General features: G+C 31.5%; 373 protein-coding genes, 8 tRNA genes, 6 pseudogenes and 1 riboswitch (2 of these 388 only partly in view). Of the genes and pseudogenes, 210 read left to right on the forward strand and 177 right to left on the reverse strand.

The features are described 5' to 3' along the window. The 3 genes from NAB20_RS02365 to NAB20_RS02375 all read right to left on the reverse strand — a co-directional run. Positions 1–375, reverse strand: partial view of a BatD family protein gene (locus NAB20_RS02365; RefSeq protein WP_127823286.1) — the 5' portion only. 1,212 nt of this gene lie to the left of the window's left edge; 375 of the gene's 1,587 nt are visible here — the first part of the coding sequence; it begins with the start codon at positions 373–375; its stop codon lies off the left edge, out of view. A 398-nt stretch (positions 376–773) separates the two neighbouring features. Then, positions 774–1,640 carry a DUF58 domain-containing protein gene (locus NAB20_RS02370; protein WP_127823287.1) on the reverse strand — a complete coding sequence of 289 codons (867 nt, stop codon included), beginning with the start codon at positions 1,638–1,640 and terminating at the stop codon, positions 774–776. Positions 1,641–1,708: 68 nt separating this feature from the next. Next, positions 1,709–2,713, reverse strand: coding sequence for a MoxR family ATPase (locus NAB20_RS02375; protein ID WP_088391796.1), 1,005 nt, complete (start codon positions 2,711–2,713; stop codon positions 1,709–1,711). Between the two features lie 174 nt (positions 2,714–2,887). Here NAB20_RS02375 and NAB20_RS02380 point away from each other — a divergent pair, with 174 nt between their 5' ends. Next, positions 2,888–4,024, forward strand: coding sequence for an ATP-binding protein (locus tag NAB20_RS02380; RefSeq protein ID WP_088391794.1), 1,137 nt, complete (start codon positions 2,888–2,890; stop codon positions 4,022–4,024). A gap of 22 nt (positions 4,025–4,046) precedes the next feature. On the opposite strand, the gene rnc is transcribed toward NAB20_RS02380, so the two are convergent. From rnc to NAB20_RS02395, 3 genes are all read right to left on the reverse strand, one after another. After that, positions 4,047–4,793 carry a ribonuclease III gene (gene rnc, locus NAB20_RS02385; protein WP_088391792.1) on the reverse strand — a complete coding sequence of 249 codons (747 nt, stop codon included), beginning with the start codon at positions 4,791–4,793 and terminating at the stop codon, positions 4,047–4,049. An 8-nt stretch (positions 4,794–4,801) separates the two neighbouring features. Further along, positions 4,802–6,052, reverse strand: coding sequence for a beta-ketoacyl-ACP synthase II (fabF, locus tag NAB20_RS02390; protein ID WP_088391790.1), 1,251 nt, complete (start codon positions 6,050–6,052; stop codon positions 4,802–4,804). A 195-nt stretch (positions 6,053–6,247) separates the two neighbouring features. Then, positions 6,248–6,484 (reverse strand): acyl carrier protein, encoded by a 237-nt coding sequence (locus NAB20_RS02395; RefSeq protein ID WP_014166687.1) that lies wholly within the window; start codon positions 6,482–6,484, stop codon positions 6,248–6,250. 219 nt (positions 6,485–6,703) lie between these two features. Between NAB20_RS02395 and NAB20_RS02400 the strand changes: the two genes are divergently transcribed. Both NAB20_RS02400 and rnhA read left to right on the forward strand, forming a co-directional pair. Next, positions 6,704–7,270 (forward strand): phosphoribosylglycinamide formyltransferase, encoded by a 567-nt coding sequence (locus tag NAB20_RS02400; protein WP_105195655.1) that lies wholly within the window; start codon positions 6,704–6,706, stop codon positions 7,268–7,270. A gap of 12 nt (positions 7,271–7,282) precedes the next feature. Next, the gene (rnhA, locus tag NAB20_RS02405; RefSeq protein ID WP_088391786.1) at positions 7,283–7,762 is read left to right on the forward strand and encodes a ribonuclease HI; all 480 of its coding nucleotides are present in this window, start codon (positions 7,283–7,285) and stop codon (positions 7,760–7,762) included. An 875-nt stretch (positions 7,763–8,637) separates the two neighbouring features. Here the strand turns inward: rnhA and NAB20_RS02410 are convergent. From NAB20_RS02410 to ileS, 3 genes are all read right to left on the reverse strand, one after another. Then, positions 8,638–9,234, reverse strand: a complete 597-nt coding sequence (locus NAB20_RS02410; RefSeq protein WP_088391782.1) for a lipoprotein signal peptidase — start codon at positions 9,232–9,234, stop codon at positions 8,638–8,640. Between the two features lie 114 nt (positions 9,235–9,348). Beyond that, complete coding sequence (locus tag NAB20_RS02415) at positions 9,349–9,729, reverse strand: TraR/DksA C4-type zinc finger protein (protein ID WP_088391780.1); 381 nt, start codon at positions 9,727–9,729, stop codon at positions 9,349–9,351. 54 nt (positions 9,730–9,783) lie between these two features. Beyond that, positions 9,784–13,248: an isoleucine--tRNA ligase gene (ileS, locus tag NAB20_RS02420; RefSeq protein ID WP_375605443.1), complete on the reverse strand. Its 3,465-nt coding sequence runs from the start codon at positions 13,246–13,248 to the stop codon at positions 9,784–9,786. A gap of 333 nt (positions 13,249–13,581) precedes the next feature. Between ileS and NAB20_RS02425 the strand changes: the two genes are divergently transcribed. Both NAB20_RS02425 and NAB20_RS02430 read left to right on the forward strand, forming a co-directional pair. Further along, complete coding sequence (locus tag NAB20_RS02425) at positions 13,582–14,292, forward strand: hypothetical protein (protein WP_105195653.1); 711 nt, start codon at positions 13,582–13,584, stop codon at positions 14,290–14,292. A gap of 5 nt (positions 14,293–14,297) precedes the next feature. After that, positions 14,298–14,963: a hypothetical protein gene (locus NAB20_RS02430; RefSeq protein ID WP_375605444.1), complete on the forward strand. Its 666-nt coding sequence runs from the start codon at positions 14,298–14,300 to the stop codon at positions 14,961–14,963. Positions 14,964–14,972: 9 nt separating this feature from the next. Here NAB20_RS02430 and recO read toward each other — a convergent pair whose 3' ends face one another. The 4 genes from recO to gdhA all read right to left on the reverse strand — a co-directional run bounded on the left by recO (position 14,973) and on the right by gdhA (position 20,444). Continuing rightward, positions 14,973–15,692 carry a DNA repair protein RecO gene (gene recO / locus NAB20_RS02435; protein ID WP_105195651.1) on the reverse strand — a complete coding sequence of 240 codons (720 nt, stop codon included), beginning with the start codon at positions 15,690–15,692 and terminating at the stop codon, positions 14,973–14,975. Positions 15,693–15,696: 4 nt separating this feature from the next. Next, entirely contained in the window at positions 15,697–16,692 is a 996-nt protein-coding gene (locus NAB20_RS02440) for an acyltransferase (RefSeq protein WP_105195650.1), read from the reverse strand. Between the two features lie 3 nt (positions 16,693–16,695). Beyond that, positions 16,696–18,984 carry a two-component regulator propeller domain-containing protein gene (locus NAB20_RS02445; protein WP_105195649.1) on the reverse strand — a complete coding sequence of 763 codons (2,289 nt, stop codon included), beginning with the start codon at positions 18,982–18,984 and terminating at the stop codon, positions 16,696–16,698. A gap of 116 nt (positions 18,985–19,100) precedes the next feature. Next, positions 19,101–20,444, reverse strand: coding sequence for an NADP-specific glutamate dehydrogenase (gene gdhA, locus NAB20_RS02450; protein WP_105195648.1), 1,344 nt, complete (start codon positions 20,442–20,444; stop codon positions 19,101–19,103). A 193-nt stretch (positions 20,445–20,637) separates the two neighbouring features. On the opposite strand from gdhA, the gene NAB20_RS02455 reads away from it, so the two are divergent. Beyond that, positions 20,638–21,441: a glutamate dehydrogenase gene (locus NAB20_RS02455; protein ID WP_164849086.1), complete on the forward strand. Its 804-nt coding sequence runs from the start codon at positions 20,638–20,640 to the stop codon at positions 21,439–21,441. 149 nt (positions 21,442–21,590) lie between these two features. Here the strand turns inward: NAB20_RS02455 and NAB20_RS02460 are convergent, their stop codons facing one another. The 4 genes from NAB20_RS02460 to NAB20_RS02475 all read right to left on the reverse strand — a co-directional run bounded on the left by NAB20_RS02460 (position 21,591) and on the right by NAB20_RS02475 (position 27,051). Next, positions 21,591–22,739, reverse strand: a complete 1,149-nt coding sequence (locus tag NAB20_RS02460) for a cystathionine gamma-synthase (RefSeq protein WP_105195647.1) — start codon at positions 22,737–22,739, stop codon at positions 21,591–21,593. Positions 22,740–23,726: 987 nt separating this feature from the next. After that, positions 23,727–25,295 carry an aldehyde dehydrogenase family protein gene (locus tag NAB20_RS02465; RefSeq protein ID WP_105195646.1) on the reverse strand — a complete coding sequence of 523 codons (1,569 nt, stop codon included), beginning with the start codon at positions 25,293–25,295 and terminating at the stop codon, positions 23,727–23,729. 78 nt (positions 25,296–25,373) lie between these two features. Next, on the reverse strand, positions 25,374–25,904 hold the full coding sequence (locus tag NAB20_RS02470) for a 3-hydroxyanthranilate 3,4-dioxygenase (RefSeq protein WP_088391754.1): 531 nt from the start codon (positions 25,902–25,904) through the stop codon (positions 25,374–25,376). Positions 25,905–25,959: 55 nt separating this feature from the next. Next, positions 25,960–27,051 carry an endonuclease gene (locus NAB20_RS02475; RefSeq protein ID WP_105195644.1) on the reverse strand — a complete coding sequence of 364 codons (1,092 nt, stop codon included), beginning with the start codon at positions 27,049–27,051 and terminating at the stop codon, positions 25,960–25,962. Between the two features lie 137 nt (positions 27,052–27,188). Here NAB20_RS02475 and NAB20_RS02480 point away from each other — a divergent pair, with 137 nt between their 5' ends. The 6 genes from NAB20_RS02480 (at position 27,189) to NAB20_RS02505 (ending at position 36,615) form a co-directional block, all read left to right on the forward strand. Next, positions 27,189–29,999: a carboxypeptidase-like regulatory domain-containing protein gene (locus tag NAB20_RS02480; protein ID WP_375605445.1), complete on the forward strand. Its 2,811-nt coding sequence runs from the start codon at positions 27,189–27,191 to the stop codon at positions 29,997–29,999. A 10-nt stretch (positions 30,000–30,009) separates the two neighbouring features. After that, on the forward strand, positions 30,010–30,642 hold the full coding sequence (locus NAB20_RS02485) for a choice-of-anchor J domain-containing protein (protein WP_164849087.1): 633 nt from the start codon (positions 30,010–30,012) through the stop codon (positions 30,640–30,642). Between the two features lie 6 nt (positions 30,643–30,648). Then, positions 30,649–32,085, forward strand: coding sequence for a DUF5689 domain-containing protein (locus NAB20_RS02490; RefSeq protein ID WP_127823293.1), 1,437 nt, complete (start codon positions 30,649–30,651; stop codon positions 32,083–32,085). Between the two features lie 98 nt (positions 32,086–32,183). Continuing rightward, on the forward strand, positions 32,184–33,404 hold the full coding sequence (gene hflX / locus NAB20_RS02495; RefSeq protein WP_088391744.1) for a GTPase HflX: 1,221 nt from the start codon (positions 32,184–32,186) through the stop codon (positions 33,402–33,404). 296 nt (positions 33,405–33,700) lie between these two features. Further along, the gene (locus tag NAB20_RS02500; RefSeq protein ID WP_375605446.1) at positions 33,701–34,627 is read left to right on the forward strand and encodes a PfkB family carbohydrate kinase; all 927 of its coding nucleotides are present in this window, start codon (positions 33,701–33,703) and stop codon (positions 34,625–34,627) included. An 89-nt stretch (positions 34,628–34,716) separates the two neighbouring features. Beyond that, positions 34,717–36,615 carry an amidophosphoribosyltransferase gene (locus NAB20_RS02505; RefSeq protein ID WP_127823294.1) on the forward strand — a complete coding sequence of 633 codons (1,899 nt, stop codon included), beginning with the start codon at positions 34,717–34,719 and terminating at the stop codon, positions 36,613–36,615. 341 nt (positions 36,616–36,956) lie between these two features. On the opposite strand, the gene NAB20_RS02510 is transcribed toward NAB20_RS02505, so the two are convergent. Continuing rightward, positions 36,957–37,529 carry a CvpA family protein gene (locus NAB20_RS02510; RefSeq protein WP_105195638.1) on the reverse strand — a complete coding sequence of 191 codons (573 nt, stop codon included), beginning with the start codon at positions 37,527–37,529 and terminating at the stop codon, positions 36,957–36,959. Positions 37,530–37,729: 200 nt separating this feature from the next. Between NAB20_RS02510 and NAB20_RS02515 the strand changes: the two genes are divergently transcribed. The 3 genes from NAB20_RS02515 to NAB20_RS02525 all read left to right on the forward strand — a co-directional run bounded on the left by NAB20_RS02515 (position 37,730) and on the right by NAB20_RS02525 (position 39,864). After that, positions 37,730–38,086 (forward strand): hypothetical protein, encoded by a 357-nt coding sequence (locus tag NAB20_RS02515; protein ID WP_088394792.1) that lies wholly within the window; start codon positions 37,730–37,732, stop codon positions 38,084–38,086. 97 nt (positions 38,087–38,183) lie between these two features. Next, positions 38,184–39,203: a phenylalanine--tRNA ligase subunit alpha gene (gene pheS, locus NAB20_RS02520; protein WP_088394790.1), complete on the forward strand. Its 1,020-nt coding sequence runs from the start codon at positions 38,184–38,186 to the stop codon at positions 39,201–39,203. A 253-nt stretch (positions 39,204–39,456) separates the two neighbouring features. Then, entirely contained in the window at positions 39,457–39,864 is a 408-nt protein-coding gene (locus NAB20_RS02525; RefSeq protein WP_088394788.1) for a hypothetical protein, read from the forward strand. A gap of 72 nt (positions 39,865–39,936) precedes the next feature. On the opposite strand, the gene NAB20_RS02530 is transcribed toward NAB20_RS02525, so the two are convergent. Further along, a complete protein-coding gene (locus tag NAB20_RS02530; protein ID WP_088393923.1) occupies positions 39,937–40,932 on the reverse strand; it encodes an NAD(P)H-dependent glycerol-3-phosphate dehydrogenase in 996 nt (331 codons plus the stop codon). 203 nt (positions 40,933–41,135) lie between these two features. On the opposite strand from NAB20_RS02530, the gene NAB20_RS02535 reads away from it, so the two are divergent. Continuing rightward, the gene (locus NAB20_RS02535; RefSeq protein ID WP_146105898.1) at positions 41,136–41,996 is read left to right on the forward strand and encodes a nicotinic acid mononucleotide adenyltransferase; all 861 of its coding nucleotides are present in this window, start codon (positions 41,136–41,138) and stop codon (positions 41,994–41,996) included. Positions 41,997–42,107: 111 nt separating this feature from the next. Here NAB20_RS02535 and NAB20_RS02540 read toward each other — a convergent pair whose 3' ends face one another. Next, positions 42,108–43,271 (reverse strand): iron-containing alcohol dehydrogenase, encoded by a 1,164-nt coding sequence (locus NAB20_RS02540; RefSeq protein ID WP_375605771.1) that lies wholly within the window; start codon positions 43,269–43,271, stop codon positions 42,108–42,110. 390 nt (positions 43,272–43,661) lie between these two features. Here NAB20_RS02540 and NAB20_RS02545 point away from each other — a divergent pair, with 390 nt between their 5' ends. The 7 genes from NAB20_RS02545 to NAB20_RS02575 all read left to right on the forward strand — a co-directional run bounded on the left by NAB20_RS02545 (position 43,662) and on the right by NAB20_RS02575 (position 51,152). Beyond that, on the forward strand, positions 43,662–44,354 hold the full coding sequence (locus NAB20_RS02545; protein ID WP_105195228.1) for an NUDIX domain-containing protein: 693 nt from the start codon (positions 43,662–43,664) through the stop codon (positions 44,352–44,354). Between the two features lie 391 nt (positions 44,355–44,745). Continuing rightward, on the forward strand, positions 44,746–45,588 hold the full coding sequence (gene prs / locus NAB20_RS02550) for a ribose-phosphate diphosphokinase (protein ID WP_127823299.1): 843 nt from the start codon (positions 44,746–44,748) through the stop codon (positions 45,586–45,588). Next, complete coding sequence (locus tag NAB20_RS02555; RefSeq protein ID WP_105195236.1) at positions 45,573–46,109, forward strand: NADAR family protein; 537 nt, start codon at positions 45,573–45,575, stop codon at positions 46,107–46,109. Before prs ends, NAB20_RS02555 begins: the two co-directional genes overlap by 16 nt. Then, complete coding sequence (locus tag NAB20_RS02560; RefSeq protein ID WP_375605447.1) at positions 46,106–46,954, forward strand: ADP-ribosylglycohydrolase family protein; 849 nt, start codon at positions 46,106–46,108, stop codon at positions 46,952–46,954. Before NAB20_RS02555 ends, NAB20_RS02560 begins: the two co-directional genes overlap by 4 nt. A gap of 152 nt (positions 46,955–47,106) precedes the next feature. Beyond that, a complete protein-coding gene (locus NAB20_RS02565; protein WP_375605448.1) occupies positions 47,107–47,832 on the forward strand; it encodes a metallophosphoesterase family protein in 726 nt (241 codons plus the stop codon). Positions 47,833–47,956: 124 nt separating this feature from the next. Then, positions 47,957–49,405, forward strand: coding sequence for a nicotinate phosphoribosyltransferase (locus NAB20_RS02570; protein WP_375605449.1), 1,449 nt, complete (start codon positions 47,957–47,959; stop codon positions 49,403–49,405). Between the two features lie 844 nt (positions 49,406–50,249). Continuing rightward, positions 50,250–51,152 carry an N-acetylmuramoyl-L-alanine amidase gene (locus NAB20_RS02575; protein WP_105195602.1) on the forward strand — a complete coding sequence of 301 codons (903 nt, stop codon included), beginning with the start codon at positions 50,250–50,252 and terminating at the stop codon, positions 51,150–51,152. Positions 51,153–51,212: 60 nt separating this feature from the next. On the opposite strand, the gene nadD is transcribed toward NAB20_RS02575, so the two are convergent. The 4 genes from nadD to NAB20_RS02595 all read right to left on the reverse strand — a co-directional run bounded on the left by nadD (position 51,213) and on the right by NAB20_RS02595 (position 53,828). Continuing rightward, on the reverse strand, positions 51,213–51,794 hold the full coding sequence (nadD, locus tag NAB20_RS02580; protein WP_105195601.1) for a nicotinate (nicotinamide) nucleotide adenylyltransferase: 582 nt from the start codon (positions 51,792–51,794) through the stop codon (positions 51,213–51,215). A gap of 74 nt (positions 51,795–51,868) precedes the next feature. Further along, complete coding sequence (locus NAB20_RS02585) at positions 51,869–52,237, reverse strand: four helix bundle protein (protein WP_375605450.1); 369 nt, start codon at positions 52,235–52,237, stop codon at positions 51,869–51,871. 80 nt (positions 52,238–52,317) lie between these two features. Further along, positions 52,318–52,893: a guanylate kinase gene (gmk, locus tag NAB20_RS02590; RefSeq protein ID WP_105195599.1), complete on the reverse strand. Its 576-nt coding sequence runs from the start codon at positions 52,891–52,893 to the stop codon at positions 52,318–52,320. Between the two features lie 74 nt (positions 52,894–52,967). Then, positions 52,968–53,828, reverse strand: a complete 861-nt coding sequence (locus NAB20_RS02595; RefSeq protein ID WP_105195598.1) for a YicC/YloC family endoribonuclease — start codon at positions 53,826–53,828, stop codon at positions 52,968–52,970. A 226-nt stretch (positions 53,829–54,054) separates the two neighbouring features. Here NAB20_RS02595 and NAB20_RS02600 point away from each other — a divergent pair, with 226 nt between their 5' ends. After that, positions 54,055–55,077: a cytochrome-c peroxidase gene (locus NAB20_RS02600; RefSeq protein ID WP_375605451.1), complete on the forward strand. Its 1,023-nt coding sequence runs from the start codon at positions 54,055–54,057 to the stop codon at positions 55,075–55,077. Positions 55,078–55,231: 154 nt separating this feature from the next. Here the strand turns inward: NAB20_RS02600 and sufD are convergent, their stop codons facing one another. The 5 genes from sufD to NAB20_RS02625 form a co-directional block, all read right to left on the reverse strand. Continuing rightward, positions 55,232–56,548 (reverse strand): Fe-S cluster assembly protein SufD, encoded by a 1,317-nt coding sequence (gene sufD, locus NAB20_RS02605; RefSeq protein WP_105195596.1) that lies wholly within the window; start codon positions 56,546–56,548, stop codon positions 55,232–55,234. Between the two features lie 359 nt (positions 56,549–56,907). Next, entirely contained in the window at positions 56,908–57,657 is a 750-nt protein-coding gene (sufC, locus tag NAB20_RS02610; RefSeq protein ID WP_235877322.1) for a Fe-S cluster assembly ATPase SufC, read from the reverse strand. A gap of 12 nt (positions 57,658–57,669) precedes the next feature. Continuing rightward, positions 57,670–58,161, reverse strand: coding sequence for a flavodoxin family protein (locus tag NAB20_RS02615; protein WP_105195594.1), 492 nt, complete (start codon positions 58,159–58,161; stop codon positions 57,670–57,672). Next, positions 58,161–59,609: a Fe-S cluster assembly protein SufB gene (gene sufB, locus NAB20_RS02620; RefSeq protein ID WP_088392895.1), complete on the reverse strand. Its 1,449-nt coding sequence runs from the start codon at positions 59,607–59,609 to the stop codon at positions 58,161–58,163. Before sufB ends, NAB20_RS02615 begins: the two co-directional genes overlap by 1 nt. A 459-nt stretch (positions 59,610–60,068) precedes the next feature. Further along, a complete protein-coding gene (locus NAB20_RS02625; RefSeq protein ID WP_088392893.1) occupies positions 60,069–60,398 on the reverse strand; it encodes an iron-sulfur cluster assembly accessory protein in 330 nt (109 codons plus the stop codon). An 816-nt stretch (positions 60,399–61,214) separates the two neighbouring features. Here NAB20_RS02625 and NAB20_RS02630 point away from each other — a divergent pair. Genes NAB20_RS02630 through NAB20_RS02640 form a run of 3 tightly spaced genes read left to right on the forward strand, consistent with a single transcriptional unit; the run spans position 61,215 to position 65,671 of the window. Beyond that, the gene (locus tag NAB20_RS02630; protein ID WP_105195593.1) at positions 61,215–62,075 is read left to right on the forward strand and encodes an MBL fold metallo-hydrolase; all 861 of its coding nucleotides are present in this window, start codon (positions 61,215–61,217) and stop codon (positions 62,073–62,075) included. Between the two features lie 59 nt (positions 62,076–62,134). After that, positions 62,135–63,745: a S8 family peptidase gene (locus NAB20_RS02635; RefSeq protein WP_105195592.1), complete on the forward strand. Its 1,611-nt coding sequence runs from the start codon at positions 62,135–62,137 to the stop codon at positions 63,743–63,745. A 60-nt stretch (positions 63,746–63,805) separates the two neighbouring features. Continuing rightward, positions 63,806–65,671, forward strand: coding sequence for a M1 family metallopeptidase (locus tag NAB20_RS02640; RefSeq protein WP_088394278.1), 1,866 nt, complete (start codon positions 63,806–63,808; stop codon positions 65,669–65,671). A gap of 1,321 nt (positions 65,672–66,992) precedes the next feature. On the opposite strand, the gene NAB20_RS02645 is transcribed toward NAB20_RS02640, so the two are convergent. Further along, positions 66,993–67,886, reverse strand: coding sequence for a DMT family transporter (locus tag NAB20_RS02645; RefSeq protein ID WP_088391215.1), 894 nt, complete (start codon positions 67,884–67,886; stop codon positions 66,993–66,995). Next, a complete protein-coding gene (locus NAB20_RS02650; RefSeq protein ID WP_088391217.1) occupies positions 67,879–68,235 on the reverse strand; it encodes an arsenate reductase family protein in 357 nt (118 codons plus the stop codon). Before NAB20_RS02650 ends, NAB20_RS02645 begins: the two co-directional genes overlap by 8 nt. Positions 68,236–68,714: 479 nt before the next feature. Between NAB20_RS02650 and NAB20_RS02655 the strand changes: the two genes are divergently transcribed. After that, entirely contained in the window at positions 68,715–71,006 is a 2,292-nt protein-coding gene (locus NAB20_RS02655) for a helix-turn-helix domain-containing protein (RefSeq protein WP_375605452.1), read from the forward strand. Here NAB20_RS02655 and NAB20_RS02660 read toward each other — a convergent pair. From NAB20_RS02660 to NAB20_RS02685, 6 genes are all read right to left on the reverse strand, one after another. Beyond that, on the reverse strand, positions 70,968–72,134 hold the full coding sequence (locus NAB20_RS02660) for an aminotransferase class I/II-fold pyridoxal phosphate-dependent enzyme (protein ID WP_375605453.1): 1,167 nt from the start codon (positions 72,132–72,134) through the stop codon (positions 70,968–70,970). The genes NAB20_RS02655 and NAB20_RS02660 overlap by 39 nt on opposite strands. 2 nt (positions 72,135–72,136) lie before the next feature. After that, complete coding sequence (locus tag NAB20_RS02665; protein ID WP_123901243.1) at positions 72,137–72,601, reverse strand: hypothetical protein; 465 nt, start codon at positions 72,599–72,601, stop codon at positions 72,137–72,139. 139 nt (positions 72,602–72,740) lie between these two features. After that, on the reverse strand, positions 72,741–73,022 hold the full coding sequence (locus tag NAB20_RS02670; RefSeq protein ID WP_088391225.1) for a F0F1 ATP synthase subunit epsilon: 282 nt from the start codon (positions 73,020–73,022) through the stop codon (positions 72,741–72,743). A gap of 46 nt (positions 73,023–73,068) precedes the next feature. Beyond that, the gene (atpD, locus tag NAB20_RS02675) at positions 73,069–74,580 is read right to left on the reverse strand and encodes a F0F1 ATP synthase subunit beta (RefSeq protein ID WP_088397603.1); all 1,512 of its coding nucleotides are present in this window, start codon (positions 74,578–74,580) and stop codon (positions 73,069–73,071) included. Between the two features lie 188 nt (positions 74,581–74,768). After that, positions 74,769–76,373 carry a G-D-S-L family lipolytic protein gene (locus tag NAB20_RS02680; RefSeq protein WP_375605454.1) on the reverse strand — a complete coding sequence of 535 codons (1,605 nt, stop codon included), beginning with the start codon at positions 76,371–76,373 and terminating at the stop codon, positions 74,769–74,771. Between the two features lie 23 nt (positions 76,374–76,396). Continuing rightward, complete coding sequence (locus tag NAB20_RS02685; protein WP_127823314.1) at positions 76,397–79,165, reverse strand: TonB-dependent receptor domain-containing protein; 2,769 nt, start codon at positions 79,163–79,165, stop codon at positions 76,397–76,399. A 348-nt stretch (positions 79,166–79,513) separates the two neighbouring features. Here NAB20_RS02685 and NAB20_RS02690 point away from each other — a divergent pair, with 348 nt between their 5' ends. Then, positions 79,514–79,981, forward strand: a complete 468-nt coding sequence (locus NAB20_RS02690; protein ID WP_088391228.1) for a regulatory protein RecX — start codon at positions 79,514–79,516, stop codon at positions 79,979–79,981. On the opposite strand, the gene NAB20_RS02695 is transcribed toward NAB20_RS02690, so the two are convergent. From NAB20_RS02695 to NAB20_RS02715, 5 genes are all read right to left on the reverse strand, one after another. After that, positions 79,967–81,121: a beta-ketoacyl synthase N-terminal-like domain-containing protein gene (locus tag NAB20_RS02695; protein ID WP_164849088.1), complete on the reverse strand. Its 1,155-nt coding sequence runs from the start codon at positions 81,119–81,121 to the stop codon at positions 79,967–79,969. The two genes, NAB20_RS02690 and NAB20_RS02695, sit on opposite strands and share 15 nt — an antisense overlap. Before the next feature lie 202 nt (positions 81,122–81,323). Next, a tRNA-Gly gene (locus NAB20_RS02700) sits at positions 81,324–81,399 on the reverse strand. A gap of 722 nt (positions 81,400–82,121) precedes the next feature. After that, the gene (locus NAB20_RS02705; RefSeq protein WP_375605455.1) at positions 82,122–82,691 is read right to left on the reverse strand and encodes a PhnA domain-containing protein; all 570 of its coding nucleotides are present in this window, start codon (positions 82,689–82,691) and stop codon (positions 82,122–82,124) included. Then, complete coding sequence (locus tag NAB20_RS02710) at positions 82,691–83,188, reverse strand: DUF6646 family protein (protein ID WP_164849089.1); 498 nt, start codon at positions 83,186–83,188, stop codon at positions 82,691–82,693. Before NAB20_RS02710 ends, NAB20_RS02705 begins: the two co-directional genes overlap by 1 nt. 33 nt (positions 83,189–83,221) lie before the next feature. Further along, entirely contained in the window at positions 83,222–83,944 is a 723-nt protein-coding gene (locus NAB20_RS02715) for a metallophosphoesterase family protein (RefSeq protein ID WP_105195584.1), read from the reverse strand. A 103-nt stretch (positions 83,945–84,047) separates the two neighbouring features. Between NAB20_RS02715 and NAB20_RS02720 the strand changes: the two genes are divergently transcribed. The 3 genes from NAB20_RS02720 (at position 84,048) to NAB20_RS02730 (ending at position 87,124) form a co-directional block, all read left to right on the forward strand. Next, entirely contained in the window at positions 84,048–84,251 is a 204-nt protein-coding gene (locus NAB20_RS02720; RefSeq protein ID WP_375605456.1) for a hypothetical protein, read from the forward strand. A 109-nt stretch (positions 84,252–84,360) separates the two neighbouring features. Beyond that, positions 84,361–86,448 carry an ATP-binding protein gene (locus tag NAB20_RS02725; protein WP_375605457.1) on the forward strand — a complete coding sequence of 696 codons (2,088 nt, stop codon included), beginning with the start codon at positions 84,361–84,363 and terminating at the stop codon, positions 86,446–86,448. A 22-nt stretch (positions 86,449–86,470) separates the two neighbouring features. Next, positions 86,471–87,124, forward strand: a complete 654-nt coding sequence (locus NAB20_RS02730) for a response regulator (RefSeq protein WP_088391236.1) — start codon at positions 86,471–86,473, stop codon at positions 87,122–87,124. Here NAB20_RS02730 and rnpA read toward each other — a convergent pair. The 3 genes from rnpA to NAB20_RS02745 form a co-directional block, all read right to left on the reverse strand. Beyond that, complete coding sequence (rnpA, locus tag NAB20_RS02735) at positions 87,117–87,512, reverse strand: ribonuclease P protein component (protein WP_105195581.1); 396 nt, start codon at positions 87,510–87,512, stop codon at positions 87,117–87,119. The two genes, NAB20_RS02730 and rnpA, sit on opposite strands and share 8 nt — an antisense overlap. A gap of 91 nt (positions 87,513–87,603) precedes the next feature. Further along, complete coding sequence (locus NAB20_RS02740) at positions 87,604–94,002, reverse strand: S8 family serine peptidase (protein ID WP_375605458.1); 6,399 nt, start codon at positions 94,000–94,002, stop codon at positions 87,604–87,606. Between the two features lie 161 nt (positions 94,003–94,163). After that, positions 94,164–94,499, reverse strand: coding sequence for a heavy-metal-associated domain-containing protein (locus NAB20_RS02745; protein ID WP_088391244.1), 336 nt, complete (start codon positions 94,497–94,499; stop codon positions 94,164–94,166). Between the two features lie 94 nt (positions 94,500–94,593). Between NAB20_RS02745 and NAB20_RS02750 the strand changes: the two genes are divergently transcribed. After that, the gene (locus tag NAB20_RS02750) at positions 94,594–95,460 is read left to right on the forward strand and encodes a DMT family transporter (protein ID WP_375605459.1); all 867 of its coding nucleotides are present in this window, start codon (positions 94,594–94,596) and stop codon (positions 95,458–95,460) included. A gap of 223 nt (positions 95,461–95,683) precedes the next feature. Here NAB20_RS02750 and NAB20_RS02755 read toward each other — a convergent pair whose 3' ends face one another. The 7 genes from NAB20_RS02755 to trmB form a co-directional block, all read right to left on the reverse strand. Then, positions 95,684–96,742, reverse strand: coding sequence for an NAD(P)/FAD-dependent oxidoreductase (locus NAB20_RS02755; RefSeq protein ID WP_375605460.1), 1,059 nt, complete (start codon positions 96,740–96,742; stop codon positions 95,684–95,686). A gap of 104 nt (positions 96,743–96,846) precedes the next feature. Then, positions 96,847–97,089: a NifU family protein gene (locus NAB20_RS02760; RefSeq protein ID WP_088392588.1), complete on the reverse strand. Its 243-nt coding sequence runs from the start codon at positions 97,087–97,089 to the stop codon at positions 96,847–96,849. A 52-nt stretch (positions 97,090–97,141) separates the two neighbouring features. Next, on the reverse strand, positions 97,142–98,269 hold the full coding sequence (locus NAB20_RS02765; RefSeq protein WP_105195577.1) for an Mrp/NBP35 family ATP-binding protein: 1,128 nt from the start codon (positions 98,267–98,269) through the stop codon (positions 97,142–97,144). A 168-nt stretch (positions 98,270–98,437) separates the two neighbouring features. Beyond that, positions 98,438–98,779: an MGMT family protein gene (locus NAB20_RS02770; RefSeq protein WP_088392592.1), complete on the reverse strand. Its 342-nt coding sequence runs from the start codon at positions 98,777–98,779 to the stop codon at positions 98,438–98,440. Beyond that, positions 98,773–99,399: a LysE family transporter gene (locus tag NAB20_RS02775; RefSeq protein WP_088392594.1), complete on the reverse strand. Its 627-nt coding sequence runs from the start codon at positions 99,397–99,399 to the stop codon at positions 98,773–98,775. Before NAB20_RS02775 ends, NAB20_RS02770 begins: the two co-directional genes overlap by 7 nt. A gap of 270 nt (positions 99,400–99,669) precedes the next feature. After that, positions 99,670–100,401 carry a hypothetical protein gene (locus NAB20_RS02780; RefSeq protein ID WP_375605461.1) on the reverse strand — a complete coding sequence of 244 codons (732 nt, stop codon included), beginning with the start codon at positions 100,399–100,401 and terminating at the stop codon, positions 99,670–99,672. 220 nt (positions 100,402–100,621) lie between these two features. Beyond that, complete coding sequence (trmB, locus tag NAB20_RS02785; RefSeq protein ID WP_375605462.1) at positions 100,622–101,296, reverse strand: tRNA (guanosine(46)-N7)-methyltransferase TrmB; 675 nt, start codon at positions 101,294–101,296, stop codon at positions 100,622–100,624. Between the two features lie 85 nt (positions 101,297–101,381). Here trmB and NAB20_RS02790 point away from each other — a divergent pair, with 85 nt between their 5' ends. After that, on the forward strand, positions 101,382–102,449 hold the full coding sequence (locus tag NAB20_RS02790; protein ID WP_127823319.1) for a glycosyltransferase: 1,068 nt from the start codon (positions 101,382–101,384) through the stop codon (positions 102,447–102,449). A 92-nt stretch (positions 102,450–102,541) separates the two neighbouring features. Here NAB20_RS02790 and NAB20_RS02795 read toward each other — a convergent pair whose 3' ends face one another. The 3 genes from NAB20_RS02795 to NAB20_RS02805 all read right to left on the reverse strand — a co-directional run bounded on the left by NAB20_RS02795 (position 102,542) and on the right by NAB20_RS02805 (position 104,730). Continuing rightward, positions 102,542–102,859, reverse strand: a complete 318-nt coding sequence (locus NAB20_RS02795) for a toxin-antitoxin system YwqK family antitoxin (RefSeq protein ID WP_375605463.1) — start codon at positions 102,857–102,859, stop codon at positions 102,542–102,544. Positions 102,860–102,991: 132 nt separating this feature from the next. Next, positions 102,992–104,047, reverse strand: coding sequence for a cell wall metabolism sensor histidine kinase WalK (locus NAB20_RS02800; protein WP_105195574.1), 1,056 nt, complete (start codon positions 104,045–104,047; stop codon positions 102,992–102,994). Then, entirely contained in the window at positions 104,047–104,730 is a 684-nt protein-coding gene (locus tag NAB20_RS02805) for a response regulator transcription factor (protein WP_105195573.1), read from the reverse strand. The genes NAB20_RS02800 and NAB20_RS02805 overlap by 1 nt, the downstream gene beginning before the upstream one ends. Positions 104,731–104,910: 180 nt before the next feature. Here NAB20_RS02805 and NAB20_RS02810 point away from each other — a divergent pair, with 180 nt between their 5' ends. The 7 genes from NAB20_RS02810 (at position 104,911) to NAB20_RS02840 (ending at position 113,562) form a co-directional block, all read left to right on the forward strand. Next, complete coding sequence (locus tag NAB20_RS02810; RefSeq protein WP_375605464.1) at positions 104,911–107,589, forward strand: TonB-dependent receptor domain-containing protein; 2,679 nt, start codon at positions 104,911–104,913, stop codon at positions 107,587–107,589. Between the two features lie 36 nt (positions 107,590–107,625). After that, positions 107,626–108,792: a hypothetical protein gene (locus NAB20_RS02815; protein ID WP_105195571.1), complete on the forward strand. Its 1,167-nt coding sequence runs from the start codon at positions 107,626–107,628 to the stop codon at positions 108,790–108,792. Positions 108,793–108,887: 95 nt separating this feature from the next. Next, positions 108,888–109,229, forward strand: coding sequence for a T9SS type A sorting domain-containing protein (locus NAB20_RS02820; protein ID WP_088392613.1), 342 nt, complete (start codon positions 108,888–108,890; stop codon positions 109,227–109,229). Positions 109,230–109,610: 381 nt separating this feature from the next. After that, entirely contained in the window at positions 109,611–110,576 is a 966-nt protein-coding gene (locus NAB20_RS02825) for a T9SS type A sorting domain-containing protein (protein WP_105195570.1), read from the forward strand. Positions 110,577–110,669: 93 nt separating this feature from the next. Beyond that, positions 110,670–111,512: a T9SS type A sorting domain-containing protein gene (locus NAB20_RS02830; protein WP_375605465.1), complete on the forward strand. Its 843-nt coding sequence runs from the start codon at positions 110,670–110,672 to the stop codon at positions 111,510–111,512. Between the two features lie 403 nt (positions 111,513–111,915). Beyond that, on the forward strand, positions 111,916–112,053 hold the full coding sequence (locus tag NAB20_RS02835) for a hypothetical protein (RefSeq protein WP_375605362.1): 138 nt from the start codon (positions 111,916–111,918) through the stop codon (positions 112,051–112,053). A gap of 318 nt (positions 112,054–112,371) precedes the next feature. Continuing rightward, a complete protein-coding gene (locus NAB20_RS02840) occupies positions 112,372–113,562 on the forward strand; it encodes an aminopeptidase C (RefSeq protein ID WP_088392544.1) in 1,191 nt (396 codons plus the stop codon). A gap of 307 nt (positions 113,563–113,869) precedes the next feature. Here NAB20_RS02840 and accC read toward each other — a convergent pair whose 3' ends face one another. The 6 genes from accC to pdxA all read right to left on the reverse strand — a co-directional run bounded on the left by accC (position 113,870) and on the right by pdxA (position 118,930). Then, positions 113,870–115,207: an acetyl-CoA carboxylase biotin carboxylase subunit gene (accC, locus tag NAB20_RS02845; protein WP_105195568.1), complete on the reverse strand. Its 1,338-nt coding sequence runs from the start codon at positions 115,205–115,207 to the stop codon at positions 113,870–113,872. Positions 115,208–115,301: 94 nt separating this feature from the next. Then, positions 115,302–115,796: an acetyl-CoA carboxylase biotin carboxyl carrier protein gene (gene accB, locus NAB20_RS02850; RefSeq protein WP_105195567.1), complete on the reverse strand. Its 495-nt coding sequence runs from the start codon at positions 115,794–115,796 to the stop codon at positions 115,302–115,304. Positions 115,797–115,824: 28 nt separating this feature from the next. Beyond that, positions 115,825–116,820: a beta-ketoacyl-ACP synthase III gene (locus tag NAB20_RS02855; protein ID WP_105195566.1), complete on the reverse strand. Its 996-nt coding sequence runs from the start codon at positions 116,818–116,820 to the stop codon at positions 115,825–115,827. Between the two features lie 166 nt (positions 116,821–116,986). Then, the gene (gene rpmF, locus NAB20_RS02860; protein ID WP_014165712.1) at positions 116,987–117,181 is read right to left on the reverse strand and encodes a 50S ribosomal protein L32; all 195 of its coding nucleotides are present in this window, start codon (positions 117,179–117,181) and stop codon (positions 116,987–116,989) included. Positions 117,182–117,190: 9 nt separating this feature from the next. Continuing rightward, the gene (locus NAB20_RS02865) at positions 117,191–117,709 is read right to left on the reverse strand and encodes a DUF177 domain-containing protein (protein WP_105195565.1); all 519 of its coding nucleotides are present in this window, start codon (positions 117,707–117,709) and stop codon (positions 117,191–117,193) included. A gap of 183 nt (positions 117,710–117,892) precedes the next feature. After that, positions 117,893–118,930: a 4-hydroxythreonine-4-phosphate dehydrogenase PdxA gene (gene pdxA, locus NAB20_RS02870; protein WP_105195564.1), complete on the reverse strand. Its 1,038-nt coding sequence runs from the start codon at positions 118,928–118,930 to the stop codon at positions 117,893–117,895. 54 nt (positions 118,931–118,984) lie between these two features. Here pdxA and NAB20_RS02875 point away from each other — a divergent pair, with 54 nt between their 5' ends. Further along, positions 118,985–119,575, forward strand: a complete 591-nt coding sequence (locus NAB20_RS02875; RefSeq protein ID WP_105195563.1) for a riboflavin synthase — start codon at positions 118,985–118,987, stop codon at positions 119,573–119,575. Positions 119,576–119,634: 59 nt separating this feature from the next. Here NAB20_RS02875 and atpG read toward each other — a convergent pair whose 3' ends face one another. From atpG to NAB20_RS02975, 20 genes and pseudogenes are all read right to left on the reverse strand, one after another. Beyond that, positions 119,635–120,495, reverse strand: a complete 861-nt coding sequence (gene atpG / locus NAB20_RS02880) for an ATP synthase F1 subunit gamma (protein WP_105195562.1) — start codon at positions 120,493–120,495, stop codon at positions 119,635–119,637. Positions 120,496–120,569: 74 nt separating this feature from the next. Beyond that, positions 120,570–122,147: a F0F1 ATP synthase subunit alpha gene (gene atpA, locus NAB20_RS02885; RefSeq protein ID WP_105195561.1), complete on the reverse strand. Its 1,578-nt coding sequence runs from the start codon at positions 122,145–122,147 to the stop codon at positions 120,570–120,572. A gap of 32 nt (positions 122,148–122,179) precedes the next feature. Further along, the gene (gene atpH / locus NAB20_RS02890; RefSeq protein ID WP_088392526.1) at positions 122,180–122,713 is read right to left on the reverse strand and encodes an ATP synthase F1 subunit delta; all 534 of its coding nucleotides are present in this window, start codon (positions 122,711–122,713) and stop codon (positions 122,180–122,182) included. A gap of 10 nt (positions 122,714–122,723) precedes the next feature. Continuing rightward, positions 122,724–123,224: a F0F1 ATP synthase subunit B gene (locus tag NAB20_RS02895; RefSeq protein WP_088392524.1), complete on the reverse strand. Its 501-nt coding sequence runs from the start codon at positions 123,222–123,224 to the stop codon at positions 122,724–122,726. Between the two features lie 88 nt (positions 123,225–123,312). Beyond that, the gene (locus NAB20_RS02900; RefSeq protein ID WP_014165720.1) at positions 123,313–123,507 is read right to left on the reverse strand and encodes an ATP synthase F0 subunit C; all 195 of its coding nucleotides are present in this window, start codon (positions 123,505–123,507) and stop codon (positions 123,313–123,315) included. A gap of 60 nt (positions 123,508–123,567) precedes the next feature. Next, entirely contained in the window at positions 123,568–124,773 is a 1,206-nt protein-coding gene (atpB, locus tag NAB20_RS02905) for a F0F1 ATP synthase subunit A (protein ID WP_374953364.1), read from the reverse strand. A 166-nt stretch (positions 124,774–124,939) separates the two neighbouring features. After that, on the reverse strand, positions 124,940–125,311 hold the full coding sequence (locus NAB20_RS02910) for a hypothetical protein (protein ID WP_105195558.1): 372 nt from the start codon (positions 125,309–125,311) through the stop codon (positions 124,940–124,942). Continuing rightward, a complete protein-coding gene (locus tag NAB20_RS02915; protein ID WP_088392516.1) occupies positions 125,311–125,541 on the reverse strand; it encodes an AtpZ/AtpI family protein in 231 nt (76 codons plus the stop codon). Before NAB20_RS02915 ends, NAB20_RS02910 begins: the two co-directional genes overlap by 1 nt. Beyond that, positions 125,531–125,917, reverse strand: coding sequence for a polymer-forming cytoskeletal protein (locus NAB20_RS02920; protein ID WP_105195557.1), 387 nt, complete (start codon positions 125,915–125,917; stop codon positions 125,531–125,533). Before NAB20_RS02920 ends, NAB20_RS02915 begins: the two co-directional genes overlap by 11 nt. Before the next feature lie 3 nt (positions 125,918–125,920). Then, positions 125,921–128,530: a tetratricopeptide repeat protein gene (locus tag NAB20_RS02925; RefSeq protein WP_375605466.1), complete on the reverse strand. Its 2,610-nt coding sequence runs from the start codon at positions 128,528–128,530 to the stop codon at positions 125,921–125,923. Between the two features lie 204 nt (positions 128,531–128,734). Continuing rightward, positions 128,735–128,992, reverse strand: a complete 258-nt coding sequence (locus NAB20_RS02930) for a hypothetical protein (protein ID WP_375605467.1) — start codon at positions 128,990–128,992, stop codon at positions 128,735–128,737. 466 nt (positions 128,993–129,458) lie between these two features. Further along, complete coding sequence (locus NAB20_RS02935) at positions 129,459–130,478, reverse strand: RHS repeat-associated core domain-containing protein (RefSeq protein ID WP_375605468.1); 1,020 nt, start codon at positions 130,476–130,478, stop codon at positions 129,459–129,461. Positions 130,479–130,907: 429 nt separating this feature from the next. Then, positions 130,908–131,210 (reverse strand): annotated as a pseudogene (locus NAB20_RS02940) (hypothetical protein); the annotation flags it as partial. Positions 131,211–131,524: 314 nt separating this feature from the next. Next, a complete protein-coding gene (locus NAB20_RS02945) occupies positions 131,525–131,989 on the reverse strand; it encodes a hypothetical protein (RefSeq protein ID WP_375605469.1) in 465 nt (154 codons plus the stop codon). Positions 131,990–131,994: 5 nt separating this feature from the next. Then, the gene (locus tag NAB20_RS02950) at positions 131,995–143,607 is read right to left on the reverse strand and encodes an RHS repeat domain-containing protein (protein ID WP_375605470.1); all 11,613 of its coding nucleotides are present in this window, start codon (positions 143,605–143,607) and stop codon (positions 131,995–131,997) included. Positions 143,608–143,613: 6 nt separating this feature from the next. Then, on the reverse strand, positions 143,614–144,330 hold the full coding sequence (locus NAB20_RS02955) for a hypothetical protein (protein ID WP_235877290.1): 717 nt from the start codon (positions 144,328–144,330) through the stop codon (positions 143,614–143,616). Beyond that, on the reverse strand, positions 144,327–147,410 hold the full coding sequence (locus NAB20_RS02960; protein ID WP_375605471.1) for a hypothetical protein: 3,084 nt from the start codon (positions 147,408–147,410) through the stop codon (positions 144,327–144,329). The genes NAB20_RS02955 and NAB20_RS02960 overlap by 4 nt, the downstream gene beginning before the upstream one ends. 15 nt (positions 147,411–147,425) lie before the next feature. Continuing rightward, positions 147,426–152,801, reverse strand: a complete 5,376-nt coding sequence (locus NAB20_RS02965; protein ID WP_375605472.1) for a hypothetical protein — start codon at positions 152,799–152,801, stop codon at positions 147,426–147,428. Next, complete coding sequence (locus tag NAB20_RS02970) at positions 152,798–153,397, reverse strand: hypothetical protein (protein ID WP_375605473.1); 600 nt, start codon at positions 153,395–153,397, stop codon at positions 152,798–152,800. The genes NAB20_RS02965 and NAB20_RS02970 overlap by 4 nt, the downstream gene beginning before the upstream one ends. Beyond that, entirely contained in the window at positions 153,384–153,890 is a 507-nt protein-coding gene (locus NAB20_RS02975; protein WP_105196264.1) for an OmpH family outer membrane protein, read from the reverse strand. The genes NAB20_RS02970 and NAB20_RS02975 overlap by 14 nt, the downstream gene beginning before the upstream one ends. A gap of 140 nt (positions 153,891–154,030) precedes the next feature. Here NAB20_RS02975 and NAB20_RS02980 point away from each other — a divergent pair, with 140 nt between their 5' ends. The 7 genes from NAB20_RS02980 (at position 154,031) to NAB20_RS03010 (ending at position 160,990) form a co-directional block, all read left to right on the forward strand. Beyond that, on the forward strand, positions 154,031–154,690 hold the full coding sequence (locus NAB20_RS02980) for a toxin-antitoxin system YwqK family antitoxin (protein ID WP_105196263.1): 660 nt from the start codon (positions 154,031–154,033) through the stop codon (positions 154,688–154,690). Beyond that, a complete protein-coding gene (locus NAB20_RS02985; RefSeq protein WP_375605474.1) occupies positions 154,671–155,885 on the forward strand; it encodes a hypothetical protein in 1,215 nt (404 codons plus the stop codon). Before NAB20_RS02980 ends, NAB20_RS02985 begins: the two co-directional genes overlap by 20 nt. Beyond that, a complete protein-coding gene (locus NAB20_RS02990; protein ID WP_105196261.1) occupies positions 155,860–156,201 on the forward strand; it encodes a hypothetical protein in 342 nt (113 codons plus the stop codon). Before NAB20_RS02985 ends, NAB20_RS02990 begins: the two co-directional genes overlap by 26 nt. Further along, positions 156,188–156,685 carry a type II secretion system protein J gene (locus NAB20_RS02995; protein ID WP_375605475.1) on the forward strand — a complete coding sequence of 166 codons (498 nt, stop codon included), beginning with the start codon at positions 156,188–156,190 and terminating at the stop codon, positions 156,683–156,685. The genes NAB20_RS02990 and NAB20_RS02995 overlap by 14 nt, the downstream gene beginning before the upstream one ends. Beyond that, on the forward strand, positions 156,675–157,796 hold the full coding sequence (locus tag NAB20_RS03000) for a type II secretion system F family protein (protein ID WP_375605476.1): 1,122 nt from the start codon (positions 156,675–156,677) through the stop codon (positions 157,794–157,796). The genes NAB20_RS02995 and NAB20_RS03000 overlap by 11 nt, the downstream gene beginning before the upstream one ends. Before the next feature lie 184 nt (positions 157,797–157,980). Further along, entirely contained in the window at positions 157,981–159,603 is a 1,623-nt protein-coding gene (locus tag NAB20_RS03005) for a discoidin domain-containing protein (protein ID WP_164849094.1), read from the forward strand. Between the two features lie 328 nt (positions 159,604–159,931). Beyond that, entirely contained in the window at positions 159,932–160,990 is a 1,059-nt protein-coding gene (locus tag NAB20_RS03010) for a ferredoxin--NADP reductase (protein ID WP_105196257.1), read from the forward strand. Positions 160,991–161,011: 21 nt separating this feature from the next. Here the strand turns inward: NAB20_RS03010 and NAB20_RS03015 are convergent, their stop codons facing one another. Both NAB20_RS03015 and NAB20_RS03020 read right to left on the reverse strand, forming a co-directional pair. Continuing rightward, positions 161,012–162,040 carry a glycosyltransferase family 9 protein gene (locus NAB20_RS03015; RefSeq protein WP_105196256.1) on the reverse strand — a complete coding sequence of 343 codons (1,029 nt, stop codon included), beginning with the start codon at positions 162,038–162,040 and terminating at the stop codon, positions 161,012–161,014. Positions 162,041–162,137: 97 nt separating this feature from the next. Beyond that, complete coding sequence (locus NAB20_RS03020) at positions 162,138–162,740, reverse strand: DUF4254 domain-containing protein (RefSeq protein WP_088391128.1); 603 nt, start codon at positions 162,738–162,740, stop codon at positions 162,138–162,140. 30 nt (positions 162,741–162,770) lie between these two features. Here NAB20_RS03020 and NAB20_RS03025 point away from each other — a divergent pair, with 30 nt between their 5' ends. Next, positions 162,771–163,766, forward strand: a complete 996-nt coding sequence (locus NAB20_RS03025) for a glycosyl transferase family 90 (protein WP_240668951.1) — start codon at positions 162,771–162,773, stop codon at positions 163,764–163,766. A gap of 3 nt (positions 163,767–163,769) precedes the next feature. After that, positions 163,770–164,423, forward strand: a complete 654-nt coding sequence (gene upp, locus NAB20_RS03030; RefSeq protein ID WP_088391130.1) for a uracil phosphoribosyltransferase — start codon at positions 163,770–163,772, stop codon at positions 164,421–164,423. Here upp and NAB20_RS03035 read toward each other — a convergent pair. Further along, entirely contained in the window at positions 164,418–165,350 is a 933-nt protein-coding gene (locus NAB20_RS03035) for a DUF6427 family protein (protein ID WP_088391132.1), read from the reverse strand. The two genes, upp and NAB20_RS03035, sit on opposite strands and share 6 nt — an antisense overlap. A 47-nt stretch (positions 165,351–165,397) precedes the next feature. Here NAB20_RS03035 and NAB20_RS03040 point away from each other — a divergent pair, with 47 nt between their 5' ends. Continuing rightward, positions 165,398–165,628, forward strand: coding sequence for a uracil phosphoribosyltransferase (locus NAB20_RS03040; protein ID WP_088391134.1), 231 nt, complete (start codon positions 165,398–165,400; stop codon positions 165,626–165,628). A gap of 150 nt (positions 165,629–165,778) precedes the next feature. On the opposite strand, the gene purD is transcribed toward NAB20_RS03040, so the two are convergent. Further along, positions 165,779–167,065, reverse strand: a complete 1,287-nt coding sequence (purD, locus tag NAB20_RS03045) for a phosphoribosylamine--glycine ligase (RefSeq protein ID WP_088391136.1) — start codon at positions 167,063–167,065, stop codon at positions 165,779–165,781. A gap of 136 nt (positions 167,066–167,201) precedes the next feature. On the opposite strand from purD, the gene NAB20_RS03050 reads away from it, so the two are divergent. Further along, complete coding sequence (locus NAB20_RS03050; RefSeq protein ID WP_088391165.1) at positions 167,202–168,512, forward strand: phenylacetate--CoA ligase family protein; 1,311 nt, start codon at positions 167,202–167,204, stop codon at positions 168,510–168,512. Here NAB20_RS03050 and NAB20_RS03055 read toward each other — a convergent pair. The 8 genes from NAB20_RS03055 to NAB20_RS03090 form a co-directional block, all read right to left on the reverse strand. After that, positions 168,509–169,261, reverse strand: coding sequence for a glycosyltransferase family 2 protein (locus tag NAB20_RS03055; RefSeq protein ID WP_105196254.1), 753 nt, complete (start codon positions 169,259–169,261; stop codon positions 168,509–168,511). The genes NAB20_RS03050 and NAB20_RS03055 overlap by 4 nt on opposite strands. Then, the gene (locus tag NAB20_RS03060) at positions 169,262–170,593 is read right to left on the reverse strand and encodes an exopolysaccharide biosynthesis polyprenyl glycosylphosphotransferase (RefSeq protein ID WP_105196253.1); all 1,332 of its coding nucleotides are present in this window, start codon (positions 170,591–170,593) and stop codon (positions 169,262–169,264) included. A 3-nt stretch (positions 170,594–170,596) separates the two neighbouring features. Beyond that, positions 170,597–171,580, reverse strand: coding sequence for a UDP-glucuronic acid decarboxylase family protein (locus tag NAB20_RS03065; RefSeq protein ID WP_375605477.1), 984 nt, complete (start codon positions 171,578–171,580; stop codon positions 170,597–170,599). Next, positions 171,577–172,431, reverse strand: a complete 855-nt coding sequence (rfbD, locus tag NAB20_RS03070) for a dTDP-4-dehydrorhamnose reductase (RefSeq protein ID WP_375605478.1) — start codon at positions 172,429–172,431, stop codon at positions 171,577–171,579. The genes NAB20_RS03065 and rfbD overlap by 4 nt, the downstream gene beginning before the upstream one ends. Further along, entirely contained in the window at positions 172,425–172,976 is a 552-nt protein-coding gene (gene rfbC, locus NAB20_RS03075) for a dTDP-4-dehydrorhamnose 3,5-epimerase (RefSeq protein ID WP_105196251.1), read from the reverse strand. Before rfbC ends, rfbD begins: the two co-directional genes overlap by 7 nt. A 2-nt stretch (positions 172,977–172,978) precedes the next feature. Then, positions 172,979–175,267, reverse strand: a complete 2,289-nt coding sequence (locus NAB20_RS03080) for a polysaccharide lyase family 8 super-sandwich domain-containing protein (RefSeq protein ID WP_375605479.1) — start codon at positions 175,265–175,267, stop codon at positions 172,979–172,981. A 246-nt stretch (positions 175,268–175,513) separates the two neighbouring features. Further along, on the reverse strand, positions 175,514–177,196 hold the full coding sequence (locus NAB20_RS03085; protein WP_105196274.1) for a DUF6909 family protein: 1,683 nt from the start codon (positions 177,194–177,196) through the stop codon (positions 175,514–175,516). 180 nt (positions 177,197–177,376) lie between these two features. Further along, positions 177,377–179,389, reverse strand: coding sequence for a M13 family metallopeptidase (locus NAB20_RS03090; protein ID WP_240668982.1), 2,013 nt, complete (start codon positions 179,387–179,389; stop codon positions 177,377–177,379). Between the two features lie 198 nt (positions 179,390–179,587). On the opposite strand from NAB20_RS03090, the gene NAB20_RS03095 reads away from it, so the two are divergent. The 14 genes from NAB20_RS03095 (at position 179,588) to NAB20_RS03160 (ending at position 190,896) form a co-directional block, all read left to right on the forward strand. After that, on the forward strand, positions 179,588–180,259 hold the full coding sequence (locus NAB20_RS03095) for an SCO family protein (RefSeq protein WP_088391154.1): 672 nt from the start codon (positions 179,588–179,590) through the stop codon (positions 180,257–180,259). Positions 180,260–180,290: 31 nt separating this feature from the next. Beyond that, complete coding sequence (locus tag NAB20_RS03100) at positions 180,291–181,232, forward strand: leucine-rich repeat domain-containing protein (protein WP_105196248.1); 942 nt, start codon at positions 180,291–180,293, stop codon at positions 181,230–181,232. A 54-nt stretch (positions 181,233–181,286) separates the two neighbouring features. Further along, positions 181,287–182,888 (forward strand): fumarate hydratase, encoded by a 1,602-nt coding sequence (locus NAB20_RS03105; RefSeq protein WP_127823358.1) that lies wholly within the window; start codon positions 181,287–181,289, stop codon positions 182,886–182,888. 75 nt (positions 182,889–182,963) lie between these two features. Beyond that, complete coding sequence (locus NAB20_RS03110; RefSeq protein WP_127823359.1) at positions 182,964–184,919, forward strand: M1 family aminopeptidase; 1,956 nt, start codon at positions 182,964–182,966, stop codon at positions 184,917–184,919. A gap of 75 nt (positions 184,920–184,994) precedes the next feature. Continuing rightward, the gene (rseP, locus tag NAB20_RS03115; RefSeq protein ID WP_105196245.1) at positions 184,995–186,344 is read left to right on the forward strand and encodes an RIP metalloprotease RseP; all 1,350 of its coding nucleotides are present in this window, start codon (positions 184,995–184,997) and stop codon (positions 186,342–186,344) included. 72 nt (positions 186,345–186,416) lie between these two features. Then, positions 186,417–186,490, forward strand: a tRNA-Asn gene (locus NAB20_RS03120). A gap of 32 nt (positions 186,491–186,522) precedes the next feature. After that, positions 186,523–186,596: transfer RNA gene (locus NAB20_RS03125), tRNA-Asn, on the forward strand. Between the two features lie 68 nt (positions 186,597–186,664). Beyond that, a tRNA-Asn gene (locus tag NAB20_RS03130) sits at positions 186,665–186,738 on the forward strand. 68 nt (positions 186,739–186,806) lie between these two features. Further along, positions 186,807–186,880: transfer RNA gene (locus NAB20_RS03135), tRNA-Asn, on the forward strand. A 105-nt stretch (positions 186,881–186,985) separates the two neighbouring features. After that, positions 186,986–187,186: a hypothetical protein gene (locus tag NAB20_RS03140; protein ID WP_105196232.1), complete on the forward strand. Its 201-nt coding sequence runs from the start codon at positions 186,986–186,988 to the stop codon at positions 187,184–187,186. 329 nt (positions 187,187–187,515) lie between these two features. Then, a tRNA-Asp gene (locus NAB20_RS03145) sits at positions 187,516–187,589 on the forward strand. 172 nt (positions 187,590–187,761) lie between these two features. Further along, entirely contained in the window at positions 187,762–188,958 is a 1,197-nt protein-coding gene (locus NAB20_RS03150; RefSeq protein WP_235877272.1) for a site-specific integrase, read from the forward strand. A gap of 48 nt (positions 188,959–189,006) precedes the next feature. Then, the gene (locus tag NAB20_RS03155) at positions 189,007–189,984 is read left to right on the forward strand and encodes a hypothetical protein (RefSeq protein ID WP_375605480.1); all 978 of its coding nucleotides are present in this window, start codon (positions 189,007–189,009) and stop codon (positions 189,982–189,984) included. A 9-nt stretch (positions 189,985–189,993) separates the two neighbouring features. Next, positions 189,994–190,896 (forward strand): hypothetical protein, encoded by a 903-nt coding sequence (locus NAB20_RS03160; protein ID WP_375605481.1) that lies wholly within the window; start codon positions 189,994–189,996, stop codon positions 190,894–190,896. 629 nt (positions 190,897–191,525) lie between these two features. On the opposite strand, the gene NAB20_RS03165 is transcribed toward NAB20_RS03160, so the two are convergent. From NAB20_RS03165 to NAB20_RS03220, 12 genes are all read right to left on the reverse strand, one after another. Continuing rightward, the gene (locus tag NAB20_RS03165) at positions 191,526–192,542 is read right to left on the reverse strand and encodes a hypothetical protein (RefSeq protein ID WP_375605482.1); all 1,017 of its coding nucleotides are present in this window, start codon (positions 192,540–192,542) and stop codon (positions 191,526–191,528) included. Then, positions 192,529–192,852, reverse strand: coding sequence for a helix-turn-helix domain-containing protein (locus NAB20_RS03170; protein ID WP_235877261.1), 324 nt, complete (start codon positions 192,850–192,852; stop codon positions 192,529–192,531). The genes NAB20_RS03165 and NAB20_RS03170 overlap by 14 nt, the downstream gene beginning before the upstream one ends. 519 nt (positions 192,853–193,371) lie before the next feature. Then, positions 193,372–194,061, reverse strand: coding sequence for a hypothetical protein (locus NAB20_RS03175; RefSeq protein WP_375605483.1), 690 nt, complete (start codon positions 194,059–194,061; stop codon positions 193,372–193,374). Between the two features lie 466 nt (positions 194,062–194,527). Continuing rightward, entirely contained in the window at positions 194,528–194,731 is a 204-nt protein-coding gene (locus tag NAB20_RS03180; RefSeq protein ID WP_235877259.1) for a hypothetical protein, read from the reverse strand. 4 nt (positions 194,732–194,735) lie between these two features. Then, the gene (locus tag NAB20_RS03185; RefSeq protein ID WP_375605484.1) at positions 194,736–195,032 is read right to left on the reverse strand and encodes a helix-turn-helix domain-containing protein; all 297 of its coding nucleotides are present in this window, start codon (positions 195,030–195,032) and stop codon (positions 194,736–194,738) included. 146 nt (positions 195,033–195,178) lie between these two features. Next, positions 195,179–195,322 (reverse strand): hypothetical protein, encoded by a 144-nt coding sequence (locus tag NAB20_RS03190; RefSeq protein WP_375605485.1) that lies wholly within the window; start codon positions 195,320–195,322, stop codon positions 195,179–195,181. A gap of 1 nt (position 195,323) precedes the next feature. Then, positions 195,324–195,653, reverse strand: coding sequence for a hypothetical protein (locus tag NAB20_RS03195; RefSeq protein WP_375605486.1), 330 nt, complete (start codon positions 195,651–195,653; stop codon positions 195,324–195,326). Between the two features lie 27 nt (positions 195,654–195,680). Further along, positions 195,681–195,959 carry a hypothetical protein gene (locus tag NAB20_RS03200; RefSeq protein WP_375605487.1) on the reverse strand — a complete coding sequence of 93 codons (279 nt, stop codon included), beginning with the start codon at positions 195,957–195,959 and terminating at the stop codon, positions 195,681–195,683. Then, the gene (locus NAB20_RS03205; RefSeq protein ID WP_375605488.1) at positions 195,956–196,357 is read right to left on the reverse strand and encodes a hypothetical protein; all 402 of its coding nucleotides are present in this window, start codon (positions 196,355–196,357) and stop codon (positions 195,956–195,958) included. The genes NAB20_RS03200 and NAB20_RS03205 overlap by 4 nt, the downstream gene beginning before the upstream one ends. After that, positions 196,357–197,007: an antA/AntB antirepressor family protein gene (locus NAB20_RS03210; protein WP_375605489.1), complete on the reverse strand. Its 651-nt coding sequence runs from the start codon at positions 197,005–197,007 to the stop codon at positions 196,357–196,359. The genes NAB20_RS03205 and NAB20_RS03210 overlap by 1 nt, the downstream gene beginning before the upstream one ends. Before the next feature lie 85 nt (positions 197,008–197,092). Next, complete coding sequence (locus NAB20_RS03215; protein ID WP_375605490.1) at positions 197,093–197,314, reverse strand: hypothetical protein; 222 nt, start codon at positions 197,312–197,314, stop codon at positions 197,093–197,095. 172 nt (positions 197,315–197,486) lie between these two features. Next, on the reverse strand, positions 197,487–198,140 hold the full coding sequence (locus NAB20_RS03220) for a hypothetical protein (protein WP_375605491.1): 654 nt from the start codon (positions 198,138–198,140) through the stop codon (positions 197,487–197,489). Positions 198,141–198,739: 599 nt separating this feature from the next. Here NAB20_RS03220 and NAB20_RS03225 point away from each other — a divergent pair. Then, positions 198,740–199,228, forward strand: coding sequence for a nuclear transport factor 2 family protein (locus tag NAB20_RS03225; protein WP_375605492.1), 489 nt, complete (start codon positions 198,740–198,742; stop codon positions 199,226–199,228). A 12-nt stretch (positions 199,229–199,240) separates the two neighbouring features. Here the strand turns inward: NAB20_RS03225 and NAB20_RS03230 are convergent, their stop codons facing one another. Next, a complete protein-coding gene (locus tag NAB20_RS03230; RefSeq protein ID WP_127823361.1) occupies positions 199,241–200,194 on the reverse strand; it encodes an NAD-dependent epimerase/dehydratase family protein in 954 nt (317 codons plus the stop codon). Between the two features lie 116 nt (positions 200,195–200,310). On the opposite strand from NAB20_RS03230, the gene NAB20_RS03235 reads away from it, so the two are divergent. Together NAB20_RS03235 and mfd are read left to right on the forward strand one after the other, a co-directional pair. Further along, complete coding sequence (locus tag NAB20_RS03235) at positions 200,311–200,940, forward strand: hypothetical protein (RefSeq protein ID WP_105196229.1); 630 nt, start codon at positions 200,311–200,313, stop codon at positions 200,938–200,940. A gap of 50 nt (positions 200,941–200,990) precedes the next feature. Continuing rightward, entirely contained in the window at positions 200,991–204,299 is a 3,309-nt protein-coding gene (mfd, locus tag NAB20_RS03240; RefSeq protein ID WP_374953367.1) for a transcription-repair coupling factor, read from the forward strand. 216 nt (positions 204,300–204,515) lie between these two features. On the opposite strand, the gene NAB20_RS03245 is transcribed toward mfd, so the two are convergent. From NAB20_RS03245 to NAB20_RS03255, 3 genes are all read right to left on the reverse strand, one after another. After that, a complete protein-coding gene (locus tag NAB20_RS03245) occupies positions 204,516–205,178 on the reverse strand; it encodes an aspartate kinase (protein WP_088390638.1) in 663 nt (220 codons plus the stop codon). Positions 205,179–205,342: 164 nt separating this feature from the next. Continuing rightward, positions 205,343–205,702: a YraN family protein gene (locus tag NAB20_RS03250; protein ID WP_088390640.1), complete on the reverse strand. Its 360-nt coding sequence runs from the start codon at positions 205,700–205,702 to the stop codon at positions 205,343–205,345. 64 nt (positions 205,703–205,766) lie between these two features. Next, complete coding sequence (locus NAB20_RS03255) at positions 205,767–206,669, reverse strand: LD-carboxypeptidase (protein WP_181142874.1); 903 nt, start codon at positions 206,667–206,669, stop codon at positions 205,767–205,769. A 357-nt stretch (positions 206,670–207,026) separates the two neighbouring features. Between NAB20_RS03255 and metG the strand changes: the two genes are divergently transcribed. From metG to NAB20_RS03315, 12 genes are all read left to right on the forward strand, one after another. Beyond that, the gene (gene metG / locus NAB20_RS03260) at positions 207,027–209,102 is read left to right on the forward strand and encodes a methionine--tRNA ligase (RefSeq protein WP_105196226.1); all 2,076 of its coding nucleotides are present in this window, start codon (positions 207,027–207,029) and stop codon (positions 209,100–209,102) included. 470 nt (positions 209,103–209,572) lie between these two features. Beyond that, positions 209,573–210,082 (forward strand): ferritin, encoded by a 510-nt coding sequence (locus tag NAB20_RS03265; protein ID WP_088390646.1) that lies wholly within the window; start codon positions 209,573–209,575, stop codon positions 210,080–210,082. An 8-nt stretch (positions 210,083–210,090) separates the two neighbouring features. Beyond that, entirely contained in the window at positions 210,091–210,273 is a 183-nt protein-coding gene (locus NAB20_RS03270) for a hypothetical protein (RefSeq protein WP_088390682.1), read from the forward strand. A gap of 55 nt (positions 210,274–210,328) precedes the next feature. After that, positions 210,329–211,012, forward strand: a complete 684-nt coding sequence (locus tag NAB20_RS03275; protein WP_127823723.1) for an HAD family hydrolase — start codon at positions 210,329–210,331, stop codon at positions 211,010–211,012. A gap of 596 nt (positions 211,013–211,608) precedes the next feature. Continuing rightward, the gene (locus NAB20_RS03280) at positions 211,609–212,022 is read left to right on the forward strand and encodes a response regulator (RefSeq protein ID WP_088390650.1); all 414 of its coding nucleotides are present in this window, start codon (positions 211,609–211,611) and stop codon (positions 212,020–212,022) included. Positions 212,023–212,031: 9 nt separating this feature from the next. Further along, positions 212,032–212,574, forward strand: a complete 543-nt coding sequence (locus NAB20_RS03285; protein WP_088390652.1) for a heme NO-binding domain-containing protein — start codon at positions 212,032–212,034, stop codon at positions 212,572–212,574. A 4-nt stretch (positions 212,575–212,578) separates the two neighbouring features. Further along, positions 212,579–214,516 (forward strand): PAS domain S-box protein, encoded by a 1,938-nt coding sequence (locus NAB20_RS03290; protein WP_375605493.1) that lies wholly within the window; start codon positions 212,579–212,581, stop codon positions 214,514–214,516. Then, positions 214,513–215,646, forward strand: a complete 1,134-nt coding sequence (locus NAB20_RS03295) for an FIST signal transduction protein (protein ID WP_375605494.1) — start codon at positions 214,513–214,515, stop codon at positions 215,644–215,646. The genes NAB20_RS03290 and NAB20_RS03295 overlap by 4 nt, the downstream gene beginning before the upstream one ends. Further along, on the forward strand, positions 215,646–216,692 hold the full coding sequence (locus tag NAB20_RS03300) for an ATP-binding protein (RefSeq protein WP_105196222.1): 1,047 nt from the start codon (positions 215,646–215,648) through the stop codon (positions 216,690–216,692). The genes NAB20_RS03295 and NAB20_RS03300 overlap by 1 nt, the downstream gene beginning before the upstream one ends. Continuing rightward, positions 216,679–216,999: a histidine kinase gene (locus tag NAB20_RS03305; protein WP_105196221.1), complete on the forward strand. Its 321-nt coding sequence runs from the start codon at positions 216,679–216,681 to the stop codon at positions 216,997–216,999. Before NAB20_RS03300 ends, NAB20_RS03305 begins: the two co-directional genes overlap by 14 nt. Before the next feature lie 3 nt (positions 217,000–217,002). Beyond that, on the forward strand, positions 217,003–217,722 hold the full coding sequence (locus NAB20_RS03310; protein ID WP_105196220.1) for a LytTR family DNA-binding domain-containing protein: 720 nt from the start codon (positions 217,003–217,005) through the stop codon (positions 217,720–217,722). A gap of 121 nt (positions 217,723–217,843) precedes the next feature. Beyond that, entirely contained in the window at positions 217,844–220,420 is a 2,577-nt protein-coding gene (locus NAB20_RS03315) for a T9SS type A sorting domain-containing protein (RefSeq protein ID WP_127823365.1), read from the forward strand. 31 nt (positions 220,421–220,451) lie between these two features. Here NAB20_RS03315 and NAB20_RS03320 read toward each other — a convergent pair whose 3' ends face one another. Then, positions 220,452–222,518 (reverse strand): lipopolysaccharide assembly protein LapB, encoded by a 2,067-nt coding sequence (locus NAB20_RS03320; protein WP_240668952.1) that lies wholly within the window; start codon positions 222,516–222,518, stop codon positions 220,452–220,454. A gap of 151 nt (positions 222,519–222,669) precedes the next feature. On the opposite strand from NAB20_RS03320, the gene NAB20_RS03325 reads away from it, so the two are divergent. Genes NAB20_RS03325 through NAB20_RS03335 form a run of 3 tightly spaced genes read left to right on the forward strand, consistent with a single transcriptional unit; the run spans position 222,670 to position 225,470 of the window. Then, entirely contained in the window at positions 222,670–222,972 is a 303-nt protein-coding gene (locus NAB20_RS03325; protein WP_088390668.1) for a hypothetical protein, read from the forward strand. Continuing rightward, the gene (locus NAB20_RS03330; RefSeq protein ID WP_375605495.1) at positions 222,969–224,261 is read left to right on the forward strand and encodes an oligosaccharide flippase family protein; all 1,293 of its coding nucleotides are present in this window, start codon (positions 222,969–222,971) and stop codon (positions 224,259–224,261) included. The genes NAB20_RS03325 and NAB20_RS03330 overlap by 4 nt, the downstream gene beginning before the upstream one ends. Before the next feature lie 30 nt (positions 224,262–224,291). Next, positions 224,292–225,470, forward strand: coding sequence for a glycosyltransferase (locus tag NAB20_RS03335; protein WP_105196217.1), 1,179 nt, complete (start codon positions 224,292–224,294; stop codon positions 225,468–225,470). Positions 225,471–225,795: 325 nt separating this feature from the next. On the opposite strand, the gene NAB20_RS03340 is transcribed toward NAB20_RS03335, so the two are convergent. Genes NAB20_RS03340 through NAB20_RS03350 form a run of 3 tightly spaced genes read right to left on the reverse strand, consistent with a single transcriptional unit; the run spans position 225,796 to position 231,633 of the window. Continuing rightward, positions 225,796–227,346, reverse strand: coding sequence for a glycosyl hydrolase (locus NAB20_RS03340; protein ID WP_375605496.1), 1,551 nt, complete (start codon positions 227,344–227,346; stop codon positions 225,796–225,798). Beyond that, positions 227,330–228,547, reverse strand: a complete 1,218-nt coding sequence (locus tag NAB20_RS03345) for an Ig-like domain-containing protein (protein ID WP_105196215.1) — start codon at positions 228,545–228,547, stop codon at positions 227,330–227,332. The genes NAB20_RS03340 and NAB20_RS03345 overlap by 17 nt, the downstream gene beginning before the upstream one ends. After that, on the reverse strand, positions 228,544–231,633 hold the full coding sequence (locus tag NAB20_RS03350; RefSeq protein WP_375605497.1) for a hypothetical protein: 3,090 nt from the start codon (positions 231,631–231,633) through the stop codon (positions 228,544–228,546). The genes NAB20_RS03345 and NAB20_RS03350 overlap by 4 nt, the downstream gene beginning before the upstream one ends. Before the next feature lie 175 nt (positions 231,634–231,808). On the opposite strand from NAB20_RS03350, the gene NAB20_RS03355 reads away from it, so the two are divergent. Beyond that, the gene (locus NAB20_RS03355) at positions 231,809–233,008 is read left to right on the forward strand and encodes a glycosyltransferase (protein WP_088390680.1); all 1,200 of its coding nucleotides are present in this window, start codon (positions 231,809–231,811) and stop codon (positions 233,006–233,008) included. A gap of 684 nt (positions 233,009–233,692) precedes the next feature. Here the strand turns inward: NAB20_RS03355 and NAB20_RS03360 are convergent. The 21 genes and pseudogenes from NAB20_RS03360 to NAB20_RS03460 form a co-directional block, all read right to left on the reverse strand. Continuing rightward, positions 233,693–234,859, reverse strand: coding sequence for a class I SAM-dependent rRNA methyltransferase (locus NAB20_RS03360; protein ID WP_105196212.1), 1,167 nt, complete (start codon positions 234,857–234,859; stop codon positions 233,693–233,695). Positions 234,860–234,937: 78 nt separating this feature from the next. Continuing rightward, on the reverse strand, positions 234,938–237,649 hold the full coding sequence (locus NAB20_RS03365; RefSeq protein ID WP_105196211.1) for a M4 family metallopeptidase: 2,712 nt from the start codon (positions 237,647–237,649) through the stop codon (positions 234,938–234,940). A 189-nt stretch (positions 237,650–237,838) separates the two neighbouring features. After that, positions 237,839–238,495: a CoA transferase subunit B gene (locus NAB20_RS03370; protein ID WP_088392477.1), complete on the reverse strand. Its 657-nt coding sequence runs from the start codon at positions 238,493–238,495 to the stop codon at positions 237,839–237,841. A 33-nt stretch (positions 238,496–238,528) separates the two neighbouring features. Further along, positions 238,529–238,753, reverse strand: a pseudogene (locus tag NAB20_RS03375) (four helix bundle protein); the annotation flags it as partial. Positions 238,754–238,909: 156 nt separating this feature from the next. Continuing rightward, entirely contained in the window at positions 238,910–239,614 is a 705-nt protein-coding gene (locus NAB20_RS03380; protein ID WP_088392475.1) for a CoA transferase subunit A, read from the reverse strand. Between the two features lie 8 nt (positions 239,615–239,622). Then, a complete protein-coding gene (locus NAB20_RS03385) occupies positions 239,623–241,956 on the reverse strand; it encodes a penicillin-binding protein 1A (RefSeq protein ID WP_088392473.1) in 2,334 nt (777 codons plus the stop codon). A 2-nt stretch (positions 241,957–241,958) separates the two neighbouring features. Next, the gene (locus tag NAB20_RS03390) at positions 241,959–242,450 is read right to left on the reverse strand and encodes a gliding motility lipoprotein GldH (protein ID WP_164849095.1); all 492 of its coding nucleotides are present in this window, start codon (positions 242,448–242,450) and stop codon (positions 241,959–241,961) included. Further along, positions 242,437–243,876 (reverse strand): stage 0 sporulation family protein, encoded by a 1,440-nt coding sequence (locus NAB20_RS03395; protein ID WP_375605772.1) that lies wholly within the window; start codon positions 243,874–243,876, stop codon positions 242,437–242,439. The genes NAB20_RS03390 and NAB20_RS03395 overlap by 14 nt, the downstream gene beginning before the upstream one ends. A gap of 172 nt (positions 243,877–244,048) precedes the next feature. Next, positions 244,049–244,279 carry a ferredoxin gene (locus tag NAB20_RS03400; RefSeq protein WP_105196209.1) on the reverse strand — a complete coding sequence of 77 codons (231 nt, stop codon included), beginning with the start codon at positions 244,277–244,279 and terminating at the stop codon, positions 244,049–244,051. Further along, a complete protein-coding gene (locus NAB20_RS03405; RefSeq protein WP_375605498.1) occupies positions 244,279–245,520 on the reverse strand; it encodes a peptidase U32 family protein in 1,242 nt (413 codons plus the stop codon). Before NAB20_RS03405 ends, NAB20_RS03400 begins: the two co-directional genes overlap by 1 nt. Position 245,521: 1 nt before the next feature. Then, complete coding sequence (locus tag NAB20_RS03410) at positions 245,522–246,892, reverse strand: rhodanese-related sulfurtransferase (protein WP_375605499.1); 1,371 nt, start codon at positions 246,890–246,892, stop codon at positions 245,522–245,524. 140 nt (positions 246,893–247,032) lie between these two features. After that, the gene (locus NAB20_RS03415) at positions 247,033–249,216 is read right to left on the reverse strand and encodes a peptidase domain-containing ABC transporter (protein ID WP_375605500.1); all 2,184 of its coding nucleotides are present in this window, start codon (positions 249,214–249,216) and stop codon (positions 247,033–247,035) included. Between the two features lie 92 nt (positions 249,217–249,308). After that, a complete protein-coding gene (locus NAB20_RS03420; RefSeq protein WP_375605501.1) occupies positions 249,309–250,448 on the reverse strand; it encodes an HlyD family secretion protein in 1,140 nt (379 codons plus the stop codon). Between the two features lie 695 nt (positions 250,449–251,143). Beyond that, positions 251,144–251,611: a type II CAAX prenyl endopeptidase Rce1 family protein gene (locus tag NAB20_RS03425; RefSeq protein ID WP_375605502.1), complete on the reverse strand. Its 468-nt coding sequence runs from the start codon at positions 251,609–251,611 to the stop codon at positions 251,144–251,146. Further along, the gene (locus NAB20_RS03430) at positions 251,583–251,981 is read right to left on the reverse strand and encodes a hypothetical protein (protein WP_375605793.1); all 399 of its coding nucleotides are present in this window, start codon (positions 251,979–251,981) and stop codon (positions 251,583–251,585) included. Before NAB20_RS03430 ends, NAB20_RS03425 begins: the two co-directional genes overlap by 29 nt. A gap of 168 nt (positions 251,982–252,149) precedes the next feature. Beyond that, positions 252,150–252,299, reverse strand: a complete 150-nt coding sequence (locus NAB20_RS03435; RefSeq protein WP_375605503.1) for a hypothetical protein — start codon at positions 252,297–252,299, stop codon at positions 252,150–252,152. A 10-nt stretch (positions 252,300–252,309) separates the two neighbouring features. After that, on the reverse strand, positions 252,310–252,477 hold the full coding sequence (locus tag NAB20_RS03440) for a class IIb bacteriocin, lactobin A/cerein 7B family (protein ID WP_375605504.1): 168 nt from the start codon (positions 252,475–252,477) through the stop codon (positions 252,310–252,312). Positions 252,478–252,836: 359 nt separating this feature from the next. Further along, a complete protein-coding gene (locus NAB20_RS03445; protein ID WP_375605505.1) occupies positions 252,837–252,968 on the reverse strand; it encodes a hypothetical protein in 132 nt (43 codons plus the stop codon). A 107-nt stretch (positions 252,969–253,075) separates the two neighbouring features. Further along, positions 253,076–253,807, reverse strand: a complete 732-nt coding sequence (locus NAB20_RS03450; RefSeq protein WP_375605506.1) for a hypothetical protein — start codon at positions 253,805–253,807, stop codon at positions 253,076–253,078. 224 nt (positions 253,808–254,031) lie between these two features. After that, positions 254,032–254,190, reverse strand: coding sequence for a hypothetical protein (locus NAB20_RS03455; RefSeq protein ID WP_164849096.1), 159 nt, complete (start codon positions 254,188–254,190; stop codon positions 254,032–254,034). A 538-nt stretch (positions 254,191–254,728) separates the two neighbouring features. Further along, entirely contained in the window at positions 254,729–255,202 is a 474-nt protein-coding gene (locus tag NAB20_RS03460) for a hypothetical protein (protein WP_375605507.1), read from the reverse strand. Positions 255,203–255,503: 301 nt separating this feature from the next. On the opposite strand from NAB20_RS03460, the gene NAB20_RS03465 reads away from it, so the two are divergent. The 4 genes from NAB20_RS03465 (at position 255,504) to NAB20_RS03480 (ending at position 262,905) form a co-directional block, all read left to right on the forward strand. Further along, positions 255,504–257,216, forward strand: a complete 1,713-nt coding sequence (locus NAB20_RS03465) for a helix-turn-helix domain-containing protein (protein ID WP_375605508.1) — start codon at positions 255,504–255,506, stop codon at positions 257,214–257,216. 138 nt (positions 257,217–257,354) lie between these two features. After that, on the forward strand, positions 257,355–257,504 hold the full coding sequence (locus NAB20_RS03470; protein ID WP_375605509.1) for a hypothetical protein: 150 nt from the start codon (positions 257,355–257,357) through the stop codon (positions 257,502–257,504). Between the two features lie 69 nt (positions 257,505–257,573). Beyond that, positions 257,574–259,703: a prolyl oligopeptidase family serine peptidase gene (locus tag NAB20_RS03475; RefSeq protein WP_375605510.1), complete on the forward strand. Its 2,130-nt coding sequence runs from the start codon at positions 257,574–257,576 to the stop codon at positions 259,701–259,703. A 100-nt stretch (positions 259,704–259,803) separates the two neighbouring features. Next, positions 259,804–262,905 carry a lantibiotic dehydratase gene (locus NAB20_RS03480; RefSeq protein ID WP_375605511.1) on the forward strand — a complete coding sequence of 1,034 codons (3,102 nt, stop codon included), beginning with the start codon at positions 259,804–259,806 and terminating at the stop codon, positions 262,903–262,905. Between the two features lie 337 nt (positions 262,906–263,242). On the opposite strand, the gene dprA is transcribed toward NAB20_RS03480, so the two are convergent. Next, the gene (dprA, locus tag NAB20_RS03485) at positions 263,243–264,343 is read right to left on the reverse strand and encodes a DNA-processing protein DprA (protein ID WP_127823387.1); all 1,101 of its coding nucleotides are present in this window, start codon (positions 264,341–264,343) and stop codon (positions 263,243–263,245) included. Between the two features lie 207 nt (positions 264,344–264,550). Here dprA and NAB20_RS03490 point away from each other — a divergent pair, with 207 nt between their 5' ends. Then, on the forward strand, positions 264,551–265,510 hold the full coding sequence (locus NAB20_RS03490; protein WP_088393427.1) for an SPOR domain-containing protein: 960 nt from the start codon (positions 264,551–264,553) through the stop codon (positions 265,508–265,510). A gap of 216 nt (positions 265,511–265,726) precedes the next feature. Further along, a complete protein-coding gene (locus NAB20_RS03495; RefSeq protein WP_105196835.1) occupies positions 265,727–266,239 on the forward strand; it encodes an acyl-CoA thioesterase in 513 nt (170 codons plus the stop codon). Positions 266,240–266,287: 48 nt separating this feature from the next. Here the strand turns inward: NAB20_RS03495 and NAB20_RS03500 are convergent, their stop codons facing one another. From NAB20_RS03500 to NAB20_RS03515, 4 genes are read right to left on the reverse strand one after another with little or no spacing between them, the layout of a single operon-like run. Then, complete coding sequence (locus NAB20_RS03500) at positions 266,288–268,231, reverse strand: prolyl oligopeptidase family serine peptidase (protein ID WP_088393431.1); 1,944 nt, start codon at positions 268,229–268,231, stop codon at positions 266,288–266,290. Between the two features lie 50 nt (positions 268,232–268,281). Continuing rightward, positions 268,282–269,184 (reverse strand): DMT family transporter, encoded by a 903-nt coding sequence (locus tag NAB20_RS03505; RefSeq protein ID WP_105196837.1) that lies wholly within the window; start codon positions 269,182–269,184, stop codon positions 268,282–268,284. Beyond that, on the reverse strand, positions 269,184–270,014 hold the full coding sequence (locus NAB20_RS03510) for an SDR family NAD(P)-dependent oxidoreductase (RefSeq protein WP_375605512.1): 831 nt from the start codon (positions 270,012–270,014) through the stop codon (positions 269,184–269,186). Before NAB20_RS03510 ends, NAB20_RS03505 begins: the two co-directional genes overlap by 1 nt. A 3-nt stretch (positions 270,015–270,017) precedes the next feature. Then, positions 270,018–270,365: a hypothetical protein gene (locus tag NAB20_RS03515; RefSeq protein WP_088393437.1), complete on the reverse strand. Its 348-nt coding sequence runs from the start codon at positions 270,363–270,365 to the stop codon at positions 270,018–270,020. A gap of 443 nt (positions 270,366–270,808) precedes the next feature. Here NAB20_RS03515 and NAB20_RS03520 point away from each other — a divergent pair, with 443 nt between their 5' ends. Continuing rightward, positions 270,809–271,141, forward strand: coding sequence for a single-stranded DNA-binding protein (locus NAB20_RS03520; protein WP_088393439.1), 333 nt, complete (start codon positions 270,809–270,811; stop codon positions 271,139–271,141). A gap of 147 nt (positions 271,142–271,288) precedes the next feature. Here the strand turns inward: NAB20_RS03520 and NAB20_RS03525 are convergent, their stop codons facing one another. The 4 genes from NAB20_RS03525 to NAB20_RS03540 all read right to left on the reverse strand — a co-directional run bounded on the left by NAB20_RS03525 (position 271,289) and on the right by NAB20_RS03540 (position 280,293). Continuing rightward, positions 271,289–272,149 (reverse strand): carboxypeptidase-like regulatory domain-containing protein, encoded by an 861-nt coding sequence (locus NAB20_RS03525; RefSeq protein ID WP_105196839.1) that lies wholly within the window; start codon positions 272,147–272,149, stop codon positions 271,289–271,291. 1,629 nt (positions 272,150–273,778) lie between these two features. Then, the gene (gene cas9 / locus NAB20_RS03530) at positions 273,779–278,161 is read right to left on the reverse strand and encodes a type II CRISPR RNA-guided endonuclease Cas9 (protein ID WP_375605513.1); all 4,383 of its coding nucleotides are present in this window, start codon (positions 278,159–278,161) and stop codon (positions 273,779–273,781) included. Positions 278,162–278,329: 168 nt separating this feature from the next. Beyond that, positions 278,330–279,811 carry a GH3 auxin-responsive promoter family protein gene (locus NAB20_RS03535; protein ID WP_105196841.1) on the reverse strand — a complete coding sequence of 494 codons (1,482 nt, stop codon included), beginning with the start codon at positions 279,809–279,811 and terminating at the stop codon, positions 278,330–278,332. Continuing rightward, positions 279,811–280,293 carry a peptidase gene (locus NAB20_RS03540; RefSeq protein WP_105196842.1) on the reverse strand — a complete coding sequence of 161 codons (483 nt, stop codon included), beginning with the start codon at positions 280,291–280,293 and terminating at the stop codon, positions 279,811–279,813. The genes NAB20_RS03535 and NAB20_RS03540 overlap by 1 nt, the downstream gene beginning before the upstream one ends. A gap of 148 nt (positions 280,294–280,441) precedes the next feature. Between NAB20_RS03540 and tatA the strand changes: the two genes are divergently transcribed. The 4 genes from tatA to NAB20_RS03560 all read left to right on the forward strand — a co-directional run bounded on the left by tatA (position 280,442) and on the right by NAB20_RS03560 (position 287,514). Next, positions 280,442–280,618: a twin-arginine translocase TatA/TatE family subunit gene (gene tatA / locus NAB20_RS03545; protein ID WP_088393321.1), complete on the forward strand. Its 177-nt coding sequence runs from the start codon at positions 280,442–280,444 to the stop codon at positions 280,616–280,618. Positions 280,619–282,282: 1,664 nt separating this feature from the next. Further along, on the forward strand, positions 282,283–283,239 hold the full coding sequence (locus NAB20_RS03550) for a CZB domain-containing protein (RefSeq protein ID WP_375605514.1): 957 nt from the start codon (positions 282,283–282,285) through the stop codon (positions 283,237–283,239). Positions 283,240–283,242: 3 nt separating this feature from the next. Continuing rightward, positions 283,243–284,703 (forward strand): hypothetical protein, encoded by a 1,461-nt coding sequence (locus NAB20_RS03555; RefSeq protein WP_105196844.1) that lies wholly within the window; start codon positions 283,243–283,245, stop codon positions 284,701–284,703. A gap of 315 nt (positions 284,704–285,018) precedes the next feature. Then, entirely contained in the window at positions 285,019–287,514 is a 2,496-nt protein-coding gene (locus NAB20_RS03560) for a T9SS type A sorting domain-containing protein (protein ID WP_375605515.1), read from the forward strand. A gap of 91 nt (positions 287,515–287,605) precedes the next feature. Here the strand turns inward: NAB20_RS03560 and NAB20_RS03565 are convergent, their stop codons facing one another. Beyond that, positions 287,606–289,729: a Tex family protein gene (locus NAB20_RS03565; protein ID WP_127823391.1), complete on the reverse strand. Its 2,124-nt coding sequence runs from the start codon at positions 289,727–289,729 to the stop codon at positions 287,606–287,608. Positions 289,730–289,884: 155 nt separating this feature from the next. Here NAB20_RS03565 and NAB20_RS03570 point away from each other — a divergent pair, with 155 nt between their 5' ends. Then, the gene (locus NAB20_RS03570) at positions 289,885–291,222 is read left to right on the forward strand and encodes a hypothetical protein (protein WP_127823392.1); all 1,338 of its coding nucleotides are present in this window, start codon (positions 289,885–289,887) and stop codon (positions 291,220–291,222) included. A gap of 37 nt (positions 291,223–291,259) precedes the next feature. On the opposite strand, the gene NAB20_RS03575 is transcribed toward NAB20_RS03570, so the two are convergent. Both NAB20_RS03575 and NAB20_RS03580 read right to left on the reverse strand, forming a co-directional pair. Further along, positions 291,260–292,168: a DUF4249 domain-containing protein gene (locus tag NAB20_RS03575; protein ID WP_164849106.1), complete on the reverse strand. Its 909-nt coding sequence runs from the start codon at positions 292,166–292,168 to the stop codon at positions 291,260–291,262. Continuing rightward, positions 292,086–294,323: a TonB-dependent receptor plug domain-containing protein gene (locus tag NAB20_RS03580; protein ID WP_375605516.1), complete on the reverse strand. Its 2,238-nt coding sequence runs from the start codon at positions 294,321–294,323 to the stop codon at positions 292,086–292,088. Before NAB20_RS03580 ends, NAB20_RS03575 begins: the two co-directional genes overlap by 83 nt. 42 nt (positions 294,324–294,365) lie before the next feature. Here NAB20_RS03580 and NAB20_RS03585 point away from each other — a divergent pair, with 42 nt between their 5' ends. The 6 genes from NAB20_RS03585 (at position 294,366) to NAB20_RS03610 (ending at position 297,963) form a co-directional block, all read left to right on the forward strand. After that, positions 294,366–294,662 carry a DUF1294 domain-containing protein gene (locus tag NAB20_RS03585; protein ID WP_375605517.1) on the forward strand — a complete coding sequence of 99 codons (297 nt, stop codon included), beginning with the start codon at positions 294,366–294,368 and terminating at the stop codon, positions 294,660–294,662. Positions 294,663–294,852: 190 nt separating this feature from the next. Beyond that, the gene (locus NAB20_RS03590) at positions 294,853–295,737 is read left to right on the forward strand and encodes a helix-turn-helix transcriptional regulator (RefSeq protein WP_375605518.1); all 885 of its coding nucleotides are present in this window, start codon (positions 294,853–294,855) and stop codon (positions 295,735–295,737) included. A 10-nt stretch (positions 295,738–295,747) separates the two neighbouring features. Further along, positions 295,748–296,230 carry a 3'-5' exonuclease gene (locus NAB20_RS03595; RefSeq protein WP_375605519.1) on the forward strand — a complete coding sequence of 161 codons (483 nt, stop codon included), beginning with the start codon at positions 295,748–295,750 and terminating at the stop codon, positions 296,228–296,230. Positions 296,231–296,233: 3 nt separating this feature from the next. After that, positions 296,234–297,442 (forward strand): PD-(D/E)XK nuclease family protein, encoded by a 1,209-nt coding sequence (locus NAB20_RS03600; protein WP_375605520.1) that lies wholly within the window; start codon positions 296,234–296,236, stop codon positions 297,440–297,442. 66 nt (positions 297,443–297,508) lie between these two features. After that, complete coding sequence (locus NAB20_RS03605; protein WP_375605521.1) at positions 297,509–297,667, forward strand: hypothetical protein; 159 nt, start codon at positions 297,509–297,511, stop codon at positions 297,665–297,667. Between the two features lie 77 nt (positions 297,668–297,744). Then, the gene (locus NAB20_RS03610; protein WP_375605522.1) at positions 297,745–297,963 is read left to right on the forward strand and encodes a hypothetical protein; all 219 of its coding nucleotides are present in this window, start codon (positions 297,745–297,747) and stop codon (positions 297,961–297,963) included. 61 nt (positions 297,964–298,024) lie between these two features. Here the strand turns inward: NAB20_RS03610 and NAB20_RS03615 are convergent, their stop codons facing one another. The 3 genes from NAB20_RS03615 to NAB20_RS03625 form a co-directional block, all read right to left on the reverse strand. Next, positions 298,025–298,438 (reverse strand): hypothetical protein, encoded by a 414-nt coding sequence (locus NAB20_RS03615; RefSeq protein ID WP_375605523.1) that lies wholly within the window; start codon positions 298,436–298,438, stop codon positions 298,025–298,027. Between the two features lie 91 nt (positions 298,439–298,529). After that, complete coding sequence (locus tag NAB20_RS03620) at positions 298,530–299,669, reverse strand: ATP-binding protein (RefSeq protein ID WP_375605524.1); 1,140 nt, start codon at positions 299,667–299,669, stop codon at positions 298,530–298,532. Positions 299,670–299,755: 86 nt separating this feature from the next. Continuing rightward, on the reverse strand, positions 299,756–300,805 hold the full coding sequence (locus NAB20_RS03625) for a hypothetical protein (RefSeq protein WP_375605525.1): 1,050 nt from the start codon (positions 300,803–300,805) through the stop codon (positions 299,756–299,758). Positions 300,806–300,897: 92 nt separating this feature from the next. Here NAB20_RS03625 and NAB20_RS03630 point away from each other — a divergent pair, with 92 nt between their 5' ends. Further along, positions 300,898–301,500, forward strand: coding sequence for a trimeric intracellular cation channel family protein (locus NAB20_RS03630; RefSeq protein ID WP_088392574.1), 603 nt, complete (start codon positions 300,898–300,900; stop codon positions 301,498–301,500). 39 nt (positions 301,501–301,539) lie between these two features. On the opposite strand, the gene NAB20_RS03635 is transcribed toward NAB20_RS03630, so the two are convergent. The 3 genes from NAB20_RS03635 to rpiB all read right to left on the reverse strand — a co-directional run bounded on the left by NAB20_RS03635 (position 301,540) and on the right by rpiB (position 306,548). After that, positions 301,540–304,983 (reverse strand): pyruvate carboxylase, encoded by a 3,444-nt coding sequence (locus tag NAB20_RS03635; RefSeq protein WP_375605526.1) that lies wholly within the window; start codon positions 304,981–304,983, stop codon positions 301,540–301,542. A 141-nt stretch (positions 304,984–305,124) separates the two neighbouring features. Beyond that, a complete protein-coding gene (locus tag NAB20_RS03640) occupies positions 305,125–306,039 on the reverse strand; it encodes a cation diffusion facilitator family transporter (protein WP_105195354.1) in 915 nt (304 codons plus the stop codon). Positions 306,040–306,116: 77 nt separating this feature from the next. Further along, positions 306,117–306,548 carry a ribose 5-phosphate isomerase B gene (rpiB, locus tag NAB20_RS03645; RefSeq protein ID WP_105195355.1) on the reverse strand — a complete coding sequence of 144 codons (432 nt, stop codon included), beginning with the start codon at positions 306,546–306,548 and terminating at the stop codon, positions 306,117–306,119. A gap of 746 nt (positions 306,549–307,294) precedes the next feature. On the opposite strand from rpiB, the gene NAB20_RS03650 reads away from it, so the two are divergent. Further along, positions 307,295–308,494: a leucine-rich repeat protein gene (locus NAB20_RS03650; RefSeq protein ID WP_375605527.1), complete on the forward strand. Its 1,200-nt coding sequence runs from the start codon at positions 307,295–307,297 to the stop codon at positions 308,492–308,494. Positions 308,495–308,619: 125 nt separating this feature from the next. On the opposite strand, the pseudogene NAB20_RS03655 reads toward NAB20_RS03650, so the two are convergent. After that, positions 308,620–308,769, reverse strand: a pseudogene (locus NAB20_RS03655) (RpiB/LacA/LacB family sugar-phosphate isomerase); the annotation flags it as partial. Between the two features lie 843 nt (positions 308,770–309,612). Between NAB20_RS03655 and rnr the strand changes: the two are divergent. After that, complete coding sequence (gene rnr / locus NAB20_RS03660) at positions 309,613–311,790, forward strand: ribonuclease R (protein WP_105195356.1); 2,178 nt, start codon at positions 309,613–309,615, stop codon at positions 311,788–311,790. A gap of 69 nt (positions 311,791–311,859) precedes the next feature. Here rnr and NAB20_RS03665 read toward each other — a convergent pair whose 3' ends face one another. Continuing rightward, complete coding sequence (locus tag NAB20_RS03665; protein WP_123901292.1) at positions 311,860–312,099, reverse strand: hypothetical protein; 240 nt, start codon at positions 312,097–312,099, stop codon at positions 311,860–311,862. A 36-nt stretch (positions 312,100–312,135) separates the two neighbouring features. Between NAB20_RS03665 and NAB20_RS03670 the strand changes: the two genes are divergently transcribed. The 4 genes from NAB20_RS03670 (at position 312,136) to NAB20_RS03685 (ending at position 314,614) form a co-directional block, all read left to right on the forward strand. Beyond that, complete coding sequence (locus NAB20_RS03670) at positions 312,136–312,813, forward strand: head GIN domain-containing protein (RefSeq protein WP_088392368.1); 678 nt, start codon at positions 312,136–312,138, stop codon at positions 312,811–312,813. Positions 312,814–312,926: 113 nt separating this feature from the next. Next, on the forward strand, positions 312,927–313,613 hold the full coding sequence (locus NAB20_RS03675; protein WP_088392366.1) for a LysE family translocator: 687 nt from the start codon (positions 312,927–312,929) through the stop codon (positions 313,611–313,613). A 103-nt stretch (positions 313,614–313,716) separates the two neighbouring features. After that, the gene (locus NAB20_RS03680; protein WP_375605528.1) at positions 313,717–314,382 is read left to right on the forward strand and encodes a hypothetical protein; all 666 of its coding nucleotides are present in this window, start codon (positions 313,717–313,719) and stop codon (positions 314,380–314,382) included. Positions 314,383–314,529: 147 nt separating this feature from the next. Next, positions 314,530–314,614, forward strand: a tRNA-Ser gene (locus NAB20_RS03685). A 188-nt stretch (positions 314,615–314,802) separates the two neighbouring features. On the opposite strand, the gene NAB20_RS03690 is transcribed toward NAB20_RS03685, so the two are convergent. Both NAB20_RS03690 and folB read right to left on the reverse strand, forming a co-directional pair. Further along, positions 314,803–314,873, reverse strand: a tRNA-Cys gene (locus tag NAB20_RS03690). Positions 314,874–314,930: 57 nt separating this feature from the next. Continuing rightward, the gene (gene folB / locus NAB20_RS03695) at positions 314,931–315,287 is read right to left on the reverse strand and encodes a dihydroneopterin aldolase (RefSeq protein WP_088392362.1); all 357 of its coding nucleotides are present in this window, start codon (positions 315,285–315,287) and stop codon (positions 314,931–314,933) included. A 117-nt stretch (positions 315,288–315,404) separates the two neighbouring features. Between folB and NAB20_RS03700 the strand changes: the two genes are divergently transcribed. Then, entirely contained in the window at positions 315,405–317,093 is a 1,689-nt protein-coding gene (locus tag NAB20_RS03700) for a glutamine--tRNA ligase/YqeY domain fusion protein (protein WP_088392360.1), read from the forward strand. A gap of 277 nt (positions 317,094–317,370) precedes the next feature. Here the strand turns inward: NAB20_RS03700 and NAB20_RS03705 are convergent, their stop codons facing one another. Both NAB20_RS03705 and gltX read right to left on the reverse strand, forming a co-directional pair. Beyond that, entirely contained in the window at positions 317,371–318,351 is a 981-nt protein-coding gene (locus NAB20_RS03705) for an SPFH domain-containing protein (protein ID WP_105195358.1), read from the reverse strand. Positions 318,352–318,633: 282 nt separating this feature from the next. Then, positions 318,634–320,136 (reverse strand): glutamate--tRNA ligase, encoded by a 1,503-nt coding sequence (gltX, locus tag NAB20_RS03710; RefSeq protein ID WP_127823401.1) that lies wholly within the window; start codon positions 320,134–320,136, stop codon positions 318,634–318,636. 171 nt (positions 320,137–320,307) lie between these two features. Between gltX and NAB20_RS03715 the strand changes: the two genes are divergently transcribed. The 5 genes from NAB20_RS03715 (at position 320,308) to NAB20_RS03735 (ending at position 329,510) form a co-directional block, all read left to right on the forward strand. Further along, on the forward strand, positions 320,308–323,661 hold the full coding sequence (locus NAB20_RS03715) for a hypothetical protein (RefSeq protein ID WP_375605529.1): 3,354 nt from the start codon (positions 320,308–320,310) through the stop codon (positions 323,659–323,661). After that, a complete protein-coding gene (gene ybeY, locus NAB20_RS03720) occupies positions 323,648–324,073 on the forward strand; it encodes an rRNA maturation RNase YbeY (protein WP_127823403.1) in 426 nt (141 codons plus the stop codon). The genes NAB20_RS03715 and ybeY overlap by 14 nt, the downstream gene beginning before the upstream one ends. 125 nt (positions 324,074–324,198) lie before the next feature. After that, on the forward strand, positions 324,199–326,070 hold the full coding sequence (gene mnmG, locus NAB20_RS03725) for a tRNA uridine-5-carboxymethylaminomethyl(34) synthesis enzyme MnmG (RefSeq protein WP_088392352.1): 1,872 nt from the start codon (positions 324,199–324,201) through the stop codon (positions 326,068–326,070). 90 nt (positions 326,071–326,160) lie between these two features. Then, positions 326,161–327,012 (forward strand): class I SAM-dependent methyltransferase, encoded by an 852-nt coding sequence (locus NAB20_RS03730; RefSeq protein ID WP_375605530.1) that lies wholly within the window; start codon positions 326,161–326,163, stop codon positions 327,010–327,012. 1,916 nt (positions 327,013–328,928) lie between these two features. Beyond that, complete coding sequence (locus NAB20_RS03735) at positions 328,929–329,510, forward strand: OmpH family outer membrane protein (RefSeq protein ID WP_164849109.1); 582 nt, start codon at positions 328,929–328,931, stop codon at positions 329,508–329,510. A gap of 49 nt (positions 329,511–329,559) precedes the next feature. On the opposite strand, the gene NAB20_RS03740 is transcribed toward NAB20_RS03735, so the two are convergent. Together NAB20_RS03740 and NAB20_RS03745 are read right to left on the reverse strand one after the other, a co-directional pair. Continuing rightward, positions 329,560–329,946: a DoxX family protein gene (locus NAB20_RS03740; protein ID WP_105195123.1), complete on the reverse strand. Its 387-nt coding sequence runs from the start codon at positions 329,944–329,946 to the stop codon at positions 329,560–329,562. A 4-nt stretch (positions 329,947–329,950) separates the two neighbouring features. Further along, positions 329,951–331,099 (reverse strand): ATP-binding protein, encoded by a 1,149-nt coding sequence (locus NAB20_RS03745; protein WP_105195124.1) that lies wholly within the window; start codon positions 331,097–331,099, stop codon positions 329,951–329,953. A gap of 582 nt (positions 331,100–331,681) precedes the next feature. Here NAB20_RS03745 and NAB20_RS03750 point away from each other — a divergent pair. The 10 genes from NAB20_RS03750 (at position 331,682) to NAB20_RS03795 (ending at position 360,311) form a co-directional block, all read left to right on the forward strand. Next, complete coding sequence (locus NAB20_RS03750) at positions 331,682–332,119, forward strand: hypothetical protein (protein WP_041253237.1); 438 nt, start codon at positions 331,682–331,684, stop codon at positions 332,117–332,119. Between the two features lie 71 nt (positions 332,120–332,190). Continuing rightward, positions 332,191–333,474, forward strand: coding sequence for a hypothetical protein (locus tag NAB20_RS03755; protein ID WP_164849110.1), 1,284 nt, complete (start codon positions 332,191–332,193; stop codon positions 333,472–333,474). Between the two features lie 150 nt (positions 333,475–333,624). Next, positions 333,625–335,061, forward strand: a complete 1,437-nt coding sequence (locus NAB20_RS03760) for a gliding motility-associated C-terminal domain-containing protein (RefSeq protein ID WP_375605531.1) — start codon at positions 333,625–333,627, stop codon at positions 335,059–335,061. A 17-nt stretch (positions 335,062–335,078) separates the two neighbouring features. Beyond that, positions 335,079–339,725 (forward strand): PorP/SprF family type IX secretion system membrane protein, encoded by a 4,647-nt coding sequence (locus NAB20_RS03765; protein WP_375605532.1) that lies wholly within the window; start codon positions 335,079–335,081, stop codon positions 339,723–339,725. A 97-nt stretch (positions 339,726–339,822) separates the two neighbouring features. Further along, a complete protein-coding gene (locus NAB20_RS03770; protein WP_375605533.1) occupies positions 339,823–354,030 on the forward strand; it encodes a T9SS type B sorting domain-containing protein in 14,208 nt (4,735 codons plus the stop codon). 15 nt (positions 354,031–354,045) lie between these two features. Next, on the forward strand, positions 354,046–355,038 hold the full coding sequence (locus tag NAB20_RS03775) for a type IX secretion system membrane protein PorP/SprF (protein WP_105195129.1): 993 nt from the start codon (positions 354,046–354,048) through the stop codon (positions 355,036–355,038). A 104-nt stretch (positions 355,039–355,142) separates the two neighbouring features. Continuing rightward, positions 355,143–356,330, forward strand: coding sequence for a phosphoglycerate kinase (locus NAB20_RS03780; RefSeq protein WP_088391053.1), 1,188 nt, complete (start codon positions 355,143–355,145; stop codon positions 356,328–356,330). A gap of 107 nt (positions 356,331–356,437) precedes the next feature. Further along, the gene (locus NAB20_RS03785) at positions 356,438–358,486 is read left to right on the forward strand and encodes a LysM peptidoglycan-binding domain-containing protein (RefSeq protein WP_127823410.1); all 2,049 of its coding nucleotides are present in this window, start codon (positions 356,438–356,440) and stop codon (positions 358,484–358,486) included. Between the two features lie 48 nt (positions 358,487–358,534). Continuing rightward, positions 358,535–358,996 carry a GNAT family N-acetyltransferase gene (locus tag NAB20_RS03790; protein ID WP_088391049.1) on the forward strand — a complete coding sequence of 154 codons (462 nt, stop codon included), beginning with the start codon at positions 358,535–358,537 and terminating at the stop codon, positions 358,994–358,996. A gap of 616 nt (positions 358,997–359,612) precedes the next feature. Continuing rightward, positions 359,613–360,311, forward strand: coding sequence for a zinc metallopeptidase (locus NAB20_RS03795; RefSeq protein WP_105195131.1), 699 nt, complete (start codon positions 359,613–359,615; stop codon positions 360,309–360,311). A gap of 180 nt (positions 360,312–360,491) precedes the next feature. Here NAB20_RS03795 and NAB20_RS03800 read toward each other — a convergent pair whose 3' ends face one another. The 4 genes from NAB20_RS03800 to NAB20_RS03815 form a co-directional block, all read right to left on the reverse strand. Next, entirely contained in the window at positions 360,492–360,962 is a 471-nt protein-coding gene (locus NAB20_RS03800; protein ID WP_088391045.1) for an Lrp/AsnC family transcriptional regulator, read from the reverse strand. A 495-nt stretch (positions 360,963–361,457) separates the two neighbouring features. Further along, on the reverse strand, positions 361,458–364,322 hold the full coding sequence (leuS, locus tag NAB20_RS03805) for a leucine--tRNA ligase (protein ID WP_375605534.1): 2,865 nt from the start codon (positions 364,320–364,322) through the stop codon (positions 361,458–361,460). Between the two features lie 57 nt (positions 364,323–364,379). Beyond that, positions 364,380–365,129, reverse strand: coding sequence for a phosphatase PAP2 family protein (locus tag NAB20_RS03810; RefSeq protein ID WP_375605535.1), 750 nt, complete (start codon positions 365,127–365,129; stop codon positions 364,380–364,382). A 7-nt stretch (positions 365,130–365,136) separates the two neighbouring features. Beyond that, positions 365,137–366,138, reverse strand: a complete 1,002-nt coding sequence (locus NAB20_RS03815; protein ID WP_105195134.1) for a phosphatase PAP2 family protein — start codon at positions 366,136–366,138, stop codon at positions 365,137–365,139. Between the two features lie 120 nt (positions 366,139–366,258). Here NAB20_RS03815 and NAB20_RS03820 point away from each other — a divergent pair, with 120 nt between their 5' ends. From NAB20_RS03820 to truB, 4 genes are all read left to right on the forward strand, one after another. Continuing rightward, entirely contained in the window at positions 366,259–367,134 is an 876-nt protein-coding gene (locus tag NAB20_RS03820; RefSeq protein WP_375605536.1) for a cell division protein FtsX, read from the forward strand. 78 nt (positions 367,135–367,212) lie between these two features. Beyond that, positions 367,213–367,443: a DUF3098 domain-containing protein gene (locus NAB20_RS03825; RefSeq protein ID WP_088391035.1), complete on the forward strand. Its 231-nt coding sequence runs from the start codon at positions 367,213–367,215 to the stop codon at positions 367,441–367,443. Positions 367,444–367,519: 76 nt separating this feature from the next. Beyond that, complete coding sequence (locus NAB20_RS03830; protein WP_088391033.1) at positions 367,520–368,329, forward strand: undecaprenyl-diphosphate phosphatase; 810 nt, start codon at positions 367,520–367,522, stop codon at positions 368,327–368,329. Positions 368,330–368,336: 7 nt separating this feature from the next. Further along, positions 368,337–369,041 (forward strand): tRNA pseudouridine(55) synthase TruB, encoded by a 705-nt coding sequence (truB, locus tag NAB20_RS03835; protein WP_088391031.1) that lies wholly within the window; start codon positions 368,337–368,339, stop codon positions 369,039–369,041. A gap of 200 nt (positions 369,042–369,241) precedes the next feature. Here the strand turns inward: truB and NAB20_RS03840 are convergent, their stop codons facing one another. Continuing rightward, a complete protein-coding gene (locus NAB20_RS03840; RefSeq protein WP_088391029.1) occupies positions 369,242–369,868 on the reverse strand; it encodes a thioredoxin family protein in 627 nt (208 codons plus the stop codon). A gap of 147 nt (positions 369,869–370,015) precedes the next feature. Between NAB20_RS03840 and NAB20_RS03845 the strand changes: the two genes are divergently transcribed. From NAB20_RS03845 to NAB20_RS03905, 13 genes are all read left to right on the forward strand, one after another. Then, positions 370,016–370,573, forward strand: coding sequence for a DNA-3-methyladenine glycosylase I (locus tag NAB20_RS03845; RefSeq protein ID WP_088391027.1), 558 nt, complete (start codon positions 370,016–370,018; stop codon positions 370,571–370,573). A 482-nt stretch (positions 370,574–371,055) separates the two neighbouring features. After that, a riboswitch (TPP riboswitch) is annotated at positions 371,056–371,150 on the forward strand. Next, positions 371,141–371,413 (forward strand): sulfur carrier protein ThiS, encoded by a 273-nt coding sequence (gene thiS / locus NAB20_RS03850; RefSeq protein ID WP_375605537.1) that lies wholly within the window; start codon positions 371,141–371,143, stop codon positions 371,411–371,413. (Overlaps the previous riboswitch by 10 nt.) A gap of 184 nt (positions 371,414–371,597) precedes the next feature. Continuing rightward, complete coding sequence (gene thiC / locus NAB20_RS03855) at positions 371,598–373,412, forward strand: phosphomethylpyrimidine synthase ThiC (protein WP_375605538.1); 1,815 nt, start codon at positions 371,598–371,600, stop codon at positions 373,410–373,412. A 248-nt stretch (positions 373,413–373,660) separates the two neighbouring features. Further along, complete coding sequence (locus NAB20_RS03860) at positions 373,661–374,233, forward strand: thiamine phosphate synthase (protein ID WP_375605539.1); 573 nt, start codon at positions 373,661–373,663, stop codon at positions 374,231–374,233. Between the two features lie 56 nt (positions 374,234–374,289). Further along, positions 374,290–374,952 (forward strand): PfkB family carbohydrate kinase, encoded by a 663-nt coding sequence (locus NAB20_RS03865; RefSeq protein WP_375605540.1) that lies wholly within the window; start codon positions 374,290–374,292, stop codon positions 374,950–374,952. Continuing rightward, on the forward strand, positions 374,942–375,574 hold the full coding sequence (gene thiE / locus NAB20_RS03870; RefSeq protein WP_375605541.1) for a thiamine phosphate synthase: 633 nt from the start codon (positions 374,942–374,944) through the stop codon (positions 375,572–375,574). Before NAB20_RS03865 ends, thiE begins: the two co-directional genes overlap by 11 nt. Then, positions 375,567–376,325 (forward strand): thiazole synthase, encoded by a 759-nt coding sequence (locus NAB20_RS03875; RefSeq protein ID WP_375605542.1) that lies wholly within the window; start codon positions 375,567–375,569, stop codon positions 376,323–376,325. Before thiE ends, NAB20_RS03875 begins: the two co-directional genes overlap by 8 nt. Positions 376,326–376,400: 75 nt before the next feature. Continuing rightward, the gene (gene thiH, locus NAB20_RS03880; RefSeq protein WP_127823417.1) at positions 376,401–377,516 is read left to right on the forward strand and encodes a 2-iminoacetate synthase ThiH; all 1,116 of its coding nucleotides are present in this window, start codon (positions 376,401–376,403) and stop codon (positions 377,514–377,516) included. A 233-nt stretch (positions 377,517–377,749) separates the two neighbouring features. After that, positions 377,750–378,460: a HesA/MoeB/ThiF family protein gene (locus NAB20_RS03885; RefSeq protein ID WP_235878849.1), complete on the forward strand. Its 711-nt coding sequence runs from the start codon at positions 377,750–377,752 to the stop codon at positions 378,458–378,460. 60 nt (positions 378,461–378,520) lie between these two features. Then, positions 378,521–379,642 carry a M48 family metallopeptidase gene (locus tag NAB20_RS03890; RefSeq protein WP_105195145.1) on the forward strand — a complete coding sequence of 374 codons (1,122 nt, stop codon included), beginning with the start codon at positions 378,521–378,523 and terminating at the stop codon, positions 379,640–379,642. A gap of 3 nt (positions 379,643–379,645) precedes the next feature. Further along, complete coding sequence (locus NAB20_RS03895; protein WP_105195146.1) at positions 379,646–380,308, forward strand: TIGR00266 family protein; 663 nt, start codon at positions 379,646–379,648, stop codon at positions 380,306–380,308. 8 nt (positions 380,309–380,316) lie between these two features. Further along, entirely contained in the window at positions 380,317–381,036 is a 720-nt protein-coding gene (locus tag NAB20_RS03900) for a TIGR00266 family protein (protein ID WP_105195147.1), read from the forward strand. Between the two features lie 5 nt (positions 381,037–381,041). Continuing rightward, a complete protein-coding gene (locus tag NAB20_RS03905; RefSeq protein ID WP_375605543.1) occupies positions 381,042–381,725 on the forward strand; it encodes a TIGR00266 family protein in 684 nt (227 codons plus the stop codon). Between the two features lie 46 nt (positions 381,726–381,771). Here the strand turns inward: NAB20_RS03905 and aat are convergent, their stop codons facing one another. From aat to NAB20_RS03920, 3 genes are all read right to left on the reverse strand, one after another. Continuing rightward, positions 381,772–382,410, reverse strand: a complete 639-nt coding sequence (gene aat / locus NAB20_RS03910; RefSeq protein WP_375605544.1) for a leucyl/phenylalanyl-tRNA--protein transferase — start codon at positions 382,408–382,410, stop codon at positions 381,772–381,774. 122 nt (positions 382,411–382,532) lie between these two features. Then, a complete protein-coding gene (locus tag NAB20_RS03915; protein WP_088392386.1) occupies positions 382,533–382,922 on the reverse strand; it encodes a DUF3127 domain-containing protein in 390 nt (129 codons plus the stop codon). Positions 382,923–382,937: 15 nt separating this feature from the next. Further along, positions 382,938–383,810 (reverse strand): flavin reductase family protein, encoded by an 873-nt coding sequence (locus NAB20_RS03920; RefSeq protein WP_088392384.1) that lies wholly within the window; start codon positions 383,808–383,810, stop codon positions 382,938–382,940. A 95-nt stretch (positions 383,811–383,905) separates the two neighbouring features. Between NAB20_RS03920 and NAB20_RS03925 the strand changes: the two genes are divergently transcribed. From NAB20_RS03925 to NAB20_RS03980, 12 genes are all read left to right on the forward strand, one after another. Beyond that, entirely contained in the window at positions 383,906–385,057 is a 1,152-nt protein-coding gene (locus NAB20_RS03925; RefSeq protein ID WP_105195150.1) for a HAMP domain-containing sensor histidine kinase, read from the forward strand. Then, on the forward strand, positions 385,048–386,160 hold the full coding sequence (locus NAB20_RS03930) for an FAD-binding oxidoreductase (protein ID WP_105195151.1): 1,113 nt from the start codon (positions 385,048–385,050) through the stop codon (positions 386,158–386,160). The genes NAB20_RS03925 and NAB20_RS03930 overlap by 10 nt, the downstream gene beginning before the upstream one ends. Then, positions 386,161–386,910, forward strand: a complete 750-nt coding sequence (gene mtgA, locus NAB20_RS03935; protein ID WP_127823419.1) for a monofunctional biosynthetic peptidoglycan transglycosylase — start codon at positions 386,161–386,163, stop codon at positions 386,908–386,910. Positions 386,911–387,025: 115 nt separating this feature from the next. Then, positions 387,026–388,663 (forward strand): S41 family peptidase, encoded by a 1,638-nt coding sequence (locus tag NAB20_RS03940; protein WP_088392376.1) that lies wholly within the window; start codon positions 387,026–387,028, stop codon positions 388,661–388,663. A gap of 1,280 nt (positions 388,664–389,943) precedes the next feature. Further along, on the forward strand, positions 389,944–390,330 hold the full coding sequence (gene tssD, locus NAB20_RS03945) for a type VI secretion system tube protein TssD (protein ID WP_105195153.1): 387 nt from the start codon (positions 389,944–389,946) through the stop codon (positions 390,328–390,330). Positions 390,331–390,711: 381 nt separating this feature from the next. Then, positions 390,712–391,395 (forward strand): hypothetical protein, encoded by a 684-nt coding sequence (locus tag NAB20_RS03950; RefSeq protein ID WP_105195154.1) that lies wholly within the window; start codon positions 390,712–390,714, stop codon positions 391,393–391,395. Then, complete coding sequence (locus NAB20_RS03955) at positions 391,392–392,102, forward strand: hypothetical protein (RefSeq protein WP_105195155.1); 711 nt, start codon at positions 391,392–391,394, stop codon at positions 392,100–392,102. The genes NAB20_RS03950 and NAB20_RS03955 overlap by 4 nt, the downstream gene beginning before the upstream one ends. Positions 392,103–392,114: 12 nt before the next feature. Continuing rightward, positions 392,115–392,501, forward strand: coding sequence for a type VI secretion system tube protein TssD (tssD, locus tag NAB20_RS03960; protein ID WP_088393305.1), 387 nt, complete (start codon positions 392,115–392,117; stop codon positions 392,499–392,501). Between the two features lie 50 nt (positions 392,502–392,551). Beyond that, positions 392,552–394,657 (forward strand): type VI secretion system Vgr family protein, encoded by a 2,106-nt coding sequence (locus tag NAB20_RS03965; protein ID WP_088393303.1) that lies wholly within the window; start codon positions 392,552–392,554, stop codon positions 394,655–394,657. Between the two features lie 4 nt (positions 394,658–394,661). Beyond that, on the forward strand, positions 394,662–396,005 hold the full coding sequence (locus NAB20_RS03970; protein ID WP_088393301.1) for a hypothetical protein: 1,344 nt from the start codon (positions 394,662–394,664) through the stop codon (positions 396,003–396,005). Positions 396,006–396,022: 17 nt separating this feature from the next. Next, the gene (locus NAB20_RS03975) at positions 396,023–400,363 is read left to right on the forward strand and encodes a DUF6531 domain-containing protein (RefSeq protein ID WP_375605545.1); all 4,341 of its coding nucleotides are present in this window, start codon (positions 396,023–396,025) and stop codon (positions 400,361–400,363) included. Between the two features lie 5 nt (positions 400,364–400,368). Further along, on the forward strand, positions 400,369–400,803 hold the full coding sequence (locus NAB20_RS03980; RefSeq protein WP_127822487.1) for an SMI1/KNR4 family protein: 435 nt from the start codon (positions 400,369–400,371) through the stop codon (positions 400,801–400,803). A 177-nt stretch (positions 400,804–400,980) separates the two neighbouring features. Here the strand turns inward: NAB20_RS03980 and NAB20_RS03985 are convergent, their stop codons facing one another. After that, entirely contained in the window at positions 400,981–401,346 is a 366-nt protein-coding gene (locus NAB20_RS03985; RefSeq protein ID WP_060383628.1) for a helix-turn-helix domain-containing protein, read from the reverse strand. Positions 401,347–401,480: 134 nt separating this feature from the next. On the opposite strand from NAB20_RS03985, the gene NAB20_RS03990 reads away from it, so the two are divergent. The 5 genes from NAB20_RS03990 to NAB20_RS04010 all read left to right on the forward strand — a co-directional run bounded on the left by NAB20_RS03990 (position 401,481) and on the right by NAB20_RS04010 (position 407,720). Continuing rightward, on the forward strand, positions 401,481–403,871 hold the full coding sequence (locus NAB20_RS03990; protein ID WP_375605546.1) for a CHC2 zinc finger domain-containing protein: 2,391 nt from the start codon (positions 401,481–401,483) through the stop codon (positions 403,869–403,871). Between the two features lie 121 nt (positions 403,872–403,992). Beyond that, positions 403,993–404,820 (forward strand): tyrosine-type recombinase/integrase, encoded by an 828-nt coding sequence (locus NAB20_RS03995; RefSeq protein WP_375605547.1) that lies wholly within the window; start codon positions 403,993–403,995, stop codon positions 404,818–404,820. A gap of 2 nt (positions 404,821–404,822) precedes the next feature. Continuing rightward, on the forward strand, positions 404,823–405,638 hold the full coding sequence (locus NAB20_RS04000; RefSeq protein ID WP_375605548.1) for a tyrosine-type recombinase/integrase: 816 nt from the start codon (positions 404,823–404,825) through the stop codon (positions 405,636–405,638). A gap of 1,105 nt (positions 405,639–406,743) precedes the next feature. Then, positions 406,744–407,280, forward strand: coding sequence for an HNH/ENDO VII family nuclease (locus NAB20_RS04005; protein ID WP_375605549.1), 537 nt, complete (start codon positions 406,744–406,746; stop codon positions 407,278–407,280). A gap of 5 nt (positions 407,281–407,285) precedes the next feature. Beyond that, on the forward strand, positions 407,286–407,720 hold the full coding sequence (locus tag NAB20_RS04010) for an SMI1/KNR4 family protein (RefSeq protein WP_127822487.1): 435 nt from the start codon (positions 407,286–407,288) through the stop codon (positions 407,718–407,720). 177 nt (positions 407,721–407,897) lie between these two features. On the opposite strand, the gene NAB20_RS04015 is transcribed toward NAB20_RS04010, so the two are convergent. Continuing rightward, a complete protein-coding gene (locus tag NAB20_RS04015; RefSeq protein ID WP_060383628.1) occupies positions 407,898–408,263 on the reverse strand; it encodes a helix-turn-helix domain-containing protein in 366 nt (121 codons plus the stop codon). Between the two features lie 134 nt (positions 408,264–408,397). On the opposite strand from NAB20_RS04015, the gene NAB20_RS04020 reads away from it, so the two are divergent. The 5 genes from NAB20_RS04020 to NAB20_RS04040 all read left to right on the forward strand — a co-directional run bounded on the left by NAB20_RS04020 (position 408,398) and on the right by NAB20_RS04040 (position 414,694). Continuing rightward, positions 408,398–410,797 (forward strand): CHC2 zinc finger domain-containing protein, encoded by a 2,400-nt coding sequence (locus NAB20_RS04020; protein WP_375605550.1) that lies wholly within the window; start codon positions 408,398–408,400, stop codon positions 410,795–410,797. A gap of 121 nt (positions 410,798–410,918) precedes the next feature. Further along, the gene (locus NAB20_RS04025; protein ID WP_375605551.1) at positions 410,919–411,746 is read left to right on the forward strand and encodes a tyrosine-type recombinase/integrase; all 828 of its coding nucleotides are present in this window, start codon (positions 410,919–410,921) and stop codon (positions 411,744–411,746) included. Between the two features lie 2 nt (positions 411,747–411,748). Next, positions 411,749–412,564: a tyrosine-type recombinase/integrase gene (locus NAB20_RS04030; protein WP_375605548.1), complete on the forward strand. Its 816-nt coding sequence runs from the start codon at positions 411,749–411,751 to the stop codon at positions 412,562–412,564. A 1,105-nt stretch (positions 412,565–413,669) separates the two neighbouring features. Next, positions 413,670–414,251 carry a hypothetical protein gene (locus NAB20_RS04035; protein ID WP_375605552.1) on the forward strand — a complete coding sequence of 194 codons (582 nt, stop codon included), beginning with the start codon at positions 413,670–413,672 and terminating at the stop codon, positions 414,249–414,251. After that, positions 414,251–414,694, forward strand: coding sequence for a hypothetical protein (locus NAB20_RS04040; protein ID WP_097609400.1), 444 nt, complete (start codon positions 414,251–414,253; stop codon positions 414,692–414,694). The genes NAB20_RS04035 and NAB20_RS04040 overlap by 1 nt, the downstream gene beginning before the upstream one ends. Positions 414,695–414,817: 123 nt before the next feature. On the opposite strand, the gene NAB20_RS04045 is transcribed toward NAB20_RS04040, so the two are convergent. Next, the gene (locus NAB20_RS04045; protein WP_375605553.1) at positions 414,818–415,183 is read right to left on the reverse strand and encodes a helix-turn-helix domain-containing protein; all 366 of its coding nucleotides are present in this window, start codon (positions 415,181–415,183) and stop codon (positions 414,818–414,820) included. A 142-nt stretch (positions 415,184–415,325) separates the two neighbouring features. Between NAB20_RS04045 and NAB20_RS04050 the strand changes: the two genes are divergently transcribed. The 5 genes from NAB20_RS04050 to NAB20_RS04070 all read left to right on the forward strand — a co-directional run bounded on the left by NAB20_RS04050 (position 415,326) and on the right by NAB20_RS04070 (position 421,494). Continuing rightward, positions 415,326–417,710, forward strand: coding sequence for a CHC2 zinc finger domain-containing protein (locus tag NAB20_RS04050; RefSeq protein ID WP_375605554.1), 2,385 nt, complete (start codon positions 415,326–415,328; stop codon positions 417,708–417,710). Positions 417,711–417,831: 121 nt separating this feature from the next. After that, positions 417,832–418,659 carry a tyrosine-type recombinase/integrase gene (locus tag NAB20_RS04055; protein WP_060383631.1) on the forward strand — a complete coding sequence of 276 codons (828 nt, stop codon included), beginning with the start codon at positions 417,832–417,834 and terminating at the stop codon, positions 418,657–418,659. Next, positions 418,659–419,477 carry a tyrosine-type recombinase/integrase gene (locus tag NAB20_RS04060; RefSeq protein WP_088397421.1) on the forward strand — a complete coding sequence of 273 codons (819 nt, stop codon included), beginning with the start codon at positions 418,659–418,661 and terminating at the stop codon, positions 419,475–419,477. The genes NAB20_RS04055 and NAB20_RS04060 overlap by 1 nt, the downstream gene beginning before the upstream one ends. Positions 419,478–420,469: 992 nt before the next feature. After that, complete coding sequence (locus NAB20_RS04065) at positions 420,470–421,051, forward strand: hypothetical protein (protein ID WP_375605555.1); 582 nt, start codon at positions 420,470–420,472, stop codon at positions 421,049–421,051. Beyond that, entirely contained in the window at positions 421,051–421,494 is a 444-nt protein-coding gene (locus NAB20_RS04070) for a hypothetical protein (RefSeq protein ID WP_097609400.1), read from the forward strand. Before NAB20_RS04065 ends, NAB20_RS04070 begins: the two co-directional genes overlap by 1 nt. 123 nt (positions 421,495–421,617) lie before the next feature. On the opposite strand, the gene NAB20_RS04075 is transcribed toward NAB20_RS04070, so the two are convergent. Then, positions 421,618–421,983 (reverse strand): helix-turn-helix domain-containing protein, encoded by a 366-nt coding sequence (locus NAB20_RS04075; RefSeq protein ID WP_375605553.1) that lies wholly within the window; start codon positions 421,981–421,983, stop codon positions 421,618–421,620. 142 nt (positions 421,984–422,125) lie between these two features. Between NAB20_RS04075 and NAB20_RS04080 the strand changes: the two genes are divergently transcribed. The 5 genes from NAB20_RS04080 (at position 422,126) to NAB20_RS04100 (ending at position 428,354) form a co-directional block, all read left to right on the forward strand. Beyond that, on the forward strand, positions 422,126–424,510 hold the full coding sequence (locus NAB20_RS04080) for a CHC2 zinc finger domain-containing protein (RefSeq protein WP_375605554.1): 2,385 nt from the start codon (positions 422,126–422,128) through the stop codon (positions 424,508–424,510). Between the two features lie 121 nt (positions 424,511–424,631). Next, a complete protein-coding gene (locus tag NAB20_RS04085) occupies positions 424,632–425,459 on the forward strand; it encodes a tyrosine-type recombinase/integrase (protein WP_060383631.1) in 828 nt (275 codons plus the stop codon). Then, positions 425,459–426,277 (forward strand): tyrosine-type recombinase/integrase, encoded by an 819-nt coding sequence (locus NAB20_RS04090; RefSeq protein ID WP_088397421.1) that lies wholly within the window; start codon positions 425,459–425,461, stop codon positions 426,275–426,277. The genes NAB20_RS04085 and NAB20_RS04090 overlap by 1 nt, the downstream gene beginning before the upstream one ends. A 992-nt stretch (positions 426,278–427,269) precedes the next feature. After that, a complete protein-coding gene (locus NAB20_RS04095; protein WP_375605556.1) occupies positions 427,270–427,800 on the forward strand; it encodes an AHH domain-containing protein in 531 nt (176 codons plus the stop codon). 2 nt (positions 427,801–427,802) lie between these two features. Beyond that, positions 427,803–428,354 (forward strand): imm11 family protein, encoded by a 552-nt coding sequence (locus NAB20_RS04100; protein WP_375605557.1) that lies wholly within the window; start codon positions 427,803–427,805, stop codon positions 428,352–428,354. A gap of 43 nt (positions 428,355–428,397) precedes the next feature. On the opposite strand, the gene NAB20_RS04105 is transcribed toward NAB20_RS04100, so the two are convergent. Beyond that, on the reverse strand, positions 428,398–428,760 hold the full coding sequence (locus NAB20_RS04105) for a helix-turn-helix domain-containing protein (RefSeq protein WP_375605558.1): 363 nt from the start codon (positions 428,758–428,760) through the stop codon (positions 428,398–428,400). Positions 428,761–428,911: 151 nt separating this feature from the next. Between NAB20_RS04105 and NAB20_RS04110 the strand changes: the two genes are divergently transcribed. The 17 genes and pseudogenes from NAB20_RS04110 (at position 428,912) to NAB20_RS04190 (ending at position 440,940) form a co-directional block, all read left to right on the forward strand. Beyond that, positions 428,912–431,287: a CHC2 zinc finger domain-containing protein gene (locus NAB20_RS04110; protein ID WP_375605559.1), complete on the forward strand. Its 2,376-nt coding sequence runs from the start codon at positions 428,912–428,914 to the stop codon at positions 431,285–431,287. Positions 431,288–431,407: 120 nt separating this feature from the next. Further along, on the forward strand, positions 431,408–432,274 hold the full coding sequence (locus NAB20_RS04115; RefSeq protein ID WP_105195293.1) for a tyrosine-type recombinase/integrase: 867 nt from the start codon (positions 431,408–431,410) through the stop codon (positions 432,272–432,274). A gap of 60 nt (positions 432,275–432,334) precedes the next feature. Then, the gene (locus NAB20_RS04120) at positions 432,335–433,150 is read left to right on the forward strand and encodes a tyrosine-type recombinase/integrase (protein ID WP_375605560.1); all 816 of its coding nucleotides are present in this window, start codon (positions 432,335–432,337) and stop codon (positions 433,148–433,150) included. 53 nt (positions 433,151–433,203) lie between these two features. Next, positions 433,204–433,398 (forward strand): hypothetical protein, encoded by a 195-nt coding sequence (locus NAB20_RS04125; protein WP_375605561.1) that lies wholly within the window; start codon positions 433,204–433,206, stop codon positions 433,396–433,398. Between the two features lie 879 nt (positions 433,399–434,277). Continuing rightward, positions 434,278–434,817 (forward strand): hypothetical protein, encoded by a 540-nt coding sequence (locus tag NAB20_RS04130; RefSeq protein WP_375605562.1) that lies wholly within the window; start codon positions 434,278–434,280, stop codon positions 434,815–434,817. Between the two features lie 7 nt (positions 434,818–434,824). Beyond that, a complete protein-coding gene (locus NAB20_RS04135) occupies positions 434,825–435,082 on the forward strand; it encodes a hypothetical protein (RefSeq protein ID WP_127823425.1) in 258 nt (85 codons plus the stop codon). A 160-nt stretch (positions 435,083–435,242) separates the two neighbouring features. Next, positions 435,243–435,323: pseudogene (locus tag NAB20_RS04140) on the forward strand (RHS repeat-associated core domain-containing protein); the annotation flags it as partial. Between the two features lie 87 nt (positions 435,324–435,410). Then, positions 435,411–435,707 carry a hypothetical protein gene (locus tag NAB20_RS04145; RefSeq protein ID WP_375605563.1) on the forward strand — a complete coding sequence of 99 codons (297 nt, stop codon included), beginning with the start codon at positions 435,411–435,413 and terminating at the stop codon, positions 435,705–435,707. 12 nt (positions 435,708–435,719) lie between these two features. Further along, positions 435,720–436,019 (forward strand): hypothetical protein, encoded by a 300-nt coding sequence (locus NAB20_RS04150; RefSeq protein ID WP_105195307.1) that lies wholly within the window; start codon positions 435,720–435,722, stop codon positions 436,017–436,019. Positions 436,020–436,421: 402 nt separating this feature from the next. Next, complete coding sequence (locus NAB20_RS04155) at positions 436,422–436,793, forward strand: hypothetical protein (protein ID WP_375605564.1); 372 nt, start codon at positions 436,422–436,424, stop codon at positions 436,791–436,793. A gap of 64 nt (positions 436,794–436,857) precedes the next feature. Next, positions 436,858–437,241, forward strand: coding sequence for a hypothetical protein (locus tag NAB20_RS04160; RefSeq protein ID WP_375605565.1), 384 nt, complete (start codon positions 436,858–436,860; stop codon positions 437,239–437,241). Next, entirely contained in the window at positions 437,238–438,059 is an 822-nt protein-coding gene (locus NAB20_RS04165) for an NADAR family protein (RefSeq protein WP_375605566.1), read from the forward strand. The genes NAB20_RS04160 and NAB20_RS04165 overlap by 4 nt, the downstream gene beginning before the upstream one ends. A 408-nt stretch (positions 438,060–438,467) precedes the next feature. Then, complete coding sequence (locus NAB20_RS04170) at positions 438,468–439,259, forward strand: RHS repeat domain-containing protein (RefSeq protein ID WP_375605567.1); 792 nt, start codon at positions 438,468–438,470, stop codon at positions 439,257–439,259. A 4-nt stretch (positions 439,260–439,263) separates the two neighbouring features. Next, positions 439,264–439,695 carry a hypothetical protein gene (locus tag NAB20_RS04175; protein ID WP_127823438.1) on the forward strand — a complete coding sequence of 144 codons (432 nt, stop codon included), beginning with the start codon at positions 439,264–439,266 and terminating at the stop codon, positions 439,693–439,695. A 160-nt stretch (positions 439,696–439,855) separates the two neighbouring features. Continuing rightward, a pseudogene (locus NAB20_RS04180) lies at positions 439,856–439,936 on the forward strand (RhsD protein); the annotation flags it as partial. A gap of 126 nt (positions 439,937–440,062) precedes the next feature. After that, the gene (locus tag NAB20_RS04185) at positions 440,063–440,386 is read left to right on the forward strand and encodes an AHH domain-containing protein (protein ID WP_375605568.1); all 324 of its coding nucleotides are present in this window, start codon (positions 440,063–440,065) and stop codon (positions 440,384–440,386) included. 2 nt (positions 440,387–440,388) lie between these two features. Further along, positions 440,389–440,940, forward strand: coding sequence for an imm11 family protein (locus NAB20_RS04190; RefSeq protein ID WP_375605557.1), 552 nt, complete (start codon positions 440,389–440,391; stop codon positions 440,938–440,940). A gap of 43 nt (positions 440,941–440,983) precedes the next feature. On the opposite strand, the gene NAB20_RS04195 is transcribed toward NAB20_RS04190, so the two are convergent. Continuing rightward, positions 440,984–441,346 (reverse strand): helix-turn-helix domain-containing protein, encoded by a 363-nt coding sequence (locus tag NAB20_RS04195; protein ID WP_375605558.1) that lies wholly within the window; start codon positions 441,344–441,346, stop codon positions 440,984–440,986. A 151-nt stretch (positions 441,347–441,497) separates the two neighbouring features. Here NAB20_RS04195 and NAB20_RS04200 point away from each other — a divergent pair, with 151 nt between their 5' ends. From NAB20_RS04200 to NAB20_RS04250, 11 genes and pseudogenes are all read left to right on the forward strand, one after another. Next, complete coding sequence (locus NAB20_RS04200; RefSeq protein WP_375605569.1) at positions 441,498–443,888, forward strand: CHC2 zinc finger domain-containing protein; 2,391 nt, start codon at positions 441,498–441,500, stop codon at positions 443,886–443,888. A 120-nt stretch (positions 443,889–444,008) separates the two neighbouring features. Then, positions 444,009–444,875 (forward strand): tyrosine-type recombinase/integrase, encoded by an 867-nt coding sequence (locus NAB20_RS04205; RefSeq protein ID WP_105195293.1) that lies wholly within the window; start codon positions 444,009–444,011, stop codon positions 444,873–444,875. Between the two features lie 60 nt (positions 444,876–444,935). After that, complete coding sequence (locus tag NAB20_RS04210; protein ID WP_375605560.1) at positions 444,936–445,751, forward strand: tyrosine-type recombinase/integrase; 816 nt, start codon at positions 444,936–444,938, stop codon at positions 445,749–445,751. A gap of 53 nt (positions 445,752–445,804) precedes the next feature. Continuing rightward, complete coding sequence (locus tag NAB20_RS04215) at positions 445,805–445,999, forward strand: hypothetical protein (RefSeq protein ID WP_375605561.1); 195 nt, start codon at positions 445,805–445,807, stop codon at positions 445,997–445,999. 879 nt (positions 446,000–446,878) lie between these two features. Beyond that, on the forward strand, positions 446,879–447,424 hold the full coding sequence (locus NAB20_RS04220; protein ID WP_375605570.1) for an HNH/ENDO VII family nuclease: 546 nt from the start codon (positions 446,879–446,881) through the stop codon (positions 447,422–447,424). 6 nt (positions 447,425–447,430) lie between these two features. Beyond that, positions 447,431–447,859 carry a hypothetical protein gene (locus NAB20_RS04225; RefSeq protein WP_375605571.1) on the forward strand — a complete coding sequence of 143 codons (429 nt, stop codon included), beginning with the start codon at positions 447,431–447,433 and terminating at the stop codon, positions 447,857–447,859. A gap of 442 nt (positions 447,860–448,301) precedes the next feature. Next, a complete protein-coding gene (locus tag NAB20_RS04230; protein WP_375605572.1) occupies positions 448,302–448,970 on the forward strand; it encodes an RHS repeat-associated core domain-containing protein in 669 nt (222 codons plus the stop codon). An 18-nt stretch (positions 448,971–448,988) separates the two neighbouring features. Then, positions 448,989–449,516 (forward strand): DUF4303 domain-containing protein, encoded by a 528-nt coding sequence (locus tag NAB20_RS04235; RefSeq protein ID WP_375605573.1) that lies wholly within the window; start codon positions 448,989–448,991, stop codon positions 449,514–449,516. 159 nt (positions 449,517–449,675) lie between these two features. After that, positions 449,676–449,756: pseudogene (locus tag NAB20_RS04240) on the forward strand (RhsD protein); the annotation flags it as partial. Between the two features lie 42 nt (positions 449,757–449,798). Continuing rightward, on the forward strand, positions 449,799–450,257 hold the full coding sequence (locus NAB20_RS04245; protein WP_375605574.1) for a hypothetical protein: 459 nt from the start codon (positions 449,799–449,801) through the stop codon (positions 450,255–450,257). Next, the gene (locus NAB20_RS04250) at positions 450,257–450,700 is read left to right on the forward strand and encodes a hypothetical protein (protein ID WP_097609400.1); all 444 of its coding nucleotides are present in this window, start codon (positions 450,257–450,259) and stop codon (positions 450,698–450,700) included. Before NAB20_RS04245 ends, NAB20_RS04250 begins: the two co-directional genes overlap by 1 nt. Positions 450,701–450,823: 123 nt before the next feature. On the opposite strand, the gene NAB20_RS04255 is transcribed toward NAB20_RS04250, so the two are convergent. Further along, entirely contained in the window at positions 450,824–451,189 is a 366-nt protein-coding gene (locus NAB20_RS04255; protein ID WP_375605553.1) for a helix-turn-helix domain-containing protein, read from the reverse strand. Between the two features lie 142 nt (positions 451,190–451,331). On the opposite strand from NAB20_RS04255, the gene NAB20_RS04260 reads away from it, so the two are divergent. The 5 genes from NAB20_RS04260 (at position 451,332) to NAB20_RS04280 (ending at position 457,396) form a co-directional block, all read left to right on the forward strand. Continuing rightward, positions 451,332–453,716: a CHC2 zinc finger domain-containing protein gene (locus NAB20_RS04260; RefSeq protein ID WP_375605554.1), complete on the forward strand. Its 2,385-nt coding sequence runs from the start codon at positions 451,332–451,334 to the stop codon at positions 453,714–453,716. A 121-nt stretch (positions 453,717–453,837) separates the two neighbouring features. Then, a complete protein-coding gene (locus NAB20_RS04265; protein ID WP_060383631.1) occupies positions 453,838–454,665 on the forward strand; it encodes a tyrosine-type recombinase/integrase in 828 nt (275 codons plus the stop codon). Further along, positions 454,665–455,483, forward strand: a complete 819-nt coding sequence (locus NAB20_RS04270) for a tyrosine-type recombinase/integrase (RefSeq protein ID WP_088397421.1) — start codon at positions 454,665–454,667, stop codon at positions 455,481–455,483. Before NAB20_RS04265 ends, NAB20_RS04270 begins: the two co-directional genes overlap by 1 nt. Before the next feature lie 1,250 nt (positions 455,484–456,733). After that, on the forward strand, positions 456,734–457,009 hold the full coding sequence (locus NAB20_RS04275; protein ID WP_375605575.1) for a hypothetical protein: 276 nt from the start codon (positions 456,734–456,736) through the stop codon (positions 457,007–457,009). 9 nt (positions 457,010–457,018) lie between these two features. Then, complete coding sequence (locus NAB20_RS04280) at positions 457,019–457,396, forward strand: immunity 22 family protein (protein WP_375605576.1); 378 nt, start codon at positions 457,019–457,021, stop codon at positions 457,394–457,396. A gap of 338 nt (positions 457,397–457,734) precedes the next feature. Here the strand turns inward: NAB20_RS04280 and lepA are convergent, their stop codons facing one another. After that, a complete protein-coding gene (lepA, locus tag NAB20_RS04285; RefSeq protein WP_105195139.1) occupies positions 457,735–459,531 on the reverse strand; it encodes a translation elongation factor 4 in 1,797 nt (598 codons plus the stop codon). A 276-nt stretch (positions 459,532–459,807) separates the two neighbouring features. Here lepA and dusB point away from each other — a divergent pair, with 276 nt between their 5' ends. Further along, on the forward strand, positions 459,808–460,788 hold the full coding sequence (dusB, locus tag NAB20_RS04290) for a tRNA dihydrouridine synthase DusB (RefSeq protein WP_088394013.1): 981 nt from the start codon (positions 459,808–459,810) through the stop codon (positions 460,786–460,788). 47 nt (positions 460,789–460,835) lie between these two features. Here dusB and pckA read toward each other — a convergent pair whose 3' ends face one another. Next, positions 460,836–461,373 carry the end of a phosphoenolpyruvate carboxykinase (ATP) gene (gene pckA, locus NAB20_RS04295; RefSeq protein ID WP_105195138.1) on the reverse strand. The gene runs 1,088 nt beyond the window's last position, so 538 of the gene's 1,626 nt are visible here — the last part of the coding sequence; the start codon falls outside the window, past its right edge — the gene reads right to left on this strand; its stop codon occupies positions 460,836–460,838.

Raw genomic sequence — 461,373 nt, forward strand, 5'->3', positions numbered from 1 at the left:
TTTTAAAGTATCTACTTTAACGTTGAATACTTCTACCTTTATACTGTCTGAAAAATGAGGTTTGTTATTAATCAAAATAGGTATTTTGGGGATAACAAACTTACCTGAATCAAATTGAACTAAACCATATTTTTTGATTAGTTCAAACTTTGATTGTTCTTTTACTGTATCTATAGGATAGGATTCTATTACTTCAAATGAACCAAAATTTTTGTTTTTTGGAAAAATAATATTGTTTTTTGTATTTGACTTAACTTTAACAGTTAAAGTAAATTGAGCTCCTACTTTATTTTGTTTTTTATCAATAGAAGTTTCGATCTTTTGTGCAAAACAAAATGATGAGAGGAGCAATAATATGTATAGTTTACCATTCATTGATTAACGATTGAAGATTAACGATTTTTGATTTCTAAATTATTTTGAGTAGATGAATATCTGCAATGGATATTGAAATCAATTCATTTGCTTCATTTTTTATTTGATTAATTTTTGAATCATTTGGATGTGTATTCCTTTTTTTATAGCTTTTAAACGATTAAGCGTTTTTTTTTAGGTGGTTGAAATAATTTTAATTGCATGAAAAAGCGGTCTTATTATTTCAATATTTTGTATTTCAAGATAGTTTAGTCTTGGCAATATTAGGATAACAAATAATCTGACCTAAAAAGTAATTTTCTTTAAAATTACTTTGACCTTTTTCTTTAAGAAAAATTAGGGCTAATAGTAAATTTATTGATCCCTTTTCCAATTCATTGTTCTCCATTCTTGCCTCTCTATCTTGACTTAAAATAACCTAATAATTTTGTTACATAACTTTCATCTACTCTTGTGTGTACTGTACCCGCACCACATTTTGAAAAAATGTCTTTAAAATAGTTTACTTTTTCTTGGTAATATTTTTCATATTGCAAACGAACGTTTTTAGAACCTGTATTTATCCATTGTGTTTCTTCTGTTTCGGCATCTTTCATGGCTACTAAACCGATATTGGGCATTTTTTCTTCGCGAATATCAAATACTCTTACGCCTGTTATATCATGTTTTTTACTTGCAATTTTTAATATTTTTTCATAGTTATCCTCTGTAATAAAATCGGATATCATAAATACAATGGCTTTTTTCTTTTGTGTGGCTGAAAGAAACTCTAGAGCATTTCCTATATGGGTTTGCTTGCTTTTAGGTTCAAACTCAATTAACTCTCTAATGATACGCAATACATGCGATTTCCCTTTTTTCGGAGGGATATATAATTCTATTTGATCTGAAAATAAGATTACTCCTATTTTATCATTATTTTGAGTTGCTGAAAAAGCTAAAGTCGCTGCTATTTCAGTTACCATTTCGCTTTTTAACTGATTTTTAGTGCCAAAATTTTCTGAACCTGATATATCTACCATTAGCATCATGGTAAGTTCTCGTTCTTCTTCAAAAACTTTTACATAGGGTTCTTTATATCGTGCTGTTACATTCCAATCAATTGCACGTACATCATCTCCGTACTGATACTGACGTACTTCTGAAAAAGTCATTCCTCGTCCTTTAAAGGATGTATGATATTCTCCCGAGAAGATATGATCACTAAGTCTTCGGGTTTTAATTTCTATTTTTCGAACTTTTTTGAGTAAATCTTTTGTTTCCATTTTTTAAATGCATTAGACAAAAGGCAATAACATAGACTAATCACTAATGGTTTTTGCCTAATTACTTGCTATGGTACTTCAATTTCGTTTACAATTTTATTTATAATATCTACTGATGTTACATTTTCTGCTTCTGCTTCATAAGTAATACCTATACGATGGCGTAATACATCATGTACTACGGCGCGTACATCCTCTGGAATAACATAACCTCTACGTTTGATAAAAGCATAGCATTTAGCCGCTACAGCTAAGTTAATACTACCACGTGGCGAGGCACCAAAACTAATCAAAGGTTTCAGGGTTTCTAATTTGTATTTTTCTGGATAACGTGTTGCAAAGATAATGTCTAGTATATATTTTTCAATTTTTTCATCCATATATACCTCTCGAACTGCTTCTTGAGCACGAAGTATTTGTTCTATGGAAACTACAGGTTTTACTTTGTCAAACCCTCCGTTTAAATTTTGACGGATTACCATTCGTTCCTCTTCCATTTTAGGATAATCTATTACCGTTTTTAGCATAAAACGGTCAACCTGTGCTTCAGGCAGCGGATATGTTCCTTCTTGTTCTACTGGATTTTGAGTAGCTAATACTAAAAAAGGTTTGTCTAACTTAAAAGTACTATCACCAATCGTTACTTGTTTTTCTTGCATTGCTTCTAGTAAGGCTGATTGTACTTTTGCAGGAGCGCGATTAATTTCATCTGCAAGTACGAAGTTAGCAAAGACTGGTCCTTTTTTAATAGAGAAGGCATTATCTTTGATATTGTATATCATAGTACCGACTACATCTGCTGGTAATAAATCAGGCGTAAACTGAATACGACTAAAACTACCATAAACAGCTTGTGATAAAGTATTTATTGCTAAAGTTTTTGCTAATCCCGGTACTCCTTCAAGCAGAATATGTCCTTGTCCTAAAAGTCCTATTAACAAACGTTCTACCATGTGTTTTTGTCCAACGATGACTTTATTCATCTCCATCGTTAATAGATCTATAAAAGCACTTTCTCTCTCTATTTTTTCATTAATTGCTCTAATATCTAAAGTAGTGGTATTCTCTTCCATCTATTGTAATTTTAAAGTCGTGAAATTAACATCTTATTTAATACGATGCAAATTGAAAATTTAATTGATTTTAGGCTGTTAACAATCAGTTAAATATTTTACACAATCCCTTATTAAGACTGATTTTATGAAAGCTTTTTAGTATTTTTAAGTAATTTTTAGGATTTTAAAGACATGATTAATAAACGACTCCTCATAAAAAACTTATTGGCTCATAATGATGAAAACAGTTTTTATGACAAAAAAAGACAACTCAATCTTCATAATCAAGAAGGAAAGGCCAAGTTTTTAAAACATATTTGTGCTTTATCTAATTCTAATCCTAACAACAATTCTTATCTTGTTGTTGGGGTTGAAGATGAAAGCAATGAAATTGTAGGAGATGATTTTTTTGACGATAGTCGAATTCAAAATTTGGTAAATGCTTTTCTTCAAAATCCTCCAAAAATACAGTATGAAAATATTCCTTTCCCTCATTTACCAAAAGAAAAAGTGGTGGGATTAGTTACTATTAAACCCAATCATAAGGTGTCTTATTTCAAAAAGAGAATAAACACTATAGAAATAGGAAGTACCTTTAAAAGAATCGGTAGTAATACAGTACCTACACATGACAAGATAGCTTATAGTAAACAAAACACGCAAACTGTTATTAGTATTGAAAATAATTCTAGAAATAGCATTGAACACACACTAGAGGCTGTTTTAGATTTTATCAACATTAGACACAAAGACATGGAAACACAATATAAAGTTTTTAAAGAACTTTTTATTGTATGTTGGGCTGGTAACAAAAAAGTATGGAAAGGGGAAACCTTTTTTTCAAGAGTGGATATTGAGTTAATCAACGAACAAATCAAACTTTTTTATTCTGCATTAGACGAAGTTACAATTGAGTTTTCAGAAAACAATTTTATGATTACTGAATTTATACAACTAGGTCTTAATGATAAAACGAGTTATTATCCTCTTGAAAAGGTTAATATTTCTTTTTTTGAAAATGGATACTATAAAATAGAAAATGAGATTCTTTTTGAACCTCCACAGTTTAACAAAAAGTTATTACATCACGTTTATAAAACAAATTTATTATTACTAGAGAAATTAAACAACAAAAACGACCTTACAAAAAGAGATTTAATCAATCTTGAAAATTTACCCCATACTTTTATGCTCTGTTATTTAAATGGTTTTGAAAGTGCAAAAGAAAAGCTCATTGATTCTAAAGCTCTTTTAAAACCTTATCACAAGGTTTATATTGCATTCAAAGAAGCTTTAAGAGTATTACGAAAAATGAAATACAATCATTGAACGTTGTTTTTATCAAAGTATATTATTTATTATTAATTTGTGATTGAAAAACATAATAAGCTCTTTTAGACGCTATTTCTTCGGCTTTCTTTTTAGATGTGGCACGAGCCTTCGCGATGACCTCTCCATTTAAATGTAATTTTACGGCAAAGTATTTTACATTTCCAGCAGCATTATCATCATACGTTTCATAATGAAAGGTCTTTTTTTCTTTCTGACACCATTCAATAAAAAGGCTTTTATAGCTGATTACCTTACCTTCTAGTCGATCAATATCTACATAAGGTTTTATTATCTTTTTTTGAATAAATTGTTCACAAAAAGTAAACCCTTTATCTAGATATATGGCTCCTATAAAAGCTTCAAAAATATTTCCGTGTACATTTTCTCCAAAATGTTGCGATGAAACTTTAGTTTCTACGAATTGAATTAATTTAAAATCTTTTCCTAATTCATTTAAATGTTCACGCGAAACAATTTTAGAACGCATTTTAGTTAAATATCCTTCGTCTCCATTTGGAACTTTACTAAACAAATGAGCTGCTATAACGGATCCTAGCATTGCATCTCCTAGAAATTCAAGACGTTCATAATTTATTGGATAACCGTTTTCATCTGTTTTATTCATCGATCTATGCGTAAAAGCACGACGATAATGGTCTATATTTTCGGGTTTAAAACCTAGGATGGATGTCATTTCTTTAAAAAAAACCCCGTCTTCAGGATTTTGAAGACGGTTTTTTTTAAATATTCTTTTAATAATTCTCATACGATGAATTATTCTATTTTTTTAAATAAAACACAAGCGTTGTGACCACCAAAACCAAAAGTATTGCTCATTGCTACTTTAATATCACGTTTTTGTGCTTTATTTAAGGTTAGGTTTAAATTAGGATCTATATTTTCATCCACTACATTATGATTGATAGTTGGAGGAATAATTCCCTCTTTTATTGCTAAAATAGAAGCTATTGCTTCAATAGCCCCAGCGGCACCTAATAAATGCCCTGTCATGGATTTAGTTGAATTAATGTTGATATTCTTGGCATGTTCACCAAAAACAGAGCTAATTGCTTTTAATTCTGCCACATCTCCAAGAGGAGTAGAAGTACCGTGAGTATTAATATGATCTACGTCTTCTGGTCTTAATCCTGCATCATGCAATGTATTGTTCATTACTGCAATAACTCCAATACCTTCTGGGTGAGGAGCCGTTAAATGATAAGCATCTGAAGACATTCCACATCCTCCTACTTCGCAATAAATTTTAGCACCACGAGCTTTTGCATGTTCATATTCTTCTAATACTAAAGCTCCTGACCCTTCCCCTAAAACAAATCCGTCACGAGTAGCGTCAAAAGGTCTAGATGCTGTTTCAGGACTTTCATTTCTTGTTGATAGTGCTTGCATTGAATTAAATCCTCCCATACCTGCAATAGTAACGGCTGCTTCAGATCCTCCTGAAACAATTACATCACACATGCCTAAACGGATGTAATTAAAAGCATCTACTAAGGCATTGGCTGATGAAGCACACGCCGAAACGGTTGTATAGTTAGGTCCCATAAAACCATTACGCATAGAAATGTGCCCAGGAGCAATGTCTGCAATCATCTTAGGTATAAAGAAAGGATTAAAACGTGGGGTTCCATCTCCTTTGGCATAACTCAGAACTTCTTCTTGAAAAGTTTCAAGTCCTCCAATTCCTGCTCCCCAAATAACGCCAACACGATATTTATTAATTTTATCCAACTCTAAACCAGAATCTTTAATAGCTTCATCACTTGCTACAATAGCGTATTGAGCAAATTTGTCCATTCTTCTAGCTTCTTTTCTATCAATAAAATCCTCTACTTTGAAGTTTTTTACTTCACAAGCAAATTTTGTTTTATGTTTTTCCGTATCATAATAGGTAATGGGAGCAGCACCGCTTTTTCCATTAACTAATCCTTCCCAATATTCTTGAAGGTTATTTCCGATAGGCGTTAAAGCGCCTAATCCGGTTACTACTACTCGCTTTAATTGCATAGTTTAGCTGGTTTTGTTTTAATATAAAAAACCCCAAAGAACTTTTAATAATAACTAAAAGAAACAATGGGTATTACAGAATATGATATGATTGTAATACAATCAATGTTTGTCCAAATCTAAAAAAGATCTTTATAAAGTCAGTAAAAAAATAAGAACATCTGTAAGCTATTTACTTACAGATGTCATTATTTATTATTTTTTAGCTTCTTCGATATAAGAGATAGCTTGACCTACAGTAGCAATGTTTTCAGCTTGGTCATCTGGAATTTGAATATCAAACTCTTTTTCGAATTCCATGATTAGCTCAACAGTGTCTAATGAATCAGCTCCTAAATCGTTAGTGAAGCTTGCTTCAGAAACTACTTCGTTTTCGTCAACACCTAATTTGTCCACGATAATCGCTTTTACTCTTGATGCAATGTCTGACATAATCTTTAATTTTAAATTTTAATTAGTTGGCAAAAATAAAAAAATTATTTAATTACTCCTTTTTTGTTTCATAAATCTGATCACGAAATTATAAAATTAATTTTATAAAGGAGATGCTTTTTTGATTATTTGTCATGAATTATTCTTTTTTTTGCATTTTAAATGCTTTTAAATTTCTGAAATACTAAATTTACTGCTATAACAACATGTAAAACAACTATGAAAAACATTGTACTATTTGCCTCTGGATCAGGATCTAACGCTGAAAAAATCATATTGCATTTCAAAAATAACGCTAAAATAAATGTAGCTCAAATTTATTCTAACAATATAAACGCCAAAGTTTTAGAGCGAGCTAAAAATCATGAAATTCCAACTCTAACTTTTACAAAAGAAGAATTGAATTCAGATTTTATCTTAGAAAAATTAAATGATCTAAAACCTGACTTAATTGTTTTGGCTGGCTTTTTATTAAAATTCCCCGAAAATATCATTAATGCTTATCCTAATCAAATTATCAACATACACCCTGCACTTTTACCTAAATATGGAGGCAAAGGAATGTATGGTATGAATGTACATCAGGCTGTTTTAGAAAATAAAGAAAAAGAAACAGGTATTACAATTCATTACGTAAATAAATATTATGATGAAGGTGCTATTATTGCACAATACATTACGAATATAGAGGGTTGTCAAAAAGCGGAGGAAATAGCAACAGCTGTTCACCTACTAGAACACACATACTTTCCTGTTGAAATAGAGAAACTTTTAAACTTTAACTAACAAACACACAAAATGTCACACCAAGTACATATTTATACTGATGGAGCTGCAAAAGGAAATCCAGGACCTGGAGGTTACGGAGTGGTTATGGAGCTGGTAGGAACACCTTATAAGAAGGAATTTTTTGAAGGCTTCCGATTAACTACTAATAACCGTATGGAACTATTAGCAGCAATAGTAGGCTTAGAAAAATTAAAACAAGCCAACATGAGGGTCTTAGTTATTTCCGATTCAAAATACGTAGTAGATGCTGTGGAAAAAAAATGGGTAATAGGCTGGGAAAAGACGGGTTTTAAAGGAAAGAAAAATCCTGATTTATGGCAACGTTTCTTAAAAACATATCGTCAGCATCAAGTTGATTTCAAATGGATAAAAGGTCATAATAATCATCCTCAGAATGAGCGTTGTGATCAATTGGCTGTAATGGCATCACAACAAAAAAAACTTTCAGTTGATCAATTTTATGAAGAAGAAAGTAACAAATTGTTATAAATTAAAATCTTCGTTATTCTTTTTTAAATAAAAGAATCGTAAAAAAGTAAAAAAATACTACTTCTTCAATAAATATTAATTTTAACTTCTACTAAAAAACAGACTACAAATTTTTAAAATAAGCCAATACACTCATCGTTTACTCTATTCCTTTTTGATAATCACACATAGCATTCCAAAAGAAGGTCAAACATATTATTTCTAAAAACACATACAGTCCTCCTTTATCTGGATTCTAAAACATTCCGCATAATATTTCTTTAACCCAGATTACGTATTAGAAATCTATTACACTTTGTTTTCTTCCAATTCAAGCACGTACTCAAATTTTATTCATCGAAATAGTTGACTATTTCATCTTCTAGGATTTTCCGTGAGCGCTTGAAGTTATTGAAAAATTTTGTTTCACAACGAAGTCTAACGCGCAATCTGGGGTTAATCTAAATTTGCATTAGACTTCATGGCAAAGATGAAAAGGCAAAGAAAATAAAAATGTACGGGAATTTTTCTTGTAGATATGGAATCCAAAAGCTGCAATTTAACGCTTGGTTTGTCCCTTCGAGCAAAGAGAGAAGTCACATTATCAATAGTATGTCATTACTTCCGTTATATAAATGATAAGATTGCAAACTTTTAAGACAAGCTAACCAAGAACAAAAAAATATACTTTTTTTAGATTTAAATAATAAATGATTTCCAGCATCAATAACAAAAAATGGAAGGTCTAATTTAGCTTGTTTCTTCTCTTGGCATAGAAGAAACATCATCTGCACTATAGAATTAGATTTATCTATCATTTCGCTCAATCTTTCTTATAATGAAAATGATGAGAATGCAAACTTTTTAAAATACTTTCCTTAATAAAATCTCAAACACTATTTATTTCCAAATACTTTTTTATTAAAAACTATTAATATACCTACTCCTGTAGATATAGCAATATCAGCTACATTGAAAATGGCATTGAAAAAAGTAAAGTATTTTCCCCCAAAAACAGGCAACCAAGAAGGCAGTTCTCCTTGCCAAATAGGGAAATAAAACATATCTACGACTTTCCCATACAACCAAGTCCCATAAGCCCTATTTGAAAAAGCTGTTGCTAATTGTCCTTCACTATGATCAAAAATAACACCATAAAAAACAGAGTCTAAAATATTACCGAAGGCACCTGCTAAAATTAGTGAAATAGCTATGATTAACAAATTAGAAGCTTTTTCTTTTACTGATTGCCATAACCAGTAGCCAATTCCAAAAACGGCAAAAATTCTAAAAGTTGTCAATATTAATTTACCATATATCCCTGGCAATTCAACTCCCCACGCCATACCTTCATTTTCTACAAAAAGGAACTTAAACCATTTTGTTACAACAACCTCTTCATGTAACATGAAGTTTGTTTTTACATATATTTTGGATATTTGATCTATTAATAAAACTAGGAAAACTATTAAATAGGCTTTTTTTAGATTCATTTTTAAACTTTTGATGGGCAAAAATAAGGAATAATGTAATACAAATTAAGGAAACTTGAATAAGATAAAAAACGCTCCTTTTTTAGGAGCGTTTAGTAAATCGTTTTCGATATGTTATTTTTGCATATTTTTAGCTTCGATACTCATCGTAGCATGCGGAACTAATTTCAAACGCTCTTTTGCTATTAATTTTCCTGTTACTTTACAAATACCATACGTTTTATTTTCGATACGAATTAAGGCATTTTTTAAATCTCGTATAAATTTTTCTTGACGGGTAGCTAGTTGAGAGTTTGCTTCTTTACTCATGGTTTCGCTTCCTTCTTCAAATGCTTTGAAAGTAGGTGAAGTATCATCTGTACCATTATTCAAATCATTTAAGTAAGCACTTTTAATAAGTTCTAAGTCTACCTTGGCCTTTTCTAATTTAGTCTGGATTAACTCCTTAAATTCCGCTAAATCTGAATCCGAATATCTAATTTGTTCTTCCACCATAATTTAATGCGTTTTTGGTTAATATCTGGTTTAGTTTGTTTTCTAAAAACTTTTTTATTTTGTTATATAAATTTTTGTTTTGAGATTATCGAACTCAATTTCTGTGCCATTTTCTACATTTTCAGCAAAGATTAATTCTTCTGTTAATGTTTCGGCTTGAATATATTCTAAATTATTTGCAACAGCTCCTTTTATTTCATCTTGGTTCATCATGGTAACCTTAATTTTGTCTGTTACTTCAAAACCAGAATCTTTACGAATATTCTGGATGCGGTTTACCAATTCACGTGCAATTCCTTCTTTTCTTAACTCATCTGAAATTGTAATATCTAGCGCCACTGTTATTCCTCCTGAATTAGCTACTAACCAACCTTCAATATCTTGCGATGTAATTTCTACATCTTGGATTGTCAAGATAGTACTATTTCCTGAAATAACAACTGCTATCTCTCCTTTTCTTTCTATTTCTGCTATTTGTTCTTGCGAAAAAGCTTGTATTTCTTTAGAAATCAATCCCATATCTTTGCCAAACTTTGGTCCTAAAGCTTTAAAATTGGGTTTAATTTGTTTAACCAAAACACCTGAAGCATCATCTAAAAGCTCTATTTCTTTTACATTCACTTCGGCTTTTATCAAGTCCGCTACTGCCTCTATTTCAAGCCGTTGAACTTCATCTAGTATCGGAATCATAATTTTTTGTAACGGCTGTCTTACTTTTATCATTTCCTTTTTACGAAGTGACAAAACTAATGATGAAACCGTTTGCGCTTTCAACATTTTGCTTTCTAGCGTTTTATCTATACAACTTTCTATTGAAACTGGAAAATTTGCTAAGTGTACACTATCAAAATTTTCTTTTTGGGTTGTTGCATTTAAATCTTTATACAAACGATCCATGAAGAATGGAGCGATTGGAGCCGATAATTTAGCAACTGTTTCTAAACAGGTATAAAGTGTTTGGTAAGCTGCAATTTTATCGGTACCATAATCCCCTTTCCAGAATCTACGACGACATAAACGCACGTACCAGTTACTTAAATTTTCTTGAACAAAATCAGAAATTACACGGGCAGCTTTTGTTGGTTCATAATCTGCATACGCTTCATCTACTGATTGAATCAAAGTATTTAATTCTGATAGAATCCAACGGTCAATCTCAGGTCTTTCGTTTAATGGAATTTCTGTTTCTTTATATTTAAATCCATCAATATTAGCATATAACGCAAAGAAAGAGTAGGTATTATATAATGTACCAAAAAATTTACGTCGTACTTCGGCTACACCCTCAATATCAAATTTCAGGTTATCCCAAGGATTTGCATTTGAAATCATATACCAACGTGTAGCATCTGGTCCATATTCTGCTAATGTAGTAAATGGATCTACTGCATTACCTAAACGTTTTGACATTTTTTGTCCGTTTTTATCTAATACTAATCCGTTTGAAACTACATTTTTATAGGCTACTTTATCAAAAACCAAAGTTCCAATAGCATGAAGTGTATAAAACCATCCACGCGTTTGGTCAACACCTTCCGCGATGAAATCCGCTGGGAACGATTGATTACCATCTATCAAGTCTTTGTTTTCAAATGGATAATGCCATTGTGCATAAGGCATTGCTCCCGAATCAAACCAAACATCAATTAAATCTGTTTCACGATTCATAGGTTTTCCAGAAGCCGAAACTAAAACGATATTGTCTACTACATTTTTGTGTAAGTCTACTAAATCATAATTTGTTTCGTCCATATTACCAATCACAAATCCTTTGAATGGATTTTCGGTCATTAGACCTACTGTAATGGCTTTTTCGATTTCGTTATATAATTCTTCAACAGAACCGATACAGATTTCTTCGGTTTTATCTTCTGTTCTCCAGATTGGCAATGGAATTCCCCAATATCTTGAACGTGATAAGTTCCAATCGTTGGCATTTTTTAACCAATTTCCGAAACGTCCTTCACCTGTTGCTTTTGGCTTCCAATTGATGGTTTCATTCAAATCAAACATTCTATCTTTTACCTCAGTTACCTTAATGAACCAAGAATCTAAAGGATAGTATAAAATTGGTTTATCAGTTCTCCAACAATGAGGATAACTGTGTACGTATTTTTCAACTTTGAAAGCTTTGTTTTGCTCTTTCAATAAAATCGCGATTTCTACATCAATTGATTTTTCAGGAGCTTCACCTTCATTGTAATATTCGTTTTTAACATATTTACCGCCAAATTCTCCTAGTTGCGCTACAAATTTACCTTGTAAATCAACTAAAGGAACTGGATTACCATTCTCATCTAATATCAACATTGGTGGTACTTCTGGCGTTGCTTCTTTAGCCACTTTTGCATCATCGGCACCAAAAGTAGGCGCTGTATGTACGATACCTGTACCGTCTTCGGTAGTAACAAAATCACCCGCAATTACTCGGAATGCGTTTTCTGGTGTTTGATAAGGCAATGCCCACGGTAATAATTGTTCGTATTTGATTCCAACCAAATCAGCACCTCTTGTTTCAGCCAAGATTTGGTAAGGGATGAGCCCCCTAGCCCCCGAAGGGGGAACATGTAGAAACTTATCTTCTAAGTCTTTAAACTCTTCATTAGTTTCTACTGCTTTATATTTTTTATCAAATTGCTTTGAAATCAAGTTTTTAGCCAATATAACGTTAACTGGCTCAAAAGTATATTGATTAAATGTTTTCACTAAAACATAATCGATTTTAGGACCTACCGTTAATGCTGTATTACTTGGTAACGTCCAAGGTGTCGTTGTCCAAGCTAAGAAATGAAAACCAGCCCCCTCTAACTCCCTCAAAAGGGGAGAACCCAAACGAAACGCTTTAGCAACGTCATTTCCCCCTTCGGGGTTTAAGGGGCTCTTAAATTGGGCAACTATCGTGGTATCCGTAACATCACGATACGAACCGGGTTGGTTTACTTCGTGTGATGATAAACCTGTACCTGCTTTTGGTGAATACGGCTGTATGGTATAGCCTTTATATAACAAATCTTTAGTATAGATTTGTTTTAATAACCACCAAACCGATTCCATGTATTTAGATTTATAGGTCACATACGGATCTTCCATATCTACCCAGTACCCCATTTTTTCGGTAAGGTCATTCCATACATCTGTATAACGCATCACGGTACGCTTACACGCTTCGTTGTATTCTGTTACAGAAATACTTTTACCTATGTCTTCCTTGGTAATTCCTAATTCTTTTTCAGTTCCTAATTCTACAGGAAGTCCGTGCGTATCCCAACCTGCTTTACGCTTTACTTGATATCCTTTTAGAGTTTTATAACGACAAAAAATATCTTTAATCGCACGTGCCATTACGTGATGAATACCTGGTAATCCGTTTGCTGAAGGAGGCCCTTCAAAAAACACATACGGGGTAGCTCCTTCACGCGAAGTTACCGATTGTTCAAAGACATTGTTTTTTTTCCAAAAATCAAGTACTTCAGAGGCCACTGTTGGCAAGTTAAGTCCTTTGTATTCGTTGAAATTCATATCGTTATATTCTATTAAAAATCAATCGGCGAATGTAATGATTTATAAATCAATGGCAAAAAAAAAAGACATATTTAACCCAAATTCCGCTTTTAGACTCGAACGAAGTAAATTGGCAAAGCTAATCTTTTTCTTTTTCTTCCAATTTAAGTACGTACTCTCATTTTAAGTATCCAAATAGCTCCTTGTTTCTTATTTTAAAATTTTCGTGAGATTTGATTTCAAAAACGAAGTCTAATACAGAATCTGGATTTAATACAATGACCGAAATAATTATTTGTTTAAAAAATTAAAAAAAATGTATTTTTACATTCATACTTAAAGGATTCTTAAATGATAAAAAAAAGTACAGTTTTTCTTCTTTGGTTGTGCACAATCATTTGCTACGCTCAATCAAACGTTGGGATTAATACCGCAGCTCCTACTGAGACATTAGATATTAATGGTGATCTAAGAATACAAAACTTACCTGACGGAAATAATGCTAATACTTATTCAAAAACATTAGTAACGAACACTTCCACTACGACACTAATGAATGGAGGAGCCTATACCGACGGGCATGTTTTTTTAGATGTTTTATCTACCTTGGCGGTATATTATTGGAACACAACAAGTACAGCAGGTTTTGATATGATTACGCAAAATTTTACTACTATAAAATCTAATCAAGTCGTTGATGTTAATTTAGATCTTCCTTTTAGAATATCTGCTTTTGCATCAACTACTCCACCTGGACACAACGGAACTCCCTTAGTTTTTAGCGCAGATACTCGTGTTGTAAAAACTTTTATTTACCTAAATGGAGGCTCTTACACCAACAAATTAATTGCAGCAAAAACTCAATATCTTAGTGGAAGCTTCAAAGAAACTGGAATTTATGGCACTAATTTAAGTTCTCAAATTTCATTACCTACACTGGGTACATATACAATTACGGTTCGTGTAGAAACTAATTGTATAGACGGGTCTTCATTCAGGATAAACTATAATCCTACTACTGTGGGAAAAACAAATTATTTAAAACTAACTTCTGTAAATTAAGAGATATGAAAAATATCATAAAAATAGTTATTCTTTTCGTTTTTAATTTTTCAATAGCGCAAGTTGGAATTGGAACCGATACACCGACAGCAACCTTAGATGTTAATGGAACGGCAAGGATTAGAACCTTAAATGACGGTTCTAACAGTGCTACTTATCCCTATTTTATCGTGGCAGATCCATTAGGAAATCTGGCAAAAGCAGACAGACCATCTAAGTTATTCACTTCTTTAGAACCTACTTTTACCTTGAATACAAATATAACGAGTGATACGCAAACTACTAATACTTTATACAGTACTACTGTAACGACAAGTGTGGCTAATCAGGTATTACAAATTAGTTGTTTAATTCCCTATCGCCTTTGCGATAATACCATTACTACCAATCCCCCTACTTATCATGCTTCTACTAGAGTTTTAACCTACGAATGTATTTTAAACACGGGAAGTGATAATACAATTGCACATGAAACTGTTTTCTTTAGTGGAGGAAATCGCTTGAAGGAAACTCATTATTGCAACCTATCAGGAAATATCACAGTTACGACACCTGGTACCTATACCTTACGAATAAACTCGAAAGCGGACGCTCCAAGCGGTGCAGCTTATCGAGTTGAACATAACATTAGTGGCACTACAGGCAGGATTTTTATTTACTCTAGCAATTAATTAAATTAATCAGGTATGATAAAACTCTTTTAAGACCTCTAAAGAGTAAGGCTTTTTGAAATTTTCTATATGTAGGGCGTAAAAATCTAAAAGAACTTCTAAAAGCCTTTGACGTTTTAAATAATCTAGTTTAAAATTAGTAATATCATCAAAATTTGAAGACATAAAAAGTTTTAAGATATGTGAGGTTTCTTCATCTATAACAGAAGAAGTAGCTTCTAAAACGAAACAACCTTCATTTAAATCAAAAAAAGGGAAATCCTCATTAATTAAATCTGGATAAAAACCTAAAAATTTAGTTAATTCTATTAAAAAGTTAAGATGAAAATTAACGGCATAATCATGGGTATCTAACCATGTCATAGCGGTTTCTAAAAATAAATAAAGGGGCTCATTTTTTTCTTCTTCTTTAATTACATAATGCAAAATTTCAGATAAAAATAAAGTAATAGTACTTTTAACAACATCAAAAGGGATGCTATGATAAGGAACAGCTGTTTTAACTTCTTTAAAATACTTCAACCCTCCTTTCCCTTTATGATTAACCTCAATTTCAAGAATAGTTAAAGGCTGAAAGTACGCTATACGTTGACTATTTTTTTTATTAGAAAAAGCAGAAGGTACGAAATAAGAAACTACACCTTGACTTTGCGTAAAACATTTTACTATTAAGGATTTTTCTTGATACCGAATGGCACTTAAAACAATTGCTTTTGTCTTGGTTAGCATAAAATTACTTGCGATTTAAAAAACGTTTTTCTACCAAATGCCATGATAAATAGGCAAACAGATAAGTTATTAGTATTAATATTACACTAATCACTACGGGATTATATCTTTGAAAAAATCGAAAATGAACAAAAACTTGTATTATGGGAAAATGATATAGGTAAATACCATACGTATAATCTGCTTTGGCACTAAATTTATTTAAAAAAGGAAGTGAATAAGCTAAAAACAAAACCGTAATTCCTAAAGTAAAAGGAAAGAATAAATCGTTATTTAAATAATATAGTTGAATAAAAAATAAAAACCACGCTCCTACCAAAAATGCTTTTTTATTTTGAATAAAAAAATCGAAATTTAAATAAATATAAATCCCAATAGCAAAATAAGCTAATTTTCCTGGAAGTTGTTTTTCTAATAATGGTAAATGTAAAAGCTCTAACATTATATAGGAATATAAAATAGATATGAAATAAACAAAAGCTAATACTAGGGTTTCTTTTTTACTTTTTTTGATGAAATAAAACAATATGGGAAGGGTAAGATAAAAACCTTCTTCTATCTTCATAGTCCACAAAGAACCATTTACAAAAGGAAGTGGATTTGTAGCAAATACATTAGGAAGGCAGGGTTCTAGAAAATTTAAAAAAAATAGGTTCCAAAAAAAATAACGGCATGTCATCTTGTTTGTAAAATAATCCCAAAAAGAAAGGGTTGAAATACTGGAAAGAATTACAACTGAAAAAATTATTGTTATTATATATGCAGGTAAAATTCGTTTGGCTCTTTTTAGAAAGTAAATTTTCAAACTAGGTGTCCTTGTTAAACTTTTACTAACCAAAAAACCACTTAAAACGAAAAAACTGCTAACAGCTAAATTGGATTTACAAAAAAGACTTAGTAGATATAATGTTTTATCTTTTGTTAACTCTACTAAATGAGCTAACATAATGATGTTAGCCATTAAAAAACGGAGAAAATTAATACTGTTTTGTTTTAACATTTCTTATCGAATAATCAATAATTTTTTAACAACGGTATCTTCTCCTTCTTCATCTGAAACGAGCACAACATAAACCCCTGATGATACTTTTGTTTTAGCAAAAGATAGGGTATCCCATTCTATTGTTCCTCCTTGTGAAATACTTTCAAATACTAGATTTCCTTCTATATCTGTAATTTTAACATTACTTTTATCTTTTAATCCTGTAATTTTAACCATTCCTTTGTGTTCTGGTCTATAAGGGTTAGGGTAAATATAGGTATTTGAATAATCTTTAGTACCAGCTGTAGCTAAACTTTGATAAGAGACAGTTCCATTATTGGTAGCAAAATAAACCTTTCCTGTTGTTTGATCAATTTCTATATCATCTACTATATTACTGGGTAAAGGTGAATTTTCTTTTGTAAAATGTAATTTTGTTTGTTGTCCGTCTGGCGAAATCAGAAAAACCCCTGATTCTTCAACTGAAACCCATTTATTATTAGCTCCATCTACTTCTATATCTAAAATATTAGATTGATAAAAAAGTTCTTGAGCGGTTCCATCTTCTAATAAAATAATTTGTTTTGTATCTAACGTAGTATCTGTTAAAAATGAATTAACATTTGGTAAGTATCGTAAACCATTAAAAGTACCAATCCATAATTGATTGTTGTTGTCAAGAGCTAAAGAACGAACATCACTATCAGGCAAGCTTCCTTTTCCTTTTATATGATTTATAACTATGTTTTTATTTAATTTTTCATTAAATCCTATTACTCCTGTTTGTAATGTTCCCAACCATTTTGTCCCATTTTTATCAATTTTCATGGAGGAAAAATTATCTTCTTTGGGTTTTACCGAAATATCTTTTATTGAATAGCTTTTCCATTTATTATTTTTATCAAGAGAAAAAAGTGCATTTTCTGCTCGGCTACTTGTCATCCATAAATCGCCATTCGAATCAAAATTGGGAGTATTTAAAAGAACAACATTAGGTATTAACTCATCTTTTAACGGGCTATTTTCTTTATTATATAAATTAGTAGCTATAAAATTATCTAATTTTAGTAGTCCGCTAAAAAAAGAGCCTATAAATACTTCATTTTTATTTTTAGGATTAAATGCAATACTTGAAAGTGCTCTTGCTTCTAACAAATCTTTGTAATCGAGATTCGTCCATTTTTCATTGGAATAAATACTAATTCCAGATCTACTAGGTCCTCCACAGCAATACTGATAAGGGTTATATTGTTTGCTATATCCACCGAAAACCACCCAAAGCACATCATTGACTGCTTTTATCCTAAAAAAACGATTTTTTTCTGGACAGCTAGGAGTTAAATTAGTAATCAACTGAGGAGTATTTAAATCTATTGAATACAAACCATTGCTTTCTGTTCCTGTATAAATCTTATTATTTCTAAAAGAGGAACTGGTAAAAAATGATTTAAATTGATCTCCCCAAATTAGTTGTTTAATTGATGTTCCGTTTTCATCAAAAATATCAACGTAATTAGAAGAGGTTATAATTAATTTATCTTCATTATAATTGATATCTTTTGGATTTTGTAAAACGGATGTTATGTACGAAATGGAATTATCTTCTTTTAATTCATGTATCGCTCCTGTTTCTGATACTAAAATTTTTTTTGTTTTGGTTGGTTTTAAATTAAACCAACTTCCAGGTTGTATGATTTTCCACTGATTAAAATCAATTAAAAAAGGATTACTTAGTTTAGCGGCATAAAGACCATTAGATTTGACAATTGCATAAATAGTATCATTGACTATTGTAGTACTTATAATTTCTTGCTCTGAACCTCCTGTTCCTATAAAAAATGTATCTCCGAACTGGGAATTATTCATATCTAAAACGGTAATACCATATCCTGTAGAAATATACACTTTCCCTTTATATTCTTCAAAGTGATTGATTCTTTTTTTACTTGCCAAGATATTAGGTTTATCCTCTATTCCTTTTAGATAAAACATCGAACCATCTGTTTCATTTACAATAATAACTAAACCGTTAGAATGACCTACGATTGTTTTATTATAAGTTGGGCTATAATGAATTTGGGTAATAGGATCTCCTGAAAGACCTTCTATTGTTGATTTTTTTTCTGATTGGTTTGTATCGAGATTAGATAAAAAATAGGCATTATCGGCCGCTATTACTATTTTGTTTTCTACTAATTGAAGATCTTTAACTGCATTATAAGAATAATAGCCTTTCCAAGGATTGGCTTCTTGTGTAAAAACGTAAGAAAAGTTTAGGAGTATAAATAAAAATGCAGCCCAATTCTTCATATCTTTTTGATTTCTGGTCACAAATATACTCTAAAAACGAAACAAGTTTATTTTTTGGTATCAATAAAAAAGCACTTGAAAAAACAAGTGCCTTTTATTATTCGAAATGACAGGTATTATACTACTCCTTGCGCTAACATAGCATCTGCTACTTTCACGAAACCAGCAATATTTGCTCCTTTTACATAATCTACAAAACCAGATTCATCTTTACCATAAGTAACACACGCTTCGTGAATATCACTCATGATACGTTGTAATCTTTGATCTACTTCTTCTCTAGTCCAACTTAAACGTAAAGAGTTTTGTGACATTTCAAGACCAGAAGTAGCTACTCCTCCTGCATTAGAAGCTTTACCTGGAGCAAATAAGATTTTGTTTTTGATAAAGATTTCAACTGCTTCTGGAGTAGAAGGCATGTTAGCACCTTCAGCTACACAGATACATCCGTTAGTTACTAATAACTGTGCTTCTTCACCATTTAATTCGTTTTGTGTAGCACACGGTAATGCAATATCACATTTTACTTCCCAAGGACGTTTTCCTTCAACGAATTTAGCGTTTGGATATTTAGCTACATACTCATTAATTCTTCCATAACGTTCATTTTTGATTTCCATAATGTACGCTAATTTGTCAGCATCAATACCATCAGCATCATAGATATATCCTGAAGAATCAGAAGCTGTAACAACTTTAGCTCCTAATTGTGTTGCTTTTTCGATAGCATATTGCGCCACATTACCAGAACCAGAAACAACTACTGTTTTACCAGCAAAGCTTTCACCTCTTGTAGCTAACATATTTTGAGCAAAATATACATCCCCGTAACCTGTAGCTTCAGGACGAATTAACGAACCACCAAAAGTAATTCCTTTTCCAGTTAATACACCTGTAAATTCATTACGTAATTTTTTGTATTGACCATACATATAGCCTACTTCACGACCTCCAACACCAATATCACCAGCAGGAACATCTGTATCAGCTCCAATGTGACGTGCTAATTCTGTCATGAAAGCTTGACAAAAACGCATGATTTCATTATCTGATTTTCCTTTAGGATCAAAATTAGAACCACCTTTACCACCACCCATTGGTAATGTAGTCAAAGAGTTTTTGAAAACTTGTTCAAAAGCTAAAAATTTTAAGATGCTTAAGTTTACAGAAGGATGGAAACGTAATCCTCCTTTGTATGGACCAATAGCCGAATTCATCTGAATACGGTATCCTTTATTAACTTGTGTTTGCCCTTTATCGTCTACCCAAGCCACTCGGAACATAATTACTCGCTCTGGTTCTACCATACGCTCTAACAATGTCTTTCCTTGGTATTTAGGATTTGATTCAATGAAAGGTATAACTGTTTCTGCAACCTCTCTTACAGCTTGTAAGAACTCAGGTTCATTTGGATTGTTTTTTGCAACTGCTTCAACAAAAGCTTCAATACTTTGTGACATAATTTTATTCTTTTATTTTCGTTTTAATATAAAAAACGTTTTTTCGTTTGGTGAGCAAATATACAGTTATCTAAATAATTTACATAGTAAAAAATTAATAAACTTCGCGCTTTTTTTTAAATATTTTAAACAATTTATCTCCAAAATGGGTGATGTTTTTATATATTTGTCTAATCAAGCTAAAAATGAGTTTATGCTAAAAATATATCGTTTTGTTTTACTTTTTCTTTTAGGAACGAATTCTAATTTGTTTGCTCAATCTGGTTTTTCCAATGAGCTAGGATTGGTTATAGGCCCTGTTGCTTTTCAATCAGATTACGGAGAGCGTAATAATTTAGAAACAGATGCAGGAAACACAGGAATAGGTATTGGGCTTGTACATTATATAAATTTTGCCTACCGATCTGACTGTAATTGTTATACACATGACACTTATTTCAATGATCACTTTAAAATAAGAACCGAGTTATCATACAATAAAACAAAACTAAATCATTTTGGTAAATTAGCTGACAAAACTTCTATTGGAGGCAGACAACTAAATGCGATGGAAGGATCTTCTTCAATAACTAATATCGGAATGCAGTTAGAATATTATCCTTTAAGCATTCGTGATTTTTCTTCTTACACTGGAAATTTTGCTCCATACATTAGCTTAGGCGCCCAATATAGCTTTTTTAATCCTCAAGTTAAAACTTCTTATGGAAATGGAGTTCTTTTAAATCAAAACAATATTTTTCCAAAATACTGGAGTCCTTCTGACGGAAAGCCTCATGGTTTTTCTAATGATTCTGGAAGCACTTGGTCTGTCGTTGGAAGTGTCGGATCAAGATACAAGCTAAATCTGATGTCTGACTTAATAATTGATTTACGTTGGCAATATTTTAATTCAAACTGGGTAGACGGATTAAATCCAAACCAAAATTTATACCCTGAAAATAAAGCCAATGATTGGCTAGTTTGGTTAAATTTTGGCTATATTTATTATTTAAATTAGCAGGAAATACAAAAAAACTATCTAAAAAGCAATAAATAAACATCTAGTTTATCACTTCGACAAGGGGAGAAGTCACATTATCAATATTATGCGATTTCTCCCGCTGATCGAAATAAGAAAATGACTATCTTTCTGAGCAACCTTATTTTTTACGCAAATGCTTGCTGTAAATCATCTATCAAATCTTGAATATCTTCAACCCCAACACTCAAACGTACTAAATCATCCGATATTCCTATTTCTTTTCTTTTATCTTCTGGTATTGAAGCATGGGTCATTAAAGCTGGATGATTGGCTAATGATTCTACTCCACCTAAAGATTCTGCTAGTGTAAATACTTTTAATTTCTTAAGAAAACTAACGGCGTCCTCCTTAAGCCCTGATTTAAATGTAAAAGTCACCATACCACCAAAACCTCCTATCATTTGCTTTTTTGCTACCTCATAAAAAGGATGGGTTTCTAACCCAGGATAATACACCTTTTCAACTTTGGGATTATTTACTAAAAATTCTGCAATCTTGGCTCCATTTTCACAATGACGCTGAACACGTAAATGCAAAGTTTTAATTCCTCTCAAAACTAAAAATGAATCATTAGGCCCTAAAGTAGCTCCTGTAGCAAATTGTTGAAAATGCAACTGATTTCCTAATTCTTCATCTTTTACAATTAAAGCGCCTGCAATTACATCAGAATGCCCTCCTAGGTATTTAGTAGCTGAGTGCATTACGATATCCGCTCCTAAATCAAGGGGTTTTTGCAAATAAGGTGTTGCAAATGTATTATCTACAGCAAAAAGAATATTAGAGTACTTTTTAGTAATTTGAGCAATCGCTTCAATATCAGCCAATTTCATTAATGGATTAGTTGGTGTTTCAACCCAAACTAAACGTGTATTTTCGTTAATTAATGATTCAAATTTAGGCAGATCATTCATATCTACAAAATGAAACTTTATACCCGATTCTTTATAAATACGGGTAAACATACGATAAGTCCCTCCATATAAATCATCCATAGCAATTACCTCATCACCTGACTTTAAGCCTCTTAAGACACAATCCGTAGCTGCTAAACCCGACGAAAAAGCTAATCCTCGTGTTCCGTTTTCTATACTTGCCAAAGCATTTTCTAAGGCTGTACGAGTAGGATTTGCTGCTCTACTGTATTCATATCCGTTATTTGGAACACCTGGATCATGTTGCGCAAAAGTAGAGGTATTATAAACAGGAGGCATAACAGCTCCTGTACTTGGGTCATGCTGTTGACCACCGTGTATGGCTTTTGTATTAAATTTCATATATTTAAATTTTATTTTTAGAAAACATTGTATTGCCTTTTATCATGGGCATTTAAATATGCCGACTAATAGTTTATGATTATTTCATCATTTTTATTTAAAATCAAAAAACAAACCGTTTTGTCTGAACAAAAATAATTAATTAAACACTTGTGCGCCATTTTTTATAAAGGTTTCTTCTGCTGCAATACTTTTCTTATTTTTATTAATAGAATACCTTAGAAGAATTTGTTTATATTTTGAATTAACGAATTTTACTCGTTATTCATTTCCAAGAGGGTTTTGTTAGTATGTAATAATTCAGGCAGAGTAACTTCTATTTGATACATCTTATAAATCAGTTCTATGGCTTTATCTGGCGATAGCGCATATTTTCATTTTCAATGACCTTTCAAGTTTTTTTATGAACAGTATAAACAGCAAACAACAGGTAAATGTAAGCTTCGATTCTTTTTGTAAATGATGATAAATGGAACCAGTTCGTAAATCCGTTTTGACATTCTAAAAGCTCTTTCTATCTACCACGAGCTTTTATCGCTATCCATGATTCCCTCTGGTTTTAGGTTCTAATTTGGCTACATAGCTTTTCAAACCCAGATTATGTCTCAGAAATTTATTATAAATAAAAAAGACTTTGAATCTAAAAAAGTGTACTTTTTACCTTCTATTAGGTTATCTTGAAAGTTTGTAATCTTGCCATTTACACAAAAGGGGAGATTATATAATATTAATAATGTGACTTCTTCATTCAGCCTAAGCGGACAAATGAATCGTCAATTTATGGATTTTACCCACACCTCTACAAGAAAATTTTCCTTGCCTTTTTATTTTCTTCATCTTCTCATCTTCACCCCGAAATCTGGATTACCTCCTTCTTTCTTAGAATCATCTATACAAATACTAGTTCTATAAATGTCTGAATATTTTAAAAAAAAGAGGTTGTCTAAAAATTTAGAACAACCTCCTAAAAAGATATTATAACTTATATTACAAATCAAATTTTATACCTTGTGCTAAAGGCAAATCCGTTGTATAGTTAATTGTATTGGTTTGTCTTCTCATGTATACTTTCCAAGCATCAGATCCAGACTCGCGTCCACCACCTGTTTCTTTTTCACCACCAAATGCACCACCAATTTCTGCTCCTGATGTACCAATATTTACGTTAGCAATACCACAATCAGAACCTGCGTGTGATAAGAATGCTTCTGCTTCGCGTAAATTATTTGTCATAATTGCAGATGATAAACCTTGCGCTACACCGTTTTGAATTTCAATAGCATTCATAACGTCTCCACTATATTTCAATAAATATAATACAGGTGCAAATGTTTCGTGTTGAACGATTTCAAAATGATTTTGAGCCTCTGCAATTGCTGGTTTCACATAACAACCACTTTCATAACCTTCTCCTGTTAATACGCCTCCTGACACAATAACATTACCTCCTTCTGCCACTACTTTTTCTAATGCTTTGTTATAAGCTACAACAGCATCTGTATCAATAAGTGGTCCTACGTGATTATTTTGATCTAATGGATTCCCTATTCTTAACTGACCATAAGCGGCAACAATAGCATCTTTTACTTTATCATAAATATCTTCATGAATAATTAAACGACGAGTAGAAGTACAACGTTGACCTGCTGTTCCTACTGCTCCAAACACAGCACCAATTACAGTCATTTTAATATCAGCATCTGGAGTAACAATAATTGCGTTGTTTCCTCCTAATTCTAGTAATGAATTTCCTAAGCGTGCAGCACAAGCTTGAGCAACTATTTTACCCATACGAGTTGAACCTGTAGCAGATACCAAAGGAACTCTAGTATCATGTGTCATTAATTCACCTACTTTATAATCACCATTAATGATACAAGAAATACCTTCTGGCAGATTATTTTCTTTTAAAACTTCTGCTATAATATTTTGACAAGCTATTGAACACAAAGGGGTTTTTTCAGATGGTTTCCACACACATACATCTCCACAAATCCAAGCTAAAGCAGTATTCCAAGACCAAACCGCTACAGGAAAGTTGAACGCTGAAATAATCCCTACTACTCCTAGTGGATGGTATTGTTCATACATTCTGTGTCCAAAGCGCTCAGAGTGCATCGTTAAACCATGTAATTGACGAGAAAGACCTACTGCAAAGTCACAAATATCAATCATTTCTTGAACTTCTCCCAAACCTTCTTGGTATGATTTACCCATTTCATACGAAACTAATTTCCCAAGAGGTTCTTTATATTTTCTCAATTTTTCACCAAACTGACGAACGATTTCACCTCTTTTGGGAGCTGGCATCATCTTAAAAGTTTTAAATGCGGTAGTAGCCGCTTCCATTACTTTTTCATAGTCTTCTTTTGTTGAAGCTTTTACTTTTCCAATTAATTGACCATCTACAGGTGAATACGACTCCATGATTTCACCATTAGCAAACCAATTAGATCCTGTTGAGGTACCTAAATTGATATCTTTTACGCCTAATTGCTCTAATGCTTCAACAATTCCAAATTGTTGAGCTACTGTTGATTGTGTTATTGTTGACATTGTAACTTTTTTATCAAGTTTTGTTAAAATAGATTGCAAATTTATAACTTATTATCTAAATAATTAAGTCTATGATTGTTAATCTTGAACAAATCGAGAGTCTGTTTCCATAACATGACTACATTTCGTACAAGTTCTTTTTTCTTTGGAAGAATAAAATGCTTTAAAATGGCTCAGAAAATCTTTTTCAATATCATTTAATTCAAAATATACCTCGTGTAATTTTTCATTACAATTATCACAAAACCACAACAAACCATCTGTGGCTTGTGTTCTTTTACGCTCTATTACTAAACCTATAGAGTTTTCTGTACGACTAGGTGAATGTGGAATTTTAGCTGGATGTAAATACATATCGCCAGCGGCAAGCTTTATTTCTTTTTTTTGTCCATTTTCTTGAATGTAAATGGTTATTTCTCCTTCTAGTTGATAAAACAATTCTTCTGTTTCATTGTAATGGTAATCTTTACGAGCATTAGGTCCGCCTACTATCATTACAATATAATCGTCTGAATCAACATACAGGTTTTTATTAGCAACAGGTGGTTTTAAAAGATGGCGATTATCTTCTATCCATTTATTTAAATTGAATGGTTTTTTCACTGACATTTTTTATGTAAAAATATGAATAAAAAAATCCCGAATAAACGGGATTTTATTTTTTTTAGAATTCTTTTATTAGGTAAACATAGGAAGGAAAGTGATCAGAAAACCCAGGCCCTTCAGTGGTATTCCTAAGAGCATATCCTTTATATTGTCCCGTTTGTTGAATCATAAATGATTTATTATACACACCTGCTTTCCAATATTTCCAAGTTGAATAATCATTGTTATGTGGCAACAAAGTTTCTGTAAAAATAATTTGATCAAAAAAATCCCAAGCATCACGATGTGCTAAGGTGCCAATTCCTTTTTTTAACATTTTTTCTGCTGGATTATATAACCCTTGTGGTTTAACATCCTCTATCTCTCCTTTAGCTCCTAAAATTTCTTTAACACTCTTATTAAATGGTCCATCATTTAAATCCCCCATTGTGAAAATTTTCGCATTGGGATTAACAGTTTGTAAAGAGTCTATGATTTTCCTATTTAAAGCAGCAGCAGCTTCGCGTAATGGGCTACTAGCTTTTTCTCCTCCACGACGTGAAGGCCAATGATTTACTATAAAACTCATTTCTTCACCATCTAAAGTACCTGTTACCAAAATTTGATCTCTTGTATAAATCCTTCTAGTTTTAGTATCTACACTATTATCATCTGTTTCTCCTTCATTTTTATCTTTATCTTTTGCTTTTTTATCTTGTTGATCTTCCGATATAATTAAAGGGTAATTTTGATAGCTACTTGGATTAAAATGTTTTTTTTGATATAAAAATCCACAATCAATACCACGACGATCTGGAGAGTCAAAATGTACAATTCCGTAATTTAAATTAACCAATAATGGATGTTTAATAAGATCTTCTAAAACACGACGATTTTCTATTTCAGCTACACCTAACACTACGGGAGCGTTTTTTTGTTTATCACTTGTTCCTAACTCCGAAATAACATGAGCTAAATTATCTATCTTCTTTGCATAGTTCTCAGGAGTGTAAACAAAATCTTCATCATTTGTATTGGGGTCATTTACAGTATCAAAGAAGTTCTCCAAATTGTAAAATGCTATTGTATTAATAGCCACTCTTTTTGCCTGCGCAACACCTTCTATCGCCAATATCATAAAAAACAGACAAGTAATTTTAGTAAATTTCATATCTTTATATTAAAAAATCATTAAAACATAGAATATTTTCGCACCAAAAGTAAATAATTATATCAAATGTCATACATTTGTCGCCCTATTTTTAACCATTTAAAGTAGGAAAAGTAAATTAATTTTTAATTTTATTTATGAAAAAACTAGTTTTTAGTACCTTATTGGTACTACAGGCAGTTTTAGTTTTTGCACAACAACCAACAGGAATTTCAGGAAAGGTTATTGACTACAAAACTAATAAGCCTCTACAGAATGTAGTGACTACTATTGAAAACACTAACTTATCGCAGTTAACAAATTCGGAGGGTAAGTTTACCATTAAAGGCCTTCGAGCTGGTAAGCAGCTATTAAAAGTTAAAAGTGATGGCTATAAAGAACAACTTTTAGCCTTAGAAATTATCACTAATCAAATTTTAGATTTAGGGGTAATTATTCTTGAAGATGATTCTCAAAATCAAGAACAACAATTAAGTTTAGTTACTTTAACAGAAAATGATTTAGGTGACGACAATAGTGGCTCTGAAAGCACTTCTGGCCTTTTACAAGCCACCAGAGACACTTATCAACAGGCTGCTGCATTTAACTGGGGAGGAGCTCGTTTTAGAATTAGAGGATTAGACAATGAATACGGGAATACTATGATAAATGGTGTTTCCATGAACAAAATATGGGATGGTCGTGCTCAATGGAGCAATTGGGGTGGCCTTAATGATGCTACTAGAAATCAAGAATTTACTATGGGAAGCACCGCTTCCGACTATACATTTGGTAGTATATTAGGCACTCAAGAAATAAATACTAGAGCTTCTTTGTACAGACCTGGAACGCGAATTTCTTTTTCAGGAACTAACACTAATTACAACTGGAGAGCAATGGGTACTCATGCTTCTGGTTTAGACAGTAAAGGATGGGCTTTTGTGGTATCTGCTAGTAGAAGATGGGCTCAAGAAGGACATTTTGAAGGAACGGATATGGCGGCCAATTCATTATTTGCAAGTGTTGAAAAAAGATTGGGTAAAAAACATGTTTTAAACTTCACTTCCATTTATGCTCAAAATAGAAGAGGCAGAACCTCTCCTAATACAGATGAAGTAACAGATATTAAAGGATATAAATACAATTCTTATTGGGGTTGGCAAGAAGGAAAAAAACGCAATAGTAGAGACCGTTTTATAAATGAGCCTATCGTAATGTTAAGTCATTACTGGAAATTTAGCGACAAAACCAGATTAAATACGAATTTAGCATTTCAATCGGGTTCTATTGCCAATGCTAGACTAGCATATCCTGGCGGTAATAATCCAGATCCTACATACTACAAAAAGTTACCAAGTACTTATCTAAACCTAACAAATGAAAATACGGGTGCATGGATTCCAGACTACACAAGAGCCGCAAACGCTTTAGCTGATTTTAAAAACAATGGTCAAATCAACTGGGATGAAATGTATTATGCTAATACAAACCCTAACAATGTAGCTGGAAAAGCCTATTACTTATTGACTGAACAAAGAAATGACGATACACAAATTACCGCCAACTCAATATTAAATTCTCAATTTTCAGAAAAAATAAGTTTTAATGCAGCTGTAAATTTCAAAAATTTAAAATCACATCAATATGCTGTGGTAACAGATCTTTTAGGCGCTAAATACACCGAAAACTTTGATCCTTTTTATATATCAAAAGGTGATTTTGCCCAATTTGACCTAAATAATCCTAATCAAAAAATTCAACTTAATGATATTTTTGAATATAATTATAATTTAAGAGCTACTGTAATTGACGCTTTTACGCAATTTAAATTTAACTTCAAAAAAGCAGACTTCTACCTATCTCAAACTTTTTCCAGATCGGAATATGAAAGAGAAGGCTTATACAGAAATGGAAAATATGCCGCTAACTCATTCGGGAAAAGCGAACGCCCATCTTTTGACAACTATGGTTTTAAAGGAGGTATAACATACAAATTATCAAGCCGTCATTTATTTGACTTTAATGGTGCCTTTTTAACCAAAGCTCCTAACTTAAGAAATACGTTTGCTAATACTCGCTACAATAACAATGTAACGATTGATCTTGCTAGTGAAAAAATAGTTAGTGCAGATGCCAGCTATATCATTCGTACCCCTAAATTTAAATCTAGAATTACAGGGTTTTATAACAAAGTATCAAACACAACAAATGTAGCTTTCTTTTTTGCCGAAGGAGTTATTGACGAAGACACAAACAACGGTAATGACGATGCTTTTGTAAGTGAAATTGTAACAGGTATGGACAAAAAGAGTATTGGTAGTGAGTTAGGTATAGAATACCAAATTAGCTCCACAATCAAAGCTTCATTAGCTGGTTCATACGGTGAATACACTTACGACAACAATCCAACACTAAGACTTAATAATGATGCTGCGGCTACAGAATCTAACAACTATCCAGTTGAAAATTTTGGAAAAACATATCTAAAAGGATATAGAGTTGGTGGCATGCCACAAATAGCAGGTTCATTTGGTTTAGAATATCGTAATCCTAATTTTTGGTATGTAAGTGCTAATTATAACTATTTTGATCAAACTTATGTTGGCGTTTCAAATATTTTAAGAACAAATAATTTTACTATTGATGATAAAACAGGTATTTCTTACGATGGTGTTAATGAAAATTCAGTAAGAAAAGCCTTACAACAAGAGCGTTTGCCAGCGTACTTCTTATTAAACTTAAGCGGGGGTAAATCTTGGAGAGTAAAAAAAGGAGTTACCTTCGGTTTTTTTGCCACAGTTAACAACGCTTTAGATAAAATATTTAAAACAGGTGGTTTTGAACAAGCAAGAAAAGCAACATTCCCTTTACTAAACCAAGACTCACAAAGTGGTATCAGAACTTTTGGTTCAAAATATTTCTACGGTTATGGAAGGAACTTCTTTGTGAATTTATATGTTAATTTCTAAAAACACAACTATGAAAAAATTTTTAAAATCAATTATTACTTCAGTTATCGCTGCTGGATTATTCATAGCTTGTGATAAAGAAAAGGATTTTGACATTCCTGAAATTAAAGTGGCCTATTTATTTGAAAACTTTGAAGCAACAACATCAGGTTCAGGATCTACAGAAATACCCATTAATATTAAAGGTTGGTCTAATTATAATCTAAGTACAACAGGAACTAGATTATGGAATAGCCGTTTAGCAGACTCTAATAAGTATGCCGAGTTCTCATCTTTTTATTCCGCTGCTAATACAACAGATGAAGCATGGTTAATCACTCCAAATACACTACTTGACTCTCAAAAAGAAACTTTTTTCTCTTTCGACACCAAAGTTAGATTCTGGACAGGTAGCAATTTAACTGTTTTGATTTCCGAAAATTACGACGGTACAAAAGCAGGTATCAGTACTGCCACATGGACTCCTTTGAACGTTAAGTTACCCACTTCTACAGAAGTAGATAAATTCATTTCAAGTGGAATCCTTAGCTTATCAGCTTATAAAGGCAAAAATATCCAAATTGCGTTTAAGTACGCAGGAAACAAAACAAACGGTTTAACTACTACTTATCAGTTAGACAATATTAAACTTTTTATGAACTAAGACGTTATGAAAAATATAAATATTAAAAGTTTTTTAGTTTATTCGTTTATACTATGTACAAGCGTAGCCTGTGTAAATGAAAAGTTCGATACACCCAGTACGAATAACCTTTGTGAAAGTCTAACGCCTAATAAAAAAGTTACTGATTTTACAAATCAAGCTCCTACCAATGGTTTTACAACTCATAAAGCAGATGATATCATTGAGGCAATCGTTACTTCAAGCGACGAAGGAGGTACTTTTTACAAATCCATTTCATTTGAATCAGTTGATAATGGATCTGGTACTGTAGGCTTTAGTATACCCGTAGATCAAAGCAATTTACATACTGAATTTGAGCCAGGAAGAAAAGTTTATATAAAAATGAATGGCCTATCCTACACCAATAAAAACGCTTCTACAATAATAGGTGAAATATTTAATAATGAAACACCTAATAATACCGCAGACGATCAAGTTGGAAGAATTTCTTTCGTTACCTATAAAAATATTATCAAAAAGTCATGCGAAAACGTAGGAGAGGAAAAAATTGTTAAAAAACCTTTATTTATCAATCAAATATTAAATGATTCTTATATCAACAAATTAATTGAATTAAAGGATGTTCAATTTTTGGATGCTTCAGTTGGTAAAAAATACTTCGACCCTACTCTTAACAATTTAGGTAGTGCGACAAACCATTTAATAACAGACTTAAATGGTAATAAAATTATTGTAAGAATTAGTGAGTTTGCAAAATTTGCTAGTAAAACCATTTCTAACAAAAATGGTAAAATTAGAGGGGTTTTAACAAAATTTGGTTCTGATTACCAATTTATACCACGTACAGAAAGAGACATTCAGTTAACTGAAGACAGAAAAGAAGTTGATTTAGCTCCTGCTTTAGGAGGTTCTGCTTTAACCTATTCTGGCTCTTTTACAGAAAATTTTGACACCTATACTGCTGGAAGTATTACAACTGGAACAAAAGATTTCCCTAAATATATTAATGACCCTTTATTAGGATCTAAATATTGGTATGTAACGAGCTTTAGCAGTAATAAATACATCGTTATGTCTGCTTTTAACTCTGCATCTAGCGGACAAGAACAAAACAATAAATCTTATTTTATTGTTCCTGTAGATTTTACAGCAGCAAATAGTATGTCATTTAAAACACAGGATCGTTTTAATACAGGAAATGTTTTAAAAGTTTATTATTCTACTAACTATGTTCCTTTTTCAAAAGTAAGTGATGCTTCTTTAACAGATATTACTTCTAATTTTACAATTGCTTCAGGTACTTTAACGGGAACAACAAAACCTTTCGTTAATAGCGGTGTATTTAATTTCCCCGTTAATTTAACAGGTAACGGTTATATCATCTTTGAATACTCAGGAGGCTACAGTTTTAGTCCAGCTAGAACAACTACAATTCACCTAGATGACATCGTAATAAACTAAATAAAAAAATAAATTTAGTATAAAAACCCAATTCAGATTGAATTGGGTTTTTTATTTCTATCATTTTATTGCTTAATTTTGTACCTCAATTAAATGAAATGTTAGAAAAAGAAAAACATATTTTTGAAAGAACAGTAATTGTAGGGATCGTAACTCAAAGTCAAAACGAAGACAAACTAAATGAATATTTAGATGAATTAGAATTTTTGACCTTTACTGCTGGTGGTGAAGTGGTAAAACGTTTTACGCAAAAAATGGACAAACCTAATCCTAAAACATTTGTTGGTACAGGAAAACTTGATCAAATTAATATATACATCAAAGAAAACGATATCAAAACGGTTATTTTTGATGACGAACTTTCACCCGCACAACAAAAAAATATTACCCGCGAATTAGATTGTAAAGTATTAGATCGTACCAATCTTATCCTAGATATATTTGCCCAACGTGCTGAAACCTCGTATGCTCGCACGCAAGTTGAATTAGCACAATGTCAATATCTACTCCCAAGACTAACTGGTATGTGGACCCACTTAGAGCGTCAACGAGGTGGAATTGGAATGCGTGGTCCTGGAGAAACAGAAATTGAAACCGACCGTCGTATTGTACGCGATCGCATTGCGCTATTAAAAGAAAAAATTAAAACCATAGACAAACAAATGGCTATTCAGCGCAGTAATAGAGGAGCTATGGTTCGCGTTGCCTTAGTTGGTTATACGAACGTTGGAAAATCTACTCTTATGAATGCCGTTGGAAAAAGTGAAGTATTTGTTGAAAACAAATTATTTGCAACTTTAGACACTACAGTAAGAAAAGTAGTAATCAAAAATTTGCCCTTCCTCCTTTCAGATACAGTAGGATTTATTCGGAAATTACCTACTCAATTAGTCGAATCTTTTAAAAGCACACTAGATGAAGTACGAGAAGCTGATCTCTTACTACATGTAGTAGATATTTCACATCCTGAATTTGAAGATCATATAGAATCCGTCAATCAAATTTTACAAGACATCAAGAGCTCGGATAAACCCACTATTATGGTATTTAACAAAATAGACTCTTACCAACATTTAACCATCGCAGAAGATGATTTGATTACAGAAAAAACAACTAAGCATTACACTCTTCAAGATTGGAAAAACACATGGATGAATCGTTTAGGTGAAAATCATGCCTTGTTTATTTCAGCTACTGAAAAACATAATTTTGAAGAATTTAGAGAAAAAGTTTACGAAGCCGTAAGACAAATTCACATTACACGATTTCCTTATAATAATTTCTTATATCCTGATTATAAAGAAGCTGATGGAGAATAAAATAAACGAGAAAGCATCCAAAAAGTAAAACAATTAGTTTACAACTTTTACTTACCTAATCATCTTGTATTCTAAAATTTTTCAATCTTTAACCAATGATAACAAATCAATTAAAGAAAACACAAGATTTATTTTTTTTGGATGCTTCCTCATTTTATTATCTTTTTCACAAAGCTTTAGAACGATTTCTTCTTTATTCTTTTTCTTAAATTAACGCCTTTCCTTTTTCTAATACTTAAAACTTTGCACTTTACAACTTATAATTGTAACTTTGCGCTCTAATTTTCAATTCGTTTATGAACAAATTATTGATTGTAGGAACAGTAGCTTTTGACGCTATTGAAACGCCGTTTGGTAAAACTGATAAAATTTTAGGAGGAGCTGCTACCTTCATCGGTCTATCTGCTTCTAATTTTAATTTACAATCAGCCATCGTATCTGTTGTGGGAGAAGATTTTCCTCAAGAATATATTGACTTATTAAAATCTAGAAACATAGATGTAAATGGCTTAGAAGTGGTAAAAGGAGGCAAGACTTTTTTCTGGAGTGGAAAATACCATAATGACTTAAATTCTCGCGATACATTAGTAACTGAATTAAACGTATTAGCTGATTTTAAACCTGTAGTTCCTGATAATTTCAAGAATGCAGATGTCATAATGCTAGGTAATCTACATCCATTAGTACAGTCAAGCGTATTAGATCAATTAACCGAAAAACCCAAATTAGTAGTTCTGGATACAATGAATTTCTGGATGGATTGTGCTCTAGAAGAATTAAAAGCCGTAATGAAACGTGTAGACGTAATCACAATCAATGATGAGGAGGCACGCCAGTTATCAGGTGAGTATTCTTTGGTTAAAGCTGCCGCTAAAATTCATGAAATGGGACCTAAATATGTCGTAATCAAAAAAGGAGAACACGGCGCTTTACTTTTCAATGAAAAAGAGGTTTTCTTTGCACCCGCATTACCTTTAGAAGAAGTGTATGATCCAACAGGCGCTGGTGATACCTTTGCTGGAGGATTCTCTGGCTTCATTACACAAAGCGAAAATATTTCTTTTGAAAATATGAAATCAGCAATTGTACATGGATCTAACTTAGCTTCTTTTTGTGTAGAAAAATTCGGTACAGAACGCATGGTAAACTTAACAAAGGAAGAAGCCCAAACTCGATTAAGACAATTTAAAGCCTTAACACAGTTTGAGATAGAATTATCATAAATTTTCGCCCCGTTTTTTCGGGGCTTTTTTAATTAAAATTTTACGACACCGATGCTTTTCGGTCTTAACTACACACAACCAACAACACAATGAGCGATGCAATTAAACACGAGTGCGGTATAGCACTTTTGAGATTAAAAAAACCCTTAGAATATTATAAAGAAAAGTATGGCACTGCTTTTTACGGGGTTGAAAAAATGTACCTGCTTCTTGAAAAACAACACAACAGAGGTCAAGACGGTGCTGGATTAGCAAGTATTAAATTAGATGTAACCCCAGGAGTACGTTATATCAGTAGAATACGTTCTAACCAAGCACAACCCATTCAAGATATTTTCGCACAAATTAATTCACGCATCAATCAAGAACTAGAATTACACCCCGAATATAAAAATAATATAAATTTATTGAAGGAAAACATTCCTTATATAGGAGAGGTTTTTCTTGGACATGTTCGCTATGGGACATTTGGCAAAAACAGCATTGAAAATGTACATCCTTTCCTTCGCCAAAACAACTGGATGAACCGCAATTTAATTGTGGCTGGTAATTTTAACATGACCAATGTAAAAGAACTTTTTGGCGACTTAGTTCGTTTAGGACAACACCCTAAACAAATGGCTGACACAGTAACCGTTATGGAAAAAATAGGTCATTTCCTTGATGACGAAGTAACCGATTTATACCAGAAATGCAAAGAAGAAGGCCTTAGCAAACAAGAAGCATCCCCTGTAATTGCTGAACGACTGGATGTTGGACGTATTTTACGAAGAGCTTCTAAAAATTGGGATGGCGGATATGCCATGGCTGGTTTAATAGGTCATGGAGACGCTTTTGTTACACGTGATCCAGCAGGTATACGCCCCGCTTTTTATTACCATGATGACGAAATTGTAGTAGTTGCCTCTGAACGCCCTGTAATTCAAACTGTTTTCAATGTTCCTTTTGAATCTATTCAAGAAATTACGCCTGGGCACGCCATTATCATTAAGAAAAACGGCCTTGTGATTGATGAAAAAATAAGAGAAGCTACTCTAAAAAAGGCATGCTCTTTTGAACGTATTTATTTTTCTAGAGGAAGTGATGCCGAAATCTATCAAGAGCGAAAAAATCTAGGAAAATTAATCCTTCCCGAAGTTTTAAAAGCAATTGAAAATGACACCGACAATACCGTTTTTTCATACATCCCTAATACAGCTGAAACTTCTTTCTTTGGAATGATAGAAGCCGCTAATGACTTCTTAAACCAACGCAAAATAAACACCATTCTTGAGCAAAAAGAACAATTATCACCCGATCGTCTAAAAGAAATCTTAGATGTTAAAATACGTTCTGAAAAAATTGCGATCAAGGATGCTAAACTTAGAACTTTTATTACAAATGATGATTCTCGAGATGACATGGTAGCTCATGTATACGATGTAACTTACGGAGTCGTAAAAAAATCTGACAATCTCGTAATCATTGATGATAGTATTGTAAGAGGAACAACCTTAAAGAAAAGTATTATCAAAATGATGGATCGTTTAAATCCTAAAAAAATCATTATTGTTTCTTCTGCACCACAAATACGCTACCCCGATTGCTATGGTATTGACATGGCTAAATTAGAAACTTTAATCGCCTTTCAAGCCATGTTAGATTTACTAAAGCAAACCAACAAATACCATCTGGTAGAAGACATTTATACAAAATGTAAAGCACAAGAACACAAGCAAGATTCAGAAGTAATAAATTATGTAAATGAGTTATATGCTCAATTTACAGATGAACAAATTTCAGATAAAATTGCTGAAATGCTAAAAGAATCTACCATAAATGCCGAAATAAAAATAATTTTTCAATCAGTAGAAAACCTACACAAAGCCTGTCCAAAAAATTTAGGCGACTGGTATTTTACTGGCAATTATCCTACGGATGGAGGAAACCGTGTGGTAAATAGGGCTTTCATAAACTTCTACGAAGGAAATAACATGAGAGCATACTAAAAGTGTATTTTATCGTGTTTTTAGGTATTTCATCGATTTTATTTCAATACCACTCCTTCTCTCCATAAATTTGAGGCACCATTACAATAAGTAGGTTAAGTTTATGGTAGATTTGGGGCAAAAAAGACAGAATTAGGTTCTGTCTTTTTTATTTTACTCCCTTTTCAACTCAAAAATAAAGTTCATACAAATTAGATTTTCCCATTCGCTTCGAATCTAACAAGAAATCTAAGTTAAATTTAAACCATCTTCCGAAAGAACAAAAAATGCTAAAAATAACACTCTAAATGATTAATTCTTATTCCCTAAGTACAGAAAAAGAACCTAACCATTAATCAAACCTACATTTTTTCTTCACTTTTATTTTTTTCTTCACTTTTTGTAGACACTTCCTTTTTATCCCAATTTGCCGTTTTTTCTTTTAAATCAGTAAACCAATCTCCTAAAATAGGCAATAAAAAATACGACGTTTTCATACAAGGATTAAAAAATAAAGAACTTTCTTGTGTCTCCTTGCTAATCATCATATCATTTATATTTACTTTTTGAAAAAGATTTAAAAAAATACCAATTAATAAGGCCGATTTTATAACAGCAAAAACGCCTCCAGCTAATATATTAGCCCAGCCTAAAAATGCAAAATTAGCAACACTAGAAAGTAATTTTGCAATAAAATGAATTCCTAGCACAACAAATACCAAAGTAAGGACAAAAGCAAAAACTTGAATAGTTTTAGATGACCATAAAAAAAAATCTTTTAAAAGATCACTTACAGCATAAGAAAATTTAATAGCAATAAAAACGCCTATAAAAAACGCTATTAACGAAGCTAGTTCTACAAATAAGCCATTTTTTAAACCTTTATAAAAAGCAAAAACTAATAACGCTCCTATTATAATATCTACAAATCCCATTTTTTCTTTTTTTCAAATATAACAAAAAGAGAAAAGAAGAAAGAAAAAAGATAGCTATGCTTTATTAGTCTTATATTTGCACAAAAAAAGGGAGTATCTCTAAAAGATCGCGATCTTGTTATTTCTCCCATCGTTGAAGAGATAAACAAGACGTTAAATTACTACTTTTTAGATACTCTAAAATTATTCTCTATATTAAAATGAGTCGAGATATACAATTGAAAAAAAGATGGGAACAAATTACAAGTTTCTTATCTAATAAATTTGCAGATGGGGATGAGCTAGACTTAGACGCTATTATTTATTTAATAGGAGTACAAGAATTAGGTAAATTTAACCAGACCTTTAAGAAAGACGAAAAGGTTAATTTAATGCATATAGCCATTTGTAGATTGTTAGAACCTTATGGATATTATGAATTTGATTATTTTGATCAGGAAGGCTGGCCTCATTATAAGATAAAAGAAGAACTACCACCGTTAAAAGCAGGTGAACAATCCGTTTTAATGAAAGAAGCAATTGTAAACTATTTTGTAGAGAAAAGAGTTATAGATTAATTAGATAATGGCTACTGTTGTAATGCTATAACTAATGACTATTTACTTTTGTCTAATACCTAAAAAACCTTAAATTAGCACCTTCAAAGGAGAACCGATGATAGATAAGATTAAAGAATACATTGCAGAAGCACAAACGTTTGATACACAAGATAAGGAAAAATTAGAAGCATTCCGAATTAAATTTCTTGGAAGTAAAGGATTAGTAAAGGATATTTTTGCTGAATTTAAAAATGTTCCAAATGATCAAAAAAAAGAATTTGGTCAGATTATTAATACATTAAAAAAGACAGCCGAAGAAAAGGTAAAATCAATTCAAGAAGACCTAGAAAGCAAAGAAGAAGTTAAGGGGTTATACGGCGATTTAACACGCCCTGCAGAGCCTATTAAGTTGGGGTCAAGACATCCTATATCATTAGTTAAAAACCAAATTATTGATATTTTTTCGAATATAGGTTTCAATGTTTCAGAAGGGCCTGAAATTGAAGACGATTGGCATAACTTTACAGCCTTAAACTTGCCAGAATACCATCCAGCAAGAGATATGCAAGACACATTCTTTATTCAAACCAATCCTGATATTTTATTACGTACACATACATCATCAGTACAAGTGCGTTATATGGAAAATAATACACCTCCGATCCGTACAATTTCTCCAGGACGTGTTTTTCGCAATGAAGCCGTTTCCTCTCGTTCACACTGTATTTTTCATCAAGTAGAAGGTCTTTATATAGACAAAGATGTTTCGTTTGCCGATTTAAAACAAACCTTGTTGTATTTTACAAAAGAAATGTTTGGTAAATCAAAAATCCGTTTGCGTCCATCTTATTTTCCATTTACAGAGCCAAGTGCAGAAGTAGATATTTATTGGGGGTTAAAAAACGAAATTGATTACCGAATAACTAAAGGAACAGGCTGGTTGGAAATTATGGGATGCGGTATGGTAGATCCAAATGTATTAAAAAACTGTGATATTAATCCTGATGACTATAATGGTTTTGCTTTTGGTATGGGAATTGAGCGTATTGCCATGTTATTATACCAAATTGGAGATATTCGTATGTTCTATGAAAACGATGTACGTTTCTTAGAACAATTTAAATCAAGTATATAATAACTATTAAATCTAGATTCAGTATTTGAAATCTATTCTAAAATTATTTTTTTAATAAATTAAAATGCTTACGGCAAATCCTGTATAGAAGAATATATTATTACATGAAGTAATAAAATCAGTATACATACTTGAATTTGAAACAAATAAAATAGAATAGATTTCCAAGATTGACTTTAGATTAAAGTCAAAAATAAAAATCAAAAGTTGGTTTTTAAACTTTTGATTTTAGCCTTTTAAACTAAAGACTAAAATGAAAAAAGACATTATAATCCCTAAAGTAGAAAATGTATTTTTAGCCGCTATACAAGAATGGAATGATGACTTTATGGATAAAGTATGGAACGTCTACCTAATTAATGATTCCGATTACGATTTAGAAAATATTATAGTAGTTTCTAAAGCTTATGGTAAAATAGAAGGCGAAATGCGTAAAACATCCTTATTACGTCACGGATTTAAAGCTTTACCAAGTGTTTCTGCTTTAAAAATAGAAATGATAGAAAATAGTGTTTTAGTACTTAATAATGAGTTTATGGTGACTTATTTTATAGGAAACACACTTTATGATAAAAAATTCACTTTTCGCTCCAATACAATTAATGAGCGAGCTACAGAAGAAGTGCCTCATATATGGCAAAATGGAGTGGTCGTAAAATAAATAAAAAGAAGAGAAAAGAAGACTATAAATTTCAGTATTCTTTTCTCTTTCTTTTTTATATTGCCCTAAAAATCAATCTAATTTTTCAGTTAGTTTTTTAAAGACCTTTTTAGCCTCTTTACCCTCATACAAAACCTGATAAACAGCATCTAATATAGGTGTTTTAGCTTGGTATTCTTCATTTAGTGTCCAAGCACTTTTAGTAGCATAATACCCCTCAGCAACCATACTCATTTCCATTTGAGCTGATTTTACAGTATATCCTTTGCCTATCATATTACCAAACATCCGATTTCTTGAAAAAACAGAATAACCTGTTACAAGTAAATCACCTAAATAAGCTGAATTGTTTATATTACGTTTCATACGATGTACTTGTTTAATAAATCGTTTCATTTCACGAATGGCATTACTCATTAAGACCGCTTGAAAATTATCACCATATCCTAATCCATGGGCAATCCCAGCTGCAATGGAATAAATATTTTTTAAAACTGCAGCATACTCTGTACCTACAATATCATCTGAAGTTTTAGTTTTAATATAATAACTAGAAAGATTAGTAGCTACAATTTTTGCTTTTTCCATATCCCCACAAGCTATAGTTAAATAAGAAAGACGTTCTAATGCAACCTCTTCAGCATGACAAGGTCCTGTAATTACCCCTATATTTTCATAAGGAATAGAATATTTTGTGTGAAAATGTTCCCCTACTATCAAGCTACTTTCAGGAACAATTCCTTTGATAGCAGAAAAAACTACTTTATCTTTAAGATCTTCCGTCATTTTTTCAAGTTCCGTACTTAAAAATGCAGAAGGTATTGCAAAAATCACATAATCAGCGTCTTTAATCGCTTGATTAATATCATTAGTAAGTTGTAATTGGTTAATATTAAATGCTACAGAACTTAGATAATTAGGATTATGTTTGTGCAATTTCAAATGCTCTAATGCGTAAACACTTCGCATATACCAAGCAATTTGATCTACATTTTCACATAACATTTTTACGATTGCGGTAGCCCAACTACCACCACCAATAACAGCAAATTTGGGTTGTGTATTCATATTTTATTACTCCCGATCAATTTTACCACGCTCAGGATAAACGCTTCATCACCTATCTATTAGATTAAGATAAAATATTTTTATGCGTAAAGATGCAATTCTAAATAAAAATCCAAAGTTACAAAAAAATGGCACGTATATTGGTTAGCTAAGTTAGGAAACTTCAAATTCTTAATAGTATGAAAATGATAAAAATATTTTTATTGATAATAATAATACCCTCCTTATTTCAGTCGTGTACTAACGAAGCTATAATTGAAGACCATAGAGAACCGGCTGCAACGAATACAAGCATATCAAAACGAATAGAAAGTTATGATTTATGGTATATAGATTATAATGCTACAGAAGGTTCAGGTAATATCCCTTTCATAACACGCGCTTTCACCATTTCTTTTTTAAATGGAGCTTTATATACTAATAATAACTTAGCAGGAATCGGCTCTACAGGCAATGGATTTGGAACAAGAGTAGGAGCGTATAATTACAACTCCAATTCTATTCGTGTTTTTCACGATGTATACGGAACATTTGAATTACAAATAAGCCAACTAACAAAAAATAAAATAAGATTATATGATCCTTTTCGCAAAGTAAGCTACTACTTAATAGGGTATCAACGAAGTAACTTCGATTACGATAAATTATTTAATGATAATATTCATTACTTCTTACAAGAATACAAAGCATGGGAAAAAGTATATACCAGCAGAATAGGAGCTTTAAATGATTTTGATAAGGAAAATTTTATACAATTTTTAGCAGGAGGAACCGACAAACGTTTTCGTTCATCTAAAGATTCACCCAGAACGAATGTAAACAACATTTATTGGGATTTTACAGGTCTGTACGGTATTTCAAATAATCTGAATCCATACACTAAAAAATTAACATTAGATTATGATTTTTGGGGCAATGAATCTTTCACACTAAGCGTTATTAATGACCATCGAATTCGATTGTTTCATAATACAAGTGGAACAACGTATGAGTTTGAAGGGAGAGGATTCATTGAATATCTTCGATTGACTGTTAGCAAAGCAAAAACAGATGTAGAAAAATAATTGGGTTAAAAGTTAAGTTACGTTTTGTTTTTGGTGTTTAGTAAAAAAGCGCACATTGAGTAAATCAAGTGCGCTTTTTGAATTATAATTCAAGTTTTTTAAAAAAACGTTTTAATAGCTCATTTCTATGATAGCTCTTACTTTTTCAGGAGTAATATTTTGTTTTTCCCCTAAAGCTTCCCAGCCTCTTTCTTCAAAACGATTCACAACAATAGAAGCTGTTTCTGAGTAGTTTTCTGTATTTTCAGATAAACGAGTAAGCATTCCCATTACATGAAAAAATGCCGTTGTCTTTTCAATTGCTTTTTCAGCAATTTCATCGTCAGATCCAGTCAAATCCCAAACTCTTTTTCCATATTGTGCTAATTTTTCTTTTTTCGTATCAAACATTACTCTATACAAATTAGGCCCAATAATTGCTAAAGTTCTAGCGTGATCTATTTCATATAAAGCCGTTAATTCATGACCTATCATGTGGGTAGCCCAGTCAGAAGGTACTCCCTTTTGAATTAATCCATTCAATGCCATTGTACAACACCACATAAAATTAGATGCCAGTTTATAATCAGCTGGATTTTCAACTATTGAAGGTCCTATTTCTACTAAAGTTTGTAAGATACTTTCTGCTATTCTATCTTGTAATAACGCATCATGTGGATAAGTTAAATATTGCTCCATAACATGTGTAAAAGCATCTACTACACCATTTTGTAACTGACGTTTAGGTAATGATTCTATCACTGTTGGATCACAAATAGAAAATTGCGGAAATAAAGCACTACCTCCTAAAGTTAGTTTTTCTTGTGTTTCTTCAATTGTAATTACAGCACCCGAATTCATCTCAGATCCAGTAGCAGGTAAAGTTAAAACAGTTCCAAAAGGAACTACCTCGCTAAGCTCTTTAAATAACACTCTTTGACGAAGAATTTCTACTTCATCTCCTTGATATTTAACGGCTCCTGATATAAATTTAGTCCCATCTATTACACTACCACCTCCAACAGCAATAATAAAACCTATATTTTGTTCACGAATAATCTGAACTGCTTTCATCAACGTTTCAAAACGCGGATTGGGTTCAATTCCTCCAAATTCGACCACATCAAATCCCTTTAAAGCAGTTTTAACTTGATCATAAATTCCGTTTTTAAAAATACTCCCCCCACCATATGTAAGTAAAATCTTGGTGTTTTGAGGAACTAATTCTGTCAATTTTGTTATCTGCCCTTTCCCGAAAATATAATTTACAGGATTGTATAACTCAAAGTTTGTCATGTTTTTTGTGTTTAAAAACATAAAATTAGGAAACAATTTATCGGGATATTATAAAATAAAGTTAAAATTCAATAGAGAATAGCTTCAAAAATATAAAAAACTGTATTGCAGTTAATTAGCTTATTAATCCAAACCATTCATTTGTTTAAAACATAAAAATATAACCTAAATTATATTGAAAACGGAATTTTGCACTACATGAAAATCTTTCAGATTTCCAAGATTAATACTTTTTGTATAGAGAATGAAAATCCTCTTTTACTTATATACTTTTACGACATCATAATTTTAAAATCTGTTGTACGATATTATTGTACAACAGATTTTAAAAATGCCTTTTTCAAAAAATTAAAACATATTTTCTAATTTTGCGTAAAATACACGCAAGATATGAGTTTCTCACAAAATATAAAAATAGCGGTCGATGCAGTCGTTTTTGGCTATGCAAATTCGTCGTTATATGTTTTACTTATCCAACAAAAATTTGGTACAGATACCTTACATTGGGCTTTACCTGGAGGTTTAGTAAAAGCCAATGAACCTTTAATCGATGCAGTTAAGCGTGAATTAAAAGAAGAGACTAATGTTACAGTAAATTATATAGAGCAACTTTATACTTTTGGCGATGATGTGTATCGCGATTCTCGAAACCGAGTAATATCGGTTGCTTATTTTGCACTTGTTAATCCATCTAAATTAAAATTAATTGCCGACACGGATGCTGACGCTGTTTGCTGGGTAAAAGTAGATGAAATCCCAAAAATGGCATTTGATCATAACAAAATTGTGTCTAAAGCATTGGAGCGTTTGAAAGCCAAATTAACTTACCAACCCATAGGTTTTGATTTGCTCCCTCACGAGTTTTTATTTTCTGATTTGGAACATTTATATACTTCTATCATTGGAAAAGAAATCGACCGACGAAATTTTAGAAAAAAAATACTCAGTTTAGGTTTTATAGAAGAAACAGATCATATACATCACCCCAAATCGGGTCGCCCAGCTAAATTTTTTAAATTTAACGTTGCTAAATACGAAGAACTTTCTAAAGACGGAATGGTTTTTGAAATCAAGTTTGCGTAAAGCTTTTATTTCAATAAACTTTTGTTATTGAATTAATTAATAATTCATATAGCACATTTAAAAATTACCACAGATACACCGATTAAAATCATTCATTTAGTTTATTTTATATTTATTACACCCAAGTTTAAAACATAATATAAATTTGGAAGGTAATTATTGCAAAATCTGTGCATCTGTGGCAAATGAAATTATTTTATTATAGTAGTAATACAATTCTTAAAAAAATATACGTTTTAAAAGATGTTATCTGTGCATTTGTGCTATCTTATAAACCATTCAACGATTAAATTTTTTCAAAATTAACTTTGCGTAAAAAAAACACAAAATATTTTGTCAGTAAAAAAATACGTTTTATATTTGCGTAACATTAACGCAAACCTATATAAATATGTTCGTATTAAATTTAGATAAAGACTTCACTCCCTTTGGAATACAAAACCAAATTGAATGTCAAACATTCACTTTTTCTGGAGGAGAACCACATATAAAAATTCAACCGTTTGATACTACTCAAAAAGTTATCATTACACATCGTGCAAATAGCTTTAACGATTTTGGATTAATCATTTTAACGATTGATGCCTTAAAAAGAATGGATGTAAAAGAAATTGAACTTTTCATTCCGTATTTTCCAGCAGCAAGACAAGATCGTGTGATGATTCCTGGCGAACCACTTTCAGTTAAAGTATATGCTGATATTTTGAATAGCCTCAATCTTTCTAAAGTATATGTTTTTGATGCGCATAGCGAAGTAACTCCAGCCGTTCTAAACAACTGCCAAGTGGTTACCAATTATAAATTTATTGAAAAAGTAATTGAAAACATAAGACAAGAAGTAATTTTAATTTCACCAGATGGTGGCGCTTTAAAGAAAATTTACAAAGTGTCTGAATATTTAGGCGGTGTGGAAGTAGTTGAAGCAAGCAAAAGCCGCGATGTAAAAACAGGAAAACTAAAAGATTTTAAGGTTTATACCGATGATTTACAAGGAAAACCTTGTTTGATAGTAGATGATATATGTGACGGAGGCGGCACTTTTATAGGATTAGCCGAAGCATTACAAAAAAAGAACGCTGGCAAATTATATTTGGCCGTAAGCCACGGAATTTTTAACAAAGGATTCGATCAATTACAAATTTTTGAAAAAATATTTACGACCAATTCATTTAAGGATTTTGATAATGAAAAAGTAGAAACAATTAAGATTGAAATGAAATGCAATACACAATAGAAAATATAGATAAAAATGCGAAGTTCCTTTTCTTTTGGGGGCATCAACCTTCAAATGACGGAAGTATAACCAAAACTTGTTTTAGTCAATGGTGGCAGAGTTCATTTACTGTGGACGGGATTACGTATCCCACTGCCGAACATTGGATGATGGCACAAAAAGCGAAATTATTTAACGATGAAGAAATGTTTGATAAAATCATCAAAGCAAATTCTCCTCATCAGGCTAAAAAATTAGGTCGATTGGTAAAAGGTTTCGATAATGAAATTTGGAATGCCCAACGTTTTGATATAGTAGTTCAAGGGAATTACCATAAATTCTCTCAAAATGAAGCATTGAAAGAGTTTTTACTAAATACCAATGACAGAATCTTAGTCGAAGCGAGTCCCGTGGATAAAATTTGGGGTATTGGTCTCACAGGTGATGATCCAAAGGCAAATAATCCTAAAACTTGGAACGGACTAAATTTATTAGGATTTGCATTGATGGAAGTGAGGGATATATTAATCGGAAAAAAATGATTTTACAAGCAGCCATAGGAGACGCATACGGAGCTGGTTTTGAGTTCCAAAAGCAAGAATTTATTGATGATACTAATGATGTAACAGCCTATTATCCACACGGATTGTATTCAGAAATTTACAAACGATATACTGATGATACACAAATGGCGATTGCTATCACAGAACTAGTTTTGGAAGACCTTGATTGGACCGAAGAACGAGTGGCTCAAAAATTTGTAGAGGTTTTTCATAGGGATAAACGAAAAGGATATTCGGATAGGGTTTATAATGCACTTGACCAGAGCAACAATGGAAATGAATTTATGTCAAATCTAACTTTTCAAAGTAGTGGTAATGGTTCAGCTATGCGGGCGTATCCTATTGGATTTGTAAAAGATATTTCAATGTTGTTGAAATGTTGCGAAATTCAGGCTAAAACGTCACATAATACGATAGAAGGAATCCAATGTGCGAAACGTATCGCTTTGGCAGTGCATTTTTACAGATATGGTTTAGATGGGAAGTATGATTTAATTGAATTTATTAACACAACATTAAATGAACAGGAAACGTATGAAATTATCGCTCCCATTGATATGCACGGTTACCCTACTACAAAAGCAGTGATTAAGTTGGTTTCAGAAGCGACTTCAATGCACCAATGTTTACAAGAAGGGATAAGTTATGGGGGAGATACAGATACGGTTGCTGCTTTATGTATGGCCATTTTAAGTCAAAAAACGAATTGTGAAAAATCACTTCCAGCGTTTTTATACGATGAATTAGAAAATGGTTTATACGGAAAAGAGTTTTTAATGAATTTGGATAATAAATTAGAAGAGAAGTTTAAAAATATCAATTAAACGAAAAGGTTTTTATTATATTAATTAACCATTAAGTTTTAGATTTCTTAAAGCAACTTTATCTCTTAATGGTAAAATTAAAAATTATTTAAAGTTGAAAATAGTCATTAAGTATTTAGAAAATAAATGAACTTAATAGTTATAAGAAGAAAATGAGAACACTAGTTTTTGGCGATATACACGGAGGACTTCGTGCCTTAGAACAATTGATAGAAAAAGTAGGAATTACTCCGACTGATAAATTAATTTTTCTTGGTGATTACGTCGATGGTTGGAGTGAATCAGCCCAAACTGTAGAATATCTTATCCAATTAAGTAAAAAATATCATTGTGTTTTTATACAAGGAAATCACGATTTGTGGTGCGGACGTTGGTTAAATTTGGGAGTATCAAACCCAGTTTGGGAAGAACACGGTGGAAAAGCAACCATTCAGAGTTATATCCAATCAGGTTTACTAGCTTCCGCTGAACACAAGAGCTTTTATCAAAATCTCCAAGAATACCACATCGACAAGGATAACCGACTTTATATTCACGCAGGTTTTACCTCTATGCACGGAGTAGAAAAAGAAGAAAACCGATTGGATTTTTGCTTTGACAGAACCCTTTGGGAAATGGCATTGACAATGGACAAACGAATTAAAAAAGATTCCAAATTGTTCCCAAAACGATTATTGCATTACCACGAAATTTTTATTGGACATACACCTACCTTGAATTATGATATTGATGTTCCTATGCAAGGTTACAATGTTTGGAATGTCGACACTGGAGCAGGTTTTTCTGGTAAATTAACCTGTATGGATGTCGCTACGAAAGAGTTTTGGCAAAGTGATATCGTGTGGGAGTTATACCCAAATGAAAGAGGGAGGAATTAAACGCCCCTTAGTGTAACTTTGTGAAAAACTTAGTGTACTTTGTGTAACAATACTTGAGTTACACAATGTCACACAAAGTACAAGCACAAAGTTTATAGAAGTTTTTAATTTTATAAAAGAATATATGAACCCATTATTATTAACAGACGGCTACAAAGTAGATCACCGTCGTCAATACCCAAACAACACTACTCTAGTCTATTCCAACTGGACGCCGCGTAAATCCAGAATAGAAGGTATAAACGAAGTTGTATTTTTCGGCTTACAGTATTTCATCAAAAAATACATTATCGAAGATTTTCAAACCAATTTCTTCAACCAACCCAAAGAAACTGTGGTGTCGCGTTACGCCCGACGTATCAACAACTACTTAGGCGAAAACCAAGTCGGTACAAAACACATCGAAGACCTACACGATTTAGGCTACATCCCAATGGTTTTCAAAGCCCTACCTGAAGGCGTGAGCGTGCCTGTTCGTGTGCCAATGTTTACAATGTATAACACCAAATCCGAATTCTTTTGGTTGACCAATTATTTCGAAACCCTATTATCTGCCGTGGTTTGGTTGCCTTGTACCTCTGCAACTATTGCTAAACAATACAGAAAAGTATTGGGTGCTTATGCGCAAGAAACATCTTCAATCCCCGAATTTGTCGATTGGCAAGGACACGATTTCTCAATGAGAGGAATGGGCGGAATAGAATCGGCGGTGATTTCAGGAATGGGACACCTGTTAAGTTTTACAGGAACTGATACCATACCAGCGATAGATGCATTGGAAACCTATTATAATGCCAACTCCGATGCTGAATTAGTGGGAGGATCCGTAGCAGCAACAGAACATTCGGTAATGTGTATGGGAACAACCGAAGGCGAGTTTGAAACCTTTCAACGTTTAATCTGCGAAATTTACCCTAAAGGAATTGTATCCATCGTTTCAGATACTTGGGATTTATGGAAAGTATTAACCGATTATATGCCTCGACTAAAAGAAACGATATTAGCAAGAGAAGGTAAAGTAGTCATCCGACCTGATAGCGGGAATCCAGTGCTTATTTTATGTGGTAACCCTGATGGAAAAACTGAACAAGAACGCAAAGGAGTAGTAGAATTACTTTGGGATGTTTTTGGAGGAACAACTAACGCTAAAGGGTATAAAGAATTAGCACCACAAATTGGCGCTATATATGGCGATAGCATTACAGTTGAAAGAGCTACTCAAATTTGTGAAAAGCTAAAACAAAAAGGGTTTGCTTCAACTAATGTCGTGTTAGGAATTGGTTCCTATACTTATCAATATAACACTCGCGACACCTTTGGTTTTGCAATGAAAGCAACTTATGGCGAAGTAAACGGCGAAGGACGCGAAATTTTCAAAGATCCAATTACAGATGACGGTACTAAAAAATCAGCTAAAGGATTAATGAAAGTCGTTTTAGAAAACGGAACGTATCAGTTAATAGATCAAGTTTCTTGGGAAGAAGAAAAACAAGGCGAATTAAAAGAGGTTTTTCGTGATGGGAAATTGACAATCGACCAAAGTTTAAGCGAGATTAGAAGCCGAATCAAATAATAAGTTTTTAACCACAGATGCACAAATGCAAGAGATATTCAATAAGTAATAATTAATCGTTTATTTGTCACTTCGACAAAAGGAGAAGTCACATTACGAATATTATGCGAATTACTTTGTCAATCTAATAATTGTTTTCAAATAAGGTGAAATAAAGTTATATCATTTGAAAATTGAATATCTGTGCATCTGTGGTTAATAATTACAAATAAAATCAATGGAAGGAATCCTGTATATAGAAAATTTCATTAGAAGGCAGAATGAGTTTGACTTTTAGGAAAATTAAATAAAATAGAAATAGACAGAGAAAAGTTCAAAAAATTATTAGGAACAAATTGGTTCAGATTTTATTTAATTAGTATATTTGAATTTATAAATCAATCGCAATACAAAAGATTCAATTTTTATCTTTTTTAAGATTCACTTTGTTTTCACTTAAACTAATTGGGCAAAATTCAATAATGGATATGGCAACAATAAAAGAATGAGCCTAATAAACCAAATGAGCCTAAACCTACACAAAGCACTCTAAAACCGTCCTCTAGTGAAGAAACGGCTAGCAGAGTAATGGAAAATCTTAAAACAGAAATGAATTTGGATGCTTTGCAAAAGATTGTTATTAAAAACATTTTGATCCAAAGTCTAAATACGCGGACGTAATTCTAAAAAAGGGTTCTAACGAAAGTAAAAGCGAGGGTATTAAAGTGATCTCTTAAAATACCGACCAAAAACACTAGAGTTATTAAATCCAGATCAAAAATATATTTACAAAAAAATTATTGCAGTAGGATTCAAAAAGAAATAAAAGAAGCCATACTAGCTATAACAACTAATCAACTTACAAATGTACAAACAACTTTTACTTAGTATTACTTTGGGCTTACTTATAAGTTCATGTGGAACTAATCCTTATAAGGAAAGCAATAAAATATACACGCAACAACTAAAAGTTTTACAGCAAAAACTAGCCGAAAAAAAAGCTATTACCCTAAAAAAAGTAGAGACTAGCACCACTTCTTTGGACACGCTTTACACGAAACAAATTAAAACCCGAAAGGATTCTATCTCTAAATTTAACCCAACTGCGTCAGAAAATGTAAAGACAGAATGGATTGGAACAGTAAACTTTAATCTAAGGAAACCAAATTTTGTAATTATACATCACACCGCACAAGATTCTTTAAGACAAACATTGAAAACCTTCACATTAGCCAGTACACAAGTTAGTGCACATTATGTAATCGCAGAAGATGGAAAAGTGGTACAAATGCTAAATGATTACTTAAGAGCATGGCATGCAGGCAGTGGAACTTGGGGAAGAAATAGCGACATCAACTCTGCTTCTATTGGGATTGAACTTGACAACAATGGACTTAAACCCTTTTCAGAACAACAGATCAATAGCTTATTAGCTCTGTTAACAAAATTAAAGAAAGACTATAATATTCCTACACAAAATTTCATAGGTCATTCTGATATTGCTCCAACTAGGAAAGTAGATCCTAGCGCTTTATTTCCTTGGCAATTATTAGCTGAAAAAGGTTTCGGAATCTGGCCAGATGCACTATTAGAAACAGCACCTACAGATTTTAATGTCGAAATGGCTTTACGCATAATTGGGTATGATACCAAAAACTTGAGTGCCGCAATCAAAGCGTTTAAATTGCATTATATCAAAACAGAAATCGACTCGGTTATAGACCAAAAAACATTAAATGTTATCTATGCGATTTATAAAAAACAATAAGAGTGTTATCTAAATAAAAAAAGGGGGTGAATATCACCCCCTTTTTCTTTATTACTTAATTTATTTCCTATAAAACAAATTATGCTCCACATAACCCCAAACTTTATTGGGTAGCATGGGAATTACATTTTTGTTATTCTTAATACTTTCACGGATAAATGTTGAGGATAGTTCAATGACAGGTGCATCTACTCGGTGAATTTTAGGGTGAGCCACAAATTGACTATCTAGTATTTCCGAATTCATTCTTGGATACACATAGATTTCATGATTTTGAAGAATGACCTCATAGTTCTTCCATTTATGAAACGAATTTAAATTGTCTTCACCCATAATCAGCGAAAACTCATGATTTGGGTGTTTTTCTTGTAAATGAGCCAATGTATTTACGGTATAGTTAGGTTGTGGTAACTTGAATTCAATATCACTGGCCTTGATTTTTGGATAATCTTCAGTTGCTAAATGTACCATGTGTAAACGATGGTAATCCTCTAACAAAGTGTTTTTCTGTTTGTGAGGATTATGAGGTGTAACGACCATCCAAATTTGATCTAAATCAGAATGCTCCGCTATATGATTAGCAATAATCAAATGCCCAATGTGGATGGGGTTAAAAGTTCCAAAGTAAAGTCCTATTTTCATTTTTTGGTTCTTAGTCCTTAGTTCCTAGTCCTTAGTTCAGTATATGGTATTGCTCAGGACAAGTAACCAAGTATTTATAATTCTTTAAGTGATTTAGAGAATGTATTTAGCATTTTAGATTCTTCTTCTATTAAAGAAATAACTTCTTCGAATAAAATTTCGTCAGTAATAAAGTTTAACTCTTTGGCTATGAATATTTGTGTTTCCAATTCATTTAAAGAACCTCTGGAAATATTCAAAAAATGACCAAAAGATTTGTCAGTTCTTCTTCCAAAACCCTCAGCAATATTTGATGGAATTGAGACTGATGCTCTTTTAATTTGACTAGTAAGTGCATAAATCTCATCTCTGGGAAATTTTTCAGTAAGTTTATATACTAGAACTACTAATCTGATTCCCTTTTGCCAAATAATTAGTTCTTTGTAAGTATTCACTCCACTCATTAGGTGTTCTTTTAATGTTTTATTACTTTTTGTAAAAACTAAGTACTGTGAACTAAGTACTGTGAACTAAGTACTGATTACTATTTGGATATAAACTCCTTAACCAATTCATACGCTTCTTGCTTTGCCACATCAAGATCATAATTTTTAATGATGGTGTCAAACTGTGGTGCTGTAGCTAATTCTACGTGTGCTTTAGCAATACGCATATTAATTTTGTCTTCACTTTCGGTTGAACGTTCTTTTAAGCGACGTTTTAATTCGTCCACACTTGGCGGTTTCACAAAAACAGCCAATGTTTGTTCAGGGAATTTCTTTTTGATACGTAACCCACCTGCTACATCAATGTCGAAAATTACATTTTTACCCATAGCCCAAATACGTTCTACTTCCTTTTTTAAAGTACCATAAAAGTTGTCACGATACACTTCTTCCCATTCTACAAAGTCTTCCGCTTTAATATGCTTTTTGAACTCTTCAATTGATATAAAATAATAATCTTTACCATTAATTTCTTGTCCACGAGGTTCACGCGTGGCTGCGGAAATTGAAAATTCTAAATTTAGTTCTTCAATCCCTAATAAATGTCTTACAATAGTGGTTTTTCCAGATCCTGATGGTGCTGAAAATACGATTAATTTGCCTCCGTTATTCATAATTTAGTAATTAGTGAAAAGTGAAGAGTGATTAGTTTTGATTTGCTATTTACTAATCACTCTTTACTTATTACTTATAAAACATTCAATACTTGTTCCTTAATTTTTTCCAATTCATCTTTCATCATTACAACTATTTTTTGCATTTCAGAATGGTTTGATTTAGATCCCATTGTATTAATTTCACGTCCCATTTCTTGCGTGATGAATCCTAATTTTCGTCCGTTAGCTTCATTTCCATTTAACGTCGTTAAAAAGTAATCTAGATGATTTCCTAATCTAACTTTTTCTTCTGTAATATCATATTTTTCTAAATAAAATATCAATTCTTGTTCAAAACGATTTTCATCTACAGTTGCTTCAAGTTCATCTAAAGCGGTACGTAACCTTGTTTTTACAGTTTCTATGCGTTCGGGATCATAAGATACAGCACGATCCATTAATTGTTGAATATTAGCAATTCGTGTTTTAAATTCATTTTCAAGAGCTTGTCCTTCGTCTTTTCTAAATTGATTGATATTAATCAGTGCCTCACTAATAGTTTTTTGAATTTCAGCCCATTCTGTTTCTTCTATTTCTTCACGTTCTGTTTTTAAAGCATCTGGCATACGTACTGCCATCTTCATTAATTCAGTAAGATCTGCTTCGGGTAGTATTTCTTTCATTTGGGCTATATAAGCCTTTATGATAGGAGCATTTATTTTAGAAGTGGTTTCTTCACCTGTTACTTCTAGATATAATGAAAAATCAATTTTACCTCTTTCTAAACTTTGAGAAATTTGATTACGTAAGCCAAGTTCCATCTCACGATAAGTAGAAGGCATACGAACATTTAAATCTAAACCTTTACTGTTTAAGGATTTAATCTCAACGGTAATTTTTTTGGTAGGCAATTGTAATGTTGCTTTTCCAAACCCTGTCATTGATAGTATCATTCTTTTTTATTTGGTCTCAAAGATAATTATTTTTAGTTGTAGTTATCGATTCTTTGTGTAGTTTTCGAGGTTAATTTTCAAGTGATAAAAATCATTTTTTTGGTTATAAAAATGAAGTAATTTGGTACAAATTAAAATAAACAACTACGAAATTGTATCAATAATAAAAAGTGGTAAAAGCTTTAATAGAGATAAACAATTTCCTGCTATTAACTAAATTTTTTTTATGAAAAAAATCGTATTTTTAATTCCGCTAATTTTGACCACTTGTAAAAAGGATCATCAAGAAGATTTCTCTAAACCAACTGAAAATAAAGAGTCTAAGAGTGAATTATTAATTCAATCTTCTCGTTTTTTCAAGTCAATTTCTACAGTTTCGGAAGAGAATATTCCCGAAGAAAAAATCAATTTGGGTAAAAAATTGTATTTTGATTCTTCGCTTTCTAAGAATGGAACTATTAGTTGTAACTCTTGTCACAATTTAGAAAATTTTGGTGTTGATAATAAACCATTATCTTTAGGAGATACCAAAAAAATGGGAGGTAGAAATTCGCCTTCTTCTTTGTATGCTTCCCTGCATTCCATGCAGTTTTGGGATGGAAGGGCAAAGGATGTAGAAGAACAAGCAGGAGGACCTTTGTTAAATCCTATTGAACACAGTATTCCAAATAAAGAGTTTTTGGAAGAAAAATTACGTAAAAAATCAGATTACATAATGTTATTTAAGAAGGTTTATCCAGATGAAAAACAACCTATTACTTTTTTAAACATAACAAATGCAATTGGAGCTTTTGAAAGGAAACTACATCCTAAAAGTAGATTTGATGCTTATTTAGATGGAGATGAACAGGCAATATCCGATACAGAAAAAGAAGGACTGAAATCTTTTATGGATAATAATTGTGTAATGTGTCATAGTGGGGTTGCTTTAGGAGGGCAAATGATGCAAAAATTCGGAATTTATGGGGACTATTCTAAACTTACACATAGTAAAAAAATAGATAAAGGTGTTTTTGAAAGGACTAAAAAAACAGGTGATGAATTTATGTTTAAAGTACCTAGTTTGAGAAATGCTGAAAAAACATATCCTTATTTTCATGATGGTTCCGTTGCTTCATTGTCAGAAGCTATTAAAATAATGGGGAAGGTACAGCTCAATAAAGATTTATCAAAACAAGAAATTAGTAGTATTGAAGCGTTTTTAAAGACATTAACAGCTGAGGTAGATACAAAGTATAAAAAATCATAAATATACTTATAAAGGGGCTATTTTGTAAAAGTATAAATTAAGGCATTTTTAAAACCCCGTTTTAGTTATTCTTGCTAGAAACGGGGTTTAATATTTTCAGAAAAATACTTGATGTAATTTTAGTTATTTGTTTTTAAGGGTATTTGTATTTTTTTTACAGATCAAAACCCATATTGACACCTAATTTAGTGGCAATAATTTTTCCAATTTTTTCTTTTAATTCAGGTATTTTAATGCTTGAGGTTACTTCGCTAGTAAAAGCATACATTAATAATGCTTTAGCTTCTTTTTTAGGAATCCCTCTTTGTTGCATATAAAACAAGGCTTTTTCATCTAACTGACCAATTGTGCATCCGTGTGAACATTTTACATCGTCAGCAAATATTTCTAATTGTGGTTTTGCATTTATCGAGGCTTTTTCGCTTAGCAAAACATTATTATTTTGTTGGAAAGCATCTGTTTTTTGGGCTTCTTTTTCAACATAAATCTTTCCATTAAAAACACCTGTTGACTGATCATCTAAAATACATTTGTAATTTTGATGACTCTCGCAATTGGGTTGTGCATGTTGCACCAAGGTGTAATGATCTACATGTTGTTTATTTCCAATAATTGTAATTCCTTTTAAAGTAGAGTCAATACGTTCTCCTTGGTGATAAAAATTTAAATTATTACGTGTAATGTTTCCCCCAAAAGAGAATGTATGTACGGAAACTCGACTTTCTTGTTTTTGAGCAATATAAGTATTGTCTACCAAGTTAGCTGATTGTAAATCGTTTTGAATCTTATAATAATCAACAATTGCTCTTTTTTGAGCAAAAACTTCTGTCACTGAATTAGTAAAAACAGGATTTTCATGTAAACTCTGATGACGTTCTATAATTTGTACATGTGCATTTTCGCCTACTACTATTAAATTACGAGGTTGTACCATTAAGGCACTTTCGACTCCAGTTGAAAAGTAAATGATTTCTATTGGTTTTTCAACCACTTTACTTTTTGGGATATTTACATAAGCACCTTCGTAAGCAAATGCTGTATTTAAGCTTGTTAATGTTTCTTCTTTGCTCGCAATTTGATTAAAGAAGGTATCAATAACCATTTTATATTTTGGTTTTGTTAGTGCTGAAGACATTAAACAAACATCTAATCCATCATGTGTAGTTGATGATAAGAAGGTACTAAAAACACCGTCAATAAATACTAATTTATAAGTATCTACATTGTTAACGAAATATTTTTTTACATCCTTAATTTCTACTGCATTTTCTTTTTTAGGAAAAATACTAAAATCGTTTTTTAGTACCGCATTTAACGATGTATACTTCCAAGCTTCCTCTTTTTTTGAGGGGAAACCATTCGCTTCAAAATTCTTTAATGCTGAAGTACGAAGATCATGTAATTCGGTTGTTACATCTACCTTCTCTTCAAATGCCATAAAAGAGGAAAGTAATTTTTCTTTTAAATCCATATTAACTGTCGAAAGCCGAAAGTCGAAAGTCAAAAGACGTTCGTAACGACTATCCTATTTTGCTAAATATTTAATAAATCCGTTTATTAACCTCGATGTTTCTAAAACTTTAAAAGCTCGTCTTTTAAAGTTATCTTCATTAATATAATCTAAATCAAAAGTTAAACATAATCATGATTTTACTTTATTACTAAGGCTTTAGCAGTGTAAAGAAAAAGGATCATTTTTTATCTGTATTTCTTTCAAAATTTCCAGCAATATTAGAAGAATTTAAAAAACATGTTCTTCTAATTCATTTGTTAAAATCAATTTTTATTTGAAATTATCTTAATTTACTTTTGACTTTAGACTTCTGACTGTTATATTAATTCATTTTTAATCCAATCATACCCTTTTTCTTCTAATTCAAGGGCTAATTCTTTGGTGCCTGATTTTACAATTTTACCATCCATTAGTACATGAACAAAATCTGGAACAATATAGTCTAACAGGCGTTGATAGTGTGTAATTACTAAAACCGCGTTGTTTTCATTTTTTAATTTATTCACCCCATTTGCTACAATGCGTAATGCGTCAATATCTAAACCAGAATCTGTTTCATCAAGGATTGCGATTTTTGGTTCTAGCATTGCCATTTGAAATATTTCATTTCGTTTTTTTTCACCGCCAGAAAATCCTTCATTTAAGGCACGAGAAAGGAATTTTCTATCCATTTCTAACAATTCTGATTTCTCACGGATTTTTTTCAACATTTCGTTAGCAGGCATTTCTTCTTCACCATTTGCTTTACGTTTTTCATTAATAGCTGTTTTAATGAAATTGGTCACTGAAACTCCTGGAATTTCGACAGGATATTGAAAAGATAAGAAAACTCCTTTGTGTGCTCTTTCTTCAGGAGCCATTTCTGAAATTTCTTCACCATCTAAGATAATTTCACCTTCCGAAACTTGGTAATTTTCATTTCCTGCAATGATGGAAGAAAGTGTTGATTTACCAGCACCATTAGGTCCCATAATTGCGTGAACTTCTCCTGCTTTAATTTCAAGGTTTATACCTTTTAATATTTCTTTGTCTTCTACCGAAGCGTGTAAGTTATTAATCTTAAGCATTTTGTTTTTATTTTATAAAAAAGCTAATTCTATGTCGTTTAATTCTTTTGGATCATCTGCATTAATATGCTTATTTCCGAGATATTGTATTCCTAAATATGCTGCTGATTTTTGAAAAGGTATATAGAAGTTATAATCTAAATCTTTTTCTAAATCATGTGAATTCGATATCACAGCCATTTTTTTTTGTCTTAATTGTCTGCCTAAATCTTTTTCAATTCGGATTAAATCTGAAAATCGGTCAAAAAAAACTTTCATGATACCACTCATATTGTACCAATATATTGGAGTTGCAAATAGGAGTGTATCGTATTTTTTTATAATTTGCTTCATTAGTGGAAGAAAATCATCGGTTTTATTCTTATTTTCATAATCATAATAAGAAAATTGATAATCACTTAAATCAATCACATCCATTTTATATTGCTTTGCGATTGTTTCTGCAATTCTGGCCGTATTACCATTCTTACGAGATGACCCCACTATAATTACTGAATTACTCATTATCCTACGGAACCTTCTAAAGAGATTTCTAATAATTTTTGGGCCTCTACAGCAAATTCCATAGGCAATTTATTCAATACTTCTTTACTAAAACCGTTTACAATTAACGCAATCGCTTTTTCTGTAGGAATACCGCGTTGGTTACAATAAAAAATTTGGTCTTCACCAATTTTTGATGTGGTTGCCTCGTGTTCGATTTTTGCTGTTGAGTTATTGGATTCAATATAAGGAAAAGTATGTGCTCCACAATTGTTCCCCATCAATAAAGAATCACATTGAGAGAAGTTACGTGCATTCTCAGCACGTGAACTAATTTGTACTAATCCTCTATAACTATTTTGTGATTTTCCAGCGGATATCCCTTTAGAAATGATCGTTGACTTGGTATTTTTGCCCAAATGAATCATTTTGGTTCCAGTATCTGCTTGCTGAAAATTATTAGTTACTGCAATAGAGTAAAATTCGCCTATTGAGTTATCTCCTTTTAATATACAAGATGGGTATTTCCAAGTTACAGCAGAACCAGTTTCTACTTGTGTCCAGGAAATTTTGGCATTTTTCTCGCATAAACCACGTTTGGTTACAAAATTATATACCCCTCCCTTTCCTTCTTTATTACCTGGATACCAGTTTTGAACTGTTGAATATTTAATTTCAGCATTATCTAGTGCAATTAATTCAACAACTGCTGCGTGTAATTGATTTTCATCACGACTAGGTGCTGTACAACCTTCTAAATAGGAAACGTAACTGCTTTCATCTGCAATTACTAAAGTTCTTTCAAATTGACCTGTTCCGCCTTGGTTAATACGGAAATAAGTTGATAATTCCATAGGACAACGAACTCCTTTTGGGATATAACAAAAACTTCCATCAGAAAAAACAGCAGAGTTTAGAGCTGCATAAAAATTATCTGTTTTTGGCACTACGGTTCCGATATATTTACGAACTAATTCAGGGTGTTCCTGAATAGCTTCTGATATCGAACAAAAAATAATACCTTTTTCAGCTAAGGTCTTTTTAAATGTAGTAGCAACTGAAACGGAATCCATTACGATATCAACCGCAACGCCTGCCAATTGTTTTTGTTCATCAATTGATATTCCTAATTTTTTAAATGTTTCTAATAACTCTGGATCTACTTCGTCTAAACTGTTGTATTTATCTTTTTTCTTAGGTGCTGAATAATATGATACGGACTGAAAATCTGGTTTTTCGTAATGAACATTTGCCCATTCTGGCTCTGCCATTTCGTTCCAAATACGAAATGCTTCTAACCGCCATTCCGTCATCCATTCTGGCTCATTTTTCTTTTTAGAAATAGCACGAACAATTTCTTCGTTTAAACCCGCAGGAAACGTTTCTGATTCGATGTCAGTATAAAAACCGTATTCGTACTCTTTGTTTTCTAATTCTATTTTTAAATCGTCTTCGGTATATTTTGACATAATTTATCTAAAAATATAAAAATTTAAAAAATCTAAAAAACTATGAAAACTTGGACATAATGCCTTACTCTTTTTGTTTTTAAACTTTTTATTTTTTTGATTTACCTTATTCTTTTTTACTATTAAAATATTTAACGTTATTCTCTGATTATATGAAAATTCTAGTATTTTACTTCTTTTTCACGAATAACTTTTTTACTAAAAATTTCAAACTAGAGATAATTAAATATAATTTATATTACTAGCTTATACTTTTTGAAATGCGTAAATAGAATTATATCTTTTTATTTATTTCTTAAAATCATTCAGCCATATCGTTTAAAACGGATAGAACGACTCTCTAATAATTAATCCTCGTTAATCTAAAATATTAAATATTGTATATATTTCAATTCTAAAATGAATATCTTTATTATACTTTACTTTTTTAAATTTATTTTTTTTGATTTTTAGATTTAATTATAAAGAAAAACTTTCTCCACAACCACAAGTCCTTTGCGCATTAGGATTGTTAAAAACAAAACCTTTACCATTAAGACCTCCTGAGTATTCGAGCACGGTACCTATTAAATACAAATATGATTTTTTTTCAACAGCTATTTTAATCTTATTATCCTCAAAAACCTTATCATTTTCAGTGGTTTCTTTATCAAATTTAAGTTCATAAGACAAGCCCGAACAACCTCCGCTTTTTACCCCTACTCTTACGAAATCTTTTGAAGCATCAAAGCCGTCTTCTTTCATCATATCCATGATTTTCTTACTTGCTGATTCTGAAACTTTTATCATTTCTTATTTTGATTTTGTCTAAATTAATGACAAAGGTACAACATAAAAATTCTTTTTCATAATATCTAACATTTTTGTAATCAATTTTATAATAAAAAATAATTATGATACATTATTGAAACACTTTACTTAACAAGACAATTTAACTATTATAAAAAATATGAACGAAGTCTAATACGAAATCTAGTTAAAATAATTTCACCATCATGAAGGCCTCTTCTAGTGTTTTCTTATGATCAATGCCTTTTAAAACATCATCAATTAAACCCAGATTACGCATTAGACCCGAGCGTAGCGAATAGACGAAGTAAATCTATTCCACTTTATTTTTCTTCCAATTCAAGCATGTACTCAAATTTTAATCATCAAAATAGTTCACTATTTCTTCTTCTAAAATTTTCCGTGAGCACTTGAATTTATTGAAAAATTTTGTTTCACAACGAAGTCTAATGCGTAATCTGAGTTAAACAAAAAATGATATAATTTTGTTTTTACTAACATCGGTTTTGTTTCTGGTTCGCAAAAAAATTACTTAACCCTTATTTTTCTTCCTTACCTCTTTTAAAGTAGCAACTTGAGTTAATTAATTAGATTTTTTTTAGAAATCAATCCAAAATATAAAATTTGATATTAACAGAAAAACATACTACACAACAATATCTCCCAATAATGATTTGTAAGTAAATAGATTTTTAAGAAAAACTCCAATAGGTTTAGTATATTTGACACAAACTAAAGATATAAACACCTTCTCAAAATCAAGCATACAATAACAATAACTTCATGTATAAACATAACAATTAAAGTTTAAACAGTATGAAAATATATCCCATAGAATCAGGTAATTTTAAATTAGATGGAGGCGCCATGTTTGGAGTTGTACCCAAAACTATTTGGAATAAAACCAATCCCGCAGATGCTAATAACTTAATAGATATAGCAGCTCGTTGTATGTTAATTGAAGAAGGAAACCGACTAACTTTAATTGATACAGGAATGGGTAATAAGCAATCTGAAAAGTTTTTTGGTTATTATTCTTTATGGGGAGACGATACTTTGGACAAATCATTAGCTAAACATGGTTTTCATCGTGAGGATATAACAGATGTATTCATGACCCATTTACATTTTGATCATTGTGGAGGATCTGTCAATTGGAATAAGGATAAAACAGGATACGAAGTTGCTTTTAAAAAAGCAACATATTGGTCTAATAAAAATCATTGGGAATGGGCTACAAAACCGAATCCGAGAGAAAAAGCGTCTTTTTTGAGTGAAAATATTATCCCTATACAAGAAAGTGGTCAATTAAAATTTTTAAACAAACCTGATTCTGACTATGGCTTTTCAGAAGAATTAAACTTTGGAATTTTATATGTTGATGGACATACTGAAAAACAAATGATACCGCATATACAATATAAAAATAAAACAATCGTTTTTATGGCAGATTTGTTAGCTACTGCGGGACATATACCGCTGCCTTATGTAATGGGATATGACACTCGCCCGTTGTTAACATTATCAGAAAAAGAAAAGTTTTTAAACATAGCTGCTGAAAAAAACTTTTATTTATGGTTAGAACATGACACATATAACCCGATCATAACCGTAGAAAAAACAGAAAAGGGAATTCGACTAAAAGAAAAATTTCAGTTAGACGATATATTAATCTAATGTTAAAACAACTTTTTATATTAATATAAATAAGATATTTACAGCCTAAAATTATATTTATGAGAATTTTAAAAACGATAACTTTTACAGGTGCTATAGGAATGATGATGGCTAGTTGTAGTACGCCAAAAGGAATTGTAAGCATTGATCCTAAAAAAATTGATCAAATGCCTTTAAAAATGACTCCTATAAAAGAAACAGATTTAAAACGTTGGAGTCATTTAGATCTTGTTAAGGATACCGTTCCAGGAATGGGAGTGGATAAAGCCTATGCTGAATTATTAAAAGGTAAAAAAGCAAACAAAATCATTGTAGGAGTTGTCGATTCAGGAATTGATATAGAACATGAAGATTTAAAACCCGCTATTTGGAAAAATGCCAAAGAAATTCCAGGTAATAAAAAAGACGATGACAACAATGGCTATGTTGACGATATACACGGATGGAATTTTTTAGGAGATGCCGATAATGAACAATTAGAATTAACTCGTATTGTTAAAAAAGGAAATGATGGTTCAGCTCAGTATGAAAATGCTTTAGCCCTTTTAACCCAAAAAAAATCTGAATTAGAGCCTCAAAAAAATCAAATAGATGCCATTATAAATGCGGATAAAAACATTACTGAATATTTTAAAAAGAAAAATTATACACTTACAGATGTCAAGTCAATAAAAACAACTGACCATACCCTACTTCAATCCCAAAATATTATTGGTCAAGTATTGAGTAATATGGGAGGTGATAAAACCAAATTTGATACTGAAATAGGAGAATATAAGGATTACGTTTATGACCAATTAAATTATAATTTAAATACTGAATTTAATGGACGTAAACCTGTAGGAGACAATCCGTATGACATTACCCAAACACAATATGGTAATAATAATGTTATAGGACCTAAAAAAGAGAGTGGTAAACACGGAACACATGTAGCAGGTATTATTGCACAAACTAGAAATAATAATAAAGGAGGAGATGGTGTAGCGTCAGAATTCGTTCAAATTATGGCATTACGGGCTGTCCCTAACGGAGATGAATATGATAAAGACATTGCGTTAGCTATTCGTTATGCAGTAGATAATGGAGCCAAAGTAATTAATGGTAGTTTTGGAAAAGCTTTTTCTCCTAATAAAGAATGGGTACAGGATGCCATTAAATACGCCGCATCCAAAGATGTTCTTTTTGTACACGCAGCAGGAAACGATGCGGAAAACATTGATATTAAACCTAATTTTCCTAATGATACTGAAGGAAGTAATCCTGAATTTGCGGACAATGTTATTACCGTTGGAGCTTTAAATTATGAATATGGATCTAAGGTTATGGCTAATTTTTCTAATTATGGAAAAGTTAACGTAGATGTTTTTGCCCCAGGAGTTAAAATATATGCAACAGTCCCTAATAATCAGTATGAATATTTACAAGGTACTTCTATGGCATCTCCTAATGTAGCGGGAGTAGCGGCTTTAATAAGGGCTTTTTACCCATCTTTAAAAGCAGCTCAAGTAAAACAAATTATAATGGACTCTGGTATTCCTTTGACCAATACTTTTGCCTTAGCAGGTGAAAATAGCGAACCGACTACATTAGACAAAATATCAAAATCAGGTAAAATTGTAAATGCCTATAACGCTTTAAAGATGGCTGAAAAATTAGCAAAAAAATAATTATTAGTTTTAAATGTTATATTTGGAAGGGATTTTATCCCTTCTTTTTATTTAATAGATATGAAAAAATACGCATTATTCCTTTTCCCCTTATTATCCTTAGCTCAAAAAAATCCTAATCCTGGTTATTGGCAACAACATGTTGATTACAAAATGGAAGTCAATATGGACATAAAAAAATATCAATATAAAGGAAAACAAACTTTAGTTTATACTAATAATTCACCTGATACTCTAAAAAGAGTATACATTCATCTTTACAATAACGCTTTTCAACCTAACAGTCCTATGGATGCGCGTTTAAAATCAATTAAAGATCCTGATGGGCGCATGGTAAACAAAGTAAAAGTAGATGGTAAAGAAGTAAAAGAAAGTAAAATTAATAACCTACAACCAAATGAAATAGGATATTTATATGTAAACAATCTGAAACAAGACGGTATAACAGTTACAAGTAAACAAGTTAGTACTATTTTGGAAGTAGATTTAGCAAAACCTCTAATTCCTAAATCATCTACTGTTTTCACAATGGATTTTGACGGACAGGTTCCCATTCAAATTCGTAGAAGTGGTAGAAACAACAAAGAAGGAATCGAACTATCTATGTCGCAATGGTACCCTAAAATGGCCGAATATGATATAGATGGGTGGCAAGCAGACCCTTATATCGGCCGTGAGTTTCATGGCGTTTGGGGGAATTTTGATGTTAAAATTACCATTGATAAAGATTATGTTTTAGGAGGAAGTGGTTATCTTCAAAACGGAAATGAAATAGGAAAAGGCTACGAAGACAAAGAGTTTAAAGTAGTATATCCTAAAAAAAGCAAAACCTTAACTTGGCATTTTATAGCTCCTCAAGTTCATGATTTTACTTGGGCTGCTGACAAAGAATATCTTCATGACAAATTAATTCGACCTGATGGCGTTACTTTACATTTCTTATATCAAAACAAACCCGAAATTATTCAAAATTGGAAAAATTTACAATCCAAAACTTCTCAGTTAATGGATATATATAACAAAACCGTTGGCTCATATCCTTACAAACAATATTCTGTCATACAAGGCGGTGATGGGGGTATGGAATATGCAATGTGTACTTTAATTTTAGGAGAAGGAACTCAAGAAGGCTTAATTGGGGTTACCGCTCATGAAATGGCACATTCTTGGTTTCAACATATTTTAGCAACTAATGAAAGCAAACACAGCTGGATGGATGAAGGTTTTACAACTTGGCTGGAAAATTATGGGCTAAATGAAATAACGGAAAAAAAAGCAGAAAATCCTCATGAAGATTCCTATAAAGCCTATTTTTCATTAGTCAAATCGGGAAAAGAACAACCGCAAACAACGCACGCTGATCATTATGATGAAAATAGACCTTATAGCATTCAAGCTTATAGTAAAGGTAATCTATTTCTAACTCAATTAGAATATCTTATAGGAAAAGAAAATTTACTAAAAGTTTTAAAACGTTATTATGCAGACTTTAAATTTACACATCCAACTCCAACAGATATTATTCACACAGCCGAAAAAGTAACAGGAGCTAATTTAGATTGGTATCTCACAGAATGGACTAAAACAACCAATACTATTGATTATGCGATTAAACAAGTCATTGAAGAAAATGAACTAACAAAAGTTACTTTAGAGCGAATAGGTAGAATAGCTATGCCTCTTGAAATAACCGTTACTTATGAAAACGGAGTACAAGAATTATATTATGTACCCCAAACAGCTATGCGCTGGTCCAAACCTAATGATTCTGATTTAAAAAGACACGTTTTAGAAGGTTGGGATTGGGCCTATCCAACTTATGATTTTAAAATCCCTTCTTTAAAACAAAATATAAAATCAATAACAATCGATGCAAAAGGAAAAACAGCTGATATAAAAAAAGAAAATCAAATCTATAAATCCTAATTTTACAAGGGCTTGAATAAATCAAAATTATTTAAGCCTTTTTCTTTTCATAACTAGATTAACGAATTCTTACTAAACCCAAATTGCGCATTAAACTCAATCGAAGTTAATTACTGAAGCCTATCTATTCACTTTATTTTTCTTCCAATTTAAGCACGTAATCAAATTTTAATCATTAAAATAGTTCTCTATATCTTCTTCTAAAATTTTTCGTAAACACTTGAATTATTATTGTTTTTTTTTTCACAACAAAACCTAACCTAAAATCTGAGTTAAAAGTTATATTTTCTGCTTGATTTCAGCTCTAAAAGTTTCCGCTTGCTCTTTTTTATTCAAAATATAAATAAAAAAGACAGAATTATATTCTGCCTCTTTTGCCCCAAATTTACCATAAACTTAACTTACTAAGTGGTACCCCAAAGCTAGTCTTGTAGTACTTTTTTTCCAAAAATAATCGTTAAAGAGGATGAATAATCGTTGAAAATATAATAGTTATTTTTATAGAACAAAGAAATGAAATAAAAAAAGACAGAACCGAGTCCTGTCTTTTTTGCCCCAAATCTACCATAACTTAACCTACTTACTGTAATGGTAGATCAAAACTACAATGAACGTCCTTTTTATCCAAAAATAATCGTTGAAAGAAAAGAATAATCGTTAAAAGCACTATGACGTTATCTAACTGATTATCAAAAGATATAAAATAAAAAAAGACAGAACCGAGTCCTGTCTTTTTTGCCCCAAATCTACCATAACTTAACCTACTTACTGTAATGGTAGATCAAAACTACAATGAACACCCTTTTTATCCAAAAATAATCGTTGAAAGAAACGAATAATCGTTAAAAGCACTATGACACTATCTAACTGATTATCAAAAGATATAAAATAAAAAAAGACAGAACCGAGTCCTGTCTTTTTTGCCCCAAATCTACCATAACTTAACCTACTTACTGTAATGGTAGATCAAAACTACAATGAACACCCCTTTTATCCAAAAATAATCGTTGAAAGAAACGAATAATCGTTAAAAGCACTATAACGCTATCTAACTGATTATCAAAAGATATAAAATAAAAAAAGACAGAACCGAGTCCTGTCTTTTTTGCCCCAAATCTACCATAACTTAACCTACTTACTGTAATGGTAGATCAAAACTACAATGAACACCCCTTTTATCCAAAAATAATCGTTGAAAGAAACAAATAATCGTTGAAAGCATTATAATTCTATCTAACTGATTATTAAAAAGATAAAAACAAAAAAAAGACAGGACTCGGTTCTGTCTTTTTTTCCAAAAATCTACTAGAAAACTGATATTTTATTTTTTTAACAAACTTGTTTTTTGTGTTACAAGATATATTCCTATAAAAATTAAAATAGCTGAACCTACTTTTATCCAGCTTAATTCATCTTTACCTAAACCAATAGCAAAAATTGAAGCGAAAAACGGTTGTAAATAAATAAAAGTAGCGACAGTCGTTGGTTTTAGTTCTCGCATTGACAACAAATTTAAAAGGTAAGTTAAAAAGGTTGAAAACACTATTACAAAACCTATTTTTAAAAATGCCGATGTAGGAACAGTAGCCCAATTTACTACTTGAAATTCATCCCATCCAAATGGAATAACCATTAAAAAACCGAAGAAATAAATCCATTTTACAAAAGACAAAGCATGATATTTATTCATTAGTTTTTTAACAATAATCAGGTAAAAACCATACGAAACGGCATTAACAAAAACTAAAAAATTACCGAAACTAGCATTCGGAGCATTCTTTAAAGATTTCCCATAAAGTATTAGGCTCATGGTACCTGCTAAACCTAATAATATTCCTATCACTTTTTGTTTTTCCATTCTTTCTTTCATAATAATTGCAGAAAGTACTAAAACAATCATCGGTGTAGTTACCATTAAAACAGCTCCCATAATAGGAGAAGTATAACTAAGTCCTTTAAAAAAGGTTAGCATATTAAATGCCACTCCAAAAAATGAAGCCGCAATAATTCTTGGAAAATCTCTTTTTTCTACACGTTCCGTTTTAACAAACAAAGTGACTAGCCAAAATAGAAATAAAGTTCCTCCAACACGTAAGAATATAAAACCAAAAGGATTGATATACTTTGGCATTACGTCTTTTGCAACAGTAAAAGTTATTCCATAAATGATAGCCACACACCAAGCGGCTATTAAAGCCCAAGTTCTTTTACTCATTTTTTAAGAAATTTTGGACTGCTTCTATAACTTTAGAACTATTCCCTACAAATATTTTTCCATCAACGATCATTATAGGACGTGATAAAAACGTATAATGTTCTAAAATATATCTTTTATAATCTGCTTCTATTAAGATTTGATCTTTTAATCCCTTTTCTTTATACAAGGTTGCTCTTTTACTAAATAAAGCTTCATAACTACCTGCCAACTCTTTCATTTCATCAATTTGTTCAACCGTCATTGGTTCTGTCTTGATATCCTGCAAAATGAAGGTATCTAATGCCGGTAATGTTTTTAGTATACGTTGACATGTACTACATGTTTTGAGATAATATATTTTTCGCATAAAAAATCTTTATTTGCAAAATTAAGGAAGTAAATTTTAAAGTAGTTCTACACAATCAAAAAATACATAGTGAAATGGTTTAAACTTTTTGGATTAAAGTGAAAGATAGGTATTTTCTTATAAATCTTTGCTTTCTTGCGCAATATAACAAGGCTACGAAGTAAAGACAGTTGAAATATAAAAAAGACCTTTACAAACAATTATAAACCCTTTATTTAAATCAAAATTTAGTATTAGAACAAAGTGAATAAGCAAAATCTATTCGACTTTATTTCTTTTCAAATTCAAGCATGTAATGTACTCCATTTTAACCCCAAAAAGTTCCCTATTTCTTTTTCTGAAATTTTCAGTGAGGAGTTTAATCTATTGATTTTTTTGTTTCTCAACGAAGTTCAATATAGAATCTGGATTAAATTCCGTTATTAAAATCTTATGAAAAGATTTATTTTATAAATTTGATAATCAAAAATATATGCCACGTGAAAAACATATCGAATATAGCTCGTTTTGCCCTACAATTTGTCAATCAGACTCATAAAAACGTTTTTTTAACGGGAAAGGCAGGCACTGGAAAAACCACTCTTCTTAAAGAAATTATTGCTACTTCTCATAAAAATACTGCTGTAGTAGCCCCTACAGGAATTGCAGCTCTTAATGCTGGAGGTGTTACAATTCATTCTTTATTTCAGCTTTCTTTTTCGGCATTTATTCCTGACTATGCTTCCAATTCTTTACAAAGTGAATCCATCCGCTTTGAAAACAAAACAAGTTTGGGAAAATTATTTAAAATGAGTGCTACAAAAAAACAAGTTCTTCGTAATCTTGAATTATTGATTGTAGATGAAGTTTCAATGTTGCGTCCTGACGTGTTAGATGCAATAGATTTTATATTACAAAAAGTACGCAGATCTAACCAAGCGTTTGGAGGAGTTCAAATACTTTTTATTGGCGATTTATGGCAATTACCTCCAGTCATAAAACAAGAAGAATGGTCTATTTTACAAAAATATTACCAAGGGACGTACTTCTTTTACTCTAAAGTTTTACAAAAAGAGCCTCCTTTATACTTAGAATTAGATAAAATTTACAGACAATCCGATTCTTTTTTTATTAACATACTTAACAATTTAAGAAACAATAGCATTACTCCCGAGGATATTGCCGTTTTAAACAAACATGTTCAACCAAATTTTGATATTAAAAAAGATAAAGGCTCAATAGTTATTACGACTCATAATGCAAAAGCCGATAGCATAAATAGAGAAGCTTTAGAAGCTTTAACTTTTGATAGTGTTTTTTATAAACCTGAAATTATTGGTGATTTTCCTGAAAAAATGTATCCTTTAGATTCTATTTTGGAACTAAAAATAGGAGCACAAGTCATGTTTATTAAAAACGACACAAGCATTGAAAAACGTTATTACAATGGCAAAATAGGAATTATTAAATCTCTTTCAAAGGAAGAAATTTTGGTAGAATTTCCTGAGGAAAATAAAATCATAGAAGTTGATTTATATACATGGGAAAACATTCGCTACGAATTAAATAGCAATACACAAGAAGTTGAAGAAAAAATAGAAGGCACTTTTAGTCAATATCCACTAAAATTGGCTTGGGCTATAACAGTACACAAAAGTCAAGGATTGACTTTTAAAAAAGCGGTATTAGATGTGGCATCTGTATTTGCTCCTGGTCAAGCTTATGTAGCCCTTTCTAGACTCGAAGATTTAAACGGACTTACCTTATTAAAACCAATTAATATACAAGGAATTCCATCTGATCAAGCTATAATTAATTATGCACAATACAGGGCTAACACAGCTGTTTTATCTAACACACTTGATCTAGAAACTAAAAATTATTTAGTTACAGAAATAATAAGAGCTTTTGATTGTCAGAATATGACGCAATTATGGCGTAATTTTTCTTTTTCATTTAAAGAAGAATTACCCAATTCCCAAAAATTAAAATATAAATATTGGGCTGAAAAAACATTAACAAATTTAACAGAACTTACTGAAACATCTAAAAAATTTATTTCCCAATTACAAAAAATAGGAAATCAACCTACTATAGATCTTACTTTTTTAGATGAACGAAATCGAGCAGGATATCAGTATTTTTTCAATCAATATGACATTCAATACAGCGAATTATTATTAAAAATAGTAGAAGTAAAACAACTTAAAAAAATAAAAACCTTTATAGATGAATTATTACTTTTAGAAGAAGCACTTTTAAAATCAATTTTAGGACTAAAAAAAGTGCGATTACTTGTTAAAAACATGCAAGAAGGAGTTCCTCTCACTAGAAAGAGCATGCAGTCAGATGAAATATTATACTATAAAATTAATAAAGTAGCTCAACTATCAGAAAAATTCAAACAAATAACGGGGCTTATAGATGAAAACTATATACCTGATTTTACTGAAACTAACAAAAATAAAAGAAAACCATCTAATGAAACTAAACAAAATACTGTGGAAGTAACACTTAATTTATGGAAACAAAACAAATCTATTCTTGAAATTGCTAAAGAACGAAAACTTACGAATCAAACTATATATAATCATTTTTCTAAATTAATTTTAGTGGGACAAATTCAGTTATCTGATTTACTTACGTTAGAAAAAATAAAAGAACTCGAAATGGCATTTGAAGGATATCAAAATGAAAGTTTAGGTCTTTTAAAGGAACAATTTGGAGATCAGTTTACTTGGGATGAATTAAGATTATATATGGCTAGTATAAAAAATAATAAACCGATTTAGCAATTCCATAATTTCTTCAGTAGTATTATACGAATGCAAACAAAATCGTAAGCGTTCTTGCCCCTCAGGCACTGTAGGTGATAATATAGGTTTCACATCAAAACCTGCTTGCTGTAATTGAGTTGCTAACGATTTAACTCTTTCATTTCCTTGTATTATAGCACATTGTATAGCAGATTTACTATAAACAAATAAAGGCTTTATTCCTAATATTTGTTTTGTTTGATTAAAGCAAGTAATATTAGCTCTTAATTGTTCATTTACAACTGATTGAGCTGACAAGATCTTATAAGCGGTATAAATAGTGGCTACAGTATGAGGTGAAAGGCCTGTAGTGTAAATAAAGCTTCTAGTAAAGTTAACCATATAATCTTTCAACTTTTGGCTTCCTAAAATGGCTGCCCCATGACATCCTAGGCCTTTTCCAAAAGTCATAATACGAGCAAAAACATGATCTTGTAGACCTAACAATTGAATCAATCCTTCCCCATTATTTCCAAAAACGCCCAAAGCATGTGCTTCATCTATTATTAAAAAACAATTGTACTTTTCGGTTAAAACAGTCAGTTCTTCTAGATTAGGAGAATCGCCATCCATAGAATAAACAGATTCTACAACGACATAAACATCAATTGGTTTAATGTCTGATCCAATTTTATATTTTTGAATTAATCGTTCTAAATCTTCTATATCATTATGTCCAAATTTATATGATTTAGCATTACTTAACCGGATTCCATCTCGGATAGAAGCATGAGATAACTCATCATATAAAATCACATCTCCTCTTTGTGGAATACTTTCAAAAAAACCTACATTCGCATCATAACCTGAATTAAAAATTAAGGCGGATTCAGCCTTATGAAAATTAGCAATAAAATGTTCTACTTCTGTGTAAAGCAAATGGTTTCCTGTTAATAAACGAGACCCTGTTGCGCCATTTATTTTAATATTTTTTTGAAGTAGGAGCTCATGTGTTTTATCAAAAAGAATTTCTGATTTTGAAAAACCTAAATAATCATTTGAAGAAAAATCAATTAGAGATGATTGGGAATTAAGTGTTCGAAAAGCATTAATTTCTGCACGATGAGTTAGTTTATAACTCAATTTATCAGGAAATTTAACCATAATTAAAACTCCACTCCTAAACGCTTAACATTTTTAAGATGATCAACATCAATAAAAAGGAAACCATTACTATCCTTAATTTTAAACTTATAGTCTGCAAAATAGATTTTTTTAATTTGCTCATATTTAGTTTCTACTTCTTCAAATAAAGTACCAATGGTAATAGTATTAATCTTCCATTTTTTATTGGTAATTGTAACATTTTTAAACTGATTATCTTGCATAATCATGGTTAATCCATCATAGGTAAAATTAAACACGGGTGGTTCGTTTTTTTCTTGAATTTCTTTATCAAGAGTAATCGCTTTACCTAAAATGGCCTCTACTTTATCAGGATCTATTTTTGTACAAATATTAATTTTCTTTCCTGTTTTGACATTTGATAATTGTAAAACACAATTAGTTTGAGCAATTGCCGTGCTTATCATTAAGATTAAAAAGGGTAAAAGAAAGTATATCTTTTTCATTCGTTTTTTATAATATAAATAGATTAAAATTATAATTAATTTTGCTTACTTTTTATTTCATTTTAATTATTATGAAAAACTAAATTAATAAAAAAAAGCCAAACATTACTGTTTGGCCTTCTTTTATCATATTATCATTTTAGTCTGCTAAAACAATAATTCTATTATCATTCATTTCAATAGTTCCTGAATTGATAGGTAACCAAAATGTTTGTTCATTAACCTTACTAAATTTATCTTGAAATTCTTTAGCAATTTTAACATTTGAACCTACAATTTTTACATTACCTTTTGCTAACAATGACACGATAGGCGCGTGATTATTTAGCATTTGGAACTCTCCATTAACGCCAGGAACCGCTACTGAAGTAACTTCCCCTTTGAATAATGTAGCTTCTGGTGATACAATTTCTACTATCATTTTTATTTGCTTTAGGCTTTAAGCTTTAGGCTTTAAGCAATTAAAATTACGCTTCAGCTAACATTTTTTGTCCTGCCTCAATTACATCTTCGATGGTACCTTTCAAGTTGAAAGCAGCCTCTGGCAGGTGGTCTAACTCACCATCGATAATCATATTAAATCCTTTGATAGTATCTTTAATATCTACTAATACACCTGGAATACCTGTAAATTGTTCTGCTACGTGGAATGGTTGAGATAAGAAACGTTGTACACGACGAGCACGTGATACGGCTAATTTATCTTCTTCTGACAATTCTTCCATTCCTAAGATAGCAATGATATCTTGTAATTGTTTATATTTTTGTAAAATTTCTTTTACCCTCTGAGCACAATTATAGTGATCAGCACCTAATATTTCTGGCGTTAAGATACGAGAAGTAGAATCTAGTGGATCTACCGCTGGATAAATACCTAACTCAGCAATTTTACGTGATAATACAGTAGTAGCGTCTAAGTGAGCGAAAGTTGTAGCTGGTGCCGGATCTGTTAAGTCATCCGCAGGTACATAAACAGCCTGTACAGATGTAATTGACCCTTTCTTAGTAGAAGTAATACGCTCCTGCATAGCCCCCATTTCAGTTGCTAATGTTGGTTGGTAACCTACAGCAGATGGCATACGTCCTAATAATGCTGATACCTCTGAACCTGCTTGTGTAAAACGGAAGATATTATCTACGAAGAAAAGAACATCTTTACCTTGATCTGAACCTGCTCCATCACGGAAATACTCAGCAATAGATAAACCAGATAATGCAACACGTGCACGCGCTCCAGGAGGTTCATTCATCTGACCAAATACGAAAGTAGCTTTAGAATCTCTCATACCAGCTTTATCAACTTTGGTTAAATCCCATCCTCCATTTTCCATAGAGTGCATAAAATCATCACCATATTTAATAATGCCTGACTCTAACATCTCACGTAATAAGTCATTCCCTTCACGTGTTCTTTCTCCTACTCCTGCGAATACAGAAAGACCTCCGTGCCCTTTTGCAATATTGTTGATCAACTCTTGAATTAATACTGTTTTACCTACACCAGCACCACCGAATAATCCAATTTTACCTCCTTTTGCATAAGGTTCAATCAAATCAATTACTTTGATACCTGTAAATAAAACTTCAGAAGAAGTTGATAAATCTTCGAATTTAGGAGCTTGTCTGTGGATTGGTAATCCATTAGCACCTTCTTTTGGTAAATCACCTAAACCATCAATAGCATCACCTACTACGTTGAACAAACGACCGTAAATATCACCACCGATAGGCATTTGAATAGGAGCACCTGTAGCTACAACATCAACACCACGGCTTAAACCGTCAGTAGAGTCCATAGAGATAGTACGCACTGTATTTTCTCCAATGTGTGATTGTACTTCAAGTACTAACTTAGTACCATCTTGATTAGTGATTTCTAATGAATCGTAAATTTTCGGAAGTTCAACTTCTGCAGCATTGAAAACCACGTCTACTACGGGACCAATGATTTGCGCAACTTTTCCTATTACCTTAGACATACTTATGTATTTATTAAATAGCTATTTAGTTATAAAAAACGCTGTGTTTTTTCAGATTGCAAAGATAATTTTAATATTGTGATTTCCAATATAAAAATTTTCTTTTTTTTAAAATATAAATTCTGTCCTCAATATAACAAAAAAACCTCCCATTTTAGCAGGAGGTTTTTTATTGAATCGTATATGAATTAGTTGATATAACTTCCAGCAGGAATATTAACTGAAAACAAAGCGGGTTTTTTCCCTAGATCTATCATTCGTAAAGTAGATTTATACTGTGTATTAATTGCTTCCATCATTTTATTGGCAATAAAAGCATACCCTCTGGGACTTGGATGTACACCATCTAATGAAAAAGCGCCTCCTTTAATAAAATCAGCTGTCAAACTATAATTTCCAAAACGTACATTTCCTTTTACTAACTGATCCATTGCTGTTTTTGCATCAAAAAACGCCAATCCTTTTACTTTGGCTGTATTTTCTATCACTTGATTATAGGCTGCTGTAGCTGTAGCTATCTTAGATGCCTCATCAATTGTTAGAACCCAAGCATCTTGTAAAGGATAAGAAACTCCTCTAATTGCAAAATCACTAGGAACATTTGGCTGTATATTATTAGGGGGAGCAATTAAACTTCCTGTAGACAACAATATATAGTCTCTTCCTGTTGCATTATTTTTAGCATGACGTGCTCTCCCATAAAGATTACCTACAAAAGTGGCTGTTTGCAAACCCAAAACAGGAGTTAAATTATCTCTTATAGCCCCCGATAAATCCGCTAGGGTTTCATCAATAATTAACAATGGATTTGTTTTTTCAACTGTATTAGGGTTATTATCATCTTCTGAAATTACTTCAAATCTATTAGGAAGATTCAATGCTTTTGTAATTTGATTTACAACTCCAAATAATTGATTTAAAGAAGCGGCTTTACTTTTAGGCAAAGCTGGAACTGGATTATAGGATACCGTGGTAAAAAAAGGCAAAGTATTTACATTTGGCAAATTGGCTACTACTCCTTTTCTTCCATTTACAGTTAAACGATCAACAGCTGTATTAAATACATTAGCAAAAACAGCCGGATCTGTAATATCATTACCATTATAAGTAGCTGGATTAAGATTTCCTTTTTGATCCACCCCAATTCCTCCAGAAGTAGCATAAGTTAAAACATCATTACCACCTATCCATAACGAAAAGAAGGTAGGTTGTTGTAATAATGCGTCTGACAGCATAGTTGCGCCTGGAGAAGAGGCAAAACGTCTGAAATAAGGATTTCCTTGAGCGCTCCCGTATCCCACAAGGTCAATATGATACGATTTAGCTCCTGGTACTGATACATTATTAAATGCTCCCGTCATAATATTAGTAGCTTCTGTTGTTTGAGTTCCTTGATTGGAAACTAAATTCACAATTGGCTTACTTGCATCATTATCCAAAAAACCTCTAAACACTAAACGAGGTGAAAACTGTGTTGGATCAAGAGGAAAGGGAGCCCCTCCAAACAACAAACCTCCTGTATTATCTGCCATTAATGGTGATTTAAAGGCTCCTCCTCCAGCTGCTACAAATTGCCTAGCTATTTGTTCTGGATACGAGTTTAACTGTCCTGCAATAAACAATGCTCCATCGCTAAAACCAGCAGCATAAGAATCTCCAATTGCTACATATTTTGAAAAATTAGCATCTCCTGCTACCACAGGCACATCTGTTATTGCTTCCTCTTCAAGATTGGTTTCACATGCTACAAATACACAAGAAACCAATAAGATCCATTTTATATTTTTAATCATAATCATTCTTTTTTCATTAAACATTACGGATTGATCGTCCATGAAATATAATACTGTTTTCCTATCATACCCGCTCCTGGCACTTGAATATAGTCTTTCCCAAACAGGTTAGTCCCTCCTATTTTTATGACTGATTTAAGAACAGGAATTGCGGTATTAACCTGCGCATCATAAACGTAATTTTCCGGAACATAAGCATCTATCATGGTTGATTCCCATAAATATTTAGAATTATAACGTGCATTGACATTAAACCCAAATCCTTTTAATATGTTTTCTCCTCCAAAAGATGCTTTTGCTCGATGCTTAGGAGTGTTAAAACCTGCTTCAAAATCAGGATCTAAACTGTCATCGTATTTAAAATCGGAATAATTATAGCTTGCACTCAAATTAAATTTACCAATCTTACGATTTACTCCTATCCCTACTCCTAAAGATGTTACTTGTTTTTTAGAATTTGTATAAACTTGAAATAAGCGAACATCCGCATTCTGCAAGGCAGATATTGCTGTTGGCAAATTAGTTCTAACATCTCCATACAAAGGCGTTACTACATTTGAGCTGCTTATAAAATCATTATAAATATTATAATAAGCATTCAAATCAAATGAAATTTCTTTAAAAATTGAACGATATCCCACTTCAAACGCTTGTACTCTTTCGGGTTTTACTAAAGACACATCTGCTACTTTTAAATCTGCTGGATTTAACGATTGTCTAAATACTGTAACTGAAGTAGCTGTAAAAGACCTAGTATAAGCATCACGTCCTGTTACGGTTGCAAAACCAGGATTTGCGTTTAACTTAATCGTTTCTGAATATCGGTCTAAATTATCGGGAGCTGATCCTATTAGCACTAAGGGACCTATATTTAGCCCTATATATTGGTCTTGTGTTGTTGGATTACGAAAACCTGTTTGATAAGAGGCTCTAAAATTGTGTTGTTTATCTTTACCTCCTGCATAAGATACAGATAATCGGGGAGAAATATTTCCGCTAAAATTTTGTGATTTATCATAACGGACAGAAGCTGTTACTTTTACTCTTTCATCATGGATTTTTTTCTGAATTTGTGTATAAACTCCATATTCATCATAAGTAATAGGTTCATCTAATTTATCTGTAAAAATAGAACCTGCTGAGTTCATCGTATATCTACGAGCGGAACCTCCTACTTGAATTTCTGCAAATTTGATTACATCTTTAAAATTATAATTCAAATCTCCATGATGAATTCTAGAACGATCTACCAGTTTAGCTCCTACATTCAAATCTGAATTTGCTAATACTTTTGTTAATGCCTGATTAAAAGTAGCTGTTCCTGGCACTAAACGAGGATTACCATTTGGAGTGAGAGGTATTTCAAATGGTGTATTATAATCTGCAAAAGCACGAGCTCTCTTATCTGCTTGATCTGCTGGTAAACCCAATAATGTACTGGACAACACATACGCTGTTCCATAATCCGTAAACCAAGCTTTATCTGATTTAGCTTCTCTATTCACATTCCAAGCAGCAAAACCTAAATTATATGAATCTCCAGCATCTTCTCCTGATCTATAAATCCGAGCAAAAAAGTTATCTCCTTTTACTTCTAATTTTATTTGATCCATGAAAAAGTTTTTCAACGCATAACGATTAGCTCCTTGATATAAAGTATTTCCAATTCCTACTTTATATTGTCCTATAATCTCAATATTTTTAGCAAATTTAGAATCTCCATTTACCCAAGGACGTATATGAATTGAAGCGTCAAACTTCGCACTATTAATCTTCCCATCTGTTAACTCTTTTTCAGCATATCCTGTACGACTTACTTGTCCTACATTAGGAATAAAGGTACTTACTTCATCTCCATAAATATTCAATCCGTCATAATTTCTATTTACTTCATGTCCAATCCCTCCTGGCGTTAGACTACGTCTATCATTTGCCATCCACTCAGTTGCTTCCATATAAGAAAAATTAGCTTTGGCAGCAAAATGATCTGTAAACTTTTTAGCAGCTCTAATTCCTAAATCAAAATAGTTATTTGTACCCGCCACATCTTGAGTAGTCTGACCATATTTAAAATAAGTTGACAGACCTTCTTTAGCGAAGGGACTACGACTGTTCATAAACATAATACCATTAAATGCGTTAGCACCATAAAGGGCAGATGAAGCACCTGGCAAAACCTCTACACTTGCCACATCTAAATCAGAAATACCGAGGAGGTTTCCTACTGCAAAGTTTAACGCAGGGGATGCGTTATCCATACCGTCTACTAATTGCATAAAACGAGTATTTCCAATTGTAGCAAAACCACGTGTATTAACTGATTTAAAGTTAAAACTAGAAGTATTAAAATGCACATCTTTTAGATTTTCTAAACCTTCATAAAAAGAAGGAGCCGTTGTATTTTTCACTTCTTTTACCCCCATTCGCTCTATCGTTACAGGTGACTCAAGGATTCTCTCAGGAGCCCGTGATGCTGACACTACTATTTCATTTAAGGAAGTAGATTGTTCAACTAGAACGACCTCTACTTTTTGATCTTTTGAATTGATTTTCAAACTTCGACTAGAATAGCCCATCATCGAGACCTCTAAAGTAAAGGGAAACTGACTATTTGTTTTTAATGTGAATTTTCCATCAAATCCAGACGATGCACCTGATGCAGACCCTGCAACTTTTACATTTGCGCCTGGTATAGGCTGATTTTTATCATCAGTCACACTTCCTGTTATTGTATTTTGCGCCAAGGTAAGTACGCTAAAAAACAATGTTAAAATAGAAAAACAGACTCTCATTCGTTGAAGATTTTGATTGGTTTATAGTTAGCAAATTACAATATATTTTTTGAAAAAATTAAACAAAACATAAAAAAAGTATAATTTTTTATTAACACTCGTAAAGAATATCCATCATTAAAAAATATTAAAATTACGAGTACTACAATTACAAAAAATATTTTTACTCATTACACTAACACCATCTATCTATATATCAATGTTTTATGTTTTTGAAAAAATAAATTATTTAATCAAACTATTTAATTGTATTAAACGATCTTACTATAATTATTTGTTTTAGCTATCTTTACGATTCTTAAAATTGCTCTTTATAAATTTTAAGAATATAACTTTTTTGAAAACAAAATGCTTTATCCTTCTATATTAAAAAAACTAGAATCATACTGTGCTTACCAAGAGAGATCACATCGAGATATTAGACTCAAATTAAAACTATTAAATGTAGCAGAGGAATCAATAGAAGAATATATTGTTTATCTAATTGAACATCATTATTTGAACGAAGAACGTTTTGCTTGTTCTTTTGCTCGAGGTAAACACAATTATAAAAAATGGGGGAAAACACGGATTATTAATGAGCTTAAATTACACGGAGTATCTAATTACAATATCAAAACAGCTCTTAACGAAATAAAAGAAGTGGATTATTTAAAAAATTTTAATGATTTAGCAGAAAAAGAATGGAATAATACAAAAGAGTCTCACCCTCAAAAAAAGAAACGAAAAATAGGCGATTTTCTTTTTAGAAAGGGTTATGAATCTTATTTAATTTTAACAAAAATAGAAGAATTATCTTCTTCAAACGGACAATAAAACACTTACTGCATTTCCTCCAAAACCTACTGCATTCACTAATACTTTTTTGATTGCTTTGGTTTTATTAGCAATATTTAAATACGGAATTCCTATAAAATACTGTACTTGCATCATTAAAACAGCCATTTCTACACTTAACAAACCAGAAGTCCCAAACGTATGACCTGCCTTCCATTTATTAGTTGTAAGCAAAGGCAATTGGTTATTAAAGATTTTTTGTATCGCCTTATATTCTGACCGATCGCCTTTGATTGTTCCTGGCGCGTGCATAACAATAACATCAATAGAATCTAAAGGGGTTTCTCCTAATGCCATTTGCATTGATTTTTGAAAACAAAGTGCTTCTTCTGAAATAGATATATTATGTTGTAGTTCATCTGTTGCAAATCCTATTCCTTCAATATAAGCTAATGCGTTAGTTTTCAAATTCACATCTAAACAAATAGAGGTAGCCCCTTCTCCCAGCACCATCGTATTTTTATTTTTTTGTAAGTCTAGCGCAAGACAAGGATATTGTTGATTTTCTTTTGCATATATTTTCAGTGCATTCATTTGGGCAAGGGTAAAATCTGTCAAAGGTGCTTCACTGGCTCCTACTAAAAACTTGTCCATCATTCCTGCTTGTAACCAAGCTACCCCATTTAGTAAAGAGTGTAATCCTGTAGAGCAGGTTATAGAATGGGAGATAGCTAATCCTTTATTCTTCAAATCATGTGCTACCCATGAGGAAATATTTCCTAAAGTAGTTGTTGGAGAAGCAAGTGTAGCTGTTTTTCCTGTTTGCAAAAAATCTTTATGATAGTATTCAAAAAGCTGAGTTGCTCCTCTAGAAGAGCCTATATTAATTCCAAAGTCATCTTTTTCGGTCCATCCAGCTTGCTTTATAGCATCACGAGAAGTTAAAACAGCCATTAAAACGGTCTGATCTAATGTTTTATATTTTGAATCGGATTGACGTAAAACATCTAACTCTAGATTACAATCTGCAGGCAATTTAGCTACATATTCTTTTTGATTATTAAAGTTTTCGAGAGTAATACAAGTAGAATCTGATAAATAATGATTCCAAATTTGTTCTGGTCGATTGCCCAAAGCGGACATAGAAGCTACAGAAGTGATGGCAATTTTTTGTTTCAAGACATAAATTTTACGCAAAGTTCGCAAAGTTTTTAAAAAAATACTAAAAAACTTCTTTTTTTAACCCAGATTCCGCATTAGATTTCATTGTGAAACAAAATTTCCCAATAGAGTCAAGTGTTCACGGAAAATTTCAAACTTGATCTACACTTTTGAAAAACAAAAAACAACAAAAAACCCAAGTGTACACTTGGGTTTTATTTGGAGCGGAAGACGAGGCTCGAACTCGCGACAACCAGCTTGGAAGGCTGGAGCTCTACCAACTGAGCTACTTCCGCATTGCTGGTGCAAATATAAGCACATTTTCCTGATATTACCAAACTTTTAAAGCTTTTTTTTACAAAAAAAACACATTACTCACACAAAAAACTAATAATCAACAATATAGATTTACAAAAAAAAAAAAAACATTTTATCTGCTATCATCTCAAAAGGCAAAATTATAGAATCAAATCTTTATTAGATCCAGTTCAAAACCTATAACTTATATAAATCATGTATATTTTTGGAAATATGGATAAAAAACAGCTCTATATATAGCTATTTCTCTTATTTTCAGAATTTATTTTTTAATGAAGAACAATCTAAGTTAGGCTTTAGAAATTCATTACCATGTTATTGTATAATCTAGAGTAAAAGAGAGAAAATAAAATAATGTTTTAGATTTGTTTGTCCTTCTAACAATAGAAGACATTACATGATCAATAAAAAGAAAGACATCACGTTATCATACCCCGTCTATACCAAATAACAAATGCGGTATTGATTGATTAAATCTGCACGTGTTTAGGTTCATCTTTTTTACCTCAACATAAAAAGGAGTTGCATTATTCAAAATACATTTGATAATGAATCTCATGCGACTCCTTTTTTAGAATAACAATTACTGAATGAGTTAAAAAATAAGATCATTTATTCTGATATAAAATACGATGATCTTCTAAAAACATACTTTATTGTTTTTCAATAAAAAACGATCTTTGAACCTGTTAAACTGTTCTTATTTTGTTTTTTTAACGTATTGAGTTAAAATAACAATATACTGTCCTTCCACTCTACCTTCAATTTGTTCAGGATTATCCCAAACCAATTTAATATTATGCACAGCGGCTCCTCTTTTTGCGGTAAAATTAGCTCCTTTAACGTCAAGATCTTTAATTAAAACAACTGAATCTCCATCTTGTAGTACATTTCCATTAGAATCCTTATGTACTATTGTATCTTCTTGCACACCTTCTCCTGTTGCTTTAGCCCATTCTAACGATTCATCATCTAAATACATCATATCAACTAAATCTGTTTTATTTAATCGAGTAAGCATACGCCAAGATACTATTTGTACTGGTAAATGCTCATTCCACATAGAGTCAGATAGACAATGCCAGTGATTTGCATCTGTTAATTCTGGGTTATTAATTTGATCTATACAGGTTTTACATGCTAATACGGAATCTTCTAAACTTTCAGTTGTTTTAGGTAGTACTGTATAAACTTGTAAATCGTGTTCAGTTCCGCAAAGTTCGCATTTAGAATTACTACGATCTTTTAACTTTTTTTCAATAACACTCATTACAGATTAAAAACAGCACTTAAATTAACATAAAATTGATTATTTAAGCGATCAAATCCTACTGGATCTTTTTTGTATTTAGCAAAAGGAACTCCTGTTTCTACTTGTAATCCGAATCCTTCTGAAAAGAAATAACGAGCACCTAAATGTCCTCCAAAGTTTCTTAATCCTAAATCTAAACCAGGGTAAACATCTATTTGTTCGGGCAATGTAACTACCTTACCTATGTTTGCGTTAAATCGAGCTTTAAGATCTGCTCTATCTAAAAAATCATAGTCATCACCGTCAATTGGTTTTACACCTAACAAATAATTTGCTACAACTCCTACTGAAATATTTTCTCCTAATCCGATATCAGTTCCGACATTTAAACCTGTCCCGCCTGATTGTAAATTAGCTCCTACGTGAAACTTTGTGTCTCCTTTTCCTTTATAAGCTTCTTGAGCCTGTGAGGCAAATCCTATTAGAGAGGCTACTAAAACAAAAATTTTTTTCATAATTATTTTTTTGACAAATATATAAACTTGTAATTAATTTCTACCTTTTTCATTAGGATAGAGTGTATGAATCGGTTCGCTTTGCCAAAATTGATTGCTCTCAATATTTAAAACCGTAATACAACCGTTAAAAGCGGCTCCTGTATCTAAATTCCAAACATTGGCTTTTTTTAACGGGACTGTAGCACCTACATTTGTAACAGGAGTATGTCCTATAAAAATTTCTTTATATGCTTTTAAGCGTTTTGGAAAAAGCGGACTTTCAGGACTTATAGCAGGATCTAAACACAATGCCATTTCCCATAATGTCCTATCCCAATAGAGCAATCTAGGATAATATTCATACGCTACCCCTTTTAAATTAGTAAATCCTGCATGTACAAAAAGCTTATTATCTTCTACATGATATTCTTTTAAATTAGATAAAAAATGAATGTGTTTATCTTTAACCTCTCTACTTATATTTTGATAGGCTTCAATAGTGGTCTTACCTCCACTGGCATGCCACATCGTATTTTCATTCTTATTTTGTAACCAATCTAAGAGCAATTCATCATGATTGCCTTTTATATATATACAATTATAATTTTTTTTTAAGTCTATTAAAAAATCTAAAACCTGAGGACTTTCGCTCCAACCATCTACATAATCACCTAAAAATATCAGTGTATCACCTGGTTTTAAAGGAGTTATTGCCATTACTTGTAATAATCCTTTATAAGCCCCATGAATATCTCCTATACTATAAATCGCCATAATTGTTAAAAAAATTAACAAAATATACGGAAAAACCGTAATTTATTCAAAAAAAAAACATCTAATTTCACACCCTAAGTAATCAACTTAAAATCAGCTAATTATGAAAAAAATTTATTTATTTTCAGGTATGTTTTTATTATTTATTTCTCCTATAACTTGTACTGAAAATGGAGATGGTTCTTATTCTATAGATCCTACTGCTAGAATGACTGATGAACAGAGCGCTATCCTAAATCAATCTAATTACTCATTAGAGAACGATGCTGACGGAGAACCAATTATTAGACCTAAGAAACCAGAATAAGATTATACCAAACTTATTCAAAAAACACTAAACAACCACAAAAGTTCATTTTAATTAATTTATCGCAATTTAGTAATATATTATCATTAAAAATAACAAATCAAAAGCTTTGCCATTATTTAAAGAATATATCAACAAAGTTTTTCTTAAATTTGGTAAAAAAAACTTGAATAGACGTTTATTACTAATTTCTCTTATGTTCTTTCTCTTTTCTTGCAAAAAGGAGGTAGAAATAGGTCATGATTTAAACATTGAAGATTCTTCAGCTAATACCAATAGTCCTATTTCTTTACAAGAAGACAAGAAAAGAGATGCTATTATAATTGAAAATGAGCTACAAAAAAATACACATAATACTTCCAGCCTAAGAAAAAGTTACTTTAAACTGGCTGGAAGGTATTATAATCTAGAAGATTCCGAAAACTACCTCCGTATTTCAAGAATAGCTTTTAAGCTTGCAAAAGAAGCTCAAGATCCTGTAGACATTGCAAAGGGTTATCATTATATTGGTGATTATTTTTATTCTAAATACAAAAATGATAGTGCTTACTACTACTATACTAAATCTGAAAAAAATTATGACTTATTTAAAAAAACCAAAGAATTAACTCGTGTAAAGTTTTCTAAAGCAGAAATTTTATTATATGAAAAAGATATTTCAGGTGCAGAAGTTGAATTTATAAAGGTTTTAAAAATTGCAAAAGAAATTAACGATACGAGATTAATATATGATTGTTACTTAAATCTTGGAAATGTACTGGTAGGCTTAAATAGCCCTGATGAAGCTATTGCATATTATAATAAAGCGTTATCTACCATCAATTTATTAACAAAAGATCCTCAATATGAAACTCTAAAAGCACAAGTATATATATATTTAGGAAAAGCCTATTCTAAAAAGAAAGCTTATCATGAGGCAATTGTTCAATATGATGAAGGATTGTTATTTTCAAATCCGGAAAAAATTGGGTCTTATACATACTCATCCCTTATTAGTAATAAAGCTTATGCCGAAATGCAGTTGGATAATTTAGAAATAGCAGAAGAAAAGCTTTATGAATCATTAAAAATCCGAAAAAAAGACAACAATATCCCTGGAATTGTACTTTCAAATATTTATTTAGGAGAGCTTTATTTGTATAAAAAAGATGTTCCAAAGGCTATTTCTTTTCTTAGAAATGCAAAAAAAATTGCTTCTGAAAACAAAATTCTTGAAGATGAATTAAGAGCACTAAGACTTCTTTCTAAAATTGATAAAAAAAATCAGTATGACTTATACGAAGAATATATTAATTTAAGCGATAGCATACAAACGGTTGAATTTAACAAACGTAATAGTTTTGCTCGAATTGAATATGAAACGGATGAAATACTAACAGAGAAACAAATTATTCAAGAAGAAAAGGAGCAAATTTCTTCTCAAAGATGGCTCATATTATTTGGTAGTTCTGGCATGATTATTTTATTAATCTTGTTGTATAACAACAAAAGTCAAAGTAGTAAAAATAAACAACTTCAATTTGAAAGGGAACAGCAAGAAAGTAATGAGCAAATTTATAAACTAATGCTCCAACAACAGCATTTAATAAATGATACCAGACAACAAGAAAAAAAGAGAATATCGCAAGAGCTACATGATGGGGTTATGAGTAAATTAACGAGTACTCGTTTAAATTTGTTCATATTATCAAAAAGACAAGATCAGGAAACTATTGAAAAATGTTTAAAGCATATTGAAAACATTCAAAATATAGAAAAGGAATTACGTAATATCTCACATGATTTAAATCAAGAAACTTTCTTAGAAAAGGAAAGTTTTAAATTAATTATTCAAAATTTATTTGAAGATTATTGCAATGCAATTAATATAGAATATATATTAGAAATAGACACCAATATTGTTTGGGAAGCCATTGAAACTTCTGTAAAAATTGACATTTATAGAATTTTACAAGAATGTCTTCAAAACACGTATAAATACTCTCATGCAACATTGGTGATTTTATCAATAAAAAAAGTACTTGATAGATTAATTATAGATATAGAAGATAATGGGGTGGGTTTTGATATAAATAAAGTAAAGGAAGGAATAGGAATTAAGAATATTAATTCAAGAGCTAAATCAATGAATGGGGAGGTTAAATTTTATTCAACTATAAACAAGGGTACTCATATTAATCTATCATTGCCATACTAACAAAATTAACACTTAAAATAACATGGACATTAGAATACTTATTGTGGATGATCATCCTTCTATGATTGAAGGATATAAAGTAATTCTTTCATATAACGATTTTGGATACAACATCGATACTACGGCTGCTTATAATTGTGAAAGTGCTTTAAAGATAATAGAATCAAATGCTCATTTTGACGTTGCTTTTCTAGATCATAACTTACCTGCATACAAAGAAGGTCATATAGAAAACGGAATTGATCTAGCTAAAATAATTAGAAAAAAAAGACCTAATACAAAAATAATCTTTCTTACGTCTCACTCTGAATCTATTATTTTATTGGATATGATAAAACGCGTAAATCCAGATGGAATACTCGTAAAAAGTGATTTCACAGCTGATGAATTATTAATAGCTTTTGATAAAATAATAAAAGGAGAAAATTATAGAAGCGTTACAGTGGATCATAATGTAAAGGAATTATTATCCAATAAAGCATATTTAGATGAAACAAATCGTCAAATTATATCTTTACTTTCAAAGGGTATCAAAACAAAAAATATTCCGAACTATCTAAATCTTTCTATGAGTTCTATTGAAAAAAGGAAAGCAAATATAAAAAAGTTTCTAGATATTGAAATAGGGAGTGATGAAGATATAGTAAGAGCAGCAAGAAAAGCAGGAGTTATTTAACCTCCTGCTTATTTAATTGTTCATTAAATTTGATTAACAAACTTTTTATCTTATCATTAATTTCATGAAAATCTAATCGTTCTTTGGTTTGATACATGAGCATCATGATGTATTTTTTTTCCGAAATCACTCCTTTCAATTCGTGTTTGTTTAAACGATATATTTCTCTTAGTACTCGTTTATAATAATTTCGATCTACAGCCTTTTTAAAGTATTTTTTAGAAACGGATACCCCTATTTGTATGTTTGTACGCGTATTTTTTAATTCCGCTACTTCAGCAAAAACTAAACGCAAAGGGTATTTTGAAACGGATTTTCCATTTGTAAACAAATAGTCTATCAGTGTTCTACTTTTTAATTTTTCATAATTAGGATAATTCTGCTTCATTGGAACAAAGATAAAAAGTATATTAAAAAGTCCATAATTTATAATAAAAAAGACCGCTTAAAAGCGGTCTTTTTATAAAAACTAACACATGTTATTTAATAACAATTTTTTTGCGTATTTTATTTTTGGCATCAGTAGTTACTTCTAACAAATAAGTACCTGGTTTTAAACCTGATGAATTAATTTTATTAATTTTTTCTTTAGATTCTATAACTTTTTTTCCAATTAAGTCATATAATACTACTTCGCCTTCTTTACTTAAGGATATCATTTCTCCTTCAGTTACTGGATTTGGATATACAGCCATTATTTCATTTTCAAAACTATCATTAGAAAGAGTTCTTTCTATATTTATTTCATAGTAAGTTTTTGACAATGTATTTTCTGCCACCACACAAACAATAACTGATTGTCCTTCATAGCTTAATGCAACTGTTTTATTGTTTAATTGTTTTACTCCATCTACAAAAACAGTGGCTTTTGGAGACGTTTCAAAAGTTGCAATTAAATTCGATAGATTTACATTTCCTGCTCTTCCGACTACATTTACTCCGTTAATAGCAGTTTCTAAGTTTTGACCTAAATCATTGTTATCTGTAGTTAGAAACTTGTAGCTAATTAATTTTGATTCTGTATTTAAACCTTTATTAATTTTTATCCTGTAGTTTTCAGATAATTCAGCGTTTAATCCTGTTCCTTGAATTGTTAGTACAAACTCTGTCGCAACGTTATTTTCAGTTACTCCTGAAACTTGTACAACATTATTTATCAATGCGTTAGAAAACATGTTAGTCGTAAAATCAAAAACTGCTTTAGTTAAATCAAATGTATCAGATACATGGAAAGTAAAGGACTTATCTGCTTCGTTGTAAACATTTTTTAATTGTCCCACTAAATTAAAATTGCGTAATAATTTAGGTGTCTCAAAAAAGTTTGTTCCTGTATTAATAGCTATAGCGGTATTATCTAAAGCTGATTTATCATAAGTAAAAACTTCTTCTGTTTCGGCTATTGGAAGATAGCACAATAAGCCTGCTTCATTTCCTACAAACTTAGTGTTTTGATTATTTATAATATCTGCTGCTGATCTTTCAGTATTCCAAACTCTGACTTCGTCAATGTTACCATTAAATCCTCTTGTTAGAGCTAAATTATTACCGATCAGTAAAGGAGAGGTATTATTAGCTTTTGGTGCTCCAACTGTTCCAGAAACTAATCTGGCAGGAACCTCCACTCCGTTGATATATACCTTATACTGATTGGTTTTACTTGCTGTTACTGCAATATGCATCCATTCATTTAACTTAATCGTATTTGTTTCAGTATTTAAAGCAAATGATCCAGAATCTTTTGTTACGCTTATAATTAAACTATTTTCTTTATAAAGTGAATGTCCTGCATTGTTATTGATAAATGCGACAATACTTCCTTTATCAAAGAACCTACCAAAACTAGGAGCTGGTGTTTTTTGATTAATCCAAGTTTCGAAAGTAAATCCATTCCCTAATTCAAACAACGGATTTGTTTTAGTAATTAACACATCATCATTACCATCAAAATTAGCTACTTTGTTTGGTATATTTTGTGCTACGTGCTTAATTGTTAAGACTTTCTTATCATTACTAATATTTTGATCACCTACTAATTGAGTATAGGCTTCTATTGTATATTCTTGAATAGCTCTTAAATCAGCTTCTGTTGTGAATGAAACAATAGCTTCACTAGCAGGATTAACATCTGCTGTTATTGTTTGTTTAACTTCTGCACCGTTATTTATTTTATAAGCAATATCAAAGTTTTTTAAAGCAACGGATGAATTATTTCTTAATTTAACGGTTACAACGCTTGTATTATTAAGTCTTGGACGTAAATCAAGAATTTCAACTAGTTCAACGTCTGCTGTTGGAAGTTCTTGGACATTTAAGGTGTATTCTTCAATTTCAAAATCATTTCTTGAAGTTGTTAACCCGTCTTTTGTTGGTCCTAACACTACATTAAAAGATTCTGCTTTATCTCTAAACATGTGTATAAAACGAACGGCATGATTTCCTGTTGGCACATCAGAAGGAATAGCAACTCCTACTGTATTTTTTTCAACATTTTTAAAATAGTGGGTAGTTCTTGTAGATGCCAAACTAGCTTCGTTTGCTTCTGTATTTACCCAATATTTACCTGCATAATATTCATCACTAAAATTACCATCATTATTTAGATCTATAACCATAATGGTAAATACGCCTGTACTTAACGTTAATGATCTAGTTAAAGGTAAATCTGCTTTAGAAATAGTCACATTAGGATAATAAGCCTTTGTTTTGAATACAGGAATAGATAAATTTTTAAAATCTGAATATCCTGTTACTCCACTTGCATTAGAGAAAGTACTCCAATTTAGGTTCGTAATTGCATATCCGTCTGTATTAACGTTTTGTGGTAAACTATATCTATTGTATACTTTTTTCTCTTTCTTATTATTAGTTAAATTAGTATCCACTTCATTGATACCTGCATTAATTACATAAGCAAATTTTTCATCAGGATTAGTGCTTAAATCTACCGGAGTAGTAAACGTATATTCTTTTTCTTCGAAACCGTTAATAGAGGCTATAACTTCTTCAACTTTTGGTCCTCCATTAATCTGATAAAATACAGGTAAATTGTTTCTAGTATCAGATGAATAGTTTTTAACTGCAATTGTTATGGTGGTGTTTGCTGATTTTTTACCTAGTATTTCGGGTTTTATAATAGATGTAATTCCAGCATCTACAAAAGGTACATAATCAACACAGGTAATATTAGCTACCCAACCACTTTCTGCTACTGCATCATCAGGTACAAATTCAAATGTTAATTCTCCATTAGTAGCGGAAGAAGTTATAGAAGCAGGTATCGTATTTCCTGTATAAGATGCAATTAATGGTGATTTTTCATCTGGTCCATTGTATATTTTTAGAAAATCATAACGATCTTCTAAATTAAAACTTGTAAAATCTACTTTAATTTTTTTACCAGCAATAGCGGGTTTAAAAGTAGCTTTTTTTGCAGCTGCTGGGACTGGTATACTTTTATAGTCATCAAAACGTCCTCCATCGTCTGTAAAACTTATATCACACCCAGTATGTACAAGTTTAGAAGAGCTGATTGCTATATCTGAACCATTATTAGTACGGTTAAAACTATAGGTGTTATTTGCTGGATTAGTATCACCAACCATGTTAGCTTTTACTACTATAGCATATTTTCCTAATGCACTCATATTTTGAGTTGTTGTAAAATCATAGCTAAAACGTCCCATAGGGGCAATAGGTCCTGCTATAACTTCATTAATAGGTGCTCCTCCATTTATTGTATAAGATACTGGTATATTCGAAATTTCATTAGCACTATAATTAAGCAAACTAACAGAAACCTTTACAGCTGTTGAAGTACTTGAAAGTGTTGAAATACTAGTATTAGCAAAACTAATTCCTAGATCATCTGTTGCTTCATAAAGCATTATATTGTCTAAACTAAGTGTACTTGTTTTTTTAGATGTAGTATTAACATCACTATCATCCATAGCTGTTTCAAAAACAAGGTTTATCTTACCACCAGCATAAGCACTTAGATCATAAATAGGCGATCCTGAACCTGCCATTCCTGTAATAAATTTATATCCTTGATCACTTACTAATTCTGTTCCATTAACAAGAACTCTTAAGAAAATTTTATTTGAGGAGAAATTAGGATTTTCATAACGCACATCATATTTTAAGCGTATTTTTTTTCCTGCAAGAGCCGTAGCATCAAATTCACAAAATGTAGCTTTTTTGATATACGTTGGATTGTCTTTAAAAGCATTTGTAGTTGATGTATCACCAAATCCTAATACAGAAGACGCAACCCATGGTGTTGCTCCTGCTACTCCATTACTTGAAAATACAATTCCATTTCTACCTTTTGGCGTTGCATAAGTAATATCCGCTTTACCTGTTGGATTACTTGTTAAGGTAATATTGGAAGGACTTAATGTTTCGAAATCTTCTTTATATGGTAAACTAACAGCTGTTAATTCTTTTGAGTTTAAAGGATTTAATATTATTGCAATTGCTCTTTCAGAAACAGCATTAGTTGTTAAACTGATTGCTCTTACTGTATAAACATCTTTATTTGTAGTATTTATAGCATATTCATTTGTAGGCGTTTCTGCTATAACTTCAAAATCTTCGCCATTAGCACTTAATTTTAAAATTTCATATTTCGCATTAGGAATGACATCCCAAGTCAATTTAAAATCTGTAGTACCACAATTTGTTACTGTTTCTGATTTAAAATTTTCTGGCCTAGGCATTAACGTAAATACTTGTTTAGAAGATACTACTTTTCCTCCGCTTAAAATTCTTATTTTGAAATTAGTTCCAACTTCATTGGGTACTGTCCAAAGATAAGTTCTCGCTTCCGTAGGCAATTCAGCTATTTGTTTATAGTTATTCCCACCATCATTTGAATATTCTAAAACAAAAGGTTTTGCCTCTCCTACATAATCCCAACGAATAAATTCTTTTGTTCCTGGGATTAATTTTTCATTTCCGATAGGATATGTTAATTTAAATTCTGGTTTTATATAATCATACGCTACTGAAAATTCTTGTGAATCTAGTGGAATATTTTTACCATTGATTATGATAGTATAATCCCCTGGTTCAGGATTATCAATTGTAACCTGCTCTATATTATTTAAATCATCAATTCCTTTAGTTGCTGGATTATTAGGCATAGAAGGATTTAACACCCAAGGTAAATAAATTTGCCCATTACGTAATACTTTTAGGTCTAAATTATTAACCAAAATAGAATTTGTACCTGGTACACCTGGCAAGTCAGTATAACATAACATAACTTTTAATTGCTTTGTACCTGTTGGAACAGTAATCACTTTTTGATTATCTACTCCATTTGCAATAGATGCTGTATAAAATCTATTTTCATCAATTGCTTGGACTGCACGTAATCCATTTATTTTACCATATCCATATTTATAATCTGGTCCGACATTCCCTAACTCATCGGCTGTGTTACACACAATGGCTTTCATTAAAGATCCTAAAGGTCTTTGTCCGAACTTATTTTTGTAACGTTCATACAATAATGCTACAGTACCGGTAACTCCTGGGGTTGCCATAGAAGTACCACTCATTACTTCGTATGAATTATTATAACTCATAGAATACACATCTGAACCTATACCTGAAATTTGAGGAACTAAACGCCCATCTGCTGTAGGACCAAAACTACTATAATTACTTATACTTTCATTAGGATCATTTGCTGCCACGTGTAGCGCATTTTTAGAATTTTTAGTAGAAGTATAAAACCCTCCAGCAGCAAGATTTGCTGATTGTGCATTTCCATTTGAATACATGGTTAACAAATAATTTTTTCTAACCATTACCTCATCATCTCCTCTATCAGAAACATCATATCTAGTGGTACTGTATCCTTTATCAAGATTAACACCGTAAGAATTTTGCGTCAATTCAATTCCATCATTATTAGCGGATAACAATCGTTCTTCATAGACTTTTAATCCATTCGATTGAACGTTAAAATTCCAAGCGTATACGGTCGCTTTAGGAGCCATTCCTTTTGCAAGAGGATCTATGATTCCCGCTCCTGCCATAGTTCCAAAAACGTGACTACCATGTGTACTTGCCGACTCATATTCTCTGGTAAAGAGTCTATTGGTTGCATCTTTATGGGGCTCAACATTACCATCCCAAATACCAATTTTCACACCATTACCTGTTAATCCGTATCCTAACCCGTTTAAATTAGATGATAATACATTTACCTTATGAGAGGTTCTTCCTGGATTATTTTCTAAAACTGCTGGTGCTGGAGCTAATTCAACATTTTGAATAATTCCTAATTCTACTAATTCTAAAATTTTTTGTTTTGATAGCTTACAAAAAACTTGATTAAAATCTTCATTTATTCTGAAATTTTTCAACCCTATATTACGAAAATCTTCATCTAAACGTTTTTTAGTACCATCTTTATGATACGTAATTACTAAATCTAGTAATTCTCCTTCCTTAGCATAAGTAGGAATATCATTTTCAACAATTTCCGATGCGATTTTGTGTTCTGGTTTGAGCACAAAAATTGTTTTAATATCAGAATTGTTAACATTCTTCTCATAAAAACCAGGTGTTAATCTAGCATAGTAAGCGTTATCCGAAAAATAGCTTAATAAATTAATTCCTTTTTGAGATAAACTTTTTTGCTCATTTTTACTCAAAGGTTTTTTAAATTGTACGATCAAAACGGGATCTTCTGTACTTTTTTTTCTTGCAGAAATCATTTTTTCTTTTGAATAAGCTGACTTTAATTTCCTGAAATCATCAGTCGAATTTATTCTATTACCGTTGATAGTTATAAAATTTCCATCTTGGGCAAAACTAAAAAATGAAAATGCAAAGAAACTAAAGCTTAGTAATTTTCTTCTCATTTTATTATTTTTTTCGCAAATCTACCAAAAAATAATAAAATAAAAAATTACAAGATAAAAAACAAATAAATTACATAAAAATAAACCAAAAAGAATAAAAAAAAAGCAATCCAAAATTAGATTGCTTTTTTTCCTTTTTATTAGACTATTCCTATATTATTTTACTCAACCTTATAGGTTTTTCCATCAGCAACACTTTCTATAAACCTAGCTAATGATTCTTTTGTATGTATGGTTTTATCATATTCAATTGTAGCCAATTTTGTGTTAAAATCAACTTTAGCTTTCTGAATACCGTCTAATTCGTTTAATTTATTTTCAATAGTCTTAGCACATCCAATAGCACAAGTCATTCCTTTTATTTTTAATGTTGTTTTTTCTATTTTGGCTAATTCTTTTTGAACATTTGATTCCGAATTTGAATATGTTGCTTTGTTTTCTTCTTTACAGCCAATAAGGATAACTGTAGTAGCTATCATACAAAATAGTTTATTCATAATTTCTATTTTTAAATTATCTGTAACAAAAATATACATATTTGATAGTGTAATTAAAAATTTTAGTAGATTTTTGGCTTTTAAATTTTTCATTATGCTGAACAAAAACAACAAATGGCTTCTTTTATTTTTACTATCTTTAATTTGGGGTAGTTCGTTTATTTTAATAAAAAGAGGACTGGTTGGGCTGAATCCTTTTCAATTAGGTGCTTTACGTCTTGTTTTTGCTTTTATTTTTTTAATATTTATTGGTTTCAAATCTCTTTTAAAGATTCCTTCTTACAAATGGAAATACGTAGCCTTAACTTCTTTATTTGGAAATGGTTTACCCGTATTTCTTTTTGCATACGCACAAACTGGAATGAACAGTGGCGTAAGTGGTGTACTTAATTCTTTAACTCCTCTTTACACTTTATTAATAGGTGTTTTGGCTTTTGGCTTAAGTTTTGTGAGAAATCAGATTACAGGGATATTATGGGGACTTATGGGGTGCTTATTTTTAGTGTATTTTGGAAAAGAAACCAATGGTGAAACTCATTATTTTCATGCTTTATTAGTTGTTATTGCTACTATTTGTTATGCTTTGAATGTAAATTTAATCAAGAAGTATTTACCTGATGTCAGTCCTCTCAGTATTTCTACAGGGAATTTTACGATCATGTTAATTCCTGCTCTTTTCATTTTATTCTATAATGGGTATGGAGAAATTATCACACAACCTGAAACTATAAAATCAACTCTTTTCATATTATTGTTAGGTATGATAGGAACGGGTATTGCCAATATCTTATATTATCAACTCATACAAATATCTTCTCCTTTATTTGCTTCATCAGTTACATATTTTATTCCTATTGTAGCGTTAAGTTGGGGAATATTAGATGGTGAAAATATCAATTTCATGCAACTGATTAGTGCTGGAATTATACTAAGTGGGGTATACTTGGCTAATAAAAAATAAAAGGTATTCTAAATTAAACCCAGATTCCGCATTAGACCCGAGCGTAGCGAATAGACGAAGTAAATCTATTCCACTTTATTTTTCTTCAAATTCAAGCACGTACTCAAATTTTAATCATCAAAATAGTTCACTATTTCTTCTTCTAAAATTTTCCGTGAGCACTTGAATTTATTGAAAAATTTTGTTTCACAACGAAGTCTAATGCGGAATCTGGGATTATTTTTTATTGGATTGCTTTTACAACAGCTTTTTCGGCTTCTTTTCTGGATCCATCAAATCCATCAATACCTGAAACTGTGGTATATTTTAAGACGTATTTTTTACCAGGATTTAACTTGTTATAAACACTCTGACACATGAGGGTTGCCTCATGAAAACCACACAGTATTAATTTTAGTTTACCTGGATATATATTTACATCTCCTATAGCATAAATACCCTCTATATTGGTTTGATAGTCTAATGCGTTATTTACTTTTATTGCATTTTTTTCAATTTCAAGGCCCCAATTAGCAATCGGCCCTAATTTAGGCGTTAATCCAAAAAGAGGGATAAAGTAATCACAAATTACATTCATTCTAGCTGTACCTACTTGAATGTCTACAGACTCGATTCGTTCAGAGCCTTTAAAGCCACAAACTTCTGCTTCTGTAATCAATTTTATTTTTCCTTTTTGTTTTAGTTCTTGTACTTTTTCAACTGAATCTAAAGCCCCTCTAAATTCGTTACGACGGTGTACTAATGTTACTTCTGATGCTACATTTGATAGGAAGATAGTCCAATCAAGAGCGGAATCTCCTCCTCCAGAAATTACAATTTTTTTATTGCGGAATTTTTCAGGATCTTTTACAAAATATTCAATTCCTCTGTCTTCTTGCTCGTAAAATTCTAAATCTTTTAAGGCTGGTTTTCTTGGTTCAAAAATCCCTAGTCCTCCTGCAATAGCTACTGCTTTAGCATGATGCTCTGTTCCTTTATTAGTGGTTACTATAAAGGTTCCGTCTTCTAATTTTTGGATTTTTTCAGCTACTTCATTTAAGGTAAAACTAGGTTGAAATTGCTTGATTTGTTCCATCAGGTTATCTACTAAATCACCCGCGTTTACAGAGGGAAAACCAGGAATATCAAAAATAGGTTTTTTGGGATATAGTTCGGTAAGTTGTCCTCCTGGTTGAGGCAAACCATCTATTAAATGGCATTTTAACTTTAGCAATCCTGCTTCAAAAACGGTAAAAAGTCCTGTGGGGCCTGCACCTATAATAAGTATATCTGTTTCTATCATTTCTTTTAAATTTTAAAACGAAAATTAAGACTTTAAAGTTCTATCAAATATCTGATGTAACTCATGATATTTATCAATAAAAAGGTCTTTATTTATGGTTCTTTTTATTGATTAACGTTAATGACACTTTCAATTTGTGGAGCATATTTTTTTATTGTTGTTTCTACTCCTGCTTTTAGTGTACTGATGCTTAAATTACAATTTGTACAAGCTCCTTCTAATCGAACTTTAACTAATTTTTCGTCTTCAATGCTAATTAGCGTTATATCTCCTCCATCTGATTTAAGAAAAGGACGTATTTCATCTAAAGCTTTTATAACGTTTTGTTCTAATTCTTTATTTGTCATCTTTTTTCAATTGTTTTGTATGGTTTAAGACCATAAAATTGGTTTACTGTGACTATTTTTTAGTGGCTGAACATCCAGCCATTGTTGTTATTTTAATAGCTTCTGTAGGAGGAAGGTCTTCGTTTCTCTTAACTGTTTCTGCTACTACATTTCGGGCAATTTCTTCAAATATTTTTTCTAAAGGGGAAGCTGTTTGTAAAGCTACTGGTCTACCATAGTCACCTGCTTCTCGAATGCTTTGTACAATTGGTACTTCTCCAAGAAACGGTACTTGTAAATCCTCGGCTAGATTTTTAGCTCCTTCTTTTCCAAAAATATAATATTTATTGTTTGGTAATTCTTCTGGTGTAAAGTATGCCATATTTTCAATAATTCCTAGTACGGGTACATGAATGCTTTCTGATAAAAACATGGATACTCCTTTTTTAGCATCTGCTAATGCAACGGCTTGTGGAGTACTTACCACTACGGCTCCTGTAATTGGTAAGGATTGCATGATTGATAGATGAATATCTCCTGTTCCAGGAGGTAAATCTATTAGTAAAAAGTCTAACTCTCCCCAAGCTGCATCAAAAATCATTTGGTTTAATGCTTTTGCTGCCATGGGACCTCTCCAGATTACGGCTTGACTAGGTGCTGTAAAAAATCCAATAGAGAGTAATTTTATTTCATAGCTTTCTATTGGTTTCATTTTAGATTTTCCTTCTATTTCTACTGATATTGGTTTTTCATTTTCAACATCAAACATGATAGGCATAGATGGTCCGTATACATCGGCATCTAAAACCCCCACTTTAAAGCCCATTTTACCTAAAGTAACAGCTAAATTTGCTGTTACTGTTGACTTACCGACTCCTCCTTTACCTGAAGCAACGGCAATAATATTGGATATTCCAGGAATGGTTTTTCCTTTTATTTCATTTTTTTCTGGCACTTCTACTTTAACATTTACTTTTACTGTAATTTCAGGGGAAAATGTTTGATGAATTAACCTACGAATATCGTCTTCTGTTCTTTTTTTTATGTGCATGGCGGGAGTTGCTAAAGTAACGTCTACAATAACTTCGTCTCCAAAAGTTAATACATTTGTAACAGCACCACTTTCAACCATATTTTTTCCTTCACCTGCGATGGATATACTTTCTAATGCTTTTAATATTTCTTTTCTATCTAGTTTCATTTTAATAACTATTAACAGTCTACTAAGTACTTTATCTTTATTTAAACTGATTTTAGATTGCAAAGATAATGAGAAGTTTAGGAGTTTAAAACTTTAGAGGTTTAAAAGTTTTTATGTTGTAATAAATGAAAACAATAAACTTGTAATTTTGAATAATTTTGGTGTTTATTATGACTTTATTGAGGGTTCCCAAAAATGTTTTTTAAAGTCTATAATTTGATTATTCATTACTTTTATTCCCTCATTTTCTAATAATTGTTGCATTAAACTAGATCCTTCAAAATGATGTTTGCCTGTTAACACTCCGTTTCTATTGACTACTCGATGCGCTGGAACATCATTCATATCATGGCAAGCATTCATTGCCCAACCTACCATTCTAGCGGATCTGGCAGTACCAAGAGCTCTTGCTATAGCGCCATATGATGTTACTTTTCCATAAGGAATTTGTCTTACTATTTCGTAAACTCGTTCAAAAAAATTTTGATCAAATGTTTTGGCTACTACCATTTGTATAATGTAAAAAGAGCTATTATTCCAGTAACTGTGGCTATAATAAAATTAACATTTTTTATAAAAAATGAAATTTTATTTTCCCATTTTTTAAAAAGGAAGGCGTATAAAACATACACTAAAGCACTTCCTAATGTAACACCTGAAACATAGGCTATACCTACAAGAGGGGTAAAAAAATCAGGAATAAATGCAGAAAAGTACAGACTTAAAAATGCGTAATAAGGGATAGGAAAAACATTTAATATGGATAATGTAATTCCTTGATAAAAAGGAGAAAATTTACTTTTTGTATCGCTTGTTTCTAATTTACTTGCTTGAATTACGTTTTGTATTCCTTTTCCTAGAAAAAATATAGTAAGTGCAATAAATATAATTATTCCTACTAATTTTAAGTTTTTTGTTAACTTTGGATGGTCTTGAAAAAAGGTAGCAAAATAAAATCCTAAAAAGCTTTGTACTACTACTATAATAGACACGCCTAATATAAATTCTTTAGCCCTTTTTATAGATTTTTTAATACTAATAGCAGCTACACGCATATTAAGCATGCCAGGTGGTAAAACTCCCATACTTGAAAAAAAAGTGGCTAAAAAAAAGGCTAAAAGAATAGACATTTTATATTATTTAGTTTAGTTGAACTCGTTCAGGATAAAATCTATTGATTTTCTGATCGAAAATAATGATTAGGTATTTTATTTTTCTTTTAAATAAGTTTCTTATAAATCAAAAGGATATTTTTTTATAAATTAAAATAGTTTTATTGATTTGTTTAAACATGTCGCTGCTTCAAGAAGTTTCAATTTTTCGATACTGTTAATTCCAAAATCTAGACAAATTTTAGTTTCAAAAACTAATCATTTTATAAAATGGTTACGGGCAATAGTTTATTCTATTTGATCAAATTCACTGATTCCAACATGGTTGTCAACTAATATCATTTTAGGTCTACCCATAATAAGACCTAAATTAATACTACATTTAACAAAATATTCTTTTCCTTTTTCGATATTGATTTTTATTTCTTCTTTCGTTTCTAAAGCTGCATAAAAGCTTTGGTCTCCAAAATTTTCGGTTTTATAAACAAATTTTTGTCCATTTCTTAATCTACCAATTATAGAATCATTTGCGTTTTTGATACTGTAACCTAATAATGCTCCTACTCCAAGACTTGGTCTATAAAAATGAATCAGGGCGTAATCACTATTTTCTGGTAGTCTGGATTTATTCTTCTTCTCTTCTATTCCTTTTATTTTTGCGAGAAATTCCGAATCAAAATTTCTATATATCTTGGCTTTAATTCTATAACAACTACTTACTAAAACATTTGGTTTTTTTACTTCAATTAATTGTATCATATTTCCGCCTGCATTTTTGGCTGCATTTTTGGCATCTGTAATGACTTTGTCATATCCACAGTCAGTGGTAAATCCAGTATCCCCAATTTTGACATCTCCAATAAATTCTGAATTATTTGGTAAAATATCTTCTCCTTTTAACACTATTACTTGACTATTGTCATTTAATTTTTGATAGCTTTTATTTGTTAATTTGGTAGAAATACTGGTTGAACAGCTTGATATTATAAAAACAGTTAGTAAAAATAATACCTTTTTCATTTTCTTCATTTTTAATTGTTTTTTAGGTTAATTTTCTTTCAGCATCTCTTGAATTGAAATTTTAAATTAACACTAATGATTGTTTTTGTTGAGATTTCAAAATTACGTGATCTATACTTAATAAGAGATCAGAATTTTGTAGTAATTCTTCTAAAAAAATTATTCAAAAAAGGGCAATCGACTGCCTTTATTTCAGAAAAATCGTTTTATCTCTTACTTATTATTTAATTCTAAAACGGATATAGGTAATTACTTTATTAATTTCTAAATATTGTTGTTCGTAAAAGGTTTGTATTTCTAAAACTTCACTTGGAGCGCCTTCATTTTTGTATACGTTGTGATTAGCATATAGTACTTCGTGTCCTTCGCCATGTAGTAATCCTAAAGTATATCCGTGCATAAATTCACTATCTGTTTTTAGATTTACAATTCCTTCTGGTTTTAAAATTCTCTTATACATTTTCAAGAACTCACTATTGGTCATGCGGTGCTTTGTTCGCTTGTATTTAATTTGAGGATCAGGAAATGTAATCCAAATTTCATCTATCTCGTGTGCATCAAAAATATCTTCTATTAACTCTATTTGAGTACGAACAAAGGCTGTATTATTCATATCGTTTTCTACAGCGGTTTTAGCACCTCTCCAAAAACGGGCTCCTTTTACGTCTATTCCTATATAATTTATATTGGGATTTCTTGATGCTAAACCTATTGTATACTCGCCTTTACCACATCCTAATTCTACAATAATAGGATTATCATTTTTGAAAAATGTTGAACGCCATTTTCCTTTGTAAGGAAAAGCCCCATTAACTACCTCATCACGAGTAGGTTGAATTACATTATCAAAAGTTTCGTTTTCTTTAAAACGTTTTAATTTATTTTTACTTCCCACAATTTCTTAAAGTTTTGACAAAATTAAATAAATATGTCGTATAATAAAGTGTTTTATTGTTACCTTAATTTTATAAATATAACATTTGAAAACAAGTAAAAACATATTGGTTGCTCCTCTTAATTGGGGCTTAGGTCATGCTACACGCTGTATCCCTATCATAAAGGCTCTTTTAACACAAGGCATGAATCCTATTATAGCCTCTGATGGAGAAGCTCTTGAATTATTAAAATTTGAATTTCCTTCTTTGACTTTTATTACACTTCCTTCTTATAAAATAAAATATCCAAAAAAGGGTAAATATTTTAAATGGAAATTGTTCCTATTTAGTCATAAAATTTTAAGAGCCTATTTTTTGGAACGAATGGCTACAAAAAAAATTATTAAGGCCTATAATATACAAGGTATTATTTCGGATAATCGGCTGGGTATTTATTCAAAAAAGAAACCGAGTATTTTTATTACTCATCAACTAAATGTTTTAACAGGTAATACTACATGGATTACATCTTGGTTGCATCAACAAGTGATTAAACAATATGATGCTTGCTGGGTTCCTGATTTTTCGGGAAATCAAAACTTAACAGGTCTTTTAGGTCATCTTAAAAAGCCTTTGCCAAATGTTTTGTATTTGGGTCCTATCAGTCGTTTTAAAAAACAACTATTAAATATTCGGTATGATCTTATGGTTATATTATCAGGACCGGAACCACAAAGAAGTTTGTTGGAAGAAAAATTAATTAGAGAACTACAGAACTATAATGGTTCTATTTTATTTATAAAAGGAAAAGTTGATAAACAACAAAAAATTAATACAGAAGGTATTTTTACTTTTTATAATTTTATGAATACGCAACAACTAGAAGTAGCTTTTAACAGTAGTCAATACATTATTTGCCGTTCTGGTTATACAACTGTTATGGATTTAGCCTATCTAGGTAAAAAAGCTTTTTTTATTCCTACTCCTGGTCAATACGAACAGGAATATTTAGCACATAAACTAAGTCTTGAACAAATAATTCCATATTGCGTACAAGATGAATTTAGCCTTCAAAAACTAGAAAAAATAGTTGATTTTAAGGGTTTTATTCAATTTAATAATAAAATTAACTGGGAAAAATACTTTGAAATATTTGATTTAGAAGACAAATAGTGATTCTTGAACAGACTCTATTTGTCTTCTTTTAAGGTAAGATATTGACACATAATAGGTAAAATATATTTATCTATTTTTTTAAACAATTATCATTTTTTAAAGCTAATTAATTGATTATCATTATAATTTACTTGAGCAATAGTTCCGTTCTCTTTAAAAATCCAAGTACCTACTTTTTTCCCTAATTCGTATTGTCCTATAGCGGACTCATTTCCTTCTCTAGTATAGGAAATCCATTTTCCGTGAACTTTACCCTCTTTATAAAAACCTTCTTGTCTTATTTTACCATTGTCATAATAATAAGTGGTTTTTATTAAATCATTTTGAATCTCATATTTAGGTTCTATTAACTGAGCAAAACTGATTACTGTAAATAAGAAAGTAACAATTAATACAAGGTTTTTCATAATTTAAAGTTTTAAAGGTTTTACAAATAGTCTTTATCAAAATTAAAAAAAACTTATATATTTAACAATTAAAAAACATTTTATTTACAATTTAATAACATTAAGGATAAAAAAAAAGCCCGAAGGCTTAATTCATAAATTTATTTTATCAGCACTTTGCAATGTAAATAAAAATTCGGAACCTTTTTTGAAAGTACTTTTTACATATATTTTTTGATGATGAGCTTCTATAATATGCTTTACAATAGACAATCCCAAACCAGAACCTCCTTCCATACGAGATCCACTTTTATCTACTCTAAAAAAGCGTTCAAACAACCTAGGAATATATTTTCGTTCAATACCTTCGCCATTGTCCATAACACGTATCAAAACCTTGTTATTTTCTAGCTCATCTATACAAATTTCAGTTGATCCTTTTTCTTTTCCGTATTTAATAGAGTTTACGACTAAATTAATCAAAACTTGTTGAATTTTTTGCTTATCGGCCGCTACTTGAATAGGTTTAACATATTTTTCATCAAAACTTAAGGTAATTTCTTTTGTATTGGCTTTAATTTCTAATAAATCCATTACGTCTTGAGCTAATGATACGATATCAAATGATTCAATATTTAGTATTTCATCGCCTAATTCTAGTTTTGCAATCATATCTAGATCATTAACGATATAAACCAAACGCTCAACACCTTTTTCTGCTCGTTCTAAATATTTTTTTCGAAGTATTTTATCTTTATGTGCGCCATCCAATAGAGTTGAAATATAGCCTTGAACTGTAAAAAGAGGGGTTTTTAGTTCATGTGAAACATTTCCTAGAAATTCTCTTCTGTATTCTTCTCGATCTTTTAGCATTTCAATTTCTAATTTTTTATCCGTTGCAAATTTTTTAACTTGTTTAGTTAGTGTAGCCATATCAGTAGTTATGGCTTGATTTTTAAAATCTACTGCATCTAAAAAGGAAATTTCGTCATAAATTTTTTTTACTCTTTTATAAATAAATTTTTCTACTCGATATTGTAATACAAAAAATGAGAAAGACATCGTTAAAAAAGCAAAAGCAATTATGAATAACCAATTGATTGAAAAAAACAGATAGGTTAGCACAAACACCAATCCTGTAGAAAACAGGGTAATATATATTGAAGATCGAAAAGCAAATTTGTATGATTTCTTAAGCCTTAATCCCATTAGTATTCAAACTTATATCCAACACCTTTGATTGTTTTAAACAAATCTTCTCCAATCTTTTCACGTAATTTTCTAATATGAACATCTATAGTTCTTCCTCCAACTACCACTTCATTGCCCCAAACTTTATCTAGAATTTCTTCTCTTTTAAACACTTTACCTGGTTTAGATGCTAATAAATAAAAGAGTTCAAATTCTTTTCTTGGTAGTATAATTTCCTTTTTATCTTTGTATATTTTATATTCTTCGCGATTGATTTCAATACCTCCTAAATCGAGTTTTTCAGCAGGTATTTCTATTTCTTTAAATCTTCTTAACAAAGCTTTCACCTTACTAACTAATACTTTGGGTTTAATCGGCTTGGCTATATAATCATCAGCTCCTGCATCAAAGCCTGCAACTTGTGAATAATCCTCACTCCTAGCCGTCAAAAAGGCAATAATAGTATTTTGTAATTCTGGCGTATTACGAATAATTTCACAAGCCTCCATTCCATCCATTTCAGGCATCATAACATCCATTAATATCAAATGAGGCAAATGTTTTTTTGCTTTTTCTATTGCTTTTTTTCCATTTTCGGCTGTGAAAATTTGGTACCCCTCTTGAGAAAGATTGTAGCCTACAATTTCTAAAATATCTATTTCGTCGTCTACTAAAAGAATTCTAATGTCCTTCTTTTTCATTACTTTGTTTGTGTTTGTTCGAATGTAAAATTAGCTATTATTCGAAATAAAAACTTAACCTTACATAAATTTAATATATTAACGATTAGATAACCTTTACTAAACTTATTTATAATGTCTCAATAACTTCTTTTTTACACAGACAAAATTACTTTGCATCGAAATTAAACACACAACAAAATGAAATTTAAATTTTCCTTATTGTTTCTTTTTTTTACGATGATAACATTCGCTCAAAAAGCAACTATTACTGGAACAATATCAGATAAAGATCTAAACAATGAAGCATTACCATTTGCTAATATTGTTTTAAAAGGTAGTGCTACAGGAACTACTACTGACTTACAAGGTAAATATAAATTAAGCGTTCCGTCAGGAATCCACATCTTGGTATTTAGCTTCTTAGGTTATGAAACTAAAGAAGTTAAAATTACGATTCATGCAGGAGAAACAAAAGAAATAAATGAAACTCTTGGTTCTGGCAGTGTAACAATGGAAGATGTAGTAGTAAAAGCCACTGTAAGTCGCGAAAAGGAAACAGCATTATTATTGGAGCAAAAGAACGCTGTAGAAATGAAACAGGTAATTGGTGCTCAGGAAATGAGTCGAAAAGGAATTAGTGATGCCCAAGCCGCTATTACTAAAATTTCGGGAATTTCTAAACAAGAAGGTGTAAAAAATGTTTTCGTAAGAGGTTTAGGAGATCGTTATAATTCAACCTCATTAAATGGTTTTCCTATTCCATCAGAAGATCCCGAATATAAAAACATTTCCTTAGACTTTTTTGGCACCGATATTATTAAAAACATTTCTGTCAACAAAGTATTTAATTCTAGTAAAATCAGCGATGTAGGGGGTGCTAATATAGATATTTCATCAAAAGAACTAAACACTTCATCTGTTTTCTCTCTAGATCTTTCAACAGGTAGTAATACAAGAGTATTAGGTACTGATTTTAAACAACAAACTGGCGTAGATTACTGGGGTATTTCCAATACAATTAATCCAGGCTTAACAAATCAAAAATATAATTTTCCAAACAAGTTAACTCCTATCACAAATCAATCACCCTACAATCATTCATTTGGCCTAACAGTTGGAAAAAAAATCAGATTTGGAGAAAATAGTTTTACGGCATTTCTTGTAGGATCACATTCAACTGATTTCAATTACACCAAACAGTTTTTAAAAAACACAACTACTACAGGAGTTATATTTAGAGATCAAGTAGGAGACAAATTTAGTCGTAGTATTAATCAATTAGGGTTATTGAATTTATCATTAAAATTAAACAAATATCGTTTTGATTATAATGGTATGATTATTCATAATAACAATCAATACTATTCTAAATTTTATGGAGTAGATAATGATAAATTTCAAGGAGGAATTGATGATAAAGGATTAATGATTAGACAACAAAACAATGATAACTTATTAATTGTAAATCAGCTATTAACTCAATTTCAATTAGGTAAAAACACAAACTTTAATGCTGGTCTATCATATAATATTACTTCTGGAAAAGAACCCGATAGAAAAGTAAACAACTTAACACAAAGAACTGAAAAAGATTTCGTTTTTACAGGTGGAGATGGCAGACAAACCAGAACTTTTTTGAATTTAGATGAGACTGATTTAAATACAAAATTAGAAATTTCACACAGATTAAATTCAAAAGATACAGATGATAAAAGTTCTGTCTTAAAGTTGGGTTATAACGGCAGACAAGTTGACGATAAATTTTCAGCCACCTTATACAATTTTAGAGCCATATCAGGGTTATATGACGAAAATGTTAATCTAGACATTGTTTATGGCAAACAAAACTTTATAGATGGAAAATTAACTTTTGACACTAATAGAGATCAGTACAGTGCTCAAAAAAATATACATTCTGGATATGCTGATTTAACCTACTTAATTACTCCTAAATTAACCGTAAATATGGGAGCCAGTATAGATTATGTAAATCTAGCAGTACAATACAATGTTAACGAAGGAGGTACTACTGGGAAATCAACGATTAAAAACACCTTTGTACTCCCTAATGCTAGTTTAAAATGGGATGCTTCCGAAAAAAATTCATTTCGTTTAGCAAGTAGCAAAACTTATACACTTCCTCAAGCTAAAGAAATTTCACCATATATTTACATAGATGTAAATTTCAATAGTCAAGGAAACAAGGATCTAAAATATTCAGAAAATTACAATTTAGATGCTAAATGGGATTTTTATATCAGTAAATCAGAACTCTTTTCTTTAACTGGTTTTTACAAGCACATCCAAAACCCCATAGCTCGTGTAGAAGAAGGAGGCTCAGGAGGTTATCTAACATACAAAAATATCTCAAACGTAGCTAAAGTACTAGGAGCAGAAATAGAAGTAAGAAAAAACATTCTTGAAACAGAATTACATCATTATGATACTAAATTAGCATTAGGTTTTAACGCTTCTTATATCTATTCAAAATTAACATTAGATGTATTAAACACACCTAAAAAAGAAACACAATTAGAAGGTTCTTCTCCATTCTTAGTCAATTTTGATTTATCGAGTACTTTTTCAAAAGAAGAGAAAAGCTTTACCAACACACTTGTATTAAACTATTTCAGCGATCGTATTTATACCATTGGTACTTTGACTTACGAAGACATCATAGAAAAAGGGGTTCTTGGGTTAGATTTTATTTCTACCTCTAAAATCAATAAACATCTTGCTATCAAAATAAAAGCTAGAAACTTACTGGATCCTACCTATTCATTAAGCCGAAAAGGAATTAATGGAGGTGAAAACGTTGTACTCAAGTCATTTCAAAAAGGAATCAATTTCAGTCTAGGGCTAACTTATGATTTTTAAAACAATATAATTACTAATTAAAAACAACTAATCAAAATGAATCAATCAATTTTAAGCCTATTTGCATTACTAATAATTTCGGGAACGATAACATCATGCACAAAAACAATGGATGACGAAGCTATTGCTAATAGTACTACACCTATCGGAACAGAAAATTTATCTGGGACTATAACAAATAATACAACACTTACTGCTTCTAAAACATATTATTTAAATGGATCTTTAATTATAGACAATGGAGGAACTCTAAACATACCTGCCGGTACTATCATTAAATCAAAAAAAGGATTTAGCAATTACATTTTAGTTCTACAAGGAGGCAAAATAAATGTAAATGGTACAGCTGAAAAACCTGTCATTATGCAAGCAGATATAGAAACAACAGAATCTGGCTACTGGGGAGGACTAATCATTAATGGTAAAGCAAAATTATCCGATGCAACCCCTACAGGCTCAACCGAAATCAACTCCGCTTACACCTATGGTGGTAATGATGACACCGATAACTCTGGTATAATTCGTTATTTAATACTAAACAATACAGGCGCTAAATCATCTGCCAATATTGAACATAATGGCTTAACCCTAAACGGCGTTGGAAATGGTACCATTATTGAAAACGTATTTGTAAAAAACTGTGCTGATGACGGTGTCGAATTTTTTGGAGGAACTGTGGATATAAAAAACATCTTGTGTGTTAATACAGATGACGATATGTTTGACTATACACAAGGATGGAGAGGTACTTTAGATAATGCTTACGGCATCTGGGAAAAAGGTTTTACAAGCACAGAAGCTGATCCAAGAGGTTTGGAAGGGGATGGCAATCTAGATGGTAATGCGCCTACTTGTGGCTTACAATCCGACAATAATATAAAAAATCTAACCATTGATCTTAAAATTGATCTTGTAACTGCCAATGATATCACAAAACAAATGATGGATGTCTTTATGATTCGTCGTAGCGCAAAATCTAATATAGCTAATGCTCTTGTAAAAGGAACAGGTTATGTCGTAACTTTACTTAATATGAATGATAAAAAAGGAGCTGGCAATCCTAACTCCAATATTAATGTTAATATTAAAGATTTAACGACAGCTCCTGGTAAGGAAATAAATGGAACAGGTATTTTAAACAAAAATGAAACAAATATAGGTGCTGATAAAACAGCCTTTAACTGGACAAAATATGCTTTTTAATTTTTAGCCTTATTTAACTACATAAAAGCTTCTATTTTGAGGCTTTTTTTTTATCTAAAAAAAAAAATCACTAACTTTGTAGAAAGTAATATTGAATGAAGAAAAACTACTTATACAGTATTTTTATTTCCGCTTTATCTGCTTTAGCTTTACAGGCTCAAGAAAGCAAAGATTCTTCCTATAATGGAAAATTTCAAGAACAACCTCTGGATAATCTTACGATATATCCAAACCCTTCCAATACAGGTAGAATTTACATTACGTCTAGATCCGCTTCATCAAAAGAAATTGAAGTTTACGATGTACTCGGAAAATTAGTACTCCAAACATTACTAAACAGTAAAGAACTAAACATATCTAATTTAAACGAGGGCGTTTACATTATAAAAATAAAAGAAGGAGATCAAAGAATAACTAGAAAACTTATTGTAAAATAGTCTATTAAAAACAATCTATCCTTTTTTAACCCAATCGCTATAAGATTTAGTAAGACTAATTCATTAAAAAAAACACCCTCATTCTTCGTGAATAGATCTACCTATAAATTATTATAGCGTAATAAAAGATAGCTTCTTTCAAAGTCATCTACAAAATCTATTATTATTCCCTATTTGGCATTTCTTATTAAGTAGAAAATCGATTAATCCTCTTATAAAATATAGATTATTCTTACAAATAAAACAGAAAAACATTATTTAAATTTAAAAATAATTAAAAAAAAGACAAAAAAATAAATTTAATTTATTTTTTAATTAAATTTATACCAACAGTTTTCTAAACCAAATTACAAACAACAACAACAACAACAACAACAACAAATGAAAAAAATTTACGTATTAGGAACATTATTACTAGCAGAATTAGGCTTTTGTCAAGTCTCAATTTCAGCATTAAACACACCGTATACTCAGGATTTTAATACCATGACTAACGGAACAACACCTCCTTCTTTACCTCCAAATTGGTTCATAGCAAGACTTTCAGGTACATCAACTACAGCCCTAACATTAACAAATAATGATGGATCCGCAAATAGTGGAGGTGTTTATGCTACTGGTACTAACTCAAGCAACGAAAGATCCTTAGCAGTATTAGCCTCATCAGGCACAATTCCTGGAATTGGCTTAAACCTTATCAACAATCTAACGCAAAATATTACCCAAATAGAAATTAGTGGAAAATCCGAACAATGGAGATTAGCCACCAGTACTGTAGTTGAAAAAATAGCCTTTGCTTATAGCTATGATGCCACCTCATTATCAACAGGTACCTGGACTACAGTAACCAACTGTGACCTAGTCGAACAAAACGCAACCACAAACACAAGTCCTCCTACAGTTGCCAATATAGACGGTAATGCACTTGGAAATAATAGTAATTTTACTTACACTTTCGGATTAACAGGCAATGGTTGGTCAGCCAACGGAGGCTCACTCTGGATTAGATGGTCTGACACAAACGACGTAGGAAATGATGCCATGATAGGTTTAGATGATTTTAGCATTCAAGCAAAATCTACCGATCCACAATTTTTATCTAATGAAAAATTAGACGCAATTTCTGGCTTACAGGTATATCCCAACCCAACCCATTCGGTTCTAAACATAACATCCAATAGCTTTTCTGAAAAGCAAATAGAACTGTACAACTTATTGGGCAAAATAGCTTTATCTACCAAAACAACCAATCAAATCGTTGATATTACGTCTTTAGCCAAAGGTGTTTATATCGCTAAAGTAACAGAAGAAGGTAAGGTAGCTACCCGAAAAATTGTAATTGAATAATCACAAATAAAACAAAAACAAAGCCTATCCTCTTTCGATGAACATCCAAAGAGGATTTTTTATACTTTTGTAAACAAAAACAAAACTATTAACATGAAAAAAAAATCTTTATTTCTCCTATTCAATTTATTCGTTTTTATTACTAACATCTCCGCACAAACAACAGTAACATCTTGGAGTTTTGATGCACAAACAACAAATCCTAATTTAGGCACTGGCACATTAAGCCTTATTGGAGGTGTAAACGCTAACACTTATCAAAGTGGCAATAATGGCGGATTTGCACATAGTATAAAAAATTTCCCTGCTCAAAGCACCGCTTCTGGAACAGCTGGTTATCAATTTATGGCTAGCACTAGTGGCTATTCGGGCATCATTATAAAATTTGACCCAAGAGGACAAGACACCTCTTCTAAATGGCAGCAGTATGAATACACTTTCGATGGTGGAAATTCTTGGATATTATTAGCTAATAATAACGGCGATCTAACAAATGGCTTTACAGCTTCACCAATGAAATCTTTTTTAATCAACGATCCTAGATGTGACAACAATCCTAATTTTGGTTTTCGAATTGTTTCTATTGTAAATCCAAACAACAACACCTATGAAGCTATATTAGGTCTTTATGATCCGTCCGCTAACTGGAGAATAGACAATGTAAAAATTGAAGCTTCTGGCCTATTAAACAATGAAAAAAATAATGAAATTGAAGGCTTATCAATTCATCCAAACCCCGCCAATTCAGTTGTAAACATCACTTCACCAAATTTTGGAGAAAAACAAATAGATTTATACGACATCTTCGGCAAAAAAACTTTATCATCTAAAATAACAGATCAAAGTCTTAATATTTCTTCCTTAACCAAAGGAATTTATTTTGCTAAAATTACAGAAGGAAGCAAAATAGCAACTAGAAAAATTATAATCGAATAATTTTTTTACCTACCAGATAAAAAACAAGAGGCTGTCCTAAAAGATCAGAATTTTATTATTTCAACCGAAGGGAGAAACCACATAATACAAATAATGTGACTTCTCCCTTTTAGTTCGAAATAAAACTAAGTATTGAATTTTGACTTTTTAGACACCTTCTTTTATTTGACCCAGATTTCAAGAAAGTATTGTTCTTTGACAAATGAGAGCTAACTTGCACTTGCGAGCAAAGCCTATGTATAAAATGGTGAATTTATCCCCTCCCAGATTTTGGCTGAAATGTAAAAAGGCTTCCATTTGGAAGCCCTTTGAGACAATCAATGATGAAACACCATGTTATCTCGTATAGAATAATTTAAGCAAAGATATTACATTTCCTCGCATTTTAATAAAAAGAAAATTTATGAAAAGTTTCGAAAAAATGCGAATTGTAAATCCCAATGTGGCAGCAATTAATGTCGGATCACGTTCTCATTTTGTAGCCATAGGACAAAATAAAATCAAATTAGAGATTTTAATTTTTATCAATTACTTAAAATAAGTTAGATAGAATTCAGCATTAGAAATCTATTCAGCTTTATTTTTCTTCAAATTCAAGCACGTACTCCCATTTTAATCATTAGAATAGTTTCTTATTTCTCCTTCTAAAAACTTTTTATGAATACTTTGATTTATTGATTTTCTGTTTCACAATGAAATCTAATGCAGAATCTGGATTAAAATCCAAGTATATTAAATTTAAAATATAAAATAAATTAAAAAACCATAACCGAAAATCATAAAAGTTATCAAAATCAAATCTCTTTTTCATCAAGTATTACTATTTTTACCCCTCAAAATATTAAAATTTAAAAACTATATGTTTAAAATTAGAAAAAAACTCATTCTTACTGCTTCATTTATTATAACAGTCAATTCGTTTGCACAAGACAACTTAGTTAATTCATTAAAAATAAATGCCAGCGAAAAAAGTAAAGAATCTTTCAAATTTACTGATGTTATAAATATCGAAAATACTCCTATAAAAAATCAAGGTTCCTCAGGAACTTGTTGGAGTTATTCTGCAAACTCTTTTTTAGAATCAGAAATGATCCGCATGGGCAAGAAACCTGTTGAGTTGTCTCAAATTTTCTCTGCACGTAATGCCTATGTTGAAAAAGGAAGAAACTATGTTCGTATGCACGGCTCATTAGCTTTGGGTGATGGTGGTGCCTTTCATGACGTAATTAACATGTATCGAAAATATGGCGCAGTTCCTCAGTCAGTTTACACTGGTTTAAACTACGGAACTGACAAAAATAAATTTGCTGAAATGAGTTCTCTAACTGAAGCTTTCTTAAAAGCTGTTGTTACCAATCCTAATGGAGAACTAACACCTAATTGGGAAAAAGCATATACTGCAATCATTGACAGCTATCTTGGACAAGTACCCAAAACATTTCAATTTGAAGGAAAAACATATACACCAGAAACTTTTGCTAAAGAAATAGTAGGAGTTAATGCTGATGATTATGTAGAAATTTCTTCTTTACAAGAATACCCATATTACTCTAAATTTGTCCTAATGGTTCCTGACAACTGGAACTTTGATTTAGTTTATAACGTAAAAATGAATGAACTAACTGAAGTTATAGATAACGCACTTAAAAATGGTTATTCAGTTGCTTGGGCTGGAGATGTTAGCGAAAAAAGTTTTTCTTGGAAAAATGGAGTAGCTTATGTTCCCGAGAAAAAAATTGAAGATATGACTGCTGATGAAAAATCAGACATGTTTAATGGCCCTAAAAAAGAAATGGTTGTAACGGAAGAAATGCGTCAAAAGGCATTTGACAATTACACAACTACTGATGATCACGGTATGCACATTGTTGGTATTTCTAAAGATCAAAATGGAAAAGAATATTACATTGTAAAAAATTCTTGGGGTACAACAAATGATTACAAAGGATATTTGTATATGACTAAAGAGTTTGCAAAATACAAAGCAACTGCCATCATGCTACACAAAAAAGCGGTTCCTTCATCAATTGCCTCCAAATTAAAATTATAAATAACACAAAACAAAAGAGACTATCTAAGAGAAAATAACGTATTCATTTTGTTTCTTCTTGCAATTTGATCTCATAAAATCACAAACAAACGAAGTTCCTCTTATTATCAAAACGTTAAGTGAATATTTCTTTTAGATAGTGTCTGATTTTTACTCAATATCAGCACTTATTTTTTTACCTTCTTTACTCTTTCCCATCTATCAAAAAGACTATGTAATATGGTAAAATAAAGTTTACAATAATTCTATCAACATAAAAAAACCTTGAATTTTTTGTTCAAGGTTTTTTTTATTAATTTTATTTGGGTTATTTCATTTTGAAAGTTTCCATAAACTTAGTGGTATAATTTCCAGCTACATAATCTGGCTCATCCATTAATTGTCTATGAAAAGGAATTGTGGTTTTTATGCCCTCTATTACAAATTCATCTAGAGCGCGTTTCATTTTAGCAATTGCTTCTTCACGAGTTTGGGCTGTTGTGATTAATTTAGCAATCATTGAATCGTAATTAGGCGGAATTGTATATCCTGCATACACATGAGTATCTAAACGCACACCGTGACCTCCTGGAGCATGTAAAACGGTAATTTTACCTGGCGAAGGACGGAAATCACTGTAAGGATCTTCAGCATTAATACGGCATTCGATAGAGTGTAATTGAGGTAAATAGTTTTTACCTGAGATAGGCACGCCAGCCGCTACTAAAATTTGCTCGCGAATTAAATCGTAATCAATTACTTGTTCTGTAATAGGGTGCTCTACTTGGATACGAGTATTCATTTCCATAAAGTAGAAGTTACGATGTTTATCTACTAAAAACTCCACTGTACCAGCGCCTTCATAACTGATATATTCAGCTGCTTTTACAGCCGCTTCTCCCATTTTTTGACGTAATTCATCTGTCATAAATGGCGATGGTGTTTCTTCTGTCAACTTTTGATGACGACGTTGTACAGAACAATCTCTTTCTGATAAATGGCAAGCTTTTCCAAAAGAATCTCCTACAATTTGAATTTCAATATGACGAGGTTCTTCAATAAGTTTTTCCATATACATACCATCATTACCAAATGCGGCAGCAGCTTCCATACGTGCACTTTCCCAAGCTTTATCAAGCTCTTCCTCTTTCCATATAGCACGCATCCCTTTACCTCCACCTCCAGCAGTAGCTTTCATCATAACTGGGTAACCAATTTCTTTGGCTACTTTTTTAGCTTCTTCTAGTGATTCTAAAATCCCTTCAGAACCAGGAACACATGGTACTCCTGCAGCTTTCATTGTAGCCTTAGCAGTTGCCTTATCGCCCATTTTTTCGATCATTTCTGGGGAAGCTCCAATGAATTTGATACCATGCTCTTGGCAAATCTTAGAAAATTTAGCATTTTCAGATAAGAACCCATATCCTGGATGAATAGCATCAGCATTGGTAATTTCAGCAGCAGCAATAATATTGGACATTTTTAAATAAGACTGATTGCTGGGTGCTGGCCCTATACATACTGCCTCATCAGCAAATTTTACATGCAAACTATCCGCATCAACTGTAGAATATACTGCAACTGTTTTAATTCCCATTTCACGACAAGTTCTAATTACACGAAGTGCAATTTCTCCCCTGTTAGCGATTAGTATTTTTTTAAACATCTTAATAAAATTTTAAATGTTGAATTATAAATTTTAAATTACCTGAGAATAAATGATATAAATTTATTGCTCAAAATTTAGCATTTAAAATACCTTACGATGGATCTACTAAAAATAATGGTTGATCAAACTCAACAGGAGAAGCATCATCTACTAAAATTTTAACGATTTTACCTGATACTTCACTTTCAATCTCATTAAACAACTTCATTGCCTCAATAACACATAAAGTATCACCTTTAGAAATTAAAGAACCTACTTCTACAAACATTGGTTTATCTGGAGCTGGTTTACGATAAAATGTACCAATCATTGGTGATTTTACAGTAACAAACTTAGAAGTATCTTCAGCAACTGATTCTGTTACAACTGGTGTAGCTGGAACGACAGCAACTGGTGCTGGAGCAGCAGCAACTGGCATTTGCGGGATAGCTGCCTGCATTGGCACCTGTTGTACAAACGTAGTGGTTTCAGCACCTTCAGGTGTAGTTTTGATGGTGATTTTAAAATCATCCATCTCTAGTTTTACCTCAGTAGCACCTGATTTAGCTACAAACTTAATTAGGTTTTGAATTTCTCTAATATCCATGATATTTCGATTTTGGTTTATTATGTTTTTATGAATTATATGCCCATTTTAGATAAATGGCTCCCCATGTAAAGCCTCCTCCAAATGCAGCAAAAACGATATTATCTCCTTTTTTTAATTGTTTTTCAAAGTCACACAATACAAGCGGCAAAGTAGCGGATGTAGTATTACCGTAACGATGAATATTAATTAAAACTTTAGATTCATCAAGTCCCATTCGTTCCGCCGTAGCATCTATTATACGTTTATTAGCTTGATGAGCAACTAACCAATTTACATCGTCATGTGTTAATTTATTTCGTTGCATAATTTTTTCACTCACATCAGCCATACCTGAAACGGCATACTTAAAAACTGTTTTTCCATCTTGAAAAACAGTGTGCATTCCTTTCTCTACCGTATCTTTAGAAGCTGGCAAAATAGAACCTCCTGCATCAATTTTAAGATATTCGCGACCAATTCCATCACTTCTTAAAATTTCATCTTGTAATCCTAAACCTTCTTCATTAGGTTCAAAAAGAACAGCACCTCCACCATCACCAAAGATAATGCAGGTAGCTCTATCTGTATAATCTATAATCGAAGACATTTTATCTGCTCCAATCAACAATACTTTTTTATATCTTCCTGATTCTATATAGGCCGCAGCAGTGGACATCCCATATAAAAAACTAGAACAAGCAGCATGAAGATCATAAGCAAATGCGTTAACCGCACCTATTTGTGATGCAACATATACTCCAGTGGATGCAACAGGCATATCAGGAGTGGCTGTTGCCATAATGATCATATCAATATCCTTCGGATCAATTCCTGATTTTTCAATTAGGTTTTTAGCAGCTTGTATAGCCAAATAGGAAGTACCTGCTCCTTTTTCTTTTAAGATTCTTCGTTCCTTAATACCTGTACGAGTGGTAATCCATTCATCTGTGGTATCAATCATCGTTTCCAAAACTTGATTGGATAAAACAAAGTCTGGAACATAAGAACCTATAGCAGTAATTGCGGCAGTAATCTTATTCATAAAGTCTTATTTTGAACCCTTAAAAGGTCAATTCTAAAAGTTGATGAAATTACAAAATTTCTACAAAATAGATACAAAAATGGGCTATTTTTTTCAAAAATGAAGCATTTTCAACAAAAAAACTCTCACAATGTGAGAGTTATTCATGTATCTTTTTTAAAATATATTAAGCAACAGCTACTGATTTATCAATAACTACTTGACCTCTATAATACATTTTACCTTCATGCCAGTAAGCTCTGTGGTACAAATGAGCTTCACCCGTTACTGGGCAAGTTGCGATTTGAGCAACAGTTGCTTTATAATGAGTTCTTCTTTTGTCTCTTCTTGTCGACGATTGTCTTCTCTTAGGATGTGCCATTTTACAAAATTATTTATCCGTTAATAGTTTTTTTAATGCTGCCCAACGTGGGTCAATTTCTTCTTCTTTTATTTCTTGCTCTTCCGCAATTCCAATTTCTTCTAAGACTTCTTCTTGCTCTAAAGCCTCAGGACTTACTCTTTTTAAGGGTATTGAAAGAACAATCATTTCATATATATATTGTGCTATATCTATTTGATGCTCACCAAACGGAAGAATTAATAGTTCTTCATTTTCATCATTATATGCTTCACCAAAACGTACAATCAATTTTAATCTCCCTTTAATTGGAAAATCAAAAGGTTTGCCCGTAACATCACACAACACATTGATAGTCCCTTTATGCTTAAAGTTTAATTCAAGCATACTACTTTGCTTTTCTAATACCAAACTTACTTTTATATCTGCCGAATCAAATTCGTCATACTGAAAGTAATCAAAGAACGCCTTACTAATTAGGTATTCAAACTGGTGCTTTCCTATCTTTAATCCAACATAAGGGATTAAATACTCATTCGTAACTTTCATCAGATAAACCTATATTTTTTAATAGATTCAGAAAAAACATCATAAAAAGCCCATTTCATCAAAAACTTGAACTCTATTATGTTTTATTCCAACAACAATTTGCTCCTTAATTAGGGTGTGCAAAGATATAAATTATTTATAAAACCAAAAGGGTTATAAACATTTTTTTGTTTATAACTCATTTTATTTTGCCTTTAATGGGTTTGCCGTTATTTCTTTATAAATATTTCTAGCTTTAAAAATATCTAAAGCAGCATAAATAGCTTCCGTAAAAGAAGTATGACTTGCAACTCCTTTTCCTGCAATATCAAATCCTGTTCCATGATCTGGGGAGGTTCGAATCTTATCTAATCCCGCAGTATAATTAACTCCTTTTCCGAAAGATAATGTCTTAAAAGGAATTAAACCTTGATCATGATAAACTGCCACTACAGCATCATATTTTTCGTATTGACCACTGCCAAAAAAACCATCGGCCGAAAAAGGACCAAAGACCAACATTCCTTCTTCAAATAACTTTTTTAGGGTCGGTTTTAAGATCATTTCTTCTTCTTGACCTATTACACCATGATCTCCTGAATGTGGATTTAAACCAAGCATTGCTATTTTAGGCTTGTTAATCTGAAAATCTTGAATTAAGGATTGGTGAATTGTTTTTACTTTTTTAGAAATTAATTCTTCTGTAAGGTGAGAAACTACTTCGTTGATAGGCACATGATCTGTTAGCAAACCAACTCGTAACGAATCTTGAATCATCAACATTAATGCGTCACCTTCTAATTCTTGGTTCAAATAATCCGTATGTCCTGGAAAAGAAAAATCACCACTTTGAATGTTAACTTTACTAACAGGAGCTGTAACTAAAACATCAATCTTACCTTCTTTCAAAGCTTGTGTAGCTGTTACAAAAGATTTTACAGCATATTTTCCAACATTTTGATCTTCTACTCCCCACTCTAAATTAACTCCTTCTCTCCAAACGTTTAAAACATTTACCTTACCGACTACAGCTTGATCAAGCTTATCAATGCCATGTAAATTAACATTTAAATTAAGTTGTTTTTTTAAATAAGAAATAATTTTAACATTAGCAAAAATAATAGGCGTACACAATTCAAGCATACGAGTATCTTCTAATGATTTCAACACAACCTCACTACCAATACCATTTAGATCTCCTATTGAAATACCGACCATTATATTTTCAGGCTTTTTTGTCATCGCTTTAATATTTGTACTAATTTTGAATACAAATTTACTAAAATTAATCAGTTAATGTTTACAGGAATTATAGAAACTATCGGTAAGATTGTGGCTCTTGAAAAAGAAGGTGAAAACATTCACGTATCAGTACAATCTTCTATCACAAAAGAACTCAAAATAGATCAAAGTGTAGCTCATAATGGAATTTGCTTAACCGTCGTTAATCTACACGACGATATATATACTGTGACTGCAATTAAGGAAACGATTGATAAAACTAATTTAAATCAATGGAAAATAGGGGATTCTATTAATTTAGAGCGTGCTATGAAATTAGGTGACAGATTAGATGGCCATATCGTACAAGGACATGTAGATCAGACAGGGGTTTGCAAACATATAGAAGAAGTAAATGGCAGTTGGTATTTTACATTTGAATATAGCAAAGCACTCAAAAACATTACGATTGAAAAAGGTTCTATAACGATTAATGGCACCAGCCTAACAGTAGTTAATTCAAAATTAAATGAATTTAGTGTAGCGATTATCCCTTATACTTATGAAAATACTAATTTTCATACATTTGAGATAGGCACTATAATCAATCTTGAATTTGATGTAATAGGAAAATATGTTGCTAGGCTACAGTCGTTAAATTTTTAAAATAAAAAAGTCCCAAACAATTTGGGACTTTTTTATTTTGATTTGAAGATATTATTCTACTATCCATTTAAGGCCTCTGCACCACCAACAATTTCTAATATTTCGCTAGTAATAGCGGCTTGACGTGCTTTGTTATAAGTTAACTTTAACTGATTTCTCAATTCTGTTGCATTATCTGTAGCTTTGTGCATAGCTGTCATACGTGCACCATGTTCAGCAGCAAATGAATCGCGGATAGCTTTATATAATTGTGTTTTTAATGACTTTGGAATTAAAGTCATTATAATTTCTTCTTTGGAAGGCTCAAAAATATAATCCCCTGCCGCTAATTCTTCTCCTTTAGCAATTGGTGCTAATGGCAAGAATTGTTCTGTTTTTACTACTTGTGTGGCTGCGTTCTTAAATTGATTATAAACCAATTCAATTTTATCATACTGTCCTGTAGTAAATTTTTCAGTTAAATTGGAGGCAATAGTTGCAGCATTTTCAAATGTCAAATTATCAAATATTGAACTTTCGTTAGCCACTATATCATGTGTTTTACGTAACACATCATTTCCTTTTTTACCAATTGTTAAAACATCTAGAGTAGCACCTTGGTACTTATCTGTTAAGTTTTTAACTTCTTTTATAACATTAGAATTAAATGCACCACACAAACCTCTGTTTGAAGTAATTGCTACTATAAGTACTTTTTTTACTTCACGTTGTGTTGTATAATCTCCTCCTACTTCTCCTTCAAGGGTAGCTGAGAGATTTTGCAATAATTCTGTTAATTTTTCAGCGTAAGGACGCATAGCTGTGATAGCATCTTGTGCTTTTTTTAGCTTTGCTGCCGAAACCATTTTCATTGCTGATGTGATTTGCATCGTTGATGAAACGGATGTTATTCTATTACGGATTTCCTTTAAATTCGCCATTGTTTTCTTTAGTAAATAGTAATTAGCAAATAGTGATTAGCTAATTACTAATCACTACCTACCATTTACTCTAATTAGTTATACTTTGCAGATACTTCTTTTGCTACTTTCTCTAAAACGTCAGTGATGTTATCATCAAACTTACCTGCTTTAAGAGCGTCTAAAGTATCTCTATGTTTATTGTTTAAGAACTCTAAATAATCTTTTTCGAATTCTTTAACTTTAGCTACAGGTACATTTCTTAATAAGTTTTTAGTACCAGCGTAGATAATTGCAACTTGGTCTTCTACAGTAAATGGAGAGTTTAAACCTTGTTTTAAGATTTCTACGTTACGTTTACCTTTTTCAATTACGTTTAATGTAGCTGCATCTAAGTCAGAACCGAATTTAGCGAATGCTTCTAATTCACGGAACTGAGCTTGGTCTAATTTTAAAGTACCTGATACTTTTTTCATAGACTTGATTTGTGCATTACCTCCTACACGAGATACAGAGATACCTACGTTAATAGCTGGACGAACCCCTGAGTTGAATAAATCAGACTCTAAGAAAATCTGTCCGTCCGTAATCGAAATTACGTTAGTTGGGATATACGCAGAAACGTCACCCGCTTGAGTTTCGATAATAGGTAAAGCTGTTAATGAACCACCCCCTTTAACGATTGGTTTTAATGACTCAGGTAAGTCATTCATATTTTTAGCGATATCGTCATCAGCGATAACTTTTGCCGCTCTTTCTAATAAACGAGAGTGTAAGTAGAATACGTCTCCAGGGTAAGCCTCACGTCCTGGTGGTCTTCTTAATAATAAAGACACCTCACGGTAAGCTACAGCTTGTTTTGATAAATCATCATAAACAATTAAAGCTGGACGACCTGTATCACGGAAATACTCACCGATAGCAGCACCTGCCATTGGAGCATACACTTGCATTGGAGCTGGGTCAGAAGCATTAGCTGCAACGATAACTGTATAAGCCATTGCCCCTTTTTCTTCTAATGTTTTAGCAATTGAAGCTACTGTAGAAGCTTTTTGACCAATTGCAACATAGATACAGAAAACTGGTTTACCTGCATCGAAGAATTCTTTTTGGTTGATAATTGTATCCAAACAAACTGTAGATTTACCCGTTTGACGGTCACCAATTACTAACTCACGCTGACCACGACCTACTGGAATCATCGCATCTACTGCTTTGATACCTGTTTGCATTGGTTCAGTTACTGGTTGACGGAAAATTACCCCTGGTGCTTTACGCTCTAAAGGCATCTCGTATAAGTCACCACCAATAGGACCTTTACCATCAATAGGCTGTCCTAAAGTGTTTACTACACGTCCTACCATTTGCTCACCAACTTTTAAAGAAGCAATACGTTGTGTTCTTTTAGCAGTAGAACCTTCTTTGATACCTGTAGATGGACCTAATAATACTACCCCTACGTTATCTTCTTCAAGGTTCAACACGATACCTTCCATACCGTTTTCAAAAACCACTAACTCACCATATTGTACATTAGAAAGCCCATAAATACGAGCAATACCGTCACCTACCTGAAGTACAGTACCTACTTCTTCTAAAGTAGCACCAGATTCAAAACCTGATAATTGTTGCTTTAATATTGCTGAAATTTCAGCTGGTTTAATTTCCGCCATTGTTTTATAATTTTTACACTTTCGTGTTATAATTAATTACTCAATTCTCTCTTTAATGTTAATAAACTATTAGCTACTGAAGCATTGTATTGCTTATCGCCAATTCTTAATACAAATCCGCCAATGATAGCTGGATCTACAATATTTTTTAAAGTAACTTTTTTAGTTGTTAAAGTAGCTGCTTTAGCTAATACTTTAGCTTCTAATTCTGGAGTGATTGCAAAAGCTGTAGTGACTGTTGCCACTTCTACTCCATTTGCTTCATCATACAATTTTGTATACTGCGTAGCTACTTTGTCTAAAAGTTCAAAACGTTTGTTTTCTAATAATAACTGGAATAATGATTTAGTTACTGCCCCTGTTTCTTTAAACACCTCTAACAAGGCATTACTCTTTACTTCGATTTTTAAAGTTGGATTAGCAATAAATGACGCTAGTTCAGCATTATTTTGGATCGTTTTAGCAATTAAAGTCATATCGTTGTTTACTTCTTGAGCAAGACTCTTAGAAGTAGCAATATCTAAAATTGCTTTTGCGTATCGTATTGCAGCTCTATTACCTGACATACTTCTCGTATTAGTTTAATTTCACTTCATCCAACATTCTCTCAACTAATTTTACTTGAGAGTCATTGCTAGACAATTGGTCTTTTAATATTTTCTCTGCAATTTGCAAAGATAAAGCAGAAACTTGTGTTTTTAATTCCGCCATTGCTGCATTCTTTTCACTTTCGATAGCAGCTTTAGCTTGTTCGATTAAACGAGCACCTTGCGTTTGCGCTTCTTCTTTAGCATCAGCAATCATTTTTTCTTTAATCTCACGCGCTTCTTTTAACATTGTATCGCGTTCAGTACGTGCTTCATTTAAGATACGCTCGTTATTAGCTTGTAATTCTTGCATTTCTTTTTTAGCATTTTCAGCTGCTTGTAATGCACTACGAATACCTTCTTCACGAGTTTCTATAGATTCCATGATAGGCTTCCAAGCGAATTTAGCTAATAATACAATTAAGATTGTTAAAATTACAACTAGCCAAAAGAATAGACCGTATCCAAAATCGTTAAATATTTTTTCCATTGTTGATTTTTCTGTTTAATTAATAAAAATAGGTTAAATAAAATTACACTTTGCAACCAACCGTTGCAAAGCGTAATTTAAATTCTGATTAAGCACCTAAGATTAAGGCACCGAATGCTAAACCTTCTAATAAGGCACCGATGATGATCATCGCTGTTTGGATTTTACCAGCAGCTTCAGGTTGACGAGCAATAGCATCCATTGCAGATCCACCAATTTTACCTAAACCTAAACCAGCTCCGATTACGATTAAACCAGCACCTACTAAATTTGGAATTGTCATAATAAAAGATTTATATAATAATTAAACAATTTTTTTAAAAAATTCTACTTTTTTATTCTATTAATGATGCTCATCGTGGTGGTGATCTTGAACCGCCATACCGATAAACAATGATGATAACATAGTAAAGATAAATGCTTGTAAGAACGCTACTAACAACTCAATTACTGAGATAAATAACGTTAAAGCTAACGACACTCCTACAGCTCCACCTGCTGTTAATTGTTGTTTGAATAAGAAGATAATCGCAATTAATCCCATTACTACAGAGTGACCTGCTGTGATGTTTGCAAATAAACGAATCATTAACGAGAATGGTTTTGTGAAAATACCTAATACTTCAATTGGAGCTAAAACGATTTTCATTGGCACTGGTACACCTGGCATCCAGAAAATGTGCTTCCAGTAATCTGCGTTAGCACTTACATTTGTAATAATTAAAGTACATAATGCTAAACATAAAGTTACCGCAATATTACCTGTTACGTTAATTCCTAATGGAGTTAAACCGATTAAGTTTAAAGCCCAGATTAAGAAGAATACTGTTAATAAATACGGCATGAATTTTTTGTATTTTTTCTCACCAATGTTTGGACGAGCAATTTCATCACGCACATAAATTACTAGAGGCTCTAACACACGACCAAAACCTGTTGGAAGTGGATTTCCTTTTTTATACGTTTTAGCTAACGAAGTGAAAGCAAAGAAAATTAAGATTGCCGTAACTAATAACGAAAATACGTTTTTAGTGATCGAAAAATCCAATGGTTTTGCATTCGTTGGGTGACCGTGTTTGTTATTGGTAATTGTACCTTCAGCATCTGATTTATAAATCACACCGTGTACCATTTTGTAGAAGTTACCATCTACTTCAGCTAATTCTTTTTCGTTATGAAAAGCAGATGACATAAACACATGAAGACCATTATCAAATAAGATAACTGGCAACGGGAAACCTACATGATGTCCCGTTTCTCCATCTACATATAGATTAAAATCATGCGAATCTAATAGGTGATGTTTGATAAATGCTTGCACTTCTGGTTTCTGATCAACAGGACCTCCATGATCAGCAGTTGCATGTTCACCTTCAGCGTGTGTAGCTGTAGCTTCAGCATGAGCTGTGTCATGAACAATTGCATGTTTTTCATGAACTGATTTTTCAGTTACATGAGTAGAATCCTTCATAGGGTTAGCCATTGCTACCCAAGAGAATAAGCCTATAAAGGCCGACATTAGTAATGATACAGGTTTTCTTGTAATCATCATAGGAATGAAAAATTTCTATGTTCGTAAATTTCGGTGCAAAGGTACATTTTTTATTTATATGAAAAACGATTGCTTAAAAAAAAATATATGAATCTTTCTTCAAATTTAAATTCAATGTTTACACAACCCCTTTAAACCCCTTTAAATACATCAAATCAGTTAGTTAAAATTTAATTTGATTTAATTTTTTAGCCACTAAAAAAGTTGTTGTAGTTAAATACGCCATAAATAAAACAAAGAAGTTCCATTTAGAAAAGACGAAATTATTTTGGATTAACCATTGATTTAAAATATATGTAAATATAAAAAGATTGGTAATTACTACTAAAAAACCTACTCCTACTATATCTTTTTTATTTTCTAACAGAAATGCCATGATTGTAATTGCTAATAGGTAAAAAAACAAAAAGAAACCGTGTATTATATGTAAAGCTGGCACAATGACTTCATTTGATAAAAGTAAATAACCAATATTAAGCAAATAAAAAGCCAGCCCTATAAGGAATAGCTTTTTAGAAAATTCTTGAATAAGCATTATTTATTAATTTCATTAACTTGTTTGATAACATTATACAAAGCTATAAAGACTCCGAATAGTGTTAATATTTTATCATAATAAAAATAAGGATTAGGATGCGATTGATCTAACCATGCTCCTAATTTATAAAATAGATAAATGGTTACTCCCATTTGTGAGGGAATAGCAACTAAGGAGAGCCATTTATTTCCTTTAAATTTTTCTTGTTCTTCCTTGTTATTCTCCATTTACTACATTTAATGAAGGGGCTATTGTTCTCATCACACAAGTTGCTGTAAATTTAGCTCCAGGTTCGACTGCTAACTTCCCACAACTTACATCTCCATTTATAGTAGCTGTTGCTTTTACATTTAGGATTTCTTCTACATTTATTCTACCTTCTGCTTTTCCTTCTATATCTACATTTTGGGCGTTTATATCCCCCAAAACACTTCCTGCGGGACCTACCACTAATTTAGCTTTCGAGTTAAAATTACCTATTAAGTGACCATCTAGTCTAAAATCTGCAATTGATTCAATATCCCCCTTTATTGTAGTTCCTTCCACAATACGATTCGTTTTCCCTAGTAGGTCTGTGTAATTTTTGGGTTTTTTGTCAAACATAAATTAAAGTTTTAGTTGTAGATATTCATTTAAATTTTTCTTGGTTTGAATGACTGAATAATTTTGACTTGAAATAACAGTCGCGTTTTCTTTTACTTCGTAACCTTTTGTTTTAGCCAATAATTCGATTAGAAAACGTGCATATTCACGAGAAGATATGCCATGAACTACGACAAAATTATCAATTTCATTATATATATCGTAAGATACAAAAAACTTGTAATATTGTTTCTCTTTTATATATTTTTCTAACTTTTCTATTAAGTTTTTTGTAGCTTTATCTTCTTTAGGTCCTACTTTATACAAAACTTTCCACTTAGTAGAAGCTGTATCTGCTGACAAGGTCATTTGTTCCATTTTTGGAATATCTATATGTAAAATTTCGTCTGCCTTTGTTGCTTCTTCTGTATCAGGGTAAGTTTTTAATATTTTTTGTATTCCTTCTCTATAAGCATTTAGTCCTTGTAATTTACCACAAACTAAAACTTTTAATAATTCAAATTTAGGTAATAACGGATCACCTGAAAATAATACTACGGACTTATCTATCTTGTTTAATACTGCTTTATATTCTTGTTTTTCAAACATTTCAATACAATCCTTATATACTTCAATAGGAGCTTCTGGATCTCTATTTTCGGATATTTGCCCACTAACTAATTGTGCATATCGGGTATTAGGATAATTAGCTAAAATAGCTAGTTTTAATTTTTGTGCTTTTTCTGAATCAGAAACTTCATATAACCGAAATAAATTATATTTAGCTGGAAGGATAAAACGTTCCTCGGGGTTATTTGCTAATAATTTTTCGAAACGTTCTTCTGATACTTTATTTTCAAAGAATTTTTCTTTATAAATTAATCCTAAGTTATAATAGGCATTATTTCTTTCTTTTATTAGGCTATCTATTATTATTTTTGATGTAGGTAGCTTATCTATATAAAATTTTGGAGTGTATTTTTCGTCAACAATTTCTTTATCTGATTCTTTTTTAGCTGTTTCTGAATCTATAGAATTTATCTGCTCTTTTTTTTGATTTTGCGTTTGTACAATCCATCTCCAATTATCAATTAATGCGCGTTTACCCCATTTTTTTGTGAATTCAATTTTTCCGTAAGCTACAGTAGAAGGATTGTAAAAATAAAATGAATTTTTTGAATTATTTAACTGTAATGAATTAATTTCTTTTCCTCCTCCTGGAGTAGGTACTACATTGGGATCAAAAAATAAATTTTCATTTTGTTGACGGTTTTGTTCACGATTTTCTTCTATTGTCTGTTTTTTTTGATTTAGTACAACTTGTAATGAATCTGTTTTTTTTATTTTTTGTATATATTTTTGAAAGTAAGAGGTACGTTCTTCATCTGACATGGCTGTCAGTGAAATAATACTATCATTCTTTTTAGCTATATTTTCATACTTTATAACTTCATCTAAATTTTTCCTTTTCTTTTCTATTATAAAATATTCTTTATTCTTTTTAGTGAATTTAGTTAAGGTACTATCATAATACTTCCCTGCTGTTTCATATTTTGTTTGATCAAAATAAATTTTAGCTAAATTTCTATAATTAGAAGCTGTTAGGTAGCTATCACTTGAAATCGATTTTAATGATTTATTATAATATTTTTTAGCTCTTTCTTGCATTTTTAGTTGATCATAAAAGAGTGCAACCTGATGATGTAGAAGATCTAAATATGGACGATTTTCTCTGTTTTTCAATAATTTAGTATATTTCTTAACAAAAAGCAATGTATCTTTTGTATTATCTATTAAACCTGCTTGTTTAGCATGGGCTTGCATAACATATATACGAGGCGACTGCCTTTTCATATTAATAACCTCTTGAAAGGCTAAATAAGCACTATCTTTATGTTTTAGTTGTTCATATAGTTGACCTAAAATAAAGCTATAACGGGATTTTTCTTCTTTGTTGGAGGTATATTCAATTGCTTTTTTTATGGGTGTTACTGCTTTTTGTTTTTCTTCTAAATTAATGTAAGCTTGTGCCAATAGTGCATTAGCATCCGCTTTTATATGAGGCGGTAAATCATATCTTTTTAAAAGTAAGGTCAGATTTTTAATTGCTAATGCATCATTTTCTAATCGAACATTTGTTTTCTCTCTCCATACTTTAGCTTCATAAATTTTATCTGAATTAGAGTACTTATATAGGATATAGTTAAAAGCTTCTAATGCGGGAATAAATCTTTTATCATAATAACGGGATTTCCCTAGTAATAGATGTGCTTCATCCATTTGGGAATTCCGTTCACTACCTTCAATATTCATAGAATGTTTTTGAATCGCTTTTACGGCTTTATCTTCTGCACGTGTGAAATTGGCGTTTTTCCCTTTTTGTCCAGGTAAGACGTTTTCTTCTTCTATTTGCATGCGTTCAACGGGTAAAATTTCCCAAAAATCATCTACATATCCTTTTTTTAACTCTTCTATTCCTGCCTGCAGGGCCACCTCTCCGTTATATACCGTATTATACTTAGAGTTTAAAGCATGCCAATTTCTGGTGATTAATGTATCTTTTTTAGTTGAACAGGCAATTATTAATGCGCACAATCCAAAAGATGCTATATATATTAAACGATAATTTTTCAAACGACTATAATTTTTTTAATATAAACTCTAAAAATATTTTTTTAGTATTCTGACTGGTAAAAGTACACTTCTTTTAAAGAGTAATAAAATAAAATTAAAAAAACCTTTTTTAGGTTACAAAAATATAGGAGAAAACACGTCCGTAAGCGTGTTTTTTAGTATTTTATAAAAGCAACCCATTTTTGAGTTGCTTTTTGCTTTTATTTATCTCTTACCACACGAAAGGATTCGGGCGGGAACGGGGGATTTCATATCAGGTAAAGATGCAATTCTTGTTTTTAAAACATCAAAACCTCTTTCTCTTAACCAATAAGTAAGTCGACCATTTCCAAGATTATGTTTTAACTCAGCTTCTTTTTTGGTCATTGAACCGGTTAGATAATCATTACAAACAAATCTTTTAAATTCTTCTGAATATCTTGATTGCCACTTTGTAGAATATTCTACTGAGTATCTTTCCATATTTTTACACTTTTGTGTAAACCTATTTCAGGACAAGACAGTTATCTGGGAGATTCACTTTACGTTATTTCCGTTGCGACGAAAAAAAATATAAATAGAATCTCAAAAACAGTCATAACTATATAAAAAATATTTATATCCAATTGAAAATCAAGAATAATTTTAAATGGGTTAATTATTGCATATCCGGTTGTTTTGATTAAAAAATCCAATAAATATTCATACAATATTAGAAATTTTAAAAAAAGTAATAAAAAAAAATCAATACAAATGAGCACAGGTAATGCTTCTGTAAGCCTATTGTTTTTCCAAAAACTATTTAAATAAAACAAAAGAAAAAGCATGAAAAGGTTAATAATAAAAAACTGTATTTTGAACCCCCCATATCTTTTATAAAAATTAACAAAAAAAAAGTTTTTAATAAGTACTAAAAAAAATATAACATCATCCTCATATTCTAAATAAATTAATCTTTAAACAAATCAACATAAATTCCATAATCAAATTTTAAATTAACTCCTGCTTTAATTCCTAAAATCCATCCAGCATTAGCGTCAATATTCATGTCAAGCATCCTTGTTTTGGTATTTAAAAGTAGATGTGTATTATAACCAGCATGAACACTTGATACAGTACCTCCTGCACTCGCATTAAAATTAAAGCCTAAAAAATTCACACCCACATTTAAATTTCCTTCTAGTGCAAGCGCTCCAGCTCCCATGCCTTGTTTGTAACCGTAAACTCCATTATCACCTAAGGAAAAACCATTTTTTGTATTTGCAAATGCTTTAAAGGCGCTTCCGTCTGCCCCACCTTTTATCCCAATCCAATTTTTATAACCTAGAGAACCATTTAATTTCCCTTCAACTCCAGAAACCTCAGCACTAAAATCATAAGCCGCTTCAGAAGAGTTATTAGATAAATTAATATTAAATGACTTTAATTCTGTATTAAAGTGGTTAACATCATCATCTTTACCAGCTCTAAAACCAACTTTTACACCTGAAAATTGAAAGTTATTTTCATCAATTTTGCTCTCCAATGGACCTCCATAGAATCCTTTCTTTTGATAAGTCCCAGTAACAGTAATCTCATTAAGCTCGGTTGTGGGATAAGCTCTACCTGTATAATTACCTTTAGAATCGGTTTTTTCCCAATAATCTCCTTTAGGTTGTGAACTAGTATTTACTTTTGTATTTGTAGGTTCTAATCCTTCCATTTCAATCATATCAACAACGCGATTTCCACTAAATTGATAAGGAGAATAATATGGGTATTTATGAGTTAAAGGGTCAATCGCAAAAAACCTTCCCACCCTCGGATCGTGCATCCTAAAAGTATAATTCAAAGAATTCCCTTCACCTTTCAATTCATCATCTTTCTCCTGTCCTTGGAAGCCATAACGGTAGGCTGTGCTTGAGCCGTGGCGGTTTGGAATCAAGCTACCAAAAGGGTAATAGTCATTATAACTAAGAACGTCTGACATAAAGGTAAAATTATTTGCTGGATTTCCAATAGATAATTTACGATCTGTAATAACTGAAAGCACATTTCCTAAATGATTGGTTAATTCATAGTTTTTATCTCCTACAAAACGATATGTCTCTTTTGCTGGTCTTTCTATTTCAACTATAGCTTTTCCTTGATCAATACCTTCACAAATATCCCCTATCCCGTCTTGGTCTGCATCTAACTGATTCCCATTAGCGTCTGTTTGTCCTTCTAATTTACCGTTTTTAGTATCAATACAATTATCACATCCATCTCCAAATCCGTCTTCATCTCTATCTGATTGATATTGATTGCTTATAGATAAATAGGTAGGATTGCCTTTTCTTTTAGATAAAGCTTCTTGATCTTTTGGATCTATTATTTCATAATCTATTCTAGGGTTGTACTTGTATTTACAGTTGTCACAATCGTCACCTACACCATCTCCATCGGTATCTAATTGGTAGTCTAAATTCGTTGGATTGGGGGTTGGATTGTACTTTTCACAATTGTCACATACATCGCCATAACCATCTCCATCAGTATCTTTCTGATCAGGATTAAAAGTAAAACGACAGTTATCTAAACGCTTACCGTCTTCTTTAAAGTCAAGTACTCCGTCTTTGTCTGTATCTAATACTTGAGCTCCACAATAGGTGTCTGAATAATCTTTGGGAAAATTTCCAGATATAAAATAACCACTTGCGATGGTGTTACTGAATCCAATTTATCAATACTAAATAATCTACCAAACCTTCTTAACGATTTCTGCCGATGCTTTATTAAGCCATGATATCACCACTATAAAAGATAAAGAATTGCTTAAAAAGTTTGAAGTCATACAAGATATGAATGAAGAAGACAAAGCAAGGGTTACTCGTTTTCTTGATTTGACCATTCGTGATTATAAAGCCAAGCAAGCTTACTCCTCATAAAAACCCACAAAAAAACACGCCTAAAAGCGTGTTTCTTTTTTATAACCTTTTATTTTATCGTAACTCAAAGTGAGGACACTTTGCGTAGCGTGGGCGGTCGGTTTTTTTAAATTTTTAAAACCATATCATCCTGCATTTCCTCATCAACAAATTTAATTATAATTTCTTCTAACGAGTCTGAAATTTGAAAATCGAGAATATTATGCTGAATAGAGTTAAAATCATAAACAAAAAAATAAGTTTTATTAATTTTAAAAATAGTTGTATCAGTTACAACAACGAAAGAGTCTTTTAATCTTTCAACCCCTACAAAAGCATCAAAAAGTCCTGAATAAAATAAAATTTCACCATTCTCAATAGAAAAAATAACAATCTTATTCCACATATTAATTATTAAAATTTTATCAGCTTCAAAATAAAAATCTTGACAAAAATTTGAAAAACAATACTTTTTGCCACTCAAAACAAGTTCATAATAAGTTTCATTTTTATCCAAATCCTTTTCTTCAAAAATATATGTAAAATCCTTTTTAAAATTATTTTTGTTTTTCTCAATAAATCTATATTGCATATTTATTATTTTATAGTTTTATTTCCAGATTCAATTGCTTTATCCTTCAATTCTTTTATTTTTTCACCTAATTTCTCTTTATTGATTTCTGGTAATGAATAAGATGTAACCTCTGGCAATGCTCCTTCTTCTCTAACAAGAAAATTAACATTTACTTTTGTTCCATCTTCCAATTTTGTTTGTTTTGTAAACTCTTTTCCATATTTTGTATTTCGTGAAGCAACTTCAACACCTTCATTTAAAGCCTTCGATGTTAAGCCTAATAGTTTTTCTGAAGTATCAATTCCCTGTTCTTTAAGTTTATCGCTTCTTATTATAGATTTAGCCATATTCTCAATTTCTTTCATGGTTGCTTTTGCTAAATCTTTACTAACCGTTGTACCTCTACCTAAACCAAAATCAAGTTTACCAAGCATAACGGTATATTTTTGAGCAAATTTACTCTTAACAAAATTTCCAACAACAAGTTTTGTTGTTCGGGTAAAATCATCAATTGGTCCAGGTGTGTCAATAGTTCCGCTTTCATCTAAAAAACCTACAGCTATACTAGCTGCACCATTTGCAGCGCCAATATACAATAATTGATGCCTAGCAAAATTAGCCGTTGTAGTCCAAAATAGACTTTGCAGAACAGGTGTTGCTCTACCAAAAGTCAAAACTGTCGCCCAAAAAGCAACTCCTATTGCACCTCCTTTTATTATATTTTTATTATAAGAACGGAAAAAGGCATCTTTTTCATTTCTAGATAAATTTTTAGGTAAATGGACTGAAGCAGTTTCTAACCCTTCCATTTCAATACCATCAATCACTCTATTTTCACTAAATGCGTAAGGACTATTCCATGGATATTCGGGTGCTAACGGGTCTCTTGCGAAGAAACGGCCCACCCTTGGGTCGTGCATTCTAAAAGTATAGTTTAGCGAGTTTCCTTCCCCTTTTAACTCATCATCTTTTTCCTGTCCCTGGAAGCCGTAACGGTAGGCTGAGCTTGAGCCGTGGCGGTTAGGAATCAAGCTACCGAAAGGGTAATAGTCGCTAAAAGATATTATCTCCGCCAAATATTTAGTATTTTTACCTAAATTGTAATCTATAGGTCTATCAGAAATTACATTTAATATGTTACCTAAATGATTTGCTAATTCATAACGTTTGTCACCCACAATTGATTTGTATTCAAATTGAGTCATTGGTACAATGGCATCGAAATATTTACGATTAGCGTCCAAATAATTAGGTGTTTTATCATTATTTGTATCTTCAGTATAGGCAAGTCCTGGAGTTTGATTTGGTTTACCAGGTCCTCCTTCAACTATTTCCCAAGTTTTATAACCATCACCATCATCATCATCATCTAAATAATCAGGCATCGTGTTTGTTAATGCTTGATCATTATTTGGATGTGGATTTGCATTTGTATTAAATGCAGGCACACCTGTTATTGGATTATGATCCTTATCAGAATCTGCATTTTCATAGTTAGTTAGTATCCCATCTCCATCATCGTCTGGATCTAAGTGGTTTAGCAAACCATCTTTATCAACATCTATTGTAATGTTTGGAACAGAATATTCATAAATATCGTACAAGCCATCTTTGTCTGAATCGGGCATACAACTACTAAGTTCTCTCACTACGTAAGGGGTTACAGTCATGGCAATATTACGTGTAATCGTTCTTGGCGGATTGTTTGTAACGGTACTACTTGTCACATCATCAAAGGTGAAACTATGCGATACACCATTGTTGTATAATGTTTTTAAATCATAATTGAAATAACAACTGCTAAAATCTAATGGTTTTAAATTATCAAATGTGCCTCCAAGTTGGAAATTATTAGTTGCTGGTGCTTCATTTACTAATGTTTCTTTACCAAAATAAGGTTGTAAAGCTGTATCAACTCCATTTACCTGAATGTATCCACTGAAATTATTAAAATTAACATTAGTTTTAACTTCTAATCCATCGGTAACGATAGTAGTAGGTGTTGAAACTGCTTCATATGATCTCCTTGTAATAGGAGAGCCAACCGTTGAAGATTTTGTTTTATAAATATCAACTTTTATCTTATGTTTGAATCCTTCACTATCTTTTATAAGCGATAATTTAGTGTTATTTGTAATTTCAAAAACATCTTTGATATCTTTAATTACAAAAAGATCGTAAATATGAAATCCTGACCACAAATACCAGAATTCATTACTAAAATTTGAAATTTTAAGTTTTAAATTCATAGGATTAGTTGTAACTGGTCTTGGTTGGCTAGCAAGTACTTTAGAGTCTGCTTTTAAAATAATTTCATTCTCTTTTAATTCTAATTCGAAATTTGTAACTGTGGGCAATTTTTGATTTATTAAATCACCTTTACTTATGATATTAAAAAGATTTCCATTAAAATCAAAACCATACTCTTTACCATCAACTTCTAAGGTAATTGCCCCCTTGTTTCTTAAGGAAACATAATTACTTATATTGAAAAATACACTTCCTGTCTCATTGGGATTAAAAACCGCTGGTTGAATTGCTAAGTATTCTCTTTGACAAGAAGGATAATTCCAAGTTGAAATACTTAATAATTTATCATGATCATAACTCGTTAAATCTGAACAATTAAAATTGTTAAAATACTTTTTTAAAACATTTAATGAGATTAATTCTTTGCTTAATTTAGTCTCATTCGTTTTGTATTGCAATTGTGTTATACCGTATTCATCATTGGCAATGTTTAGATTCATCAAGTTGTACTTAATATCAATTCCAACAGTGTTTAAATTTTGATTTGCGAATGACTGAAGTTCTCCACTTAATAAATTCCACTTAGCATTAGCTGTTTCGGTTAATTTTAATGCGTAATCAGGCTTTATCCCTAAAGAAGTAACATCTATGAAAGAAGCTGGAACTGGAGTTGAAACATTATCACTAATGTTTGAATTATTAGCTTCTTTAGAAAGAGCTAAAATAGTATCTTTATTTGCAATTTTATTAGCTTTTCTATTAAGCTCACCCGTTAAATTATGCTGATACAATAGCATATTTTTTTCTTCTATCCCCAGTCGGCTACTACCATAAATATCATGCTCTTTTAGCGTAAGTGTTGACGGTATGTCGACAACAGTATTAGGTACTGTAGTCACTTGAGCTAAGAAATTTGAACCTGATTTAATGGTAAAATTCCCAGTTAAGGTAATACTTTGAGAGGCAACAAGAGTTAAATCACCTGGAACATTAACAGCAGATGTACCCTCTACTTTTATAGTATTGAAGGCTTTTTTAAGCTCTTTATTATCTAATACATAATTAGTTAATACCAATTCATTTTTAATTGGGTCAACAGGCTTGTGTTCTTCGTAACGTTGTTCATAAACTGCCAGCACATTTCCTTGGGCGTCTCTTGCATAAACCGTTTTAATTACATTTCCACCTTGGGTTACGGCTTTTGCAATTCGATTACCTAAACCATCGTATTCAAAGTCAATGGTCAATTTAGATTTGCTGTTTTCTACACGGCTCACTTTACCATCTACTCGCCATTGTATTTTAAGCCCCTCTGATTTATCTTCAATCAATTGACCTATAGCATCATAGATATAGTTATGGGTGCTGGTGTTATTAATATTGTACGTAATTCCTAATACATCACTTAAATATTTTTCCTGACTCTCTAAATCAGTGGTATAACTTGTAACAGGTACACTATCCTCAACCAATCGCAACTGATTATTCACCTTGCCTGGGGTATAATCATATCTTAAATTATCCATAATAACACCGTTAGTATCAGTGGTTTTTTGAGACAGGATGTTACCATTGCGATCGTAAGTGTAATTGGCACTTACACTAGGTCGTGGAATTGGCTTTACCATGTCATCTCTATCTACGTTAATAGCAACAGAGTTCATAGCTACAATTCTATTTAATTGGTCATAGGTGTAATTGTTTTTCTGTGTTGGCAATAATTTTCCGTTTAATTCACTTATTGAAGTAACCATTTGTTTAATGTTACCATTATATAAGTTGCTTCCGCCACCTAAGACACTAGTATTTCTACTATACACAAGAGGTAAGAAACCGTTATCGATAGTTGTTGAATTAGCATTTTGTAATGGATAGCTATCATTTGAGCTAATAGCTCTATAATCATTATCGTTATAACTTAATGAATATCCGAAGGCATCTTGAACATTAGATGTTTTTGGCATACTAGGAGTACCAGCAGTATAACTACCATCAGGGTACATTACTAAACCATTATTAGAAATATTCTCGCCGTTTACCATTTTTAGCCAACCTTGAAGCGTATAGGCATAATCAATCCCCTGAACTTCTTTATTTCCAAGTACAGTTCTCGATAATGGACCATGAGGATAATATTTATACTCTGCATCTTTTTCCCAAATTGCTCCATCTGGAGAGGTTTCAACACTCACAATTCTATTATCAGCATCATAATTATACCTATGGATGAACTGATCTGCCTTATTAGGCTGGAATATTACTTTGTTTACCTTACCACTGATTAAATCATAATCGTAGACTACTCTTTTTAAATGCGCTTCACAATCGTTCTTTCTTCCAGAATCTGAATCTATTACAGTTTCCTGACAATTATAATTTTTTAATGATCTATTGTATGAAACTTGTTCCTTTACATTACCATGAATATCATAATTATAAAGGATAGCATTGTCAAAATTTAAAGTCGAAGAATCATTAATTACATTATAATAAAAAACTCCAGTAACTCTATTTCTGTTTGAAAGCGCAACATTATTTGTAGCGGTACGGAATAAATTGGAAGCTTTTAAATTAGCTTCAACTTCTGGATCTTGACTGTATATAGTTTTTGTTACCTGATGTTTAGAGTATAACGCGTCTTTAAATGTGTTTACTCTAATATTCTTCTCAATTAAACGACCATTATCATCAATTGAATAAGATATATCCGTATGAATTTCTCCAGCTTCGGTTATTCTTCCTAATACATCATATTTGGTATAACTAAAATGATTTTTAGCCAATTGTTTTTCATTTTGAGAAGCTATAATGCGCCCTAAATCATCGTAGGCAAATTTAGTAGTCCCTCCATCAGGCGTTTGTTGCCAAATTAACTGATTTAATGTATTATAACGATATTCCGTTTTGAACTTATGATTCGGTAATAGCGTAGCATTATCAAGTTTTTGATCTCTAGATTGATTTATTTGAGTATCTAAAACCGATGTAATATCAAAACGATTTACGCCTTCCGGAGCAACAGTTTTAATTAAATTACCTGCTTGGTCATAATAATATAAGGTATATTGATATTCCTTATCCGCATAATTTACATTAAATTGCTCTACCACAGTACTCATAGCCGAAGCTATATAGTTTTTGATAAATTCATTTTTTTGTGATTGAATATATCGTTCATAAGCATCTGTTTTGTATACAGAATTAAAATAAGCGGCCAAACCATCACAATAGCTTTCTGTTTTTATATCCGGGGAAACCATAGGCATAGCTGGTGGTGGACACGGCTTATAAGTAGGAATATACTCTTTATTTACATAATCATTCCAAGTTAATCTTTTAGGGTTGGTGCTATTTTCATCACAATATTTCTTAAATAAATCAATAACATCTTTTATACCATCATAACCATAATGCAATTCAGTTTCGCCAAATCTTACTAGGCTTAAAAAGTCTTTATCAGTGGTTTTTGTGATTTTTAAGGTGTTAATGTAATATTCATAAGAAGCATAAAGATACTGTAAGTTAGCATCGCAGAAATTTTTCTTATTTAAAAAGTACGGTGCATTAGCTCTGTTAAGACCTTTGATTTTTTGTGAATTACCTGTGCCATCAAAATTCAAGAATAGCATGTACTTGTCAAATTCTTCATCACACGCAATAGGCTGTACTGGTTTAGGGATACATTTGCAAGTGGTCTCATCAATGGTTTCATTATTTTTTTCAAAATTTAATAAATCTGTTTCAAACTTACCTTCATAATTAAAAGATATCTGAATTCCATTACAATCGATATCGGCCAATAGATTTTTAAATAGATTAGTTAATTTACCCAAAACAATTGGGTCATCTAATTCACTGACTTTGAATTTCGAGAAAATAAAAGACTCAGCATGATCATTTAGAATTATCTCATGATCATAAAGCTTAGAAAAAAACCCATTAGGATCTTTAAGTTCACCATTAATTCTTATTTTATTGTCATCATCTGTTAATAAAATATAATAATATTTTATTAACGAATTATTGCTTAAATAATTTTCGAATTTTATTCTTGCTTCTTCAAATTGAGAAAAATCTTCGTTTAAATCAGATATAACAAAAATCATTTTGTCAAGTTTTTTTGTCATCTGAAATCCTGGTTTTTTAAAATTGTTCATTAAATAATTTAATGAATTTGATAAAAAATTAGAATATTTTTCACCTTGAATTTGCAATACATTTTCAGAATTCGAATCTGTAAAAGTTATTTCGTTGGCATTACTATCCTTAATATTTTTAGAAGTTTCTCTTTGTATACTTCCCCATCTACCAATTGTAGTATTATAAAAATCATCTCCCGTTGTAAAATAAAATTTTTCAACAGTATTACTGTTTTGCTGATCATTATAAAAATTCGCAAAGGATTGGGCTACATTTTTAAATTTTCTTTTTAAATTTTCTTTACCTATAAATGGAAAATAATCATTTTCCAAATAAGGGGTTCTAAAAATAACACCTAAATGTTTACAAGTTGGTAAAACCTCTTTTTGAATACATTTATCCCCATACCCATCTCCATCAAAATCGTTTTCACCACAAGGAGAACAACAAGAAAAATAGAGTGGCATGCTTTGTGAGCGGGTATTTTTGATTACTGCTTCATAATGAGTAAAACCGAAAGTAGCATTCAATACATTAGCTGGGTTAACATTGTGTTCTGCCGCATCGTTATTCTTTTGGGTAGTTACTGATAGGTGACGTGCATTGTTTTGTGTAGCGTCATTTTGTATTTTACCTCCCACTTTTACTACTACTACAGGATCAGTATTGTTTAATACTTTATCAGTAGTTACAATTGAAAATACTGCGCTATTATTTACTGCCAAAGTGTAAGTGGCTGGTACACCTGTGTTGCCACCACTCCAAGTTACTGTGTCGGTAGTTTTTGTATTAAAATAATAAGCTAATGAAGCATAGTTTGTGTTAAAATTATTTAGGGTTACATTAGCTTGATCAATTTGCTGCTGCTTTTGTAAATCAATCATTAATTTTTTAAGCTCAAGAGCAAAAGTATCTTTTTTATCACAAGTAGCATCTTCGGCTACTATAGAGTCACCAGGTCCTGGTTGGCCTTCAAATTTACATTCTCCAATACGGGCAAGTGTTTTACCGGTTAAAATGATTTCACGGGAGTTATTAATATCTGTAGAACCAATTTGAATAACCGCAACACATTTAAAATTAAACACTGGGTTAGGAACTGTTAGATCGCTATTTGGATCTTTAATGTATACCAGTTGTTTAATCTCTTTGATCGACCAACCTGATGGGGTAAGGTAGTCACTCCAGGAGTATCCTGAAGGAGTAATAATTTCTAAAGGAGTAGGAGTATTTGAAGGGAAGGTTGAGCTCGTATTTGAAAAAATAAAGCGCAAACTATTACCATTGATTTGATTAGCAAAAGTAGGGTTGTAATTTGCAGGATACGGTTGCTGAACACCTGTAAACTCAGTATATAACTTAGCTGTTAGTCCTTGTACTATCTGGGTAAAATTATTCAGATTTGCATTTGGAGTGTTGGCTATGGTATTAAAATGATCTTTAATATATAAACTCAAGTCATCTACAAGTGGGCAATTACCTGTTTGAACGTAATTTTGATACGTATTTGAAGTACCATATTGACTGATTAAGTCATTATCGTTACTACTTGAATAAGGACTAGAAGTGAATCTGCGTATTTTGTATTTGAAAAGTTCATGATTAGGATGAAAAAAGAAATTTGTAGTAGCAAGATCAAAATGATTTGCCCAATTCCATTGATGCATTAAATGGAATTCATTTACCAAGTCCGTTAATTCATTTTGATAGTTACGTAACGGATGTACATAATTATAGAAACTAGGTCTATCCGAACCAATAGGGTAATTGTATCCCTTTAGTTTTAGTGCATGAACATGCATATATAAATCCTTAATATTTGTTTTTAAGGAAATATAGTAGTTTTTGAAAGTATTCCAAACTCTATTTTTTTGAGAATCAGACAGGGTAGAAAAACTAACGTTTGGATTACAAGTTTGAATACTATTACACAATATGGTTCTCATAGCCACTTGAAGCATATTCAGATTTGTATGATTTTTATATTGTGTGTTAATAGCCTTTTTCATTATAAGTTGACGCGCTTCAAAAGTTACAGCAGACTCATATTCTAAAGTCCAATTTGCATAATAAGGTGTAAAAACGCCAGGTACTTTTGCTGAAAAGTAAGGGTCCTTTTGGTATAGTACTTTACCATTAGCTAATAAATCGAAGCCTGCACGAGTTGCTTTGTCATAGGTATCAAGATTTTGCAAATAAGCATCAAATTCATCTGAACTTAAGTTACGATTACGTTGAATACGATTAGGATCGGAAGTTCCGTCGGGTTTAAATTGATATACATCAATAGGACTAGTTAATGTACACAACTGTTTAGCGTACTCATAATACGGGTATTCAGGATGATACTGGATTAATGAATTGGCCCAAGTAGGTTTCCAAAGACTAATAAAATCAGTAACTTTAGCTAAATCTTGAGGTAATACTGTATTTTCACTATCCAAAGCAGTAGCATTTGCAATAGCTGGTGAATAAGTTATAGCACCATTTAGGGGATCAACTATTACTTCAATTGGAATTCTAGAGATACTTCCGTCTAAGTTTTTATAGGGTTCTGTAGGTTTTTTCCAATGCATATCTCCAGTAACCAATGCACCAGGAAATGTAGGATTTGCTGTTTTTACTAGTCCATTTACAGTATTAAAAACACTTAAAGCCCAATCAGAACTTTTATCATCAACTCCTCCATATTGTCCGTTAGGAGAGACATCATCTAACAATACTTGTTCATTAATTTCACAAGAAGTAGCTAAACCTTTTCCACAGATATACTCACAAGCTTTGCTAAGTACTTCCCATTCCTTTTTAAGCGATTCTACATGTTTTTTTAATTCAACGTCAGTAATTGACATTCCATAATTCACCGTCACATCTGCAGGAAGAGCTGAGGAATTTTGAGTAACCGAAAGAGTATTAGGATTGACAATAAAATAAGTTGCGCCAGCAATTAATTTATCGGTAGGGACTTGATAAATTCCGTTTAAATTATTTAAAATAAAATTTGGAAGTGTACCTACACTAGCCTCACATTCTTCACAAGTAGTTTTACAATTTATATTAATATTAGGATTAAAATCCTCAAGTTTTACACAACTTCTAAGGTTGGCTACATAATCATCAGCGAAACCTTCTAATGTTTCTTTGTTAACTTTTAAAGTTTTGGACAACTTGTAATCGCCTACTTCTAATTGTAAATCTTTAGGTAAAATAGGAACCTCAATTGTAAATGGTGAAGGGCCTATTTTCATTTTTTGAATTAGCCTATTACCTGTAGTAAAGATTTTATCCGTATTACATTGGTCTTTCAGTGCAATATCTAAATCATATACGAAAGGATACGATTTTGGGCATACCGCAGGAGTAAATCCACTATTATTTTCTACTTTATAGAAAAAGTTATGTTTAGCAGTTTTATCCGTAACCCCTAAAACTCTATTCACTGATAAAACATCTTTATAAGTTTTAAAATTATAAGAAGTTTCTAGTTTGTTATTATCTAAAGGAGTGTCTGTGTCTGTTTGATTTTTCTTGTTTAACAAATCAAAGCCTAAGTTCTTATGCAAATTAGGATCGCTTTCATCCTGTAAAGGCTGCAACACAGGATAAGGAACACCATTGATAACAATATTAGGACTACTACCTGATAATGCTGTAGCGATTGTTTTTCCAGCGTTATCTACATAACTTACAGATACTTGACCGTTAGGATCAACCACAGTGTTTTTCTTGTAGAAATTAGAATAACCAGCTTCGTACCCAAATAGACGATTTAATTCACTTTGCTGAGGGTCACCATAAAAATATTTCATTTCATGACCAGAATCTAATCTGTGTTCAGTACCTACCCCACTTTTTCTGAGTATTCTCCCCGTATTATCAGCAGTATATTCTGTTTGACTATATGGATAATTAAAAGCGTTAGGTATAAAGTTTCTAAAAGGAGTCGTTATATCATTGTTTGGAGAATAGTATTTACTTGAACCGGAAGTATTTATCATACCACCTAAGTCACTTTTACAATAATCCCCACTTTTATCGAAATCGAAGTCAAGATTCGAGAATTGCTTGTTATTTAGATTTCTATTAAAGTCTTTAAAATAACGCAAAAATGAATTTGAAGTAGGTGAAGGTAATACTTCAATTGCAGCTCTTCCTTGTGCATCATAAATAGTTTCACCAACTATTGCATTATTTTCAGTATTTATTTTAGTAACTGTTTGTCTATTTCTTAATGACCCATCAAAAAAACTAACAACTTCTTTTTTCTTTCCTTCTTCGGCATAACTTGCTTTGAAATCCCAGTTCATAGCATCCAAGCTTGGATTTTCACTAATAGGAAAAAAGGTCCAATCCTGAACTGTATTCTTTATTAAGTTTCCTGTGCTCCAATCGCCAAAAAAATCTTTTTTAACATCTGTTTCTTCAGGTTTTCCAATAAATTTTCCTATGGCTCTAACACGGTATAGTAAATAGCCTTTAGAATAAATTAAAGGAATTTCGTATTGATCATTAGAAGTTATGACCTTGGTATTATTTAAATCAAAGTCTCTATCAGTAAAAGGAATTTGACCTGGTGCTTTGTTTACTTTATTATCGGCCGAGAAGTTATCGACCCAAGTCCATTGTAATTCATATTTAACAGCACCTTTTAATTTATTCCATGCTAATTTTACAGTACTTTGCACATTGTTATTAGTTGGATCTAATATTGGAGTTGCTGTTACATTTAAAAGTTGCTGACTTAACTTATAGTAGCGTTCTGCGCAAAAATCTAACTGTAATGAAACATTTGGATTAATTGCTAAAGGGGTAGAAGAGTTTACTTTAATGATAGCACCATATCGATTAAGTAATTCAATTTGTGATAAATCAGTATACACAGGCGAATTAGACATTAGGGAGTTTTCAACAACTAACGTCTTATTAAATGGGGTGTCTTGACTTCCGTCTTGATGAAGTGGAGTGATGGTTAAATTCAGAATTGTTTTCCCAGTGAAACCTTTGTAACTATCACTCTTAAGCTTAATAATAACTTTAGGATTCAAAGTGATCATTGCAGGAAAACCAGCTTCACCATCCCCTTTATATGTATAAGTAGCTGTGGTAGATTGTAAATCTACGTTATTTAATACTTTGGTGTTACCGTTGTAAAAATTCTGTTGTGCAATTCCTGTGCAACTTGCAAGTAAAAAACTACATACAAGTAACAATCTAAGGACATTAAATTTTACTACTAATGGGTGCATATTAAATTATGATTTAATAAGTTGAAAGTTTGAATATTTTTTTGATAAAATGACATTGTTGCCATTTTTGATAATATAATTCTTTTTGTTAGTTAAGTTTTGATCAACCGCATTATTTGAAACACGTTTTTTATAAGTTGTCTCAATTCTAGGGACTACTTTAATTGGCTTTTTCCTATCAGATTCGTCAATGGTTTGTGTTAAATAAGTGATTTGTTTTGTAATTAATAAATCCGATTTATTAATGTAAAAAATTACTTTACTCAACATAATCTGTGTAATATTTTTTGGTGAAAATTCACAAATATACTGGGTAGGTGTTGTCTTTAAGTTACATTTAAAATCTTTAAGAAAGACTTTTAAACTTACATCAGTGGGCAACATATCTGATTCCATTTTGCCTTCAGAATACAGCGCCATTTTTTCTTCATTACTTATTTTTAAAGAACAATCATTGAAACTTAAAAGCTCCATTCCTTTTACTTTAAAATAAATACCATTTGGCGTTTTTACAATTACACCTTCGTATACCTCTTTGGGTTTCTTATCATTATAATTTTTAAACATTGTAACATTTGTAAACAATGATAGACTTGCTTTTTTGTTATAATTTTTAGAAACCTCTTCTAACAACTCTTTTGCGTTTGTAAAATCCTGTGCAAACCCAGCAATGGACGAAAAAAATATACCGACAAAAACTAATAAATATAACTTATTCATCATTTTGTTTCTTTACTAATTGTTGACCCTTTTCTTGTTTCTTGTATCGTAAAGACTCCTTTTTCGGTTTCTTTTTTAATTCGGATTAAACCTCCTTCTAGATCGTATTCGTAAAAAGTAGAATAATTATTTTCATCTAACTCAGCCATAAGGCGTTGGGTTTTCTGATCATATACAAAACTTTTCATATTACCTTCGCTAGGAATGATACGAATGTCATCAAAGTATGAAAGTGTCCCATCTTGATTTGTTGATGCATTAGAGTCATTAACTAATTCTAAATAAAACTCAGCACTTTCTTGAGGAACAGTAAATTCTCCTATTATTCTCTGCCAGCCATCAATAATTTCACCTGATGGAAGGAACTTAATGGGATCTTGAAAAGATTCTTCATATTTATCTGTAAAAGCTATACTTATATATGATTTTTTAAAATTTAAATACTGTTTTGAGGGTTCCTTTTCACTTTCCTCACGTACCCAACCTGAAACTAAATACTTTTTATCTTTAATTAATTCAAAAGAACTACATTCGTTACAAGGTTTAGGAGGAGTCATTTTACAACCTTCTTCTGTCTTTTCAATATCCATTTTTTGAATTGGCGACAGCAAACAATTATCGTTAGTGTCAAAAGCCAAAGTAGCGAAACTATTTCTTATTGTTCCAAGTTCATTTCCAGTTGCTTTAGCATTATAAACAACTTCAATAGTTTGACCAGGTTTAAGTAGCAAGCCCTGTTTAAAATCGACCTTCATCCAATTTGAACTATCTGGGTTACAACTATTCGAAAAATTAGGTATAGAACCATTTTGTGAATAACTACATACTAAACTTTGCCTATTCATATCTACACCATTTGAGGCAAAATCTACTTGAACTTGTGTATTGTTTAGCTGATTTCCATCTAAATAAACAGTAGGGTTTTTTAAACAATCATATTTTAATTCAAAAGGCACATTTGTATTTCTAGGATCTGTATTACTTTCAAAAGTATCATTAGCCAATGGTCTTAAATTAAGAATATTTTGTAATTTAATATCTTTCGTACCTGTATTGATTACTCTTAATTTTAATTTAGTATTCTCATTTCTTCGAATCATTACATAATCGTCATACCACTCTTGATTGTCCTCACACCAAACTAAAAACTGAGTTTTATATTCAGTAATGGGTATCAAATCAATTAATGTTTTATTACTCGACATGCTATTCGTTATTATTTCATTTTCTATTCCATTTTTAGGATCTGCGTAAGTCCCTGGTTTAACTTTAACTTTAAATTCAATAATTAAAAACATATATAACTCGGATGGCAAATCAAAATTTTCAAAAGTTAATTTACCTCCTCCATTAGAATCATTTATTGATGGAGTAGTAATTTTAATAGTATTTTTTGTACCAGGAAAAGTAAAACTATTCCTATAAACTAAAGGTATATTTGTTAATTTTGAATTAGAAGTATAAGCTATTTTTAATCCTCCTAAATAAATTAATCTTGGATCTAATTGATCTCTCAAAAAAGTATTTAATTGATCTTTTTCTCCTGTATTACAAACTTCCATTCTATAAATAAATACATCATTAGAAACACCTATTGATTTTGTCTGATAGGAACTCGCTTCCCCTTTAGTAATTTTTTTTAAATTATTAGAAATTCTAATATTGGGTTTACAATTATTTATACTTGCTATAAGCTCTTTATACGGAATAGTGATCTGTTCATTAATTGAGGATGTAACACCAAAAGTAAATTTATCATTACTTGTGATTACAGAAGGATCAGTATAATTAAAAAATATCCCAACGGATACTTCTTTAGAAAAATCAAGGCACGCTATTTTAATAACTATATACTTAGCATTCTTTTCATTAGTAGGAATATTATTTCGATCTAAATAGTATTGTTGAATTTTATCTCTACAGTAATCTCTTCCTCCATTAAACCCTACGTAAAAAAGTTTTATTCCGTCTGGAAGGGTAATCTTATAAAGTCTTGTGGGTTGTTCAGTAGAAATAGTATTCGAAATATTTGGATCTGAAGAAGTATTAAACCGAATACTGACGTTACTTGTAGTATAATTGTATGAATTAGGACATGACAAATTATAAATAAAATGAACATCATTATTGCTATTTACTGGATTACAAGAATCATCACATTTAGGAATTATATTTGTATAAATTGAAGATCGAAGGGTCTCTATGCTTTGATCATTGCAATCTTTACCTATTGCATAAGTAGAAAGTTGAGATTTACCAATACACTCAATATTCGCACACGGATATTCAACTTCAATATCATAAGAATCATTAATAGCCATAGTATATACTGATCTAAATGGAATATCTTTTCCTATCCAAGATATTGTTTTAATGTCGCCATTAATAGTTTCTTTAAAACCACCATTGATTTTATGATAACTATTACGATCATATACTCCTCGTATTATAGCACATTTAGGTAAATCAAGACAAATAAGAGGTGAGTTAAAATCTGCTCCATCAAGATTTAAATTGTCGAAATTTGTGTGTTGTACTGAATAGCGGACTATTTTACCTAAACAGAATGCATCATTTCCATAACCATTCTGACTAGACTTCTTATCATAAGAAGTAACTTGATTTAAAGTCAGTTTAGACCTGTAACTTGAAGAAGCTATTATTTCAATTGGATTAGAAGTAACAGAAAGCTTATCACAATCAAAAAATTTACCTTGTATTACTGATTTTGAACCATTACAAGTTACACCTTCTCTAAATCTTACTCCAATTTTAAAGCTAAAATGCGAACCTATTTGAAAAGGAATATTAGTTAATGTCAGTATATTATCACTATTAACCGTAGAAAGTACGGCTTTAGCATTTCCAATCACCGTTGCGTTAGGCAAGAATTCTAGTTGTCCTAGGTTTAACTCAATTTTCTTTTCGTTACAAGATGTATTTGCATTTACATATTCAATATTAATTAAAAATGTTTTACCACTTGGCTTTGGAGTTGAAGCATCATCAATACTTACCTGCATTTGCTGAGCAATAGTACTAAAACTAATAAGAGCAAATAGATATATAAATATATTTTTCATTATAATTTCTTAAAACTAGTTATTCTTACAAGGTTCTATTTTTCTTTTATACGTTGCTCTATTTCCAGGCTTAACGACTAAACTTTTTACACCACTATGTGATTTTTTATCAGTTACAAAAATGGTATTATTAATTAAACCTTGAGAAAAATTAAAATGCGGTCTATAAATAGTTGGATTTAGATCATCGTAGTAATCTTCAAAATTATCCGCACCAATTTCTTGATATTTTGTATTTGAACCTACTGCAACAGGCAATTTATAATGATAACCATATTGAGCAGCAGAATAACGATTTAGTGCATCTTTGTTTTCAACTTCAACACCATAAGGATTATATTTAGTTATGGCACTTGCAAATGTCCAATTTTGCTTATCCATTAACCATTTACCTGTAACATTGTCAATCTTATAAAAAGCATTGTAATCTTTAAAGTGTCCTTTATTTCTGCGATTACTTTCTTCTTGGTTAATTCTGCTTGAAAGATATGCGTATGATCTTATTGGTTTCCATTGTCCTTTAATATTATATAAATATGGATTTACGGGTTTACCTTGACCGTTTAATAACCCAAATTCATTAGGCAAATTATTTTCACATTGTGACTTCCAATCATCAGAGTATTCTATAGCGCTGGCATTGATTACTTTAGGTTTGTTAGTATCCGTTGGTAAATATGAAAATGGATTGATTATTTTACCACCTATTAATTTATCTAACGGATTTATCATTGCGGTCACAGTTGCCATATTTGAACTCTGTAAATTTTTATTACCCGAATTTACAATCCTTACATTAAAATTACCTGTGATTTTAGGATCTAGATCATTTCCATCCTTGTCCATAAGTTGTATACCATCTGAAGCGACTTTTATCACCCAATATTTAGTAAAGTCATTCAATTGCAATTCGTCTCCTACTTTGAATATTTGCGTAATTTCTTGTTGACCAGGATTTAAAATTGCAAATTTATTACTTGAAGGAGATTTTGTTAAACTACATTCAAAATCAATATTTTCCGATGCTAACCCCATACTAGCATAATACCAATATGCTGGATAGTTAAAACTATAATAGTTGTCTTCAAATTCATTTGAAGTTTGTGTTAAAAGGACTTCTCCAGTTTTTGCATCCCATGCCAAGTTTTTAGTAGATACCTTTGAATTGTTATCGTATACGATTTTTTCAGACAAAAGTCCCATTCTGTGTGTAACTTTTGTGGTAGTAGCTGTACGCATTCTATTCTTCTGATATTGCATATTAGGAATAGGCATTGAAATTGTAATAGGGAAAATACCTATAATAAATATAGCCAAGTTTACATGTGTTCCAAAAGTTTTGGTAATTGATTGACTTTCATTGAAATCATTAACCAAATCTCTGGTTACTCCTATGGTGTTTGTTGAAACATTACCATTTTCATCAATTGTTGTAACATCGTTGTTTAATCCATAGTTACTATCAAGGCTGTAAATATACTCTTCTTTACTTATAAAATTTTGGTCATTTGTAACTCCTTCTGCGTATACTGATGTAGATTTAGGTTTACCATCCATATCATTGGTTTCAACAGAAAATCCTTGTGAAAATGTCAAACTATTATATGAATATATTTTTGGCAAAAAAGCTGAAAGTAGACTGTCTTCAGTGGTATCTACCCAAGGATCGATGTTTGTGAAGTCTGTTTTTGTAGGAAAATCAAGACTTGTATAAAAACATGATACTACTTGTCCTGTTGCATGCTTTTTGACTACTTTATTCGGAACTGATGAATCTTGTTTAGCTAAGTTAGCGACAGTAACACGAGAATAGGTTACCTTAGGAGACGGGAAAAAGGATTCACCAAATGGCAGTTCTACATAATTATTCTCAGCAGGTTGCGAAATCCTATCGGCATAACTTTGATCTTCATAACTATAAAATGGTTTTTTAAATGGATTTTCTTGTGATCCATTGGGTTCAAAAGTTGCAACCCCACTAGATGATGTTCCATCATTCAGACTATATGAATAATTCTGTCCATACATTTCTTTATAAATAGGATTATCTATTTCGCTATTCATCACGTCCCAATTATCACTTAATTGGATACTTTTAACTCTTAACCCCCCACCAAACTTAACTCCTGATGGATTCTCTAAACGAACCCAAGATTTAGAAGTGTCTATTTTGTTTGCTCTTCCTTTCATTTCAAGCATACCGTTAGGGCCTGAGATTATTTCAGCCATCATTGCAATACTGTTCACTAATTCTTTACAAGCAGCAATAAAAGATTTAGTTGTAGCATCACCCTCCATTTGATACATTCTACGGTTGATATTTTGTCTACCGAATCCCCATGCGGTTTTGGATATTGGATTTACATGACTAGACCCTGCAATTCCCCCATCTCTCTTAACAGACCTCAAAGGTATAGCTACTATTCCATTACTATTAACTGTCATTTCATTTAGTTTGTCAGTATTAATTAAGAAATAGCCTTTTATAGGTTCATAATCTCCATTCACTAAATCAACATGAGCATTAAAGAAAATAGGCTCAGACAGATTTTCCGAAAGATATTTTTTTCTAAATTCAACTGCACTTAAATTGGCATTTGGTATTTTAACATAGATATATTTAATATGTCCTTTACCAAGCATATCATATAAAATTTGATCCTCAGTTGGTGAATTAGTGTAGCCTACTCCAGATATTTGAAACATCTGCATGGCTTTTTTATTTTGCACATATTTGTAATCATCACTTTCTGTTTCGATATTAATCTCACCTCCAGAAGGTAATTTTATTCTTTTTAACACCCAAGTGCTAGTGTTTTTGTCTGCCGTTGCTTTATCTTGAAATACATAAGGATATTCCGTATTACTTATACCACTAGGGTTTACACTTTTATCTTTAAAGTTATTCCATACATCAAATGATTTCATGTTATAAGCTTGATTGTTGGCATACTCAAAAGCATAAGGAGTATATTTACCCATTAAAGAATTTCTATAAGTAAAATAGATTTTTTTTAAGGTTAATTTTCCTTTTGCTTTATTTATGTTAATGGTATTTATAATTTCATCTTCTCCACTGTTACTAGGTACATTAGGGCATAAAGAGTAATCATATTCAAAATGTGCCGTTTTGATAGGAAGTGCATTTGAACCATTTTTTAAATAATCTTCCTTGGCATATAACATGATTTTTGATATATATTTCATTCTTTGACTAGTATCTGCCCCACCATCTTCTCCAGTTACTCCTAAAGCGTCTTTTCTGTCCTTTAACTCAAATACTGCAATATGAGTTTTGGTTACAATTTTGTTTAAGTATACTAGTTCTTTACTTCCATATAAATAATGCCCTTTTTGGTCATTAGGATTAGATTTAACTCCAGCAGAATAAGAGGCTGTCTTAATTTGAGTTGGAACCCTCCAATTATATGTTTTTGGTACGCTATATTCAAATTTAGTGTAATTACCTAAATCCATATCAGATGGCCCATTATTATCAATATCCTGATAATCTGGAGATAAAACACTAGTTATTAGGTAAGAATGAGCGTATTTAGGAGTGGTGGTTTTGTTGTAAAAATGATCACTATCGCTATTTCCAGAGTTTCTAGAATCAGTATAAGTAACTAATTCTTTATCGCTATCTACTACATTTCCATTTAGACCCGAAACATCAAAACTAGCTTCAATTTTAGTATTATTATAAGCTGCTTTTCCATAAATGTAGCTAGATCCATCCGTTTTGATAATTTTTATACCTGCTGTATGATGACCTGGAGCGTTATTCTTAAAAATAAACTTGCCGTCAGCCTTGTTGTTTTGTATTTTTTGTACAACTTGATTTTTTAATTCTCTTTTTGCTCTTGAGATAGGATTGTTGTTAACACTTGTACTGTATTTGTAATAATCCAGTTTTTTCACATCGTATCTTGATTCTAGTTTTCTATTTCCCCATTCTCCAGAAATACCTAATTTCATAGGGCTAGATCCTTCAAATCCATTTATATAATTTTTATCAGTATCCACTCCAAGTTCACCCACCATTCTATAGGATACATTTTGTAGTAGACCCATTTTTCCATATTCAGTAAATCTACCAAGAGCATGATTATGCGTATACCAAGGTCCAGTTACACTTTCTGTAGGTGAATTTTGAAAATCTACACCTATATGAACCGTTTGCCCTGATCCAATTTCAATTCCAAAAGATTGGCTACTAGATTGGTCAATAGTAACATCATTAAATAAGTATCCTACTTGGGTATGATGGGGCCTAAACATACCTGATATACCTTGACCTTGAATAGAAAAAGTGTCATAGGTATAATTGGTTAACGGTAAAACAGTAGAATTTTTGTTTATGGTTGTTTCATTTTCTCTGTTAAAGTCCAAAACACCTTCTCGATTCCCTTTAAGGTGCGTATTGTCATACCCAAATCCTGAAACAGTTTTATCTTTTTCGTGAATATTCTGAAAAGAACCATACCCAGAAATTCTTAATTCACCTTCAATTCCAATAACTTCTCCTCCGATAGTTGCATTGTAGGTTTTGTTGTTGTTTATATAAGATACACGTTTTGTTGGTGTGTAATTATGAGTGTTGTTTAATGATAGGCTTGCCGTTCCATAACCATTCCTATTTAAAGTGTTTCTTGCAAACACAGCAAAGTTACCTCCTCCCTTTAGCATCATGTCGCTATTAAAACAAGAAGCACTTATATTTTGTAATCCTTGTCTACTACTCAAATTTGCAGAAATATTGGCAGTAGTTTTTTCATTTCTAGACTTGTATTTTGCGTCTAATCCTAAATTTGCTCCGCCTTCAGTAGAACCCGACAATGTAAAGCCTACACTAGAATCCATTCCCATTTTAAAACTCATACCAATTGAAGGTTTAAAGCTTAACCCTACATAATTGTTATAATCAACTCCTAATCCCATACTAAATGGGAAGTTGTTACCCAACAATGCAGGACTTACATTGAAATTTGCTCCAATGGTTTTATTTTCACGCATATCGTTCTGATAATTCATCAAATCGCCATTGAAATCGTCTGGTAAACCGCGTACTTGCCTTTCAATTTGTCCGACATTTAAATTCCAACCTAATCCAACCCATGAAGCTTCTTGATCCATAGTAACCCCTGAATTATAGGCCAGGTTAATTGGGTAGCCCCCTACATCCATAATTGGTATATTGTAGTTAAAATCTCCACTTGATAAATCTACCATATCCGAAGTAGCAATTGGAGTAAATGAAGTAAATTCAGGCTGCTTTGGGCCAGAAGTTAAAGCATAAGCAGCTGTTGGAGCTATTAGTTCCACTATAAGATTGACTAATAAATAATACGCAACAATCTTTGAAAAATGACTTTCTCTAATTTTTCTCATAGTTTTATTGAAGTGTCGGCACTGTTAAATTTAAATTTTAAAGTCCCTTTTTTGAATAATTTATCTTTGTATATTAATTGAACCTGTTCATTAGGTTGTATTCCCGAGAAATACAAAAGTATTTTTTGGTAAGGTGCTATTTTATAGGTTCTTTCGTAATTAACTCCTGCACAAGGAATTGTATCTTTTGTAGAGGTAACTACACAAAAATCTTGATCAATTCCGAAAGCTAGGTATTTTAAGCCGTCTTCATAACTAATACCTGTAAAGGAAGGATCCAGTAACTCTTTTTCTTCTTCTTCTTGGAAAATAAATTCTATGACTCTCTCTGTCTTATTCATTCTATAAATAGAGTCGATAGCAAACAGATCTTGATTTCCTTCGTTTTTTAATAAATAGTATTGTATAGGAACTTCAGTTGCTGTAAAACCTATGGCTCCTACTTTTTGAGTACGCATACGGGATTTCCATCCACGCCCTTCTAATTCAAAGAGTTGATAACGTATATCGGAATCATCTTTGGATCCTTTTTTACAAGAAATTAAAGATAATAAGGCAACTACTAAATAAAGTAGAACCGACTTAATTTCCTTCATATTTTTGATTTGAAAATTGGATTAAATCAAGTGTAATATCTGCCTTGGAATTAGCATAAATAATTTGTTGCTGCTCTGTAGAACCTATCACTATTTGGTAATTTTTTTGAACAGCATATTCTTGAACGTATTCTTGTAGTCTTTTCCAAATTTTAGCGGACTCTTGCATCACAAATGCTTGACTAGCTTGCTCAAATTCGTTACGTTTTAATATGAACTCCTTGTTTAAATTTTGATTGTTTTCGTTTCCAGGTGTATTAATTTTAGCATATAAAGAATCTAGAACCGCTTTTTGAGTTCTAAATTCATGCTCTCCTGCTTTCTTCATTTCTTTGGTCATATTAAACCCTTCGAAAAGTTTAGCATTATCTACACATACTACATCAGGTGATTTGAACACCTGAAAAACAATCAATAACAATACAATGAATATGAAAAGAATTAACCCAAGAGGTAGTATTTTGTTATTGCATTTTTCCCAACTAAAACGCATTTTCTTAAAATTTTCCCAAAAGTACGATTTTTAAAGGCTTAAAAAAAGTCTAAATCCCTATTTTTATATTTTTATGTACAAAAATTTATTTAAAGAAAAATTGGTTTAACTTGCACATTTTTAATTAATGAATCCAAACTTTGAAAACAAGTACTTTAAAATCCACTTTCTTATTTTTTACTTTTCTCCTATTATGCTCCTTTCAAGATTCTTTTCTTATAAAGAGAATTTCAGATAAAGATTTTCGCTATGAATTCTTTACTACAAACAAAAAGAAAAAACCAGACATAAAAAAAGAATATTTTTGGTTTAAAGGAGGTATGATACATCATGCGCAATATGGATCGGCAGGAGAATTATTGGATGGTAAATTTTCTAAGTTTTACCATAGTAATCAATTAGCTGAACAAGGTACTTTTAGAAAAGGATTAAGAATAAAAGAATGGAAATTTTGGCATCCAAATGGTAAAATTTCCAGTATACAACATTGGGCTTCTGGTGTAAAACATGGAGTATGGCTTTCATTTGACTCAGAGGGTAAGATGATTGAAAGCGGTTTTTATAAAAATAATTTAAAGTCGAAAACTTGGATTAATTATGAACGAAAAGATACTTTAGTTTATAAAAAAGGAGAAATTGTTACACCTAAAATTAAAAAAGAAATACCACAAAAAACAGAAAGCAAAGAAAGTAAAAGAAAAACAAAAACAATAGAAAAATCTTCTGATACGACTAAACCTAGTTTTTTCAAACGCTTATTTAGCAAGAAAAACAAAACTCATGATGCTCAAGGCACATAGTCTACTTTACGCTATTTACATCTGTTTGTTGGTTTCCATAATTTGTGGTGCTTTACTGTATTTCTTCAATTTATACAGTTTGTTAAATCTGCATTATAATCTGGAAGAGGAATTGTATATTCAAAATCAATCTACTTTAAATTTTGCATTGGGCAATAATTTAAAGCCTATGGATATACCTCTTGACGAGGAAAATCCTTTTTTTAATACCTATGAGGTTAAGCCGTACGGATTGTTGCATCTGGTTACAACACAATCGGTTTTTAAAAATGACACCATCACCGCTACACATTTAGTGGGGGGCTATAATCACTTGGAAACAGCACTTTATATTGCCAATTTCACCCAGAATATTGGCTATCAGGGTATGGTGAAAATCAACGGAACTACTTATTTCCCGTCTCAATATGTTTCACCAACATATCTTACTAATGAAGTAAATACATTCGCGCACACAGGAAAGAAAGAAATTTCAAAGCTTCAATTACCTGAAATTAATCCTAAATTTGACCGGATTTTAGAAGGTATGCCGGTTAATAAAGGGAATATAAATAATGCAGAAAAGGTTAAAGATTCGCTGTTTTTTAATTCATTTACTAAACCAACTCAAGAAATTCAAATAGCAAGTCAAGTTCGTAATGTTGTTATAAAAGGTAATTTTATATTACGTAATAGTGATTCTATTCGGATAGCTAAAAATGCTATTTTGGAAGATGTAATGGTTGTTGCTCCTAAAATTTCAATTGAAGAAGGTTTTAAAGGGAATGCTCAGTTTATAGCCACCCAAAAAATTGACATTGCCCCTAAGGTGACTTTAACCTATCCTTCTGCGGTGATTCTAAAAAGTGATGCACAAGAGGAAACCGAAATCAAAATCCACAAGGAGACCAAAATACTAGGCACTGTGGTTTTATTTGGTTCTAGTTTTGAAAATTTAGCTAAAAATAGTTTACGTATTGAGGAAAAGTGTCTGGTAGTGGGTAGTATTTATTGCACGGGTAAACTCGATTTGCAAGGCACAGTATATGGTTCGGTTTTTACCAATAAAGTTTTTCGAAAAACCAATTCCTCAGTTCATGAAAACATCTTACACAATGTAACCATTGATGTTAGTAAAAAGCCAAGTTATTTTATGGATTTTCCGTTATTTGACGACCCCAAAGCACGTTATGGTATCATTAAAAAACTTAAGTAAGCTAAGAGCCAATTCTATTTTAGAATCGGTGGTGGCCTTATGTATTATTTCCATCTGCCTTTATATTGCGATGGTTGTTTTTTCAGTTGTTTTAAGTCCAAAAGCATCGCCAAAATTTTACAATACCCAACACAAAGTCAACGAACTTTTTTATCTAGCACAGGTCAATAGCGACTCATTGCATACGCAAGCGGAAGAAATAGATATTGAAGAAGAAATGGCAACGGGACAAGTAAAACAATGGAAAGTTACTTATAAAGATAGCACGAATCAGATTTTTGAAAAGCAATTTTACCTTATCAATGAAGAAGAGTAACCCTTACTTAAAAGCTTTTTCGCTATTGGAAGCTATTGTTTCTATGGCTATCGCAGCTATAATTATGGGACTCACTTTTGTTATTTTTTCAATGATTACGGAACGTATGTTGGATTACAAAAAGCAAAATCAAGCTACCCATGATGTAAACCGACTTACGTATAGCCTACATAAAGATATTTTTGACAGTGATAAAATGGAATTTTTAGAAAATCAACTTCATTTTTCTAACTATACGGGTTCGATTGTGCGATATTATTGGGAAGAACACTATATAATAAGGCGTAACGAAACTTTTGTAGATACTTTTGATATAGCTGTAAAGCATTTTCAAATAGATTCGTTGCATAATCGTTCAGGGAAATTGCATTTTCAAAAAATAAAAATGAAAATAAGTTCGGACAGCCTACTAATGGATTTGAATTTTTACAAACCTATTTTTGCTCAGGACTTGATACAAAAAAAATATAAAGATGAGTTTTGATTTAAACACCTATAAAAATAATACTTCTACTACTTCGGAAAAATCTTCGGATACCTTTTCTTTTTCGTTGGGTAAAAAATTCTCTGACAAACAAAAAGAAAATTTTTATAGAGAATTAGGTCTTTTGTTAAAATCGGGCGTTGATTTCAAAAAAGCTTTAGAGATCCTGAGTCAACAATCGACACACAAAACCGAAAAGGAAATTATCGTTTCGGTAAAAGCAAAAGTGAGTCAAGGACGAACCATTTATGAATCTATAAAAGAAACCAATCAGTTTTCACCATACGAATATTATAGTATTCAAATAGGCGAAGAAACACGTAAGTTGGAAGAAATTTTATTGGAACTTCAAAAATACTTCAACCGAAAAATTCAGATGAAACGACAAATTGTTTCGGTATTAACCTATCCTGTCATTGTGTTAGTAGTTACTTTTTTGGTACTGTATTTTATGTTGAATAAAGTAGTTCCTATGTTTAGTTCGGTTTTTAAACAATTCGGAAATGAATTACCCCAAAGTACTCAACTCATTATCAGTTTATCGAATCATTCGGGTACGATATTTGGAAGCCTTTTCTTTGTAACCATTGCCGTAACGCTGTTACATTATAGTTTAAAAAACAAAGCTAGTTATCGTGCTTTTATCAGTGCCTTACTCTTGCGCTTACCTTATTTTGGAAAACTGATTCAGAAAATATACCTGTCTCGTTTTTGCCAAGCCATGAGTTTGCTAATCACTTCGCGCACTACATTAATCAATGCTTTATCACTTACCTCAAAAATGATAAGCTTTTATCCCATTGAAAGTTCCATTGAAACCATAAAAAAAGACATTACTAAAGGAGCTTCACTGAGCGAGAGTTTGCGTAAACATACCGTTTTTGAAACAAAAATGATTTCAATGATTGAAGTTTCAGAACAAATCAATCAGTTGGACAGTATGTTTGAAAAACTTACCGAGCAATACAACGAGGAAGTCAACCATCAAACAAAAATGATAGGTGTGGTACTCGAGCCATTACTCATTATTATTATAGGCGTAATTGTAGGGGTTATTATGGTGTCTATGTATGCGCCTATGTTTGACTTGAGTAAGATTATCAAAAATTAATACTGTCTTGTCCTGAGATAGATTTACACAAAATTGTAATTTATAAAATATACTCACGTTATCATGAGGTGATTTGTATACAACATCAACTACATAAAAAATTATACTTTTAGAATAATTTTTTGAACTTTTAGAGTAATTTTTCAAAAGCACATTGTGATTAGATTCGCAAAAAAAAATGCTTATGAAAAAAATTTACACATTATTTTATGCTCTCTTACTAAGTTTAACAACAAATGCTCAAGAGACCGCTTTTTTTGTCCACGCTCATCAGGATGATGCAGTATATTTTTGTGGCGTTCCTCTTTTTAACAAAGTTAGTTCTGGTATAAAAACAGTTGCTATCGTTACTAGTGCTTCAGATCAAGGTGCTCATGACGGGGTTTATACTCCAGATGTAGGTTCTGGTATAACTACTCCTTTCTATCAAGCACGAGATTATGGTTACAAAAAAGCCTTGGAATATTGTTATACTAATTACAATACACCATTACCTTTTAAGGAAAGTACTACTGAAGTTTTAATGGCTGGAAAAAAAGTTAGAAAATGGACTTATGGAAATAATATAACTATGTACTTTCTTGATCTACCAAATGGTCAATGTTGTAGTTTAGACATGGGAGGTTATCCAGCAAATGATAATCAGTCAATTGAAGGTTTGAAAAAAGGTAAAATAAAAAGTATTACGAATGTAACTGGAACTTCAACATATACATGGGCTGAATTAAAAGCAACAATCAAAGCAATTTTTAATACTGAAAAGGGCAGTACATCCAATGTTTATTCAACTGATGTAGATATGGCAATTAATCCTGGTGATCATGCAGATCATTATATTACTTCTGTATTAGCATTGGAAGCTATGGATGGCATGACAGATTTTACGTCTAATCAACATATAGATTATCAATTATCAAATTTGGATATACCCAATTTATCTAATGCAGATGTTATAAAAAAGATATCTACTTTTGGTGCTATGATTTCGGGGATTGGAACCAAAGGATATAGAGCTTCACGTCACTTTGACTCACATTATGAAAGATGGTTTTTAACAGAAAGTATTAGGACTGTTAAAGATACTCATGATCAATTAGTTAATTTAAATTCAGATTTAGGAGGAAATCCATTTATAGTAAATACGAATATTGCTTTAAATAAACCTACAACTGTTAGTGGTTCAGATATATCAAGCACCGATGGACCTAAAGCTAATGATGGCAATTTAAATACATATTGGGGTAACACTGCTTATCCACAATGGTGGAAGGTAGACTTGGGTACCAATTACAATGTTGATGATATTACTGTTGTCAATTATTTTAAAGATACAAGATATTATAAATATACGATTTCAAGCTCTGTTGATGGGGTAACTTGGACTCAAATTGCATCTAAGTCTGATACATCTGATGCTACACAAGCAGGTAATAATTTCACTTTTAGCACTCCTGTTTTGGCTCGATATTTAAAAGTAGATATGACTTATAATTCAGTAAATCAAGGAGTGCATATTTCTGAATTTATTGCTAAAGGTTCCTTAGCTAATGTATCTTCACGAATGAGTATTAAAAACACTATTTCAGATAAAAAATATTTTAAAAACCCGATAAAGAAAGGAGAGATTTTAAATATTGTTTTTGATAATTCTACAAGCAACATTATAAGACTTTTTGATTTGAATGGTAAACAATTATTCAATGAAATTTTTAATCAAATTTCTGCTAATATTAATACAGATTTTCTTGAAAAAGGGATTTATATACTAATGATCAATGATGAAAAAACTAAATTAGTTGTTGAATAATCAAAATATATCTTTTTTATAAAATTCCAATGCTCGGAAATGACGCAAAGTCAGTCTCAACACAATCGTTCGTACAATTTTACAAATCGTGTCTACAATAGTGATAAAGACAAAAGCAACTCGCAAGAGTTGCTTTTGTCTTTTATAGTGCTAACTTCGTTTTATGAAAATCTAAAAGCTTATTTATCTTTTGTTTTTTTAATGAAAGTAGAACGTACTAAAAAGCGTGTATTTTTCAATTTAAACACTATACAAATAGCAGCAGAATTTATAATTTATAAGCTGTAAAAATTAATATTTTTTACATTTGTATTATAAAACAAAACCTATGTCATTATTTTATAAATTATCTATAAAGGAAATAAAAAGAGAAACTCCTAACTCTATTTCAGTAGCTTTTAACGTTCCATCAGAGCTTAAATCTTTTTACAAATTTACTGCGGGGCAATATGTTACCTTAAAACTAACATTAGACGGTCAAGAAATACGAAGGGCTTATTCCTTATGTTCAGCTCCATCATCTGATGAGTTCCGTATAGCTATTAAAGCCGTAAAAAATGGGAGGTTTTCAAAATTTGCAAATGAGCAATTGAAAGAAGGTCATATACTAGAAGTTGGTTTACCAGAAGGACGTTTTATTTTTGAGCCACAAACTGACCGCCAACGAAACTACATAGGATTTGTAGCTGGGAGCGGTATTACACCCGTAATGTCTATTTTACAAACCGTTTTATTACAAGAACCTAAAAGCTCATTTACACTTGTTTATGGAAATAAAACCCCTAATGAAACTATTTTTTATCATCAATTAACTGAATTACAAAAACAGTTTTTGGGTAGACTAACCATTCATTATGTATATAGTCAAGAAGAAGTAGAAGGCCAACTAAAAGGTAGAATTAACAAATCAGTTGTTAATACCATTCATCAAAAACACATCGGGCTAAAATTTGACAACTATTTTTTATGTGGCCCAGAAGAAATGATTGATAGCGTTAATAGTGCTCTAAAAGAAAAAGGTATTGCAGAAAAAGATGTTAAATTTGAATTATTTTCTACTTCACCAACCATTGAAAATACACCAGCTAATTCTCCCCATTCTTTGGATCACGCAAGAATTAAAGTTATTTTAGATGGTGATGAAGCGTTTTTTGAAATGTCTACTAAACAAACCTTATTAGAAGCTACTTTAAAAAAAGGCATGGATGCTCCTTATTCTTGTCAAGGAGGTGTTTGCAGCAGTTGCATTGCTCGGGTTACTTCTGGAAATGCTGTTATGAAAAAAAATTCAATTTTAACGGATAAAGAAATTGCAGATGGATTAATTTTAACCTGTCAAGCACATCCTACATCAGCTGAAATCACAATAAATTTTGACGATGTATAAAAGAATAAAAGGATTTGGTTTTTATAAAGCTAAATCCTTTTTTATTTTATCAATTATTATTTGTGGCGCTATAGTACGCATTACATCCTCATACCCTTCTACTTTCTTATTTCCGTAAACGGAAGTCGGTAATAAGGGATATTTTTCTCTATCAGCTATCAGACAATTTTCTAAAGGTTGGTTAAATGGGCTAAATCCAGAATATGGGTGTGTTGCTCCCCAAAGAGTGATTACATTTACTCCTAACATAGAAGCTATATGACCATTTCCTGAATCCATAGAAAGCATTAAATCTAAATTAGAAATCAAATCTAATTCCTCTTTAAGATTAATTTTACCTGCTACTACTTCTACATTAGAATAATCTTTCTTAAGTTGATATAGTTTTGCTGTTTCTACCTTTCCCCCACCAAATAAAAATATCTTAATTGGTTCTTTTACTAAACCTTCTATAACTTCTTGCATTAAATCTAAAGGGTATATTTTAGACTCATATTGAGCAAAAGGTGCTATTCCTATCCATTTTTTATTCTTATCTCCTGTTATTTTAAGAATTGTATCCGATAACAAAGCTTTATTAGGAAATTGTGGGTTTAACAAATCAAACGTGAAACCCAACATAAGGAGTGTATCTCTATGTCTTTCAAACATAGATTTTACAGGTGCAAAAACTTTATTATTAGCTCGAGTTAATGCCCTATTATCCTTACGCTCTTTGTCTGTAAAAGCTACTTTTTTTCCACTAACAGCAAATAATCCTCTAATAACTTTTGAACGAAGTACATTGTGAAAATCCGCAACAGCATCAATATTCATTTTTTTCAAATCATTATACAAACGTACAAGTCCAATCATCCCTTTGTGCCTATTGTTAAGATCAACTGAAAAGAAATAAACATTTTCTAAATCGTTAAAAAAAGGTTTAAAAAAGGGACGTGAAACTATTGTAATTTTCAACTCAGGATAATTTAAAGACAATGCTCTTAAAACTGGAACTGTCATCGCAACATCTCCCATAGCTGACAAACGGATAACCAATAGATGCTTCATATTACATTTTAAAAAACAAAAACCATTAATAATTTCAAATAAAATAAATACTTAAAACTTCATTTACTAATGGTTTTCTGAAATGAAATTAAAATCATTATTTATTTTGATACAAAACGGGGTTTAAAGCCTCATCATTGTACATTTTCATCTGTTTATAAACTTTCATATACTTATCTCCATTTTCAATATCTTCAATTAATTGACTGATTGAAATAAACATATCGTTTTTTTGTTCTAATAACACATTCAATTTTTCTTGGCATTTTGCTCTATGCTCTTCTGTAGCTGTTAATCGAGTAGCCTCTTCATTCATGTGATAAATCTTTAGAGCTAAAATAGATAATCTATCAATAGCCCAAGCAGGACTTTCTGTATTAATACGGGCATTGGACTTTACTTCAATAACAGCATATTTTTTAAGGAAATAACTATCTATATATTCTACCATATCAGTACGTACCTGATTTGAAGCATCTATTTTACGTTTTAAATCTAACGCTTCTACAGGATCAATATGGGGATCTCGAATGATATCCTCATAATGCCATTGAACTGTATCAACCCAATTTTTAGCATAAAGCAAATGCTCGATAGAACCTTTTTCATAAGGATTTATTATTTCTTGACAAACATCGTCTTTTATATGATACTCTTGAATACTTCTTTCAAATATAGGAAAAGCAAATTCTGCGAACATAGATCAGTTATTAAAATGTTCCACAAAATTATGTATTTTTACGAAATTAATTCATCTTATATGAACCTTAATTTTTTATTTAATAGTGGAAAAAATCCTAAATGGAAATACTATCTAAGTAATATTATGTTAAATTCTTTGCCAAATTTTATATTTAGAAGGCAATATCAAAAATTAATCACTGATTTTAATTCAAGATCTGATAAAGATTATATACTAGAAAGGGTAAATTACTACAACAAATTAGAGCAAAAAAATAGTTTACCCCTGCACGCTAAACAACTAAAAGAAAACAAAATAGAAAAAGCTGGATCTGTATATTATTATGACACGGAATTCATAACTAGATATTTTAGCCCTACTCTTAATTTTTTTACCTGCTATGGCGATATAACGCATATCCCTAATGAACCTTCTATTTTAAAAAGTAGGCCTATTGTTGGAAATAATGAGAATAGCGTATTACTAAATCTTGATAAAGTAAGACACTTTATTTTTTTAAGAGATAAGAAGAAATTTGAAGAAAAAACCAACAAAGCAATATTTAGAGGAAAAATAATAGGCAAACAACAAAGAATTAATTTTATGAATATTTTTTTTGGAAATCCTTTATTTGATATTGGAGATGTTTCAAAACATATTACAAAACCCGAATGGAAAGTTCCTAAAAAAACATTATGGCAACATTTAGATTATAAATTTATAATGGCATTAGAAGGCAATGATGTTGCAAGTAATTTAAAATGGGTTATGTCATCTAATTCTATTGCTGTAATGCCAAAACCAACGTATGAAACATGGTTTATGGAAGGAAAACTAATACCTGACTTTCACTATATTGAGGTTGATGCAGACTTTTCTAATTTAGAACAAAAATTAAATTATTATATAGAAAATCCATCAGAAGCAAACCAAATTATAAGAAACGCAAATACTTATTGCAAACAATTTTATGATTCAAAAAGAGAAAAAATAATAGGATTACTTGTAATGAAAAAATATTTTGAAAAAACCAATCAAATTTAATCTATGAAAATACACCATATAGCTGAACAAAATAGCATTTTAAATCATTTCTTAACAGAAATAAGAGATCTGGATGTACAAAAAGATCGTATGCGTTTTAGAAAAAACATAGAACGCATAGGAGAAATCATGTCCTATGAAATAAGTAAAACATTAGATTATCAAGATATTGAAGTAAAAACACCTCTTGGCATAAAACATACATCTAAATTAGCTACTCCTATTGCTTTATGCTCTATATTAAGAGCTGGACTTGCTTTACATCAAGGTTTTATCAACTATTTTGATGAAGCTGAAAATGGTTTTGTATCAGCTTATAGACATCATTATAATCATGATGACAATTTTGAGATATTAGTAGAGTACCAAGCCATTCCTTCCTTTAAAGATAAAAATCTTATACTGATAGATCCTATGTTAGCAACTGGTCAATCTATAGTTGCTGTTTTAAACAAATTACATCTAGAACATCAACCTAAAGAAATTCATATAGCTGTAGTTATTGCTGCTCCAGAAGGTATTCAATACCTAAAAAATAACTTACCTAAAAACAGCCATTTATGGATTGCTTCTATAGATGAAAAACTAAATGAAAAAAATTATATTATTCCAGGCCTTGGAGATGCAGGCGATTTAGCATACGGTGAAAAATTATAATATTTGTAACAAATAAGTAACTAAACTTGCCAATACTAATAAAAGAACAATCCCTTCTTTTAACCAGATTTTCTTGATCGTTTCTAAATAATTAGTTAACATAATAGCTACGGGTACAAAAGTATATATCAAGTAGCTATTGTGTTTTTCGGGCATTACAAAGTAAACTGCTAACGCTATTAAAAAAGCAAATATAATTTTACGATAAGAAGAAATTAAATGAGACATTTTACTTTGTAAAATAAATAACATACTTACAAAGGCAATTAAAGATACCACAATATAAATTGCTACTGCTATATTTTGAAAGATATTAGTCAAATCTTTTACCTTAAAGTCAACATAAATCTGCTTAGGATATAAGGTCAAAAACGCTGGATATAAAGCCAAAGAAAACATTAAACCAATTACTAAAACAGTAAAGAAAGCTATAAAAGGAATAAGCCAATTACGATAATCTCTTGATACATGAAGTATAATAGATGAAAAAACAAGTAATAAAAAAAGAATACACCAAAAATTAATCAAGGAAGCTAAAAAAATCCATAATGAAGCATCAAAAATTTTTTCTTTAGGCGTAATCATAGAGTGCATAGAAATCAATCTTCGTAAAGCCAATAATATAAAAGCGTTGGATAGGATTAATTTTAGATCCGATAGTGTATCTGGAAATAATATTAAAAAAATAAAAAACAATAAGAAGGTATAACTATTATCTTTACTCAAACCATTTTTCTTTGTAATAAAATTGGTAATTAACAAAGACCCTACTAATAGTAGTAACAATATGCTTTTTTGCCCAATTTCTATTCCTGTTAAATCTAGAGAACTAGTATTGAATTGGTAAAACAAAAAACAAATCACCAATAAAATTATCACTATTACATAATTTATTGGTCGAGATTTACTAAAAACACTTGTAATCATAAGTATATTTTATATTTTTGCTGTGTAAATATAATACATTCATCATGATGAAATCAATTTTTGAAGCAATTCAATGGTTATTTGAAGCTGTTTTATTTGCTCCACACGACTTAATGCGCTCCATGGAGTTAGAAAACTGGTGGGTTGCAAACCTTATTAACTGGGTATTATGGGCAATTATTTGTTATTATATTTGGTATTGGATTAAGCAATTAAAAATATTCAAAGATAATAACGAAGACCAACAAGATACTACAGCTCATTCGTTTTTAAAATAAAAAAAATGCCACGATAACTTTATCGTGGCATTTTTTTACTCTTTAACGCCGCTATGCAATGCAAAAAAGCTAAAATTTAGAATAAAAATCCTTATTATTTTGCATCCAATCAAAAGTTTAAATCACTTCAATACAAATAAAAAGAATAATCTAATATTTTTCCTTTAGATCCTTGCCTATATCTTTTCTAAAATACATTTTATCAAAAGAGATTTTGGCTATGCTATCGTATGATTTTTCTAAAGCCTCCGCAAAATTTATACCATAAGAAGAAACAGCCAACACCCTACCTCCACTCGTTACAATTGCATCATTTTCATTTTTAGTTCCTGCATGAAAAACAATTGAATCTGTTACTATATTATCAAATCCTGTAATCACTTTTCCTTTTTCATAATCTTCAGGATAGCCTCCTGAAGCTACAATTACTGTAGTAGCTGCTCTTTCATCCGTTTCTAAAATAGCTGTATATAATTCTTCTCTTGCTACAGCTTGAAATAATTTAACTAAATCTGATTTGATACGAAGCATTACTACCTCCGTCTCTGGATCGCCCATACGTACATTGTACTCAATTACCATAGGTTCTCCTTTTACATTAATCAATCCGATAAATATAAATCCCTTATAATCAATACTATCTTTTTGTAAACCTTCAATTGTTGGTTTTACTATACGTGTTTCTACTTTTTCCATAAAAACGGAATCAGCAAATGGTACTGGTGAAACAGCCCCCATACCTCCTGTATTTAGTCCTGTATCTCCTTCACCTATCCGTTTATAATCCTTAGCCGTTGGTAAAATTTTATATGATTTACCGTCTGTTAAAACAAAACAACTTAATTCGATACCATCCAAAAATTCTTCAATAACTACTTTTGAAGAGGCTTCACCAAATTTAGCATCCACTAACATATTTCGTAATTCTTGTTGTGCTTCAACTAGATCATGTAGAATTAAAACCCCTTTTCCGGCAGCTAAACCATCCGCTTTTAAAACATACGGGGACTTAAGAGTTGTTAAAAATTGACAACCTTCCTCTACTGTTTCTTTTGTAAAACTTTCATAACGAGCGGTTGGAATATTATTTTTTACTAAGAACTGCTTGGCAAATTCTTTACTCCCTTCTAATTGAGCTCCTATTTTTGAAGGCCCTATTACAGGAATATTTTGTAATTGTAAATCGTTTTTAAAATAATCATAAATACCATTTACCAATGGATCTTCTGGACCTACTACAAGCATTTCAACCTTGTTTTCTATTACAAAACTCTTTACTGCATTAAAATCTAATGGATTAATAGAAACATTTGTTGCTATTGATCCTGTTCCTGCATTTCCTGGTGCAACAAATAATTTTGTGCATTCCAAACTTTGGAGCATTTTCCAAGCTAAAGCATGTTCTCTTCCGCCTGAACCTAAAAGTAAAATTGTCATAGTGTTGTGTTGTTATATCCTAACTAGCTATTTGAGTATAATATAAGCTCGTTCTAGGATTCATTTGCGGTACAAAAATAATGGGTTTAAAATGATTATGAAAGCTTGTATTTTCTTATTTTTGGAAAAAAACAATATGTTTCGTTTTTTCGATTGGGCTTTAAAATTAAATGGTTTCCCTATGAAGGAGGCTAAAACAGAATTTAATACCATAATGGCTCTTCCCGTAGAATCCCGTACAGATTTTGTTGAGAAGAAAAAAAAGGAAATTTTAAAATATCACCTTCAAAACAATTCTTATTATAAGAACTTTATAGGAAATAAGAATATTAAAAATTGGGAAGACATTCCTATAATGACTAAAAAAGATTTTCAAAAACCTTTACAAGAAAGGCTTTCAAAAGGTTTTACTGAAAAAAATATTTTTAAAAACAAAACATCAGGTTCTAGTGGTGATCCTTTTATTTTTGCAAAAGACAAGTATACTCATGCTATTACTTGGGCATCCATTATTTACCGATTTAACTGGTATAACATTGATTTTAATAAAAGCTACCAAGCTCGATTTTATGGTATTCCTTTAGATTTTTTTGGATATACTAAAGAAAGAATTAAAGATTTTTTCAGTAATCGTTATCGGTTTTCTATTTTTGATTTATCCGACAAAGTTCTAGAAAATATTTTACAAAAATTTAAAAAAAAGAAATTTGATCACATCAATGGATATACCAGTTCCATTGTACTTTTTAGTAAATTTTTACAAAAAAAAGACCTAGTCTTAAAAGATCTTTGTCCTACTCTGACGGCCTGTTTTGTTACTTCTGAAATGTTATTTGATGAAGATAAAATTTTAATTGAAAAACAATTTGGCATTCCTGTAATTAATGAATATGGTGCTTCAGAATTAGATTTAATTGCTTTTCAAAATACAAATAACGGTTGGCAGCTTAATAATGAAACATTATTCATAGAAATAGTAGATAAAAACAACCAAATATTACCTTTCGGTCAAGAAGGTCGCATTATCATTACCTCCCTTTACAACAAAGCCCATCCTTTTATACGCTATGATATAGGAGATATAGGGATTATTGATGAAAAAAGTTCCCCTACAAAACCTTTACTAAAAAAATTGGTAGGACGGACTAATGATATAGCCATTTTACCAAGTGGAAAAAAAGCCCCTGGTCTTACTTTTTATTATGTTACAAAAAGCATCATAGAAGATGACGGAAATGTAAAAGAGTTTATTATTAAACAGACTAAAATCAATACTTTCGAAATTGATTATGTTAGCGAAAAAGAATTAACTCTAGAACAAATTAATAAAATAAATGAAGCTATTAATTTATATTTAGAACCTAATCTACATTTTACTTATAATCGAAAAAACGTACTACTAAGAAGTAACAGAGGCAAATTAAAACAATTTCAAAGTCAACTTTAATTTCTATATTTCAAAAAACCTCTAAAAGTCCATTGAATCATATAATGAATAGATTCTAAAATAGATAATTTTTCAACTTGTCTATAAAATTGCCATTGATATTTGACCAATGCTTTTTTATTTCGAGATAGTGAATTTTGTCTAATTCTATAAATTGCTTGTGGTTCTTGAATACCATAAGCATAGGGTATTTCTTTTAGATATTTCAACCACAATCCCATATCCTGCCTTTTTAAAATATCAGGCATTTCCTTTACTCCTAACACTTTTACATTTAAAAAAGCTGTTAAGCAGCTAATAGAATTTGTTTTTAATATATCTGTATAAGTAACTTTTTGTGGAACTATAAAATCGGAATAAACAAACTCTAAGTTTTCATTTGATCTTTTGTATGAAGAAAAGACAAAATTAATTCCAGTTTGTTCTATTGTCTTGATACTTGTGTCAATAAAAGAAGGAAACCAAAGATCATCAGCATCTAAAAAAGTCATATAATTACCCTTTGCTAATTTTATTACTTCATTTCTTGCTTTTGATGCTCCTGAATTTTGATTTAATTTTATCAAGTAAATCCGTTTGTCATCTTTCATAAAACGTTCAATAATCCCTACCGTTTCATCCGAAGAATAATCATCTACAATCAACATTTCCCAATTTGTATATGTTTGTGATTGAACTGATTGTATTGTCTCTGCTATGTATTTTGCAGAATTATGAGCAGGTGTTATAATAGAAACTAAATCATTCATTTAATACGCTTTTTCATCTCCTAAAATGAATTTTTTAAGAGTCACTAAAATAATTTTTATATCAAGTAAAAGAGTCCAGTTTTCAATATAAAACAAATCGAATTTTAATCGGTCTTCTATGTCTTGATCCGTAAGAATTTCTCCTCGACATCCTTTAATTTGAGCGAGGCCTGTAACTCCTGGTTTGATATAATGACGCTCCATAAACTTATCAAATCGTTGTGCATAATCTTCATTAACGCTTAACATTTGAGGGCGAGGACCAACCACTGACATATCTCCTAATAAGACGTTAATAAACTGTGGCATTTCATCTATACTTGATTTTCTTAAAAATTTACCAAGTGCGGTAACACGCTCGTCATCTTTAGACGCTAATTGCCTATCTGCCAAATCATTGATTTTCATTGAACGAAACTTAAAACAATCAAAACTTTGATTATTAATTCCATGTCTTTGTTGTTTAAAAAAAATAGGACCTTTGGAATCTATTTTAATTAAAAGTGCAATCAAAGGAATAAGCCAAGAAAGCACGAAAAGGATAACTAAAAATGAAAAAAGAATATCAAACAAACGCTTTATCCAATGATTAAACCATAATTCCAAAGGTGTTTTTCTAATTGAAATCAACGGAATATATCCATAATAATCTAAAGACATATTATGAGAAAGTGCGGAATTATCTGGTATTAATTTTATGGTCTTAAAGTGGTTATGCGCATAGGCAATGACATCATCTGAATACTCTTTTGAAATACTATTCAAATCACAATAAATTTCATCTATTGACTGTTCTTTAATTATTTTTTTTAATTCTATAAAAGAAATATTCTCAGAAATCATGGAGTATAATCTATACCCCAAGTCTTTATTTTGTTTAAAAAAATCAGCTAATTCTATTGCTTTTTCTTTTTGACCTATAATAATTACTCTTCTATAGTTACCTCCTAAAAGTTGACGATATTTCCTTAAAGAATAATATATACCGAATTTAAAAAAAGTAACAAAAAGGGTTAAACAAAAAAGGTATTTAAAAACTAATTGATGAGTAACTCCTTTTTCTAAAATAAAAATAAGTGTAATAAATATGGAAGAAAATATTGATAATTGCTTCAGAGTCTTAAAAAAAATTTTAACAGGTGCTGTAAAACGATATATTTCGTAAAACTCTGTAAAATTAGATGTAATCGTCCAAACAATAAGTAAAGAGATGATTTCTTTTAGATTAAATGTAAGAACAGGAAACAACAACAGCAATAGCCAAACAATCAAAAGAAAGTCGACTAAATAAGAAATAGGTCTAATATATTTTGAATATCTACCTACTGCCATTGATTAACGGATATACTCTTTAAAATCTTTATGTTCTTCTTTTAATAATTCTTCTTTAGGAAGTGATTTAAAATATTCATACGTCAATTTCATACCTTGACTACGTGATACTTTAGCTTCCCATCCTAAAATTTCTTTTGCTTTTGTTGTATCAGGTTGACGTTGTAAAGGATCATTTTCTGGAAGCGGTTGGTATACGATTTTCTGATCTGTTCCCGTCAGCTTAATAATTTCTTCTGCAAAATCTTTGATTGTTATTTCATCCGAATTACCAATATTTACAGGGTAAGAATAATCTGACAATAACAATCTATAAATACCTTCTATTTGATCATCTACGTAGCAAAAAGAACGTGTTTGACTACCATCACCAAAGATAGTCAAATCTTCGCCTCTTAAGGCTTGACCAATAAAAGCGGGAATTACACGACCATCGTTTAAACGCATTCTAGGTCCATAGGTATTAAAAATTCGTACAATACGTGTTTCTAACCCATGAAAACGATGATATGCCATCGTAATGGATTCTTGAAACCGTTTGGCTTCATCATATACACCACGGGGTCCTATAGTATTTACATTACCAAAATAATCTTCCGTTTGAGGATGAACCAACGGATCGCCATATACTTCTGAAGTTGAAGCAATTAAAATACGTGCTTTTTTTACTCGAGCTAACCCTAATAAATTATGCGTTCCTAAGGAACCTACTTTTAAAGTTTGAATAGGAATTTTTAGATAATCAATTGGTGATGCTGGAGAAGCAAAATGAAGAATATAGTCTAATTCTCCAGGGACATGCACAAACTTTGAAACATCGTGATGGTAAAAATCAAAATTTTGAAGCTTAAATAAATGTTGGATATTTTTTAGATCACCTGTTATCAAATTATCCATACCAATAACGTGGTAACCTTCTTTGATAAAACGATCACATAAATGAGAACCTAAAAATCCTGCAGCTCCAGTTATAAGAATTCTTTTCATTGTAATTTTGTTTGCGCTAATGATTCTTTCCAATCTTTAATACTAATGCTAAAATTAGTTTTAATTTTTGTTTTATCCAACACACTATAATTAGGTCTCTTAGCTGGCGTTGGGTAATCCTTCGTTGGTATTGGATTTACTTTTATAGATATTGAATTTTGTTTAAAAATTTCTACTGCAAAATCAAACCAAGAACACACACCTTCATTACTAAAATTATAAATACCGAATGAATTATGAATTGTAGATTGCTGTTCTAAAATTTTTAAAATTGCATCTGCTAAATCCACAGCATTCGTTGGCGTTCCAATTTGATCTGCCACTACATTTAGTTCCTCACGTCCTTGAGCCAATCGAAGCATTGTTTTCATAAAATTATTTCCGAACTGAGAGTACACCCAAGAAGTTCTAATAATAAAATGTTTGGTACAATTGGCTATTACCTCTTTTTCTCCCTCTAACTTAGTTTGTCCATACACGCCTAATGGATTCGTCTGATCTGTTTCTAAATAAGGTACGTTATTCAAACCATTAAAAACGAAGTCTGTTGACACGTGAACTAATGTAGCTTTTACTTTTTCACAAGCTATAGCTAAATTTTTAGGACCAACTACATTAACTAGATATGCTTTTTCTTGATCTGATTCCGCTTTATCTACAGCTGTATAGGCAGCTGTGTTAATACAGCAATCAATTTCATTATGATCAAAAAAAGTATTTATTTGATCTTGATTTGTAATATCTAAATCTTGTGAGTTAGCAAAAATAAATTGCATCTCAGCGTACTGAGATGCAATAAATTGTAATGACTGGCCTAGTTGTCCTGAAGCTCCTGTTACTAAAACTACCATACCTTTCGAGCATTTTCTAGAGTTGGTAATATTTTATCTTTTCCGGATATAATCAACTCTGATTCAGGTATACCCCAATCAATTGCTAGAGTTGGATCGTTATAAATGAGTCCTCCTTCACTTTCTTTGTTATAAAAATTATCACATTTATAAAAAAAGGAGGCCTTATTACTCAATACAATGAATCCATGAGCAAATCCTCTTGGAATATAAAACTGTTTTTTATTTTCAGCCGTTAATAAGATACTATAAGATTGACCATACGTATCGGAATCAGGACGTAAATCTACCGCTACATCTAGCACTTCACCTTCTAGTACACGTACTAATTTAGCTTGGGCATATTCTCCGCATTGGTAGTGTAATCCTCTCAAAACGCCTTTTGAAGAATACGATTGATTGTCTTGTACAAAATTTACTTCTTTCCCTATTCCTTTATTAAAAGTGTTTTGATTAAAACTTTCCATGAAATAACCTCGTTCATCATGAATAACATTAGGTTCTAATACAAAACAACCTCTTAGTTTGGTCTCTATAAAATTCATTATTAGAATATCTTTATTGTTTTATTTTCGTTAATTTTTAATATAAGAATTCCTTCTTTACCAGCTACATCTACAGATACTTCACGATCATTAACATTCTTTCTTGAAAAGATCATTCTACCATTAATATCATATAATTCTATATTTCGCATATTCTCTTTCGATTCTATTTTTAGTTTCCCTTCTGATTTTGTAATATTAATATTTTCTTCTGAAGATAAACTATTATTTAATCTTGCTTGAATAACACCAAGACTTGAATAAGCATATTCAAATGTTTTACCACTTTCATTTGATTTCATGATTTTAATATCATTATCAAACAAAGATCTTGAATTTTTAGTAATAGACAATTTTATATTTTGGAAACTTGCATTTTCACCATACGGATTTGAAACATAAAATTTATTAGCATTATTATTGATTATTAGCATACACGGATTATCTACTTTAACAACTAATCCGCTCGACAAATTTAAGGTATATGGTTTAAAAAAAGCAATATAATACTGAGAAGTTGTAGAATCATATACAGCATGACAAAATTCATTTTGAGATTCAATTTTTAAATTGCTTTTTGCTTTTGCTGCTTCACTTACAATAGTAGCATCCGTTACATTTGGCATTAATAAATACGCATATTTTAGTTTACTAGGATTAACACCATGATTTATATACATTTTAAAAAGATCATTTTTCGTAGAAATAGTATATGTATTACTATCAAAAGGTACATACCCAATACCAGAAGATAACACAAATGTATTAGCGTTATTTGTTATATCTACATTAGCACTTGGTTGGAAACGATTGTTATTTTGAAAATATGACACTTTAGACAAGTCTAAATTTGTTTGGTTAAGCGTTGTATACACATCCGCAGTTCCATTCGTTTGATATATTTCTGAACCTAATGCAAGCACTAAATCTCCTATAAAAAACCATGATTTATTAGCGGTTATACCTTGTTTATCATAGATCATAGCTGATGCTCCATTTTTTCCATCAGATACTCCTCCTGCAAAATCATTATTGTTTTTACCTTCTTTTCCCCAATTAGGTACAGGTAATGTTATTGTGTTTTGTTCAACAGTTGTTCCTGGAAATTGTCTTGAGTTAAATTTAGAAAAATATGTTCCATTGTATTCATTTCCTGTATGAATTGTGTAATTCACTCCTGCCCCAGCATAATAGTTATAATTACCTGAGTTATTACCTGCTTCAGCACCTACTGTTCTAGTTGAAGTCATTCGCACTGTAGATAAGAAATTTGATCTTTTATGTGCCATATAATCTCCTCTCCAGAACATTTTATTACCTTCTAAATCCTTTTTTTGACCTGACATTCTATCATGGGCATCTTGTAATGCTGATTTATTAGCTGTATTTAAGGCAACCATTTTAGTAACGATATTTTTTAAATCATTCATATACTCGAAAGTATTATTGTATCTTCCTGTTGGGTTAGGATCGTAATTTCCCGCATGAAAAAGATATTGGGCATGATCAATTACCATTTTTTCTAAATTCACTAACGTTTGAACATTGTATTGTGTTCCTTTTGTAAATACGAAATAATCAAGTACTGACTTTAAATATTCTTTTCCGTATCCAAAAGTGTATATTTGCCTACCGTTACCACTGTGACTATAAAATCCATAATCTTTTTCAATACCTTCTCCTCCATCTTGAATAGATGTTAATCTCCTCATCAAATCACTAAAATCTTTTAGTAATTTTGCATCTTTTTCTACTACTGCCGCAACAAATGCCCCTATGGTTTTATCTGCTCCATTAGCGCCTTCCATGTGGTCTTGTTGTAAATAAGCCCATTCTTGATAATCAATAATTTGCTTATAAAGAGCTGCATTTTGGGTTTTAATTTCTTCAATTACAAAGACAAGTCCTTTATTCATCTCTTTAGGATATGCAATATGTCTATACCACCAGTTTGAAGGAGTCTGATTTGTGGTAATCCAGAATTCTATAGATTTAATATAATCGTTATAAACAGATTGATCATGATAATATGTATTCTTCGAATTTGAATAAGCTTGGGCTAAACGAGATATTCTACTAAGGTGAAGTCTTAAATCCTCATCCTTTAATGTATAATCAATATCGCTAAAAGAACCGTCCGTCTTTAAGAGTAATCTAATAGCATCAATGTTCTTTTTATTTGGATTTAGGGTGTATTCACTTTTAATATTATCTAGCATTTTATCAAAATCGGTACTCTGCGCATTAATTCCTAATGCAAACAGAAAAAATAGAAAAATTGTTTGTCTCATAATTTTTTGAATTATAAAAACAGCCCTATATAATAAGTGCTTGCTTTTAATTTATTAATATTTGATTTATTTGTGTACTACAATATGTACAATAAGGAATACATATTGTAGTACTTTTATTTTTTTTAAAGTCTTTTAACGGAAATCATTCATTTAAAATAAGGGGTCATTTTAAATTTTTACGAATGATTTTGATTCCATTAATTATGTCTAGTATAAAGTTTAAATAAGAGGAAATGTTATATTCTAACAGAATATTTGCTCTAAAATTTTTATTGTAATTAAATAGGTAGGTTTTACACCTGTAGTTCCTAATCCTCCTGAAGCCAGTGTACTTCCTGTTTCTAACGGATTATCTGATGCGTAATACGCATAACGTACTTTTACATCGGGGTTGATGCTTTTACGTATTTTGGAAGCTGATTGAATAGCTTTTTGATAATACGCTCCTTCCATTTCTAAACCTATAGCTGCCCAAGTAGATTCGTGGAAGAATTTAAGCAAATCTCTATTTTGTAAAGAAGTTCCTAAAACGGTTATCATAGGACCTTCGTAGACTGGGATGTCGTTTCCTTCAAATAGTTCTTTTGTTAGTTCATTTTCAAAAGGATAATTATCAGCTGTTCCTTCATTAACATGTGAATTAGGGATCATAATATCTCCTTTGCCTCCTTCAAGGATTCCTGCTTTCCCCATGATGGAAACGGATTCTACATTCAAAAACACCTTCCCTTTTTCTGTCTTATAGGGCTTTAATAATTCATCAATTGTTTCAAAAGCTTGTTCACCAAAAGCATAATCCATTACAATTAGAACAGGAGCTTGAGTCATACTATTTGTTAAAGGGAAAGCTGTTTTTTTCCAATCAAATTTAGCTGTATCAAAAATCTGAACATCAATATTGGTTCCTGATGTATCGGGTATTGAAATCATACCATTTTGTAGAGCAAAATCTTCTACTTTTTTACGCAGTTCTTTATTACCAGATGCCGATAAATCTTCATAAATTTGGTACTCTCCTTTTCCTTTGTATTTAGAGGCTAAAACATAAGGTGCAAATACTGAATTCATTACACTGTGCATATTAGCACTAATGATATGAATCGGTCTTTCTAACAAATTATTATCAGCTAATTTCTTTTTAATGTTTGTTGCCCAAATATCTCCATAAATATGGTGTCCTAAACGTTCTCTTAAAATTGGACTAAAAGTAATTGTGCGTTTATTGTTATCAACAACTTCTTCTATTGCTAATTTTCCTAACCAATAGATTACATGCAAAAAACGATCTGGTTGTGACGCGTTTCCGAAAGAATCATAAATACTGTTTACTTCAGCAAAAGTTCTTCCTAACACATTAGCAGCATGAGAAATAGCTTTTTCACGTTCTATTAATGTTAATTTTTTGGTTTGTAATGCTGCTTGTTCTAATTTTTGCCAATCACGTGATACTTTTCCTTCATCATCAATTAACACACGATCTTTAATTTTGTGTGATTCTACAAAAATAAACGTCAAGTGGGTTAAAATATCATAAATATCTGAACGTCCTCTTGTAATTTCTACATTCATTTGTTCATCATCTATTCTGTAGCAATTTCTACGACGTTTAGGAGGAACAATAGGTTGAAAATGAGAATTAGAATAGCCTTCATCAGAAGTTAGGTTGATATAACGGCATTCTTCAATTCCTACAGGTAACCGTTCAATTACATACAATAAGCCGTTTAATTCTACTTTTTCTTCTGCAATGGAACCATAAATTTCTGGACGAAGTTCTAATAAAGCTTCGCGTAAAGTATCGCCTGAAACGCCCATCGGTTTATAAAACCCTCTGTTAAACAAATGTCTCATAGTAATGTACAGTCGTTCGATAGCCGCCGACGACTCTTGCGCTCTGGAGCGCGAAATGTTCTTGATTTCTATCATCATTTATATTTTTCTAACCTACAAATGTACCATTTTATTTGGGCAATTTATAATAAAAACGGATAAGAATCAAAGTACTTCACAATATTGTATTTATTTTAACACTTTAGATCTGGATAAAAAAAGCCCTTGAAGGCATGATATCTTCAAGGGCTTACAATCTTATTGAATTATTTTAGATTACCAAATTTTAATTCTATTTTCAGGTTTAACAAAGAGTTTATCTCCTTCTTTAATATTAAAAGCTTGGTAAAAAGCGTCTACGTTTGTAAGTGGTATATAGGCGCGATACATTCCTGGAGAGTGTGGATCTGTTTTTACTTGATTTTTGATTGCTTCATCTCTCATTTTAGAACGCCATATAGTTGCCCATGAAATAAAGAAACGTTGTTCTGGCGTAAAACCATCAATTGCAGCAGGTCTACCATTTTTACTTAAGAATAATTGTAATCCATCATAAGCGGCATTAACACCTCCTAGATCGCCAATATTTTCACCTAGAGTAAATTTTCCATCAACAAAAATACCTGGCAGTGGTTGTAAAGCACTGTATTGTGATGCTAAAGCATTTCCTAACCCTGTAAATTGTTTTAAATCTTCATCTGTCCACCAGTTTTTTAAATTTCCATCAGCATCATAACGAGAACCTGAGTCGTCAAAACCATGTGAAATCTCATGTCCTATTACGGCTCCAATTCCACCGTAATTTACTGCTTCATCTGCTTTGTAGTCATAAAATGGCGGTTGTAAGATAGCGGCTGGGAATACAATTTCATTATAGGTAGGGTTAAAATAGGCATTAACCGTTTGTGGAGACATGCCCCATTCTGTTTTATCAACAGGTTTATTTAATTTTTCTATATCATCTTGATACGCCCATTTTGCAACATTTTTCATGTTTTCAAAATAATTCCCACCAGCTTCCTTGGCTACAATTTCTAGTTTAGAATAATCTTTCCACTTATCAGGGTATCCAATTTTAATAGTTGACTTGCGTAATTTTTCAATCGCTCCTTTACGTGTTTCTGGAGTCATCCAAGGAAGTTTATTTATACGATTTTCAAAAGCTAGAAATACATTTTCAATCATTGCTTTTGCTTTTGCTTTTGCTTCTGCTGGGAATTTTTTTTCAACATATAATTTCCCTAATGCTTCCCCTACAGTGGCATTTACAACTTGTAAAGCTCTTTCTTCACGGGGTCTTTCTTTTAAAGCACCTTGTAAGGTTTTACTGTAAAAATCCCAATTTGCTTTTTCTATTTCAGTAGTTAATTCGCTTGATGATTCATCTAATAAAATCCAACGTAAATAAGCTTTCCAATCCTCTATCTTATTAGCTTTAAAAATAGCTTCTAAAGCTTCCATATATTTAGGTTGTGAAACAATAACTTGGTCTATTTTACCAATTCCTATTCCTTGTAAATAAGCAGCCCAGTTTACTGATGGTGTTAATTTTTGTAAATCAGCAACAGTCATCGGGTTGTATGTATTCCTCCTATCACGACGCTGTACTCTATCTAATCTAGGTCTAGCCATTTCTATTTCTAGAGCTAAGATTTTCTCTGCGTTTTGTTTTGCTAATTCTGGTTTTTCACCTAAAAATTGCAACATACGTGTTAGGTGTAAAACATATTTTTCACGTTTTTCTTTAGAATCTTTATCATCTGAAATATAATAATCACGATCTGGCAGACCTAAACTTCCTAAACTAATGTAAACTACGTTTTTATTAGAATCTTTAGCATCGGGACCAACACCTGCATTATAAAATCCTATACCGCCTTCTGGGGTTAATTCTGTAATTAATTTATTAAGATCTTGTACATTCTTAATAGCATTAATTTTTTCTAAATAAGGTTGTAAAGGTTTGATACCTCTTTTATTTCTTACAATGGTATCCATGTAGGTTTTATAAACATTTACTGCCTTTCCTTGATCTGATTTTGCATCTAAATTTTTAGATATAGCTTCTTTAAGGATTGCTAAAGCATCTTTATCTGTGTTAAAACGCAACTCATCAAAACTTCCCCAACGTGTTTTATCTGCGGGAATTTCTGTTTTATCATACCAAGCTCCGTTTACATAGCGAAAGAAATCATCTCCTGGTTTTACCTTTTTATCCATGTAATTTAGGTTAATTCCTGGTTTTTCTTGTGCTATAGCACTTATCGAAGTCAAGGATAATAGTGCCATGGCACTCCATACAGTTCTTCTCATATTTCTGTTTTCTTCTATATTATTTAATGACAGTTAGTATACTTTATCGCTTTTTTGTTACAATATATATTCAAAAATATTGTTTAGTCATCTTCTAAAAAACTAATTTAAGAAAGAATTAGTATTTTGCTCCTTAATTAGGTTTTATACCTTTGTATAAAGTTAAGTTATGTTATGATTGAAAGAATAAAAAAGTATCGTATTTTTCTCATTACACTAAGTGTAATTTCTGTGTTATGTATTTCTCTTTTTTATATGGTTTTAAAACCTAAGAAAACATTGCCTATTTATACCCCTTCAATGGTTAATCCTGAATTAGTAGATACTACTGTACAACATATTGCGAATAAACATTTGATTCCTGATTTTGCTTTTACTAATCAAGACGGAAAAATTGTAACTCAAAAGGATTATGAAAATACAATTTATGTTGCCGATTTCTTTTTTACAAGTTGTCAAACTATTTGTCCCTTGATGACGAATAATATGTCTTGGTTACAAGATCAAATTAAAAATAATCCTAAAGTTATGCTCCTTTCCCATTCTGTAACACCCGATATAGATAGTGTTCCTGTTTTAAAAAAATACGCATTAGAAAAAGGTGCTATTAGTGGTAAATGGAATTTAGTTACAGGTAATAAAAAGGATATTTATTATATTGCTAGAAAATCCTATTTAGCTGTTAAAACAGGCAAACCTGAAGAACTTTATGATATGGTTCACACAGAAAACTTTGTACTAATAGATCAAAAGAAGCGCGTAAGAGGATTTTATGATGGCACCAAAAGAGAAGAAGTAGAAAAATTATTAAAAGATATAGAATTTTTATGTACTGACGAAAAATAAAAATAAATTAACCAGCCCCAAATTATACATTATGATCAAAACATTAAATGGAGTAAGCACTTTACTTCTGCTTTTTAGTATTTTAACAAATGCACAAAGTAATCAACGCGTTGAAAATGATTTATTTTGTGAAAACCCTGCAACTGTAAAAATATTAGACTTATCCAACAAACAAATGACCAAGATCCCTCCTGAAATTGGCTATTTCGTGAATGTAGAAAAGTTATATCTCAAAAATAATTCAATTGTTTCCTTGCCTATTGAAATAACGAATTTAACCAAATTAAAAGAAATTTATTTAACCAATAACCTTATTCAACGTTTTCCTATTGAAATATGCAAATTAGCTTGTTTAGAAAAATTGGATTTGAATAAAAATAAAATGGAATATGTTTCTCCATCAGTCGCTAAGTTAAGTAAGTTAAAAAAATTAGATATTAGCTTTAATAAAATTTCTGATTTGCCTGTAGAAATGGCAGGTATGATTAATCTTACAGAATTAAATTTTTCCAATAATACGGTTAAAACTTTTTTCCTAGGTATAGAAAACTTGAGAAATTTAAAAGTATTAAATGCTGAAAAAAATAAAATAGAAGTATGTCCCGTGGAAATAGGACTACTTATGAACCTCACAACACTCAATCTAAATCAAAACAAAATAACAGTATTACCCGAAGAAATAGGTAATTTATCCAAATTAGGTTATTTGAATTTAGAAAAGAATATGATAAAAAAAATACCTACATCAATTGGTAAATGTACTATGATATCTTATCTTGATTTAGATGAAAATCAGCTACGTACTTTACCTGAGGAATTAAATCAATTATCCTTATTAAAAGAACTCTATTTAGGCACTAATCCATGGATTTCTTTTCCAGAGTCATTAAATCCTTTATTAGAAAAAATGCTTTATGGACAATCCGATGACGTAAAAAAAATAGTCACTCAAAAAAAAACCGCTGCCGACTAATCGTCGGCTTTTTTTATATAAATTAGTATATTTACCCATCAAAAACATATATAAATGGACTTTTTATACCAAGATCCGTATCCTATTTTAAAAGATGATACGCCATATAAAAAATTAACTTCTAATTATGTAAAGACAGAACAATTAGGAGATCGCGAAATCCTTAGTGTAGATCCTAAAGGATTAGAATTATTAGCCGAAGAGGCTATGAAAGATGTTTCTTTTATGCTTCGTTCTTCTCATTTAGAAAAACTTCGTAACATAATTGATGATCCAGAAGCAACGGATAACGATCGCTTTGTAGCTTATAACCTATTACAAAATGCTGTTGTTGCTGTAGATGGTGAATTACCTTCTTGCCAAGATACAGGAACTGCTATTATAATGGCTAAAAAAGGCGAAAATATATTTACAGGTACAGATGATGCTGAGTGGTTATCTAAAGGTATTTTTAATACCTACCAAAACAAAAATTTACGTTATTCGCAAATTGTCCCCATATCAATGTTTGAAGAAAAAAACTCAGGTTCTAACCTACCTGCACAAATTGATATTTACGCAAAAAAAGGAAACTCATACGATTTTTTATTTTTAGCAAAAGGTGGTGGTTCTGCAAACAAAACCTTTTTATACCAAAAGACAAAATCACTCTTAAATGAAAAATCATTAGATGAGTTCGTTCGTGAGAAAATCATGGATTTAGGAACGGCTGCTTGCCCTCCTTACCATCTAGCTATTGTCATTGGAGGCACTTCTGCAGAAGCTAATTTAGCAGCTGTTAAAAAAGCATCTGCTGGTTATTACGATAATCTACCTACATCTGGTAATATGTCGGGACAAGCTTTTCGTGATTTAGATTGGGAAACTAAAATTCAAAAAATTTGCCAAGAGAGTGCTATTGGCGCTCAATTTGGCGGTAAATATCTAGCACACGATGTACGAGTAATTCGTCTACCTCGTCACGCAGCTTCTTGCCCTGTTGGTATGGGAGTTTCTTGTTCAGCAGATCGAAACATTAAAGGTAAAATAACAAAAGACGGTATATTTCTAGAACAATTAGAAACCAATCCAAAACGTTTCTTACCCGAAACAGCTCCTCACCTAGAAGAACCTGTTACAATAAATTTAAATCGACCAATGAACGAAATTTTGGCTGAACTATCTAAATACCCTATTAAAACTCGCCTAAAATTAAATGGTACTTTAATTGTGGCACGTGATATTGCACACGCCAAAATTAAGGAGTTGTTAGATGCTGGTAAACCAATGCCTGAATATTTTAAAAACCATCCAATATACTATGCTGGTCCAGCTAAAACGCCACAAGGAATGCCTTCTGGTAGTTTTGGCCCTACTACTGCAGGACGTATGGATGTATATGTTGATGAGTTTCAATCTGTAGGCGGTAGTATGGTTATGTTAGCAAAAGGCAATCGTAGCAAAGATGTAACAAACGCTTGTCATAAATACGGCGGTTTTTATCTAGGTTCAATAGGAGGTCCTGCCGCTATTTTAGCTAAGGAAAATATCCTTTCTGTAGAAGTAGTTGATTTTGAAGAATTAGGTATGGAAGCCGTTAGAAAAATTGAAATAAAAGATTTCCCTGCTTTTATTATTACAGATGATAAAGGAAACGATTTTTTTGCTAATTTATAAAAAAAATAGACTTCTTTATTTCATTTTAGCGGACTTATTTTTATGTAAATTTGTCCGCTAAACTCTTTTAAATAAATGAAAAAAGTAACCAGCCTCTTTTTATTATTATCTGTTTTGGGTTTTTCTCAAAATTTTGAGGAGCATAAAACAGAACGAATAGCTGCATCTGAAATGAAAGTTGCAGCAAAAAAAATGAATTTAAAAGTAAATCCTAGTACCCAAAATTACGATTTAACTTATGGAAAATTAGAGTTTGATGTTGACCCTAACATCTATAATATTAATGGCAAAGTAACGCTAACTTTTAAAGCTTTAGAAGACATAAACACTGTTACTTTTGAACTTTCTAAACCTTTAATAGTTTCTTCTGTAAAAAAAGGAAATACTAATTTAAATTTTGTTCACAACGCCAATGGCAACCTTATAATTAATTTACCTACTATCCTTACAACTGGTAATAATGAAACTGTAGAAATAAATTATAACGGAGCTCCTTCTTTCACAAATGACGCGTTCACCTCTTCTACACACAACAATGTCCCTATCATCTATACTCTTTCAGAACCTTACGGTTCAATAGACTGGTGGCCTTGTAAACATGATTTAAATGATAAATTAGAAAGTATTGATGTATATATTACGGCACCATTACAATACAATAGTATTTCAAATGGTCTTCAGGTATCTAGAATAATTAATGGTTCAAATGCCACTACCCATTTTCATCATAACTACCCTATTCCTGCTTATTTAGTTGCTATTGCTATAACCAACTATACTATCAAAAATACAGGTACAGCAGGAGGCAACAACAATCCTCCTACTCCTACTTTTCCAATCATAGATTATATATATCCTGAATTTGACAATTCAAATACTACCAATTCGTTAGCAAAAACCATCCCTATTATGAATTTTTTTGAAACAAAATTAGGGGCTTATCCATTCAATACCGAAAAATATGGTCATGCTCAATTTTCTTGGGGAGGAGGAATGGAACACACTACGACTTCATTCATGGGAAGTTTTGATAGAAGCTTAATAGCTCATGAAATGGCCCATCAATGGTTTGGTAATAAAGTAACCTGTGGCTCCTGGAAAGATGTATGGCTAAATGAAGGACTAACGGAATATATGTCGGGTTGCTTAATTCAGCACTTAGATGGTGCAGCTAATTTTAATTCATGGAAATCTTCAAAAATCAGCAACATTACATCCGATAAAAAAGGTAATTTATATTTATATGATTCGCAATTAACAGATGTGAATAGAATATTTAGTAGTCTTATTACTTACGATAAAGGCGCTATGGTTACTCACATGCTGCGTTATATAATGGGGGATACTAATTTTTTTCAAGCACTACAAAATTATTTAAACGATCCTATTTTAGCCTATAAATATGCCCTAACCCCACAATTTCAAACACATTTAGAGACTGTTCATGGTAGTAGTTTACAAGAATTTTTTAATGACTGGGTATACAAAGAAGGATATCCTATTTATACTATTGGAGCATATAATTCAGGTATAAATCAAGCAAAAATAAAAATTGATCAAATACAATCTATTACTAATAGCTCTGAAACAGGATATGTTTCTTATTTTGAAATGCCAGTACCTATAAGATTAACATTAAATAATGGAACATATTTAGATTTAAAACTAAATAACACTTTTAATGGTCAGCTCTTCACAATAGATTTACCTGTAGGAACAGCTGTTACTCAGGTAACTTTTGATCCAAATAAAGATATTATTTCAAAAGGAAGCATTGCCTCTTTATCTAATGAAAATTTCGAATTATCTGCAAGTACAAACTTATTTCCAAACCCAAGTAAAGATCAGGTAAATATCCAATTACCTGATACAGCCAAATTACAAAAGGTTAGATTTATAAACCATTTAGGTCAAGAAGTCTTAAAAACGGATCAAAAAGAAATCAATATTAATCATCTTACCAATGGTCTTTATCAAGTATTAATACAGACTACAGAGGGTAATGCTCATAAAAAATTCTTAAAAAAATAAGACTCAATTAGATATTTTTAAAAAAGTAAGACGAAAGTCTTACTTTTGCTTTTATAGAAACACTAAAAAGTAAAAATGGATACACTCATTCAAATCGCACAAATTCTATTTATTCTTTCCGTTCTCGTTATTTTACATGAGTTTGGACATTATCTACCTGCTAAATTATTCAAAATACGAGTTGAAAAATTCTATTTATTTATGGATCCTTGGTTTTCCTTGTTAAAAAAGAAAATAGGCTATACTGAATGGGGAATTGGATGGTTACCAATTGGGGGCTACGTAAAACTTGCAGGAATGATGGATGAAAGCATGGACAAAGAACAAATGGCTCAACCCGCACAACCTTGGGAATTTCGTTCAAAACCAGCTTGGCAGCGTCTAATTGTTATGTTAGGAGGTGTAACCGTTAATATTATATTGGCTTGGTTTATTTATATTATGCTATTTACCACTTATGGTCAAAAATATATTGCTACAGACAAAATTCAAGAAAACGGATTGGCTTTTAGTGAAGTTGGTAAAAAAATTGGTTTTAAAAATGGCGATAAAATTATAGCTATTGATGGAGAAATAGTAAATAAAAATCTTAGAAAAGCAGGTATTGATATATTGTTTGCTAATACTGTTACTGTAAAAAGAGCTAACATTAATTTAGATTTACCTATAACAGACATACACAAAAGAGAAATCATTTCATCAGAGGGCAAAAACTTCATCTCTCCTAGATTAGAATCAGTAGTAGTAGACTCTATTATTCCTGGATTACCAGCAGAAAAAGCCAAATTACAAAAAGCAGATAAAATTATTTCTATTAATAATAATAAAATAAAATATTTTGATGAAGTAAAAGATATTTTACAAACTTATAAAAATCAAAAAATACAGCTGGGTGTATTACGAAAAGGATCACCCATTATCCTAGAAGCACAAATTAGTTCAGAAGGAAATTTGGGTTTTACAAACAAAATGCCTTCAGATGAAGAAATGAAAACAAAATACTTAGTAACAAATCAAATAAGTTTTTTACAAGCTATTCCAGAAGCAATTAAAGAATCTTATAGCCAGATTAAATATAAAATAAAAGAATTCAAATTATTATTATCACCCAAAACAGGTGCTTATAAAAAAGTAAAAAGCCCTATTGGCATTACAAAAATGTTACCTACCGTATGGGATTGGGAATTTATTTGGGGTTTTACAGCCATGTTTTCTATAGGATTAGCTTTCATGAACCTACTTCCTATCCCTGGTTTAGATGGCGGACATGCTATTTTTACCTTAGCAGAGATGATTACTGGAAAAAAATTAAATGATAAGGCCGCAGAAATTGTTCAAACCATAGGAATGGTTATATTATTGAGTTTAATGGCTTTAACATTTGGAAAAGATATTTTCGAAATAATTGCTCAAAAATTTTTTTAACTTTTTCGCTAAAAGTGTTTGTATAATTAAAAATCTATCTTATATTTGCACTCGCTAAAACGGCAATAACATTCCTCCTTAGCTCAGTTGGTTAGAGCATCTGACTGTTAATCAGAGGGTCCTTGGTTCGAGCCCAAGAGGGGGAGCAAGTTTTAGCAAACAAAAACCATGAGGTTATTCCTCCTTAGCTCAGTTGGTTAGAGCATCTGACTGTTAATCAGAGGGTCCTTGGTTCGAGCCCAAGAGGGGGAGCATTTTTTTAGCATTACACCAACAAGTAATGCTTTTTTTTATAAAAAAGCTAAGACAAATTGGATTATTCCTCCTTAGCTCAGTTGGTTAGAGCATCTGACTGTTAATCAGAGGGTCCTTGGTTCGAGCCCAAGAGGGGGAGCATTTTTTTAGCATTACACCAACAAGTAATGCTTTTTTTTATAAAAAAGCTAAGACAAATTGGATTATTCCTCCTTAGCTCAGTTGGTTAGAGCATCTGACTGTTAATCAGAGGGTCCTTGGTTCGAGCCCAAGAGGGGGAGCAAAAAAAGGTTTTACGTTTTGTAAAACCTTTCTCTTTTTATACGGGTACAACAATTATTATTTACCTCCACATTACTATTATTCTTTTTTACTACATTTAATTTGTGGAAAATGTAAACAAAAATCCTTTAGAATATTTTCAAAGTTTATTAGAAAAAGATAAATCTAATGAGCTTAAGACAACTTATATTTCAGAAATAATTGAGCATTATGGTTCAATGATTGAAAAAGTTGATAATGAAAATGGAATTGTTACGGATCAAGAACAAAAGTTAGGGATTAAGCAAAAAGATTGGATAATCTGAATAAGAAAAAATCGATATTTCTCACCCCTCTAAACTGACTTCTAAAGAATCAAGAACAAAACTTTGAAGGTTGATTTATTGATACATTTCACCCTTAAACAACATCTTTTTAACTCCTCATAAAAAAACAACTATTTTCTCACTCCCTAAACACTTCTTAGTAAAAACTAAACACTCAAAAATTCACCCATCTCCACATAAAACAAAAGACTATTAACCAAACAGTTAAGTTTGAAACGATTTTTTTTTAAAAAAAATCGTTTTTTTTACTTGCAGATCTAAAAAACAGTTGTATATTTGCACTCACAAAACAGAAACACTGTTAGCAAGGTTTGGTAGTTCAGTTGGTTAGAATACATGCCTGTCACGCATGGGGTCGCGGGTTCGAGTCCCGTCCAGACCGCAAAACCCCCTAAAAATTAGGGGGTTTTCTTTTTAAAGTACTTATTTTACTGGGGTTTTGTCTTTTTTTGACAAATAAGAATATCAAAGAATATCAATATATTTTCTACCCATTTTCTACCCAAATTTTAAATTTTAGTTTGTAAGTTTGTAGTAAGAAATACTTACTTATTATGAATAAAACTAAATTTAATACGGTTTTCAACCGTAAGAACAAGCTCAATAAAGATGGTAAAGCTTTAATACAAATTGAGTGCTATCTTAACGGTAAGCATAAATATTTTTCTACTAACATTTATATTGAGCCGAAAGACTGGAACAACAAAACACGAACTATTAAGACTGACTACCCCAATGCTATTAAGCTCAATAAACAAATTAGTGAGACCCTCCGAGATTTAGAAAATTTTGAACTTGACAGAATCAACAACGGTAAAGCGTTTTATCTTAATATGTTAGATGATTTTTTCAAAGGCGAAGCCGTTAAAACTTTTACTGAGTTTATGGAAATTGAAATTTCTCAACTCGAAAATTGCGAAGAAACTAAAGCTAGTCAATTAGCTACTTTGAAAAAATTAAAAGAATTTAGGAAAGTGATTTATTTTGAAGATTTAACCTTTGAGTTTTTGCACGATTTTAATTTATATCTTTCAAAACAAACAGTTACTTATAAAAATTTTCCATCTAAAAAATTAGCCCAGTCCACAATTTCAAAATATTTCAAAAATATTAAGCGTTTCGTTAATCTTGCTATAAACAAAGATTTGATTAACGTGCAAAATTACCCATTTCGAAAGTTTAAAATTAAGCAAAGTGAAAGTAAAAAGGTTTTTTTAACTCCGAATGAAATTGAAAAGATTGAAAATTTAGAATTGATAGGAGAAAACAAAAAATACCAAACTGTAAAGGATTTATTTATGTTTTCTGTTTATACTGGATTGCGTTATAGTGATGTTTTTAGTTTGCAAAAAAAAGAAATTGTTTCTATTACTGGCAATGATTGGCTGATTAAAACAATGGAAAAAACAAACGAAAATATAAGAATTCCTATATATGCAATATTCAACGGTAAACCTATCGAGATACTGAACAAATACAAAAAGTTTGGCAGTGCATTTTGTTTTGAGCACTTGACAAATCAACACTGTAACAGACAATTAAAGGAAATTTGTAAGCTGGCAAAAATTGAAAATAAAAATTTGACTTTTCACGTTGCACGCCACACAACCGCAACATATTTACTATACAAAGGCGTTTCTATAACAACAGTTCAAAAGATTTTAGGACACAAGAAACTAGCTACTACGCAAATTTATGGGCATATTATGGATACAACTATTGAAAACGAATTGAAAGCCGTAAATTTTTAAATTTTAAATTTTTTATACTATACAACCGTCCATAATTGGGCGGTTTTTTTGTTTAGTTCAGTGCTGAACTCTTCCAATGCGAGCCAACGAGCTGAAGAACTGCAAGAACTGGCAACCGGTGGACTAGTGAACTGCTCCAATGCGAGCCAAAGAGCTGAAGAACTGCAAGAACTGGCAACCAATGGACTACTGAACGGATCCAATGCAATGCTAAACTCTTCCAATGCGAGCCAACGAGCTGAAGAACTGCAAGAACTGCAAGAACTGGCAACCAATGGACTACTGAACGGATCCAATGCAATGCTAAACTCTTCCAATGAGAGCCAAAGAGCTGAAGAACTGCAAGAACTGGCAACCGGTGGACTAGTGAACTGCTCCAATGCGAGCCAACAAGCTGGAGAACTGCAAGAACTGGCAACCAGGGGACTACTGAACGGATCCAATACAGTGCTGAACTCTTCCAATGCGAGCCAACAAGCTGGAGAACTGCAAGAACTGGCAACCAATGGACTACTGAACGGATCCAATGCAGTGCTGAACTCTTCCAATGCGAGCCAACGAGCTGGAGAACTGCAAGAACTGGCAACCAGGGGACTACTGAACGGATCCAATACAGTGCTGAACTCTTCCAATGCGAGCCAACAAGCTGGAGAACTGCAAGAACTGGCAACCAATGGACTACTGAACGGATCCAATGCAGTGCTGAACTCTTCCAATACGAGCCAACGAGCTGGAGAACTGCAAGAACTGGCAACCAGGGGACTACTGAACGGATCCAATGCAGTGCTGAACTCTTCCAATGCGAGCCAACGAGCTGGAGAACTGCAAGAACTGGCAACCAGGGGACTAGTGAACTGCTCCAATGCAGTGCTGAACTCTTCCAATGCGAGCCAACGAGCTGGAGAACTGCAAGAACTGGCAACCAGGGGACTGCTAAACTGCTCCAATGCAGTGCTGAACTCTTCCAATGCGAGCCAACGAGCTGAAGAACTGCAAGAACTGGCAACCAATGGACTGCTAACCTGACCCAATGCAGTGCTAAACTCTTCCAATGCGAGCCAACAAGCTGGAGAACTGCAAGAACTGGCAACCAGGGGACTAGTGAACTGCTCCAATGCAGTGCTGAACTCTTCCAATGCGAGCCAACGAGCTGGAGAACTGCAAGAACTGGCAACCAATGGACTACTGAACGGATCCAATACAGTGCTGAACTCTTCCAATGCGAGCCAACAAGCTGGAGAACTGCAAGAACTGGCAACCAATGGACTACTGAACGGATCCAATGCAGTGCTAAACTCTTCCAATGCGAGCCAAAGAGCTGAAGAACTGCAAGAACTGGCAACCAATGGACTACTGAACGGATCCAATGCAGTGCTAAACTCTTCCAATGAGAGCCAAAGAGCTGAAGAACTGCAAGAACTGGCAACCGGTGGACTAGTGAACTGCTCCAATGCGAGCCAAAGAGCTGAAGAACTGCAAGAACTGGCAACCAATGGACTACTGAACGGATCCAATGCAATGCTAAACTCTTCCAATGCGAGCCAACGAGCTGGAGAACTGCAAGAACTGGCAACCAATGGACTACTGAACGGATCCAATGCAGTGCTGAACTCTTCCAATGCGAGCCAACAAGCTGGAGAACTGCAAGAACTGGCAACCAGGGGACTACTGAACGGATCCAATACAGTGCTGAACTCTTCCAATGCGAGCCAACAAGCTGGAGAACTGCAAGAACTGGCAACCAATGGACTACTGAACGGATCCAATGCAGTGCTGAACTCTTCCAATGCGAGCCAACAAGCTGGAGAACTGCAAGAACTGGCAACCAGGGGACTACTGAACGGATCCAATGCAGTGCTGAACTCTTCCAATGCGAGCCAACGAGCTGAAGAACTGCAAGAACTGCAAGAACTGGCAACCAATGGACTGCTGACCTGACCCAATGCAGTGCTGTAGAAATTGTATAAACGATAAAAGCCCCAAATTGGGGCTTTTATCGTTTGGGCTGGATAGGGTATTTCACCGCTCCTGCTTTTTAAATGTCTTTTAATTTATCGGTTGTGGTAGGGTTTTCGCCTACAACTCCAAATCCGTAGAATCGGTATCTATTATTTTGATTGATACACAACCGAGATGCAAATATATAAAAATATTTTAATCTTTATAAATACCCTCGTGGCTAAGAATGGCGTTTACAGTTCGTGAAGATAAATAAAACTTTTGCGCTACTTCTTGAATGATGTATTCAATTTTATATTTTGGGTGCTTTTCTTGTGTCGAATAAAAACAATCCCTTACGTTTTTATTTCTTGCGTTAAGTCTTTCTTTTTTTGTTGCTTGTTTTTGTATTGCGTCCTTCATAGAACAAAAATAAAAAAAAGAACGTAAAATACTATCCTTAGTTATTCAATACTTTTAAAAATTAACCCCAAAAAACGGCTTTTTTTGTCCTCATTTTCTACCCACTAAAAAGCAAAACCATTTAAAATACTTAAAGTCAAATATTTAAAATGAATAATTCAAGTACTATAAGGACTATATACCCAAAAAGCACAAAAAAAACCGCCTTATTTTTGCGGTTCGTTTCTTAGTGCTTCAATTTCTGAATCTAGCGTTTTTGTGTTCTTTCTGTAATCGTTTAAAAGTTCCTTGTTGCTTTTCTTTCGTAACGGGATTTTTATGTTTAAACCATATTCATTTACTTTTTGTTGTAGCATTCTTAATTTGTCTGTTTTAGTTGGTGGTTTTGGTTTAAATGGTTTTACTTTCAAAATTCCGTTTTCAAAATCCTGCAAACATTCACATATTAATAAATTCAAATATTTGTTTATTGCGTTTTTACCGTTGGTAACTGTAAAATTGAATTTTTCAAAAGTGCTATTTTGATTTTTTGGAAAAACCAAAAAATCTGTTCTTGTGTATTCTAAAAACATATCAAAATCAATGCCCTTGTATTTTAGTTCAAATCCTCGTTTTTTTATTATTTCATACAAATAGTATTTAATCATAAGGCTTTTGCTTTTTAGTTTCTTATCGACTTCAAAATAAAATCGTATGCACTTTATTAAATCGGCTGTATTTGGTGTCGGTTCTTTCTCGGTGCTTTTGTATTCTAAATTATCAGCAGTGAAATCTTTTGTATTGCCATTTTTGAAATTTATTTGACCGCTCCTAAATGGGATTTTGCTAAATGTTTCTAAAATCAATTTTGCAAAGTTGTAGCCTTTGCCGTTTATTACTATCACCCCCTTTGCGGTTGGTGTCAAATATTGTTTACTGCCGTTGTTGTATGCTTTGCCGTATTTCGATACATACAAGCCGTTTATTTTCGTCCTTTTAAATCCTTTGCGTTGTAGTTCTCTTATTGTTTCCTGCGTTGGTTTTGGCTTTTTGTAATCTATGCGCTTTGTTTTTACCTTGTTTTGGCTACTGTGTTCAATCAATTTCTTTAAGTCGTGCAATTTGTCGTTAAATCTGATTTTACCCTTTGAATTGGGTTTTATTTCAATTTTCAAATCATTTCGCCACGCTTTGCCGTCTGCTGTTATATAAAGTCCCTTGTATAGTGTTTTAGTTAGTTTCATTTCGTGCAATTTTAATATACCGCCCTATTGTGGGTAAACTTTTATTTAAAATCTTAGCTATGTCTTTGTATGATTTTCCACTATCGTATAAATCCAATGCTTTAAGATGCACGGCTTTTGTTTCTCTTTGAGGTTTCCAATTTTCTGAAATATACCACTTTTCAACTGTACGAACTGGTGCATCTACAATTTTGCTAATTTCTGAAAGTGTTAATCCTATCAAATATAATCTTAAAGCGTTCGCCTTAGTTTCTAGGGTGTAGGTTTGCCTTTGCTTTGGTGGTGTGGGTTTTTTCTTTGTTTTTTTCATTGTAAGGGGTGTTTTAATATCGGTATTCGTTTTCGAGTAAAAAACCCGTAGTAAGGTGGTAGAAAAACGAAACTAATATCTGTTATTATGCGTTTTTGGTGTGGGTTTTTGCTTTGGGTAATTTTTGATTTTATTTCTTATATGTTTTTAGTTTTATGCCCCCCTCTGAAAATTTTATCTTTTAACTGCCTTGCTATGGTTATACAAGGTGTTTTTTACCTTTTTTTGGCTCGAATTACTTGTTTTTAGGCTTGTTTTCACTGTTAATCAACTACTTAAATGCTAAGCATCTATTTTTTAGGGTTGTTTTTGATTGTATTAGTAAAAAACTACCTATTTATCAAAATTTCGGGGTTTTTTATGATTTATGTGTTTTACTTTTTGGATAATGCTCTTTTTACGCTGTGAGTGCCTTTGTTTACTGTATTGCTTCCTTTCGGAAGTTAACGACAAGCTTCCGACAAAAAAAATAACGGTACTTATAAGCTCCGCTATCGCAAATATTTTTATCAAAGAATATCAATACAAATTTATTTTTTCATTATATATCTGTTTTTCAGTATTATACAATATTTCCCACTGGGAAAAAACAAGGCTTTTGGTCGGTGTAAAATTTATTTTCTCGTTATCCCAGTTCTCTATGAACCTTTTTAATGTGTAATAAATCTTTATACTGATTGTGTTATTCTTGTACTTCTTTGTAATTTCATTCAAAATCTCGCACGGCTTTTTTTTATACAACTGACTAGCTAACTCAATTTTTGATATGCTTGTTTTTGGTGGTGCTATTATTTCAATTGAAAAATTAAGCTTATCCCAATTATTAAAGAAAATCTTTTGTAATCGCTTTAAATTTTCATTTGCAAAAAAATCAATCAAATAGGTTTTTTCTACCCTCTTATGTATGGTTTCAATACGCACTATTTTAACTCCATTGGGAGGATGCTTTTTATTATCTTTCATTTCGTGTATTTTGTCGTATATCTTGTTTACTATTCTATAGTCTTTGTGATATTCGGTTATTACTTGGCTTTGGTTTTTATATTTTGGGTCTATGTAAAAAATCTTTTCTTTGTCCATATCTCCGATGCTGTAAACGTTTTTTAAAATCTCCTTTGGTTCAATATCTGTGATGATATTCAAACCTATCTCGTAAAAATTAACGGTTACGTTATCAGGTTCAAACCCTGTTCTTTCAATCAATTTCAATAGTGTTTCTTTGGCTTGACGCATCGTAAAACTATCGTAATTGTTTAGCTCCTTGTTTTTTAAATACGTGCAGTATTTGTGTAAACTGCCCTCAATTTTCAAACTTTTATCTGTATCAATTTTTATTAACATACCACCGTTAAAGTTCTTAGTTCGTTGGTTATGGTAATGCTTTAATCCGTCCGCACTGTATGACTGTAAACGGCTTGTATTTACTATTTTTTGTATTTCGCATTCCGATAGGTTTTTTTTTGAAAACCTTATTTTATCAATCATTCGTTTTTACTATATTTGCCCAACTACAAAGGTTTATTCTTTTGTAAGTATTTCTTAACTCTCCTTAAGTAAGAGAGTTGAAAACCGCCCTTAAGTAAGGCGGTTTTTTTTATTCTTGTAAGTAAGTATTTCTTAATCCTTTAAGTAAGGGAGCTGAAAACTGCCCTTAAATCGTTTTGTATTCGTATTCTTATTTTTTTCCTATGGTTCCATCTGTAAAATGACTATATCCAACCTGATAAAATATATTTTTCCAACCTTTGTTGTTTCGTAATTTTAATGCGTTTTCGTAAGTCATATTATTTTTTACAACCTTTTCGCCTTTAATGCTTATTACTTCAATAATAGTATCTTTTGGTAAAGTAAAAACATCGATTCTGCGTTTTTTTGCCATTGGCTTAGTTTTTATTTTCTGAACGGCTTAACAAAAAATAATCAACATCTGAACGCTTCACAAGTAGCTTGCTGTACTTTTTAGTGTTCATTCTCACTGGTTCTAAATATCCCTTTTCAATGTAACTCTGAAAAGTATTGCGGCTACACTTTAGCAACTCGCAAACCTCTTTAGGTGTCAGAAATTCGGGTTTGCCTATGCCTTTTAACTCTATTAAATTTTTGTTTATTGTGGTTATATTGTTCTTAATTTCATTCCATTCTGTAAGAGGGATGGTTATAACTGCTATATCTGAACTCATTTTAAATAGGTTTTAAAGTTGATTTAAACGGTAATTTAAAAACCACTTTGTTAAATAGTTTAACTCTAATTTGTAAGCTTTCACTTTGTAGGCAGTGTATTGTTTCTATTCTTAAAATCTTCATCTTTTAAAATTCTTCGTGGTTGTTAAATTCTTGTTTTTGAAATATTGAAAATTGTTATTATCTGCGTTTGTTTACCGTTTTCAAATTCTACATCTGTAACCAGTGCGTTACTAAATGGGATTTTGTTTACTGCTAATTCTTGTACTGGGTTAGTTCCTAAACTCATTTTACAAATCCGCTATTTTACTGAATACTTCTTTTGTATTTTCTTCTTTGATTAGTAAACTATCTAAAAACAATAGTTCGTTTGTAGGTATTAACTTTTGAGCTATAGACGCTAATTCAGCACAAAGGATTAAGTTTTTGTTTTCGCCTTTATACCCAATACATTCAATAGCGTTTAAAATTATCATTAAATCAATCCCAAGACTTGTAAAATCCTCATAATGGATTGATTTTTTTACTGGTAAGTTTATGAAGTCGCCGCTATTTTTTAAATGTTCGTTAATGTTAATTAGTGTTTTTTTGTTGTATTCTGTAAATTGTTCTGTATTCATTTTGAAAGTGTTTCTATCTATTTAATTTTAATTTTTGCTACTTGATTTGTGGCTTTCTATGGGTTCATTATTCCATTTTATGGCTCTGTTCTTTGCGTTCAAAATAGCGTTTTCGTACTCGCATTCACTTTTATAGTTTTCCGCTATTATATTGCAAATTTGAAGTTCTAACCGTTCTAAATTTGCCTTTGCGTTGTTCAGTTGCAGCTGCTTTTCTTGGACTTCAAAAGTCATTTCGTTTGCCATTTTTCCCAGTCGTTTGGTGGTGTGGGTGCGTGTGTTTAGGAAATCGCTCCAGTGTTTCATATTGTTTTAATTAATGCGGTTAAATCGTCGTTTTTAGTGTCGTCAATCAAAAATTTTTCAATCCCAGTAAGAAAAATGCTTCTGTATTTTTCCGCTGTTTGTTTGGTTCTTAATACATCAACGCCCTGATAACAAATGCAATCAATTTCGTGATTTAACCACTCCCAAAACTCTCTTTTATGCGTAATTCCCTTGCTATTTGGATGCGTATTTTGGTTCTCCATCTTACAACCAAAATCAAAGATTATTTTGTTAAATGCCTCATTTGTCAACTGCATTAACTGTAATGCTTTGGCTCTAAATTCGTTTTTTGTGTTTTGTTGAAATTCAAAAAATGGTAAACCGTCTATTGTGATAATTTCTCCGTTTATTGTTTCAACTTTTATTAGGTTTTCCATTACTCCAGTCGCTTTGTGTTGTTGTCAAATAAATTCAGTTGTTCGTATTGGTTTTGAAGTTTTTGAACTGTTGTAATATCGGTTTTACCTAAAATCAAACAGTTTAATTTTTCCTTTCTCTTTTTTGCTTTAATTTCTAAAAACCTCATTTCTTTAGCACTTTCTCTGTTGATAATTTTAACGGCTTCATATCTTTCGGTTTCTGTTAAATCTTCCTGAGTGAGTAGGCTAATTTGTTTTTCTTTTAGTTCGGTAGCTTTTTTATGGTTTATAAGTGCCTGTCTTACCTCGTGTGCTATTTGCGTGCTACTTTGTAAAGTCAAATGGTAAGCCATGTCGAAAGTTAAGGCGTAATCTTTTTTTATTCTGTTTGGTATTTGCTCTCCATTAATGTCGAGCGTTTTTAAATTTTGCTCTACATCTGTGTCGAGGTTTTTGTCGTTTTCTTGTTCTAAATCTCCATCACTGTTAAAGATTATAGTCTCAACTTTGCACCAATCCGTATTTTCAAAAAAATAATGATTATCTTCGATGTTCTTTTTTGACCATCTTGAAAATTGACCATTTGCATAACCTAATGCGTTATACAATTTTCGTGCATCAATTGGCTGTTTGCTCTCGTTGTCTGTTGTAATGTTCTGTAAAACCATTTTTTTAATTATATTCTGTTAAAATGCTTTTGCGACCTCTTGAAGTTTCTTTGTAGTCTTTAAAATTCTTTTTCATTCGATTTTCTTAAATTGCTTTTGCGACCTCTTGGAGTTTTTTCGTTGCTTTGTTTTTTTTGGTTTTATAATTTTCTAGATATTCAGCTGTAACTTGGATAATTTTTACATCTTCTTTTGTTTTTTTTCCCTTAAAAAAACCTTGTACGGTTGCGTAATGCACACCACTCAGAACTGAAATTTCTTTAATACCGCCAGTTGGTAACTGTTCTTTAATTGCTTTAATATCCATTTTTTTTGTTGTTTTAAAAAGTTGTTATTTTTAATAAATATTATGCAAATCTAAAACTTCAATTTTGAAATACAAGTTTTTTTAATAAAAATTTCAATTTTATTATTGAAGTTTTTGGAGCGTAAAAAAAGCGGTTATATAACCGCTTGAATATTAATCTTTTAAATTATTTTTACAAATCAATAAAATATCTAAAATTTTCTATACATTTTTTTAAATATTCATCATTACCTATAAAAGTATCCTCGAATACTTCGTAAATTTCTAAAAATTTATCCCCATAAAACAAGTCTATATAACAATAATCCTTATTATAAAATTCAAATAAATTAGAACGTAAATTATTTATTATCATCCATACACTGCTGATTTTATCATTCATTTGTAGTTTATCATAAGCACCTACACCTAAAAAAAACAATAAATGGTTAATTTCCGTATAACTTAAGTCTGTTAATAGTGGCGGTGCATCGCTAAACTCTTCTTTTATTAATTTTCCTAAATTTTGTTCAATAATTTTATCTAACGGCTTTGACCATTTAAAAATCTCTTTACTGGTTAATAGTTTTGTATTGTTTTGCGATATCAAACTAACGGTTCTTTCAATCCGTTTTATTTCACTTTCTAACATTTTACAAATAAAATCATTCTCTAAATCTTTTTCATCAACATACTTAAAATAATCGTCTTCCGATTTGAATTTATAAGGTTTGCTTTTGTAAATGACCTGTACATAAAGCGGATATTTTAGTTTTCCGTTTTCGCTTTGCGGTTTTAAATTTGTGTTTGGATAGTGCTTAACTGTTATTTTGCTTTGTTTACTCATTGGTTTTTGTTTTTGTTTGTAAGTGTTCCTTTTGTGCGAAAATACAAAAAACTTTCTTTTTTTATCAATACATATCAAACCGCATAACGCATGATTTAATTAAACAATTCTTTTGCCTTATTTTTATCAAATATTATTTGTAATCAATATAAATTAGTGCTTTGTACTGGTTTTCTACCGTTGAGTAAATACTATTCATAAATCACTGCAAATCAATAAACTAAGAAATATAGTTCATTTACCGTCCAGACCGCAAAAGCTCTTCAGAAATGAGGAGCTTTTCTTTTTAAAATTCATTTTACATATTATTCAAATACTATAGAATATTTTGGATCCAGTTTAAAACCTATAATTTCATAAATTTACAAAACCTAACAAAAAAGAATTTTTATATTTCCTACTCCTCTAAATTTACTCCTGAAAACTTTATTTTTACATTAAACCATTCAAATGAAGTATTTGTAATTCTCTTGTCAAAATAATTTAGCACTATGTTTGGTAATTAAAAAAAAATCTACTTTAATTTATAAAATATTTTAATATATTTCAGTTAAAAATTCTCTATAGCTATTTTAAAACACAATTTAAAAACAAGTAATATGAATAAAACTCTTTTACTATCATTACTTACAAGCTCTTTTACTTTAGCTCAAACAAAAGAAAACATTGAAATTAACGTACTACTAAACAACTGGCACAAGGCTGCCTCAGAAGCAAAATATGCACCTTATTTTAAGGCTATGGCAACGCAATCCGTTTTTATAGGTACTGATGCTACAGAAAATTGGAATAAGGAAGCCTTCATGAATTTTGCTAAGCCTTATTTTGATAAAGGAAAAGCATGGCATTTTTCAGCTTTAGAAAGGAATATCTATTTATCTTCCGATAAAAAAATGGCTTGGTTTGACGAATTACTCAAAACTCAAATGAAAATTTGTAGAGGTAGTGGTGTTCTTATTAAAGAGGGAAAGAACTGGAAAATTAAACACTATGTATTGTCTATGACAATACCAAATAACAATACAGGTGAGGTAATAAAAATTAAAGCGCCTATAGAAGACGCTTTAATTGAAAAGTTAGAAAAATAATATTAATTCGATTTATTTATAAATATTTTCTTTTAATTGCTTAAACATTTCTATTGTCATTGATTCCAAATCAAAATCATTTTGCCAATTCCAATCTTGTCTTGCAAAAGAATCGTCAATACTTGCTGGCCAACTATCAGCTATTTGCTGACGAAAATCGGGCGCATAATTAACAGTAAAATCGGGATAATGCTTTTGAATTTCTGTAGCTATTTGCGCTGGAGTAAAACTCATAGCTCCTAAATTATAAGAAGATCTAATCTTTATATTCTCAGCAGGAGCTTGCATGATACTTATAGTTGCTTTTATAGCATCATCCATATACATCATGGGTAAACCTGAATTTTCAGATAAAAACGAGGTAAATTTCCCTTCTGTAATTGCCTTATGATAAATATCTACTGCATAGTCTGTCGTTCCACCTCCAGGAGGAGTACTCCATGAAATTAATCCTGGATAACGCAAACTACGCACATCAACACCATATTGTTTGTGGTAATATTCACACCATCTCTCACCTGTTTGCTTACTAATTCCATAAACTGTCGAAGGTTCCATAATAGTATACTGAGGCGTATTTTCTCGTGGCGTCGTAGGACCAAAAACAGCTATACTTGATGGCCAGTATATTTTTTTAATTTTTCCAGCCTTAGCCAAATTTAAAACATGAAAAAGCGAGTTCATATTTAAATCCCATGCAAAAGCAGGGTTCTTTTCAGCGGTTGCTGAAAGCAGAGCGGCCATTAGATAAACATCTGTAATTTTATACTTTTCAACCAAAAACTCTATTTGATTGTAATCTAGCGCATTAACAACTTCAAAAATACCATCATTTACCACATCAATATTTAATTTTCTGATGTCAGAAGCAATTACATTCTCCACACCATATAGTTGGCGTAATTTTTGTGTAAGTTCGGTGCCTATTTGTCCACAAGCTCCAATAATCAAAATTTTCGTGTCCATTCCTAAATAGTTAGGGCGCAAATATACGGAATTATGACCATGCACTTTCAAGATCTTCTATACATTTAGTTTCCGTTACACAAAAGTTGTATTTTTGTAATCTCTAATTTTTTAAAATGAAATCTTTTTTTCTCTATAATTTAGGATTGATCTTCGTTCTTTTTTCCTGTAAAAAAGAAGAGCAGGATAACGCTATTGAAATTCAAAAATCAATTAAACAAAAAGAATTAGTTTTTAATTCTTTAGATAAGGCTTGGATTTTTTCTGAACAAAAATTAACTCCTGAATCTGAAATCATTGCTTTAAACTGGAATGAATGGCGTTTATTTATAAAAGAATTAAACCAAAAACCGAAGAGTTCTCTTAATGCTTTTAAACTAAAAACCAAAGATTTAGTACAAAAAGTAGATATTTTACCTAATACGATCCCTACAAAGCTTCAAAAGCCTCAAATTAATGTACGTCTTTCTGCCATCATTACAAAGGTAAAAGCTTTAAATATGTTTTTAAATATTGATCGTATTCCTGAAAAACGAGTGGTTGAATTAGTTTCTGATCTAAATATAGAAGTAAATGCTTTTAACGATCAAATAGAAGAAATCGTCCGCCGTAGCCATATCCAAATGGAAGAAGGTGAAGAAGATATGATTAAACACATCAGTGGAAAAAAATCAGAATCCTTAATTAATCCTGATATTCAAAATCCACAAAAAGAAGAAGTTCCATCATTTGAAGAAATAAAGTAATTATTTTGAATACAGATTATATCAAACAGTTATTTTCTAACCAATCTAAGATTAATCAAATAACCGATTTACTAAATAGCGATCACAAAATTCATCTTAAAGGTTTATTAGGTTCTTCCTTATCATTTATTATAGAGACCTTATTTAGAAAAGCAGACAAAACTTTTTTATTATTAGCAAATGAAAAAGAAGAAGCTGCTTACTTATTAAATGATTTAGAGCAATTGGTTGGCGAAAAAGACGTACTATTTTACCCTAGTTCATACAGAAGACCTTACCAAATTGAAGAAACGGATAATGCTAATGTTTTGCTTCGTTCAGAAGTTTTAAACAGGATTAATTCTAGAAAAAAACCTTGCATTATTGTTTCTTATCCTGAAGCTATTTTTGAAAAAGTAGTTACTAAAAGAGAATTAGACAAAAACACGTTAAAAATTAGTGTTGGTGATAAAGTTTCGATTGATTTCATCAACGAAGTATTATTTGAATACGATTTTAAACGCGTTGATTTTATTACTGAACCAGGTGAATTTTCAGTGCGTGGTGGTATTTTAGATGTATTTTCTTTTTCTAATGACAACCCATATCGTATTGAATTTTTTGGTAACGAAGTGGATAGTATCAGAACTTTTGATGTAAGTACTCAATTATCCATTGAAACCAAAAACAAAATTACAATTATCCCCAATTTTGAAAATAAATTATTAGAAGAAAAACGCGAAAGCTTCTTAGAATATATTAATCCTAAGACTACTATTTTTGTTCAAAATGTAGATTCTTTATTAAATAATTTAGACAAACTTTTTGCAAAGGCAGAAGAAACTTTTCAAAAATTATCTCAGGATATTAAACATGCTTCTCCTGATGAATTGTTTGTGAACCAAGAAACTTTTATTAAACAAGCATTAAACTTTTCAGTAGTGGAAATGTCTAGCAGACCCACTTTTAGAGTTCAAAACACTTTTGAATTTAATACAAAACCACAACCTTCTTTTAATAAACAATTTGATTTATTGATGGAAGATCTAAAAAACAACCGTCAAAATGGTTTAAAAAATTACCTATTTTGCGCTAACGAACAACAAGCTAAACGTTTCCATGATATTTTTGAATCAATGGATGAGGAGCAGCATGAACATTTTGCTAAAGATTACGAAACCATTGTACTCCCTTTATATCAAGGTTTTATAGATGAAGAAAACCAAATAGCTTGTTATACAGATCATCAAATTTTTGAGCGTTATCACAAATTTTCTATTAAAAATGGATATGCTAAAAAACAGAATATTACATTAAAAGAATTAACTTCTTTAACTGTAGGTGACTATGTTACACATATTGACCATGGAATTGGAAAATTTGGAGGTTTACAAAAAATTCAAGTTGAGGGCAAAACACAAGAAGCTATTAAACTTATTTATGCCGATAATGACATCGTATATGTGAGCATTCATTCACTACACAAAATATCAAAATACAACGGTAAAGATGGGGCTCCTCCTAAAATATACAAATTAGGTTCAGGAGCTTGGAAAGCTTTAAAACAAAAAACAAAAGCACGTGTTAAAAATATTGCATTTAATTTAATTCAATTATATGCTAAGCGTCGTTTAGATAGAGGCTATGCTTTTGCCCCTGATAGTTATTTACAACATGAACTAGAAAGTTCTTTCATTTATGAAGATACACCAGACCAATTAAAAGCTACTCAGGATGTAAAAGCAGATATGGAAAACGAACGACCAATGGACCGTTTAGTATGTGGTGATGTAGGATTTGGAAAAACAGAAGTTGCTATTCGTGCCGCATTTAAAGCTGTAGATAATAGCAAACAAGTTGCCGTTTTAGTTCCTACTACAATTTTAGCTTACCAGCATTTTAGAACCTTCAAGTCACGTTTAAAAGACTTACCCGTAAACATTAGTTACCTGAATCGTTTTAGAACAGCTAAACAAAAAACTGAAATTTTAAAAGATTTAGAATCTGGCAAACTGGACATTATAATAGGAACTCACCAATTGGTAAGCAAAAATGTTAAATTTAAAGATTTAGGTTTACTCATTATTGATGAAGAACAAAAATTTGGCGTAAACGTAAAAGATAAGTTAAAAACTATTGCAACTAATGTAGATACATTAACATTAACAGCCACGCCTATCCCAAGAACTTTACAATTTTCTTTAATGGCAGCAAGGGATTTATCTGTAATTAGCACTCCCCCTCCTAATCGTTACCCTATAGATACACAAATAGTTGGCTTTAATGAAGAAGTCATTCGCGATGCTATTTCATACGAAATAGAAAGAGGAGGACAAGTCTATTTCATCAACAATCGTCTCGAAAATATTAAAGAAATTGCAGGCATGATTCAACGTTTAGTTCCTAATGCCAAGGTTGGAATTGGTCATGGGCAAATGGAAGGAAAACAATTAGAAGAAATTATGCTTTCATTTATGGAAGGCGAATTTGATGTTTTAGTTGCTACTACAATCATTGAAAGTGGTTTGGATGTACCCAATGCCAATACCATTTTTATTAACAACGCTAATAATTTTGGTTTGTCTGATTTACACCAAATGCGAGGACGTGTAGGAAGAAGTAACAAGAAGGCTTTTTGTTATTTCATAACACCACCATATTCGGCAATGACAGAGGAAGCGCGTAAACGAATACAAGCATTAACTCAATTTAGCGAGTTAGGTAGCGGATTTAATATTGCAATGAAAGACTTAGAAATTCGTGGTGCTGGTGATTTATTAGGTGGTGAACAAAGTGGTTTTATTAATGAAATTGGTTTTGAAACCTATCAAAAAATCATGCAAGAAGCCATTGAAGAATTAAAAGAAAATGAGTTTAAAGACCTGTATCCTGAAGAAAGTAATCTTGAAACTAAGGAATATGTTAAAGATCTTCAAATTGATACAGATTTTGAATTACTTTTTCCTGATGAATATATTAATAGCGTAACGGAGCGTTTGAGTTTGTATAATGAATTAGCTATTATTAAAACAGACGAAAAATTACAAGAATATCAAAAACAATTAGAAGACCGTTTTGGTAAATTACCTAAATCTGGTTTGGCTTTATTAGATAGTTTACGTTTAAAATGGAAAGCTACTCACTTAGGTATTGAAAAATTGGTATTAAAACAAAACAAAATGGTATGTTATTTTATAGGTGACCAACAAAGTGACTATTATCATTCTCCTCGCTTTCATAAGGTTTTACAATTTGTACAAATGAATAGTACACTCTGTAAAATGAAAGAAAAAGAAACCAAAAATGGCCTTCGTTTGTTACTATCTTTTGACAATGTAAAATCAATTAAAAAAGCATTGGAATTAATGGAACTCATTTAGTAAGTTAGTAAACTCAAATTATGCATTAGAAATTTATTATGAATAAATTAAGAACTTTTAATCTAAAAAGGGGGCTTTCTTTTGTCCTTAGTTAGGCTGGGTTGAAGGAATGTGTTGGAAAGATGCAATCATTAAAAACGAAAAAATCATCAGAAAAATAAATATTTTTTTGATGATTTTTTTGATACGTTTGAAATGAATTACTTAGTCGAAATTTTATTTCGTTAACTTTAAATCCTTGATTATTTTAAAAGCTTTATCTACTACATTGTCATCTACTAATACCGTAAATTCATTAGAAGTAGAAATGACTTCGTATATTACAATACCCTCCCAAGCAAGGCGTTGAAAAATAAAATAATAAATACCGGAAGTAACGGTATTTTCTTTAGGAAGTTTTACAGTTATAGAAGAAAGGTTTTCTAATTTTTGAGTTAATCTTTCCTCTTTAAAATACTTATCAATAAGCTCGCTTACTGAATCACTCACAACTATGTTTGTTTCATTAACACCTCTAGAAGAAGTAAAAAATACATCCTGACGCTTATTTAGCTCCGTTATCAATTCAGCTTGTTTTTGAAAAATACTATCAGAAACTAAGTACGTATAATCATTCAAAGAAGACCGAACTGTTATTTCACCTATTTCTCTTAAAACCTTTGTGATTTTATGATTTACTTGAAAGTTTAAATCTTCAGATAGTCTTTTCAGAGCCATAATAATAGCGCCTTGCTTCACATCTTTTCCTAATTCAACTTCGAGCTCTTCAGTGATTAATCTTGCTAATGAAGTAAGATTAATAATACCTTGCGACAGCGCATTTAATAAAAATGGCTTAGACTTGATGTAGTTTTCTACTACAGAAGAAATTGTTTTCATTTCTGGGGAATTTAAATTTTAATTTTCACTCATTGTTAGTTTGTTTTTTAGAATGTATAATTTAAAATAAAAACCTCTCGGGACGCAAATATATTCATAATTCACCAAAATAAATACAAGATTTTTACTAAATATAATTTATTGTTTGTTTTTCTTGATTTTTATTAAAAATAATAAAACGCATCAACTAAGTGTTCTATTGTGTGAATTTCATTTTTTTTTATTATTGATATGATATCAAAACGAATTTCAAGATCTAAATCTGTTTCTTGAATATATTCGTCTATCGCTTTTACCAATAATTTTATTTTCTTTTTATTAACAAAATCTTCAGGATTTCCATATTCAATAGAAGTTCTTGTTTTTACCTCTATAACAATTAACCAATCCTCTTTTCGAGCAATGATATCTATTTCAGCCTTTCTAGCTTGATAGTTTTGTTCTAGAATTTGATATCCATTTTTTAACAAATATTCAACCGCTATCTTTTCACCTTGTTTTCCTATTTCATTATGTTCCGCCATACGATTTAAAATTATGGATTAACAATCTTAGATTTGTAGAAGTACAATCTTAACAATTTGCCTATTACTGTTCAAAAATCACCTTAGAACACTCTTTATTGATATCTAAAACAATCTGAGAGCCTAATATTAAAGCTCTATTGTCTCGAATATGTCCAGCTGGAAATTCAAAAACAATAGGGATATTATATTTTTTAGTTACATCATTTACAATTTGAAGAGCATCTTTACCCCATGGAATTTCATTATCTTTCATTTTTGTCATTCCTCCTACAAGAATTCCTTTAATACTTTCTAAACAACCATTTCGTTTAAGATTCATCATCATTCTATCAATATGGTACAAATATTCATCTAGATCTTCGATGAATAATATTTTATCCGTACAGTCAATAGCAGAAGGCGATCCTAATAAACTGTATAAAATAGACAAGTTCCCTCCTACTAATTCTCCTTTGGCCTGTCCGAATCGGTTCATAGGGTGAGGTTCTAAGTCATATTCTAAATATTCGTTTTCAAATAAAGTAGTTTTTAAAGATTCTTTTGCTTGTGTCGTAGCTTTTGCCACAGTTACAGGCATAATTCCATGGATAGACTTATATCCCATAGTATTTAAATGACTATGTAAAACTGTAACATCACTAAAACCAACAATCCATTTTGGATTTTCCTTAAACTTGGTAAAATCTAATAAATCAATCATTCGTACAGTACCATAACCGCCTCGTACACACCAAATCATTTTAATATTGGGATTGTCTAATTGTTCTTGAAAATCTTTTGCTCGTTGTTCATCGGTTCCTGCTAATTGATTTAAATCTAAACCAATTGTGCTCCCTATCTTTACTTCTAACCCCCAGCTTTTTAGTAGTTCTATTGCTGGTTTTAAATTATCATCAATATTTTTACGAGCTGTGGCTACAATAGCCACAGTATCTCCTTTTTTTAAATACGGTGGTGTGATCATGTTTTTTTGTGAGTAAGAATAACTAAAGATTAAAATAAATAAAAGATAAAATTTCATGTTTTTGAAAAATACTTATAAAATACAAAACTAAATAATAAACTGAAACAAATAAGTATGAAAAATATTGGTTATTAATAATCTTCTTTTCTTTATCTAACTAAGTATTTTCTTTTAGTCTATTTTTTTAAAAAAAAATGATCATTTTAAATTTGCATTCCATTCATTATTCTTCAAGCATTAAATCATAGTTTTTTATTTTATATAATACTTTTTTTACCTGAATACAAAAATAGAATAGTATTTTTGTAGCCTTAAAATTATACTTGTTTCAAATCGTTTTTAAAAAATTGATTTACTATGATAATAAATCCAAAAAGATATACAATTACAGCAGCCTTACCTTATACTAATGGGCCTATTCATATTGGACATTTAGCAGGGGTATATGTACCATCCGATATTTACGCTCGTTATTTACGTTTGCAAGGTAAAGATGTTGCTTTTATTTGTGGAAGTGATGAACATGGTGTAGCTATTTCTATGAAAGCTAAAAAAGAAGGAATTACACCTCAGGAAGTAATTGATAAATATGACGGAATTATCCGTAAATCATTTGAAGATTTTGGAATTTCATTTGACAACTATTCTCGTACTTCTGCAAAAATACATCATGAAACAGCCTCTGCTTTCTTTAAAAAAATGTATACCGAAAATAAGTTTATAGAAGAAACTACTGACCAATTATTTGATGAACAAGCACAACAATTTTTAGCTGATCGTTTTGTTACAGGAACTTGCCCTAAATGTGCTAATGAAGAAGCTTACGGTGATCAATGCGAAAAATGCGGAACTTCTTTGAACGCTACTGATTTAATTAATCCGAAATCAACAATTACAGGATCAACTCCTATTTTAAAATCAACAAAACATTGGTTTTTACCTTTAGATCAATACGATGCTTTCTTAAAAGAATGGATCATTGAAGGTCATAAAAACGACTGGAAATCAAATGTATATGGCCAAGTGAGTTCATGGTTAAATGATGGTTTAAAACCTCGTGCTGTAACACGCGACTTAGATTGGGGAATTGATGTACCTGTAGAAGGTGCTGAAGGCAAAAAGTTATATGTTTGGTTTGATGCTCCTATAGGCTATATTTCTTCAACAAAGGAATGGGCACAAAGAGAGGGTAAAGATTGGGAACCTTATTGGAAAGATCAAGATACTAAATTAGTCCACTTTATAGGAAAAGATAATATCGTTTTTCATTGTGTAATTTTTCCTGCTATGCTAAAGGCGCATGGTGATTATATTTTACCTGACAATGTACCTGCCAATGAGTTTTTAAATTTAGAAGGGAATAAATTATCTACTTCTAAAAATTGGGCAGTATGGTTACATGAGTATTTATCTGACTTTCCAGAAAAACAAGATGTATTACGTTATGCTCTAACTGCTAATGCTCCAGAAACGAAAGATAATGATTTTACATGGAAAGATTTCCAAGCAAGAAACAATAATGAGTTGGCCGCTATTTTTGGAAATTTTATTAATCGAGTAGTTGTATTAACAAATAAATACTATAACGGGATTATCCCTACTCCAAGCACGTTTACAGAAGTTGACGAACAAACGTTAGCTGAGTTAAAAGCCTATCCAGCAGTAATTGCTTCTTCTATTGAACGCTATAGATTTAGAGAAGCTTTAGGCGAAATGATGAATGTAGCACGCTTAGGCAACAAATATTTAGCTGATGAAGAACCTTGGAAAATGGTTAAAACAGATCCAGAGCGTGTAAAAACACAAATGTATGTAGCTTTACAAATAGCAGCTGCTTTACGCGTATTAGCTGAACCATTTTTACCCTTTACAGCTAATAAATTGGCTAAAGTATTAAATCTTGAGCAGTTGAACTGGAATAAGGTAGCCCAAGTATCGGATTTATTACCCCCAGGACACCTAATTTTAACTGAAAAAACAGCTGTTTTATTCGCCCAAATTGAAGATACTGAAATACAAAAACAAATTGATAAATTAGAAGCAACCAAAACGGCTAATGCTGCTGAAAAAGCTTCAACAAAAAATACTATTATGCCGCAAAAAGAAACCACCACTTTTGATGATTTTTCAAAAATTGATTTACGTGTAGGAACGATCATCGAAGCTGAAAAAATGCCAAAAGCAGATAAGTTGTTAGTGTTAAAAGTAGATACAGGAATTGATGTTCGGACTATCGTTTCTGGAATTGCAGAACATTTCACACCAGAAGAAGTAATAGGTAAACGTGTTACTGTTTTAGTAAATTTAGCTCCTCGCGCATTACGTGGAGTAGAAAGTCAAGGAATGCTTTTATTAACTCAAAATGCTGAAGGAACATTAGTTTTTGTTAACCCAGAAGCTGAAGGAGTAGAAAACGGAGCCACAATTGCTTAATAAATTTTAAAGATAAAGCGTGTTCAAAAAATCTAATTTATTTCTCTAAACAATAGAGGGAAATTATTTTAAAAAGTCTTCATTTTTCCATTTCAACCAAAAGGAGACGCAAACAAAATAAACAGGTGAAAAAATCGCATAGTGCTGATAATATAACTTCTCCTATCGAAGTGACAAACTAACCGTTGAATTAGTATTTTTTGAACCTCTTTTCTTTATATTGAAAAGAGGATACAATTACACATTTTTAGAACACCTCTTTTTATTTTTGAAGTACGTTTTAAAAAAATCTTATATATATTCCAATAGAAGTAAAAACTATTGATTTAATCTTCGAATTTTATTCCTCTTTAAAAAACGTTAGAATTTCATTTTAACAACTATCAACTCATCTAAAGGAAATAATTAAATAACTTAATAGATGAAGCCACATTTTTTTGTAAATTTGACCAGTAAACAAACCTATTTTTATGTTACAAAAGAATATTGAAGACGCGTTAAACAAACAAATTAGAATAGAAGCTGAATCATCACAGGTATATTTGTCTATGGCATGTTGGGCAGAAATACATGGTTTTGAAGGAATTGCTCGTTTTATGTATTTGCAATCAGATGAAGAACGTATGCACATGCTTAAATTAGTTAAATACGTTAATGAGCGAGGAGGACATGCCTTGATAACCGATTTAAAAATGCCAAAAACATCGTTCAGCACTTTTCAGGAAATGTTTGAAGAGTTGTATAAACACGAATTATTTGTATCTGATTCAATTAATGAATTAGTCCACATTACTTTCGAAGGAAAAGATTATGCCACCCACAATTTCTTACAATGGTATGTAGCAGAACAAATAGAAGAGGAAGCTCAAGCTAAATCTATCTTAGACAAAATAAATATGATAGGTGATGATAAGGGCGGGTTATATTTATTTGATAGAGATATACTTCAAATAACAAATAAGAATAATGAAGTAAAATAACGCTTATTTTGAGCAAAAAAGAAAAAAACAAAAGTAAAGACAGTCACGAAAAAACGCTTGAAAAATTACATAAAAAAGCGGAAAAGTGTAAGTCAAAATGCTGTGAAAAATATAAAAAGAAAGAATCAAAAAGGTGCAAACGTTGCCCTATGTTTGATTTAATCGAAAAATTTAAAACTCCCTCCAAATGAGGGATTTTTTATTTAAAATAACTTATTTTTGAAAAAATCATTAATCGAATCGAAGATGGCACTCAAAATAATAGCTTTTGATGCAGATGACACTTTATGGCATAACGAACCCTACTTTGACGAAGCACAAGAAAAATTCTGTGCTTTATTTCATAGTTATGCTTCACATCAAGAAATTCTGCAATTGATATTAAATAATCAAATCAAAAATTTACCCCTATACGGTTTTGGAATTAAGGGTTTTACTCTTTCTATGATGGAATCAGCCTTACAATTAACTCAAAATCAGATTTCTGGAAATATTATCAATAAAATTATACAAATAGGAAAAGATCTGTTACTTAAACCTGTAGAATTACTTCCAGAAGTAGAAGAAGTACTAAAACAATTAAAAGATAATTATAAATTAATTGTAGCTACAAAAGGCGATTTAAAAGATCAACATCGTAAATTACATGATTCAGGATTAGGGCATTATTTTCATCATATTGAAGTAATGACTGATAAAACCGAAATAGACTACACTAAAATGCTAGGACGATTGGATATACAAGTTCAAAATTTTATGATGATTGGAAATTCCTTAAAATCTGATGTATTACCTGTACTAAATATAGGAGGTTATGGCGTACATATTCCCTATCATACCACTTGGGCTTATGAGCAAATTGATTTTGAAATTAAACATGATAAATTTAAAGCATTTGAATCTATTAAAGACATACTCCTCGTACTGTAAATCTTATATTTATTATATCATCGTATTTTTTAAACCAGATTGTGTCTTAAAAATTTATTACAAATAAAAGGGAGTTTAAACCTAAAGAAGCATTCTTATTTTGTCCTCAATTAGGTTATCCTAAAAGGTCTCAATCTTATCATTTCTGCAACAGGAGAAATCACATAACCTTGATAATGTGACTTCTCCCTTTGGTCAAAGTAACAAACGACATGTTAATTTACGGCTTTTGCCAGCTCGTATCTGCAAGAAAAAATTTCGTTTATTTTTTTCTTTATTTTTTCATCTTCTCCACAAAGTCTAATCTGAAATTTGTAATTAAAATATTTCAAAACAAAAACAACAAGAATCTAATAATTAAAAAGTACAATTCAACCAAAAAAAAGTTATAAAAACCTGATTTTAAAACAAATAACTATTTTTATTAAAATATATTATATTTCTAAAATAGTTATAATCTTCTCATTTTCATCGATACATTTGAGTCATTAATCCTTTTATGCCAACCAATCAACTAATAAAAATTAAGAAAATAATATCTAATTCTTATTTTTGAATCTATACTGCCATAATTTTTTATTAAATAACTTTCTGAAATGAAAAAATTACTAACTATTCTTCTTTTAGAAGATGATAAAATTGAGGTTATGAAATTTAATAGAGTGATTAGTTCTTTCAATTTGATTCATAAAGTAATTGAAGCAAATAATGGTATTGAAGCTCTAGATATTTTAAAAAACAAAGAAATTTTGCCCGACATTATCGTGTTGGATCTAAATATGCCTAAATTAAATGGGATTGAATTTCTAAAAATCTTAAAGGAAGATGAAAGGTTAAGATATATCCCCTCGATTATACTTTCAACCTCTAGTAATCACAAAGATTTATTGGAATGTTACAGGATAGGAATAGCAGGCTATATTATAAAGCCTCTAAAGTACGATGAGTATGTTGAAAAAATTCAATCTCTTTTTGAGTATTGGAGTCATAATGAGTTAATTTCACATTGATTTATTTTTATGTATGGAATTGTAAACAAAGCTATTCAAGATTTAATTATATCAAATTTTGGAGAACAAAAATGGGATGAAATCCGAGACAAAAGTGGTGTTGATCACGATTATTTTATAAGTGGACAATCTTATGACGATGATGTAACTTACAAATTAGCAAGTACAACTGCTCACGAATTAAATATTACTCTTGAGGAAGTTTTCGTGACTTTCGGAGAGTGGTGGATTTTAAAAACAACTCAAGAAAAATATCAAGGTTTAATGCAATCAGGAGGGACTTGTTTAAAAGACTTTTTAATTAATTTACCTTTATTTCATAATAGAGTTATGCTTATTTATCCTAACTTAACTCCTCCTGAATTTAAAGTATCGGATATTTCTGAAAAAAGTCTTAACTTACACTACTTCTCCGTAAGAGAAGGTTTACAGGCTTTTGTAAAAGGTTTAATTCAAGGTCTTAGTATTTTATTTAAAACTCCTGTTGAAATTAAAATAATCAAAAGCCGTGATAAAGGCGATACTCACGAGATTTTTAATATAAGTTGGTAGGACTATGCGTAATATTCAATTCAATTTTAACGTAGATGAGTTTAATTCTATTTTTCCTTTTCATATTTTAATTGATGATCAATTAAAAATTCTAAGCTTAGGAAAAACATTAAATAAGTTATTACCCGAAATTGAACTCGATACATCTTTCATAAAATCGTTTGATTTTCAAAGACCTCATTTTGAAAACATTAACGCTACTAATTTTATTCAAACATTAAATCAATTAGTTGTACTACACGCAAATAACAAAAAGGTAATTCTTAGAGGACAAATAAATCCACATGGCAAATTTTATCTTTTTACAGGCTCTCCTTGGTTTAATTCTATACAAGAAGTTGTAGAAAACAATTTAACATTTCAAGATTTTGCCTTTAATGATCCGTTAATAGATTTATTACATGTTTTAAAAAATCAAGAAATTCAAAACCAAGAATTAAATGAATTAGTTATTAAGATAAACGAACAACAAAAAATACTTGAAAAAGATAAAGAAGAGCTTCAAGTTTTATCTTCTATTGCAAAAGTTAACCTCAACGCTGTTATTATTTGTGATAAAGAGGGTAAAATAGAATGGGTTAATGAAAGTTTTGAAAAAGTAACAGGCTATAACAATCAAGAAGTTATAGGGAAAAAACCTGGTTCCTTTCTACAAGGTAAAGAAACATCTAGGGAAACCGTAGCTTATCTCAAAAAACAACTAAGTACAGGTGAACCTTTCAACTGTGAAATATTAAATTATACCAAAGATAAAACAAAATACTGGGTTAGGATTCATGGTCAAGCATTAAAGAATAGCGACGGACAGATAATAAAATATTTTGCAATAGAAGAAGATATTAGCAACGAAAAATCATATCAAGAGGCTTTAAAATATGAAAAAGAAAAGTATAGCAGTATCATTGCTAATATGAATTTAGGTTTACTTGAAGTAGATAATAATGATTTCATACTGTTTTCGAATCAATCATTTCTTGATATGAGTGGTTATACCGCAAATGAAATAATCGGTAAAAATGCAACCGATTTATTAGCAAATGAAAAAAGTAAAACTTTATTAGCAGACCAAAATAAAGCAAGAAAACAAGGCATTTCTGATTCTTATGAAGTTTTAGCTAAAACTAAAAAAGGAGAGGATCGTTATTGGGTAATTAGTGGTGGCCCTAATTATGACGAAAAAGGAAATATAATTGGCTCTATTGGTATTCATTTAGACGTAACTCAACAAAAAAATCTTGAACTACAAAAAGAACGGTTATTACTCAAACTCAAAAAACAAAATCAACAACTTAATGATTATGCTCAAATAGTTTCACACGATTTAAAATCACCACTTAGAAGTATTCATTCTTTAATTTCTTGGATCAAAGAAGATAATCTAAAAGAATTTAGTGAGCAGACGCTTAGTTACTTTGAAATGATTGAAAGCAAAGTTGAAAAAATGGATCATTTAATTCAGGGGATATTAACCTATTCCAAAATTGACACATTAGAAAATGTTTATGAAGAAGTTAATATAAATGAAATCATTCAAAATATAATCCAAATAATTCATATTCCAGAAAATGTAAAAGTTACAATAGCTAATGTTTTACCCATTATTCAAGCTGATCAGTACAGAATACAACAACTATTTCAAAACTTAATTAGTAATGCTGTTACTTATATAGATAAACCACAAGGACAAGTAATTGTGGATTATAAAGACAATAATGACAGTCATTTGTTTAGTATAAGTGATAACGGTCCTGGTATAGCTCCAGAAAACCAAGATAAGATTTTTACAATATTTCAGTCTTTTACCAAACACGAAAAATCTACAGGAATAGGACTTTCAATTGTAAAAAAAATTATTGAAAACTATAAGGGCGAGATATGGCTTAAAAGTCAAGAAAATATAGGAACCACTTTTTTTATTAAAATTCCCAAATCAATACAATGAAAATAGTACAAGCAATTCTGGAAGAAAATCTTGCATGGAAATATATAATTCCTAAACAAGAATTAAACAACCCGTTTATTTTGATTTTTGGTAATAGACAATTATTAGAACAATCTGTCGTTATACAAAAGATAAGAGAAGAATTTCCCTATGAACATTTGATTTTTGGTTCTACTTGTGGTGAAATCGTTGATAATAATGTAATCAATCATGTTGTTCATGTCACAGCAATAGAGTTTGAAAAATCTACTTTTATTATAAAAAATGGTAATATCAAAGATTATAATTTAGACGCTTATTTACTAGGAAAAAAATTATCTAGCGATATGCCTAAAGAAGGCTTAAAACATTTGATAGTAATTTCAGAAGGTAGCTTTGTTAATGGTAGCTCTTTAATCGCTGGAATCGAAGCTATACAACTTAACAATATTCCTATTTCAGGAGGAATTTGTGGTGATGATGATCGATTTCAAAAAACAATCGCTTCCTATAAAGAAAACCCTAAAACTGGGGAGGTCATTTTGGTCGGATTATACGGTAAAACATTGGAAATATCCGCTGCAAGTTACGGAGGATGGATTACATTTGGTCCCGAAAGGCTAATTACAAAATCCGAAGCTAATATTTTGTACGAAATAGACGACAAACCAGCTCTAGAGCTTTACAGAAAATATCTTGGAGACAAAGCAAATGAATTACCTAAAGCCTCTTTATTGTATCCATTACATGTGAAAGCAGAAAATAAAGAAAAAGCTGTGGTAAGAACAGTACTCAATATAAATGAAAATAATAATTCTATGACCCTTGCTGGTGACGTTCCTATAAACTCCAAAGTACAATTAATGATGGCGTCTGTAGATGGTCTTTCAGAAGGAGCTAAAAAAGCGGCTCAAGAAGCAATGGAAAATAGAATAAAAAACCCCGAATTTGCATTATTAGTCAGTTGTATAGGTAGAAAGTTAGTAATGGATCAAAGAGTAGAAGAAGAAATTGAAGAAGTAAAAAAAACAATAGGAAATCAAACTGTTATTAGTGGTTTTTATTCCTATGGCGAAATAGCTCCTTTTGGAAAAAACTCTAATTGTGAGTTACACAATCAAACAATGACTTTAACTTTAATAAGTGAATAATGAACTCTCTACTAAGTAGACAAATAGATAAATATCTAAAAAAAGGAGGAACTGATTTATCACTAAATCAGGACTTTATTAATGCTATTAACGATTCATACAATAATTATGACGAACAACTAAAAATGTCCCAAAGAGCTATGAAAATAAGCTCCGACGAACTGTATGAAGCAAACGATAAATTAAGAATAGAAGCCACTAATTTAAAAGAAATTAATAAAAATCTTGAAGAAATTATTAATTCTATGGCTATAAAATCTACTCTAAATGAAATCGAAAACGAAAAAGATCTTGTAGAAAAATTAAAAAAACAAACTATAGAAATTATTTCTATAAATAAACAAAGAGAAGTACTCTTAAAAGATTTAGAAGAACAAAATCAAGAATTAAATGAATATGCGCATGTCGTTTCACACGACCTAAAAGCTCCTTTACGAAATATACATACATTAGTTAGTTGGTTCATTGAAGACAACAAAGATAGAATAGGAAATGATTGCCTAAATTCTCTTAATTCCGTACTACTTAACGTAGAAAAAATGGATCTTCTAATAAAAGGTATTTTAGACTATTCTACCATAGATAAATTAGAAACCAGTGATCGTTTAGTTGATTTTAACATCTTATGCGAAGAAGTTTTAAAAACTTTTCATGTTACCCCCAATTATACTATTTCTATATCTAAAAATCTTCCAAAAATTTATGGAAATACAATTAGATTTAAGCAAATTTTTCAAAATCTAATTGATAACGCCTTAAATTCTATTGATAAAGAAAATGGTATAATAGAAATAGATTACGAAAATCGAAAAGAAGATCACTTGTTTTCTATAAAAGATAATGGAAAAGGAATTAGTCCCGAATATTTTAATAAAATTTTTAATATTTTCACAAAATTAGAAAGTGATAATAATTCATCCGGTATAGGCTTATCTATTGTGAAAAAAATTGTCCTTTTTTATAACGGAAAAATCTGGGTTGAAAGCTTAGAAAACGAAGGATCAACATTTTATTTTACTTTACCTAAACAATATGGAAGAACCTAACGAAAGTTATATCAAACAATTATCAGGAGATAATGTTGAATTTAGAACCAAAATCATTTCTGTCATAAAGAAAGAATTACCCGAAGAAATTACAGCTTATAAAGACAGTATTAAAGCCCTAAAATTTCAACTTGCCGCTTCATGTGTACATAAACTTAAACATAAAATTTCTGTTTTAGGAATGGAAAAAAGTTATTATCTTGCTGAAGAGTTTGAAATAAATTTATTAAAACAATCAACCAATTTACAGGTAGAATTTGAAACTATTTTAAATACTATGTTGCAATTTGTTGATCAATTGTCCTAATTAATGAATTGTATTATTGTAGATGATGAAACTTTAGCAAGAACCATAATTTATCAAATGGCTTCTAATTATTCCGAAATTAATATAGTTGAAGAATTTTCTAATGCAATTCAAGCCATGAAATATTTAAATCAACATACTGTTGATCTTATATTTTTGGATATTCACATGCCCGATTTTACAGGTTTTGATTTTATACAAACTATTAAAAACCCACCCAAAATAATTCTAATCACATCTGACAAAAATTATGCAATAGAAGCTTTTGAATACGACTGTATTGTAGATTATATCATAAAACCTATTACCCAAGAGCGTTTTGATAAAGCAATCCAAAAATTCAAATCCTCTTTAATAAAAATAAATGATCCAGTACCAAAAATTGAAAATACAATCAAAATTCAAGATCAATCGAATGATTTTTATATAAACATTGATAGACGACTTATAAAAATTAATTTTCATTCTATCAATTTAATAGAAGCAAAAGGCGATTATATCCTTATTAAAACAGAAAGTAAAAATTATACCGTGCATTCAACACTTAAAAAAATTGAAGACAAACTTCCTCATGACTTATTTTTAAAAGTACATCGTTCTTACATAATCAACGTAAAAAAAATTATAGATATAGAAGATAATAGCGTACTTATAGGTAAGGAAGTAATTCCTGTTAGTCGATCAAATAGACCCGAATTAATGAATAGACTCAATTTACTTTAACATTATAATACTCATCTATAGATAATTACATTTTATCTATACTTTATATACAACAAACCAAAATCAAATTTAATCACTTATCTTATTTCTAACTTTACCAATAATTTAAAACAGTAAGGTCATGAAAAATAGTGTTTTATCATCAGTAAAATATGGATTAGCTGTTATTTTAAACCTTGCTAATCTATCTTCATTTAGTCAAAATCAGCCTTTTAATTGCGATTATAACGCTTATCTTTTTCAAATGAATGATTTGTATGCTATAAATTTAGCATCAGGTACAGCAACTTTAATTGCCACTGATATTACCCCTGGAACAATTAATGCGGCAGGATATAATCCGACCGATGGCTATATGTGGGGTTCATTAAGTACCCCTGCCAATACTATTGTAAGGATAGGTGCTGATTTTCAAACTACCTCATTTTACATACCTGAATTACCGCTAGGTAATAGATTTGTTGGGGATATTCGTTCAGATGGGGTTTATTTTTTAAAAATAGGAAGTTTTATTTACCAAATAGATGTTAACCCCAATTCTGCTACTTACGGACAATATATTACGTCCTATCCGCTCAGCACTTCTATAAATATTTACGACTGGGCCTTTAATGCAGCTGATGGATACTTATATACTGTGGAAAAAAGTACAAATATCTTATATAGAATTACCCCTTCAACTGGAGCTGTACAAAATTTAGGTGAGGTTCCTATTATGGCAGGATTAAATTATACTTATGGTGCTGTATATTTTGATGTAGATGGTAATTTTTATGTTTCATCAAATGACACAGGCACTATTTATATTATAAGAACCGTTCAAAATTTAACTGGTTCAAATATGATTAATTCTAACTTATTTGCTTTTGGCCCATCCAGTTCCAGTAACGATGGAGCTCGTTGTCCTACAGCTGCTGTAGCACAAGAAAATTGCTCAAACGGTATTGATGATGATGGTGACGGATTAGTTGATTGTGATGATCCTTCTTGCTCTGGAACTGGATCTTGTCCTGTTGTTGATGAAACTTCAGGTGGTAATAATGGCGGCTTGGAAAGTAATAATAGATTAGGAGATATCATAAATAAACGTAATTATAATCGAGTAAAAACGAATTATAGCTTTGATCGTAACAAAGCGGCCAGAGTAGAAAAAAACGCACGCTATGCAAATAGAAATGCGAACTTTACTCTACAGTCTTTCATACCTTTACAAGTAATTAAAGAAGATGCTGTTATTGAGTCCACTCCTTTTGATTTAACACAAATTACAAATGCAACAGCTATCTATTCTGTAGATTATATCAAAAACAGTAAAACTATAGGAAGTATAATTGCAATCAAAACTAATAATAGTGTGTACGAACATACTAAATATATTTGTGATCGTTTATTAGGTGCTGAAATTTTATCTGTTTCTACCATACAGTTAAATGAACAAAATTTTATTCGCACTATCTTAAAAAATGCTGACGGAAATATTGAATATTCTATGAGTTTAGCTGCTAGATTGACCCATAATGAAAGTAATTTTTCAATAGATAGCCATTGGAATTTAGATAAATATCAAAAAAATGCAGATTATTATAATTTTCAAATTTGGACAAATTCATTAGATAATTTATATAAATTGGGTTCTGAATTACTTACACTAATAAATAACCAGAAAACAATTACAGAATATAACGTATCTAATCCACCTACTGTATTTGTTAAAAAAGGTAAATATTCCAACGGAAAACTATGTTTAGATATTATTAATCCTTCTGGTTTGCAAACTGTAGATTTTGATGGTGGAAAAAGACTATCTGAAACGGCAACTTTTGAAAATTTTACGGCAAGTATTAACTTAGATAAAAAGTTTTTAGTACAACATGATTATCCTATTGGTTCTTTATTTGATATAGGCATGAGAATAGGTAAAAATACGGCTATACCAGACGACTTATTCTTATCTGATGGTCCTTGGGGATTAGATAGTTCTGCTAAAGGAACGACCATTTTAAATTATCAAATAAAACCTAATAGTTATGAAGCTTTAAGTAATGAATTTCCTATTGAACGAAACGTAAATTTAAATGCAAAAGTAACTAATTATGTAAGTGTATATCGTGCTTTAACACCTCGATTTAAAGCTGTTGATTTATCTGATTACAACTGTTTTAAATTTAAAGCTAAAGGCAATGGTCTTTTAGAAATTCGCTTTATAAAAGCCGGTATTTCAAACTGGGAAAATCAACCCTATACTACTGTAAAACTAACCTCTAACTGGCGAGAGTTCAGCTTACCTATTTCTTCATTAATTGGGCTATCTGACAAAACAAAATTAAACGATGTTAAAACAATTGTATTTATTATGGCTACAGAAAATGGCCAGGAGGTTGTAAAGGAATTAGCATTAGAAGAAGTTCGTTTTTCAACAAATATGTCTTTAGTTCATGACGAATCATCAGAAGTAGCTATTTATCCTAACCCTGTGAGCAATGACGCTACCATTGAATTTGTAGCAAATGATTCTAGTTCTATGAAAATACAAATTGTAGATTCACTAGGAAAAGTTGTTACACAATTTGATATTAATGCAAAGGCAGGATTTAACTCTATCTCTTTATCTAAAAAAGAATTACCAAAAGGCCTTTATTTTTGCAAAATTATAGACTCTAATAATACGTATAGAATAGCGAAACTAATGATTAATTAACTCTAAAAATACTTTCTTAAAAGGTTGCTCATTATTTGAGCAACCTTTCATATTTTAATGGTTTTGCAAACAACCACTTAAATCCTAAACCTATTTCAGTATATGTAAACCCAGCAGCAGTACTTGATGCAATATTACTTTTTAATCCATATAAATGTAAATTGATACGAGGATTAAATTTATAACCTATTTTACCTTGAAGTCTATAAGTAAGTTGATTTTGATTATCTTCTATAAACTGGGTTCCTCCCGCTACAATAACATGATAAAAAGTTCCTTTTGACTCAATAACTTTATCATCTTTAATTATATCAGTAAAAATTTCGTAGGCATTAAATCTTGCAGGACTAAAATAGAATAGTGGTTTTTGCTCACTAAAATTAATAAATTGATAATTAGCTCCTACTTTGATGGTAGGTTTTGATAATAATGTATAATATACTGATGTAAACAAAAGATTTCGTTTATTATCATCACTCTGTAATGTCTTAAAGTATTGAACAAAACCACCCCAGTTAAGATTGGTTCCAATATTATAATTGATATAAAAATGATTATTTACAATTTTTCTATTTAGAAGCTCTGCGTTAAAATTCTGGATTTCGCGTAAATATCCTCCTTCCACTTCTTGAAGCTTAAATGGCTTTGTTTTTAATGCAACCTGTCCTAAAAATTCCTTGTAGTCTTGCGAATACGAATTTACGGATGTTATCCCTCCTAAAATGGTTAAAGTTAATTCAGAAAGCAACGTCTGATTAATTCCTAGTATAAAATCATTTGAATAAGCTAATTGATCATTAATACTGTTTTTTGTTTTTCTATAATTGTACTTAGCTATCAAAGATGTTTTTAAATTAATAGGGTAATTTAAAATAGTTGAAGAGAAAATAGCTGAATTTTTGTTATTATCAAATGAGTAACTCCATTTTTCATCAATAGAAGGACTCCATTTTTCATTTAATTTACATAATAAATTATTTGCATCTTTTTGTCCTTCAAAAAAAGTTAATGTTTTATTTACCGCTTTATATGCTTCAATCATTTGATTATTTGCATAATAAGCGTTAGCAATTCCTAAATTTCCATCAAAGGAAACAGAATCTTTTACTAATAGATTTTTATACTCTCTAATTGCACTGGGAAAATCATTTTTATAAACATTCAACATAGCTAAAAGCCCAATACTTTGTGCATTGTTTTGTGTTTTTAATTTAAAATCATTGATTTCTATTTGGGCTTTTTTGTATTTTTTATTCCAAATTAATGCTTGAATATATCTTTCTGTACTTTGATTAATCAATAATTTATCCGATAGTTTATCTGATTTTGCTTTGGCTATTAAAGCAAGACGTAATGCTTTTTTTTCATGATTAGCTAAATGATTGGCTAATACCAATCCATTAAGAGATACTATAGAATCATTTTGTGTTTTATTTAATTTAAGATAGTTTTTTTTCGCATTTGAATAATCGCCTTTTATTAATAATAAATTGGCTTTGTTTAAAAGTGTTTCTCTATCATCAGGTGTATCCTTTAAGTTATCATCTAATAGTAGTAAGGCTTCATTTACTTTATTTTTTTTAGACAATTGATCTGCGTATCCTAATCGTATATATTTTCTAGAGATAAGTGCATTGGAATTATTTTTTGACAATTCTAAAGCTTGATTTACATAAGATAGTGCATTTTCATATTCAAGTAAATTAGAAAGACAATTAGCATATCCTAAAACTGCTGGAAAACTTTTTGAATCTAGCATAATTAAGTTTTCATAGTAAGTTTTTGCTTCTCTAAATTTTTTATTCCATAATAAAGACTCTGCATAGTTTAATTTAATTTCAAAATCATTTGGATACTCATCCTGCAATTTTGCAAATAAAACAATTGCTTCCTCTGGCTTTTTGTTCAAACCTACAGCCCTTGCATAACATAGTTGAGCTGTTTTATTTTTAGGATAATCTTGAAGGATGTTTTTAAAAAAAAGTTCTGCTTTTTCAAAATTTCCTTTTTCAAGATAATCAAAACCAGACCTCATTTCTTGAGCAAAACAATTACTAGTAAAAATTAAAATACTGATATACTTTATAAAATTTAGCATAGATATAATGTATTATATGACTAAGTTAATCATAATTCGTCGTAATTTAAACTAAAGGAAACTGTTATTCGTCGAAAAATAAGTCTTCTATCTTTTTGTATTTAGAAATTTGTAAAATGAACGGAGTATAAAATTTTAAAATCATTAGGCTATGTCACTTAAAATTACTTACAATTCAGGCGTTTATGAAATAAATGGAAATATGGGGTCACAAAATGTAAACTCTGTAGTTAATTATTTCAATTCATTAATAGGAACCCATCCTAAAGAGATTCAAATTTTATTTGAAAAAAATCAAGAAATAGACAAAACATGTGTAAGAGCTCTGTATTTGTTATACAAGAAGGCCATTTCAGAACATGTGATTTTTCAAATATTTTCAAAAAGTAAAAAAATTGAAAAGATGTTTAAGGATGAAAAAATTAATCATATCTTAAAAAAGGTAAACCTGTGAAAAAATATATAATGAATGCGTTGTCATTAAATAAAACCTTTTTCTCATCATTCACATTAAGTAAAGACAGGTATTTTATGTTTGTGATGTTGATTGTAAATTTAGGAAACTATTTTTATAACTTAGGTTTAGGAAGGATCTTGGGACCTCAAATTTTTGCTGATACTGCCATTTTAATTACGTTATTATTGGTTTTATCCTTTTTGGGTATGACTTTTCAAATAGCAACAACTAAATTTACAGTTACCTTACAAGATACAGAGCGTTCCTCTCTTATTGTGTTTTTTAACAAAATTGCAATTATTTTAGGTGTTACAATTGGTTTATTATTTTTCCTTTTTTCAAAAAGTCTAAAAGAAATATTTCAAACTGAAACAGCTACAATGTTTGTACTCTTTGGTATGGCAATTCCATTTTATTTCTTAATGAGTGTTAAACGTGGAATAGAGCAAGGGAAAAGCTATTTTTATAATTTATCTAAATCTTATTTATATGAAATGTTAAGTAGACTAATAGTTACTTACGTATTGTTATTTACATTTCCCAAAATAGCTGTATCAAACATTGTGGCATTCGGTATTTTAACTTCAATAATCTGTGGTTTAATTCCGTATAAAAGAGTAGAATTACAAAAATATTTTTATGCTACTAAAACTTCTAATTGGATTAAAGAAGTAAGAGTGTTTTTTTTAATTACCGCTTTTTATGAGTTTACTCAAATTATTATTAACAATAGTGATATTATTCTAGTTAAACATTATTTTCCAAATTACGAAGCGGGTTTATATTCATCCATTGCGTTAATAGGAAGAGTCATTTATTTTGTTTCTTGGATGTTTATAATGTTATTATTACCCAGAGTTATATTGCTAAAAAAGCAAGGTAAAGAAACGAGGGGGGTATTACTTAATTATATTTTTTATATAGCTATATTATCCTTATCTATAATCATTTTTACTGCCTTTTTTTCCAGTGAAATTTTATTAATCATGTTTGGAAAAGAATATTTAGTAATAGCTTCCATTTTATGGAAATATGCTTTAGCTACTACTATCTTTGTTATTGCAAATCTCTTAACTTATTACTACTTATCTATTAATAATTATATTCCTGTTTTTATCTCCGCTTTTTTTGGATTCATTCAGGTAATATTAATTGCCTTTTATCATGAATCTTTAAATCAAGTTGTCTATGTTCAAATAGTTAGTATGCTTCTTTTATTATTGTTTCAGGTCATTTATTCCCTAGTTCATATTAGATTTAAAACCGTTAAAGCAGATAATGTATAAACAAAGCAACTACAAACTAAAGAAAAAACTATGAAACTAGCAGTTATAACATCATTTCCTCCTAGTAAGGTTACACTTAACGAATATGGATATCATTTGGTAAAAAATTTTGTTCAAAAAGAGGACGTAACAGAGCTTATCTTAATGTGTGATAAGACGTCTGAAAAAAAAACGCTGGATTTTGATAATAGCCAAAAAGTTAAAATAAATGAGTGTTGGTCTTTTAATAGTTACGGAATTATTTTTACAATTTGCAAAACCGCTTTAATAACAAAACCAGATGCCATATTATTTAATTTACAATTTGTAAAGTTTGGTGACAAAAAAATACCCGCTGCATTAGGTTTACTATTACCTTTTATATTACGATTATTAGGCTTTAAAACTATGGTATTGATGCATAATATCCTTGAGCAGGTTGATTTAAATACAGCTGGATTTACAAAAAATAAAATAATGCAATGTATTTATAATCTCATTGGAACCAGTCTAACTTATTTTATTTTAAAAGCAAATAAAATTTCTGTAACAATAAATAAGTATGTCGATATTTTAAAATCTAAATATAAGGTTAGCAATGTAGTTTTAATACCTCATGGCTCTTTTGAAACCGTTTCAAAACCTAATTTTGATTTACTTCCTGGTCCTAAAAAAGTGATGGCTTTTGGAAAATTTGGTACATATAAAAAAGTTGAAATTTTGATAGAAGCTGTACAAAAAATTAAACAACATTATACAGAACCTATTGAAATAGTCATTGCTGGCACTGATAGTCCCAATACACCAGGGTACCTTGAAAGTGTTCAAAAAAAGTACGCACATGTAAAAGGATTAGTTTTTACTGGATATGTTGAAGAAAAAGACGTAGAAAAAATCTTTACTGAAAGTACCGTCATTGTTTTTCCTTATACATCAACCACAGGTAGTTCTGGAGTATTACATCAAGCTGGAAGTTATGGTAAAGCAGTTGTAATGCCTAATCTAGGAGATTTAGCATTACTTGTAGAAGAAGAAGGATATAAAGGTGCTTTTTTTGATTCAGATTCTGTTGAATCTTTAGCTCAAGCTATTTATAAAATTTTACATGATGATGATTATAGAAGAGAATTAGCTTATACTAATTATACCGTAGCCAATGCTTTAACAATGGATAAAATAGCTGATAAATATCTGCATGAGATAAATCTTTTAATTAATAATATGTATTGATAAATTATTTTTACCCCAGATTCCGTATTAGACTTCGTTATGAAATAATTTTTTTAGTCAATTAAAGGACTCACCGAAAATTGTAAAAGAAGAAATAGTCAACTCTTTTAATGGTTAAAATTAGCTTACTTGAATCGAAAAAATAAAGTGGAATAGAAGGCTTCTCCCTTTCACTTCGTTCAAGTCTAATACAGAATCTGGATTTAATCGCATACCATTTTAAAATGACAATTGACTTAATAACTCGTCTAAATCACTTCTGTTTTCAAAACAGATTATTAGAATACTGCATTATATACGGGTAATATAAAAACGCACTATATAGTTAATGTGATATGAATAAAAACGAAGGTTTCTTTTTTCCGTTCTTATCAATAAAACCAAAATTTTTCTGTTTATTTTTTATCCAAAATCTATTCCCAAAAACGCTGTCAGGTACAATTGGAAAATCATAAAGAGTCCAAGAAATAAATGAGATATCGTTATTCCTAAAATATTCTTGCATTCCTTTATGATATTGTGCCTGACTTTTTTTAGAGTTTCCAAACCAGTTCCAAAAGTTTTTATTAGATGATAAACCAAATTCACCCACAATAACAGGTTTTTTTGTCTTTTTTACTACTAAATGATATGAATCTAAAAAAGTTTTGGGTTCTTCATAATAATGAAAAGAAATAAAATCTACTTTATCTTTAAGAATTTCTGCTGATTCTTTATTAGAATAACCAATTGTTAGGAGATGTTTTCTATCTATTTGTTTTATCATATCAATCATATTTTCTAGCCAAGGAATTACGTTTTGTTTTTTCCTTTTTTCAAAATCTAAATTAGGTTCGTTTTTTATATCCCAGGCTAATATATTGTCTAATTCAGTACATGCTGTAACAATTTTTTCGGCATGACGATGCGTTAATGTCCAACTTTCAATAGAATAATCACTATAAAAATCAAACAATGTTACAATAACAAATAAATTATTATTCTTTGCCATTTTTATAATTTGAATTAATTTATCTAGTTTATCTTTTTTAATATCTGCTTTTCCAAAATCTTCATACGGCACAAAAATTCTGATTGTATTTAAATTAGCTTTTTTAATGATTCTAAAATCTTTATTGATAACTGTAGAATCATATTTTTTCCCATACATATCCCAAGGCGAATCTTTGGGATAGTAATTTATTCCTTTTATTTTAAAAGGAATTCCTGACTTACAAATTTTTTGGTTTTGGATAGTAAAAATTCCTTTTTCGTTTTGTTCGCTTTTTTCGGGTTCCTTCGTCATTTTTACAATATGTCGTACTCGCCAGTAACCATCTTCTAACAATAAGATGACTTTATACAAAGAAGTGTCTTTAACAGAAGCTATAAATTTTTTATTTTTATATATATTTTGAAACTCGACAACATTTTTATCTGTTATAACAACTTGTTGTCCGTCTTCACTATAAAATTCTAGCTTTAAATGATGCTTCAAAGTAGTGTTATCTATCGTAATCTTTTGGGTTTTATTTTCTTTTATAATTTTTTTTAATTGATTGTAACTATTTTGAGTAAAATAATCTGCTAAACCTGCATTTATATTTTTATTTAAAGCATTATTTTTAACATACCAAGAAAATAGATACTGTTTTTCTATAGTTTTTAATGTTTGAGGTTCTATTTCTCTACCTTCATTTCCATCTTTTTCCCATTCAACTTTAGGTAGGTAAGTATTTATAGGTTCTTTATCTAAATGTAATATGGCAGCTCTATCTGCCCCTGAATTCATAAAGGCAATTATAGAACTTAGTCCATATAATATTAATAGGTTGAGCAAAATAAAGGAGCTTATTAAAATGAAACGATAACTATTTTTGTTATTTATTATAGCCATACAAGATCTTCTGTGTTTTTATTGTCTTTCCTAAAACTGATATTTCAAATGAATAGGCATCCGCTCGGAATTCTTCTTCTTGAAAATTAAAATAGGCAATGCCTTTTAAAGTATTTTCTTTAATTTCAGCAACAAGGTTCTTTTTTCTATATACGTTAACACTAACTGCAATACCATCCGGAACTAATTGTTCCATATAGCTTCTTATAGGTCCTACAGTTAGAGTTCTATTATTTATAAATTTGTAAGGAATTTGAACTGTAATATTTTTATAGTCAATATTTATGGTATTACTTTCTGCCATACCATTTACAAACGCTTTTACATTATATTTTTCTTTATGATCTGGATGTAAAATTTGAGTTGTGGCAATTCCTTTTATTGTATTTCCTTGTGTAGTAAGAAAAATACCTTTTGAATTTTTTATTAAAAAATTTATTTGAGTTGCATCACTTACAATATTTCCAAATTTATCTTTTATTGTACTAGTAGACAATGTGGTTATTTGATTTCCATCGGCAAAAAAATGAGGTCTTGTATAATTAATAGAAAAATCTGTTGGTATATTAGGATAGATTACAGCTTCAAATTCTTTTGTGGTTGAAGTATTAACTAAAGCGGATAAAAATATTTTACCTGATTTTGTTGGTGCAAATGTATTTTTCCAAGCAATCAAATTTTTTGTTAAAATTATATCATTCTGAATATTGTTAAAAAAATGTTCTTTATAATCGACCCTTGTATTGGTAGGCATTGGGTTATCGTAAATATCTGATGGTATAGTAACAAACATTACAAAGTGGGGAGGTCCTGCCAAAGTACTTGGAGGTCCTAAATAAGCTTCTAAAGGTTTTGATGAAATGATAGTAGGATAAATCTCTGTATTTCCTTTTAATATAATTTTTTCTTCATGTATAAGACACCACGAAATATTACCTGTTTTTTGGGTATATATAGCAGGTATTTCAAAAAAAAGAAAATTGTTTTTCCGTTTTCCATACAAAATTGTTTTTCCGTACGAATGATTAATAAAAAGCCAGCTATTATCAGGTGCTATAAATTGAAAAGAAATTTTCTTTCCTGCCTCACTTTTAAGTATTGGATTAATTAATTCATATCTTCTAGAAGTATTATAAAAGCTTGTAAACCCACAGAATAGGACAAAAATAATAAAAGTAAAAATGCTCTTTTTTTGCTTCATAACCTTGGATTACCAATAAAATTATTTAAACTTATTTTGATAAATGCAAATCCTTTTCCTTCAACTTTTTGTAATTGATTTAGTTCATTTCCATTATTTTTTTCAAAAACGAATCGAGCAATTGATTCGTTTGAAATACCATTTATAAAACAATTTTTAATATTTGAATTAATTATTTTTATATTACTTAAATCTAGTAATTTATAATCAAAGAATTGTTTTCTTTGAATTCGTATTCCTTCATTTATAAAATAATGATCCACATAAATAAGTTCTTTATTATCGTTATAATAGGATATAATTAATTCTGATATTGTAACTTCTTGTGTTCCGAAATTAAAAAGGCTTCCTTTTAATCTATCTTTCTTTATTTGTAAATCATAAAAAGATACAAAATTGTACAGATCAGTCGTAACTACATTTCCTTCTCCATGTAAATTGAATCTAACAGGTTTTGATTTAAAAATTTTGGGTGAAAACTCATTAGGATTAAAAGTCTTCGGTTTTACCTCTGTATTTTTTAACCAAGCAATCTCTTCAAATTCTATCTTAAAAGGAGTTGTTTCTTTAGGATTTAATTTATGCTTTATGGTATATTTTGAATTATAAGAAGCTACCATAACATTATTATCATCATACAACTCTCCTTTTAGAATAACATCTGCAGGAACATTATCAATGTTTTGAAGGGTTCCAATAACTTCAAATCTATTATTTTGCTCTACTAGTGAAGCTGAAAGAATTTCTAAATCAGGTTGTCTTAAAACATCTTCATGATATGTTTGTTGGGTTGTAATTCTTCTTCTTCCTTGTTTATAAAATACTGTTTGATTATTACTAAAAAGTTCATCGGGAGGAATATCTGTATCTTTTTTATCTGGTACTATATACCATTTTCTGTTTTTTTTATTTACAAAATGAGTAAATGTTTTATAAATCATTTTTAATGGAGTAATCCATTTTGTTTGGGCAATAACTTTTGCATTTTCAGGCCCAATAAATACCGTTTTAACAGCAATAGAATCTAGTTTTCCATAGGAATTTATAATACCATCACTTACTGAAATTTCGAGCATAAACTGTGAAAATGGATAATTTTTTTGGGGAAATGTTAAGTTATAAGCTTCTTTAAAATTTTTATGATCTAAATCATTATAAAAGGATTTAACTACATTTTCAGGTGTCAGTTGTTTATCAACATCTCTATAAAGGAAATATAAGCTAATTATAATAATTAAAGAAAGTAAAATCCCCCAGTAATGTAAAATTAAAATCATTTTTTGATTAAATACATCGTAATATAATTTATATTCTTTAAAATTGGTTAAGTTTTTGGTATTTGTTTTTAAGGCTTGCATCCAAATCATCTGTATATTGAGTACAAAAGCTATAATAATGGTGAGCATAGGTATAATCCCCCACATTAATTTTAAATAATAAGGATTTTCATCTTTTGGTAAAATTTTAGAAAGAGGTTTTACACTAATTTTTTCCCAAACCATAATACCATTTTCTAGTAAACCTATTCTGTGCCAACCGCAGAAATAAAGTATGGGATCGTAAAATTTATCATTTGAAAAAATGTATTTCAAATTATATTTTTCAGGAACTGTAAGAAACTGCTGTAAGGAACCTATCCCTTCTAATCCTCTGAATTTTGAATTTTCCAAACGTTCAACTGCTCTAGAAGTTAATTCTGGAAGACGCCTTGCAGAATGATAATTCCCATCCACTGTCATAGCCTTTGTTAAAGTGGATAAATAAGCCATTTGATCCCCAAAACCTAATGGCAAAAAACGCCATTGATCGTGTTGATCTTGATTTAGAAAATTAACAATAGGCAACATGTCAATTTTTTTAGGTTGTAACGGTCTACAATAACTTAAAGTAATTGTAAAGATGGCTAGAAATATCATCCCACCACCATACAAGCCAATAATAAATTTATGATATACACTTCCATATTTGTCTTGTATTGCTTTTTTTAAATCACCTTCAATTAATCTATAAGCAAATTCTCCAAACATAGGTAAACACATAATACTTCCCCAAAAAGTAAAACGATCTAATGTTAAAATATTAAAAGCATTAGATCCTAAAATTTTAATGGGTAACGGAGTCGTTCCTCCTGTTCCTAATAAGGTAAGAATTGCTAACGATAAACCAAAGAAAATGTAACGTTTAGAATAAAATCTGTAAAAAAAATAAGGCAATAGAAATAATAATATTCCCCAAGGAATTACAAAAAAAACCAATCCTGATGAAGTCACTTCAATAAAGTTATCTCTACTCCCATGCGGAATTGGAACTTGAGTAATGGGATTTTTTTTTGAATTAATCCAATAAGGTAAAATACAAAAAACGATTAGTACAATAACACTAAAACCAAATACAATAATTCTTTTTAATAGTTGAACTAATGTTCTTAGAAAAAGTTGAATTCTAACCTCTTCAAATGAGTTAGTTGATTCACGTGCTTTATCTATAATTGTCATACCTATAAGTGGTGCTATAAAAAAAACCATTCCAAATATAGGCGTAACATGATGAGAACAAACTGTTACAGCAATTAGTGATAATGCGTTTAAGTAATGTTTGAGATGTCCTTTCCTTATAAATAAATAAATTTCAGGTAAGGAGTGCATTAATATAGAAATTCCTATTATACTGGGAAGCTGACCAAAAATATGTAGCGCTTCTACAAACGAAGAAGAAATTACTGCAATTATTGACGCGTGTCCAGCTACAAATCTATTATTAGAAATGAGTAATGAAAATCTGTAAACACCTGTAATAAATAATATGACCCCTGTAATAGCTATCAAAAACAAACTAATTTTTAAACCTACCACATAAGACAATAGCCCAATACACTGATGTACTAATGGGGGATAACTCATTACACTAAAACCTGTGTACCAACTATAATTCCAAGATTCAAACCAATTTTGAGCATAATGATTACCAAAAAAAAGATGAATTAGTGCGTCATACGTATTTTCTAAGGTAAAAAATATTGCACTACCATGAAAAACGACCCCAATTAAAAGAGCTGAAATAAGATATTTATTTGAAGGTTCTCTCACACTACTAAGAATAAAGCTTGCATTGTAAATGTAATAGCAAAAATTAATTTTCGAAAATATTGTATCGTTATAAACCAACCATTCGTCGAAACAAATATTTATATTTATCTAAAATACTAAAAATGACGTCTACTTGAGTTTAATTTAGTTATACAATCAACTAAAAAACACAAAAATGAAAAAAATATTAACTATAGATGATCAACAGCTCGTATTATTATCTTTAGAAATGTATTTAACAGATTTAGGATTTGAGGTTTATAGTTGTAATAATGTTCATGATGCTATTCAATTATATGATCAGATTGAACCCGATTTGGTTATAGTTGATATGAATATGCCAGTATTACCCTCTTCTATTTCTAATATCTCTAAAGAAGATATTGACAATAATGCACACGGTCTTAAGATCGTTAAATATATTAAAATGGGGAGAAAAAGTAACACTCCTGTTATTGTTTTATCTGGTAATACGCAAGAAAATGTCATATTAGAGGGATTTGATTTGGGTGCTGACGACTATTTAAAAAAACCACTTAGTTTAAACGAAATAGGAGCACGTGTAAAAAAAATACTTGGAACTCCTAAGGTTGTAGAAAATATAGATCATAATAATCAATTTCTACAAGAAAAAGTTATAGGTGTTGTCATTCCCTGTTATAATGAAGAAAAAAGATTACTCAGTACTGAATTTAAAAGCTTTATCAAAACAAATTTGGGCTATCACCTATGCTTTGTAAATGATGGGAGTACAGATAATACCCTAAAAGTTTTAAATGAATTATGTGAAGGAAACCTTAATAATATGAGTGTTTATAATTGTTCAAAAAATGGAGGTAAAGCAGAAGCTGTTCGATTAGGAATGCTGCACTTAGCATCACTTAATCAATTTGATTTCATCGGTTTTTTAGATGCCGATTTGTCTACAGATTTTACAGATTTTCACAAATTAGTTGACACAATCAAGGGTTCTGAATACAAAATTGTGAGTGGTTCTAGAATAGATAGAATGGGGGCTGAAATTACAAAAGAATCTGCTAGAAAAATCATCTCGATGACTATAAATTTTATCATTAGAAAGACGCTAGGAATGGAATTTAAGGACACTCAATGCGGAGCCAAAGTCATGATACCAGAAATAATTGAAAAAACATTTCAAAAAAAATTCATTACAAAATGGTTGTTTGATGTAGAAATATTTATGAGAATGAAAAAAATTTATGGATCTGAAAATGCCCAAAAAATCATTTGTGAAGTTCCTTTAAAGAGATGGGTTCATGTGGATGGCTCAAAATTATCTTTTAAGGATTCTTTTAAAATAGTTTTTCAATTAGGAAAAATAGCTTTTTACTATAGATTGTTCCCCAATAATTAACAGTGAATTAATTTAAAAAAATGTTCAATTGATTTTAAATGTTTTAGAATTTTGTTTGTTTACTCGTTTTATGTAAGTTTTTGTCTTGTCCTAAAATAAGTTTATATAAAAATATAAACTTATTCGGACGAGACAAATCTTAATTTTATTCTGGGTGCCTGAAAAGTTAAACCCAGATTCCGCATTAGACTTCGTTGTGAAACAAAATTTTTTAATAAATTCAAGTGCTCACGGAAAATTTTAGAAGAAGAAATAGTGAACTATTTTGATGATTAAAATTTGAGTACGTGCTTGAATTGGAAGAAAAATAAAGTGGAATAGATTTACTTCGTCTATTCGCTACGCTCGGGTCTAATGCGTAATTCTATCTAACTTAGCTAAAATTATTATATACGAGATAACACGATGTTTGATCATTAATTGTCTCAAGGACTTCCAAATGGAAGCCTTTTTACATTTCAGCCAAAATTTAAGAGGGGATAAATTCAACATTTTTTGCATAGGCTTCGCTGACAAGTACAAGTCAGCTCTCATTTGTCAAAGAACAATACTTTCTTGAAATCTGGGTTAAAACCAACGTCTAGTCTATCTCTTCTTTTTTGGTCTAATTGATATTATCAGTATTATATGGTTTCCTTATGATCGAAAATGAACAAAATTGCAATTCTTTTATGACAGCTTCAATTATTCTACATACAAAACAAGTCCTTTTAAATAATGACCTTCAGGATGATAAATATTAGTTGGATGATCAGGTCCTTGTCCCAATTTGTGTAAAACTCGAATAATTCTACCAGATTCTATGGCTGCTGCTGCTATGGTATTATAAAATAATACATCATCAATAACTTGTGAACATGAAAAAGTAAAAAGAATTCCCTTAGGAGCTAAAGCTTTTAACCCCGCTATATTTAATCTTTTATATGCTTGAGTTGCGGTATGCTTACTCTTTATACTTTTAGCAAAAGCAGGAGGATCTAGTACAATTAAATCATATATCTGATGATTTTCTTTCATAAAATTAAATACATCATCTGCCACAGGTTGATGATTCGCATTCGAAAAATTTAATTCCATATTTTTAGCCGCTAAATCAACCGCTTTTTGCGAAATATCAACAGACGTTACTAATTCAGCACCTGACTTCATAGCATAAATTGAAAAACCTCCTGTATAACAAAAAGTATTTAATACCTTTTTTCCTTTTGAAAATTCAGCTAATAATTTTCGGTTATCCCGTTGATCTAGAAAGAAACCTGTTTTTTGTCCTTCTACCCAATTTACAGAAAAAAGGATATGATTTTCTTTAGCTATTGTTTCTTTGGTATTTCCATATAAAAAGTAATCAGTTCCTGTATTAGGGAGTGTACCACTACTTTTACAATAGATCGTTTCACAATATGTTGGAAAAGCAGATTGAATAGTTTGTGCTATTTTTTCTATCTGGTAATAAATCCCTGATGAATGAGCTTGTAAAACCCAATGATTATTGTAAAAATCAATAATTAAACCAGGTATACCATCCCCTTCTCCATGAATAACACGAAAGGCATTAGTTACTTCTAAATTCAATAATTGAGTTCTTAAATTCCAAGCAGAAATCAGTTTTTGAGTCCAAAAATCATTTGTAAATTTTTCACTTCCAAAAGTAAGTAATCGTACTACAATACTGCCTTTATCACTAAAATAACCAGTCCCTAGTAATTGATTTTTAGCATCAACAACTTCTACCATTTCGCCATCTGCTATTTCTTGAGATACTCCGTAAACAGCTCCACTAAATACCCATGGATGACGACGTAAGATTGATTTTTCTTTTCCTTGTTTTAAAATTACTTTTGGAAAACTCATGATTCTTTTTTTTGCAAATGTAACTATAAAAAAAGAGACCGAACAAATTCGGTCTCTCAATATAGTTTTAATTACGTTTTATTTTTTAGCAAATTTCTTCGTTAATGTTTTTTGACCATCATTAATCTCAATTACATACATCCCTGTAGCTAAATCAGAAACATTAATTTCTTGATTTAATTTCCCTGATTTTAAAGGTTGTCCCATTAAGTTATAAATTTGATATGAAACGGCTCTATTATCTAGTAATCGTATATTTAGCACACCATTTGATGGATTTGGATAAATTTCCATATTATAATTGTTCGCTTCATCTGAAATTTCTGTACCAGAAGTAAGACCTGCAACGGCTGTAGCACCTATATTAACTGTATAATCTTCTACTTCACCATAAGGGAATGTTTCACAAGCTGTAGAAGCAGATCCATATTTCATTTGAACTCTCATTCTTGTTTGTCCTGCTAAAGCTGTAGTAGGAACTGTAAAAGTACCCGTTAAATTTCCTGAACTAGAAGAAGAACCTGATGCTACTTTTTCTGTTGATTCAAATGTACCATTTTTGTTATAGTCAACCCATACTGACCAGTATTCAGTATATGCAATACCCGCAAAACCTGCACTAAATGTAATAGTATTAGAGCCATAAGGTAGAGGTGCTACTTTAGACGTAAAGTTGCCATATCCTGCATTAGCAGCTGTTGCATTTGTCATACCATTTAATGCTACATAATCAATCCATTCGTCTGCTTGACTAGATCCTTTAGATGCACAATAAACAAGAGTTGAACCCGCAGAAGTAGTAACTGAAACAGCATTACTTGCAGCTGATAAATTGCCTGCTGCATCTTTCGCTTTTACAGTAAAATTATATGTTGTAGATGCTGTTAATCCTGATATAGTAGCACTAGTAGTAGCTGAAGATGCTAAAAGAGTAGTTCCATTATAGATATTATATCCTGTAACTCCAACATTATCAGTAGAAGCTGTCCAAGATAAAGTAGTAGATGTAGATGTAGTAGCTGAAGCCGCTAAGTTAGTTGGAGTAGTTGGAGCAGTCGTATCTGAAGTACCTCCTGAATAAGCTGCACCTATACCTACAGCATGCCAAGCATTAGTAGTAGCGATAACTTCTGGTGATCCTGCACCGTATAAATCAGTAGCTGCTTGAATAGCTCCTGTTCTTGCACTAGCATAATTTGAATTAGATGATAAATATACACTTTCTGTACGGAAGGCTATTTTTTCTGCTTTTGCAATAGTTATTCCTGTTACGTTAAAAGCATTTCCTATGTCGTTAGTTCCTGATCCTCCAACAGATAACAAATAAAACCAGTAATTCAATACTCCTGAATTGGTATGTACACCTCCTGAATCACCAGTTCCTGAATACCAATTAGTTCCTTTGTATGTGTCAGGCTGTCCTTCTGCATTAGGATTACTCATAGATCTTAGTGCTAAATGTCCTGATCTTCTTTCGATATCTTCTCCTATTAACCAAATTTGTTTATTTGCTTGTGCATAATTTTCAATACATGCTCCCCAGATATCAGAAAATCCTTCGTTCATAGCTCCTGATTCATTTTGGTACACAAGATTTGCTGTTTTTTCACAAACAGCATGTCCGATTTCATGACCACACACGTCTAATGAGGTTAGTGCATCAAAATAAGTACCACTCCCATCTCCATAGGTCATTCTAGTTCCATCCCAATAGGCATTATCATAATTATTTCCAAAATGCACATAACTATTAATTTTTGCCCCTACATTATCATAACTATTTCTACCATGAATATTTTTCCAATAATCATAGGTTTTTTCTGCTCCCCAATGAGCATCTAAAGCTGCATTATCTTTATTAGTATTGTTATATTCTGTAGCTGTCCAATTATTATCAGCATCTGTAAAATTTACAGCTGAACTATAGGTACTCCCTTTTTTCATGTTATAAGTTTGAATACCATTTCCTCTTCCCGTTTCAGATAATATATAAGAAGATCCACTTAAAGATGTTTCTATGGTTTGTGAACCACTATAACGAGTTGCAGCATTTGCTGCTACAAAAGCCATTGTATTCGTTTTAAACATATTTACATAAGTTCCTTCTGATGATCTTTTACCGTGGCTATGTTCACCTAAATGTTTAATAGTTGCATTATACAATAATATTTGACCATTTTGAGCGTCTACATACACATCACCTCTACTCAAAGGTTTTGTAGCGTAAATATCAAATTTATAAGCTAATTTAATGGTATTATTCTCAATTGGTAATAAAACTAACTCTCCTTGAGGTTTAGAATATTTATTAGCATTTGCCTCAGCAAAATCATCCCATAAGAACTCTTGTGCTCCCAAATGAGAAATAGCTCTTTGTAAAGCGACATCTGCTTTTATAGATGGATTAATATCTATATCACCAATATTATAATATTCCCCATTCATTGAATTTACTCTACCATTTTTAGAGTGTACTGAATAGGTAGCAAATTCAACTTTTATTCCTTTATGATATAACTGGTATTTGTCGTGAGAAAACCCCAAGTTATCAGAATCTGATTGCATTTTAGCTAAATCTTGGTTAGCTCTTAAACCTAGTTGCTCTTTAAATAAAGTTTTAACATCGGATGTTTTATAGATAGAGGACTCTTTAAACGAAACAAATGACGGCGTTCCGTTATCACTTTTTTCCTTTGTTCGAATATACTTATTGCTTTCCTGAGCAACGGTTGATAACGTAACTAATGACAATGCCATTATAGATGCTACGTTGTGTAATTGTTTTTTCATAACTAATAGTTTGTTTTGTTGATAAAATATTATTTAAATTATTTCACGACTAATATAGTATTTTTTTTTAAAATAAAAATATATAGTTATTTTTTTTATGTTTTTGCAATTAAAACATCTAAAAAAATAAAAAAATAAAAAAGGCGATAGAGAAAAATCTATCGCCTTTTTTAAAGAAATTTTTTTATACTAAAATGTCATTTCAGGTATATTTCCTTCAATGATTAATTCTGCTTCGGTAGCTTTTATAATTTCTTCAACAGATACACCAGGGGCACGCTCTAACAGCTTAAATCCTTTTGTGGTAATTTCTAAAACAGCTAATTCTGTAACTACTTTCTTAACACATCCCACACCAGTTAAGGGTAAAGTACACTTTTTTAGTATTTTTGATTCACCTGCTTTATTTACATGCATCATGGCTACAATAATATTTTCCGCAGAAGCTACTAAATCCATAGCGCCTCCCATCCCTTTTACCATTTTTCCTGGAATTTTCCAATTAGCAATATCACCATTTTCAGAAACTTCCATAGCTCCTAAAATGGTTAAGTCTACTTTTTGAGCGCGTATCATACCAAAACTGAATGCTGAATCGAAGAAACTTGCTCCAGCTAGAGTGGTTATAGTTTGCTTTCCTGCGTTGATGATATCAGCATCTTCTTCACCTTCAAAAGGGAAAGGTCCCATACCTAAAACACCGTTTTCCGATTGAAATTCAACAGAAATATCTTCACGAACATAATTGGCAACTAATGTAGGAATACCGATTCCAAGATTTACATAGTAGCCGTCTTTTACTTCTTTTGCTATGCGTTGTGCTATTTGATTTTTATCTAATGCCATAATAATTTATAAATTTATAAATGTAAAAATGTACTAATTTTTTGATTTACTTGTTGGTAGAATTTTATAAATTATTAGCGAAATCTCATTTATTTGAGTTTTCAAATTCTCATTGAAAGGATAAGATTTAGCTCTTTCACAAAGAATTAACCAATATTTTGTTTCTTCAACTTCTTTAGCAGCAATTTTTACTTTATGTATAAAATCTATTCTACTCTCAGCATTTTGTGCTTCATGAATATTAGCTCCAATACTCGTTCCACTTCTTAAAAGCTGATTTGCTACAACAAACTTCTTTTTATTTTCTAACTCTTCACAGAATAATTACATCTAATGCAAAATTTATGGTCTTAACTAAAATAACATTGTCATTACTCATAAATTATTACATTTTTAAATTGATGAATTATTGAATTATTGAATTTTAGTACGAACCGTACGTTGTTCAATTCTTTTTTCAAATTTATCTCCTTGAAAAATACGATTGATCATAATTCCTGGAATATGAATTTCATTCGGATCTAAAGTGCCTGCTGGTACCAATTCTTCTACCTCAGCAATAGTAATTTTTGCAGCGCCTGCCATAGGAGCGTTGAAATTACGAGCTGTTCCTTTGAAAATTAGGTTACCTGCTTCATCTCCTTTCCAAGCTTTTACAATCGAAAAATCAGCTTGAAACGCATGTTCTAAAATATGCATTTTACCGTTAAATTCGCGTACTTCTTTTCCCTCTGCTACTTCTGTTCCGTATCCTGCTGGGGTAAAAAACGCTGGAATACCTGCTTGGGCAGCACGGCATTTTTCAGCCAAAGTCCCTTGTGGTGTTAATTCTACTTCTAACTCACCTGAAAGCATTTGACGTTCAAATTCAGCATTTTCTCCTACATAAGAAGAAATCATTTTTTTTATTTGATGTTTTTGTAATAGTAATCCCAGACCAAAATCATCTACGCCTGCATTGTTCGAAATACAAGTTAAATTTTTTATACCTTTATTTACTAATTCTGTAATACTATTTTCAGGAATGCCACAAAGTCCGAAACCACCAAGCATAATGGTCATTCCGTCTTGAATTCCTTCTAAAGCTTCTTGTACGTTGTTAACTTTTCTTGATATCATAGTTGTGTTTATAAACCAAATTCGTCTGTGTTTTGTTCTTCTTCAGGTTTTACTCTTATGGAGTCATTAGCTGTACTATCATTTTCTCTTCTTGAATGAGAAGGTGCTGAATAACAGTCTACTTTAATTTTCAAATCGCTTGGTTTTTCAAAAGCTTCTTTTGAAATATTGAGCGTTGGATCTGCATAACATTTTTTCATAAAAAGTCCCCAAATAGGCAACGCCATAGTAGCACCTTGACCTGCTGCTAACGTTTTAAAATGGGCTGATCTATCTTCATTTCCTACCCAAACACCTGTTGCTAAATTAGGTACCATCCCTATAAACCAACCGTCTGATTGATTTTGCGAAGTACCGGTTTTTCCTGCAATAGGATTTTTAAACATATAAGGATATCCCGTTACTCTATTGTATTTCCATCCACCTCCTTGTGTACGTAAACGATCTCCAGAACCTGATTCTGTAACGCCTTCTAATAATTTAATAACAGCATAGGAAACATCTTTACTTAATACGTCTTTGGATTCTAATTTAGGTTCAAAAATTACATTTCCGTTCTTGTCTTCTATTTTAGAGATGACTTGTGGTTTTAAATAAATACCTTGATTGGCAAAGGTGCTAAATGCAGCAACCATATCTCTTACGGTAATATCAACGGCACCTAAAGCAATAGAGGGTTGTGAGGGGATTTCTGTTTCTACTCCTAATTTTCTTAATAACGCAATTACAGCGTCAGGACCTGTCTTATCAATTAACTTGGCAGATACTGTATTAACAGAATTTGCTAGTGCTCTTTTTAAGGTCATCATTCCTCTATATCTTCTATCAGAATTTCGGGGTTCCCAATCTTCTGTAACATTATGCTTTCCTTTACGAATCATAAATGGGCCGTCTAAAATGGTATCACAAGGAGACATTCCTAATTGTTGTATAGCGGTTGCGTATACAAAAGGCTTGAAAGTAGATCCTACTTGACGGGCACCTAAACCTACGTGATCATATTGAAAATAACGGTAATCTATACCTCCCACCCAAGCTTTTACATGACCTGTTTGGGGTTCCATAGCCATTAAACCTGGCTGCAAGAAATGTTTATAATAACGAATGGAATCATAAGGGGTCATAAGTGTATCACGATCTCCTTTCCAAGTAAATACAGTCATTTTTGTTTTGATGTGAAAAGATTTTTTTATATCATCTTCTTCCATACCATTTTCAGATAAAATTCGCCAACGTTCAGAATTACGCATAGAACGATCCATTACTTTTTCAATTTCAGTATCCGTTATATTAACAAAAGGAGCTGTTTTATTTTTCTTTTGTTCTATAAAAAATTCTTGTTGTAAATTAGCTAAATGTTCTTTCATTGCTTCTTCTGCATACAACTGCATACGAGAATCAATAGTGGTATAAATTTTTAATCCATCTGAATAGATATTATAATCAGAACCATCTTCTTTTTTGTTTTCTTCAACCCATTTTTTCATATAATCACGAAGATATTCTCTAAAATAGGTAGCGGTTCCTTCATTATATTTTTCGGGCGAAAAGGTTAGTTTTATAGGTTTTGCTTGATAGTTTTCTTTTTGTGTAGTGGTTAAAAAACCATTTTTTTCCATTTGTTTCAAGACTACATTACGACGATCCCGTACTTTTTCTTCACGTTTTAATGGGTTAAATAGAGAAGGATTTTTTAACATTCCTACTAACATAGCTGATTCGTCTATTGTAAGTTGTTTGGGTTCTTTTGCAAAATATACTTTGGCCGCAGAACGTATTCCTACTGCGGTATTTACAAAATCAACTTTATTAAGATACATTGCTATAATTTCATTTTTGGTATATTGACGTTCTAAACGAATTGCAATAATCCATTCTTTTGCTTTTTGGATGAGTCCTATAATTTTAAATTTGGAACGTTCTCCATGAAAAAGTAACTTTGCTAATTGTTGTGTTAGGGTAGATGCCCCCCCATCTGTACCTAACTTTAAGGCTGCACTTAGCGTTCTTTTTCCATCAATTCCTGAATGTTCATAAAATCGTTCATCTTCGGTGGCTACGAGTGCTTTAACTAAATGTTTTGGTAAATCCTCATATTTTACGGGTGTTCTATTTTCATTAAAAAATTTACCAATAACCACTCCATCTGATGAAATAATTTCAGTAGCTAGATTGGATTCTGGATTTTCTAATTCTTCAAAAGATGGCATGGAACCGAATAAGCCCCAAGAAGCAAAAAGGAAAAACAAAAAAACACCTCCAAATGCGTAGAGAAAGTATTTCCAAAATTTCTTTACATAAGGGTCATAATCTGGTTTACGAGTGTTTAATTTTTGAGCCATAATTATTTATTTTCTTCTGTTGATTCTATTCTAAAACCTAATTCAGTAACACCATTTAAAACTTCAATTCCTTTTAATTTTCCATTTTCACGAACTGCTTGTTGAATGGTTACTTTGTATTTTCCTTTTTTAGGGAATATATAATTTTCTTTGTACCACAATTTACTTTCTTTTACATCAGAAAAGCCTTGTCCCATAAGACTACCATCTGGATTTGCCATTTGATATTCTAATGTATCAACATATATTTTTCCTTGTGGTTGTTCTAGTTTTACGATTAAAAATAGATTACTAAATTCATAATCATCATTATTACGTACATTAATAAATAAGTTCAATGGTTTTTTTGAAGCTTCTTGTTCAAACTCAAAACTTACTGCTTCTTTTTTTGCCCATCCGTTTTCAAAAGTCTTATACTGGTCAAATACTTGTGATTTGTCACAAGATACCAATGCGATTCCTAAAAGGAAACCGTACCAATTAGTTTTGATCATCTTTTTTATCATTTCTATTTTTTGACCTATTATTTCTGGGTCTTGGTCTATTGTTTCTAGGCCTTTGCCCTTCTGTTTGATTATTCTTATTATGATCTTCTTTAGAGTTCGCAACTTCTGGTTTAGATTTAGTGCCTCCTTCTTGTTTTAATTTACGTTCTTCTAATTTGGGTTTAATCGCTTCTGGTTTAGGTTTAGGTTTGGGTTTATGCTTATGTTCTGGCTTGAGTTTGTTTTGTTCAAAACGAGGTTTTATTATTTTTTCGGTTTTATTTTCAATAGGTTTTTCGTTAGAAATGGTTGTACTATTTGTCTTCTTTTTCTTATTTTTTTTCTTAGGTTGATCAAAACGGGTTAGACTGTCTTGCCCCATTGCATTCTGAAATGTTTTTTCTACTGTTTCCTTTTCTTCTTCGTAAACAAAATCTTCTAAAGTGGCTATTTTTTTTCCTTCTTTATTTAGATCTAAAATTTCTTTTACTTCACTCACTTTAAGCATGTGCCAAATAGCCATATTATCGGGGTAAGCAAACCACATTAATTCTTTAAATATATCAATTTTTTGGCAAGTAGCTTCTCCTCTATCCGTTAATAATTTAGTTTCCATATCTGGAAAATCTTTTAAAGCATCCATATAGGTATCCAACTCATAATTTAAACAACATTTGAGTTTTCCACACTGACCTGCTAATTTTTGAGGATTTAGTGATAATTGTTGATAACGAGCTGCTGAAGTATTAACACTTCTAAAATCGGTTAACCAAGTTGAACAACATAATTCACGTCCACAAGAACCTACCCCTCCTAAACGTGCTGCTTCTTGACGAAAACCTACTTGTTTCATTTCAATACGAATCTTGAATTCGGCTGCATAATCTTTAATTAATTGTCGAAAATCGACACGATCACTGGCGGTATAATAAAATGTTGCTTTAGATCCATCTCCTTGAAATTCAATATCAGATATTTTCATTTCAAGATTTAATGCAATAGCCAGTTCACGAGCGCGTACTTGTATTCCTTGTTCTCTATTACGTGCTTCTTGCCAAATATCTATATCTTTTTGTGATGCTTTACGATATATTTTAGGTGTTTCAGTTGTGTAATCTACTCCTTTTTTTTTCATTTGTACTTTAACTAATTCACCAGTTAAAGTAATAATTCCAACATCGTGTCCAGGATTAGCTTCTGTTGCTACTATATCACCAATGGAAAGGCTTAGTTTTTCAGCATTTTTAAAAAATTCTTTTCTACCATTTTTAAAACGAACTTCTACACAGTCAAAAGGTTCTTGTCCTCCTGGAAGGGACATATTAGAGAGCCAATCGAAAACGGTTAATTTATTGCAGCTATCAGTGCCACAAGTTCCATTATTTTTACACCCCTTTGGAGATCCAGAAGAGGTTGAACAATTAGTACATGCCATAAAATTTGAATATATATTGGTCGTCTCATTTTGAAGTGAGACTACTACTGCCAATTTACTTTTGTGTGTAAAGATACAATTTTTAAGCACCAAAATTCAAATGACATTTTTCAAAATAAAAAAACCTGTTGTATTTATAACACAACAGGTTTAGACTTCTATTTTTTATTTTTTAAGTTTCCTTTACTGTAATTATATGCACGGGACAGGCTTTTTCTGCTAATTCGCAAGCATCAAAAATAGTATGATCATGTGATTTTAAGGTATGAAAACCTTTTGTATCAACGGATTTTATTAAGACAGATTTTCCATCTTTTTTAGACATTTGAAATTGTGCTGGTGCAAACTCTACACAGTAATTACATCCAATACATTTATCTCTTTGTAAAGTTACTATAATCATTATGCCTCTACAATTTTGTATAATTTATCGGACAAACGTATTCTGAAAGGTAATTTAAAAGTACAACTATCTCCTTTTGTTGCTTTATCAGCCACTAGATCATTTACATACATTTCTTCAATAATCATTTCCTGCGCTCCTGTGCTAGGTCCTGTTATTAAAATTTTATCTCCTTGTTTAATATCGTAAGCTTCTATTTTAAATTCACCAATACTTGCTTTAGGAAAATAATGTGTACCTTTACCTACGTATACTTTTTTTTGTGTTGCGTGACTTCCTGGATCTTTACTCCATTCTCCTAATTTCTGTCCTAAATAATAACCACTCCAGAAACCACGATTATAAACTGTTTCTAATGTTTCCATCCAACTATTAATTTTTTCCTTAGAAAAAGTCCCATCGTAATACGCATCAATCGCATCACGGTATGTTTTGGTAACGGTTGCTACATACTCGGGAGCACGTCCGCGTCCCTCTAATTTTAGTACTTTAATTCCTGAATCTATTACTTGATCTAAAAAATCTAGGGTACATAAGTCTTTTGGAGACATCATATATTCATTATCAATTTCAATTTCAAAACCTGACTCTTGATCGATAACCGTGTATTTTTTTCGACAATTTTGTTTACATGCACCACGATTTGCCGAAGAATTGTGAGAATGTAAGCTCAAATAACATTTCCCTGATACAGCCATACATAATGCGCCATGACCGAAAATCTCTATTTCTACTAAATTACCACTAGGTCCTTTAATATTTTCTTTTTCTATTTGTTCTGTAATTTTTTTAACTTGACGCAAACTCAACTCACGGGATAAAACAATAGTATCTGCAAACAAGGCATAAAACTTTACTGTTTCAATATTTGTTACGTTTAATTGAGTAGAAATATGTACTTCCATACCTGCTGTCCTTGCTGTCATAATTACGGCTTGGTCTGATGCAATTACGGCTGTAATACCTGCTTCTTTTGCTTTTGTAATTAATGTTTTAACTATTGACAAATCATGATCATAAATAATCGTATTTAATGTAAGATAAGTTCTTACCTTTTTTTCTTGGCAACGGCGAGCAATTTCAGGTAAATCATCTAGAACAAAATTTACGGTTGCACGTGCACGCATATTTAATTGCTCAACACCAAAATAAATAGAATCACAACCGTTATCTAAAGCAGCTTGTAGGGACTCAAAATTTCCAGCAGGAGCCATTAACTCAATCTTTCCTGTAGTGGTCATATTATTTTGTAAATTTAAACAATTTATCCGAAGCTCTAATTTTAAAAGGAACGGCAAAAGTCACTTTATCACCCGCTATAGCAGTAGTTCCTTCTTGACCATTTACAAAAAGTTGTTCCACAATTAGTTGTTTCTCACCCGTAGTAGGCCCTTGAATTAACACCTTATCACCTACTTTTAATTCGTGATTGGTTAATGTAAATTGACCAACTTGTGCTTTTGAATAATAGTGTTCTCCTTTTCCAATCATAACTTTTTTAACCGCAATGCGTTGGCGTAATGTTTTTGGTTTTGCTTCTCCTTCTGTAGCTTTGGCTAGCGTAATCCCTTCTAAAACACCTGATTTTTTGAACTTTAAAGCTGCTGATTTTCCTTTACGGAAAATTTTATTACCCACTTGGATTCCTTTACGCAATTTTACCTGTTCTTCTAAAGGAAGATGTGTTGTTTCTAAGCATTCATTTGAACAACAATGCTCCATTTTCTCTGCACATTCATCACATTGGATAAATAACAAATGACAACCATCGTTAGCACAATTGGTATGATTATCGCAAGGTTTTCCACATTGGTGGCATTGTGCAATAATATCATCCGTGATTCTTTCTCCTAAACGGTGGTCGAATACAAAATTTTTACCAATAAATTTGCTCTCCAAACCTTGTTCTTTGATTTGACGCGCATAGTTGATGATACCTCCTTCTAATTGGTATACATTTTTAAAACCTTGATGCTTGAAGTAAGCCGATGCTTTTTCGCAACGAATACCACCTGTACAATACATCACTAGGTTTTTATCTTCTTTAAACTCTTTTAATTGCTCGTTAATAATGGGTAACGACTCACGGAATGTTTCCACATCGGGAGTAATTGCCCCTCTGAAATGTCCTACTTCGCTTTCATAGTGATTTCTAAAATCTACTACTATAGTGTTAGGGTCGTCTAAAATAGCATTGAAAGCTTTTGCTTCTAAATGCACACCTTTATTAGTTACATCAAAAGTTTCGTCGTTTAATCCATCGGCAACGATTTTGTGACGCACTTTTACGGTCAGTTTTAAGAAAGAATGGTCATCGTGTTCCACTGCTACATTAATACGAAGCCCTTTCATAAAATCGTAAGCTTCTAGTGTTTCACGGAACGCTTCAAAATGCTCGGCAGGTACACTCATTTGCGCATTAATACCTTCTGTAGCCACATATACTCGGCCTAAGGCTTCAAGCTTGTCCCAAGCGACATATAAATTATTACGGAATTCTTGCGGGTTTTCGATGTGCGCGTATTGGTAGAAAGAAATTGTAAGGCGTTGTTTCCCCGCTTGGTCAATCAACTCGGCTCTTTCTTCTGCGCTTAAGGTGTTATACAGTTGCATGCTATACACTTAAGTTTGAGATTATACAAAATGTTTAGAACTAGCTACGCTCAGTTCGGCTTCGCCTCGAGTCTAATTGGAAGATTCGAGGATGCAAATTTATTGATTTTTAGATGATTTCAAATAAAAATCTCAAAGTATTAAACCAAACTTTGTTTGCTCCACAAGGCAGCATATTTACCGTCTTTTTCAATAAGTTCAAAATGATTTCCTTTCTCTACAACTTTCCCTTCATGCATAACTAAAATAGTATCAGCATTAGCAATAGTACTCAATCTATGTGCTATTACTATAACCGTTTTCCCTTGGGATTTGAAATCTTGTATCGCTTTTTGTACTAATTGTTCCGATTGTGTATCCAAAGCAGAAGTTGCCTCATCCATTAATAAAATTTCTGGATTTTTATATAATGCTCTAGCAATAGCAATACGTTGTTTTTGACCACCTGATAACATGGCACCGTTTTCTCCTACTTGTGTATTAAATCCATTAGGCATTTTCTCTACAAACTCTGTAATTCCTAACTGACCACATAAATCGACAACCCTTTGTATATTAGGAAAAGTATCGCCCAATGCAATATTTTCAATAATATTTCCTGAAAAAAGATTCAATTGCTGAGGAATAACACCAACCATATTGCGCAAACTTGCATAATGAATATATTGCAAATCATAATTTCCAATATAAATTTTTCCACTCTGTATTGGATATAGACTTTGGAGCAGTGAAATCAATGTTGTTTTTCCACTTCCACTTTCTCCTACTATAGCAGTGGTCTCATTTCTTCTAAACACTGCGCTAAAATCAGTAAAAATTTCCTGACGAGAACCATATCTAAAACAAACTTGCTCAAAACGAATATCGCCTAAATTGTCTTTATCTAATTCCATTTTATTTTCAGTTGCTTCACGTTCCAAGTCCATAATCTCAAATAAACGATCCGCAGCTATCAATGCATTTTGCATTGTTTTATTCATACCAATTAACGAAGCAACAGGTGAAGTAAAATAACCAATAAGTGCATAGAAAGAGAATAATTCACCTGGGGTAATTGCACGATCCATGACATAACCAGCGCCAATCCACATTAAAACAACAGTAAAAATAGAAGCTAAGAATTGAGTAGATGTTCCAGCGAATAAAGTATTTGCTCCAGACTTATAGACGGAAAAAAGTAATTTTACAAATCGATTTTCAGTTTTTACATTTGAGAATTCTTCTATGCCAAATTCTTTAACCGTACGTATGTGTGTAATACTCTCCGTTAACTGTGTTTGCAGTTCAGCTCCATTTTCCATAATGTCGCGTTCCACTTTTTTATTAAACTTATTCAATAAAAAGTACACCAATGCATAAAAAGGAATAACTAATAAAATAATCAATGCTAACTTCCAATAGTACGTAAACATTAATACAAACGAAAAAATAACAATAAAAACATTTACGATTAATTCTATGGCTACATCATTTATAAAAGAGCGAATCTTTACTGCGTCATTTATACGTGAGGTAATTTCACCGATTTGCATGGTATCAAAAAAACGCTGTGGCAATCGCAACAAATGCTTATAGTAACCTAAAATTAACTTAGCATCAATTAACTGACCAGTTTTCATGACCAAGATACTCTTTTTTGAACCAATGTATGCCTGAAGTAAAATGATCCCAATCATTGTTACACTCAATAGATTCAAAAGTTTACGATTACCTTCAACGAGTACATAATCCGTAATCTTTTGAACATAAATAGACATGGCAAGTCCTAAAATTGTGAAAACAATAGCTCCTACTAAGGCTTGTATTAAGATAATTTTATGTGGCTGAATTAAATCCCAAAATCTTTTCAATGGGCTAATTTTTTCGCTATAGGTTTTGAAATGATCCGCTGGTGCAAAAAGAATGAGTACTCCAGACCATATTTTTTTAAAATCTTCATAGGTATAATGCTCCATAGTACCTGTCCCAGGATCCATTACCAGTATTTTTGATTTTAAACTATCGATTTCAGAATGGGAGTTCTTTACAAGATCTACTTTATAAATTACAACATAATGATGTAGTTGCTCTTTTATAATTACATGTGCAACAGCGGGTAAAGGAATTTTATCTAATGCGTCCAAATCACCTTTTACACCCTTAGCTGTAAAACCTATTTTTTCAGCAGCCTCAATCATTCCCAATACATTGGTACCTCTTTTATCAGTACTTGCTAATTGTCTGATACGGGCTATAGGAAGATTAACCTTGTAATGATTCCCGATTGATACCAAACAAGCTGCACCACAATCGCGAATATCATGTTGTTTTATTTTTATAGACATTTTCTTATTATTATTTTTACCATAAATGGCTCAAGGAGAGTACAACAGTAACTACTTCAATAAATCCCTGATTACTGAATACTAAAAAGCAATTACTGAACACTAACTAATTTTGGATTTAACCAATCGTCCATCTTATCAAATAGTAAATCAAAAAGACTTCTACGTGTTAGAGTATATCGAGCAGTAAGTGTCATGCCGTTAGTAGCACGGGTCGTATATCCTGATTTAAGTTGTAAAGTGGGAGCGTTTAAAGCACAACGTACTTTAAAAAAAGCTTGATTTTCTTGTAACGTAATATTTTTATCAATATCGATTACTCTTCCTGTTAATAAGCCCCATTGGTTATAATTAAAGGCATCCATTTGAAACTTTACTTCTTGATTCTTATGTATCAAGCCTATGTCATCTGGGCTAACCGTACATTCTACTAACTGCTGATCTATTGGAGTAATAACGGCAATGGGTTGCGAAGGAGTGAAAAAAGAACCTACTTGCACACCCGAAAATTCGGTAATTACACCTGAAACTGGTGCAGTAACATAATAGTTTTTAGATTCGGTAGCTATTTTTTGTATCGTCCCGGTTAGATTTTTAGATTGGACCAACAGTTCGCGGTGACGATTTTGCCACTGTGCCTTTTGACTTTTTTCTAAAACAGCTACAGCTTGTTGAGCTGTTTTGGCAGCATGAAGGAATTTTTCGAATTCACTTGCGGAGATAACCCCTTTATCAAACAGTTTTTTCTGACGATCATGTTCTTGCTGGGCAAAATGATATTTTTCAAGTAACTCATTCCGACGACTGGTGTAACTGTACCATTCTTGTACCATAACAGCGGTACGCAACCGCTCACCTTGTCCTGATACAGCTTGTTGCAAATCGTTCAATAAAATTTGATTATCGTTAACAGTGGCTTGCGTACTGGCTTTTTCTGTTTGTAAAATATCTTGCGCTATTTGTACTAAAGTATCCCCTTTTTTTACAAGTTTATTATTTTTTAGTAAGCAACTAATAATCTTGCCACTTACTACTGTTTGCAAAGGTACTTTATCCTGCTGACTACGAATAATACCACGGCTCTGGCTACTAATGTCTACATAAATAAATGGTAATGCGCCTAATACAACTAGTACTACTACTACCATTACTATATATAAAGACTTACTCCGTGTGGCATAACGCGAGATAAGGGTTTCTTGGGTGTGGATAGGGTCTTGACTGAAATTCATTTTTAATACAAATTAAAATTTAAGACTTTCTACTAAAGCCTTAAATTTGAAACTTTTTCATCTATTTATTATTACTATCCACTTTCCATAATTATAAGAAAGTATAAATAATACAACAAAAATTAATATGGCCAATGATACTAGTTTCTTCTTCATTATTAATGTTATTTTAATCTTCTCTCTCTTTCTGCAGCGTCTTTACCAAAATCGTACGCCCATATAGAAAGTGCTAGAAAATTTATTAATGGATTAAGCTTATAAACTAAATTTTTCAAATTCTAGATAAAAAGCACTTTCCATTTAAATTAAATTCAAAAGTTTTTTAAATAATTTTTCTATGTAAATCCAATTGGAAAATATCGTCAATGAAATCACAAAAATCACCAATCTAATTACAATTTTTTTCTTTAATCTTGATTTTGAAATATTTTCCATACTTTATTTTTTATCGGTCTATTCCCTTTTAAACCTGCTTCGAAATTTTCCCAGTCACCCGCTACACAAAGTCGGGAGACTTTGCGTTATTTATATCATTCTCTATCATAATCTTTTTTCCTGTTTTTCTTTTATTTATCGTTTTACACAAAGTCGGGAGACTTTGCGCAGCATATCCATCCTAAAATTTGACTAGACTTCGGAGAGCTGAGATTTTTACTAAAGCTGAATTCAAGCAACACATGCAACATTAAATTATTTTAAGAAAAATAAAACTTGACAATAAAAATAAATGTATTTAAAAAAGCATGTATAAAAAAGACTTGTATAGAGGCAAAAAAATGATTTGCTCTATGTAAAAAATATAAATAAGCAACTGAAAAATACACTCCTAATATTATAGTCGCAATAAAATAATGAGTGCTATAAATATGAATCAAACCGAAAAAAAGAGCTGATAAAAAAACACTAACAAAAGTTTTATACTTATTCTTTACACTTTCAAAAACTTGATATATAATCAAAAATTGAAAAAAAAAGGTTTCTAATAAAGGAGCTAGAAATAAATATAAAAGCAAATTAGAAATGTCCATTTTAAAATCATTTTGTTTCGAAATTGTGGTTTCGAAAAAAAAATTAAGACTATAACCAATTATAAAATTCAATAAGATTGCTAAGACTGAAAACAAAAAAATGTTTTTAATCAGTTGTTTCAGTAATGGAATCATTAATAATAATTTTATATTTAACCATTAAAAAAATCAGCAAACCTCCAACTGAAAGTCCAAATATATCTTTCAGATCAAAAGTACCAATGCCTTTAACGAAAAATGATAGTATTTCAACTAATGAAAGCAAAAAAAAGTGAAATAAAATTTCGTTCGAAAAACTCTTAAAAAACTTATAATTAAAAATTTCACATAACAAAAAGGTTATAGGTATAAAAACAATATTATTTCCTATATCAGCAACAATATTTAAGAAAAAATTATTAACTGAATATATTTCAGTCCTAAAACTATTTACACAGTAATTATATAGCAACAAAAAAAATAAAATAGAGGTTTTTATAAAAGAAGCGTTATTAAATCTATACATAACTCGTTTTTTTATTCATTTTTTAATATAGAGGGACTATTTTATAATGAAGTCCCTCTATATACTTCAACTCCTTTTTTATGCAAAAAATATAATATTTTAAACCTTTAACAGAATAAGTTAACTATACTTTAAAAGCATAAAAATTAAAATCCCGTCTTAATGTAATTAATTAAAACGATTTGCAGAACCTTTTACTGCTCCAGCTTGAACACCTTCAAGACATCTTACAACTACTCCTACACCATACCAAAACGCATCTGATATCTCACTACCTCCAGAAATATCAACTAATTCTCTATATTCTAAATTTTTCATATATCTTATTTTAATTATGAGAACTATAACCAGCCTTAAATGCATTATATGACGCTTTTGGATTTCCAACAGTCTCAACTATTAGATATTCTATTGCAAATAATAAAGCAGGGTGTATCCCTCCCTCAACGTTTTTCAATTCCTGAGCATTCAGCTCAACTACATTTAAATTTTTCATAAATTTGTTTTTTATATTATCCGCAGTCTTAGTTGTCGTCCAAAACAAATGCTAAGGCTGCTTTTTTATAGTCTGTTTGTTCACTTCCTTTTTGGTAACAGACTTTTAAACCCAAAAAAGCTATCAAATTATTTTAACTCATTTTATCAAGTAATTCCTATCATTGCAAATACAAATAATACTATGATAATAAGTATAAGTATTATTCTAAATGCTCTTTTTTCAGAAATAGAATTATTAAAATTCATTAGTATTATTTTTTATTCAAGAAAACAAAAGTAACTATAGTCACCATTATCCTTTAATTATGTGATAGGCTTGACACAATGGTTTATTAGTGCCAATTGACAATTAATATCCTAAGCCATTATATTTTTTGGATATAATGATCCACCATATTGGAAATCAAAACCAAGAAACCCTACATTTACTAACCAATCGAACCATACGCCTCCCTCAACATTTTTCAATTCCTGAACATTAAGTCTCATTCAATTTAAATTTTTTATGTTTTTTTAACATTAACCGCCTTAGTCTCCTACAAAACAGATACTAAAATTGCTTTTGTAGTCTATTGATTCACTCCCTTTAGAGTATATTAAAAATAGTGACTTAATAAATCATACTTAGAATTTCTATACCCTTTTTCGAATTCTGATGAACTTATAAATTGCTTTATCACTTTAGAATCATTCCCATATCCACTAAAAAGCATCCTTGAGCTTAAATTTAAAAGTTCATATTTTCCAGCAGAATTTTTAATAAAATTAACCTCTACTTGATTCCTTTTTATATCATAATATCTTTTTGCCTTTTTATAATTATAAGTTTCAAAAGACTCATATTTAATTTTTGTGACTGCGTAATCAACTGAATTCAATTGAATTACCCCTTTAAAAGGTGTTTTTTTCTTCTTTTCTTCGAATTCTAAATGTATTTTAGAGTCGTACCATTCTATATTAAATTCAAAATCTTGAGGTCTGTCGAAGCATGGAATATTTTTTAAAGCAATCATTTCAATTGATCGTGACATATAGAAAGGAAAATGCCACGGAACACATTCTTCTATAGGAGTTCCTTTGTCTTTTGGAAACCATATTTCTTCAATAATTTTTTTATTGTATTTAGCAACTGTTTCATCAGTACTGCAAAATATCTTATCATATAGAACCTCTCTTAAATTTATATAATTTGGTAACATTACTTTTGCATTACCCTTAAAAAAAAGAACCGTATCTTTATCCTGCATTGCATAATGAATTCCTTTTAAAAATAGTGAATCATTTTTTAAATAATTATTTTCAGCTTTACGTAAAATTTTTTTGATCAATTGTAAAGGAGTTATTTTTTTTTCTATTATAACCTCATCTAACCCAATTGTATTCTGAGAAAAACTAGTAAAACTCAAAAAAAATATAAAAAGAAAACACCTCATAAAATCTTAAATTCTATTCAATAATAAGTAAAAAAAATTGATCAAACTTTAAAAATAAATATAATTACCAAGAGAATCATGAAATCTTTAATAATAGACTTCATGATATTCGATTTTATTTACCACAAATCTGTTCTCCAACGATTCCCTCCTCCTGGTTTTCTATCATCATCATAATTAACTATTGAAAAACCGAAAATCGCAAAATTAAAAGAGAATCCTCCCTCAACGTTTTTCAATTCCTGAGCATTCAGCTCCACAACATTTAAATTTTTCATAAATTTGCTTTTTTATTATTGGCAGTCTTAGTTGTCGTCCAAAACAAATGCTAAGGCTGCTTTTTTTATAGTCTGTTTGTTCACTTCCTTTTTGGTAACAGACTTTTAAACCCAAAAAGTGTTTTTGTTTTTCGTTTACTTAGGAGAAAAACCATCCAAGAGTAGTAGCTACTTACTGTTTTTATTTACTTGAAATTCTTTGAATGTGCAAAATTCAATGGCAATTTCAATAAAAATACAATACTAATTTCAGTCACTTACTTGATGCAATACTCCAAAATTAAATTGACGATATATTGAATCAATGCTATTAAAAATGCTAACATTTGTCTTTTTTTATTTATTAATTGTAAAATATACTATTTTAATCCTAAAAGCTATTACGTACAAGCTAAAGGCAATTTTCATAAACCTAAAAGGTATTCATTTGAAGCTAAAAGCTATTATTTAATACCTTTTAGGCATTATTTAGAAGGAAAAAGCTACGCTATAGGAACTCAAAGCTATTAGGAATAGGCTTTTTGCTTATTATAGTAAGTTATAAGCTCGTATTTCCTCTACGTCTTTTACTAAAACGTTGGCTTAAATCTTCATAAATTGGTTTGGCAGTTGGTATTCCTTTAGTATGCGCCTCTTTTACCTGACCGTAATATAATAAAGCACTATATATAGCTTCGCTACCCGCCAACATTACCGTGTCATTAAGATCACGTGTAAGTTGTTCTGCTATATTGGCTAATGGAGACAGTTGGGTTACTACCGCTTCGTCTTTTAAAAATTCCGTTTTGTCCATATAAGTGGGAGCAAATTCAGGATTAGTTTCTAAATACGACTTTACCTTTTGAGCAGTTGCCACTGTTTTATACCCCATCTTAAAAATTTCCATGCGCTCCGTAGGAGTAAGCCCTTGCAAAAAAGGAGCTAATAACCTTTTGCATTCTTTCAGTTTAGTTTGCACTTCGTCTAAAACACTTTGTGGTATTTCAAGACTGATTTGATTTTTTATCCCCATAGTTTATGTTTGTTTTTTGATTGCCTAGTTAGTTTAATTGTTTGAATATCTCCACCCAATCGACAAACAATCCGGAAAAAGTTTAAAAGACTTCTTGCTTTTGTATCTTTGTTTCAGAATTGCGATGCAAAGTAAAGGGAGGAGATTGGGTTGTGCAAATCAACATACTCGAAATTCAGGAATTCTAGGTCGAAATTCAGGAAAAACAAATTTACACGACAAACATATCGCTGAAAAACAAGAACTTAACCTCTTAATTAAATTATCAAATTCTTTTTTGAATTTTGGCAAAATATATAAAATGAAGCATTTATACTCAATTATTTTCCTTGTTATACTATCAAATTATAATATAACAAAGGCACAAAGTAAAGAAACCAATTTAGCCAAACTAAATTTTAATAAATTAAACGATCTTTATTATGATAATGCTAGCAATGAAAAATTGCGTTCTAAAATATTAAAGATTTATTATAATAAGGCTGTAAAAAGTGATAGTTCAATTTATGTGGCACAATATTATTATATGTTGTTATATAATAAACCTGCTTCAGTATCCATCAAATATTTTGATAGTGTAATTAAATATACTAAAGGTTCGAAAAGTAAATTTTTTCCATTTACAGGATATCGAGAAAAAGCCTTTAAATTGATACAATTAGGCAGGTATAATGAAGCTATGGAAAATTTTAATCTGGCTGTAAAAGAAGTAAAAAATAAAGACCTTGATTTATATTATAGAAGTCGTTTAGATATAGCAACTTTTATTTCAGAACATTATGGTGATGTAATGGAAGCTTTGCCTATTTATAAGGAATGTTATAATTACAGTAAAAATCAGAAATATGAGGGAAATAATTTTTCATACTTGCATACTAATGTTTTATTTTGCCTAGCTGACGCTTATAGAAGTCTTAAAAAGACTGATTCTTGTTCATATTACAATAGAATAGGTTACAAATTAGCTCTAAAGACAAATGATGAATATTATAAATACCTTTTTGTATTAAATGAAGGTTCAAATCAGATAAACAAAAAGAAATACAAAATTGCTTTAGACAGTATAAATAAATCATTGCCTAAGTTTATCGAATTTAAAGACAGTACAAATGTTATTGCTGGCTATTATTATAGAGGTAAAGCTTACGAAAAATTAGGGCTGAAAAATCTAGCAGTAAAAAACTTTCAACTGGTAGATTCTGTATATAGAAAAACTAAATCTATTTTTCCTGAATTTACAGATGGTTACACCTACCTAGTTGATTACTATAAAAAGACTGGTGATAAAGAAAACCATTTGAAATATTTAACTCAATTAACCTCTATTGATAGTCTAATCAATAAGAAAAATCATTTATTAAATAAGGTTATCATCAAGAAATATCAAATACCTAATTTAATTGAGAAAAAAGACACCACCATTCAAAGTTTAAAAAGTAACTATATTATAGCAATCATAATTACTATTTTATCTATTTGTTTCGCATTAATTCTTTTTCTGAATAATAAAAAACAAAAAAGACTGTATAAGCAGCGTTTTCAAGAATTATTAAAGGAATTAGATAACAAAGCAATTATGGCTGAACCAGTTGCTCAGAATAAAAAAATTATAATTGAAGAAAATGAAAAAGAAATTGGTATAAATGAAGAAAAGCTAAACGATATTTTAGAAAAACTGACTGCCTTCGAAAACGAGAAAGGGTTTTTAAGAATTAATTTGACCATTCAGAATGTAGCAGATGAATTTCAAACAAATACAAAATATGTTTCGAAAATCATTAATGAGTACAAACAAAAAACATTTATACAATATATAAATGATTTGAGAATAGACTATGCTTTAACAATTTTACAAAAAGATACCAAAATAAGAAGATTTACTATACTAGCTCTTGCTAATGAATTTGGCTTTAACACGGCAGAATCTTTTTCCAATGCTTTTTTTAAAAAAACTGGAATAAAACCAAGCTATTTTATCAAAGAATTAAATAGCTCTCAAACATCAGTAAATTAATGAAATAAAAATGAGTTAAACTCGGAATTCAGGAATTTCGAGTTTAACTCATTTAATTTAAAATTAACAATAGATATTTTTGCACGAAATATTATTTAAGATTCTATGAAAAAAAAATCAAATTCAATTTCAAAACTTATGTTAAACAAAGTTACTGTTGTGGAATTAAACAGTAAATCATTATTAGAAATAAATGGAGGTGATCATGATAATACAGGTCAAACAAGTGGTAATGACGGTCAATCTACGAGAGCATGTAAAACTATTTACGAGATACCATTTAATTGATGATCTAAATTTAAAAGTTATTTTTCAAGCTATTTAATTTGAAAAATAACTTTTATAAATTATGAAATAATGAAAAAAATATATTTGGCGTTTTTATTTAATATCAGTTTAGTATTTTCCCAAAATTGTACTATTCAAAAAAATTCAATACAAGAACAATACTTCAACATTAAAATAACAGATGAATACAGAAGTTTAGAAAAATTGGATGATAGTACTACAAATTGGTTAAAATGTCAAAACGAAAATTCTAAAAACGTTTTATCGCAAATAAAATCAAAAGATAGTCTTTCTAAGACTTTTTATGAGCGAGTAAAAGCAAGAAAAGATCAAACTTTTTATTTAACTTTTAAGAATAATGATCATTACTTTTTTTGTAAAAAACGAGTAGGTGAAAATTATGCAAAGTTGTTTTTAAAAAATCAACAAAAGGAAGAAATACTTATTTATGACCCTAAGAATTACAAACCAGAATTAGGCAAACAATTTGTAATCAGTTTTTATCAGCCTAGCAATAAAGGTGACAAAATAGCCATAGCCCTGACAGAAGGAGGCAAGGAGGTATCAGATATGATTATATACGATTTAACTACTCACACTTTGTTATCTGATGTTATAGAAAATAGTTGGCCATCAGAAATGGGGGGTATAAGCTGGTTGCCTGACGATAGCGGTTTTATTTATACAAAAATGGCAAGTAACAATAACAATGACCCTGATTTTTTATTAAATTCTGAATCTTGTTTACATTTACTAAATTCACAAGGAAAAGACAAAGTTATTTTTTCTAGGATTTTAAATCCAGAAATAAATATACAAAAGGAAGATTTCCCTATTGTTCAAATTAAAGAAGATTATTTGATAGGTTTCCTAGGTGGTCCTACAGAATACAAAGATTGTTATTATACATCATTAGAAAAATTAAATGAGAAAAAATTAGACTGGAAACCTTTGTTTAAAAAAGAAGAAAAAGTGACACCTAATTATTTTGTCAAAGGGATGAATATTTTTTTCATGGTTAATAACAAAGAAATATTGATTCAATCATTAAATGATAATGAAAATTCAAAGAAAAAACTTGTTGTAACTACGAAAAAAGAGGAATATCTAAACAATATTCTTCCCACAAAAGAAGGGTTTTACTATTCGACGCTTAAAAATGGGATAGAAGCAAAATTATATTTTTACAATGGTAAAAAAAGTAAGGAAATAATTTTGCCTTTCAAAGCTGGTGATGTATCATTAGAGAATATAGATGCGACTAAATCTGAATTATGGGTTTATTGTTCTGGATGGACTCAAAGAACAAAGATTTTTAAATATGATTTAAAAACTAATACTTTTACTGAAGAAAAAATCAATGAGGAGAACACCAAATATAATGACTTAGTAGTTGAAGAATTAGAAATAAAAACACACGATGGTTTATTAATGCCTGTTTCAATAATAAGACAGAAAAATATCAAGAAAGACAAGAAAACAAGAACCATTATAGATTCTTATGGTGCTTATGGTTCAATAGGAGCACCCACTTATTCTGAAAACATGCTTGAATGGGTGTATAATGGTGGGATGTATGTTTATGCTCATGTGCGAGGCGGTGGCGAAAAAGGAGATGATTGGCACAAGGGAGGTTATAAACAAACAAAACCTAATAGCTGGAAGGACTTGATTAGTTGTGCTGAATATTTAATACAAAAAAAATACACTTCTCCAAAGCATTTAGGAGTTTTAGGAGTTAGCGCTGGTGGTATAACTGTAGGAAGAGGAATTACAGAACGCCCTGATTTATTTAAAGCTGCTGTTATAAAAGTTGGAATATTAAACCCTTTACGTTTAGAGACTACTCCTAACGGCGCTAATAATGTAAAAGAATTTGGAACCACGAAAATTGAAGAAGAATTTAAAGCATTATATAAAATGGATCCTTATTTACATTTGCAACCTAATACAAATTATCCTGCTACTTTACTCACAGCAGGTATGAATGACGCAAGAGTTCTATACTGGCAACCTGCTAAATTTGTAGCAAAAATGCAAGTTTGTCAAAAAAATAATAATCCTGTATTGTTTAGAGTTAATATGGATGGTGGTCATGGAAGTGGTGTTACAGTAAATAAATCACTGGAAGAAAATATTGATGTTTACACTTTCTTTTACTGGCAACTAGGACACCCTGATTTTCAGGTTAAAAAGTAAAATTCTATAAACACAACCACCCTAAAAAGAGGCTGTCAAAAAATACAACCTCTTTTTAGTATCAAAACATTCAGAGACAAGTATCAACTATTTTAGCCTAATGAAAAACTACAGTTTCACTAACACCGTAATAGTTCGTAACCCTATACAAGACAAACAGCTCGATTTGAGTTGGGAAAAAATAGTAGCCCTTTTTTCAGAAAAAGCTCATAGAGAAGCGTTGTTTTTAGGATCGCCAACGGTTTATGATACTTTAGTGGCTTGGGAAAAAGGAGCAAATACTTTAGAAACTATTGCTATAGAAAAATTAAAAATTACCCTCTATAAGTATGCCTCTAGATTAGCGAATCGAGCTACCCCATTCGGGATGTTTGCCACAGTGGCAGCTGCAACTATCAGCGCAAACAGCGCTTTAGCCGTCCAAAATAGTATATTAGGAAGGCATACAAAACTAGATATGTTTTTTTTAGGCAGTTTGTTGCCTATCATTACAAAAAACGAGGATATCCGAAGTGTCTTACAATACTACCCTAACAACTCTCTGTATGAAGTGGTAGATAAATACAGGTATGTAGAGTATTATTTTAAAGACAATGTACGGTTTCATAAAATTTCTGAAGTGGAAAAAACGGAGTACCTAGAAGCTGTTTTGACTATTTCTAGAAAAGGGACTTCCATAAAGGCGTTAATCGAATTGCTTGTAGATGAAGAGGTGACAGTAGAAGAGGCAAAAGAATTTATTGATACGCTAATTGAAAATCAGTTTATTGTAAGTGAACTAGAATTTACCGTAACTGGGAAAGACTATCTCGAAAAACTAATTGACACCTTCCGCGAAGAACGTTTTGCTTTTTATGAAGCAACAGTTATCAGCAAGCTAATTACTACCCTCAAAGAAAAAATAACAGCACTGGATACAAACGGCACAAATACTAGTGATGTCTATCTCGAAATTTACAACCTCCTTCGTAATCAAATAGGTAACGAAGTAGATATTGCTAAACTTTTCCAAGTAGATAGTTATAGAAAAATGACAGGCAGTGTAAGCTTTAAAACACTAAAAAGTCTAAGAAGTGCTATTACTGCCTTAAATAAATTACAGTCTAGTCCAGAAAATGCCACTTTAAAAGAATTCAAAAAACGATTTTTAGAGCGGTATGAAGAATACGAACAACCACTGGCTGCAGTTTTAGATCCAGATATTGGTCTTGGATATGCCAAACAAACGGGTGCCAAAACACCTTTATTAGACAACCTAGCCGTTATGCCTCATAAACAAGAAGAAAAGCAACTCTTTTTTGACAACAAAAAAACATTTCTGTTAAAAAAATTATGGGTTGCATTGCAAAACAATGCTACAGTTATTGAAATTACAGATGAAGAACTGAAGGATTTTCAAGAAAATGAATTGCTATATCCCGATACCTTTTCGGTTTTTACCAACATCTTTACCGAAGCGGGCAACGAAAAAATCAATTTGAAATCGGTTTCAGGTACGTCTGCTAATGCGTTAATAGGGCGATTTACCCATCTGGATGCTAACATTTTAGCCTTAGCCAACGAAATTTCGAATCTAGAATCGCAATTAAATCCTGATAAAATCATTGCCGAAATTGTGCATTTGCCTCAGGCGCGTACAGGAAATATTTTGTACCGAAACTTTCAACGCGACTATGAAATTCCGTACTTAGGAAATGCTTCGGTCCATCAAGAACATCAAATACAAATAGACGATTTGTATGTTTCGGTCAGAAATAACAAAGTGGTGCTTCGATCAAAACGGCTGAATAAAGAAGTTATTCCGCGTTTGAGTAATGCGCACAACTATAGTGCTAATGCGTTGCCCATCTATCATTTTTTATGCGATATTCAAAACCAAGATACTTTTGGACTGAAATTTAGTTGGGGTCCTTTGCAAGCAGAATTTGATTTCTTACCTCGAGTACAGTACAAAGATGTACTTTTTGCACGTGCTACCTGGAATATTAAAAAACAAGATATAGAGACGATTCTCACTACCGAAGAATCAAAAATCGTAGAAGTCGTAAGAGCCTATCAAAAGAAAAGAAAGATTCCTAATCTAATTTATAGTACACAAGGAGATAATGAAGTATTGATAAACTTTGACAACGCGTTAAGCTGCAAGGTTTTTTATAGTATGCTTAAAGGGAAAAACTTTTTACAACTTAAAGAGTTTCTTTTTGAAGAAGAGAGTATTACAGGCAATTATTGCAACGAAATTATTTTAAGTGCCCATCGCAATGTTCCTATTACAATAGCTACTAGTATTACTGATTTTACTTCAGAAGAAATTCCAGATGTAAAAGAGTCTTTCTCTATAGGTGACGACTGGTTGTATTACAAGTTTTATTGTGGCGAAAGAGCGGGAGAAGAAGTACTAACTAGAATAATCAATCCGCTGGTAGGTGAATTATACCATAAAAATCTTATTACAAAATGGTTTTTTATTAGATACAACGACACATTAGGTCATCATATCCGATTCAGAATTTTACTCAACAATTTGAATAATTTTACAGACTGTATCCAACTTGTCAAAAAATATACAACCGAATTTGAAAAATCGAAGGTAATCTGGAAAGTACAAACGGATAGTTATTTGCGAGAATTACAGCGTTATGGCCATTATGCTATTGAGGCGACAGAATCCTTATTTCATTATGATAGTTTTTGTACGTTACAATTTACAGCTATGATTGAAGGAGATTCGGGTGAAAAAGTAAGGTGGTTGTTTGCTATGCTTTCTATCGATCATTTGATGAATGATTTCAACATTTCACTCGAAGACTGTGTAAAATTATTCAATGCAGCTAAAACTTCATTTGGAAAAGAATTCAACAGATCAGGTAAACTAAACAAAGACATCAATACATTATTTGCCGATAATGAACTCGAAATAGAACGCTTCTTGGATAAGAATAACATTGAAGAAATGTACGAACCTTTATTGCAAATTTTAGCAGTACGATCACAAAACAATATTCCAGTGATTGAAGTACTTCAAAAGTTTGATGCTCAAAACAAATTACCACGTCCGTTACACGAAGTTTTATTGAGTTATGTGCACATGATCTGCAATCGTATTTTTCTTTCTCAACATAGAAGACATGAAATGGTGGTTTATGATTTTATGTATAAATATTATAAAAAAAGAAGCTATTTAACCCCTATTACGTGTTAGAAATTTATTAGAAAAAAAAGGATTTTGAAACTAAAAAAGATATTTTTTGTCCTCAAATTAAGTTCTTTTAAAAGTTTGCAATCTGGTCATTTGTAGAACAGGAAAATCACATACTCTAAATAATCTGACTTCTCCCTTGGGTCGAAGTGACAAAAGAGGTGTTACATTATGGCTTTTGCTCCCATATCTGCACAATTTTTTTTCGTGCCTTTATATTTTATTTGTCTTTTCATCTTCACAACCAAGTCTAATACAGAATTTGGCTTTAAATCAATAAAGTATATTAAATAGCTAAATAATATTACTATCATCTTACCATTTATTTTTTCAACCACATCTAAATTACTTCAAAATATTTTCCGGGTAAAGGTCGTACTACTCCCTTTAGTTCCATATTAAGTAATAAAGAGGATAATCTAAAGACTGTTAATTGAGAATTTGCCGCAATATTGTCTAAATGTTCTTTTTCTTTTCCTTTTAAATAATCAAAAACAGATTGTTCTTCATCTGTTAGGGAAACAAAAAGTTGTTTTTGGATTGATCTTATTGATTTTTTTAAATCCCAATTTAAATGATAAACTAAATCTGTGGCATTGGTTATTAGTTGTGCGTTATTTGTCTTAATTAAATTATTACATCCTTTACTATACTTATCCGTTATTCTTCCAGGAACAGCAAAAACATCTCGATGATAATTATTAGCCATTTGAGCTGTTAATAAAGATCCTCCTTTTTCCGCACTTTCAATAACCAAAGTAGCCTCTGAAATACCTGCTACTATTCGATTGCGTTTTACAAAGTTTTCTTTATCAGGATTAGTTGTACTCCAAAACTCAGTTATAAAACCTCCATTTTCCTCCATTTTTTGCATATATTTTTTATGACATTTAGGATAAATTTGGTTTAAACCATGTGCTAAAACACCTATTGTTTGTAACCCGTATTCTATAGCATATTGATGTGCTACTATATCTACCCCATAAGCAAATCCGCTTACAATAATGGGATTTAGTGGAACTAGATCTTGAATAAAGTTTTTACAAAAATCAATCCCTTGAGGTGTTACTTGGCGTGTACCAACTATACTGATAATTTTTGGATTATCTAATCGTATATTTCCTGTAGTAAATAACAAAATAGGAGCATCATAACATTCTTTTAGTCTTGTTGGATATAAAGAATCCTGAAAATACCACACATTAATAGATTCTTTTAATAGAAATTTTTGCTCTTTTTCGGCTTTAATAAAAGAGCTTGACTTTTTTAAATTTTGTATTAATGTAGTTCCAATTCCTTCTATTTTGGCTAAATGGGTTGGTTTCGCTTTAAAGACTTCTTCTGCAGATCCACAATTTAATATCAATCTTTTAGCTATTATATCTCCTACTCCTTCTGTATTTAAAAGGGCTAAGGCATAAAATAAATCAGTATGTAACATGGCGTATAAATAATAATACTACAAGTTACACATTTTTTAAATTGTTGATAACATTTGTTAATAAAATTTTTATTTCGGCTTGTAATTTTTAATTTTGTTCCCAATAAAATGAAGGTAGTTTACGTTTATTTAATTCAAACAACTTGGTTTTTAAAAAAGAACCCTAGTTTTCACTCGAATTACCTCTAATAATATCATTTAAAATAGATGAATATCGAACAATATATATCCGAATTACTCTATCGTTATCAATGTGTAATTGTACCCAATTTGGGTGCTTTTCTAACTGAAACTATAACGACTACGGTACAAGAAAACACCACTACTTTTTTTCCTCCTAAAAAAATCGTTTCGTTTAATAGTTATATAAAAAATAATGATGGTTTACTAGCTAATCACATAGCCTTACAAGAAGGAATAAGTTATGTGGTAGCTGTAGCAAAATTGGATTCTTTAGTAAAAGAATGGGAGCAAAAATTGCAGAGACGTGAATTTATTGTTTTAAAAAATATTGGTATCTTAAAGTACAATATTGAAAATCATATTGTATTTGAAGCTTTTGAGCATACTAATTATTTAACCTCATCGTTTGGATTTACTTCATTGGTATCCCCTACTATTAAGCGGGAGGTACTAAAAACAATAGTTCCTCAGGAAACTATTACAATACTGGAGGAGGAAGAGAAAACGGAAACTACATTGACGTTGGTTCCTCAAAGGAAAAATCCTTTTAAAAATTTTCTAAAATATACAGCAGTCCTAACCGTAAGTATAGGAGCTGGAACTTTTGGATATTTAGGTTATCTAGAACAACAAGAACAATCTAAGTCGTTAATGGTACAAAAGGAAGTTCAAAAAGAAGTAGAAACTAAATTACAAGAAGCTACTTTTTTTATAGAAAATCCTGTTCCTCTTCATGCTGAAGAAAAAACATTAGCATTTCATTTAGTAGCTGGTTCTTTTAGAAGTTTATCAAATGCTGAGCGTACGGTGAATGAATTAAAAACTAAAGGGTTTTCTGAAGCTAAGATTATGCCACAAAATGAACAAGGTTTATTTCCTGTTTTTTATGGCAGTTATGCTACTTATACGGATGCACAACATCAACTAACTACAATTCAGGAAAAAGACAATCCCGAAGCTTGGTTATTAATTAAAAATTTATAATGCACAAAAAAGGGATCTAAAAAGTTGCCATTTTATCATTTTCGACGAAATGGAGATTCGAACAAAGTGAATAGGTGGAGCAAATCACATAATTGTGACAATGTTACTTCTCTTGTCGTAGAAATAACAAACGAAATGTCTAGTTACTACTTTTTAGACACTCTCTTTTAATTTTTACACAACAAAAACATTGTATCTTTGCAAAAATTTTAAATTATGCAACCTAAATCCCCTTCAGAATCTCTAACTGTTATTACTGACTTAGTATTACCAGGTGAAACTAATCCATTAAATAATTTATTTGGTGGTGAACTTTTAGCAAGAATGGATCGTGCTGCAAGTATAGCTGCTAGAAGACATTCAAGAAGAATTACAGTAACTGCTTCTGTAAATCATGTTGCTTTTAATCGTTCAATTCCTCTGGGAAGTGTGGTAACTATTGAAGCCAAAGTTTCTAGAGCTTTTAACTCTTCTATGGAGATATTTTTGGATGTATGGATCGAAGATCGTGAATCAGGTAATCGAACGAAAGCGAACGAAGCTATTTATACATTTGTAGCGGTAGACGAAACAGGGAGACCTGTTGAAGTGCCTCAGATAATTCCTCAAACAGAAGAAGAAAAATTGCGATATGATGCTGCTTTAAGAAGAAAACAATTAAGTCTTGTATTAGCTGGAAAAATGAAACCAGATGAAGCTACAGAATTAAAAGCTTTATTTATTCAATAATAAATGCCCCGAAAAGTTACATTCTTTTTGGGGCATTTATCAAAATTTTTATTTTAATAAATATTCTTCCATATATCTTATTACTGCTAAACGCTGAAAGTCAACATTTGATTTTTTACGAAATCCATGTCCTTCATCCTTTGCTTCTAAATACCAAACGACATTACCTTGACTTTTTAACTTATCTCGCATTTGGGTAGCTTCGGTTACAGGTACACGTGGATCATTCGTACCTTGAATGATAAACATTGGTTTCTTAATTTTATTTGTATTATTTAAAGGTGCTATTTTATCTAAGAAATCATACATTTTAGGATCTCGTTCATCACCATATTCTACACGACGTAAGTCACGACGATAATCTTCTGTATTTTTTAAAAATGTATTAAAATTAGAGATTCCTACTACATCTACACTGCAACGAATTTTATCAGCATAGTGAAAAGCTGTCGCTAAAGTCATATATCCTCCATAACTTCCTCCCATAATCATAATACGATCTTTATCTAATTCTGGTTGTTGTGCTATCCAATCTAATAAAGCTCCAATATCCTGTACAGAGTCTTCTCTTAAAAAACCATTGTCTTTAGCTAAATAAGTTTTTCCAAATCCTGATGAACCTCTAACATTAGGATAAATTAGTACTATACCCATTTCATTTGTATAATAATTACTTGCTCCTAAAAACGATGCTAAAGATTGCCCTTCGGGTCCTCCATGAATATTAATCATTACGGGTCTTTTTCCAGTAAATTTTTTTGAAGCAGGGTAATAAAAGCCCGAAATTTTCATTCCATCAAAACTTTTCCATTCAATCAATTTAGGAATTGCCATATCTGCTTTTTGCATTTCACCTAACTCACTCTCTGTCCAACGTATTATTTTATTAGTTTTTAAATTTAGTTTATACACATCAGAAGAAGAGTCTGCTGTAGATTGTGAAAAGAAAATACTCTGACCATCTTTAGTAAATCGGACACTTCCTGTTAATCCTATTGGAAGATTAGGGATAATCTTAATTTGCTTAGTTGCTGTATCCATTAAATACAACTTATGTACCCCTCCTTCATTGGTCATAAAAACTAATTTTGTTTTATCTTCATTCAAATCATAACTTTCTACATCCCAAGGAATAGAAGACGTAAAATATGTAATTTTTTTATTTTCAATATTAAATGTTGCTAAACGACGAAATTCATTATCACGATCTGTTGTAAACCAAATTTCGTTAGTAATTTTTGAAAAATTTGCATTTGTTTGTACCACTCCCTTATCTTCTCTATTCGTAACTTGTGTCAGTTTACCTGTTAATATATCTAACATCCAAATATGTGATTCATTAGCTGAAATACCTTCTATTACTAATAGCTTTTTTCCGTCTTCTGAAATATCTGCAATATTCCACCCTCCTCCTTTTACTTCCAAAATTAATTTGGTTGATGAAGGATCATTAGGATTCATATAATAAATATCACGATCGCCTCCATTGCGTTTTGTTGAAGAAAAATAAAATCCAACTCCTTCTTTTTCCCATATTATATTTCCATTTTGAGAACGTCCTCCATCTGTCAACAAATTTGATTGTCCTGTCTTTAGGTCTAACTTATATAATTGTCCAAACTCATTTCCTCCTGTATCACGACTATAGACCAAATACTCTCCTTTGGTTGGCTCATAAGATGCTGCAACAATAGGTTCTTCAAAAAAAGTAATTTGTTTACGAGCGCCTAAAGGTTGTATTACTTTATGTAATTGATTTGTTGAACCAAATCGAGTAGATATAATTACTTCTTCTTTTATAGGATGTATTGCTGATAAACTGGCTCCTCGTGTTTCTGTATATTTTTTAACCTTTTGAGCTAATTCTTTGGATATGGGGGCAATGTTTTCTGTAATTAAATTTTCATTCGGTACAACTACATTTTTTTTGTCTTGTGCTATTGTATGAATCGCTAGGGAAAGCACGAACAACTGTAATGATGTTTTCTTCATATTTAAATATTGATTGATTTTTTTAAGTTAAGAATATATATTATGTTGTATTATGATCCTTTTTTAATACCTCTATTAATAAGATAAATTCCAAGAATAACAACAACAACACCTATTAATAAAGTAATAGTAAAGGGTTCATTAAAAATAATTGCTCCTAAAATTACAGCAACAATAGGATTTACATAAGCATAAATACTACTTACTTCTGTAGGTAAGTGTTGCAATATATATATTAAAGCTATAAAAGTAGTAATAGAACCAAACACAACTAAATAAGCAATAGACCACCACGCTTGGGATGGAATTTGAAATAGGCTTATGGACGTTCCTGTAGCACCTGTATATGCAAAAAGTAAGATACTAGAAATAAGCATTTGGAGTCCTATACTGAAATAAGGATTAAAATTTTTTGCTTTCTTTTTAGTATACATACTACCTATAGCCCAAGTAATTGTAGCTAAAACGGAAAGAAAAATACCCAATTGAAAATCAGGTTTAATAAAATCCGTTAAATAATCAAAAAACACGATACATACACCACTAAAACTCACTAATAAGCCAACTACAGCTAATTTTGATAATCTTTCTCCATTAAAAAAACTAATAATTACGATCCATAATGGAAAAATAGCACCTATTACAGCTCCTAATCCACTGGAAATATATTTTACCCCCCAAGTACTCAGTCCGTTGCTCAGTACAAAGTTTAAAATACTCAAAATAAAAATAGTTCTCCATTGCTTGGCTTTAGGCCATGGAACTTTTTTAAACCAAAAATAACTTATATAAAAAAAGGCCGCTATAAACTGTCGGATAGCAGCTAATTGTAAAGCAGGCATTACTTTTACTCCTTGTTTTGAAGCCAACCAAGTTGTTCCAAAAAAAAAGCAAACCCATATAAGAGCTAAAATAGGTAATCCTAGGGATTGTATTTTTTGAATTAGTTTCATTAATAGAGATCTAAATTAAATTTGTATGATAATTCATTTATTAAAAAGATTGAATTTATTATTTTCCCTTGTGCTTTTGAGTTGACAAACTTGGGTATTTCTAATTTTTTTTCTATTGCTTTTTTTGTATAATATTCTCTTCGTGTAGGATGAAATGGAGCGACAGCATTTAACGTCATTCCCCATATTTTATCTGAATTATTACGATTTACTATTTTTTCAATAATGGATAGAGCTTCTTTTTGATGGATTAAGTTAACTGGAGCTTCTGGATTTTCTAAGTTTTCTTTCCCTGCTAAATATTTTATAGGGTGCCTATCGTATCCTATCAAACCTCCAAAACGTATAACAGTTGTTTTAAAATTTTGATTTTTTTGTAATATTTGTTCTACTTCTAGTAATTGTTTACCTCCTTCTGTAGAAGGAATAGCAACATTATTTTCAGTTATGGTAACCAATTCAGACGTATCTCCATATACAGAAGTAGAACTTACAAAAAGGACTTTTGATATACCCGCCGCTTCTATATGAGGTATAAGGTGTTTTATTTTAATAACGAAATTTTCATGGTTGGCCTTTCGCAACTTAGGAGGTATAGTAATAATTAAAATATCTGATTCTTCTAAAAATTCTGAAATAGTTCCTGTAATTTTATCTTCGGATAGTTGAATTAAGTAGGATTTAACATTTAATTTATCTAAAATCTCTAATTTATCTAAAGATGTTGTGGATCCTTTTATTGAGAATCCTTTAAGATTTAAACTTTCTGCTAAGGGTAATCCCAACCAACCACAACCTAAAATAGAAATTGTTTTATTTGTATTAATCATTTTTCAAGATTCTTTTTTAACTAAAATGTAAAAATCATTTTCGATCGCTCTATATCCTTGATCATATAAGAAATAATAAATGTTACCCGTTTTAGTGGTATATATTGAAGTGAAATACTCAAAATCAAATCCTTTACTTATTAACTTCGTGCGGTTTATTTTAGTCTTACCGTCTGAATTAAGTTCAGTTAATACACGATAATTTTTACGAAGTTTATTGTTAATATTACGCATTAGATTGGTACAATCTTTATTCATGCGATTGTTATAAGCATTACGACATGCGTCAGTACAAAACTTTTTATCTTCTCGACCCATAAAGTTTTCATGGCATTCCAAACATTGTTTCATATCTATTGCTATTTTGTGATTATCTATTCAATCCAACTCTAATATTTTTTTAATTTGCTATTTCTTCAAACTTAAGGATATTAAATATATTCTTTTGCATCTGAAAAGCTTTTGGATAACTTCTTATACACAATTTACATCATAACTCACATATTACCTTCAAAAAAGATAAAAGAATTACATCTTTAAATTAATAAGCACAAAATATTTTTGTAATCTAAATAAAAAAACAAACAAATCACTATTATTCAAATAGTTATTGCTTTAAAATTAAAAATATAAAGATACTAAAAAATTATTTGTAAACGACAACAAATAATTACAACCGATAATAAATGATGAGTGACCGAATCATTATAAAAAAATGCTACAAATTTGCAATGTTGAATAAACGAAAGAATAAATGATTTTTAGATTAATACTAACATTAAATTTTAAACGCCATGAATGCATTAAGAAACAAAGTACAATTAATTGGTCATGTAGGACAAGAACCCGAAATTAAAATCCTTGAGGGAGGAAGAAAATTAGCTAAACTAACATTGGCAACAAACGAGGTATATTATAACGAAAATAAAGAAAAGGTAACGGATACACAGTGGCATCATATTACAGCTTGGGGGAAAACTGCTGAAATTATTGAAAATTTTGTCAATAAAGGCAAAGAAATAATGGTAGAAGGTAAACTAACTTATAAAAATTGGGAAGATAAAAATGGAGAAAAACGCAACTCAACAGAAATAGTTATAAATGAATTATTACTAATGAATAAATAAAAACTAGAGAGATTATAATTTAAATTGATATAGACACTATCCCACAAATTGTACTCATTTAAATTATAATCTCTAAATCTATTCCTAATATTTATTCGTTTTCTTAAGATCATTAGAATTACTGAAATACAAAATTAAAAGATGTTTTTAATTGGTTAATACTAGGCTAATTGCGGGTTCAAAAACTCGATTTTTTGTGGTAAAATCTGTTGTCTTTTTAAATTCTTTATACCAATTACCTCCATAGTATGTATAAATAAAATCTTTTTCTACAAAATTATAAAAAAGTAAAGGATAGTAAACCGTTTGTGTTTTTAGTGTACCATCAATGGCCATACTATTTTTAATCCATTTATTTTTTTCTATCAATAAACGTTCTACTGCTACAAATAGTCCTTCTTTTGGAAAAACAAGATTATAATCCGATAAATCAAAATAGGATTTTCGACTTCCTTTTTTGACCTGAACAATCAAATCTTTTGTTAATAGCTCTTCACCTGGTAATTCACTAGAAGTTACCTTATAAAAATGTATTTTAACAGTAGCTGTTTCGATATTACTTTCTGTAAATAATCCAATTTTTTTTAAATACCTGTTTTTCTTAATTTTCGATTCATAAGGAAAATAAACAGCTTCTATTTTTGGTCCATTTTCAAATGCCTGAGCAATTCCTTTATTGAATGATAACTCAAATGTCTTTGTTTCCTTTTTATTCATAACAACCACTTCATTTAGTTCATAAGTAGTTGAAACAAGTTGTACTGTTTGAATAGCTGAAGATGATATTATTTTTTTTTCATAACCTAATGCTGAAAATACAATCATTTTTTCTTGTTTTATAGGCAAATAAAAACTCCCATCTTCATCTGATGTAGTACCTATAGTTTCATTTTGCACTCCAATATTTACATAAGGAATCGGTTGATTATCAAGATTAACCACCTTTCCTTTTACTTGAGCAGTAGCCATTGTTGTTGTTACTAAAAGGAATATTAATATTTTTTTCATAATTTAATTTAAAAGACTTTTTAAAATGATAAAAGTACAATTATCTTATGAATACTATTTCATATCACTTCCGTTTAAAAGGCTAAAAAACCAATATATCTTAAACTCAAATTCCATATTAGAAATCTAGTTTATTTCTTTTCTAATTTAACTTGGATTCTGCGTTAGAATTCAGTACAAATAAAAAATACTTTGAATTTAAAAAAACACTCATCTTTTGTCTTTAATTAGGTTGTCCTAAAAGGTCGGAATCTTTTCAATCATTCAAAGGAAAACTCGAAGTGAATAGATGAAGTCAAATCATATTACATAGTACTGATAGTACAACTTTTTCTTTGATTGAATTAAAAAATAATACATTAAGTTATTACTTTTTAATCTCAAAATGTGTAAGAAAAAATTTCTGTGTATTTTTATTTTCTTTCCTTCTTTATCTTCATTACAAAATTTATCGAAAAATCTGATTTTAAAAAATGGCCAGTGTTTTCACGTGGAACTAACGCTCTATTAGAATAAACAGAAATAATTTATTTAAGTTATAATTATTTACTTTTTATTTCATTCTAAACTTGTAACATATCAGACAGTTATAGTCTAAATCAGGCATATAATCCATTATTTTTAAGAATATTTTATTAACATTTTGTTTTATTTTTTAAAACACACATTTGTTTATTCAACTTATTTTTTTATTTTTGTAAGAAATTACATCTTACGTTATGATTTTTTTAACAGATATTACAGTTGTAAATTGCTTTCAAATTTTTGTATCTTTGTGACATGTCACAGCTTAAAACCCTTTTAATCAGTTTTTTTATTTGTTGTGAATTGCTTTCAAATCTTGATATTTTCATAATGAGTTAGTCTCTATTAAAAGAAAATTGACAATCAGATGCTTTAAATATTTATTCTAAATAAATTAAAAGTTGTAAGAGTTATTGGTTGATGAAGTTTTTTATCTTATTATTAATAAAAAACTTCTATAACTCGTTTTTTTGGTAATAAAAATGCTTGTTTTAACTTATTTTTGCACTCTTTCTCCTTTCTTAAAACCGATCATCTGTTAATCTTTGTAATGAAGCAGAAAAGTAGAATGTACAGGATTTTTATGTCTATTTGGTTTTACTAGATTGAAGAGACAAACAGTAGTACTTTTTAAAAATTTAATAGTGAATAAAAACGAAATTAATAGACCGATTCACGAGTAAATACTTAAGTCTTTTCTACACTTTAATAAGAATAATTTCCAAACTAATTTTTAAAATATTGAAGGTGAAACTATAATTTATTTTTTTAGATTTTTACTTCTTGAAATGGCATCCTTCAATATATTTAACCCATATTACGCGTTAAACTCAAAGTGAATTAGATTACGGTTTCTGCCCCTTAGATCTACAAGAAAAAATTCCGTATATTTTTTTCTTCCCTTTTCATCTTCATCACGAAATTTAATACGGGATCTGGGTTTAAAAAATATAAAACCCGTTTTTAAGAGTAAACTCTTAAAACGGGATTAAAATTAAAAATAAGGAGGTCTTGAATCTTAATTTTATTGATACATTTTACCAAAGAAAAATATAAAGATTCTTTTATTCAAAATCCTTTTTATCTATCATTAAATAATATATATTATTTAGTTACTCTTGTAATCGTTCCTAATCTATCTAATTTGAGCTTCCAACATGTAGATTTAATTTGAGTTCCTTCAATAGCGTTTTCCATTTTATTAGAGCTAGTAAACTCCATTTTATTTACAATAGATGATGCTATTTCCGCTTTAATAAAAAAACATTGTTTTCCGGAGGAACTCACCATTTTATAAATTCTACTTGTTTGTTCTTTTGTCAAATTTTTGAAATCTACAATATCTGGATTTTCTATTTCATCTGGTGTAGGTACAAATACTAAATCTTGAGGAGATAATGCAAAAACTAAATGATTCCCTTCTTGATTTCTTTGAGGAACAGCAGGTAGTCCTTGCTTTAGCATTTCTAAAACGTCATTAAAAGGGATTGTTTCAAAATAACGATCATTTTCTTCATTTTTATAAATAGCAAAAAATAAATTAGTTCCTTTTTCAGCTTCTACGTATTTATTTTTTTTATTTCCTTTAATTCCTAGAGGGAATTTTACTCCTTCTTCATAAATACGTACTTTATAAATAGGTTTATGATCAAAACCATCATTATATTGTGCTATATTAGTATTCAATTCTTCTATTCCTTCAGGTGAAAAGGCTAATTCTGGACTTCCTTTGTATTCTAAATACTTTTTAAGTATTTTTTGAATTCCTGTATCTGTTATTTTTTCAATGGATTTAAAATCTATACTAGAATCTAGGAATTTACGAGTTGCTGTTAAAATTTTACCTTTTGTTGGTGTTTTGTAAGACAAATATACTTTTCCTGAAACCGTTTCTTTATGTAATGGTTTACGAATGGCCCAATTATCTCCTTTTGTTTGTCTTACTTTTACTTTTTTTCCGTTTTCATTATATTTTTCGTAGTAGTTTACCGTTTTGTTTATAATTCTCAAATTTTGTTTAAAAGATGGGATCATAAACTCTAGAATATCTTTAGTTTCTTGGCTAAAATCCGTCCAAGGTTTTGTAAAGACCCAATTGTATTTTGTTTGATCTTGTTTATTATATTTTTTTTCGCATAATTGTGCTCTTAAATCCAATCTTGTTTTTTGAAATATTTCACGATAGTTTTCTTTATCTATTTTTATATTTTTAAATTTTTCCCCTTGTACATTTTGGTTATTCATATAGTTAATATGATGACGAGTTATACAAGCTATGACAATAGCATCTAGAGCATGATGACGATGATCCAATCTTTTTTTACGAAATCCCTTTATGTATTGATCAGGTACTATAGGAGTCATTTTTTCTTTTTGTTCGTTATAGGTCGTAAATAAATTTGTTTTTGTGATAGTATTTAATCTTTCAAAACGATATAATAGTAAATCATTCCAAACATCGTTAAGATCCCAATCATTTTTAAGTGCTCTAGTCATTTTTCCTGAAACGGATAAGATATTTATTGAGTTTGTTCCGTTATCTGTTCCATCTTCTTTTCTAACTATTTTAGACAATAATTGCATGACATATTTACTTACGTAACGTGTATCATTTAACTGTCTTTCAACCATTTCTATAGGAAGTTCTTCCAATAAAAGGTTTTTTCTTTTTATTTTATTTTTTGCATAATGTGTATTAACAAACTCTAAATATTGCTTTGGGCTTAATAATCTTATTGTTTTACCATCTTCTAAAGTTATCTCTCTTACTTCATGGGTACTAATAAACTCGTATCCTAATTGATTATTTTTTAATCTATTAATTTCCGTTTCACATATTACTTTATTAAACAAGCTATCATCATAATATTTGCTTCTAGGTATAATATGTTCTATTTCATAATTAGGTGTAAATAGCTTACTCAAAGGTATAATCTGACCTGTGTAGGGCGATTTATATTGTTGTTCTAACCAAATTCTATATTGTTGCAATTGCTTTTGGGTTGGCTGCGCAATCTGACTGATCTTTATAATTTCTTCTTCTATTTCAATTCCTGAATTTAAAATTCCTTCTTCAAATATTTTTAAAAGTTCTTGATGTTTGGTTGAGTTTGGTTTTACGTGTTCAACGCCTTCATTAAGTAACTCTGTAAGGAGTGCCTTTATTCTGATATTTGTGGATTCATGTTTGGAATTAGTACTGGATATTTTTCTACGTTTATCAACCGGATTTTTTAGATCTTTTCCTAATTCTATATGTATTTCGTTAAAAAAATCTTTTTTACCTTCTCCCTTCTTAATCCATATATCTCTTACCACGCGAAGCGTTTCTGTTACGACTTGTTCTACAATCGGATTTCTTAAGGCATGTCTTTTAAATTTTTTTAAAAAAATATCGATATCTTGAGGCGATTTCCATTTTTCAATTTCAGTACTTTCATTATGACTATTATATATTATATGTCCTGCTAATCCAATTGGTAAATTTTTAAAATTATCTTCTTTAGAAAAATTACTTGTTTTTTCTCTTACTAAGGTAGAAATGGTGTCATCTACTTCTCCATTAATAATAGATTGAATTTTTTGCTTTGTAATTGTATCAATATTGTCATAACTCCAATACTTACCCAATCGCATTAGGGGTAATAATTTGTTTATTGCTTTTAAAGAGTAAATGGCATAATCATTTTTAAAAGGAGGTATTCTCTTGAAAGTATTAACAAAAAGTTTTACATCAAGTTTATTCTTGATAGCAAATTTTGTTAACGCTTTTTCGTATTGTTTTTTATCTGTTACGGAATAAATTATATGCCAAAGATGATAAAGTCTTTTTTGAGTTAAAAAATCATTTTGAATGTTATTGATTTTATCTAATCTGTTTTTTATTAAAAAATAGGTTTCACCACAGGGATAGTTTTTGGATTCATCTTTTTCATGATCGTACACATAATTCCAACGATATTCTTTTATTTTATTTTTAATTTGCTTGGTTTTTAAATCTGGGAATTTCGTTTTTATTAAATATTCTAAGAGCCCTTTATGGTCAATTTCTTTTTTATTCCACAAGAAATCAAAAAGATTTTCTAGATCTTGCTCATCTTTGAGGAAAAAATTAGTGTAATTATCATTGGATAATTTTTCATATATCTTGAGATTTTTGATCCATTGCCATAACCGAAATTCTTGAAATAATGGATGTGATTTAACAACTGCTGGGATAAATTCTGTAATTTTTTTACCTTCTTTTTTAAATGTACGACTTTCATAGGTACATTTTCCAATATTATATTTTGGAGCTTTTAAAGGACGTTGATAATATAAAATATCGTTAATAAAAAGGTACGCAATATCTTTGTTTTTTAATACATTTTTATATATTTCATTCTTAGGATATAATTCTTCTAAACAAGCTTTATAGAGTTTAGTGTTATTTAATTCGGGATGGTACTCTTTTTGTTTCGTAATAATTTGTAAAAGTTCTTCTTTATAAATACTTCTATCAATAGTTCTTACAAAAGCGCCTTTAATTTTAAGATCTGGATTATTAAGTAATGCGTCATAAATATAAGTTCCTAGAGTTTTTCCTGATTCTAGAATTTCTTTTTCTGTTTTCTTTTTAAGCAAAGTCCAATCACCTTCACTAGGAGATCTAAAGCTTCTTTTTTCTTTTCCGTCTTTATCTTTTTTGATTGAACCATCTTGATTCAGATCAGTAGTTACAATAAAATCTTTTATTTTTCCTTTCCAATTAAATAATGGAATTTTACTTTCTCTTCTATAAATCCATCCATTTTCTAGGTTAATACTATACCATATTTTTTCATTTCCTCCTTTAACTTCATCTGCTACAACCTCTATAACTTGTAAGGAGTAAAATTCGACTAATTTATTAGGGCTATTTTCTTCATCTTCATCTCTTAATTGATTATAGCCTCTTTTTTGATTAAACTGAAGTAATAACCAAGCTAATTCTTCTTTTTCTATTTTCTGATGAAGTGCTTTTTTTCGCAGATAATAAATAGTCCAATCGTAAGGAATTTTCTTATTATTTAAAAAAAGATCTGGATATTTTTCATAAAATTCTTTTAGCATTTCATGAAAAGAATTTTCAAAAATAAATTGATTTTGTTTGTATGCTAATTTAGGTTCTGTATTTGGTGAGAATTTTCCTAAATATTTTTTAAAATCAATATTTTCAGCATAATGCTTAGGTAAAAAATGAAGTACATTTAAAACTCTATGCAAACGTTCTCTTCTTAATAAAAATCGTTGTATTAGTTTTCGTTTACTACGATAATCTGTTCGTAAAGCTGTTTGTGTTTCGGTAATAGTTCCTGAACCAAATTTATCCAAAACATCTTGTGTCATAGGTATAATCCTACTACCTGCTCCTAGTATTTTACCTCTTTTATTTTCATAGTCTTCATTTACCAGAGCCCAACCTATAGAATTGGTTCCTATATCTAATCCTAAGTTAAATTTATTCATTAGTTTATTTATTTATAACAATATTATTATAAAAAAGAAACTAAAACTATTTTTTTAAATCAAAAAAATGTATATTCGTATAACAAAATTTGAAAGCAATTCACAATAAGGATTATTCCGTTGTGAAAACATTTAGGTTGCCTCTTGCCTATAACTAGGAGGCTATTTTTATTTAAAGAAAGTGGCTATTTTACGATCATTGCTTAAACGTGGTAGTTTGTTTTGTCCGCCCAATCTTCCGATTGATTTCATATATTCTTGAAAGCCATCTTTTCTTACCTCAGTAATTAGAAGAGTTCTTAATACGTGACCAGCAATTAAATCATCATAATATACATTTTGTTTACGCATGGCAGCGTCTATCTTTAAGGCAAAGGCATTTAAATCTTGAGGTTTATTTTCAAATTCAATCAACCATTCATGATAAGGTAACCCTTCTGTGGGATTAATTTGAGGCGCTACTGTAAATTCATTTACTCGCACTGTTGTACCTTCCATAGCTTCTTGCAAAGCATTTTCTACTTCTTTGCCTATAACGTGTTCTCCAAAAGCTGAAATATAATGTTTGATACGTCCTGAAACTATTACTCTATACGGACTTAAGGAAGTAAATTGTACTGTATCTCCTATATTGTAGGCCCAAAGTCCCGCATTGGTAGATATAATTAGTACATAGTTTATCCCAAGCTCTACTTCTCCAATAGTATATCTTTTAGGTTTTTCAGTAAAAAATTCCTCCGCTTTTATAAACTCATAAAAAATTCCAGAATTCAATAATAAAAGCATTCCTTTTTCTTTTTGAGAATCTTGGTATGCAAAAAAACCTTCGGATGCTGGAAACAATTCAATAGCATCGACTTTACGGCCTATTAAGTTTTCAAATTTTGCTCGGTACGGTTCGTAATTCACTCCGCCATAAATAAATAAATTGAAGTTTTTAAAAACCTCTCCAACTGGTTTTTTAGCTTTTTCTGAAAGTTTTTCAAAATACATTTGTACCCAAGATGGAATTCCTGAAATAATAGCCATATCTTCTTGAAAAGTTTCTTCAACTATAGCATTTACTTTAGTTTCCCAATCTTCTATACAATTGGTTTTCCAAGAAGGCATTCTATTTTTTTGCAAATATTTAGGCACATAATGCGCCACAATTCCTGAAAGTCTTCCTAATTTAATTCCATTTTTTTCTTCTAGAATTGGACTCCCTTGTAAAAAAATCATTTTTTTATTAACAAAATCCGCTTTTCCTGTTTCGTATACGTACTCCAAAATTGCATTCCGTGCTGCCTCTATATGATACGGCATCGATTCTTTTGTTAACGGAATATATTTTGCTCCAGAAGTTGTTCCAGAAGTCTTGGCAAAGTAAATGGGTTTACCGATCCAAAGAATATCTTCTTGTCCCTTGACTACAAGGTCTATATAGGGACGTAATTCTTCATAATCCCGAACAGGAACTTTTTGAACATAATCATCAAATGATTGTATTTGTTCAAATTGGTGATCTTTACCAAACTGTGTGTGTTTTGCTTTTTGGATAAGTTGATCAAAAACTTTTTGTTGGGTTTCTATTGGTTTATTTACCCATTTTTGGGTCTTATGATGAATGAAGGAAGCAAATAATTTTGCTCCAATACTTTTTATAGACATTATTTACTATCTTTTTTTGCTGCTGCTTCTACTTGTTTTCGCAATTCTTTTTCTTCTTCAGATACTTGCATGTCATATTCTGATGGATCAACATAATCAGAAGCTAAAATAGAATCTTTGTTTACTTTGGCATATTCTAGATCACCTGTTAATACTTTTTTAACTGATTCTATATAAGCATTATTCTTTTTTATCTCAAAATCTAATGAATCTGATTTTAACCCCAATAACAGTGCTTTTTCTTTTAATTCGGTTGAGGAATAACCTGGAATATATTCTCTCAAAGTTGTAAAGGCAATAATATAGGTAGTTATCGAAATCAAAAAAATTGCTCCAATAGATAGTAATAAAAAAACATTCAAAATAGTCAATCGAAGTGAAAACTGCTCTTCAAAAGTATCTTCATTTAAGATAATTAAACGTCTTTTTGTAATAATTTTATCAAAAAAATCTTTGCGGTTAAATTTTTTAAGTATCGACATAAACCCAATTTATACGTATCACAAATATAGGAAAATAGAATTGCTGTTGGGTATATGAATAATAATTCGTTAAAAATTACATTTGAGTTTTTTCTTTATTATCTTTGCATCTTAATTTAAATGCAACTTTTGCGAAATTTTTAAGAATATGGGAAGATTAGGTCCAACTGAAATTATACTAATAATTGCAGCTTTGTTATTATTATTTGGCGGTAAAAAAATTCCTGAATTAATGAAAGGTTTAGGAAGTGGTTTGAACGAATTCAAAAAAGCTTCTAAAGGAGAAGATACTGCAACAAAGAAAGAAGAAGAAACTAAAGAGTAAGTAATATTGTACAGCCAGATTGTACCCTTTCAGTAAAATATGGTGGGGCTATGATAGGGCTTTCTTATACTCCAAATCTATAAAAGAATTAAACATCATCAAGAATCAGGAGTTATCAAGAAAAGTACTGTTATTCTGAATCCTTCAAAAATGGGTATATAGTTTTTTACATATTGTAATATAACTCTTAAAAAACAATCCTTAGAAAATTTAAAAAATTTCAAGTAGGAATGAATGAAAATACATGAAATACTAGAAGTAATCAGTATTTCATGTATTTGTGGTTATATGTTAAAAATTGCAGTTACAGATATTGAAACTTACAATAATTTGTGGTAACAAGTTAACCAATACTTCAAATGATGGCGATATAGCAGTAATATTGTGATGAACACGGTCAAAAACAAAACTTCTTATTATTTAACTGAGATTTATTAATGTTTTTTTGATTCTGGTAAATTCTTCGATTTATCTTATTATTTTGTAAATCATCTTTTATTACCTCCGCATTTGAATAAGATATTTATATTGTATACCAACTATTTTTCTTTCAGTTGTTTTGAAACGATTTCATACACTTCTCTAAAATCCGAAATTCTAACTCATATACGTACCTATTGAAAATATTGTGAGAGTAGCAACAATACCATAGCGGTTACTTTTCCCTTTTACCCCCCTCATCATCTGCACATACAAAACATTGTAACTCATCTATTCAAAATTGAGTAGCAAGGTTATGAAAGATCTATTTAAAAAAAAAGAACTATACCAAACTCCAGAACTAATGGAAACATATTTTCTTCTTTTATATTACTATTATCACTAATTTCGAATTGAGTTCATTACCACTAAACTTGTAATTAATCCAAAATTCTTGATTTTGATTGTTACGGCTAATCTTCTTTAACGTAATTCTCATGACATAATCAAATCCGAACCAAGCACATATTAGGTATTTTTCTAGATTTCGATATAATCAAAACTTTTCATTCTTTATCTTCTCTTAAATTAATCTCCTCTTTTCTTCTTGATTTTTTTCAATAATTTATTCAGTTGATTGTTTTTAAATACCAGTTACTCCTACTTTCACAGACGTTTTCATATTATTTTATATTGTCTGAGCTAAGTGAATATAGTTCTTATTTCGATATTTAAATACCAAACACAAATTGAATTTTTATAAGATATAGAAATAAAAAAGATGATATACTATAAAAAGTCCTTTTTTAAATATAAATTTATAATGTATTTAGCTTAATATATAGCCTTAAAATAAGAAGGAGAGTAGGATACAGTCTACTGGAATAAAAGTACTTTTATATTGAATTAAGGACTCATCTATATCAATCAACAATAAAAAACAAAACATAAGAATTAACGTAAAAATATTTTTATTTTTAACTGTTTTTTAAAAAAGTTTTATTATTTTGAATAAAATTTTAATAAATTACATTTTAAGACAACCTTTAATATCTAAATAAACTATAAATCTGAAATATTACTAAAATATCATTAATTTATATAATTGATTTTTTCAAGGATTTTTTGATTATATTAATAACAAATAACTTGTTTAATGAATTTATAATAAAACTAGCTGAAAGATTTTAAGACAATATTTATAATTATTATTTTTGTACTAAAAAACTAAATAATTACTTGATATGGAAATGAAAATTAGCTTTGAACAAGCACGTTTAGATCATTTGGGTTGGATGCACAAAATGAGGGACTTGTTAGATGACAAGATAGAATTAGCTGAAAGTGAAATTGTATCACACTTACAATGTCGTTTAGGAAAATGGTTTGAGTCAGAAGGTCGCGACGAGTTTGGGGAATTAGAAGAAATCCAAAGGTTTGATGTAAAACATGTTAAACTTCATAAACTTGCTAAAGAAATTTATGTTGAACATAAATTAGGCAATAAAGCAATTGCAGAAGAATTATTTTTAGATCTGTCTAGTACTTCTCAAGAAATTGTAGCACTTTTAGATGAAGCTGAGAATAAACTAAATATTGGTTTAACAAAAGTAGTAGAAAGAGAGATTCCTGTTAAATTATTAGATGATGCCGCTCCTTGGGATAAAAGCAACACGCTTGTAATAAAAATCTTACCAAATAATGAAATTGAATATGTAAATGCGTATTTTACTGAAGTTTCAAGTTTTGAAAATAAAGATTTGATTGGTAAAAATTTTAATTCTATACTTCATCCTGATATTCCAAAATCTATTGAAAAAATAATAATTGAAGATAATAAAATAACAGAAAGAAATACTAAAATTTTAAAGTTTGTTACTTATAACGGTAAATTCATTTGGGCTATTGCTGACTTTATACCTGCTATAGTTGATGACGAAATAGTTGATATTACCGTAAAATTATCAGGTGTTAACAATGCTATTTTAGCTAAATTCATCATTCCTTTGTACGAAGAAGTTAAAATAATAGAAGCTAAAAAAGGAGAATCGAGTGGTATTTCTTTCTTAAATAACTTTTTAGAAGAACGTAATCGTACTATGGATGAATATATTCAAAACCTTATCATAACAGGACGCGATTCTATTAAAAGTGCTGAAAAAAGAACTTGGTTAGGTAAACTATTTAATATTAGTTTGTAAATCATGCGTTTTTTAGCCCCAAAAATCCTTAACAACAGTAGAAAAATAAAACTCTACTGGTATTCTACTGCAAATTATTTAGGCTTATTCCTAAGTATAATCGCTGGTTTTTTCTTATTTCCTAAATCTCTAAGTGTATTAGGTGAAATTAAATACGTAGAAACTATCGGTTATTTTGTTTTTCCATTTTTTCTTTTTGGATTAGCACAAAGTTTAGTAAAATTTACACCTTATTTTGAGAAGTTTCATGTTCCTAAATTACATGGAACTTCCTTATTAATATCAATTGGAATTTTTTTCATTTTTTTCATAGGTTTTATTATAACAAATAAACTGAAACCTTTTAATAATGCCGTCTATTATGAATTTGGTCTTATACTGGGTTTAATTTTAGCCCTGATAGATTTAACCAAAAGTGTATCTATCATATATAATCGGGTAAGTTTTGTTATAATTTTAGAAAAAGTTGCCCCTCGTTTATTTTTACCTGTCTTATTTTATTTAAATTATATAAAGGTAATTCCAAATAATGAACTTCTTTTATTTTATGTTATTTGTTATGCTGTATTAACGTTCATTATGCACTTTTATGTAACCAAAGAAAGTAATACTAATTTTTCTCTCAAATACTATTTCTTATTTGAGAAGGTGAGTATAAGAGAATTTTTTGAATATTGTTTTTTTAGCTTTTTAGGTTCTTTTGCGTTGCTATTGATAAACAGAATTGATAGTATTATAGTTCCCAGCTACTTATCGATGAGTGAAAATGGTTTATATTCTATTTTAACAACATTAACCTCCATCATTTTTATGCATACTACAGGTATAAATGCTATTTATGGTGTTGCCATTTCGAAATTACTTTTAAAAAAGAAAATTTATTTACTAAGTAAATTATATAAAAGTTCTACTTATCATGCTTCCTTCTATTCTTTAATATTTATAGGTGTTATTCTTATAAGTTTACCTTATATAAAAAATACCTTAGATCCACAAAATCAGTTTTTAAATATAGAAACTATTGTTTGGATTTTATGCTTAGGCGCTTTTAGTAATGTAGCTACAGGTTTTAATAGCGAAATTATTGCTTATTCTAAATACTTTAAATTTAATTTATTTATTGTAGCTATTTTGTTATTACTAAATTTAACTATGGTTATTTACTTTTTAAAATTTACACAATTAGGTCTGTTAGGTGTTGCTATCAGTTCTACTACTTCTATTGTTTTATATAATATTTTTAAAACATACTATGTGTATACAAAATATAATATACTACCTTTTAGTAAAAGTTATTTACAAGTTATTTTTTTAAACATAGTACTTTTTGTAGGAATTTTAAATATGCCTTATCAAGAACAAAATATATTGATAACATTCTCTATACTATTCGTCTACCTAGCCTTAAATATTATTTTCTATAAAATATTTAGAAGAAATTACTTAAAAAAATCAGAAATTTAAATAAATAAAAAAATCGTTCTTAGGAGCGATTTTTTTATTTACACGAAATTATTTGTCATACAAAAAAGCATTCTTTTTTTAGTACTGTGTCTCTTTATTAAATAAAGCCAAAACTGAAGAACCAATTTCTTTATATTTTGTATTCTTTATTCCTTTTATCCTCATCCAAAAGTCTCATCCAAAATCAGAAATAAAGATTTTATATTCATCAATTAAAACGCTTAATTTTTACATTATTTACCTTATTTACAGATATTTATATTTTACTTGTTTTTATAGGCTTATTTATCTAATTTAGAAATTTAAATACAACTTATGAAAACATATTTATATCTTTTAATGTTCTTTACACTTATTGGTAATGCGCAAAATCCTGGACAAATTGCACAAAAATTTGGTTCAACAAATGGATTTGATGGTACAGTAAGTACTATTACTGTACAACCTGATGGAAAAATACTTGTAGCGGGTACTTTTCATAAATATGCTGGACAACCAGTCAAAAAAATAGTACGATTAAATGGTAATGGTACGATAGACAAGTCTTTTTCTACAACAATACTTCTTAACGATGATATAACTTGTATTGCTGTACAACCTGATCGAAAAATACTTATAGGCGGACATTTTACCACTTATAATGGAGCAAGTCAAAATAAAATTATACGACTAAATAGTAATGGAACTAAAGATAATAGTTTTATAATTGGAACTGGATTTGATGCTAGTGTAACTAAAGTACTTGTACAACCCAATGGGAAAATTATTGTTGGAGGCAATTTTAACAATTATAATGGATCCATTCAAAATAAAATAGCTAGGTTAAATGGTAATGGTTCTAGCGATACTTCATTTATAACAGATACGGGATTTAATAATTTAGTGACTGATATGGCACTTCAAGCTGATGGAAAAATTTTAGTTACAGGTTTATTTTCAACATACAAAGGTCAGAACGTAAATAATTTTATACGTATCAATACAAATGGTACAAAAGATAATAGTTTTCATAATGGTAGTGGTTTTGATAGTACAATTAACTCTATTGCTATACAAACCGATGGGAAAATTATTGTTGGAGGCAATTTTAAAAATTTTAATGGTGTTTCTCAAAAATATTTAATTCGATTAACTAATGATGGATCAAAAGATGCGACTTTTAATACAGATGTAGTGTTTGATGGTGCTATACGATCATTAGCAATTCAAAATGATGGAAAAATTGTAATAGCTGTAATAGGAAAACCTTATGTACATGTTGGCCCCATAGAAACAAATATAATTCGTTTAAATCCTGATGGGAAAAAAGACAACAATTTTAGCACGGGGAGTTGTAAAAGAAGCCTTATTTGTCTTTCACTTCTTCCATGTGGAAAAATTATAGCTGGAGGATATTTCTCTATTTATAATCAAGGATATTCAGCTAATAATATAGTTTCAATAAATACAAATGGAACATTTGATTTAAACTTTAACCCTAATATAGGTTTTGACAAGACCGTACTAGCCGCAGTAGAACAAAAGGATCGAAAAATAGTTTTGGGTGGTCATTTTACACGTTATAAAAACAATTTATCAAACTATATTATCCGTCTAAATCCTAATGGATCTAAAGACACATCTTTCAATATAGGAAATGGATTTGATAAAAATGTATCAGTAATTGTAGTTCAACCAGATGGAAAATTAATTGTTGCAGGCTCTTTTAGTACTTACAAAGGAGTTACAGAAAATCATATTATTCGTTTAAACTCTAATGGAACTAAGGATATAACGTTTAATACAGGAACTGGATTTGATGGAAATATTAATACTATTCTTTTACAACCTGATGGAAAAATATTTGTAGGAGGTGAATTTACACAATATAATGAAGTTACTGCTAACCGAATTATTAAACTAAATTCCAATGGTAGTATTGATACTACATTTAACACAGGTACTGGTTTTGATACAGATGTATTAACAATGGCTTTAGAAACGAATGGAAATTTAATTGTTGGAGGTGAATTTAATTCATATAATGGTGAAACTGAAAAAAATATAATTCGATTAAAAGCAGATGGGGTTAAAGATACGTTATTTAATACTGGTACTGGCTTTGATGCTGCTGTAAACAATATTACTTTACAAGCTGATGATAAAATTTTAATTAGTGGTTACTTCTCCAATTTTAACAATTCCTCTGCAAATTATTTCGTGAGATTAAATACAAATGGTACTCGAGACACAACATTTAACATTGGAACTGGTTTTAACAGTTCACCTTCTACTATGCTAATACAAACAGATGGAAAAATTATTGTTGGAGGGTCTTTTACGAGTTTTAACGAAAATCAAGAAAATTATATTATCCGTTTAAATCCTAATGGAACTAAAGACAGTACATTCATTACAGAAAATGGTTTTAATAATTCTGTCTTATCTATTACCCCTCTTCGTAACGGAAAAATTTTAGTCTCAGGTCATTTCAATAACTATAACAACTCTACGGATACCGCTTACTTAATAAGTTTATATAATAACTCTAGTTTACCTAAAATTACTGTTGCCAAAGAAGCCGAAAATAATACTTTTGAAATAAGTCGTACCCATGCTTCTATTTTTCCAAATCCAACTAATGATATTTTAAACATTAGTTTAGATAATAACTATTTTATCTCTTCTATCCAAATACTAAATTTAGAAGGTAAGATCATACATGAAGATATAAATACAACTATAAATGTTCATGAATTACCAGCAGGATTGTATATAATTAAAATCAAAACGGATAAAGAAGAAATAACTAAAAAGTTTATTAAACAATAAACTTTAAAAATCCTAATAATTAAAATCCCAAATTCCAAGACACTTCGACAAGCTCAGTATGACTATGGAATTTGGGATTTTTTTTAATGTTTTACAAAATCATCGTTAACTGAATTCTTTTCCTAGCTTCATCCACCTCAACGACTTTTACTTGTACGTGTTGATGTAATTTTACTACTTCGTTTACATCACTTACATAGCCTTCTTTGAGTTGGGAAATATGTACAAGTCCGCTTTCTTTAATTCCAATGTCAACAAAGCAACCAAATGCCGTGATGTTATTCACTATACCAGGCAGAATCATTCCGCTGCGAACATCGGCGATGGTTTTTACATTCGGGTCAAATTCAAAAACTTTTGCCGCTTTGCGTGGGTCTAGTCCTGGTTTTACTAATTCCTTTAAAATATCTTTGATACCTAAAATACCAACGCTTTCAGAGATATAATTTTCTGGTTTTATTTTGTCTATCTTTTCTTTGTTTCCAATTAATTCGGCTACTTTGATTCCTAAATCTTTGGCCATTTTTTCAACCATTTTATACGATTCTGGGTGTACCGCCGAATTATCTAATGGGTTTTTCCCGTCTTTAATTCGGATAAAAGCGGCTGCTTGTTGGAACGCTTTATCTCCTAAACGAGGGACTTTCTTGAGTTGGCTTCGTTCTTCAAACGCACCATTTTCTGAACGGTAATTGACAATGTTTTCTGCCATTTTTTCACCAATTCCAGAAACATAACTCAATAACGATTTACTTGCTGTGTTGATATTAATCCCCACCGAATTTACGCAACGTACTACCGTGGTATCCAATTCCTCTTTTAACTTGGTTTGGTCTACATCGTGTTGGTACTGCCCTACTCCTATGGATTTTGGATCAATTTTCACCAATTCGGCTAAAGGGTCAGACAAACGGCGTCCTATAGAAACGGCACCACGAACGGTAACATCGTAGTTTGCAAATTCTTCTCTTGCAATTTTTGATGCTGAATATACGGAAGCTCCTGCTTCTGAAACGACAAATACTTGAACAGGCTTGTCAAAGGCAATTTTCTTGATGAAAAATTCGGTTTCACGACTCGCGGTACCGTTGCCTATCGAAATAGCTTCGATATTATAGGCATTGACCATTGATTTTATTTTTTTCATCGCCATCGTGGTTTCATTTTGAGGTGCGTGCGGAAAAATAGTTTCATTATACAGTAAATCTCCTTTTTCGTCCAAACAAACCACTTTACAACCCGTTCTAAATCCGGGGTCGATGGCTAAAATTCGTTTTTCTCCTAATGGTGGTGCTAATAACAACTGACTTAAATTCCCTGCGAAAACATCAATTGCTTTAATATCGGCTTTTTCTTTAGCTTCTTGTAAGGTTTCGTTAGAAATAGCAGGTTCTAATAATCGTTTGTACGAGTCTTTGATAGCTAATTCAATATGTGAAGTCGTGCTATTATTTCCTTTAATGATGTTGTCTTCAATAAAATGAATAGCCTCTTCTTTTTCTATTTCCACATTCAATTTTACAAAACCTTCGGCTTCTGCACGAAGCATTGCTAATAATCTATGCGACGGAGCTTTGCTTATAGGTTCTGCCCATTCAAAGTACTGATTGTACTTTTGCGCTTCTTCCTCGTCTTTTTTTGCTTTCACTACTTTAGTTGAAACTTCGGCTTTACGCTGAAACATTCGGCGTAGGTTTTTACGAATAAAAATATTTTCGTTAATCCATTCGGCTATAATATCACGAGCTCCTTGCAGGGCTTCTTCCTCATTGACTACTTGATCATTTAAATATTTACTAGCTAGAAAATCGACATCATCATTACGTTGTGACATAATTATTTTAGCGAAAGGTTCCAATCCCTTTTCGCGAGCCACATCAGCTTTCGTTTTCTTTTTCTTCTTATAAGGCAGATATAAATCTTCTATTTCCTGAAGATCATAACTGGCTTCCATTTTATTTTTTAATTCGGGAGTTAATGCGTTTTGTTCTGTAATCGAATTTAAAACACTTTCTTTACGCTTTACAATTTCATCGTATTGCTTGTTTAATTTGGCTATTTGCTCAATCACCACCTCATCCAGATTACCAGTAGTATCTTTTCGATAACGAGCAATAAAAGGAATCGTACAATCTTGTGAAAGTAGTTCGAGTGTATTTTGAATATTTTTTGCGGCCGTTTGTACTCTCTGTAGTATAAAGTCAATGTTTGTCATTTCATAAAAAAATAAGAGTGCTAAAATACCATATAAATTAAAAAATGTAAAATTTTAAATCAGGATATTATTTTTTATTTAAGATGTAATATTCTGTATTTTCTTACTTTTTTTTTATTTAAAAATTTATTTTTGCATGATCAAACAAACATTATATGAAAAAATTTTTTTTAGGTTTAATAACCTTACAGTTTCTGTTCAGTTGTTCAAAAAATGAAGAAGCAATTGAAGAAACTCCTGTGTCAACAATTAATTTACTGAACGCTCCTTATTCTTCTTTGTCACCTGAGCAGCAAAAATTAAAACTAGAAAGTGAAGCAAAATCAGTGATTACTGAATTTGATAAAACTAAAACATCTTCAGCTATAGAAGCCATTCAAAATTTAGATAATTTATTAGAAATTAATAGAATTGATATCGTAGGTGGTAAAAATAATAATGGCTTAAGTGATATTTTTAATGTATCTGATGTTTTTGGTATATATACTTGGAATAATGCTATTAAAAAATGGGAAAAAACAGTTTCAAATAATAACTTAACTTTTAGATATCCTTCTAAAATTTCAGGAACTATCAACGACGCTGAAGTAGTTTTAAACGCAACAGCTTCACCTATTAAAGTTGACATAATTGATACTCCTAAGCGTTATCAATGGGTATATGATGCAAATGTAGGATATGCGGTTCCTGTTTTAGTATCGAATGAAGTATTAGATAAAATTCATTTGCCTTTAACTGTTGATGCTACAATTAAAATAAAAGGTATTGATTCTGGAAATATTAGTGTTGTAAATACATACAATAACAACAATCATATTCCCACAATATCTAATTTAAAATTAACATTAAACGATGGTTATGCTTTAGAAATCAAAAACAATAGAAATAGTTCTCCATCCGTTGCTAGTGCTTTATTAACATATAATGGTAAATCTATTTTAGGCTATAATTTTGATTCAAGTGGTAACATTGATCAGTTATTAAATAATCATAATTCTTCATCAACAGATTATGGTAAGGCTAACACTTTGATAACTATTCTAGATAATTTTGCTATTTTAGGATCAGGTGATATTGAATCTATTACAACAGAACTTGAAAAAACTGAAAGCAGTATTCCTCAACCTAATTATTTTTCATCTGATTATTATATAAAATTTAATGACAGAAGCAAAAAAATAAGCGATTTAAAAGCTGAACTTTATAATAAATATAGCAAATTGGTTTTAGTTTCTAAAAAGGATAAAAATAAAATTGCTGATATTGTAGCAAAATCTGAACTCGTATCTTCAACTAATATACCTTTTGTTTGGAGAAATGGAACATGGGAATTTAGTATGGGAACCGTTTTTCAAAAAATTGAACGATACGATGTTAAGTATTATATAAAATTTAATGATAATTCAGTAGTTGCAATGAATGTGTATTTTTCTACTGGATTTGATTCTTTAAAAAATCAAATAGAAGATTTTATAACTTTTTTAAATAAATAAATAAATAAAAAAGCTGTCAAAGACAGCTTTTTTTATACTATTTCATTTTGATTACCTTTGTATCAGCACCATAACCAGCCCAAATTCCTAAGCCTCCTTTTATATTCGATTTTAGATTAAAAGTGGCTGGAAACAATGGATTTTGGCCATTTAAAATATCATTTTGCCAGCTGTTCCAAAATTCATAACTCTTTTTTTCTAATGTTCTTAATTTTACTTCTACAATTTTACCTGATGGAAAATAGGTTTCGGTATTTTCTACTGGATAAAATTGAATGCCTTTTAGTAAATTCAACTTTACATTTTTTGTAGTAAATGTTTCGTCATCAATTGTACCATATAGAGTCGGGATAAATAATGAGTCTTTTCCCACTATTTTAGTTGCTATTTGATAATAATTTTTGCTATCAGGATCTATAAACGCTATTCCTATTTTTCTTTTAAAATCATCTATTTTTTCAATAGCTAATTCTTTTATCGATACAGATTCAGGAATAGTTGTTTCAGCTCTTAATTCTTTTCCATTAAATTCTATCGTTAAAGTATAAGTAAATCCTTTTTTACCTATTATATTTTCTCCTGTATAAATAAAAGGAGGAATATAACCATTTACCATTTTTAGATGCAATATTTCAGCATTTATCCCATCTGAAACAGTCACTTTAGCTGCTCTTATAAAATATTTATCAATATTATTTTGGTTAAAATTAGTGTTAGTGGGTATACTTTTTGATAAAATTACATTTGCCACACCATTTTCTTCAATCCAACCTTCAACGATTAATTTGGACTCTGAAACTTTTGTACTATTTGTGTCTTCTTGGCAAGAATAAAAAGAAAACATAATTACAGTAACTTTTAAACTAAAATTTAAAATACCAATTAATCGAGGGGATAATTTTATAAAATACTTTATCTGTTTTAGTAATAGATAATTGTTCTTCATTTTTTTCAAAATTGATAGATTGATAAACTGGATTTTTGACATTAAATAAGTTATAAATACTAAAGGTAATCTTACTTTCTTTTTGTACATTTTTAATAATCCAGAAATTAAAAGAAAGATCTGTCCTATTATAAAAAGGAAGTTGAGCTTTATTGTATTGATTATATTCTTTTACAGGTACATTGTTTATGAAATAAATCTGATCTGAAGAAGTAAATCGGTTTCCCGAACTTACTATTTGTGTCAATCCTACTATAATTTTTGGAGTAAAACTATATGTTAAAGTTGTAGACAAATTATGTCTCCTATCATATTTAGCATAAAAACTACTTCCTCCATCTATATCAGGAAAATTTCGTAATGATTTACTCCAAGTATAACTCATCCATCCTTTAAATTTGCCATTTTCTTTCTTCAATAAAAGCTCCAAACCATAAGCTTTACCATTACCTATAAAAATATCTTTTTCTATAGAAGAGGCTTCATTAAATTGAGAAAGTGCTAATGGATAAATTAATACATTCTTCATTTCATTATAAAAAAAATCAAAATTTAGAATAACATTCTTATTAAAATGATGGTTTATACTAAAAGAGACCTCTTTTGATTTTTGAAAAGGTATATTATTGGTAGATGCAATCCAAAAATCAGTCGGAATTCCTATACTAGAAGTAGTAACTAAACTCAAATGTTGGGTTTTTTGAGCTAAAGTAATATAATAATTTGTACTGCCTTTTTCATTAAAATAAATACCTAGTTTGGGTTCAAAAGAATACTTATTTATATTAGAATGATTAAAATAATTGAAACGAACTCCTGATTTAATATGTATATTATCTACTATAAAAAAATTGAAATCTTGAAAAATTGAAAATAAGTTAGAATTAGTATCCGCATATTTTGTTTTGGGTATAAATCCAAAATTACTCAAATTTAAATTATATGGAGAAATAGAATAATTATTATAACTTAGTCCTGCTTCAGATTTTATTTTATAAATATTATAATTAATCGTGTTTTTTAGGCCAAAATCAACAATGGAAGCATTTATGTTTATAGATAAATCATGCTGAAATATATTCATTATAGATAAACTCTTAGAAAAATATGCGTTTGTAAAAAATTTAAGCTTCTCGTTTTTTTTATAATTAAACTGAGTAGTCCCAATATAGTTTTTCCAAGTTAAATTAATATCAGCAAATAACTCTTGACTATTATATTTCAAGTTATCCTTACTTGTCATAAAATCAAAAATAACACTAGATTTATTATTTATTTTATGTGAAGAAGAAAAATTAACATCCTGAAAATCATAGTTTACATCATTTTTAATATCCAATAATTTAAAGAACTCATCCATATAAGTTTTTCGATATGATAAAGAAAACATCGACTTTTTAAATGGTAATTTTATATTAAACTGTGAAGCTAGTAAACCTAAATTCGCTTGAAAACTAAATTTATCATTAGTTAAAATATTACTCTTAGTGTTTACATAAGCCCCTAAAGTATTACCATTGGCAGAATTTAAGTTTGATTTATCATAAATTAATTCACTTAAATGAAACGAATTATAATAGGGAAATATTCCAAAAAGATGAGTAGAACCATAAACCGGTACATCATTATATTTAAAAATAGAGTGTCCTGCATCACCTCCTCTAATGTATAAATAGCCATTAACATCACCAGAATTTTGAACACCAGGGGTTAGTTGTAACATTTTTGAAACATCAAGAGTACCTGTTAAAGAAGGTAACTCGTTCAATTGAGGTATATTCAGTTTTAAAATACTCTTTTCGTTTTTAAATAATGTTTTTCTTCTATCTTCATTAATTATAATTTCATTAATTTTTGGATTTTGTTTTAAAATAATATTTATATATATATCCTTAGTAATTTTAAAATCAGATTCATAATTTGTATAACCTTCTGCTTCTACTTTAAGATATAGTTTATCTCCCGTTATTTTAAAATTGAAATTACCCAAACTATCCGTTGCAATAGTTTCACTAAAATCTTTAACAGTAAAAGTAACTAATCCCGAAATTGCTCTCTTATTTATATCCTTTATACCACCTTTTATTTGAAAAGTATTTTGAGTCCAAGCAAATGTATTTAAAAGTAGTGTAGAGTATAAAAAAATGGCTTTCAACGGTTTTAATATTTTAAAATTTAATTAACAAATATAACTATTATGACTACTTTTGAAATCTTTAAAATCATTGATTTAATGAAAATATTTCTACCTTATCTACTAGCAGTAAATATCATTTCGTTATTCTTATTCGGTATTGACAAGTTCTTAGCTATTAAAGATAAAAGACGTATACCCGAAAAAGATCTGTTGGGCATGTCACTAATAGGTGGAGCTTTTGGTGGTTTATTGGGGATGTTTGTATTCAAACACAAAACGTCAAAAATGAGTTTTATTTGGCGATTTGCAGTAGTTTTTATTGTTAATGTAGTTGGGGTTTATTTTTTGTTGCGATGAAATTGTAAATTGAGACACAATTTTAATCCACTTATTTTCTTTTAAACCATTTCCTTAAAAGTTTTCAATGCCTTTCCCTAAAAAAATAGTGACTAAAGAAACAAAACTATAGCATGAAAATCAGTTTTTAAAATCAAAACGCCATATTTTGTCGCTTTGGTATACTACATTTGTTTTCAAATAAACAAATATGGCAAAAAAAGATTACCTCAGTCGCTACACTATAATAGTAGATTTATTACGAAAAAGACCTTTAAATTTTGAAGAAATTGATAGCAGTCTAAGAAGTAAAGACATCTATATCAGTAAAAAGACATTTCAAAGAGATAAAGTTGACATTGAAAGTTTGTGGGGCATAGAAATCAAATTTGATAGAAAACAAAATGCTTATACAATAAATGAAGAGTTACTTGATGAAAAATTTGATAGAATTGCCGAATCATTTAATATCATTTCTGCTTTAAATCAGCATACCGAAATTTCAAAATATATTTTTTTAGAACAACGAAAATCTAAAGGTAGTGAACTATTTTATGGAATTATTCATGCTATTCAAAACCAGTTGATAATCACTTTTCAACATGAAAGCTATTGGAATAATGATATAAAGCAAAGAAAATGTGTACCTATAGCCATCAAAGAAGCACAAAACCGCTGGTATTTAATTGCATATGACCTTGAAAAAAATGACTTTAGAAACTTTGGTCTAGACAGGATTTCAGCATTAGTAATAACAAAGAATATACATAAAGCACCCTACTTAGACGTCAAACATGCCTATGAAAATGCTTTTGGGATTGAATGTTATGAAACAGCTCAAAAAGTAGTGTTAGAAGTAAACTTATCTCAAAAAAAATACTTCGAATCCTTACCATTACATCATTCTCAAAAAATAACAACTATAAAAGAGAATACTTTTATAGTAGAATATTTTATACATCCAACCTATGATTTTAAAATGGAATTATTGCGTTTTGGTGATAACTTAGAAGTCTTAGAACCTGAATGCTATAGAAATGAAATAAAAAAAATTGTGCAAAAAATGTTAGAGAATTATCAAAACCTTAATAATTGATAAAAAAAACATGAAAAAACTAAATACATTTACGGCTATAGATTTTGAAACAGCAAGTGGAGAATCAGCATCAATCTGCCAAGTAGGACTAGTACGAGTAGAAAACGGGGTTTACACAAAAGAGATTAATCTGTTAGTGCAACCACCTAATAATTTTTATTGGAGTAGATTTATTGATATACATGGCATTACTCCACAAATGACTTTAAATGCACCTTTATTTAAAGATATCTGGCATGAAATTGAACCTTATATAACTAATCACGTCGTGGTAGCACATAACGGAAAGTCATTTGATTTTCCCGTTTTAAAAAAAACTTTAGCTTTTTACAATATAGAAAACCCTAATTACGTGATGCAGGATACATATAAAATTTACGGAGAAAAATTATCCACATTATGTAAAAAACATAAAATAGAGCTTAAACATCATGATGCTTTAAGCGATGCGAAAGCCTGCGCTGAATTATATTTAAATCACCTAAATAACTAAAAAATGAATGAAATTAAAAACTTACTAAATAGTGTTAATTCAATAAAAAATAAATACGATGATTTAGCTGAATATAGTGGAGAAAACTTTAATGTTTTTGATATACTTGGAATATATTCAGATGAACTAAGTCATTCGGCAATACTCGGTCATTTATTAAATACAAAAGGAAAACATGGTCAAAAAGACATCTTTTTAAAATTATTTTTAAAGGAAATTGAAAATTCATTTGATAATAAAAATAAACAAAAAATTATCAAAGAATTCAACACAATGAACGCATCAGTTATTGTAGAAAAACATATTGACAAAGTAAATTACGAAAATGAAGAAGGTGGTAGGATAGATATAGTTATAAATGATGGTAAAAATAATATAATTATTGAAAATAAAATTTGGGCAGGAGATCAACCTCAACAATTAAAAAGATACTATAATTACGATAATAATGCACCTATTTTATATCTAACATTAGATGGTAAAACTCCTAGTGATGATTCAAGAAAAGATTTACAAGATACTCAAGATTTCATTTGTGTTTCATATTCAAAATTGATATTTAATTGGCTTGAAAATAGTATAAAAGAGATGACAAACAAGCCAATAATACGAGAAACTTTAAACCAATATTTAGTTACTATAAAACAATTAACAAATCAATCAAATAATAATAAAATGAATAGCGAATTATTAAACTTAATTATAAACAATGAAAAGAATTTTGAAACTTTTAAAACACTATTATCTATAAAAAATGAACCTCTGAAGTTTTTTTTAAAAGAAAAGTTTGTACCCTTTTTAAAAGAAATGGAAGAAAAGTATAGTTTAATACTAAACATTAATGAAGAACCCTTTATAAATTTAGAACAAAATTGGGGAGGTTTTAATTTTTCAAATGAAAAATTAAAACTAAATAATGATTTAAAGATTCAATATTCGTTTAATAATGGAGGAGCAGGTACCTATAATAATTTCATATTTGGATTTCATCCCAAAACTAACGATAACAACTTAAATAATCAATTATTAGAAAAATACAAGCAAGCATTTGGAGCTTATAAATCAAGCCACTGGTTATGTTTTAAAGGCTTTGCAAAATATGAACATTGGCTTGATTTAGAAGTTCAACAAAACCTTATATTTGGAGACTTCCTTACTGATTTTGAAGAAAATTTAAAAAAAATGGTTGATATCGTTAATACAACTTTGTAATATTTTACAATATATTTCGTAACCTTAGTTCAATCTTATATTTAATAACCTCCAAAATAAAAATCAATGAAAAAAGATACCCCTCAACAAACCTCATCAGAGTTCATAAAGAACTTTACTGAAAAAGTACAAATTATCATTGATGAAGCTAAAACCAATCCGAAATCTAACGAAAAAGGTGAGAATTCATTTTGGGAAAAATACCAAGAAAAAATTAAAAAATAGTTTTTTAAGAGACGTCTTTTGACCACCTGACAAGATACTTTTGATGCACTAACTAAAATAAATAAAACATGGGAACAATGGTATCGCATCAAGGCTTATTAATCAGAATTAACACTGTTAAAAATTCTATTGAATTTTCAAAAAATGACGGTAGAAGTTGGCAACATCAAATAAATGTTAACAGCGCTTATGGTCAGTTTTTAGACTTAGTAGATAATGGCTCTGAACTTTTAGCTACTTCTACAAAAGGGATGTATTACTCCAAAAACGCTGGCAAAAGTTGGCAAAAAAGATAATTGAGCCATAAAAAAACCATTAAGTCTTTTGTACAGACTTAATGGTTTTTACAAATTACTGTTATGAAACTGCCAATGGATTCAATTCCAAAAAAGATAAAAAAGCGCTTAAATCTCTATTATCTTCCTTCAAACACAAAGATGTATAACACAAAGATTTTAAAGGTATAATTTTTATTTGCTTTTTAAAAAATTCAAACTCACACATATCGCGAATTATTCCATTCCAATGTACATAATGTACATTTTTCCGCATTAGCGATTTTGGATATTCTTCTTTTTCAAAACCAGAAAATAGAATGATAAAAATTGTGATTTCACTGTTACTTATTTCAATAGAGTGAGGATGTGGTTTAACTTCTAAATTATCATATAAACAATAGTCTATCATATATGCTAATGCTTGTGCATAATTTTCATACCTCAAATAATCCATGAACAAATTGGTATCCATTCTTTGATAATATAATTCCATATCTTTATTTTTTTTCAAATTTGAAAATTGATAAAGACGTAATGCGTCGTTTATATTTAAAAACTTCAATATTTTATAAAATGTTGAAGGATTACAATATAAAATCCAAATAGTTTTTCCTATTCACTACTTCAAAAGTCGCATCGGGATAGGCTTTGGCAAAAGCAGTAGGAATCTTAGCTTTCTTACTTTCATTCCATTTGAATTCAAAACCAGCCAAATCATCAGCGTTTTCTTCTAACCAATCCAATTCTTGTTGGTCGTAGGTACGCCAGAAATAATTGTTTCTATGCATTTTATGATAATGCTGTTTCTTCATACGTTCAGAAACTAAATAGTTTTCCCATAAATCATCTATATCAGTGCGGTTTTGAAAACTATTAAAATTTTGAATAATAGCATTTCTAATCCCATTATCATAAAAATACCAACGACTGCTTTTGGTTACCTCCTTACGCAAATTTCTCGAAAAACCTTCTACTTTGAAAAGTATGAATACTTTGGTTAATAAATCTAGGTACCGTTCTACTGTATTTTTTGACATCTGAAGTTGATTACCCAGTTCTTGTAGCGAAACTTCTTTACCAATTTGAAAAGCTATCAAACGCAACAAATCGTAAATTTTATTGGAATTCTTAATACCATCAAAAGTCAATATGTCTTTCAATAAATATGAATTTACCATTTCACGTAAATACTTCTGCTTATCGTAAGTAATATCCAAATGTTCTAATTCAGGATAGGCACCATAAACCAAACGTAATTCTAATTTTTCAGTGGTTTGTTTGTAGTTTTCATAATTAGCTAATTCCAGTTGTGCAAATGGATATAAATACAACGTATTTTTTCTCCCCACCAAAGGTTCACCCAACTGATTACTCAAGTCAAACATACTTGAACTAGTAGCTAAAACCTTAATTCCGTCAATGGAATCGACAATTAACTTTAATATCAAACCAATTTCAGGCACGTTTTGCGCTTCATCTATGACTAACAAACTGGTATTTTGTAGCAATCTTTGATAATTTGCTACACTTCTATCTTCTAACAAACGAGCATCAACACTATCTTCTCCATTCAAATGTAAAAACTTGTCTTTGGTTGTTTTTAGATATTGATTAATTAGCTGTGTCTTGCCCACACGTCTTGCTCCTAGTAAAATAAGTACTTTATTAGGTTGCAATAACGAATCAATATCGTCAAAAACGGCTCTTTTATAATAATGTGCCATAGCTTTTATTCTATTCTACAACACAAAGGTAATAAAAAATGTAAATTCAGTCAATGAACTGACGCAATTTATATAAATTCAGTCAATCACGAAGTCTTATTACGGTAATTTCGCTTCATAAAATGTAGTGCTGAAGCGATAACATCACCCATGGAATGAGCTTTTTTGAAATTTACGTCACGGGTAAATTGGTAAATTTCTTGTTTAAGTTGCTGAAGCTTTTCATTTGATGATAACTCCATTGATTTCATGGCTTTCAATAAATCGTTTAAACGCTCTTCTGAACCAACCATTCTTTTAACCATAACCGAACGTTCTTCATTTTGATATTGTTCTATTGAATTCGCTTCTAATTTATCACTTACCAATTGACTGAATAAAAAATTCTCTTTGAATAAATGGGGTTTATACAATTTGAAATCGCCTTCATAACATTGTTGGTCAAAATCGATAGCGCGGATTTTAAAAACCAAATGGTCGTAATCATAAATAGGAATCACCACAAAATTATACGAACGCATATCACCCAACAACCCTATCATACAACGTTCATTGAATTTTACAAACTCTTTGGCTATCTGTGCTTTTTCAGATTCCGTACAATTTTTAAGATGATGTTGCAAAAACATATCACCTGGAATACCAACAATATGCTCTTCAATAAGTGTGTCTTTAAAAACCAAATAATTGATGCGATTGGGCGATAAGATATCTTCTAGTTCTAAACCGAAGATACGCGAAGCGTCGGCTTTTTTTACATAAAAATGGGTGTAATTATCGTTAAGAATGTTACGAACTTTAACACGGAAAGGCTTTGAATTTCCGAAAGTACAGAAATCTATATGGTCAACATTCAAGAACTGAATCTTACTCTCATCACCATCGGCATGTAGTAAAGTATAAATCTTCTTTAAATTATAATCCATTTCAGCCTTTTCATGTTCGTTATAATACACACGAACCCAAAGAGAATCATTTCCTTTGGCATCATATACCACAATCGAACCTTGAAAGCGGAGCAAGTCGTCGTAAAACACATTCGTTTTAGTCAAACGACGGTATTTTTCTAAATAAGTATACAATTCCTCATTGATGGGGTAATACTGTTTTTTAAATAAAGGTTTATCAGAAGACATAATTAAAATATAACATTTTTTTTCTACATTGTTATAAGTAAATATACTATTATTTATTACAGAATTCGTCTATATCTTTGCAGAAAAAAGTTATGGATACCCTACAAATTTTTAGTTACACAGGCGTTTTTGTATTTGCTGTTACAGGTGTTTTAAAAGCAAGAACCAAACGTTTTGATATTTTTGGAGCATCAGTACTTGCTTTTTGTATGGCGTATGGTGGTGGTACACTACGCGATTTGCTAATTGGCGTACGACCTGTTAATTGGGTACACGATAACGTAGCAATTTTCATTGTATTGGGGTCAACAATTATCACTTTTTTCTTCAAATTGAATTCAAGTCTTATCAAAAAATTAATCTTTTGGATAGATGCTTTTGGTATTGGACTATTCACAGTAGTCGGAATACAAGTAACTTTACGAAATGGCATTTCTGATGGTTATGCTTTAATTATGGGAATTATTACGGCAACTTTTGGTGGTTTGTTAAGTGATGTATTATGTAACAAAGTTCCTGCCTTGTTAAAACCTGGTCAATTATATGCTACCGCATGTATTATTGGAGGCGGTTTTTATTTAATTATGGTAAATTATAAAATTCAATCAGAAACCAATATGATTTTAAGTGTCCTAATTACCGCTTCGATTCGTATTTATGCGATTAGAAGAAAATTACAATTGCCAATAATTTAATAAAAGGGCTATTCAAATAAAAATAGCCCTTGAAAAAAATTACTTCATTTGAAGTACACAATCATCTTGCTCTACCATAGAATTTTCTTTCAGTATAACTTTTTGGACTATTCCTTTTTGTGGAGCACAAATTGTGGTTTCCATTTTCATTGCTTCAATAATAAATAACGGTGTATCTTTTTGGACTTCTTCATTTTCGCTAACTAAAATTTTTACTAGTTTGCCTTGTAAAGGTGCTCCTATATCATGGCTTCCAGCTATTTTTACATTTGAAACTTTAGTTGATTGTATTGCATTATCTTTTACAAGTATATTTCTAGTTTGCCCATTAATTTTAAAGAACACTTCTCTAAAACCTTCTTCATTAGGTTCACCCATATAACTGAACTTAATTAGAAGATTTTTTCCTAAGTCTAAATTTACTAAAACTTCTTCATTAGATTGAAGCGGATAATAAAATTGTGGTGTAGGTAATGTTTCTACCAAACCAAAATATTGTCGGAATTTATAAAAATCTTCAAAAACTTTAGGGAACATTATATATGACAATAAATCTTCGGTTGTAAGTGTATCGTCAAATTTTTCTCTAAGTTTTTTTAATTCTATTTCAAAATCAATTGGTTGCAAATGCGCATTTGGTTTATTAGTAAATGGCACTTCATTTTTTAAAATCAATTTCTGAAGTTCTTTAGGAAAACCACCAAACGGTTGACCTAATTCTCCCCTAAATAATTGCTTTACAGATTCAGGAAAAGCTAAGGTTTCTCCTTTTTCCATAACATCTTTTGCTGTTAGATTATTAGATGTCATAAACAAAGCCATATCACCTACTACTTTAGAAGAAGGGGTTACTTTTACAATATCGCCAAATAATTCATTTACGACCACATAATTATTTTTTATAGTTTCGAATTTTTCTTCTAATCCTAAACCACGCGCTTGAGGTAATAAGTTAGAATACTGTCCGCCAGGAATTTCGTGATCATAAACCTCAGCAGTACCCGCTTTTAACTCGCTTTCAAAAGGATAATAATATTCTCTAACCACTTCAAAATAATTAGAATACTCATTTAATTTTTTTAAATCGATAGGACATTCTCGTTCCGTTCCTTGAAGCATAGCTACTACCGAATTAAAGTTAGGTTGCGAAGTTAGTCCGCTCATAGAAGCTAATGCCACATCAACCACATCGACTCCTGCTTCAATAGCTTTTAAGTACGTTGTTGATTGTATAGAAGAGGTGTCGTGCGTATGTAAATGAATAGGAATGGAAATATGTTTCTTTAATTCCTTTATCAAAACCTCAGCCGCATAAGGCTTTAATAAACCTGCCATATCTTTAATAGCTAACATATGTGCACCTGCTTTTTCTAAAGCAATAGCAAGATCAACATAATATTGCAGATTAAATTTAGATCGGTTTGGATTTAAAATATCACCTGTATAACAAATACAAGCTTCGGCAATTGAATTGGTTTTTTCGCGAACCACTTTTATACTATGAGTCATGCCTTCAATCCAGTTTAATGAATCGAAAATTCGGAATACGTCAATTCCGTTTTCGGCACTTTTTATAATAAATTGCTCAATTACATTATCAGGGTAAGCAGCATAACCTACGGCATTACTTCCTCTAAAAAGCATTTGGAGTAAAACATTTGGCACTGCTTTGCGAATCATACGTAAACGTTCCCAAGGATCTTCGTGAAGAAAACGCATCGTAACATCAAAGGTAGCTCCTCCCCAAACTTCTAGCGAAAACAATTCAGGGAAATTTTTACCTATACCTTCGGCAACTTTCATAATATCATTATTACGCAAACGTGTAGCTAATAACGATTGATGCGCATCACGCAATGTAGTATCAGTATAAAATATTTTCTTTTCGTTTTTGATATATTGTATGAACCTATCTCTACCTAATTCATTTAATAAATCTTTGGTTCCTTTAGGATATTCAACAGAATCAACTTTTGGTACAATGGGTTTTCTAAAAACTTTCGTTTTATCAACATATTTCACATCAGGATGGCCATTTACTCTTAATTCTGCTAAATATTTTAACAGCTTTGTTCCTCTATCTTTTGAATAACCATATCTAGGAATCAATAAACTAGGATTATCCTGAATAAAGTTTACCGTAGTTTCTCCGTTTCTAAACGTTTCATTAGACATTACATTTATAAGAAACGGAATATTTGTTTTTACACCCCTTATTCTAAACTCTTCTAAAGTACGACGTAATCTATCTGAAGCGCCTTTTAAAGTTCTTCCACTTGAAGAAACTTTGACTAACATTGAATCGAAAAAAGGCGAAACTTTTACTCCAGGATAACAACTTCCTTCATCTAAACGAATTCCATACCCCCCCGCATTACGATAAGCAATAATAGTTCCGTAATCTGGTTTAAAATCATTTTCTGGATCTTCGGTAGTAATTCGGCATTGTATTGCCCAACCATTACATTTTATATCTTCTTGTTTGTGGATAAAAATTTGACTATGGGTTAAAGGGTGTCCAGCCGCTATAATAATTTGAGAACGTACTATATCTATACCTGTAATTTCTTCTGTAATAGTATGTTCTACTTGAATTCTTGGGTTAACTTCAATAAAATAAATATTCTCTTCTTTATCAACCAAAAACTCAACAGTCCCAGCATTGCTGTAATTTACGTGTTTAGCAATTCTAGTAGCATAATCAAATAATTTCTCTTTTGTTTCAGGTTTTAAAATAGAAGGGGCAACTTCTATAACTTTTTGAAATCGTCTTTGTACGGAACAATCTCTTTCATACAAATGCACAATATTTCCATAATTGTCACCTAAAATTTGAACTTCGATATGTTTAGGGTTTTCAACAAATTTTTCAATAAACATCGTATCATCACCAAAAGCTTTTTGTGCTTCACTTTTAGCATTAACAAATGCCATTTGCATTTTCTCTGCATCGTGAACCACACGCATTCCACGACCACCACCTCCAGCAGCCGCTTTTAGCATTACTGGATAACCTATAGCTTGTGCTTCGTGTAATGCATTTTCAATAGTTACTAAATCTTTTTTAGAATCCTGAATTAAAGGTACTCCTATTGCTCTCGCAACTTTTTTTGCCGCTACCTTATCACCTAATTGTAGCATTGCTTCTACCCTTGGCCCTACAAAAATGATTCCTTCTTCTTGACAACGTCTGGCAAAATCTACATTTTCAGATAAAAAGCCATAACCAGGATGTATTGCATCTACTTGATTTTCTTTGGCAATTTTGATAATTTCTTCAATGTCTAGGTAAGGTTTTAAAGGCTCTGATTCGTCGCCTATTTGAAAACTTTGGTCGGCTTTGTAGCGGTGTAATGAATAACGGTCTTCAAAAGTATAAACGGCTACGGTGCTAATTTTTAATTCGGTTGCTGCTCTAAATACACGAATAGCAATTTCTCCACGATTAGCTACTAGTAGCTTCGTAATAGTTGTAATTTTCATTTTGTTATATTGTTGTAGTTAAAACGTAAATATATAATTTTTTATTATGCGTGCATAATAAAAAATATTAAAATAACATTTCTTCTAACCAATCAATATACTCATAACAAATAAATTATATGGTAGTAATACAATATCTAATTAATCTTGTACAATAAACTCCTTAGGGTCTTCTTTTTTATATTCGGGTTGGATATTAATGTGATTTATCCCAAATTTTTGAAAAAGTACACTTTCTATTTGGTGAAGTAAATCGTTAAATTCACTCATTCTAATATCTTCTGCACAATCTAAATGAGCTTCTAAATGCAATTCTTCTTCGTTCAAATACCATACATGTATATGATGTAACTTACCTACACCTGGAATTTTATGTACTTCTCTTACTATTGTTTTAATATCTATTTCTTCTGGTGTAAAGAGCATCAACATTTTAGTAGAAGATTTTAATAAATCGATACCCACATAAATCAAATAGATAGATATTAACAAAGTCATTACACTATCTACCCAAAACCATCCATAGAATTTCATCAGTAAGCCACCAACCAAAACCGCAACCGACGCCATCATATCGGTCAACAAATGCAGATAAGCCGATTTCATATTCAAATTATGTTCTGCATCTTTTTGTAATAAAAGTACCGAAAGTCCATTCGCAACAATACCTAAAAGTGCTAACCAAATTACCAAATTAGATTGAATGGGCTCAGGATGAAAAAATCGTTTGATAGCTTCAAAGCCTAAGATAACGGCAACAATTAACAAAGTCATCGCATTGACAAAAGCCGAAATTAGCTCGGCACGTTTGTAACCAAAAGTTTGGTCTATCGATGCTTTTCTTCTGGATAATTTATGCGCCACCAAACTAAAAACAAGTGACAATACATCCGAAAAATTATGCAACGCATCTGATATTAATGCTAAACTTCCTGATAACAAGCCTCCAATTGCTTGAGCAATAGTAATTAACATATTTAAGAAAATAGAAAAAACTAAATTCTTACCTTTTACTTCGTGTTTATGAATGTGGACATCACGGTGGGAGTTCGACATAAATTACAATTTTATTGACAAAAAAAGTCACTTCTCCATTTAGAAGAAATGACATTAAAAGAATTATTATTAAAAAATTACTTACAAGCTATCTTCTTTACTCTATTAGCGTGTCTTCCTCCTTCAAATGGTGTATCTAAAAAGGCTTCCACCATAGCAACTGCTTGAGGAATTGAAGTGTAACGTGCTGGAATACTAATCACATTCGCATCGTTATGTTGACGCGCCAATTCTGCAATTTCTACAGTCCAACATAAAGCACAACGAATATCTTGGTGTTTATTAGCCGTCATAGCAATTCCGTTACCACTTCCACAAATTACAATACCAAAATCAGCTTTTTTACTTTCCACATCATAAGCAACTGGATGTCCAAAATCAGGATAATCCACACTATCAAAAGCGTCTGTGCCATGATTGATTACCGTATGGCCGTTGTTTTCTAAATATTGTACAATAGCATTTTTATAATCAGGACCTGCGTGGTCGTTTCCAATTGAAATAATCATAATTAAAATTTTGTGTTGTCCTACAAAAGTACAGAATTATCTATGATTATATCTAAAAATCACGAACAGGATTCGATTTCTAATAATGAAAAATGATAGACTAGCAAAAATCTAAAATCAATAAAAGTCTAGTAATTAAAATATATAAAAGGTTATAATTGAAAGTTTCTTTCCGTCCAAAAGTGTCATAATTTATTTTTTAAACAAACCTATTATATTGAAATTTTCTAATTTAAATAAAAAATATCAACAAACTTTTTAGATAAAAAAATGATATGAAGTAAAAATAATGGCTCATTTAAACATAAACTCGTTATGCATTTATATCTATCATTTAACCCAGATTTCAAGAAAGTATTGTTCTTTGACAAATGAGAGCTAACTTGTACTTGCGAGCGAAGCCTATGTATAAAATGGTGAATTTATCCCCTCCCAGATTTTGGCTGAAATGTAAAAAGGCTTCCATTTGGAAGTCCTTTGAGACAATCAATGATGAAACACCATGTTATCTCGTATAGAATAATTTTAGCTAAGTTAGATAGAATTACGCATTAGAAATCTATTCCACTTTATTTTTCTTCAAATTCAAGCACGTATTCAAATTTTAATCATCAAAATAGTTCACTATTTCTTCTTCTAAAATTTTCCGTGAGCACTTGAATTTATTGAAAAATTTTGTTTCACAACGAAGTCTAATGCAAAATCTGGGTTTAATCCTCTACCTTTGCACAAAAAAATTATAATATATGAAAAAAAAACACATTACACTACTTCTACTTTGTTTGAGTACATTATCGTTTGCTCAAACATTTCAAAACAACGGTATATATTATACAATTATAGATACAATGAATTTTTATGCAGAAGTTGGTAATAATCCAGGTTTTAAAGGGGTTGCTAATATTCCTTCAACAGTAACATATAACAATCAAAGTTATAAAGTAAAAAGTATAGGAGATTATGCTTTTTATAATTGCTCTAGGTTAATTTCAATAAATATTCCCAATTTAGTAACAAATATTGGAGCATTTGCTTTGGGAAATTGTAATGCAATAACTTCTATAACCATTCCTAATTCGGTAACAAGTATTGGTCGAGGTGCCTTTGGTGGTTGTGAAAACTTAACATCTGTAAACATTCCTAATTCAATAACGAGCATTTCAGGATCTGTATTTACAGGTTGTCAAAAATTAACTTCTGTAACCATTCCTAATTCGATAAAGAGTATAGGAGATAATGCGTTTAGTAATTGTACAAAATTAACTTCTATTACCATTCCTAGTTCAGTAACGAGTATTGGTGATTCTGCTTTCTTTAATTGTTATGGATTAACATCAATTACCATTCCTAATTCGGTAACAAATATTGTATCATATGCTTTTGCATATTGTACTGGATTGAAATCTGTTAACATTCCAAATTCAATAACGAAGATTGATAGCTCAGTTTTTTCAGGTTGCTCCGGATTAACATCTATTTCTATTCCAAGTTCAATTACGAGTATCGAAGATTATGCTTTTAGTAATTGTACAAAATTAACTAGTATAGAATGTGCTATTGCTTCTCCACTTTTCATTAATTCTAATGTTTTTCAATATGTTAATCAAAATGCTTGTACTTTAAATGTTCCTTCAGGTACTAGAACCGCTTATCAAGCTGCACCTGTATGGCAAGATTTTAATCCTATTAACGATGGTACTTTAGCCTCTAATAGCTTTGTAAAAGATAATTTCACTATCTATCCTATTCCAGCTAAAGATTTTATAAATATTGCTATAGAAAACAATTTACAATTAGAAAAAGTTACTATTTACAATCTTTTAGGGCAAGTAGTAAAAACTGGAAATACTACTGTTATTTCAACTAACGACTTAACAAAAGGAACTTATTTTACTGAGGTAGTTACTACTCAAGGTAAAGCTTCAAAACAAATTGTTGTGGAGTAAAACTAAAAATAAATATGTTTTAAAAGTCAGCTTACCAGCTGACTTTTTATTTTATTTGTTATAAAAATAAAATAAAAATGAAATTTTGTGCAACTATAGAAACTTTTTTACTTTCCACATCATACGGCTACTGGATGTCCAAAATCAGGATAATCCACACTATCAAAAGCGTCTGTGCCATGATTGATTACCGTATGGCCGTTGTTTTCTAAATATTGTACAATAGCATTTTTATAATCAGGATCTGCGTGGTCGTTTCCAATTGAAATAATCATAATAATTAAACGTTGTTTTGTATACTACAAAAATAAATAATAATACATTATTTATACATTACTCTTTAGCTATTTTAGTAAAAGGTAACTATATTACATTTTGTAATTCTTGATATTAATAAGGTTTTTATACACATATCTTGTATCATTACAACAATTATCTAATAATCAAATACTTGCATAGTTATTAACAAAGTAGTTAATAACGTAAAATCTTATTTTTCAATGATTTATAAATTTAAAAAGACAGCGTTTTTTAGGTTGTTAACAAACCAAAAAACAGTCTTGATTTTCAAGGGTTTGTCGTCTAATAAAAATTGTTAATAAGTATTAAGAGAAAAATAAAACTTTTTTTGGAGGATATTGTTTTTTTTACAATTGAAAATTGTTTCTGATTACGCAAGAAAAGTTTTAGCAACTTTTAGAAAAAATATCCAATGCTTTTTTATAGTTATTAACAACAATTAACAATCTAAGTTTTTAAAAAAAAGAACCAAAACACAAAAACAAACAATTGTTAATAACCTACACCAAATAACTAAAAAACAATACATTAATCATTTAATAAACTGTTAATATCGTTGTATAACTTCATAAAACTCAATTATCAAAATATAAATTAAAAAGTTTTAAGCCTTATTAACATCCTATCATAATCATCAAATTTTATTTTTTTAAAAAATCTTCTTTTTTATTTTTTTAGTTATTGTTAAAAACTTTAATTTTTTGAAAAAGATAAATAGATGTATTTTTTTCAAATGTTAGTTTTATATTAAAACTTGTAACTTATAACTTATAACTTATAACTATTTTGTACTTTTCAGCGATATTTAAAAATTAAAGATGAGTAAAAAGCCTAGAAGATTTAGTAAAGGAGTAAAAGACTTTTCGGGAAAAATTTTGAAAATACTTTCTAAAGAACCTAATAAGCCGTTTAATTACAAGCAAATTGCAGCTCGTTTAGATGTAGATGATACTAAAAGTAGAAATGAAATTATAAAAGATTTAAAAATTTTAGCTTCTAAAAAACAAATTCTTGAAATAGAACCTGGTAAATATATTGTAAAAGCACAGAGTCAGGATTACTATGAAGGGATTATTGATATGACTACCCGTAAAACCGCTTATTTGTTATGTGAAGATTTTGAGGAAGATGTGTTTATTCCTTTTGCCAATTTGAATCATGCTTTACATGGGGATAAGGTAAAAGTGTATGTGTACAACCGTCGTAGTGGGAAACGTCCAGAAGCTGAAGTGATTGAAGTAGTGGAACGTGAACGCATGGAATTTGTTGGTGTTATTGATGTTCAAAAGAACTTCGCTTTTGTAACTACTGCCAATCCAAAGATGTACACCGATATTTTTATTCCAAAAGAAAAAATGGGAGAAGCTAAAAACGGTGATGTTGTTTTAGTAAAAATTGAAGATTGGCCTAAAAAAGCCGATTCTCCTTTTGGAACGGTGGTAAAAGTATTGGGGCGTCCTGGTGAACATGATACCGAAATTCACGCCATTCTTGCAGAATATGGTTTGCCTTATGATTTCCCAGTAGAAGTGGAAGCCTATGCTAAAAAGTTGGATACTTCCATTCAACCCGATGAAATTGCGAAGCGTCGTGATATGCGTAACGTATTGACTTTCACGATTGACCCGAAGGATGCCAAAGATTTTGACGATGCGCTTTCTTTCCAAGTTTTAGAAAATGGAAATTATGAAATTGGCGTGCACATTGCCGATGTATCGCATTATGTGCAGGAAGGAACTATCCTTGATGATGAAGCTTTCAAACGCGCTACTTCAGTATATTTGGTTGACCGTGTAGTACCTATGTTGCCAGAAGTCTTGAGTAACTTCGCATGTTCGTTACGTCCGCATGAAGAAAAATATACGTTTTCAGCTGTATTTGAAATCAATGCAAAAGCACAAGTGGTAAACCAATGGTTTGGTCGTACGGTTATTTATTCTGACCAACGTTTTGCTTATGAAGAAGCGCAACATATTATCGAATCGAAAGGAAATACTATTCCAGCTGAAATTTCATTGTCTGGAGAGGAGTATATTGTTAAAAATGAAATTGTTGAAGCTACTTTAAAATTAGATGAATTGGCTAAAATTTTAAGAAGAAACCGTATGAATAATGGTGCGATTTCTTTTGATAAAGTGGAAGTTAAATTCAAATTAGATGAAAATGATGAACCTGTTGGCGTGTATTTTAAAATAGCTAAAGATGCTAATCATCTGATTGAAGAATTCATGTTGTTAGCTAACAGAAAAGTGGCTGAATTCATTGGGAAACAAAAGAAAACTTTTGTGTATCGTATTCACGATGAACCAGATGAAAACAAGTTAATGAACTTACAAGGTGTCATTTCTAAGTTTGGTTATTCGTTAAATTTCAAATCAAAAGATACGATTTCTAAATCCTTGAATAGTTTATTAGAAAATGTTGTAGGGAAAAAAGAGCAAAATATGGTGGATACTTTAGCTATCCGAACCATGAGTAAAGCCAAATATTCTACCGACAATATTGGACATTACGGATTAGCTTTCGATTATTATTCGCATTTTACTTCACCTATTCGTCGTTATCCTGATGTTATGGTACACCGTTTGCTACAACAGTATTTGGATGGCGCTAAAAGTGCCGATGAAGAAGCCTATGAAGAAAAATGTGTGCATTCATCCAATATGGAAAATAGTGCTTCAAATGCCGAACGCGATTCTATCAAATACATGCAAGTGAAATACATGCAAGACCACAAAGATCAAGAGTTTTTAGGTGTTATTTCTGGAGTAACTGAATGGGGGATTTATGTAGAAATTGTTGAAAACAAATGTGAAGGTATGATTCGCATTCGTGAAATAAAAGAAGACTATTATACGTTTGATGAAAAGCAATATGCTTTGGTTGGTCAAATAACTAAAGATTTATTGCAGTTAGGTGATGAAGTTTGGGTAAAAGTGAAGAATGCTGACTTAGTGAAAAAACAATTGGATTATCATTTTATTAGAAGAAATTAAGTGATTATTCAGTGTTCAGTAGCAGTTTTGAATTGAAGAATGAAGTTAATTTTCAAATAGTACAAAATTTTAAATGTTAATGAATTTTATAAAAAAGAATATTTCTGTTTTTAACTTATTAGCATTTCTATTTTTTCTGTTTATAATTTTTATAAATCCAGAAGGAAAAGTAGGTGGATGTGGTAAAGGATTTATTTTTTTAGGAAAAATAATTTTTGGTTTTCTTGCCTTGGGTTTGATTGCTTTTGACTTAGTCTTAAAAGCAATCATTAAATCAAGAAGTAAATTAAATGTTGTTGAGTTAATCATTTTTCTATTGTTTACCTTATTGATTTTTATATAATTATGAAAGAACATGTAATAGCCTTTTCCTTATTTGCTGTAAGTTTGATGAGCGCACAAACCAGCAAATCATTAGGAACCATTTCTAAAGTAACTGGATTTGACCAAATTGAAATTCATTTGGTTCCTTCCAATGAAAATAAAATTGAATTAACAGGAACAAATTCCGAAGCCGTGGAATTGGTTAATAAAGACGGCGAATTGAAAGTTCGTATGCCTTTTGGACAAATGCTAAAAGGGAATGATATTAAGGCCACTATTTATTTTAAAGACCTAAAAGCAGTAGAAGCTAATGAAGGAAGTTTTATAAGTAGTGAAGTTAATTTAAAAACATCCATCTTTGATATTATAGCTAAAGAAGGAGGTAAAGTAGATTTAATACTAGAAACTTCTAAAATCAACATTAAAACCTCTAGTGGAGCTGTCGTTAAATTAGCTGGAAAAACACAAAATATAGATGCCGTTTCTACAGCAGGTGGAATTTTAAATGCTATTAATTGCGAAACACAACAAGCTACAGTAACAGTAAATGCTGGTGGTCAAATAGATATAAAAGCTTATGATATAGTGGATGCTAAGGCACGAGCTGGTGGGAGCATTATGATATATGGAAAACCTAAACAAGTAAATCAAAAAACTATTTTCGGAGGAAATATTATAATACGTAAAGACAAAAATTAATGTAAGTATATTGATTAATAGATCTTTTAAAATAAAATATTCTTAAAATCACTAAAAATTAGATTTTTTGAGAATATAGAATTAAATTGCCAATTCATTCTAGCAGTTAATTTATGTTGCAATATATTTTAAGCAATGGAATTCCTTTAGGTATTTTCTTGAGCTTTATGATAGGACCTGTTTTTTTTGTACTATTAGAAACCAGTATAACAAAAGGCTTTAGAGCTGCTTTGTTTTTTGATTTAGGGGTCGTTCTTGGAGATATTTTCTTTATAGGTTTAGCTTATCTAGGCAGTTATCGTTTAATTCAAAGTTTAAAAGATGATCCAGCCTTATTCATATTTGGAGGTATTGTTATGTTGGCTTATGGTATCATTTCCTATGCCAAATTATATAAAGCTAGTAAAAGCATCGAAGAAGATGAAGAAGTAGTTGATTTAATTAAAAAAAATTACTTTAGCTTATTTATCAAAGGTTTTCTTTTAAACTTTATTAATATTGGCGTATTAGGATTTTGGTTATTAATTATCATTACTTTTGGTCCTCGTTTGCAAATGGATAGTTCAAATGTTTTTTGGTTTTTTACTACTGTTATAGTTTCCTATTTAAGTACTGATATTTGTAAAATATTAGCAGCAAAACAATTGCGTTCTAAACTTACTCCAATTAATATCATAAAAATAAAAAAAGTGAGTGCTATATTGTTAATCATTTTTGGAGCCATATTATTAGCCCAAGGTTGGTTTCCTTCTGATAAACAGTTTGTAAAAGATACGATAGAAAAAATAGAAAAAGAGTAATGGTAACATTACTCTTTTTTTGTATAATCAATATTCAAAATACTTATTATATTTTTGGTAATTTCATGCCAAATAAATAACCCCTTAATCTAAATAAACTAATATGAAAAAAATTTTACTTCTAATTCTTTTACCCTTTGTTCTTTACGGTCAAAATGATTCTATTACTATTTCTAAACCCAATTTTTCTTTAATAGGTTTAAATAAATTGAATATTGTGTATAAAGGTATTCCTAATCCAATTTCTATTCAGGTAAAAGATTCAAAACCTTTTAAGATTAAAGGAGAGGCATTATTTCAATCTGTTGATGGTAACTATACCCTTCAACCAAAAAATGGCAAGGAAACCAAAGTATTTGTGGAAATAAACACTTCTGATAGTACAAAAGTAATTGAAGAACATATTTTACGAGTAAAAGATTTGCCTTTAGCCGCTTTATTAGTTAATCAAAAGGGATGTATTAATAGTGATTGTGTTTTAGAAATTCCTACTAAAGAATTATTAAATGCTGAAATTACCTTTAAATTGATTGACTTTTTATTGGATTATAACATTACTGTTACAGGATTTCGCTTGCATTTGACTAATATAGCAGGTGAATTTTTAGACAGTTTTGAAGTTAAAGGGAATAAAATACCAGCAGAAGTTTATGAAGCTATATTAAATAAGGATAAAGGGACATTAATTCAAATTCATAAAATTACCTTTTTATCAGATTTAAATTTAGCTATTTCTAAGACTCCTATGATAAAAATTAAAAAAGTTTAATTTTTTGTATGCTTATAACGTTCTATTATTTAGGTATTTATATTATAATATATATTTTTTTTAGAACAAGAGACTAAAAGTAGTTTGCAAATATAAAAAACTGTCTTATATTTGCACTCGCAATACGGAAGTAATGCGAGATATACTGGAGAAATGGCAGAGTGGTCGAATGCGGCAGTCTTGAAAACTGTTGACTGTAACAGGTCCGGGGGTTCGAATCCCTCTTTCTCCGCAAGCTAAATAGGTTAAAAGGTCTGATTTTTCAGACCTTTTTTTATGCTCAAAATGTATTGATTAATACCACGAATACACGAATATTAGTTTATAAATTATTCGTGTATTCGTGGTTTTTTATTTACAATAGGGTTGACTTTAGATTTGAAGTATAAAAAAAACCTCCCAATTTCTTGGAAGGTTTTGAGGCATCGCCCGGATTCGAACCGGGGTAGACGGTTTTGCAGACCGGTGCCTAGCCGCTCGGCCACGACGCCATTGCGATTGCAAATATAGTGAAAAGTTTAAATTTTAAAAGGATTCAAACCAAAAGTTTATCTTTTTTTTGTCAATAAAATAGTAACTTCTTGAACATCACCGCCTATAGGAGGGTTAATTTTTGCTACTTCCACCGTAACTTTTTCCACTAATTCTAGTTCATTTAACGTTCTGTCGATAATTCTTTGAGCTACATGCTCCAATAATTCCGATCGAATAGCCATTTCTTCTACTACAATCTTGTTTAAATGAACATAATCTACCGTATCTCCTAGCCTATCGGTTTGTGCTGATAAAGTCAAATCAGCTTCAATTTCTAAATCCACTCGGTATTGACTCCCTATTTTACTCTCTTCAATTAAACAACCATGATTCGAAAATGTACGGATGTTCTTTAATTTTATGATTCCCATTACTTTTTTTAAGTTTAGGAGTTTATATTTAAACGATAACATCAGTCTACTAAACCTACTAAACATCTAAACTTATAAACTCTTTTTTCTATCTTTGTCAAAAGTATAAAAATTAAGATGTCAAATACTGAAAAATCACTGAATTTTATAGAACAAATCATTGAAGAAGACTTGAAAAATGGTTTGTCTAACGATAAATTACGTTTTCGTTTTCCACCGGAACCCAATGGCTATTTACATGTAGGCCATGCTAGTGCTATCTGTTTAAATTTTGGTTTAGGATTAGATTATAAGGCACCAGTTAATCTTCGTTTTGACGATACAAATCCTTCTAAAGAAGAGCAAGAATATGTAGATGCTATTAAGCGTGATGTAGAGTGGCTTGGTTTTCAATGGAATAAGGAATGTTATGCTTCGGATTATTTTCAACAATTATATGATTGGGCTGTCGTTTTAATTAAAAATGGTAAGGCTTATGTTGATAACTTGTCATCTGAAGAAATGGCAAAGCAAAAAGGTACACCAACACAGCCAGGTGTAAATAGTCCTAATCGAGATCGTTCCGTAGCAGAAAATTTAGATTTATTCAACCGTATGAAAAACGGTGAATTCCCTAATGGTTCTTATGTTTTGCGTGCTAAAATTGACATGGCATCACCTAATATGTTGATGCGTGATCCTTTGATGTATCGTATTATGCACGAGCATCATCATCGTACTGGTAATCAATGGTGTATCTATCCTATGTATGACTGGGCACATGGTGAAAGTGACTATATGGAACAAATTTCACACTCGTTCTGTACCTTAGAATTCTTGCCTCATAGAGAATTATATGATTGGTTTTTAGATAACATTTATGATAGTTCAAAAACACGTCCAAAACAACGTGAATTTGCTCGCAGAAACTTGTCACATACGGTAGTTTCTAAACGTAAATTATTGCAACTAGTTCAAGAAGGGCATGTTACAGGTTGGGATGACCCACGTATGAGTACCATTTCAGGTATGCGTCGTCGTGGTTATACACCAGCTTCAATCCGTAATTTTGCTAAGACTATCGGTATTGCTAAACGTACCAATTTAATTGATGTTTCTTTATTAGAATTCTGTGTTCGTGAGGATTTGAATAAGACAGCTCCTCGTGTTATGGCGGTTTTAGATCCTGTTAAATTGGTCATTACCAACTATCCAGAAGGACAAGAAGAGTGGTTAGAAGCTGAAAATAATCCAGAAGAAGAAGTAATGACTTTCAGAAAAGTACCTTTTTCTAAAGTATTATATATTGAAAGAGAAGACTTTAAAGAAGAAGCAGATAAGAAATTTTTCCGTTTAAAATTAGATGGTGAAGTACGTTTAAAGAATGCTTATATTATTAAAGCTGAATCAGTTGTAAAAGATGAAGCGGGTAATATCATAGAAATTCATGCTACTTATGATGAAGATTCACGCTCAGGTAGTGGTACTGAAGCTTCTAAGCGTAAAGTAAAGGGTACGATTCATTGGGTTTCTGCTAATCATGCTATTGAGGCAGAAGTTCGTATTTATGACCGTTTATTTACGCATGAAAATCCTGATGGAAACAAAGAGGTTGATTTTAAAGAATTTATCAATCCTAATTCACTTTCGATTATTAAAGGTTATTTAGAACCAAGTTTAGCAACTGTTAAAGATTTAGAACATTTCCAATTTCAACGTTTAGGTTATTTTTGTGTTGACAAGGAATCCACTTCTGATAAATTAGTTTTCAACAAAACAGTTGGACTGAGAGATACTTGGGCTAAAGTTGAAAGTAAAGATGAATAATTTTTGGAATACCTAAAATAATAATAAAAGCATCTCTAAAGGATGCTTTTATTATTATTATTTATTATTAAAAAGGATATTAATAAGTAATGCTTATTATAATTTTTATTTATTAATTATTGTTAAATAATAGATTTTGATTAAAAAAAATGACTTTCATATTTTTATTTTAAGCTATTTTTAAAATGTAGTAAGGTGATTTTATTAGTTGATATAAAAAAGTTTCTTAAAACGCTTTAAAATAAAAAAGTGGTCTTTTGACCACTTTTTTTATTTTTTAGATATTTTTTGGAGTATCATTGTCTCCAAAATTTTCTTCTGGGAATTTTTTAAGATTTTCTTTTTGTTTTCTTCCCGTATTTTTCATTGATTCTGCAATTTGATTTGAAGCCGTAAAACTTGCCACCATATTATTTAACATGTCTGTAGCTGCTTGTGGAGAATTAGGTAATAAAATTAAATTTGAATTTGCATCAGCACCAATTGCTTGTAAGGTATCATAATGTTGGGTAATTACAATTAAAGCTGAGGCTTCTTGTGAATTGATGCCCACTTCATTCAATTGGTTGACTGATTCTACTAAACCTCTAGCAATTTCTCTTCGTTGATCTGCTATACCTTGCCCTTGTAGTTTTTTACTTTCTGCCTCTGCTTGTGCTTTTGCTACAATTCTAATACGCTGTGCTTCACTTTCAAATTGTGCTGCTGTTTTCTCTCTTTCGGCTGCATTAATTCGATTCATAGCATTTTTTACTTGAATATCAGGATCTATATCGGTTACTAAAGTGTTGATAATATCGTATCCATAAGCAATCATCGCTTCATTCAATTCCCTTTTTACCGCAATGGCAATATCATCTTTACGTACAAAAACGTCATCTAAAATTAATTTAGGAACTTCGGCGCGCACTACGTCAAAAACGTATGCTGTAATTTGATCATGTGGATATTCTAATTTATAAAAAGCTTCATATACATGCTCTTGAATTACTTTAAATTGTACTGAAACTTTCATTTTAACGAATACGTTATCTTTCGTTTGTGTTTCAATAATTACATCTAATTGTTGGATTCGTAAGTTAACTTTACCCGCAATTCGGTCAATTAATGGAACCTTGATTTGTAAACCGGAGTTTCTAATACTTTGAAATTTACCAAAACGTTCAATTATTACAGCCGTTTGTTGTTTGACTGTAAAAAATGAAGATAAAAATAAAGTAATACTAAAAATGATAAAAGCAAAAAATAGTAAGCTCATAATAAAAATAATTAGTTTGTTAAATATTTATTTATACGTAGTAAATACGTTTTTGTTACATTTAACCAAGATTCAACATTAGATTTCGTTGTGAAACAAAATTTTAGAAGAAATAATAAGACTATTTGGATGATTAATGGGTACTTACTTGAATTTGAGGAAAAATAAAGTAGAATGGATTTGCTTGACGAATTCACTTCGTTCGAGTTTAATAAGATATTTGGATTTAATTTTAAATGAAACATATAAAAAAGCCAGCATTTTTATTGCTGGCTTTTTCACTTATATAGTAGTTATAGCTGTTTCTAAACGTTTGATAGTTTCTTCTTTTCCAAGAATCTCTACGATATCAAACAAATGAGGTCCCATCATTTTTCCTACTAAACTTAATCGAAAGGGTTGCATAACTTTACCCATTCCAATTTCATTAGTGGTCAACCATTCTTTTACTAATTTTTCAATATTTATACTTGTAAAATCAGTAATATCTTCTAAAACTACAATTAATTGTTTTAATAATTGAGGGGTTTCTTCTTTCCAATTCTTTAAAGCTTTTTCATCATAGGATGTTGGATTAACAAAGAAGTAATCGGTTAAATCCCATAAATCAGTAACAAAATTCGCTCTTTCTTTATTTAATGAAACAATTCTTTCTAAGTCTAATGAAGTCGAAATACCTCTTTTATCCAATTCTTTAGTAAAACTATTAGCTAATGCTTTATCACTTTTGTTTACTAGATACTGATGATTGAACCATTTGTTTTTTTCTGGGTCAAATTTTGCACCTGATTTATTTACTCGAGCTAAATCAAATTTAGTAATTAACTCTTCTAAAGAAAAAATTTCTTGTTCTGTACCATCATTCCAACCTAATAAAGCAAGGAAATTTACTACAGCTTCTGGGAAGAAACCATTTTCACGATATCCCATTGATGTACTTTCTTCTGTTTTCCACTCTAATGGAAATACTGGGAATCCCATTTTATCGCCATCACGTTTTGATAATTTACCGTTACCTATCGGTTTTAAAATCAATGGTAAGTGTGCAAACTCAGGCGCATCCCATCCAAATGCTTTGTATAATAATACGTGTAATGGTAAGGATGGTAACCATTCTTCTCCACGAATTACATGCGATGTTTCCATCAAATGGTCATCTACTATATTTGCTAAGTGGTAAGTAGGCATACCATCGCTTTTAAACAATACTTTATCGTCTAACAAATTAGTGTCAAATTTAATAGCACCACGAATGATATCTTTTAATTCTAAAATTTCATTAACAGGTGTTTTAAAACGTACTACGTAAGCTTCCTCATTGTTAATACGTTTTTGAACTTCTTCATCAGAAATAGTTAACGAGTTTTGTAAGGTTTCACGTATAGTATGATTATAAATAAATGTTCTTCCTTCAGCTTCAGCAGCTTTTCTTAAAGCATCTAATTCTTCAGCAGTATCAAACGCATAATACGCCCAACCTTTTTCAATTAATTCGTCAGCATATTGTTTATACATTGGCTTACGTTCACTTTGACGGTAAGGTCCAAATTTTTCATTTTTACCTACAGTTTCATCAGGAGCAATGCCCAACCATTCTAATGCTTCAAAAATGTAAGCTTCGGCACCTGGTACAAAACGGGTTTGGTCTGTATCTTCTATTCGTAAATAGAAAGTACCGTTATGTTTTTTAGCAAATAAATAATTAAATAAGGCTGTTCTTACACCGCCTATATGTAAAGGTCCTGTTGGACTGGGTGCAAAACGCACTCTAACTGGCTTTGACATTTGTTCTTGATTTTTGTTATTTATTACATAAAGCATCGTTTTACTAAAATTAATGTGCAGTATGTTAATGCAAAGATACATTATACTGTTTACATATTTGTTTGATTTAGAGTATTGCTATTGTATTTGATATTTTATTAACTTTATAGGTTATAATTAAAGTATTGAATTTTGGAATCAAAACAACTCATATTTGCTAAATTAGAAAGTTTTATTAAAAAGTATTACACGAATGAATTGCTTCGTGGTAGTTTATTTTTTATAGGATTAGGTTTATTTTATTTTTTATTTACAAGTTTTATTGAATATTTTCTATGGTTACAACCTACAGGAAGAAGTATTTTATTTTGGTTATTTATTATCGTAGAATTTTTTTTATTGATTCGATTTATTGCAATTCCACTATTTAAATTATTTAGACTTCAAAAGGGTTTAAGTTATGAAGAAGCTTCTTTTATAATTGGTAAACATTTTAATGAAGTAAATGATAAATTGGTTAATTTCTTGCAGTTGACTAATGATATTAATCAATCAGAATTATTGTTAGCTTCTATAGATCAAAAGGCAAAAGGTTTACAACCTATTCCTTTTTCAAATGCAATAGATTTAAATAAAAATAAAAAATACATCCCGTTAGCTTTAATTCCCTTCTTGATCATTTTATTTTTTATGATTTCAGGTAAAGAAGAATATTTAGCTCAAGGAATACATCGTGTGATTAATTATAACAAACACTTCTCCCCTCCTGCTCCATTTGAATTGTATATTAAAGATTCTTTAGTTACACAGCAAAATAAAGATTTTACTTTGACTGTTTTTTCTAAAGGAAAAATAAATCCCGATAAAGCAGTTATTGTCATAGGGAATGAACAATATTTTATGGAAAATACAGCTCCAGGTATTTTTCAATACACTTTTGAAAATCCACTAGCTAATACTCAATTTTATATACAATCAAATGAAGTAATTAGTAAGAATTATAATTTAAAAGTGGAAGCAGTTCCAGCTATTACTCATTTTGAAATGTTGTTGAACTATCCCGATTATTTAGGTAAAAAAAATGAATTAATAAGAGGTACAGGTAATGCGGTTATACCAGAAGGTACTACTATAACTTGGGGAATTAGAGCTCAATCAACAGAATCAATTCTTATGAATATGAATAAGTCTTTAAATAGCTTTAATTTACGCAATAACAACTTTGTTTTGACTAAAAAAATTAATCAAAATTCAGAATATCAAATAGTTACTTCCAATAAAGCAATAAAAAACTTTGAAAAGCTTACATATTCTTTAAATATCATTAAAGATCAATATCCAACGATTAAAATAGAAAGTACTCCCGATAGTTTACGTATTTCAAAGCCTTATTTAATAGGCCAAATAGCGGATGATTATGGATTTCATAATTTAAGTATTGTTTATTTTCCTAAAGATAAAACACATCAGGCAAAACGGGGAACACTGTCTTTTAAACAAGGAGTTTATGATAAATTTATATTTAGTTTTCCAGGCTCACTCCCTATTCAAACAGGAATTGAATATGACTATTATTTTGAAATTTCTGACAACGATGTTTTACATGGATTTAAAACTGCTAGAACTTCTGTTTTTTCTCATCGTGAATCAACAGAGCAAGAAAAACAAGAAGAGTTTTTACAAAGACAAAATGATAATATCAATAGCCTATCTAAAACTTTAAAATCACAAGATAAACAACAAACTGAATTGGAAAAACTACAACAAGTAGGTAAAGAAAAAAAAGAACTTAATTATAAAGAGCAACAAAAAATCAATGATTTCATTAAGCGTCAAAAACAAGAAGAAGAATTATTAAAAAAGTACGCTGAAAAAATAAAAGAGAATTTAGATCAGTTTAAACCAACCTCTAAGGATCCTAAAAAAGAAGAATTAGAAAAACGGTTAGATAATGTACAACAAGATTTAGAAAAAAATAAGAAATTATTAGATGAGTTAAAAGAATTAAATGAAAAGATGCAGCATGAAGATTTATTTGATAAGATAGAAAAATTCCAACAAAAATCTAAGAATCAATCTAAAAGTTTAGAGCAGTTAGTAGAATTGACAAAGCGCTATTATATTGAGCAGAAAGCAAAACAATTAGTTGATAAATTAGCTAAACTAGCAGATAAACAAGAAGAATTATCTAATAGTAAAGAGAATAATGAAAAGGAACAAAATGAATTAAATACATCTTTTGATCGTATACAAAATGAATTAAATAGTTTAGAGAAAGAAAATAAGGAATTAAAAAAACCTCTTTCAATACCTTCTGATGAAGAAAAACAAAAAAGTATTGATAGTGATATGAAGAATGCAAGTAATGAATTAAAAAATAAAAATAATTCTAAAGCTATTGCAAAACAAAAAAGTGCAACACGTAAAATGCGTCAGATGGCACAATCTATGGAAAAAGATATGCAAGGAGGTGATAAAGAACAAATAAATGAAGATATTAAAATGCTTCGTCAAATTGTAGATAACTTGTTAGAATTTTCCTTTTCAGAAGAAAGGCTTATGAATAATTTTAAGAGTATGAATGGTTCATCATCATCATTTTCTAAGCATATTAAAACACAACAAGATTTAAAAAATCAGTTTAAACATGTAGATGATAGCTTATTTGCAATGTCATTGCGTAATCCTAAAATAGGAGAAAAAGTAACAAAAGAAGTGGGTAATATTTATTATAATATAGATAAATCAATTGATTATTTTACAGACAATCAAGTTGCTAGAGGTATATCTAGTCAACAATATACATTTGCTAGTGCTAATACTTTAGCTAATCTATTAGCGGATGTTTTAAATAATATGCAAATGTCTATGTCAGCATCTGGATCAGGTCAAGGGAGTCCTAGTCCGGGTAAAGGGAAAGGTTCAGGTATGCAATTGCCAGATATTATTATGAGACAAGAAGAATTAGCAAAAAAAATGAGTAAAGGTAATTCGCAAAAGCCTAGTTCTTCAGGGACATCAGGTAGTGGTGAAGAAAAAGAATCAGGAGGTAATAAATCAAATAATCAAGGAGGTTCCGATTCTAAAGATGGTAAAGGGAAACAAAATATGACAGGAGAAAATGGAGAAGGTAACGCACAAAGTATTATAGATATATTAAAGCAACAACAACAATTACGCGATGCTTTAGAAAAAGAATTAAACAAACAAGGCTTAGGTACACAAGGTCAGAATGTTTTAGACCAGATGAAGCAATTAGAAAAGCAATTAGTAACGAAAGGATTTAATCAACAGTTAGTACAGAAAGCATTGAATTTAAAGTATGAATTACTTAAATTACAAGAAGCAGCACAGCAACAAAATCAAGACAGTAAAAGAGAAGGTACGACGAATAAAAAAGAATTTCAAAACACCTCTTCTAGCCTACCGCAAAACTTACAAGAATATTTGAATAGTATAGAAATATTAAACAGACAAAGCTTACCTTTGCGCTCGCAATTTAACAAACGTATTCAAGAATATTTTAAACAAAATGATAAATTATAATTACGAAGTTGATTTCTTATTAGATAATGAAGTTGATTATACAAAATGGATTGAAGCAGTTATTAAATCTGAAAACAAGGAATTGAACGAAATTAATTACATTTTTTGCAATGATGATTACCTATTAGAGATTAATAAACAATATTTAGAACATGATTATTACACAGATATTATCAGTTTTGATTACACTGAAGGGGATGTAGTATCAGGTGATATTTTTATTTCTATAGAACGTGTCAAAGAAAATGCTATTGATTTGAATACGCCTTTTGATGAAGAATTAAAAAGAGTTATTATTCATGGAGTATTGCATTATTGTGGATATAAAGATAAGAGCGCAAAAGAAGAAGAAATGATGCGTTTAAAAGAAGATGAAAAAATAAAAATGTTTCACGTGAAACATGATATCTAATTTTAGTTCCACGTGAAACAAATGAAATTTGTTTCACGTGGAACTTTTCTTTTCTTTATAGTGTTTCACGTGAAACACTATAAAGAAAAGATTTTTTATAAAGTAATTTATTTTAAAAATATATAATGTTTGTAGATAAATATGATGTAATTGTGGTTGGCGCAGGTCATGCTGGATGTGAGGCCGCTGCTGCTGCTGCTAATTTAGGTTCTAAGACTTTGTTGATTACAATGAGTCTTCAGAATATTGCTCAAATGTCCTGCAATCCAGCTATGGGAGGAATTGCAAAAGGACAAATTGTTCGTGAAATTGATGCTCTTGGAGGTTATTCAGGTATAGTGTCTGATAAAACAGCTATACAGTTTAAAATGTTAAATCAGTCTAAAGGACCTGCAATGTGGTCACCTCGTTGTCAGAGTGATCGTATGCGATTTTCAGAAGAATGGCGTTTAATGTTAGAGCAAACGCCTAATCTTGATTTTTATCAAGAAATGATTGTTGGGTTAATTACAGAAGGAGAACGTGTAATAGGTGTTAAAACAGCTATTGGTATATCTATTTTTGCAAAGACTGTTGTTTTAACTAATGGTACTTTTTTAAATGGTTTAATTCATATTGGTGAAAAACAATTTGGTGGAGGAAGAGCTGGTGAAAGTGCTTCTTATGGGATAACAGAAGATTTAGTTCGTTTAGGTTTTCAAGCTGGTCGTATGAAAACGGGTACGCCACCTCGTGTAGATGGTCGTTCTTTAGATTATTCTAAAATGCGTGTAGAGCCAGGAGATTTAAATCCAGCTAAATTTTCTTTTTCAGATATTACAAAACCTTTAACAAAGCAACGAGATTGTTATATGACTTACACTTCTTCTTTGGTGCATGATTTGTTACGAGAAGGTTTTGATCGTTCTCCGATGTTTAATGGTAGGATTAAATCTTTAGGACCTCGTTATTGTCCTTCGATAGAAGATAAAATTAATCGTTTTGCAGATAAAGATCGCCATCAACTTTTTGTAGAGCCAGAAGGATGGAATACAGTAGAGGTTTATGTAAATGGTTTTTCTACTTCGCTTCCAGAAGATATTCAATTTAGAGCATTGCGTTCTGTAGAAGGTTTTGAAAAGGTTAAATTTTTTAGAGCAGGTTATGCAATAGAATACGATTACTTCCCTCCTACTCAATTAAAGCATACTCTTGAAACAAAAGTGATTTCAGGTTTGTATTTTGCAGGACAAATTAATGGAACTACAGGATATGAAGAAGCAGCTTCTCAGGGGTTAATAGCAGGTATAAATGCCGCTTTAAAAGCACAAGAAAGAGAGGAGTTTGTTTTAAAAAGAGATGAAGCTTATATAGGTGTTTTGATTGATGATTTAATAACTAAAGGAACAGAAGAGCCTTATCGTATGTTTACTTCTCGTGCAGAGTATAGAACTTTACTTAGACAGGATAATGCAGATTACCGTTTAACACCTAAATCAAATGCAATTGGTTTAGCTAGTGTAGAACGATTGAAGAGAATGGAATATAAGTTTGATCAGGCTGAAAAAATGGTTGCTTTTTTTAGAGAAACATCGGTTTCTGTAAAAGAAGCAAATCCAGTTTTAGAATCTAAATTGAGCTCACCTATTACGCAAGGTGATAAAATGTTTAAGATTTTTTCTCGCCCTCAAATCCAAATGGAAGATATGATGAAGTTTGAAAAAGTTCAAGATTATGTTACTTCTAATGATTTAGATGAAGAAATAATAGAACAATCCGAAATTCAAGTTAAATATTCCGGTTATATAGAAAAGGAACGAGCAAATGCCGAAAAGTTACATCGCTTGGAAAATATTCGTATACCTGAAAATTTCGATTATGATCAGTTAAAGTCTTTATCTTATGAAGCACGTGAAAAATTAAAAAAAATTCGACCTGTTACCATATCGCAAGCATCACGTATTAGTGGAGTATCACCGAATGATATTTCAGTTATGCTGGTTTATATGGGAAGATAGTTTTTTGTGAAATCAATCTAAAAAATATTTTGTTTCACGTGGAACTATTTAGTGGCTCAATATTTTTTTAATTAAAGTTTTATTATACAAATGAATTTTTTAGAACAAAATAGTTATATAGAAGTACAAGATCATTCTGTTTCTAATGAAAAATTTAAATTATTATTAGATTCCGAAACAGAATTATTAAAAACCTATCCTCAACCTTCTTTAGGAAAATTAGGATCTTATTATGAAAGTGAAGATTATATATCACATACAGATGGCAAACGTTCTTTCTTTGAGCGTTTATATCATTTAATAAAATCTTATGCTTTAATTAAAAAAGTAGCTTTGGTTAGTAGTATTCATAAATCAAAAGGAATTATTCTTGATATAGGAGCAGGAACGGGTGATTTTTTAGTTACAGCCAAAAATGCAGGTTGGATAACTAAAGGATTTGAACCTAATACAAATGCTCGTAATTTGGCCTTATTAAAAGGTATTGAATTAGTTGATACCACAGAGTTAATAGAAAATAATACAATTGATGTTATTACAATGTGGCATGTTTTAGAGCATGTGCCTAATTTAGAAGAACAGATTAAAGAATTAAAGCGTTTACTGAAACCTAACGGAACCTTAGTTATAGCTGTACCTAATTATAAATCTTATGATGCTCAATATTATGGCGAATTTTGGGCTGCTTACGATGTACCTAGACATTTATGGCATTTTTCTAAAAAAAGTATAGAGAAATTATTCGGAGAAAATAAAATGAAAATTATTCAAATTCATCCAATGATATTTGATAGTTTTTATGTTTCCCTGTTATCAGAAAAGTATAAAACAGGAAAAATGAATTTTTTAAAAGCATTTTGGATTGGATTAAAATCAAATATTAAAGCTGGAGATAAAAAAGAATTTTCTTCTCATATATACATTATAGAAAATAATGATTAATTCATTACATACTAAAAAAGCGAATCGTTAGATTCGCTTTTTTAGTATACTTTAATAAATCAAAAAATCAAGTTATTTCCTACCTCTTCCCTTTTGACTTTTGACTTTTCCCTTTTGACTTTTCCCTTTTGACTTTTCCCTTTTGACTTTTCCCTTTTGACTTTTCCCTTTTGACTTTTCCCTTTTGACTTTTCCCTTTTGACTTTTCCCTTTTGACTTTTCCCTTTTGACTTTTCCCTTTTGACTTTTCCCTTTTGACTTTTCCCTTTTGACTTTTCCCTTTTGACTTTTCCCTTTTGACTTTTCCCTTTTGACTTTTCCCTTTTGACTTTTCCCTTTTGACTTTTCCCTTTTGACTTTTCCCTTTTGACTTTTCCCTTTTGACTTTTCCCTTTTGACTTTTCCCTTTTGACTTTTCCCTTTTGACTCTTCCCTTTTGCCTCTTCCCTTTTGACTTTTCCCTTTTGACTTTTCCCTTTTGACTTTTCCCTTTTGACTTTTCCCTTTTGACTTTTCCCTTTTGACTTTTCCCTTTTAACTTTTCCCTTTTAACTTTTCCCTTTTGCCTCTTCCCTTTTGCCTCTTCCCTTTTGCCTCTTCCCTTTTGCCTCTTCCCTTTTGCCTCTTCCCTTTTGCCTCTTCCCTTTTGCCTCTTCCCTTTTGCCTCTTCCCTTTTGCCTCTTCCCTTTTGCCTCTTCCCTTTTGCCTCTTCCCTTTTGCCTCTTCACTTTTGCCTCTTCACTTTTGCCTCTTCACTCTTCCCTCTTCCCTCTTCCCTCTTCCCTCTTCACTCTTCACTCTTCCCTCTTCACTCTTCACTCTTCACTCTTTTATTATACTATTTTCGTTCAAAAATGATTTTTTTTGAATAAAAACTTCATTTTTTATTTTAAAATTGAATTTTTTCATGAAAATGTTCCACGTGAAAATTTTAGAGAGATAATCTCTCTTTCATAATTTCATCAAGCTATTTGTTCCACGTGAAATATGAAGATTAGAAAATAGACAAAATTTTTATAAACTTTATTTATTCAATTTTAGAAAATATTATTTACTAGTATAATTATCCTATATAAGGAATAATTAATTAGATAATGAATATTATAAATTATTTTGTTTCACGTGAAATATATAGTATTAATTCAAATGAAACGATAAACTTTATAAAAGGAAGATAAATGATATAAAGTTTTAGTTTGGCTACAATTTTACTACATACAAGAGTATAAGAAAATATTTTATAGAAGATAAGTTTTCATCTATTATGAATTTACTTCACTTTTGTTACTTATTTTTTATAAGTTATTTCAAAAGCTTTTAAGACACTTTATAGATTGATTAGGTACTTTGTATGATTTATTTTTAAAAGTCTTTTAAAAGAGATTTATTGTGCTAATTTTTTAATTCTGCAATATTGCTTAACATTGCTATACTTCATTTATTGGACTAGATTAAAAAAATGTTTCACGTGAAAAAGAGATTGAAAATTTAATATTTCTTAAAAAGTGCAACAATTATTATTATTTATTAATATATATATTGTTATCATTTTTATTTATTTTAAAAATAAAATCACTTTATCTATTAAAAAAATAAGCGCTATCTCCCTCTTTATATATAAACTCCTTATAATTCTTTATATTTTACTCTAAAAACGATTTTAAATAGATTTAAGAGGTTTTTGCATCTCTAAGTGTAATTATAAGTCTCTAATTTGTAAAAGCTTCTAAAAACGCATTTATTAAAGCGTATTTTTATCAGAAAATATTATTATTATCATTAGATAAATAGTTTTTTATTATGTTTATTTTAAGGTCTATTTTTTCTTACTTTTTTGTTATAAACTCATTTATTTTTTGTATTGAGTATTTTAGAATAAAAGTTTACTTTTACAAAAAATTAAAATCATAAATAGAATGAAAAAGCTTGTAATGATGGCGGTTGTTTTATCTGCCGCAGTAGCGTGTAATAAGACACCTGAAGCTAAAGAGGTAAAAACAGCTTATATTGATACTGTAAAACTCATGGAAGATTATACTGAAGCCAAAGAATTACAGGATAAATTTAAAACCAAGGGAGAAGTTAAAGGACGTGAATTAGAAGTTGAAGCTAGAAAATTAGAAGCTGAAAAAGCTAATTTTCAACAAAACGCAATGGCTAAAGGACAAGCTTGGGCACAACAAAAATACGCTGAATTACAACAACGTTCACAACAGTTAGCTTACGCTGAACAAGCAGTAGCACAACAATTACAGGCTGAAGGAGGATCTAAGAGGGATTCAATTGTTGAAAAAGTGCGAGTTTTTATTAAAGATTACGGTAAGAAAAATGGTTATGATTACATATATGGAACAGGTGATGCAGCGAGTGTTTTATATGCAAAAGACAGCTATGATATAACAAAAGAAATAGTAAAAGCTCTAAACGAAAAATATGCTTCTGAAGATAAAAAAATAGAATCCAAAAAAGAAACGGATGCTAAAGAAGTTAAGAAATAAAAAGAGGGGTTCCAGAAAGTAGGAACCCCTCTTCTCTTTTCAAAAAAGATTATTGTAATATATATACAACTAATACAGCTGGTATAAAATAAATAACGATAGTTCTTGCCCCATCATAATCTTTAGCAATTCTTTGGCCAAATAACAGCATTAATAATGTTACACATGAAACAACGGCTCCATACTTACCAAATGTAGTACCTCCGTTTACTAATAATTCTATTCCTCCTACTACACAAAGAATACCAGCTATAATCTCAAATGCTAATAAAATATTTAGTGAAAGAGATACTTTGCCCTCAAAAAAAGTATTTTTAAAATGCTCTTTTAACCAACTTATATTACCTTGATAATCAATGAATTTATCATATCCTGATTGTAGAAAAGTAATAGCTAAAAAGGCCAAAATAAGTAAACTAGCTAGATGATTGTTCATAATGTTAATTTTTATGGATTAAACGTGTTAGTTTTATAGATAAATCAGTTAATATAATTTTAGAATTTCCATTACGTTCTATATGATAAATAGCATCATTCAATTCTTTGTATATTTCCTGTATATTCCGTCCTGTTATGAAAGGGGCAAATTTTTTCAAATCAAATCCTTGTATGCTTGATTCATAGTAAATTAATTCATCAGCCTGATAATTTAATAAAAGAGCTTGACGAAATAAATCGATGCAATAACTCAAAAACTTCTTTTGATTTTCCCTTCCTAGTTTAGCAATTTCTTCACTCCAATTGATTAAATCGTGTATGGCACTTGCATTACCCTTTGCTCTAAAAGCAGCTCTTACCCAATTAACAAACCATTGTTCAAATGAAGTATCTTCATTTTCATGATGGCTTAATTGTAAAGCTTTATTATAGTTACCTTGTGATTTATGCGCTATTTTTATAGCTTCTTTTTCATCAATTCCTTCATATTCAATTAAATGCTGAGAAATAGCAGATTCACTTAGTTTTCCAAAATTTATTACTTGGCATCTTGATCGTATTGTTTGCAATAAATCCTCTTCGTCCTCTGTTATTAAGATAAAAAGAGTCTTATCAGTAGGTTCCTCAAGTAATTTTAATAATTTATTAGATGCGGCAATATTCATCTTATCAGCCATCCAAATAATCAAAACTTTATACCCTCCTTCGTATGATTTAAGAGCCAGTGATTTTAAAATTTCTGAAGCATCTTCTACCCTAATTTCACCTTGTTTGTTTCCTACCCCCAATTTATCATACCAATCAAATAGACCTCCATAAGGTTTTTCCTTTAAAAAATCTCGCCAAAGAGGTAAAAAATCTAAACTTTTAGGCTTTGATTTTACGTCTTCTGTCGTAACTGTCGGATAAACAAAATGTAAATCAGGATGCGAAAAATGATCAAATTTTATATTACAACTATCTATACCTCCTTGATTTTCAAATCCTTTATTTAGACATAATATATACTGAGCATAAGCAATAGCAATTCTTAATACGCCACAACCTTCTGGACCAACAAATAATTGTGCATGAGGAATTCTTCCGTGGCTTGCACTTGTTAATAAATGGTTTTTTACATGTTGATGTCCTACTATTTCTTTAAATAACATAAAAGCAAAAATAACGACTTAAACCATAAAGTTTTATAAAATAAATAAAATTTATAATCAGAAAAACTTTAATTAACGACAATTTATTTGATATATATTAAGTCCTAAATCATTTTAATAGAAAATATTAGTTAAAAAATCCTAATCATACCTCTTTAAATACTTACCTTACTAATATTTTTTAAAAAAATAAAATCCCAAAATATTAAAAATAAGAGAAAAAAATCAGTACTTTTTTTTAAAAAACTCAAAATTCAAACCCTGTAAAAGTTTTATATCCGTTAATAAAATATTTTTTTTAACTATATTTTATAAAAATGTAAAATATAACAATAAATGATTATATTTGTACTGATGTAATTTATGTTTCTATTGGCGAAATTATATGAGTTAAAGAATATATTTTTTTATGTTGAAATGAATTTTTGGCACGCTTTTGGTATTATAGTTTAAAAATTAATGCATTTATTTTTAGATTACTTTTTTATTTATTAACAAATTCAAATAAACAATTGTTAATTCAATTTAAAAGTATATTTTTGAACAATTAGAACTTTAATAACTGAAATTAGAAGAATAACCATGAAGAAAATTATCTTTTTAAGCTTATTTATGCTTTTTGCAGTAGGAAATATAAACGCTCAAGCAAAAAAGCCAAAAAGTATCATCAGTACTAGTGGTGCGGCAATTAAAAAGTTCCATGAGAAAAGTGAATTAGATGGTATGCCTAAGGGACAGCTTTTGGAATTGTATAAAGAACGAATCAGAGTTCTTGTTAACATATTACCTTACCTTGCATTAACGAACAAACCAGGTATGACTATGCAAGATGTAGGTATTCCAGACACTTCCGATAACAATAGTGCTTTGGATAAACAACAAGAAAATATCGTTGCCTTTGTTAATTCAACAATTGCTTTTCAATCAACGATGGTACCCTATGCTGATAAAGGAAATTTGGTAGCCTCTATTCTCTATTATGAAAATATGTTACGAGAATTAAATCAATTGTACGAATAAAATTCAAAAAAAAATAGGATTAATAAAAAAAAAGAACTATATTAGCTTAAGTTTCTAATAAAAATCACCCCATGAAGAAATTGCTTAACTTAAAATGGATCGCTTTGTTTGCAGTTATGACTGCAAGTGCACAGCAAGAAAAAGGTATAATAGGATCTTCTAACTGGTTAAATAACTGGACAGATTTTAAACCTTCAAAAACAGAATATAACGAGGCTACTGAAATTTTGTACGGGAAAATCACAGCCAATAAAACATTACAAAAAAGAAATACGTACCTGTTACAGGGACCTGTATACGTAACAGCAGGTGTAACCCTTACTATTGAACCAGGTACAATTATAAAAGGTGATTCAGAAACTAGTGGATCCCTAATCATATCTAAAGGGGCTAGATTAGAAGCTAATGGAACAGAAACAGATCCTATCGTGTTTACTTCTAATAAACCTGTAAAAAAAGCAGGTGATTGGGGAGGAATTGTAATCTTAAATGATGCACCAATTAATAAATTTGGAGGAGTTTCGTCTATAAATTATGATTTAGATCCAGCTCAAACAATTTACGGTGGAACCAATTCTATGGCTAATTCAGGAGTGTTACGCTTTTTAAGAATAGAATTTGCAGGAAAAAAAATAAAAGGATTTAAAAATTACAATGCTTTAACTTTAGGTGGGGTTGGTAATAAAACAGTAATAGAACATGTAATGACCAGCTTTTCTGCTGGAAATGGTGTAGAAATTTTAGGAGGTGATACAAGTCTTAAAAATATGGTTACTTTACGTGTTTCCGGAGATGATTTTAAATTTAATCAAGGAGCTCAAGTTAAATTAGATAACTCTTTAGTAATTAGACACTCCTTATACTCAGGAGCTTCTAGAACTCGCTGTATTAATGTTGTAGGCTATGATAAAAAAGAAGAAGCAGATTTTTCTAAACCATCAACTAATGTTGTGGCTACCAATTGTACGCTAGTTAATAATTCTGAAAGTTTTGATTTAGATTTAGCTAGTGGATTAGTAAAAGAAGGCGTATTTGTAGGAGCTAATACTTCATTAAGTCTAAAAAGAAGTTTGATCTCAGGATTTGCTCCTGCAACCATTTTAGATAGTGAAATTAATCCAGAAGCTGGTGGACTAAAAAAAATAGGTTTCTCTGAGGTATTCTTTAATAATTGTAAAGGAAATATATTTCTAGCTAATTCTTCTAGTAATGACGATTTAGAAGATTATTATGGTAATCCTCAGTTTTTAAACTTATATGAAAAAACACCTAATACTGAGTTATTTATTAACCCAGTAGAATCTAAGTCTCCAGACTTTAGATTAAAAGTAGGTAAATTTACTGCTGGCAAATAATTTATCTCTAGATTATAATTATATTATTATAACATTAAATCCATTGGCAGTAAATCTACCAGTGGATTTATTTAGTTTAAGATCATATTTAATTTAGATTAGAAGTTTATGAATCATACATTATTTTGTAATTTTTTTAACAAATATTTTTTGATAGTTTTTTTATTTTCTTTTATCTCAGAAAATAAAGCGCAAACTTTTGTAAATGCTCCTACTAAAAACTTTGGGAATATTTGTGCTTCTTCTAACTTTAATAGTTATTCAATTAATTTTGATTTTAATGGATTTAATGCAGGAAACATTTTTACATTAGAAATGTCTGATCCTGAAGGAGATTTTGCTAAATTAACACCTATTACAATTCTTTCTTCACAAGTTAGTACTAGTCCAGGAAAAATCACCTTTAAAGTACCTGAAAGTGTTAATACTGCAGGGAAATTTTATAGACTTAGGATAAAAACCAGTTCTCCAAGCATGACTAGTTCTCCTACCCTCCCCTTTCATGCTTATTTTTGGATTTATAACGATAAAATTAATATTTTAGACGACGGAAATGGTAGCTTAAGTATTTGTGGAGCAAATGGAATATTAGCTATAAGCGAAAAATCACCATCACCACTACAATATAAAACATTACAATATATATGGAAAAAAGATGGAATTGTAATACCCAATGAAACAGGAGCCAAATTAAGCGTTACCCAATCGGGTAAATATAGCGTGCAGGTAGATTATGGAAATTGTAATAGTACAGTTGGATTTATAGCTTACTCACAAGATGTTAATGTATCGTTTACAAACAACACAATTCCTTATTCCATATCATCTAGTTTGGGTACAACTATTTGCCCTAGTAATCCAACCACTTTAAGTACAACAGCTGGACAAGCTTATCAATGGTATCGTGATAGCGAAGGAAATGGAAACTTTGTAAAAATTGAGGGAGCCACTTCTTATAGTTTTAAAACAGCTGATCCAGGTACTTATAAAGTAGTAATTAGTCCTGGTACCGTTTGTGAATCTACTTCTACTAACACAATTACACTTCAAGCGACCAATTTTAACCTAGGTATAGATGCTAAATCAGTAAATTATTTAAAGAAAACAGAAAGAATTGCTATAAATGCTACTACTACGGCGTTAAACCCATCTTATGAATGGTTTTTACCAGGAGGAACTGCACCTATAAATACCACTTCCAATTTTACAGTAACTAATGATACCAATTTTAAAGAAGGTATCTATAAATTAATAGTTAAACAAAATGATCCGACTTGTGTCTATACAAAAACGATACAATTTAAAATAATAGAAGGAGTAGAATCGATCAATATTCCGAATGTAATAACCCCTAATGACAGCAATAATGAAAATGATACTTGGATTATACCCACAGAATATAAAAATGATTCTGTCGAAGTGCTTATTTTAGATAGCTATGGAAAAGAAATTTTCAGAATGAAAAACTATGATGATTCTTGGCCTAAATCAGTTATAGAATTTAAAGACGTTAATCCTATTTATTATTATATTATTTCCAAAAATGGTAGTCCTTTAAAAAAAGGTTCTATAACCATTCTTAAATAAATTACATATTAAAAACTATGAAGTTAAAGAATTTTAGCCTTTTCATTATCAGTTTAGTTACAGTAGAACTAAGTGGTCAAGCACCTACAAATGGAGTTAGACCATTTGATGTTTTAGCTAAGAATTCTTTAAAATTTAATAAATTTATTATCAACCCTACCTTTAGTCATGTTCGAGAAGACGAGTCTTTTATTAGTTTCTATAATAAAAGAAAATGGATTGGTTTTGATAATTCAAGAACAGATTATTTTTTTAGTTTATCCAGTAAATTTCAAGATTTGAATGCTTATGGAATAGGTTTATTTCAAAATAATGAAAGTATTTATTCTACATTCGGAATAGTAGCAAATTTTGCTAGAAATGCAGAAATTCTTCAGGACTCTAATCTTACTTTTGGTCTAAATTTAGCTTATGTTAATAGCGGGATTAATTCAGGAAAAATAATAACAAATGTTCAGGAATCTAATCTTAGTAATTTGCCCAAGTATTCTTTGATTTCAATTAATCCAGGAATTAATTTCGGGACTGGTTTTTTTGATATGGGTATAGTAGCTAATAATTTGTTTTATTACAACTTTAATCCATCTGGTTTAGTTCAGGGAAATCCCGCTAAAAATTTTGGATTACATGCCATGTATACAGGCTATATAGACCGTGATGGAATTTTAGAAAAAGCAAAATTTTCCGCATTAGGTAGAGCAGAAATTGGAATAGGATATACTGGATTTGGCGCATCATTACTTTTTAATGCTCCTAAAGCAGGTTGGATTCAAGCAGGTTATGATAGTTTAAATGGTATAAATGCAAGTATTGGATTTATATTGGCTAAAAGAATTTCTATTGGATATGGAGTTGAAAAACCTTTAGGAAATATTGCTAATTTTGGTTTATCCCATGAATTCACATTGGCATATAAATTAAAAGGTTATGGCGATTATGAAGATGAACAACCAATTGTAAAATCAAGTAATAAAACAAATCCAAAAGCTAACGACAAAGCTGTGGCTGTCAAAAAAAAGAACCCACAGGAATTGGCTAAAGAAAGAGCTGCTGAGTTAGCATTAAAACAGCAACAAGAAAAAGCACGTCTAGAAGCAGAACGTTTAAGAAAAGAGAAAGAATTAGCAGAAGCAAAAGCAAAAGAAGAACAAGAAGCACGATTAAGAGCAGAAAAAGACCGTTTAGCGGCTCTAAAAGCAAAAGAAGAAGCAGAAGCAAGAGCTAAAGCAGAAATGGAGGCTCGATTAAGAGCTGAAAAAGATAAAAATAAAGCTTTATCAGAAGCAGAACGTCAACGACAAGAACGTTTAGCTAATGAAGCGAGATTAAAAGCAGAAGCGGCTGCTAAATTAAAAGCAGAGCAAGAACGTTTAGCAAAAGAAAAAGCAGATGCACTGGCACGTGAGAAGATAGAATCCGAACGCATAGCAAAAGAAAAGGCAGATGCAGTACGTTTGGCTAAAGAAAAAGCGGAAACAACACGTCTAGAAAAAGAAAAAGTAAATGATGAAATAAAGAAGAAGACAGAATCTTTAGTACGAGAAAAAGCAGAAGCAGCACGTTTAGCTAAAGAGAAAGCAGAAGCAGAATCAAAAGCTAAGGCAGAGTCTTTAGCACGTGAGAAAGCAGAAGCAGCACGTCTAGCTAAAGAGAAAGCAGAATCGGAATCAAAAGCCAAGGCAGAGTCTTTAGCACGTGAGAAAGCGGAATCGGAACGTCTAGCTAAAGAGAAAGCAGAAGCGGAATCAAAAGCCAAGGCAGAGTCTTTAGCACGTGAGAAAGCGGAATCGGAACGTCTAGCAAAAGAGAAAGCAGAAGCAGCACGTTTAGCTAAAGAGAAAGCAGAAGCGGAATCAAAAGCGAAGGCAGAGTCTTTAGCACGTGAGAAAGCAGAGGCAGAACGTCTAGCTAAAGAAAAAGCAGAAGCGGAATCAAAAGCCAAGGCAGAGTCTTTAGCACGTGAGAAAGCAGAGGCAGAACGTCTAGCCAAAGAAAAAGCAGAAGCGGAATCAAAAGCCAAGGCAGAGTCTTTAGCACGTGAGAAAGCGGAATCGGAACGTTTAGCCAAAGAAAAAGCAGAAGCAGCACGTTTAGCTAAAGAGAAAACAGAAGCGGAATCAAAAGCCAAGGCAGAGTCTTTAGCACGTGAGAAAGCAGAGGCAGAACGTCTAGCTAAAGAGAAAGCAGAAGCGGAATCAAAAGCCAAGGCAGAGTCTTTAGCACGTGAGAAAGCAGAGGCAGAACGTCTAGCTAAAGAAAAAGCAGAAGCAGCACGTTTAGCTAAAGAGAAAGCAGAAGCGGAATCAAAAGCGAAGGCAGAGTCTTTAGCACGTGAGAAAGCGGAATCGGAACGTCTAGCCAAAGAAAAAGCAGAAGCAGAACGTCTAGCCAAAGAAAAAGCAGAAGCGGAATCAAAAGCCAAGGCAGAGTCTTTAGCACGTGAGAAAGCGGAATCGGAACGTTTAGCCAAAGAAAAAGCAGAAGCAGCACGTTTAGCTAAAGAGAAAGCAGAAGCGGAATCAAAAGCTAAGGCAGAGTCTTTAGCACGTGAGAAAGCAGAAGCAGAACGTCTAGCTAAAGAAAAAGCAGAAGCGGAATCAAAAGCCAAGGCAGAGTCTTTAGCACGTGAGAAAGCGGAATCGGAACGTTTAGCCAAAGAAAAAGCAGAAGCAGCACGTTTAGCTAAAGAGAAAGCAGAAGCGGAATCAAAAGCGAAGGCAGAGTCTTTAGCACGTGAGAAAGCGGAATCGGAACGTTTAGCCAAAGAAAAAGGAGAAGCAGTACGTCTAGCTAAAGAAAAAGCAGAAGCGGAATCAAAAGCGAAGGCAGATTCTTTAGCACGTGAGAAAGCAGAGGCAGAACGTCTAGCTAAAGAAAAAGCAGAATCGGAATCAAAAGCCAAGGCAGAGTCTTTAGCACGTGAGAAAGCGGAATCGGAACGTTTAGCTAAAGAAAAAGCAGAAGCGGAATCAAAAGCGAAGGCAGATTCTTTAGCACGTGAGAAAGCAGAGGCAGAACGTTTAGCTAAAGAAAAAGCAGAAGCGGAATCAAAAGCGAAGGCAGAGTCTTTAGCACGTGAGAAAGCAGAGGCAGAACGTCTAGCTAAAGAAAAAGCAGAAGCAGAACGTTTAGCTAAAGAGAAAGCAGAAGCGGAATCAAAAGCGAAGGCAGAGTCTTTAGCACGTGAGAAAGCGGAATCGGAACGTCTAGCCAAAGAAAAAGCAGAAGCGGAATCAAAAGCCAAGGCAGAGTCTTTAGCACGTGAGAAAGCAGAAGCAGAACGTCTAGCTAAAGAAAAAGCAGAAGCGGAATCAAAAGCGAAGGCAGAGTCTTTAGCACGTGAGAAAGCGGAATCGGAACGTTTAGCCAAAGAAAAAGCAGAAGCAGCACGTTTAGCTAAAGAGAAAGCAGAAGCGGAATCAAAAGCGAAGGCAGAGTCTTTAGCACGTGAGAAAGCAGAAGCAGCACGTCTAGCTAAAGAGAAAGCAGAAGCGGAATCAAAAGCTAAGGCAGAGTCTTTAGCACGTGAGAAAGCAGAAGCAGCACGTCTAGCTAAAGAGAAAGCAGAAGCGGAATCAAAAGCTAAGGCAGAGTCTTTAGCACGTGAGAAAGCAGAAGCAGCACGTCTAGCTAAAGAGAAAGCAGAAGCGGAATCAAAAGCTAAGGCAGAGTCTTTAGCACGTGAGAAAGCGGAATCGGAACGTCTAGCCAAAGAAAAAGCAGAAGCAGCGCGTTTAGCTAAAGAAAAAGCAGAGGCTGAAGAATTAGCGCGTAGAGAGGCTTTAAAAACAGCAGAAGATAAAGAAATAGATAATTTATCAGGTGTTATAGAAGATTCTCAAAAATTACAATCGGAATCAATTAAAAAATTCCAAAGTATAGTAGCAGAAAAAGAAAAAGAATTAATAGCTATGCGTAAAGCAAATGATGATTCTGAAAAAGGAATTGTAGCTCCCGTTCAAGAAGTAGAGTTTAAAAGCATGAGTCAAGCTAACAAAGCCATTGAATCATTAAGAAACGATATAGCATTAAATATAAAACAACAAGATCAGTTTATTACTGAGTATCAAAATTTAGCAGCAGAAAGGTTGAAAAAAATACCAAATAAAAATGATGCGATTAATCAATCTTATACTAAAACAATAGAAAAATTAAAGCAAGATAAAGCTAGATCAGAGGAAGAAAGTCGACAGTTAATCACTAAATTAGAAGAGATCAAGACTCAAACTGAAATAGAAAAAAGACGTCGTATTAAACGAGCTAACTTTGAAGATGCTTCAACTAAGTATCAAAAAGATCGTGCTACCTTGAGTCAAATTAAGGCAAGTACAAAATCAACAGGTCAAATTTATAAACCAACTGAATTTGATTATGGCGATAGTGACCAGATCAATATGCAAATTGTGAAAAATGTAACGAATGAAAAACCTGGTTTTTATATGGTATTAGCTACTCACAAAGATGAAGCAAGACGGGATGCTTTTGTGAAAAAGGCAATTTTAGCAGGAGAGACTAATATTGATTTCTTTTATGATGTGAGTACAGGTACTTATTTTATTTATAGTAACCATTATGAAGAAATAAATGAAGCAGATGAAGCTATGAAAAATAAAGGAGATAAACCTTATAATGGTAAAATGGTAATTATTAAGATAGAAAAATAATTATTTTATGTTGATATATGATTTGTTACTAAAAACAATTTCATGAAAAGATAAAATTATATAACTTTATGAGTTTTAAATAATAAACGAACGCCCTATGAGATCGAGTTATTACTTATGTATTTTATTGTTTTGGAGCTTGGGATTTCATCAATCCTTTGCACAAGAATTCAAACCTTTTTCTGTAGTTAATCAGACAAATGGTCTTAATGCCGATATTTTATTAATAGGAAATAATAATTTATCACAAGACGCTTTTTTACCATATAATGATACGGAACCTAATGATAGGATTAGTATGGTATATGTTAATGTGGATACTGCTAATCGAACTATTTACAATTCCAGTAGGGCTAAATTAACAATACCTACAGCTTATCAAGCCTGTTATAAGATAAAATATGCAGCATTATATTGGGCTGGAATTTATAATAAAACAAGTTTAGATATTACAAAAGTTAAATTGAAACTTCCAGGATCTGCTATTTATGAAGATATAGCAGGGACTCTTATCTATAATGAAGATCTCGAGACAAATAAGCCGTATGCAGCTTATGCTGATGTTACTAATTTGTTGAATAAAGGAGGAGATGTTCAGGGTGATTATACTGTGGCTAATATTGTTTGTTCACAAGGTAAGGTTCAAGGAGGTTATTCAGCAGGATGGCATTTGTACGTTATATATGAAAACCCTAATTTACCAGCTAAAAATATTACTTCTTTCAATGGTTTTACCAAATTGAATAATACTAATGAATTAGATGTAAATGTTAGTGGATTTAAGACCATACCTACTGGAAACGTAGGGGCTTGGGTGGCATTTGGAGCATTAGAAGGAGATCAGCAGATATCAGGTGATTTTTTTAAAATTAATAATGTATTAATGCAACCTCCTTTTAGAAAAATTGATGATTTTGTTAAAGATAGGAAACAGAATTTCTTTAATAGTACTTTCACTAATCCTTCAGGACTTTTACCAGATAGAGAGCCTAATAGTAGGAATACTTTAGGGTATGATGCTGGTATTTTTAAAGTAGATAATCCCAGTAATTCTGTAATTAAAAACAATGATACATCAGCTTCTATTAACCTAGGGACAAGTGGTGATCAATACTTTGTTTTTTTTACAGCTTTTGCTGTAGATGTTATTGGACCTAGAATTATATTAAGAAAAAATGTGACAAATAATGCGGGTGTAGATATTTCAAATCAGACAGTAGATATATGTGATGAAATTAATTATAATATATTCTTTGATAATATAGGGAATGATGATGCACAAGGTTTAGCATCTCATAAATATGGTAGTAACTATGTATTACTAAAAGATATTTTACCTCAAAATGTACTTTTACAAAGTGTAATATCTACCAATACAGCACTTAATACTTCAATGAAATACGAAGTAAACCCTGCCAATCCTAGAGAGTTGTTTATTTATATACCTAAAGCCTATCTAAAAAAAGATGCACCAGAATATTCTATTATAATTAAAGTAAAAGTAGCTTGTTCTTGTGATCAGTTTACAACAGCTTGTTCAAATGAAATTAAAAATCAAGCTTTTGTTGAATATAGGGGGGTTATTAATAATGTAGAAAATCACAATGATCCGAGTTATTCACAAATAGATACTAATTGTTTGGTAGGTTCTACAAATTCGACAAACTTTATTGTTGGTTTAGATAAAAAGTGTAACTTCAATACAGAAGTTTATTATTGTGGAACTACAACTACTCTGAAGGCTGGAAATGATTATGATGATTATCTTTGGACGGGTCCTGCTGGAGCAACTTTTACACCTAATAAGACAAGTCAAGAAGTAACCGTAAATTTACCAGGTATTTATACGGTAACAGGTAAGGATGCTATTTGTAGATCTATTGTTCAAACATTTAATGTTAAACTGTATGGATCGGATCTTCAAAATCCTTTAATTAAGTATGATCAAAGTATCACGCCTGTTAATTGTACTGATTCAGGAGAAAGAATTCCTAGTATTTATCTATGTGGTAAGGATGATAATAAGTTATTGCAACCGAATATTACGGGAACCATAAAAGTAGAATGGCAATTGTATGATGAAACAAAAGCAGGCTGTGGTCCTTATAATCCTATAACTAATTGTCCTGTTACAGCGGATTCATGTTGGAATAAAATAGTTGAATCAAATGAATATACGGTTTTAAATGAAGGGAAATATAGACTCATTTATACTTTTTTAGGAGGATGTACAAGAACTTTTTACTTTAATGTATATAAAAATTTAACAGAAACAGAAGTTAAAGTATTACCTATTGTATGTGGTGCCCCTGGTTCTATAACAGTTATAAAACCTATTAATAGTACTGGTAGATTTCAGTTTCAATTAGTACAACCAAATGGAACATTGGGAGTATGGACTGTTAATCCTGTATTTCAAGTATTAGTCCCAGGTAATTATACGATAAATGTAAAAGATAATTCAGTACCTGGCTCATGTCAAATTCCTATTAAAAATATTGGAGTAGTAGCTAATAACATAACCGTTTTAGCAACGGTTACACAGCCTAAATGTAATGGCGATTTAGGATCTGTTAATTTAGGTGTTTCAGGAGTAGATGGTCCTTATACTTATACTTTATATCAAGGAACAAATGCTTCTGGGTTAATTGTAGGTAATTCTGTTACGACTACAGAAGCGTACAATGTTTTTGATAAACTAACGCCAGGTTTGCCTTATTATTGGATAGTTACGACTCCAAGTTGTACAAAAGATGGAACATTTGTTTTAGCTAATCCTGCTAAATTAGTATTAAATGCTTCTCTAACAAAAGCTTTAACGACTTGTGCAGACGGTGAAATTACAATATCAGCAACAGGAGGAACTCCTCCATACTTTTTCTATTTGAATAGTGCCCCACCAGCTCCATTCTTAACAACTAATGTTATTCCAGTTACAAGTCCAGGTATTAATACTATTACAGTATACGATTCTAATAACTGTACTCAAACAACACAAATTAACGTAGTAAAAATACCAGCTCCTGAATATACAGTAAGTTATACCGATGTAAAATGTTATAACGATAATTCAGGTACCATTACATTCAATGTTACGAATGCAAATGGAAATACATTGGGATACAGTATTACTGGTGGTGCGCCTTTTACTAATAACCCATTATTTACAAATTTAGCCCCAGGCGTTTATACTCCTGTAATTCAGTACACAATAGGTACCGCTGTTTGTACAAAAACAGAACCCAATATTACAATTTCTCAACCAGCAACACCATTAACCGCTTCTGGTGGTGTAATGGCGTTAGCATGTAATACTACAGGCGGAACAGGTATTATACGCATTACTAATGTAGAAGGAGGAAAGCCTTTTACGGGACCTTTTCCTTATCAATATAATTTTGGTAAAGGTTGGACTAACGTAAATCAGGCATCAGTACCTCCAGGTACTTATACTGTTCAGGTTAAAGATGCCGTTGATTGTATATTTTCAATGACCGTTACTTTAGATCCTATTCCACCAGATCCTACAATTAGTGTTTCAGCACCTGCATTTAATTGTAATGGTTCTGCTACTAGTACCGTTACAGTAAATAATGGTTCTACTGCGTATACGTATACGTATTCTATTTCACCTGCTTTAAATCCGCCTCATGATCCTAATTCTAATATTTTTAAGAATGTTCAATGTGGAAATTCAACTATAACAGTAAATTATAATTTAACGAATCCTCCTACTTTTAGTAATTTATTAAAAGAAGATTTCGGATCGGGTCCAGATGTATCTTCACCTGGTATTAATCCTGCATTCTGTTGGGAGCGTCAAGTTGAAGCAACAAAATGTCATGGTAATAAACTTTTTGGCAACGGTGAATATACAGTTACACAGTTTTTACTTAATAATCCTTATTCTGGTTGGTCTATTCCTTTAGATCATACTACAGGCACAAGACCTGGTAGATATTTAGCAGTAGATGCAGGAAATGCTATACCTAATAATGCTGTTTTATATAGAAAAACAATAAAAGATATTATTCCGAATCAACCAATTCAAGTTCGTTTTTATGCTAGAAATTTACTTAGAATTGGAAATACACAACCTGATGCTTCTTTAACCGTTGAGTTACAAAATAGTGCAGGTGTGGCTTTATCTTCTAGTTCTACAGGTCCTATTCCTAAAACGGAAAAATGGGAAGTATATAACAAAACTATAAACCCAGGAAATAATACAACACTTGATTTTGTTTTAAGATTAGAAGTTGCACAAGAAAATGGTATTGATTTTGCTGTAGATGATATAGAAGCTTATCAATTACCTATAGCTTGTATAGCAACTAAAACTATTCCTGTAAACATTCCATGTGGACAAGCTTTTACCGCTCAAATTACAGGACATAAAGATGTAAGTTGCGCAGGATTAAATGATGCTACAGTTACAATAGCAGCACAAAATTTCAATACGGTTTCTGGTTATCAAGTTTCGATGAATAATGGAGCTACTTGGACATCTTATAATACATCTCCTGCTACAGTGCCTGTTCCTTCGGTAGGATATCCAGGATTTGTATTAGTAAAATATGACTTAACTGCTGCTAATGCAGGTTGTAGTTTTAACTTGCCACAAGCCATAATTGTACCAGCTCAATTACAAGTGCTGACCAACATAACCCCTGCTACTTGTACTACTGGAGCTGTTGTATCAGTTACTGCTACTGGAGGTACTCCTGCTTATCAGTATCAATTAGAAACTACTACAGGTGTTCCTATTATAAGTTATCAACCAAATAATAAATTCAATAACGTTGCACCTGGTACTTATGTAGTTGCTGTAAAAGATGCTAATGGATGTATAAAAACAGAAACAATTACTATTGGGGTTGCACCTAAACCAACTATACAAGTACTAGCAACATCTGATTTTTGTTATGATGGAACTAATGCTGCTAGTATAGCAGTAAGTGCGTCAGGTGGTACGCCTGGTTATCAATATCAATTAGAAAATAATGCAGGAACTATTTTAATTCCTTTCCAAAATAACGCTACTTTTTCAAACTTAACACCAGGAAGTTATGTAGTAACAGTAAGAGATACTTTCGGCTGTACAGCAGTTACATCAGTACAACAGATTAATGCGCAATTAGTAGCAACAGCTGCTTTAACAAAAGATGCTGATTGTAATCCATTAAATCCAAATGCAGAAATTACACTTACTATTTCAAATGGTTATCCTGGTTATTCTTATCAAGTGAGTACCGATGGAGGTGTAAATTACACGCCAGCCATACCTACTCCTATAGCTAGTTTGCCATTTAAATATTCAATACCTCCAGTTTCAGCTAATACAACATATCAGTTTTTAGTGAAAGACAGTAAAGGTTGTCAAGTAGTTACCAACACTGTAACAGTTAAAAAATTAGAACCTATAGTAGCTAATCATTCTACTGTAGCTGTAACTTGTAATGGCGGAGCGAATGGAAGTGTAACCTTTGCTCCTACTGGCGGAGCAGGTGGTTATCAAATTAATTTTAATAACGCTGGTTTTTCTAATCAAACGACCTATGCTGGTTTGACACAAGGAACGTATAATTATACTATTAGAGATCTTAAACTATGTACTATTACAGGTACTATTACAATTACTCAACCTAATATTTTAAAAGCTACAGCTGTATTAAATCCAAATTATACTTGTAAGAATGATGCTAGTATTACGGTTACAGTATTACCAAGTGAAAATGGTGCAGGTGGAGTTGAGTATAGTAATAATAATGGTAATACATGGCAGTCATCTAATATTTTTAATAATTTAAAAGCAGGGACTTATACTATAGTAGTACGAGATAAAAACGGTTGTACTTTTACAATCAATCCTCCATTCGTAGTTGTTCCATTAACTCCTCCAACGGATTTAACGGTTACTCCTACTTCTTCTATGACTTGTCCTGCTAAAACAATTAACGTACAAGTGACCGTTACAGGAGGTAGCTTGCCTCTAAAAGAGTATGCCATAACAGATCCAGTAGCTTCGGCCGTAACAAATACTACAGGTGCTTTTACTAATCTATCTGCAGGTACCTATACCTTTGTAGTTACTGATGCAAAAGATTGTACATATACTGAAAAATATACTATTAATCCATTACCAGATATGTCAATATCTAATAGAGTTCTATCAGATATTAAATGTTTAAATGGAACTGAAGGATCTGCTGAAATATCAGTATCAAATTTTGGAACAGGCTATTCATACGTAGTAACAGGTCCTACTCCTTCCGTAGGTGCGAAGACTACATCACCTTTTGTATTAAATAATCTATTAGCAGGAAATTATACAGTTGAAGTAACTAATACTACAACAAAATGTAAGATAACTTCTTTATTTGAGATAAAAACACCTACAGTTGCTTTAGATGCAACATTAGATAAAGATCCTATTACTTGTACAAAACAAGGAAGCATTATTGTTAATGCTACTGGTGGATGGGGAGGTTATACCTATACAATTAGTCCAGTTGCAGGTACTTTAACAGGTAATGTATTTAGTAATTTGCCAGCCAACAACTATACTGTTACTATTAAGGATGCAGGAGGATGTCAAGTTATTAAAACAATTAATTTAACGAACCCAAATAATCCTACGCTTGCTTTAGGAGCTTCTGATTTTTGTTATGACGATACAAATAAAGCATCTTTAGTTGTATCTGCTTCAGGAGGTGTTGCACCTTATAGTTTCAGTTTGAATGGAGGGGCTTTTGTACCAAGTAATACACCTACTGATAGCCATACTTTTAATGGGCTAATTCCAGGTACTTATGCAATTTCCGTACGAGATGCTTATGGATGTACAAATCCGGCAGTATTTCAACAAACTATTAATAACCAATTAAACGCAACCATTGTTTTAAACAAAGGCTACGATTGTACAGTTACACCAAATGCTGTTATTAGTGGTACAATTTCAAATGGTTATTTGCCGTATGGTACGTATGAAGTAAGTTATAATGGTGCTGCTTTTACAGGAGTCGGTACTATTACAGGTTCTACCTTTACATATCCCGTTTTATTAGCAAACCCAGGTACTTATAAATTCCGTATTACAGACGCTAAAGGCTGCCAAATAGAGACTAATACATTAGATATAAAACCACGTTCATTACCTAATTTATCATTGACTGTTACTAGTCCAACTGTAAAATGTCATGGTGATGCTACAGGTGCATTTACTTGGAGTGTTATAGACGGTACACCTAATTATACTATATCAGTTCTAAATACGACAACAGGTACTAATTATGGTACACAAACAGCTGGTTTACCTGCTGGTAATTATTCTGTTACTGTTACAGATGCAAAATCTTGTACTGATACTAAAACTTTCAGTATTACAGAACCAGCCTTACTAAATTATACAGTTAAAATAAATCCTCTTACTTGTAATATTGGAACGAAAGATTATATAAAAGGATCTATTTGTATAAATACAGATTTAACAGGAGGAACATTACCAATTACCTTTACATTAACGAATGCATTAGGTGTACAAGTAGGGGCTCCGATTGTTGTTAATTCCTTACCATTAGCAGCTACAGTTTGTTTCCCTAATATTGATTATGGTGTTTATACTGTAAAGGCAGTTGATGCTAATGGTTGTTCAAAAGTAGTTCCAAATCAAATTGTATCTAGTCCACCTTCAGGTTTAACATTTGCTTTTACAGGTGTAGCTACTTGTGCAACAGGTGCAAGCTTAAAAGTAGATATTTCAGGAGGAGTTATAGGTCCTGGTACTTATCAGTTTGGTATTGTTGATTTACCAGCTGCTCCATGGTCAACTACTCTTGTTAATTCTAATAATGGAGCAGCTTCTCATATTTTTAATGGTTTAATTCCAGGTGCTATTTATAGTATAGTAGTATATGATACAACAACAGGATGTTATCACTTCCAAACAGCCCCTGGGACACCTTCGTCTATTAATCCTACTTTATCTACGATTATTAATAATGTAACGTGTAGAGGTGCTGCTGATGGATCTATTAAATTTACTTTAAGTAATTTAAGTGCAGGTGTTACTCAGTTTTCATATCAATTAGTTAATGCGGCTACCAATGTAAACATCGGAGCTCCTGTAATAGTTAATTCGCCTTTTGTTTATCCATATTCAATTAATCCTTTGGCACCAGGTTCGTATAATATCTTAATACGTGAAATCAATGGAGCAAATGCAGGATGTGGAAAGACATTCGGTCCTTATGAAATAAAAGAGTCTGCAACAGATTTAACCCTTAATTTGACAAGTACAAATGATAATTGTAAACCAAATGCAGGTATTATTACAGCAGCAGCAGCAGGTGGTACAGGTCCTTACTTATATCAAGTATTTGTTGATTCTGGTGCAACTGGGGTAATAGATGGTGCTGATCCTGTAACGACAAATGCTGCATTTATTGGTTCTTTTGATCCATTAACCCATAAACCTAATGTGTTTAATTTAGAAGGAGGAAAATATATAGTATATGTAAAAGATGCTAATGGTTGTATTAAATTTAATTTTATAACCGTTACTGTAGACTCAGAACCAGTTATTTCTGCAACGGTTAATAATTTATGTGCTGCTGAGGGTAATTTTGCTATTGATGTAGCACTTACGACTTCTGGTATTGCACCTCATGTGTACAGTGTAGACGGTGGTGTTTTTCAAGCACAAACAGCGCCATTTACTATTTCTAATCTTTCTTCAGGAGTGCATACTGTGGAGGTAAAAGATAAAAATGATTGTGGTAACAAGGTAACAGTTACAATTTTGAAACCTTTAAAAGCAATTGGTGATTTTACTTTAGTTCCTACTTGTAATACAGCTACAGGTACGATTACTATTAAGGCAAATGATGGAAGTGGTAACTACAGTTACAGTCAAACAGTTCCTGTTGGAGCAACTAATTTAAATGGTATCTTTAATTCTTTAGCTCCAGGTAACTATACTTTTGAAGTAACAGATCTTACAACGAATTGTAAAGTAACCGTTCCTGTAAATTTAGCACCTGCTAAAGATGTTCTTTTTGTGGCAGCAACAGTTACTAATACTAAGTGTATTGGTAGTAATGATGGTAGTATTACTGTAAATCTAGATGCTACGAATACAGATAAACCATACAAATATAGTATAGCTCCTGATCCAAACGGTGTAGGACTACAGGATACGAACCTTTTTACAGGTTTACCTTTAGGTAATTATGTTATCACAGTAACTTCTGCAAGAGGTTGTTCGGCTACTCAAAACGTAAGAGTAGATGAGCCAACACCTATTAATATAACGGCCGTAGCTACTCAGTTTACATGTAATGTTACGAATGCTTATAATCCCGCACAAATAAATGTTACAAATGTTACAGGAGGTACAGGAAAATATACAACCTATGAATTTGAACTGGGTGGAGTTGTCTTACAATCAGGCGCTAGTACTGTATTTAATACACTAAATACAGCTGGTGGTTCTTACACAGTAAGAGTGTTTGATTCTAACAGATGTATCGGAACTACAAAAGTTGATATTAATGCTATAACACCATTAGGAGCAACCATAGTTAAAAATCAAGCTATTGATTGTACTCAAAATGAAATTATTAGTATTAATGCTACAGGAGGATCGGGTAATTATACTTACCAAGTAATTCCTTTTGGAACAACCAATGTGGTTGCTGGACCAACTGCTAATCAATTTACAATTAGTGCAGCAGGTTCTTATACTTTCCAAGTAACAGATGCAACTACTGGATGTTTTATTCAAATAGGACATCAAATAAATGTATTTAAAACATTAACCGCTACTTTAGCACCTGATGCAAGTGTAAAATGTTTTGGTGACACTACTGGTGGAAGTTTATTATTAAGTGTTCAAGGTTATTCAGGACCTTATACTTATACTTTATACGATAATACGAATACAGTAGTTGCTGGACATAATGGTATTATAGTTGATAATACAGTAACTAATCCTTTTACTATATCAGGTCTACCAGCAGGTACTTATACAGTTAAAATTAAGGAAAATAACTTTCCTAAGTGTGATATTACAACAGCTTCTGCTACTGTAGGTACTCCTACACAGTTAGCAATAACAGCTACTGTAGATAAAAATGATAATTGTAATCCACTAGCAGGTATTATTAAAGTTTTAGGTAATAATGGTACTCCTACCTATTCATATATTGTTGCGTTAGCTACTGATCCTGCCCCTACAGCTGCTTCTGTAGGATGGACAACTTCTACCGTATTTAATCGTGATGGAGGTAATTATATAGCTTATGTAAAAGATGCCAATAATTGTATCGCACAGGTGCCAGTTATTCTGCCTACTGATACGAATCCTGTACTAACACTTCCAGTTTTTGCTGCTAATCAATGTACTTCTGATGGTACTGATTATGTAATAACAGCAACTAGTGTTGTAGATGGAATAGCTCCTTATACTTATAGTATTACAAATGCTAATGGAACTAGCTCATTTGTAAATGTAATTGCACCTTATACCTTTAATGGATTAATTATAGGAAATAACACGATTACTATAAAAGATGCTAATGGATGTACTGATAGTAAATCAATTACAGTGTATCCTCCATTAAATATTAATCCTACTATTGTTGCACAACCTACTTGTAATACTAATGATGGTAAAGTAACACTTATTGCTGTTGGTGGATCAGGTAATTATGAATATACGTATGGAGCTACAGTGAATAGCACAGGTATATTTACAGGTTTACCATTTGGAGATTCTGTTTTTACTGTTAGAGATTTAACTACTGCTTGTACTAAAAATATTACAGTTAAATTAGAAAAACCAGAAGATATATTGGTAGATTCTATTGTACCAACTTCTACTGTTTGTAATGGAGATAGTAACGGAACGATTACAGTAAATTTGAAACCAGCTCCTTCCAATGGAAACCCTATTTATACTTATGCTTTAGTTTTCCCTTCTCAACAATTGAGACCAGCACAAACTAATAATGTATTTACAGGATTACCAGCGGGTAATTATACTGTTGAAATTACTTCAGGTAGAAATTGTAAAGAAACAAAATCAGTCACAATTTCTCAGCCTAATGTGATGACAGTACCACCTCCAGTTGTTAATCAGTTTGCATGTACACTAAATACGAATTCTGTTAATGCAGCTTCAATTACTGTTAATGGCGTAACAGGTGGTTCTGGTAATTATGTAAACTATGAGTTTATTTTAAACGGAAAACAAGTTTATTTTGGTCCAGAAAAGACTTATTCAACAACGGATATAGCAGGTGGAAAATATACCATAAACGTATATGATGATAAAGGATGTAAAGGGACTGTTACAACTGATGTGATTCCTTTTGTTAGTATTTCAGGACCTAATATTTTCGTAAATAATGATATTACTTGTACAAAAGGTGAGGATATTACGGTAACTGTTACGACTAACGGAGCACCAGTTCCTGTTTATAACTACAATGTAACGAATATTCTAACAGGTATATCTCTTACTAATACTACAGGTATTTTTACTAACTTGGGAATTGGTAATTATATGGTTACAGTTACAAATCCTGTGACAAATTGTAGTGTTCAACGAATACATTATATAGCAGATCCGAATACATTTAATATACAAATAACAAATATTAAAGATGTAACTTGTAAGGGTAGCTTTACAGGTAGTGCAGAAGTTTCTGTAGTTGATACAATATTAAGCAATGGAAACCAAGCAGGAGAGTTCAATTATAGTATCACAAATAATAATACAGGATTCAATTTGGTAGGAAATAGTATTAATGCAGGTCCACTACCTATTAATGGACTTTCTGCTGGTACTTATACTCTAAATGTAACCTTAGTTAAAAAGCCTAATTGTACTTTTTCTTCTAACTTTATAATTAATGAACCAATTAACGCGCTTACTATTACTACTACTAAAGGATTATTGACTTGTACACCTGGTAATGATGGTTCTATTAACGCAGTTGCAGCAAATGGTTGGGGTAATTATACTTATACTATATCGCCAGTTGAAGGACAACAATTATCTCCAGGTATCTTTACAGGATTATCAGGTAATTCTGCTTATACCATAACGGTTAAGGATGCTAATGGTTGTTCTGTAAGTGAGATAGTTAATCTATCAAAACCAGCTATTATTGATGCGTCTACTATTGCACCAGTACAGTTACGTTGTTTTGGTGTAAATGATGGAGTAGTACAAGTAGTTGGCGTAACAGGTGGTTATAATGTTCCTAACGGATATAATTATACCTTACATTATGTAAATCCTGTAGGAGTTGCTTCTGGACCTCAAGCATCTAATACATTTACTAATTTAGGACCTGGACGTTATTATATTATTGTAAATGACGCTTCTAATTGTCCTTCTAAGCAGTTATTCTTCGATGTATTACCTGCTAAAGAAATTAAAACGTCTTTATCATTAGTTGCTAATTCACAAATTTGTGATACAAGCCAAGCTAGTTTAATACTTACTGCTAGTGGAGGTACAGGTGTATTTGAATACAGTAATTCTCAATCAGGACCATGGACTCCATTTGTTTCTCCATTAAGATTAAATAATCTAGCTGCTGGTATAACTTATAAATATTATGTTCGTGATACAAATAGTTGTGCAGGAGTTGAAACCAATGGATATACAATTAATAGTTTATCACCATTTACTATCGATCCTATTGCACCTATCCAGGTAAGTTGTTCGTATGATACAGCTAGAGTTGTTGCACATGCAAGCGGTGGTCAAGGAAATTATACATACGTATTATTACCTTCAAATATTTCTAATACAACGGGTATATTTACGAATGTTCCAGTAGGAAATCATACTATACAAGTTAGAAGCGGTAATTGTACTTCTATAAGTACTCCTGTTTCAATTAAGTCACCAGCTGAATTAAAATTTGATTTGAAAGCAGTTCAAACAACTTGTTCATACAACAGAGATGGAAAAATTGTGGTAACCTTAACAGGTATTGATAATCGTAAATTACAATATTCTATTAGTTCAGCAGATGGTGCTTATACACATCAACAAGTTTATACAGTTAGTGATAATGATTTAGCTGCGGGTACTTTTACAATTAGTAATCTGAAACCAGATACTTATGAAGTAAATGTGTTTACAGTTGCTACTTCATGTCATCCACCAGTACAATCTGTACGTATTACAGCACCAGCAGAACTGAAAGGAACTGTTACAGGTATTGATGAAATATGTGCTAGTGAAAATAGAGGAGAAATTCATATCACGAATATTCAAGGTGGTACAGGACCTTATTTTGTAACAAAAGAATATAAAACAAGTTTTGATAATTCAACCCCACCAGTTGAAGTCGATGATTCAATTTACGAACCAATTAATAATTTAGATGGTGTAAATTCTCATGTATTTAATGGATTAGATGGTAAAAAGTATTCTATTGCTATTAAAGATTCTAATGCTACAAATTGTAAAGCACTTTATTTTATTACAATAGGTTCTGGTGATAGTTTTGAGCCTGTAATTAATGTTACTTATCCTTGTAATCCAGTAACTAATAAACCAATGGTTAAAATAGTGGTAACAAATAAGTTAGATCCAAAAGGTGCTTTTGTTGGTAATTATAAATTTAGTTTAGATAATTTACCTGCACAAACTAGCAATATATTCTTGTCTACAGATCCAAAATATACTAAACAGTTTTTAGCACCAGCTTACCATACTGTGTTTGTAGAAGGACCAAATGGATGTCCAAATAATAATGTACTTCCAACACCGTTTATGGTAACTCCTTTAAACGAATTAGATGTTACATTAAGTATTTCAGGTCTTAATACAGCAATGGCAGTTGCTACAGGAGGTTCAGGTAATTATAAATATACATTCTTTGCAGATGGAGAACAAATGCAATCAGGATCTAATAATACCTTTATTTATTACCAACAATATGAACAAATACGAGTAATCGTTACAGATGATAGCGAATGTAGTGATGTAGATGCTAAACGTTTAACTTATATACCTATTTGTGTTCCTGATGTGATGACACCAGATGGAAATGGAGAAAATGATGATTGGGGACCTGGTTGTGTTGACCCTACAGTTTATCCAAGATTAGTAAGCCATGTTTATGATCGTTACGGTCGTCTGATTGCTACATTACCAGTAGGAGCAAGATGGAATGGAAAATATAATGGAAAAGAATTGCCTTCTGGTGATTACTGGTATGTTATAAAAGTAGATAATAATGATGGTAAAGAGTTTGTTGGTCATTTCACTCTTTATAGATAATTTAACTTTTGAGTTATGATGGTTAGTACACTATGTAGTCAAACAAAAAAAGCTTTTACAATTTTAGCTTTTTCTATAATATCCTCAAGTATTGCTCAGGAGTTACATTTGCCTGCAGCTACTCAATACTTAGCAGATAATCCATTTGTTTTATCACCTACCTATGCTGGGATAGGTGATAATGCAAGGATTCGGGTTAATGGTTTCTTCCAATGGGTAGGAATTAAAGATGCACCCAATAACCAAGCTGCCTATTTTGATATGCGTATATTAGATCAATCAGGTATTGGTTTTCATGTTTATAATGATAAAAATGGAAACAGTCGTCAGATGGGAGCCAAACTTTCATTTGCACACCACATTATTTTGGATTATCCAAGCAAACAATATTTTTCTTTTGGTATGTCTTATAACTATAATAATTTTAGACATGAAATTGAAAATTTTCAAACCGCTGATGGTAGTGTAAATAATGATCGTTTTATTAATAATAGTAATTTTGATGTCGGTTTCTTGTATAGAAAAAGTAAATTCTATATTAATTTGAATTTTAGTAATTTATTACCAAAAGATCTTAAAAAATTTCCTGTTTCACCAGAACCTAATCAGTTGCGCAACTATCAACTCTATACAGGTTACCTTTTTAAAGGGAATAAAGATTCAAGAACTGAAATAGAACCTTCCGCTTATTTTCAATATTTTGAAAGTGATGGACGTTCTTCAACAGATATTAATCTTAAATATCGTTATATAGATTATCAACGTACAGGTTATTTCTGGTTGGGAGCAACTTATCGTTTCCTAAATGATCAACCCATGAAGCCATTATCAGTAGGTCCTATGATTGGTCTAAAAAAAGGAGGTTTTTATGCCGGATATGCTTATCAAGTTACAACCAATGAATTGGTAAAATATAATTCAGGAACACACATGATTACTTTAGGATGGGATTTCTTTCAAGGAATTAGTAATTGTCCTTGTACTCAAAACTCTTTGTCAGAAGACTAAGCGTTTAACTTAAAAATTTTTAGGCTAAAAAAATAGCTAGATTATATGATTTAGCATTTTTTTAGCCTTTTTTGTTTTATTTTTGTATAAAAAATTGCAACACAATGAAAACTATTTCTGATATTAATTTTAAAGATAAAAAAGCACTTATTAGAGTTGATTTTAATGTCCCTCTAGATCAAAATTTTAATGTTACAGATGCAACTCGAATTGAAGCAGCTAAGCCTACTATTGAAAAAATAATAAATGAAGGAGGAGCAGTTATCTTATTATCACATTTAGGAAGACCAAAAGGAAAACAAGAAGAATTTTCTTTAAAACATATAGTATCTAAAATAGCTGAAATTTTGGGGAGACCTGTAATTTTTGCATCAGATTGTATCGGACCTATTGCTCAAAATGCTGCTGCAAATATCAAGGCAGGCGATATTCTATTATTAGAAAATTTACGTTTCTATAAAGAAGAAGAAGAAGGAAATATTGAATTTTCTAAAAAATTAGCATCCTTAGGAGATGTTTATGTAAATGATGCTTTTGGAACAGCACACAGAGCACATGCCTCTACAACTATAATAGCACAGTTTTTCCCTAATGAAAAATGTTTTGGAACTCTTTTAGCTAAAGAAATAGAAAGTTTAAATAAAGTTTTAAATAACAGTGTAAAACCTGTAACAGCAGTATTAGGCGGAAGTAAAGTATCTTCAAAAATTACAGTTATTGAAAATATTTTAGACAAAGTTGACCACATGATTATTGGTGGAGGTATGACTTTTACCTTTATTAAAGCATTAGGTGGTCAGATTGGTAATTCATTATGTGAAGATGATAAGTTAGATTTAGCTCTTGAAATTCTTGAAAAAGCAAAATCAAAAGGTGTTCAAATTCATTTACCTATAGACGTGTTAGCAGCCAATTCTTTTTCTAATACAGCAGATACACAATTAGTTAATGTTAATTCTATACCAGATGGATGGCTAGGTATGGATGTAGGACCAAAATCCTTAGAAACAATAAAAGAAGTTATCCTAAATTCTAAAACCATTTTATGGAATGGTCCTTTAGGCGTTTTTGAAATGGATCATTTCGCAAATGGTACAATTCAGTTAGGAAATTATATAGCCGAATCAACTCAAAATGACGCTTTTTCATTAGTTGGAGGTGGCGATAGTGTTGCGGCTGTTAAACAGTTTGGTTTCGAACCTAAAATGAGTTATGTTTCTACAGGTGGTGGTGCTATGTTAGAAATGTTAGAAGGTAAAATATTACCCGGAATTTCTGCTATTTTAAATTAATTAAGTGAATTTTAACATTTTTTATTATTGTAAATCAAAATTAGGTTTTATGTTTGTAAATCTAATATAAATAGCTGAAAATAAGCTATTTAAATAAATTAAAGCTGATGATTAGAAAAAAACTTGCCCTCAATCTATTTTTACTGGTATCTGCTTTTGGAACTTATGCACAAGATAAGATTCCACAAGATTCTATTTTAAAACCTACAAACAAACATTCCTATTTAGATTCTATTAAAGGCACCTTTGTAGTTAATGAAATATTAGATCGTATTGAAAATCAACATATAAAAGAATTATCTAATACACAAGATATTTTTGATGGAATCGTTTCAGATATAAAAAATCTTGATTTAAATGTTAAAGTCGATTTTGATTTACCAACAGATCTATTCAAAGAAAGATTACGATTATTAGACGAGAAATCACCTTTTAATATTGAATATAATCCACAATTAGAAAACTTGGTTAAAAATTTTCTAAAAAATCGTAAACGCTCTTATGAACGTTTAATGGGATTATCACAATTTTATTTCCCTCTATTTGAAGAGGCAATGGCTCGTTACGATGTCCCATTAGAAATAAAATACCTCTCAATAGTAGAATCAGCATTAAGATCTAGCGCTGTATCTAGAGTAGGCGCAACAGGTCTGTGGCAATTTATGTATGAAACAGGGAAACAATATGGATTAAAAATAGATTCCTACGTAGATGAACGTAAAGACACCTTTAAAGCTACTGATGCAGCTGCGCGTTATATGCAGAGTATGTACAAAATATTTGGTGACTGGGAACTAGTTTTGGCTTCTTATAATTCAGGTGCAGGAAATGTAAGTAAAGCTATACGCCGTTCAGGAGGACTTCAAAATTTTTGGAATATTAAACATAAACTGCCTCGCGAAACCCAAGGTTATGTACCTGCATTCTTAGCAACTATGTATATTTTTGAATATCATAAAGAACATGGATTAGTACCTTATAAACCCGTTGCAAAACATTTTGAAACTGATACAATTGCTCTAAAAAGAAAAGTAAGTTTCAAACAATTAGCTAATTTGTTAGACATGCCAGAGTCTGATATTGAATTTTTAAACCCTTCTTATAAAATGAAGGTTATTCCTTATGTTACAGGTAAAAGCAATTTTATTTGTTTACCCAAAAAGAAATTAGCTATTTTAGCATCCAATGAAGACAAAGTATATGCTTATATTGATTACCAAGAAAGTAAGAGAGAAAAACCTTTCATAAGACAGTTCAAACCTCGAGTTATTAAAGAAATATTAGGTGCTGAAAAAGAAGTAGAAGAAAACATCGCATCGTCTAATAAAATAGAACCTAAAAAGCCCTTACTACAAAAATTACACATAGTAAGAAAAGGAGAAGACGTAAAAAAATTAGCTGAAAAATATAATGTAGCAATTGCTGATATAAAAAGATGGAATAGATTAAGAGGAATACACCTTTTAAAAGGTTCTAAAATTCGTATCAAATACGATGAAAACAACAGCATTGCAGCAAATGCAGTTCAAGAACCAGAAAATCATAATCCAGTTGCATTAAATACAATAGCAAATTCAAATATTTCAAAAAATAAAATAGTAGATGCAGCCACTAAAGAGACTAAAGATAAAAATGAATTAACAGTTAGTACTGATACACCTGTTTATGAACACCTTGTTTTACAAGGAGAAACACTTTATAGCATAGCCAAAAAACATCATTTACTTGTATCCGATTTAAAAAAATGGAATCAAGTTGAAAGCGGTGTTGTAAATGAAGGCGATATTATAAAATTAGTAGAACCTAAAAAAGAAATTATAGTTCAAACAGATTCATACACAGTTAAAAAAGGAGATAATTTTAGTAAAATTGCTAAAGTACACGGTGTAACCGTTGAAGAACTAATGCAATGGAATGATAAGACATCAAAAGATGTTAAAGTAGGGGAACAACTAAAAATTGAAAAATCTATTGTTGCTAAAGTTGAATTACCAAAAAAGAAACTACCATTTGATGAACAAAAATTATATATAGTTCAAAAAGGAGATTCTTTATTCAAAATCTCTAGAAAGTATAATACAACAGTTGCAGAATTAAGAAAAAAGAACAACATAAAAGAAAATGATCTACAACCAGGAATGAAAATAAAAATATAATATTTCAAGGACGCTTAAGCGTCCTTAATTTTTAATAAACTATATATTATGCAAAAATTCAAAATAAAGCATTTTAACGAACTTTCTATAGATGAACTATATGAAATATTGTATTTACGATCAGAAGTCTTTGTAGTAGAACAAAATTGTCCTTATTTAGATGTTGATAAAAAGGATTCAAAAGCAATTCATGTTTTAGGCTATATAGATGATGAATTAGCTAGTTATTGTCGTTTGTTTAATCCAGGTGATTATTTTCAAGAATCTTCCTCAATAGGTAGGGTAGTAGTTTCCCCTAAACATCGGAGTCTTAAGTTAGGACACGAACTTATGAAAGTAGCTATTGATATTCTTGAAACAAATTATTATCAGAAAGACATTACAATATCAGCACAAGAATACCTAGTAAAATTTTACCAAAGCCATGGTTTTGTAATAACTTCAGAAACATATTTAGAAGACGCTATACCTCATGTTGAGATGAAAAGAAAGAAAACACAACAAATATAACGCCTCTTTATTTCATTAGTAAGAACCTTTTAAACCTAAATTTAGCATTCGAATTCATGATGAAGATAAAAAAGCAAAGAAAATAAAAATACGTAGAAATTTTTTCTTGGAGATCTGGGGGACAAAGGCGTAATTTAACACCTCATTTGTTACTCAGACAAAAGGAGGACTCCTATAATCCAAGTCAAAGTCCCAGTTTGTCACTCCAAAAAATCACCATCGCGTTTATCAAGTCAAATTTTGTCAGGGTTCATAGTACAACAGTTGATCCTTCTATTTTTTGATTTACTAAAAAAAATCTTTAACAATTGAGTCAGATTGGAACTCTAAAGGTAAAAAAGTATACCAAACTTCTCCAAGAAATGAGACTAAAATGAGTCAGTATATTCTTCCTAATGACAAAATTGATTACTATCTCTACAAGAAACTCAAATAGTATTGAAATAGATAAAAGAGAAAATAAAAAGTATCAAAATACTATAGAGTAACAAAATAAATGTTTATCTATTACGAAAAATTAGAGTTAATAACATTTATTACTATATGTAAATAAATGTCAAATTGACATTTATGTAAAATGGCTTAAAATTTGTAGTTTTATCAAAAAAATGAAATTATGATAGGATATTATATTTTACTTGGAGGTATTGCGCTAGTAAGCTGGTTGGTAAGTAATCGTTTACAAAATAAATTTGATCATTATTCAAAAGTACATTTACGAAATGGATTAAGTGGTGCCGAAATTGCAGAAAAAATGCTGCATGACCATGGTATTTACGATGTAAAAGTAATTTCAACGCCAGGTCGATTAACAGATCATTATAATCCCGCAGATAAAACGGTAAATTTATCAGAAGCGGTGTATAATCAAAGAAATGCAGCTGCGGCAGCTGTAGCAGCGCATGAATGTGGTCATGCTGTACAACATGCTACGGCATATAGTTGGCTAACAATGCGCTCTAAAATGGTACCTATGGTAAACGTTTCATCTTCGTTATCACAATGGTTAATTATGGGAGGGTTAATTTTAGGAGTTGCCTCAAAAGGATTGTCTATAGGATATATTGTAGCTCTAATAGGTTTAGCCCTAATGACCATAGCAACTGCTTTTTCACTGATTACATTACCTGTAGAATATGATGCAAGTAATCGAGCATTAGCATGGCTAAAAAATAAAAATATGGTAAGTCAGCAAGAATATGCAGGAGCAGAAGATTCTTTAAAATGGGCAGCTCGTACATATTTAGTTGCTGCTATTGGTGCGGTTGCTTCTATGCTTTATTGGGCAATGCAAGTTTTTGGCAGAAGAGATTAATCTTTATAACTGAACTAACAAATAGCCTTAAAGAGAGATTCATAAAGGAAAGATCGAATATTTAGTTTGTCAATCCGATAATAGGAAAATTATGATCAATATATGATTTTTCCTTGTGGCGAGGATAACAAAATCACGGACTTTTTGAATCCCTTTTTAAGGTTTTCTTTTAAAAATAAATTATAATTGTATTTGTCTTTCTATTTGTTGATCTAATGATATAAAAGTTTCGGTTCTAGAAACCCCTTCTATAGATTGAATTTTACTATTTAGTAATTGCATTAAATGTTCATTATCACGACAAATCATTTTTATTAAAATACTCCAATTACCTGTAGTATAATGACATTCTAATACCTCGGGTATTTTACTTAATTCTTTAACCGCTTCTGAATTTCGAGCAGCACGATCTAAATAGATCCCTACAAATGCCATAGTACTATATCCTAAAACTTTTGTATTAACAATGAATTTTGAACCAGAAATAACCTTGGCCTCTTCTAATTTTCTTAACCTCTGATGAATAGCAGCTCCCGAAATTCCTATTTTATTCGCAATTTGTAAAATAGGTTTACGAGCATCTTCCATTAAAAAACGTAAGATTTCTTTGTCTATACCGTCAATTTCAATTTGTAAATGATTTACTCGCATTAGTTTAAAAATGAAATCGAAAGTTAACTTTTGTTTCTAAATAAAACAAAAAAAAGAATATTATTCTCTTGTTGAAAAATTAAGAGGAAAGATGATTGATAAGACTGGGTTGAAACGAAAGTAATAAAAAATAGGTGAGCCTTTTTACACACTATATAATCTATTACATAATCTGAATTAAATTCAGATTCCGTATTAGACTTCGTTTTGAAACAAAAAAATCAACAAATTCAAGTACTCACAGGAAATTTTAGAAGAAGAAAGAGGAAACCTGTTGATACTTAAAATGGGAGTACGTGCTTGAATTGAAAGAAAAATAAAGAGGAATAGATTGGCTTCCTCCAATTCACTTCGTTCGAGTCATGATGGAATTTGGATTTAATAAAAAACCCCGTTTTAACTCTTTTTGAGCTTTTCGGGGTTCTATTTTTTGATATAAACTTTTATTTAATTATAAACCTAAGTAGCATTTTATTTTAAAATAGCTTTTAGAAGCTATCCCACTAAATTAATAATTTTACCAGGAACGATAATTACCTTATTAGGAGTTTTACCTTGTAATTGATTTTGTGTACGCTCATCTGCCATTACGATTTCTTCTATTTGAGCGGTTGTTAAATCTAAAGGTAACTTAATCGTGAAACGCATTTTCCCATTGAAAGATACTGGATATTCTTTTTCGCTTTCTATTAAATACTTTTCTTCAAATTGAGGAAAAGCAACGGTAGCAATTGACCCTTCGTGTCCTAATGCACTCCATAATTCCTCTGCAATATGTGGCGCATAAGGCGAAACCAACACCGCTAAAGGCTCAAGAATCGCACGGTGATTGCATTTTTGCTGTGACAATTCGTTCACACAAATCATAAACTGTGACACCGAAGTATTGAAAGAGAAATTCTCAATATCTTCCGTTACTTTCTTAATGGTTTTATGTAACGATTTAAAAGCCTCCCCCGAGCCCTCCGAAGGAGGGGCGTCAGAAACGTAAAAACTATCGTCTGGACCTGTATGGTATAATTTCCATAATTTTTTCAAGAAACCGTAAACACCTGTAATACCAGCTGTATTCCAAGGTTTTGCTTGCTCTAATGGCCCTAAGAACATTTCATATAAACGTAGTGTATCTGCTCCGTATTCGTTACAAATATCATCTGGATTGACTACGTTGTATTTCGATTTCGACATTTTTTCGACTTCGCGTCCTACAATGTATTTACCGTCTTCTAAAATGAATTCTGCATTTACATAATCCGAATATAAAGGATGTGCTTTGAATTTTTCTATATCTAATTCATTGGTAATATCATTGATGCAAGATAAATCAACGTGAATAGGATATATATTTTTGTTTTTAATCAATCCTTTTGAATAGAATGTTTTTGAATCCTCACTTCTATATACAAAGGCACTCATCCCTAAAATCATTCCCTGATTAATCAATTTTTTGAACGGTTCTTCCGTTGGAGCGAAACCTCTATCTTTTAAGAATTTGTTCCAAAAACGAGCATACAATAAGTGACCTGTAGCGTGTTCGCTTCCACCGATGTATAAATCGACATTTTCCCAATATTGTAAAGCTTCTTGACTTGCAAATTCATTTTCGTTAGCAGCATCCATATAACGCATCCAGTACCAAGACGAACCTGCCCAACCTGGCATGGTATTTAGTTCTAAAGGATAAGCCTCCCCTGACCCCTCCTTCGGAGGGGAAACCACTTTACCTAAAGTTGGGTTCCAATACCATTCTTTAGCATTACCAAGTGGTGGTTGTCCGTCCTCTGTTGGTAAGTATTTTTCTACTTCTGGCAATACAATTGGTAAATGTTTTGAATCAATCATTTGAGGCATGCCATTCACATAATATACTGGAAATGGTTCTCCCCAATAACGTTGACGTGAGAATACCGCATCGCGTAAACGGTAATTTACTTTGGCTTTTCCTGCTCCTATTTTTTCTAATTCTTCGATTACTTTTTTCGTTCCGTTTTTGTAATCCAATCCGTTTAAGAAATCAGAATCAACCAATTCGAAACCACCTTTTTCGCCGTAAGCTGCTTCAGAAATATCTTGATTGAAAATATTTTTAATAGCTGGCATTCCATTCGCTCCTTTGAAGAAATTTGCAAACGCATAATCACGTTCATCCCCACAAGGAACCGCCATAACCGCTCCCGTTCCATATCCAGCCAATACATAATCGCCAATCCAAATTGGAATTGGTTCTTTAGTAAATGGATGTTCTGCATAGGCACCCGTAAATACCCCAGAAATAGTTTTCACATCCGCCATACGTTCTCTTTCTGAACGTTTTGCTGTTGCTTCGATATACGCATCTACGGCAGCTTTTTGCTCTGGAGTGGTAATTTTTGCTACCAATTCGTGCTCTGGTGCCAATGTCATAAACGTCACCCCGAAAATCGTATCAGGGCGAGTAGTGAATACTTCAATTGTAGCTGGGAGTTGGAAGTTGGAAGTTGGAAGAACTTTGAACGAGACAGAAGCACCAACTGATTTTCCAATCCAGTTACGTTGTGATTCTTTCAACGATTCTGTCCAATCGATGGTATCTAAACCTTGCAATAATCGTTCTGCATACGCCGAAATTCGCATCGACCATTGGGTCATTTTTTTACGAATTACTGGGTGACCACCACGTTCTGAAACACCATTTACAATTTCGTCATTGGCTAATACTGTTCCTAAAGCAGGACACCAGTTTACCTCAGTTTCGGCTAAATAGGTTAATCTATATTGTAATAAGATTTTTTGTTGTTCTTCTAATGTATAAGATTTCCATTCATTAGCCGTAAACACAGTAATGTTATCATCGCAAACTGCATTTATCTTATTATTTCCTTCTTTTTCAAAAACAGAAACTAAAGTTGAAATAGCTTCCGCCTTATCTGTATTCTTATTATACCACGAATTGAATAATTGAATAAAAATCCATTGGGTGTGTTTATAGTAATCTGGATTAGAAGTACGTACTTCACGCTCCCAATCAAATGAAAAACCAATTTTATCTAATTGTTCACGATAACGAGTAATATTTTCAAGTGTTGTTTTTTCAGGATGTTGACCTGTTTGAATGGCATATTGTTCTGCTGGTAAACCAAAAGAATCATATCCTTGTGGGTGTAATACATTGTATCCCTGATGACGTTTATAACGTGCGACAATATCTGAAGCAATATAGCCCAACGGATGTCCTACATGTAATCCAGCTCCTGATGGATATGGAAACATATCGAGTACGTAGTATTTAGGTTTGTCTGAATTATTTGATGCAGCAAATGTTTTATGGTCTGCCCAGTACTTTTGCCATTTGGCTTCAATTTCGTTGTGAAAATATTTCATCTTTATTTTTATTTATTTGGAGTGATACCTAATGATTTTTTTAAAATAATACAAGCTTTAATTAAGCTTTCCAATAAAACCTAAACCATACGCTTTTTCATTTAAAATAGGATAAGCAATATAGCTCATTCTTTTATCTTTTTTTGCTTGATCCCATCTAAAAGGACTCCAATAATGTACTACAATGGCAGATGCCATTCCTATTCCTGCGCCCGCAGCAACATCGCCTGGCCAATGACGCGTATTAGCAACTCTTAAGACTCCTGTAGCCGTTGCAAATAAAAAACCAGAAGCAGCATACCATTTGTTAGAATCTTTATATTCTAAATATTGAATCATAGCATTAGTGAAAGCAGTTGCTGCATGCCCTGAAGGAAATGAATTATTGGCAGAACCATCAGGACGCAAATCTTTAACAGAATTTTTTAGTCCGTGTACAACAGCAGCACTAATAGCATTCGAAATAATTTGATTGGTAATCATTTGTTTATATCCGTGCTTACTTTCAATACCTATGCTTTTACCTCCTAAGGTTTGAATAATAGGAATATACTGTATATAATCGTCTACTTTCGTACTAAAAGAAGCTCCAAATAATTGGTTTTTAAAATCTAATAATTGATTACGCCAAGCAGGTGTACGTAAGATAATACCTGATGTTATTAATGTAGCTGGAATAATCATTTTTTTTACACTAAAAATATCCTTTTGTTTTTTTTCATGTATTGTATCTGTTATTTGTGCAAAACCAGAAAAGGCACAGATATAACTAACTAATAATAAATAAATCAATTTTTGTTTTTTCATAATCTATCTAAAAAGTAATGGATAATCCTAATGTTTTAAAATGGGGTGTATTAGAACCTATTATATTCATTTCATATTTAGGTTTATTAAGTTGTAGTCCTATATTTTTGTTAACATCTTTAAATCTTCTTTTAGCAATATTTTTACCTGAAAAATATCCGATCAGTAACGCTAAAGGATAATCAGAAATCCAATGTACTTCACTTTGAACCATTTGAAAACACATACCTGCTATTAGCGTATATCCAACAGGTTTAATCCATTTATAGTCTGGATAATTAGTTGTAATTACAGTTAAGGCCGACATAATTGTGGTGAGATGTCCTGAAGGCATAGCATCATAATGTGGTGTAGATTTTGCATAAGCTGAAAAACTAGGAAAAGGATTCCAATCACCACCAGGGTTGCCATTTTCGCGCGCAATAAATGGGCTTTCTCGTCCTGTAACGCGTTTTAAAAATTGAACATATACACCTGATAAGGCTAAACTTTCAATCAATCCACTAGCTGTTGACAAAGCTCTATAATCATTACTCAGTAAACCAAAAGTTGTAAATCCAGCAGTTAATAAAATAACAGTGGTACCATTCCCAATTAAATAAAGACCTGCTCCTAAATTCTTAGGAATATTTTGTAAGGGACCAAACTTACCGTATGTATTGTTAGAACTTAATCCTATACGATCAGAAAATTCACGCGATGAATTGGTAATAGATTGATCAAAAGGAACTAAAACAGCAGTACCTGCAACCGCTCCACCTAAATACCAAGCATGATCTTTAGCTACAAAGTCTTTACTCGTCGTGATAAAATCTTTTGGTAAAAAGGTAATAGCGTCTAAAATTCGAGGCTTATTATAAATTCGACTAGTGTTAAAATCAATTGGATAGGATTGTGTTTTGTCTTTTGTTTCAAGTTTATCGGTTTTGATTGCTATCAAGGTATCATTTGTTTGACTAAATAAACCCCAATTTAATAGCAAACAACAGTAAAAAGCTATTTTTTTCAACTCTTTTTTATTTAAGATTTGTGCAAATTTACATTTATTATAAGAAAGTGGAAACTTTGCGCATTATTAACTTTACATAAAGAAAATCTTTGTTATTTTTACCCCAAATAAATATACTGTATGAGTTCATCTTTTGATAAGTTTCAAAAACGCCGATTAATTACATCGTATTTTTCAGTGATATTAAGTGTAGGTTTAGTACTTTTTATGTTAGGATTGTTAGCATTATTCATCGTTAATGCCAAAAAATTGTCTAATGATTTCAAAGAAGGAATTACAATGACTGTTTTTTTCAAAGATGATGCTAAGGATACCACTTTAACAAAATATGGCGAAATGCTTAAGGAAGCTAAGTTTGCTAAAGATTATGTTTTTATATCAAAAGAGCAAGCTGCTAAAGAACACGAAAAAACATTAGGCGAAAATTTTACGGAATTCTTAGGCATGAATCCTCTAAAAAATTCTTTTGATATTCATTTACGTGCCGACTATGTTGAAAATGATAGCGTAGCAAAAATTGAACGTAAACTAAGAGAAAATCCTTTAGTAGCAGATATTTTTTATGATAAACAATTAGTGAAAATGGTGAATGAAAATGTTAAAAAAGCCAGTATGTGGATTCTTATAATAAGTGGTTTTTTAACGGTAGTGGCTGTTTTATTAATTAATAGTTCTTTACGCTTGTCTATCTATGCTAACCGATTTATTATCAAAACAATGCAAATGGTTGGAGCAACTAAAGCTTTTATAAGAAAACCTTTTATAATGAGAAGTGTAAAATTAGGCATGATAGGAGCTGGTGTGGCCATCATAGCACTATTGGGTGTGTTATTTTACATAGATAATATTTGGCCAACTTTAGGTGTATTTAATGATATGGTTTCCATAATTTTCATACTATTAAGTGTATTTGGAATTGGTGTTTTAATTACTTGGTTAAGTACTTATTTTGCCACACAATGTTTTTTAAATTTAAGAACAGACGATTTATATTAATCTTTTTAGATGATAGATTGTAGGATTTATACGTAAACTGTTCATCCTGAAATCTAAAATTTGAATGCTATTATTTTTATGGAAAATAAAAAACACGAATTTCTTTTTGATAAAGTAAATTATAAATTTTTACTTATAGGTATTGCCGTTATTGTTTTAGGTTTTATACTAATGGCCGGCGGAGGTAGTGATGACCCTGCAGTCTTTAATCCTGAAATTTTCAGTTTTAGAAGAATCAGATTAGCACCAACTGTTATTTTAGCAGGCTTTGGTGTGGTTATCTATTCCATTTTTAAACAAGACAAATAAAACAAAGCAGTAATTTATGAAGGGGCTCTAATCGAACTAATTAAGCCTTCATACTTTACCAATCCTCAATGTAAATATGGATTTACTTAAAGCAATTATTATAGCTATAATAGAAGGTTTGACAGAGTACTTACCTGTTTCCTCTACCGCTCACATGATTTTTACAAGCTCTTTTTTTGGGATTCAAGAAGATGATTTTGTAAAACTCTTTCAAGTTTCAATACAATTTGGTGCTATTCTAGCAGTCGTCTTTTTGTATTGGAAAAAATTTTTTGATTTTACTAAATGGAATTTCTATATCAAATTAACAGCGGCAGTTATTCCCGCCCTGATATTGGGTAAGCTTTTTGATGACAAAATAGAGGCTGTTTTAGAAAAACCAGTTCCAATTGCTTTTGTACTCATTCTAGGAGGTATTATTTTATTATTTATTGATCGTTTTTTTCAAAATCCTCAAATTACCTCAGAAGAAGATCTTTCTATTAAAAAAGCCGTAACCATTGGTTTTTGGCAGTGTTTGGCTATGATGCCCGGTACTAGCAGAAGCGCTGCTTCTATAATTGGAGGTATGCAACAAGGACTTACGCGTCATGTAGCCGCTGAATTTTCTTTCTTTTTAGCCGTTCCTACTATGTTAGCTGTAACCTGTTACACTGTATTTTTAAAAACGTATGAACATAGTCAGATGAAAGGATTTGAATTAATTTTACAGTCAAAAGAGACCATCACAATGTTCGTAGTAGGAAATATTGTAGCCTTTTTAGTAGCTGTATTAGCTATTAAACTTTTTATAGGTATTATTAAAAAATACGGTTTTAAACCTTGGGGATGGTATCGTATTATTGCAGGCACATTATTATTAATCTATTTTTCTTTTAATAAATAATAACATTTTGTACACAAAAGAAGATATACTAAACGGACAAATTTTACTGATAGACAAACCTTTAACTTGGAGTTCCTTTCAGGCTGTTAATAAACTGAAGTACGTATTGAAAAATCGTTTGGATTTACCTAAAAAATTCAAAATTGGTCATGCAGGAACGTTAGATCCGTTAGCTACAGGATTACTAATTGTTTGTACAGGAAAATATACTAAAAGGATTCCTGAACTAATGGGACAGATTAAAGAATATACTGGAACTATACAATTAGGAGCCACAACACCTTCTTACGATTTAGAGACTCCCATAAATGCTACTTTTCCTATTGATCATATTACACCACTACTTATAACAGAAACAGTTAAACAATTTATAGGCGAAATAAATCAAAAACCTCCTGTTTTTTCTGCCTTAAAAAAGGATGGAAAACGCTTATATGAACACGCTCGAGCTGGTCAAGAAATAGAAATTGAAGCACGTAAGACTACCATTTACGAATTTGAAATTACTCGAATAGAATTACCAGAAATTGATTTTAGAGTTAGCTGTAGTAAAGGTACTTACATTCGTTCTTTAGCTTATGATTTAGGTCAGGCCTTACAATCTGGAGGACATCTGTCTGCTTTACGACGTACAAAAAGTGGCTCTTTTTCAGTAGAAAAAGCATTAACACCTGATTTTTTTTCAGAATTAATTCCTAACAACCAATTTTAGGTTTACTAATCAATGCAAAGAAATCCCAGTAAAAAATGTTGGATTTACTTTTAAAAAATAATTTCGTTACATTAATCGCTCCTATAAAAATTAGAATAAGATTTATCAAAATAAGATGACATAACGCAGTTTGTCACTTTTATTATAATGAAAGTGACAAACATTTACGTTATTTTTTCGGATGGCTATTTTTTAAAATTTTAATTATAGATTTTATTTACGGATTCTTCTATACGCATCATGATGGATATCAGCTCCTCCATTGTGCTTTTTCCTTTATCATGTAGATACCAAAGTTGTAACTCTTTTTTTGCGGTTTGATCTACTACTCCATATTGTGCCTTATAACTTTTTATAAGATTAGTAGCTCCTTCAGGTCGAGGTCCCCAGGTTGCTTTTAATTCATAATCTTCATTATCTAGAATAATGAGTTTAGGTATGGCACGCGCATCATTAGTTAAAAAACAATTCATTAAAGGATCATTTGCATCTCTAAATACAAAACGTAAATTAATTTTATCCGTTACGGAACTTATTTTAGACAAAATAGGCGCTATCTGAGCAACATCACCACACCATCCTTCTGCTAATACTAACCAAGTATATTCTTTTTTTATTTTATTTATATTATTAAAAACATCCTCTGGAATCTGTAAAGTTTTATCTAAACGATTCATACGAGTTTGATTCAATTGACTATAATATAAATGATCTTCCGACTGATCATTACCTGAAGACTTCCCTTGAACTAATAAGTCAGCTACTGATTTTCTATACTCTGAATAGGTATAACTATTCAATAGGCCTTGGATAATTTCTGCTTTCATAATAGTTAATAGTTTGTGTGTTTTTTAGGTTTTACGAAATTATTATTTTATAATAAAAATATTAAGTTATAGTACAATAGATATACATCATTAATACGTAAATTTATATATAAAAAATTACTTTTTTTGTAATAAAAATTACATAATATGAAAAAAAAACGTTGTAGCTGGTGTGAAAAAGATAATTTATATCGTAACTACCATGATAATGAATGGGGTAACCCAATTTATGATGATGAAACAATTTTTGAATTTTTAGTATTAGAAACTTTTCAAGCAGGTTTAAGTTGGTATACCATTCTTAGCAAAAGAGAAAATTTTAGAAAAGCCTTTAATAATTTTGATTTTGAAAAGATAGCACAATATAGTCCAAAAAAATTAGAATTGTTAGCAGAAGATTCTGGTATTGTTAGAAATAAGCTTAAAATAAAAGCAACAGTAACAAATGCGCAAGCTTTTATTAAAATCAGAGAAGAATTTGGAACTTTTTCAAAATACATCTGGGGTTTCGTTGATGGTAAACCTATAGACAATAACCCCAAAACATTAAATGATGTTCCTGCTACGACTGAAATATCTGACAAATTAAGTAAAGATCTAAAAAAACGTGGGTTCAAGTTTGTGGGTTCAACCGTTGTGTATGCACACATGCAGGCAACAGGAATGGTAAATGACCACGTGGAAGATTGTTGGAAGAGGGAATAGTTTTTAGTAATCAGTATTTTAGTGCACAGAATTACGTTTTTAAAGTTCTTAGAAACAAATTTTATTCTAAAATTACGGATCGTATTTAAAAAACAACCACAGATGCACAGATTAAAATAACCTATAAAAAATAATCTTTTAATATTTATTTCCGCAAAGCGGAATTATAGAATCTGTGTATCTGTGGTTATTTCTTCCATTTTTTTAAATGTTTTAAACCCAGATTCCGCATTAGACTTCGTTGTGAAACAAAATTTTTCAATAAATTCAAGTGCTCACGGAAAATTTTAGAAGAAGAAATAGTGAACTATTTTGATGATTAAAATTTGAGTACGTGCTTGAATTGGAAGAAAAATAAAGTGGAATAGATTTACTTCGTCTATTCGCTACGCTCGGGTCTAATGCGTAATTTGGGTTAAAAGCGAATGCCCTGATAAAAATTTAATTTTTTTATCCCTAAAACAATTTTATTCTATCTTTGCTACACACTTTAGGGGTGTCTGCATAGCAGGCTGAGATTTTACCCTTTGAACCTGATCTAGTTCATACTAGCGTAGGGAAAAGTAAATGACTTCTTGTATAGTATTATTAGCTGTACGTGTAGCCATTCCTAAAGTTTTAAAACAATATGGAATGGAACTTATAATTAATCAAGAAAAAAAAATATTTGAGAATGATGCGCTAACCGTGCAGCAACTCCTCGATATCGAATTACCTAATAAACAAAAAGGTATTGCGATCGCTATTGACCAACAAGTTATCCCTAGATCGCAATGGGAAAACACTACTGTACACTCTAATCAAAAAATAATCATCATTAAAGCTACGCAAGGGGGGTAATTTTTGTTTCAGGTTTCAAGTTTTTTTAGTTTATAAACTGTAGTCTAATAAATCTACTCGTTAATAAAGTTTTCAACTAAACTTTCTGTAAACTTACTTTATGAGACCTCAGCCTCAAACCTGAAACTTGAAACCTGAAACTTTATCACGAAGCTTCGGGACTGAAACTTTAAACTAAAAATATATGGAAAATACAATCACAAGAGCACCTTTTCCTAATTCGAAAAAGGTGTACATTCAAGGAGAAATGCACGACATTCAGGTCGCTATGCGTGAAATAACATTATCAGATACTAAACTGACAAACGGACAAGTAGAACAAAATCCGCCCGTAACGGTTTATGATACTTCTGGTGCTTATACAGATCCTACTATCGAAATTGATGTCCGCAAAGGATTACCTCGTTTGCGTGAGCAATGGATTTTAGATAGAAATGATGTCGAAATTTTAGATGAATTAAGTTCAGATTATGGAAAACAACGTTTAGCCGATGAAAAATTAGATCATTTGCGTTTTGAATATCTGCACCAACCTATGCGTGCCAAAGAAGGGGCTAATGTAACCCAACTATACTACGCAAAACAAGGTATCATCACGCCTGAAATGGAATACATTGCTATCCGTGAAAACCAACGTATAGAACAATTAGAAACGGCACAAAAAGCAATGTGTCATCAGCACGCTGGAGAAAGTTTTGGTGCAAGAACTCCTAAAGGTAAAATTACAGCCGAATTTGTTCGTAGTGAAGTTGCTGCTGGGAGAGCGGTAATTCCAAATAATATCAATCATCCAGAAAGTGAACCTATGATTATAGGGCGTAATTTTCTAGTAAAAATCAATGCTAATATTGGTAATAGTGCGGTGACTTCTAGTATTGAAGAAGAGGTTGAAAAAGCCGTTTGGGCTTGTCGCTGGGGAGCGGATACCATTATGGATTTATCAACTGGTAAAAACATACACGAAACCCGCGAATGGATCATTAGAAATTCACCTGTGCCTATAGGGACTGTGCCTATTTACCAAGCCTTAGAAAAAGTAAAAGGGGTGGCTGAAGACTTGACTTGGGAAATTTTCCGTGATACTTTAATAGAACAATGTGAACAAGGAGTTTCCTATTTTACCATACACGCTGGGGTTTTATTGCGTTATATTCATTTAACAGCAAATAGGGTAACTGGTATTGTTTCTCGTGGTGGTTCCATTATGGCAAAATGGTGTTTATTTCATCACAAAGAAAATTTCTTATACACACATTTTGAAGACATTTGCCAAATATTAAAACAGTATGACGTAGCCTTTTCTTTGGGTGACGGCTTACGTCCTGGATCGATTGCTGATGCCAATGATGCGGCACAATTTGCCGAATTAGAAACCTTGGGTGAATTGACAAAAATTGCTTGGAAACACGATGTGCAAGTATTTATTGAAGGTCCTGGTCACGTACCTATGCATTTGATTAAGGAAAATATGGAAAAACAATTAGAATGTTGTTCCGAGGCTCCTTTTTATACTTTAGGACCATTAACTACCGATATTGCACCAGGTTACGACCATATCACATCGGGGATTGGTGCGGCAATGATTGGTTGGTTTGGCTGTGCAATGCTATGTTATGTTACACCAAAAGAACATTTGGGTTTACCAAATAAAAAAGACGTAAAAGATGGCGTAATCACGTATAAAATTGCTGCACACGCTGCCGATTTAGCAAAAGGTCACCCAGGAGCGCAATACCGTGATAATGCGTTAAGCAAAGCCCGATTTGAATTCCGTTGGGAAGATCAATTCAACCTTTCTTTAGATCCTGATACAGCACGTGAATTCCACGACGAAACACTTCCTGCGGATGCAGCAAAAGTAGCTCACTTCTGCTCGATGTGTGGTCCTAAATTCTGCTCGATGAAAATTTCACAAGAAATTAGAGATACTGCTGTCGAAGAAGGACTTAAAGCTAAATCGGAAGAATTTATTGAAAACGGTAAAGAGATTTATGTCTAATTTTTATTTGTGAACCTGACCGCAAAGTACGCAAAGGTTTACGCAAAGCTCGCAAAAAAATTGAGAAACTTTGTGAAGCTAATCGCAAAAGGCGCAAAAAAAGCTTTGTGAGACGTAGTGAAAAACTTTGTGAGACTTAGTGAACCTAACCGTTAAGCTCGCAAAAACTTTGTGTGACTCTGTGCAAAAACTTTGTGAAACTTAGTGAACCTAACCGCTAAGCTCGCAAAAACTTAGTGAACCAAAAAATGATGCTACTATCAACAGAACATACTATAGAAAATGAAATCCAAACCCTGCATCAACTATTTGAGGCAGGGCTTACTCATTTTCACATTAGAAAACCTAACTATACTTTGCAAGAAACAAAAGCATATCTAGATAAAATTAACTCCGCTTTTCATCCATTTTGTGTGGTATATTATCCTGAATTAGTAAATGAATACGGGTTGAAAGGAATCCATCAAACTAGTCATAACAGAAGTTTTCTTGTACCAACTACAAAAAGTTTATCCACCTCAACGCATAGTATTACAGAATTTAATGAACTTGATTCAGCATATCATTATGCCTTTTTGAGTCCGGTCTTTCCTAGCCTTTCAAAAGCTAATTATCACCATCCTGAGATTCTTCATCAAATTGCTCAACGTACAAATTTTAACACCCAACTAATAGCTTTGGGAGGAATTTCAGAAAAAAATATTTCCGAAGTACTTCCGTATTTTAACTCGGTTGCTTTGTTAGGTGCCATTTGGTTACATCCTAATCCTATAGAACAATGGAAAAAATGTCAAAACATCGTCCTTTCGTACTCAGCCTAGCGGGCTTTGATCCTTCGGCTGGAGCGGGTGTTCTTGCTGATGTTAAAACATTTGAAATGCATCAGGTATATGGCTTAGCTGTGATGACTGGCAATACGATTCAAACGGAAGACACCTTTCTCAAAATGGAGTGGATAGATACTTCTTGGGTAATGGATAGTCTTAACCATCTTGCGGAACAATATGAAGTACAAGCAGTGAAAATTGGAATTATTCCAAGCTTAGAAACATTGGATACTTATCTAAAAACCATAAAACTTTTGTGGCCAAAAGCTAAAATTGTTTGGGATCCTGTTTTGAAAGCTACGGCAAACTATGAATTTACTTCACTTATTGATGATTATTTACCAACTATTTTGAAACAAGTTGACCTCATCACTCCTAATCATAATGAATTAGATATCCTAGTGCCCCAAGCTATTACTCCACAAGAAAAAGCTAAACTATTGGCACAACATAGTACGGTTTTATGGAAAGGCGGACATAATATATCCCAACTAGGAACAGATTATTTGATTATAAACGATGAAACGCATATTTTGAGACCTTCTACTAACAAAATATATCCCAAACACGGTTCGGGTTGTATTTTATCCTCTGCCATCACGGCACAATTGGCTTTAGGGGAATCACTTCTAGATAGTTGTAAAAAAGCCAAACAATTTATAGAACAAACATTAAACACCAACACCAATTTATTAGCCTATTATGTTACCTAGAATTCAATTTATTTCGCAAGGAACTTCAAATGAAGCCCAATTATATTCTATTCAAAAAGCGCTTGATGCTGGAATAGAATGGGTGCAATTACGCTATAAAAATGTGCCCGAAATAGAAGTATTTCGATTGGCAGAAAAAATAAAAAAAGAAACAGATCAATACAATGCTTTATTGACTATTAATGATTACCAAACCATTGCTAAAGCCATAGATGCACACGGTTTACATTTAGGACTTACTGACGGGAGTATTGAAGAAGCTAGAAATTTATTAGGCAATGCTAAAGTAATAGGTGGTACTGCAAATACTCTTGAAGATGTACAGCAACGCATTTCCGAAAAATGTGATTATATAGGTTTAGGACCTCTAAGATATACTAGCACCAAAGAAAAATTAAGTCCCATTTTAGGATTTGAAGGATACCAATCGATAATTGATAAAATTCCTAAAGTCAACCTATCGAAACCTCTTTTTGCGATAGGAGGAATTGAAGAAAATGACCTTCCTAGACTAATGGAAATTGGATTGTATGGCATAGCCGTTTCTGGTTTAATTTGTAATGCTACACAACCAAGTCAAATTGTAAAACAACTCAACGAAACACTTTATACGTATGCTTAACATAGGAAATACCACTTTTAGCTCCCGATTATTTGTTGGCACTGGAAAATTTGGTTCTAGTCAAATAATGGAAGAAGCAATTTTAGCCTCTGGTTCAGAATTAGTAACGGTAGCCTTAAAAAGAGTCGATTTTGAAACCGAAACTGATGCGATTCTTTCGCACCTCAACCATTCCCATATTCAATTATTACCCAACACTTCAGGAGCTAGAAATGCAAAAGAAGCTGTTTTCGCAGCCCAATTAGCTCGCGAAGCGATGGAAACGAATCTTGTAAAACTCGAAATTCATCCTGATCCAAAATATTTACTTCCTGACCCCATCGAAACCTTAAAAGCTACGGAAGAACTTGCTAAACTAGGATTTGAAGTCTATCCTTACATTCACGCCGACCCCGTTTTATGTAAATTACTGGAAGAAGTGGGTACCGCTGCCGTGATGCCTTTAGGCTCTCCCATAGGAAGTAACAAAGGACTACGAACTATCGATTTTTTAGAAATTATCATCGAACAAAGTAAAGTACCTGTAATTATTGATGCAGGTATAGGTGCTCCGTCTGATGCTGCTAAAGCAATGGAACTAGGTGCCGATGCTGTGTTAGTTAATACCGCAATTGCCGTAGCTGGAAATCCAGTGGCTATGGCACAAGCATTTAAAGAAGCCGTTATTGCAGGGCGTAGAGCTTTTGAGGCCCAGTTAGCCAATCCGCTAGCACAAGCCGAAGCCTCTAGTCCGTTAACATCGTTTTTATAAACTCACTATTTAAACCTAACTTTAGACCTAACAGGTTTTAAAACCTGTTAGGTCTGGATAAAAGGATTAGTAAAAATTATGACCTTTAAAACTGTATTTGAAAACTATTCTTGGGAAGCTGTTGCCAGCCGAATTGCCTCGGTAACGCATCGTGATATACAAAACGTTTTGCGTAAACCTAAACGAAGCATCGAGGATTTTCTAGTCCTTCTATCTCCCCTAGCCCAAGAGTATTTAGAATCTATGGCGCAACTGGCTCATCAACTCACGCAAAAACGCTTTGGGAAAACCATTCAGCTGTATGCGCCTATGTATTTGAGTAACGAGTGCCAAAATATTTGTACCTACTGCGGATTTAGCCTTGACAATAAAATCAAAAGAAAAACACTTTCAGATAGTGAAATTCGGCAGGAAGTAGAAGCACTAAAAGCGATGGGCTACGATCACGTTTTGTTGGTAACGGGTGAAGCTAATTATACCGTTCACATTGGTTATTTCCTAAATGCTATTGAAGTCATTAAAAACGATTTTGCGAATATTTCCGTTGAAGTGCAACCGCTTTCACAAGAAGAATACGAACAATTGCATCAAGCAGGTGTGTATTCTGTATTAGTATATCAGGAGACCTATCATAAAGAAGTATATAAACAATACCATCCTAAAGGAAAAAAATCCAACTTCGATTTTAGATTAGAAACGCCTGACCGTATAGGGAAAGCAGGTATTCATAAAATAGGATTAGGAGTTTTATTAGGACTTGAAGATTGGCGCGTAGATAGCTTTTTCAATGCCTTACATATTGATTATTTGCAAAAGACCTATTGGAAAAGTAAATATTCGGTTTCTTTTCCTCGCCTCCGACCAGCAGAAGGTATTATCGAACCTAATTTTATAATGGAGGATAAAGACCTGCTCCAACTCATTTGTGCTTACCGTATTTGGAATGAAGATCTTGAAATCTCAATTTCTACGCGTGAAAATGAACATTTTCGGAATCATATTATTCCTATTGGTGTTACCACAATGAGTGCAGGGTCTAAGACCAATCCAGGAGGTTATGTTGTCGATCCACAAACTTTGGAACAATTTGAAATTAGTGATGAACGACCCGTGGCTGAAATTGCGCAGTTGATTAGCGCAAAGGGTTATCAACCTGTTTGGAAGGACTGGGATAGGGCTTTTAGAAGTTGAGTTGGAAGTTGGAAGTTGGAAGATGGAAGTTGGAAGTTAGAAATGGTCTCTGTGAAACTTTGTGCTTTACTTTGTGAACCTCTGTGTAACAAAAAAATAGAATTTAGAAGTGAAAAAGATGGAAGATGCAAGTTGGGTGAAGCTGAACTTGAAACTTGAAACAAACCTTAAACTTTGAACTTGAAACAAATAAACCTGTAACCAATTTAAAAAAAAGGAGCGAAATATTATTTATGCTTACGATACCAGATTATTTACGTTATTCTAAACATCTTCTTGTTCCTGAAATAGGGGAAGAAGGTCAGTTAAAAATCAAAAATGCTAAAGTGCTCGTGATTGGTGCGGGTGGCTTAGGATGTCCCATTTTGCAATACCTCACTTCGGCTGGTGTAGGTACGCTGGGTGTAATTGATTTTGATACGGTGGCATTGCATAATTTGCATCGCCAAATCCTATATACCGAGATAGATATTGATTTACCAAAGGTTAACCAAGCAAAAATGGCGCTTGAAAAACTAAACCCACTAATAGAGATTCAGGTATTCAACCAAAAACTAACCCTTGAAAATGCTCCTTCCCTATTTGAAAACTTTGATATTATTGTAGATGGTTGCGATAATTTTACTACTCGGTACCTAGTAAACGATATTTGTGTACAATTAGGAAAGCCGCTGGTTTATGGAAGTATTTTTAAGTTTGAAGGGCAATTAGCAGTATTCAATCATAACGGAAGCAAACAACTACGTGATCTATTTCCAGATTCACCCAACCCTGAAGATGTTCCTGATTGTTCATTAAATGGTGTAATTAGTTCGTTACCTGGTATTATAGGTACAATGATGGCACAAGAAACGTTGAAAATGATTATAGGTTTACCTGTGTTAACCAACGAATTGATTGTTTTTTCAACATTTAACTGGGAGTTTCAAAAGTTTGCGTTTTAATTATCTTTTAAAAATGTATACTATATATTCTTTTTTTATTTTTGCTAAAAACACAAAAAATTGAATACATACGAAGCAATATTAATACATCCAGATGTTACAGGCGGAAGAGTGTCTGGAAACTTACAGATTAAAACGAATGGGATTTTCTTTGAATCAGGTGTTATAAAGTATCATATTGGTTTTACTTCACTTTCCATTACTGTGGGAGGTGCAGCAAATAGATTTATCTTTTTTTTAGATACAAGTATTAATTCTATTTCTATTTACACTGCTGATAAATCCATTTTAAAAGACAGCATCTTAGTATCAAATAATAAATTCAAACAAGAAATCAAAAAATCAAAAAGCGCTTTAAATGGACCATTTAGAGGAATAATAATAGCTTTAATTATAATTGGATTCTTCATCGGTTCTCTTTATGTTTTAAAAGACAAAATGGTAGAAGGTATTGCCAGTCAACTCCCTATTTCTTGGGAACAAAAAGCGGGTGATAAACTATTTAATACCTTATCATTACAATATCATTTTATAAAAAATGATACCTTAAAAAATGAATTTATAAAAGTTGCTAAACCTTTATTTAACCAAATAGAAAAAGAAGGTTATGAAGTAGATTTATATTTCGTTAAAGACCCCACTATAAACGCATTTGCCCTTCCTGGTGGCAAAGTAATTATTCAAACAGGATTGATAGAGAATGCTAAATCTTGGGAAGAAGTTATGGGCGTACTTAGTCACGAACTTTCACACGTTACTAGACGTCATCATTTACGAGGAATCATTAATAATTTAGGCATTTTTGCCCTTTTATCAGCTACTGTTGGCGATGTAAGTGCCATAGCAGGTACATTTATCAATATGGGCGGCGAATTAGCCTCCTTGTCTAACAGTAGAGATTTTGAAATAGAAGCAGATGAAACAGGAAGGCAATATCTAGTAAATGCTAAAATTAATCCAGCTGGATTACTATCATTCTTCAAAACTTTAGAAAAAGAAGAAAAAACAATTTTAGATTCGACTGCGGTTAAAGATATAGATTTATCTTTCCTATCAACGCATCCTGATACAAAAACCCGTATTAAAAAATTAAAAGAAAAACAAAAAGAAGATAAAACCCCATATCCCGTATTACCTAACACTTTTAATGATTTTAAAGCCAAACTTTTAAAAATAAAATAAACGATGAAAATTAAAACAGAAGGAAAACCTGCTTTTGCTTATGTGATGGTCGAACTCGAACCGGGAGAAACTATTATTGCAGAATCAGATGCAATGTCTAGTATGTCGGCAGAACTAGATTTAGATGCTAAGTTCAATGGGGGATTTTTGGTAGCATTAATGAGAAAATTCTTAGGAGGTGAAAGTCTTTTCATTAATCATTTTAGGAATAATACCAGTAAAACACTTTCGCTACATTTAACTCAAACGACACCAGGAGATATAGAAATTAAAGAATTAGACGGTACCCAAAGTTATTGCATACAAAGAGGTGCTTATATTGCTTCTGAAAAAGGAGTTAAACTAAGCGTAAAATGGGCTGGTTTAGGTTCATTAATTGGAGGCGAAGGTTTATTTAAACTAGTAGTATCTGGAACTGGAAGAGTAATTTTTGGTGCTTATGGCGGAATTCTTGAAAAAGAAATTGATGGCGAATATATCGTAGATACAGGACATCTTGTGGCCTATGAGCCAGGAATGAAACTTAAACCCCAATTATCAGGCGGTATTTTTAGTAGCTTCTTTGGCGGTGAAGGCTTTGTTACGAGAGTAGAAGGAAAAGGAAAAATATATATCCAAACAAGAAATATATCTGGTTTAGTTTCTTGGATTAATAGACAATTATAATTGAACGTATGGATACACAATATACAGAAATACTGGGAAAATCGACTACTTTAAATGTTGATTTACAAATGAGACCAAGTTCTACCGCTGCGGTAATCAAACTAAAACCAGGAGAAGAGTTTACTGCCGAAGGAGGATCCATGATTGCTATGAGTCCAAGTATCACTATGACTACCTCAACACAACAAAAAAAATCAGGTGGTTTTTTAAAAGGTCTTAAAAGAATGTTATCTGGCGAAAGCTTTTTCTTAAATCATTACAAAGCAGGAAATGAAGGCGGCACCGTTTTTTTAAGTACAACACTAGCTGGAGATATGATGGTCAAAGAACTTCGTGGCGAAGGTATCATTGTACAAGGAGGATCTTATGTAGCGAGTTCACCAGACATTACAATCGATATGAGTTTTCAAGGATTCAAAAATTTGATTTCTAAAGAAGGACTTTTTTGGTTAGCAGTAAAAGGACAAGGAACCGTAGTTGTCAATTCTTTTGGCGCTATTTACCCTATTCAAATTGATGGTGAATATATAGTAGATACAGGGCATATTGTAGCTTTTGAAGAACACCTAAATTTTACACTTACAAAAGCGGGTAAAAGCTGGATAAATTCAATTTTAGGAGGAGAAGGATTGGTATGTAAATTTAAAGGTCAAGGAACCGTATGGGTACAATCTCATAATACGTCAACATTTGGAGCAATACTAGGGCCTAAACTTAAACCAAGATAATATTTATGGAAACGCAAAATAAAGGATTCAAATTCAAAATGGATTGCAAACCAGATTTTGGTTTTGTAACCATCAATATACCTGCTGGAGAAAAATTAAAGGTGGAAGCAAGCGCAATGGCCACTATGGATACTAATCTTGAAATGAAAACGACACTCAAAGGTGGTTTTTCAAGATTTTTGACAGGAGAGTCATTATTCATCAATGAATTTACGGCAAAAAATGGATCAGGAGATATTCAATTAGCACCTGCTTGTCCAGGCGACGTAGAGCATATTTATCTAAACAGCGAAACGATCTATATTCAGAATAGTGCTTTTTTAGCTTCCTCAGAAAATATTACCGTTGAATCAAAATTTCAAGGCTTGATAAAAGGTTTCTTTTCAGGCGAAAATTTATTCTTAATCAAATGTTCTGGCGATGGCGATCTTTGGTTTAATTCCTATGGCGGAATCATTCCTATCGATGTGGAAGATGGCTATGTAATAGATACAGGTCATATTGTAGCCTTTACCGAAGGGCTAACGTATGATGTAACCAGAGTAGGTGGTTACAAATCACTTTTCTTTTCGGGCGAAGGATTGGTATGTAGATTTGAGGGAAAAGGAAGAATCTGGATTCAAACTAGAAAAATAAATCCGTTCTTGAGCTGGACATTCCCTTTCAGACCACAGAAAAAGAAAGACTAAAAGTTTTAAAAAGAGGTTGTCCTAAACCCTTTTGGATAACCTCTTTTCACTTGCTTTTCAAGATTTCAATAAAAGCCTCTCTTGGTATTTCCTGACACCCCAATGATGCCAAATGATCATTATAGATTTGGCAATCCAATAGTTTATATTTATTTTTCTTCAAATGAGCAACTAATGAAATAAAAGCTATTTTAGACGCATTACTTACATGTGAAAACATGCTTTCTCCACAAAAAACAGTATCCATATCAACACCATACAATCCTCCCACTAACTGCTCATCCAACCAAACCTCTACTGACATTGCTTTTCCTATTTCGTGTAAATGCGTATAGGAATCTATCATTTCATCTGTAATCCAAGTACCATACTGACCTGGACGATAAATTTGTTGGCAATTGATCATTACCTCTCGAAAAGATTGATTAAAAGTCACCTTAAAGATACCTTTATTCATTATGTTTCGCATACTTTTAGAAGGCTTAAACGCATCTGGAAACAAAACCATGCGTAAGGGAGGGCACCACCACAAAATAGGATCGTTATCATCAAACCAAGGAAAAATACCATTTTTATAAGCCAATAATAATCTTTCTGGTGACAAATCGCCTCCCACGGCTAATACGCCTTCTTTTGAAGTTTGTTCAACGGGAGGAAAATATAATTCTTTGGTTATAAAATACATATTCAAATTTAATATTTATGTCAATAAAAAAAGTCATTCAAAACGAGGAATATCAATAAAGATTTTTCACTTCGTTCCGAATGACATTCTTATATCTGAGTTCTAAAAATTACATTCTGAAATTAGAAAGGTAAGTCATCATGTTCTTCTTCATTAAAACTGGGTGCTGGCTCAAAAGCTTGTGCAGCAGGCATTGGAGGCATTTGTTGAGACATGGCTGGTTGAGCTGTTTGCATAGGTTGTACTCTTTCAATTCTCCAGCCTTGAATGGTATTAAAATATTTAGCTTCTCCTTGTGGGTTAATCCACTCACGACCACGTAAGTTAATGGATACTTTTACTTGTTCTCCCACTTGAAAGTTATTTAAATCATCTACTTTTGCTTGAGTAAACTCAATCATGATGTGTTGTGGATATTGCTCCTCCGTTGTAACTACTAACTCTCTCTTCTTAAAAGATGCACTAACCTCTTGTGTTGGGTTAATCATTTTAATTCTTCCTGTAACTTCCATGATAACGTGTATTAATTATTTTGCTAACAAGACTTTCCATGCAGAAAGTATGTCTTGATTTTTTAAATATTCTTTTGCTAACTGTTTGATTTTTAAAGTGTCTTTAGTAATTAAAGCTTCTTGTAATGAACTATTTTGCTGTGCAAAGATAATGATTTCTTCTTCTTTTGGCAATGCTTCTATATTTCCTAGCATACCTAAATCATTTCCAGTAAAGAAAGCATCCTCTTTTATATAACTAGGAATGGCATCTACTCCAATGCCTAAAGTGATCAAAGGTTTTGGTACTTCAAAAAGACCTCTATTAGAACGCGAATACCAATTTCCACCCAAACGAGCTACTAAATCAATTTTGTGTTGATCAATTATACCATTTTCATCTAAAATAGCTTCCTCTATATGAATCTTAACAACTTCACAAATGATAAGATTACCTGCGCCTCCTTCTTTTCCTAATGCAATTACCTCGTTAACTTTGCACTCAAATTGTACAGGAGATTCTGCAACCCGAAATGGTTTGACAAGGTCAGAGGGTAGGGCAGTAAGACCTGCTTTTTCAAATTCATTTACGCCTTCTGCATATTCAGTACTAGCAAGTGACATTTGTTGCACAATATCGTAATTCACGACATTTATTACAACCTCTTTCATTTCTAATGCGTTTTCTAAAGTATGTTTGGTCGTATTTCCTCTGACTCTTCTGGCTGGAGAAAAAACTAAAATAGGCGGATTGGCACTAAAAACATTAAAAAAACTGAAAGGTGATAAATTAGGCCTTCCTTTTGCATCTATCGTACTAGCAAAGGCAATAGGTCTTGGTGCAATAGCACCTTGTAAATAGGACTGAACTTGTGGTGTAGATAATTCAGCAGGAATGAAACTTTTCATTTATAAATTGGTTTTTAAACAAAAATAAGAAAAGAAGCTATAAAATAAAGTAAAGGAAATAGACTTTTATTATATTTAGGCTCTTAACTATAAATATGAATTTTACCAATAAAAGCAATTCTATTCGTTGGCTGTTAGTAGGTTTTTCCTTTCTAATTATAAGTCTCATTTTATGGAATACCTATACTTTAATGCAGATTTTTAGAAAAGAAGAACGCCATAAAATGGAACTTTGGGCAACCGCTCAAAAAACCTTACAAAATGCAACAGATGAAACAGAGGTAGACTTACCTTTACAAATACTAACTAATAATGAAACGATTCCGACCATATTATTAGACGGAAAAGATAGTATATTGAGCTTTACAAATTTTGATGAATCCTTGTTAAAGAATCCTAAAAAAAAGAAAAATCTTATTTTACAATTCAAACAAGCTAACAATAAAATTAATATTGAATATGACAAAGGAAAACGTCGTTATTTGTATTATATGGATTCCGCTTTATTGAGCCAACTAAAATATTACCCTATGGCACTCATTACGATTATTTTGTTATTTGGTGCTTTAGTTTATAATTATTACCGAACGAATAAGATTTCAACGCAAAACAAACTCTGGGCCGGTATGGCTAAAGAAACAGCGCATCAAATAGGGACCCCTCTTTCATCTTTAATGGGGTGGATAGAAATTATGAAAGCCGATCAAATAGATGAAAATATCGTTTCTGAAATTGAAAAAGACCTTCTTAGACTTCAAAATATAACAGAACGTTTTTCCAAAATAGGCTCCGAACCAAAATTAGAAAATAGAAATATTGTAGAAGAAACCAAATTAGTATACGACTACTTAGCGTCTCGATTTGAAGGACAAGTAAAATTTCAGTTTTTTTCAACAGAAACCGTATCATTTGCTAAAATAAACCCTACGTTACACAGTTGGACTATAGAAAATTTAGTAAAGAATGCTATAGATGCCATGCGCGGCAGAGGAGATATAGATATTATCATTGAAGAACAAGAGGAGTATATCAAAATTAAAATAGCAGATACAGGTAAAGGGATTCCGCGAAGTCAATTCAAAAAAATATTCGAACCTGGTTTTACCACTAAAAAAAGAGGGTGGGGGCTTGGATTATCCTTAACCAAACGAATAGTAGAAGAATATCATAAAGGTAAAATAAGAGTTTTGCATTCTGAAATTAATAAAGGAACGACCTTTCAAATTAGTTATAAAAAATGTATTTAAGTTATTGGGAAATAAAAAATTGGTTTACAGCAATTGATTTTACCATAGTAGGAAGTGGTATAGTAGGCTTACACACAGCTCTACGCTTACGTGAACGATTTCCTAAAAGTAAAATTCTTATAGTAGAAAAAGGAATGTTGCCAGAAGGTGCCAGCACAAAAAATGCAGGATTTGCTTGCTTTGGTTCACTATCAGAAATTTTAGATGATCTAAAAAATCATACAGAAGAAGAAGTAATACAATTAGTTCAAAAACGTTGGAATGGATTGCAATTATTACGTAAAAACCTCGGAGATGCAACTATTAATCTAAAACCCTATGGAGGCTATGAATTATTTTTATCAGAAGAGGATACTAGTTATCAAGAATGTTTAGATAAGCTCCCTTTTATAAATGATCTTCTTCATCCCTTATTTAAAACAACTGTTTTTAAAAAACAAACAGATCATTTTGATTTTAAAAATATAAAAGAATACACCGTTTTTAATCCATTTGAAGCCCAAATTGATACAGGCAATATGATGCAAGCATTACTAAAAAAAGCGCACACAAACAATATCTTGATCTTAAATAATCAAATGGTTAAAAATTATATAGAGCTAGGAAATGCAGTAGAAGTAATTTTGTCTGATTATACATTCAAAACCAAAAAACTACTCTTTGCTACCAATGGATTTGCAGGACACCTAACAAAGGATGAGGTAAAACCAGCTAGAGCACAAGTACTGATAACAGAACCTATATACAATTTAGCAATTCAAGGTACTTTTCATTTAGATAAAGGATATTATTATTTTAGAAATATAGACAATCGGATTTTATTAGGAGGCGGACGAAATTTAGATTTTGAAGGTGAAACAACCACTTCATTAAACCCAACAGGTTTAATACAAAACAAATTGGAAGAATTATTAAAAACTGTAATTTTGCCGCAAACAAAAGTGGCTATTGCGCATCGTTGGAGTGGTATTATGGGAGTAGGTACTCATAAAAAACCAATCGTACAATTTCTTTCAACAAATGTTTGTTGTGGTGTACGAATGGGAGGTATGGGAGTTGCAATAGGAAGTTTAATAGGACAAGAATTAGCAGATTTAATATAAATGACAACAAAAAAAAATACGAATACCAAAACAAATACCAAAACAAAGTCTAAAAACCAATCATCTCATTTCATGACGAAGATGAAATTATTTTTATGGAAATGTTTCCTGTATTTTAATATAGTTTCAATAGCATTTGTCTTTTTATTTAAATATGTTCCCGTTCCTTTTACCCCTTTAATGATCATACGAGCCATAGAAAATAAAGCAGCTGGTAAAGACGTTATCTTTTCACATGATTGGGTACCCATTGATGATCTATCCCTTAATTTACAAAAAGCCGTAATATCTAGTGAAGACGGTCTTTTTCTTCAACATAATGGATTTGATTTTTCTGCTATGAATAAAGCATTCAAAGGAAACCTAAAAGGAAAAAAATTAAAAGGAGGAAGTACCATTTCACAGCAAACAGCTAAAAATGTTTTCTTATGGCAAGGGCGTAGTTATTTACGTAAAGCATTAGAGGCTTATTACACCGTTCTAATTGAATTAATTTGGGGTAAAAAACGAATTATGGAAGTTTATTTAAATAGTATCGAAATGGGTAATGGCATTTATGGTGCAGAAGCCGCTTGTCAATACTGGTTCCATAAAAGCTCTAAAAGTCTTACCAAATACGAAGCCGCTTCAATAGCCGCTATACTTCCTAGTCCAAGAAAATACAAAGCCGTTGGATCTTCTAACTATGTTGAAAAAAGGAAAAATAAAACCATCCGAGTAATGCGTCATATAGGAAATTTAGAATACTAATTCAGAATCTTAAAATTTAAATTAAAAATATTATATTACAGAGTTTATTTTATAGTTTTATAAAAAAGCTATAATTTTTTCATCCCTTATAAAGTATTTTAGTAAACAGTATACTATGAATCTATTTATAAAAAAAAGATATATTATACCTGCAATTGCAGGAGGTTTTTTATTTCTAGGAGCCAGTTTTAAAGAAGATTTTTTTGAAATAGCTAAGCAAATTGAAATCTTTACAACTTTATTTAAAACGGTTAACATGAACTATGTTGACCAAACCAATCCAGCCGAATTAATGGATAGATCTATAAAGAGCATGTTAGCCGAATTAGATCCTTATACAGTCTATTTTAATGAAGCAGATGTAGTTCGTTTCAAAATAAACAATACAGGCGAATATACAGGCATAGGAGCTATGATAACTCGAAAAGAAGGTAAAACATATATACGCGAACCTTATAAAGGATATCCTGCTGATAAAGCAGGTTTAAAGGCAGGCGATGAAATTATCAAAATTAATGATGTCCTTTTAGCTGATTTTAAAGAAGATGTATCCCAACTTCTTAAGGGGAGTAAGAATACTAAAATTTCGATACATTATAAAAGAAATGACGAATTAAAAACAACTTCATTAATTTTAGATGAAATAGATGTAAAAGCAGTTCCTTACTATGGTATGGCTGACTCCAAAACAGGTTATATAGTGCTGTCACAATTTAATGCAAAAGCTTCCAGCGAAACACGTGAAGCATTAGAAAACTTAAAAGATCAAGGAGCAACCCAAATTATATTAGATCTTAGAGGGAATCCAGGAGGTCTTTTACACGAAGCGGTTAATATATGTAATTTATTTGTCCCTGCCGGTGAAATAATTGTAACGACAAAATCCAAAGTAGAAAAACACAATAACGTGTATAGAACATCTAAACAACCTGTAGATCTCGAAATTCCGCTGGCTATAATTGTTGATGGCAAAAGTGCCTCCGCTAGTGAAATCGTTTCGGGTGCACTTCAAGATTTAGATAGGGCCGTTATAATAGGTTCTAGAAGTTTTGGTAAAGGATTGGTACAGCGCCCTATTGATCTAACCTACGGAACACAATTAAAGGTAACTATTTCTAGGTACTATACACCATCAGGGCGTTGTATACAAGCGCTAGACTATTCAAAAAAAGACGCGAATGGTAAAGCCATACGGACAGATGCAAAAAATTATAATGCTTTTAAAACACGAAAAGGCAGAACAGTATATGACGGTGGTGGCATCCTGCCTGATATTGAATTAGAAGAAAGTAAAACAAGTACTATAGCCGATGCCTTGCTAAGAGCAGATGCTATATTTAGTTATGCCAATCAATATTATTATAAAAACCCCAATTTAGGCAATACAATTCCTAATTTAGGAGATACTGATTTTATCCATTTTAAAAATTACTTAAAAACACAAAAATTTTCTTTTGATACAAACACAGATCGAGCACTCAAAGCCGTATTAGAACAAGCTAAAAAAGAAAAAATGGATGTGCAAATTAAATCAGAATACGAAGCTTTACAACAAGCTTTGCAAAAAGCAGATGAGGTAGCGTTAGATAAAAATAAAGTTGAAATTATAAATTTATTAAAAGACGAGCTTATTAAACGATATCAATACAAAGAAGGACTTTATCAATATTACGCAAAAAACAATAGTATTATAAAAACAGCAACGGATCTGTTGAACAATACAGCAGAGTATAAAAAAATTTTAGTAAAATAACGTGAGTTCGACTTAATAAAACTTTTAACATGCTAATAAACAGTTCTTTCGTATTTATTTGAGAAACTTTGTGCAATTCTTTGTGTAATAGCTATACGACGAAAAACACAAAGAAAGCACTAACGGAAGCACAAAGATTCTATGGAATATACTAAAAATCAATGTTTTTTATATAGAACTCACGTTATTTAGCGTATGTGATTTCGATCCTATTTTATAAATGACAAGAACGCCGAACAATTTTTTATAGTAAATAAATCACCATTCTGTTTGTCACTCTTCACTCTTCACTATTGGCTCTTGCCTATTGCCTATTGCCTATTGGCTATTGGCTATTGCCTCTCCACTCTTGCCTCTTTTGAGCGTGTTATGTTGTTTACTTTATGTGATCCCTCCTTGGGTCGGGATGAACTGTCTAAGTTCAAAAGCAGAGAGAGAAAGGAACTAGCATCGCGAACAGTCTTTTGACCCATGACAAAATTTAGCTTTTATCTTTCTCTTTCTTCTGTTGAAATAAATTTATAAATATTCAAAGAACTTACCTATACAAACATAGGATGACAAGAGCGCCGAATAATTTTTTATAGTAAATAAATCACCATTCTGTTTGTCACTCTTCACTCTTCACTCTTCACTATTGCCTATTGCCTATTACCTCTCCACTTTAGACTTGTGTGAAAATCGTTGCGCTATTTTTGCTAATTCTAGTTCTTGTTTTATATAGCACTAATAATCAATAAAATATGTTTTTTAAAAAATTTCTAAGACCTAATTTGAGTTTAACGCAGATTCCGCATTAGACTTCATGCGCGAGATGAAAGACAAAAAAGGACTTTAGAAGATATTAAGTTCAAGTCCTTTTGCCAAATATAAAAGCATACTTTCTCAATTTTCATTAGCTCTAACAACTTGTAATTTTTTCTAAAAACCAATAAAGAATGTTTTAAAAATAAAACATTCTCTTTTTTAATACCTAGTAAACAATGTAAATTCATGAAAAATCCTGCATTTTTACTTCAAACAAAACAAATCAACACCTAAAATTAAATATAAATAATTTTGTTTTTTTAAATAAATTTTGTTAAATTTGAGTCATATATGTTTCCATAAGTGGTTTTTATTGTTAAAAATAAATATATGAATGATACTTCAAGCACAAAATAATCTTTTCGCAATAGTTTTATACAAACTAGCGCTTATTCTCAAAATCATCTTTTGTAGTATTTCCTATGTCTATTTAAGACATACAATATCTTTTGTAATCTTTAAACTTTTATAACATGTCATTTAAAACTAAACTATCAGTAGCAGGAAAAGAGTACAACGTATTAAACGTAAATTACGGATTATTTCAAGAAACAGACGCAACAGGCAGACCTTCTACTGTTACCAGAGGAGGCAAAATCGAATTAACCATTGAAGGAACAGCAGACACTTCGTTCTTTGAATGGATGACCAACTCTTTTGAAAGAAAAGACGGAAGTGTAAAATTCTTAAAAAGAGATAGCGATGCTGTTTTAAAAGAATTAAAATTCTCAGAAGCTTATGTTGTAAAATTCAGAGAAAACTTCGACTCAACTGGTGTAAACCCATTAACCGAAACCTTTACTATTTCAGCTAGAAAAATTGAATTAGGATCAGGCGCTTACGAAAACGAATGGGTTTAATATATTAAAAAAGGGTGTCATAAAGACTATAATCATTTTTTACTTTGTTAGTCCTCTCTTCTATTCCATTATGAAATCCCTATTAACAATAGGTTTATTACAAACAATTGAAAAATCATCGAACAGGAATGAAAAACAAATTCAAGACCAGATAAACACCGATGATTAAAAAGAGGAGATCATAAAGTACCAATAGCGAGATAAAAAATTAGAAAAGTAAATTATGTAATTATAAATCATTTGATTTTTCAGCTCATGAAAACAATAAATTCAGTATTAAATGATCGCTTTCTGACACCCTTTTTTTAAATAGCAGTTTACATCTACAGCCCGTTACAAGCAAAACTAAAATTAGAATCTCATTAAAAACATCTAATAAATATGAGTGAAAAAGTAGCTAGAGAGGCAGAAAAGATAGCCAATGACTCTGTTATAATGAACAGTTATAAAGATTTTTACGAAAACAAAGGCTATTTTTTAACAAAAAATGGAGAATTGGCTAATGCCAAAAGAAAACCTCTTCATTTTCCATCAACCCCTAATGGATTCAGTAAAAAATGGATGGATAGTTCCTGGTTTGTACTAACTCAAAGAAAATATTTACTCTTATTAGCTCAATTTGATAAAGACAGAAAAGTAACCGACGCCGATTATTACGCTTTAAAAAGAGCTTATGATAATTGGAAATCAGGATATTATGTTGTTTTTTACGGAGAAGATGCGAAATGGTCCTGTAATCTTTTTGTAGGGGAATCTTTATTTATGGCAGGTTACACCATCTTATCTAATGGCAAGTACTTATCTGCCAGACAAATATGGAATGGAGAAAAACTTAAACCCGTAAAAAAAGAAAACGTGCAAATAGGCGATATAGCCGCTTTTGGAGGAACACATGTAGAAATTGTAACACAAGTTAGGAGAGGACAACTATTTGAAGACGACGAATTTTGCTCCAGAGGAGCAGGAAGAGGAGCCTCTGGTAATGGAACCGAAAAATGCGATGCCAGCAGCTGGGCCTCAAGTAGAGAAATAAACAATGATAACATTAAATTTTTTAGACCTTGAAATCCTATACATTATTATATCTCTTATTCTTTTTTAGCCTAACAACTTGTAAACAAGAAAAAGCCTTGTATAAAGCAGTAGTTTATACAGATGTCGCCTTTTTGCAAAAAAAAGATTCTCTATTAGTTGATAGTATACAACAAGTAAAACAAAATGGTTTTATTAGAATATTTGAACAGGATTCAAAATCTTTTGAACAAGGCCTTCTTCTGAATGGAATGAAAGTAGGAAAATGGCAAAAATACTTCGATCCAATCAACCAAAATAATAAAAGCCAAGAATACCTTTACTCCAACAAAGGCAAGCTAATAAAAGCGAGAACATTTGACTCCAAAACGCAAAAAATAATAGAAGAACGAAATTATTTAAATGATAATTTAGTTGGTATTCAACAAGATTTTTACCCCACAGGATCGTTGCATATAAAATTTGAAACAGACCTAAACGGACATTTCATCAATCATTACATCGTTTTATCACAAGAAGGAAAAAAAATATACCAAACCTCTTTAGGACAAGAAGGAACAGGTTATATAAAATACTATGATCAAACAAACCACCTAATTTGGGAAGGACCATTTAAAAACAAAAAGAAAGAAGGTTGGCACTACCAATATCTAATAGATCATGAAGGAAAAACAACAGAAAAACAATCCGATTACTACAAAGAAGACAGCTTAATACAAACAAAAACAGAAATTTTTTAAAAACGTAACACTATGTCATTTTTAGCTAAATTAGAATTAGACGGCAATATGTACAACATTTTAGAATGCAAGTACAATTTTACCCAATCTATAGATAACACAGGTAAACCGCAAGGAATGCCACAAGGAGGCGAAATATTTATTCGACTTGAAAGCACAGGCAATCCTGACTTTTTAGACTGGATGTTGGATCATAACAAAGCCAAAAACGGTAAAATAATATTTTATCGCCGAGATGCTATGAGCAAACTACAAGAATTACAATTTGAAAAAGGTTATTGTATTTTCTTTGAAGAACACTTTACTTCAGAAAGCACAGAACCGTTACAAATAAGCATCCGAATTATTGCTAAAAATTTTGATGTAAATGGTGTATCACACGACAAAAAGTGGCGATAACTGATTTTTAAAAATCCTAAATAACATTTTAAACGCTAAAAACTAAGGATATGTCAATTAAAGATACGCATTCAAAAAATCCAATAAAAGAAGAATTAGACGGAGTTAAAACACAACTTGTTGAACAAATTAAACAAGAATCTACAGAAGTCATTACATCAGAAATAACACAAAAAACCACGGAATCATTATCTAATCCTGCACTCAATAAATTAGTTGAAAACAAAGACACCATAAAAAGCGCAGGACAGTATATAACCCGTCAAAAAACAAATGAAATGGAAGATCTTGATAATCAAAATAATAATGACGGTATCATAGGTCGTCTAAATCATCCTGATGATATAAAAAAATATTTTTCAAAAAAAACATTCCATGATTTTTTGAACGACAAAGACAGTCCCTTAGTTTATTGTACCCTAAATATAGAAGGAAAAGATTTTTTGGCCAAAAATAGTTATGTTGTAGAATTAAGACAAATGACCAATGATCATGACAGCTTTACAATCATAACACCCGATGATTCTTTAGATAGTTTTGAAGGATACGTAATGGAAAATTCCAAAAACATACTGGGAAAAAAATTAAGCATCCACTTTCATCGTTTTGGAAGTATTACCCAAACCTTTACAGGAATAATAGCCAACATTCGAAACAAAAAAGACGAAGGAGGAGGATATGGGAAACTCTATATTACAGGTTATTCTCCTAGTATCCTATTAGAAAACGGGAAAGACTGCCAAAGTTATGAAAACAAAAAACTAGATGAAATCATCAAACAAGCCCTAGCAGAATATAATGGCGAAGTAGCAATATCGACTAAAAACCTAAATACAGATTACATCATTCCTTATTGCGTACAATACAAAGAATCCGATTACCAATTCATTAAAAGATTGGCCCATAGATACGGTGAATATTTTTATTATGATGGTCAGCATTTGGTTTTTGGAAATGAAATAAAAGACACTGTAGAAATTGCTGAAAACATAGACCTAATAGATATAGAATTTGAAATGATGATTAAACCTCAACTATTCAAATACCTAGCATACGACAGTATTTCCGCCGAAGTAAAAGAAAGAGACGCAGACTCCTTGAAAAGCGATGTACAAAGAAAAGTAAACCCTTTTCAACAAGCAGCCATAGAAGCTTCTGAAAAAGTATTCAGAAAAAAATCCGAAATGCTTTTTAACGCCACTTCCCAACAAACCGTAGAAAAAGATTTAAGAGAAATGGCCCGTCGTCAGAAAGAAAGTAGAGAACACACCATGCAAGTAAGAGGCCGAAGTCGTGATCCCAAATTAAGAATGGGAGGCAAAGCCAAAATATCAGATATTAATGCAAAAGCCATGGAAACCTACCGTATTATCGAAATCTGCCATTATCATGACGGCAACGAATACTACAATGAATTTGTGGGCATACCCGATATCTTTATTTCCCCATTCTTTGATGAAGACGCTTTTCCTATTTGCGAAGAACAATCAGCCATCGTTATGCAAAACGACAACCCCCAAGGTATGATTAAAGTGCAATTTCCTTGGCAAAAGAAAAAAGGCTTAACAACCCCTTGGTTAAGAGTCGTAACCCCTTATGCAGGAAAAGGCAAAGGAATGCACATCATTCCCGAAGTTGGTGAAGAAGTGATTATAGGTTTTGACAATGGCAATGCCGAAAGACCCTTTGTATTAGGTGCTATGTTTAACGGAAAAGCCAGTGCTGGCAAAGGCGGTTCTGGCAATTATATTAAAGGTTTGCAAACAGCCAGCGGCAACAAACTCCACATGGATGATAATGCCGGCAGTGTACACCTTACCGACAAAGGCAGTGTTGAACTAAAATTTGATGGCGCTGGAAACGCCACCGTCAACGCAAACGAAAGCATTACATTTACCTGCGGAGGAACTGAAATTAAAATGACAAAAGACGGTACCATTGTAATTAGCGGCGATGTAAAAGTAAAAATAGAGACAAAAGAAGCCGAGATAACCGGAACCACATCCGTTAAAACAAACAGCGAATCACTTATTGAAGAAAAAGCCCCTAAAATAGGAATTAATGGCGAAACAGAAGTAGCAATAGAGTCTACAACAGTTAACGTAAATGGTTCTGGGATGACCAATGTAAAAGGAGGAACCGTAAATCTGAACTAAGAAGATGCAAAGTAACGAACACAACCCCATTGCCGTTGGGATAAGCAAAATAGCCAAAATATGGGATAATACGCGAAAAAAAAATCCCCAAGCAAGGCTATTTCAATTCCTATGCCATCAAGAAGATTTTATCTTAATTAACGGATTCATCCAAATAGAAGCATCTGCACACGGCAAAAGCCCCGATTCATTCCTTTTGTTTTCTATTCCATTTGAAAATGAAAACCAGTTTTTATATGACCTTCTAAAGGAGTGGATAACCGCGTTTGATAACGACCTAAAAAAATACCCTCAATGGAAATGGGAAGACTTTGAAGAACTAAAAAATCAATTTCATACCCTATCCCATAAAAACTCAAATGAACTAAAAAATCTTTTCATTCGACTACTTATAAGTTTTAAAAAATTCGAATCCAAAAAAGACAACCTCATCCTCCTAGGTCTGGTACCTAAAAAAGTATCCGATTATGATGATTTTAATCTTTTTATAAAAAGTCTAATGACTCCCATACTCCAAGATTATGGCATACTACTAATTGACTTTAAAGGAAAAGAAAAACATACAAAAACGGTAGAAAATCTCCAATCCCGAGCTGTCACTATGGATATTCCAGATCAAAATATGACACGTTCTTACAAAGAATTAGCCACCCAAGGAAACCCCAACGATCCACAGGTTAAATTCAGGAAATACCTTTTTGAATTAGGCGAAAGCGCCGCTAAAAAAGATAAAGAACAAATACATTACTGGGGAAAACAAATGCTTTCTTTAACAAAATCTACAGCAGACCACTCCTTTTGGGCATCTGCTCACCTGATTTATGCGGGATTTTTATTTCAGTTTAAAGAAGAACCCCATATCCTCAGACTCTTAGACAAAGGCATTCTAATTGCTGAAAAAGAATACCCAAACCAACCAATATTAGCCGGCACACTTATACAACTCTATTCTTATAAAGCATCCTATTATAGCATGATAGGGAATACCGAAAAAGCCGTAGATAATTTTGTTAAACAAGCTCAAATAGCCGAAAAAGCACAGCTGATAGAACAAATGATTTTGGCCCATATTTACGCCCTACTACTCCTTAAAAATGATCGTAGCGCTGTATACCAAAAAATCATACAAAACAGTTTCGAAAAAGGATACCCTCTATCAGATGAATTATTAAAAGGGATCAATTTTGCATTTATTACAGAAAAATACCTTGCACTAAACAGTGCCAACATAACACCATCTGAAAAAAATCAGATTGAAGAAAGAATGCAATCCATTTACGGTCAAGAGTGGCGAGAATATGCCAAAAAAATAACCTCCTCTACTCAACCCATCTATGAAAACACATAAAAAAACACGTTTCGAGTATGTTATTAGCAGATAATCACTTTACCCCCATAATAGGTATAGACATCCATTTTACAACGATGCCGCCTTTCAATCCCTTTCATCCCTATATTGGAATAGTCATAGATCCGGCCGATTATATTCCTTTTATAGGAGCCACGGTACATGTTAATGGAATTAAAAGAGGCGTTTCAGACACCAGCGGGATCATTATTCCTTTAGTGCACATCCCTCTCTTTACCCCACCTTGGTTGATGACCCCGATCATTGGACACGAAAGCATGAACTTTTACGCCTCACAAAACGTATATGCAGACGGAACCCGACTAAGCCCCAAAGGATATGCCGTAATGACCTGTAATGATATAGGCATGCCCCTTTCTCTTAGTTTAGGAAAAACCAAAATAGGCAAAAAAATGCTTCCTTTTGCCCCCACTTTATTTGCCCCTACCTCTTTTTCTATCCCCATTCCTACAGGCCTCCCTGTTCTAGTGGGCGGACCTTATGTACCTGATTGGGGCGGTGCGTTAGCAGGCCTATTATCCAGCATTGGCTTTAGTACCTTAATGAAATACGGAAAAAAAGCATTCAACCATTTACTACAAAACGCTATAGGCCCCAACTGGCTTAGCAAACAACTTTGTAAAGCAGGTTTTGAACCCGTAAACCTTATTAACGGAGCCGTAATTTATGAAGGCACCGATTTTGAAATCCAATCGCCAAACCCCATAAAATGGGAAAGAAAATGGTATTCTGACTCCGCCTTTAATGGCTGGTTAGGACACGGTGTACATTGTAATTACGACCGTTGTATAACGTTATTTCCAGAAGAAGAGGCTCTAGGTCTAAGACTAGAAGACGGCCGAATAGTCGCTTTTCCTTTATTAGAAGAGGGAGACGATTTTTATCTACGACAAGAAAAAATAACCCTAACCCGTTTTGAAAACCATTTCCAAGCTTTCGATCACACCTCCTTTACCACCTATATCTTTGATCATTACAACGGCTATAATGAATACCGTTTAACTCAAATTATAGACAGAGCAGGACTGACAACCCGATTGTACCTAAAAGGCAACCATCTTTTTATGATAGAAGACTGTGCGGGTAGAAAAATAAAAGCCTATACCGATTATTCAGGCCTAATTACACAACTTACACTCCTTCACGAAAAAGGAGAAGATACCTTAATAAGCTATTCTTACGATCAAGATCAAAACATGGTCAGCATTACAGATGCTTTACAAAAAAGCACCCAGATTAAATACGACCATCACCTTATGATCGAAAAAACCGATCGAAACGGACAGACCTTTTATTGGGAATACGACGGCAATAAAACAGGTGCAAAATGCACCCACACTTGGGGCGATGGCGGTTGGCAAGAAGGATGGATAGAATATTTTCCTGAAAAAGGATACAACCTCGTTACCGATGCTAACGGTGCCGTAACCACCTATTACTATGAACCCAACCAACTGGTAACCCAAGTTACCGATCCGCTCGGAAATAGCCATTTTACCGAATATACCGAGTATATGGAAGTCTATCGTGAAATAGACCCAGAAGGACACATGACCGGTTATACCTATGATGATTTTGGAAACAAAACCGCTGTTGTATACCCTGATACCAGCGTAGCACACTATATTTACGACAAAGAACAACGCCTGTCTATTGCCATAGATCCCCAAGGCAATCAAACAACCTATACCTACAAAAAAAAGCAAAAATACCTCCTTAACAGTATTATAGAACCCGATAACGGTATTACCCAGTTTGACTACAATGCCCAAGGACTCATTAGCGAAATATCAAAAGAAGGAAACCGATCTGTTTTAGAATATGATGCACAACACAATTTAATTTGTTTTATAGATCAAGAAAAAAATAAGACCCAATGGCGCTATAATCACCGTGGAGAAGTCCTTAGTGTTCAAAGTCCTGGTAAAAACCCACAAACATTTATATATGATGTACTAGGTCGAATAACCTCTATAAAAGGAGCAGACAACAACGTTACAACACTCCTTTACAACGGATATGATGAAATCATTGAAGCCAACGACCAACACCATAGTATAAAATTTGATTATACCCCTATGGGAAGTCTTAAAATGCGCGAAGAAAACAAAACCAAAGTATTTTTTGACTACGATAAAATGGAACAGTTGGTCAGCATTACCAACGAACACAACGAAAAATACCGTTTTACAAGAGACAAAGCAGGAAACATTACCCAAGAAGAAGGTTTTGATTTTTTAACCAGACGATACCAACGCAACGCAAACGGATGGGTAATACGTACCCAAAGACCCCATAACAACTGGACCGAATACCAATACGATGCGCTAGGACGCATTATACGAGCGCATCATAATGACGGAACTTGGGAAAGCTTTGCTTACAACAAACTAGGGCAACTCCTACAAGCCAAAAACCAAGATGTGAGCATTCTTTTAGAGCGTGATAAAATGGGACGGGTGATAAAGGAAACCCAAACCAGCGATTTTAAAGACGACCAAGGCTTTACGATCATTTCTGAATACGACCGAAACGGGAACCGTATCAAAATGACCTCTTCTTTAGGTGCCGATTTACAAAACACCTACAACAAAAAAGGACTTTTAGAAAAAATAACAGCCCAAACAAATACTCTAAAAGAAGCGCAAAAACAAGCCTGGGAAGCCCAACTAAAATACAATGCACTAGGGCAAGAAATAGAACGCAGTATAACAGGAGGCATAACCATAAGTAACCAGTATGATGCAGCAGGAAGACCCATTGCCCAAAAAGTACATCGGGGTCATAAAGACACCTACCACCGCCAATACATCTGGAATGCCAACCACCGATTACAACAAACCATTAATGCCCTTACAGGAGGACAAATACAGTACGTATACGACAGTTTTGGTAACCTTGCCTCTGCCCAATACGAAGACGGAAGTTATGACTACAAACTACCCGATGAAGTAGGCAACCTTTATAAGACCAAAGAACAAAAAGATCGGGTATACGGCAAAGGCGGCAAACTCCTAAAAGACCTCAACTGGTATTATGTATACGATGGAGAAGGAAACCTACGTTTAAAAAGCAAACGCAATGTAGCACACACACAAATACAAAAACGCCAAGAGGAAAAACAAAAACCCACTAAATTTTCTTTCTTTATAGAAGAAATTACAGAAGACAAGCCCAAACGAGGAGAGCTGGCCTATTATTTGCAAACAGACCGTATTTATACAGAAAAAGAAAAACAAGAATACACCCAACTAAAAGAAAAACAAGAACAACAAGAAATTGCCTACCAACAATGGCAACAAGGCGATTGGGAGTACAATTGGTATGGCAACGGGATGCTAAAAAGCGTTAAAAAACCCGATGGTACCGTCATTGGTATGGAATACGATGCTTTGGGTAGAAGAATAAAAAAGATTATTGGTAATGAAAAAACAAATCGTTACCTTTGGGATGGGAACGTTCTTTTGCATGAGTGGACATACTCAAAAGGGCAGGAGGCAGAAACTTCTGTTAATGAATTAGGAGAAGTTTATTTAAGTCAAAAAGAGGCAATTAATGATCTGGTAACTTGGGTGTATCAGGAAAATAGCTTTGTTCCTAGTGCTAAAATACAAGGAGAGGCGCAATTTAGTATAATTTCCGATTATATAGGCAGACCCGTACAATGTTATAGCGAAAACGGTTCTTTAGTTTGGAGCACAGATTATGATATTTACGGAGGTTTACGTGACTTAAAAGGAGAAAAATCCTTTATTCCTTTTAGGCAACTCGGACAGTATGAAGATCTGGAATTAGAAGGGCTGTACTATAATAGGTTTAGGTATTATGATTGTACTATTGGGAATTATATTTCTCAAGACCCTATTGGTTTACTTGGAAATAACCCGACTTTTTATGCGTATGTACACGATTCTAATTCGTGGGTGGATCCGTTTGGGTTAAGTTCAAACCCATTAAGTGTTGTCAACTTCACTGATAGTGCTGGAACATCTTTACAGGTAAATGGTTATACAGATATAAGTCATTTGTCTGATAAGGAATTGACATCCTTGTATTATGCTAATAAAAGAAGTGGATTTGGTTTGTCTCCTAAAGACAAACAAGGTAATGTTATTGTTTTACATCATTATAAGCAAAATGCTAATGGACCAATAGTTGCTATGCCAGCTAAACATCATGATAAAAAACATACAAATCCTGGTCAACATCCATTTGGTAAAACAAAAGGAGGAGGGTTAACAAAAGCAGAAAGAGATGCATTTGATAATTGGAGAAAAGAATATCATACTCATTTAGCAGAAACTGAACTTAATAAAAGAGGTATAAAATGTAAATAGCAAATATGAAACAAGAAATTATAGATAAAATTAAATCAATACTATCTGAAAATGAATTGTTTGCAGGAAAGCCTGTTGATGAAGAAATAATTAAAAATGCAGAAAAAGAGCTTAATGTCAATTTTGATAAAGATTACATACAATTTTTAAGTCTTTTTGGTGGTAGTTTTACAGGTTTTCCTGTATATGGTTTTAATAATTGTGATATGTTGTCAGAAGAAACTGTGGTAGATTTATCAAATGATTTTAGAGATAATTATTTAAATGATAATAGATGTGATTTAATACAAGAAAGCTATGTTATTTCTATAAGTGGAAATGGAGATCCTGTTTTTATATCTCCAGACAATAAAGTTTGGATATATTATCATGATAATGATGAAACTGAAGAATTAAATAAATCTTTTGAAGAACTTATTGAGAAAAACCTATTAAACTAGATTGCTCTGCTATTTCTACGATCTTTTTATAAAAAGAGCTGCTACTTCTACGATCTTTTTAGAAAAAAGAGTCCCTTATAAGGGAAGTGTTTGAGAATAAGAATATTACAAAAAAGTGATTTTTAAACGATAGAAATTATAAAAGTAAAAAAGCTGTCATTTTTGACGGCTTTTTTATTATAAAGTAGCTACATTTTTATTAAAAAAGTCTTTGAATTTTTTGTTAGTGAGCATCTTCTCAACTAGTTTAAATATTGTTTGCTTGTCTTCATCTTCAAGCTGTTGTATTAGTCTTATTTGCTCTAACTCTGTTTTATCTTCTAAAATTACCTCTTTAGGTATTGAACCATCATAATGTATTATTTGGTCAATTGTCATATTGAAAAGTTGTGCCATTTTTTCAATCTCTTCAACAGCTAGGCTTCTAGTTCCTTTTTCTATTTTAGAATAAGCAGATTTATCTACACCAATATAGTTAGCGACCTCAATTTGTTTGAAATTTTTCTGCTCTCTTATATTCTTTATGTTATCAGCTAGACTCATACTACAAAAGTATTGAAAACAAATACTATTTGCAAATAGTTGTAATTTTAAAAACAATTAAGTTGTTATAATAAAAACTTTATTTTATTTTTGTTGTTGTGAAATTAAACACAAATTTTTTAAAGCCTTTATTTATGGACATCCAAGACATCAAACAAACTTTAAGTTTAAGCCAAGTATTACAACATTACAACCTACAGCCAAACAAAAACAAAATGTTATTTTGTCCTTTTCACCTGTCATCCCGAACTGGAGGGAAGGAACAAACCGCCTCTTTACAAGTCAATTTAGAAAAAGACTTTTACAAATGCCACGCTTGCGGAGCAAAAGGCGACCAAATCCAATTTGTACAAGACTTTGAATCCGCCACAGGCGGACAGGCTTTCTCAAAACACCAAGCCCTTTTAAAATGTACAGCACTTGCAGGCAATCCACCCGAAATAAAACACCAACCCATAACCACAAAACCAATGGATCAAGAAAAACGAATTGAATTTTTAGAAAAACTATACGAAACCTTTATAAAATCAGTGTATTTAAGTCAACCAGCAAGAGACTATTTACAAAGCAGAAATCTACTTTCATTACTAGAAAAAAGAGGCTTAGTCGGTTTTAATTCGGGGCAGTTCCATCACGCAGGACGCTTTGAAAACGAAGCCAATCCAGCAGAAGCTCGAAAAGAAGTAATCGCCCAGGGGTTAGAATTTGGTTTACTATCAGAATCAAATATATTATCTAAAACAGGCGAAAAGGCTTATAATGTATTTGGTTTAAAATCCATTGTCTTTGCTCTTAGAAACCAAGCCAATCAAATCACAGGCTTATATTATCGTATAGCCGACGATACTAAAAACTACAAACATTTTTACTTAAAAGAATCAAAAGGATTATTCCCCCATTATCCAAACCCCGAAACCAAAAAACTCATTTTAACCGAAGCTATTATCGATTGTGCCAGCCTTTTACACATTCCCGAAATCACAAATAATTATAGCCTTTTAGCGTGCTATGGTACAAACGGCTTAACACCAGAACACCTAGAAGCCATCAAAAACCTAAAAGAATTAGAAGAAGTAATATTTTTCTTTGACGGAGACAAAGCAGGTCGCACGGCGATAGCAAAATACGCAAAGGAATTACTCGCTCTTATTCCCCCTTTGGGGGTTAGGGGGCTTACCCGAGTTGAAACGCCCGAAAATGAGGACATCAACAGCCTTTTAGTCGCTTATGAAAAAGAAATTTTTATGGAACTATTGGAGAAAAGAAAGGCTGTCATTGCGAGGAGTTGCGAGGAACAAAGCAAAGCAATCTTATATGAAAAGGCAATAGTAAAATCCTTAAAATCTGTGGCTAAAAACACAAAACCCCTCGACTTTTTAAAAACCCCTAATTTACTACACAATACTAACGACTTACTAGGAAAAATAGGCATTGTAGGAGAAGAAGATAACAGGCTATTGCAATATGTAACGGCAACTACCTATAAAATGAATTATAATTTACACGTATTATACCAGGGAAGCTCAGGAAGTGGCAAAACACACACCATCAAACAAATAGCCTTACTCATACCGCCCGAAGATGTGATTTATTTAACTAGGGTTACAGAAAGTAGTTTGTACAATTATAAAAATGGAGAATTTATGTATAAGCTTATTGTTTTTGAAGATTTAGACGGACTAAAAGAAGAAGCTTTACTGGCAGTGCGTGAAATGATCTCTAATAAAAAATTATCCTCCTCGACTTCTATCAAAGACAAAAAAGGCAATGCCGACGGTAAAATAAAAGAGGTAGAAGTATCTTTTGCTAGTCTATCAGCCACCACCAAAGGCGAACTCTACGAGGATAATATGAGTAGAATTATAGTGTTATCGGTCGATGAATCCAAGGAGCAAACCAAACGAATCATTGAATATAAAAACAAAGTCTATCAAGGCGAAATCAACAAACAAGAGCAAGAACAAATAAGGCTATTTTTAAGAGAATGTATCAAATTATTACAAGTCTATGAAGTCATAAACCCTTATGCAAATCTGGTGGAACTGCCCGAGAATGTTCACAAACCCACCCGAATGCACGACATCGTTATGGGGGTAATCAATCAAATAGTACTGCTCAATCAATACCAACGAAACAAAACCCCACAAGGGCAATTAATCGCCGAAAAAGAAGACGTAATCAATGGTTTATTATTAATGAAAAACAGCATTATATTAAAAATGGATGAACTGGAGGGGAAAGTCAGAACCTTTTACGAATCCTTAAAAAAGTTTGCAGAAAAAAAGGCTAAAAAAGAAGACAAGAAAAAAGAAGATGTAAAATTTACACGCTTCGACATTAAAGACCATTACACGCTAAGCAAAGCACAAATAAACCGATATTTAACCGATTTAGTATCTTGTGAATATTTATCAAAAATTGGTAAAATGGGCAAAGGCAATCAATACAAAATAGCCCATTGGGACAACTTTAAAACATTGAGCGAAGAACAATTACAAGTAATGTTAGACAAGTTAAAAGAGTAATAAAATGAGTCTAAAGTGAGCCTAGAATATACCTATAATGAGCCGATAAAATAAGTGTAAAGTACTGTAAAACAAGAAATAAAAGTAATCGGCGCATCATTTTAAAAAACAGTGTAGGACAATGATAAACACAGCATCGTATAAAGAAGAATTACTCATACTAGGTTACCATAAATTATCTGTCGAACAACGAATAAGGAGTATCCACCATTTTATAAGAATCACCCAAAAAGAACTCCAACAAGTCAAACCTTCAGATCTAAAAAAATACGTAAATCATTATCAACAAAAGGCATTAAATACTCACACCATACAGGGATATTACAGAAGTATAGAACATTATTTTAGTTACTTAGAAAGAGAAAAACTCATTAAAAAAAATCCATTTAATTATTATGAGCTTCAACTCCCCAAAGCTACAAAAGCAGAAAGAGAAATACTCACCCAGCAAGAAATAAAACAACTCTATACAAAAGCCAACTTACAACAAACTATCATTTTACATCTGTGCTATGGCTGTGGGCTTCGAGCCTTCGAAATGGAACAAATCACGGTAAAAGACATCGATACTCAACAAAAAACAGTAACGGTTCAAAAAGGCAAAAACAACAAATACAGAGTCATCCCAGTAAGTGAAAAAATAAACCAGGACCTAATCAATTATTTAGAAACCATAAAATACACCACAATGAAAAATCAACACATTTTATACAACAAAGCAGGCACCCCACTAAAAAGATACACCGCTTTAATGATCCTAAAAAAACTAGCCATAAAAGCCAGTGTAAAAGCAAAAATAACCCTGCACGGTTTGCGTCATTCCATCGCTACACATCTACTGGAGAACGGCGTACAGCTCCCACAAGTACAAGCATTTTTAGGACACTCCCAAATGGAAACCACAGAAATATATACAAGAATAAATAAATACCAACTCAAAAAATTATAATTATGATGACTCTAAAAGAATATATCCAAAACAACTTTAGTCCATCCAATCATAAAAGTTTATACTGTTGCATCAAGAAGTACCAACAGCACACCATTAATCACGAAAAAGCTACATTAAATGACATATTGCGTTACCTTAAAATCCTTAGAGAAAGCAACAAAAAATACAGAACCATAGCCAATCATCTTCATAGCATCAAAGTATATTACAGATATTTACAATACAGTGGAATAAGAAAAGATCATCCTATCAAAAAACTCATATTAATAGATAAAATAGACAAAACCATTAAAACCCAAAATCTATGCACCACCAAACAATTAGAAGAATATTACCAACAAACCCCCAAACATAAAAAACTAATGGTGAGTTTACTCATAGAACAAGCCCTGACCACTAGCGAACTGATAGCCATCAAAGTAAAAGACATCAATCTAGAAAAAGCAGAAATCACCCTAAAAAACAGAACCCTACCCTTAAAAGCCTATCAAATCTATCTCTGTACAGAATACATTAATTACATAGAATACCTCAAAGAAAAAAAGCCAGAAGATTATTTATTTACCACAAGAACCAACAAAGCCTACAATACCAATGACATTGGCGAATACCTCAATAAATCTCGAACAAAAGAAAAACAAATTACACCGCTCAAAATAAGACAAAGCGTCATTAAAAACTTATTAATACAGCACGATGTAAGAGTAGTACAAGTCTTTGCAGGACACAAAATAAGTGGAACAACACAACAATACAAAACAACTCAGTTCGAAGAACTAAAAGCAAAAATCAATCTTTTGCATCCTTTACAGTAAACATTTTAAATTTTATAACTATGGAAAACAACAAGAATCCGAATCAATCGGACAAGGAAATCTATTACCTTTTATTAGAAATTAATAGGACAAAGTCAAACCCTAAGCCTTCTCTTTAAAAGTTACAATGACCTTTTAGAAATTAACAATGAAATTGTTTTTAACATCAGAGAACAGATAATCCAGATAACTAAAACTCGGGAAGTCTAGCAAGAAGTAGAAAAAGAACTTGTAAAAAAAACAATCGCTTAAAAGTGCTAAACTCGAAGTAAAACTCGGGTTTTAGCCGTTCCAATTAATTAAAAGCGGTGTGCTTCGCACCAAGTATTTTCACCCGCCCGTCCAACGCTCCCCAACGCTCCGGCGGTTTTTTCCCCACCCTCACAGCCGTTGTTTTCCCCACGCTACAAGCCCATAAAAAAAGGCTTTTTGTTTTCCCAACCCCTCGCACACAAAAAAGCCTTTTTTTATTAGCTTGTCTTCCCTTTCCAAAAAACAACCGCTTGCCAAGGCTCAAACCGCCCCAAAGCTATATTTACATAATTGGCAGTTATAGTTCAAGCCCTGCGGGTTCGCTTCGCCTTGAAAGCTATAACTGGCATTTATGTAAAATAGCCCCTCTCCAACGCTCCCGCCCGAAAATAGGAGCTTCGCAAGAGTTTGCATTTTTAAATTATTTGTTCAAAAACCTGCACAAAATCCTCGTCTAGTTCGCCTTACGGACTTCTAGCCTCGCATCTTTGTTTGGTTTTTATCACAAAAATTTAAAAAGGTAAGACGTGGTAAGATTAGTGGTTAACTGCTCCGCAGAGCTCGTTTTTTTAAACGATTGCTTTAGGATGTTAATCGTTCCAAATCAAATGAATCCTCCAGCAATCGTTTAAAAAAACAAGCACCACAACACTAAAGCACCTGTAAACCAAAGGCAAACACTCAAAGTTAGTTTTGTGTCTGCCTTGTTTAATCGATCAAAAAACAATCTTTTTTTTTCAGATGAAATAAAAAATAAGCTATTTTTGAAATAATGAAACTGCTAAAACTGCTTTTAATCCTATTGCTGATACCTTTGAACTTGTACCCACGAGAGTCAAAAGGATGTCTGTCGATGGCTCAAAAGGGTATTGTACAGGGTCAAAAAGTGGTACAGTGTTATCTCTCTCAAGACCCTATTGGTTTACTTGGAAATAACCCGACTTTTTATGCGTATGTACACGATTCTAATTCGTGGGTGGATCCGTTTGGGTTAAGTTCAAACCCATTAAGTGTTGTCAACTTCACTGATAGTGCTGGAACATCTTTACAGGTAAATGGTTATACAGATATAAGTCATTTGTCTGATAAGGAATTGACATCCTTGTATTATGCTAATAAAAGAAGTGGATTTGGTTTGTCTCCTAAAGACAAACAAGGTAATGTTATTGTTTTACATCATTATAAGCAAAATGCTAATGGACCAATAGTTGCTATGCCAGCTAAACATCATGATAAAAAACATACAAATCCTGGTCAACATCCATTTGGTAAAACAAAAGGAGGAGGGTTAACAAAAGCAGAAAGAGATGCATTTGATAATTGGAGAAAAGAATATCATACTCATTTAGCAGAAACTGAACTTAATAAAAGAGGTATAAAATGTAAATAGCAAATATGAAACAAGAAATTATAGATAAAATTAAATCAATACTATCTGAAAATGAATTGTTTGCAGGAAAGCCTGTTGATGAAGAAATAATTAAAAATGCAGAAAAAGAGCTTAATGTCAATTTTGATAAAGATTACATACAATTTTTAAGTCTTTTTGGTGGTAGTTTTACAGGTTTTCCTGTATATGGTTTTAATAATTGTGATATGTTGTCAGAAGAAACTGTGGTAGATTTATCAAATGATTTTAGAGATAATTATTTAAATGATAATAGATGTGATTTAATACAAGAAAGCTATGTTATTTCTATAAGTGGAAATGGAGATCCTGTTTTTATATCTCCAGACAATAAAGTTTGGATATATTATCATGATAATGATGAAACTGAAGAATTAAATAAATCTTTTGAAGAACTTATTGAGAAAAACCTATTAAACTAGATTGCTCTGCTATTTCTACGATCTTTTTATAAAAAGAGCTGCTACTTCTACGATCTTTTTAGAAAAAAGAGTCCCTTATAAGGGAAGTGTTTGAGAATAAGAATATTACAAAAAAGTGATTTTTAAACGATAGAAATTATAAAAGTAAAAAAGCTGTCATTTTTGACGGCTTTTTTATTATAAAGTAGCTACATTTTTATTAAAAAAGTCTTTGAATTTTTTGTTAGTGAGCATCTTCTCAACTAGTTTAAATATTGTTTGCTTGTCTTCATCTTCAAGCTGTTGTATTAGTCTTATTTGCTCTAACTCTGTTTTATCTTCTAAAATTACCTCTTTAGGTATTGAACCATCATAATGTATTATTTGGTCAATTGTCATATTGAAAAGTTGTGCCATTTTTTCAATCTCTTCAACAGCTAGGCTTCTAGTTCCTTTTTCTATTTTAGAATAAGCAGATTTATCTACACCAATATAGTTAGCGACCTCAATTTGTTTGAAATTTTTCTGCTCTCTTATATTCTTTATGTTATCAGCTAGACTCATACTACAAAAGTATTGAAAACAAATACTATTTGCAAATAGTTGTAATTTTAAAAACAATTAAGTTGTTATAATAAAAACTTTATTTTATTTTTGTTGTTGTGAAATTAAACACAAATTTTTTAAAGCCTTTATTTATGGACATCCAAGACATCAAACAAACTTTAAGTTTAAGCCAAGTATTACAACATTACAACCTACAGCCAAACAAAAACAAAATGTTATTTTGTCCTTTTCACCTGTCATCCCGAACTGGAGGGAAGGAACAAACCGCCTCTTTACAAGTCAATTTAGAAAAAGACTTTTACAAATGCCACGCTTGCGGAGCAAAAGGCGACCAAATCCAATTTGTACAAGACTTTGAATCCGCCACAGGCGGACAGGCTTTCTCAAAACACCAAGCCCTTTTAAAATGTACAGCACTTGCAGGCAATCCACCCGAAATAAAACACCAACCCATAACCACAAAACCAATGGATCAAGAAAAACGAATTGAATTTTTAGAAAAACTATACGAAACCTTTATAAAATCAGTGTATTTAAGTCAACCAGCAAGAGACTATTTACAAAGCAGAAATCTACTTTCATTACTAGAAAAAAGAGGCTTAGTCGGTTTTAATTCGGGGCAGTTCCATCACGCAGGACGCTTTGAAAACGAAGCCAATCCAGCAGAAGCTCGAAAAGAAGTAATCGCCCAGGGGTTAGAATTTGGTTTACTATCAGAATCAAATATATTATCTAAAACAGGCGAAAAGGCTTATAATGTATTTGGTTTAAAATCCATTGTCTTTGCTCTTAGAAACCAAGCCAATCAAATCACAGGCTTATATTATCGTATAGCCGACGATACTAAAAACTACAAACATTTTTACTTAAAAGAATCAAAAGGATTATTCCCCCATTATCCAAACCCCGAAACCAAAAAACTCATTTTAACCGAAGCTATTATCGATTGTGCCAGCCTTTTACACATTCCCGAAATCACAAATAATTATAGCCTTTTAGCGTGCTATGGTACAAACGGCTTAACACCAGAACACCTAGAAGCCATCAAAAACCTAAAAGAATTAGAAGAAGTAATATTTTTCTTTGACGGAGACAAAGCAGGTCGCACGGCGATAGCAAAATACGCAAAGGAATTACTCGCTCTTATTCCCCCTTTGGGGGTTAGGGGGCTTACCCGAGTTGAAACCCCCGAAAATGAGGATGTAAACAGCCTTTTAGTCGCTTACGATAAAGAAATTTTTATGGAACTATTGGAAAAAAGAAAGGCAATAGGCAGTAGTGAAAAGGCAATAGTAGAAAAAATTGAACAAGAAGTAAAACCAATTCTATCCACACCAAAGAAAGTCCTACCATTACAAGGATTAACAAAACCCCTCGACTTACTAAAAGCTCATAATTTATTACACAATATCAATGACTTACTAGGAAAAATAGGCATTGTAGGGGAAGAGGATAACCGATTATTACAGTTTGTAACAGCAACCACCTATAAAATGAATTACAATTTACACGTATTATACCAGGGAAGCTCAGGAAGTGGCAAAACACACACCATCAAACAAATAGCATTACTCATACCGCCCGAAGATGTGATTTATTTAACCCGAGTTACAGAAAGTAGTTTGTATAATTATAAGAACGGAGAATTTATGTATAAGCTTATTGTTTTTGAAGATTTAGACGGACTAAAAGAAGAAGCTTTACTGGCAGTGCGTGAAATGATCTCTAACAAAAAATTATCCTCCTCGACTTCTATCAAAGACAAAAAAGGCAATGCCGACGGTAAAATAAAAGAGGTAGAAGTATCTTTTGCCAGTCTATCAGCCACCACCAAAGGCGAACTCTACGAGGATAATATGAGTAGAATTATAGTGTTATCGGTCGATGAATCCAAGGAGCAAACCAAACGAATCATTGAGTATAAAAACAAAGTCTATCAAGGCGAAATCAACAAACAAGAGCAAGAACAAATAAGGCTATTTTTAAGAGAATGTATCAAATTATTACAAGTCTATGAAGTGATAAACCCTTATGCAAACCTCGTGGAACTGCCCGAGAATGTACACAAACCCACCCGAATGCACGATATAGTAATGGGGGTAATCAATCAAATAGTACTACTGAATCAGTATCAAAGAAACAAAACCCCACAAGGGCAATTAATCGCAGAGAAAGAAGACGTAATCAATGGTTTATTATTAATGAAAAACAGTATTATATTAAAAATGGATGAACTGGAGGGGAAAGTCAGAACCTTTTACGAATCCTTAAAAAAGTTTGCAGAAAAAAAGGCTAAAAAAGAAGACAAGAAACGAGAAGATATAAAATTTACACGCTTCGACATCAAAGACCATTATACACTAAGTAAAGCGCAAATAAACCGATATTTAACTGATTTAGTATCTTGTGAATATTTATCAAAAATTGGTAAAATGGGCAAAGGCAATCAATACAAAATAGCCCATTGGGACAACTTTAAAACATTGAGCGAAGAACAATTACAAACAATGTTAGGTAAGTTAAAAGAGTAGTAAAATGAGTCTAAAGTGAGCCTAGAATATACCTATAATGAGCCGATAAAATAAGTATAAAGTACTGTAAAACAAGGAATAAAAGTAATCGGCGCATCATTTTAAAAAACAGTGTAGGACAATGATACATAAAGCATCGTATAAAGAAGAATTACTCATACTAGGTTACCATAAATTATCTGTCGAACAACGAATAAGAAACATCCACCATTTTATAAGAATCACTCAAAAAGAACTCCAACAAGTCAAACCTTCGGATCTAAAAAAATACGTTAATTATTATCAACAAAAGGCATTAAATACTCACACCATACAGGGATATTATAGAAGTATAGAACATTATTTTAGTTACTTAGAAAGAGAAAAACTCATTAAAAAAAATCCATTTAATTATTATGAGCTTCAACTCCCCAAAGCTACAAAAGCAGAAAGAGAAATACTCACCCAAGAAGAAATAAAACAACTCTATACAAAAGCCAACTTACAACAAACTATCATTTTACATCTGTGCTATGGCTGTGGGCTTCGAGCCTTCGAAATGGAACAAATCACGGTAAAAGACATCGATACCATACAAAAAACAGTAACGGTTCAAAAAGGCAAAAACAACAAATACAGAGTCATCCCAGTAAGTGAAAAAATAAACCAGGACCTAATCAATTATTTAGAAACCATAAAATACACCACAATGAAAAATCAACACATTTTATACAACAAAGCAGGCACCCCACTAAAAAGATACACCGCTTTAATGATCCTAAAAAAACTAGCCATAAAAGCCAGTGTAAAAGCAAAAATAACCCTGCACGGTTTGCGTCATTCCATCGCTACACATCTACTGGAGAACGGCGTACAGCTCCCACAAGTACAAGCATTTTTAGGACACTCCCAAATGGAAACCACAGAAATATATACAAGAATAAATAAATACCAACTCAAAAAATTATAATTATGATGACTCTAAAAGAATATATCCAAAACAACTTTAGTCCATCCAATCATAAAAGTTTATACTGTTGCATCAAGAAGTACCAACAGCACACCATTAATCACGAAAAAGCTACATTAAATGACATATTGCGTTACCTTAAAATCCTTAGAGAAAGCAACAAAAAATACAGAACCATAGCCAATCATCTTCATAGCATCAAAGTATATTACAGATATTTACAATACAGTGGAATAAGAAAAGATCATCCTATCAAAAAACTCATATTAATAGATAAAATAGACAAAACCATTAAAACCCAAAATCTATGCACCACCAAACAATTAGAAGAATATTACCAACAAACCCCCAAACATAAAAAACTAATGGTGAGTTTACTCATAGAACAAGCCCTGACCACTAGCGAACTGATAGCCATCAAAGTAAAAGACATCAATCTAGAAAAAGCAGAAATCACCCTAAAAAACAGAACCCTACCCTTAAAAGCCTATCAAATCTATCTCTGTACAGAATACATTAATTACATAGAATACCTCAAAGAAAAAAAGCCAGAAGATTATTTATTTACCACAAGAACCAACAAAGCCTACAATACCAATGACATTGGCGAATACCTCAATAAATCTCGAACAAAAGAAAAACAAATTACACCGCTCAAAATAAGACAAAGCGTCATTAAAAACTTATTAATACAGCACGATGTAAGAGTAGTACAAGTCTTTGCAGGACACAAAATAAGTGGAACAACACAACAATACAAAACAACTCAGTTCGAAGAACTAAAAGCAAAAATCAATCTTTTGCATCCTTTACAGTAAACATTTTAAATTTTATAACTATGGAAAACAACAAGAATCCGAATCAATCGGACAAGGAAATCTATTACCTTTTATTAGAAATTAATAGGACAAAGTCAAACCCTAAGCCTTCTCTTTAAAAGTTACAATGACCTTTTAGAAATTAACAATGAAATTGTTTTTAACATCAGAGAACAGATAATCCAGATAACTAAAACTCGGGAAGTCTAGCAAGAAGTAGAAAAAGAACTTGTAAAAAAAACAATCGCTTAAAAGTGCTAAACTCGAAGTAAAACTCGGGTTTTAGCCGTTCCAATTAATTAAAAGCGGTGTGCTTCGCACCAAGTATTTTCACCCGCCCGTCCAACGCTCCCCAACGCTCCGGCGGTTTTTTCCCCACCCTCACAGCCGTTGTTTTCCCCACGCTACAAGCCCATAAAAAAAGGCTTTTTGTTTTCCCAACCCCTCGCACACAAAAAAGCCTTTTTTTATTAGCTTGTCTTCCCTTTCCAAAAAACAACCGCTTGCCAAGGCTCAAACCGCCCCAAAGCTATATTTACATAATTGGCAGTTATAGTTCAAGCCCTGCGGGTTCGCTTCGCCTTGAAAGCTATAACTGGCATTTATGTAAAATAGCCCCTCTCCAACGCTCCCGCCCGAAAATAGGAGCTTCGCAAGAGTTTGCATTTTTAAATTATTTGTTCAAAAACCTGCACAAAATCCTCGTCTAGTTCGCCTTACGGACTTCTAGCCTCGCATCTTTGTTTGGTTTTTATCACAAAAATTTAAAAAGGTAAGACGTGGTAAGATTAGTGGTTAACTGCTCCGCAGAGCTCGTTTTTTTAAACGATTGCTTTAGGATGTTAATCGTTCCAAATCAAATGAATCCTCCAGCAATCGTTTAAAAAAACAAGCACCACAACACTAAAGCACCTGTAAACCAAAGGCAAACACTCAAAGTTAGTTTTGTGTCTGCCTTGTTTAATCGATCAAAAAACAATCTTTTTTTTTCAGATGAAATAAAAAATAAGCTATTTTTGAAATAATGAAACTGCTAAAACTGCTTTTAATCCTATTGCTGATACCTTTGAACTTGTACCCACGAGAGTCAAAAGGATGTCTGTCGATGGCTCAAAAGGGTATTGTACAGGGTCAAAAAGTGGTACAGTGTTATCTCTCTCAAGACCCCATTGGACTGGCTGGAAATAACCCAACTTTCTATGCGTATGTACACGATTCTAATTCGTGGGTGGATCCGTTTGGGTTGTCTTCATTTGATCCATTTCAATTTGGTGAAATTACAGATTTTCCAAAAGATTTACATTTTGGTCAAAAGCGAATTGGTCCAAATTTTAGTGATATTGGTTCACAAGCTGATGATGCTATAAGAGGAAGATCAATTAAAGATGTTGCTGATGATTTAAAAGCTAATAAAATTGATCCGAATGTTTTTCAGATATCATATACAATTGACCCAACAACGGGCAAGGCAGTTACTTTAAATAATCGAGGATTAGCAGCTTTGGCAGAGTCGGGTAAATTTCCTACTAATGCTATTTTGGTTCCTTTTGACAAAGTTCCACCACATTTAAAATCTGATTTTGGATTAAAAGGACCAAGTGGGGATATTGTACCATCAAAAACAATTGCTGTAACAAAAAATAAAGACGGTTCAGGACTTTTAAGAATAATAAAAAATTGTAATTAATGTATAAATTGATATCAGAAAAAGTTGATTTTCAAATATCTTGTACAGATATTGAATTAATCTACACCGAAACCAAATCAAAGGTAAATGTTGAAGGACAGACTTTGAAACAATATTTAGATGGTGAAACCTATTCTAATATTAAAATTATTTTTGAAAAAGTGGCAGAAGTAAAATGTACAACTTTAAATTTTTATGAGTTCAATTATAATGAATTTGAGATTTTAAAAGATGATTATGATATTGAAAAGGTTGAATATTGGAAAATAAATAATCACAATCCTGATTCGGGTTTTTATAGAGTAGAAAATTCTGAATGGTTACAGACAAAGTATAAACTTTATGATCCAACAGGAAATTTAAATTTGAAGCATTATTTAATTATAGGATATGATAGTTATATAGAAATATTAGCTTCAAGATATAACTATATGTATGAATAAACCCAGCTCCGCAAAGTCTCCTGATTTTGAGGTAAAATAAAACAAAAAAAGCTGTCGTTTGACAGCTTTTTTGCTTTTGTAAAATATATAAAAAAAATGAAAAAATGGTTTTAATTCTTGGTTTTATTTAACATCATTTAGAACATTAGATAAAGTTTCTTTTAATTTTTTCTTTCCTATAAAAGCATCTAGCATAGTGTAAATAGTTTGCTTTTCGTTTTCACTTAAACTTTCCATCAAAGAAACTTTTTCCATAATTGTTTTATCTAAAGAATTTATTTCTTTCAATTCGTCAGTTGATGTAAATAAATCTGCTAAAGAAACTCCTAGAGCTTTTGCAATTCTTTCTAGGGTTGTTACTGATGGGTCTGTCTTTCCATTTTCTATCCTACTATATTGGGCAGTATCCAGTTTAGCATTTAAAGTAACTTCTTTCTGTGAAAGATTCTTCATTGTACGTATTCTTTTTATATTTTCCCCTATATTCATAATAACAGACTTTTTATACAACAAATTTAGCTAATAACACCATAAATTAAAAATGTTAAAATATATGCTTGCTGAATAATACAATTTTAAATACATTTGCTTTATTGTAAAAAAACACAAAAAATATTTTAAACCCTTATAAATGCAAATCAACGACATCAAACAAACTTTAAGTTTAAGCCAAGTACTCCAGCATTACAACTTACAACCAAACAAAAACAAAATGTTGTGCTGTCCTTTTCACGATGACAAAACAGCTTCATTACAAGTCAATTTGCAAAAAGATTTTTACAAATGCCACGCTTGCGGAGCAAAAGGCGACCAAATCCAATTTGTACAAGACTTTGAATCCGCCACAGGCGGACAGGCTTTCTCAAAACACCAAGCCCTTTTAAAATGTACAGCACTTGCAGGCAATCCACCCGAAATAAAAAACAAACCCATAACCACAAAACCAATGGATCAAGAAAAACGAATTGAATTTTTAGAAAAACTATACGAAACCTTTATAAAATCAGTGTATTTAAGTCAACCAGCAAGAGACTATTTACATAGCAGAAACTTAACCGCATTACTAGAAAAAAGAGGATTAGTCGGTTTTAATTCGGGGCAGTTCCACCACGCAGGACGTTTTGAAAACGAACCAAACCCCGAACAAGCAAAAAAGGAAATGATACAAGACGCTTTAGAAGTAGGGATGCTAACCCCTTTAAATAGAATGAACAATCAAACAGGCGAAGCAGTAACCTATCAAGTCTTTGCCAATAAAAGTATTGCTTTTCCATTGCGAAATAACAAAAATCAAATCGTAAGCTATTATTTAAGAAGCATAGACGAAAAAAACGGCAAACATTTTTATTTAAAAAACCGTCAGGGCTTATATCCAAATTATCCAAAACCCGAAACCAAAAAACTCATTTTAACCGAAGCCATCATCGATTGTGCTAGTTTATTGACGATACTCAACGACCCTAACTCCCCCTTTGGGGGTTGGGGGGCTCTTGCATGCTATGGTACAAACGGCTTAACTCCAGAACATTTAGAAGCCATCAAAAACCTAAAAGAATTAGAAGAAGTAATATTTTTCTTTGACGGAGACAAAGCAGGTCACCAAGCCATAAACAGGTATGCAGAACAATTTAAAATTCAACATTTAAAATTTAAAATAACAAAAGTAGAAACCCCCGAAAATGAGGATGTAAACAGCCTTTTAGTCGCTTACGATAAAGAAATTTTTATGGAACTATTGGAAAAAAGAAAGGCAATAGGCAGTAGTGAAAAGGCAATAGTAGAAAAAATTGAACAAGAAGTAAAACCAATTCTATCCACACCAAAGAAAGTCCTACCATTACAAGGATTAACAAAACCCCTCGACTTACTAAAAGCTCATAATTTATTACACAATATCAATGACTTACTAGGAAAAATAGGCATTGTAGGGGAAGAGGATAACCGATTATTACAGTTTGTAACAGCAACCACCTATAAAATGAATTACAATTTACACGTATTATACCAGGGAAGCTCAGGAAGTGGCAAAACACACACCATCAAACAAATAGCATTACTCATACCGCCCGAAGATGTGATTTATTTAACCCGAGTTACAGAAAGTAGTTTGTATAATTATAAGAACGGAGAATTTATGTATAAGCTTATTGTTTTTGAAGATTTAGACGGACTAAAAGAAGAAGCTTTACTGGCAGTGCGTGAAATGATCTCTAACAAAAAATTATCCTCCTCGACTTCTATCAAAGACAAAAAAGGCAATGCCGACGGTAAAATAAAAGAGGTAGAAGTATCTTTTGCCAGTCTATCAGCCACCACCAAAGGCGAACTCTACGAGGATAATATGAGTAGAATTATAGTGTTATCGGTCGATGAATCCAAGGAGCAAACCAAACGAATCATTGAGTATAAAAACAAAGTCTATCAAGGCGAAATCAACAAACAAGAGCAAGAACAAATAAGGCTATTTTTAAGAGAATGTATCAAATTATTACAAGTCTATGAAGTGATAAACCCTTATGCAAACCTCGTGGAACTGCCCGAGAATGTACACAAACCCACCCGAATGCACGATATAGTAATGGGGGTAATCAATCAAATAGTACTACTGAATCAGTATCAAAGAAACAAAACCCCACAAGGGCAATTAATCGCAGAGAAAGAAGACGTAATCAATGGTTTATTATTAATGAAAAACAGTATTATATTAAAAATGGATGAACTGGAGGGGAAAGTCAGAACCTTTTACGAATCCTTAAAAAAGTTTGCAGAAAAAAAGGCTAAAAAAGAAGACAAGAAACGAGAAGATATAAAATTTACACGCTTCGACATCAAAGACCATTATACACTAAGTAAAGCGCAAATAAACCGATATTTAACTGATTTAGTATCTTGTGAATATTTATCAAAAATTGGTAAAATGGGCAAAGGCAATCAATACAAAATAGCCCATTGGGACAACTTTAAAACATTGAGCGAAGAACAATTACAAACAATGTTAGGTAAGTTAAAAGAGTAGTAAAATGAGTCTAAAGTGAGCCTAGAATATACCTATAATGAGCCGATAAAATAAGTATAAAGTACTGTAAAACAAGGAATAAAAGTAATCGGCGCATCATTTTAAAAAACAGTGTAGGACAATGATACATAAAGCATCGTATAAAGAAGAATTACTCATACTAGGTTACCATAAATTATCTGTCGAACAACGAATAAGAAACATCCACCATTTTATAAGAATCACTCAAAAAGAACTCCAACAAGTCAAACCTTCGGATCTAAAAAAATACGTTAATTATTATCAACAAAAGGCATTAAATACTCACACCATACAGGGATATTATAGAAGTATAGAACATTATTTTAGTTACTTAGAAAGAGAAAAACTCATTAAAAAAAATCCATTTAATTATTATGAGCTTCAACTCCCCAAAGCTACAAAAGCAGAAAGAGAAATACTCACCCAAGAAGAAATAAAACAACTCTATACAAAAGCCAACTTACAACAAACTATCATTTTACATCTGTGCTATGGCTGTGGGCTTCGAGCCTTCGAAATGGAACAAATCACGGTAAAAGACATCGATACCATACAAAAAACAGTAACAGTTCAAAAAGGCAAAAACAACAAATACAGAGTCATCCCAGTAAGTGAAAAAATAAACCAGGACCTAATCAATTATTTAGAAACCATAAAATACACCACAATGAAAAATCAACCCATTTTATACAACAAAGCAGGAACTAGATTAAAAAGATACACCGCTTTAATAATGCTAAAAAGACTAGCCCTAAAAGCCAGTGTAAAAGCAAAAATAACCCTGCACGGTCTGCGTCATTCCATCGCCACACATCTACTAGAAAACGGCGTACAGCTCCCACAAGTACAAGCATTTTTAGGACACTCCCAAATGGAAACTACCGAAATTTATACAAGAATAAGTAAATACCAACTCAAAAAATTATAATGATGATGACTTTAAAAGAATATATCCAAAACCACTTTAGTCCATCCAATCATAAAAGTTTATACTGTTGCATCAAGAAGTACCAACAGCACACCATTAATCACGAAAAAGCTACATTAAATGACATATTACGTTACCTTAAAATCCTTAGAGAAAGTGACAAAAAATACAGAACCATAGCCAATCATCTCCACAGCATCAAAGTATATTATAGATATTTACAATTTACTGGAATTAGAAAAGATCATCCTATCAAAAAACTCATTTTAATAGATAAAATAGACAAAACCATAAAAACCCAAAATCTATGCACCACCAAACAATTAGAAGAATATTACCAACAAACCCCCAAACATAAAAAACTAATGGTGAGTTTACTCATAGAACAAGCCCTAACCACTAGCGAACTGATAGCCATCAAAGTAAAAGACATCGATCTCGAAAAAGCAGAAATCACTCTAAAAAACAGAACCCTACCCTTAAAAGCCTATCAAATCTATCTCTGTACAGAATACATCAATTATATAGAATACCTCAAAGAAAAAAAGCCAGAAGATTATTTATTTACCACAAGAACCAACAAAGCCTACAATACCAATGACATTGGCGAATACCTCAATAAATCTCGAACAAAAGAAAAACAAATTACACCGCTCAAAATAAGACAAAGCGTCATTAAAAACTTATTAATACAGCACGATGTAAGAGTAGTACAAGTCTTTGCAGGACACAAAATAAGCGGTACAACCCAACAATATAAAACTACCCAGTTCGAAGAACTAAAAGCAAAAATCAACCTTTTGCATCCACTACAATAAACTTTAGGTAAACAAATCTAAACGCCTATTAACGGTGCAAATCCTTAGCCAAAGTCATAATTAAGACTTATCTTAGAAAACCTCCAAAACACCAGGGAAAAAGCAGAAAAAGAACTATTGCAACAACAAACCTCTTAAACAACCGACTAATTATTTTAGTTGGTTGTTTTTATATAAAAAGCGGTGTGCTTCGCACCAAGTATTTTCACCCGCCCGTCCAACGCTCCCCAACGCTCCGGCGGTTTTTTCCCCACCCTCACAGCCGTTGTTTTTCCCACCCCTGCAATGCCAGTAAAAAAAGGCTTTTTGTTTTCCCAACCCCTCGCACACAAAAAAGCCTTTTTTTACTCGCTTGCTTTCCCCAACCAAAAAAACAACCGCTTGCCAAGGCTCAAACCGCCCCAAAGCTATATTTACATAATTGGCAGTTATAGTTCAAGCCCTGCGGGTTCGCTTCGCCTTGAAAGCTATAACTGGCATTTATGTAAAATAGCCCCTCTCCAACGCTCCCGCCCGAAAATAGGAGCTTCGCAAGAGTTTGCATTTTTAAATTATTTGTTCAAAAACCTGCACAAAATCCTCGTCTAGTTCGCCTTACGGACTTCTAGCCTCGCATCTTTGTTTGGTTTTTATCACAAAAATTTAAAAAGGTAAGACGTGGTAAGATTAGTGGTTAACTGCTCCGTAAACTCCGCAGGGCTCGTTTTTTTAAACGATTGCTTTAGGATGTTAATCGTTCCAAATCAAATGAATCGCCCAGCAATCGTTTAAAAAAACAAGCACCACAACACTAAAGCACCTGTAAACCAAAGGCAAACACTCAAAGTTAGTTTTGTATCTGCCTTGTTTAATCGATCAAAAAACAATCTTTTTTTTTCAGATGAAATAAAAAATAAGCTATTTTTGAAATAATGAAACTGCTAAAACTGCTTTTAATCCTATTGCTGATACCTTTGAACTTGTACCCACGAGAGTCAAAAGGATGTCTGTCGATGGCTCAAAAGTGTGTTGTAGAGGGGCAAAAAGTGGTGCAGTATTATCTCTCTCAAGACCCCATTGGACTGGCTGGAAATAACCCAACTTTCTATGCGTATGTACACGATTCTAATTCGTGGGTGGATCCGTTTGGGTTGTCTTCATTTGATCCATTTCAATTTGGTGAAATTACAGATTTTCCAAAAGATTTACATTTTGGTCAAAAGCGAATTGGTCCAAATTTTAGTGATATTGGTTCACAAGCTGATGATGCTATAAGAGGAAGATCAATTAAAGATGTTGCTGATGATTTAAAAGCTAATAAAATTGATCCGAATGTTTTTCAGATATCATATACAATTGACCCAACAACGGGCAAGGCAGTTACTTTAAATAATCGAGGATTAGCAGCTTTGGCAGAGTCGGGTAAATTTCCTACTAATGCTATTTTGGTTCCTTTTGACAAAGTTCCACCACATTTAAAATCTGATTTTGGATTAAAAGGACCAAGTGGGGATATTGTACCATCAAAAACAATTGCTGTAACAAAAAATAAAGACGGTTCAGGACTTTTAAGAATAATAAAAAATTGTAATTAATGTATAAATTGATATCAGAAAAAGTTGATTTTCAAATATCTTGTACAGATATTGAATTAATCTACACCGAAACCAAATCAAAGGTAAATGTTGAAGGACAGACTTTGAAACAATATTTAGATGGTGAAACCTATTCTAATATTAAAATTATTTTTGAAAAAGTGGCAGAAGTAAAATGTACAACTTTAAATTTTTATGAGTTCAATTATAATGAATTTGAGATTTTAAAAGATGATTATGATATTGAAAAGGTTGAATATTGGAAAATAAATAATCACAATCCTGATTCGGGTTTTTATAGAGTAGAAAATTCTGAATGGTTACAGACAAAGTATAAACTTTATGATCCAACAGGAAATTTAAATTTGAAGCATTATTTAATTATAGGATATGATAGTTATATAGAAATATTAGCTTCAAGATATAACTATATGTATGAATAAACCCAGCTCCGCAAAGTCTCCTGATTTTGAGGTAAAATAAAACAAAAAAAGCTGTCGTTTGACAGCTTTTTTGCTTTTGTAAAATATATAAAAAAAATGAAAAAATGGTTTTAATTCTTGGTTTTATTTAACATCATTTAGAACATTAGATAAAGTTTCTTTTAATTTTTTCTTTCCTATAAAAGCATCTAGCATAGTGTAAATAGTTTGCTTTTCGTTTTCACTTAAACTTTCCATCAAAGAAACTTTTTCCATAATTGTTTTATCTAAAGAATTTATTTCTTTCAATTCGTCAGTTGATGTAAATAAATCTGCTAAAGAAACTCCTAGAGCTTTTGCAATTCTTTCTAGGGTTGTTACTGATGGGTCTGTCTTTCCATTTTCTATCCTACTATATTGGGCAGTATCCAGTTTAGCATTTAAAGTAACTTCTTTCTGTGAAAGATTCTTCATTGTACGTATTCTTTTTATATTTTCCCCTATATTCATAATAACAGACTTTTTATACAACAAATTTAGCTAATAACACCATAAATTAAAAATGTTAAAATATATGCTTGCTGAATAATACAATTTTAAATACATTTGCTTTATTGTAAAAAAACACAAAAAATATTTTAAACCCTTATAAATGCAAATCAACGACATCAAACAAACTTTAAGTTTAAGCCAAGTACTCCAGCATTACAACTTACAACCAAACAAAAACAAAATGTTGTGCTGTCCTTTTCACGATGACAAAACAGCTTCATTACAAGTCAATTTGCAAAAAGATTTTTACAAATGCCACGCTTGCGGAGCAAAAGGCGACCAAATCCAATTTGTACAAGACTTTGAATCCGCCACAGGCGGACAGGCTTTCTCAAAACACCAAGCCCTTTTAAAATGTACAGCACTTGCAGGCAATCCACCCGAAATAAAAAACAAACCCATAACCACAAAACCAATGGATCAAGAAAAACGAATTGAATTTTTAGAAAAACTATACGAAACCTTTATAAAATCAGTGTATTTAAGTCAACCAGCAAGAGACTATTTACATAGCAGAAACTTAACCGCATTACTAGAAAAAAGAGGATTAGTCGGTTTTAATTCGGGGCAGTTCCACCACGCAGGACGTTTTGAAAACGAACCAAACCCCGAACAAGCAAAAAAGGAAATGATACAAGACGCTTTAGAAGTAGGGATGCTAACCCCTTTAAATAGAATGAACAATCAAACAGGCGAAGCAGTAACCTATCAAGTCTTTGCCAATAAAAGTATTGCTTTTCCATTGCGAAATAACAAAAATCAAATCGTAAGCTATTATTTAAGAAGCATAGACGAAAAAAACGGCAAACATTTTTATTTAAAAAACCGTCAGGGCTTATATCCAAATTATCCAAAACCCGAAACCAAAAAACTCATTTTAACCGAAGCCATCATCGATTGTGCTAGTTTATTGACGATACTCAACGACCCTAACTCCCCCTTTGGGGGTTGGGGGGCTCTTGCATGCTATGGTACAAACGGCTTAACTCCAGAACATTTAGAAGCCATCAAAAACCTAAAAGAATTAGAAGAAGTAATATTTTTCTTTGACGGAGACAAAGCAGGTCACCAAGCCATAAACAGGTATGCAGAACAATTTAAAATTCAACATTTAAAATTTAAAATAACAAAAGTAGAAACCCCCGAAAATGAGGATGTAAACAGCCTTTTAGTCGCTTACGATAAAGAAATTTTTATGGAACTATTGGAAAAAAGAAAGGCAATAGGCAGTAGTGAAAAGGCAATAGTAGAAAAAATTGAACAAGAAGTAAAACCAATTCTATCCACACCAAAGAAAGTCCTACCATTACAAGGATTAACAAAACCCCTCGACTTACTAAAAGCTCATAATTTATTACACAATATCAATGACTTACTAGGAAAAATAGGCATTGTAGGGGAAGAGGATAACCGATTATTACAGTTTGTAACAGCAACCACCTATAAAATGAATTACAATTTACACGTATTATACCAGGGAAGCTCAGGAAGTGGCAAAACACACACCATCAAACAAATAGCATTACTCATACCGCCCGAAGATGTGATTTATTTAACCCGAGTTACAGAAAGTAGTTTGTATAATTATAAGAACGGAGAATTTATGTATAAGCTTATTGTTTTTGAAGATTTAGACGGACTAAAAGAAGAAGCTTTACTGGCAGTGCGTGAAATGATCTCTAACAAAAAATTATCCTCCTCGACTTCTATCAAAGACAAAAAAGGCAATGCCGACGGTAAAATAAAAGAGGTAGAAGTATCTTTTGCCAGTCTATCAGCCACCACCAAAGGCGAACTCTACGAGGATAATATGAGTAGAATTATAGTGTTATCGGTCGATGAATCCAAGGAGCAAACCAAACGAATCATTGAGTATAAAAACAAAGTCTATCAAGGCGAAATCAACAAACAAGAGCAAGAACAAATAAGGCTATTTTTAAGAGAATGTATCAAATTATTACAAGTCTATGAAGTGATAAACCCTTATGCAAACCTCGTGGAACTGCCCGAGAATGTACACAAACCCACCCGAATGCACGATATAGTAATGGGGGTAATCAATCAAATAGTACTACTGAATCAGTATCAAAGAAACAAAACCCCACAAGGGCAATTAATCGCAGAGAAAGAAGACGTAATCAATGGTTTATTATTAATGAAAAACAGTATTATATTAAAAATGGATGAACTGGAGGGGAAAGTCAGAACCTTTTACGAATCCTTAAAAAAGTTTGCAGAAAAAAAGGCTAAAAAAGAAGACAAGAAACGAGAAGATATAAAATTTACACGCTTCGACATCAAAGACCATTATACACTAAGTAAAGCGCAAATAAACCGATATTTAACTGATTTAGTATCTTGTGAATATTTATCAAAAATTGGTAAAATGGGCAAAGGCAATCAATACAAAATAGCCCATTGGGACAACTTTAAAACATTGAGCGAAGAACAATTACAAACAATGTTAGGTAAGTTAAAAGAGTAGTAAAATGAGTCTAAAGTGAGCCTAGAATATACCTATAATGAGCCGATAAAATAAGTATAAAGTACTGTAAAACAAGGAATAAAAGTAATCGGCGCATCATTTTAAAAAACAGTGTAGGACAATGATACATAAAGCATCGTATAAAGAAGAATTACTCATACTAGGTTACCATAAATTATCTGTCGAACAACGAATAAGAAACATCCACCATTTTATAAGAATCACTCAAAAAGAACTCCAACAAGTCAAACCTTCGGATCTAAAAAAATACGTTAATTATTATCAACAAAAGGCATTAAATACTCACACCATACAGGGATATTATAGAAGTATAGAACATTATTTTAGTTACTTAGAAAGAGAAAAACTCATTAAAAAAAATCCATTTAATTATTATGAGCTTCAACTCCCCAAAGCTACAAAAGCAGAAAGAGAAATACTCACCCAAGAAGAAATAAAACAACTCTATACAAAAGCCAACTTACAACAAACTATCATTTTACATCTGTGCTATGGCTGTGGGCTTCGAGCCTTCGAAATGGAACAAATCACGGTAAAAGACATCGATACCATACAAAAAACAGTAACAGTTCAAAAAGGCAAAAACAACAAATACAGAGTCATCCCAGTAAGTGAAAAAATAAACCAGGACCTAATCAATTATTTAGAAACCATAAAATACACCACAATGAAAAATCAACCCATTTTATACAACAAAGCAGGAACTAGATTAAAAAGATACACCGCTTTAATAATGCTAAAAAGACTAGCCCTAAAAGCCAGTGTAAAAGCAAAAATAACCCTGCACGGTCTGCGTCATTCCATCGCCACACATCTACTAGAAAACGGCGTACAGCTCCCACAAGTACAAGCATTTTTAGGACACTCCCAAATGGAAACTACCGAAATTTATACAAGAATAAGTAAATACCAACTCAAAAAATTATAATGATGATGACTTTAAAAGAATATATCCAAAACCACTTTAGTCCATCCAATCATAAAAGTTTATACTGTTGCATCAAGAAGTACCAACAGCACACCATTAATCACGAAAAAGCTACATTAAATGACATATTACGTTACCTTAAAATCCTTAGAGAAAGTGACAAAAAATACAGAACCATAGCCAATCATCTCCACAGCATCAAAGTATATTATAGATATTTACAATTTACTGGAATTAGAAAAGATCATCCTATCAAAAAACTCATTTTAATAGATAAAATAGACAAAACCATAAAAACCCAAAATCTATGCACCACCAAACAATTAGAAGAATATTACCAACAAACCCCCAAACATAAAAAACTAATGGTGAGTTTACTCATAGAACAAGCCCTAACCACTAGCGAACTGATAGCCATCAAAGTAAAAGACATCGATCTCGAAAAAGCAGAAATCACTCTAAAAAACAGAACCCTACCCTTAAAAGCCTATCAAATCTATCTCTGTACAGAATACATCAATTATATAGAATACCTCAAAGAAAAAAAGCCAGAAGATTATTTATTTACCACAAGAACCAACAAAGCCTACAATACCAATGACATTGGCGAATACCTCAATAAATCTCGAACAAAAGAAAAACAAATTACACCGCTCAAAATAAGACAAAGCGTCATTAAAAACTTATTAATACAGCACGATGTAAGAGTAGTACAAGTCTTTGCAGGACACAAAATAAGCGGTACAACCCAACAATATAAAACTACCCAGTTCGAAGAACTAAAAGCAAAAATCAACCTTTTGCATCCACTACAATAAACTTTAGGTAAACAAATCTAAACGCCTATTAACGGTGCAAATCCTTAGCCAAAGTCATAATTAAGACTTATCTTAGAAAACCTCCAAAACACCAGGGAAAAAGCAGAAAAAGAACTATTGCAACAACAAACCTCTTAAACAACCGACTAATTATTTTAGTTGGTTGTTTTTATATAAAAAGCGGTGTGCTTCGCACCAAGTATTTTCACCCGCCCGTCCAACGCTCCCCAACGCTCCGGCGGTTTTTTCCCCACCCTCACAGCCGTTGTTTTTCCCACCCCTGCAATGCCAGTAAAAAAAGGCTTTTTGTTTTCCCAACCCCTCGCACACAAAAAAGCCTTTTTTTACTCGCTTGCTTTCCCCAACCAAAAAAACAACCGCTTGCCAAGGCTCAAACCGCCCCAAAGCTATATTTACATAATTGGCAGTTATAGTTCAAGCCCTGCGGGTTCGCTTCGCCTTGAAAGCTATAACTGGCATTTATGTAAAATAGCCCCTCTCCAACGCTCCCGCCCGAAAATAGGAGCTTCGCAAGAGTTTGCATTTTTAAATTATTTGTTCAAAAACCTGCACAAAATCCTCGTCTAGTTCGCCTTACGGACTTCTAGCCTCGCATCTTTGTTTGGTTTTTATCACAAAAATTTAAAAAGGTAAGACGTGGTAAGATTAGTGGTTAACTGCTCCGTAAACTCCGCAGGGCTCGTTTTTTTAAACGATTGCTTTAGGATGTTAATCGTTCCAAATCAAATGAATCGCCCAGCAATCGTTTAAAAAAACAAGCACCACAACACTAAAGCACCTGTAAACCAAAGGCAAACACTCAAAGTTAGTTTTGTATCTGCCTTGTTTAATCGATCAAAAAACAATCTTTTTTTTTCAGATGAAATAAAAAATAAGCTATTTTTGAAATAATGAAACTGCTAAAACTGCTTTTAATCCTATTGCTGATACCTTTGAACTTGTACCCACGAGAGTCAAAAGGATGTCTGTCGATGGCTCAAAAGTGTGTTGTAGAGGGGCAAAAAGTGGTGCAGTATTATCTCTCTCAAGACCCCATTGGACTACTTGGAAATAACCCAACGTTTTATGGGTATGTTTATGATTCTAATACTCAAATTGATGCACTTGGATTAAGTTGTACAAAAAAATTAAGAAAGAATATCAATAAAGCACAACGTGATCTAAGAAAAAAAGGACTTATGAGAAGAGGCTGGAGAAAAGAAAAAGGTTCTGCTGCACATCATATAGTTGCAGGTGATGACCTTAGAGCACAACCAGCTAGAGATATTTTAAAAAGACACGGTATAGATATTGACGGTGCTGATAATGGTATATACTTAAAACATATAGACCCTAATAGTTCACAACCAGGCGCATATCATAGAGTAATACATACTGATCGATATTATGGAAATATTAATCAAAGGATTACTGATGCAGATGCATTGGGTGGCAAGCAAGGTGTTTTAGATGAATTAAGCAGTATTTCAGATGATCTTTTATTTAATAATAAAATATGGTAAAAATGGAAATATATAGAATTTCACAAAATTATGATGATTTTAAGTTTTTTGTTTACAATGAAAATAGTAACAGTTCACAAAGAGCTTTAGACTTTAAGGGGCAAATATTAGGTAACGATTATGAAAATTTAGACCTTAAAATATTTGTAGATCCAAAAAAGAAAAAAGACGTTAGAAATACAGATTTTGATGCAAGTTGTTATTATACTGGGATATTGTTAGTAAATGAAAAATTTAAAAATTTATTAATTGAAAAATTAAATTCTGATATTGAAATTTTAAATGTTAACACAGGACTTTCTGAAGTGTTTTATTTTGTTAATTTATTAAAAATAATTGACTGCATTAATAAAGATAATAAGTCTAATAGTGAAATTATGACAATGGTTAGAGAGAATAATATAACTTTTAAAAAAGACAACGTTCAAAACGACCTCATTTTTAGAGATAATAAATTAACTTCATCTTATTTCTGCACATCAGCATTTGTCGATTTTGTGAATACAAATAATATTAAAGGATTACGATTTGAAAAAGTAGGAAAAGCCGAATAATATAAAAACAAAAAAGCTGTCGTAAATGACGGCTTTTTTGTTTTTATATTTTCATTGCATTACTTAGAGCTTCTTTTAATCTTTTATTGGCAATTGCCGTGTCGATCATATTACAAATAGAATTTTTTTGTACTTCGTCTAATTCTTCAAGTAACCTAACTTTTTCTAATAAAGATTCATTAATTGTTTGAACATCAATATTTTTATTTTTTGCTTCAAAAAAATCTACGACATTGATATGTAAAACTTCTGCAATCCTTTGTAGAATGTTCATTGTAGGGTCGCTTTTTCCTGTTTCTATACGATTATATTGCACTCTATTCATAGAAAGTTTATCAGCAACATCCTGTTGTGAAAATCCTTTTTCTTTTCTAATTCTTTTTATTTGTTCTGCAATATCCATCATTTAGAATAAATTTATTGATACTGCAAAGTTACAAAATAGCTAAAATAAATCAATATGTAAAAAATAAGTGAATTTAATATGTAACAATATAGTTTCTTTTTATACTTTTGTGATGTAAAAAAAATGTAACATAGTATTTAAATCCTTACAAATGCAAATCAACGACATCAAACAAAATTTAAGTTTAAGCCAGGTACTACAGCATTACAACCTACAGCCTAACAAAAACAAAATGCTATGTTGTCCTTTTCACGATGACAAAACTGCGAGTTTACAAGTCAATTTGCAAAAAGACTTTTACAAATGCCACGCCTGCGGAGCAAAAGGCGACCAAATCCAGTTTGTACAGGATTTTGAGAAAATCACCAAACACGAAGCTCTTTTAAAATGTGCAGCTCTTGCAAACAATCAACCCGAAAATACAATCAAACCAATAAGCACAAAACCAATGGACGAGAACAAACGAATTGAATTTTTAGAAAAAATCTTCGACACCTTTACAAAAGCGGTGTATATGAGTCCGCCAGCAAAGGAGTATTTACAAAGCAGAAACTTAAGCGCATTACTAGAAAAAAGAGGATTAGTCGGTTTTAACTCGGGGCAGTTCCACCACGCAGGGAGATTTGAAAACGAAGCCAATCCAGCAGAGGCAAGACAAGAACTAATCGCCCAAGCCTTAGAATACGGATTATTATTAGAATCCAATCTAACAGCAAAAACAGGCGAAAAAGCATATAATGTATTTGGTTTAAAATCTATTGTCTTTGCCCTTAGAAATCAAGAAAATCAAATCACAGGCTTATATTATCGTATAGCAGACGACACCAAAAACTACAAACATTTTTACTTAAAAGAATCAAAAGGATTATTTCCCCATTACCCAAAACCTGAAACTAAAAAACTAATCTTAACCGAAGCCATCATTGATTGCGCCAGTTTATTAACGGTACTCAACGACCCTAACTCCCCCTTTGGGGGCTGGGGGGCTTTAGCGTGTTATGGTACAAACGGTTTAACCCCTGAACACCTAAATGCCATCAAGAACCTAAAAGAACTGGAGGAAATTATATTTTTCTTTGACGGAGACAAAGCAGGTCGCACAGCAACAGCGAAATACGCAAAGGAATTACGCGCTCTTATTCCCTCTTTGGGGGTTAGGGGGCTTACCCAAGTTGAAACCCCTGAAGGCGAAGACATCAACAGCCTTTTAATAGCTTACGAAAAAGAAATATTTATAGAACTATTAGAAAAAAGAAAGGCAACAGGCAATAGTGAAAAGGCAATAATTGAAAAAATCACCATTAAAAATCTTCCCGCTCCCAGCTCCCAGCTTCCAACTTTAAAACCCCTCGACTTTTTAAAGGGAGCAAACCTACTCCACAACATCAACGAATTACTTGGAAAAATTGGAATAGTAGGCGAAGAAAACAACAGGTTATTACAATATGTAACAGCCACCACCTACAAAATGAATTACAATTTACACGTACTTTATCAAGGAAGTTCTGGTAGTGGCAAAACCCACACCATCAAACAAATATCCTCACTCATACCACCCGAAGATGTTATTTATTTAACCAGAGTAACAGAAAGCAGTTTGTACAATTATAAAAATGGAGAGTTTATGTATAAGCTAGTAGTTTTTGAAGATATGGACGGATTAAAAGAAGAAGCATTAATGGCAGTGCGTGAAATGATCTCTAATAAAAAATTATCCTCTTCGACTTCTATAAAAGACAAAAAAGGCAATGCTGATGGAAAAATAAAAGAGGTAGAAGTTTCTTTTGCCAGTTTATCCGCCACCACAAAAGGCGAACTTTACGAGGATAATATGAGTAGAATTATAGTGTTATCGGTCGATGAATCAAAAGAACAAACAAAACGAATCATTGAGTACAAAAACAAAGTTTACCAGGGCGAAATCAACAAACAGGAACAGGAACAAACCCGGTTGTTTTTAAGAGAATGTATAAAATTATTACAAGTCTATGAAGTCATAAACCCTTATGCAAACTTGGTAGAGTTGCCCGAGAATGTACACAAACCCACCCGAATGCACGACATCGTTATGGGCGTAATTAATCAGATTGTACTACTTAACCAGTACCAACGGCAACGTATCAAAAGCCCCTCTTCTGGAGGGGGAGGGGAGGCTCTTATCGCAGAGAAAGAAGATGTTATCAATGGGTTATTATTAATGAAAGACAGTATTATTTTAAAAATGGACGAACTGGAAGGGAAAGTGAGAACCTTTTACGAATCCTTAAAAAAGTTTGCTGAGAAAAAAGCTAAAAAAGAAGATAAGAAAAAAGAAGATGTAAAATTTACACGCTTCGACATTAAAGACCATTACACACTAAGCAAAGCACAAATAAACAGGTATTTAACCGATTTAGTTTCTTGTGAATATTTATCAAGATTAGGCAAAATGGGCAAAGGGAATCAATACAAAATAGCACATTGGGACAACTTTAAAACCCTAACAGAAGAACAATTACAAACAATGTTAGATAAGTTAAAAGAGTAATAAAATGAGTCTAAAATGAGCCTAGAACACACCTATAATGAGCCGATAAAAAAACGTAAAACATTGTAAAACAACAAATAAAAGTAATCGGCGCATAATTTTAAAAAACAGTGTAGGACAATGATAAATAAAGCATCGTATAAAGAAGAATTACTCATACTAGGATACCATAAATTATCAGTCGAACAACGAATAAGAAACATAAACCATTTTAGAAGAATCACCCAAAAAGAAATCTGCCAAGTCAATCCTTCAGATATAGAAAAATACGTTAAACATTATCAAAACAAAGGATTAATTAGCCACACCATACAAGGATATTATAGAAGTTTAGAACATTATTTTAGTTATTTAGAAAGAGAACAACTCATTAAAAAAAATCCATTTAATTATTATGAGCTACAACTCCCTAAAGCAAAAAAAACACAAAGAGAAATACTCACACAACAGGAAATAAAACAACTCTATACAAAAGCCAACTTACAAGAAACCATCATTTTACACCTATGTTATGGCTGTGGGCTTCGAGCCTTCGAAATGGAACAAATCACCTTAAAAGACATTGATACAGTTCAAAAAACAGTAACCGTTCAAAAAGGTAAAAACAATAAATACAGAGTCATTCCATTAAGTGAAAAAATAAACCAGGACCTAATCCATTATCTAGAAACCATAAAACACAACACAATGAAACATCAAAACATTTTATACAACAAAGCAGGCACCCCACTAAAAAGATATACCGCTTTAATGATCCTAAAAAAACTAGCTATAAAAGCCAATATAAAAGCAAAAATAACCCTGCACGGTCTGCGTCATTCCATCGCCACACATCTACTAGAAAACGGAGTACAACTCCCACAAGTACAAGCGTTTTTAGGACACTCACAAATGGAAACCACAGAACTATACACTCGCGTAAGCAACCATAAATTAAAAACTGTGGTTCGTGAATACCAAAAAGAAAGCGAAGCCACTAAAAACTAATGAACAAACCACAGAAATATATACTAGAATAAGTAACTATCAACTCAATAAATTATAATTATGATGACTTTAAAAGAATACATTCAAAACCACTTTAGCCCATCCAGTCATAAAAGTTTATACTGTTGTATCAATAAGTACCAAGAGCACACCATTAATCACGAAAAAGCCACACTAAATGACATATTACGTTACTTAAAAATACTTAGAGAAAGCAACAAAAAACAAAGAACAATAGCCAATCATCTACATAGCATCAAAGTATATTATAGATATTTACAATGTATTGGTATTAGAAAAGATCATCCTATCAAAAAACTCATTTTAATAGATAAAATAGACAAAACCATAAAAACCCAAAATCTATATTCCACAAAACAATTAGAAGAGTATTACAATCAAACCCCTAAACATAAAAAACTAATGGTTAGTTTACTCATAGAACAAGCCCTGACCACTAGCGAACTTATTGCCATCAAAGTAAAAGACATCCATCAAGAAAAAGCAGAAATCACCATAAAAAACAGAACCCTACCCCTAAAAGCCTATCAAATATATCTTTGTACAGAATACATCCATTATATAGAATACATCAAAGAAAAAAAGCAAGAAGATTATTTATTTACCACCCGAACCAATAAAGCCTATAGAGAAAATGATATTAGCCAGCTCATCAATAAAAACCGACCTAAAGAAAAACAAATTACACCACTAATAATAAGGCAAAGCGTCATTAAAAATTTATTAGGACATCACGATGTAAGAGTAGTACAAGTCTTTGCAGGACACAAAATAAGCAGTACCACACAACAATATAAAACAACGCAGTTCGAAGAACTAAAAGCAAAAATCAACCTTTTGCATCCACTACAATAAACTTTAGGAACAACAAACCTAAAGCCTTAATTAACAATTTTAATTTATTTACTATGACAAACAAAAATGAAACTCCCAAAACTTGGGAACAGGAAAAAAACGCCCTATTAATGGCACAAATCCTCACACAAAGCCATCAATTAGCAATTATCTTAGAAAACATCCAGCTGATAACTAAGGGTGTAGAAAGAATCCAAAACACCTGGGAAAATGTAGAAAGAGAAATATTGCAACAACAAACCTCTTAAAAACACTTAAACAACTGGCTAATTATTTTAGTTGGTTGTTTTTGGTGTTGTTCAAGCACCTATCCAAATAATTAAAAGCGGTTTGCTTCGCAGTCGTATTTGCGCCCGCCCATCCATCGCACCCCAACGCTCCAGCGGTTTTCCCCCTCCCTTTAAGCCGTTGTTTTTCCCACGCTACAAGCCCATAAAAAAAGGCTTTTTGTTCTCCCAAACCCTCGCACACAAAAAAGCCTTTTTTTATTAGCTTGTCTTCCCCAAACAAAAAAACAACCGCTTCCCATCACTCAAACCGCCCCCAAAGCTATGTTACATAATTGGCAGTTATAGTTCTCGCCCTAAAGGGTTCGCTTCGCCTCGCAGCTATAACTGGCATTTATGTAAAATAGCCACTCCCCAACGCTCCCACCCTCTGCCGACGCTTCTGCCACCGCACTACGAAAGTGTTTGCATTTTTAAAATTCTTTGCTCAAAAACCTGCACAAAAAGCCTGTGTACAGTAGTTCCCAGCCTTATTTGTTTGCTTTTTATCACAAAAATTTTAAAAACGAAAGCGTGCTAACTGCTCCGTAAACTCCGCAGGGCTCGTTTTTTAAAACGATTGCTTTATGAAGCCAACCGCTCCGAATTAAACATAATCCTCCAGCAATCGTTTTAAAAAACAAGCTACAACCGACTAAAGAACCTGCAAACTATCGGCAAACACTCAAAGCCTGTTTTGTACTTGCCGACTTTCAACGGTAAAAAAACAATCCATTTTTTTTTCATCTGAAATAAAAAATTTGATTTATTTTTGAAACAATGAAACTGCTAAAACTGCTTTTTATCCTGTTGCTGATGCCTTGGAACTCGTACCCACGAGAGCCAAAAGGATGTTTGTCGATGGCTCAAAACCGTGTTGTAGAGGGGCGAAAAGTTGTACAGTGTTATCTCTCTCAAGACCCCATTGGACTACAAGGTGGAAACCCTACACTTTATGGGTACGTGTTTGATAATAATACGGAGGTTGATCCCTTTGGATTGGATTGTAAATTGAGAGATTCTAAGGGTAAATTTAGAAAGGCATTAACAGCAGCTGAAGAGCTTAATGTTTTAGGTGGTTTAAATGGTAAAAGCAGACGTAAAATTGAAAATAGATTAAAAAAGCGAGGATATACTTCAGTTCCTGCAAGATCAGGAGGTAATGTGTGGACTAAACCTATGGCTGACGGTAATACAGTAGTAGTACGTGTCGACCCTGCTATGTCTAGAACTCCAGCAAGAGGTTTTGCAGATGAAGTTCCGCACGCTCACAAAGAAGTCGTTTCAACATCTGATATTTCTGCTGGTGATTATGGAAGAGGAGCTTCGGTTACAAAATATGATGATTTAAATAATGTTTCAACAAATCCTAGGGATATACATATTCCTATAACTTGGTAAGTAAAAAATGGATTTATACGATTTATACAAAGAAAAACTCAATAGTTTAGAAATAGATTTTGACTCAAATAAAGTTCAAACTTTAAAAAAGATGATAGAGCTTTATATAGAATTGGAAGAAACAAATTTTCACGATTTAGCAGATTCGATTGAGATGTGGGTATATGAGGAAGGAAATGAAGAAATTCTAAAACACTTAGTTTCGTTAAATAATAATGTTACAGATAGATTGTTAATTATTTTAAAAGATAAAATAAGAATTTAACTGGCAAAGTCCCACCGCTACCGCACGAATCCTTTCGTGTGGTTTAGAGTAAAAACAAAAAAGCTGTCATTTACGACAGCTTTTACACGTTCTTTTAAATACAATCTTAAATTTCCCTTTTAGGCAACTCGGACAGTATGAGGATCTGGAATTAGAAGGGCTGTACTATAATAGGTTTAGGTATTATGATTGTACTATTGGGAATTATATTTCTCAAGACCCCATTGGACTGGCAGGAAACAACCCAACTTTTTATGGGTATGTACACGATTCTAATAGTTGGGTTGACCCTTTTGGATTGAAAAAAAGAGATTGTACGCCTTCAAAATTGAATATGACAAATGATGGAGTTGATCACGTTTTAGACAGGCATTGGGGTAATCATCCTGATTGGACTCATAAAAGTAAATGGAATGGAAATAGATCTGAATGGAAAACAAAATCAAGGGAAACTTTTAAAAATCCTGATAGAGTAAGCAGAGATGGGGATAGGTATATTTTTGAAAAAGAGTTTAAAACTCCAATAGGAAAAGACGCACAAGGCAATGATTTATATTATTCAAGAGTTGTAACTGAATCGAACGGAGATTTAGTTACTGCTTTTCCACAAACTATTTGGAAATAAATTTTAATGAATATGGGATTAGATATTGTTATTTATAAAAATGACGCAAGAGAAGTACTAGAAATTAAAGAGAAAGTACATAAAGAAATTTATAGGGGAAAAATTGATTTGTCTGAAATGATTTTACTCCCTATGCTCAGTGATTATTATAAAACAAATGTTTTTTATGACTCAAAAGACATTCAAAAATTGATAGTAGAGTTGAGTTCCATTTCTTCTAATATGGATTTTTTTATTAAAAATGAGATAAATCAAATTATAGAAAAAATTTCAGCTCCAGATATTTCTAAAATCCATATAGCTGGAGATTAAAACCTCACCACCGCTACCGCACGAATCCTTTCGTGTGGTTTAGAGTAAAAACAAAAAGCTGTCATTTACGACAGCTTTTACACGTTCTTTTAAATACAATCTTAAATTTCCCTTTTAGACAACTCGCTGCTATTTCTACCATCTTTTTAGAAAAAAGTGTCCCTTATAAGGTAAGTGGTTAGAAATAAAAATGTTACAAATAAGTGATTTTTAAACCATAGAAATTATAAATGAAAATCAACTTCAATTTACTTTCGATTGAGGTTGGTTTTCTTTCTTTGTTACTTCCTACATTTTATCCTTTCTTGAAGATTCATTTAAATAGGTTGCTTTAGCAAGGAGAATAAAAAGATTATTGTTAATGAAAAAACAAATCGTTATCTTCGGGATAGAAACGTTCTTTTGCATGAGTGGACATACTCAAAAGGACAGGAGGCAGAAACTTCTGTTAATGAATTAGGAGAAGTTTATTTAAGTCAAAAAGAGGCAATTAATGATCTGGTAACTTGGGTGTATCAGGAAAATAGTTTTGTTCCCAGTGCTAAAATACAAGGAGAGGAACAATTTAGTATAATTTCCGATTATATAGGCAGACCCGTACAATGTTATAGCGAAAACGGTTCTTTAGTTTGGAGCACAGATTATGATATTTACGGAGGTTTACGTGACTTAAAAGGAGAAAAATCCTTTATTCGCAGAAATAGGATTGTATTTAAGTCAAGATCCTTTAAAATATTGGGGAGGTTTAAATTTATATTCCTATGTTCAAGATAGTAATAGAGAAGTCGATATATTTGGCTGGGAGGATATATGGTTTAGAGCTTTAAATTCTAATGATATGAGTAGTTTAAATTCTGGTGGAAACATTATTCCTAAAGACCCAACAGCAACCAGAAGCGCCTATGACCATGTTTTAAACGGATCTACTGATGGTTATGGAGATCAGTATGTTTCATTAACTAAAAATAGAAAATTTGCCGAAAAATGGGCTAAGAATTCGGGAACAGATGTTGTCGAAATTGACTTAGATAAAGTTTCAAATAATAAATTTGATCTTTCAACAGCGGAAGGCAGAAAGATACATTTAGGTGATGTAAGTAACAATCCAACAGATGAATTGCGAAGAGTTAATAAGTGGGCTAAAGGGGCTGAAGAGCTTTTAGTAGAAGGAGAAATAAATAATAGTTCAATTGTAAATAGATACAAACCAGGTTGCTCATGAGAAAATATTATAAAGATTTTATCGAATATGATGAAAGTGATGATGAACTAGAATATTATTTCAGAATGAATGCTGAGTGGAATGAAGAAAGTTTTAATAAGCTATATAGTATTTTGATGTCTTTTTTTGAAAATTGTAAAAATGAAAAAGAAATACCAGAACAAATTGATTACTTTTTCACCAGTACAATAAGTAGAATCATTGGAATAATGTCAAAACCAGAATTTTGTAATAGTAATATTATAACAATATTTAATTCAAAATCCAATGATAATAAACACTTGGTAAATTTCATTAAAAACAAAATTTCTATTTTAAATAGATTAAAAGACATCTATGAAAATCGACTTTTTTTGAAGTATTCTTTTTTCTATGGTTATGATAATCCGCTTTCACAATGGTATGCATCTAATTTTGTTATCAATAACATAAATTTCGCATCTGCTGAGCAATGGATGATGTATTCAAAAGCTAAATTATTCAATGACTCTGAAAAAATGATTGAAATTTTAAATGAATTAAGCCCTAGTAATCAAAGAAAATTAGGCAGACAAGTAAAAGGTTTCAAAGAAGATATTTGGGTATCTAAAAGAAGAGAAATTATATATGAAGGTAATTACGCTAAACTTTCACAGAATGAAAATTTAAAATCATTTTTAAAAAATACGAATAAAATGATTTTAGCAGAAGCAAGTCCTGTTGATTTAATTTGGGGGATAGGATATTCAGTAAATGATCTTGAAAGATTTGATCAAAGTAAATGGAAAGGTTTAAATTTATTAGGAGAAATCTTAATGGATATAAGAGAAAAAATATAATTGGTATAACCCGATGGCTCTCTATTACTACTTCCACGATCTTTTTATAAAAAAAATCCCTTATAAGGTAACCATTTAAAAATAAAAAAGGTACCGTACGTGATTTTTAAACGGTAAAAATTAGAAATAAAAAACCAACTTCCATTTACTTTCGATTGAAGTTGGTTTTCTTTCTTTGTTACTTCCTGCATTTTATCCTTTCTTGAAGATTCATTTAAATAGGTTGCTTTAGCAAGGAGAATAAAAAAGATTATTGGTAATGAAAAAACAAATCGTTATCTTCGGGATGGAAACGTTCTTTTACATGAGTGGACATACTCAAAAGGGCAGGAGGCAGAAACTTCTGTTAATGAATTAGGAGAAGTTTATTTAAGCCAAAAGGAGGCAATTAATAATCTGGTAACTTGGGTGTATCAGGAAAATAGCTTTGTTCCTAGTGCTAAAATACAAGGAGAGGCACAATTTAGTATAATTTCCGATTATATAGGCAGACCCGTACAATGTTATAGCGAAAACGGTTCTTTAGTTTGGAGCACAGATTATGATATTTACGGAGGTTTACGTGAATTAAAAGGAGAAAAATCCTTTATTCCTTTTAGGCAACTCGGACAGTATGAAGATCTGGAATTAGAAGGGCTGTACTATAATAGGTTTAGGTATTATGATTGTACTATTGGGAATTATATTTCTCAAGACCCATTATCCCTATATGGAGGTAACCCTACATTATATGCGTATGTAGGAAACAGCAATAGACAAATTGATCCTTTTGGCTTATCTTCATTCGATCCTTTTGAATTTGGAGAAATAACAGATTTCCCAAAAGATTTACATTTTGGGCAAAATAGAGTAGCTCCAAATTTTAGCTCTATTGGTTCTCAAGCTTCGTCATCAATCGCTGGAAGAAGTATTTCTGATGTTGCTAATGACCTAAGCACTGGCAAATTAGATCCAAATGAATTTATAATTTCATACACTAAAGACCCTCAATCAGGGAAATTTGTAACGCTTAATAATAGAGGACTTGCCGCATTATCAGAAAGTGGGAAATTCCCTAATTCATCTATCTACGTACCATACGAAAAGGTTCCTAAACATTTAGTAGCGGATATTAAAACTAGACCTCCTCTTAAAACTATAGATGTTACTTTAAATAAAGATGGAAGTGGATTATTAAGAACTATTAAAAATTGTAATTAAAATTATGATAACATTAATTCCAGAAGAAGTTAATTTTAAAATTTCGACAACTGACATTTTAGTAAAATATGTTGAAAGAGACGTTACCGAGATTAGCATAGATGTTTTAACATTGAAAAATTTTTTTCAAAATTTATATACTGAATATACAATCCAATTTAAAGATGTAGCAGAAGTAAAATGCATATCACTTAATTTTTTCGAGCATAATTATGACAACTATACTATTTTTAAGATAGATGAAACAAAAAGTGATATTGATTTTTGGAAAGAATTTGGATATTCACCTGATTCAGGCTTTTATCAGATTGATAATTCAGAATATCTTAAAGAAAGAAAATATATATATGACCCAAAGAGTAGACTAAACTTAAAACACTATTTGGTAATTGGTAATGATAGTTACATTGAAGTTTTAGCTTCAAGTTATATATAATTCCTGCTGGCCCACCGCTACCGCACGAATCCTTTCGTGTGGTTTAGAGTAAAAACAAAAAAGCTGTCATTTACGACAGCTTTTACACGTTCTTTTAAATACAATCTTAAATTTCCCTTTTAGGCAACTCGGACAGTATGAAGATCTGGAATTAGAAGGGCTGTACTATAATAGGTTTAGGTATTATGATTGTACTATTGGGAATTATATTTCTCAAGACCCCATTGGACTACTTGGAAATAACCCAACGTTTTATGGGTATGTTTATGATTCTAATACTCAAATTGATGCACTTGGATTAAGTTGTACAAAAAAATTAAGAAAGAATATCAATAAAGCACAACGTGATCTAAGAAAAAAAGGACTTATGAGAAGAGGCTGGAGAAAAGAAAAAGGTTCTGCTGCACATCATATAGTTGCAGGTGATGACCTTAGAGCACAACCAGCTAGAGATATTTTAAAAAGACACGGTATAGATATTGACGGTGCTGATAATGGTATATACTTAAAACATATAGACCCTAATAGTTCACAACCAGGCGCATATCATAGAGTAATACATACTGATCGATATTATGGAAATATTAATCAAAGGATTACTGATGCAGATGCATTGGGTGGCAAGCAAGGTGTTTTAGATGAATTAAGCAGTATTTCAGATGATCTTTTATTTAATAATAAAATATGGTAAAAATGGAAATATATAGAATTTCACAAAATTATGATGATTTTAAGTTTTTTGTTTACAATGAAAATAGTAACAGTTCACAAAGAGCTTTAGACTTTAAGGGGCAAATATTAGGTAACGATTATGAAAATTTAGACCTTAAAATATTTGTAGATCCAAAAAAGAAAAAAGACGTTAGAAATACAGATTTTGATGCAAGTTGTTATTATACTGGGATATTGTTAGTAAATGAAAAATTTAAAAATTTATTAATTGAAAAATTAAATTCTGATATTGAAATTTTAAATGTTAACACAGGACTTTCTGAAGTGTTTTATTTTGTTAATTTATTAAAAATAATTGACTGCATTAATAAAGATAATAAGTCTAATAGTGAAATTATGACAATGGTTAGAGAGAATAATATAACTTTTAAAAAAGACAACGTTCAAAACGACCTCATTTTTAGAGATAATAAATTAACTTCATCTTATTTCTGCACATCAGCATTTGTCGATTTTGTGAATACAAATAATATTAAAGGATTACGATTTGAAAAAGTAGGAAAAGCCGAATAATATAAAAACAAAAAAGCTGTCGTAAATGACGGCTTTTTTGTTTTTATATTTTCATTGCATTACTTAGAGCTTCTTTTAATCTTTTATTGGCAATTGCCGTGTCGATCATATTACAAATAGAATTTTTTTGTACTTCGTCTAATTCTTCAAGTAACCTAACTTTTTCTAATAAAGATTCATTAATTGTTTGAACATCAATATTTTTATTTTTTGCTTCAAAAAAATCTACGACATTGATATGTAAAACTTCTGCAATCCTTTGTAGAATGTTCATTGTAGGGTCGCTTTTTCCTGTTTCTATACGATTATATTGCACTCTATTCATAGAAAGTTTATCAGCAACATCCTGTTGTGAAAATCCTTTTTCTTTTCTAATTCTTTTTATTTGTTCTGCAATATCCATCATTTAGAATAAATTTATTGATACTGCAAAGTTACAAAATAGCTAAAATAAATCAATATGTAAAAAATAAGTGAATTTAATATGTAACAATATAGTTTCTTTTTATACTTTTGTGATGTAAAAAAAATGTAACATAGTATTTAAATCCTTACAAATGCAAATCAACGACATCAAACAAAATTTAAGTTTAAGCCAGGTACTACAGCATTACAACCTACAGCCTAACAAAAACAAAATGCTATGTTGTCCTTTTCACGATGACAAAACTGCGAGTTTACAAGTCAATTTGCAAAAAGACTTTTACAAATGCCACGCCTGCGGAGCAAAAGGCGACCAAATCCAGTTTGTACAGGATTTTGAGAAAATCACCAAACACGAAGCTCTTTTAAAATGTGCAGCTCTTGCAAACAATCAACCCGAAAATACAATCAAACCAATAAGCACAAAACCAATGGACGAGAACAAACGAATTGAATTTTTAGAAAAAATCTTCGACACCTTTACAAAAGCGGTGTATATGAGTCCGCCAGCAAAGGAGTATTTACAAAGCAGAAACTTAAGCGCATTACTAGAAAAAAGAGGATTAGTCGGTTTTAACTCGGGGCAGTTCCACCACGCAGGGAGATTTGAAAACGAAGCCAATCCAGCAGAGGCAAGACAAGAACTAATCGCCCAAGCCTTAGAATACGGATTATTATTAGAATCCAATCTAACAGCAAAAACAGGCGAAAAAGCATATAATGTATTTGGTTTAAAATCTATTGTCTTTGCCCTTAGAAATCAAGAAAATCAAATCACAGGCTTATATTATCGTATAGCAGACGACACCAAAAACTACAAACATTTTTACTTAAAAGAATCAAAAGGATTATTTCCCCATTACCCAAAACCTGAAACTAAAAAACTAATCTTAACCGAAGCCATCATTGATTGCGCCAGTTTATTAACGGTACTCAACGACCCTAACTCCCCCTTTGGGGGCTGGGGGGCTTTAGCGTGTTATGGTACAAACGGTTTAACCCCTGAACACCTAAATGCCATCAAGAACCTAAAAGAACTGGAGGAAATTATATTTTTCTTTGACGGAGACAAAGCAGGTCGCACAGCAACAGCGAAATACGCAAAGGAATTACGCGCTCTTATTCCCTCTTTGGGGGTTAGGGGGCTTACCCAAGTTGAAACCCCTGAAGGCGAAGACATCAACAGCCTTTTAATAGCTTACGAAAAAGAAATATTTATAGAACTATTAGAAAAAAGAAAGGCAACAGGCAATAGTGAAAAGGCAATAATTGAAAAAATCACCATTAAAAATCTTCCCGCTCCCAGCTCCCAGCTTCCAACTTTAAAACCCCTCGACTTTTTAAAGGGAGCAAACCTACTCCACAACATCAACGAATTACTTGGAAAAATTGGAATAGTAGGCGAAGAAAACAACAGGTTATTACAATATGTAACAGCCACCACCTACAAAATGAATTACAATTTACACGTACTTTATCAAGGAAGTTCTGGTAGTGGCAAAACCCACACCATCAAACAAATATCCTCACTCATACCACCCGAAGATGTTATTTATTTAACCAGAGTAACAGAAAGCAGTTTGTACAATTATAAAAATGGAGAGTTTATGTATAAGCTAGTAGTTTTTGAAGATATGGACGGATTAAAAGAAGAAGCATTAATGGCAGTGCGTGAAATGATCTCTAATAAAAAATTATCCTCTTCGACTTCTATAAAAGACAAAAAAGGCAATGCTGATGGAAAAATAAAAGAGGTAGAAGTTTCTTTTGCCAGTTTATCCGCCACCACAAAAGGCGAACTTTACGAGGATAATATGAGTAGAATTATAGTGTTATCGGTCGATGAATCAAAAGAACAAACAAAACGAATCATTGAGTACAAAAACAAAGTTTACCAGGGCGAAATCAACAAACAGGAACAGGAACAAACCCGGTTGTTTTTAAGAGAATGTATAAAATTATTACAAGTCTATGAAGTCATAAACCCTTATGCAAACTTGGTAGAGTTGCCCGAGAATGTACACAAACCCACCCGAATGCACGACATCGTTATGGGCGTAATTAATCAGATTGTACTACTTAACCAGTACCAACGGCAACGTATCAAAAGCCCCTCTTCTGGAGGGGGAGGGGAGGCTCTTATCGCAGAGAAAGAAGATGTTATCAATGGGTTATTATTAATGAAAGACAGTATTATTTTAAAAATGGACGAACTGGAAGGGAAAGTGAGAACCTTTTACGAATCCTTAAAAAAGTTTGCTGAGAAAAAAGCTAAAAAAGAAGATAAGAAAAAAGAAGATAAGAAAAAAGAAGATGTAAAATTTACACGCTTCGACATTAAAGACCATTACACACTAAGCAAAGCACAAATAAACAGGTATTTAACCGATTTAGTTTCTTGTGAATATTTATCAAGATTAGGCAAAATGGGCAAAGGGAATCAATACAAAATAGCACATTGGGACAACTTTAAAACCCTAACAGAAGAACAATTACAAACAATGTTAGATAAGTTAAAAGAGTAATAAAATGAGTCTAAAATGAGCCTAGAACACACCTATAATGAGCCGATAAAAAAACGTAAAACATTGTAAAACAACAAATAAAAGTAATCGGCGCATAATTTTAAAAAACAGTGTAGGACAATGATAAATAAAGCATCGTATAAAGAAGAATTACTCATACTAGGATACCATAAATTATCAGTCGAACAACGAATAAGAAACATAAACCATTTTAGAAGAATCACCCAAAAAGAAATCTGCCAAGTCAATCCTTCAGATATAGAAAAATACGTTAAACATTATCAAAACAAAGGATTAATTAGCCACACCATACAAGGATATTATAGAAGTTTAGAACATTATTTTAGTTATTTAGAAAGAGAACAACTCATTAAAAAAAATCCATTTAATTATTATGAGCTACAACTCCCTAAAGCAAAAAAAACACAAAGAGAAATACTCACACAACAGGAAATAAAACAACTCTATACAAAAGCCAACTTACAAGAAACCATCATTTTACACCTATGTTATGGCTGTGGGCTTCGAGCCTTCGAAATGGAACAAATCACCTTAAAAGACATTGATACAGTTCAAAAAACAGTAACCGTTCAAAAAGGTAAAAACAATAAATACAGAGTCATTCCATTAAGTGAAAAAATAAACCAGGACCTAATCCATTATCTAGAAACCATAAAACACAACACAATGAAACATCAAAACATTTTATACAACAAAGCAGGCACCCCACTAAAAAGATATACCGCTTTAATGATCCTAAAAAAACTAGCTATAAAAGCCAATATAAAAGCAAAAATAACCCTGCACGGTCTGCGTCATTCCATCGCCACACATCTACTAGAAAACGGAGTACAACTCCCACAAGTACAAGCGTTTTTAGGACACTCACAAATGGAAACCACAGAACTATACACTCGCGTAAGCAACCATAAATTAAAAACTGTGGTTCGTGAATACCAAAAAGAAAGCGAAGCCACTAAAAACTAATGAACAAACCACAGAAATATATACTAGAATAAGTAACTATCAACTCAATAAATTATAATTATGATGACTTTAAAAGAATACATTCAAAACCACTTTAGCCCATCCAGTCATAAAAGTTTATACTGTTGTATCAATAAGTACCAAGAGCACACCATTAATCACGAAAAAGCCACACTAAATGACATATTACGTTACTTAAAAATACTTAGAGAAAGCAACAAAAAACAAAGAACAATAGCCAATCATCTACATAGCATCAAAGTATATTATAGATATTTACAATGTATTGGTATTAGAAAAGATCATCCTATCAAAAAACTCATTTTAATAGATAAAATAGACAAAACCATAAAAACCCAAAATCTATATTCCACAAAACAATTAGAAGAGTATTACAATCAAACCCCTAAACATAAAAAACTAATGGTTAGTTTACTCATAGAACAAGCCCTGACCACTAGCGAACTTATTGCCATCAAAGTAAAAGACATCCATCAAGAAAAAGCAGAAATCACCATAAAAAACAGAACCCTACCCCTAAAAGCCTATCAAATATATCTTTGTACAGAATACATCCATTATATAGAATACATCAAAGAAAAAAAGCAAGAAGATTATTTATTTACCACCCGAACCAATAAAGCCTATAGAGAAAATGATATTAGCCAGCTCATCAATAAAAACCGACCTAAAGAAAAACAAATTACACCACTAATAATAAGGCAAAGCGTCATTAAAAATTTATTAGGACATCACGATGTAAGAGTAGTACAAGTCTTTGCAGGACACAAAATAAGCAGTACCACACAACAATATAAAACAACGCAGTTCGAAGAACTAAAAGCAAAAATCAACCTTTTGCATCCACTACAATAAACTTTAGGAACAACAAACCTAAAGCCTTAATTAACAATTTTAATTTATTTACTATGACAAACAAAAATGAAACTCCCAAAACTTGGGAACAGGAAAAAAACGCCCTATTAATGGCACAAATCCTCACACAAAGCCATCAATTAGCAATTATCTTAGAAAACATCCAGCTGATAACTAAGGGTGTAGAAAGAATCCAAAACACCTGGGAAAATGTAGAAAGAGAAATATTGCAACAACAAACCTCTTAAAAACACTTAAACAACTGGCTAATTATTTTAGTTGGTTGTTTTTGGTGTTGTTCAAGCACCTATCCAAATAATTAAAAGCGGTTTGCTTCGCAGTCGTATTTGCGCCCGCCCATCCATCGCACCCCAACGCTCCAGCGGTTTTCCCCCTCCCTTTAAGCCGTTGTTTTTCCCACGCTACAAGCCCATAAAAAAAGGCTTTTTGTTCTCCCAAACCCTCGCACACAAAAAAGCCTTTTTTTATTAGCTTGTCTTCCCCAAACAAAAAAACAACCGCTTCCCATCACTCAAACCGCCCCCAAAGCTATGTTACATAATTGGCAGTTATAGTTCTCGCCCTAAAGGGTTCGCTTCGCCTCGCAGCTATAACTGGCATTTATGTAAAATAGCCACTCCCCAACGCTCCCACCCTCTGCCGACGCTTCTGCCACCGCACTACGAAAGTGTTTGCATTTTTAAAATTCTTTGCTCAAAAACCTGCACAAAAAGCCTGTGTACAGTAGTTCCCAGCCTTATTTGTTTGCTTTTTATCACAAAAATTTTAAAAACGAAAGCGTGCTAACTGCTCCGTAAACTCCGCAGGGCTCGTTTTTTAAAACGATTGCTTTATGAAGCCAACCGCTCCGAATTAAACATAATCCTCCAGCAATCGTTTTAAAAAACAAGCTACAACCGACTAAAGAACCTGCAAACTATCGGCAAACACTCAAAGCCTGTTTTGTACTTGCCGACTTTCAACGGTAAAAAAACAATCCATTTTTTTTTCATCTGAAATAAAAAATTTGATTTATTTTTGAAACAATGAAACTGCTAAAACTGCTTTTTATCCTGTTGCTGATGCCTTGGAACTCGTACCCACGAGAGCCAAAAGGATGTTTGTCGATGGCTCAAAACCGTGTTGTAGAGGGGCGAAAAGTTGTACAGTGTTATCTCTCTCAAGACCCCATTGGACTGGCAGGAAACAACCCAACGTTTTATGGGTATGTACACGATTCGAATAGTTGGATTGACCCGTTTGGGTTAAATACCTTTAATCCTATTCAGTGGACTGCTCCATCTTCAGGAACAGGAAATACTTATACAGTTTATCAGCAAAATATTGATTGGGATAAAGTCGACCCTAAAACAGGTAAAACAAATCTCGAATTAGCTTCTAAAGGTCGTGCTCCACTTGGAAATGATGGTAAATCTATTAATCTGCATCATTCTAAACAAAAAGCTCACGGTCCTTTATTTGAAGTAACAGCAAGTACGCATACTAAATATGGTCATAGTAATGCTTTACATCCTTATAGGGTAACACCTGTAAATGGTAGTAAACTTAATCCATTTGACCCTGTCAACAGAGAATTATTTGACAAAGATAGAGGAGAGTACTGGAAGCATAGAGCAGAGATGGAAAAACAAAGAAGGTTAAAATGTAAATAAAAAAATATGATAGATGGTAAAATAGTTTCTTACTTAAAAGAAAACGATGAATTCGAATTGTTACCAGAATATAAAGAGAAATTTTTAGCAATTCTTTTAGATGCTGGGATCAACAAAAGTTCGGCTTTAATTGATTTAATGGCGAATTATTCAGGCGAATTTAATGGTAATGAAGGATTTATTATTAATGTAGCTGATGATTTGTCAGATTATGAAAACAGTGTAATAAAAATCCTAAGAGAAGAAGAAGGTGTGCCTAATTTTTATTTATCATTATTCAATTTTGAATTTGATGATTATTTGCTATACAATATTGAAAATGACAATGTTGTTTTGATAGAAGGTGGTAATATTGAAAAATTGAAAAATAACGACTTTACAAAAAAGTGGAATAATTTTAATGATTTTCTTTTGGACTTTTTTGAATTGAACTAAAAAAAAGAGCTGCTATTTCTACCATCTTTTTAGAAAAAAGTGTCCCTTATAAGGTAAGTGGTTAGAAATAAAAATGTTACAAATAAGTGATTTTTAAACCATAGAAATTATAAATGAAAATCAACTTCAATTTACTTTCGATTGAGGTTGGTTTTCTTTCTTTGTTACTTCCTGCACTTTATCCTTTCTTGAAGATTCATTTAAATAGGTTGCTTTAGCAAGGAGAATAAAAAAGATTATTGGTAATGAAAAAACAAATCGTTATCTTCGGGATGGAAACGTTCTTTTACATGAGTGGACATACTCAAAAGGGCAGGAGGCAGAAACTTCTGTTAATGAATTAGGAGAAGTTTATTTAAGTCAAAAAGAGGCAATTAATGATCTGGTAACTTGGGTGTATCAGGAAAATAGCTTTGTTCCTAGTGCTAAAATACAAGGAGAGGTGCAATTTAGTATAATTTCCGATTATATAGGCAGACCCGTACAATGTTATAGCGAAAACGGTTCTTTAGTTTGGAGCACAGATTATGATATTTACGGAGGTTTACGTGAATTAAAAGGAGAAAAATCCTTTATTCCTTTTAGGCAACTCGGACAGTATGAAGATCTGGAATTAGAAGGGCTGTACTATAATAGGTTTAGGTATTATGATTGTACTATTGGGAATTATATTTCTCAAGACCCCATTGGACTACTTGGAAATAACCCAACGTTTTATGGGTATGTACACGATTCGAATAAATGGTTTGACCCATTTGGTTTAGCTGGTGAAGATGTTGATTGGGGTAAATATTTTAGGGAAATATCAGGGACAGAACCCCCTTCCGATATGATAAGACCTCACGCTCACCACATTGTTTTTAAAAATGGGCATCCTAATCAACAAGGAATCTTAAAAGAAAGTAAATCTATACTTGAAAAACACAATATTGATTGGTTAAAAGGTAAAGAGAATTTGGTTTGGGCACCTAACAAAAACCATAGTAAAGAAGCAGCACAAAAAGTTTTAGACGAATTAAGGGAAGCTGATAAAAAGGGAACTAGGCAAGCAATCGTTGATGCTCTTGAAAAGATGGGTAAAATGTTTGCTGATGGTAGTATTTGTAGTTAGTATTTAAAAAAAAGTAAAATGAATTTGAATCCATCACAATTTGAAAATTTATTAGAAAACTCTACAATTAGAGTAATAGAGAACATAAAATTAAAAGAAGATTTAACCGATATAATTGGGTTTTGTTTATATTCTGACAGTGATGCCAGTAGTATTTCTATATCATATAATACTCAAACATTTCTTGAACAAAAAATCAATAAAGATCCTAATGAAGATAAAGAATATTTTAAATGGTATCCTGCTGAATGGAAAGAAGAAGGTGTAGAAAGTAAAGAAATAGATGCGTTAAGTAGAATGATGTATGATGTATCAAAATCAAGAGAAATATCTTTAGAATTGTATAGAAAACAAATCTTTGACTCAATTGTAAACACGTTAATTAGCATTAAAGAAAAAGGCTATTTTACTAATTTAAATAAAGATTTTGCACTTGTCTTTTATGCAACTGATTACTTTGTTGCTGAGGAAGAAATAGAATGGATAAGAAAACTAAATGATGACAAATTATCCATAGAATTTCAAAATTGGAGAAGTAAATTTTAAGACTCTACCCCCACCGCTACCGCACGAATCCTTTCGTGTGGTTTAGAGTAAAAACAAAAAAGCTGTCATTTACGACAGCTTTTACACGTTCTTTTAAATACAATCTTAAATTTCCCTTTTAGACAACTCGGACAGTATGAAGATCTTGAATTAGAAGGGCTGTACTATAATAGGTTTAGCTATTATGATTGTACTATTGGAAATTATATTTCTCAAGACCCCATTGGACTGGCTGGAAATAACCCAACTTTCTATGCGTATGTACACGATTCTAATTCGTGGGTGGATCCGTTTGGGTTGTCTTCATTTGATCCATTTCAATTTGGTGAAATTACAGATTTTCCAAAAGATTTACATTTTGGTCAAAAGCGAATTGGTCCAAATTTTAGTGATATTGGTTCACAAGCTGATGATGCTATAAGAGGAAGATCAATTAAAGATGTTGCTGATGATTTAAAAGCTAATAAAATTGATCCGAATGTTTTTCAGATATCATATACAATTGACCCAACAACGGGCAAGGCAGTTACTTTAAATAATCGAGGATTAGCAGCTTTGGCAGAGTCGGGTAAATTTCCTACTAATGCTATTTTGGTTCCTTTTGACAAAGTTCCACCACATTTAAAATCTGATTTTGGATTAAAAGGACCAAGTGGGGATATTGTACCATCAAAAACAATTGCTGTAACAAAAAATAAAGACGGTTCAGGACTTTTAAGAATAATAAAAAATTGTAATTAATGTATAAATTGATATCAGAAAAAGTTGATTTTCAAATATCTTGTACAGATATTGAATTAATCTACACCGAAACCAAATCAAAGGTAAATGTTGAAGGACAGACTTTGAAACAATATTTAGATGGTGAAACCTATTCTAATATTAAAATTATTTTTGAAAAAGTGGCAGAAGTAAAATGTACAACTTTAAATTTTTATGAGTTCAATTATAATGAATTTGAGATTTTAAAAGATGATTATGATATTGAAAAGGTTGAATATTGGAAAATAAATAATCACAATCCTGATTCGGGTTTTTATAGAGTAGAAAATTCTGAATGGTTACAGACAAAGTATAAACTTTATGATCCAACAGGAAATTTAAATTTGAAGCATTATTTAATTATAGGATATGATAGTTATATAGAAATATTAGCTTCAAGATATAACTATATGTATGAATAAACCCAGCTCCGCAAAGTCTCCTGATTTTGAGGTAAAATAAAACAAAAAAAGCTGTCGTTTGACAGCTTTTTTGCTTTTGTAAAATATATAAAAAAAATGAAAAAATGGTTTTAATTCTTGGTTTTATTTAACATCATTTAGAACATTAGATAAAGTTTCTTTTAATTTTTTCTTTCCTATAAAAGCATCTAGCATAGTGTAAATAGTTTGCTTTTCGTTTTCACTTAAACTTTCCATCAAAGAAACTTTTTCCATAATTGTTTTATCTAAAGAATTTATTTCTTTCAATTCGTCAGTTGATGTAAATAAATCTGCTAAAGAAACTCCTAGAGCTTTTGCAATTCTTTCTAGGGTTGTTACTGATGGGTCTGTCTTTCCATTTTCTATCCTACTATATTGGGCAGTATCCAGTTTAGCATTTAAAGTAACTTCTTTCTGTGAAAGATTCTTCATTGTACGTATTCTTTTTATATTTTCCCCTATATTCATAATAACAGACTTTTTATACAACAAATTTAGCTAATAACACCATAAATTAAAAATGTTAAAATATATGCTTGCTGAATAATACAATTTTAAATACATTTGCTTTATTGTAAAAAAACACAAAAAATATTTTAAACCCTTATAAATGCAAATCAACGACATCAAACAAACTTTAAGTTTAAGCCAAGTACTCCAGCATTACAACTTACAACCAAACAAAAACAAAATGTTGTGCTGTCCTTTTCACGATGACAAAACAGCTTCATTACAAGTCAATTTGCAAAAAGATTTTTACAAATGCCACGCTTGCGGAGCAAAAGGCGACCAAATCCAATTTGTACAAGACTTTGAATCCGCCACAGGCGGACAGGCTTTCTCAAAACACCAAGCCCTTTTAAAATGTACAGCACTTGCAGGCAATCCACCCGAAATAAAAAACAAACCCATAACCACAAAACCAATGGATCAAGAAAAACGAATTGAATTTTTAGAAAAACTATACGAAACCTTTATAAAATCAGTGTATTTAAGTCAACCAGCAAGAGACTATTTACATAGCAGAAACTTAACCGCATTACTAGAAAAAAGAGGATTAGTCGGTTTTAATTCGGGGCAGTTCCACCACGCAGGACGTTTTGAAAACGAACCAAACCCCGAACAAGCAAAAAAGGAAATGATACAAGACGCTTTAGAAGTAGGGATGCTAACCCCTTTAAATAGAATGAACAATCAAACAGGCGAAGCAGTAACCTATCAAGTCTTTGCCAATAAAAGTATTGCTTTTCCATTGCGAAATAACAAAAATCAAATCGTAAGCTATTATTTAAGAAGCATAGACGAAAAAAACGGCAAACATTTTTATTTAAAAAACCGTCAGGGCTTATATCCAAATTATCCAAAACCCGAAACCAAAAAACTCATTTTAACCGAAGCCATCATCGATTGTGCTAGTTTATTGACGATACTCAACGACCCTAACTCCCCCTTTGGGGGTTGGGGGGCTCTTGCATGCTATGGTACAAACGGCTTAACTCCAGAACATTTAGAAGCCATCAAAAACCTAAAAGAATTAGAAGAAGTAATATTTTTCTTTGACGGAGACAAAGCAGGTCACCAAGCCATAAACAGGTATGCAGAACAATTTAAAATTCAACATTTAAAATTTAAAATAACAAAAGTAGAAACCCCCGAAAATGAGGATGTAAACAGCCTTTTAGTCGCTTACGATAAAGAAATTTTTATGGAACTATTGGAAAAAAGAAAGGCAATAGGCAGTAGTGAAAAGGCAATAGTAGAAAAAATTGAACAAGAAGTAAAACCAATTCTATCCACACCAAAGAAAGTCCTACCATTACAAGGATTAACAAAACCCCTCGACTTACTAAAAGCTCATAATTTATTACACAATATCAATGACTTACTAGGAAAAATAGGCATTGTAGGGGAAGAGGATAACCGATTATTACAGTTTGTAACAGCAACCACCTATAAAATGAATTACAATTTACACGTATTATACCAGGGAAGCTCAGGAAGTGGCAAAACACACACCATCAAACAAATAGCATTACTCATACCGCCCGAAGATGTGATTTATTTAACCCGAGTTACAGAAAGTAGTTTGTATAATTATAAGAACGGAGAATTTATGTATAAGCTTATTGTTTTTGAAGATTTAGACGGACTAAAAGAAGAAGCTTTACTGGCAGTGCGTGAAATGATCTCTAACAAAAAATTATCCTCCTCGACTTCTATCAAAGACAAAAAAGGCAATGCCGACGGTAAAATAAAAGAGGTAGAAGTATCTTTTGCCAGTCTATCAGCCACCACCAAAGGCGAACTCTACGAGGATAATATGAGTAGAATTATAGTGTTATCGGTCGATGAATCCAAGGAGCAAACCAAACGAATCATTGAGTATAAAAACAAAGTCTATCAAGGCGAAATCAACAAACAAGAGCAAGAACAAATAAGGCTATTTTTAAGAGAATGTATCAAATTATTACAAGTCTATGAAGTGATAAACCCTTATGCAAACCTCGTGGAACTGCCCGAGAATGTACACAAACCCACCCGAATGCACGATATAGTAATGGGGGTAATCAATCAAATAGTACTACTGAATCAGTATCAAAGAAACAAAACCCCACAAGGGCAATTAATCGCAGAGAAAGAAGACGTAATCAATGGTTTATTATTAATGAAAAACAGTATTATATTAAAAATGGATGAACTGGAGGGGAAAGTCAGAACCTTTTACGAATCCTTAAAAAAGTTTGCAGAAAAAAAGGCTAAAAAAGAAGACAAGAAACGAGAAGATATAAAATTTACACGCTTCGACATCAAAGACCATTATACACTAAGTAAAGCGCAAATAAACCGATATTTAACTGATTTAGTATCTTGTGAATATTTATCAAAAATTGGTAAAATGGGCAAAGGCAATCAATACAAAATAGCCCATTGGGACAACTTTAAAACATTGAGCGAAGAACAATTACAAACAATGTTAGGTAAGTTAAAAGAGTAGTAAAATGAGTCTAAAGTGAGCCTAGAATATACCTATAATGAGCCGATAAAATAAGTATAAAGTACTGTAAAACAAGGAATAAAAGTAATCGGCGCATCATTTTAAAAAACAGTGTAGGACAATGATACATAAAGCATCGTATAAAGAAGAATTACTCATACTAGGTTACCATAAATTATCTGTCGAACAACGAATAAGAAACATCCACCATTTTATAAGAATCACTCAAAAAGAACTCCAACAAGTCAAACCTTCGGATCTAAAAAAATACGTTAATTATTATCAACAAAAGGCATTAAATACTCACACCATACAGGGATATTATAGAAGTATAGAACATTATTTTAGTTACTTAGAAAGAGAAAAACTCATTAAAAAAAATCCATTTAATTATTATGAGCTTCAACTCCCCAAAGCTACAAAAGCAGAAAGAGAAATACTCACCCAAGAAGAAATAAAACAACTCTATACAAAAGCCAACTTACAACAAACTATCATTTTACATCTGTGCTATGGCTGTGGGCTTCGAGCCTTCGAAATGGAACAAATCACGGTAAAAGACATCGATACCATACAAAAAACAGTAACAGTTCAAAAAGGCAAAAACAACAAATACAGAGTCATCCCAGTAAGTGAAAAAATAAACCAGGACCTAATCAATTATTTAGAAACCATAAAATACACCACAATGAAAAATCAACCCATTTTATACAACAAAGCAGGAACTAGATTAAAAAGATACACCGCTTTAATAATGCTAAAAAGACTAGCCCTAAAAGCCAGTGTAAAAGCAAAAATAACCCTGCACGGTCTGCGTCATTCCATCGCCACACATCTACTAGAAAACGGCGTACAGCTCCCACAAGTACAAGCATTTTTAGGACACTCCCAAATGGAAACTACCGAAATTTATACAAGAATAAGTAAATACCAACTCAAAAAATTATAATGATGATGACTTTAAAAGAATATATCCAAAACCACTTTAGTCCATCCAATCATAAAAGTTTATACTGTTGCATCAAGAAGTACCAACAGCACACCATTAATCACGAAAAAGCTACATTAAATGACATATTACGTTACCTTAAAATCCTTAGAGAAAGTGACAAAAAATACAGAACCATAGCCAATCATCTCCACAGCATCAAAGTATATTATAGATATTTACAATTTACTGGAATTAGAAAAGATCATCCTATCAAAAAACTCATTTTAATAGATAAAATAGACAAAACCATAAAAACCCAAAATCTATGCACCACCAAACAATTAGAAGAATATTACCAACAAACCCCCAAACATAAAAAACTAATGGTGAGTTTACTCATAGAACAAGCCCTAACCACTAGCGAACTGATAGCCATCAAAGTAAAAGACATCGATCTCGAAAAAGCAGAAATCACTCTAAAAAACAGAACCCTACCCTTAAAAGCCTATCAAATCTATCTCTGTACAGAATACATCAATTATATAGAATACCTCAAAGAAAAAAAGCCAGAAGATTATTTATTTACCACAAGAACCAACAAAGCCTACAATACCAATGACATTGGCGAATACCTCAATAAATCTCGAACAAAAGAAAAACAAATTACACCGCTCAAAATAAGACAAAGCGTCATTAAAAACTTATTAATACAGCACGATGTAAGAGTAGTACAAGTCTTTGCAGGACACAAAATAAGCGGTACAACCCAACAATATAAAACTACCCAGTTCGAAGAACTAAAAGCAAAAATCAACCTTTTGCATCCACTACAATAAACTTTAGGTAAACAAATCTAAACGCCTATTAACGGTGCAAATCCTTAGCCAAAGTCATAATTAAGACTTATCTTAGAAAACCTCCAAAACACCAGGGAAAAAGCAGAAAAAGAACTATTGCAACAACAAACCTCTTAAACAACCGACTAATTATTTTAGTTGGTTGTTTTTATATAAAAAGCGGTGTGCTTCGCACCAAGTATTTTCACCCGCCCGTCCAACGCTCCCCAACGCTCCGGCGGTTTTTTCCCCACCCTCACAGCCGTTGTTTTTCCCACCCCTGCAATGCCAGTAAAAAAAGGCTTTTTGTTTTCCCAACCCCTCGCACACAAAAAAGCCTTTTTTTACTCGCTTGCTTTCCCCAACCAAAAAAACAACCGCTTGCCAAGGCTCAAACCGCCCCAAAGCTATATTTACATAATTGGCAGTTATAGTTCAAGCCCTGCGGGTTCGCTTCGCCTTGAAAGCTATAACTGGCATTTATGTAAAATAGCCCCTCTCCAACGCTCCCGCCCGAAAATAGGAGCTTCGCAAGAGTTTGCATTTTTAAATTATTTGTTCAAAAACCTGCACAAAATCCTCGTCTAGTTCGCCTTACGGACTTCTAGCCTCGCATCTTTGTTTGGTTTTTATCACAAAAATTTAAAAAGGTAAGACGTGGTAAGATTAGTGGTTAACTGCTCCGTAAACTCCGCAGGGCTCGTTTTTTTAAACGATTGCTTTAGGATGTTAATCGTTCCAAATCAAATGAATCGCCCAGCAATCGTTTAAAAAAACAAGCACCACAACACTAAAGCACCTGTAAACCAAAGGCAAACACTCAAAGTTAGTTTTGTATCTGCCTTGTTTAATCGATCAAAAAACAATCTTTTTTTTTCAGATGAAATAAAAAATAAGCTATTTTTGAAATAATGAAACTGCTAAAACTGCTTTTAATCCTATTGCTGATACCTTTGAACTTGTACCCACGAGAGTCAAAAGGATGTCTGTCGATGGCTCAAAAGTGTGTTGTAGAGGGGCAAAAAGTGGTGCAGTATTATCTCTCTCAAGAGCCTATTGGACTGGCAGGAAATAACCCTACGTTTTTATGGGTATGTAAGTGATAGTAATCACAAGCAGATATATTAGGATTAAATCCTTGGCCCAAAGGAGGTTTTAATGAATGTTTTAATAATGCTTCTGTTCAAGATATTGCTAATAACAAAGATGCTGTTTCAGAGGCTTTAAGAAAACCAGGCGGTAAACACGAAATGTTTCCTGTATCTCAAGCAACTAAAGCCAAAGAATTAGGTTTTACTGCTGAAGAAATAAAAAAGATGACTGTTGATACAGATAGAATAACTTTTACTGGTGTTACTGATTCGGCTGGTAATGTCTTACCTGATGGAGCTCATCACGGTAGTAGAGCAGGTAGACATTTTCATAATAAACTAATAAAAGATTTAGAAGGAGCGACCTCCAAACTTGAAGCGAAAAAAATTATTGCAAGACATCATAAAGCACATATGAGATTAAGTTGTAAATAAATTATAATTATGGATTATTTAGATAAAATTTTCCTTTGGTTAGGAAACAGTACTAAAACGGAACAAGAGTTTAATAATTATTTTAAATTGGATTATTCAGAAAATGAAAATAAAAAAATATGCGGTTTTTGTTTAGATATAGGTAAAAAATGGTATGATGAAGATTTCATTGGATACTTAAGATTTCCAGACAATACTAACATTTTGGAAATATTAGAACACGTTCCTATTAATCCATCAGAAAAAGAAACAGTAATAAAAAAATGTAATGAGCTGGGTTTAAATGCAGCTAATGCTGTTTGTTGGTATTCGGGAGAAATTGAAACACCTAAATTTGACAAAGATTATAATGACTTAAAGTACATTGGCGAATTTATCCTTGACTAATTTACTTAAATTTATTTCTACATTAAAAACTAATAGCTGTTAATTCCGACAGCTTTTTTGCTTTTGTATAAAAAGGGAAATGATTTTTATCGTTCTAAAACATTAGAAAGGCTATCTTTTACTCTTTTTTTACTTATTGCGATGTCAAGAATGTTGTAAATGAAAGTTCTTTCGTTTTTGTCCAGTTCATCTAACAACTTTATTTGTAATAAATTTCTAACGCAGAATCTGAGTTAAAAAAATCAAGTTTATTCTCAATCTACTACTTTATTTTAGGGTCTTTTTATAAAAAAAGGTGATCGGAAAGGATCACCTTTTTTTATTTATAATAGAGCGTATTAATCATTTAGTTTCAATACCGCCATAAATGCTTCTTGAGGAATTTCAACGTTACCTACTTGACGCATACGTTTTTTACCCGCCTTTTGTTTTTCAAGTAGTTTACGCTTTCTCGAAATATCACCACCATAACATTTTGCTGTAACGTCTTTTCTAAGTGCTTTAATCGTTTCTCTAGCAATAATCTTAGCACCAATAGAAGCTTGAATTGGAATTTCAAACTGCTGACGTGGGATTAATTCTCGTAATTTTTCACACATTTTTTTACCAATATTATAAGCGTTATCTGCATGTATCAAGGCAGAAAGTGCGTCTAATTGGTTTGCATTTAGTAAAATATCCATTTTTACTAACTTGGATTCTCTCATTCCAATTGGATGATAGTCAAACGAAGCATATCCTTTAGAAACCGTTTTTAATCTATCATAAAAGTCAAATACAATCTCAGCCAATGGCATATCAAAATTCAACTCCACACGTTCTGTAGTTAAATATGTTTGATTGGTGATTTGTCCTCTTTTTTCAATACACAAACTCATCACATTACCCACGAAATCCGCTTTGGTAATAATGGTTGCTTTAATATAAGGTTCTTCTACGCGGTCTAATTTAGTCGCATCAGGTAAATCACTTGGATTGTTTACAATAATAGGTGTTGTAGGCTCTTTTTTAGTGTAAGCTAGATACGACACGTTGGGAACAGTAGTAATAACGGTCATGTTAAACTCACGCTCCAAACGCTCTTGAATAATTTCCATGTGTAACATTCCTAAGAAACCACAACGGAAACCAAATCCTAAAGCAGCCGAACTCTCAGGAGCGAAAACCAATGAAGCATCATTTAATTGCAATTTCTCCATAGAAGCACGTAACTCTTCATAATCCTCTGTATCTACAGGATAAATACCTGCGAATACCATTGGTTTTACATCTTCGAAACCTGTAATCATATTCGTAGTAGGCGTTTTAGCATCTGTAATGGTATCACCTACTTTAACTTCTTTAGCTTCTTTAATACCTGAAATTAGGTAGCCTACATCACCAGTAGAAACGGTTTGTTTAGGTACTTGATTTAATTTTAAAGTACCAATTTCATCAGCAAAATATTCCTTGCCCGTAGCCATGAATTTTACTTTCTGCCCTTTTTTAATTTCCCCGTTAACCACACGGAAAATTACTTCAATACCACGAAACGGATTGTAATGCGAATCGAAAATCAAAGCTTGTAAAGGTTCTTCAGGATTTCCTTCTGGTGCAGGAATACGCTCCACGATAGCTTCCAAAATTTTATCAACCCCAAAACCTGTTTTACCAGAAGCATGAATAATATCTTCTATATCACAACCTAATAAGTCTACGATATCATCACTCACCTCTTCAGGATTCGCACTTGGTAGGTCTACTTTATTTAAAACGGGAATAATTTCCAAGTTGTTTTCTAAAGCTAGGTATAAGTTAGAAATCGTTTGCGCTTGGATACTCTGCGCTGCATCTACAATCAACAACGCCCCCTCACAAGCAGCAATAGAACGCGAAACTTCGTAAGAGAAATCCACGTGTCCAGGAGTATCAATTAAGTTTAAAATATATTGCTCTCCTTTGTAGGTATATTCCATCTGAATCGCGTGACTCTTAATGGTAATACCACGCTCGCGCTCCAAATCCATGTTATCCAACAACTGCGCTTGCGCTTCACGAGCCGTTACGGTTTGTGTCGCATCCAATAAACGGTCAGCCAAGGTACTCTTACCATGGTCGATATGTGCAATAATGCAAAAATTTCTAATTTTCTTCATCGTTCTAAATATCATTTTGTCACAACTGACGTATCAGTTTTTTGGGCGTTTCCTGTCGGCTTCGTGCCTCGCTACGACAGGTCAGGCTTTCCGCTTTATCTTCAAGAGGCATTTGGTTTCACCATGCTTCTTGAAGGATGCCGCTTCAATCCTTAACGCAACTAATATGCAAATATAGTTTAAAATCGTCATTTTCAAAGCACTGATAAGCCGAAACTAGGAATATGCTTTTGCTATTGCGTTAATTATCGTAATTTTGCGCCAAAATGTAGTCAGATGGTTAAGATAGGCAATATAGAATTACCCGATTTCCCTTTATTATTAGCTCCCATGGAAGATGTAAGCGATCCACCTTTTCGTCGTTTATGTAAAATGCACGGAGCCGATTTAATGTACTCCGAATTTATTTCGAGTGAAGGTTTGATTCGGGATGCCATCAAAAGCCGTCAGAAATTAGACATTTTTGATTACGAGCGCCCCGTAGGGATCCAAATTTTTGGTGGTGACGAGGAAGCTATGGCCATGAGCGCTAAAATTGTTGAAACTGTACAACCTGATTTATTAGATATCAATTTTGGTTGCCCCGTAAAGAAAGTAGTTTGTAAGGGTGCGGGTGCAGGGGTTTTAAAAGACATCGATTTAATGGTGCGTTTAACCAAAGCAGTTGTGAATAGCACCCATTTGCCTGTAACTGTAAAAACTCGTTTGGGTTGGGATGACGCTTCTATCAATATAGACGAAGTAGCCGAAAGATTGCAAGATGTAGGGATTAAAGCATTGACAATTCACGGGCGTACACGTGCGCAGATGTATAAAGGACATTCTGATTGGTCACATATAGCACGTGTTAAAAACAACCCAAGAATTCATATTCCTATTTTTGGAAATGGAGATATCGATTCTCCTGAAAAAGCATTGGAATATAAAAATACGTACGGATTAGATGGTATCATGATTGGTCGTGCTGCCATTGGTTATCCTTGGATTTTTAATGAAATTAAACACTATTTTGCCACGGGTGAATTATTAAACGCTCCAACTATTAGGGATCGAGTAGAAGCAGCTAAAAACCATTTAACTTGGTCGATAGACTGGAAAGGTGAACGTGTTGGAATTGTAGAAATGCGCCGTCATTATACCAATTATTTTAAAGGCATTCCTCATTTTAAAGAGTATCGTAACAAATTAGTTACATTTGATAATTTTCAAGATTTGTTGGTTGTTTTTGAGGATATTATTCAGGCGTATGCAAAGTGATAAAATAAAAATAGGCTCTTCCTTTGAAGAGCCTATTTTATTATTATTTATAACTGAGGACCTGCTTTTACTAAACCTTCTCCTTCTTCATTATCCGTGTATTGAATAAAGTTTTTAATGAATCTTCCTGCTAAATCTTCTGCTTTAGCTTGCCATTCTGAAGCATCAACATAAGTATTACGAGGATCTAAAATTTCAGAATTAACATCATGTAATGCGGTAGGAACTTCAAAATTAAATACTGGTACAACAGTTGTTTCAGCATTTTCAATAGAACCGTCTAAAATAGCATCAATGATAGCTCGTGTATCTTTAATAGAAATACGTTTTCCTGTTCCATTCCAACCTGTATTTACCATATAAGCTTTGGCATTATGTTCTTCCATTTTTTTTACTAACTCCTCACCATACTTTGTAGGATGTAAAGATAAGAAAGCCTTGCCAAAACACGCTGAAAAAGTAGGTTCAGGTTGTGTTACGCCTCTTTCAGTACCGGCTAATTTAGCTGTAAATCCTGATAAGAAATAGTATTTTGTTTGTTCAGGAGTTAATTTAGAAACGGGAGGCATTACACCAAAAGCATCT

The sequence above is a fragment of the Flavobacterium davisii genome (assembly GCF_042182265.1).
Taxonomy (GTDB): Bacteria; Bacteroidota; Bacteroidia; order Flavobacteriales; family Flavobacteriaceae; genus Flavobacterium; species Flavobacterium davisii.

Coding starts and splice junctions, on each gene's coding strand:
- NAB20_RS02370 (WP_127823287.1), bottom strand. CDS start 1,640: ATGGAAACAAAAGATTTACTCAAAAAAGTTCGAAAAATAGAAATTAAA.
- NAB20_RS02375 (WP_088391796.1), bottom strand. CDS start 2,713: ATGGAAGAGAATACCACTACTTTAGATATTAGAGCAATTAATGAAAAA.
- NAB20_RS02380 (WP_088391794.1), top strand. CDS start 2,888: ATGATTAATAAACGACTCCTCATAAAAAACTTATTGGCTCATAATGAT.
- rnc (WP_088391792.1), bottom strand. CDS start 4,793: ATGAGAATTATTAAAAGAATATTTAAAAAAAACCGTCTTCAAAATCCT.
- fabF (WP_088391790.1), bottom strand. CDS start 6,052: ATGCAATTAAAGCGAGTAGTAGTAACCGGATTAGGCGCTTTAACGCCT.
- NAB20_RS02395 (WP_014166687.1), bottom strand. CDS start 6,484: ATGTCAGACATTGCATCAAGAGTAAAAGCGATTATCGTGGACAAATTA.
- NAB20_RS02400 (WP_105195655.1), top strand. CDS start 6,704: ATGAAAAACATTGTACTATTTGCCTCTGGATCAGGATCTAACGCTGAA.
- rnhA (WP_088391786.1), top strand. CDS start 7,283: ATGTCACACCAAGTACATATTTATACTGATGGAGCTGCAAAAGGAAAT.
- NAB20_RS02410 (WP_088391782.1), bottom strand. CDS start 9,234: ATGAATCTAAAAAAAGCCTATTTAATAGTTTTCCTAGTTTTATTAATA.
- NAB20_RS02415 (WP_088391780.1), bottom strand. CDS start 9,729: ATGGTGGAAGAACAAATTAGATATTCGGATTCAGATTTAGCGGAATTT.
- ileS (WP_375605443.1), bottom strand. CDS start 13,248: ATGAATTTCAACGAATACAAAGGACTTAACTTGCCAACAGTGGCCTCT.
- NAB20_RS02425 (WP_105195653.1), top strand. CDS start 13,582: ATGATAAAAAAAAGTACAGTTTTTCTTCTTTGGTTGTGCACAATCATT.
- NAB20_RS02430 (WP_375605444.1), top strand. CDS start 14,298: ATGAAAAATATCATAAAAATAGTTATTCTTTTCGTTTTTAATTTTTCA.
- recO (WP_105195651.1), bottom strand. CDS start 15,692: ATGCTAACCAAGACAAAAGCAATTGTTTTAAGTGCCATTCGGTATCAA.
- NAB20_RS02440 (WP_105195650.1), bottom strand. CDS start 16,692: ATGTTAAAACAAAACAGTATTAATTTTCTCCGTTTTTTAATGGCTAAC.
- NAB20_RS02445 (WP_105195649.1), bottom strand. CDS start 18,984: ATGAAGAATTGGGCTGCATTTTTATTTATACTCCTAAACTTTTCTTAC.
- gdhA (WP_105195648.1), bottom strand. CDS start 20,444: ATGTCACAAAGTATTGAAGCTTTTGTTGAAGCAGTTGCAAAAAACAAT.
- NAB20_RS02455 (WP_164849086.1), top strand. CDS start 20,638: ATGCTAAAAATATATCGTTTTGTTTTACTTTTTCTTTTAGGAACGAAT.
- NAB20_RS02460 (WP_105195647.1), bottom strand. CDS start 22,739: ATGAAATTTAATACAAAAGCCATACACGGTGGTCAACAGCATGACCCA.
- NAB20_RS02465 (WP_105195646.1), bottom strand. CDS start 25,295: ATGTCAACAATAACACAATCAACAGTAGCTCAACAATTTGGAATTGTT.
- NAB20_RS02470 (WP_088391754.1), bottom strand. CDS start 25,904: ATGTCAGTGAAAAAACCATTCAATTTAAATAAATGGATAGAAGATAAT.
- NAB20_RS02475 (WP_105195644.1), bottom strand. CDS start 27,051: ATGAAATTTACTAAAATTACTTGTCTGTTTTTTATGATATTGGCGATA.
- NAB20_RS02480 (WP_375605445.1), top strand. CDS start 27,189: ATGAAAAAACTAGTTTTTAGTACCTTATTGGTACTACAGGCAGTTTTA.
- NAB20_RS02485 (WP_164849087.1), top strand. CDS start 30,010: ATGAAAAAATTTTTAAAATCAATTATTACTTCAGTTATCGCTGCTGGA.
- NAB20_RS02490 (WP_127823293.1), top strand. CDS start 30,649: ATGAAAAATATAAATATTAAAAGTTTTTTAGTTTATTCGTTTATACTA.
- hflX (WP_088391744.1), top strand. CDS start 32,184: ATGTTAGAAAAAGAAAAACATATTTTTGAAAGAACAGTAATTGTAGGG.
- NAB20_RS02500 (WP_375605446.1), top strand. CDS start 33,701: ATGAACAAATTATTGATTGTAGGAACAGTAGCTTTTGACGCTATTGAA.
- NAB20_RS02505 (WP_127823294.1), top strand. CDS start 34,717: ATGAGCGATGCAATTAAACACGAGTGCGGTATAGCACTTTTGAGATTA.
- NAB20_RS02510 (WP_105195638.1), bottom strand. CDS start 37,529: ATGGGATTTGTAGATATTATAATAGGAGCGTTATTAGTTTTTGCTTTT.
- NAB20_RS02515 (WP_088394792.1), top strand. CDS start 37,730: ATGAGTCGAGATATACAATTGAAAAAAAGATGGGAACAAATTACAAGT.
- pheS (WP_088394790.1), top strand. CDS start 38,184: ATGATAGATAAGATTAAAGAATACATTGCAGAAGCACAAACGTTTGAT.
- NAB20_RS02525 (WP_088394788.1), top strand. CDS start 39,457: ATGAAAAAAGACATTATAATCCCTAAAGTAGAAAATGTATTTTTAGCC.
- NAB20_RS02530 (WP_088393923.1), bottom strand. CDS start 40,932: ATGAATACACAACCCAAATTTGCTGTTATTGGTGGTGGTAGTTGGGCT.
- NAB20_RS02540 (WP_375605771.1), bottom strand. CDS start 43,271: ATGACAAACTTTGAGTTATACAATCCTGTAAATTATATTTTCGGGAAA.
- NAB20_RS02545 (WP_105195228.1), top strand. CDS start 43,662: ATGAGTTTCTCACAAAATATAAAAATAGCGGTCGATGCAGTCGTTTTT.
- prs (WP_127823299.1), top strand. CDS start 44,746: ATGTTCGTATTAAATTTAGATAAAGACTTCACTCCCTTTGGAATACAA.
- NAB20_RS02555 (WP_105195236.1), top strand. CDS start 45,573: ATGCAATACACAATAGAAAATATAGATAAAAATGCGAAGTTCCTTTTC.
- NAB20_RS02560 (WP_375605447.1), top strand. CDS start 46,106: ATGATTTTACAAGCAGCCATAGGAGACGCATACGGAGCTGGTTTTGAG.
- NAB20_RS02565 (WP_375605448.1), top strand. CDS start 47,107: ATGAGAACACTAGTTTTTGGCGATATACACGGAGGACTTCGTGCCTTA.
- NAB20_RS02570 (WP_375605449.1), top strand. CDS start 47,957: ATGAACCCATTATTATTAACAGACGGCTACAAAGTAGATCACCGTCGT.
- NAB20_RS02575 (WP_105195602.1), top strand. CDS start 50,250: ATGTACAAACAACTTTTACTTAGTATTACTTTGGGCTTACTTATAAGT.
- nadD (WP_105195601.1), bottom strand. CDS start 51,794: ATGAAAATAGGACTTTACTTTGGAACTTTTAACCCCATCCACATTGGG.
- NAB20_RS02585 (WP_375605450.1), bottom strand. CDS start 52,237: ATGAGTGGAGTGAATACTTACAAAGAACTAATTATTTGGCAAAAGGGA.
- gmk (WP_105195599.1), bottom strand. CDS start 52,893: ATGAATAACGGAGGCAAATTAATCGTATTTTCAGCACCATCAGGATCT.
- NAB20_RS02595 (WP_105195598.1), bottom strand. CDS start 53,828: ATGATACTATCAATGACAGGGTTTGGAAAAGCAACATTACAATTGCCT.
- NAB20_RS02600 (WP_375605451.1), top strand. CDS start 54,055: ATGAAAAAAATCGTATTTTTAATTCCGCTAATTTTGACCACTTGTAAA.
- sufD (WP_105195596.1), bottom strand. CDS start 56,548: ATGGATTTAAAAGAAAAATTACTTTCCTCTTTTATGGCATTTGAAGAG.
- sufC (WP_235877322.1), bottom strand. CDS start 57,657: ATGCTTAAGATTAATAACTTACACGCTTCGGTAGAAGACAAAGAAATA.
- NAB20_RS02615 (WP_105195594.1), bottom strand. CDS start 58,161: ATGAGTAATTCAGTAATTATAGTGGGGTCATCTCGTAAGAATGGTAAT.
- sufB (WP_088392895.1), bottom strand. CDS start 59,609: ATGTCAAAATATACCGAAGACGATTTAAAAATAGAATTAGAAAACAAA.
- NAB20_RS02625 (WP_088392893.1), bottom strand. CDS start 60,398: ATGATAAAAGTTTCAGAATCAGCAAGTAAGAAAATCATGGATATGATG.
- NAB20_RS02630 (WP_105195593.1), top strand. CDS start 61,215: ATGAAAATATATCCCATAGAATCAGGTAATTTTAAATTAGATGGAGGC.
- NAB20_RS02635 (WP_105195592.1), top strand. CDS start 62,135: ATGAGAATTTTAAAAACGATAACTTTTACAGGTGCTATAGGAATGATG.
- NAB20_RS02640 (WP_088394278.1), top strand. CDS start 63,806: ATGAAAAAATACGCATTATTCCTTTTCCCCTTATTATCCTTAGCTCAA.
- NAB20_RS02645 (WP_088391215.1), bottom strand. CDS start 67,886: ATGAGTAAAAGAACTTGGGCTTTAATAGCCGCTTGGTGTGTGGCTATC.
- NAB20_RS02650 (WP_088391217.1), bottom strand. CDS start 68,235: ATGCGAAAAATATATTATCTCAAAACATGTAGTACATGTCAACGTATA.
- NAB20_RS02660 (WP_375605453.1), bottom strand. CDS start 72,134: ATGGTTAAATTTCCTGATAAATTGAGTTATAAACTAACTCATCGTGCA.
- NAB20_RS02665 (WP_123901243.1), bottom strand. CDS start 72,601: ATGAAAAAGATATACTTTCTTTTACCCTTTTTAATCTTAATGATAAGC.
- NAB20_RS02670 (WP_088391225.1), bottom strand. CDS start 73,022: ATGATAGTAGAAATTGTATCACCAGAAGCTACATTATTCAAAGGGGAA.
- atpD (WP_088397603.1), bottom strand. CDS start 74,580: ATGTCTAAGGTAATAGGAAAAGTTGCGCAAATCATTGGTCCCGTAGTA.
- NAB20_RS02680 (WP_375605454.1), bottom strand. CDS start 76,373: ATGATTAAAAATATAAAATGGATCTTATTGGTTTCTTGTGTATTTGTA.
- NAB20_RS02685 (WP_127823314.1), bottom strand. CDS start 79,165: ATGAGAGTCTGTTTTTCTATTTTAACATTGTTTTTTAGCGTACTTACC.
- NAB20_RS02690 (WP_088391228.1), top strand. CDS start 79,514: ATGCTTTATCCTTCTATATTAAAAAAACTAGAATCATACTGTGCTTAC.
- NAB20_RS02705 (WP_375605455.1), bottom strand. CDS start 82,691: ATGAGTGTTATTGAAAAAAAGTTAAAAGATCGTAGTAATTCTAAATGC.
- NAB20_RS02710 (WP_164849089.1), bottom strand. CDS start 83,188: ATGAAAAAAATTTTTGTTTTAGTAGCCTCTCTAATAGGATTTGCCTCA.
- NAB20_RS02715 (WP_105195584.1), bottom strand. CDS start 83,944: ATGGCGATTTATAGTATAGGAGATATTCATGGGGCTTATAAAGGATTA.
- NAB20_RS02720 (WP_375605456.1), top strand. CDS start 84,048: ATGAAAAAAATTTATTTATTTTCAGGTATGTTTTTATTATTTATTTCT.
- NAB20_RS02730 (WP_088391236.1), top strand. CDS start 86,471: ATGGACATTAGAATACTTATTGTGGATGATCATCCTTCTATGATTGAA.
- rnpA (WP_105195581.1), bottom strand. CDS start 87,512: ATGAAGCAGAATTATCCTAATTATGAAAAATTAAAAAGTAGAACACTG.
- NAB20_RS02740 (WP_375605458.1), bottom strand. CDS start 94,002: ATGAGAAGAAAATTACTAAGCTTTAGTTTCTTTGCATTTTCATTTTTT.
- NAB20_RS02745 (WP_088391244.1), bottom strand. CDS start 94,499: ATGAATAAACTATTTTGTATGATAGCTACTACAGTTATCCTTATTGGC.
- NAB20_RS02750 (WP_375605459.1), top strand. CDS start 94,594: ATGCTGAACAAAAACAACAAATGGCTTCTTTTATTTTTACTATCTTTA.
- NAB20_RS02755 (WP_375605460.1), bottom strand. CDS start 96,742: ATGATAGAAACAGATATACTTATTATAGGTGCAGGCCCCACAGGACTT.
- NAB20_RS02760 (WP_088392588.1), bottom strand. CDS start 97,089: ATGACAAATAAAGAATTAGAACAAAACGTTATAAAAGCTTTAGATGAA.
- NAB20_RS02765 (WP_105195577.1), bottom strand. CDS start 98,269: ATGAAACTAGATAGAAAAGAAATATTAAAAGCATTAGAAAGTATATCC.
- NAB20_RS02770 (WP_088392592.1), bottom strand. CDS start 98,779: ATGGTAGTAGCCAAAACATTTGATCAAAATTTTTTTGAACGAGTTTAC.
- NAB20_RS02775 (WP_088392594.1), bottom strand. CDS start 99,399: ATGTCTATTCTTTTAGCCTTTTTTTTAGCCACTTTTTTTTCAAGTATG.
- NAB20_RS02780 (WP_375605461.1), bottom strand. CDS start 100,401: ATGAAAAAGGTATTATTTTTACTAACTGTTTTTATAATATCAAGCTGT.
- NAB20_RS02795 (WP_375605463.1), bottom strand. CDS start 102,859: ATGAAAAACCTTGTATTAATTGTTACTTTCTTATTTACAGTAATCAGT.
- NAB20_RS02800 (WP_105195574.1), bottom strand. CDS start 104,047: ATGGGATTAAGGCTTAAGAAATCATACAAATTTGCTTTTCGATCTTCA.
- NAB20_RS02805 (WP_105195573.1), bottom strand. CDS start 104,730: ATGAAAAAGAAGGACATTAGAATTCTTTTAGTAGACGACGAAATAGAT.
- NAB20_RS02810 (WP_375605464.1), top strand. CDS start 104,911: ATGAAATTTAAATTTTCCTTATTGTTTCTTTTTTTTACGATGATAACA.
- NAB20_RS02815 (WP_105195571.1), top strand. CDS start 107,626: ATGAATCAATCAATTTTAAGCCTATTTGCATTACTAATAATTTCGGGA.
- NAB20_RS02820 (WP_088392613.1), top strand. CDS start 108,888: ATGAAGAAAAACTACTTATACAGTATTTTTATTTCCGCTTTATCTGCT.
- NAB20_RS02825 (WP_105195570.1), top strand. CDS start 109,611: ATGAAAAAAATTTACGTATTAGGAACATTATTACTAGCAGAATTAGGC.
- NAB20_RS02830 (WP_375605465.1), top strand. CDS start 110,670: ATGAAAAAAAAATCTTTATTTCTCCTATTCAATTTATTCGTTTTTATT.
- NAB20_RS02835 (WP_375605362.1), top strand. CDS start 111,916: ATGAAAAGTTTCGAAAAAATGCGAATTGTAAATCCCAATGTGGCAGCA.
- NAB20_RS02840 (WP_088392544.1), top strand. CDS start 112,372: ATGTTTAAAATTAGAAAAAAACTCATTCTTACTGCTTCATTTATTATA.
- accC (WP_105195568.1), bottom strand. CDS start 115,207: ATGTTTAAAAAAATACTAATCGCTAACAGGGGAGAAATTGCACTTCGT.
- accB (WP_105195567.1), bottom strand. CDS start 115,796: ATGGATATTAGAGAAATTCAAAACCTAATTAAGTTTGTAGCTAAATCA.
- NAB20_RS02855 (WP_105195566.1), bottom strand. CDS start 116,820: ATGAATAAGATTACTGCCGCAATTACTGCTATAGGTTCTTATGTTCCA.
- rpmF (WP_014165712.1), bottom strand. CDS start 117,181: ATGGCACATCCTAAGAGAAGACAATCGTCGACAAGAAGAGACAAAAGA.
- NAB20_RS02865 (WP_105195565.1), bottom strand. CDS start 117,709: ATGAAAGTTACGAATGAGTATTTAATCCCTTATGTTGGATTAAAGATA.
- pdxA (WP_105195564.1), bottom strand. CDS start 118,930: ATGACAAAAAAGCCTGAAAATATAATGGTCGGTATTTCAATAGGAGAT.
- NAB20_RS02875 (WP_105195563.1), top strand. CDS start 118,985: ATGTTTACAGGAATTATAGAAACTATCGGTAAGATTGTGGCTCTTGAA.
- atpG (WP_105195562.1), bottom strand. CDS start 120,495: ATGGCGAATTTAAAGGAAATCCGTAATAGAATAACATCCGTTTCATCA.
- atpA (WP_105195561.1), bottom strand. CDS start 122,147: ATGGCGGAAATTAAACCAGCTGAAATTTCAGCAATATTAAAGCAACAA.
- atpH (WP_088392526.1), bottom strand. CDS start 122,713: ATGTCAGGTAATAGAGCTGCAATACGATACGCAAAAGCAATTTTAGAT.
- NAB20_RS02895 (WP_088392524.1), bottom strand. CDS start 123,224: ATGGAAAAAATATTTAACGATTTTGGATACGGTCTATTCTTTTGGCTA.
- NAB20_RS02900 (WP_014165720.1), bottom strand. CDS start 123,507: ATGACAATTCCAAATTTAGTAGGTGCTGGTTTAATCGTAATCGGAGCT.
- atpB (WP_374953364.1), bottom strand. CDS start 124,773: ATGATTACAAGAAAACCTGTATCATTACTAATGTCGGCCTTTATAGGC.
- NAB20_RS02910 (WP_105195558.1), bottom strand. CDS start 125,311: ATGCTTATTCAAGAATTTTCTAAAAAGCTATTCCTTATAGGGCTGGCT.
- NAB20_RS02915 (WP_088392516.1), bottom strand. CDS start 125,541: ATGGAGAATAACAAGGAAGAACAAGAAAAATTTAAAGGAAATAAATGG.
- NAB20_RS02920 (WP_105195557.1), bottom strand. CDS start 125,917: ATGTTTGACAAAAAACCCAAAAATTACACAGACCTACTAGGGAAAACG.
- NAB20_RS02930 (WP_375605467.1), bottom strand. CDS start 128,992: ATGGAAAGATACTCAGTAGAATATTCTACAAAGTGGCAATCAAGATAT.
- NAB20_RS02935 (WP_375605468.1), bottom strand. CDS start 130,478: ATGTCAGACGTTCTTAGTTATAATGACTATTACCCTTTTGGTAGCTTG.
- NAB20_RS02945 (WP_375605469.1), bottom strand. CDS start 131,989: ATGCAATATAGATTTATTGAGAAAAACAAAAATAATTTTAAAAAGGAT.
- NAB20_RS02950 (WP_375605470.1), bottom strand. CDS start 143,607: ATGCACCCATTAGTAGTAAAATTTAATGTCCTTAGATTGTTACTTGTA.
- NAB20_RS02955 (WP_235877290.1), bottom strand. CDS start 144,330: ATGATGAATAAGTTATATTTATTAGTTTTTGTCGGTATATTTTTTTCG.
- NAB20_RS02960 (WP_375605471.1), bottom strand. CDS start 147,410: ATGAAAAATATATTTATATATCTATTTGCTCTTATTAGTTTTAGTACT.
- NAB20_RS02965 (WP_375605472.1), bottom strand. CDS start 152,801: ATGAGAAAAATTAGAGAAAGTCATTTTTCAAAGATTGTTGCGTATTAT.
- NAB20_RS02970 (WP_375605473.1), bottom strand. CDS start 153,397: ATGAAGGAAATTAAGTCGGTTCTACTTTATTTAGTAGTTGCCTTATTA.
- NAB20_RS02975 (WP_105196264.1), bottom strand. CDS start 153,890: ATGCGTTTTAGTTGGGAAAAATGCAATAACAAAATACTACCTCTTGGG.
- NAB20_RS02985 (WP_375605474.1), top strand. CDS start 154,671: ATGATGCTCAAGGCACATAGTCTACTTTACGCTATTTACATCTGTTTG.
- NAB20_RS02990 (WP_105196261.1), top strand. CDS start 155,860: ATGGTATCATTAAAAAACTTAAGTAAGCTAAGAGCCAATTCTATTTTA.
- NAB20_RS02995 (WP_375605475.1), top strand. CDS start 156,188: ATGAAGAAGAGTAACCCTTACTTAAAAGCTTTTTCGCTATTGGAAGCT.
- NAB20_RS03000 (WP_375605476.1), top strand. CDS start 156,675: ATGAGTTTTGATTTAAACACCTATAAAAATAATACTTCTACTACTTCG.
- NAB20_RS03005 (WP_164849094.1), top strand. CDS start 157,981: ATGAAAAAAATTTACACATTATTTTATGCTCTCTTACTAAGTTTAACA.
- NAB20_RS03010 (WP_105196257.1), top strand. CDS start 159,932: ATGTCATTATTTTATAAATTATCTATAAAGGAAATAAAAAGAGAAACT.
- NAB20_RS03015 (WP_105196256.1), bottom strand. CDS start 162,040: ATGAAGCATCTATTGGTTATCCGTTTGTCAGCTATGGGAGATGTTGCG.
- NAB20_RS03020 (WP_088391128.1), bottom strand. CDS start 162,740: ATGTTCGCAGAATTTGCTTTTCCTATATTTGAAAGAAGTATTCAAGAG.
- NAB20_RS03025 (WP_240668951.1), top strand. CDS start 162,771: ATGTATTTTTACGAAATTAATTCATCTTATATGAACCTTAATTTTTTA.
- upp (WP_088391130.1), top strand. CDS start 163,770: ATGAAAATACACCATATAGCTGAACAAAATAGCATTTTAAATCATTTC.
- NAB20_RS03035 (WP_088391132.1), bottom strand. CDS start 165,350: ATGATTACAAGTGTTTTTAGTAAATCTCGACCAATAAATTATGTAATA.
- NAB20_RS03040 (WP_088391134.1), top strand. CDS start 165,398: ATGAAATCAATTTTTGAAGCAATTCAATGGTTATTTGAAGCTGTTTTA.
- purD (WP_088391136.1), bottom strand. CDS start 167,065: ATGACAATTTTACTTTTAGGTTCAGGCGGAAGAGAACATGCTTTAGCT.
- NAB20_RS03050 (WP_088391165.1), top strand. CDS start 167,202: ATGTTTCGTTTTTTCGATTGGGCTTTAAAATTAAATGGTTTCCCTATG.
- NAB20_RS03055 (WP_105196254.1), bottom strand. CDS start 169,261: ATGAATGATTTAGTTTCTATTATAACACCTGCTCATAATTCTGCAAAA.
- NAB20_RS03060 (WP_105196253.1), bottom strand. CDS start 170,593: ATGGCAGTAGGTAGATATTCAAAATATATTAGACCTATTTCTTATTTA.
- NAB20_RS03065 (WP_375605477.1), bottom strand. CDS start 171,580: ATGAAAAGAATTCTTATAACTGGAGCTGCAGGATTTTTAGGTTCTCAT.
- rfbD (WP_375605478.1), bottom strand. CDS start 172,431: ATGGTAGTTTTAGTAACAGGAGCTTCAGGACAACTAGGCCAGTCATTA.
- rfbC (WP_105196251.1), bottom strand. CDS start 172,976: ATGAATTTTATAGAGACCAAACTAAGAGGTTGTTTTGTATTAGAACCT.
- NAB20_RS03080 (WP_375605479.1), bottom strand. CDS start 175,267: ATGAGACAAACAATTTTTCTATTTTTTCTGTTTGCATTAGGAATTAAT.
- NAB20_RS03085 (WP_105196274.1), bottom strand. CDS start 177,196: ATGATAGAAATCAAGAACATTTCGCGCTCCAGAGCGCAAGAGTCGTCG.
- NAB20_RS03090 (WP_240668982.1), bottom strand. CDS start 179,389: ATGGCACTATTATCCTTGACTTCGATAAGTGCTATAGCACAAGAAAAA.
- NAB20_RS03095 (WP_088391154.1), top strand. CDS start 179,588: ATGATTGAAAGAATAAAAAAGTATCGTATTTTTCTCATTACACTAAGT.
- NAB20_RS03100 (WP_105196248.1), top strand. CDS start 180,291: ATGATCAAAACATTAAATGGAGTAAGCACTTTACTTCTGCTTTTTAGT.
- NAB20_RS03105 (WP_127823358.1), top strand. CDS start 181,287: ATGGACTTTTTATACCAAGATCCGTATCCTATTTTAAAAGATGATACG.
- NAB20_RS03110 (WP_127823359.1), top strand. CDS start 182,964: ATGAAAAAAGTAACCAGCCTCTTTTTATTATTATCTGTTTTGGGTTTT.
- rseP (WP_105196245.1), top strand. CDS start 184,995: ATGGATACACTCATTCAAATCGCACAAATTCTATTTATTCTTTCCGTT.
- NAB20_RS03150 (WP_235877272.1), top strand. CDS start 187,762: ATGAATAAAACTAAATTTAATACGGTTTTCAACCGTAAGAACAAGCTC.
- NAB20_RS03165 (WP_375605482.1), bottom strand. CDS start 192,542: ATGAAACTAACTAAAACACTATACAAGGGACTTTATATAACAGCAGAC.
- NAB20_RS03170 (WP_235877261.1), bottom strand. CDS start 192,852: ATGAAAAAAACAAAGAAAAAACCCACACCACCAAAGCAAAGGCAAACC.
- NAB20_RS03180 (WP_235877259.1), bottom strand. CDS start 194,731: ATGGCAAAAAAACGCAGAATCGATGTTTTTACTTTACCAAAAGATACT.
- NAB20_RS03185 (WP_375605484.1), bottom strand. CDS start 195,032: ATGAGTTCAGATATAGCAGTTATAACCATCCCTCTTACAGAATGGAAT.
- NAB20_RS03190 (WP_375605485.1), bottom strand. CDS start 195,322: ATGAGTTTAGGAACTAACCCAGTACAAGAATTAGCAGTAAACAAAATC.
- NAB20_RS03195 (WP_375605486.1), bottom strand. CDS start 195,653: ATGAATACAGAACAATTTACAGAATACAACAAAAAAACACTAATTAAC.
- NAB20_RS03200 (WP_375605487.1), bottom strand. CDS start 195,959: ATGAAACACTGGAGCGATTTCCTAAACACACGCACCCACACCACCAAA.
- NAB20_RS03205 (WP_375605488.1), bottom strand. CDS start 196,357: ATGGAAAACCTAATAAAAGTTGAAACAATAAACGGAGAAATTATCACA.
- NAB20_RS03210 (WP_375605489.1), bottom strand. CDS start 197,007: ATGGTTTTACAGAACATTACAACAGACAACGAGAGCAAACAGCCAATT.
- NAB20_RS03215 (WP_375605490.1), bottom strand. CDS start 197,314: ATGGATATTAAAGCAATTAAAGAACAGTTACCAACTGGCGGTATTAAA.
- NAB20_RS03220 (WP_375605491.1), bottom strand. CDS start 198,140: ATGAGTAAACAAAGCAAAATAACAGTTAAGCACTATCCAAACACAAAT.
- NAB20_RS03225 (WP_375605492.1), top strand. CDS start 198,740: ATGAATAAAACTCTTTTACTATCATTACTTACAAGCTCTTTTACTTTA.
- NAB20_RS03230 (WP_127823361.1), bottom strand. CDS start 200,194: ATGGACACGAAAATTTTGATTATTGGAGCTTGTGGACAAATAGGCACC.
- NAB20_RS03235 (WP_105196229.1), top strand. CDS start 200,311: ATGAAATCTTTTTTTCTCTATAATTTAGGATTGATCTTCGTTCTTTTT.
- NAB20_RS03245 (WP_088390638.1), bottom strand. CDS start 205,178: ATGAAAACAATTTCTTCTGTAGTAGAAAACTACATCAAGTCTAAGCCA.
- NAB20_RS03250 (WP_088390640.1), bottom strand. CDS start 205,702: ATGGCGGAACATAATGAAATAGGAAAACAAGGTGAAAAGATAGCGGTT.
- NAB20_RS03255 (WP_181142874.1), bottom strand. CDS start 206,669: ATGATCACACCACCGTATTTAAAAAAAGGAGATACTGTGGCTATTGTA.
- metG (WP_105196226.1), top strand. CDS start 207,027: ATGATAATAAATCCAAAAAGATATACAATTACAGCAGCCTTACCTTAT.
- NAB20_RS03265 (WP_088390646.1), top strand. CDS start 209,573: ATGTTACAAAAGAATATTGAAGACGCGTTAAACAAACAAATTAGAATA.
- NAB20_RS03275 (WP_127823723.1), top strand. CDS start 210,329: ATGGCACTCAAAATAATAGCTTTTGATGCAGATGACACTTTATGGCAT.
- NAB20_RS03280 (WP_088390650.1), top strand. CDS start 211,609: ATGAAAAAATTACTAACTATTCTTCTTTTAGAAGATGATAAAATTGAG.
- NAB20_RS03285 (WP_088390652.1), top strand. CDS start 212,032: ATGTATGGAATTGTAAACAAAGCTATTCAAGATTTAATTATATCAAAT.
- NAB20_RS03290 (WP_375605493.1), top strand. CDS start 212,579: ATGCGTAATATTCAATTCAATTTTAACGTAGATGAGTTTAATTCTATT.
- NAB20_RS03295 (WP_375605494.1), top strand. CDS start 214,513: ATGAAAATAGTACAAGCAATTCTGGAAGAAAATCTTGCATGGAAATAT.
- NAB20_RS03300 (WP_105196222.1), top strand. CDS start 215,646: ATGAACTCTCTACTAAGTAGACAAATAGATAAATATCTAAAAAAAGGA.
- NAB20_RS03305 (WP_105196221.1), top strand. CDS start 216,679: ATGGAAGAACCTAACGAAAGTTATATCAAACAATTATCAGGAGATAAT.
- NAB20_RS03310 (WP_105196220.1), top strand. CDS start 217,003: ATGAATTGTATTATTGTAGATGATGAAACTTTAGCAAGAACCATAATT.
- NAB20_RS03315 (WP_127823365.1), top strand. CDS start 217,844: ATGAAAAATAGTGTTTTATCATCAGTAAAATATGGATTAGCTGTTATT.
- NAB20_RS03320 (WP_240668952.1), bottom strand. CDS start 222,518: ATGCTAAATTTTATAAAGTATATCAGTATTTTAATTTTTACTAGTAAT.
- NAB20_RS03325 (WP_088390668.1), top strand. CDS start 222,670: ATGTCACTTAAAATTACTTACAATTCAGGCGTTTATGAAATAAATGGA.
- NAB20_RS03335 (WP_105196217.1), top strand. CDS start 224,292: ATGAAACTAGCAGTTATAACATCATTTCCTCCTAGTAAGGTTACACTT.
- NAB20_RS03340 (WP_375605496.1), bottom strand. CDS start 227,346: ATGGCTATAATAAATAACAAAAATAGTTATCGTTTCATTTTAATAAGC.
- NAB20_RS03345 (WP_105196215.1), bottom strand. CDS start 228,547: ATGAAGCAAAAAAAGAGCATTTTTACTTTTATTATTTTTGTCCTATTC.
- NAB20_RS03355 (WP_088390680.1), top strand. CDS start 231,809: ATGAAAAAAATATTAACTATAGATGATCAACAGCTCGTATTATTATCT.
- NAB20_RS03360 (WP_105196212.1), bottom strand. CDS start 234,859: ATGAGTTTTCCAAAAGTAATTTTAAAACAAGGAAAAGAAAAATCAATC.
- NAB20_RS03365 (WP_105196211.1), bottom strand. CDS start 237,649: ATGAAAAAACAATTACACAACGTAGCATCTATAATGGCATTGTCATTA.
- NAB20_RS03370 (WP_088392477.1), bottom strand. CDS start 238,495: ATGGCATTAGATAAAAATCAAATAGCACAACGCATAGCAAAAGAAGTA.
- NAB20_RS03380 (WP_088392475.1), bottom strand. CDS start 239,614: ATGATATCAAGAAAAGTTAACAACGTACAAGAAGCTTTAGAAGGAATT.
- NAB20_RS03385 (WP_088392473.1), bottom strand. CDS start 241,956: ATGGCTCAAAAATTAAACACTCGTAAACCAGATTATGACCCTTATGTA.
- NAB20_RS03390 (WP_164849095.1), bottom strand. CDS start 242,450: ATGATCAAAACTAATTGGTACGGTTTCCTTTTAGGAATCGCATTGGTA.
- NAB20_RS03395 (WP_375605772.1), bottom strand. CDS start 243,876: ATGGCATGTACTAATTGTTCAACCTCTTCTGGATCTCCAAAGGGGTGT.
- NAB20_RS03400 (WP_105196209.1), bottom strand. CDS start 244,279: ATGATTATAGTAACTTTACAAAGAGATAAATGTATTGGATGTAATTAC.
- NAB20_RS03405 (WP_375605498.1), bottom strand. CDS start 245,520: ATGACCACTACAGGAAAGATTGAGTTAATGGCTCCTGCTGGAAATTTT.
- NAB20_RS03410 (WP_375605499.1), bottom strand. CDS start 246,892: ATGCAACTGTATAACACCTTAAGCGCAGAAGAAAGAGCCGAGTTGATT.
- NAB20_RS03415 (WP_375605500.1), bottom strand. CDS start 249,216: ATGTCTATAAAAATAAAACAACATGATATTCGCGATTGTGGTGCAGCT.
- NAB20_RS03420 (WP_375605501.1), bottom strand. CDS start 250,448: ATGAATTTCAGTCAAGACCCTATCCACACCCAAGAAACCCTTATCTCG.
- NAB20_RS03425 (WP_375605502.1), bottom strand. CDS start 251,611: ATGATTCCATTACTGAAACAACTGATTAAAAACATTTTTTTGTTTTCA.
- NAB20_RS03430 (WP_375605793.1), bottom strand. CDS start 251,981: ATGTATAGATTTAATAACGCTTCTTTTATAAAAACCTCTATTTTATTT.
- NAB20_RS03435 (WP_375605503.1), bottom strand. CDS start 252,299: ATGAAAAATTTAGAATATAGAGAATTAGTTGATATTTCTGGAGGTAGT.
- NAB20_RS03440 (WP_375605504.1), bottom strand. CDS start 252,477: ATGAAAAATTTAAATGTAGTTGAGCTGAATGCTCAGGAATTGAAAAAC.
- NAB20_RS03445 (WP_375605505.1), bottom strand. CDS start 252,968: ATGAGACTTAATGTTCAGGAATTGAAAAATGTTGAGGGAGGCGTATGG.
- NAB20_RS03455 (WP_164849096.1), bottom strand. CDS start 254,190: ATGAAAAATTTAAATGTTGTGGAGCTGAATGCTCAGGAATTGAAAAAC.
- NAB20_RS03460 (WP_375605507.1), bottom strand. CDS start 255,202: ATGGGGATAAAAAATCAAATCAGTCTTGAAATACCACAAAGTGTTTTA.
- NAB20_RS03465 (WP_375605508.1), top strand. CDS start 255,504: ATGAAGCATTTATACTCAATTATTTTCCTTGTTATACTATCAAATTAT.
- NAB20_RS03470 (WP_375605509.1), top strand. CDS start 257,355: ATGTTAAACAAAGTTACTGTTGTGGAATTAAACAGTAAATCATTATTA.
- NAB20_RS03475 (WP_375605510.1), top strand. CDS start 257,574: ATGAAAAAAATATATTTGGCGTTTTTATTTAATATCAGTTTAGTATTT.
- NAB20_RS03480 (WP_375605511.1), top strand. CDS start 259,804: ATGAAAAACTACAGTTTCACTAACACCGTAATAGTTCGTAACCCTATA.
- dprA (WP_127823387.1), bottom strand. CDS start 264,343: ATGTTACATACTGATTTATTTTATGCCTTAGCCCTTTTAAATACAGAA.
- NAB20_RS03490 (WP_088393427.1), top strand. CDS start 264,551: ATGAATATCGAACAATATATATCCGAATTACTCTATCGTTATCAATGT.
- NAB20_RS03495 (WP_105196835.1), top strand. CDS start 265,727: ATGCAACCTAAATCCCCTTCAGAATCTCTAACTGTTATTACTGACTTA.
- NAB20_RS03500 (WP_088393431.1), bottom strand. CDS start 268,231: ATGAAGAAAACATCATTACAGTTGTTCGTGCTTTCCCTAGCGATTCAT.
- NAB20_RS03505 (WP_105196837.1), bottom strand. CDS start 269,184: ATGAAACTAATTCAAAAAATACAATCCCTAGGATTACCTATTTTAGCT.
- NAB20_RS03510 (WP_375605512.1), bottom strand. CDS start 270,014: ATGATTAATACAAATAAAACAATTTCTATTTTAGGTTGTGGTTGGTTG.
- NAB20_RS03515 (WP_088393437.1), bottom strand. CDS start 270,365: ATGAAACAATGTTTGGAATGCCATGAAAACTTTATGGGTCGAGAAGAT.
- NAB20_RS03520 (WP_088393439.1), top strand. CDS start 270,809: ATGAATGCATTAAGAAACAAAGTACAATTAATTGGTCATGTAGGACAA.
- NAB20_RS03525 (WP_105196839.1), bottom strand. CDS start 272,149: ATGAAAAAAATATTAATATTCCTTTTAGTAACAACAACAATGGCTACT.
- cas9 (WP_375605513.1), bottom strand. CDS start 278,161: ATGAATAAATTTAACTTAGGATTAGATATAGGAACCAATTCTATAGGT.
- NAB20_RS03535 (WP_105196841.1), bottom strand. CDS start 279,811: ATGTCTATAAAAAGTATTGGAGCAAAATTATTTGCTTCCTTCATTCAT.
- NAB20_RS03540 (WP_105196842.1), bottom strand. CDS start 280,293: ATGTCGATACTTAAAAAATTTAACCGCAAAGATTTTTTTGATAAAATT.
- tatA (WP_088393321.1), top strand. CDS start 280,442: ATGGGAAGATTAGGTCCAACTGAAATTATACTAATAATTGCAGCTTTG.
- NAB20_RS03550 (WP_375605514.1), top strand. CDS start 282,283: ATGGAAATGAAAATTAGCTTTGAACAAGCACGTTTAGATCATTTGGGT.
- NAB20_RS03555 (WP_105196844.1), top strand. CDS start 283,243: ATGCGTTTTTTAGCCCCAAAAATCCTTAACAACAGTAGAAAAATAAAA.
- NAB20_RS03560 (WP_375605515.1), top strand. CDS start 285,019: ATGAAAACATATTTATATCTTTTAATGTTCTTTACACTTATTGGTAAT.
- NAB20_RS03565 (WP_127823391.1), bottom strand. CDS start 289,729: ATGACAAACATTGACTTTATACTACAGAGAGTACAAACGGCCGCAAAA.
- NAB20_RS03570 (WP_127823392.1), top strand. CDS start 289,885: ATGAAAAAATTTTTTTTAGGTTTAATAACCTTACAGTTTCTGTTCAGT.
- NAB20_RS03575 (WP_164849106.1), bottom strand. CDS start 292,168: ATGAAGAACAATTATCTATTACTAAAACAGATAAAGTATTTTATAAAA.
- NAB20_RS03585 (WP_375605517.1), top strand. CDS start 294,366: ATGACTACTTTTGAAATCTTTAAAATCATTGATTTAATGAAAATATTT.
- NAB20_RS03590 (WP_375605518.1), top strand. CDS start 294,853: ATGGCAAAAAAAGATTACCTCAGTCGCTACACTATAATAGTAGATTTA.
- NAB20_RS03595 (WP_375605519.1), top strand. CDS start 295,748: ATGAAAAAACTAAATACATTTACGGCTATAGATTTTGAAACAGCAAGT.
- NAB20_RS03600 (WP_375605520.1), top strand. CDS start 296,234: ATGAATGAAATTAAAAACTTACTAAATAGTGTTAATTCAATAAAAAAT.
- NAB20_RS03605 (WP_375605521.1), top strand. CDS start 297,509: ATGAAAAAAGATACCCCTCAACAAACCTCATCAGAGTTCATAAAGAAC.
- NAB20_RS03610 (WP_375605522.1), top strand. CDS start 297,745: ATGGTATCGCATCAAGGCTTATTAATCAGAATTAACACTGTTAAAAAT.
- NAB20_RS03615 (WP_375605523.1), bottom strand. CDS start 298,438: ATGGAATTATATTATCAAAGAATGGATACCAATTTGTTCATGGATTAT.
- NAB20_RS03620 (WP_375605524.1), bottom strand. CDS start 299,669: ATGGCACATTATTATAAAAGAGCCGTTTTTGACGATATTGATTCGTTA.
- NAB20_RS03625 (WP_375605525.1), bottom strand. CDS start 300,805: ATGTCTTCTGATAAACCTTTATTTAAAAAACAGTATTACCCCATCAAT.
- NAB20_RS03630 (WP_088392574.1), top strand. CDS start 300,898: ATGGATACCCTACAAATTTTTAGTTACACAGGCGTTTTTGTATTTGCT.
- NAB20_RS03635 (WP_375605526.1), bottom strand. CDS start 304,983: ATGAAAATTACAACTATTACGAAGCTACTAGTAGCTAATCGTGGAGAA.
- NAB20_RS03640 (WP_105195354.1), bottom strand. CDS start 306,039: ATGTCGAACTCCCACCGTGATGTCCACATTCATAAACACGAAGTAAAA.
- rpiB (WP_105195355.1), bottom strand. CDS start 306,548: ATGATTATTTCAATTGGAAACGACCACGCAGGTCCTGATTATAAAAAT.
- NAB20_RS03650 (WP_375605527.1), top strand. CDS start 307,295: ATGAAAAAAAAACACATTACACTACTTCTACTTTGTTTGAGTACATTA.
- rnr (WP_105195356.1), top strand. CDS start 309,613: ATGAGTAAAAAGCCTAGAAGATTTAGTAAAGGAGTAAAAGACTTTTCG.
- NAB20_RS03665 (WP_123901292.1), bottom strand. CDS start 312,099: ATGATTAACTCAACAACATTTAATTTACTTCTTGATTTAATGATTGCT.
- NAB20_RS03670 (WP_088392368.1), top strand. CDS start 312,136: ATGAAAGAACATGTAATAGCCTTTTCCTTATTTGCTGTAAGTTTGATG.
- NAB20_RS03675 (WP_088392366.1), top strand. CDS start 312,927: ATGTTGCAATATATTTTAAGCAATGGAATTCCTTTAGGTATTTTCTTG.
- NAB20_RS03680 (WP_375605528.1), top strand. CDS start 313,717: ATGAAAAAAATTTTACTTCTAATTCTTTTACCCTTTGTTCTTTACGGT.
- folB (WP_088392362.1), bottom strand. CDS start 315,287: ATGGGAATCATAAAATTAAAGAACATCCGTACATTTTCGAATCATGGT.
- NAB20_RS03700 (WP_088392360.1), top strand. CDS start 315,405: ATGTCAAATACTGAAAAATCACTGAATTTTATAGAACAAATCATTGAA.
- NAB20_RS03705 (WP_105195358.1), bottom strand. CDS start 318,351: ATGAGCTTACTATTTTTTGCTTTTATCATTTTTAGTATTACTTTATTT.
- gltX (WP_127823401.1), bottom strand. CDS start 320,136: ATGTCAAAGCCAGTTAGAGTGCGTTTTGCACCCAGTCCAACAGGACCT.
- ybeY (WP_127823403.1), top strand. CDS start 323,648: ATGATAAATTATAATTACGAAGTTGATTTCTTATTAGATAATGAAGTT.
- mnmG (WP_088392352.1), top strand. CDS start 324,199: ATGTTTGTAGATAAATATGATGTAATTGTGGTTGGCGCAGGTCATGCT.
- NAB20_RS03730 (WP_375605530.1), top strand. CDS start 326,161: ATGAATTTTTTAGAACAAAATAGTTATATAGAAGTACAAGATCATTCT.
- NAB20_RS03735 (WP_164849109.1), top strand. CDS start 328,929: ATGAAAAAGCTTGTAATGATGGCGGTTGTTTTATCTGCCGCAGTAGCG.
- NAB20_RS03740 (WP_105195123.1), bottom strand. CDS start 329,946: ATGAACAATCATCTAGCTAGTTTACTTATTTTGGCCTTTTTAGCTATT.
- NAB20_RS03745 (WP_105195124.1), bottom strand. CDS start 331,099: ATGTTATTTAAAGAAATAGTAGGACATCAACATGTAAAAAACCATTTA.
- NAB20_RS03750 (WP_041253237.1), top strand. CDS start 331,682: ATGAAGAAAATTATCTTTTTAAGCTTATTTATGCTTTTTGCAGTAGGA.
- NAB20_RS03755 (WP_164849110.1), top strand. CDS start 332,191: ATGAAGAAATTGCTTAACTTAAAATGGATCGCTTTGTTTGCAGTTATG.
- NAB20_RS03765 (WP_375605532.1), top strand. CDS start 335,079: ATGAAGTTAAAGAATTTTAGCCTTTTCATTATCAGTTTAGTTACAGTA.
- NAB20_RS03770 (WP_375605533.1), top strand. CDS start 339,823: ATGAGATCGAGTTATTACTTATGTATTTTATTGTTTTGGAGCTTGGGA.
- NAB20_RS03775 (WP_105195129.1), top strand. CDS start 354,046: ATGATGGTTAGTACACTATGTAGTCAAACAAAAAAAGCTTTTACAATT.
- NAB20_RS03780 (WP_088391053.1), top strand. CDS start 355,143: ATGAAAACTATTTCTGATATTAATTTTAAAGATAAAAAAGCACTTATT.
- NAB20_RS03785 (WP_127823410.1), top strand. CDS start 356,438: ATGATTAGAAAAAAACTTGCCCTCAATCTATTTTTACTGGTATCTGCT.
- NAB20_RS03790 (WP_088391049.1), top strand. CDS start 358,535: ATGCAAAAATTCAAAATAAAGCATTTTAACGAACTTTCTATAGATGAA.
- NAB20_RS03795 (WP_105195131.1), top strand. CDS start 359,613: ATGATAGGATATTATATTTTACTTGGAGGTATTGCGCTAGTAAGCTGG.
- NAB20_RS03800 (WP_088391045.1), bottom strand. CDS start 360,962: ATGCGAGTAAATCATTTACAAATTGAAATTGACGGTATAGACAAAGAA.
- leuS (WP_375605534.1), bottom strand. CDS start 364,322: ATGAAATATTTTCACAACGAAATTGAAGCCAAATGGCAAAAGTACTGG.
- NAB20_RS03810 (WP_375605535.1), bottom strand. CDS start 365,129: ATGAAAAAACAAAAATTGATTTATTTATTATTAGTTAGTTATATCTGT.
- NAB20_RS03820 (WP_375605536.1), top strand. CDS start 366,259: ATGAGTTCATCTTTTGATAAGTTTCAAAAACGCCGATTAATTACATCG.
- NAB20_RS03825 (WP_088391035.1), top strand. CDS start 367,213: ATGGAAAATAAAAAACACGAATTTCTTTTTGATAAAGTAAATTATAAA.
- NAB20_RS03830 (WP_088391033.1), top strand. CDS start 367,520: ATGGATTTACTTAAAGCAATTATTATAGCTATAATAGAAGGTTTGACA.
- NAB20_RS03840 (WP_088391029.1), bottom strand. CDS start 369,868: ATGAAAGCAGAAATTATCCAAGGCCTATTGAATAGTTATACCTATTCA.
- NAB20_RS03845 (WP_088391027.1), top strand. CDS start 370,016: ATGAAAAAAAAACGTTGTAGCTGGTGTGAAAAAGATAATTTATATCGT.
- thiS (WP_375605537.1), top strand. CDS start 371,141: ATGACTTCTTGTATAGTATTATTAGCTGTACGTGTAGCCATTCCTAAA.
- thiC (WP_375605538.1), top strand. CDS start 371,598: ATGGAAAATACAATCACAAGAGCACCTTTTCCTAATTCGAAAAAGGTG.
- NAB20_RS03860 (WP_375605539.1), top strand. CDS start 373,661: ATGATGCTACTATCAACAGAACATACTATAGAAAATGAAATCCAAACC.
- NAB20_RS03865 (WP_375605540.1), top strand. CDS start 374,290: ATGCATCAGGTATATGGCTTAGCTGTGATGACTGGCAATACGATTCAA.
- thiE (WP_375605541.1), top strand. CDS start 374,942: ATGTTACCTAGAATTCAATTTATTTCGCAAGGAACTTCAAATGAAGCC.
- NAB20_RS03875 (WP_375605542.1), top strand. CDS start 375,567: ATGCTTAACATAGGAAATACCACTTTTAGCTCCCGATTATTTGTTGGC.
- NAB20_RS03885 (WP_235878849.1), top strand. CDS start 377,750: ATGCTTACGATACCAGATTATTTACGTTATTCTAAACATCTTCTTGTT.
- NAB20_RS03895 (WP_105195146.1), top strand. CDS start 379,646: ATGAAAATTAAAACAGAAGGAAAACCTGCTTTTGCTTATGTGATGGTC.
- NAB20_RS03900 (WP_105195147.1), top strand. CDS start 380,317: ATGGATACACAATATACAGAAATACTGGGAAAATCGACTACTTTAAAT.
- NAB20_RS03905 (WP_375605543.1), top strand. CDS start 381,042: ATGGAAACGCAAAATAAAGGATTCAAATTCAAAATGGATTGCAAACCA.
- aat (WP_375605544.1), bottom strand. CDS start 382,410: ATGTATTTTATAACCAAAGAATTATATTTTCCTCCCGTTGAACAAACT.
- NAB20_RS03915 (WP_088392386.1), bottom strand. CDS start 382,922: ATGGAAGTTACAGGAAGAATTAAAATGATTAACCCAACACAAGAGGTT.
- NAB20_RS03920 (WP_088392384.1), bottom strand. CDS start 383,810: ATGAAAAGTTTCATTCCTGCTGAATTATCTACACCACAAGTTCAGTCC.
- NAB20_RS03925 (WP_105195150.1), top strand. CDS start 383,906: ATGAATTTTACCAATAAAAGCAATTCTATTCGTTGGCTGTTAGTAGGT.
- NAB20_RS03930 (WP_105195151.1), top strand. CDS start 385,048: ATGTATTTAAGTTATTGGGAAATAAAAAATTGGTTTACAGCAATTGAT.
- mtgA (WP_127823419.1), top strand. CDS start 386,161: ATGACAACAAAAAAAAATACGAATACCAAAACAAATACCAAAACAAAG.
- NAB20_RS03940 (WP_088392376.1), top strand. CDS start 387,026: ATGAATCTATTTATAAAAAAAAGATATATTATACCTGCAATTGCAGGA.
- tssD (WP_105195153.1), top strand. CDS start 389,944: ATGTCATTTAAAACTAAACTATCAGTAGCAGGAAAAGAGTACAACGTA.
- NAB20_RS03950 (WP_105195154.1), top strand. CDS start 390,712: ATGAGTGAAAAAGTAGCTAGAGAGGCAGAAAAGATAGCCAATGACTCT.
- tssD (WP_088393305.1), top strand. CDS start 392,115: ATGTCATTTTTAGCTAAATTAGAATTAGACGGCAATATGTACAACATT.
- NAB20_RS03965 (WP_088393303.1), top strand. CDS start 392,552: ATGTCAATTAAAGATACGCATTCAAAAAATCCAATAAAAGAAGAATTA.
- NAB20_RS03970 (WP_088393301.1), top strand. CDS start 394,662: ATGCAAAGTAACGAACACAACCCCATTGCCGTTGGGATAAGCAAAATA.
- NAB20_RS03975 (WP_375605545.1), top strand. CDS start 396,023: ATGTTATTAGCAGATAATCACTTTACCCCCATAATAGGTATAGACATC.
- NAB20_RS03980 (WP_127822487.1), top strand. CDS start 400,369: ATGAAACAAGAAATTATAGATAAAATTAAATCAATACTATCTGAAAAT.
- NAB20_RS03985 (WP_060383628.1), bottom strand. CDS start 401,346: ATGAGTCTAGCTGATAACATAAAGAATATAAGAGAGCAGAAAAATTTC.
- NAB20_RS03990 (WP_375605546.1), top strand. CDS start 401,481: ATGGACATCCAAGACATCAAACAAACTTTAAGTTTAAGCCAAGTATTA.
- NAB20_RS03995 (WP_375605547.1), top strand. CDS start 403,993: ATGATAAACACAGCATCGTATAAAGAAGAATTACTCATACTAGGTTAC.
- NAB20_RS04000 (WP_375605548.1), top strand. CDS start 404,823: ATGATGACTCTAAAAGAATATATCCAAAACAACTTTAGTCCATCCAAT.
- NAB20_RS04005 (WP_375605549.1), top strand. CDS start 406,744: ATGGCTCAAAAGGGTATTGTACAGGGTCAAAAAGTGGTACAGTGTTAT.
- NAB20_RS04010 (WP_127822487.1), top strand. CDS start 407,286: ATGAAACAAGAAATTATAGATAAAATTAAATCAATACTATCTGAAAAT.
- NAB20_RS04015 (WP_060383628.1), bottom strand. CDS start 408,263: ATGAGTCTAGCTGATAACATAAAGAATATAAGAGAGCAGAAAAATTTC.
- NAB20_RS04020 (WP_375605550.1), top strand. CDS start 408,398: ATGGACATCCAAGACATCAAACAAACTTTAAGTTTAAGCCAAGTATTA.
- NAB20_RS04025 (WP_375605551.1), top strand. CDS start 410,919: ATGATACATAAAGCATCGTATAAAGAAGAATTACTCATACTAGGTTAC.
- NAB20_RS04030 (WP_375605548.1), top strand. CDS start 411,749: ATGATGACTCTAAAAGAATATATCCAAAACAACTTTAGTCCATCCAAT.
- NAB20_RS04035 (WP_375605552.1), top strand. CDS start 413,670: ATGGCTCAAAAGGGTATTGTACAGGGTCAAAAAGTGGTACAGTGTTAT.
- NAB20_RS04040 (WP_097609400.1), top strand. CDS start 414,251: ATGTATAAATTGATATCAGAAAAAGTTGATTTTCAAATATCTTGTACA.
- NAB20_RS04045 (WP_375605553.1), bottom strand. CDS start 415,183: ATGAATATAGGGGAAAATATAAAAAGAATACGTACAATGAAGAATCTT.
- NAB20_RS04050 (WP_375605554.1), top strand. CDS start 415,326: ATGCAAATCAACGACATCAAACAAACTTTAAGTTTAAGCCAAGTACTC.
- NAB20_RS04055 (WP_060383631.1), top strand. CDS start 417,832: ATGATACATAAAGCATCGTATAAAGAAGAATTACTCATACTAGGTTAC.
- NAB20_RS04060 (WP_088397421.1), top strand. CDS start 418,659: ATGATGATGACTTTAAAAGAATATATCCAAAACCACTTTAGTCCATCC.
- NAB20_RS04065 (WP_375605555.1), top strand. CDS start 420,470: ATGGCTCAAAAGTGTGTTGTAGAGGGGCAAAAAGTGGTGCAGTATTAT.
- NAB20_RS04070 (WP_097609400.1), top strand. CDS start 421,051: ATGTATAAATTGATATCAGAAAAAGTTGATTTTCAAATATCTTGTACA.
- NAB20_RS04075 (WP_375605553.1), bottom strand. CDS start 421,983: ATGAATATAGGGGAAAATATAAAAAGAATACGTACAATGAAGAATCTT.
- NAB20_RS04080 (WP_375605554.1), top strand. CDS start 422,126: ATGCAAATCAACGACATCAAACAAACTTTAAGTTTAAGCCAAGTACTC.
- NAB20_RS04085 (WP_060383631.1), top strand. CDS start 424,632: ATGATACATAAAGCATCGTATAAAGAAGAATTACTCATACTAGGTTAC.
- NAB20_RS04090 (WP_088397421.1), top strand. CDS start 425,459: ATGATGATGACTTTAAAAGAATATATCCAAAACCACTTTAGTCCATCC.
- NAB20_RS04095 (WP_375605556.1), top strand. CDS start 427,270: ATGGCTCAAAAGTGTGTTGTAGAGGGGCAAAAAGTGGTGCAGTATTAT.
- NAB20_RS04100 (WP_375605557.1), top strand. CDS start 427,803: ATGGAAATATATAGAATTTCACAAAATTATGATGATTTTAAGTTTTTT.
- NAB20_RS04105 (WP_375605558.1), bottom strand. CDS start 428,760: ATGATGGATATTGCAGAACAAATAAAAAGAATTAGAAAAGAAAAAGGA.
- NAB20_RS04110 (WP_375605559.1), top strand. CDS start 428,912: ATGCAAATCAACGACATCAAACAAAATTTAAGTTTAAGCCAGGTACTA.
- NAB20_RS04115 (WP_105195293.1), top strand. CDS start 431,408: ATGATAAATAAAGCATCGTATAAAGAAGAATTACTCATACTAGGATAC.
- NAB20_RS04120 (WP_375605560.1), top strand. CDS start 432,335: ATGATGACTTTAAAAGAATACATTCAAAACCACTTTAGCCCATCCAGT.
- NAB20_RS04125 (WP_375605561.1), top strand. CDS start 433,204: ATGACAAACAAAAATGAAACTCCCAAAACTTGGGAACAGGAAAAAAAC.
- NAB20_RS04130 (WP_375605562.1), top strand. CDS start 434,278: ATGGCTCAAAACCGTGTTGTAGAGGGGCGAAAAGTTGTACAGTGTTAT.
- NAB20_RS04135 (WP_127823425.1), top strand. CDS start 434,825: ATGGATTTATACGATTTATACAAAGAAAAACTCAATAGTTTAGAAATA.
- NAB20_RS04150 (WP_105195307.1), top strand. CDS start 435,720: ATGGGATTAGATATTGTTATTTATAAAAATGACGCAAGAGAAGTACTA.
- NAB20_RS04160 (WP_375605565.1), top strand. CDS start 436,858: ATGAGTAGTTTAAATTCTGGTGGAAACATTATTCCTAAAGACCCAACA.
- NAB20_RS04165 (WP_375605566.1), top strand. CDS start 437,238: ATGAGAAAATATTATAAAGATTTTATCGAATATGATGAAAGTGATGAT.
- NAB20_RS04175 (WP_127823438.1), top strand. CDS start 439,264: ATGATAACATTAATTCCAGAAGAAGTTAATTTTAAAATTTCGACAACT.
- NAB20_RS04185 (WP_375605568.1), top strand. CDS start 440,063: ATGAGAAGAGGCTGGAGAAAAGAAAAAGGTTCTGCTGCACATCATATA.
- NAB20_RS04190 (WP_375605557.1), top strand. CDS start 440,389: ATGGAAATATATAGAATTTCACAAAATTATGATGATTTTAAGTTTTTT.
- NAB20_RS04195 (WP_375605558.1), bottom strand. CDS start 441,346: ATGATGGATATTGCAGAACAAATAAAAAGAATTAGAAAAGAAAAAGGA.
- NAB20_RS04200 (WP_375605569.1), top strand. CDS start 441,498: ATGCAAATCAACGACATCAAACAAAATTTAAGTTTAAGCCAGGTACTA.
- NAB20_RS04205 (WP_105195293.1), top strand. CDS start 444,009: ATGATAAATAAAGCATCGTATAAAGAAGAATTACTCATACTAGGATAC.
- NAB20_RS04210 (WP_375605560.1), top strand. CDS start 444,936: ATGATGACTTTAAAAGAATACATTCAAAACCACTTTAGCCCATCCAGT.
- NAB20_RS04215 (WP_375605561.1), top strand. CDS start 445,805: ATGACAAACAAAAATGAAACTCCCAAAACTTGGGAACAGGAAAAAAAC.
- NAB20_RS04220 (WP_375605570.1), top strand. CDS start 446,879: ATGGCTCAAAACCGTGTTGTAGAGGGGCGAAAAGTTGTACAGTGTTAT.
- NAB20_RS04225 (WP_375605571.1), top strand. CDS start 447,431: ATGATAGATGGTAAAATAGTTTCTTACTTAAAAGAAAACGATGAATTC.
- NAB20_RS04235 (WP_375605573.1), top strand. CDS start 448,989: ATGAATTTGAATCCATCACAATTTGAAAATTTATTAGAAAACTCTACA.
- NAB20_RS04250 (WP_097609400.1), top strand. CDS start 450,257: ATGTATAAATTGATATCAGAAAAAGTTGATTTTCAAATATCTTGTACA.
- NAB20_RS04255 (WP_375605553.1), bottom strand. CDS start 451,189: ATGAATATAGGGGAAAATATAAAAAGAATACGTACAATGAAGAATCTT.
- NAB20_RS04260 (WP_375605554.1), top strand. CDS start 451,332: ATGCAAATCAACGACATCAAACAAACTTTAAGTTTAAGCCAAGTACTC.
- NAB20_RS04265 (WP_060383631.1), top strand. CDS start 453,838: ATGATACATAAAGCATCGTATAAAGAAGAATTACTCATACTAGGTTAC.
- NAB20_RS04270 (WP_088397421.1), top strand. CDS start 454,665: ATGATGATGACTTTAAAAGAATATATCCAAAACCACTTTAGTCCATCC.
- NAB20_RS04275 (WP_375605575.1), top strand. CDS start 456,734: ATGTTTCCTGTATCTCAAGCAACTAAAGCCAAAGAATTAGGTTTTACT.
- NAB20_RS04280 (WP_375605576.1), top strand. CDS start 457,019: ATGGATTATTTAGATAAAATTTTCCTTTGGTTAGGAAACAGTACTAAA.
- lepA (WP_105195139.1), bottom strand. CDS start 459,531: ATGAAGAAAATTAGAAATTTTTGCATTATTGCACATATCGACCATGGT.
- dusB (WP_088394013.1), top strand. CDS start 459,808: ATGGTTAAGATAGGCAATATAGAATTACCCGATTTCCCTTTATTATTA.